404 protein-coding genes, 6 tRNA genes, 1 other RNA gene and 3 pseudogenes (2 of these 414 cut by a window edge) are annotated in these 461,373 nt (G+C 55.6%); 209 read left to right on the plus strand and 205 right to left on the minus strand.

The window, feature by feature from the left end:
* Positions 1-758: the 5' portion of a LysR family transcriptional regulator gene (locus R1T41_RS02035; protein ID WP_062958306.1), read on the minus strand. Its footprint begins 163 nt before the window's first position; only the first 758 of its 921 coding nucleotides appear in the window; it begins with the start codon at positions 756-758; its stop codon lies off the left edge, out of view.
* Between the two features lie 188 nt (positions 759-946).
* On the opposite strand from R1T41_RS02035, the gene R1T41_RS02040 reads away from it, so the two are divergent.
* From R1T41_RS02040 to R1T41_RS02060, 5 genes are all read left to right on the plus strand, one after another.
* A complete protein-coding gene (locus R1T41_RS02040; RefSeq protein WP_317339607.1) occupies positions 947-1,987 on the plus strand; it encodes an amino acid ABC transporter substrate-binding protein in 1,041 nt (346 codons plus the stop codon).
* A 68-nt stretch (positions 1,988-2,055) separates the two neighbouring features.
* The gene (locus R1T41_RS02045; protein WP_317339610.1) at positions 2,056-3,258 is read left to right on the plus strand and encodes an ABC transporter permease subunit; all 1,203 of its coding nucleotides are present in this window, start codon (positions 2,056-2,058) and stop codon (positions 3,256-3,258) included.
* Between the two features lie 3 nt (positions 3,259-3,261).
* Entirely contained in the window at positions 3,262-4,605 is a 1,344-nt protein-coding gene (locus R1T41_RS02050; protein WP_317339612.1) for an amino acid ABC transporter permease, read from the plus strand.
* Entirely contained in the window at positions 4,602-5,372 is a 771-nt protein-coding gene (locus R1T41_RS02055; protein ID WP_317339614.1) for an amino acid ABC transporter ATP-binding protein, read from the plus strand. Before R1T41_RS02050 ends, R1T41_RS02055 begins: the two co-directional genes overlap by 4 nt.
* A gap of 50 nt (positions 5,373-5,422) precedes the next feature.
* Positions 5,423-6,733 carry an FAD-binding oxidoreductase gene (locus tag R1T41_RS02060; RefSeq protein ID WP_317339616.1) on the plus strand — a complete coding sequence of 437 codons (1,311 nt, stop codon included), beginning with the start codon at positions 5,423-5,425 and terminating at the stop codon, positions 6,731-6,733.
* Positions 6,734-6,819: 86 nt separating this feature from the next.
* Here the strand turns inward: R1T41_RS02060 and R1T41_RS02065 are convergent, their stop codons facing one another.
* Both R1T41_RS02065 and cyaY read right to left on the minus strand, forming a co-directional pair.
* Positions 6,820-8,616 carry an ABC transporter transmembrane domain-containing protein gene (locus R1T41_RS02065; RefSeq protein WP_317339618.1) on the minus strand — a complete coding sequence of 599 codons (1,797 nt, stop codon included), beginning with the start codon at positions 8,614-8,616 and terminating at the stop codon, positions 6,820-6,822.
* A 45-nt stretch (positions 8,617-8,661) separates the two neighbouring features.
* Positions 8,662-8,994 (minus strand): iron donor protein CyaY, encoded by a 333-nt coding sequence (gene cyaY, locus R1T41_RS02070; protein ID WP_062953431.1) that lies wholly within the window; start codon positions 8,992-8,994, stop codon positions 8,662-8,664.
* 281 nt (positions 8,995-9,275) lie between these two features.
* Between cyaY and rpmE the strand changes: the two genes are divergently transcribed.
* Entirely contained in the window at positions 9,276-9,500 is a 225-nt protein-coding gene (gene rpmE / locus R1T41_RS02075) for a 50S ribosomal protein L31 (RefSeq protein WP_062953430.1), read from the plus strand.
* 239 nt (positions 9,501-9,739) lie between these two features.
* Positions 9,740-11,509, plus strand: coding sequence for an adenylate/guanylate cyclase domain-containing protein (locus tag R1T41_RS02080; RefSeq protein WP_317339621.1), 1,770 nt, complete (start codon positions 9,740-9,742; stop codon positions 11,507-11,509).
* A 65-nt stretch (positions 11,510-11,574) separates the two neighbouring features.
* Here R1T41_RS02080 and R1T41_RS02085 read toward each other — a convergent pair whose 3' ends face one another.
* Both R1T41_RS02085 and R1T41_RS02090 read right to left on the minus strand, forming a co-directional pair.
* Positions 11,575-12,024, minus strand: a complete 450-nt coding sequence (locus R1T41_RS02085; protein WP_062953428.1) for a DUF1465 family protein — start codon at positions 12,022-12,024, stop codon at positions 11,575-11,577.
* A 446-nt stretch (positions 12,025-12,470) separates the two neighbouring features.
* On the minus strand, positions 12,471-12,665 hold the full coding sequence (locus tag R1T41_RS02090; RefSeq protein ID WP_062953427.1) for a DUF1192 domain-containing protein: 195 nt from the start codon (positions 12,663-12,665) through the stop codon (positions 12,471-12,473).
* Positions 12,666-12,745: 80 nt separating this feature from the next.
* On the opposite strand from R1T41_RS02090, the gene R1T41_RS02095 reads away from it, so the two are divergent.
* From R1T41_RS02095 to R1T41_RS02110, 4 genes are all read left to right on the plus strand, one after another.
* A complete protein-coding gene (locus tag R1T41_RS02095) occupies positions 12,746-13,765 on the plus strand; it encodes an NAD(P)H-quinone oxidoreductase (RefSeq protein WP_317339625.1) in 1,020 nt (339 codons plus the stop codon).
* Positions 13,762-14,064 (plus strand): hypothetical protein, encoded by a 303-nt coding sequence (locus R1T41_RS02100; RefSeq protein ID WP_062953425.1) that lies wholly within the window; start codon positions 13,762-13,764, stop codon positions 14,062-14,064. The genes R1T41_RS02095 and R1T41_RS02100 overlap by 4 nt, the downstream gene beginning before the upstream one ends.
* 12 nt (positions 14,065-14,076) lie before the next feature.
* The gene (locus tag R1T41_RS02105) at positions 14,077-14,757 is read left to right on the plus strand and encodes a DUF1013 domain-containing protein (RefSeq protein WP_062953424.1); all 681 of its coding nucleotides are present in this window, start codon (positions 14,077-14,079) and stop codon (positions 14,755-14,757) included.
* A gap of 170 nt (positions 14,758-14,927) precedes the next feature.
* Positions 14,928-15,737, plus strand: coding sequence for a DeoR/GlpR family DNA-binding transcription regulator (locus R1T41_RS02110; protein WP_062953423.1), 810 nt, complete (start codon positions 14,928-14,930; stop codon positions 15,735-15,737).
* Here R1T41_RS02110 and R1T41_RS02115 read toward each other — a convergent pair.
* A complete protein-coding gene (locus R1T41_RS02115; protein ID WP_317339627.1) occupies positions 15,734-16,642 on the minus strand; it encodes a LysR family transcriptional regulator in 909 nt (302 codons plus the stop codon). The two genes, R1T41_RS02110 and R1T41_RS02115, sit on opposite strands and share 4 nt — an antisense overlap.
* Positions 16,643-16,749: 107 nt before the next feature.
* Here R1T41_RS02115 and R1T41_RS02120 point away from each other — a divergent pair, with 107 nt between their 5' ends.
* From R1T41_RS02120 to R1T41_RS02130, 3 genes are all read left to right on the plus strand, one after another.
* Entirely contained in the window at positions 16,750-17,322 is a 573-nt protein-coding gene (locus R1T41_RS02120; protein ID WP_317339628.1) for an N-acetyltransferase family protein, read from the plus strand.
* Entirely contained in the window at positions 17,319-18,548 is a 1,230-nt protein-coding gene (locus tag R1T41_RS02125; protein ID WP_317339629.1) for an MFS transporter, read from the plus strand. The genes R1T41_RS02120 and R1T41_RS02125 overlap by 4 nt, the downstream gene beginning before the upstream one ends.
* 485 nt (positions 18,549-19,033) lie before the next feature.
* Positions 19,034-19,519: a hypothetical protein gene (locus R1T41_RS02130; RefSeq protein ID WP_317339630.1), complete on the plus strand. Its 486-nt coding sequence runs from the start codon at positions 19,034-19,036 to the stop codon at positions 19,517-19,519.
* Positions 19,520-19,739: 220 nt separating this feature from the next.
* Here R1T41_RS02130 and R1T41_RS02135 read toward each other — a convergent pair whose 3' ends face one another.
* On the minus strand, positions 19,740-21,680 hold the full coding sequence (locus tag R1T41_RS02135) for a propionyl-CoA synthetase (RefSeq protein ID WP_258547378.1): 1,941 nt from the start codon (positions 21,678-21,680) through the stop codon (positions 19,740-19,742).
* Between the two features lie 407 nt (positions 21,681-22,087).
* On the minus strand, positions 22,088-22,252 hold the full coding sequence (locus R1T41_RS02140) for a YdcH family protein (protein WP_082824869.1): 165 nt from the start codon (positions 22,250-22,252) through the stop codon (positions 22,088-22,090).
* A 115-nt stretch (positions 22,253-22,367) separates the two neighbouring features.
* Between R1T41_RS02140 and R1T41_RS02145 the strand changes: the two genes are divergently transcribed.
* Positions 22,368-22,985 carry a UbiX family flavin prenyltransferase gene (locus R1T41_RS02145; RefSeq protein WP_062958320.1) on the plus strand — a complete coding sequence of 206 codons (618 nt, stop codon included), beginning with the start codon at positions 22,368-22,370 and terminating at the stop codon, positions 22,983-22,985.
* A 13-nt stretch (positions 22,986-22,998) separates the two neighbouring features.
* On the opposite strand, the gene R1T41_RS02150 is transcribed toward R1T41_RS02145, so the two are convergent.
* Together R1T41_RS02150 and R1T41_RS02155 are read right to left on the minus strand one after the other, a co-directional pair.
* Complete coding sequence (locus tag R1T41_RS02150) at positions 22,999-23,475, minus strand: TIGR02444 family protein (RefSeq protein WP_062953413.1); 477 nt, start codon at positions 23,473-23,475, stop codon at positions 22,999-23,001.
* 39 nt (positions 23,476-23,514) lie between these two features.
* Complete coding sequence (locus R1T41_RS02155) at positions 23,515-24,621, minus strand: ATP-dependent 6-phosphofructokinase (protein ID WP_297013187.1); 1,107 nt, start codon at positions 24,619-24,621, stop codon at positions 23,515-23,517.
* 119 nt (positions 24,622-24,740) lie between these two features.
* On the opposite strand from R1T41_RS02155, the gene R1T41_RS02160 reads away from it, so the two are divergent.
* Positions 24,741-24,947 (plus strand): YdcH family protein, encoded by a 207-nt coding sequence (locus R1T41_RS02160; protein ID WP_007091089.1) that lies wholly within the window; start codon positions 24,741-24,743, stop codon positions 24,945-24,947.
* Positions 24,948-25,023: 76 nt separating this feature from the next.
* Here the strand turns inward: R1T41_RS02160 and R1T41_RS02165 are convergent, their stop codons facing one another.
* Positions 25,024-25,866, minus strand: a complete 843-nt coding sequence (locus R1T41_RS02165) for a GGDEF domain-containing protein (RefSeq protein ID WP_317339644.1) — start codon at positions 25,864-25,866, stop codon at positions 25,024-25,026.
* Positions 25,867-26,130: 264 nt separating this feature from the next.
* On the opposite strand from R1T41_RS02165, the gene purE reads away from it, so the two are divergent.
* The 3 genes from purE (at position 26,131) to R1T41_RS02180 (ending at position 28,635) form a co-directional block, all read left to right on the plus strand.
* Positions 26,131-26,631: a 5-(carboxyamino)imidazole ribonucleotide mutase gene (gene purE, locus R1T41_RS02170; RefSeq protein WP_209220163.1), complete on the plus strand. Its 501-nt coding sequence runs from the start codon at positions 26,131-26,133 to the stop codon at positions 26,629-26,631.
* A gap of 98 nt (positions 26,632-26,729) precedes the next feature.
* A complete protein-coding gene (locus R1T41_RS02175; RefSeq protein ID WP_317339646.1) occupies positions 26,730-27,824 on the plus strand; it encodes a 5-(carboxyamino)imidazole ribonucleotide synthase in 1,095 nt (364 codons plus the stop codon).
* A gap of 163 nt (positions 27,825-27,987) precedes the next feature.
* Positions 27,988-28,635: a thermonuclease family protein gene (locus R1T41_RS02180; RefSeq protein WP_062953455.1), complete on the plus strand. Its 648-nt coding sequence runs from the start codon at positions 27,988-27,990 to the stop codon at positions 28,633-28,635.
* 86 nt (positions 28,636-28,721) lie between these two features.
* Here the strand turns inward: R1T41_RS02180 and R1T41_RS02185 are convergent, their stop codons facing one another.
* From R1T41_RS02185 to R1T41_RS02200, 4 genes are read right to left on the minus strand one after another with little or no spacing between them, the layout of a single operon-like run.
* Positions 28,722-29,417, minus strand: a complete 696-nt coding sequence (locus tag R1T41_RS02185) for a COQ9 family protein (protein ID WP_247794388.1) — start codon at positions 29,415-29,417, stop codon at positions 28,722-28,724.
* A complete protein-coding gene (def, locus tag R1T41_RS02190) occupies positions 29,418-30,020 on the minus strand; it encodes a peptide deformylase (RefSeq protein ID WP_317339649.1) in 603 nt (200 codons plus the stop codon).
* A 57-nt stretch (positions 30,021-30,077) separates the two neighbouring features.
* A complete protein-coding gene (locus tag R1T41_RS02195; protein WP_247794390.1) occupies positions 30,078-31,310 on the minus strand; it encodes an HlyD family secretion protein in 1,233 nt (410 codons plus the stop codon).
* Complete coding sequence (locus R1T41_RS02200; protein WP_317339651.1) at positions 31,303-31,749, minus strand: hypothetical protein; 447 nt, start codon at positions 31,747-31,749, stop codon at positions 31,303-31,305. The genes R1T41_RS02195 and R1T41_RS02200 overlap by 8 nt, the downstream gene beginning before the upstream one ends.
* A gap of 334 nt (positions 31,750-32,083) precedes the next feature.
* On the opposite strand from R1T41_RS02200, the gene rpsU reads away from it, so the two are divergent.
* Together rpsU and R1T41_RS02210 are read left to right on the plus strand one after the other, a co-directional pair.
* Entirely contained in the window at positions 32,084-32,287 is a 204-nt protein-coding gene (gene rpsU / locus R1T41_RS02205; RefSeq protein ID WP_062953404.1) for a 30S ribosomal protein S21, read from the plus strand.
* Between the two features lie 274 nt (positions 32,288-32,561).
* Entirely contained in the window at positions 32,562-34,043 is a 1,482-nt protein-coding gene (locus tag R1T41_RS02210) for a Na+/H+ antiporter family protein (RefSeq protein WP_317339653.1), read from the plus strand.
* A 63-nt stretch (positions 34,044-34,106) separates the two neighbouring features.
* Here the strand turns inward: R1T41_RS02210 and R1T41_RS02215 are convergent, their stop codons facing one another.
* From R1T41_RS02215 to R1T41_RS02230, 4 genes are all read right to left on the minus strand, one after another.
* Entirely contained in the window at positions 34,107-34,694 is a 588-nt protein-coding gene (locus tag R1T41_RS02215) for a hypothetical protein (RefSeq protein ID WP_297013154.1), read from the minus strand.
* A 115-nt stretch (positions 34,695-34,809) separates the two neighbouring features.
* Positions 34,810-36,207 carry an NAD(P)(+) transhydrogenase (Re/Si-specific) subunit beta gene (locus tag R1T41_RS02220; RefSeq protein ID WP_317339655.1) on the minus strand — a complete coding sequence of 466 codons (1,398 nt, stop codon included), beginning with the start codon at positions 36,205-36,207 and terminating at the stop codon, positions 34,810-34,812.
* A 12-nt stretch (positions 36,208-36,219) separates the two neighbouring features.
* The gene (locus R1T41_RS02225; RefSeq protein ID WP_114111827.1) at positions 36,220-36,663 is read right to left on the minus strand and encodes an NAD(P) transhydrogenase subunit alpha; all 444 of its coding nucleotides are present in this window, start codon (positions 36,661-36,663) and stop codon (positions 36,220-36,222) included.
* Positions 36,656-37,816 (minus strand): Re/Si-specific NAD(P)(+) transhydrogenase subunit alpha, encoded by a 1,161-nt coding sequence (locus R1T41_RS02230; RefSeq protein ID WP_317339657.1) that lies wholly within the window; start codon positions 37,814-37,816, stop codon positions 36,656-36,658. Before R1T41_RS02230 ends, R1T41_RS02225 begins: the two co-directional genes overlap by 8 nt.
* Positions 37,817-37,922: 106 nt before the next feature.
* Between R1T41_RS02230 and R1T41_RS02235 the strand changes: the two genes are divergently transcribed.
* A complete protein-coding gene (locus R1T41_RS02235; protein WP_317339658.1) occupies positions 37,923-38,255 on the plus strand; it encodes a hypothetical protein in 333 nt (110 codons plus the stop codon).
* Positions 38,256-38,532: 277 nt separating this feature from the next.
* On the opposite strand, the gene R1T41_RS02240 is transcribed toward R1T41_RS02235, so the two are convergent.
* Together R1T41_RS02240 and R1T41_RS02245 are read right to left on the minus strand one after the other, a co-directional pair.
* Positions 38,533-39,912, minus strand: coding sequence for an AarF/ABC1/UbiB kinase family protein (locus tag R1T41_RS02240; RefSeq protein WP_317339659.1), 1,380 nt, complete (start codon positions 39,910-39,912; stop codon positions 38,533-38,535).
* Position 39,913: 1 nt separating this feature from the next.
* Entirely contained in the window at positions 39,914-41,689 is a 1,776-nt protein-coding gene (locus tag R1T41_RS02245) for a M3 family oligoendopeptidase (protein ID WP_317339661.1), read from the minus strand.
* A 446-nt stretch (positions 41,690-42,135) separates the two neighbouring features.
* Between R1T41_RS02245 and R1T41_RS02250 the strand changes: the two genes are divergently transcribed.
* Positions 42,136-43,956, plus strand: a complete 1,821-nt coding sequence (locus R1T41_RS02250) for an AMP-dependent synthetase/ligase (RefSeq protein ID WP_062953397.1) — start codon at positions 42,136-42,138, stop codon at positions 43,954-43,956.
* 9 nt (positions 43,957-43,965) lie between these two features.
* The gene (locus R1T41_RS02255; RefSeq protein WP_317339662.1) at positions 43,966-44,388 is read left to right on the plus strand and encodes an ATP-binding protein; all 423 of its coding nucleotides are present in this window, start codon (positions 43,966-43,968) and stop codon (positions 44,386-44,388) included.
* 4 nt (positions 44,389-44,392) lie between these two features.
* Here the strand turns inward: R1T41_RS02255 and R1T41_RS02260 are convergent, their stop codons facing one another.
* Positions 44,393-45,199: a DUF4197 domain-containing protein gene (locus tag R1T41_RS02260; RefSeq protein ID WP_317339664.1), complete on the minus strand. Its 807-nt coding sequence runs from the start codon at positions 45,197-45,199 to the stop codon at positions 44,393-44,395.
* Positions 45,200-45,315: 116 nt separating this feature from the next.
* Positions 45,316-47,907, minus strand: coding sequence for an ATP-dependent chaperone ClpB (gene clpB / locus R1T41_RS02265; protein ID WP_317339665.1), 2,592 nt, complete (start codon positions 47,905-47,907; stop codon positions 45,316-45,318).
* A gap of 385 nt (positions 47,908-48,292) precedes the next feature.
* On the opposite strand from clpB, the gene R1T41_RS02270 reads away from it, so the two are divergent.
* Positions 48,293-48,943: an MOSC domain-containing protein gene (locus R1T41_RS02270; RefSeq protein ID WP_317339667.1), complete on the plus strand. Its 651-nt coding sequence runs from the start codon at positions 48,293-48,295 to the stop codon at positions 48,941-48,943.
* Positions 48,944-49,093: 150 nt separating this feature from the next.
* On the opposite strand, the gene R1T41_RS02275 is transcribed toward R1T41_RS02270, so the two are convergent.
* The 11 genes from R1T41_RS02275 to R1T41_RS02325 all read right to left on the minus strand — a co-directional run bounded on the left by R1T41_RS02275 (position 49,094) and on the right by R1T41_RS02325 (position 64,118).
* Entirely contained in the window at positions 49,094-50,677 is a 1,584-nt protein-coding gene (locus tag R1T41_RS02275; protein ID WP_317339669.1) for a type IV secretory system conjugative DNA transfer family protein, read from the minus strand.
* Between the two features lie 280 nt (positions 50,678-50,957).
* Positions 50,958-51,785, minus strand: coding sequence for a DUF4167 domain-containing protein (locus tag R1T41_RS02280; RefSeq protein ID WP_247741905.1), 828 nt, complete (start codon positions 51,783-51,785; stop codon positions 50,958-50,960).
* A 290-nt stretch (positions 51,786-52,075) separates the two neighbouring features.
* Positions 52,076-52,996 carry a peptide chain release factor N(5)-glutamine methyltransferase gene (gene prmC, locus R1T41_RS02285; protein ID WP_317339673.1) on the minus strand — a complete coding sequence of 307 codons (921 nt, stop codon included), beginning with the start codon at positions 52,994-52,996 and terminating at the stop codon, positions 52,076-52,078.
* Between the two features lie 4 nt (positions 52,997-53,000).
* Positions 53,001-54,083, minus strand: a complete 1,083-nt coding sequence (prfA, locus tag R1T41_RS02290; protein ID WP_062953390.1) for a peptide chain release factor 1 — start codon at positions 54,081-54,083, stop codon at positions 53,001-53,003.
* Positions 54,080-55,429 (minus strand): glutamyl-tRNA reductase, encoded by a 1,350-nt coding sequence (hemA, locus tag R1T41_RS02295; protein WP_317339676.1) that lies wholly within the window; start codon positions 55,427-55,429, stop codon positions 54,080-54,082. The genes prfA and hemA overlap by 4 nt, the downstream gene beginning before the upstream one ends.
* A gap of 7 nt (positions 55,430-55,436) precedes the next feature.
* A complete protein-coding gene (gene hisS / locus R1T41_RS02300; RefSeq protein ID WP_062953388.1) occupies positions 55,437-56,678 on the minus strand; it encodes a histidine--tRNA ligase in 1,242 nt (413 codons plus the stop codon).
* A 126-nt stretch (positions 56,679-56,804) separates the two neighbouring features.
* Positions 56,805-57,929 carry a flavodoxin-dependent (E)-4-hydroxy-3-methylbut-2-enyl-diphosphate synthase gene (gene ispG, locus R1T41_RS02305; protein ID WP_062953387.1) on the minus strand — a complete coding sequence of 375 codons (1,125 nt, stop codon included), beginning with the start codon at positions 57,927-57,929 and terminating at the stop codon, positions 56,805-56,807.
* A gap of 180 nt (positions 57,930-58,109) precedes the next feature.
* The gene (locus R1T41_RS02310; protein ID WP_317339680.1) at positions 58,110-59,264 is read right to left on the minus strand and encodes a helix-turn-helix domain-containing protein; all 1,155 of its coding nucleotides are present in this window, start codon (positions 59,262-59,264) and stop codon (positions 58,110-58,112) included.
* A gap of 167 nt (positions 59,265-59,431) precedes the next feature.
* Positions 59,432-61,714 (minus strand): phosphoenolpyruvate--protein phosphotransferase, encoded by a 2,283-nt coding sequence (gene ptsP / locus R1T41_RS02315; RefSeq protein WP_062953386.1) that lies wholly within the window; start codon positions 61,712-61,714, stop codon positions 59,432-59,434.
* A gap of 5 nt (positions 61,715-61,719) precedes the next feature.
* On the minus strand, positions 61,720-62,748 hold the full coding sequence (locus R1T41_RS02320) for an NAD(P)H-dependent flavin oxidoreductase (protein WP_062953385.1): 1,029 nt from the start codon (positions 62,746-62,748) through the stop codon (positions 61,720-61,722).
* A 149-nt stretch (positions 62,749-62,897) separates the two neighbouring features.
* The gene (locus R1T41_RS02325; protein ID WP_317339682.1) at positions 62,898-64,118 is read right to left on the minus strand and encodes an aspartate kinase; all 1,221 of its coding nucleotides are present in this window, start codon (positions 64,116-64,118) and stop codon (positions 62,898-62,900) included.
* Positions 64,119-64,536: 418 nt separating this feature from the next.
* On the opposite strand from R1T41_RS02325, the gene ubiG reads away from it, so the two are divergent.
* Positions 64,537-65,301: a bifunctional 2-polyprenyl-6-hydroxyphenol methylase/3-demethylubiquinol 3-O-methyltransferase UbiG gene (gene ubiG, locus R1T41_RS02330; protein ID WP_097053017.1), complete on the plus strand. Its 765-nt coding sequence runs from the start codon at positions 64,537-64,539 to the stop codon at positions 65,299-65,301.
* Positions 65,302-65,314: 13 nt separating this feature from the next.
* Here the strand turns inward: ubiG and R1T41_RS02335 are convergent, their stop codons facing one another.
* Positions 65,315-66,757 (minus strand): diguanylate cyclase, encoded by a 1,443-nt coding sequence (locus tag R1T41_RS02335; RefSeq protein ID WP_317339685.1) that lies wholly within the window; start codon positions 66,755-66,757, stop codon positions 65,315-65,317.
* A 309-nt stretch (positions 66,758-67,066) separates the two neighbouring features.
* Positions 67,067-67,501 carry a DUF1178 family protein gene (locus tag R1T41_RS02340; RefSeq protein WP_062953381.1) on the minus strand — a complete coding sequence of 145 codons (435 nt, stop codon included), beginning with the start codon at positions 67,499-67,501 and terminating at the stop codon, positions 67,067-67,069.
* A gap of 121 nt (positions 67,502-67,622) precedes the next feature.
* Between R1T41_RS02340 and R1T41_RS02345 the strand changes: the two genes are divergently transcribed.
* On the plus strand, positions 67,623-68,162 hold the full coding sequence (locus R1T41_RS02345; RefSeq protein WP_317339689.1) for a class I SAM-dependent methyltransferase: 540 nt from the start codon (positions 67,623-67,625) through the stop codon (positions 68,160-68,162).
* Between the two features lie 107 nt (positions 68,163-68,269).
* Positions 68,270-70,183 carry a PhoX family protein gene (locus R1T41_RS02350; protein ID WP_062953380.1) on the plus strand — a complete coding sequence of 638 codons (1,914 nt, stop codon included), beginning with the start codon at positions 68,270-68,272 and terminating at the stop codon, positions 70,181-70,183.
* An 84-nt stretch (positions 70,184-70,267) separates the two neighbouring features.
* Here the strand turns inward: R1T41_RS02350 and R1T41_RS02355 are convergent, their stop codons facing one another.
* Positions 70,268-70,807, minus strand: coding sequence for a YHS domain-containing (seleno)protein (locus R1T41_RS02355; protein WP_317339692.1), 540 nt, complete (start codon positions 70,805-70,807; stop codon positions 70,268-70,270).
* Positions 70,808-71,012: 205 nt separating this feature from the next.
* Between R1T41_RS02355 and R1T41_RS02360 the strand changes: the two genes are divergently transcribed.
* The gene (locus R1T41_RS02360; protein ID WP_085644197.1) at positions 71,013-71,396 is read left to right on the plus strand and encodes a VOC family protein; all 384 of its coding nucleotides are present in this window, start codon (positions 71,013-71,015) and stop codon (positions 71,394-71,396) included.
* Between the two features lie 23 nt (positions 71,397-71,419).
* Here R1T41_RS02360 and R1T41_RS02365 read toward each other — a convergent pair whose 3' ends face one another.
* Positions 71,420-72,244, minus strand: coding sequence for a carbon-nitrogen hydrolase family protein (locus R1T41_RS02365; protein WP_062953378.1), 825 nt, complete (start codon positions 72,242-72,244; stop codon positions 71,420-71,422).
* 198 nt (positions 72,245-72,442) lie between these two features.
* On the opposite strand from R1T41_RS02365, the gene R1T41_RS02370 reads away from it, so the two are divergent.
* The 3 genes from R1T41_RS02370 to R1T41_RS02380 all read left to right on the plus strand — a co-directional run bounded on the left by R1T41_RS02370 (position 72,443) and on the right by R1T41_RS02380 (position 75,363).
* Complete coding sequence (locus tag R1T41_RS02370) at positions 72,443-73,114, plus strand: GntR family transcriptional regulator (protein ID WP_062953377.1); 672 nt, start codon at positions 72,443-72,445, stop codon at positions 73,112-73,114.
* Positions 73,115-73,191: 77 nt separating this feature from the next.
* Entirely contained in the window at positions 73,192-74,001 is an 810-nt protein-coding gene (locus tag R1T41_RS02375) for a phytanoyl-CoA dioxygenase family protein (RefSeq protein ID WP_317339697.1), read from the plus strand.
* A 24-nt stretch (positions 74,002-74,025) separates the two neighbouring features.
* The gene (locus R1T41_RS02380) at positions 74,026-75,363 is read left to right on the plus strand and encodes an NAD(P)H-dependent oxidoreductase (protein WP_114111810.1); all 1,338 of its coding nucleotides are present in this window, start codon (positions 74,026-74,028) and stop codon (positions 75,361-75,363) included.
* 40 nt (positions 75,364-75,403) lie between these two features.
* On the opposite strand, the gene R1T41_RS02385 is transcribed toward R1T41_RS02380, so the two are convergent.
* Complete coding sequence (locus R1T41_RS02385) at positions 75,404-76,306, minus strand: LysR family transcriptional regulator (protein ID WP_317339701.1); 903 nt, start codon at positions 76,304-76,306, stop codon at positions 75,404-75,406.
* A 263-nt stretch (positions 76,307-76,569) separates the two neighbouring features.
* On the opposite strand from R1T41_RS02385, the gene R1T41_RS02390 reads away from it, so the two are divergent.
* Positions 76,570-77,277, plus strand: a complete 708-nt coding sequence (locus tag R1T41_RS02390; RefSeq protein WP_317339703.1) for an Atu4866 domain-containing protein — start codon at positions 76,570-76,572, stop codon at positions 77,275-77,277.
* Positions 77,274-77,828 (plus strand): nuclear transport factor 2 family protein, encoded by a 555-nt coding sequence (locus tag R1T41_RS02395; protein ID WP_317339705.1) that lies wholly within the window; start codon positions 77,274-77,276, stop codon positions 77,826-77,828. The genes R1T41_RS02390 and R1T41_RS02395 overlap by 4 nt, the downstream gene beginning before the upstream one ends.
* A gap of 100 nt (positions 77,829-77,928) precedes the next feature.
* Here the strand turns inward: R1T41_RS02395 and R1T41_RS02400 are convergent, their stop codons facing one another.
* Complete coding sequence (locus R1T41_RS02400; protein WP_317339707.1) at positions 77,929-78,981, minus strand: nitronate monooxygenase; 1,053 nt, start codon at positions 78,979-78,981, stop codon at positions 77,929-77,931.
* Positions 78,982-79,103: 122 nt separating this feature from the next.
* On the opposite strand from R1T41_RS02400, the gene R1T41_RS02405 reads away from it, so the two are divergent.
* On the plus strand, positions 79,104-79,988 hold the full coding sequence (locus R1T41_RS02405) for a LysR substrate-binding domain-containing protein (protein ID WP_317339709.1): 885 nt from the start codon (positions 79,104-79,106) through the stop codon (positions 79,986-79,988).
* A gap of 44 nt (positions 79,989-80,032) precedes the next feature.
* Here the strand turns inward: R1T41_RS02405 and grxC are convergent, their stop codons facing one another.
* The 3 genes from grxC to R1T41_RS02420 form a co-directional block, all read right to left on the minus strand.
* Positions 80,033-80,290, minus strand: a complete 258-nt coding sequence (gene grxC / locus R1T41_RS02410; protein WP_062958358.1) for a glutaredoxin 3 — start codon at positions 80,288-80,290, stop codon at positions 80,033-80,035.
* Between the two features lie 125 nt (positions 80,291-80,415).
* Entirely contained in the window at positions 80,416-81,198 is a 783-nt protein-coding gene (locus tag R1T41_RS02415; protein ID WP_317339711.1) for a ComF family protein, read from the minus strand.
* A 78-nt stretch (positions 81,199-81,276) separates the two neighbouring features.
* Positions 81,277-82,173, minus strand: a complete 897-nt coding sequence (locus R1T41_RS02420; RefSeq protein WP_317339712.1) for a LysR family transcriptional regulator — start codon at positions 82,171-82,173, stop codon at positions 81,277-81,279.
* A 141-nt stretch (positions 82,174-82,314) separates the two neighbouring features.
* Between R1T41_RS02420 and R1T41_RS02425 the strand changes: the two genes are divergently transcribed.
* From R1T41_RS02425 to R1T41_RS02455, 7 genes and pseudogenes are all read left to right on the plus strand, one after another.
* On the plus strand, positions 82,315-82,932 hold the full coding sequence (locus R1T41_RS02425; protein ID WP_247794427.1) for a glutathione S-transferase family protein: 618 nt from the start codon (positions 82,315-82,317) through the stop codon (positions 82,930-82,932).
* Positions 82,933-83,036: 104 nt separating this feature from the next.
* On the plus strand, positions 83,037-85,157 hold the full coding sequence (locus tag R1T41_RS02430) for a pyridoxamine 5'-phosphate oxidase family protein (RefSeq protein ID WP_317339714.1): 2,121 nt from the start codon (positions 83,037-83,039) through the stop codon (positions 85,155-85,157).
* 84 nt (positions 85,158-85,241) lie between these two features.
* Positions 85,242-86,159 carry a methyltransferase domain-containing protein gene (locus tag R1T41_RS02435; protein WP_317339716.1) on the plus strand — a complete coding sequence of 306 codons (918 nt, stop codon included), beginning with the start codon at positions 85,242-85,244 and terminating at the stop codon, positions 86,157-86,159.
* A 50-nt stretch (positions 86,160-86,209) separates the two neighbouring features.
* Positions 86,210-86,939: pseudogene (gene sfsA / locus R1T41_RS02440) on the plus strand (DNA/RNA nuclease SfsA).
* A 97-nt stretch (positions 86,940-87,036) separates the two neighbouring features.
* Positions 87,037-87,843, plus strand: coding sequence for a type I methionyl aminopeptidase (gene map / locus R1T41_RS02445; RefSeq protein ID WP_062953366.1), 807 nt, complete (start codon positions 87,037-87,039; stop codon positions 87,841-87,843).
* 25 nt (positions 87,844-87,868) lie between these two features.
* Entirely contained in the window at positions 87,869-88,702 is an 834-nt protein-coding gene (gene radC / locus R1T41_RS02450; protein ID WP_317339718.1) for a RadC family protein, read from the plus strand.
* Positions 88,703-88,712: 10 nt separating this feature from the next.
* Positions 88,713-89,117 carry a VOC family protein gene (locus R1T41_RS02455; protein ID WP_317339720.1) on the plus strand — a complete coding sequence of 135 codons (405 nt, stop codon included), beginning with the start codon at positions 88,713-88,715 and terminating at the stop codon, positions 89,115-89,117.
* A gap of 277 nt (positions 89,118-89,394) precedes the next feature.
* Here R1T41_RS02455 and R1T41_RS02460 read toward each other — a convergent pair whose 3' ends face one another.
* The 4 genes from R1T41_RS02460 to R1T41_RS02475 all read right to left on the minus strand — a co-directional run bounded on the left by R1T41_RS02460 (position 89,395) and on the right by R1T41_RS02475 (position 94,160).
* The gene (locus tag R1T41_RS02460) at positions 89,395-90,246 is read right to left on the minus strand and encodes a MipA/OmpV family protein (protein WP_317339722.1); all 852 of its coding nucleotides are present in this window, start codon (positions 90,244-90,246) and stop codon (positions 89,395-89,397) included.
* 129 nt (positions 90,247-90,375) lie between these two features.
* Complete coding sequence (locus R1T41_RS02465) at positions 90,376-91,566, minus strand: helix-turn-helix domain-containing protein (protein WP_317339724.1); 1,191 nt, start codon at positions 91,564-91,566, stop codon at positions 90,376-90,378.
* 72 nt (positions 91,567-91,638) lie between these two features.
* Positions 91,639-92,859: a helix-turn-helix domain-containing protein gene (locus tag R1T41_RS02470; protein ID WP_317339726.1), complete on the minus strand. Its 1,221-nt coding sequence runs from the start codon at positions 92,857-92,859 to the stop codon at positions 91,639-91,641.
* Positions 92,860-92,942: 83 nt separating this feature from the next.
* Complete coding sequence (locus R1T41_RS02475; protein ID WP_317339727.1) at positions 92,943-94,160, minus strand: helix-turn-helix domain-containing protein; 1,218 nt, start codon at positions 94,158-94,160, stop codon at positions 92,943-92,945.
* Positions 94,161-94,809: 649 nt separating this feature from the next.
* Here R1T41_RS02475 and R1T41_RS02480 point away from each other — a divergent pair.
* The 5 genes from R1T41_RS02480 to R1T41_RS02500 all read left to right on the plus strand — a co-directional run bounded on the left by R1T41_RS02480 (position 94,810) and on the right by R1T41_RS02500 (position 100,333).
* The gene (locus R1T41_RS02480) at positions 94,810-96,444 is read left to right on the plus strand and encodes a peptide ABC transporter substrate-binding protein (RefSeq protein ID WP_317339729.1); all 1,635 of its coding nucleotides are present in this window, start codon (positions 94,810-94,812) and stop codon (positions 96,442-96,444) included.
* 79 nt (positions 96,445-96,523) lie between these two features.
* The gene (gene oppB, locus R1T41_RS02485; protein ID WP_062953357.1) at positions 96,524-97,447 is read left to right on the plus strand and encodes an oligopeptide ABC transporter permease OppB; all 924 of its coding nucleotides are present in this window, start codon (positions 96,524-96,526) and stop codon (positions 97,445-97,447) included.
* 26 nt (positions 97,448-97,473) lie between these two features.
* The gene (locus R1T41_RS02490; RefSeq protein ID WP_062953445.1) at positions 97,474-98,355 is read left to right on the plus strand and encodes an ABC transporter permease subunit; all 882 of its coding nucleotides are present in this window, start codon (positions 97,474-97,476) and stop codon (positions 98,353-98,355) included.
* Between the two features lie 80 nt (positions 98,356-98,435).
* Positions 98,436-99,332, plus strand: a complete 897-nt coding sequence (locus tag R1T41_RS02495) for an oligopeptide/dipeptide ABC transporter ATP-binding protein (protein WP_317339731.1) — start codon at positions 98,436-98,438, stop codon at positions 99,330-99,332.
* Positions 99,329-100,333, plus strand: a complete 1,005-nt coding sequence (locus R1T41_RS02500) for an ABC transporter ATP-binding protein (protein WP_097053041.1) — start codon at positions 99,329-99,331, stop codon at positions 100,331-100,333. Before R1T41_RS02495 ends, R1T41_RS02500 begins: the two co-directional genes overlap by 4 nt.
* Positions 100,334-100,407: 74 nt before the next feature.
* Here the strand turns inward: R1T41_RS02500 and R1T41_RS02505 are convergent, their stop codons facing one another.
* The 5 genes from R1T41_RS02505 to ada form a co-directional block, all read right to left on the minus strand.
* Entirely contained in the window at positions 100,408-101,961 is a 1,554-nt protein-coding gene (locus R1T41_RS02505; protein ID WP_317339734.1) for a trypsin-like peptidase domain-containing protein, read from the minus strand.
* Positions 101,962-105,089: 3,128 nt separating this feature from the next.
* Positions 105,090-106,157, minus strand: coding sequence for a FecR family protein (locus R1T41_RS02515; RefSeq protein ID WP_317339738.1), 1,068 nt, complete (start codon positions 106,155-106,157; stop codon positions 105,090-105,092).
* Between the two features lie 9 nt (positions 106,158-106,166).
* A complete protein-coding gene (locus tag R1T41_RS02520) occupies positions 106,167-106,742 on the minus strand; it encodes an RNA polymerase sigma factor (protein WP_317339739.1) in 576 nt (191 codons plus the stop codon).
* A gap of 95 nt (positions 106,743-106,837) precedes the next feature.
* Entirely contained in the window at positions 106,838-107,551 is a 714-nt protein-coding gene (locus R1T41_RS02525) for a 2OG-Fe(II) oxygenase (RefSeq protein WP_317339740.1), read from the minus strand.
* A complete protein-coding gene (gene ada / locus R1T41_RS02530; protein ID WP_411045478.1) occupies positions 107,548-108,618 on the minus strand; it encodes a bifunctional DNA-binding transcriptional regulator/O6-methylguanine-DNA methyltransferase Ada in 1,071 nt (356 codons plus the stop codon). Before ada ends, R1T41_RS02525 begins: the two co-directional genes overlap by 4 nt.
* 262 nt (positions 108,619-108,880) lie before the next feature.
* On the opposite strand from ada, the gene R1T41_RS02535 reads away from it, so the two are divergent.
* Positions 108,881-109,651: an SDR family oxidoreductase gene (locus R1T41_RS02535; RefSeq protein WP_317339742.1), complete on the plus strand. Its 771-nt coding sequence runs from the start codon at positions 108,881-108,883 to the stop codon at positions 109,649-109,651.
* Positions 109,652-109,689: 38 nt separating this feature from the next.
* Here R1T41_RS02535 and R1T41_RS02540 read toward each other — a convergent pair whose 3' ends face one another.
* Both R1T41_RS02540 and R1T41_RS02545 read right to left on the minus strand, forming a co-directional pair.
* The gene (locus R1T41_RS02540) at positions 109,690-111,441 is read right to left on the minus strand and encodes an HD domain-containing phosphohydrolase (protein ID WP_317339743.1); all 1,752 of its coding nucleotides are present in this window, start codon (positions 111,439-111,441) and stop codon (positions 109,690-109,692) included.
* A gap of 218 nt (positions 111,442-111,659) precedes the next feature.
* Positions 111,660-112,799, minus strand: coding sequence for an MBL fold metallo-hydrolase (locus tag R1T41_RS02545; RefSeq protein WP_317339745.1), 1,140 nt, complete (start codon positions 112,797-112,799; stop codon positions 111,660-111,662).
* Between the two features lie 32 nt (positions 112,800-112,831).
* Here R1T41_RS02545 and R1T41_RS02550 point away from each other — a divergent pair, with 32 nt between their 5' ends.
* On the plus strand, positions 112,832-113,740 hold the full coding sequence (locus tag R1T41_RS02550) for a LysR family transcriptional regulator (protein ID WP_317339748.1): 909 nt from the start codon (positions 112,832-112,834) through the stop codon (positions 113,738-113,740).
* A gap of 215 nt (positions 113,741-113,955) precedes the next feature.
* On the plus strand, positions 113,956-115,266 hold the full coding sequence (purB, locus tag R1T41_RS02555; protein WP_317339750.1) for an adenylosuccinate lyase: 1,311 nt from the start codon (positions 113,956-113,958) through the stop codon (positions 115,264-115,266).
* Positions 115,267-115,322: 56 nt separating this feature from the next.
* On the opposite strand, the gene R1T41_RS02560 is transcribed toward purB, so the two are convergent.
* On the minus strand, positions 115,323-116,231 hold the full coding sequence (locus R1T41_RS02560; protein WP_317339752.1) for a LysR substrate-binding domain-containing protein: 909 nt from the start codon (positions 116,229-116,231) through the stop codon (positions 115,323-115,325).
* A gap of 97 nt (positions 116,232-116,328) precedes the next feature.
* On the opposite strand from R1T41_RS02560, the gene R1T41_RS02565 reads away from it, so the two are divergent.
* Positions 116,329-117,270 carry a DMT family transporter gene (locus R1T41_RS02565; protein WP_317339754.1) on the plus strand — a complete coding sequence of 314 codons (942 nt, stop codon included), beginning with the start codon at positions 116,329-116,331 and terminating at the stop codon, positions 117,268-117,270.
* 59 nt (positions 117,271-117,329) lie between these two features.
* Here R1T41_RS02565 and R1T41_RS02570 read toward each other — a convergent pair whose 3' ends face one another.
* The 3 genes from R1T41_RS02570 to R1T41_RS02580 form a co-directional block, all read right to left on the minus strand.
* Positions 117,330-118,028: a glutamine amidotransferase-related protein gene (locus R1T41_RS02570; protein WP_317339756.1), complete on the minus strand. Its 699-nt coding sequence runs from the start codon at positions 118,026-118,028 to the stop codon at positions 117,330-117,332.
* A 120-nt stretch (positions 118,029-118,148) separates the two neighbouring features.
* Entirely contained in the window at positions 118,149-118,826 is a 678-nt protein-coding gene (locus R1T41_RS02575; RefSeq protein ID WP_062953342.1) for a response regulator, read from the minus strand.
* A gap of 158 nt (positions 118,827-118,984) precedes the next feature.
* A complete protein-coding gene (locus R1T41_RS02580) occupies positions 118,985-119,305 on the minus strand; it encodes a DUF1476 domain-containing protein (RefSeq protein ID WP_062953341.1) in 321 nt (106 codons plus the stop codon).
* A gap of 144 nt (positions 119,306-119,449) precedes the next feature.
* Between R1T41_RS02580 and R1T41_RS02585 the strand changes: the two genes are divergently transcribed.
* The 5 genes from R1T41_RS02585 (at position 119,450) to purL (ending at position 124,542) form a co-directional block, all read left to right on the plus strand.
* A complete protein-coding gene (locus tag R1T41_RS02585) occupies positions 119,450-120,229 on the plus strand; it encodes an NRDE family protein (RefSeq protein WP_170954186.1) in 780 nt (259 codons plus the stop codon).
* Between the two features lie 218 nt (positions 120,230-120,447).
* Positions 120,448-121,206 (plus strand): phosphoribosylaminoimidazolesuccinocarboxamide synthase, encoded by a 759-nt coding sequence (purC, locus tag R1T41_RS02590; RefSeq protein WP_317339761.1) that lies wholly within the window; start codon positions 120,448-120,450, stop codon positions 121,204-121,206.
* 118 nt (positions 121,207-121,324) lie between these two features.
* Entirely contained in the window at positions 121,325-121,564 is a 240-nt protein-coding gene (gene purS / locus R1T41_RS02595) for a phosphoribosylformylglycinamidine synthase subunit PurS (RefSeq protein WP_007092030.1), read from the plus strand.
* A gap of 81 nt (positions 121,565-121,645) precedes the next feature.
* Positions 121,646-122,335 carry a phosphoribosylformylglycinamidine synthase subunit PurQ gene (purQ, locus tag R1T41_RS02600; RefSeq protein ID WP_317339764.1) on the plus strand — a complete coding sequence of 230 codons (690 nt, stop codon included), beginning with the start codon at positions 121,646-121,648 and terminating at the stop codon, positions 122,333-122,335.
* Entirely contained in the window at positions 122,329-124,542 is a 2,214-nt protein-coding gene (gene purL, locus R1T41_RS02605; protein ID WP_411045558.1) for a phosphoribosylformylglycinamidine synthase subunit PurL, read from the plus strand. Before purQ ends, purL begins: the two co-directional genes overlap by 7 nt.
* A gap of 77 nt (positions 124,543-124,619) precedes the next feature.
* Here the strand turns inward: purL and R1T41_RS02610 are convergent, their stop codons facing one another.
* The gene (locus R1T41_RS02610; RefSeq protein ID WP_317339768.1) at positions 124,620-125,435 is read right to left on the minus strand and encodes a helix-turn-helix transcriptional regulator; all 816 of its coding nucleotides are present in this window, start codon (positions 125,433-125,435) and stop codon (positions 124,620-124,622) included.
* A 137-nt stretch (positions 125,436-125,572) separates the two neighbouring features.
* Between R1T41_RS02610 and R1T41_RS02615 the strand changes: the two genes are divergently transcribed.
* A complete protein-coding gene (locus R1T41_RS02615; RefSeq protein WP_317339770.1) occupies positions 125,573-125,980 on the plus strand; it encodes a hypothetical protein in 408 nt (135 codons plus the stop codon).
* 46 nt (positions 125,981-126,026) lie between these two features.
* Positions 126,027-126,800 (plus strand): substrate-binding periplasmic protein, encoded by a 774-nt coding sequence (locus tag R1T41_RS02620; protein ID WP_062953336.1) that lies wholly within the window; start codon positions 126,027-126,029, stop codon positions 126,798-126,800.
* Between the two features lie 15 nt (positions 126,801-126,815).
* Here the strand turns inward: R1T41_RS02620 and R1T41_RS02625 are convergent, their stop codons facing one another.
* The gene (locus R1T41_RS02625) at positions 126,816-128,018 is read right to left on the minus strand and encodes an Mrp/NBP35 family ATP-binding protein (protein ID WP_317339772.1); all 1,203 of its coding nucleotides are present in this window, start codon (positions 128,016-128,018) and stop codon (positions 126,816-126,818) included.
* A gap of 276 nt (positions 128,019-128,294) precedes the next feature.
* Between R1T41_RS02625 and hflK the strand changes: the two genes are divergently transcribed.
* The 4 genes from hflK to R1T41_RS02645 all read left to right on the plus strand — a co-directional run bounded on the left by hflK (position 128,295) and on the right by R1T41_RS02645 (position 132,339).
* A complete protein-coding gene (gene hflK / locus R1T41_RS02630; protein ID WP_317339774.1) occupies positions 128,295-129,425 on the plus strand; it encodes an FtsH protease activity modulator HflK in 1,131 nt (376 codons plus the stop codon).
* The gene (hflC, locus tag R1T41_RS02635; protein WP_062953333.1) at positions 129,425-130,297 is read left to right on the plus strand and encodes a protease modulator HflC; all 873 of its coding nucleotides are present in this window, start codon (positions 129,425-129,427) and stop codon (positions 130,295-130,297) included. Before hflK ends, hflC begins: the two co-directional genes overlap by 1 nt.
* 132 nt (positions 130,298-130,429) lie before the next feature.
* Entirely contained in the window at positions 130,430-130,621 is a 192-nt protein-coding gene (locus R1T41_RS02640) for a DUF2065 domain-containing protein (RefSeq protein ID WP_114111086.1), read from the plus strand.
* Positions 130,622-130,839: 218 nt separating this feature from the next.
* Positions 130,840-132,339 carry a DegQ family serine endoprotease gene (locus R1T41_RS02645; RefSeq protein ID WP_062953331.1) on the plus strand — a complete coding sequence of 500 codons (1,500 nt, stop codon included), beginning with the start codon at positions 130,840-130,842 and terminating at the stop codon, positions 132,337-132,339.
* Positions 132,340-132,426: 87 nt separating this feature from the next.
* On the opposite strand, the gene serB is transcribed toward R1T41_RS02645, so the two are convergent.
* Positions 132,427-133,317, minus strand: a complete 891-nt coding sequence (serB, locus tag R1T41_RS02650) for a phosphoserine phosphatase SerB (RefSeq protein ID WP_317339777.1) — start codon at positions 133,315-133,317, stop codon at positions 132,427-132,429.
* A gap of 188 nt (positions 133,318-133,505) precedes the next feature.
* On the opposite strand from serB, the gene miaA reads away from it, so the two are divergent.
* From miaA to R1T41_RS02675, 5 genes are all read left to right on the plus strand, one after another.
* Positions 133,506-134,492: a tRNA (adenosine(37)-N6)-dimethylallyltransferase MiaA gene (gene miaA / locus R1T41_RS02655; protein ID WP_317339779.1), complete on the plus strand. Its 987-nt coding sequence runs from the start codon at positions 133,506-133,508 to the stop codon at positions 134,490-134,492.
* Between the two features lie 151 nt (positions 134,493-134,643).
* Positions 134,644-136,407 carry an acetolactate synthase 3 large subunit gene (locus R1T41_RS02660; RefSeq protein ID WP_317339781.1) on the plus strand — a complete coding sequence of 588 codons (1,764 nt, stop codon included), beginning with the start codon at positions 134,644-134,646 and terminating at the stop codon, positions 136,405-136,407.
* Between the two features lie 104 nt (positions 136,408-136,511).
* The gene (gene ilvN, locus R1T41_RS02665) at positions 136,512-137,021 is read left to right on the plus strand and encodes an acetolactate synthase small subunit (RefSeq protein WP_037989846.1); all 510 of its coding nucleotides are present in this window, start codon (positions 136,512-136,514) and stop codon (positions 137,019-137,021) included.
* A 98-nt stretch (positions 137,022-137,119) separates the two neighbouring features.
* On the plus strand, positions 137,120-138,139 hold the full coding sequence (gene ilvC / locus R1T41_RS02670) for a ketol-acid reductoisomerase (RefSeq protein ID WP_007092048.1): 1,020 nt from the start codon (positions 137,120-137,122) through the stop codon (positions 138,137-138,139).
* 154 nt (positions 138,140-138,293) lie between these two features.
* The gene (locus tag R1T41_RS02675) at positions 138,294-139,202 is read left to right on the plus strand and encodes a pseudouridine-5'-phosphate glycosidase (protein ID WP_317339785.1); all 909 of its coding nucleotides are present in this window, start codon (positions 138,294-138,296) and stop codon (positions 139,200-139,202) included.
* Positions 139,203-139,289: 87 nt separating this feature from the next.
* Here the strand turns inward: R1T41_RS02675 and R1T41_RS02680 are convergent, their stop codons facing one another.
* Positions 139,290-139,571: a hypothetical protein gene (locus tag R1T41_RS02680; protein WP_317339787.1), complete on the minus strand. Its 282-nt coding sequence runs from the start codon at positions 139,569-139,571 to the stop codon at positions 139,290-139,292.
* Positions 139,572-139,786: 215 nt separating this feature from the next.
* On the opposite strand from R1T41_RS02680, the pseudogene R1T41_RS21935 reads away from it, so the two are divergent.
* Positions 139,787-139,975, plus strand: a pseudogene (locus R1T41_RS21935) (helix-turn-helix domain-containing protein); the annotation flags it as partial.
* Between the two features lie 91 nt (positions 139,976-140,066).
* Here the strand turns inward: R1T41_RS21935 and R1T41_RS02685 are convergent.
* Entirely contained in the window at positions 140,067-140,753 is a 687-nt protein-coding gene (locus R1T41_RS02685; RefSeq protein ID WP_317339789.1) for a GNAT family N-acetyltransferase, read from the minus strand.
* Between the two features lie 134 nt (positions 140,754-140,887).
* Here R1T41_RS02685 and R1T41_RS02690 point away from each other — a divergent pair, with 134 nt between their 5' ends.
* Entirely contained in the window at positions 140,888-141,256 is a 369-nt protein-coding gene (locus R1T41_RS02690) for a hypothetical protein (protein ID WP_062958398.1), read from the plus strand.
* Here R1T41_RS02690 and R1T41_RS02695 read toward each other — a convergent pair.
* Both R1T41_RS02695 and R1T41_RS02700 read right to left on the minus strand, forming a co-directional pair.
* Positions 141,243-142,007 carry a hypothetical protein gene (locus R1T41_RS02695; protein WP_317339791.1) on the minus strand — a complete coding sequence of 255 codons (765 nt, stop codon included), beginning with the start codon at positions 142,005-142,007 and terminating at the stop codon, positions 141,243-141,245. The genes R1T41_RS02690 and R1T41_RS02695 overlap by 14 nt on opposite strands.
* Before the next feature lie 79 nt (positions 142,008-142,086).
* Complete coding sequence (locus R1T41_RS02700; protein WP_317339792.1) at positions 142,087-142,731, minus strand: pyridoxamine 5'-phosphate oxidase family protein; 645 nt, start codon at positions 142,729-142,731, stop codon at positions 142,087-142,089.
* Between the two features lie 134 nt (positions 142,732-142,865).
* On the opposite strand from R1T41_RS02700, the gene R1T41_RS02705 reads away from it, so the two are divergent.
* Both R1T41_RS02705 and R1T41_RS02710 read left to right on the plus strand, forming a co-directional pair.
* A complete protein-coding gene (locus R1T41_RS02705) occupies positions 142,866-144,380 on the plus strand; it encodes a PLP-dependent aminotransferase family protein (protein WP_317339794.1) in 1,515 nt (504 codons plus the stop codon).
* A 109-nt stretch (positions 144,381-144,489) separates the two neighbouring features.
* Positions 144,490-145,974 carry a deoxyribodipyrimidine photo-lyase gene (locus R1T41_RS02710; RefSeq protein WP_317339796.1) on the plus strand — a complete coding sequence of 495 codons (1,485 nt, stop codon included), beginning with the start codon at positions 144,490-144,492 and terminating at the stop codon, positions 145,972-145,974.
* Positions 145,975-145,981: 7 nt separating this feature from the next.
* Here R1T41_RS02710 and R1T41_RS02715 read toward each other — a convergent pair whose 3' ends face one another.
* From R1T41_RS02715 to infA, 8 genes are all read right to left on the minus strand, one after another.
* Positions 145,982-146,536, minus strand: coding sequence for a hypothetical protein (locus R1T41_RS02715; protein WP_297009419.1), 555 nt, complete (start codon positions 146,534-146,536; stop codon positions 145,982-145,984).
* 36 nt (positions 146,537-146,572) lie between these two features.
* The gene (locus tag R1T41_RS02720) at positions 146,573-148,120 is read right to left on the minus strand and encodes a CYTH and CHAD domain-containing protein (RefSeq protein ID WP_317339799.1); all 1,548 of its coding nucleotides are present in this window, start codon (positions 148,118-148,120) and stop codon (positions 146,573-146,575) included.
* A 1,037-nt stretch (positions 148,121-149,157) separates the two neighbouring features.
* Positions 149,158-150,228 (minus strand): linear amide C-N hydrolase, encoded by a 1,071-nt coding sequence (locus R1T41_RS02725; RefSeq protein ID WP_317339801.1) that lies wholly within the window; start codon positions 150,226-150,228, stop codon positions 149,158-149,160.
* A gap of 172 nt (positions 150,229-150,400) precedes the next feature.
* Positions 150,401-150,476, minus strand: a tRNA-Phe gene (locus tag R1T41_RS02730).
* A gap of 97 nt (positions 150,477-150,573) precedes the next feature.
* Entirely contained in the window at positions 150,574-150,780 is a 207-nt protein-coding gene (locus tag R1T41_RS02735) for a DNA gyrase inhibitor YacG (protein ID WP_062953319.1), read from the minus strand.
* Position 150,781: 1 nt separating this feature from the next.
* A complete protein-coding gene (locus R1T41_RS02740; protein WP_317339804.1) occupies positions 150,782-152,194 on the minus strand; it encodes a ribonuclease E/G in 1,413 nt (470 codons plus the stop codon).
* Positions 152,195-152,196: 2 nt separating this feature from the next.
* On the minus strand, positions 152,197-152,775 hold the full coding sequence (locus tag R1T41_RS02745; protein WP_317339807.1) for a nucleoside triphosphate pyrophosphatase: 579 nt from the start codon (positions 152,773-152,775) through the stop codon (positions 152,197-152,199).
* Between the two features lie 128 nt (positions 152,776-152,903).
* Positions 152,904-153,122: a translation initiation factor IF-1 gene (gene infA / locus R1T41_RS02750; RefSeq protein ID WP_007092059.1), complete on the minus strand. Its 219-nt coding sequence runs from the start codon at positions 153,120-153,122 to the stop codon at positions 152,904-152,906.
* Between the two features lie 229 nt (positions 153,123-153,351).
* On the opposite strand from infA, the gene R1T41_RS02755 reads away from it, so the two are divergent.
* Complete coding sequence (locus R1T41_RS02755; protein WP_247794468.1) at positions 153,352-153,876, plus strand: GNAT family N-acetyltransferase; 525 nt, start codon at positions 153,352-153,354, stop codon at positions 153,874-153,876.
* A 1-nt stretch (position 153,877) separates the two neighbouring features.
* Here the strand turns inward: R1T41_RS02755 and R1T41_RS02760 are convergent, their stop codons facing one another.
* The 7 genes from R1T41_RS02760 to R1T41_RS02790 all read right to left on the minus strand — a co-directional run bounded on the left by R1T41_RS02760 (position 153,878) and on the right by R1T41_RS02790 (position 159,109).
* Positions 153,878-154,324 (minus strand): arsenate reductase ArsC, encoded by a 447-nt coding sequence (locus R1T41_RS02760; RefSeq protein ID WP_062953316.1) that lies wholly within the window; start codon positions 154,322-154,324, stop codon positions 153,878-153,880.
* Positions 154,325-154,330: 6 nt separating this feature from the next.
* Positions 154,331-154,807 carry a UPF0262 family protein gene (locus R1T41_RS02765; protein WP_317341560.1) on the minus strand — a complete coding sequence of 159 codons (477 nt, stop codon included), beginning with the start codon at positions 154,805-154,807 and terminating at the stop codon, positions 154,331-154,333.
* Between the two features lie 50 nt (positions 154,808-154,857).
* Positions 154,858-156,153, minus strand: coding sequence for a histidinol dehydrogenase (gene hisD / locus R1T41_RS02770; protein ID WP_317339816.1), 1,296 nt, complete (start codon positions 156,151-156,153; stop codon positions 154,858-154,860).
* The gene (gene hisG, locus R1T41_RS02775) at positions 156,143-156,802 is read right to left on the minus strand and encodes an ATP phosphoribosyltransferase (protein WP_007092064.1); all 660 of its coding nucleotides are present in this window, start codon (positions 156,800-156,802) and stop codon (positions 156,143-156,145) included. Before hisG ends, hisD begins: the two co-directional genes overlap by 11 nt.
* 61 nt (positions 156,803-156,863) lie before the next feature.
* Entirely contained in the window at positions 156,864-158,156 is a 1,293-nt protein-coding gene (gene murA / locus R1T41_RS02780) for a UDP-N-acetylglucosamine 1-carboxyvinyltransferase (protein ID WP_062958408.1), read from the minus strand.
* An 82-nt stretch (positions 158,157-158,238) separates the two neighbouring features.
* A complete protein-coding gene (gene dcd / locus R1T41_RS02785; RefSeq protein ID WP_037989813.1) occupies positions 158,239-158,793 on the minus strand; it encodes a dCTP deaminase in 555 nt (184 codons plus the stop codon).
* A gap of 142 nt (positions 158,794-158,935) precedes the next feature.
* Positions 158,936-159,109: a hypothetical protein gene (locus R1T41_RS02790; protein ID WP_317339818.1), complete on the minus strand. Its 174-nt coding sequence runs from the start codon at positions 159,107-159,109 to the stop codon at positions 158,936-158,938.
* A 177-nt stretch (positions 159,110-159,286) separates the two neighbouring features.
* Here R1T41_RS02790 and R1T41_RS02795 point away from each other — a divergent pair.
* The 3 genes from R1T41_RS02795 to R1T41_RS02805 all read left to right on the plus strand — a co-directional run bounded on the left by R1T41_RS02795 (position 159,287) and on the right by R1T41_RS02805 (position 160,505).
* Positions 159,287-159,361, plus strand: a tRNA-Thr gene (locus R1T41_RS02795).
* Between the two features lie 26 nt (positions 159,362-159,387).
* Positions 159,388-159,462 (plus strand) — tRNA-Thr (locus tag R1T41_RS02800).
* A 224-nt stretch (positions 159,463-159,686) separates the two neighbouring features.
* Positions 159,687-160,505, plus strand: coding sequence for a hypothetical protein (locus R1T41_RS02805; RefSeq protein ID WP_317339820.1), 819 nt, complete (start codon positions 159,687-159,689; stop codon positions 160,503-160,505).
* Between the two features lie 14 nt (positions 160,506-160,519).
* Here R1T41_RS02805 and R1T41_RS02810 read toward each other — a convergent pair whose 3' ends face one another.
* Positions 160,520-161,551, minus strand: a complete 1,032-nt coding sequence (locus tag R1T41_RS02810; RefSeq protein ID WP_317339822.1) for an NAD-dependent epimerase — start codon at positions 161,549-161,551, stop codon at positions 160,520-160,522.
* Positions 161,552-161,749: 198 nt separating this feature from the next.
* On the opposite strand from R1T41_RS02810, the gene R1T41_RS02815 reads away from it, so the two are divergent.
* A complete protein-coding gene (locus tag R1T41_RS02815) occupies positions 161,750-162,505 on the plus strand; it encodes a putative metalloprotease CJM1_0395 family protein (protein ID WP_317339824.1) in 756 nt (251 codons plus the stop codon).
* Between the two features lie 286 nt (positions 162,506-162,791).
* Entirely contained in the window at positions 162,792-163,445 is a 654-nt protein-coding gene (locus R1T41_RS02820) for a response regulator (protein WP_062953309.1), read from the plus strand.
* Positions 163,446-163,498: 53 nt separating this feature from the next.
* Here R1T41_RS02820 and R1T41_RS02825 read toward each other — a convergent pair whose 3' ends face one another.
* The 7 genes from R1T41_RS02825 to R1T41_RS02855 form a co-directional block, all read right to left on the minus strand.
* Entirely contained in the window at positions 163,499-165,457 is a 1,959-nt protein-coding gene (locus R1T41_RS02825; RefSeq protein ID WP_317339825.1) for a response regulator, read from the minus strand.
* A gap of 97 nt (positions 165,458-165,554) precedes the next feature.
* Positions 165,555-166,553: an MDR family oxidoreductase gene (locus tag R1T41_RS02830; RefSeq protein WP_317339826.1), complete on the minus strand. Its 999-nt coding sequence runs from the start codon at positions 166,551-166,553 to the stop codon at positions 165,555-165,557.
* 92 nt (positions 166,554-166,645) lie between these two features.
* Positions 166,646-167,026, minus strand: coding sequence for a YkvA family protein (locus tag R1T41_RS02835; RefSeq protein ID WP_114111106.1), 381 nt, complete (start codon positions 167,024-167,026; stop codon positions 166,646-166,648).
* 58 nt (positions 167,027-167,084) lie between these two features.
* Complete coding sequence (locus R1T41_RS02840) at positions 167,085-167,360, minus strand: hypothetical protein (protein ID WP_317339828.1); 276 nt, start codon at positions 167,358-167,360, stop codon at positions 167,085-167,087.
* A gap of 153 nt (positions 167,361-167,513) precedes the next feature.
* Positions 167,514-168,278 (minus strand): glycosyltransferase family 2 protein, encoded by a 765-nt coding sequence (locus R1T41_RS02845; protein ID WP_297207581.1) that lies wholly within the window; start codon positions 168,276-168,278, stop codon positions 167,514-167,516.
* Complete coding sequence (locus tag R1T41_RS02850) at positions 168,271-169,242, minus strand: glycosyltransferase family 9 protein (protein WP_317339830.1); 972 nt, start codon at positions 169,240-169,242, stop codon at positions 168,271-168,273. Before R1T41_RS02850 ends, R1T41_RS02845 begins: the two co-directional genes overlap by 8 nt.
* A 3-nt stretch (positions 169,243-169,245) precedes the next feature.
* A complete protein-coding gene (locus tag R1T41_RS02855; protein ID WP_317339832.1) occupies positions 169,246-170,274 on the minus strand; it encodes a glycosyltransferase in 1,029 nt (342 codons plus the stop codon).
* A 160-nt stretch (positions 170,275-170,434) separates the two neighbouring features.
* Here R1T41_RS02855 and R1T41_RS02860 point away from each other — a divergent pair, with 160 nt between their 5' ends.
* Positions 170,435-171,349 carry a folate-binding protein gene (locus tag R1T41_RS02860; protein WP_317339833.1) on the plus strand — a complete coding sequence of 305 codons (915 nt, stop codon included), beginning with the start codon at positions 170,435-170,437 and terminating at the stop codon, positions 171,347-171,349.
* A gap of 85 nt (positions 171,350-171,434) precedes the next feature.
* Here the strand turns inward: R1T41_RS02860 and ppdK are convergent, their stop codons facing one another.
* The 6 genes from ppdK to R1T41_RS02890 form a co-directional block, all read right to left on the minus strand.
* Positions 171,435-174,098: a pyruvate, phosphate dikinase gene (gene ppdK / locus R1T41_RS02865; protein ID WP_317339834.1), complete on the minus strand. Its 2,664-nt coding sequence runs from the start codon at positions 174,096-174,098 to the stop codon at positions 171,435-171,437.
* A 58-nt stretch (positions 174,099-174,156) separates the two neighbouring features.
* Positions 174,157-176,220 (minus strand): glycine--tRNA ligase subunit beta, encoded by a 2,064-nt coding sequence (gene glyS / locus R1T41_RS02870; protein ID WP_317339836.1) that lies wholly within the window; start codon positions 176,218-176,220, stop codon positions 174,157-174,159.
* A gap of 3 nt (positions 176,221-176,223) precedes the next feature.
* On the minus strand, positions 176,224-177,114 hold the full coding sequence (locus R1T41_RS02875; protein WP_007092414.1) for a glycine--tRNA ligase subunit alpha: 891 nt from the start codon (positions 177,112-177,114) through the stop codon (positions 176,224-176,226).
* A gap of 247 nt (positions 177,115-177,361) precedes the next feature.
* On the minus strand, positions 177,362-177,595 hold the full coding sequence (locus R1T41_RS02880) for a hypothetical protein (protein ID WP_317339838.1): 234 nt from the start codon (positions 177,593-177,595) through the stop codon (positions 177,362-177,364).
* A gap of 85 nt (positions 177,596-177,680) precedes the next feature.
* Positions 177,681-178,466 carry a tRNA1(Val) (adenine(37)-N6)-methyltransferase gene (locus R1T41_RS02885; protein WP_317339840.1) on the minus strand — a complete coding sequence of 262 codons (786 nt, stop codon included), beginning with the start codon at positions 178,464-178,466 and terminating at the stop codon, positions 177,681-177,683.
* Positions 178,467-178,526: 60 nt separating this feature from the next.
* Complete coding sequence (locus R1T41_RS02890) at positions 178,527-178,784, minus strand: DUF2007 domain-containing protein (RefSeq protein ID WP_062953296.1); 258 nt, start codon at positions 178,782-178,784, stop codon at positions 178,527-178,529.
* A 236-nt stretch (positions 178,785-179,020) separates the two neighbouring features.
* Between R1T41_RS02890 and R1T41_RS02895 the strand changes: the two genes are divergently transcribed.
* The 6 genes from R1T41_RS02895 (at position 179,021) to R1T41_RS02920 (ending at position 184,260) form a co-directional block, all read left to right on the plus strand.
* A complete protein-coding gene (locus tag R1T41_RS02895; protein WP_062953295.1) occupies positions 179,021-180,031 on the plus strand; it encodes a polyprenyl synthetase family protein in 1,011 nt (336 codons plus the stop codon).
* Positions 180,032-180,118: 87 nt separating this feature from the next.
* Positions 180,119-180,195, plus strand: a tRNA-Pro gene (locus tag R1T41_RS02900).
* Positions 180,196-180,398: 203 nt separating this feature from the next.
* Positions 180,399-180,475, plus strand: a tRNA-Pro gene (locus tag R1T41_RS02905).
* A gap of 605 nt (positions 180,476-181,080) precedes the next feature.
* Entirely contained in the window at positions 181,081-182,142 is a 1,062-nt protein-coding gene (locus R1T41_RS02910; protein WP_097053104.1) for a TRAP transporter substrate-binding protein, read from the plus strand.
* Between the two features lie 115 nt (positions 182,143-182,257).
* Positions 182,258-182,845: a TRAP transporter small permease subunit gene (locus R1T41_RS02915; protein ID WP_062953293.1), complete on the plus strand. Its 588-nt coding sequence runs from the start codon at positions 182,258-182,260 to the stop codon at positions 182,843-182,845.
* A gap of 23 nt (positions 182,846-182,868) precedes the next feature.
* A complete protein-coding gene (locus R1T41_RS02920; RefSeq protein WP_062953292.1) occupies positions 182,869-184,260 on the plus strand; it encodes a TRAP transporter large permease subunit in 1,392 nt (463 codons plus the stop codon).
* A gap of 127 nt (positions 184,261-184,387) precedes the next feature.
* Here R1T41_RS02920 and R1T41_RS02925 read toward each other — a convergent pair whose 3' ends face one another.
* Complete coding sequence (locus tag R1T41_RS02925; RefSeq protein ID WP_062953291.1) at positions 184,388-185,527, minus strand: DUF2336 domain-containing protein; 1,140 nt, start codon at positions 185,525-185,527, stop codon at positions 184,388-184,390.
* A gap of 266 nt (positions 185,528-185,793) precedes the next feature.
* On the opposite strand from R1T41_RS02925, the gene R1T41_RS02930 reads away from it, so the two are divergent.
* On the plus strand, positions 185,794-186,189 hold the full coding sequence (locus R1T41_RS02930) for a c-type cytochrome (RefSeq protein ID WP_062953290.1): 396 nt from the start codon (positions 185,794-185,796) through the stop codon (positions 186,187-186,189).
* 77 nt (positions 186,190-186,266) lie between these two features.
* On the opposite strand, the gene R1T41_RS02935 is transcribed toward R1T41_RS02930, so the two are convergent.
* The 8 genes from R1T41_RS02935 to R1T41_RS02970 all read right to left on the minus strand — a co-directional run bounded on the left by R1T41_RS02935 (position 186,267) and on the right by R1T41_RS02970 (position 196,261).
* Positions 186,267-187,007, minus strand: coding sequence for a DUF6969 family protein (locus tag R1T41_RS02935; RefSeq protein ID WP_062958425.1), 741 nt, complete (start codon positions 187,005-187,007; stop codon positions 186,267-186,269).
* Positions 187,008-187,144: 137 nt separating this feature from the next.
* Positions 187,145-188,014 (minus strand): formylglycine-generating enzyme family protein, encoded by an 870-nt coding sequence (locus R1T41_RS02940; RefSeq protein WP_317339844.1) that lies wholly within the window; start codon positions 188,012-188,014, stop codon positions 187,145-187,147.
* 731 nt (positions 188,015-188,745) lie between these two features.
* The gene (locus R1T41_RS02945) at positions 188,746-189,174 is read right to left on the minus strand and encodes a universal stress protein (protein WP_062953286.1); all 429 of its coding nucleotides are present in this window, start codon (positions 189,172-189,174) and stop codon (positions 188,746-188,748) included.
* Between the two features lie 14 nt (positions 189,175-189,188).
* Complete coding sequence (locus R1T41_RS02950) at positions 189,189-191,780, minus strand: TRAP transporter permease (RefSeq protein ID WP_062953285.1); 2,592 nt, start codon at positions 191,778-191,780, stop codon at positions 189,189-189,191.
* A 207-nt stretch (positions 191,781-191,987) separates the two neighbouring features.
* Positions 191,988-192,965 (minus strand): TAXI family TRAP transporter solute-binding subunit, encoded by a 978-nt coding sequence (locus R1T41_RS02955; protein ID WP_317339847.1) that lies wholly within the window; start codon positions 192,963-192,965, stop codon positions 191,988-191,990.
* Positions 192,966-193,170: 205 nt separating this feature from the next.
* Positions 193,171-194,001, minus strand: coding sequence for a 3-keto-5-aminohexanoate cleavage protein (locus R1T41_RS02960; protein WP_317339849.1), 831 nt, complete (start codon positions 193,999-194,001; stop codon positions 193,171-193,173).
* Complete coding sequence (locus R1T41_RS02965; protein ID WP_209220240.1) at positions 194,001-195,362, minus strand: aspartate aminotransferase family protein; 1,362 nt, start codon at positions 195,360-195,362, stop codon at positions 194,001-194,003. Before R1T41_RS02965 ends, R1T41_RS02960 begins: the two co-directional genes overlap by 1 nt.
* A complete protein-coding gene (locus R1T41_RS02970; RefSeq protein ID WP_317339851.1) occupies positions 195,359-196,261 on the minus strand; it encodes a MurR/RpiR family transcriptional regulator in 903 nt (300 codons plus the stop codon). The genes R1T41_RS02965 and R1T41_RS02970 overlap by 4 nt, the downstream gene beginning before the upstream one ends.
* Positions 196,262-196,537: 276 nt before the next feature.
* Here R1T41_RS02970 and R1T41_RS02975 point away from each other — a divergent pair, with 276 nt between their 5' ends.
* Positions 196,538-197,632 carry a response regulator gene (locus R1T41_RS02975; protein ID WP_317339853.1) on the plus strand — a complete coding sequence of 365 codons (1,095 nt, stop codon included), beginning with the start codon at positions 196,538-196,540 and terminating at the stop codon, positions 197,630-197,632.
* A gap of 160 nt (positions 197,633-197,792) precedes the next feature.
* Here the strand turns inward: R1T41_RS02975 and asnB are convergent, their stop codons facing one another.
* Both asnB and R1T41_RS02985 read right to left on the minus strand, forming a co-directional pair.
* Positions 197,793-199,724 carry an asparagine synthase (glutamine-hydrolyzing) gene (asnB, locus tag R1T41_RS02980; RefSeq protein WP_317339855.1) on the minus strand — a complete coding sequence of 644 codons (1,932 nt, stop codon included), beginning with the start codon at positions 199,722-199,724 and terminating at the stop codon, positions 197,793-197,795.
* On the minus strand, positions 199,724-199,978 hold the full coding sequence (locus R1T41_RS02985) for a ribbon-helix-helix domain-containing protein (RefSeq protein WP_097053112.1): 255 nt from the start codon (positions 199,976-199,978) through the stop codon (positions 199,724-199,726). The genes asnB and R1T41_RS02985 overlap by 1 nt, the downstream gene beginning before the upstream one ends.
* Before the next feature lie 78 nt (positions 199,979-200,056).
* On the opposite strand from R1T41_RS02985, the gene R1T41_RS02990 reads away from it, so the two are divergent.
* The gene (locus tag R1T41_RS02990; protein WP_317339857.1) at positions 200,057-200,833 is read left to right on the plus strand and encodes a phosphodiesterase; all 777 of its coding nucleotides are present in this window, start codon (positions 200,057-200,059) and stop codon (positions 200,831-200,833) included.
* Positions 200,834-200,835: 2 nt separating this feature from the next.
* Here R1T41_RS02990 and queG read toward each other — a convergent pair whose 3' ends face one another.
* The 10 genes from queG to R1T41_RS03040 form a co-directional block, all read right to left on the minus strand.
* On the minus strand, positions 200,836-201,990 hold the full coding sequence (gene queG / locus R1T41_RS02995; RefSeq protein ID WP_317339859.1) for a tRNA epoxyqueuosine(34) reductase QueG: 1,155 nt from the start codon (positions 201,988-201,990) through the stop codon (positions 200,836-200,838).
* A gap of 112 nt (positions 201,991-202,102) precedes the next feature.
* Positions 202,103-204,580: a TonB-dependent siderophore receptor gene (locus R1T41_RS03000; protein ID WP_317339861.1), complete on the minus strand. Its 2,478-nt coding sequence runs from the start codon at positions 204,578-204,580 to the stop codon at positions 202,103-202,105.
* Positions 204,581-204,762: 182 nt separating this feature from the next.
* The gene (locus tag R1T41_RS03005; RefSeq protein ID WP_317339862.1) at positions 204,763-205,785 is read right to left on the minus strand and encodes a FecR family protein; all 1,023 of its coding nucleotides are present in this window, start codon (positions 205,783-205,785) and stop codon (positions 204,763-204,765) included.
* Between the two features lie 139 nt (positions 205,786-205,924).
* Complete coding sequence (locus R1T41_RS03010) at positions 205,925-206,449, minus strand: RNA polymerase sigma factor (protein WP_297009498.1); 525 nt, start codon at positions 206,447-206,449, stop codon at positions 205,925-205,927.
* Between the two features lie 201 nt (positions 206,450-206,650).
* Positions 206,651-207,118 carry a preQ(1) synthase gene (gene queF, locus R1T41_RS03015; RefSeq protein WP_062958438.1) on the minus strand — a complete coding sequence of 156 codons (468 nt, stop codon included), beginning with the start codon at positions 207,116-207,118 and terminating at the stop codon, positions 206,651-206,653.
* 4 nt (positions 207,119-207,122) lie between these two features.
* Entirely contained in the window at positions 207,123-208,265 is a 1,143-nt protein-coding gene (gene tgt, locus R1T41_RS03020; RefSeq protein WP_317339866.1) for a tRNA guanosine(34) transglycosylase Tgt, read from the minus strand.
* On the minus strand, positions 208,265-209,314 hold the full coding sequence (queA, locus tag R1T41_RS03025; protein ID WP_317339868.1) for a tRNA preQ1(34) S-adenosylmethionine ribosyltransferase-isomerase QueA: 1,050 nt from the start codon (positions 209,312-209,314) through the stop codon (positions 208,265-208,267). The genes tgt and queA overlap by 1 nt, the downstream gene beginning before the upstream one ends.
* A gap of 125 nt (positions 209,315-209,439) precedes the next feature.
* Positions 209,440-209,985, minus strand: coding sequence for a queuosine precursor transporter (locus tag R1T41_RS03030; RefSeq protein WP_097053119.1), 546 nt, complete (start codon positions 209,983-209,985; stop codon positions 209,440-209,442).
* Positions 209,986-210,247: 262 nt separating this feature from the next.
* Positions 210,248-211,777, minus strand: a complete 1,530-nt coding sequence (locus R1T41_RS03035; RefSeq protein ID WP_062958441.1) for an inorganic phosphate transporter — start codon at positions 211,775-211,777, stop codon at positions 210,248-210,250.
* 169 nt (positions 211,778-211,946) lie between these two features.
* Entirely contained in the window at positions 211,947-215,555 is a 3,609-nt protein-coding gene (locus R1T41_RS03040) for an AsmA family protein (RefSeq protein ID WP_317339870.1), read from the minus strand.
* A gap of 395 nt (positions 215,556-215,950) precedes the next feature.
* Here R1T41_RS03040 and R1T41_RS03045 point away from each other — a divergent pair, with 395 nt between their 5' ends.
* Positions 215,951-216,787, plus strand: coding sequence for a DUF2189 domain-containing protein (locus tag R1T41_RS03045; protein WP_062958443.1), 837 nt, complete (start codon positions 215,951-215,953; stop codon positions 216,785-216,787).
* A gap of 81 nt (positions 216,788-216,868) precedes the next feature.
* Here the strand turns inward: R1T41_RS03045 and R1T41_RS03050 are convergent, their stop codons facing one another.
* The gene (locus R1T41_RS03050; protein WP_062953268.1) at positions 216,869-217,780 is read right to left on the minus strand and encodes a DMT family transporter; all 912 of its coding nucleotides are present in this window, start codon (positions 217,778-217,780) and stop codon (positions 216,869-216,871) included.
* Positions 217,781-217,937: 157 nt separating this feature from the next.
* Between R1T41_RS03050 and R1T41_RS03055 the strand changes: the two genes are divergently transcribed.
* From R1T41_RS03055 to R1T41_RS03065, 3 genes are read left to right on the plus strand one after another with little or no spacing between them, the layout of a single operon-like run.
* On the plus strand, positions 217,938-218,525 hold the full coding sequence (locus R1T41_RS03055; protein ID WP_317339871.1) for a LysR family transcriptional regulator: 588 nt from the start codon (positions 217,938-217,940) through the stop codon (positions 218,523-218,525).
* Complete coding sequence (locus R1T41_RS03060; RefSeq protein ID WP_317339872.1) at positions 218,434-218,847, plus strand: substrate binding domain-containing protein; 414 nt, start codon at positions 218,434-218,436, stop codon at positions 218,845-218,847. The genes R1T41_RS03055 and R1T41_RS03060 overlap by 92 nt, the downstream gene beginning before the upstream one ends.
* Positions 218,844-219,929 (plus strand): lipid A deacylase LpxR family protein, encoded by a 1,086-nt coding sequence (locus tag R1T41_RS03065; protein WP_062958445.1) that lies wholly within the window; start codon positions 218,844-218,846, stop codon positions 219,927-219,929. The genes R1T41_RS03060 and R1T41_RS03065 overlap by 4 nt, the downstream gene beginning before the upstream one ends.
* Before the next feature lie 76 nt (positions 219,930-220,005).
* On the opposite strand, the gene R1T41_RS03070 is transcribed toward R1T41_RS03065, so the two are convergent.
* From R1T41_RS03070 to betC, 3 genes are all read right to left on the minus strand, one after another.
* Positions 220,006-221,409 (minus strand): FAD-binding oxidoreductase, encoded by a 1,404-nt coding sequence (locus tag R1T41_RS03070; RefSeq protein ID WP_062958446.1) that lies wholly within the window; start codon positions 221,407-221,409, stop codon positions 220,006-220,008.
* A 209-nt stretch (positions 221,410-221,618) separates the two neighbouring features.
* Entirely contained in the window at positions 221,619-222,572 is a 954-nt protein-coding gene (gene choX, locus R1T41_RS03075; protein ID WP_317339874.1) for a choline ABC transporter substrate-binding protein, read from the minus strand.
* A 41-nt stretch (positions 222,573-222,613) separates the two neighbouring features.
* Positions 222,614-224,155: a choline-sulfatase gene (betC, locus tag R1T41_RS03080; protein ID WP_317339876.1), complete on the minus strand. Its 1,542-nt coding sequence runs from the start codon at positions 224,153-224,155 to the stop codon at positions 222,614-222,616.
* A gap of 145 nt (positions 224,156-224,300) precedes the next feature.
* Here betC and R1T41_RS03085 point away from each other — a divergent pair, with 145 nt between their 5' ends.
* A complete protein-coding gene (locus tag R1T41_RS03085; protein ID WP_317339878.1) occupies positions 224,301-225,233 on the plus strand; it encodes a LysR substrate-binding domain-containing protein in 933 nt (310 codons plus the stop codon).
* Positions 225,234-225,270: 37 nt separating this feature from the next.
* On the opposite strand, the gene R1T41_RS03090 is transcribed toward R1T41_RS03085, so the two are convergent.
* The gene (locus R1T41_RS03090; protein WP_062953261.1) at positions 225,271-225,978 is read right to left on the minus strand and encodes a TIGR00266 family protein; all 708 of its coding nucleotides are present in this window, start codon (positions 225,976-225,978) and stop codon (positions 225,271-225,273) included.
* A 186-nt stretch (positions 225,979-226,164) separates the two neighbouring features.
* Between R1T41_RS03090 and R1T41_RS03095 the strand changes: the two genes are divergently transcribed.
* The 3 genes from R1T41_RS03095 (at position 226,165) to R1T41_RS03105 (ending at position 229,380) form a co-directional block, all read left to right on the plus strand.
* Positions 226,165-227,586, plus strand: a complete 1,422-nt coding sequence (locus R1T41_RS03095) for a branched-chain amino acid ABC transporter permease (RefSeq protein ID WP_317339880.1) — start codon at positions 226,165-226,167, stop codon at positions 227,584-227,586.
* On the plus strand, positions 227,549-228,676 hold the full coding sequence (locus tag R1T41_RS03100) for a sensor domain-containing diguanylate cyclase (protein ID WP_317339882.1): 1,128 nt from the start codon (positions 227,549-227,551) through the stop codon (positions 228,674-228,676). Before R1T41_RS03095 ends, R1T41_RS03100 begins: the two co-directional genes overlap by 38 nt.
* 227 nt (positions 228,677-228,903) lie before the next feature.
* Complete coding sequence (locus R1T41_RS03105) at positions 228,904-229,380, plus strand: GNAT family N-acetyltransferase (RefSeq protein WP_062958453.1); 477 nt, start codon at positions 228,904-228,906, stop codon at positions 229,378-229,380.
* A 6-nt stretch (positions 229,381-229,386) separates the two neighbouring features.
* Here the strand turns inward: R1T41_RS03105 and R1T41_RS03110 are convergent, their stop codons facing one another.
* The 8 genes from R1T41_RS03110 to R1T41_RS03145 all read right to left on the minus strand — a co-directional run bounded on the left by R1T41_RS03110 (position 229,387) and on the right by R1T41_RS03145 (position 241,971).
* On the minus strand, positions 229,387-231,639 hold the full coding sequence (locus R1T41_RS03110; RefSeq protein WP_317339884.1) for a hypothetical protein: 2,253 nt from the start codon (positions 231,637-231,639) through the stop codon (positions 229,387-229,389).
* Between the two features lie 4 nt (positions 231,640-231,643).
* Positions 231,644-232,831, minus strand: a complete 1,188-nt coding sequence (locus R1T41_RS03115) for a hypothetical protein (protein WP_317339886.1) — start codon at positions 232,829-232,831, stop codon at positions 231,644-231,646.
* Between the two features lie 185 nt (positions 232,832-233,016).
* Positions 233,017-233,370 carry a VOC family protein gene (locus tag R1T41_RS03120; RefSeq protein ID WP_317339888.1) on the minus strand — a complete coding sequence of 118 codons (354 nt, stop codon included), beginning with the start codon at positions 233,368-233,370 and terminating at the stop codon, positions 233,017-233,019.
* Positions 233,371-233,403: 33 nt separating this feature from the next.
* Entirely contained in the window at positions 233,404-235,083 is a 1,680-nt protein-coding gene (locus R1T41_RS03125; RefSeq protein WP_062953255.1) for an FMN-binding glutamate synthase family protein, read from the minus strand.
* A gap of 239 nt (positions 235,084-235,322) precedes the next feature.
* Positions 235,323-238,976, minus strand: a complete 3,654-nt coding sequence (locus tag R1T41_RS03130; RefSeq protein ID WP_317339891.1) for a hydantoinase B/oxoprolinase family protein — start codon at positions 238,974-238,976, stop codon at positions 235,323-235,325.
* Between the two features lie 68 nt (positions 238,977-239,044).
* Positions 239,045-240,346 (minus strand): TRAP transporter large permease, encoded by a 1,302-nt coding sequence (locus R1T41_RS03135; RefSeq protein ID WP_097053132.1) that lies wholly within the window; start codon positions 240,344-240,346, stop codon positions 239,045-239,047.
* Between the two features lie 10 nt (positions 240,347-240,356).
* Positions 240,357-240,869, minus strand: a complete 513-nt coding sequence (locus R1T41_RS03140; RefSeq protein WP_317339893.1) for a TRAP transporter small permease — start codon at positions 240,867-240,869, stop codon at positions 240,357-240,359.
* 127 nt (positions 240,870-240,996) lie between these two features.
* Positions 240,997-241,971, minus strand: coding sequence for a TRAP transporter substrate-binding protein (locus tag R1T41_RS03145; RefSeq protein WP_062953250.1), 975 nt, complete (start codon positions 241,969-241,971; stop codon positions 240,997-240,999).
* Positions 241,972-242,242: 271 nt separating this feature from the next.
* Between R1T41_RS03145 and R1T41_RS03150 the strand changes: the two genes are divergently transcribed.
* Positions 242,243-242,992 (plus strand): SDR family oxidoreductase, encoded by a 750-nt coding sequence (locus R1T41_RS03150; RefSeq protein ID WP_317339895.1) that lies wholly within the window; start codon positions 242,243-242,245, stop codon positions 242,990-242,992.
* 93 nt (positions 242,993-243,085) lie between these two features.
* Here R1T41_RS03150 and R1T41_RS03155 read toward each other — a convergent pair whose 3' ends face one another.
* The 3 genes from R1T41_RS03155 to R1T41_RS03165 all read right to left on the minus strand — a co-directional run bounded on the left by R1T41_RS03155 (position 243,086) and on the right by R1T41_RS03165 (position 247,952).
* Positions 243,086-243,595, minus strand: coding sequence for a winged helix DNA-binding protein (locus R1T41_RS03155; protein ID WP_062953248.1), 510 nt, complete (start codon positions 243,593-243,595; stop codon positions 243,086-243,088).
* A 136-nt stretch (positions 243,596-243,731) separates the two neighbouring features.
* Complete coding sequence (locus R1T41_RS03160) at positions 243,732-245,696, minus strand: methyl-accepting chemotaxis protein (RefSeq protein WP_317339898.1); 1,965 nt, start codon at positions 245,694-245,696, stop codon at positions 243,732-243,734.
* A gap of 261 nt (positions 245,697-245,957) precedes the next feature.
* Complete coding sequence (locus tag R1T41_RS03165) at positions 245,958-247,952, minus strand: methyl-accepting chemotaxis protein (RefSeq protein ID WP_097053134.1); 1,995 nt, start codon at positions 247,950-247,952, stop codon at positions 245,958-245,960.
* Positions 247,953-248,151: 199 nt separating this feature from the next.
* Here R1T41_RS03165 and R1T41_RS03170 point away from each other — a divergent pair, with 199 nt between their 5' ends.
* The 5 genes from R1T41_RS03170 to R1T41_RS03190 all read left to right on the plus strand — a co-directional run bounded on the left by R1T41_RS03170 (position 248,152) and on the right by R1T41_RS03190 (position 252,938).
* Positions 248,152-248,964, plus strand: a complete 813-nt coding sequence (locus R1T41_RS03170; RefSeq protein ID WP_317339901.1) for a TerB family tellurite resistance protein — start codon at positions 248,152-248,154, stop codon at positions 248,962-248,964.
* A gap of 107 nt (positions 248,965-249,071) precedes the next feature.
* Positions 249,072-250,904 (plus strand): ATP-binding cassette domain-containing protein, encoded by a 1,833-nt coding sequence (locus R1T41_RS03175; protein ID WP_062958485.1) that lies wholly within the window; start codon positions 249,072-249,074, stop codon positions 250,902-250,904.
* A 78-nt stretch (positions 250,905-250,982) separates the two neighbouring features.
* Positions 250,983-251,165: a hypothetical protein gene (locus R1T41_RS03180; RefSeq protein ID WP_114123976.1), complete on the plus strand. Its 183-nt coding sequence runs from the start codon at positions 250,983-250,985 to the stop codon at positions 251,163-251,165.
* A 156-nt stretch (positions 251,166-251,321) separates the two neighbouring features.
* A complete protein-coding gene (locus tag R1T41_RS03185) occupies positions 251,322-252,194 on the plus strand; it encodes a DMT family transporter (protein ID WP_062958465.1) in 873 nt (290 codons plus the stop codon).
* 15 nt (positions 252,195-252,209) lie between these two features.
* Complete coding sequence (locus R1T41_RS03190; protein ID WP_317339904.1) at positions 252,210-252,938, plus strand: N-acetylmuramoyl-L-alanine amidase; 729 nt, start codon at positions 252,210-252,212, stop codon at positions 252,936-252,938.
* Between the two features lie 9 nt (positions 252,939-252,947).
* Here R1T41_RS03190 and R1T41_RS03195 read toward each other — a convergent pair whose 3' ends face one another.
* On the minus strand, positions 252,948-253,760 hold the full coding sequence (locus tag R1T41_RS03195) for a transporter substrate-binding domain-containing protein (protein WP_317339907.1): 813 nt from the start codon (positions 253,758-253,760) through the stop codon (positions 252,948-252,950).
* Between the two features lie 199 nt (positions 253,761-253,959).
* Between R1T41_RS03195 and rnpB the strand changes: the two genes are divergently transcribed.
* Positions 253,960-254,355: RNase P RNA component class A (rnpB, locus tag R1T41_RS03200), an RNA gene on the plus strand.
* Between the two features lie 73 nt (positions 254,356-254,428).
* Here the strand turns inward: rnpB and R1T41_RS03205 are convergent.
* Both R1T41_RS03205 and R1T41_RS03210 read right to left on the minus strand, forming a co-directional pair.
* The gene (locus R1T41_RS03205) at positions 254,429-255,049 is read right to left on the minus strand and encodes a pyridoxamine 5'-phosphate oxidase family protein (RefSeq protein WP_062960697.1); all 621 of its coding nucleotides are present in this window, start codon (positions 255,047-255,049) and stop codon (positions 254,429-254,431) included.
* A gap of 56 nt (positions 255,050-255,105) precedes the next feature.
* Entirely contained in the window at positions 255,106-255,672 is a 567-nt protein-coding gene (locus tag R1T41_RS03210) for a cysteine hydrolase family protein (protein ID WP_317339909.1), read from the minus strand.
* Positions 255,673-255,772: 100 nt separating this feature from the next.
* Between R1T41_RS03210 and R1T41_RS03215 the strand changes: the two genes are divergently transcribed.
* Positions 255,773-256,759, plus strand: coding sequence for a GlxA family transcriptional regulator (locus R1T41_RS03215; protein WP_317339910.1), 987 nt, complete (start codon positions 255,773-255,775; stop codon positions 256,757-256,759).
* On the opposite strand, the gene corA is transcribed toward R1T41_RS03215, so the two are convergent.
* Together corA and R1T41_RS03225 are read right to left on the minus strand one after the other, a co-directional pair.
* Positions 256,756-257,796: a magnesium/cobalt transporter CorA gene (corA, locus tag R1T41_RS03220; protein WP_317339911.1), complete on the minus strand. Its 1,041-nt coding sequence runs from the start codon at positions 257,794-257,796 to the stop codon at positions 256,756-256,758. The two genes, R1T41_RS03215 and corA, sit on opposite strands and share 4 nt — an antisense overlap.
* A gap of 153 nt (positions 257,797-257,949) precedes the next feature.
* Complete coding sequence (locus R1T41_RS03225) at positions 257,950-258,615, minus strand: hypothetical protein (protein ID WP_317339912.1); 666 nt, start codon at positions 258,613-258,615, stop codon at positions 257,950-257,952.
* 615 nt (positions 258,616-259,230) lie between these two features.
* On the opposite strand from R1T41_RS03225, the gene R1T41_RS03230 reads away from it, so the two are divergent.
* From R1T41_RS03230 to ftsW, 9 genes are all read left to right on the plus strand, one after another.
* Positions 259,231-259,752, plus strand: a complete 522-nt coding sequence (locus tag R1T41_RS03230; RefSeq protein WP_062947702.1) for a division/cell wall cluster transcriptional repressor MraZ — start codon at positions 259,231-259,233, stop codon at positions 259,750-259,752.
* Positions 259,752-260,735 (plus strand): 16S rRNA (cytosine(1402)-N(4))-methyltransferase RsmH, encoded by a 984-nt coding sequence (rsmH, locus tag R1T41_RS03235; RefSeq protein ID WP_317339916.1) that lies wholly within the window; start codon positions 259,752-259,754, stop codon positions 260,733-260,735. Before R1T41_RS03230 ends, rsmH begins: the two co-directional genes overlap by 1 nt.
* Entirely contained in the window at positions 260,732-261,163 is a 432-nt protein-coding gene (locus R1T41_RS03240) for a hypothetical protein (protein ID WP_114111372.1), read from the plus strand. The genes rsmH and R1T41_RS03240 overlap by 4 nt, the downstream gene beginning before the upstream one ends.
* The gene (locus R1T41_RS03245; RefSeq protein WP_062947708.1) at positions 261,160-262,878 is read left to right on the plus strand and encodes a peptidoglycan D,D-transpeptidase FtsI family protein; all 1,719 of its coding nucleotides are present in this window, start codon (positions 261,160-261,162) and stop codon (positions 262,876-262,878) included. The genes R1T41_RS03240 and R1T41_RS03245 overlap by 4 nt, the downstream gene beginning before the upstream one ends.
* The gene (locus R1T41_RS03250; protein WP_317339919.1) at positions 262,865-264,325 is read left to right on the plus strand and encodes a UDP-N-acetylmuramoyl-L-alanyl-D-glutamate--2,6-diaminopimelate ligase; all 1,461 of its coding nucleotides are present in this window, start codon (positions 262,865-262,867) and stop codon (positions 264,323-264,325) included. Before R1T41_RS03245 ends, R1T41_RS03250 begins: the two co-directional genes overlap by 14 nt.
* A 65-nt stretch (positions 264,326-264,390) precedes the next feature.
* On the plus strand, positions 264,391-265,821 hold the full coding sequence (locus tag R1T41_RS03255) for a UDP-N-acetylmuramoyl-tripeptide--D-alanyl-D-alanine ligase (protein WP_317339921.1): 1,431 nt from the start codon (positions 264,391-264,393) through the stop codon (positions 265,819-265,821).
* A gap of 24 nt (positions 265,822-265,845) precedes the next feature.
* Entirely contained in the window at positions 265,846-266,934 is a 1,089-nt protein-coding gene (mraY, locus tag R1T41_RS03260; protein ID WP_062947714.1) for a phospho-N-acetylmuramoyl-pentapeptide-transferase, read from the plus strand.
* Between the two features lie 17 nt (positions 266,935-266,951).
* Positions 266,952-268,358: a UDP-N-acetylmuramoyl-L-alanine--D-glutamate ligase gene (gene murD / locus R1T41_RS03265; RefSeq protein ID WP_317339923.1), complete on the plus strand. Its 1,407-nt coding sequence runs from the start codon at positions 266,952-266,954 to the stop codon at positions 268,356-268,358.
* A complete protein-coding gene (gene ftsW / locus R1T41_RS03270; protein ID WP_209220277.1) occupies positions 268,355-269,500 on the plus strand; it encodes a putative lipid II flippase FtsW in 1,146 nt (381 codons plus the stop codon). The genes murD and ftsW overlap by 4 nt, the downstream gene beginning before the upstream one ends.
* Before the next feature lie 29 nt (positions 269,501-269,529).
* Here the strand turns inward: ftsW and R1T41_RS03275 are convergent, their stop codons facing one another.
* Entirely contained in the window at positions 269,530-269,880 is a 351-nt protein-coding gene (locus R1T41_RS03275) for a hypothetical protein (protein WP_317339926.1), read from the minus strand.
* A 240-nt stretch (positions 269,881-270,120) separates the two neighbouring features.
* Here R1T41_RS03275 and R1T41_RS03280 point away from each other — a divergent pair, with 240 nt between their 5' ends.
* From R1T41_RS03280 to R1T41_RS03330, 11 genes are all read left to right on the plus strand, one after another.
* Positions 270,121-270,459, plus strand: coding sequence for a type II toxin-antitoxin system RelE/ParE family toxin (locus R1T41_RS03280; protein ID WP_062960707.1), 339 nt, complete (start codon positions 270,121-270,123; stop codon positions 270,457-270,459).
* Positions 270,456-270,734, plus strand: coding sequence for a helix-turn-helix domain-containing protein (locus R1T41_RS03285; protein ID WP_037992159.1), 279 nt, complete (start codon positions 270,456-270,458; stop codon positions 270,732-270,734). The genes R1T41_RS03280 and R1T41_RS03285 overlap by 4 nt, the downstream gene beginning before the upstream one ends.
* Positions 270,735-270,870: 136 nt before the next feature.
* Positions 270,871-271,167 carry a metalloregulator ArsR/SmtB family transcription factor gene (locus R1T41_RS03290; protein WP_317339929.1) on the plus strand — a complete coding sequence of 99 codons (297 nt, stop codon included), beginning with the start codon at positions 270,871-270,873 and terminating at the stop codon, positions 271,165-271,167.
* Positions 271,168-271,229: 62 nt separating this feature from the next.
* Positions 271,230-272,207 (plus strand): zinc-dependent alcohol dehydrogenase family protein, encoded by a 978-nt coding sequence (locus R1T41_RS03295; protein WP_317339931.1) that lies wholly within the window; start codon positions 271,230-271,232, stop codon positions 272,205-272,207.
* 292 nt (positions 272,208-272,499) lie between these two features.
* A complete protein-coding gene (locus R1T41_RS03300; RefSeq protein ID WP_317339933.1) occupies positions 272,500-272,964 on the plus strand; it encodes a GNAT family N-acetyltransferase in 465 nt (154 codons plus the stop codon).
* A 150-nt stretch (positions 272,965-273,114) separates the two neighbouring features.
* Positions 273,115-273,648 carry a hypothetical protein gene (locus tag R1T41_RS03305; protein WP_317339935.1) on the plus strand — a complete coding sequence of 178 codons (534 nt, stop codon included), beginning with the start codon at positions 273,115-273,117 and terminating at the stop codon, positions 273,646-273,648.
* A gap of 310 nt (positions 273,649-273,958) precedes the next feature.
* Positions 273,959-275,158, plus strand: coding sequence for an undecaprenyldiphospho-muramoylpentapeptide beta-N-acetylglucosaminyltransferase (murG, locus tag R1T41_RS03310; RefSeq protein WP_317339937.1), 1,200 nt, complete (start codon positions 273,959-273,961; stop codon positions 275,156-275,158).
* Positions 275,159-275,169: 11 nt separating this feature from the next.
* Positions 275,170-276,579, plus strand: a complete 1,410-nt coding sequence (murC, locus tag R1T41_RS03315; protein WP_317339939.1) for a UDP-N-acetylmuramate--L-alanine ligase — start codon at positions 275,170-275,172, stop codon at positions 276,577-276,579.
* Between the two features lie 40 nt (positions 276,580-276,619).
* The gene (gene murB / locus R1T41_RS03320; protein ID WP_317339941.1) at positions 276,620-277,564 is read left to right on the plus strand and encodes a UDP-N-acetylmuramate dehydrogenase; all 945 of its coding nucleotides are present in this window, start codon (positions 276,620-276,622) and stop codon (positions 277,562-277,564) included.
* A complete protein-coding gene (locus tag R1T41_RS03325) occupies positions 277,561-278,475 on the plus strand; it encodes a D-alanine--D-alanine ligase (RefSeq protein WP_114111381.1) in 915 nt (304 codons plus the stop codon). The genes murB and R1T41_RS03325 overlap by 4 nt, the downstream gene beginning before the upstream one ends.
* A 39-nt stretch (positions 278,476-278,514) precedes the next feature.
* Positions 278,515-279,390, plus strand: a complete 876-nt coding sequence (locus R1T41_RS03330; protein WP_317339943.1) for a cell division protein FtsQ/DivIB — start codon at positions 278,515-278,517, stop codon at positions 279,388-279,390.
* A 119-nt stretch (positions 279,391-279,509) separates the two neighbouring features.
* Here R1T41_RS03330 and R1T41_RS03335 read toward each other — a convergent pair whose 3' ends face one another.
* Positions 279,510-280,481: a 2-hydroxyacid dehydrogenase gene (locus R1T41_RS03335; protein WP_317339945.1), complete on the minus strand. Its 972-nt coding sequence runs from the start codon at positions 280,479-280,481 to the stop codon at positions 279,510-279,512.
* 108 nt (positions 280,482-280,589) lie between these two features.
* Positions 280,590-281,351: a GntR family transcriptional regulator gene (locus R1T41_RS03340; RefSeq protein ID WP_062960715.1), complete on the minus strand. Its 762-nt coding sequence runs from the start codon at positions 281,349-281,351 to the stop codon at positions 280,590-280,592.
* A 172-nt stretch (positions 281,352-281,523) separates the two neighbouring features.
* On the opposite strand from R1T41_RS03340, the gene R1T41_RS03345 reads away from it, so the two are divergent.
* From R1T41_RS03345 to R1T41_RS03370, 6 genes are all read left to right on the plus strand, one after another.
* A complete protein-coding gene (locus R1T41_RS03345) occupies positions 281,524-282,549 on the plus strand; it encodes a TRAP transporter substrate-binding protein (protein WP_317339947.1) in 1,026 nt (341 codons plus the stop codon).
* Positions 282,550-282,611: 62 nt separating this feature from the next.
* A complete protein-coding gene (locus R1T41_RS03350) occupies positions 282,612-283,139 on the plus strand; it encodes a TRAP transporter small permease subunit (RefSeq protein ID WP_062960717.1) in 528 nt (175 codons plus the stop codon).
* The gene (locus tag R1T41_RS03355; protein WP_037992146.1) at positions 283,129-284,433 is read left to right on the plus strand and encodes a TRAP transporter large permease subunit; all 1,305 of its coding nucleotides are present in this window, start codon (positions 283,129-283,131) and stop codon (positions 284,431-284,433) included. Before R1T41_RS03350 ends, R1T41_RS03355 begins: the two co-directional genes overlap by 11 nt.
* 19 nt (positions 284,434-284,452) lie before the next feature.
* On the plus strand, positions 284,453-285,652 hold the full coding sequence (locus tag R1T41_RS03360) for a mandelate racemase/muconate lactonizing enzyme family protein (protein ID WP_062960718.1): 1,200 nt from the start codon (positions 284,453-284,455) through the stop codon (positions 285,650-285,652).
* Positions 285,653-285,676: 24 nt separating this feature from the next.
* Positions 285,677-286,444: an SDR family oxidoreductase gene (locus R1T41_RS03365; protein ID WP_317339951.1), complete on the plus strand. Its 768-nt coding sequence runs from the start codon at positions 285,677-285,679 to the stop codon at positions 286,442-286,444.
* Between the two features lie 11 nt (positions 286,445-286,455).
* Positions 286,456-287,493, plus strand: a complete 1,038-nt coding sequence (locus R1T41_RS03370; RefSeq protein WP_317339952.1) for an L-idonate 5-dehydrogenase — start codon at positions 286,456-286,458, stop codon at positions 287,491-287,493.
* Between the two features lie 527 nt (positions 287,494-288,020).
* Here R1T41_RS03370 and R1T41_RS03375 read toward each other — a convergent pair.
* The 5 genes from R1T41_RS03375 to R1T41_RS03395 all read right to left on the minus strand — a co-directional run bounded on the left by R1T41_RS03375 (position 288,021) and on the right by R1T41_RS03395 (position 293,327).
* Complete coding sequence (locus tag R1T41_RS03375) at positions 288,021-289,067, minus strand: LacI family transcriptional regulator (protein ID WP_317341561.1); 1,047 nt, start codon at positions 289,065-289,067, stop codon at positions 288,021-288,023.
* Positions 289,068-289,092: 25 nt separating this feature from the next.
* Complete coding sequence (locus R1T41_RS03380; RefSeq protein WP_317339954.1) at positions 289,093-290,202, minus strand: ABC transporter ATP-binding protein; 1,110 nt, start codon at positions 290,200-290,202, stop codon at positions 289,093-289,095.
* A 29-nt stretch (positions 290,203-290,231) separates the two neighbouring features.
* Positions 290,232-291,110, minus strand: a complete 879-nt coding sequence (locus R1T41_RS03385; RefSeq protein ID WP_114111398.1) for a carbohydrate ABC transporter permease — start codon at positions 291,108-291,110, stop codon at positions 290,232-290,234.
* Positions 291,110-292,003, minus strand: coding sequence for a carbohydrate ABC transporter permease (locus R1T41_RS03390; RefSeq protein WP_062947736.1), 894 nt, complete (start codon positions 292,001-292,003; stop codon positions 291,110-291,112). The genes R1T41_RS03385 and R1T41_RS03390 overlap by 1 nt, the downstream gene beginning before the upstream one ends.
* 64 nt (positions 292,004-292,067) lie before the next feature.
* Positions 292,068-293,327: an ABC transporter substrate-binding protein gene (locus tag R1T41_RS03395; protein WP_114111400.1), complete on the minus strand. Its 1,260-nt coding sequence runs from the start codon at positions 293,325-293,327 to the stop codon at positions 292,068-292,070.
* Between the two features lie 296 nt (positions 293,328-293,623).
* On the opposite strand from R1T41_RS03395, the gene ftsA reads away from it, so the two are divergent.
* From ftsA to R1T41_RS03435, 8 genes are all read left to right on the plus strand, one after another.
* Positions 293,624-294,874, plus strand: coding sequence for a cell division protein FtsA (gene ftsA, locus R1T41_RS03400; RefSeq protein WP_062947737.1), 1,251 nt, complete (start codon positions 293,624-293,626; stop codon positions 294,872-294,874).
* Positions 294,875-295,128: 254 nt separating this feature from the next.
* Positions 295,129-296,811, plus strand: a complete 1,683-nt coding sequence (gene ftsZ, locus R1T41_RS03405; RefSeq protein ID WP_317339960.1) for a cell division protein FtsZ — start codon at positions 295,129-295,131, stop codon at positions 296,809-296,811.
* Positions 296,812-297,108: 297 nt separating this feature from the next.
* Positions 297,109-298,077, plus strand: a complete 969-nt coding sequence (gene lpxC, locus R1T41_RS03410) for a UDP-3-O-acyl-N-acetylglucosamine deacetylase (RefSeq protein WP_082824613.1) — start codon at positions 297,109-297,111, stop codon at positions 298,075-298,077.
* A gap of 224 nt (positions 298,078-298,301) precedes the next feature.
* Positions 298,302-299,126, plus strand: coding sequence for an outer membrane protein assembly factor BamD (locus R1T41_RS03415; RefSeq protein ID WP_317339963.1), 825 nt, complete (start codon positions 298,302-298,304; stop codon positions 299,124-299,126).
* Between the two features lie 225 nt (positions 299,127-299,351).
* On the plus strand, positions 299,352-301,022 hold the full coding sequence (recN, locus tag R1T41_RS03420; RefSeq protein WP_317339965.1) for a DNA repair protein RecN: 1,671 nt from the start codon (positions 299,352-299,354) through the stop codon (positions 301,020-301,022).
* 92 nt (positions 301,023-301,114) lie between these two features.
* The gene (gene ligA / locus R1T41_RS03425; RefSeq protein ID WP_411045559.1) at positions 301,115-303,184 is read left to right on the plus strand and encodes an NAD-dependent DNA ligase LigA; all 2,070 of its coding nucleotides are present in this window, start codon (positions 301,115-301,117) and stop codon (positions 303,182-303,184) included.
* Between the two features lie 35 nt (positions 303,185-303,219).
* Complete coding sequence (locus tag R1T41_RS03430; RefSeq protein ID WP_297009565.1) at positions 303,220-303,612, plus strand: hypothetical protein; 393 nt, start codon at positions 303,220-303,222, stop codon at positions 303,610-303,612.
* 16 nt (positions 303,613-303,628) lie between these two features.
* The gene (locus R1T41_RS03435; protein WP_317339970.1) at positions 303,629-304,177 is read left to right on the plus strand and encodes a thermonuclease family protein; all 549 of its coding nucleotides are present in this window, start codon (positions 303,629-303,631) and stop codon (positions 304,175-304,177) included.
* 9 nt (positions 304,178-304,186) lie between these two features.
* Here R1T41_RS03435 and R1T41_RS03440 read toward each other — a convergent pair whose 3' ends face one another.
* On the minus strand, positions 304,187-305,233 hold the full coding sequence (locus R1T41_RS03440) for a DMT family transporter (RefSeq protein WP_247794546.1): 1,047 nt from the start codon (positions 305,231-305,233) through the stop codon (positions 304,187-304,189).
* A gap of 141 nt (positions 305,234-305,374) precedes the next feature.
* Between R1T41_RS03440 and R1T41_RS03445 the strand changes: the two genes are divergently transcribed.
* A complete protein-coding gene (locus R1T41_RS03445; RefSeq protein WP_037992114.1) occupies positions 305,375-306,280 on the plus strand; it encodes a LysR family transcriptional regulator in 906 nt (301 codons plus the stop codon).
* Between the two features lie 58 nt (positions 306,281-306,338).
* Here R1T41_RS03445 and mgrA read toward each other — a convergent pair whose 3' ends face one another.
* On the minus strand, positions 306,339-307,394 hold the full coding sequence (gene mgrA / locus R1T41_RS03450) for an L-glyceraldehyde 3-phosphate reductase (protein ID WP_317339973.1): 1,056 nt from the start codon (positions 307,392-307,394) through the stop codon (positions 306,339-306,341).
* A 163-nt stretch (positions 307,395-307,557) separates the two neighbouring features.
* Positions 307,558-309,582, minus strand: a complete 2,025-nt coding sequence (locus tag R1T41_RS03455) for an aminopeptidase P family protein (RefSeq protein ID WP_317339975.1) — start codon at positions 309,580-309,582, stop codon at positions 307,558-307,560.
* Positions 309,583-309,857: 275 nt separating this feature from the next.
* Here R1T41_RS03455 and R1T41_RS03460 point away from each other — a divergent pair, with 275 nt between their 5' ends.
* From R1T41_RS03460 to R1T41_RS03475, 4 genes are all read left to right on the plus strand, one after another.
* Entirely contained in the window at positions 309,858-310,055 is a 198-nt protein-coding gene (locus R1T41_RS03460) for a hypothetical protein (RefSeq protein ID WP_142994591.1), read from the plus strand.
* Positions 310,056-310,249: 194 nt separating this feature from the next.
* Positions 310,250-310,990 (plus strand): SDR family oxidoreductase, encoded by a 741-nt coding sequence (locus tag R1T41_RS03465; RefSeq protein WP_062960743.1) that lies wholly within the window; start codon positions 310,250-310,252, stop codon positions 310,988-310,990.
* Between the two features lie 78 nt (positions 310,991-311,068).
* On the plus strand, positions 311,069-312,424 hold the full coding sequence (locus tag R1T41_RS03470; protein WP_317339977.1) for a DUF2252 family protein: 1,356 nt from the start codon (positions 311,069-311,071) through the stop codon (positions 312,422-312,424).
* A 121-nt stretch (positions 312,425-312,545) separates the two neighbouring features.
* Entirely contained in the window at positions 312,546-313,307 is a 762-nt protein-coding gene (locus R1T41_RS03475) for a sulfite exporter TauE/SafE family protein (protein ID WP_317339979.1), read from the plus strand.
* On the opposite strand, the gene R1T41_RS03480 is transcribed toward R1T41_RS03475, so the two are convergent.
* Positions 313,304-314,185 carry a 50S ribosomal protein L11 methyltransferase gene (locus R1T41_RS03480; protein ID WP_062947777.1) on the minus strand — a complete coding sequence of 294 codons (882 nt, stop codon included), beginning with the start codon at positions 314,183-314,185 and terminating at the stop codon, positions 313,304-313,306. The two genes, R1T41_RS03475 and R1T41_RS03480, sit on opposite strands and share 4 nt — an antisense overlap.
* 60 nt (positions 314,186-314,245) lie before the next feature.
* Entirely contained in the window at positions 314,246-316,603 is a 2,358-nt protein-coding gene (locus R1T41_RS03485) for an ATP-dependent helicase (protein ID WP_062960859.1), read from the minus strand.
* 207 nt (positions 316,604-316,810) lie between these two features.
* On the opposite strand from R1T41_RS03485, the gene R1T41_RS03490 reads away from it, so the two are divergent.
* Positions 316,811-317,572: a hypothetical protein gene (locus R1T41_RS03490; RefSeq protein WP_317339982.1), complete on the plus strand. Its 762-nt coding sequence runs from the start codon at positions 316,811-316,813 to the stop codon at positions 317,570-317,572.
* Positions 317,573-317,680: 108 nt separating this feature from the next.
* On the opposite strand, the gene R1T41_RS03495 is transcribed toward R1T41_RS03490, so the two are convergent.
* Positions 317,681-319,474, minus strand: a complete 1,794-nt coding sequence (locus tag R1T41_RS03495; protein ID WP_317339984.1) for a chloride channel protein — start codon at positions 319,472-319,474, stop codon at positions 317,681-317,683.
* Positions 319,475-319,800: 326 nt separating this feature from the next.
* Here R1T41_RS03495 and R1T41_RS03500 point away from each other — a divergent pair, with 326 nt between their 5' ends.
* A complete protein-coding gene (locus R1T41_RS03500; protein ID WP_317339986.1) occupies positions 319,801-321,045 on the plus strand; it encodes a multidrug effflux MFS transporter in 1,245 nt (414 codons plus the stop codon).
* Positions 321,046-321,108: 63 nt separating this feature from the next.
* Here the strand turns inward: R1T41_RS03500 and metH are convergent, their stop codons facing one another.
* The 4 genes from metH to R1T41_RS03520 form a co-directional block, all read right to left on the minus strand.
* Positions 321,109-323,754 carry a methionine synthase gene (gene metH, locus R1T41_RS03505; RefSeq protein WP_317339988.1) on the minus strand — a complete coding sequence of 882 codons (2,646 nt, stop codon included), beginning with the start codon at positions 323,752-323,754 and terminating at the stop codon, positions 321,109-321,111.
* 35 nt (positions 323,755-323,789) lie between these two features.
* Positions 323,790-324,956 (minus strand): homocysteine S-methyltransferase family protein, encoded by a 1,167-nt coding sequence (locus tag R1T41_RS03510; protein WP_317339990.1) that lies wholly within the window; start codon positions 324,954-324,956, stop codon positions 323,790-323,792.
* A complete protein-coding gene (gene metF / locus R1T41_RS03515; RefSeq protein ID WP_097053181.1) occupies positions 324,904-325,806 on the minus strand; it encodes a methylenetetrahydrofolate reductase in 903 nt (300 codons plus the stop codon). The genes R1T41_RS03510 and metF overlap by 53 nt, the downstream gene beginning before the upstream one ends.
* Positions 325,807-325,884: 78 nt before the next feature.
* Positions 325,885-326,862, minus strand: a complete 978-nt coding sequence (locus R1T41_RS03520) for an ArsR/SmtB family transcription factor (RefSeq protein WP_062947792.1) — start codon at positions 326,860-326,862, stop codon at positions 325,885-325,887.
* A 304-nt stretch (positions 326,863-327,166) separates the two neighbouring features.
* Between R1T41_RS03520 and R1T41_RS03525 the strand changes: the two genes are divergently transcribed.
* Positions 327,167-327,952 (plus strand): VacJ family lipoprotein, encoded by a 786-nt coding sequence (locus R1T41_RS03525; protein ID WP_317339993.1) that lies wholly within the window; start codon positions 327,167-327,169, stop codon positions 327,950-327,952.
* A gap of 14 nt (positions 327,953-327,966) precedes the next feature.
* Positions 327,967-328,614, plus strand: coding sequence for a phospholipid-binding protein MlaC (locus R1T41_RS03530; RefSeq protein WP_249278154.1), 648 nt, complete (start codon positions 327,967-327,969; stop codon positions 328,612-328,614).
* A 132-nt stretch (positions 328,615-328,746) separates the two neighbouring features.
* On the opposite strand, the pseudogene ettA reads toward R1T41_RS03530, so the two are convergent.
* Positions 328,747-330,430: pseudogene (ettA, locus tag R1T41_RS03535) on the minus strand (energy-dependent translational throttle protein EttA).
* Positions 330,431-330,968: 538 nt separating this feature from the next.
* Between ettA and R1T41_RS03540 the strand changes: the two are divergent.
* The 8 genes from R1T41_RS03540 to modC all read left to right on the plus strand — a co-directional run bounded on the left by R1T41_RS03540 (position 330,969) and on the right by modC (position 339,063).
* The gene (locus R1T41_RS03540; protein WP_062947798.1) at positions 330,969-331,226 is read left to right on the plus strand and encodes a DUF4212 domain-containing protein; all 258 of its coding nucleotides are present in this window, start codon (positions 330,969-330,971) and stop codon (positions 331,224-331,226) included.
* A 35-nt stretch (positions 331,227-331,261) separates the two neighbouring features.
* Positions 331,262-333,028, plus strand: a complete 1,767-nt coding sequence (locus R1T41_RS03545) for a sodium:solute symporter family protein (RefSeq protein WP_062947800.1) — start codon at positions 331,262-331,264, stop codon at positions 333,026-333,028.
* Between the two features lie 114 nt (positions 333,029-333,142).
* Entirely contained in the window at positions 333,143-335,011 is a 1,869-nt protein-coding gene (locus R1T41_RS03550; protein ID WP_317339997.1) for a DUF294 nucleotidyltransferase-like domain-containing protein, read from the plus strand.
* A 2-nt stretch (positions 335,012-335,013) separates the two neighbouring features.
* On the plus strand, positions 335,014-335,703 hold the full coding sequence (locus R1T41_RS03555; protein ID WP_317339999.1) for an exonuclease domain-containing protein: 690 nt from the start codon (positions 335,014-335,016) through the stop codon (positions 335,701-335,703).
* Positions 335,704-335,778: 75 nt separating this feature from the next.
* Complete coding sequence (locus R1T41_RS03560; protein ID WP_062960752.1) at positions 335,779-336,294, plus strand: hypothetical protein; 516 nt, start codon at positions 335,779-335,781, stop codon at positions 336,292-336,294.
* A 169-nt stretch (positions 336,295-336,463) separates the two neighbouring features.
* On the plus strand, positions 336,464-337,252 hold the full coding sequence (gene modA, locus R1T41_RS03565; RefSeq protein WP_317340002.1) for a molybdate ABC transporter substrate-binding protein: 789 nt from the start codon (positions 336,464-336,466) through the stop codon (positions 337,250-337,252).
* 6 nt (positions 337,253-337,258) lie between these two features.
* Entirely contained in the window at positions 337,259-337,951 is a 693-nt protein-coding gene (gene modB / locus R1T41_RS03570) for a molybdate ABC transporter permease subunit (protein ID WP_317340004.1), read from the plus strand.
* Entirely contained in the window at positions 337,948-339,063 is a 1,116-nt protein-coding gene (modC, locus tag R1T41_RS03575) for a molybdenum ABC transporter ATP-binding protein (protein WP_317340006.1), read from the plus strand. Before modB ends, modC begins: the two co-directional genes overlap by 4 nt.
* Here modC and R1T41_RS03580 read toward each other — a convergent pair.
* Positions 339,060-339,440: a winged helix-turn-helix domain-containing protein gene (locus tag R1T41_RS03580; protein WP_317340007.1), complete on the minus strand. Its 381-nt coding sequence runs from the start codon at positions 339,438-339,440 to the stop codon at positions 339,060-339,062. The two genes, modC and R1T41_RS03580, sit on opposite strands and share 4 nt — an antisense overlap.
* Positions 339,441-339,506: 66 nt before the next feature.
* Positions 339,507-340,454, minus strand: coding sequence for a 2-hydroxyacid dehydrogenase (locus R1T41_RS03585; protein ID WP_317340009.1), 948 nt, complete (start codon positions 340,452-340,454; stop codon positions 339,507-339,509).
* A 245-nt stretch (positions 340,455-340,699) separates the two neighbouring features.
* Between R1T41_RS03585 and R1T41_RS03590 the strand changes: the two genes are divergently transcribed.
* From R1T41_RS03590 to R1T41_RS03605, 5 genes are all read left to right on the plus strand, one after another.
* Positions 340,700-341,953, plus strand: a complete 1,254-nt coding sequence (locus R1T41_RS03590; protein ID WP_062960757.1) for a sarcosine oxidase subunit beta family protein — start codon at positions 340,700-340,702, stop codon at positions 341,951-341,953.
* An 11-nt stretch (positions 341,954-341,964) separates the two neighbouring features.
* Positions 341,965-342,285 carry a sarcosine oxidase subunit delta gene (locus tag R1T41_RS03595; protein ID WP_062960758.1) on the plus strand — a complete coding sequence of 107 codons (321 nt, stop codon included), beginning with the start codon at positions 341,965-341,967 and terminating at the stop codon, positions 342,283-342,285.
* Complete coding sequence (locus R1T41_RS21940) at positions 342,282-343,538, plus strand: FAD-dependent oxidoreductase (protein ID WP_411045479.1); 1,257 nt, start codon at positions 342,282-342,284, stop codon at positions 343,536-343,538. Before R1T41_RS03595 ends, R1T41_RS21940 begins: the two co-directional genes overlap by 4 nt.
* A gap of 159 nt (positions 343,539-343,697) precedes the next feature.
* Complete coding sequence (locus R1T41_RS21945) at positions 343,698-345,275, plus strand: glycine cleavage T C-terminal barrel domain-containing protein (RefSeq protein WP_411045480.1); 1,578 nt, start codon at positions 343,698-343,700, stop codon at positions 345,273-345,275.
* Positions 345,276-345,307: 32 nt separating this feature from the next.
* The gene (locus tag R1T41_RS03605) at positions 345,308-345,859 is read left to right on the plus strand and encodes a sarcosine oxidase subunit gamma (protein WP_317340011.1); all 552 of its coding nucleotides are present in this window, start codon (positions 345,308-345,310) and stop codon (positions 345,857-345,859) included.
* 56 nt (positions 345,860-345,915) lie between these two features.
* Here R1T41_RS03605 and R1T41_RS03610 read toward each other — a convergent pair whose 3' ends face one another.
* The 5 genes from R1T41_RS03610 to R1T41_RS03630 all read right to left on the minus strand — a co-directional run bounded on the left by R1T41_RS03610 (position 345,916) and on the right by R1T41_RS03630 (position 358,967).
* Entirely contained in the window at positions 345,916-348,078 is a 2,163-nt protein-coding gene (locus tag R1T41_RS03610) for an HlyD family efflux transporter periplasmic adaptor subunit (protein ID WP_317340013.1), read from the minus strand.
* A 4-nt stretch (positions 348,079-348,082) separates the two neighbouring features.
* The gene (locus R1T41_RS03615) at positions 348,083-349,411 is read right to left on the minus strand and encodes an efflux RND transporter periplasmic adaptor subunit (RefSeq protein ID WP_317340015.1); all 1,329 of its coding nucleotides are present in this window, start codon (positions 349,409-349,411) and stop codon (positions 348,083-348,085) included.
* 50 nt (positions 349,412-349,461) lie between these two features.
* A complete protein-coding gene (locus R1T41_RS03620; protein ID WP_317340017.1) occupies positions 349,462-350,256 on the minus strand; it encodes an efflux RND transporter periplasmic adaptor subunit in 795 nt (264 codons plus the stop codon).
* 11 nt (positions 350,257-350,267) lie between these two features.
* The gene (locus R1T41_RS03625) at positions 350,268-351,734 is read right to left on the minus strand and encodes a TolC family protein (protein WP_317340019.1); all 1,467 of its coding nucleotides are present in this window, start codon (positions 351,732-351,734) and stop codon (positions 350,268-350,270) included.
* A 357-nt stretch (positions 351,735-352,091) separates the two neighbouring features.
* A complete protein-coding gene (locus R1T41_RS03630) occupies positions 352,092-358,967 on the minus strand; it encodes a DUF4347 domain-containing protein (RefSeq protein ID WP_317340021.1) in 6,876 nt (2,291 codons plus the stop codon).
* A gap of 472 nt (positions 358,968-359,439) precedes the next feature.
* Here R1T41_RS03630 and R1T41_RS03635 point away from each other — a divergent pair, with 472 nt between their 5' ends.
* Both R1T41_RS03635 and R1T41_RS03640 read left to right on the plus strand, forming a co-directional pair.
* Positions 359,440-360,159 carry a phage tail protein gene (locus R1T41_RS03635; RefSeq protein ID WP_317340023.1) on the plus strand — a complete coding sequence of 240 codons (720 nt, stop codon included), beginning with the start codon at positions 359,440-359,442 and terminating at the stop codon, positions 360,157-360,159.
* A 55-nt stretch (positions 360,160-360,214) separates the two neighbouring features.
* Entirely contained in the window at positions 360,215-360,937 is a 723-nt protein-coding gene (locus R1T41_RS03640; protein WP_317340025.1) for a phage tail protein, read from the plus strand.
* Positions 360,938-362,078: 1,141 nt separating this feature from the next.
* Here R1T41_RS03640 and R1T41_RS03645 read toward each other — a convergent pair.
* The 3 genes from R1T41_RS03645 to R1T41_RS03655 are packed head-to-tail and all read right to left on the minus strand — an operon-like array spanning position 362,079 to position 366,764.
* On the minus strand, positions 362,079-362,630 hold the full coding sequence (locus R1T41_RS03645; protein WP_317340027.1) for a MarR family winged helix-turn-helix transcriptional regulator: 552 nt from the start codon (positions 362,628-362,630) through the stop codon (positions 362,079-362,081).
* Positions 362,533-365,646 (minus strand): efflux RND transporter permease subunit, encoded by a 3,114-nt coding sequence (locus tag R1T41_RS03650; protein WP_317340029.1) that lies wholly within the window; start codon positions 365,644-365,646, stop codon positions 362,533-362,535. Before R1T41_RS03650 ends, R1T41_RS03645 begins: the two co-directional genes overlap by 98 nt.
* A complete protein-coding gene (locus R1T41_RS03655; protein ID WP_317340031.1) occupies positions 365,646-366,764 on the minus strand; it encodes an efflux RND transporter periplasmic adaptor subunit in 1,119 nt (372 codons plus the stop codon). Before R1T41_RS03655 ends, R1T41_RS03650 begins: the two co-directional genes overlap by 1 nt.
* A 192-nt stretch (positions 366,765-366,956) precedes the next feature.
* On the opposite strand from R1T41_RS03655, the gene R1T41_RS03660 reads away from it, so the two are divergent.
* The 3 genes from R1T41_RS03660 to R1T41_RS03670 all read left to right on the plus strand — a co-directional run bounded on the left by R1T41_RS03660 (position 366,957) and on the right by R1T41_RS03670 (position 368,863).
* Complete coding sequence (locus R1T41_RS03660; protein WP_317340033.1) at positions 366,957-367,529, plus strand: TetR/AcrR family transcriptional regulator; 573 nt, start codon at positions 366,957-366,959, stop codon at positions 367,527-367,529.
* 526 nt (positions 367,530-368,055) lie between these two features.
* Positions 368,056-368,541 carry an SDR family NAD(P)-dependent oxidoreductase gene (locus R1T41_RS03665; protein ID WP_317340035.1) on the plus strand — a complete coding sequence of 162 codons (486 nt, stop codon included), beginning with the start codon at positions 368,056-368,058 and terminating at the stop codon, positions 368,539-368,541.
* Positions 368,504-368,863, plus strand: a complete 360-nt coding sequence (locus tag R1T41_RS03670) for a hypothetical protein (RefSeq protein WP_317340037.1) — start codon at positions 368,504-368,506, stop codon at positions 368,861-368,863. The genes R1T41_RS03665 and R1T41_RS03670 overlap by 38 nt, the downstream gene beginning before the upstream one ends.
* 81 nt (positions 368,864-368,944) lie before the next feature.
* On the opposite strand, the gene R1T41_RS03675 is transcribed toward R1T41_RS03670, so the two are convergent.
* The 6 genes from R1T41_RS03675 to kdpF form a co-directional block, all read right to left on the minus strand.
* Positions 368,945-369,628 (minus strand): response regulator, encoded by a 684-nt coding sequence (locus R1T41_RS03675; protein WP_411045560.1) that lies wholly within the window; start codon positions 369,626-369,628, stop codon positions 368,945-368,947.
* 1 nt (position 369,629) lies between these two features.
* Complete coding sequence (locus R1T41_RS03680) at positions 369,630-372,359, minus strand: sensor histidine kinase KdpD (protein ID WP_317340041.1); 2,730 nt, start codon at positions 372,357-372,359, stop codon at positions 369,630-369,632.
* Positions 372,360-372,567: 208 nt separating this feature from the next.
* Entirely contained in the window at positions 372,568-373,134 is a 567-nt protein-coding gene (gene kdpC / locus R1T41_RS03685) for a potassium-transporting ATPase subunit KdpC (RefSeq protein WP_097053809.1), read from the minus strand.
* Positions 373,135-373,147: 13 nt separating this feature from the next.
* Positions 373,148-375,181: a potassium-transporting ATPase subunit KdpB gene (kdpB, locus tag R1T41_RS03690; protein WP_317340043.1), complete on the minus strand. Its 2,034-nt coding sequence runs from the start codon at positions 375,179-375,181 to the stop codon at positions 373,148-373,150.
* A gap of 17 nt (positions 375,182-375,198) precedes the next feature.
* Positions 375,199-376,908, minus strand: coding sequence for a potassium-transporting ATPase subunit KdpA (kdpA, locus tag R1T41_RS03695; protein WP_317340044.1), 1,710 nt, complete (start codon positions 376,906-376,908; stop codon positions 375,199-375,201).
* A 13-nt stretch (positions 376,909-376,921) separates the two neighbouring features.
* Positions 376,922-377,008 (minus strand): K(+)-transporting ATPase subunit F, encoded by an 87-nt coding sequence (gene kdpF / locus R1T41_RS21950; protein ID WP_084716446.1) that lies wholly within the window; start codon positions 377,006-377,008, stop codon positions 376,922-376,924.
* 815 nt (positions 377,009-377,823) lie between these two features.
* On the opposite strand from kdpF, the gene R1T41_RS03700 reads away from it, so the two are divergent.
* The 8 genes from R1T41_RS03700 to R1T41_RS03735 all read left to right on the plus strand — a co-directional run bounded on the left by R1T41_RS03700 (position 377,824) and on the right by R1T41_RS03735 (position 385,360).
* Complete coding sequence (locus R1T41_RS03700; RefSeq protein ID WP_317340046.1) at positions 377,824-378,432, plus strand: TetR/AcrR family transcriptional regulator; 609 nt, start codon at positions 377,824-377,826, stop codon at positions 378,430-378,432.
* A 155-nt stretch (positions 378,433-378,587) separates the two neighbouring features.
* Entirely contained in the window at positions 378,588-379,274 is a 687-nt protein-coding gene (locus tag R1T41_RS03705) for a type 1 glutamine amidotransferase domain-containing protein (RefSeq protein WP_317340048.1), read from the plus strand.
* A complete protein-coding gene (locus R1T41_RS03710) occupies positions 379,271-379,564 on the plus strand; it encodes a DUF1330 domain-containing protein (RefSeq protein WP_317340049.1) in 294 nt (97 codons plus the stop codon). The genes R1T41_RS03705 and R1T41_RS03710 overlap by 4 nt, the downstream gene beginning before the upstream one ends.
* A gap of 147 nt (positions 379,565-379,711) precedes the next feature.
* The gene (locus R1T41_RS03715; protein WP_317340052.1) at positions 379,712-381,175 is read left to right on the plus strand and encodes an aldehyde dehydrogenase family protein; all 1,464 of its coding nucleotides are present in this window, start codon (positions 379,712-379,714) and stop codon (positions 381,173-381,175) included.
* Between the two features lie 140 nt (positions 381,176-381,315).
* Positions 381,316-382,464 (plus strand): alkene reductase, encoded by a 1,149-nt coding sequence (locus R1T41_RS03720; RefSeq protein WP_317340054.1) that lies wholly within the window; start codon positions 381,316-381,318, stop codon positions 382,462-382,464.
* Positions 382,465-382,568: 104 nt separating this feature from the next.
* Complete coding sequence (locus R1T41_RS03725) at positions 382,569-383,309, plus strand: SDR family oxidoreductase (RefSeq protein ID WP_317340055.1); 741 nt, start codon at positions 382,569-382,571, stop codon at positions 383,307-383,309.
* Positions 383,310-383,372: 63 nt separating this feature from the next.
* The gene (locus tag R1T41_RS03730; protein WP_317340056.1) at positions 383,373-384,698 is read left to right on the plus strand and encodes a CynX/NimT family MFS transporter; all 1,326 of its coding nucleotides are present in this window, start codon (positions 383,373-383,375) and stop codon (positions 384,696-384,698) included.
* Positions 384,695-385,360: an SDR family oxidoreductase gene (locus R1T41_RS03735; RefSeq protein ID WP_317340058.1), complete on the plus strand. Its 666-nt coding sequence runs from the start codon at positions 384,695-384,697 to the stop codon at positions 385,358-385,360. The genes R1T41_RS03730 and R1T41_RS03735 overlap by 4 nt, the downstream gene beginning before the upstream one ends.
* Positions 385,361-385,833: 473 nt before the next feature.
* On the opposite strand, the gene R1T41_RS03740 is transcribed toward R1T41_RS03735, so the two are convergent.
* The 3 genes from R1T41_RS03740 to R1T41_RS03750 form a co-directional block, all read right to left on the minus strand.
* Complete coding sequence (locus tag R1T41_RS03740) at positions 385,834-386,748, minus strand: LysR family transcriptional regulator (protein WP_317340060.1); 915 nt, start codon at positions 386,746-386,748, stop codon at positions 385,834-385,836.
* Between the two features lie 192 nt (positions 386,749-386,940).
* Complete coding sequence (locus tag R1T41_RS03745; protein WP_317340062.1) at positions 386,941-387,876, minus strand: pirin family protein; 936 nt, start codon at positions 387,874-387,876, stop codon at positions 386,941-386,943.
* A 205-nt stretch (positions 387,877-388,081) separates the two neighbouring features.
* Positions 388,082-388,969 (minus strand): LysR family transcriptional regulator, encoded by an 888-nt coding sequence (locus R1T41_RS03750; RefSeq protein WP_317340063.1) that lies wholly within the window; start codon positions 388,967-388,969, stop codon positions 388,082-388,084.
* 144 nt (positions 388,970-389,113) lie between these two features.
* Here R1T41_RS03750 and R1T41_RS03755 point away from each other — a divergent pair, with 144 nt between their 5' ends.
* From R1T41_RS03755 to R1T41_RS03790, 8 genes are all read left to right on the plus strand, one after another.
* Positions 389,114-389,758, plus strand: coding sequence for a hydrolase (locus R1T41_RS03755; RefSeq protein WP_317340064.1), 645 nt, complete (start codon positions 389,114-389,116; stop codon positions 389,756-389,758).
* Between the two features lie 177 nt (positions 389,759-389,935).
* Complete coding sequence (locus tag R1T41_RS03760) at positions 389,936-390,571, plus strand: LysE family translocator (protein WP_317340066.1); 636 nt, start codon at positions 389,936-389,938, stop codon at positions 390,569-390,571.
* A gap of 67 nt (positions 390,572-390,638) precedes the next feature.
* Positions 390,639-391,316, plus strand: a complete 678-nt coding sequence (locus R1T41_RS03765; protein ID WP_317340067.1) for a hydrolase — start codon at positions 390,639-390,641, stop codon at positions 391,314-391,316.
* Between the two features lie 244 nt (positions 391,317-391,560).
* Positions 391,561-393,417 (plus strand): amidohydrolase, encoded by a 1,857-nt coding sequence (locus R1T41_RS03770; RefSeq protein ID WP_317340069.1) that lies wholly within the window; start codon positions 391,561-391,563, stop codon positions 393,415-393,417.
* Positions 393,418-393,431: 14 nt separating this feature from the next.
* Positions 393,432-393,710, plus strand: a complete 279-nt coding sequence (locus tag R1T41_RS03775; RefSeq protein WP_317340071.1) for a DUF1427 family protein — start codon at positions 393,432-393,434, stop codon at positions 393,708-393,710.
* A gap of 26 nt (positions 393,711-393,736) precedes the next feature.
* The gene (locus R1T41_RS03780; protein WP_317340072.1) at positions 393,737-394,228 is read left to right on the plus strand and encodes a DoxX family protein; all 492 of its coding nucleotides are present in this window, start codon (positions 393,737-393,739) and stop codon (positions 394,226-394,228) included.
* A gap of 61 nt (positions 394,229-394,289) precedes the next feature.
* Entirely contained in the window at positions 394,290-395,879 is a 1,590-nt protein-coding gene (locus R1T41_RS03785; RefSeq protein WP_317340074.1) for an MFS transporter, read from the plus strand.
* Position 395,880: 1 nt separating this feature from the next.
* Positions 395,881-396,747 carry a substrate-binding periplasmic protein gene (locus tag R1T41_RS03790; protein ID WP_317340076.1) on the plus strand — a complete coding sequence of 289 codons (867 nt, stop codon included), beginning with the start codon at positions 395,881-395,883 and terminating at the stop codon, positions 396,745-396,747.
* Between the two features lie 210 nt (positions 396,748-396,957).
* Here the strand turns inward: R1T41_RS03790 and R1T41_RS03795 are convergent, their stop codons facing one another.
* Together R1T41_RS03795 and R1T41_RS03800 are read right to left on the minus strand one after the other, a co-directional pair.
* The gene (locus tag R1T41_RS03795; RefSeq protein WP_317340078.1) at positions 396,958-398,475 is read right to left on the minus strand and encodes an aldehyde dehydrogenase family protein; all 1,518 of its coding nucleotides are present in this window, start codon (positions 398,473-398,475) and stop codon (positions 396,958-396,960) included.
* 14 nt (positions 398,476-398,489) lie between these two features.
* A complete protein-coding gene (locus R1T41_RS03800; RefSeq protein ID WP_317340080.1) occupies positions 398,490-398,804 on the minus strand; it encodes a hypothetical protein in 315 nt (104 codons plus the stop codon).
* Positions 398,805-398,980: 176 nt separating this feature from the next.
* Between R1T41_RS03800 and R1T41_RS03805 the strand changes: the two genes are divergently transcribed.
* Both R1T41_RS03805 and R1T41_RS03810 read left to right on the plus strand, forming a co-directional pair.
* Positions 398,981-399,889, plus strand: coding sequence for a LysR family transcriptional regulator (locus tag R1T41_RS03805; protein ID WP_317340082.1), 909 nt, complete (start codon positions 398,981-398,983; stop codon positions 399,887-399,889).
* A 314-nt stretch (positions 399,890-400,203) separates the two neighbouring features.
* Positions 400,204-401,826: a GMC family oxidoreductase gene (locus tag R1T41_RS03810; protein ID WP_317340084.1), complete on the plus strand. Its 1,623-nt coding sequence runs from the start codon at positions 400,204-400,206 to the stop codon at positions 401,824-401,826.
* A gap of 221 nt (positions 401,827-402,047) precedes the next feature.
* Here the strand turns inward: R1T41_RS03810 and R1T41_RS03815 are convergent, their stop codons facing one another.
* From R1T41_RS03815 to R1T41_RS03850, 8 genes are all read right to left on the minus strand, one after another.
* A complete protein-coding gene (locus R1T41_RS03815; RefSeq protein ID WP_317340086.1) occupies positions 402,048-402,395 on the minus strand; it encodes an antibiotic biosynthesis monooxygenase in 348 nt (115 codons plus the stop codon).
* Positions 402,396-402,423: 28 nt separating this feature from the next.
* On the minus strand, positions 402,424-403,428 hold the full coding sequence (locus R1T41_RS03820) for a zinc-dependent alcohol dehydrogenase family protein (protein WP_317340087.1): 1,005 nt from the start codon (positions 403,426-403,428) through the stop codon (positions 402,424-402,426).
* A 62-nt stretch (positions 403,429-403,490) separates the two neighbouring features.
* Complete coding sequence (locus R1T41_RS03825) at positions 403,491-403,787, minus strand: metalloregulator ArsR/SmtB family transcription factor (protein WP_317339929.1); 297 nt, start codon at positions 403,785-403,787, stop codon at positions 403,491-403,493.
* 305 nt (positions 403,788-404,092) lie between these two features.
* Positions 404,093-404,230: a hypothetical protein gene (locus tag R1T41_RS03830; RefSeq protein ID WP_317340089.1), complete on the minus strand. Its 138-nt coding sequence runs from the start codon at positions 404,228-404,230 to the stop codon at positions 404,093-404,095.
* 783 nt (positions 404,231-405,013) lie between these two features.
* Positions 405,014-405,090, minus strand: a tRNA-Ile gene (locus R1T41_RS03835).
* A gap of 96 nt (positions 405,091-405,186) precedes the next feature.
* Entirely contained in the window at positions 405,187-407,253 is a 2,067-nt protein-coding gene (gene rpoD, locus R1T41_RS03840; RefSeq protein WP_062947968.1) for an RNA polymerase sigma factor RpoD, read from the minus strand.
* Positions 407,254-407,371: 118 nt separating this feature from the next.
* The gene (gene dnaG / locus R1T41_RS03845; RefSeq protein WP_317340091.1) at positions 407,372-409,261 is read right to left on the minus strand and encodes a DNA primase; all 1,890 of its coding nucleotides are present in this window, start codon (positions 409,259-409,261) and stop codon (positions 407,372-407,374) included.
* 143 nt (positions 409,262-409,404) lie between these two features.
* The gene (locus R1T41_RS03850; RefSeq protein ID WP_317340093.1) at positions 409,405-409,860 is read right to left on the minus strand and encodes a GatB/YqeY domain-containing protein; all 456 of its coding nucleotides are present in this window, start codon (positions 409,858-409,860) and stop codon (positions 409,405-409,407) included.
* 365 nt (positions 409,861-410,225) lie between these two features.
* On the opposite strand from R1T41_RS03850, the gene carA reads away from it, so the two are divergent.
* The 4 genes from carA (at position 410,226) to R1T41_RS03870 (ending at position 415,866) form a co-directional block, all read left to right on the plus strand.
* The gene (gene carA / locus R1T41_RS03855) at positions 410,226-411,392 is read left to right on the plus strand and encodes a glutamine-hydrolyzing carbamoyl-phosphate synthase small subunit (protein WP_317340094.1); all 1,167 of its coding nucleotides are present in this window, start codon (positions 410,226-410,228) and stop codon (positions 411,390-411,392) included.
* 90 nt (positions 411,393-411,482) lie between these two features.
* A complete protein-coding gene (gene carB / locus R1T41_RS03860; RefSeq protein ID WP_317340095.1) occupies positions 411,483-414,725 on the plus strand; it encodes a carbamoyl-phosphate synthase large subunit in 3,243 nt (1,080 codons plus the stop codon).
* 104 nt (positions 414,726-414,829) lie between these two features.
* Positions 414,830-415,303 carry a transcription elongation factor GreA gene (greA, locus tag R1T41_RS03865; RefSeq protein WP_062947978.1) on the plus strand — a complete coding sequence of 158 codons (474 nt, stop codon included), beginning with the start codon at positions 414,830-414,832 and terminating at the stop codon, positions 415,301-415,303.
* An 86-nt stretch (positions 415,304-415,389) separates the two neighbouring features.
* Positions 415,390-415,866 carry a GNAT family N-acetyltransferase gene (locus R1T41_RS03870; protein ID WP_317340098.1) on the plus strand — a complete coding sequence of 159 codons (477 nt, stop codon included), beginning with the start codon at positions 415,390-415,392 and terminating at the stop codon, positions 415,864-415,866.
* Positions 415,867-416,127: 261 nt separating this feature from the next.
* On the opposite strand, the gene R1T41_RS03875 is transcribed toward R1T41_RS03870, so the two are convergent.
* Positions 416,128-416,613 carry an Lrp/AsnC family transcriptional regulator gene (locus R1T41_RS03875; RefSeq protein WP_007089852.1) on the minus strand — a complete coding sequence of 162 codons (486 nt, stop codon included), beginning with the start codon at positions 416,611-416,613 and terminating at the stop codon, positions 416,128-416,130.
* Between the two features lie 309 nt (positions 416,614-416,922).
* Here R1T41_RS03875 and trxB point away from each other — a divergent pair, with 309 nt between their 5' ends.
* From trxB to R1T41_RS03900, 5 genes are all read left to right on the plus strand, one after another.
* Positions 416,923-417,873 (plus strand): thioredoxin-disulfide reductase, encoded by a 951-nt coding sequence (gene trxB / locus R1T41_RS03880; protein ID WP_062947984.1) that lies wholly within the window; start codon positions 416,923-416,925, stop codon positions 417,871-417,873.
* A 340-nt stretch (positions 417,874-418,213) separates the two neighbouring features.
* Positions 418,214-419,131 (plus strand): LysR family transcriptional regulator, encoded by a 918-nt coding sequence (locus tag R1T41_RS03885; protein WP_062947986.1) that lies wholly within the window; start codon positions 418,214-418,216, stop codon positions 419,129-419,131.
* A 992-nt stretch (positions 419,132-420,123) separates the two neighbouring features.
* On the plus strand, positions 420,124-421,437 hold the full coding sequence (locus R1T41_RS03890; RefSeq protein WP_317340103.1) for an adenylate/guanylate cyclase domain-containing protein: 1,314 nt from the start codon (positions 420,124-420,126) through the stop codon (positions 421,435-421,437).
* A gap of 916 nt (positions 421,438-422,353) precedes the next feature.
* Positions 422,354-424,441 carry an elongation factor G gene (locus R1T41_RS03895; protein ID WP_317340105.1) on the plus strand — a complete coding sequence of 696 codons (2,088 nt, stop codon included), beginning with the start codon at positions 422,354-422,356 and terminating at the stop codon, positions 424,439-424,441.
* 121 nt (positions 424,442-424,562) lie between these two features.
* On the plus strand, positions 424,563-425,033 hold the full coding sequence (locus R1T41_RS03900) for a Dps family protein (protein ID WP_007089859.1): 471 nt from the start codon (positions 424,563-424,565) through the stop codon (positions 425,031-425,033).
* 78 nt (positions 425,034-425,111) lie between these two features.
* Here the strand turns inward: R1T41_RS03900 and R1T41_RS03905 are convergent, their stop codons facing one another.
* The 7 genes from R1T41_RS03905 to R1T41_RS03935 form a co-directional block, all read right to left on the minus strand.
* Complete coding sequence (locus R1T41_RS03905; RefSeq protein WP_097052001.1) at positions 425,112-426,392, minus strand: amidase; 1,281 nt, start codon at positions 426,390-426,392, stop codon at positions 425,112-425,114.
* 52 nt (positions 426,393-426,444) lie between these two features.
* The gene (locus R1T41_RS03910; protein WP_317340108.1) at positions 426,445-427,128 is read right to left on the minus strand and encodes a DUF2848 domain-containing protein; all 684 of its coding nucleotides are present in this window, start codon (positions 427,126-427,128) and stop codon (positions 426,445-426,447) included.
* A gap of 134 nt (positions 427,129-427,262) precedes the next feature.
* Complete coding sequence (locus tag R1T41_RS03915) at positions 427,263-428,543, minus strand: TRAP transporter large permease (protein ID WP_062947995.1); 1,281 nt, start codon at positions 428,541-428,543, stop codon at positions 427,263-427,265.
* A complete protein-coding gene (locus R1T41_RS03920; protein WP_317340110.1) occupies positions 428,540-429,088 on the minus strand; it encodes a TRAP transporter small permease in 549 nt (182 codons plus the stop codon). Before R1T41_RS03920 ends, R1T41_RS03915 begins: the two co-directional genes overlap by 4 nt.
* Before the next feature lie 30 nt (positions 429,089-429,118).
* The gene (locus R1T41_RS03925; RefSeq protein WP_317340111.1) at positions 429,119-430,171 is read right to left on the minus strand and encodes a TRAP transporter substrate-binding protein; all 1,053 of its coding nucleotides are present in this window, start codon (positions 430,169-430,171) and stop codon (positions 429,119-429,121) included.
* A 39-nt stretch (positions 430,172-430,210) separates the two neighbouring features.
* The gene (locus tag R1T41_RS03930; RefSeq protein WP_317340112.1) at positions 430,211-431,062 is read right to left on the minus strand and encodes a putative hydro-lyase; all 852 of its coding nucleotides are present in this window, start codon (positions 431,060-431,062) and stop codon (positions 430,211-430,213) included.
* An 89-nt stretch (positions 431,063-431,151) separates the two neighbouring features.
* Positions 431,152-432,045 (minus strand): LysR family transcriptional regulator, encoded by an 894-nt coding sequence (locus R1T41_RS03935; protein WP_097052006.1) that lies wholly within the window; start codon positions 432,043-432,045, stop codon positions 431,152-431,154.
* 250 nt (positions 432,046-432,295) lie between these two features.
* Between R1T41_RS03935 and msrP the strand changes: the two genes are divergently transcribed.
* A complete protein-coding gene (gene msrP, locus R1T41_RS03940; RefSeq protein ID WP_062948003.1) occupies positions 432,296-433,264 on the plus strand; it encodes a protein-methionine-sulfoxide reductase catalytic subunit MsrP in 969 nt (322 codons plus the stop codon).
* A 90-nt stretch (positions 433,265-433,354) separates the two neighbouring features.
* Here msrP and uvrB read toward each other — a convergent pair whose 3' ends face one another.
* Positions 433,355-435,490 carry an excinuclease ABC subunit UvrB gene (uvrB, locus tag R1T41_RS03945; RefSeq protein WP_317341562.1) on the minus strand — a complete coding sequence of 712 codons (2,136 nt, stop codon included), beginning with the start codon at positions 435,488-435,490 and terminating at the stop codon, positions 433,355-433,357.
* 318 nt (positions 435,491-435,808) lie between these two features.
* On the opposite strand from uvrB, the gene R1T41_RS03950 reads away from it, so the two are divergent.
* Both R1T41_RS03950 and R1T41_RS03955 read left to right on the plus strand, forming a co-directional pair.
* Positions 435,809-437,011: an aspartate transaminase gene (locus R1T41_RS03950; protein WP_062948005.1), complete on the plus strand. Its 1,203-nt coding sequence runs from the start codon at positions 435,809-435,811 to the stop codon at positions 437,009-437,011.
* Between the two features lie 116 nt (positions 437,012-437,127).
* Positions 437,128-437,934, plus strand: coding sequence for an alpha/beta hydrolase (locus R1T41_RS03955; RefSeq protein WP_317340114.1), 807 nt, complete (start codon positions 437,128-437,130; stop codon positions 437,932-437,934).
* A 73-nt stretch (positions 437,935-438,007) separates the two neighbouring features.
* Here R1T41_RS03955 and R1T41_RS03960 read toward each other — a convergent pair whose 3' ends face one another.
* A complete protein-coding gene (locus tag R1T41_RS03960) occupies positions 438,008-438,544 on the minus strand; it encodes a carboxymuconolactone decarboxylase family protein (RefSeq protein ID WP_317340116.1) in 537 nt (178 codons plus the stop codon).
* Positions 438,545-438,702: 158 nt separating this feature from the next.
* Positions 438,703-439,230, minus strand: a complete 528-nt coding sequence (locus tag R1T41_RS03965) for a peroxiredoxin (protein ID WP_007090070.1) — start codon at positions 439,228-439,230, stop codon at positions 438,703-438,705.
* Between the two features lie 166 nt (positions 439,231-439,396).
* Here R1T41_RS03965 and R1T41_RS03970 point away from each other — a divergent pair, with 166 nt between their 5' ends.
* The 10 genes from R1T41_RS03970 to R1T41_RS04015 all read left to right on the plus strand — a co-directional run bounded on the left by R1T41_RS03970 (position 439,397) and on the right by R1T41_RS04015 (position 447,864).
* Positions 439,397-440,320, plus strand: coding sequence for a LysR substrate-binding domain-containing protein (locus tag R1T41_RS03970; protein WP_097052012.1), 924 nt, complete (start codon positions 439,397-439,399; stop codon positions 440,318-440,320).
* Positions 440,321-440,375: 55 nt separating this feature from the next.
* The gene (locus tag R1T41_RS03975; RefSeq protein ID WP_062948013.1) at positions 440,376-441,338 is read left to right on the plus strand and encodes a rhomboid family intramembrane serine protease; all 963 of its coding nucleotides are present in this window, start codon (positions 440,376-440,378) and stop codon (positions 441,336-441,338) included.
* Between the two features lie 32 nt (positions 441,339-441,370).
* Entirely contained in the window at positions 441,371-442,411 is a 1,041-nt protein-coding gene (locus R1T41_RS03980) for a zinc-dependent alcohol dehydrogenase family protein (RefSeq protein ID WP_317340118.1), read from the plus strand.
* 221 nt (positions 442,412-442,632) lie between these two features.
* Positions 442,633-442,806 carry a periplasmic nitrate reductase, NapE protein gene (napE, locus tag R1T41_RS03985; protein ID WP_062948015.1) on the plus strand — a complete coding sequence of 58 codons (174 nt, stop codon included), beginning with the start codon at positions 442,633-442,635 and terminating at the stop codon, positions 442,804-442,806.
* Positions 442,807-442,823: 17 nt separating this feature from the next.
* Positions 442,824-443,351, plus strand: coding sequence for a ferredoxin-type protein NapF (napF, locus tag R1T41_RS03990; RefSeq protein ID WP_209220340.1), 528 nt, complete (start codon positions 442,824-442,826; stop codon positions 443,349-443,351).
* Positions 443,344-443,595: a chaperone NapD gene (locus R1T41_RS03995; protein ID WP_097052016.1), complete on the plus strand. Its 252-nt coding sequence runs from the start codon at positions 443,344-443,346 to the stop codon at positions 443,593-443,595. Before napF ends, R1T41_RS03995 begins: the two co-directional genes overlap by 8 nt.
* A gap of 42 nt (positions 443,596-443,637) precedes the next feature.
* Positions 443,638-446,142, plus strand: a complete 2,505-nt coding sequence (gene napA / locus R1T41_RS04000) for a periplasmic nitrate reductase subunit alpha (RefSeq protein WP_317340122.1) — start codon at positions 443,638-443,640, stop codon at positions 446,140-446,142.
* A gap of 11 nt (positions 446,143-446,153) precedes the next feature.
* Positions 446,154-446,618 (plus strand): nitrate reductase cytochrome c-type subunit, encoded by a 465-nt coding sequence (locus R1T41_RS04005; protein WP_317340124.1) that lies wholly within the window; start codon positions 446,154-446,156, stop codon positions 446,616-446,618.
* Positions 446,619-446,629: 11 nt separating this feature from the next.
* Positions 446,630-447,220, plus strand: a complete 591-nt coding sequence (locus R1T41_RS04010) for a cytochrome c3 family protein (RefSeq protein ID WP_317340125.1) — start codon at positions 446,630-446,632, stop codon at positions 447,218-447,220.
* 125 nt (positions 447,221-447,345) lie between these two features.
* Complete coding sequence (locus R1T41_RS04015) at positions 447,346-447,864, plus strand: DUF2478 domain-containing protein (RefSeq protein ID WP_317340127.1); 519 nt, start codon at positions 447,346-447,348, stop codon at positions 447,862-447,864.
* An 18-nt stretch (positions 447,865-447,882) separates the two neighbouring features.
* Here the strand turns inward: R1T41_RS04015 and R1T41_RS04020 are convergent, their stop codons facing one another.
* From R1T41_RS04020 to rfaD, 10 genes are all read right to left on the minus strand, one after another.
* Complete coding sequence (locus R1T41_RS04020; protein WP_317340128.1) at positions 447,883-448,629, minus strand: glutamine amidotransferase-related protein; 747 nt, start codon at positions 448,627-448,629, stop codon at positions 447,883-447,885.
* Positions 448,630-448,787: 158 nt separating this feature from the next.
* Positions 448,788-449,891, minus strand: a complete 1,104-nt coding sequence (gene ychF / locus R1T41_RS04025) for a redox-regulated ATPase YchF (RefSeq protein ID WP_085645850.1) — start codon at positions 449,889-449,891, stop codon at positions 448,788-448,790.
* 64 nt (positions 449,892-449,955) lie between these two features.
* Positions 449,956-450,729: an aminoacyl-tRNA hydrolase gene (pth, locus tag R1T41_RS04030; protein ID WP_317340129.1), complete on the minus strand. Its 774-nt coding sequence runs from the start codon at positions 450,727-450,729 to the stop codon at positions 449,956-449,958.
* A 14-nt stretch (positions 450,730-450,743) separates the two neighbouring features.
* Entirely contained in the window at positions 450,744-451,364 is a 621-nt protein-coding gene (locus R1T41_RS04035; protein WP_317340131.1) for a 50S ribosomal protein L25/general stress protein Ctc, read from the minus strand.
* Positions 451,365-451,486: 122 nt separating this feature from the next.
* Positions 451,487-452,419, minus strand: coding sequence for a ribose-phosphate pyrophosphokinase (locus tag R1T41_RS04040; protein ID WP_317340132.1), 933 nt, complete (start codon positions 452,417-452,419; stop codon positions 451,487-451,489).
* Between the two features lie 317 nt (positions 452,420-452,736).
* Positions 452,737-453,750, minus strand: coding sequence for a hypothetical protein (locus R1T41_RS04045; RefSeq protein WP_317340133.1), 1,014 nt, complete (start codon positions 453,748-453,750; stop codon positions 452,737-452,739).
* Positions 453,751-453,862: 112 nt separating this feature from the next.
* Entirely contained in the window at positions 453,863-454,684 is an 822-nt protein-coding gene (gene pgeF / locus R1T41_RS04050) for a peptidoglycan editing factor PgeF (RefSeq protein WP_317340135.1), read from the minus strand.
* Positions 454,685-454,695: 11 nt separating this feature from the next.
* Positions 454,696-455,823 carry a class I SAM-dependent methyltransferase gene (locus R1T41_RS04055; RefSeq protein ID WP_317340137.1) on the minus strand — a complete coding sequence of 376 codons (1,128 nt, stop codon included), beginning with the start codon at positions 455,821-455,823 and terminating at the stop codon, positions 454,696-454,698.
* Positions 455,820-456,671 (minus strand): prolipoprotein diacylglyceryl transferase, encoded by an 852-nt coding sequence (lgt, locus tag R1T41_RS04060; protein ID WP_197467415.1) that lies wholly within the window; start codon positions 456,669-456,671, stop codon positions 455,820-455,822. The genes R1T41_RS04055 and lgt overlap by 4 nt, the downstream gene beginning before the upstream one ends.
* 92 nt (positions 456,672-456,763) lie before the next feature.
* Positions 456,764-457,750 (minus strand): ADP-glyceromanno-heptose 6-epimerase, encoded by a 987-nt coding sequence (gene rfaD, locus R1T41_RS04065; protein WP_317340139.1) that lies wholly within the window; start codon positions 457,748-457,750, stop codon positions 456,764-456,766.
* A 230-nt stretch (positions 457,751-457,980) separates the two neighbouring features.
* Between rfaD and R1T41_RS04070 the strand changes: the two genes are divergently transcribed.
* The 5 genes from R1T41_RS04070 to R1T41_RS04090 all read left to right on the plus strand — a co-directional run.
* Complete coding sequence (locus tag R1T41_RS04070; RefSeq protein WP_317340140.1) at positions 457,981-458,298, plus strand: accessory factor UbiK family protein; 318 nt, start codon at positions 457,981-457,983, stop codon at positions 458,296-458,298.
* A 190-nt stretch (positions 458,299-458,488) separates the two neighbouring features.
* Positions 458,489-458,995 carry a YbjN domain-containing protein gene (locus tag R1T41_RS04075; RefSeq protein ID WP_062948045.1) on the plus strand — a complete coding sequence of 169 codons (507 nt, stop codon included), beginning with the start codon at positions 458,489-458,491 and terminating at the stop codon, positions 458,993-458,995.
* 349 nt (positions 458,996-459,344) lie between these two features.
* Positions 459,345-460,160, plus strand: a complete 816-nt coding sequence (proC, locus tag R1T41_RS04080; RefSeq protein ID WP_209220352.1) for a pyrroline-5-carboxylate reductase — start codon at positions 459,345-459,347, stop codon at positions 460,158-460,160.
* A 24-nt stretch (positions 460,161-460,184) separates the two neighbouring features.
* Positions 460,185-460,889 carry a TetR/AcrR family transcriptional regulator gene (locus R1T41_RS04085; RefSeq protein WP_317340142.1) on the plus strand — a complete coding sequence of 235 codons (705 nt, stop codon included), beginning with the start codon at positions 460,185-460,187 and terminating at the stop codon, positions 460,887-460,889.
* A 199-nt stretch (positions 460,890-461,088) separates the two neighbouring features.
* Positions 461,089-461,373: the 5' portion of a phasin family protein gene (locus tag R1T41_RS04090; RefSeq protein ID WP_062948051.1), read on the plus strand. Its footprint extends 168 nt past the window's final position; only the first 285 of its 453 coding nucleotides appear in the window; it begins with the start codon at positions 461,089-461,091; its stop codon lies off the right edge, out of view.

A 461,373-nucleotide genomic window follows, 5' to 3' on the forward strand; every position in this document is an offset into this window, starting at 1 on the left:
AAATTAAAGGCATCGCTGAAATAGCGGCAATTCAGGGCATCAACCAGTGTCAAACCCATGCCGAGATTTACAAACGACATGGCGTGAACCGTCGTATGCACCTCGATGATACGATTGAACGCGATCCCGGCATCGTCATAAGCCCTGCGCAATTCCCGCGTGGTCGCATTTTCTGAATCAAGCGTGATCCAGGGGGATGTTCCGGCATCTGCCAATGTCACTTCATCAAGCTGTGCCGCAGGGTGATCAAGTGGGACAGCACAGAAGCAGGGCAAATCCATCGAAACCGATTCATGGCTAAGCGAGCTTTCGGATTTATCCACCAGCCCGATCTGATATTGCCCGGATGCCACTCCCTGCCGGATTACCGAACAGCCGGCATGATGGAGGCTGACCTGAACACCGGGATTCTTTTTCATGTAATCGGCAATCAGTTCAGGCAGAAAGCGATAGGCAGGGCCAAAGATGGAACAGATCCGCAAACGCCCCCCCTTATTATTGCGCGCCGCTTTCAGACTGTCTTCAAGATGACTAAGCCCCTGCAGGATTGAATAAACTTCATCATGCAGAAAGTGCGCTTCATCGGTCGGCAGGAGTTTACCGTTATGCCGCACAAACAGCTTGTAGCCGATTTCCGCCTCGAAATTCGCCAGCATCTTGCTGGCGGCGGGCTGGCTGACGAAGCTTCGCTCGGCGGCGCGGGTGATGCTGCCGGTGACAAAAACCTCGTGAAATATCCGTAAGCGCTTGATATTCATCAATCATAACTCAAAGTTATCAAACCATCAGAAACATTCAATACCATTATTTCTGTTCTTATCCTAGGATCACGACGATTTTTGCGCGGGGCCGGAAATCGCGTCTGATGCAGCAGCATGAAAGACCACGATACGGAAAACCGATTTGCAGAGACGGCATCAACGAGAACCTTAATCAGGGAAGCATAATGAATAAATTTGCCTTGGCTCTGGCTGTGAGCGCAGCCATGATTTTCGTCCAGACGTCGGCCAGTCAGGCCGAAGAAGGCACATCGACACTTCAGACCGTCAAGGATCGCGGCAGTGTTAGCTGTGTGATCGGGAATTCCTTCCCGGGCTTTTACAGCCTGAACAAGGAAGGTGAATGGCAGGGCATGGACATCGATATGTGCCGTGGCGTTGCCGCAGCCGTTTTCGGAGATGCAGGCAAGGTCAACTTCCTGCCGGTTCAGTGGGCACAAAGCTTTACCACGATCAAAAGCGGCAAGGGCGACATCCTTTCCAAAGGCATGACCTGGACGCTGTCACGTGATGTGAGCCAGGGCCTCGACTTCCTTGATACCTATTTCTATGACGGTCAGGGTTTCATGGTCCGCAAGGACCTTGGTGTCACGTCCGTTAAAGAACTTCAAGGTGCGACGGTCTGCGTGCTGACCGGCACATCAAGCGAACTGAACCTTGCCGATTACAGCCGGACACATGCTCTGGACCTGAAAACGGTTGTTTTCGATGATTCCGCCGTGCGCAACACTGCGTTCTTTAACGATAACTGCGATGCGCTGACCAATGACAAGTCCGGCCTTGCAGCACAGCGTTCCGCCGCACCGAACCCGGCAGATTATGTTGTTCTGCCCGAAACCATTTCCAAGGAAGCCCTGTCATTTGCCGTCAAACAGAATGACAGCGAATGGGCCAATGTCGTGAAATGGACCTTCCAGGCGATGGTTGCCGCCGAGGAATACGGCATCACCTCGGAAAATGTTGATGACATGCGCGCCAATTCGGAAAGCCCGATCATCCGTCGTATTCTGGGGGTCGAAGGCGATCTGCATGTCGGCCTCGGATTGCCGCAGGACTGGGCCTATCAGGTCATCAAGAATGTCGGCAATTACGGCGAAATCTATGAACGCAATGTCGGCCCCGACAGCATTCTCGGTCTGGACCGCGAAGGTACGCTCAATGCCCTTTGGCAGGATGGCGGCCTGATGTATGCAAAGTCATTCCGTTAATTCCGTACGTTCAGGCAGGCTGGTGATCCAGCCTGCCTGAATGCCCCACATTCCAACGGTTATCCGGTATGAACTTTGTTTCGCCATCGCATCCAAAACCCGGCATTGCGCACAGTATTTTTTCCTGCCTGAACAAGGATTCAACACGTGGTGTGGTCATTCAGGCCGCAACGCTTGGCCTTGTGCTGGCAACTCTTTTGTATCTGTTTTCAAATTCTGCGCAGAACCTTGACAGGCTCGGTCTGAGTTTCGGGTTTGACTTTCTGCAAACGACCGCTGGCTTTGACATTAGCTGGAGCCTGATCGCCTATGACCCGAGCATGAGCTATTGGCGGGTCTTTCTGGTCGGGATCGTCAACACCCTGTTCCTGTCATTCTGTGTCATTGTCTTTGGCACCATTCTCGGCACCATTGTTGGCATTTTGCGTCTATCCCCTAACCCGCTGGTATCGCAACTGGCGCGCTGTTATGTCGAGGTGGTCCGCAATGTCCCGCTGCTGATCCAGATTATTTTCTGGTTCACCACCGTCTTTTCCGCCCTACCCCCACCGCGCAGCGGTTACGGATTTGCCGGACTGGTCTTTTTGAACAATCGCGGCTTTTACATGCCATCCGCCGTCACCGATATGTCCGGTTGGCTGATAGCAGCCGGAAGCCTGATATTGCTTGGCCCCCTCTGGTTCTTGTTGCGTGGCATACGTCGCCAGCAACGCCAGAACGGATCGGTCAGCCGTTCGTATCGGATTGCCTTTGCCCTCTGGGGACTTGTGTTATGTGGCATGGCCCTGATCGTTGGCAGTTCATTGCGCTGGTCTGTACCCGCGTTGCAGGGCTTCAATATCGAGGGTGGCATGTTTTTGCCCTCGGCATTTGGCGCGGCCTTTATCGCAATGACGGTTTACCGGTCCGCCGCCATTGCCGAGACCGTGCGTGCGGGCATGGAGTCCATCAGCAAAGGCCAACATGAAGCCGCCGCGACCATCGGCTTTTCACGGTTTCAGACGCTTCGCCTGATCCTGATTCCACAGGCCATTCGCGCCATTATTCCGCCTCTTGCCAATTCCTGGCTGGTCGCGACCAAGGATTCGTCGCTTGCCGTCGCCATCGGCTTTCCCGAATTGGTGTCGGTCTTTATGCAGACATCGGTCAACCAGACGGGGCGCGCGATTGAGATCATTGCAATGGTGATGGGCTTTTACATCGTGGTCAGTCTGATCATTTCGTATCTGCTCAACAAATATAACGCCCATATGCAGTTCAAGGCGAGGTAAGCAATGTCTGAACAGGATCTCAAACATTTCGTTCCCACCCCGCCCCGCCTTCCGGCCACGAACGAGCAAAACCTGCTGCGTCGCATTCAAAAGCAATGCTTTAACAGCATCGGCAACAGCCTGCTGACCATTTCGGTTCTCGTGCTGATCTATTATGTCGCGAAATCGTTTCTGGACTGGGCTGTCTTCAACGCGGTGTGGAATGCGGCCACCCGGCGCGAATGCATGGATATAAGCCCGGATGGCGCCTGCTGGGCCGGTGTGATCGACTGGTTTAACGGCCTGATTTACGGGCGTTATCCGGATGAAGAACAATGGCGCGTCAATGGCGGTGTCATCATGGGGCTTTTGTGGTTATTGCCCCTGATGACCCGGCGTATTGCCTATCGCAATTCCATCCTGATCAGCTGGATCACGCTGTATCCGTTTCTTGGGGCCTATATGTTCCTTGGCGGCACCTTCGGGCAAGATGTCGGGATCATTCATATGGTCTTTACGTCGCTGGCGGCGGGCTACTTCATCCTGCTTTATCTGAACTGGATGCTGTGTGCGGCCGGGCAATCTTCGCTGCCGGAAATGGTGACACCGCTGACGTCAAGGCTGATACGTCGCGGGCAATATATGAACGGCTTCCTGCTGGTCTGGGCCGTTCTGTCAATCCTTTGCGGCCTCGTACTGGCGCAGGTGCATCTGGAACCGGTTCCGGTGGATCATTGGGGCGGATTGTTCCTCACACTGATCATCGCGTCCTTTGCGATTACCATGTCCATTCCGGTTGGCATTCTGCTGGCACTCGGGCGACGCTCGAAACTACCGGTCATTCACTGGCTATCGATGATGCTGATCGAACTGGTACGAGCGGTGCCGCTGATTACCGTTCTGTTCATGGCTGTCACCCTTTTGCCGATCTTTTTGCCAAGTGGTGCCGAGCCCAACAAACTCTCGCAAGTCCTGTTTGCGGTTTGCCTGTTTGCCGGGGCCTATATGGCCGAAAACATCCGCGGCGGCCTGCAAGCCATTCCCGACGGCCAATATGAAGCCGCCCAGACACTGGGGCTTGGATATTGGCTGACCATGGGTCTGATCATTCTGCCACAGGCGATGCGGCTGATGATCCCGAACATCATGACATCCTTTATCAGCATGCTCAAAGACACGACCCTGGTGTCGATCATCGGCCTGTTCGACATCATGTTGATGGCGCGCAATATCTCCAACGACAAAAACTGGATCGGTCTTCATACAGAGCCGCTTGCCCTTATTTCGATCCTGTTCTTCGTGATGTGCTACGGCATGTCGCAATACAGCCTGAACCTTGAAAAACGACTGAAAGCGCATCGCTCATGACTCTGTCCGCCCCTCAGGCACCGGCAGGTAAACTGTCCCGTCCGGCCATTGAAATCGATAACCTGAACAAATGGTTTGGATCCTATCATGCATTGCGTGACGTCTCCCTGACCGTTGGCGAGCAGGAGATCATGGTTGTCTGCGGCCCCTCTGGCTCCGGCAAGTCCACTTTGATCCGCTGCCTCAATCATCTTGAGGAATATCAGGAGGGCCGGATCTGCGTCTTTGGGCAGGAACTTGCCCGCGATCAGAAAAGCGACCGTTTCATTCATCAAACCATGGGCATGGTATTTCAGAACTTTAATCTGTTTCCCCATCTCACGGTTCTACAGAATTGCACGCTTGGCCTGACATGGTTGCGCAAGAAAACCGAAAGCGAAGCCCGTGATATCGCCATGGGATTGCTTGAACGTGTTGGTATCGAGCATCTTGCGGATCGCTTCCCCGGGCAGCTTTCCGGCGGCCAGCAGCAGCGCGTTGCGATTTCGCGGTCACTTGCGATGGATCCGAAAATCATGCTGTTTGATGAACCGACATCTGCCCTGGACCCGGAAATGGTCAAGGAGGTGCTTGATGTGATGGTTAAACTGGCGGAAACCGGTATGACCATGGTGTGTGTCACCCACGAAATGCAGTTCGCCCGTCAGGTTGCGGACCGCGTGGTCTTCATGCAGGACGGCGAAATTGTTGAAGTCGGCCCACCTGAGCAGGTCCTCTTGCATCCGCAATGGGATCGCACGCGGGAGTTCCTTGATCACATTCTTTAGGTCCTAGTCTCCTAATCCCCGATACACGCCCTGAAACGGAACACATCGAGATGTTGGCAAAACATTCATCGAACTATATCCATGCGCCTTATTGGCAGGCGGCCATCGTGCCGGAAAAAACAGAAGCATTGATCAACCGTCGCGATCTTCCCGACCGTGCCGATACCGTAATTATCGGCGGGGGATATACCGGCATTTCCGCGGCCATCACCCTTGCCCGCGCAGGGCAGAAGGTCGTTGTTTTCGAAGCCGACGCGTTCGGCAACGGTGCCAGCAGCCGCAATGGCGGGATGCTTGGTCCGAGCTTTAGCAAACTCGGTGAAAATGGCCTTGAACGCCAATATGGCCGCGAACAGGTTCACGCCACGATCCGCGAAAGTCTGTCTGCCTTTAACTGGCTGGTGAATTTCATTCGCGACGAACAGATCGACTGCGACCTTCAGATATGCGGCCGTTTTCGCGGCGCCAGTCACCCCGCTCACTATGCCGGTCTGATCGAACAGGCCAGCGAAATCGCCAAGATCGTCGACTTCCCCGCAATTGAAATCAGCCGCGCCCAACAGGGTGAGGAAGTCGGGTCAGATGCCTATTATGGCGGCGTGGTTTATCCGACCGATGGTGCGGTTCATCCGGCCAAGCTTTTTCAGGGCCTGTGTGAAATTGCAAAGCGCGACGGGGCATTGCTGTTTGATCACAGTCCGGTACGTCAGGTGATCAAAAACAACAGCCAGTTCATCGTCAGCATCGATGACAAAAAGATCACCGCCGATCATGTCATCATCGCGACCAACGGCTATACGGGCGGGCCGTTTGGTAAATTCAAACGCCGCCTGATTCCGATCCGATCCGCGATGATCGCCACCGAAGAATTGCCGGAATCCGTCATCCGGTCGGTATCCCCCAAACTGCGCTGTCACGGCAGCACCGAACGTCTCTCGGTCTATTACCGCCCCTCCCCCGATGGCAAACGCATCCTGTTTGGCGGGCGGTCGCTTGGTTATGGTGATTGCCCGCAGATATATCATAAATACCTGCAAAACTTCATGACGCGCCTGTTCCCACAGCTCTCAAACGCAAAGCTTGATTACGTCTGGTCGGGCAAAATCGCCTACACGTTCGATCATGTCCCCCATATCGGGGTAATGGATGGCATGCATTATGCCATGGGCTATTGCGGATCGGGCGTGGGACGGGCGAATTACTTCGGACGCAAGATTGCGCAAAAGGTGCTTGATCAGGCCGAAGGCTACACAATCTTTGAAGAATTCCCCTTCAAGACCCGCCCGTTCTATACCGGTCATCCATGGTTCCTGCCCGCGATCATGAAATGGCACAGTCTGGCGGATCGACTTGGGTTTTAGGGGGCGGCTTTAATCCCCTTGGAAATGTGACAAGGGCGGCCTCATGGGACCGCCCTTTGTTTTTAATCCATACCCGGTTGTTCCGCCTAGGCCGCATCCCGTTCAAACTGCAATTTGGCAAGTCGGCTATATAGCGGGCTGGATTCCAGAAGCTCCTGATGGGTCCCCACCGCAATCAGCTTGCCATCATCAATCACCGCGATCCGGTCGGCATGCAGCACAGTCGCCAGGCGGTGCGCGATCACAAGCGTGGTACGGGTTTTCATGATGGTTTCAAGCGCCTTCTGAACCACCTGTTCGCTTTCGGCATCCAGCGCACTGGTGGCTTCATCCAGCAACAGGACCGACGGATTGCGCAGGATCGCACGTGCAATCGCGATGCGCTGCCGCTGCCCGCCCGAAAGACGCACACCCTTTTCACCAAGGAAGCTGTCAAAACCGTCCGGCAGGCGATCAAGGAATTCTGTCGCATGGGCGGCATCGGCGGCGGCCCGGACATCTTCATCGGACGCATCCGGGCGGCCATAGCGGATGTTTTCCCACGCATTGGCGGCAAAGATCACCGGGTCTTGCGCCACAAGACCGATCCGTTCGCGGACCGATACCGGATCGGCGGTGCGGATATCGACATCATCAACCTTGATAACCCCGCTTGCCGGATCATAGAATCGCAGCAAAAGCTGGAACACCGTCGTTTTACCGGCACCGGACGGGCCGACAAGCGCCACGGTTTCCCCCGGTTTGACCTGCAGCGAAAAACCGGTCAGAGCCGAACGATCCGGGCGCGCCGGGTAATGGAAAGTGACGTTTTCAAAACTGACATGGCCAAGATGCTTTTCGGGCATCTGCACCGGGTTTGCCGGTGCGGCAATGGCCGGTTTGGTTTCAAGCAGCCCCATCAGGCGTTCAGCCGCCCCTGCGGCACGCTGCAGATCACCGATCACTTCGCTGATCGCGCCGACCGAGCCCGCAACCACGATGGCATAAAACACAAAGGCGGAAAGATCGCCGGCCGAAATCGTGCCATCAAGCACATCATGCCCGCCGATCCACAGGATCGTGCCCACCGCGCCAAAGACCATGACAATGACAACCGCGGTCAGAAGCGCCCGCGCCGAAATACGCGAAATCGCGGTTTTGAACGCCCCTTCGACGAAGCCGTCAAACTTGTCGCTTTCGATCTTTTCGTGGGTATAGGCCTGCACGGTGCGCAGCGCATTGAGCGATTCTTCGGAAAAGGCACTGACATCGGCGATGCGGTCCTGTGCCTCGCGCGACAGGCGGCGCACCCGCCGCCCATAGCCAATGATCGGCACAACCACGAGCGGCACGACGAGCAGAACAAGTGCCGTCAGCTTGGGGCTGGTCACCGCCAGCATGGTCAGGCCACCAACAAACATCAGGATATTGCGAAGCGCGATCGACACACTTGATCCGATCACGACCTGCAAAAGGGTCGTATCCGTCGTCAGGCGCGAAAGAACTTCACCGGTACGGGTGACTTCAAAGAAACCCGGATCAAGCCGGATGATATGGGCATAAACCGCCGAACGGATATCGGCAACCACGCGCTCTCCGATCCACGACACCAGAAAGAATCGCGCATAGCTTGCCCCGGCCATCAGAAGGGTGACTGCAAACAGAACAAAAAGCGCCTGATCAAGAAGGTCGGCATTGCCATCGGCAAATCCCCGATCGACAAGCATGCGCAACCCGCTGCCAAGCGCCAGAACCGTGCCAGAGGCAATCACCAGTGCGACCATTGCACCGGCCACCTGCAAGCGATAGGGCAGGACAAAGGGGATAATGGCGCGAAGAGCGGAAAAATTACGACTGGAGTCCCTGTCTGCAAGACGGGGTGAAGTACGGGGATTCAATGCCACGGCAACCTTCCAGTTTACGCTTTTCCTGCCAATTCCGGGTCCCGATCAGTCGAGATCAAGACGCCGCCCCGTCTTGACCGCAAGATCAGCCGAAAGCTGATCGGTCAGCGTCGTCGAGCCACGGGTGGACGTCCAGCTTTCATTGTCTTCATCGAAATCATAATGGCTGGCACCACTGACCGGCGAGGACATCCAGATCTGGCGGTTCGGGCCGTGTTTATTGATGATGAACTGTTCACCCGAGTCGAGTTCGATCGTCAGGATTCCCGATTGCAGATCGACATCAATATCGTCCCCCATCTCGTCATCAATATGATCCGAAAGGGTTTCAATGGTGTCATCAGCAAGCTGATGGAAGCGGGTTTCATCAAGGGCCACGATCAACACTCCGTCTGTCAAAAGGGGCTAAACGCCCCCTGGCAAGGCGACAATTCTATATGCTGGCGCACCATACTATATAAAGAGTCTCGCGCAAGTCTGCATCATGCAGATGATGCGGATTAATGCCCCGAATAGTGTGCAATATCACCATAAACCGGGATCAAAAATGCCGGTCGCCCCCCTTAATCCCGGTTTATCCAAGAATTCCCGGAGACAGGGGTTGCATAGGTCGATTTTTTACCTTATACACCGCGCTTCAAATTCCGGAGTGATAGGCGATGAAAAAAGACATCCATCCCGATTACCATGAAATCACCGTTCAGATGACGGACGGCAGCAGCTTCACCACCAAATCGACCTGGGGCAATCCGGGCGACGTTCTGAAGCTTGACATCGATCCGAAAAGCCATCCGGCTTGGACTGGTGTTCATCGTCTGCTCGACAGCGGCGGTCAGCTCGCGAAGTTCAAAAAACGCTTCGCCGGTTTCAATATCGGTAACTAAGCAAAGTTCGCCTTTCTGGCGATCTATGGGATCAGCGCCCGCTAGCGTCTTTACGATGCTGCGGGCGTTTTTCTTTTCCGGATGCAAAATCAGGATGACGTGCAACCCAGCTATACGGGGGCATTAGGCATATTTAATGGTCATCCGGACATTTTCTTGCCATAATCTTCAACCGGCGCTATACCGCGCCGGTATCGGGGAAGGGGTCCCCCTAGTGTCAGGAAGACTGGGCTAATCGAATGAACCAGGTGATCGCGCGCACCCAGGTCAGCTATGAGGTCTATGTTAAAGACCGCTCAGGGCGTTGGCAGATTCACGCCCACTTTACCGGTGCGCAGAAAAAGCAGGCCGAGGAAGAAGCGCGCTCGCTTGAGAAGATGGCGCATGTCTCCGCCGTCAAGGTCATTCGTGAAGTCTATAACCACACCAATAATGCGGCTGACGAATACGTCATCTATGAAACGCGCCAAAGCGGTGCCCTGGAAAAGGCACAGGCAGCCCCGGCGCGCCCTGCCCCCGTGCGTGCCCCCGCCCCGGCCGCGGTCGAACCCGAACCGGTTTCAAGCCCGGGCCCGAAACCGATCCGCCCAAAGGCAAAGCCTGCGGCGCGGGATGAAAACCCCAGTCTGGTTGGCGTGGTTCTGAAACTGATGATGGCCTTTTGCATTGCGATTGCCATTGGTCTGGCCGCAATGCTTGGTGCCTCGCACGGGCTTGAATACCTGCCGCGTATGGGTGTTTCTATCAGTCAGGGCTTTTATGACAAAGCCAATTTCATATCCTTCATTGTCGGCTTCCTTGCCAGCGCGACACCGATGCTGATGAGCATCACGCGCAGGTTCAAGGGCAAGGCACGCACCGCACCGGTGCAGCAACCCGTCGCCCGGCAACCGGTCAAAGCCGTGCGCAAGACGGCATCACCGGGCCGACCATCCCTCTCAGGCGGTTTTGCCGAAATGGCGGCCGAGGCTGCGCGTTCTGAAAATGAAGCAACGCCTGATACGGGCGCGGATGACGCGGATGAAACCGACGATACCAAATCCGCATCCGAACAGCGCGATGACGGCATCCCCGATCAGCCAATGGCCGTGACGCCCGCACTTCAGGCCACGCGCGAGGTCATGAAATCCTTCATCGCCGGTTCGATCGAAGCCATCAAGCGCACGGTTCCGAACATGGACGCCTATCATAAATTCGGCGTCAATCTTTACGTTGCCGGTGCCTGCGATGCCTGTAGCGAAAAGAACGCCCTCGAGGGACGGCAGGGACGCAGCGTCCTGAAGGACTGCATTTCCGCCCTGGGTGCGACCGGCAGCATGGCCGACACGTTCTGCAAGAATGTCGATAGCTACATTCTGGAGCCAAAATACAAGGATATGTATGGCGCGGGCAGAAGCTCGATGGACGCCTATATGAAGGACGAGCGCAGCATCACCACATCGGTATCCCGCGCCATTGCGGCCTGGACCGAAAAGCCGACCGGCGCACCAACTGCTGCTGGCGGCAAGAAGCTGCATGCGCTGATGTTCACCGATATCGTCAATTCCACCCAGATGACGCAGCAACTGGGCGATGTCGGCGCACAGCAGATGGTGCATATCCACAACCAGATCGTACGCACCGCGCTGATCAACAATTACGGCAAGGAAGTGAAGCATATGGGGGACGGCATCATGGCCGTGTTCCCGTCATCTGCAAGCTCCGTCGAAGCCGCCATCGAGATCCAGCGCAACATGGCCCAGCATAACGGCCGTGATGAATTGAAATTCCAGATTCGCATCGGCATCAATGCCGGCGAAGCCATTACCGAAGAAAACGACCTGTTTGGCAGCGTGGTGCAGCTTGCGGCACGTGTCTGTGCACAGGCCGGTGGTGATGAAATTCTGGTATCACAGAACGTCAAGGATACCTACGCCGGCAGCCGGGCGGCCTTCACATCAAAAGGCACACGCCAGATGAAGGGCTTTGCCGAACCGATCGAAGTCTTTGCCGCCACCTCGCGCGCCTGACTGACATTATCACACGCACGCAGGCAAACATCCCCTACCTACCCTCGTAAAGCGGCCAAACGTGGTCAGGCTGAACAGCGTGCGGCGACCTGAAGTTCCATGCGGGCGGTACGCATGTAAAGTGAATGGGCACGTTCCATAAGATCAAGAAGGGCTGGCGGGAATCCCGTTGCTTCGTCGCAATCGCCACGAACACAGATTTGCAGATCAACCATCAGATCATCAAGATCAACGGCATCTTCCCAATCAATTTCGCCCTCTTCAACCGCACGCACTGCCAGCAGCCATGCCATCGCCCGGATCAGGCGGCTGGTCATGCGCATTTCCTCGATGAACTGGTTCATCTTGACGCTGTTGTGAAGACCACGACGCGATGCCGTGCGGTTTGCTGAAAGGTAATTACGCGCCTCCACCAGAAGGGTGAAAGCCTCGTCATAGGTTCGCGAAAAAGGAACGATCGCGAAGTTGCTTTGATAGGGGTGCCCGATCTCGGTCGGGTGATCCTTATTTGCCATACCGCTTATATGGGAAACGGAGACCGGGCTTCAAGCATCCGCCAGAATTTGCCCTGAATTTGCCCCGAAATAGAAAGACCGCCCCAAAGGGCGGCCTTGCCTCAACCTGCTAAACTTGCCGGACTTTTTTGTTATTCTTGATCTTGTTTGTGGCCGAACTCTAGCCAGCGGTTGGCAAGGGGTCAAGGTAATTAATGTCGGAAATATGACAGTACGTATTAATACGTACCGAAATACGTATAAACAGTACGTAGAAGGCGAAAACATAAAAAGAACCGCCCTGAATTTGGGCGGTTCAGTTTAACAGGGAGGCATCGAAACATCACGTTCGACAAGGGGCCAAGCTCTGGCCCACTACTCATATATAAGACGGGAAGTTTAACATTCAATTAACCGGAGGTTTAAAAATATATCCTCACGTTTAATGTTTTGGCGCACCCGTCCCGTCAGTTCTTGAAAAGTGCCTCGGCCCCGGCACGCACGCCATTGCGATGCTCCATTGCCGCGTCGACGCGCACCAGTTCCTGTTCAAGGGCGGATCGATAATCGACAAGGTTTTCAATCGACATTCCGTCAAGGTTCCGCGGCAGGCCGAACATCGCGGCCAAAGGTTTTTGCAGGTCGTCTTCTTCCACAGTCATCCTCCTTTGACATTTTGCCCTTGGCGTTTTTCCCGCTATTACATAGTGACCGAATTTATCATTCGCCATGGAGTTTTGTCATGACCTTGCCAGACCTTGCCCCGGACCTTGCCAAAGACATGCAGGCAATCGAAATCCGTATCGACGGCGAGAACCGGTATCTTGCCGCTGGCAAGGTCGCGATGCCGGAAATCGCAAAGGGCGAGGTTCTGGTCCGCATTCATGCCGCCGGCGTCAACCGGCCCGATCTGATGCAGGTGGCCGGGATGTATCCGCCGCCCCCCGGCGCGTCGGAAATCCCGGGGCTGGAGCTTTCGGGCGAAATTGTCGCCACCGCCCCCGATGTCACGCAATGGAAAATCGGTGATCGCGTCTGTGCCCTGGTCACCGGCGGCGGTTATGCCCAATATGCCGCCGTCCCCGCCGCGCAATGCCTGCCGATCCCGGCCGGTCTTTCCATGACAGAAGCAGCATCCCTTCCCGAAACCTTCTTTACCGTCTGGCATAATGTGTTCGACAAGGCCGGGCTGAAACAGGGCGAAACATTCCTTGTCCATGGCGGGACATCTGGGATCGGCACAACCGCGATCCAGCTTGCCAAGGCATTTGGCGCGCGCGTGATCACAACGGCGGGCACCGATGAAAAATGCCAGGCCTGTCTTGATCTTGGCGCGGACATCGCCATCAACTACAAAACACAGGATTTCGTCGAAGAGGTAAAAACCGCAACCAGCGGCAAGGGGGCGGATGTCATCCTTGATATGGTCGCAGGCGATTATGTCAGCCGCAATTTCAAGGCGGCTGCGATGGAAGGCAGGATTCTGATCATCGCCTTCCTGAACGGACCCAAGACCGAAACCAACTTTACCCCACTTCTGTTAAAACGCCTGACCCTGATGGGATCAACCCTGCGCGCCCAGCCGGTTGCCAACAAGGGCGCAATCGCAGGCAAACTTCGCCAGCAGGTCTGGCCGCTATTTGAAAACGGCACGATCAAACCGGTCATTTACCAAACCCTGCCAATGAATGAAGCCCAGGCCGCACACGACATTTTGCGGGGTGGCGCACATGTTGGAAAAGTGGTACTGGAAGTGCCTTGATCGTTTACGGATCGGGGTTGAAGGCATATTCGGTCAGTACCGGCTTCACCCTTTCCCGGCAACTGGCCTTTGATTGCGGGACGAAAAGAAATATTCTTTTCGATAACCTGCAACAGATTGTTGCTTTTAACCGCACATTGATCGAAAAGAGCGCTGTGGCGGTTCCAGCGACGCGCGGCACCCACTTTGGGTTGCCTTTGCAGCGTTGCCGGAACACCAAAACAGATTATATTCTGGGGCAAATATTCCCGCGTTTTTGGGGTTCATCCCATCGCCGGTCTCCAGATGAGAAAGAGTAAACAGGAGGAATTATGGCTCAGCCCCTCATGCCCAAAGCAACGGCCGTATGGCTTATCGACAATACCGGCTTGTCGTTCCGGCAGATTGCAGCCTTTACCGAGCTGCATGAACTGGAAATTCAGGCCATCGCCGATGGCGATGTCAATCAGGGGATTGTCGGCCTTGATCCGGTTGCCAATGGTCAGTTGACCAAAGACGAGATCGCCCGCTGCGAAGCCGATCCGCGTGCATTGCTGAAAATGGCAAAGTCCGATCTGCCGCGTCCGCGCGCACATGGCAAAGGGGCTCGTTACACCCCGGTTTCCAAACGTCAGGATCGCCCGAATGCAATCGCGTGGCTGCTCAAGCACCATCCGGAACTCTCGGATGCGCAGATTTGCAAACTGATCGGCACCACCAAGGATACGATTGGCAAAATCCGTGATCGTACGCACTGGAACTCGGCCAACCTGACGCCGCGCAACCCGGTGACCATGGGTCTTTGCATCGAACTTGATCTTGAAAAACAGGTCGTGATCGCGCGTAGCAAGAACCCGGAAAAGGTCGTCAAGAATGTCGAGCCTGATCCGCTGCCCGAAGAATTGCAGATCAACCCGGAACCGGATTATCCCGGCAAGAAGGACGATCGCAAGAAAGAAGAACCCAAAACATCCGATTACATGGAAGCAGCAGAAAACCTGTTCCGCTCCTGATCGATGCAAAGGCCGCCCCAACCGGGCGGCCTTTTCTCTTTGGTGACCAACCTAAAAGCGAATATGTTTTGTTTCATATGAATGCCGTGAAACGGTAATATTCCTGAAATGAACACGCCATAACATTCGCTTAAACAAAAACCGCAAAACAATCGCCAAAGAAGCATCTCATGCAAAAACGTCCGACTGAACGTCAGGCCAGTATCGTTGAACTTGTCCGCGCTGACGGTTTCAAGACCATTGAACAGCTTGCCGAACGTTTTCAGGTAACCCCGCAAACCATTCGACGCGATGTAAACGCCCTTTGCGACGAAGGATTGCTGCGCCGTCGCCATGGCGGGGTTGAACCGGCACTTGAACATGAAAACATCGCCTATCGGGCGCGCAAGGTTTTGCATGTGAATGAAAAGCGCAAGATCGCGGCACTGGTCGCGCGCGCCATTCCCGATGGCGCATCGCTGTTCTTTTCAATCGGCACCACACCGGAACTAGTCGCAAGTGCGCTTTTGCAGCATCGCGGTTTGCGGATTTTTACCAACAACCTCAATGTGGCCTATGTCGCCGCCACCAATGACAGCTTTGACGTCACCCTGATTGGCGGCCGGTTGCGCAATCGCGACCGCGATGTTCTGGGGCCAGAGGTCGAGGCATTCTTTAACAGCTACAAGGTCGATTACGGCATTTTCGGTGTTGGCGGCATTGATGCCGATGGCAGCCTGCTCGACTTTGACGAACAGGAAGTCCGTGCGCGTTCCGCCATTCTGACCAATTCGCGCCAGACCTATCTGGTCGCTGATCATACCAAATTCGGGCGGAATGCCGTGGTGCGTGGCGGCTCCGTCACACAGGTAACCGCCTTCTTTACCGATTGCCCACCGCCCGATGCCATCATTCAGATGATCGAAAAACACGGGGTTGCCCTGCATATCCCCGAACCGAATGCCGAATTCCCGACCTTCTTCGTCCCCGAAGAAGACTAGCTGACACTAGGCCCCGTCCAGTCCCGCGCGGCCGCAATCAATCCGTTGCGGACTTCGCGCAACCCGCTTCCCATCACCTTGTCGCGCCGGACCACAAGCGCCAGACGGCGCGCAAGGTCCGGGGCAAGCTTGCGGGTCTTGATCGGGAACTGTGTGCGGCCCAACCGTGCGCCCATCGCGGGCAAAATCGTTGCCCCCAACCCGGCCCCCACCAGTTCCTTGATCGCCTCGACACTGCCCAGTTCCATGATGGAATGCCCGGCAACACCTGCCGCACGCAGCCAGTCATCAACAATGGTGCGTGTCTGGCCACCGCGGTCATACAGAACCAATGGAATATCTGCCAGATCAGCCGGCCGGACCAGATCGGGCACATCCATCCCCTCGGGAAAGATCGCGACAAACGGATCAGTCAGAACCGGCACGATATCCAGACTGCGCCCGCTGGCGGGTAATGTCACCAGCCCGATATCAAGGCTGTTTTCCTCAATCGATTTCAGAACGTCACTGGTATTGCCGGTGCGAACAATGATTTCCAGCTTCGGGAAACGGCGCTGCAACTGTTCCAGAACCTTTGGCAGGAAATAGATACACGCCGTCGCCCCGGTCCCGATGCGCACCTGCCCGACCGTGCCGCTGGCAAATCCCGCCACCGCATCCAGGGCGTTCTGAACGGACGCATCAATCTCCCCCACCCGATCCAGCAAGGCCTGCCCGGCCGGTGTTGGCATCGCGCGTTTGCCGACGCGTTCAATCAACCGCACGCCAAGACGGTCTTCAAGCTGGCGGATCTGCTGGCTGATCGCAGGCTGGCTTAAATTCTGCCGTGCGGCGGCGGCTGAAAAACTGCCAAGCTCGATCACATCGGCAAAGGCATGCACCTGATCAAGGTTAAGGCCACGCATATAAAACTATTCCTTATGATTTGCATAAGAATACAAATCTTATCTTATTTCAGATGACCGGCTAATGTCACGCCATACAGTTAATCTCTGATATGGAATCCCGATCAATGTCGACCGATACGCTGCCCGCCGCCGCCAAAACGTCCGATCTCGCCATACGCGATGCCGACCCTTCCGACATTGCCGCCATCACCGCGATTTACCGCCACCATGTTCTGACCGGCACCGCCTCGTTCGAAGAAATCCCGCCGTCTGAGACCGAAATCACCAATCGCTTTGATGCCATTCGTGGCTATGGCCTGCCCTATCTGGTCGCCCTGCGGGATGATGTCGTCGTCGGCTATTGCTATGCCAGTCTCTATCGCCCGCGTTCGGCCTATCGCCACACGGTGGAAAATTCGATCTATGTCGCGCCCGATTGCATCGGTAACGGGATCGGGGCGGCCCTGATGGCGGCCCTTCTCGAACGCTGCGAGGCCGGTCCGTGGCGGCAGATGGTTGCCGCCATCGGTGATAGCAAAAACCACGCATCCATTGCCCTGCACCGGAAATTCGGCTTCGACATGACCGGCACCTTCCATAATGTCGGCTACAAGTTCGGCACGTGGCTGGACTCGGTTCTGATGCAACGCCCGCTTGGTTCCGATCAGCCGCTCATCCCCGGCCCGGCCGATAAATGATCACCCGCGCGCTTGTCATAAAGCTGGGACTGGGGCAGCTCATCAGTTGGGGCACGGCCTATTATCTGATTGGCAATTTTGGAACCATGATCGCCCAGCATCACGGCTGGTCCAGCAGCGTGGTTTATGCAGGCTTTTCGCTAAGCCTTCTGACCATGGCGGTCGTCTCGCCCTTTTGCGGCAGGATGATAGACCGTCACGGCGGGCGGATCATCATGACGATGGGGTCATGCCTCAATGCCCTTGGCTGTCTGATCCTTGCATTCGCCGATCAGCAGGTGCTGCATTTCATCGGCTGGATCATCCTTGGACTTGCCATGCGGGCCACGCTTTATGATGCGGCCTTTGCAACCCTCGCCCGGATTGGCGGGCGCGATGCCAGACGGGCGATGGGGCAGATCACGCTTTTTGGCGGCCTGGCCTCAACCGTTTTCTGGCCGCTCGGCCATTTGATCCAGTCGGAATTCGGCATCACAATCGCCCTTGTCGCCTATGCCGGTTTTGCCCTTCTGACCGTCCCGATGTATGCCGCCATCCCCGATGCCCGACATGGCGCACCTTCGGGAACGGGAACTGGAACCGGCACCAACCCGACCGATGACACCGATGATACCGATGACCACGGACTGGCAACCCATCAACGCCTGTGCGGCTTTCTGTACGCCGTGATCGTCACCCTGCTCAATGTCGTGAATGCCGCGATGTCGGCCCACATGATCGCCATCCTGATCGGACTTGGCTTAACCACCGCCGCCGCGATCAATGCCGCATCGCTGCGTGGCATCGGCCAATCCGCGGCGCGTGCCGCCGAAATCCTGTTTGGCAAACGCATCGCCCCGGCAAGTCTGACATTGTTTGCAACCGCCGTTTTGCCGCTGTGCTTTGTCCTTGCCTTCTGGGGGGATCAGTTTGCGCTTGCCGCCATGACCTTCACCCTGCTTTACGGGGCTGCAAACGGCGTCCTGACAATCACACGCGGAACCCTTCCCCTGATGATCTTCGGCAATGCCCGATACGGCCACCAGGTCGGACGATTGCTGGTACCGGGCTTCATCCTCTCGGCCCTCGCCCCCAGCCTTTACGAACGCGCCATCACACATTGGGGTCCCACCGGCGCGCTTTGGCTTTCCATCGCCCTGCTGGCCTGTGCCTGTGGGGCTGCCATGTGGCTTTACCTGCTCCTACGACCGCAAAGCTCCGAACCCCGCCCGGCCCCCATCGCCTGATAGGCATCCCTCGTAAAAGCCACCCGCAAATCAAATCCGCGGGCACTCAGATTGCCCCATGCCCCAGCCAACAAACCTGACCGGGGCAACGGAACAGCCAACGGACAACCTATCCTGATTGGCACTTTCGCCCCCTGATCGCCCCCCGATCGCCCAACGTCACGGCAGGTCCGACAGCGGGCTCCATGCCGGACTTCTCCGCAAAGCGTGCTGACCATGACCAAGTTATCGCTGCCTTGCGCAAAGATGATCGATCCGCCGGGCAGTCGAATGGTCTGACAATCCGATCTGGCCTGAATGCCCCGGCGGTCTGATCCGTACCTTCGTCAATCTGCCTGTCCCGCCTTTCGATGCTGCCCTTGCCAAACTTTTCGGAGGTATCGTCTCCGGTCCGGTCTGGCCTACTCGGCTCCCACGGTCTGCCCCCCACCATACCGCTCTTGCCAGACTGGTCGGGCTTGTCGAACGTGACGCAGGATGGGCAATTGGCAAATCCCCTGCCCGGTATTCGCATGGTCTGGCTGCCTGACGATTTCGCGGCTTGGCCATCTGGCACCGACGGATCTGTCGCCCCTGGCGATCTCATCCAGTCGCAATTCGGCCCTGCTGCAACCATCACCGTCACCATCGCCGCCGAGGCCGAACTTGCCTCACTCGCCCCGCCCACACTTCCGGCACGTCCCCATGCCCGAAGGACACATTTCTCCCGTCATGATTACCAACCGTTTTTCGCAAATACCCCCCGAAACTTATCGAGGCTATCGGACGTCACCGCCCGGACGCACGTCCCCCGTAATGATTTTTCCATCCGCCATCAATGCCCCTTTGGTGACGTCTCCGTCGCCCTCTCGGCCTCTCATATCGCTGAACAATCATCGTCACTTTCCTGTCTTCCCGGCCCGAAACGCAAAAACCCGCAAAAGCGCATGACGCTTTGCGGGTTTTTGATCCGGGTGCATTTGTCCCGTTGACTTTGTCTTTATGGCACAAATAAAAGAACAAATCAAGAACATTTTTCCGAAAACTCGAAAAAACTTCCGATAAAAACTCACTCCCCAGAAAATGATTTGTTTTTCAATATGTTATGAACTCCGTCCCCAGCCCAATAAAAGCCGCCCGCAGGATAAATCCGGCGGGCGGTCAAGTTGACCCGTACTTGTCCGGGCATTGGGAGTTTTCATCCCGTCAGGATCACGCTGATTTGGCGTAACCGATATCTTTCAGGGCCTCGGCAATTTCCGGCAGAATGCCCGGATCATCAATGGTTGCCGGGGTGTTGTAGGTCTCGCCATCGGCGATGGATCGCATGGTCTTGCGCAGGATCTTGCCCGACCGGGTTTTGGGCAGGCGATCCACGATGGTGGCCTGTTTAAACGCCGCAACCGGTCCGATCTGATCACGGACCATGGCAACCACTTCCTTGATGATCGCCTCATGCGGGCGGTCCACCCCGGATTTCAGAACCACGAAACCAAGGGGCAATTGCCCCTTAAGGTCATCATGCACGCCAATCACTGCACATTCGGCAACATCGGGATGCCCCGAAAGCACTTCTTCCATTGCCCCGGTCGACAGCCGATGCCCCGCGACATTGATGATGTCATCGGTTCGCGACATGACATAGACATAGCCGTCCTCATCGATGAAACCGGCATCCCCGGTGGCGTAATAGCCCGGAAATTCTTCAAGATAGGCCGCTTTGAACCGATCATCATTCTGCCAAAGGGTCGGCAATGTTCCCGGCGGCAGGGGCAGCTTGGCCACCAGTGCGCCGATCTTGCCGCGTTCAAGCGGCTTGCCGCCTTCATCCACCACCTGCACGTCCCAGCCACAGGCCGCAACCGTCGGCGATCCATATTTGATCGGCAGCATCTCAATGCCGCGCGGATTGGCACAGATCGACCAGCCGGTTTCGGTCTGCCACCAATGGTCGATCACCGGTACGCCAAGGCTGTCTTCGGCCCAGTGCAGCGTATCGGGGTCGGATCGTTCCCCGGCAAGATAAAGCGCCTTCAGGCACGAAAGATCATAATTGGCCATCAACGCGGCCTTGGGATCATCGCGCTTGATCGCCCGGAACGCGGTCGGTGCGGTAAACAGGACCTTGACCCGATGCTGCGATATCACCCGCCAGAACGCCCCGGCATCCGGCGTTCCAACCGGTTTGCCTTCATACATCACCGTCGTGCATCCGGCCAGAAGCGGCGCATAAACGATATAGGAATGCCCGACGACCCAGCCGACATCGGATGCCGCCCAATACACATCACCGGCCTCGACATCATAGATATTCTTCATCGACCAGTTAAGCGCCACCATATGCCCGCCATTGTCGCGCACAACCCCCTTGGGCTGGCCGGTGGTGCCGGATGTATAAAGCACATAAAGCGGGTCGGTCGCTGCCACCGGCACGCAATCGGCCGGGGCGGCCTTTGCGCATTCCGCCATCCAGTCAAAATCACGCCCGTCGATCAGCGGGGCCGAACATTGCGCGCGCTGGAACATCAGGACCGTTTCGACCTTGTGCTTCGCCTGATCAATCGCCCGGTCCAGAAGCGGCTTGTATTCGATCACGCGTGATCCCTCGATACCGCAACTGGCACTCAGGATCAGCTTGGGCTTCGCATCATTGATCCGGGTTGCAAGCTCGTTGGATGCAAATCCACCAAACACGACGGAATGGATCGCACCAATGCGCGCGCATGCCAGCATCGCCATCGCCGCCTGCGGGATCATCGGCATGTAAATGATCACCCGGTCGCCCTTGGTCACCCCCTTGGCATGCAGGGCCCCGGCAAGGCGGGCAACGTCATCGCGCAGCCGGTTATAGGTGAATGTTTCGATCGTATTGGTGACCGGGCTGTCATAGATCAGGGCTGCCTGTTCGCCGCGGCCATTTTCGATATGACGATCCAGCGCGTTAAAACAGGTATTGACCATCCCGCCTTCGAACCAGCGATAAAACGGCGCGTTGCTGTCATCAAGCACACGGTCCCATTTCCTGTACCAGACCAGATTTTCCGCAGCCTCGGCCCAGAAACCTTCCCTGTCCGTGATCGAACGATCATAGATTTCCTGATAGCGACCCGTCATTTGTGAAACTTCCTCCCGCGCGTCTGGATCTTTGCCCAAATATACGCGTCTGGCTTGTGTGCTGCGTTACCGCGACATCATCATCCGCAAATGTTGTGACATCGCCTGCCCGATCTGTATCAAGGGCCGGATCAGAGGCCGGACCCTTAATTCGGCATCATAATACCGATTTAAATTTCCAACGCCCCTTAGACATTGGTAGAGGGCGGAAAACCGGGATTTTTGCGGATTGAAATCAATCCAGAAAACATCTTTCCGCGTATGCTGTCCTATACAGATCGGGACGCCAAAAGGTGCTTACAAGAATGCCGCCTCTCGTTGTGGGCGACAATCGGAGGCGGCAAAAAATGAAGGGACTGATCCTGTCGTCAGGAGATGCATTTTTCAGGAAATCGGCACAGCCTTACCATCACGCTGTGCGGATTTTGCCAGCATCCTCTTGACGGCTAATGGGTTATTCGACTTATCTCGTCCTTGATTTCGAGCTTGCGGCGTTTAATGTCTGCGACACGGGAATTGTCTGGCGCCGGGCGGCGCTGCTCGAGGTGGAGTTCCTGCTCAAGTGCAGCATGTTTGGCAGTGAGAGCTTCGACATGGGATTGAACACTCATTCGCCTACTCCTCAGTTCTGACATTGCCCACGCTTTGATGGTAGTAATTCTGTAATATGATTTCCAGTCTTTCGACGACGCAATCGTTCAAATAGTGACCCGGATAACACATAAAATGTCTCAAAAGGATCGACTTATCATTGGCATAACCGGCGCGTCCGGAGTGATTTACGGCATCCGTTTTTTACAGTTGCTGAAAAATTCGCCAATCGAAACTCACCTGATCCTTTCGAAGGCGGCAGAGCGCACAATCGCCTATGAAACCGATTTTAAAATCCGCGATATCAAAGAGATGGCAGACGTCATCCATGACAATGCGGATATCGGGGCATCGATTGCATCGGGTTCGTTCCGCGCACGCGGCATGATCATCGCACCCTGCTCGATGAAGTCCCTGGCCGAGGTGGCAAGCGGAGTCGCAGACAATCTGATCGCCCGTGCGGCCGATGTGATGCTCAAGGAACGCCGCCGTCTGGTTCTGATGGCGCGTGAAACGCCCCTGCATGCCGGCCATATCCGCAATATGGCACTGGCCACCGAAAACGGGGCGATCATCGCCCCGCCAGTGCCCGCCTTTTATGCGCGCCCGCAATCGCTTGATGAAATGGTCACGCAAAGCTGCGGCCGTATTCTCGATCTGTTTGATATCGATCTTCCGGAAACGGCACGCTGGGGCGATACGGACGCCGAAAACCACATCCCGGTCACCGGCAAACCGCGCAAGACGGATTAAGCAATAGGGGCCCCTATTGCGCTTTCGGGCTTAACAGCATGCAGGCGCGAAGCTGTTCCAGCGCGGCATCGCATTCCGGCTGGCTCAGATCAAAACGGGTGGGTGATAAATAAGCCCGTGCCGGGGCCATCGGATCACCCGCCGGGATGGTTTCGACCGCATCACACAGCAATTCCTGCTCGATACGTTCAGCCGTCAGTTCGTCATTCTTGACCTTGGCGCGAAGTTTTTGCGCACTTTCCCAATCCGCATTGCGCAAAAAGCGGCGGGTATTGCGCAACGGCACAATCACCTGTTCACGCCAGTCGCGCACGGCATTTTCAAGGGCGGATATGCTATGCGGTGCCAGCCCCTTCTGGCCAAGATAGAACATGAACAAAAGCATGTTCACATCCAGATCACATCGTTCCTGCAATTCAAGACACAACGGTGCAACGCCGTCCCGTCCATACATCTCGACCGTAAAGGTCCAGACTTCCTCAGCGTTCATATCCAACCTGTCTGTTTTTATGTAAATGCGGCCTGTTGATCAGACCGTTTTTGCCGTGCGAACTGTTTCGGGCGGATGGCCGATATAGGCACCAAGACCCTTTGCGGTCGATACCATGGTTCCATTGGTATCGACAAGCCGCGGGCCGACAATCACATCGGCCATTGCGACATCGATCACCTTGCGTTTTGACCAGGCCACAACCCGATCAAAACTTTTCTGTGCAATCAGGTCCACCGCATGGACCCCGAAGGCCGATGCAATCACCCGGTCACGCGGTGACGGTGTCCCGCCGCGCTGGACATGGCCCAGTACCGTGACACGGGTTTCCCATCCGGTCCGGGCGCCCAATTCGTCAGCCAACCAGTGCCCAATCCCGCCATAGCGTGCTTTCTGGCCATCATCACCTTGCGTCACCGCGGCCCCGTCATCGCGCTTGACCGCCTCCGCAACGATCACCAGCGCATGATTGCGTCCGCGCTTGCGAATGTTCAGGCAATGCTCGGTCAGCGCATCAAGATCGTAATCCATTTCCGGGATCAGGATCGCATCCGCCCCACCGGCAACCCCGGCAAACAGCGCGATATGCCCGGCATCGCGCCCCATGACTTCAAGGATCATGATACGGTCATGCGACGCGGCTGTCGGCTGCAACCGGTCAAGTGCCTCGACCGCAACATTGACCGCCGTGGTAAAGCCCACCGAATATTCCGTCAGTGCCAGATCGTTATCGATGGTTTTGGGAATCCCCACCAGATTGATGCCACCCATTTCGGCCAACCGGTGCAGGATTGCCATGCTGCCGTCCCCACCAACCCCGATCAGGGCATCCAGGCCAAGCTTGTGATACCCGGCGATGACTTCGGCCGAACGGTCGGCAAAACTGCCATCAGGCATCGGATAATGGAACGGGTCGCCCTTGTTAACGGTGCCAAGAATCGTACCGCCAAGGCGCAGCATTCCATCATTATTGACGTAATCGTTCAGATCAATGGCCTGCGGCGGGTCCTGCATCAATCCGTGGGTTCCCTGCCGGATACCAACCACGTCCCAGCCATAACCAAGCACTGCGCGACGCACCACTGCCAGAATAACCGCATTCAGGCCCGCACAATCGCCACCGCTGGTCAGAATTCCGATCCGCATCCGTATCCTCCGTCCTGTCCGATCCAAATCATAAAGCCGATTACAAATCATATGGGTTGCCAACCCGAATTCTGATAGTATTACAGGCTCTTCGCGTCGCTAACCAAGCTGGATCAAAAATGGACGAAATCAATCAGATCGCGGTTGAAAAAAGACTGCTGTTTCTGCGCGAGGAACATCGTGATCTCGATATCGCAATCGAACAATTGGCCCACGGGGCCCATCACGATCAATTGCGTCTGGGCCGCATGAAAAAGCGCAAACTCGCACTCAAGGACGAGATTCTTTATCTCGAGTCGCAGTTGGTCCCGGATATTATTGCCTGAAAGGCAGCGCGCCCGTTGGTAACGGGCGCGGGTTACAGACCAAATCCTTTATCCGGATCGCGACATACGCGGCACATCAAAGCCCGCTTGGAATCCGCTGCAACTGAGCCGATTTCATTTCTTTTTCGGCACGCAGGGCATAATCCACAGATACCAGTGCCTCGTAGGCGGTGTCGCCCGCTTTGACATGATAAATGCCAAACACCGGAATAATGGTGATGTATTTGCCGTTCCAGAAAAACGGATGCTTTTTCAAACGCCGGCTGATGGCATCGCCACGCTGCCAGGCATCCTGTTCATCCATATTGTAAAGCAGCGCGATAAAATCGTTGCAGCCAAGATAACCGACCTGATGGGGTGGCATGATGAATTCGGTTATCGTCCGGTACAGGAAGGTAAACACCCCTTCCTTGCAGCCATGGCCATGACGCTGCAAAACATCATCAAGATTTGCAATCTCGCACAGCATAAGTGCCCGCGTCGTCCGGTCCGATCCGACCAGTGCCATTTCGTTTTCAACAATCTGCATGAAACTGTTGCGGCTTAACGCACTGGTGAACGGGTCACGACCCTCTGCCCGGGTCAGTTCAATCTGATGACGTTGCAGTTCCGCAAGATTATCGGTCAGCCCGTTAACACGCTGCATCAACCGCGCAATCGCCTTTTCAACGGCCGGAGTTACCTGCGCGTCGGGAATGCCAAGAACATCCGCAATGTCATGAATATTGGCCGGAACCGGGGGTTCCGCGCTCAGGATATCGCGATTGACGATATCAACCTGATGCTGATCGGGATCAGGCGCACCTTTTTTACGCACCGGCCTACCATAGGTGTACGCGGCATAGGGATTGGATGGATACCGTCCATCGCCCGCCGCCATCGATGATGGCGTGGCGGAACCGGGTCTCGTGACTTTCATGTCTGCCCTCTCTTGTGCTACCTGCACAGAGATAAAAATTGATATGAATAACTATAAACCCAAAATACTTATACTTCACTTAAATTATCAACTGTAGGCAAGGATAAGATACCTACCCTTATGGCTACCTGACGACGACAGGAAAAGCCCCGCAAAATTATCCCGAAAACAGTGCCATATCAGGCGACGGGCAGGCTTGCATGATCACCCTTCCTGCCTATAATGCGGGCCTTCTGATAACGCGCGACAAACGGAGCCGCCAGCATGAGCGATCAACGCCCGGTCATCGGCATTATCATGGGCAGCCAGTCTGACTGGGAAACCATGAAAAATGCAGCAGATGTCCTCGATGCGCTGCAAGTCCCCTACGAAACCAAAATCGTATCGGCCCATCGCACCCCGGATCGCCTGTATGACTATGCCAAAACCGCAAAGTCGCGTGGCCTCAAGGTGATTATCGCCGGTGCAGGCGGTGCCGCCCACCTGCCGGGTATGGCCGCGGCCATGACGCCGCTTCCGGTTCTGGGTGTTCCGGTGCAAAGCCGTACGCTTAAAGGCCTTGATAGCCTTCTGTCGATTGTCCAGATGCCGGGCGGCGTTCCGGTCGGAACACTGGCAATTGGCTCCGCAGGGGCGAAAAATGCCGGCCTGATGGCCGCCGGGATCATGGCGCTGATGGATGATGCACTGGCCGGGCGTCTTGATGACTGGCGCGCACAGCAGACTGACGCGGTCGCCGAAGAACCGGTTGACCCCGCACCGTAATGCATCAGGCGCGCCCGAATGGGCGCGTTTTTCTTTGGCATCGTCCAAATCAGCGATGCCCGTCCCTCTTGGGGAATGAAAAGGAATTCGAGGAATAAATGACGCAGGATTTCGCGACACGCATCATCGCACCGGGCAGCACGATTGGCATCATGGGTAATGGCCAGCTTGGCCGCATGGCTGCCCTTTGTGCCGCCGAACTCGGCTATAAGGTCCATGTTTTCGGCCCCGGAACCGACAGCCCGACCGAACAGGTCTGTGCCAAGGCAACGGTGGCTGATTACACCGATCTGGATGCGCTTCGTGCCTTTGCCGCCGATGTCGATGTCGTGACGTTTGAATTTGAAAACGTGCCCCATGACAGCGTGAAACTGCTATCCGAACTGGTGCCGGTCCGTCCGGGCTGGAAATGCCTGCATCTGTCGCAGAACCGCCTGCGTGAAAAGACCTTCTGCAACGAAAACGGTATCGGCACGGCACCTTTTGCCGCCGTCCGCTCACTTGCCGATCTTGAAGCCGCCGTTGCCAAACTTGGCCGTCCTGCCGTGCTTAAAACCACCGAAATGGGTTATGACGGCAAGGGTCAGGTCAAAATCACCAATGAAACCAGCCTTGCCGACGCATGGGCTGAAATGAACGGTGCCGAGGCCATCCTCGAAGGCTTCATCTCGTTCGAACGCGAAATCTCGGTGATCGTCGCGCGCGGGATCAAGGGGGACACCGCCTGCTTCTGCCCGGTTGAAAATGTGCATACCAATCACATTCTTGATGTCACGATTGCCCCGGCAAAGATTCCCGCCGATCTTGCCAAAAAGGCAGAAGACATCGCGACCCGTCTGGTCGAGGCAATGGAATTTGTCGGGTTGCTGGCGGTCGAGATGTTTGTCACCACCGATGGCGACGTTCTGGTAAACGAAGTCGCCCCGCGCCCGCACAATTCCGGTCACTGGACGATTGATGCCTGCATCACCAGCCAGTTTGAACAGTTCATCCGTGCCGTGTGCGGCCTGCCTTTGGGTAATCCGACCCATCACTCCAATGCGCGTATGAAAAACCTTTTGGGCCATGACATTGACGACTGGCAGGCAATTTTGGCCGAGCCCGATGCCAAGCTGCACCTTTACGGCAAGGCCGAGGCCAAAGCCGGACGCAAGATGGGCCATATCACCTGGGTCCTGCCCAAAGAAGCCTGATATCAGCCCTGAACCAAATTGAATGAATGCCCCGATCCATAACGGTTTCGGGGCATTTTTCGTTACATCACAGGCACATCGCCTGGCAGGCAGTTTCTTCCTGCCAAACTGGCATCGCGCTTGCTGTTATCCCGGCAGGAAATTCTTTTCGGGTAACAGTCTGATGAAAAAACTTCTTCTCATCCTTGCAATCATGACCGGCTTTGCATCAGCCCATGGCGCAAACAATGCCGCCCATGCCGCACCGGGGGCGGCCGGTTTCCCCGATGTGTTGCAGGGCGATCAGCTCCGGTTTGGCAATATGGTTGTTGAACTGTTTGGCATTCGCGCCCCACGACCGGGCATGATCTGCCGGGCGGGCAGTGTCGAGTTTCAATGTGGTGCGGCTGCCGCACAGGCGCTTGACCGCATCATCGAAAACTATGCGGTCGCCTGCCAGCAGGTCTCAGACTCCCAGCTGTTCCCGATGCTGACCGAATGTCGCATGGGGCAGACCGACATCAACCGTTTGCTGCTGCGTGCCGGCTGGGCAATTGTCGACATGAACAGTTGCGATGGCAATCCGAACTGCCTGACCTATTTGTCCGATCAGGCCCATGCCAAGGAGAACCGCAAAGGCATGTGGATGGGCGATCTGCCACATGAACTGGTTGCACTGGCCGCCAAACCAAAAGTGATTGAGGCCGACCTTCGCGACGACAAAGCGGCCCCGGCAAATAATACTGGCGCGCCGTTCAGCATCAATCTTGCCGCCGAAATGGAACAGGCAAACAAACCCGACACAACGCTTCTGAGTTTCCTGATGCGCTAGACGCAATCACGCTGTTATCCAACGCAAAACGCCGCCCTGCATGGGGCGGCGTTTTGTATGAACAATGGGCCGAAATCTGTCCTGTTCTATGCGCTGAACTGGCGGCGAACCCGACCGGGCGTCGGCATGCATTTCACCAGCTTCGCGCCAAGCTTGAATGGTGTCGCGGCAAATTTCCCGGCCTTTTTGACCGTTCCGGTGATTTTCGGGATTTGCATGACATTGCCGATCCGGCGATCCAGAAAAGCCCAGCTGTCTGCATGGCCTTCGGATTTGTCATCCAGCCAATACGCAAGGGTCGAACCATAAACCCCCGCCAGCAGCATCCGCTTGGTGTACCAGTTGTGATCGGTCGATGTGTCACCGGCGGCAATCCACATCTTGTCGACTGTACCATGCGTCAGCTTCAGGCTAAGCGGTACGTTTTGCGGCAGGGTTAGATAGGAAAGGGCGGCGCGCACCGTATCCTTTTCATGTTCCACCAGCGACAGACGGGTTTTGACCGCGGTCGCAATCCGTTCACGGATTTTCATCGATGGCAGATCAAGCTTGTCGAGTTCCTCGACCATCTTGCGATCCGTCATCTCGACATAGGTAATGATTGCCTGACGAATACCGCCGGGGAACAGACGGTCAACCTCGCCTGTGGCAAGATCAAGGTCTTCGGCGCCGCTACGAAGGGCGGCCATCGTCCAGCCGTCAAACGGCACGTGCTCAAGTGCTGCCGTGACCAGTGCCTCGCGCTGTGTACGCAGGCGGTTCATGCTTTCGGAAACGGTCATTCAGGCCTCCTTGCTGTCGTCATCGGCATTTTCATCCGAACCTTTGCCAGATGATGCTGCCTGTCTGAAGGTCGTTTCGGGCGGATTGTCACGCAATTCATCGGCAAAGCCCAGAAGCGTCATGTCTTCCATACGTTCGGGATACATCACCCCGATCAGATGATCATATTCGTGCTGAACGACGCGCGCATGAAACCCGCCGGCAATGCTTTCGACTTCGTCACCATACTCATTTAACCCGCGATACCGGATTTTGTTCCAGCGCGGCACAACGCCCTGCAGGCCCGGAATGGAAAGACATCCTTCCCAGCCATCAACGATTTCATCGCCAATCGCCTCGATTTCCGGATTGATCAGTACGCTTAACGGTATTTCCGCATCATCGGGATCATCGCTTTTGCGAAAGGCCGGGACATAAAAAACCATGATCGCCTTGGACTGAAACACCTGTGGTGCCGCAAGGCCAACGCCTCCGGCATCCTTCATGGTGTCCTTCATATCCGCGATCAGACGCTGGATTTCGGGATCAAGCGGGTTCTCGACCCGGTCTGCGACCCTGCGCAGAACCGGGTGGCCCATCCGGGCAATTTTAAGGATCGACATGGCCCTATATCCAACCAAAACGGCATGGCTGTAAAGCCCCTACACGTGATCTGTCGCCTAATGAGCCGACAAAACCAGCGTCTGTACCGGCCAGAGCAGCGCCTGAATACGCAGCAGCAAGGCATGCACGATCCCGACCGTCTGCACCATATGCAGGAACAACCATTCGCCCGTACCGATTTCCGGGTTTTCAAGCTGCGCATGGGTATTGGTATAGGCATTGGCAACGCACTGGCTGCCCCTTGGCACATCCTTGATCTGCTCAGGATAAAGCGGGATCATTTTGGCAAGGAATGTGCCCGGCACGGCCCGTTCCGAGATATCAAGCAATCTGTCGGTCGGGCGGAACTGACCGGCGGCGATCACCGGCTGCACGCTGGTTACCAACATCGGAATTACTTCAAACGGCAGCGACGCACACGACATTTCCGCAAGAATTCCGGCTTTGACAACCTGGGCGGAAACCTGCTGGAACCCGGCCTGGAATACGACCTCCTCGGGTTCGGCTGGTATAAGGATACCGGCTGGACGCAGTAACGGGTTAACCACATCACCAATCTGCAATGCAAACTGTTGTATCTCGCCATCGACACCAGCCCGGACAACGGTTTTGCCAAGGGCAACCTCGGCCGAACGAAGCGACGCTTCCGCACTGGCAAGCTGGGCTGGCAACAGCGTTTCCATTTTGGTTTCCACGGCATTGACGTTGGCCTTTGCCGCATTGACCGCCCCCTGACGGGTGGTTAAGGCCACTTCAAGCCGTTCGACCTCCCGCCGTGAAACCGCATTGGTACCACGTGACAGAAGATCGGCCTTGACCGCCAATTCCTCGCGTACCTGTTCATAGGCACCTTGTGCTTCTTCAAGGTTACCGTTCGCCACCGCAAGATCGGCCTGCGTTACCGCCATCTGCGCACGGATTTCCTGCACCTGCTGCCGGGCGATTTCGGCCGCTTCGGTTTCGGTACGGTCATCAAGGCGGAATAACGGATCACCCGATTTTACCTGATCATCGTTATCGACATAGATTTCCACGACCCGGCCGTTCTTTTCCGGCAAAATGGTCAGGGTCCGATAAAAGGACGCGACGTTGTGACTTGACGGGTGATAATAAAAAATCAGCGTGATCAACGAAATCGTCAGGATCGCACAGCCGACAATCCCGTATCGCAGCTCGTACCAGACCGAAAACAGGGTGATTTCCTTGCCGATACGTTTCCCCTGCGCATATCGCCGGATCAGGTAATCAGGCAGGACGGTAAAAATGGAACATAACATAAGTTCAAACATCTTTACGGTCCTCCTGCTCTTTTACGCTGGGGGTACCGGTCGAGATATCGCTATCAGCAGCCTGTTCTGACTTGCCCGAGTCGCTCATTGCCCCCTTCTGCCTTGCCATTGCCTTCACGGCATCGGCAATCGCATTGATCGGCGTATAAAAATCGGGAACCTGAACTACGGCAATCACCAGGGCCGCCAGCCAGAACAGGTTGTTATGGGTAAACAGCGCCAGAAGGGTCAGGATACTGATAAGCTGTATCTGGGTGTGATTGGCGTGATGGGCCAATCTTTCGGGCAGCGCGTGTAAACTCAGATAAAGCGCGCCAAGGCCAAACACCGCCAGAACGACAGACCAGATAACAATCGTGAACAGCACATCCGACTGCCCCGGTCCCGCAATAAAGAACGGCGCATGTGCAATTGCCGCCTCCCGCAAACTGCTTTCCATTGCTCTACCCCGCCCCTGCCCTAAGGTTTTGAACTGTTCGTGTCCGATCACTATACCCGCATCGCAACCACCAAGGGTATATTTTTCAACAGGATGCCGTTACTTTTGGTATAGAATAAAACCGGGAAGACAAAACCGATCTCGAGCTTCCGGGATCACATTGTGGGCACAACCCTATCGCCCAATGAACGCCATAGGCGAATTACCCCTTCCCTCTTTCCTTTTGCGCCGCTTTACACTATATAAAGCCCACGGCCATACAGGCCGTGCAACCAACCGGAGGGCATGATGCTCATCCGGGTGTTTTTGTTTTTTTGAAAGGAGCGTGGTTTCCGTGCAGGTAATCGTTCGCGACAACAATGTCGATCAGGCTCTGAAAGCGCTTAAGAAAAAGATGCAGCGCGAGGGCATTTTCCGTGAGATGAAACTCCGTCGCCACTTTGAAAAGCCGTCGGAGAAGAAAGCTCGCGAAGGGGCGGAAGCAATCCGTCGTGCCCGCAAGCTGGAGCGTAAGCGCGTCGAGCGCGAAGGCTTCTAGTCTTTTTCACTTTCGGGGTTCCTCGAACGTGACTGTACGATCGGTTTTGGCTTGCCAAAATCGGACCCGTGCGCCAAGCCCGCCTCGGAGCAATCCGGGCGGGTTTGGTTTTTTAGGCTCCCATTTGCAAATCCCACTCCCCGGATCGCATAGCTGTCATTCCCGCTAAGTTTTTTGTCTTGGCATCGGATTGTTTTAAACAATTCCCCGGCAGGTCTTCACTCGCCATGCGCAAACACCTTTGCGCCACCACCAACCAGTCAATCGGGGAGACATGACTGTGCACACACAAACCGATACCGGCAGCGCCCCCGCCGGATCTGATTTTAATGGATATTATCGACTGACCCGCGTCTTGCCCGCCATCACCGTGATGGCCGTGATCTATGGCATTGCCGCACTGGTCGATTACCACATCAATGCTGTCTTGCTGACCATCGTTGTCATGATTGCACTGTGTCTTTTGCGCGTGCCCGTACCTATCGCATTGATTTCCGCCGCCTTGCTTGGCGCATTGCACGCAGGGATGGACACAACCACCGCCATCGGTGCGCTTAATGACAACCTTCTGGTCGGCGCACAGGTCGGCATGACCTATGTTATGATCGGTGCCTTTGCGGTTGCGATTGCACGTTCGGGCATTCTTGATCTGTTTGCCCAAAAGATCGCTGCACGTGTCGGAAGCGATGCGCAAAGTGCCTCAAAGGGCCTTAAGTGGTTCCTGTTTGCGATCTTCATTTTCTGCTCGTTGATTTCGCAGAATCTGGTGCCGGTTCACATCGCCTTTATCCCGGTGATGATCCCGCCGCTTCTGGCAGTCTTCAACCGCCTGCGGATTGACCGCAGGGCCATTGCCTGTATCCTCGCCTGTTCGATCAGCTTTTCCTATCTGCTGCTGCCGACAGGCTTTGGGGCGATTTACCTCAATGAAATCCTGATGACCAATGTCAACGAAGTTGGCGCGGCCTACGATCTTTCCATGACGGCCGATATGGCGCCCAAGGCCATGTTCCTGCCGGTTATGGGGATTGTTGCTGGGATGCTGGTTGCGGTTTTCATCACCTATCGCAAACCGCGCGATTATGTGACTGATCCGTCTTCGGAAAGCCATATCAATCCAGCGAAGCCCGTGTCGATCAATCCGCTTCAACTGCTGGCAACCGTTGCGGCCCTTGCCGTTGCACTGATCTGCCAGTTGCAGTTTGACAGCCTTCTGGTCGGCGCGATGATCGGCTTTGTCATTCTGGCGGCGGCGGGCATTTTCCGCTGGCGGGCACAGGACGATGTCTTCACCGAAGGCATGCGGATGATGGCCCAGATTGCCGTGATCATCACCATCGCGTCGGGCTTTGCCGGGGTGCTTGATGCCAGCGGCGAAATCGCCCCGCTGGTGCAGGCAAGTGCCGAACTGATCGGCGATAACAAGGCACTTGGCGCGCTGATCATGCTTCTGGTCGGCCTGTTCATCACCATCGGCTTTGGCGACAGCTTCGCCAGCGTGCCAATCCTGGCTCCGATCTATATCCCACTCGCACTGGCCCTTGGCTTCTCGCCCATGGCGACCATCGCACTTCTGGGGGCGTCTGCTGCCCTTGGCGACGCTGGCTCGCCCGCATCAACCATCACATTGGGCGCGACATCGGGCCTTAATGCCGACGGCCAGCACGACCACGTGAAGGATTCCGTGATCCCGACCTTTATCCATGCCAATTTCGGCATGGTTCTGTTTGCGTGGGTGGCGGCGATGGTACTTTGATCAAATCGGCACAATAAAGCCGGGACCAAACAACAAACCCGTCCGATATTCGTCGGACGGGTTTTATTTCGACCCGAACAGCCAGTTAAACAGACCATCGACAGCGCCGTTGCTGGTCGCATCCGACTGTGCAGCGTCTTCGCGTACCAAAAGCCCGAACTGGCTTTTATAGACCGTATAGGTATTGGCTACCTCGATATCGGTGAAAGTCGAACTGCCATATTCGGCATCAATCAGGAAATTCCAATCCGCCACCAGCTTGCCAATATCAATCCCCTTGGTCGCCCCGAGATCATAGGCCATATGCGGACGGGTGTTCTGATCTTCGATGTCCTGATATCGACCTTCCAGCCGCACCAGCTTGTAACGGGAATCCACACCAAGAATATTGGCCCATGGCTTGATTTTCACAAATTCCGCATCAATCCGCCACTGGTCACCATAAATCACGTATTTGCCGGGAATGTCGTTGCCCGGCAATGTCAGATAAGCGTTGTATTCCTGATCCCCTACTTCCTCGAACGTAATCCGCGCCACCGGCTCCTCGGCTGTCAGCCGGAAATAGGTGATGAAAATCCCCGAAACCGATGCCACCACCGCCAGCGACAACAGCATAATCGTAAAAACGGATACTTTCAGAAGTCGGAACACTCAGCCCTCGAGATATGATTTCTGATTAAAAGATCACGAAAATTCGTATTTCGTTTCACATAGAAAAAGGGCGACCAAATGGCCGCCCTTCTCATATTCCAACATCAAAGCCAAATCAGCTATCCAGATGCATCACAATCTCTTCGCACATCTTTTTGGCATCACCGAACAGCATCATCGTATTGTCCTTGAAGAACAACTCGTTCTCGATACCGGCATAACCGGCCGACATCGAACGCTTGATGAACAGAACGGTCTTGGCTTTTTCGACCTCGAGGATCGGCATGCCGAAGATCGGCGATGACGGGTCGGTTTTGGCCGCCGGGTTGGTGATGTCGTTGGCACCAATCACAAAGGCCACATCCGCCGTGCCGAAATCACGGTTGATTTCTTCCATTTCAAGCACGTCGTCATAAGGCACACTTGCCTCTGCCAGAAGGACGTTCATGTGCCCCGGCATACGCCCTGCCACCGGATGGATGGCATAACGGACATTAACGCCTTCGGCTTTAAGGATATCAGCCATTTCGCGCAACGCATGCTGGGCCTGTGCGACCGCCATGCCGTAGCCCGGCACGATGATCACATTTGATGCGTTCTTCATGATAAAGGCCGCATCATCGCTGGAGCCTGATTTGACAGCCCGATCACCGGTGTCAACGCCGCCTGCTGCGGCACCGGTTTCCGCGCCAAAACCGCCAAAAATAACGTTGAAGATCGAGCGGTTCATGCCCTTGCACATGATGTAGGACAGGATCGCACCCGAAGCACCAACCAGTGCACCGGTAATGATCAGGGCATTGTTCTGAAGCGTAAAGCCGATGCCGCATGCCGCCCACCCCGAATAGGAGTTCAGCATCGAAACAACGACCGGCATATCCGCCCCGCCAATCGGAATGATCAGCGTCACGCCAAGAACCAGAGCAAGAATAACCAGAATCCAGAACGCGGTGTGGCTTTCAGTCGCAACAAGGATGACACCAAACACCACAATGCCAATTCCGATGGCAAGGTTAAGCATATGCTGCCCGGTAAAGCGTACCGGCGTACCCGATACAATCCCCTGCAACTTGCCAAAGGCAACAAGCGAGCCAGTGAAGGTAATGGCACCAATGGCAACGCCAAGGCCCATTTCAATCAGGCTGGCAGCACCGATATTGCCTGCAGTACCAAGACCATAGGCACCCGGCGAATAAAGCGCCGCACCCGCCACAAACACAGCCGCCAGACCGACCAGCGAATGGAAGGCAGCAACAAGTTGCGGCAGTGCCGTCATCTTGATCTTGAGCGCGATGACCGTACCGATGGCCCCGCCGACCAGAATGCCGACAATGATGGTGGTATAGGACACGACTTCGGGCGATGCCAGGGTGGTCAGAATGGCAATCGCCATCCCCACCATGCCAAGGATATTCCCGTTACGTGCCGTTTCCGGTGAAGACAGACCGCGCAGCGACAGAATGAAGCAGACGGACGCCACGAGATACAGGAAAGCCGACAGGTTTTCCGACATTGTGTGTTCCCCCTACTTCTTTTTCTTGAACATGTGCAGCATGCGCTGTGCCACGATGAAACCGCCAAAGATGTTGACCGACGCCAGCACCACGGCGAGGAAGCCCATCGCCTTGGACAGGTTCATTTCGATCGGGCCTGCCGCCAGAAGCGCGCCGACAATGATCACCGATGAAATGGCATTGGTCACCGCCATCAGCGGCGAATGAAGGGCCGGGGTCACTTTCCACACGACGTAATAGCCGACAAAGCAGGCCAGAACGAACACCGTCAGGCCAAGCACCGTCGGGCTGACACCGCCTGTATGGACAACTGTGGTCGCCGAACTCGCCATGTCGCCCGCCTGATTGGCAAGACTATCGGCAAGTTTTGCGGCCTTTTCGGCCAGACCAAGGGCTGCATCGCGCAGCTCATTGGCGTTCTGGGCGGCATTTTGGGTTACGGATTGATCAGCCATTTGCGACCTCCTCACCACCAAATTTCGGATGAACAACCTTGCCATCACGGGTCAGCATGGTTTCGGCAATAATCTGGTCTTCGGCATTGAAGGCCAGCGCGCCTTTTTCCTTGTCGACCGACAGCGTGATGAAATTCAGAAGGTTCTTGGCATACATCGCCGTTGCATCGGTTGCGACGGAACTGGTGATGTTTTCCGGACCGATGATTTTCACACCGTTGGCCGTGACAACCGTTTCACCAAGTTTCGCACCCGCGACGTTGCCACCGCGTTCGGCGGCAAGATCGATGATGACCGAACCGGGTTTCATGCCCGCGACCATATCGGCAGTAACGATTTCCGGTGCCGGACGGCCCGGGATCAATGCGGTCGTGATGACGATGTCGGTCTTTGCCAGAACTTCCTTAAGCTTGGCCGCCTGTTTGGCCTTGTACTCGTCCGACATTTCCTTGGCGTAGCCGCCTGCGGTTTCGCCGTCGGCTGCGTCGTCTTCAACTTCAATAAAGGTCCCGCCAAGCGACTGAACCTGTTCCTTCACCGCCGGACGCACGTCGAATGCGGAAACCACCGCGCCTAGGCGTTTGGCAGTCGCAATCGCCTGAAGACCGGCAACACCGGCCCCGACAACAACGATACGTGCGGGCGGCAATGTCCCGGCTGCCGTCATCATCATCGGATAAATCCGCCCGAATTCATGGGCGGCATCCAGAACGGCACGATACCCGGCCAGGTTGGATTGCGACGACAGAACGTCCATTGATTGCGCACGCGAAATACGCGGCATCAGTTCCATGGCAAAGGACGAAACCCCTGCCGCAGCCATTTTTTCAATCAGGTCCTTGCGATCATAGGGATCAAGCAAGGCGATGACGGCAGCCCCTTTTTTATAGGCGGCAAGCTCGTCGGTTTTTCCATCAACAACCGGTGGGCGCACCTTCAGGATGACATCGGCATCCTTGACGGTGGTTTTCATCGTTTTGGCAATGGTCGCACCGGCGTCGGCAAAGCGATCATCCGGTATGGCGGCGTCAGTTCCGGCACCAGCCTCGATTGCAACGTCAAACCCCAGACAGATCAGTTTCTTGACGGTATCTGGCGTAACGGCAACGCGCTTTTCCCCGGGCCATATTTCCTTTGGAACGGCCAGTTTCATCGCGTTCAACCTCCTTCCCTATCATTATGAATAAGCACGGCATTTTTGTTTTTATGTGACGCGATCCGCATCTGGTGCATCTGCATCAGACGGGCCACGATTACCCTTGCCCGGCAAGAAAAAAGGCGGTTCTTCCGCTTTAACAGAAGAAACCGCCCACTTTCCCACCACGCATTCCGAGGCAAAAAGCCTTGGCGACAAGTCAGGTCCCACCCGCCATTGGTGCTCAGGACAAACAATCAATGACGCCCTGCCTTGTCTGCGTTGGATGCAAGATGCGATTTCTTCCGGTTCGCGACAACATGAAAACCCTATAAAAAAACAGTTTAACTTGATTTTGGTTCACAACTTACCAAAACCATCATGTGCGGATTATCGCACATATTATTTCCATCCTGTAACAGGTCCTTATCCCGTACAGATAGAATTAATCCGTTGATTTACAGCAGTTTCCCCTATTTTCAGCCAACGTTGTAAGTGAATATTAATTGACAAACGCAGCCACAGGTTTCCACCAAACCCGCCCCAACGCAAGCAGAGAAAGGAAAAACTTTTCTGCGTGCCCAACGATTGAAACCGGAAAATTTTGGAAAAAGCCGACAAAAGCCCTCGAGGAAAACCATTTTGACTGGGTATTTCCAGCCAACGATGCACGCGATCACGCCGATTCTTTTGCCGTTACACGGAAAATTTAAATCGCAAAATGCGAAATCGGATCAGTTTTCGGGACGGTCGAGCCCGACAGCGCCAAGGGCGGCATCCTGATTGCGCGTCAAGACACCCGCATCAAAGTCCCCGACAAGATCATTGAATATCTGATACCAGTTAAGATGGGCATCAAGGCGCAGGAACACGGCACCAAGCCCGACAGCCGCCCGATCCACCAGAACGAATTCACGGGGCGGCTTGACCCCGCCGACGCGTCGCAATTCCCGATGGACCCTGCCTGCGACCTCGGCCCCGTATGCCACCGAATTGGTTTCATCCATCCGGCGTTCGCGATCATCAAGGATCGGGCCATATACAAACCCGGCCCAGATATTCAGAACATCGATCAATTCACGTGACGGATTTTCAAAGCCCCAGCTTTGATAGGCAGCAACCGCCTTTTCCTCGTCCTTGTCGCGTAATGCTTCGTAAAGCGTGATCACCGCATTGACGAATTCGGGCTGAAAGATACGGATACAACCGAAATCAAGCAGGTTGACCGAAAGATCATCGCGCAGAGTATAGTTGCCCAGATGCGGATCGCCATGGATCGCGCCATAACGATAAAACGGTACATACCAGGCCCTGAACATATTCAGCGCCACCTGATTGCGCGAATCCTGCGACGGATCGCTATCAAGAAATTTCTGGAATTTCTGCCCGGTCTGCCACGTCATGGTCAGAAGCCGCTTGGTCGTGAGGTCCAACACGGGTTCGGGCACATGCACGCAATCCTCATCGGCCAGCATATGGCGATACAGCAGCATGTTGCGGGCTTCGCGTTCGTAATCAAGTTCCTCTCGCAGGCGCGCGGTCAGTTCCAGCTGAATGTTTTCGGCATCAATTGCACTGTCATACCGGCGATAGATCGCAAAGGCGGCGCGAAGCTGTTTAAGGTCGGCCTCGACCGTTGCCGACATATCGGGATATTGCAGCTTGCAGGCGACTGTCCGGCCATCATCAAGCGTCGCACGATGAACCTGGCCGAGCGACGCCGCAGCAACCGCTTCATGGCTGAAATCGCCAAATCTTTCCTGCCATCCAGCACCGAGTTCGGTCCGCATCCGGCGTTTGACAAACAGCCACCCCATACTGGGCGCATCGGCCTGAAGCGTTGCCAGGGCCTGGGTATATTCCTTTGGCAAGGCATCGGGAATGGTCGACAGGATTTGTGCAACCTTCATCAATGGGCCTTTTAGGCCGCCCAAGGCCGAAGTCAGTTCGGCAGCATATTTCGCATGATCGATATCGCCGCCGAACATTTTCCCCGTGGCAAGGCGTGCAGCCAGCTTCCCGGCCGACGCCCCCACCTTTGCATAACGACGAACCCGCCCGCCAAATCGATTATCCTCGTTTGGGGCGGTATAATCATCGTCGTCATTGCTCATATCAGGAAAGTTCCTCCAACTCGTCGATCATGCGTTTGATCATGTTAAGGCCACGCTGCCAGAAAGCCGGGTCGGACGCATCAAGACCGAACGGTGCCAACAATTCCTGATGGCGCTTGGTGCCACCGGCTTTCAGCATGTCGAAATATTTCTGCTGGAATCCGTCTTCGGCATTTTCATAAACGTCATACAGCGAATTCACGAGGCAATCGCCAAACGCATAGGCGTAAACATAGAACGGCGAATGGATGAAGTGCGGGATATAGGACCAGTAATATTTGTATTCGTCCTCGTAGCGGATCGCATCACCCAGACTTTCATGTTGTACGGCAAGCCAGATCTCGCAGATCTCATCAACTGTCAACTCACCTTCGCGGCGCTTGGTATGGACGCGTTTTTCAAATTCGAAGAACGCGATCTGACGCACGACGGTGTTGAGCATATCCTCGACCTTGCCGGCCAGCATGATGCGCTTCATCTTCGGGTCGGTTTCCGCACGCAGCATCGACTGGAAGGTCAGCATTTCCCCGAAAACGGACGCGGTTTCCGCAAGTGTCAGCGGAGTATCAGACAGGAAATAACCCTGCTCGCCCGCAAGAACCTGATGCACACCATGGCCAAGCTCATGCGCCAGCGTCATCACATCACGTGTTTTGCCGTGATAGTTCAGCAGCAAGTACGGATGAGCCGACGGTACGGTCGGATGGGCAAAAGCGCCTGATGATTTACCCGCACGCGGCGGAACATCAATCCAAGGGTTATCAAAGAATTTCTGACCAACCTCGGCAAGCTCGGGTGAAAATTCACCATATGCCTTAAGCACGGTTTTGCGTGCGGTATCCCAATCGATATGGCGATCATCATCATCGGGAAGCGGCGCATTGCGGTCCCAGTAATCAAGCTGATCAACACCAAACCATTTGGCTTTGAGGCGGTAATAGCGATGCGACAGATCGGCGTGGCTGCTGGCGACTGCGGAATTAAGTGCTTCAACAACATCGTCCTCGACCTGGTTGGACAGGTTGCGCGCCGACACGGGGGTTGCGAATTTACGCAGCCGGTCGTCAATTTCCTTGTCCTTGGCCAGCGTATTGGTGATATGGGCCAAAAGCTTGATATTTTTGCCCAGCACATCGCCAATCGATTTTGCCGCTGCCTTGCGCTCCGCCACCTTGGTCGAAGACAGCATATTAGCAACATCCGACATGGTCAGTTCTTCGCCATTCATCGGGAAACGCAGATCGGCCATCGTCTGATCGAACAAACGCACCCATGCACTTGAACCGGCAACGCGGCGTTCATGCAGGACCTGTTCGACCTCGTCAGATAGCTGGTGCGGGCGGAAGGCACGGTTTTCATCAAGCCACGGGCGATAACGGCGAAGGGCGGCACTTTCGTCATATTTCGCCGAAAGCACATCTTCCTCGATCCGGTTGATTTCAAGCCCGAAGAATAGCGACAGGCTGGAAATGCCGGTCATTTCTTCCTGAACGGACTGATAGAACTGCCCGATGGCGGCGTCCGAGCTATCACCTGCATAAAGCAACTGCGCAAACGATCCGATCCGGCCACAGATTTCGCTAACGGCTTCGTATTCGGCAATCGCGGCGGCAAGTTCATCACCCGAAAGACCGGCAAGTTTGCCCTGATAGGTTTTCTGGAAGGCGTCTGAGCGGGATTTGGCATCATCAAGATCGCGCCGGATGGCCGGGTCTTTGGGATCGTTATAGAGATCAGTAAGATCCCAGGTCGGCAAATTCTTGTCGATCGCGTTCATTTGTCCTCCAGACAGTCGATTATGCAATCGGGCCTTTTGCATTCCAGCCCGAAACATCCATGCCCCGATATATGATGGCCGGGCGACCTGCGCCAGTGCCGATCACGGCTTTGCATTTACAGACACACCAAACAGGGCGAATTACAGATCAACAATAGCGTTTTGATCCCGCCTTGTGAAATCGCTAACATCGATGGATATCAATGAATTTTTCCGATGATGTGAAGTCGTACTCATTTGAACCGTTCAAACATCATTTTCCGGCTGCGTAACGAAGCAATCCCTGATAACTAAAACAATGGGGTCAGGTATATCCGTGATGGAAAGTCCGGACTTTTGAGATTCGTCGCCGACATTTGCGATCACTTTGCGGTGACAGACTTGAACAGTGACGCCAAGATCACTGTATGAAGGCAAGAGAAACGACAACAAGGCAAGGAAGCGTCATGACGAATTTGCAGGATTATGCCGATTGGCAGAACTTGCCGTCGATGTTTTTCAAACAGGCTGAAAAATACGGGGATGCACCATTCTTGTGGACCAAGGATGGTGAAGCGGGTGATTTTGTCCCGACAAGTTGGAATGACGCCGCCGATCAGGTGCGCGCGCTGGCACGGTCGCTATACAAAATTGGCGTCCGCCCCGGTGACCGGGTATTGCTGGTTTCGGAAAACCGCACCGAATGGGGCATTGCCGATCTGGCGATCATGTGTGTCGGCGCCCTGACCGTTCCGGCCTATACCACCAATACCGAGCGCGACCACCTGCACGCGATCGAAGACAGTGGTGCGGGCATTGCCATTATCTCGACCAAGAAACTCGCCCAGCCCTTCCTGCACGCAGCCCTTGATAGCGGGCGTTGCCGTCATGCCATCATGATGGAAGACTGGGGCCAAAGCTTTGTCGGCGATATCACCATAACCCGATGGGAAGATGTGATTTCGCAAGGTCGCGGACTGACAGACGACGTCGATGCATGGGTGTCGGAAATTGCGCGTGATCAACTGGCCTGCCTGATTTACACATCGGGTACGGGTGGGGCACCCAAGGGGGTGATGCTCAGCCACGGGGCGATCCTGTCAAACTGCATGGGTGCGTTTGACATCATCGAAACGCTCGGAATTGACGAAGAAGTCTTTTTGTCCTTCCTCCCGCTGTCGCATTCCTATGAACACACCGCAGGTCTTTATTTCCCGATGAGCATCGGCGCGCAGATTTACTACGCCGAAAGCCTTGATAAGCTTGCCGCAAATCTGGCCGAAGTGCGTCCGACAATCATGACGGCCGTTCCGCGTCTTTATGAAATGCTCTATCAGCGTATGAGCCGCATGGTCGAAAAGGAAGGCGGCTTTAAACAGAAGCTGTTTAACCTGACACTCAGGCTTGGTCGCAAAACCTATGAAAAAGAACCGCTTAACCTGATCGAGAAATTCCAGAATTTCATCTGCGAAATCCTGCTGCGCCGTAAATTGCGCCAGCGTTTCGGCGGCCGGATCAAGGCGATGGTATCGGGTGGTGGCCCGCTGAACTATGAACTCGGCGTCCTGTTTGTTTCATGCGGCATTCGCATTCTTCAGGGATACGGCCAAACCGAATTCGCCCCGGTTGTGTCGTGCAATCGTGCCGAAAACAATAAACTGCGTTCGGTTGGCCCGCCGATGGTCGGAGCCGAGGCAAAAATCGCAGATGACGGCGAAATCCTGCTACGCGGCGAAAGCATGATGAAGGGATACTGGAACCTGCCCGAAGTCACCGCCGCCGCCATCATTGATGGCTGGCTTCATACAGGTGATATCGGCAAGTTCGACGAAGAAGGCAGCCTTGTCATCACCGACCGCAAGAAGGACATCATCGTCAATTCCGGTGGCGATAATATCTCGCCGCAGCGGATAGAGGGCCTCCTGACCCTTGAAACCGAGATTTCACAAGCAATGGTTTACGGCGATGACAAGCCCTATCTGGTTGCTGTTCTCTGGCCCGATGACGATTTTATGCGTGAATTTGCCAAGGAAAACGGGATTGAAAACAATATCGATACCCTTGGCGAGAACGAGGAATTCCGCAAAAAAATCCGTGCTGCGGTCGATCATGTCAACGGACGCCTTTCGACCATAGAAAAGGTCCGAAGCTTTACCTTCGCCGAAAGTCCGTTCTCGATTGAAAACGAGATGCTGACACCATCCATGAAGATCCGTCGCCACAAGATCAAGGCGGCCTACGGTCAGGCGCTTGATACCCTGTATCAGCGCAAACGCGGCGGCCAATAAGCCAGGCCAATGGCAAACCATTCGCAGACAAAACCGACATTAACCCTGATCCGGGGCCTTCCCGGATCAGGGAAATCGACACTTGCCACAATGATTTGCGAAAAGACCGGCGCCATCCATCTCGAAGCCGATCAGTTCATGGTGGACCGCAACGGCGATTACCGGTTTGACGGTCGAAAACTGCGTGACGTCCATGCACGCTGCGAAACTGAATGCGATGCCTATCTATCCACCGGACAAGCCGTTGTTGTTTCCAACACATTTAGCGAAATCTGGGAGATGCAGGCTTATCTCGACATGGCAGAACGTCATGACGTGCCCCTACAGATCATCGAATGCCATGGACAGTTTCGCAATATCCACGGCGTCCCTGACGATAAAATCGATGCCATGCGCAAACGCTGGCAACAGCTTCCCGATCGTTATCGCTAGCCGCTCAATTCACGGTCGAGAAGACCTTTTTGAGAACATCCGTCGTCCAGCGCGCCGGGTCGTTACGGATATCGGCTTCCTGCTTTGCGATGTAATAAAACAGGCCATCCATCGCCTTGTTGGTCGCGTGATCGGAAAGTGATGCCTTGATGTCAGGCACCATCGGCAATGTGTCGTACTGTCCCATCATTTGATCGTAAAGCTGCAGCGCGCCGGTATCTGCCAATGCTTCGCCAATCACCGGTCTTAACCTGTTTTCGATATCGCCACCCGACACGCGGCGCAGATATTTTGTCGCCGCGTCTTCCGGCCCGTCGAGAATGCCCTTGGCATCTTCCAACGTCATTCTGCTGACGGCATCGGCCAAAATATCACCGGCATCCCGCATCGTCTGTTCGGCGGCGCGGTTCATTCGCAATTCAATTTCCTCGCCATAACTGCCAAGCCCGGCGGCACTTAGCAACGATTGCGCATGTTTGACACTATCAGGCAGCGGAATATGCGCCACCGGGTCAGCATTGAAGCCATCCGTCACGCCAAGATCGGTGGTGACAACCTCAACCCCCTTATCAAGCGCCTGACGCAGGGCATCGGAAACCGTTTCGTCCGAAAGCCCCGCCATTGATGCCGAACTGCCGCCCGAACCGCTGCTGGTCGTGTTGTTCCCCGTCACGCTACCTAGTGCTTCCTTGGCCTTGTCAAAAAAGGATTGCGCCGACGCATCGACCGATATTCCGGCGATCAGAGCCAAAAAAGAGGCTGATACAATCAGGCGGGTAAAGGTGGTGGATTTCGGTGGCTGTGCTCGCATGGATGTCCCCTTGGTTTTGATATTTTCACCATCCTGCAAGCAGATCATGGCCTTGAAAAGACAAAACCCCGATCAATGACCGGGGTTTTGCAACATTTCAAATTCAGGCTGTTAGATCAGTCGACCAGTTCGACTTTCTTGCCATTCAGCAGCAACTGACCGCCTTCGGCCGAAACCGGAATGGTATCGCCATCCTTGACCGTTCCTTCAAGGATCTGCATCGCCAGCGGGTTTTGCAGATAGCGTTGAACAACACGTTTAAGCGGGCGCGCACCATAGACCGGATCATATCCCTTGTCGGCCAGCCAGCTTTTGGCGAACTCGTCGAGTTGCAGGGTGATCTTGCGATCAAACAGCAGCTTTTCAAGGCGACCAAGCTGGATATCGACAATCGTGTCCATCTGGGCACGTTTCAAACGATGGAACAGAAGGACTTCATCCAGCCGATTCAGGAATTCCGGACGGAACGATGCCCGCACGACTTCCATGACCTGACTGCGCAATTCGCTGCTATCGTGACCTTCTTCCTGATTGGCCAGAATGTCGGCCCCCAGGTTCGAGGTCAGGATAATCAGCGTATTGCGGAAGTCGACCGTACGTCCCTGCCCGTCAGTCAAACGACCTTCGTCAAGGACCTGCAACAGAACGTTGAACACATCGGGGTGGGCTTTTTCGACCTCGTCAAACAGAACCACCTGATAGGGACGCCGCCGCACCGCCTCGGTCAGCGAACCGCCTTCCTCGTACCCGACATAGCCCGGAGGCGCACCGATCAGGCGTGCCACCGCATGCTTTTCCATGAATTCCGACATATCAATGCGGACCATGGCCTGTTCATCATCAAACAGGAACTGCGCAAGCGCCTTGGTCAATTCGGTTTTACCAACACCGGTCGGACCAAGGAACAGGAACGATCCCATCGGCCGGTTCGGATCCTGCAACCCGGCACGTGCACGCCGTACCGCATTCGAGATCGACCGAACGGCTTCATCCTGACCAACGACGCGTTTGCGCAGGATGTCTTCCATCCCCAGCAGCTTTTCACGTTCGCCTTCCAGCATCTTGTCGACCGGAATACCCGTCCAGCGCGACACGACCGAAGCAATGTGCTTTTCAGTCACCGCTTCTTCTTTCATGCCGTCGGCCTGATCGTCTTCGGCCTTTTCAAGCAACCGTTCCAGTGCAGGGATTTCTTCATATTGAAGCTGTCCCGCACGGTCGAGCCGCCCGTCACGCATCGCACGTTCAAGTTCGCCGCGTGCCTGATCAAGCTGTTCCTTGATATGGGTCGATGCCGCCAGTTCCTTTTTCTGGGCTTCCCATTTCGCGGTCAGTTCCGCTGATTTTCCTTCAAGCTCGGCCAGTTCCTTGTCAAGACGACCCAGACGATCTTTCGATGCCCGGTCTTCCTCTTTCTTAAGGGCTTCGCGTTCGATCTTGAGCTGAATGATGCGGCGATCAAGTTCGTCGATTTCTTCGGGCTTGGAATCAAGTTCCATCCGAAGACGCGACGCCGACTTATCCATAAGGTCAATCGCCTTGTCAGGCAGGAAGCGGTCCGTGATGTATCGGTTCGAAAGGGTTGCCGCCGCAACCAGCGCATTATCGGCAATACGCACACCGTGATGGAGTTCGTATTTTTCCTTGATGCCGCGCAGGATCGAAACCGTGTCGGAAACGCTTGGTTCGGAGACAAACACCGGTTGGAAACGACGGGCAAGTGCCGCGTCCTTTTCAATATGCTGGCGATATTCGTCCAGGGTTGTCGCCCCAACGCAGTGAAGTTCACCGCGCGCCAGTGCCGGTTTCAAAAGGTTGGAGGCATCCATCGATCCCTCGGCCTTTCCGGCCCCGACCAGCGTGTGCAATTCATCAATGAACAGAACGATCTGCCCTGCTTCGGCCTCGATCTCGGACATCACCGCTTTCAGACGTTCCTCGAACTCGCCACGGAACTTGGCACCGGCAATCAACGCACCAAGATCAAGCGACAGAAGTTTCTTGTCCTTGAGCGTTTCGGGCACGTCACCCTTGACAATGCGCAATGCCAGACCTTCGGCAATGGCGGTTTTACCCACGCCGGGCTCGCCGATCAGAACCGGGTTGTTTTTTGTCCGGCGCGACAGAACCTGAATCGCGCGCCGAATTTCTTCGTCACGGCCGATCACAGGGTCAAGCTTGCCCTCACGTGCCGCCGCCGTCAGATCACGCGCGTATTTCTTAAGCGCATCATACTGGCTTTCCGCACCGGCACTATCAGCCGTACGGCCCTTACGGATGTCATTGATTGCCCCGTTAAGGGCCTGTGCGGTAACACCGGCATCGGCCAGCACCTTGCCCGCCACCGATTTTGGATCAAGCGCAATAGTCAAAAGCAACCGTTCGGCTGTGACATAGCTGTCACCGGCTTTCTTGGCGACTTCCTGTGCCTGATCGATCAGGCGGGCAAACTCGGATGATAGATAAATCTGGCCATTGCCGCCCGAAACCTTGGGCAGTTTTGCCAGTTCCTGAGCACAACGATCCTGTGCAGTTTTGGGCTTTCCGCCCGCTGCCTTGATAAGATTTGCCGCCAGACCTTCTTCATCGTCAAGCAGCACTTTCAGAAGATGGATCGGTACAAATTGCTGATGGTTTTCACGTAGCGCCAGTGATTGCGCCGCCTGAAGGAACCCTTTGGACCGGTCCGTAAACTTTTCGAATTCCATGCCTGTCACTCCTTGAGCCAACAGTATCGTATCATGCGGACCTTCTTGGAAGCATCCGCGACCTTAAGTGGTTTTATCCACAATAGAAATTATCAATCATTCTATTGCCGACGTCTTTGATATGTCTCAGTTCCCTGTCTTTGCAAGACGATACCCCTACAAAAGTTGCAAGAATTATTTGTGCACCGCAGCACCATTTTCTGGCACCATTCAAGATTACGGCGAAAGGCGTTGTCATTCTGGCTAAATCTGTTGTCTGCCAACTGGCGGGAAGTCTTGCCCTCGGGATAACAACGCATTAACGTCGCCATTCATATTTTTCTGGCCTACCTGTCGGCCCGCCCCGTTTGCCGACAGATAACCGCGCCCCACAGGATCAAACGCCATGACTATCGAACTCAAAGCCATAAAAAGATACCCGGTCAAAGGGCTAAGCGGCATCGAAATGCCTGCTGCCGACATCACGGCTCATCAGATGCTGAAGGATGACCGTCGCTTTATCATCGCGACCCAGTCATCAGTCGGACAGGACGGCGTGCATGAATGGGCACGAAAAAGCAATTTCCTGCAATTGGTCAACACGCCGAAACTCGCTGAACTTGGCATCGAATATGACGACGCGACAACAACGTTGTCGATCCTGCGGAACGGTCGTGCAATCTGCAAAGGCAATCTTGAAGACAAAATGGGTCGCACCGTGGTCGAGGACTTCCTGAAGGCATTCCTGAAAAATGACGCCGCCGGAACACCTAAAATCTATTCGGTCCCCGATGTCAGCTTTGGCGACATGAAGGAACCCTATATATCGGTCATCAATCTGGCATCGGTACGCGATTTCGGCGACCGTATTGTTCAGAAAGAAATCGATCCGATGCGGTTTCGTGGCAATCTGCTGATTGACGGGCTTGAGCCGTGGGCCGAACTGAAATGGGAAGAGGGCCAGATCGTTCAGATCAACGGCGTTGATTTCCGAGTCATCCATCCGATCACGCGCTGCAAGGCAACCAGCGTCAATCCCGGCACAGCCGAGTTCTGATATCAACGTTCCGCTGATGCTGCGCAAGGGGCTGAACCACCTTTACATGGGTGTTTATGTCGAACCGGTCAATTCCGGCCAGATCCGGCCCGGCGACGAAATTGCCGTTATAAAAGACTGACACGCGAGATTGTCACGCTCCGACGTCAGCTAGCTGAAAGTCGGGGCGTGAACCGCCATTCCCTGAAACATCTCGTCATGATACCAGTCAATCCGGTATGCCCGGATCGGCGGGACACCTTTGCGAAACAGTATCTGTTCTTCGGCCGGAAACCGCGCGACTTCAGTTGATCGCAGGATAGGCTGATTGTCCTGTGGTCGCAAATGCACCGGCCGGTCACCACTTGCACCGCCACCGGTATCGTCAAACTTCGACATCGCCGTCAGTCCGGAAACCCAGTCGAGGTTGAAAGCCCCATCCTGGCTGAGCACCGAAATCGCATCCGCCCGCCCGACAACATTTTCCCAGTTCAGACAAACATCCATCAGGCCACTGACGCCGGAAAAACCGGGCCAGATGATCATGCCATCGCCAAGCCCGCCGCCCAAAAGACGTTCAAACAACGGCATGCGGCCAATCGCCTCAATCCCGTCAAACAGGACCAGAAACTCCGCATCCCCGCTTTTCCAGTCGCGGCGGGTAATAAGCTGCATCATGGCGCCAATCATCACCCGGCTGAATGCGGTCTGGGTGTCGGGTGTTTCCCCGCCCATCCGCCCGACAATGAAAATCGAGACGGGCCGACCGGTCAGATCATCAATACCAAACGTGCTGTTGCCCAGAACCCGTGCAATCGCGGGATTGTCGAAATCTGCTGTTGCCATGCGACATGCTTCGATAATCGACAGACGCTGGTCTTCGGTCATATCAAGAATGGTCAGGGCAATGTCGGAAATCCTGCCATCGGCGGACTCGATTCCCATCAGTTCCTCAAGGATTTTATAAAACCGATGAGACGGCATCACCAGATTGCGCCGGACCTCGGCAAGGCTTCTGTTTTCTTTCAGGCTCTTCTGCATGGTGTAAACGATGAATCCCTGCAAAAGAGTACGTGCCGCACGGGTTTCCTGTTCGTCAAGTTCCTGAACAAAGACTGGCGCCAGCAATGTATCGGCAATTAGCCCGGCATCCGCAATCAGCCCTTCGCCCTGCTGGCGCATGAAATCGCAAGGATTGAACTGATCGGTTTCCGCCCCAGCCTGACCATGCGGATCAATCAGAATAACCCGTTGCCCCAACTTTTTGCGGCGATCCTGCACGGCACGGTAAATGCTGCCATGACGTTCATAAACAAACAGCGCACCAGTATGCAGCAAAGCGTTCGGCTCTGCCGAGGCGCGGTAATATTCTTCGGGTTTGCTGGAAAATGTGATTACCCGACGCAGTCCCGATGAACCGATCAACCTTTTCTCCGTTCCCCAGCGTCCGAGAACGATTGACGGCTTGGGATCAAGAAGCTTGCGAGCGTCAAGGTCTTCTACCTTCGCCCACTGGCCTTCGACCTTCATTCGTGCGGCCTGCATTGGCGAAACGGATTGCTTTTTATTGGACGGCGACGATTGCAGACGATTAAGGACGATAACAATCAGCGGCAGGAACATTGGGATGATAAAACAGACAGCCCCCAGTAAAGCCAGTTCATAGTCACCGTTAAACACGCCAAGAGCGACAACCATCGCACCAAGCGCCCACAACAGCACCATGACGACCCGGAACAAACCTGTTCCCATCATTCAACCCCCAAGAATGTTTACCTGTCTTTTGGCGAAGTGACCCCGTTGCATTTTCATGCCTTCCGCCCCGCCAGCAGGCTCCGTTACTATCAAGTGATATCAGTTAAAATCGCAAGTTGCACCATATTACCTATTTATGGACGGGCAGTTTCACATCAAGAAGTCCAATTGACAGTCCGGCAAACAAACCAGTCGCAACGCTGTTTTTCAAAACCAGAAAACAACAAACCCCGCGGGATTTCTCCGGCGGGGTCTGTTGTAATCGTGGCAACGCAAAGGATCAGGCAGAAACAGTTTCCGCCGATTTATCTTCGCTTGAGCCTTCTTCGCCGTCCTCACGACCGGCAGCACGGCTGCGGCCACGACGGGCTGTCGGATGACGACCGCGTGTGCGGCTTGTTCCGGCAGCGGCTTTACGCGGTTTCTTTTCTTCACTGTCCGCCGAGGTGTCGGTATCGGCATTGTCAGCTGGCCCTATATCCAAAGACGGCTGGTCGCTGTCTTCGGACGCCGCCTTTGGTGGGCGACCACGCGGTGCGGCACGGCGCGCACGCGGTGCACGCTTTACCGGTGCTGCATCGCCATCGTTGCTGTCTGCGGAAGAAGCAGCGGCAGAAGCGGCAACGTCATTGCCATCTGACGAATTGTTGCCAGTATCATTCGACGTATTATCTGCCGATGCCGCAACGTCATCCTGGCTGACAGAGTTATCGTTGCTGTCGTCACCATTCTGGTTTTCGCTACGCTCGTCACGGTTCGGGCGATTGTTACCCCGATCATTCCGGTCGTTGCGATCATTACGCTGCGGGCGCGGGTTATTATTGTCGCCACGCTCTTCGCGACGCTGGTTTTCCCAGTCAATCGCAGCCTGCAAAATACGATGATAGTGTTCCGCATGCTGGTAATAGTTTTCAGCAAGAACCGGATCGTCAGTGCAATCCTTGGCCAGCGAAACATATTTTTCGTAAACCTGCTGGGCGTTTCCACGAACGCGCCCGTCCGGACCGTTACTGTCAAAAGTCTGAAATTTCGGATTTACAGGACGTTTATTCGGCTGCTGCCGTCCGCGCGGACGCTTATTATTGTTGTTGTTGTTGTTATTTCTCATATCAACATGTCTTTGGTGTTGAAGGACAAATCCGGATTCATCTAGGAATCCCGGAACCACTCCGTCTGAAAAACATATTTCCCGCTAAACAGTACCGGTCAAACGGCACTAGGACAAACCCACCGAAGACCTTGAAGGGAACGGAGATTTATTACTGTTTACAGGGGAACACGGCGCTTTCATAGCGCGTCGGGCACCCGGCCCGTAAAAACAACCTATATGGCTTGACGCCTTATTCCAACTGTTTTTTTCAATGCCCGTATTTTTTTTGCAATGACGTGGCAGATCGGTCAGATCACACAGCGCCCGACCGAGCAACGGGTCTTTTTGGCCGCAACACAGCGCACGATCCCGCCCAGGTCTTCGCGATATTCCACACCAACAAAACCGGCCTCGACCAAAAGGCGGGCAACGTCTTCTTCCTGTCCCTGTCCGATTTCAAAAATCACAAACCCGGCCGGTTTGACGAGGGAAAACGCAACCTGTGACAGAATACGATACGCACCAAGTCCGTCGCCTTCGTCCGTCAGTGCCAGACGCGGATCATATTCGCGTACTTCGGGCGACAGTGTTTCCATATCGGCCTGCGTGATATAGGGCGGATTGGACACCACCAGATCAAATCCGGTCTGGCGTTCCCCGTCCGTAATCGCACTGTCCCAGTCAGAAACACGGAACTCAACCTGATCGGCAAGATCAAGACGCTGGGCATTTTGGCGTGCGCAGGCAACCGCGCCCTCGCTGATATCAACGCCAAGTCCGCTTGCATTTTGCAAATCGCCAATGATCGACAGCAAAAGGCACCCGGTGCCTGTTCCGAAATCAAGAACCGTCGGCGCGTCCGCATCTTCGAGCCAGTCCAGCGCCAGTTCAACAATCGTCTCGCTGTCCGGTCGCGGGTCAAGCGTTTCGGGCGAAAGCCTGAAACTATGCCGCCAGAAATCCCGCTGCCCCAGAATACGCGATACCGGCTCATGCTTCAGACGACGCGCAACCATGTCGCGGAACTTTGCAACGGCATCTGCCCCCACCACGTCTTCCGGCCACGCAGCAATCCGACTGCCATCGACACCGGCGGCATCGGACAAAAGAATACGGGCGTCCATTCGGGCATTTTCAATACCGGCATCGCGCAGAGCGCCAGCCGCTTCGGCCATCAAGGCACAAAGGGTTAGCGCATTGTCTTTCGTGCTGGCATTGTCTGCCGTCATCGGATCAATTCTCGATCTCGGCCAGTTTCTGCGCCTGATCTTCGGCAATCAGGGCATCAATCATTTCATCGACCGACGGCCCGCCGGTGATGAAATCGTCCAAACGATAAAGGGTCAGGTTGATGCGATGATCCGATACACGTCCCTGCGGGAAGTTATAGGTCCGGATACGTTCCGAACGATCACCTGAACCGACCTGTGATTTGCGATCGGCCGCACGCGCACTGTCCTTGCTTTCGCGTTCCTGATCATACAGGCGCGAAAGCAGCATCTTCATCGCCTTTTCCTTGTTCTTGTGCTGCGATTTTGCTTCCTGGCTCGCAGCGACCACGCCGGTTGGAATGTGGGTAATACGCACCGCACTGTCCGTGGTGTTAACGTGCTGGCCACCGGCCCCTTGCGAACGATAGGTATCAATCCGCAAGTCTTTCGGGTCGATATGAATATCGACTTCTTCCGCCTCGGGCAGAACAGCGACCGTTGCCGCCGAGGTATGAATACGCCCGCCGCCCTCGGTCACCGGCACACGCTGAACCCGGTGCACGCCGCTTTCGAATTTCAGGCGCGCAAACACACCTGCACCCGATACGTTGACGATAACTTCCTTGTATCCGCCAAGGTCGTTTTCATTGGCGTCCATCTGCTCGAACTTCCAGCCGCGGTTTTCCGCATAACGCTGATACATGCGATACAGGTCGGCGGCAAAAAGTGCGGCTTCCTCGCCGCCGGTACCAGCGCGAATTTCAAGGATGGCGTTCTTTTCGTCCGCGTCATCCTTGGGCAGAAGCATCAGCTTCACTTCGTGCTCGGCCTTGGGCAATTCGTCGAGGATTTCATATTTCTCGGCTTCGGCCATTTCACGCATGTCGCGATCAGACCCGGCATCGTCAAGGATTTCCTGCGCGCCCTCCAGATCGGCACGAAGCTTTTTTACCTTCTCGACCGCATCAACAATCGGGGAAAGTTCGGCATATTCGCGCGACAGTTTGGCAAACGAGTCACCATCCGTCGCCCCGCCCGACAGCAGGGATTTGAGTTCGTCGAACCGGCGTACAACGCCATCAAGTTTACCGGGGTCCAGACTCACTCTTTGTCCTCCTTCGGGGTTTCATCATTATCTTCGGCTTTGCTGGCATTCGAACCGGACTGCAACGCGAACAGACGCGTCAAAAGCTTTTGGGCTTTCATCCATTCGACCGTTCCAGCACCATCCGTGGTTGCCGCAAGGTCTTTAAGCGCTTGGGTAGGCGTATGCAACAACCGATTGATCAGAAGCCGGGTCGCCTTTTCGGCATCACCATGACTTTCGCGCAAGGCATCGTTGCGAACGGTTTCGAAATGCGCCCTTAAATCCGCCATCGCCGGGATGGCGGCACGTTCGGCCCGCACGCGAACAAAATGCTCGACCTCTTCCTCGATCAGAGCCCAAGCCTCGTCGGCCTTTTCCTCGCGTCCGCCGCGCCCCTCGGCGGCAATCTTTTCAAGATCGCCCAGCCGATAGAAAAACACCTCGGCGATCTCGTCGACCTGCGGATCGATATCGCCGGGAACCGCCGTATCGATCATCAGGATCGGGCGATAACGTCGGCGCTTGATCGCATCCAGGGCGCGTGCCTTGTCAATGATATAGCGGCGCGATCCCCCAGCGGTCAGGACCATATCGGCCTCGGCCAGCAGACGATCAAGGTCTTCAAGTTCCGACCAATGGCAATCAAGCCTGCGCGCGACAAGACGTGCCCGGGCGGCCAACCGGTCGGTGACCAACACCCGTCCCATGCCGCGTTCGGCAAGGGATGCGGCAATCAGTTCACCCATATCCCCCGCACCGGCCAGAAGCAGCGTGCAATTGGCAATATCGCCATGCAGGTCGCGCGCAACAGATTGTGCCGCCGCCGCAATAGAAACCGCACCCTGCCCGATGCCAGTCTGGCTTCGGACCTTTTTGGAAATGGCATAGGCCGTCTGATACACCAGTTCCAGCTCGCGCCCGACAAGCTTGTGGTGCCGCGCGATCCGATGGGCATCCTTGACCTGTCCGAAGACTTCCGGTTCACCGATCACCAGGCTGTCAAGAGACGCCGCAACCGCAAAAACATGGCGCAACGCGTCGCGCCCGGACCGGATGTAAAGCTCGCTTGCCAGCTTGTCGCGATCGATATCCGCCCAAAGGGCAAGAAGATCAATCAGCCGTTCCCGGCCGCGTTCCGCATCCGACGCCAGCAAATGGATTTCGGTACGGTTACAGGTCGAAACCACAATCGCCTGCCCCAAGCGGGCCTGCAAAATCGCCGACAGGAACTGCGGCAGGCGGGCTTCATCGATGAACAGACGATCACGCGTATCCTCGCTAGAGCGCCGATGATTGGTCCCGATCACCATCAGGCGATCCAGCGGCCAGTCTCCGGCTTCTTCACGCGGGAATGCGTCTGTCACCCTGCACTTACCTTTTGCCGATTACGCCCGCAAGCTGATCAAGCGCAATTTCCTGCTGTTCACCACTGTCCAGGTCGCGAAGCTGGGCGACGCCCTTTGCCAGTTCGTCATCGCCAAGGATAACCGCGAGACGGGCATTTGCCTTGTCCGCGCGCTTCATGCGTTTTTTCATGTTCCCGGCATAGCCGAGCTCGACCGCAATACCGGTTTCGCGCAATGTCTGTGCGAGTGTGCGGCATCGTGCCTCGGCCGCATCCCCCATCGGGATCAATGCAATCGGACGCAGACCGGCCGGGGCTTCGCCGACCATCAGAGCCAGGCGTTCAACACCAGCCGCCCAGCCAACACCGGCCGTCTGCGGGCCACCCATGGTCGAAATCAGGCCATCATAACGGCCACCGGCCATCACGGTTCCCTGTGCGCCAAGGGTGTTGGTCGTGAACTCGAAACAGGTGTGACAATAATAATCCAGACCACGCACCAGACGCGGATTCAGCTCATATCCGATACCAATATCGCCAAGCCCGCCAGTCAGCGACTTGAAGAATTCCTGACTGTGTTCGTTCAGATATTCGGCAAATAACGGTGCATTGGCGACCAGTTCCCGGTCTCCTTCATCCTTGGAATCAAGGATACGCAGCGGGTTCTTTTCAAGGCGTGCCCGGCTGTCTTCCGACAGCTTGTCGAAATGTCCCTTGAAATAATCAACCAGAACGTCGCGATACGCTGCCCGGCTTTCCGGATCGCCAAGGGTGTTAAGCTCCAGCGTGATGCTGTCCCACAGGCCAAGAGACTTAAGGATATGCGCACCATAGGCGATCATTTCGATATCACCTGCGACCTGCTCGACCCCCAGAAGCTCTGCTCCGATCTGGTGGAACTGGCGCTGGCGGCCTTTCTGCGGTCGTTCATAACGGAACATCGGCCCGTAATAGGAAACCTTGACCGGGGACATCTGCTGCATGCCGTTCGAGATATAGGCACGCGCAATACCAGCCGTCCCTTCGGGGCGCAGCGTGATCTGTTCGCCACCGCGATCCTCGAAGGTATACATTTCCTTGGTCACGACATCGGACGTGTCGCCAAGGGTCCGGGCAAAGACCTCGGTAAATTCGAAGATCGGCGTGGACATGCGATGGTAACCATACAACTCGCCGATGTCGCGCGCGACCTGCGCGATATGATCCTGCAGACGGTTCTGTTCAGGCAGAAGGTCATGCGTGCCACGGACGGGTTGAAGCGATGCCACTTTGGGTCTCCGATCTAACTTGAATTCCAGATATTTGCGCCAAAACGGTCAACGCAAATTCATGTGAACATGAAAATAGCTTTCCGCCCGGACGGCGGAAAGCCAAAATTCGTCAATTCTGCTAAGCTATTCCGCCGCGGCCAGCTTTGCGGCTTCTTCGGCTTCGATCTTGGCCGCGCGTTCCTCGACCAGTTCGACGATATGGTCGACCATTTTTTCGGTGCTGATATTGTGATCGGGACGGCCGGAGATATACATTTTGTGGTTGCCACCACCACCACCGGTAAGCCCGATATCGGTTTCGCGGGCCTCGCCCGGGCCATTGACGATGCAGCCAATGATCGACAGCGAAATCGGGGTTGAAATGTGGGCCAACCGTTTTTCAAGCTCGGCCACCGTATCAACCACATTAAAGCCCTGACGCGCGCAGGACGGGCAGGAAATGATCTGCACACCGCGGGTCCGAAGGCCAAGCGATTTCAGAATATCATACCCGACATGGATTTCCTCAACCGGGTCGGCTGACAGCGACACGCGCAACGTATCGCCGATACCGGCCCACAGAAGATTGCCCATGCCAATCGCCGATTTCACCGTACCGCCGCGCAGGCCACCGGCCTCGGTAATGCCCAGATGCAGCGGATAGTCGCATGCTTCGGCCAGGCCGTAATAGGCGGCAACCGCAAGGAACACATCGGATGCTTTGACCGAAATCTTGAACTCGTAGAAATCCTGATCTTCAAGGATTTTGGCATGATTCAGCGCACTTTCGACCATCGCCTCCGGGCAGGGTTCGCCGTAGCGTTCCAGCAATTCCTTTTCGAGCGACCCGGCATTAACCCCGATACGCATCGAACAGCCGTGGTCCTTGGCCGCCTTGACGACCTCGCGCACGCGTTCTGTCGATCCGATATTACCCGGGTTGATCCGCAGGCACGCCGCACCAGCTTCGGCGGCTTCGATCGCACGTTTGTAATGGAAATGGATATCGGCAACGATCGGGACATGCACCTGCTTGATGATGTCTTTAAGCGCCGCAGTCGATTCCCGATCCGGGCAGGAAACACGAACAATATCGGCACCTGCTTCTTCAAGGCGCAAAATCTGATCCACGGTTGCCGCAACATCGGTGGTCAGGGTGTTGGTCATCGACTGCACCGAGATCGGCGCGTCTCCACCAACTTCCACATTACCGACGCGGATCTTGCGGCTTTTGCGGCGTTCAATATCTCGATAAGGGCGGACGCTCATTTCCGGTTCCAAGCAAATCTGTGTCTCTGGCCGACTATATAGCTTATCAGGGGCTAATTAGAAACCGTTGCCTTACGGTTTTTCCGTCAGATTTTGCAAAGCTGTCATAAAAAAAGCGGCCATATCAGGCCGCTTTTTCGAAAATCAGGGGTGACGCCATCACAAGGATGGCAGACATCCTTACTGTGCCGTCGCCGGTGCCGTTCCTTCAAGGGCTTCAACATCAAGCGAGAAATCCGAAATCACCGCACCGTAATCACCGACCGGCAGGGCTTCCTTGCCATCGACGCTATAGGTCAGTGCGCCTGCATTGCCAACTTCGAGCATCAGGCCGTCCTTGTTCGGAACACGATACGTGTCGCCTGCGCTCAGCATCCGGGTCAGCAGGATGTTGCCATCGCCTTCGCGAATACGCACCCAGCTGGTTTCAACCGCCTCAATGGTGACACGGCTGTCAACATTGACCGCCCCGAAAACACGTCCGCCGCCGACTTCGTCAACTTCGGGCGCTGCCGGAACAGCGGCAGTTTCTGCTGCCGGTGCTGCCGGTGTCTGTGCTGCCGTTTCGGACGCAGGTGCAGGCGCCTCCGCCGCAACCTCTGGCACGGCTGCCGGTGTTTCGACCGGTGCCGCGGCTTCTGCCGGTGCTTCGGCAACTTCGGCCGGCGGCGTCTCAGCCACTTGCGGGGCTGCTGCGGTTTCGGCTGTATCGGTTGCTGCTGCGGGTTCCTGCTGTGCAATCACAGGGGTATCGGCTGCCGGTGCTTCTGCCGTCTCGGCGGTTTCCCCGGTCGGAGCAGAGGCCGAAGGTCCAACTTCTGCCGCACGGGCATCGGCCGCATTTTCCAGATTGCGTTCCGGAACGGCCTGTTCGCCGCCTGACGTATAGCTTGCCAGTCGTTCGGGCAACGGATCGACCAGATCGGCGATGGTTTTGCCCTGGCTCGACAGATAGTACCAGCCACCATAGGCGCCGATACCAAGCAATGCCGCAATCAGAAGGACCGCCCCACCGGGGACGCGGCTTTCCTGAACAGGTTTCGGGAAACTAAGTTCGGTCCGGGCTGCGGGCGCGTTGCTCTCCGCACGGAAACGCCGCACGATTTCTGCCCCGTCCAGTCCGAGATGTTCGGCATAGGCTTTGATAAAGCCCAAACCATACGGGCCACCGGGTAACACCGAATAATCGCTGTTCTCGATCGCCTCGATATAAATCTTGCGGATACGCAGCAAACGGCAAACGTCTTCGACGCTCTGACCAAGATTATTCCTGGTGTGGCGCAAAAGACGCCCTACTTCGGCCTGATCAGATGAATAGCCGTTATCTGCTTCCATTTTGATGTCATTTGACGGCCCATTTCCAGGCAACGGCCTGAAACGCAAGCGCCCCCCGGATTGCTCGTCCAAATGATCTTCCTTTCGCTTTCCGATCGCCAACTCCGCACCCCCACGTTACGATCTAGCAATAAAAATAGCAGAATCCCCACCAAAAGCGATTGTTTTTAAAGTTTTACACCGTGATCTATTGCGAAAGCCTTAAGACGCGATCGCAACGATTTACTCGAACTTCCCATAATCGACAGGACATATCCCTCAACGCTTGCCGCATTCATGCTTCGGACCATCTCCTTTACAGGACCAACCGCAGCAGGTGCCATCGACAGGCGGCGAATACCCAATCCGATCAGGGCCATCGCTTCAAGTGGTCGTCCGGCCATCTCGCCACAGATGGTCAGACGGACATTCCGTTCGTCACACAATGTGACAAGTTGCCGCATAAATGCGAACACACTTGGCGAAAGTGTGTCATACCGCCCCTCCAACCGCGGGTTCCCGCGGTCGGCAGCGAACATAAATTGCAGCAGGTCGTTGGTTCCGACCGACAGAAAGTCGACGCGATCCAATAGTGCCGGTGCCTGCCATATCAGCGCCGGAACTTCCAACATCGCCCCAACCTCGACCCGGTTCGGTACATAGCCGCGTTCTGCTTCGCGCTTTAACTGCTGATCCAGAAGCTCTTTTGCCTGATCGAATTCTGCGACTTCGGCAATCATCGGGAACATCACATACAGGTCCCGCTCGTGAGCAGCCCGGATCAACGCGCGCAACTGATGAACAAGCACTGCAGGACGATCCAGAGTAATACGGATCGAGCGCCAGCCCATCGCCGGGTTCTCTTCTGTCATATCCTCCCAATAGGGCAACAATTTGTCACCCCCGACATCAAGAGTACGAAAGACAACCGGGCGCCCTTCGGCCTGTTCGAAAATACGGGTATATAAACGGGTCTGATCGCCAATATCTGGCATGGCCGATCTGACCATGAACGGAATTTCCGTCCGATAAAGGCCGATCCCGTCCGCACCGCTTTCGATCACATGGGGCACATCAATCAGAAGTCCCGCATTCACGTTCAGCGAAATATCGATCTCGTCGCATGTCCGGGCCGGCATATCGCGCATCTGCGCATACAGCGCCTTGCGTTCCGCCCGTGCTTTCAGCGCACCGTCGATAACCGAACGGACATCCTCGCTTGGCCGGACAAACAACTGCGCATTGTCTGCATCGACAATCAGCGGATCACCGGTTTCAACCTTGTCGAGAACGCCCTTGACCCCGCCCAGGACCGGAATATCAAGCGCACGAGCAACAATCGCCACGTGCGAGGTGTGCGATCCTTCTTCAAGGGCAAGGCCACGCAAGCGCGTGTGATCGTAATCCAGAAGTTCCGCCGGGCCAATATTGCGCGCCACCAGAATGATATCGTCGGGCAACTCGCCAAAGGCCGGGGACTGATACTGCCCCGAAAGATGCTGCAACAGCCGGTTTGCCAGATCTTCAAGATCATGCAGGCGTTCGCGCAAATACGGATCGCTGACCTGAGCCATGCGGGCACGGGTATCGTCATGCACCTTCTGAACCGCGGCTTCGGCTGTCAGGCCGGTATGGACCGCCTCGGTAATGCGGTTCAGCCAGCCGGTATCCTGCGCAATCATTTTATAGGCTTCGAGGATATCACCCGGATCATCATCGCCGCCATTGCTGTCCATTCCCGCAACGGCTTCAAGCATCTTGTCGAGGTGATCCTGAAGGCCGCGCATGGCATCGCGAAGCCGGGTCAGTTCTTCGTCCGGGTCGTCCGACACCATCCGGTCGATGACGATGCGCGGTTCATGCAGAACCGCAATCCCCTTGCCAATCCCCGGTGCCAGACGCGCCCCGCCCAGACGCAAGGGCAAAAGCGCAATCCCGTCAGTCGGGATCAGTTCTTCACGGCTGACCAGCTCGCCACCAGCGACCATTTCGGCCAGAACCATGGCAACGTTTTCAAGCGCTTCCTGCTCATCCTCTGAATAAAGGCGTTCGGTCCGGTTCTGCACGGCAAGCACACCGATGATACGGCCACCGCGCAGGATCGGCACACCGATCATGGAATGATAGATTTCCTCGCCGGTTTCCGGACGATAGGCAAAATTCGGATGGCTTTGCGCATCTTTAAGGTTAAGAGGCCGGGCATGTGCCGCCACATAACCCACAATCCCCTCGCCAACCCGAAGACGGGTCATGTGGACCGCCGCCGGGGCCAGACCGCAGGTCGCGAAAAGCTCCAGAACCTCGCCTGCCCGCATCACATAGACCGAACACACCTCTGCCACCATATCGGCGGCAATGATGGTCACGATCTGCCCAAGGCGTTCTTCTGCCGTCCCCGGACCAGCCATGACGTCGCGGACGCGCTTTAAAAGGCGTCGCGGACCAGTGACTGCGGCGGACGGCATGCTCATCGGGTTTAATTGTCTCTTCGTACGAGGGACTGAACGGCCTGTTCGACCAGTTCTTCAAGAATTTCGGCTACCGGTTGTTCTTTCTTTACCATACCAACCGACTGTCCTGCCATAACCGATCCGCTTTCGACATCACCATCAATAACGGCCCGGCGAAGCGCCCCAGCCCAGAAATGTTCGATCTCAAGCTGGGCTTCGCCCTGATCGACCTCACCGGCTCGGAATTTCGCAATCACCTTGCGCTGGGTATCAAGGAATTCGTCAGTTCCCTTGTTGGCGAGCGCACGCACCGGAATGACCGGGAAACGTTCGTCAAGCTGCACCGTGGTAACCGCGTCGCGTGCGCTGGCACGGATAAAGGCCTTTTTGAAATCCGGATGGGCAATGCATTCGGTCGCACAAACAAGACGCGTCCCGACCTGAACCCCGGCAGCTCCCTGTTCAAGCAATCCGGTCATGGCTTCGCCACGACCAATACCGCCGGCGCAGAAAATCGGCACATCCTTGATTTCCGGAAGGATCTCCTGTGCCAGAACGGTCAGTGAAACCGGGCCGACATGCCCACCGGCTTCGCTGCCTTCGATCACCAGCGCATCCGCACCTGATCGCACCAGTTTCTTAGCCAGTACCAGCGCCGGTGCAAAACAGACAACCTTGGCAAATTCCTTGGCTTTCTTGATCGAAGCCGATGACGGCAGACCACCGGCCAGAACCACGTGGCCAACCTCGTGCTCGCGGCAAACCTCGATCAGGTCGTCAAGCATCGGGTGCATGGTAATAAGGTTCACGCCGAACGGCTTTTTGGTCAGCGCCTTGGTTCCGGCAATTTCGGCTGACAGCAGATCCGGGGTCATCGACCCGCAGGCAATCACACCAAAGCCACCGGCATTTGAAACCGCCGCCACAAGGTGACGTTCGGAAACCCAGGACATTGCACCCGCCAGAATGGCGTAATCCGTTCCCAGAAATTCCTTGCCCGCCGCCCACAATTTTTCAAGACGGGCGCGTGCCGCATCGAATTTCGGATCGCTCATATCATCAGTACCCCAAAGCAGAAATGCAGGGAACCGGGGTTCCCTGCCATTTCATCATAAAGGCCGAAACCGATAGTTCCAGCTAGTATGTAATAATTGACGCAATTTAACAGTGACTTAATCGCACACAACGAAGTCACATTATCAAATTACTCGGCATCAAGACCATAAGCGGTATGAAGCGCACGAACTGCCAGTTCGGTATATTCTTCGGCAATCAGAACGCTAACCTTGATTTCCGAGGTCGAAATGACCTGGATGTTGATGCCTTTTTCCGCAAGCGTTTCAAACATCTTGCGTGCAACGCCAACGTGCGAACGCATGCCGACACCGATGATCGACACTTTGGTCACATCCGATGTGCTCAGCAATTCCTTGTAGCCGATCTTGGCCGAATTGCCTTCAATGACCGACAAAGCACGTTTGAATTCGCCGCGCGGCACGGTAAAGGTCATGTCGGTGCTTTTACCGTCTTCCGAGACGTTCTGCACGATCATGTCGACATTGATATTGGCCTCGGCCAGCGGGCCGAAGATAGAAGCAGCGATTCCCGGTTTGTCTGCGACTTTCACCAAGGTGATCTTGGCTTCATCACGGCTATAGGCAATCCCGCTGACGACTTCCTGTTCCACGATTTCGTCCTCGTCTACAACAAGTGTTCCTTCTGCATCGCTAAAGGTCGAACGGACCTGCACCCGGACGCGATGGTTCATCGCCATCTCGACTGAACGGGTCTGAAGGACCTTCGCACCAAGCGATGCCAGTTCAAGCATTTCTTCGTAGGTAATCTTTTCGATCTTGCGCGCCTTGGGCACGATACGCGGGTCGGTCGTATAGACACCGTCAACATCGGTATAGATATCGCAACGATCCGCCTTCAGGGCCGCGGCAAGAGCCACCGCCGAAGTGTCCGAACCGCCACGACCCAGCGTGGTAATGCGGTTGTCTGGTGCGATCCCCTGGAAGCCGGCAACACACACAACCTCGCCGCTATTCATGCGCTTGTCGAGTTCGGTGGTATCGATTTCCTTGATACGCGCCTTGGCATGTGCCCCGTCGGTCTTGATCGGAATCTGCCAGCCAAGCCATGAACGTGCCGGCACATCCATGCTTTGCAGTGCCATCGCGATCAGGCCAACTGTAACCTGTTCGCCCGACGATACGATCACGTCATATTCGCGCGCATCATACATTGGCGAAATTTCATCAGCCCAGCCTACCAGTTCGTTGGTCTTGCCCGACATGGCCGAAACAACAACCGCGACCTGATTTCCGGCATCGACCTCGGCTTTGACCCGACGGGCGACGTTCTTGATCTTTTCGACATCGGCGACCGATGTGCCGCCGAATTTCATGACAATACGGGCCATGAAGTATCCCCGCTAAGCTTGCCATCCATCGGCGTTCCGAAAAGATGGCATGTGATCCGGCCCTCGATCCATTGGCGCAGGCCTGCAACGCGGCGCGCCGCCTGATCCGGGCGGCGTTATCAATACTGCCTTACTCTTTCGGAAACAAGCATCAACGCAGGGGAAAATTGCATCGATTCATTTTTTATTCGGGTTTGATGCTCCTGACGCGTCTCAAAGGACGCAAATGGCTAAACATCCTGCGAATTCTTACCTGAAAACCCTGATAACACATGCGATTGGCGCAAGGCACATTCCGATTTCTCTCATGCCCGCAAAGCCGTCATCCACGCCAATGATCCGGCAAACTATTGCCTTGCCGGACGTGCCCGCGTAAACAAGGCAAAGCAAAATCAATGTCACGCCTTCGGAGCCGTCCATGTCGCACGCATCCGCCAATAACAGCCGCACCGCCAATGCCGAGGAAATTGCACGCTTTTCTGCAATGGCTGAGAAATGGTGGGATCCGAACGGTGCGATGAAGCCGTTGCACAAGTTCAATCCGATCCGCTTGCAGCTTCTGCGTGACAATATCGCCGCCCATCTCGGGCGGGACGCCAATCAGCTTGACGTTCTAAAAGATATCGAAATCATCGATATCGGTTGCGGTGCCGGTCTTCTGTCCGAACCGCTGGCGCGCATGGGTGCCAAGATGACGTCAATCGACGCGGCCGAAAACAATATCGAAGTCGCCAAAGTTCATGCCGCCCAATCGGGCCTTGCCATTGATTATCGCAACTGCACCCCGGAAATGCTGGTCGATGAAGGCAAGCAGTTCGATATCGTGCTGAATATGGAAGTCATTGAGCATGTCGATGATCCGCAATTCTTCATGCAGGCCTGTGCTGCGTTACTCAAACCCGGTGGATTGATGTTTGTCGCTACCCTGAACCGCACGATCAAATCGCTGGCACTGGCGAAATTCGGCGCTGAGTATGTCCTGCGCTGGTTGCCTGCTGGTACCCATGACTGGCGCAAATTTGTCAAACCGTCCGAAATGTCGGGCTTCCTGCGTGGCGCCGGTCTTGATCTCGTAGATATTACCGGTGTTGCCTACAACCCGATCAACGACAAATGGTCAGTTGCCCCACGCGACCTTGATATCAACTACATGGTGATCGCGCAAAAACCTTCTGGCGCGTAATTGTGTATTACCTTCAAGACGTTGGCTGATGCACCACAACGCGATTTCGCCCTGCGGCCTTTGCGGCATACATCGCCTTGTCGGCATCACGCAATAGCCGGTCGAGGCTAACCGGCTCCTCCAGAGTATGATTAACCACACCGATACTGATTGTGGTATGAATACTGCCGGTTTCGCTTTCACCAACGGCCGTTTGCTCGATTGCAACGCGAATGCGTTGCGCCAGCCCAAGCGCATCGGCCGGCGCAACGCCCGGCAGGATCAATCCGAACTCTTCACCGCCAAGACGTGCAATCAAATCATCACCGCGCAGATTGCCACGAATAATTTTCGCCACTTCCACCAGCACCCGGTCTCCTGCCGCATGACCATGGGTATCGTTGATTTGTTTGAAGTGATCGACATCAAGCCCCATGATGGTCAGGCGTCCCTTTTCCCCCGACAGACGCGATATCAATTCACTGCCACATTTCATGAAAGCCCCACGCGACAGTAACCCGGTCAGGAAATCATGGTTTGCGGCGTGATCCAGACGATCAACCAGCGCGCTGCGTGCGGTGTCAATACTGGCAACAGTCAGCGGGCCCAATGACAGCAATGCAATCCCCAGCCGGGTCGACATGATTGCATAATATGGATCGCTATCGACCGGCAAATTCGACAGAAAATCAAGCTCCAGAACCACCATCAACCAATGCGATACCAGCAATATGAAAAGTGTTGTGATCTGCAACCGATAAACCAGTGCACACCATAACAAAGCAGGCACCGGAAACACGATTGATCCCGGCCCGCCGATAACCTTTACCAGAACCAGACTGACCAGTACGGAAATGGCCGGTGCACAGCTTTTCAAGGTTTCGACATTCATGACAAAATGCCGAAAAAAGCCCGTGATCATCGCGGAAAAATCCGACCAGCGCGCCACCGTCAGGGCAAATGGCAGGATAACGACGTAATTCGCAAATTCGGTGCTGAACCAGAACAGGAACGCGGTTACCGGGTCCTGACTGAAAACCAGTATCGCGATAAGTATCCCGGCCATCGCCGCAGCCAATGCCGCCCCTGCCCCAGTCAGGCAAAGATACTGAACTGATTGCGGACGGCGAAGATTGCGATCCTCGACTGACAGCCTGCGCAACAGAAGAACCCCGACCGCAACACCGGCCAGATTGGCCCCGGTTAGCCAGATCGCGGTGTAAATATCATTTCCGGTCAGAAGGTCGGCGGCCATATAAGCGATGAACGCAGCGCACCAGCCCAAAGGCGTGTTCATCGCTCGCCCACGGACAAAGGCCGCGGTCAGAAGAGCATTGGCAGGCCACAAAACTGCAAGCATCCCGTCCGGGCGGGTCAGAATCCCGAATAACGAAGCGGCAAAAACAATCCCCGCCACGCAAACCGCGCCAACGCAACAGGGAATAAAATCCGTCGATACCCGAAAAACCGCTGCCATCCCCTAAACCCCAAGAAAGACCAAAAGCCACACCCGATACTTATCCAATGATATAACATCCGATATAGCCCTGATGTTCCATGTTTAGCTTCACTTTTCTGTCAAAATCATTTCATCGAACATTTTCGGATGCTCAAAACACCCACTTTTGAATAGGTTCTTGAGAGGTGGTAATATTGCCCCGCATTTCAACCAAGCCATGCATTAAATTTTGCATACGCACAAAAACTGTCTGCTGATGGTTCCAACGCATCTGCAGCGCACACAGCTTCGAAAAATCAGGTCGTCAGGGGAATTTGACCAGAACGGTCAGTTCTTCTTGCTCTCATCAAGCCATGGCAACGCGTGAACATCGATACCTTCATCAATCAGTTCAGCGGTTTCCTTTAACGACGCCTCGCCATAAATGCCGCGTTTTTCGGTTTCGCCATAATGGATCTTGCGAGCTTCCTCGGCAAACTTGGTGCCAACATGCTCGCAATTTGCCTCGACCTGCTTCCGGATTTCGGCCATTGCAACGCGGGTTGCTTCGGCCATGGCGACCTGGCGCGTCTTTTCAGCGGCTTCTTCTTTCTGGCGTGACGTCCGAAGACGGGGTGCCATCAATGCCTTGCCGACATTTCCGGTCCCGCAAACAGGGCATGACAATTCACCGCTGGCAGCCTGGGTGTCATATGTGGCACCGTCTTTGAACCAGCCTTCAAATTCGTGATCATGTTCGCATTTAAGCTGAAAGAGGATCATGGTGTTGTTTTGTTCAAGCCAACCGTAACAATTGCAAGGTGTTTTAATATCAAGGATATAGCGACACCTTGCCCGAAACGCCAGTTTCGGGCGGCTCTTTCAATAACCAAGATTTATGAAAATGTCATCATTAATGCCATCTGACTGGATTACCCGTTATTGCCCTCCGAGCGGCGGAACCGCACTTGATCTTGCTTGTGGCAAGGGTCGTCACAGTTTCTGGCTGGCCGATCACGGATGGCAGGTTACGGCCCTTGATAGTGACCTGTCGGATACGCAGACCGGTAACAATATCGGGATTGACTGGATCGAAGCCGATCTTGAATCCGGTCATTGGCCGCTTGGCGACCGGCAGTTTGATCTGGTGGTGGTTGTCAATTACCTTCATCGTCCGCTGTTTGAAGACCTTCGCAAGGCGATCACCCCCGGCGGCACCCTGCTTTATGAAACCTTCATGATCGGGAACGAAGCATTTGGCCGCCCACAATCGCCGGAATTCCTTCTGCGTCCAAATGAACTGCCAAACGCTTTTTTCGATTGGGAAATCAACGCATTCGAACAGGGGCCGCAATACAAATCCGGCGCAACGGTTCCCTTTGCGGTGAAGCAATTCCTGTCGGCCTGCAAACCATCGCCAAAACGGACCGAAACAATTCTGTAACACACTGGAATACCGATAAAAAATAAACACAAGTGTCACAATTCAAACGGTTTGTTTCTGGCATCTTCCTCGGCGCTAGTTTTAGCATTTGGCAGAGAGAGAAAACCATGAACGAACAATTTGAAATCGTCGAGGATCGCGATGACATTCCGTCGAACCCGACAAACAATCCGCGTGTCGCAGACCTGATCAATGCTCGCCTTTCCCGTCGCGGCTTTTTCAAGGGCCTGATGGCAACTTCGGCCGTCGCTGGCGCTGGTATCGCAACCTCGGGCATGGCCCGCGCGCAGGACGCCTCGACCCTGACCTTCAAATCGATCCCGCAGAAGATCGCAAAAACCCATGCCGTTGCCGAAGGATACGATGCCGACATCCTGATCCGTTACGGTGACAAGGTCGTCGCCGATGCCCCGGCATTCGTTCCGGGCGCCGTCGATGCCACCGCGCAGAACAAGCAGTTCGGCTATAACTGCGACTATATCGGCTATATGCCGCTTCCGGTCGGATCAGACAATTCCGAACACGGCCTTCTGTGTGTCAGCCATGAATACACCAATGCCGAACTGATGTGGCCGGGCCTCAAGGACGCCATGGGCGCATCGCAGGAACAGGCCCTGCATGAAATTGCCGCCCACGGCCATTCCATAGTCGAAGTCAAAAAGACAGACGGCAAATGGCAGGTCATTGACGGTTCAGATTATGCACGCCGTATTTCCGCCCTTGATACCGAAATGGTCATCACCGGCCCGGCAGCAGGCCATGACCGCCTGAAAACCAGCACAGACCAGACCGGCACACGCGTCATCGGCACGCTGAACAACTGTGCAGGTGGCAAAACCCCTTGGGGCACCATCCTGATCGCTGAAGAAAACTTCAACGGCTATTTCGGTGGTGACATCGCCAAAACCAGCGAAGAACGCAACTACAAGCGCCTAGGTATCGAGCCGGACAGCTGGTATTCCTGGGTCAAATATTTCGACCGCTTCAACGTTGAAAAAGAACCGAACGAGCCGAACAAATTTGGCTGGATGGTCGAAATTGATCCCTATGATCCGACCTCGACCCCGAAAAAGCGCACGGCCCTTGGCCGCTTCAAGCACGAAGGTGCCACCGTTTTCCTGAACAAGGATAACTCTGTGGTTGCCTATTCCGGCGACGATCAGCGCTTCGATTACCTTTATAAATTCGTCGCGTCGAAAAAATACAATCCGAACGACCGTGCGGCGAACATGGACATCCTTGAAGACGGCACGCTTTATGTCGCCAAATTCAACGAGGATGGCACGGTTAACTGGATGCCTCTGGTCCACGGTGATGGCCCGCTGACCGCCGAAAATGATTTCAACAGTCAGGCCGATATCCTGATTGAAACCCGTCGCGCAGCCGACCTTCTGGGTGCAACCCAGATGGACCGCCCCGAAGACGTCGAACCAAACCCGGTTAACGGCAAGGTTTACGTCATGCTGACCAACAACTCGAAGCGCAAAGAGCCGAACATCGTCAATCCGCGCGCCTCGAACATCCATGGTCATGTTCTTGAACTCACCCCTCCGGGCGGCATGGGCAAGGATGCGGACCACACCGCCGATACCTTCAAATGGGACATCTTCCTGCTTGGTGGTAACCCGGCGAATGCCGATGACCGTGCAGTTTACCATCCAGGGGCTGAAAGCTGGGTATCCTGCCCGGATAACCTTGCGATTGACCATAAAGGCCGCCTGTGGATTTCCACCGATGGTGCGCCAAGCTCGGATATTCCAGATGGCATGCATGCCGCAGATGTGGAAGGTGCCGGTCGCGCACTGACCAAATTCTTCTTCGCCTGCCCGGAAGGTGCCGAAATGTGCGGTCCGGAATTCACCCCGGATGGCACGACCCTGTTTGTCGCGGTTCAGCACCCTGCAGACGGTTCAACCTATGACGAACCAAGCACCCGCTGGCCGGACTTCCAGGACGGCGTTCCGCCGCGTCCGTCGGTGGTCGCCATCACCAAACAGGGTGGCGGCGAAATCGCAAGCTGATCCTGGTCATACCCGATCATCGTCAAACCGGCCCCGCTTGGGGCCGGTTTTCATTTTCCGGTCACGTTACCTTACCTGAACAGCTTATCTGATCGGTGCAGTGCCTGCGTACGTGCCGTTATTGTCCGCAATTGCCTTCCAGCTTTTGTCCGAAGCCCCCTTGGCCTCAAGCGAGGTCCAGTTGCCTTCGGACTTGTTGATATTGCCGCTGATATCGCTATTCCAGAAACCAACCACCGTCGGTGTGATATTCAGATAAAGCGCTCCGTCAACAATCCGCCACAGGTTCGGATTGGCCGGGACCTTGCCGCCCTGTGCGACGCCATAGGCACAATGCCCGTCATATTTCGGCGCGTATTTTTCCGGATTGGCGGTGAACATGTCACGATGCTCTTCGGATGCAAACGCCCATGTCGCCCCGTTATACTCGGCGGTGATATCAGATCGTCCCGGCACGGCCCGGGGCTGCGCGCCCCCCGGCTCCGCCTGCGTCAGATCGAAATAGGCCACCGGATCATACCCGCTGATCGCAAAGCCTGTTTCATCAACATATTGCTCCCCGGCGAAAGCCGCACCCGAAGCTGCCATGATCAGGGACGTCGCCATTAACAGACGCTTCAGCATTACCCAAATACTCCATTTGCTGTTTTGATAAGCCGATATTGAAAGAGCATGTGCGAAAGGCAAAATGACGTTGCGACACTGTTTCGTGAAACTGCGTGACCACGGGGCTCAGCATACCAATCGGTTGCGAATTTTCTTCTTGACCTGAACTTAAGTTAAGGAATTACACAGAAGATAGTTGAGGAAAAACAAAAAGGGAAATGCCATGAGCACCGCGTTTCTGGAACATGTGAATTTCACCGTCGCTGATCCGGCCAAAACGGCCACACAATTATGTGACTGGTTTGGCTGGCATGTGCGCTGGAACGGGCCGTCAAAGGATAACGGCATCACCTATCACGTCGGCAATGATACAAGCTATGTCGCCGTCTATTCCGGCGGAACGCCGATAAGTTCGGATGAAAATTCGTATCGCACTCTGGGCGGGATGAACCATGTCGCCATTGTGGTTGACGACCTTGACGCGACTGAAAAGAAAATCCTGGCCAGTGGTCTGAAAACCCACAGTCATGCCGATTATGAACCCGGCCGCCGGTTTTACTTCCATGACGAAAACGGTATCGAGTTCGAGGTGGTCAGCTATAGCTAACCACCTGCGAAATGCTGCTTAAATCAGCAAGGCTTGTATGCCCGGTCATTATGAAGCGATGGCACCATTCGCCGAATATCTTCCACCCGATCCAGATCGATCTCGGCGGTGATAAAGCCGGGATCGGTCCCTGCATCAGCAAGGATCTCTCCCCACGGATCGATAATCAGCGAATGGCCGAAGGTCTGCCGGTTGCCCGGATGATCGCCGCACTGTGCGGCCGCAATCACATAACAACCATTTTCAATCGCGCGTGACCGCAACAGATTATGCCAGTGCGCCTGCCCGGTCGTACGTGTAAACGCCGCCGGGATCGACAGGATTTTCGCCCCGGCCTTGGCATAATCACGGAAAAGCTGAGGGAACCGCACGTCATAGCAAATCGCGATGCCGATATCCCCGATATCTGTTTTGGCAAGCCGCGCCTGATCACCCGGGCGGAATGTTTTGCTTTCGCGGTAACTTTCCCCACCCGCCAGATCAACATCGAACATATGGATCTTGTCATAAGACGTGATCACCGCCCCGTCCGGGCCAATCACAAAACAACGATTGGCCACCCGGTCTTCGCCCGGTACCTTCACATGCAAAGATCCAACAATCAGGGTAGATTTCAATTCTTCCGCCAGATCACGGAAAAATGTCAGGGCTGGGTGATCCGCCTCGTCAAAGGCCGCCGTCCTGACCTTTTCCCCGCCAAACGACATCATCGAAACATTTTCCGGAAACGCAATCAGCGTCGCCCCCGCCGCATGGGCATCGCGTGCATAGGTCGCTGCCCGCGCAAGGTTGTCGCTCATATTGTCACGCGCATTTACCTGAACACAGGCAGTAACAAAACGGGCCATGACATCGTCTCCCTATCGTTGTTCTGCGATGATCATGGAACGCCATCACACCGCCGACAATACACAATTGGGCTACCGCCCGGCCAAAACAGTGTTTTAAGGCGCACGCACAACCACAGAGTCATTTTTTACCGATTTGATCTTCCAATGGTTAAAATTAGTGTATACAGTATTCCGCATGTAGAAGAAGGATCGAAGATGGAACCTCTTTCCGGTCGTAAAAGTCTGACTGACGAAGTGCATGATCGCTTGGTCGATGCCTTGTGTTCCGGTGCTCTCCCTCCCGGAATGCCTTTGCGTCAGGAAGCCTTGGCCGAGGAGCTCAATGTCTCGCGGCAACCAGTGTTGCAAGCTCTGGGGTTGCTGCGTCGTGACGGGCTGGTCGTACCGATGGGGCGGCGTGGATATCGCGTTGCCCCGGTCGATGCCAAACTGGTCGAGCACGTTTATGACTTGCGCGAAGCGTTTGACGGGCTTGCCGCCCGGCTGGCGTCAAAATCCCCGGAAGACGAACGGAAATCGGCACTGCGGGCTGCCATCAAACAGGGACACCACGCTCTGGGCAGCAATTCCACCGCAGACCTTGTTGCAGCCGACGTCGCGTTTCATCAAACGATCTATCGCCTGTCGGGCAACCCCCTGTTGCCCGAGGCATCAGCCGCAATCTGGTTGCAGGTCCGGCGTGTCATGCATGCCGATCTGCAAACCGGAACCGGTCCCGATCCCGTATGGACCGAACATCAAGCCATCGCCGACGCAATCTGCGTTGGCGATGGTGCGGCAGCCCAGCAGTTGGCAATCGCACATACGCGCAATGCCGCAAACCGCCTGATCACGCATATGAAGGATACCGCAAAGACCACATTATAAACCGCCCGGCATAAAGATCCGGCCGGGCACAGGTCGCATAACAAAAAACAAAAATATGCGACGCGGAGGTAAACGTCATGAAACTCAACGAAACGGCACTTGCCGAATTTCGCGAACAGGGCTTTGTCTTTCTGCCGGAACTTTTTTCACGTGAAGAAGCCGCCCTTCTTCTGTCCGAAGCCCGCCAGATTTATGTATCCGACCGTGAAGAAGTCTGGCGCGAAACATCCGGTGTTGCCCGGACTGCCTTTGCCGCACACACCTATAACGAAGCCCATCGCCGCCTTGGTGCCCATCCCCGCCTGATCGAACCTGTTGAACAGTTCCTAGAAGAACAGGTTTACATGCACCAGTACAAAATCAACGCCAAGGCCGCCTTTGATGGCGCCGTCTGGCAATGGCATCAGGATTACGGCACCTGGCAGCGCGACGATGAAATGCCCGAACCGCGCGCGTTCAACATCGCCCTGTTCCTTGAAGACGTCACTCCGGCCAACGGCCCACTCTTGTTCATCCCCAAAAGCCATAAGGCAGGTGTGCTCAAGGCCGGCCACGACCTTGAAACCACATCCTATCCGCTTTGGACACTTGATCGCGAAACGGTGACAAAGCTTGCCGCCGAGGGCGGCTGCGAGGCCCCGATTGGTCCCGCCGGATCGGTTGTGATGTTCCATGGCAATCTGGTTCATGCCAGCCCGCCCAATATCAGCCCGTTTGACCGCACCATTGTTTATCTTAGCCTGTGCGCGGTTTCGAACCATATCCGGGCGTTTAATCGCAAACCGTGGATCGCGCATCGCGACTTTACCCCGATCACGCCGCTTGCCGATGATTGCCTTGACGAACTGGTCGCCAAACAGCCTGCTGCCAAAAGTTCCGCGGCCTGATCGCCCGGCGACGGAGTATTTCAAATGAACCTTGATGCAAAACTGCGAAAACGTGCCGCGGACGGAAACCCCGTTCGCGTCGGTATTATCGGTGCCGGCAAGTTCGGCTCGATGTTTTTAAGCCAGGCCGGACACCATCCGGGCTATCACGTTCTGGGGGTGGCAGATCTTAGCACCACGCGCGCCAAAGAAGCCCTTGATCGTGTCGGCTGGCCGAAGGAGCGCTATCAGGCAACCGATCCGGACAATGCGCTTAAAAACGGTACGACCTGGATCACCGAGAATGCCGACGCCCTGATCGAAGCCAACGGCCTTGAAGTCATCATTGATGCCACCGGCAGCCCGTCGGCCGGTATCCGTTATGGCCTGAAGGCCATCGAACATGGCCGCCACCTTGTCATGGTCAATGTTGAGGCCGATGTTCTTGCAGGGCCCCTTCTGGCTCGCAAGGCCGAGCAGGCAGGCCTCGTCTATTCCATGGCCTATGGCGATCAGCCCGCCCTGATTTCGGAAATGGTCGATTGGGCACGTGCGGTCGGCCTTGATGTCATCTGCGCGGGCAAGGGCACCAAATATCTGCCCGCCTATCACCATGTCACGCCCGATGATGTCTGGACCCATTATGGCCTGACACCTGAACAAGCAAAGGCAGGCGGCATGAACCCCCAGATTTTCAACAGCTTCCTTGATGGCACCAAATCCGCCATCGAAATGGCCGCTGTTGCCAATGCCTGTGATCTGGTGCCACAGGATATCGGCCTTCGCTTCCCGGCCTGCGGTGTCGATGATCTGCCCCGCTTGCTCTCGCCACGGGAAACAGGTGGTTTGCTTGACCGCAAGGGTACGGTCGAAGTGGTTTCAAGCCTTGAACGCGATACACGCCCGGTCTTTCGTGATCTGCGCTGGGGTGTTTATGTCACGTTTGAAGCCCCCAGTGACTATGTCAAACGCTGCTTCTCGGAATATGGCCTTCTGACCGACCCTACCGGGCAATATTCCGCGATGTATAAACCCTATCACCTGATCGGTCTGGAACTGGGCATTTCGGTTGCGTCGGCCGCTTTACGGCACGAGGCAACCGGTTCGCCACGCGCATGGTCAGGCGACGCGGTTGCCTTTGCCAAACGCGACCTTCGCGTCGGTGAAAAGCTCGATGGGGAAGGCGGTTACACGGTCTATGGAAAACTGATGCCAGCCCGCATGTCAAAGGCCAACAATGCCCTTCCCATCGGCCTTGCCCACCACCTGACACTCAAACACAAAATTGCCACCGATCAGGTCGTTACATGGGACGACGTCGATTTCGACCTCACTGATCCCGCCATCCGCTTCCGCAAGGAAATGGAAGATACCTTTGGCTAATCTGCGATGCCTGTTTTCGGCAACGGGTGCACCATTATGTTTAAAGTGGCGGTACCCGCGTCCGGAACTTGCGAACATGCTCGATCAATGCGCGAAGCTTTGGCGTAACCGACCTGCGCCCGGGAAAGTAAAGATAAAACCCCGCAAAGGGCGCCAGCCAATCATCAAGAACAGTTACAAGCTCGCCACGCCGGATATAGGGCGCAAAAGTTTCCTCGATCCCGAATGTGATACCGCCATCCGCAAGGGCAGTGCGGATCATCAAGAGCATGTCGTTTGTCGTAACCTGCGGCTCGACCGCCACATCGAACTCCTGCCCGTCACGTTCGAATTCCCATCGATACGGGGCGGTTTCAGGTGAAGGGCGCCAACCGATACAGCGATGCCCTGCCAAGTCGCGCGGATGCTGCGGAATTCCGTGCCGCTCAAAATAGCGTGGCGTTGCCACTGCGACCTGTCGCTGCTCGCCCGTAAGCGGTACCGCGACCATATCCTGCTCAATCACCTCGCCAAGGCGCACGCCCGCATCGAACCCTGCGGCAACAATATCGAACTCCTCGTCGGTGACTGTCACATCAAGTGTAATTCCCGGATAAGCAATGGCAAATTCGGCAACAAGAGGCCCTGACAGAAACCGCTCGGCAATAGATGTGACCGCAACCCGCAAAAGCCCGTGCGGCATTCCCGATGCACTCCGTGCGGTTTCCAGCGCCGCTCCAATTTCCAGAAGCGGTGAATGGACCGTTTCCAGAAACCGTTCACCTTCTTCGGTAAGTCGCACGCTGCGCGTCGTTCGCTGAAACAGCGGTTGCCCGATGGTTTCTTCAAGCCGCCGGATCCCCTGACTGACAGCAGAACGTGTTACGCCCAGCCTGTCGGCTGCCGCACGAAAATTTCCGGTATCCGCAACCGCGGCAAACATCGTCAAAAGATTAAGGTCCATACTGATTGGTAAATCATACTAACCAGTATGTCGAGTCATTGGCGGGTTATTCTGAACAAATATAGTGAGTACCGTTAGCGAGCAAAGGACGTGGTGGCACTTGATCGCACACCACCCGCAGCACCAATCGAAAAAAGCAGGAGCTCACTATGAACCCCCGCATACTCGTTTTTTCGCTTTTATGTTCTGCCATCAGCACCACGGCCTTCGGTCAATCTGAAACGACACAATCCTGCCCGGCAGACGGGCAAAACGGCCCTGTAATGCTTCATGAAACGTGGATTTTGGATGGCTGGGAACGTGCCCCGGGTGATCCGGCTTTTGTCTTTGCCAAAAAACTCGCCCGCTATTACGACCTCGAAGGTCCCGGTGTTTTTTATGACGACCTTGCACCGGACGGCAAGACCGCCAGGCGTGCAATTGACTACGGCGCCATGTGGGAGGGGCCGTTTAACAATATGCGCTCCGCCCACCACGCAATATCGGATGGCCCGGACGCCATCATTGGCAATAGCGTTGCCTCAACGACACTTGAATTTGTTGCCCGGCTCGAAGCACAGGATGGCGCGGTTACCGCGATCCGGGATCGTTCCCAACTCGGTTGGCAATGCGATGGCAATCGCTGGGTCATTCGTCATGAGCACAACTCGGCCCGGATCGTCACCGAAGCTGAAATTGCCCCCTATTTCCAACAGACAGAGGAACAATCTGGCATGAGCGAAATACAACCTTCACCCTATATCGGCATGTGGGTTACCGCAGACAATCATGTCCGACAGGAACTCAGGCCCGACGGGCGGTACGCAGAAGCACGTGGCAATCGCGAAAACGCCTATACCGGCCGTTACGAGATCGAAGGCAACCGGATCGAATACTGGGATGATTCCGGCTTCACAGCCGACGGCGAATTTATCGATGGCATTCTACATCACGGCGGCATGATCATGCACCGACAGGAGAACAACCAATGAAACGTACATCCGTTTTGACCCGATACATACCGTCCCCGATCCGGTTTGGTACTAGCCTTTTCACTATCGTTTTACCGATACTTTTAACCAGTCCGGCATCGGCATCGCAAACCACAACACCAAACGCGGCCGCGCTTGAACAGCAGGAAAACAACCGGGATATCGTTCGCCGTGCCTTCGACGCATGGGGGGCAGGCGAAAGCGTGTTCGGGCAAATTCTTGCCGATGATGTTGTCTGGACGATCCATGGCTCTGACCCTGTTGCTGGCACTTACACCAATCGTCAGGATTTTGTGGAACAGGCTGCAACGCCACTTGTCAGTAGACTTGTAACACCGATCAAACCTGTTGTTCATGCGATCTGGGCCGACAACGATATGGTGATTATTCGCTTCGACGGTAGCGCCACCACCACCACCGGAACGTCTTATGAAAACCAGTTCGTCTGGATATTCAAAATGCAGGAAGGTCTGGTTATCGAAGCCGAAGCTTTTCTGGATCTCGCAGCCTATCGCGAGGTCGTCGACAACAATCCGGTGAAAACCGAATAAAGCCAGCCAAGTAGCCCAGGTTTCCAAATGTGAAAAGCATGCGTTGACCTGCATGCTTTTCACCATCACTCAGACACGGTTTAAGACAAAACGGCTCGTTTCAGCTCCGACGGGCCGCCTCAAATTCTCGCATTAGGGTCGTAACGAGCTCCGCTGCGGGCACTGCACGCGCCAGTGGCGCGCCTTGCCCGGCCCATTGCGCGCCAAAGCCGTCCTCATCTTTGGCTTTGGCAGCAGCGTTCAATGCTTTTCCCGCGTCATAGGCAATCGGATAGGATGGAACTGCCGCATCCAGCGTATCTTTCAGCGCCGTAAAGCGGTTTGCAATCGCGCGTGCCGGACGGCCGGAAATCAACGATGTCAGTTGCGTATGATATGCCCCCGCCCCCATCAGCGCACGGCGATATCCCTCATCGGCAGAGGACTCCGGACACGCGATAAAGGCCGTACCCAATTGGGCGCTCACAGCACCAAGATCAAGGGCGGCGGCAATTCCCGCCCCATCCATAATGCCGCCCGCGGCAATAACCGGCAGCTTGCATTCACGCACCAGCAAACGGGTCAGTGCGACAGTGCTCAAACAATCATCATGCGCATCCGGGTCAAAAATACCGCGATGACCACCGGCCTCTATGCCTTGGGCAACGATCACATCAATACCAGCAACCTCGATCTTACGGGCTTCGTCCAGACTGGTCGCAGTTGCAAACAGTATAATTCCGGCCTGCTTTAGCACCGCAATCACATCTGCCGACGGCAATCCGAAATGTAAACTGACCACAGCCGGTTTCATCTCGATCAAAAGCGCCAGCATATCCTGATCATCGATAAAACTTTTATAGATGGTGCGTAAACCTGACGGTGGCGTTGCACCGAATTCGGCAAAATGCGGCCTTAAGGCATGAAGCCATGCAGCCTCACAAACCGGGTCCGGCTTTGGTGTTTCATGGACAAAAACATTGACGTTAAAGGCGCGATCCGTCCGGGCGCGAAGTTCTTCGATCATCTTGCGCGCCGCCGTCGCGTCACTTGCGCCGACACCAATCGATCCCAGACCACCGGCATTCGAAACCGCCGCCGCAAGTGCCGGGGTGGAAACCCCGGCCATCGGGGCCTCCACAATCGGCAATGTCATACCAAGCTTGTCCAGCATTTCAGTCCTCCCGAATGCCCTGCCCGTGTAGAGGCAAACATTCTTCACAATTTCAGAATTAAGATTGACATATTTTCTTAAATAAAGAATATAAATTCAAGTAAATTCCGCATCGGAGAATTATGATGGATCTTGCGTCGCTGGCGGTTTTTCGTACCGTTGCCAAAGAACAGGGCATTACGCGCGCCGCCGAACTGCTTGGCCGGGTGCCATCCAATGTAACCACCCGCGTTCAGCAGCTTGAAACGGAAATCGGTGTCGCCCTGTTTCAACGCGATAAAAAACGCATGATCCTGACACAGGAAGGCGAAACCTTTCTGGAATATGCCGACCGCATCCTGAACCTTGCCGACGAAGCACGCCAGGTGGTCAATCCCTCGGCCCCAGCCGGAACCCTGCGTGTCGGTTCGATGGAAAGCACCGTCGCCAGCCGCCTTCCCGTTCCGCTCGCTGCCTATAACAAGGCATTCCCCGACGTCACGATTGAACTATCAACAGCCCCAACCCGACAGCTTGTCGATGGCCTTCTGGCCCGCCGCATTGATTGCGCACTGATTGCGATACCGTCGGGGGAATGGTGGCTGGAACCCGGAACACTTGATACCCGCGCCCTGTTTCGCGAAGAACTTGTATTGCTTCTCCCACCCGAACATCCCGATATTCTTAGCGCCAGCGACATCCAGCCAAAGTCACTGGCGGCCTTCGCACCGGGTTGTACCTATCGAGCGTTGGCCGAAGAATGGCTTACCGGGTTCGGATCCATCAGGGAACATTTCGCGGTTCAGGAAGTCGGATCTTATCACGCGATGTTTGCCTGCACCGCTGCCGGATCATGCATCAGCATCATGCCACGCAGTGTCGTTGATCTTATGCGTCATCTTGGCCCGGTCAGGGAACATCCCCTGATGAAGGTTGATACCGTTCTGGCCTGCCGTCCGGGTTTTGATACCCCGGCATTTTCGGAATTCCGCAAAACGCTTGAAACGGCATCCGATATCAAAAAATAAACGGGTGGCAACAATCGTTGCCACCCGTTTTGGAAATCCCGAACTTATGCCGACAGCTTGCTGTCCAGACCGCCCTTGGCGTTCAGCGCCATAAGTTCGTCGCAGCCGCCGATATGTTCGTCATTGATGAAAATCTGCGGCACGGTATGACGGCCACTCGCACGATCCATCATTTCCTTTTTGCGACGCGGTTCCATCATCACATCAATCAGTTCGTATTTGGCACCCTTTTCTTCCAGAAGCTTGCGGGCACGCTTGCAATAGGGGCACCATTCGGTGGCGTAAACTTCGACTTTTGCCATCTAATCATGTTCCTTTTCATCAGGACGCGACCCGTGCGACAGCGCATGTTTTTGCACCCCGGCACCGGGCTACGACCGGTAAATCTTGTTGGATGACCGTTCTATAGCAGATATTTCGCAGGGCGTCATCGCACCACCCGTGCAACCGTGATCAGGCGCACTTGCATGGCTCCGGCACGCTTTAGAATCCGCGCACAGGCATTGGCCGTCGCCCCGGTTGTCAGCACATCATCAATCAAAACCACACGCGCACCGGCCAGCCCGATCCGTGCAGCAATCCTGTCATCCACCCCAAAGGCACCGCCAACTTCACGCTTGCGCGACGATGCCCCCAAGCCGCCCAGACTACGTGTTTTTCTCAACCGCCGGAGTACCGTGCCATGCCACGCAATCCCTGTTTGCCGCGACAGGGATGCTGCCAGCAACCCGGACTGGTTATATCGACGCATCAAAAGCCGGGTCCGATGTAGTGGCACGGGAATTATCAGATCCGCATCACCCCAGAAATCCCGCCCCGCCAGCAACAGCCACCGACTTAAAAGCGGCGTCAGATCGGTGCGATCCCCATGCTTGAACCGCAGCAGGTAATCGCGGCTGCCACCATCGTAAACCAGTGCCGCCCGCGCAGCATCAAACGCCGGGCTTTTTCGTAAACATTCACCGCACAGGGTGCCATCACCCGCCTCGTCGTTGCCACCATCATCACCGGCAATTTCGAACGGATACCCGCAACACGCACAAAGCGGATCGGAAATAAACCGAAGCCCGGCCCAGCAATCGGCACAAACCGCATGCACCGTATCGGTAACCATACCGCATCCGCCACAACGCGGCGGCAAAACGGTACGCAAACCGATCTGCATCACATTGCCGACAATGCGACCAACCCGTGCTGGTAAAATCCCCAAACCCTGATCCCTGCCTTACATCACATCCCCGATAATACCGCGCCCGATCCTATCACGCGTGATGGTTGAAACGATGCGCTAATTGATCCGCTTATCCGAACGCAGGCGATCCACCGCTAGATCGATAAAGGCCCGGACCTTTGCCGGAGCATGACGGCCTTCGGGATGGACGATATGAATCGGCAGCGGTTCGGGTTCATAATCAGACAAAACCACCTCAAGCGAACCATTCTCGATAAAGGGTACCGCCTGATAGGACAGCATCCGAACCAATCCCCATCCGTCAATCGCCGCCTTGCGGGCCGCTTCAATCGAATTGGTTTGCAGTCTTGCATTGACCGAAAGACGGATGTTCTGATCGACACCAAACTGCCAATCCAGCGGCGCCGATGATCCAGTTGATGCAACAACCCTGTGTGTCCCGATATCCGCGGGTCCCTGCGGCCTGCCACGCCGTGCAAAATAATCGGGTGATCCGCAGACGATACGCCGTACCGTCCCGACCTTGATCGCACTCATTGATGTATCGGCCATATGCCCGATGCGAATGGCAAGATCGATGCCTTCCTCGACAATATTGACAATGCGGTCAAACAACAGCACCCGACCGCGTACTTCAGGATACAAATCGAGAAATTCGGTCATCACCGGAAATATATACATCTGCCCGAACAGAACCGGGGCCGTGATGGTCAATGTCCCGCTGGGCCGGGCATAGGCACCGCCTGCAGCAGCCTCCGCTTCTTCCAAATCAGCAAGCAATCGCTTGCAGTCATCATAATAATTTGCCCCCGGCTCGGTCAGGGTGACGGACCGTGTTGTCCGTGTCAAAAGCCGGGCACCGGTGATTTCCTCCAGGAACGCGACTGCACGTGTGACTGCGGGCGGGCTTGATCCCAACTCTCGCGCCGCCGCGGCAAAGCTTTGCGCCTCGACAACGCGCACAAAAATTCTCATCGCCTGAAATCGATCCATGGTGCTTTTCCTGCACTGTCAACACATCATTCCATTTTACGGAATAATGAATTCCCGGAAAACCATATTCTATAAATTTAAGGAAACAGTTATGGTCATTGGCATCGCATCAACCTTGTATTTGAAGAAGGACTTGGAACAATGAAGCTGCATTATTTCCCCCTCTCGGGCCATGCCCATCGTGCCCACCTGTTTCTAAGCCTTCTGGGCATTGACCACGACGTCGTGGTTGTCGATCTACCCAACCGCGCCCATAAATCTTCGGAATTCCTGAAACTGAACCCGCTGGGTCAGGTTCCCGTACTTGAAGACGGCGACGTGGTGATTGCCGACTCCATCGCCATCATGACCTATGTCGCCAAGAAATACGGTACGACCGACTGGTTGCCCGAAGATGCAGAAAGTGCCGCGAAGGTCCAGAAATGGCTTTCGATCGCGGCAGGCCAGATTGCCTATGGCGTCTGTGCTGCCCGTCTGGTCACGGTTTTTAATGCCCCGTTCAATGCAGACGAGGTCATTGCACGCGCGCATGCCATTCTATCCCATATTGAGGCCGCGCTTTCCGGCAAAGACTGGCTCGAACTGGACCGCCCGACCATCGCCGATGTCGCGCTTTACAGCTATATCGCCAATGCGCCTGAGGGCAATGTTGACCTTGCCCCCTATGGCAATGTGCGCGCCTGGCTCAAACGGGTCGAAGCCCTGCCCGGTTTCGTGCCGTTCGAACAGACTTCTGCCGGCCTGCGCAAGTCGGCCTGATGGTCCGGGCCGGTCTTTCACCCTACTTGCCCCCCTTTACCAAATCGGTGATCCCTCTCGCCGGGCCGGCCCGTCCCCTTCTTTGTGTCGTAAAGGAAACTGCCATGAGCACGCCCTTGATGTCGTCTGCCCCCCTGCAATTTACCCCTTCTGGCACGGACACCAACAGCCCGTGGCACGAAGGTGAAATTCACATGCAGAAGCTGGTCGGGGTCGATGCCCGCATGGCCGAGGTTGGCAAACGTGTTCTGCGCGACCACCTGATCGAACAGCATCGCCAGTTTTACCCGCAACTGCCCTTTGCCGTGTTTGGCGCGGTCGATGACAATGGCGACGTCTGGGCAACCCTTCGCGCCAACCATCCCGGTTTTCTGCATTCGCCCGATCCCTATCAGCTTGCGGTCAATATCCCGCGTGATCCGGCTGATCCGGCCGATGCCGGTATGGATGATGGCAAGGCAATTGGCATGATCGGGATTGAACTGCACACAAGACGCCGCAACCGTCTGAATGGCACGATCGCGCGTTCATCTGATAGCGGTTTCGCAATCCGGGTCGGGCACAGCTATGGCAACTGCCCGCAATATATTCAGTTGCGTGATTTCGAGTTCACCCGCGATCCACTTTCGCCTCAAACCGGTTCGCGGGCGGATTTGGAAAGCACGTTGAATGATAAGGCGCGCGCGATGATTGCCGCGGCCGACACCTTCTTTGTCGCAACCTATGTCGATCGTCCTGGTGAAAAGCGCGAAGTTGATGTTTCACATCGTGGTGGCAAACACGGATTTGTCCGCATCAGTGACGATGGCAGCCTGACCATTCCCGATTTTGCCGGAAACCTGTTCTTCAATACGCTGGGAAATATCCTCGCCAATCCCAAGGCAGGCCTTGTTTTTACCGATTTCGCCAATGGCGATGTCCTGCAAATCACGGGCGATGCCGACGTCATCGTTGACGGGCCGGAAATTGCTGCTTTTCAGGGTGCGGAACGTTTGTGGCGCGTTTTCCCGCGCAAGGTCGTGCTGCGTAAAGCCGCCCTTCCGATCCGCTGGCGCGATCAGACCGACGGTGCATCCCCCAACAGCCTTCTGACCGGCGACTGGGAAACGGCGGAGCGCAAGGTTGCAGCAATGCAGAACGCGATTATTTGGAAAAATTTAAAAATAACGCGGATTGTGAAGGAAAACAGAATAATCAAATCCTTCCATCTCGAACCGCTCGACGGGACTGGGACCCTGCCGCACAAAGCCGGACAGCACCTGCCGATCCGGGTCACGGTGCCCGGTCATGACAAACCGCTGATCCGCACCTATACGCTTTCAAGCGGCCCGCCCGACAATCGCTATCGCATCAGTGTGAAGCGCGAAGGCTTGGTTTCAAGCCATTTGCATGACCATCTCGCCGAGGGCGACGTGATCGAGGCCCGCGCGCCTGCAGGCGATTTTTCAATCGACGCCCATGTCAAACGCCCGGCAGTTCTGATTGCGGGCGGGATCGGTATTACGCCAATGATCTCGATGTTGCGCCATATCGTTTATGAGGGGCTCCGCACCCGCGGCTTCCGGCCGACATGGCTGTTTTACGCCGCGCGCACCCTTGAAGACCGGGCGTTTGATGACGAGCTGGTCGAACTGGTCAAAGCAGCCCAAGGCAGCATTCGCCTTGTCCGCGTCCTTGCCGATCCGACTGATGCCGAACCACGCAGGGATTACGAGGCATCCGGGCATATCGACGTGAATTTGCTGCGCTCCCTGCTGCCGTTTGACGATTTCGATTTCTATCTGTGCGGTCCGCCACCTTTCATGCAGGCGATATATGATGGTTTGCGCGGCCTTAACATTACCGATACCCGCATCCATGCCGAGGCATTTGGCCCCGCATCGCTGCAACGAAGCCACGACAGCCAACCCGATTTGCCGGAACTGGCACCGGCAAGCAGCACGGAAACTAAGGTCGATTTTTCAAGCTCGGGCCAAAGCACAATCTGGAAGCCGGGTGATGGCAAAACCCTGCTGGAACTGGCCGAAGATGCCGGATTGGCACCAGAGGCAAGCTGCCGGGGTGGGAATTGCGGCACCTGCCGGACCAAAATCCTGCAAGGAAACGTGACCTATAAAACCCGGCCATCGGCCAAGACCGCCCCGGACGAGGCTTTGATCTGCTGTGCCGTGCCTGCTGCAGCGGCGGAAGATGACAGCAATGAGCCACTTGTTCTGGCGCTTTGATCCGGTCTTGGATTGCAAGGGCGGGCGCGACGTTCTATCTAGGTCGTAACTTTTAAAACGACTTTTGACGGAGCTTCCCGCCCCATGGCCGATCCGATCACCGTTTTTGATCGCCACATCCTGAAACTGCGCCGCGACCGCGCGGCAAAACGTGCCAGCGAATTCAATTTCCTGTTTACCGAAACAGCCGAACGCCTTGCCGACCGGCTTGACGATACCACACGCAAATTCCCGCTGGCGGTTGATCTTGGTTGCCACAACGGCGAGCTCGGCCAGATTATCGGTGCGCGCGGCGGGATCGAAACCCTGCATCAATGCGACATTTCATATGGTTATGCGCAGTCAGCCAAAATGCGCAATGAGCGCACAACATTCGTTGCCGACGAAGAATTCCTGCCGTTTGGCGATGGATCGCTCGATCTGATCCTTTCGAACCTGTCGCTGCACTGGGTCAATGACCTGCCCGGTATGCTGCTTCAGGCACGGCGCGCACTTAAACCCGATGGCCTGTTTCTGGCATGCCTTCTGGGAGGCGATACGCTGCGCGACCTGCGCGAGGCACTGATGACTGCCGAAGCCGAAGAAGAAGGCGGTGTGTCGCCTCGCGTTTCACCCTTTGTCGATGTTCGCGATGCCGGGTCGCTGTTACAGCGCAGCGGCTTTGCCCTGCCGGTGGTTGATAGCGACGATATCACCATTGATTACCCTGATGCGCTGAAACTGATGCGCGATCTTTCGGGGATGGGCGAAAGCAACCTTGTCGCCATCCGGTCCAAGAAATTCACCAAACGCAGCACATTGGCCCGTGCCGCAGCAATCTATCACGAACGTCATGGTCGCCCGGATGGCCGCGTTCATGTCAAATTTCAGGTGATCTACCTTACCGCATGGGCCCCGGACGAAAGCCAGCCTAAACCGCTGCGTCGTGGTACCGGTCAGGTCAGCCTTGTCGATTTTCTGGGTGACGTGTCAGACAAGCCCGATCCAGCCAAAAGAAATTAGTCACAAATTTTGATTAACCTATCAAAAACAAACAGTTACCGGAATTTGACATGCTCCTTCCTTCTCCCCTGATTTCAGGGCAAGCTGATCAAACGTTACAAACGGTTTCTGGCCGATATCGAGCTTGAAAATGGCGACATGATCACCGCCCACTGCGCCAATCCGGGTGGGATGATCGGATTGAAGGAAGCAGGGATTGATGTCTGGCTATCGCAATCAGACAATCCGAAACGCAAACTGAAATACAGCTGGGAACTGTGCCGGGTTGGCGGTGCGATGGTTGGCATCAATACTGCCCATCCCAATACAATTGTCGAAGAAGCGATACTGGCGGGCAAGGTGCCCGAACTGGCCGGATATGAGACGCTGAAACGCGAAGTCAAATATGGCAAAAACTCCCGTATCGATATTCTGCTATCCGATCCGGTCAAAGGGCTTTGCTATGTCGAGGTCAAGAACGTCCACCTGAAACGCGATGATGCCGTGCCGGGGCTGGCCGAATTTCCCGATGCGGTGACTGCGCGTGGGGCAAAGCATCTGGACGAAATGGCGAACATGGTCGCAGACGGGCATCGTGCCGTGATGTTCTATCTGATCCAGCGTGATGATTGTAATCAGTTTGCCCTGGCATCGGATATCGATCCGCACTATGCCGCGCGCTTTGCGGCTGCCACCAGTGCTAAGGTCGAAGCGATTGCCTATGACTGCGTGATTGATGTCAAGACACCGTCGGTCACCGTAAACACCGCACTTCCAATCCGCGACATCAGCACAACGTGACGGCATCCTTGCCAATTTCGCCCTGTCCGATTATGTCATTGAACTATGTTGCGATACAGCGACCATTGAATTTACTGCCGAACCAAGGAGATTTCGGGTGGCGAACGGAAAAGTAAAACTGCACGGACCCGAAGCATTCGAGGGGATGCGCGCCGCCGGACGGCTGGCTGCGGAAGTGCTCGATTACATTACACCTTTCGTTGTCCCGGGCGAAACGACCGGCAGGCTTGACCAATTGTGCGATGAATATATTCGCGACCATAATGCGGTTTCGGCCTGCCTTGGATATCGCGGTTTTCCGAAATCGATTTGCACCTCAATCAATCATGTTGTCTGTCACGGGATCCCCGGCGACAAGAAACTGATGAATGGCGACATCATGAATATCGATGTCACCGTCATTCTTGATGGCTGGTATGGCGATACATCGCGCATGTATATCGCAGGCACGCCCAAGGTAATGGCGCAGCGCCTTGTCGATGTGACCTATGAAGCATTGTGGCGCGGCATCAATGCCGTCAAGCCGGGGGCGACCCTTGGCGATATCGGTTATGCGATCCAGAGCTATGCCGAAAGCGAACGTTTTTCGGTTGTGCGCGATTTCTGCGGTCACGGGCTGGGTCAGGTTTTCCACGATGCGCCAAATGTCCTGCATTATGGCCGCCCAGGCGAAGGACTGGTTCTGGAACCCGGCATGATTTTCACCATAGAGCCGATGATCAATCAGGGTACCTATACCTGCAAAATCCTGCCTGATGGCTGGACCGCTGTAACGCGGGACCGCAAACTGTCCGCACAGTTTGAACATTCGCTTGGCGTGACCGATGACGGGTTTGAAATCTTTACCCGTTCGCCCGCCGGGCTTGAAAAACCACCATACGATATCAGTGCAGCCGCCGAATAAGGCCGCGAACGAGGGGGAAGCGGATTTGAGCGAAACAGAAGATCGCAAAGCTGCTTCCCGTCCTGACGCGCCGATTGATGCTCAGATTGATGACGGCGCACAGGTCTTTTTCGATCAGACGCGCGATGCCGTCCCGGTCGGACAAAGCGGCCAGTTACCGGCATCCCCAACCGACGCAAAGCCCCCCAAACCTCACTATCACGGCCATCGCCAACGCCTGCGCGAACGGTTCCTTAAAGGTGGGGCAAATGCGCTTGCCGATTATGAATTGCTGGAACTTCTGCTATGCATGGCGATGCCGCGCGGTGATGTCAAACCACTGGCAAAATCGCTGATTACGCAGTTTGGCAGCTTTGCCAATGTTCTTGCCGCCCGGCCCGAGGATTTGCAAAAGGCCAAGGGGCTTGGTGATGCCGGAATTGCCGCGATCAAGGTCGCCGAAGCCAGCGCGCAGTATCTGGCACGCGAACGCGCCATGGAATTGCCGGTACTCGCCAGTTGGGAACAGCTGATTGATTATTGCCGGGTGCGGCTGGGCCACCGCAAGACCGAAGAACTGCACCTGCTGTTTCTGGATCGCAAGAACCGGTTGATTGCTGATGAATGTCATCAGACTGGCACGGTCGACCACACCCCGGTTTATCCACGCGAAGTGATCAAGCGCGCGCTGGAACTGCATGCCAGTGCGATCATTCTGGTCCATAACCATCCCAGCGGCGACGCCACGCCATCGCGCGGCGATATCGACATGACCCGCAAGATTGTCGAAGCTGCAAAGGCGATGGAAATCATCATCCACGATCACATCATCATCAGTCAGGCCGGGTATAATTCGTTTAAGACCCTTGGTCTGATCTAGGATCACAGCCATGCCCCATATCGGACTGGTCGCCCTTGTCGTGGCGGCTTACGACGACGCCATTGATTTCTATGTCAACAAGGTCGGTTTCGATCTGATCGAAGATACCGACATGGGCAACGGCAAACGCTGGGTCATTGTCAGCCCTAAGGGCGCTTGTGAAAGCCGCCTTTTACTCGCACAGGCATCGGGCGAAACACAAACCGCTGCCATCGGCAATCAGACCGGCGGGCGGGTTGGCTTTTTCCTGAATACAGATAACTTCGCCCGCGATCATGCCCGGATGAAAAAGGCCGGTGTCATGTTTCTTGAAGAACCACGATACGAGCCATATGGCACCGTTGCTGTCTTTGCCGACCTTTATGGCAACAAGTGGGATTTGCTGGAACTCAAAATCCAATCAGCAGAAAGCTAAGCAAGACAAGTCCCCCTGATGACCATAATCAAAGGGCAGCGTAGCGATAAAAACACCGTAGGCCGGCAGAAACCGCCAGAAATCCGCTACAAATGCCAATGATCAGCATGGCCACAAGCGTCATCCCCACACAGAAGCGGATAAACCACATCATGATCCTCCCGGGGTTCATTCTGGCAGATAACAAAGGGCGGGTCGGCCCACTGGACGTGACCGACCCGCCAGAAACCGGCCGCCTGAATTTGGGGGGCAGGAGACCGGTGCCTGAACCCAAAGGTCAGAAGTTGTAAACCAGGCCCAGACCGATGCTGTAAACATAGTCATCATCAATCAACGGACTGTCGGTATAGCTGTCAGGCAGCAATTCCACCCCACCGGTTCCAAGCAGAACGATACTTTCGGTAATCGGATAGGTCACAGAAACGTCAAGATGTGGGATGAAGGCAGCATCCGCATCATAGGCGGCCCGGTCACTTCTGACTTCGGAGCCGCTGACACCGACATGGTAGTTTGCCAGCTTATCGCTTTGCCAGCGTACCCCGCCACCCCAGTCGAATGTTACATTCTGCAAATCCATCGGGATGGTATAGGTGAGGTCCAGTTCATGACCGTCATGGGCGTCATTCAGATCGGTCAGGTAATAGGCTCCGACCTCCCCCCGCCACAGGCGGCTGGTGAAACCGATCCCGGCTTCATAGGCCATGTCGCGTTCATTCATACCGCGCAGATAGTCACTATCGCCACTTTCAAACGGCTCCATGCGAAGTGCGCCAAGCACGTCAAGACTGGCAAACTCGTTTTGCCATGCGGTGACAGATATCCCATCGGTCCCGATATGCAGCCGATCCGCATCATAGGCCAAAAGCGGCAAAGGATCTAAATCGACGCTGTCCGCACCGCGATAAGGATTGCTCTCAACCTGGCCATATGCCCCGAACTGCCAGACGCCGCCAAGCCACGGATCGGCTTCGTCCTGTTTGGGATTGACCTCTTCGCGCAGGATGTCCCTTGTACCTTGCTGCGCATTGGCCGAGGTGCTGATAAAAAGCAGAAGCGCGCTTGCGCATAATCCGGTCCCCAACAGGATCAAACCGTTCCCGACCAGATTCGAAACTCTATAAAAACTCATTTTGTCCGATCACCCTTGTATCAGTTTTGGTGATCCGACTATGCCGATCCGCCCTGTGCATGGCGTCCGGCTCTGTATCCTCGAACCTGATTTACACACCCCAAAGGTACGAATGCACATTCGTACGCGCTAAGTGTTTGTATTTAATATTTTGTCATCCCGGTACGCACTGGGCGTTTTGCCGGTGATTTTCTTGAAAGCCAGATTGAAAGTTGATTTCGAATTAAACCCGACACTGATTGCGATATCGAGGATCGTGCGGTCCGGCTCCTCGATCAGAAGGCGGGATGCCTCGTTTGTTCGGACTTCGTTGACGAAATCAAAGAAGCTTTTACCCAGATGCTGGTTCAGGACATAGGAAAGCTGGTTGGGTGTCACGCCAACCGCATTGGCAAGTTTCGGCATGGTCAGAAGCGGATCGAACATCAATTCACGTGCGGCGACGATACGATCCAATTTTGCCCGTATCCGGCTGACATCATTGGGATCGACCTTGCGCGCCAGAACGGATCTGCGCCTTTCTTCGTCACTTTCACGGGTGTTTTCAACCTCGTCACGTTCGGGCTGAACGAACAATGCCGGGTTCACTGCAATAACGTGACACATCCGGAAGAACACCAGAACGAAGGTCGCCTTCACGCCGAGCTGTAACCATTCACTGCGCGAAACGATGGTATCAAAAAGGTTGATCAGCGTGAAAAGGGTAAAAATCACACTTAACCCGACCAGCAGTTCCAGCACCCAACGCCGGAGTCCTTTCCGATCCACTTCAAGCTGCCGACTGGCATCCTGTAGATACCGAACCGCAACATGCCAAACCCGGAACATATAACTTGCAAACTGAAGACAGAATGTCGTTATCAGCAAAATCAGCAGCACATTAAAGATCTTACCCTGCCGAAAATCCAGATCGACATTGATTTCCTCGATGGTCACCCCAGACAAAGAAGTGTCAGGACCGAGCAAGTACACCACACCCATCATCACCACCGACACAGGAAGCATAACCGCAAAATGCCATGCGGGCCTGACAGAAGGTTTCCCCGATATTTCCAGAAAATACAGATAGATGGCCGGGATGAAGGCAAAATAGAAAGGGGTAAAGACGGGGGCCAGATACAGATTTACAAGCGGACTGACCATTGTATCGATAATGTCATCCGCAAAGCTCATTCCCACAGCCACCGCGAATATCATCAGCCAGCGATTGGCCCGAAATGCGCGCCTGCCCTCGCCCCGCAGAAGAATAACCAGGAAAATGGTCTGGGCCGCACCGAGTGCCGAAATCAGCAACAGCAACAAGTCAATCGGTTCCAACATTCATGCGTCCGTGATTTGCGGTGATACGGGAGGGATATCTGAATTCCGGCCAAGACTAGTCAGGATATCGGGCTACTGACCAGTGCTACACTGCGAAAGGGTCTCCGATCGATAAACACTTGGCGTTTTGCCGGTAGTTTTCTTGAAAGCCAGATTAAAGGTGGATTTGGAATTGAACCCGACACTGATTGCGATATCGAGGATCGTGCGATCCGGCTCCTCGATCAGAAGGCGGGATGCCTCATTTGTTCGAACCTCATTGACGAAATCAAAGAAGCTTTTACCCAGATGCTGGTTCAGGACATAGGAAAGCTGGTTGGGTGTCACGCCGACCGCATTGGCAAGTTTCGGCATGGTCAGAAGCGGATCAAGCATCATATTCCGATCTGTGACAATCCTTTCAAGCCGGGTGCGAATGCGTTCTATATTGGAAATGTCTACAATTGCACGCGACATTGGGGCGACTTGGTCATCAGGCTCTTGTGCGGGACCATGAGGCACAGATAGATCGTCAAAAACGCCGCGTTCGGTTTCCGGCTGCACAAAAAGCGCAGGGTTCTGCGCAATCACCTGGCACATCCGGAAAAAGACAAGCACAAACCCCACCTTGACACCAAGCGACAGCCACTCCGCCCGCGACACAAACAGATCGAACAGATTGGTCAGGGTAAAGACAGTAAACAACACGGTCATGCCGACAAGAAGTTCCGTCACCCACCGGCGCAGCCGTTCACTATCGGCCTGAAGCTGCCAGTCGGCCTGTTGCAGATAACGCCGCGCGCACCGCCAGATGCCCGTCATGTAAACGGCAAACAGGACACAAAACAGAATCACGATGGCCAGCAACACCATATCGGCAAGCCCCGTTGCCGAAAACTCGATCTGCAAACCGGCATCACGAATATGACCATTGTTGGCGATCATACGCGCACGTTTCAGGTAGACCATAAGCCCGATGGCCGCAGTAACCGGCAACAGCACCAGAAAATGCCGATATGGTCGTGGAGCCGGATCGCCGGAAATCTCCCGGAAATATAGATAGATCGACGGGATCAAGGCAAAAAAGAATGGCGCAAAAACCGGGACAAGATACAGGTTCGTCAGCGGGCTGATCATGGGATCGAACGTATCATCGATAAAACTCATGCCGACAGAAAATCCGAATACCATCAGCCATCGATTGGCCGTAAATGCCCGTTTCCCTTCATCCATCAGCAGGACAATCAGGAAAATCGCCTGTGCAGCTCCAAGAACCGAAACGATCAGAAAAAGAAGATCAAGTGTTTCAAACATTCATGTGTCCGTCGCTTGCGACGATAAAGGTTACAACAGCGATATCATACCCACGCTACCCCGTTGAAAGGCAGAAAGCAGCCCTATGGTGCCGTGTTACGCTGCGACGTGGTTTCTGATCGGTAAACACTGGGTGTTTTGCCGGTGATTTTCTTGAAGGCAAGATTGAAGGTCGATTTCGAATTGAAACCCACACTGGTCGCGATATCAAGGATCGTGCGATCCGGTTCATTGACCAGCAGGCGGGATGCCTCGTCAGTCCGGGCTTCGTTGATGAAGTCAAAGAAGCTTTTGCAAAGATGCTGGTTTAAGACAAATGAAAGCTGATTGGGTGTCGCCCCCACAGCGGTCGCAAGCTTTGGCAGGCTGACTAGCGGATCGAGAAGCAGATCGCTTTTAGTTTTTATATCGTCAAGTCGTTTACAAATTCTGCTGATTTCGTCGGCATCTACCAGGTTGCGAGGCGCAAACCGGGTTTGCTTCGTCCCGGTTGGAGAGAAGACACCAGTGCTGTTGTCCATTTCTATCTCTTGCGCCCCGTCCCATTCCGCTTGAACGAACAGAGCCGGGTTGGCCGCAATCAAGTGACATAGACGCAAAAACACCAGAACAAAACCAGCCTGGACGAACACAACCGACCAGTCACTTTCCGTTGTAAAGATTTCGAGTATGGTGGTCGCAGCAAAAATCACAAAGATGATGCTGATACCGATCAGAAGTTCGCGAACCCAGCGCCGCAGGGCTTTTTCATCTGCCCCCAACTGTTCCCCGGCCTGACGCAAATATCGATAGGTAACCCGCCACGTCCGCACCATGTAAATCACGACTTGCAGATACAGCGCGAAAATCACGGTTAAAAGGATCATCCCCAAGACAAAATGATCCTCAAGTTCCAGTTCGATCTCGCCCTCGCCAACAATCAAATCCTGAAAATTTTGCAAAATCAGAAAAACCGAAACAACCAACGACACGAATACCGGCAGGATGATCGCGAAATGCAACAAGGGCCGTCTTGCGGAATGCCCGGCGATTTCGCGGAAATACAAAAATATTGCGGGCATTAGGACAAAGGTCGCCGTCAGGAACACCGGGATCAGATACAGGGTTATCGACGGTTCCAGCAACACATCAGCCAGATCTTCAACGAAGCTGAGGCAGACCGCGATGATGAAAACAAATAACCAGCGATTGGCACAAAAGGCACGTTTCCCCTGTTGATACAGCAACAGCAGCAGGAACATCCCCTGTACCAAACCGACAACCGCAATCAGCAACAGACAAAGTCTGGGTGTTTCGAGCATGGTGGCATCACATCATCTGGCTTTAATGTTTCCCGCATCAGGAAAGACTGCCTGGCGGCACTACCTGATTTCGAGGCCCGAATAGAAGAAGGGCAAAGTTGCAAAATGCCTAGCCCGGCAATACCGATTTCACAACGGAAAATTGTATGGCACTGAAATGGCATATCGCCCGGAGGCGTCCGGGGCAAGATACCTGCCGGAAGCCCATGATTTCACCAAAACGGAAAACATCAACCACTCATTTTCGCGCCAAGATACTGATTCTCGTTAGTTTTGATGCAAAAATATGCAACCTTTCCCATCGCCCGATTCGTAACCAGTTGTTTTCACCGCCAACCCCTTGAATGTGAACTATTTCACATTTCACGCATGTAGCGTCCAGCCTGCGACACGAGGCATGACGTTACGCATGAAACGGTTTTGCAGGCTCTGGTTGAAGCCTTCTGCCACCGAACAATCATTGGCAATTCATCCAAACTTCGCAAAATTCCATCAATAAATCGCCTATATCACGCAAATAACCACCAATTGTTTCAGGTTTGTGGAATCGTGACTTGCAGATTACGCATGTCAGTCTCAGTATTTTTGCGTACGTACTTTCAGGGAGTACGTCGACAACAAAGCAAAATGGATGAGGGAGACATTACACATGTCAAAACACGCGAAGACCGCAAACGGTCTCGTGAAGGGATTGCTTAATTCCTCGCGGGCGTTTGTGCTGGGTACGGCATTGCTTGCCGGGTCCATGACCATGCTGTCGACCACACATGCGCAGGCGGAAAAAATCCTGCGTGTCGGCAATGACGGCGAACCGCAATCGATGGACCCGCATTATATCTCGACGGTTCAGACCAGCCGTATTTCGGACGATATGTTTCTTGGTCTTCTGACCTATGGCCCGAATGGCGAGCCGGTCCCGGGTGCAGCCGAAAGCTGGACCGTTTCCGACGATGGCATGACTTATACCTTTAAAATTCGCGACCATAACTGGTCGGACGGTGTTCCGGTCACGGCACAGGATTTCATCGCGGGCTGGAACCGCCTGCTTGATCCGTCGACCGGGGCGGAATATGCGTCGCTGCTTTATATCATCGAGGGTGCCGAGGCTGTTAACAGTGGCAAGGAAGGCGCGAAAATCGCCGCCACCGCACTGGATGACAAAACCCTGCAGGTTAAACTGACCGCGCCTGCCCCCTATTTCCTGGCCCAACTGACCCACCAGACCGCTTTCCCGATCCCGCAGCATGCGGTTGCCAAATTTGGCAAGGATTGGGTCAAGCCGGAAAACATTGTGGTCAACGGCCCGTACAAACTGACGGAATGGCTGCCGAACGTTCATACCAAGCTTGAAAAGAACCCGGAATTCTATGACGCGGCCAATGTGCCGATCGACGAGGTGATTTATTACACCCACGAAGATCGCACCGCGATGCAGAACCGTTTCCGTGCCGGTGAACTGGACGTTGCACGCGACATCGCATCCGAACAGATTTCCTGGCTGCGCGATAACCTTGCCGATAGCCTGCGCATCGTTCCTTATGCCGGTATCTATTATTATGCGATCCGCACCGACAAGGACATGTTCAAGGATGCGCGCGTGCGCAAGGCATTGTCGATGGCGATCAACCGCGAAGCCATCACTGATTCCGTCCTGAAGACCGGCGAACTTCCGGCTTATTCCTTTGTCCCGCCGGGAACCGGCAACTACGGCGAACCGGCCTATATTTCGTGGAAAGATCTGTCCTATAACGAAAAACTCGAAGAAGCCAAAAAGCTTCTGGCCGAAGCAGGTTACGGTCCGGATAATCCCCTTAAATTCACGCTTCGTTACAACACGTCGGAAAACCACAAACGTATCGCGATTGCGGTTCAGAACATGTGGAAGCAGATCGGTGTTCAGGCCGAACTGTTTAACACCGAAGGCAAAATCCACTATGCCGACCTGAAAGTCGGTAATTTTGAAGTGGCACGCGCCGGCTGGATTGCCGATTACAACGACGCACAGAACTTCCTGTTCCTGGGCGAAGAACGAACCGGCCCGCTGAACTATGCCGCATTCGACAATCCGCGTTTCAACGAACTGATGCTTGAAGCCGAAAAGGAAGGCGACCTTAAAAAGCGTGCCGAACTGATGAAGCAGGCCGAAGCCATCATGATGGAAGCGCAGCCCTACGTTCCCATTTACTATTATGTCTCGAAACAGCTCGTCTCGCCAAAGATCGAAGGCTGGATCGATAACGCCCCGGATCGCCACCTGACCCGCTGGCTCGACATCAAAGAGTAAACGCCGGAGACCTTTGCCGCAGGTCCGGTCAACGGGCCTGCGGCATTCCACCGGCCCCCAATGGGGATGAGAGAGAATTATGTTATCTTACGCCATCCGGCGCCTGATGATCGCGATCCCGACGCTGTTCATCGTGATCACGGTTGCCTTTTTCATGATGCGCATCGCACCGGGCGGACCGTTCGACCAGGAACGTGCACTACCGCCGGAAATCGAAAAAAACATCAAGGCCGCCTATGACCTTGATAAGCCGCTGATCGAACAATACACGATCTATATCGGTAAAATCCTGCGCGGCGATTTCGGCCCCTCAATCAAAATTCGCGATTTCTCGGTCGCCGAACTGATCATGGCCGGGGCGCCGGCTTCGATGCAGCTTGGCCTGTCGGCGATCTTCCTTGCCCTGATATTCGGGGTCGGGTTTGGCACCTATGCGGCACTCCGGCAAAACAGCGCGGTTGATTTTGTCGTGATGGGCGTTGCCATGGTTGGCATTGCCATTCCGAACTTCGTCATGGCACCGCTTCTATCGCTTGTGTTTGGTCTGTATCTGTCGATCCTGCCGACCGCGGGATGGGGCGATGGCGGCATTGAATACAAGATTTTACCGATCATTGCCCTTGCCCTGCCGCAGATTGCCTATATCGCACGTCTGACACGCGGCTCCATGGTCGAAGTCCTGCATTCCAATTACATCCGCACCGCACGGGCCAAAGGTTTGCGCGAAAAGCTTGTCGTGAACCGGCATGCGATCAAGGGCGCACTTCTGCCGGTTGTGTCCTATCTCGGCCCGGCAACCGCGGCGGTGATGACCGGCTCTGTGGTCATCGAAACCATCTTTGGCGTGCCCGGCATCGGGACCTATTTCGTCAAGGCAGCGCTTAACCGCGACTACCCGCTCGTGATGGGTGTGGTGATTGTCTATGCGGTGATGATCATCTTTCTGAATTTCCTGGTCGACACGGTTTATGGCCTGCTCGATCCCAAGCTGAAGTCACGCTAATGATGAACAAGGATCAAAAAACAGCGATGCTCCAGGCGGCAGGCGCCCCCGGAGAAATCGAGGGACGCAGCCTGTGGCGCGACGCCCGTATTCGACTGTTTCGCAACAAGGCCGCCGTCGGCTCGATGATCATTCTGGCGATCATTACCCTGATGGCGATTTTCGCCCCGCTGCTCAGCCCGTTTGCCTATGACCAGATCGACTGGGGCTATATTCAGGAAGGCCCGAACTGGGAAAACGGCCATATCCTTGGCACAGATGGTAATGGTCGCGATATTTTCATCCGCATCCTTTATGGCGCGCGCGTATCCCTTGCGGTTGGCTTGCTGGCAACGGCAGTCTCCCTTGTGATCGGGGTGACCTATGGCGCGGTTGCCGGTTATTTCGGTGGACGTATCGACAACATCATGATGCGGTTTGTCGACGTGCTTTACTCCCTGCCCTTCATGTTCTTTGTGATCATGCTGATGGTGGTGTTTGGCCGAAACATCTTCCTGATCTTTGTCGCTCTTGGTGCGGTTGAATGGCTGACCATGGCACGGATTGTGCGCGGGCAGACGCTGTCGCTTCGGCGGCGCGAATTTATCGAAGCTGCCCATGCCACGGGTGTTTCAAACTTCAAGATCATTTTCCGCCACATCATCCCCAACGTTCTGGGACCGGTCATTGTTTACATGACGCTGACCATTCCGCAGGTGATCCTAACCGAAAGCTTCCTGTCGTTCTTGGGCCTTGGTGTGCAGGAGCCACTGACAAGCTGGGGTGTACTGATTTCCGAAGGGGCGAAAGTGATCGAAGCCGCGACCTGGATGCTGATTTATCCGGCGATCTTCCTGGCACTGACGCTGTTCTGTTTCAACTTCATCGGCGACGGATTGCGCGACGCCCTTGACCCGAAGGACAGATAGGCAAATGACAAATCATATTCTGACTGTTGAAAACCTTCGCGCCCGCTTCCAGACCCCGGATGGCGAGGTCGAGGCCGTCAATGACATCAACTTCCACATCGATCCGGGCGAAACGCTTGGTGTTGTGGGCGAAGTCCGGATCGGGCAAAACCCAGATTTTCCTTGCCGTGATGGGACTTCTCGCCAAGAACGGCAAGGCCACGGGTACCGTGCGCTACAAGGATAAGGATATTCTCAATATCCCGTCGCGCCAGCTCAACAAAATCCGCGGTGTCACGATGTCGATGATCTTTCAGGATCCGATGACATCGCTTAACCCGTTCCTCAAAATCTCAAAACAAATGACCGAGGTGCTGGTGGAACATCGCGGCATGTCCGAGGTCGATGCCCTTAAACGTGCGATCAACATGCTTGATCGTGTCGGCATTCCTGGTGCAGCCCAGCGCGTTCACATGTATCCGCATGAATTTTCGGGCGGCATGCGCCAGCGCGTGATGATTGCCATGGCATTGCTGTGCGATCCCGAGGTCCTGATTGCCGATGAACCAACCACCGCCCTTGATGTGACGGTGCAGGCGCAGATCCTTGATCTGCTGCGCGACCTTAAAAAGGATTTCAATACGGCCATTGTCATGATCACCCATGATCTTGGCGTGGTCGCGGGCCTGTGTGACCGGGTGATGGTGATGTATGGCGGGCGGATTGTCGAAACAGGAACGGTGCGCGACATTTTCTATGACAGCCATCATCCCTATACCGAGGGACTTTTGAAATCGATGCCGCGCATCGACACCGCAAGCGAGGAAAACCTGTTTGCCATTCCCGGACAACCGCCCAACCTGCAAAACCTGCCACAGGGCTGCGCCTATCAGGAACGCTGCGCCTATGTGATGGACCGATGCTGTGTTTCCCGCCCCGGCCTGTTTGGCTTTGACGACGGTCGCGCCAGTGCCTGCTTCCGGGAGGACGGTCAATGAATGCGATCCGTAAAAAGAAAAACGTCCCGATCCTGTCCGTGCGTGACCTCAAGGTTCACTTTTCCCTGCCGGGCAAAGGGTTTTTCGGTCCCGAGCGTAAACTGAAAGCCGTCGACGGGATCAATTTCGACCTGTTTCCCGGCGAGACGCTTGGCATTGTTGGTGAGTCCGGTTGCGGCAAATCGACCCTTGGTCGCGCGATCCTGCAACTGATCCCGCCAACCGACGGGCAGGTCGTGTGGCTGGGCCGCGATATTGTCGGGGCACCACACCGCGAAATGCAGCCGCTTCGCCGTGACCTGCAGATCATTTTTCAGGATCCGCTGGCCAGCCTGAACCCGCGTATGACAATCGGCGAAATCATCGCCGAACCGCTGGTGACCCACAAGCCGGAACTGGGTAAGGACGAAATCAAGGCACGCGTCAAACGCATGATGGCGCGTGTCGGGCTTTTGCCGCAGATGATCAACCGCTATCCGCATGAATTTTCGGGCGGGCAGTGCCAGCGTATCGGCATTGCACGTGCGATGATCCTGGAACCGAAACTGATCATCTGCGACGAACCGGTTTCAGCCCTTGATGTCTCGATACAGGCGCAGATTGTCAATCTGTTGCAGGAATTGCAGCGCGAATTTGACCTGTCACTGATTTTCATCAGCCACGATCTTTCGATCGTACGTCATATCTGCCACCGCATATTGGTGCTGTATCTGGGCAATCTGATGGAGCTTGCCGACCGCGACAGCATCTATGCCGCCCCCAAACACCCCTATACCAAGGCACTGATTTCCGCCGTCCCTATCCCCGACCCGGAAATCGAACGCAACAAGGAACGCATCGTGCTGACCGGTGATTTGCCCAGCCCGATCAACCCGCCATCGGGTTGCGTGTTCCGTACCAGATGTCCGTTTGCCAAAGATGTCTGTGCAACCGATGTGCCGAGCGTTGACACGATCAACGATCAGCATCAGGTCGCCTGCCATTTCCACGAACGGATGTAGGAGGGCAACCTCCCTTTGCACCACCCAACTTGACCGGGCCGTCTCACGACGGCCCGATTTTTCATGTACTGCGGTCAGTAATCTTCAAGATCAACCATGCTCAGCGTATCAATGATCTTTGTACGGTCCTGACCATCACGTTTGAAATAGACAAGCGCATAGGGGGCGTTGCTTTCAAGCGCCTGCTGCATCACGGTTTCGAAATCCTCGGGCGTGACGATGTCGGTATCGTTGATCCGGGTAATGAAATCGCCCTTTGCAAACCCGGCCTGATCCCCTTGCCCCATCTTTTCCATACGATCAACGACAAGGCCCTTTGTCCCAGCGGGCAGATCCAGTTTTTCCCATGCCTTTTCATTGGCCGGAACCAGTTCGAGCCCCATGACTTTCTTACGACCGTCATCCTCGGGGGCTTTGCCAAGAATCTTGTCACGTTCAGCCTGACGGCGGCGGCTTTTGGCCTCGTCCATATCGCCTGGGATCATGGTAAAGCTTTTAAATCCGCCATCGCGCCAGACGGTAACGGTGGTTTCGCCATTTGCCTCCGCCGCCTGCATACGGAAATGCAGCCGCGATGTCACACTTTCACCGTTCACAGCAACTATCACATCCCCGGCCCGAATACCTGCCTGATAAGCCGGCTCATCATCTGGCGCACGATGGATCAGCATCCCTTCGTCACGCTCCATGCCCAAAAGCTTGCCGATACCCGGCTTGACTTCGGAATAGGCAATCCCGAACCAGCCACGTTTGATCTCACCATCTTTGACAAGCAGGTCAATGATACCCTGAGCATGTTCGGACGGAATGGAAAACGCCAATCCTTCGTTCCCGCCAGAACGGGTGTAAAGCGCCGAGTTCACCCCCACAACCTTGCCATCCATCGACAAAAGCGGACCGCCCGAATTACCCTTGTTCACCGCCGTATCGGTTTGCAGATAGGGGTTGTATTCGCCTTTGGACAACTGGCGCTGCTTGCCTGAAATCACCCCGGTCGTCAGGCTTTGATCAAAGCCATAGGGATATCCCAGCGCAAAGACCGGATCGCCAATGCGAATGGCATGTGAATTACCCCATGCTAGCGGTTTGACATCTTCAGGCATTTCAACGCGCAGAACCGCAAGATCAGTCAGAAAGTCCTTGCCGACAAGTTCGGCGCGGACACGGCGCCCGTCTTTCAGAACAACGACAAAACGCGCACCATCGCGGACTACATGTTCGTTGGTTACAATCAGGCCGTCATGATTGATGAGAAAACCGGTTCCGGTCGACGCATTGCGCCTCTTTTTCTGCCAGTCGTATTTCGGCTCTTCGCCTTTCTCGTTTTCCTTGTTCTTGTCATCGCGGTCTTCACGGTCGTTGTCTTCGTCCCGATCACCACGCTCGTTGGGTGGCAGATAGAAATCCTCTCCGTTTTCCTTTTTTTCGCGTTCCTCGGCGACGATCTCGGCATAACTCTTTTTGATGACATTGATCCGCACCACGCCGAGCGAAACAGCGTCATAAACTTCGGCCAGACTTCTATCCGACAGTTCAATGCCTGCCTGTTCCGCCATTGCATGAACAGGAACAAGGCTTGATGTGGCAAGCATCGCGGCAAACAGGGTCGCGGTCAGGGTTCTTTTCATATTATCGATCTCACAAGCAGGTTTGGCCGGGGCCAAAAGCCCCGGCAGGATTAACGCGGAATTTTCAGTAGGTGTAAGTCAGTCCGAGCCACACGGTCCGCCCCTTGCGGTACGGGGTCGATGACGACAGCGTATGGGCACCGCCACGGTTCAGAACATTTTCGATAGATGCATTCAGGGTCAGAACACCCTTCTCCCGCCGGATCACGTCGTAATCGAGCGTCATATCCAGATCGAAGCGCGCCTTTTCCTCACCATCCTCATAGACATCGTATGTCGTGCCATCGATAGTGGTGTTTGATCCGCTGTCGGTGATCGTCGTATAGTCCATCGTGTAGCGCCCGGTCAGGCCGGTTCGCAGGCGGTCATCATCGAAGCTTGAAAACAGACTGATGTTAAAGAAGATCGGTTCGTCCAGATTACCGGTCAGAACATCAAGGTCCATACTCGGAATGATCTGGCCGTTATAAACGACACTCTCGGTTTCATCGCTGGTGACGTAATAGCTGTTGTTTGATGTACGGCGTTCCGAATACTGACCATTGACGTTGAACACATGTCGACCGCCAAACGGACCTGAACCGATTTCGCGGCTCCATTCCGCGGAATAGGATGTGTAATGGCTCGAACCTTCATTCGACAGATTGTATTCGGTCGAACCGCTATCTGTACTTGACCGTGAAAACTGATCCCGCCCCTTTCGTTCCAGCCATTTCAATCGGGTCATCCCCCCCAGAAAAGGCAACGGGAATGAAATGGATGCAGTTTGTTCATCGGAAAACGGCGTACTCAGACCCGAACCGGCGAACGAACGCTCTATCCCGGATGACGAGGCTGCCCAGTCATCATAGAAAATAGATGAACCCGGAGTGGTGGTGGTATCAGCAGTCCGCGTTTCACTGATGGTCGCCGGGGTTGCATCCTGAAAGGCGTAACTCAGCATGTTTGCCGCATAGTAGCGGTTCCATCCTGCATTAAAGCTGATATCCCAGTCCGTGTAGTAGGTCGCGTTGAAGCGCGGAGCCAGATTGGTATTGCCAAGATATGTGTCGTGTTCAAGCCGTGCACCCGGCCTGAATTCCAGCTCGCCGAAAGGAACATGATCAAAAAGCAGCGTATATTCATTATAAAGGGCTGTACTTACGAAACTGACGCTTCCTTCGAACGCCTGATATTTTGTCCGACGCCGGTTCGCCTGATCACCATCATCACAGAATATGTCATCGGCACTCGCGCAAACCACGTTGGTGCCAGTAGTTCGGGTAGTTGCATAATACGCATCGGCAGAACGTTCTCGTGTTCCGCTCAGACGATGGATATCCGCACCGAGCAGAAAGTTCGTTCCAAAAATATCGCCGGTAAGGTCGGCGGTATAACCGACATCTTGCTGGGTCTGGGACAGGTCTCCGTACCAGCCGGTCACACATGTACTGGCATCACACAGATCGGCATATTGTGACCCGGCCACAGTCGTACTGATCTGTCGGCGTACATTGCTTTCGGAATCACGTGCATTTTCTGATGAATTGAAGGACAGCTTCGTATCGAGAAACAGATTGGAAACCCCGTAGCCATCATATTCAAACGGCTTTTCGAGCCCGACATAGGTGGTTAGGCCAGTGCCAATGATATCCATCCTGCTGTCATAGTTTTCCGATGCTTCCCATTCCTGGGCATAGGGCGCGTAAACGATCTGGGTCGTAATCGCGGCCCCCGTATCACTTTCGTAACGCAGTTTGCCAAGCACGTTGTCGGCTTCAGTGCTGGTCGTGACCTGTCGACCATAATAGTCATCGCCAGCAGTCTTGGTCGTCTCGGCGGTACGCCGACCGGCAGAAACCAGCATGCCCCAATTATCATTGATCGGTGTGCTGGCAGACGCTGAATAGAACCATTTTTCATAAATCGGCTCTTTGGCAGCAGCATCAGGAGTCTCTTCGGATTTCAGATGATAATCGTTCCAGTTCGAGCCGCCGCGTTTGATACTTGCCCCGAATGTCGGTTCATTTGACGGATTCTTGACCTTGTAATTGACGACCCCTCCCTGGAACCCACCGTATTTCGCTGACACATTACTGTCGATGATTTCGGCCTGCTCAAGAATATTTGAGTCCACATAGACAGTCTGTGGATGCAAGCCATGGAGGGTGTCTGCGTTGATCGTATTGTCATCATCTTCTGGCATGTTTGAGTCGTTGTAATTCGACTCAGTTCCGCCAAAGGAATTGATCCCGACCCCATCAAGCATGAAGTTGTTCTGATCGACCCCAGCCCCGGATATGCTGATATTTTGTGGACGCAAGTCCTGTTCGGCAGTTGCGGTTGCCCCTTCTTCACCGCGCTGCCCTGCGATCACATACTGGACATTCGGATTGGCGCGAAAAATCTTGTTCGGGTCACTGTCACCTTGGACCACGGCACCAATCATATCCTCGCTATAGACCGTTGATCCACTGGCGGCACCGGTTCCTAGCTGAAAGGTCGGTGTACGGTTGGCACTGACCGAAATCGGGGCCGTAACAATTTCTGCATCCAGCGACTGGTTGGACAATTTCGGGGAAATCACCAAAATCCCGTCGGCAACGGCAAAGGTAACGCCCGTACCTTCCAGCATCCGCAGCAAGGCATTTTCAATGCTGAAATCACCAATCACCGCCTGACCGTTCATCGCAAGGTTGGTACCATCCTGCACCGAGAACGGAATACCGGCCTGCTGTGATAGTTGCTCCAGCGCACGCATTAGCGGCAAGGACGGAATATCAAAACGGTATGAGGGAGAGGCTCGTAGTGGAACCGGTGTGTCATCGATAACCGGGTTCTCCTGCGCATGCAGCAAATTCGACGGCGTCACTGCCAGCAAGGCAGAAGACGCAACAGCACAGAACAACAAATCTTTCCATGCCCGGCAACGCCCGACTTCACTTGTACTGTGGGCGGTATTCTGTTGTCCGGTAGTCTTCATTCGGCACGACCTAATGCAAGTTATTGCGTATCACTCGCAGTTAAGGACGTGGCTATAAACAGAAACCGGACATTTTTTTAATGTTTTTATTCAAAGGGGATTTTAACGGGGAATTCGCCTGAAAATGTCGACCAATTGCTGTACGCGCCAGATGTGAAATGTGGCATCAGCGCGCCAGCAGATAATGATCAAACGGCAATTCAACAATTCTTGTGCCGGTGGTTCGGGAAATCAGGTCCAGCGATGCCTTGACATCGGCAACATTGAACCGACCGCGTATTTCCAGATCGGCAAGACCGGGATCAAGCCAGATTTCCGTTCCGCTCTGGCGGCTTATGGCATGGGCGACATCGGACAGTTTCGCCGATGAAAATACCCGCCATCCGTCCAGAATTTGCGTAATATTTTCACCGTCAAAGTCACGCCGTCTTACATCTCCATTCCCCGAAACGGTGACGCCATCACCCGCATGCAGGGTAACCTCGCGGGCTGGTGGGGATTGTTTTTGCACCACCCGGACCGTTCCTTCGGCAACACCAACCTCGCTGGTTTCAGCATCGCCAATCACAACAAAGCGGGTCCCGACAACCACCACACGGCTTTGGGGCGTTGTGACCACAAGCTCCCGGTCCTTGTTCGGTGCGGCAGAAATCACGACCGCCCCCTGATCAAGGACAATATGCCGTTCCTGTTTGGAAAACTCCCAGTATAGCCGGGTGCCACGCGCGAGCTGCAATTCGCTGCCATCGGGCAAAATCTGGCTGACGGGGGTGGTGTTTGCCGCGATATAACCGGGATGATCAGAATGGTCTGCCGGGCGCAGTGTCAGCACGGCAACAAGGATTGCAGCACATAGGGCAACCCCGCCCCAAAATGCCTTTCGAGCAAGTGGCATCCCCGCCGTCACTGGGCGCAGTGACCTGCGCGTGGGGGGGGATATTTTCAACACGCCTGATGCCGTATATGTCCGGGTAGTCGTTTCGGGACCAGCGTCAAATTTCCGCAAAATATCATCGAAATCACGGTCATCAAGAAAAGCCCGGACCGAGCGGGCCGCCTGCTCATGAGCCGTGCTTTGACCGCACCATTTCTGAAACGCTTCATGCGTTTCCGTCCCGGCGATGTCCACACCATCGCGGGCAAGCCACTCCATTGCCTGATCGACAAGACGATCCTGCAAATCGTCCTTTGCGGCTGTCTCCGGATTCTGGCCGGTATAATGGGTGCCGGTCATGGGCATGGCCTAGTCATAGTGTTTCATCAGATCACGACATGTCGTCATCGCACGATAAAGATGTTTCTCGATCGCGGCCTTCGATAATCCGGTTGCAGCAGAAATCTCGTCATGGGTCTTACCATGCAACTTACGCAAGATGAAGACTTCTCTGGATCGCGTTGGCAGGGATGCAATGGCCTGCTCAAACGCTTGCAGACGCTGCCGGTGATAAATCACACTGTCGGCGGGCGGGCGGTCTTCTGCCGCCCATTCCAGCGGATCATGACCTGATTTCAGCTCGACAATATGGCCGGCATTGCGCCGCCTCTGATGATCGCGGATCAAATTAAGAACCACAGTCCGAAGGAATGCCGGCGGATCGTTGATTGGTTCTTCCCGGTCCTTGATCCCGGCAATCCTTACGAAGGCATCCTGCACGATATCCTTTGCCTCGTCCGGATTTCCCAGCTTGCGAATGGCCAGGCGCAGTAAAGACGCGCGTTCCTTTTCAAAGGCGCGAACAAGATTTACCGATATCTGCCGGGACGCGAAAAAGGTCATGAAAACAAACAGGAAGGTGAATTCGTTCCCGCTGACATACACCAGTCACACACAATTGCAAATAGTTATTAATAACTTTTACTAAGCACCACACCAGCCAGAATGATACCAGCTCAAATCAGTCCGACCGGGATCAGCTATTTGGCATCATGAAAAATTATGCCAAGCGTATGCCGTGACCCGGCGCGCAGGCGGGAAACACCGTGTCGCATATTCACCCGGTACGTTCCGCGCGTGCCCGCCACAGGGCGATGGTGGACGGGGAAAATCACGGCATCGCCTTGCATCAGCGGCACGACCTCGGCGCGGGATTGCATACGCGGGCGCTGTTCGGTCAGAACAAATTCGCCGCCTTCAAAATCCGTTTCCGGGTCGCTTAGAAGGATCGCGACCTGCAAAGGAAACACGCAATCGCCGTAAACATCCTGATGCAGGCAATTATAATCCCCTGCTCCGTAACGCAGCAAAAGCGGTGTCGGGCGGGTCTGCCCCGCGTCATGGCATCGGGCAACAAACCGGGCGTGATCGCCGGGAAAGTGCCGATCCAGGCCCATCGCCCGGTTCCAGCGGTTGGCAATTTCGGCCAATGGCGGATAAAGCGATTGCCGCAAACCCGCGATCATATCGGGCAGGGGATAAGCGAAATATTTGTATTCGCCGCGCCCGAACCCGTGCCGGGCCATATGAATATGGCTGCGAAAAGTTTCCGGCTCGTCATAACGCGCGATCAATGCCCGGCATGTGTCCTGATCAATCAGGTGTTCAAGGATCGCACAGCCATGGGCATCAAGTTCGCGGGCATGCTTTTCCCAATCAAGCGATGCGATCCCGTCACGGGTCATCTTGTTCATTGCCCGGCCTCCCCGCTTTCAATATCCAGCAGGGTTTTCTTGCGCTCCACCCCCCAGCGATATCCCGAAAGATCGCCATCCTTGCGCACCACCCGGTGGCAGGGAATGGCAACCGCGATGCTGTTGGCACCACAGGCCTGCGCAACAGCACGGGTAGCACGCGGCGATCCGATCTTTTCGGCGATTTCGGCATAGCTTGCCTTTGTCCCGACCGGAATTTCCGAAAGTGCCTGCCAGACGCGTTGCTGAAAGGCCGTACCGCGAATATCTAGCGGCAGGTTATGACCAAGCTGCGGCGCTTCGACCAGCCCGACGATCTGGGCCATCCAGTCCTCGAATGCCGGGTCGCCGCCGATCAGCTCCGCCTTGGGGAAGGCATCCTGCAACTGGCGCACGAGCGCATCGGGGTCATCGCCCAGAAGGATCATGCAAATCCCCTTGAGACTTGCCGCGCCAAGGATTGCGCCAAGCGCACATTGCCCCACCGCAAACCGGATTTTCTCGCCCTTGCCCCCCGCGCGATAGCTGCTTGGCGTCATGCCCAGCATCTTGTGCGAGCGTTCATAAAACCGGCTGTTGGAATTATATCCCGCGTCATAGATCGCCTCGGTCACAGTATTGCTACTGCGCAATTCCTCGCGCACGCGTCCGGCCCGATAAGCACTGGCATAGGCCTTTGGCGTCACCCCGCTTACCGATTTAAACACCCGGTGAAAGTGAAACCGGCTCATCCCGGCTTGTGTGGCCAGATCATCAAGGCTTGGCATTTCTTCGGCATTACGGATGATTTCGCATGCCGTTTCCACGACATCCGCATTGCGTTCGCCAATCGATGCGGTGTTCGGACGGCACCGTTTGCACGGGCGGAAACCCGCCCGTTCGGCATCATCGCAACTGGCATGAAACGCGACATTTTCCCGGCGTGCCAGACGTGCACCACAGGATGGTCGGCAATAAACCCCGGTGGTTACGACCGAATAGTAAAACTGTCCGTCAGCTTTGCCATCGCGATTTGCCACGGCCTGCCACTTGTCCTCGTCACTGATCCAGAGGATCGCCTTGCTCAATTTCGTCTCCGTCAACATGGAATGGCTCCTTTATCAGAACACAAGGATGCCAGATGCATCCGTTTGACCAGCATTCTGATCGTCCATCCCGTGAGCTGCACTCCGTTCCTTGCTTTCAAATTCGCTACCTACGAAAAACCGTCAATTCCGCGAATTCAATGCCAATAACCGGAGTGCCCGTCCGCCTTGCCCGAACTAGCGTCTCCCCATCGGGCCATCATCACCACGATGGTCATCCTATCATGACACAGGAGATGGAAACATGTTCACACTGGACGGTAAAACCGCAATCATCACCGGGGCCAGTTCCGGCATCGGCCGCGCCATAGCCGAACTTTTTGCCCAGCAGGGTGCCAAGCTTGTGCTGAATGCCAGACGTACTGAATTGCTCGATGATATCATGGCCGATATCCGTGATGCCGGTGGTACGGCCATTTCAGTGCCGGGCTGTCTTACGGGCGAAGATGTATCAAGGCAACTGGTCGAGGCCACCCTTGATCATTTCGGAGAGCTTGATATCGCGGTCAATAATGCCGGGATGGTCGGGGAGTTTGTTTCGATCCCCGATATGGCAACCGACGACTGGCATGAAATGATCGAAACCAACCTGACATCGGCATTTTTCGGGGCGAAATATCAATTGCCTGCGATGCTTGCCAATGGTGCAGGTTCGCTGATCCTGACATCAAGCTTTGTCGGCTATTCGGTCGGTATGCCCGGGATGGGCGCCTATGCCGCCAGCAAGGCGGGCATGATCGGATTGATGAAATCGCTGGCAGCCGAATACGGACCACAGGGCATTCGGGTCAATGCACTGCTGCCCGGTGGGACCGATACCCCGGCCATCATCACCAACAAACCCGGCGCCGGGCCAGAGGTCGAGCAGTTCGTCAACAGTCTGCATGCATTGAAACGTATGGCAAAACCGTCCGAAATGGCGCAGGCCGCCCTGTTTCTGGCGTCCGATGCGGCAAGCTTTGTGACGGGTGTGCCGTTCCTTGCCGATGGCGGGGTTTCAATCAACCGGACCTGATGACGGGACGGGCCGGATGCATCGTGTCCGGTCCGCTTTCAGTTGCGCAAAAACTGCGTGATATCAACTTCGTCGCACTGTCCGGGTTGCAGGTATTTACGTCCGTATTCGATATAAACGCCCGACGACAGCAGCAATTCGAACAGATCATTGTCGATCTGCCCCTTGTCGCGAATGTCAGCCAGGATCGCGATGCATTCCGATAACATTTTGGGCCGTTTATAGGGACGGTCAACCGCGGTCAGAGCCTCGAATATATCGGCGATCACCATCACCTTTTCGAGGATGCCCATCTCTTCGCCCAGCATACCGTTAGGATAGCCCGAACCATCCATCTTTTCATGATGGTTGCCTGCAATTGCGGGAATACGCTGCAATTCCTTGGGATAAGGCAATTGCGCCAGCATTTCCTGCGTCACCACAACATGATCATTGATAACCTTTCGTTCCTCGGAGGTCAGGGTGCCGCGCGGAACCGAAAGGTTATAAAGCTCACCCCGGTTAAAGCCGAGATATGCGTGATCTGCACGATCATCAAGAAGCTTTTCAATACCGGGCAGGCTGAATTGCGCAAGATCGTCTTCGGTCAGGCGCTGATTTTCCGCCCATGAAAGCCCGATGGTGCGATCAAAATAGCGCACCCATTCCTGCCCACCGATGTCATGCAGGGCAAAGACCGCATCGCTATCAAGCTCGTCATCGCCAATGTTGCTGTGCGCAACCATCGAAAACTGGCTTTCAAGTTCGGCGATCCGGGCACTGAAATCATCATCGCAACGTTGGGCATCCTCGCCCGCGAGCTTGCGCTTGAGCATCTCGATTTCCGCGTCCCGCCTAAGGACTTCGAACCGGGTTCGGATTTCGTGAATGCGGTTATGGATGGTTTCAAGCTTGGTAGCCTTTTCGACCACATGATCGGGTGTTGTGATCTTGCCGCAGTCATGAAGCCACGCAGCAAGGTCAAGCTCGTACCATTCCATATCGGTCAGATAGAAATTGGAAAATGCCCCCTGCTTTTCATCGACGGCCGCCTTGGCCAACATGCGGGCAATGATTGGAACCTTTTCGCAATGATAGGCGGTATGGGGCGATTTGGCGTCAATCGCCTGCCCCAGCACGCGTACGAAACTTTCCATCAGATCGCGCTGCGCCATCAAAAGGCGGCTGTTTTCAAGTGCCACCGCCGCCTGGCTTGCCAGGGCATTGATGATTGGTTCGATCAACGGGTCAAAGGCAATTACATCGCCCGCATCGTCGCGCGCATTAATCAGCTGCAACACGCCGATCACAGTGCCGCGCGTATTTTTAAGCGGTACGGTCAGGAAGGATTTAGACCGATAACCGGTTTTGGCATCAAAGGCGCGCGTGCCGGAAAAATCGAACCCTTCGGCGAAATACGCATCCTCGATATTGATCGCTTCACCGCTTAGCGCGACATAGGTTGCAATGTTTTTGTGATTGGGATTGCCATCCGCATCATAAAGCGGCAGGGGTGGAAACGGCTTCTCGTGTTCGCGGCCCGATACGAAAAACGTATCAAGCGTATCGTTCATCAGAATGCGAAACTGAAGTTCCGTTTCATCCTTATTGACCAGATACAATGACCCGCCATCGGCATTGGTAAACTGCCGCGCTGCCATCAGGATTTTCTGATGAAGCTCCTCCCGACCCTGTTCTGCCGACAGGGCAATACCAAGATCCACCAGCTGCGCAAGATAACGCGCATCGGTGTCGACGCCTCGGGCTGTGCGGGTCGGAGGATTTTTCAAATCATCCCCGATACGGGTCATAAATACGTGCCATTATCTGTGTCCACTCGCGATCAGAACGGTTTGCCCGCGCTGGTTCTGGAATGTTCGTTTTACGAACTATATCCATCAGGAGATTGAGATAATCTTAGCAGATGGCAAGTTCCACACAGGTAAAAAGCGGTAATAAAGCTGTTATGCCCCCAAACAGGGTCTGCGATAGTAATGCGTTTGGCGCATGTTAAACCATTGATGAAAGATCAAAACTGCCAATAGGCCGGAACCCAGGCATAGCCGACATCCGTCTTGAGCATTCGGCCAAGGCCCGGGAACGGATAATGGAAGCCGAGAACAAGAAGCCGGTCAGTTGCCGCCATGTCAAAGATGCGCCGGCGAGAGACAAGAGCCGTTTCCTTGTCACGATCCGGCCCCGGCAGCCATGATCGGTCGACATTAACGATCGGATGATAAGCAAGGTCGGCTGTAAGCAGGAGCTGGTCGTTCCCTGATTGAACAAGGAAGTTCGCCATACCAGGAGTATGGCCCAATGCCGGAAGCGTGATCAGACCGGGTATAATCTCTTCTCCGGGTTCATACAATTCGATCCCGTTCGCAACCGGTTCGACGCTCCGCTTGATGGCCGCGGAGAAATTACGACGGAAATCCTCGGGCACTGGCATGTAGGAAAGATCCGGATCGTTGACGACAAAGAAATCCCAATCAGCACGAGGCGCAAAAACGGTCGCGCGTGGAAATGCCTTACGACCATCAGCTGTCCGAAGATTTCCGACATGATCCGGGTGCGTGTGGGAAACAACCACAATGTCGATATCCTCGGGCCTCAAACCGATTGCCGCCAAGTTATCAAACAGACGACCGCCCTGCGGTCCCATCGTCTGCCCGGCACCCACCTCAAGCAGTATCCGTCTGCCATTCGTTTCGATAAGAAGCGTATTGAGATTAAGTGTCAGACGATCAGTCGGTAAAAAGGCTTGCCTGAGAACTTCCTCCAATTCTGCCTCCGGCGCGTTACTGGCGTAAATCCGGGGCGGACCACCGATCAGCCCGTCGCTCAACACGGTTGCAGATATGTCATCTCCGACACGAAACCGGTAATGGCCAACATTTCCGCCCGCATTCCCGTTTTGGAGCGGGGACGACGCGCCGGAAGCAGCCTGGGCAAAGGCTATACCGCCGGTTGGCAAGATCAGTCCAGCTGCTGCCGATGCGGCTGTCAGCATGATCTTTCTGCGATTCAATGTAATTCCGCTCATACTCATCATCCTGTCCAAATTGTGATTGCAGGTGTCGTATTTGATTGCAGCGTCGTCCGGCACGGCGTCTGTAGGCGATGCCTTTTCTAGGGATGACACAGATCGAGCGCACAGATAAGCTAACAAAAATGGATCAGCTTATTAAGCAGAGCTTTGCAATGAAATCGCTACGCCTTGACAGTCTGGAGATATTTGAGGACGTCGTGCGATGTGGAGGCTTCAGAGCCGCCGCGCTTGGCAGGGGCGTATCATCCTCTGCCATCAGCCAATCAATCAGTGTGCTTGAAGAAGCGTTGGGTATCCGGTTGCTGAACCGGACGACACGCAGCGTCTCGCCAACCGAAGCAGGCGAACGACTTCTTGAGCGACTTGGACCTGCCCTTCACGACATCAGAACAGCGATCGACGATCTCAATCAGCTTCGGGAACACCCATCCGGTACTGTGCGGATCAATGCGCCGGGCCCGGCCGCCGACCATGTTCTGTGCCCTCTGGCCTTTGAATTCATGGAAATTTACCCCGACATCAATGTTGAAATCGTCAGCGAGGCAGCAATCATCGATATTGTCGAGCATGGTTTCGACGCCGGTGTGCGTTTCGGACATCAACTTGCCCAGGACATGATCGCGATGCCGCTGGGTCCCGCCTTAGAATATGCAATTGTGGCTTCCCCCGATTATCTGCGCAGGAGGGGGCGCCCCGGTTCACCGGACGATCTTCTGACGCATGACTGTATTCGCCGTCGTTTTCCCGGCGGAACCATGGTGACGTGGAAATTCGCGAACAACGGGAATGAGGTCGAAATCACGCCGAAAGGCCGGTTGACGCTGAGTTCGGCGCATCAGGAGCGTCAGGCAGCCCTTGCAGGATCGGGCATCGCGCATCTGTTTGACGATTACGTCCGCAAAGATGTCAAACAGGGCAGACTTGTCGAATTGCTTTTCGATTGGAAGAAAAAGCTGCCGAGTTGGTATCTGTATTATCCGAACCGGCGCCATACGAGTGCGGCCATGCGTGCCTTTCTTGAATACATTCGCAATCGGAAATGGCCTGCAATCGGCGAATAATGTCCGGCAGGAAAATCCGGAAACGCCGCGCAACGGCCCCAAAAACACCGGCAAAGATGCCTCTGAACGCAAACAGCCTACGATGCAGGGTTGCCAATCGCAGCGATATGGACTATCCGACGCGTTGAAAGCGTGCCGGAACCAGCATCGCACTTCGCTGATCACGCAATCTGGTCATGACCCGGCACCCAACCATCCTGCCCGGAGGCGACTGCATGATCCCCCGTTATTCCCGTCCGCAGATGACATCAATCTGGGAACCGGCGAACAAATTCCGTATCTGGTTTGAAATCGAGGCACACGCTGCCGACAAACTGGCCGAGCTGGGCGTCATTCCGGCTGCCTCTGCCAAACTGGTCTGGGAAAAAGGCAACAAGCCCTATACCCAGGATCGTATTGACCGCATCGATGCTGTCGAAGCCGAAGTCAAACACGACGTGATCGCCTTCCTGACGGAACTGGCAGAACAGGTCGGTGAAGAAGCCCGTTTCGTTCATCAGGGCATGACCAGCTCCGACGTTCTAGATACCTGCTTTAACGTTCAGCTTGTTCAGGCAACCGACATCCTGCTTGAAGACATGGACAAGCTTCTGGCCGCGCTGAAAAAACGCGCCTATGAAACCAAGGACATCGCCTGCATGGGGCGTTCGCACGGCATCCACGCAGAGCCGGTAACCTTTGGCCTGAAACTGGCAACCTTCTATGCCGAGTTTAAACGCAACCGCGACCGTCTGGTGGTCGCCCGCGAAGAGATCGCGACCTGTGCGATCTCCGGTGCAGTCGGCACATTCGCCAATATCGACCCGCACGTCGAAGAACATGTTGCCGCCAAGCTTGGCCTGAAACCCGAACCGGTTTCAACCCAGGTCATCCCGCGCGACCGTCATGCCGCCTATTTCGCAGCCCTTGGTGTTATCGCATCCTCCATCGAGCATCTGGCAACTGAAATTCGCCACCTGCAGCGCACTGAAGTCCGCGAAGTCGAGGAATTCTTCTCGAAGGGGCAGAAGGGTTCGTCGGCAATGCCGCACAAACGCAACCCGGTTCTGACCGAAAACCTGACCGGGCTTGCGCGTCTTGTCCGTTCGATGGCGATCCCGGCAATGGAAAACGTTGCCCTTTGGCATGAACGCGATATTTCGCATTCATCGGTCGAACGCAATATCGGCCCGGATGCGACCGTAACGCTCGACTTCGCCCTGATGCGTCTGACCAATGTGGTTGAAAACCTTGTCGTCTATCCGGAACGGATGGACGAAATCCTTAATCAGATGGGCGGCCTGGTCTTCTCGCAGCGCGTGCTGCTAACCCTGACGCAGCATGGCGTTTCGCGCGAAGATTCGTATCGCATCGTTCAGCGTAACGCGATGAAAGTCTGGAACCGCGAAGGCGATCTGCTGTCGCTTCTGAAAACCGACGCAGACGTTACCGCGAAGATCCCGATGGTAACGCTCGAAAGTCTGTTTGACCTTGGTTACCATACCAAGCATGTCGACACGATTTTCGCCCGTGTGTTTGCTGACTGACGGTAACACTGCACACTAAAATCAAAGCCCCGGACAATTGGCCGGGGCTTTTCTGTTTACGTATTTTGCAACAGGGAAAGTTCCTGCGCCTCGCCCAGCAGCCAGTCACGAAACAGCTTTACCTGACCGCGCAGTTCCCGGTTTTTCGGATGCACCAGATAATATCCCAATGGAACAACCTGAACCTGTTCGGGAAACAGATGGATCAGCTTGCCTTCCATCACGTCTTCCTCCGCCAGTAACGGGTTGGCCATCACAACCCCCTGCCCGTGGATCGCGGCCTCGATCGCCATAGATGTCTGATCGATTTCAATGCGCTTGATTGCGCCAATCTCGCCCGGGTTCATCCCTGCAAACTGGCCCAACCATTCTTCCCACCAGTCATGCAGAATGTCGTTTAACAAAGTCGCACGTACCAGATCGGCGGGGCGCTCAAACCCCATCCGATCGCGATAGGCGGGCGAGCAGAAGGCCGCCGCCTGCCCGCGATAGATCAGGACGGATTCAAGCTTTTCATCATTCCCGTCAAAATACCGCACGGCGATGTCGACCGGATCGCGATCAAAATCCGTGAATTGTACTGACGAACCCACGTGAAGTGACGTTGACGGATAATCGATCAAAAACCGCGCCATGCGTTTGGAAAACCATTTCGCGGCGAAGCTTGGCGGCATGACCACACGCACCATATGTTCGCGCTGCCCGCGCAAATGCTGGCTGGCATCGATAATCTGCTGCAGGGCGGGTGATATGCGCGCGGCATATTCAAGCCCGTCGGCGGTTGGTTTGACCTGCCGGACCGAACGGGCGAACAGTTCCACACCCAGCCAATCTTCAAGCTTTCTGATCTGCTGTCCGACGGCACCGGGTGTTACGTTCAGTTCTTCCGCTGCACGAGAAAAACTATTCAGTCGAATGGATGCCTCGAAAGCACGCAAGGAATTCAGGGGTGGATATGAACTCATAATACAGATTTTCTATTTCATGATCCAGATAACATGATTTGTACGCCATTCCGGCCAGACCTACAATCACGGCATTACCCCCACGAAAGTTCCGGCCATGAAGAACAACGCATACCTTGTTTTCGGCTTTCTTGCCCTGTGCTGGGGCATGACCTTTTTGTTCAACAAAACGGCAAGCAGCCTGATATCGCCGATGCAGGTGGTGACGGTACGTGTGATCATGGGCTTTCTGCCGGTTCTGGCATTTGCGATGGCGCGCAAGGTGCTGGATTGGCAGCATCTGCGTTATGTGCACCATTTCATTGTCATGTCGCTTCTCGCGGCCACCGTTTATTACCTCGCCTTTGCCAAGGGCATCGCCCTTCTGCCATCCAGCGTTGCCGGAATGCTAAGCGGTGTGATCCCGATGTTTTCCTTTATCGCCGCGGCCATTTTCCTGCGCAGCGAACCGGTCAATATCCGTTCAATCAGCGGATTGCTGTTTGGCTTTGCCGGTGTCCTGATTATCGCAAAGCCATGGGAAAGTGGCACGTCGGGCATCGATCTGATGGGTGTGGTTTACGTCGCCATTGGATCGGGCTGTGTCGGGCTTTCGTTCGTCTATGTCCGCAAATTCCTGAGCCCCCTTGGCATTTCACCAATTGCACTTTGCACCTATCAGCTTGGCCTTTCTGCTTTAACGCTTCTGCTGATTTGCGACTTTTCCGGCATGAATGGGATCTTCACCAACTGGAAAATTGCCACCGGGCTATTCATCGGCCTTGGCATGTTTGGCACCGGCATTGCCTATATGTGCTATTACTTTCTGATCGGGAAACTGGGCGCGGTCAAAACCGCCGGGGTCACCTATATCCCGCCGGTCATTGGCCTTCTGACCGGAAGCCTGATTTTGGGCGAACCGGTTTCCGCAACTGATATCGTTGCGACCGCCATGATCCTGTCGGGTGTTTTCATCATCCAGTCGGGCCGCACCCCGCCATCATCGACAAATACAACATCATCGAATGTCCGGGCACACAACCTGCCCGAACGTGCCTGAGACTCTCCGTCTCAAGGACTGCACCCCCGTGCTGATCGCGGGGGTGCTTTTTTATGGGATTATTTTGCCGATGCGGCTTTGATAAAGGCCGTGATCAGCGGATGATTTTCACCGCGCAGGGCGGACCGTTCCGGCTGAAAGGCTGTGCCGATAAAGAAACGATGATTGTGCAATTCCACAGAACGGGGATCGCCATCTGCATCCCATGCCCCAATCTGCAACGCCTGCCCTGCCAGCAGCCCCGCATAATCACGATTAAACCCATAACTGCACCGATAGGTTTCAATCAGATGATCCGATCCGCTATGAGCACGGATCAAACTTCCCGCAGCCAGCTCAATCTCGCCATCCTGATCAATCAGCGCACAGGCCAGCGGCGCAATCAGCGGCAATTCCGCATCCGGATCAATTTCGGCATTCGCAGCATTGGCAAGTCCCAGAACATTGCGTGCATATTCCAGAACCGCATGCTGATAACCGCCGCATGTGCCAAGAAACGCGATATCGTTCTCGCGCACAAACCGGATCGCGGCAAGCGCACCTTCAAGACTTTCATACGGACTTGCCGGAACACACCACATCCCGTCATAGCCAGACAGTATCGGTGCAGCCCCATCATCAAAACGCGGTGTTGCGATCCAGTCATATTCGACGGAAATGCCGATTTCGGCAGCCGCGATTTCAATGGCCTTGGGGATGGCCTGATGGGCGGTAACGGCGGGGTTGAAATCCCCGACAAGGGCGATACGGATGGTCATTTCAGTTCCTCGTTTCAGGTGACATTACGAGGGGAGCAACCCGAACCGCCAAAGAAAAACGGCCCGTGAAATCACGAGCCGGGTTTCGAGCGTCAAACAGCGCTGCCTTTGACAAGCATACTACAACGTTCCGGTACGCGCCATATCTTCCAGTGCGATTTTTACCGCCTGCGCCCGGTTGGACACATGCAGTTTGCGGTAAATGTTTTTCAGGTGATATTTCACCGTGATTTCGCGCAGATCAAGGTGACGCGCAATATCCTTGTTCGGACGCCCTTCGGCCAGAAGCGCCAGAACTTCGCGTTCGCGCGGGGTCAGGCGGCTGAAATCACCTTCATTGCCGAAACCGCCAGCCATGCGCGGTTCGCCGTCACTGCCTCCGCCAAAGCCATCACCCATATCGTTCAGGATTGAGGACGGCAGATATTTCTCGCCCGCCAGAACCAGTTGGATGGCATTGGCAAGTGCCTGCCCGCGCAATGTTTTGGGGATAAAGCCCTGTGCGCCATTTTCAATGGCATGGCGCACATCTTCGCTGCGATAGGCCCCCGAAAGCAAAACAACCGAAGTTGTTTTCGCTGCTTTTTCAAGAGTGCGTTTAAGCCCCTCAAGCCCGTTCATGCCGGGCATCCGCAAATCCAGAAGCACCAGATCGAAATCGTTCTGTGCCTCGATATGCTCCAGTGCCGGGTCAAGCGCGCCCGCCTCGACCACTTCACAACCTTCGAAATATTGCTGGAACAGCAGTGATAATGCTTCACGAACCAGATCGTGATCGTCTGCCAACAGGATACGCAAAGCCTTTGCCCTTCTCTACCTGACCCACAACCATGCCCGAACATTAACAAGCAAAACAACGCGTGGCTGCAACCAGAAATCTTTCTTGATCCGGGGACAGAATACGAAACCGGCTAATGGTTTGCAAATCCGAACTTTTTCTTATTTCTGCAAAGCAACTATTCCTCGAGCAGTTCGGCACGTGCAAGCGGGCGCAATTCTTCGAGTTTGCGGTTTACCTCGCTGACCGTCATATCGATATTATGCCGTCCGAAATCGGCCAGAAGCACGGATATGATACCGTTTTCCTGCGGATTGCTGACAACATCGCCGACGATTTTGGCCGCATAGGAACGACTTTCCGCCTCGCTCATTCCCATTTTATCGCCCGCCCAGGTCGCCAGCATTTTGTAAAGATGGGCTTCGATCCGGAAATTCTGTTCCAGATCAAAGCTGTATTTCGCCTCGAAACCGCGTTCACGATCCGTGAAATTGGACATGTTTTGGCTCCTCCATCCGGTTTGTTTTTGATCGGGACGTTTTCCCTCGTCCTTTATCTATGGACTCTATCACACCATGTCACCGGCCCGCCCCGATACTTTTGAATTTGACAAATGCCGATCCATGTCGCTTTGATCTGGGTCATGTGTACAGTTATCATTCTGCGCCGCCCCGACCATGAATGGCCGGTGATTATCGGCGCCAATCGCGACGAAATGAACAACCGCCCGTGGAAGGCCCCGGCCCGCCATTGGGAGGACCGCCCTGATGTTATCGCCGGAATGGATGAAACCGCCGGCGGCACGTGGCTTGGCATCAACGAGGATGGCGTGGTGGCCGCCGTGCTTAATCGCTATGGCACGCTGGGCCCGGCCGATGACAAACGATCGCGCGGTGAATTGCCGCTCGAGGCGCTTGATCATGCCGACGCCATTGACGCAGCCCAGGCACTGGCCGAGCTTGACGGCACGGCATATCGCCCGTTCAACATGGTGATTGCCGATAATCGGGATGCCTATTGGCTGGCCAATCGCGGCGAAGGCAAAATCGAAATCACCGACATCCCCGAGGGATTGTCGATGATCACCGCCCATGATCTGAATGACAAAGCCAACAGCGAACGCACCAAACGCAACCTTCCGCGTTTCATCAGCGCCCCGCCGCCCAACCCCGAAGCCGATGACTGGTTTGCATGGCAGGCCCTTCTGGCTGATACCGGCATGATGGAACCTGATCCGGCACATCATGACATTCGTGCCGATGCCATGCTGGTGCGCAGCAATATCGGGTTTGAGACGATCTGTTCGTCCCTGATCGGGCTTCCGGCCATTCCGACTCAGAAAAACGAACTGCCGCGCCGCCCTGTCTGGCTGTTTGCCAACGGCCAGCCCGACAGCGTCCCCTTCCTCCCGGTCGAGATTTAGGCAGTCCGCCCGTTTCACCCCCGTAACGCCCGGTTTTCAGGGGGCTTTTCCGTCGTAGCCTTCCGCAGGTTCGACGGTTGCAAAATCCTATTATCAAGTCTGCGTAAATAGACCTACACGGCAATTGAGTTTCTGCGCCAGCACTGCTATACGGGGGGCGCGTTTTTCAGGGTGCTCGGGGACACTCCCCGCAAGCAAAGATGTGAAAGATTCCGCCAATGTCCAGAAAGCAGCCCATCTACGAGGGTAAAGCCAAGGTTTTGTACGAAGGTACCGAACCCGGAACCATCATCCAGTATTTCAAGGACGATGCCACGGCGTTCAACGCACAGAAGCGCGGCACCATTGCCGGCAAGGGCGTCCTGAACAACATGATCACCGAATTCGTCATGACCCGTCTGGCGGAAATCGGCATCCCGACGCATTTCATTCGCCGCATCAATATGCGCGAACAGCTTTGCAAGAAATGCGAAATCGTTCCAATCGAGGTCGTGGTGCGCAATATCGTCGCCGGTTCGATGGCCAAACGTCTTGGCCTTGAAGAAGGCGAACGTCTGCCGCGCCCGATCGTCGAATTTTATTACAAAGACGACGCGCTTGGTGATCCGCTGGTTTCTGACGAGCATATCCTTGCCCTTGGCTGGGCAAGTGCCGAAGAGCTCGAGGAAATCGTCGGCATGACCCTTCGCGTCAACGATTACCTGTGCGGCCTGATGCGCGGCATCGGGATCAAGCTGGTCGATTTCAAACTTGAATTCGGACGCGTCTGGGAAAGCGATTTCATGCATCTGGTTCTGGCCGATGAATTCAGCCCGGACAACTGCCGCCTCTGGGATGCCGTGACCAACGAAAAGATGGACAAGGACCGTTTCCGCCGCGATCTTGGCGGGGTCGAGGAAGCCTATCAGGAAGTGGCGCGCCGTCTCGGTGTCCTGCCTGAGTCCGCGGACATAGAATCGCTGAACAAAGACAAATAATCCCAAGGCCGCGCTTGCGCGGCCTTTTCTTATCGACGCCGGAACCATCGGAACCGGTACATTATTGTTTGCAAACAAGTATCGCCGTATGGCGAGTGCGCACTCAAAGGAGCTTCTCGTGAAAGCACGTGTCCATGTCACCCTGAAGAACGGTGTTCTTGACCCGCAGGGTAAAGCCGTTCACCACGCCCTGCAGGGTCTTGGTTTTGCCGGTGTCAACGATGTCCGCCAGGGCAAGTTCATCGAACTCGAACTGGATGGCAGCGACGTCGAAAAGGCACGCGCCGAGGTCAAGGAAATGTGCGAGAAGCTTCTCGCCAATACCGTGATCGAAGATTACAGCATCGAGCTGGCCTAACTGCCCGGGCGGGGCTTTGCCGTTGCAGGGCCTTTGTCTGTCGCGATCAAGTAACGGATATTAATCGAGAGACGGTATTTCATGAAATCCGCTGTCATCCTCTTCCCCGGCATCAACCGGGAGAATGACGCCATTGCGGCCCTTGAACAGGCCACCGGCACCAAACCGACCGTGGTTTGGCATGGCGAAACCGAACTGCCAAAAACCGACATCATCATGGTTCCGGGTGGTTTTTCCTATGGCGACTATCTGCGTTGCGGCGCCATGGCTGCCAAATCCCCGATCATGCGTGCGGTTGCCGAACGCGCGAAGGCCGGCGTGACCATCCTTGGCGTCTGTAACGGTTTCCAGATTCTGACAGAAGCAGGCCTGCTGCCCGGTGCGCTGATGCGCAATGCCAGCCTGAAATTCATCTGCAAGAACACGCATCTGAAGATCGAAAACACCAATACACGCTTCACCAACCATTACAAAACCGGCGAGGTCGTCGATTATCCGGTTGCCCATCATGACGGCAACTTCTTTGCCGATAGCGAAACGCTTGACCGCCTCGAAGGCGAAGGTCGCGTTGTTCTGCGCTATTGCGATGCCAATGGTGTCGTTGATCCGGCAACCAACCTGAACGGGTCGCAGCGCAATATTGCAGGCATCATCAACGAGGCGGGCAACGTCCTTGGCATGATGCCCCACCCGGAAAATGCGATTGATCCGCTCCATGGTGGCACAGATGGCCGCAATCTGTTCAAAAGCTTGGTGGAGGCAGCATCGTGAGTGCTAACGATTTCAACACCCCGATCACGCCGGAACTGGTCAAGGAACACGGCCTGAACGAGGAAGAGTATAAACTCGTCCTCGAAATCATGGGCCGTGAACCCAACATCAACGAGCTTGGCATTTTCTCGGTCATGTGGTCGGAGCATTGCTCTTACAAATCATCGAAAAAATGGCTCAAAACCCTTCCGACCAAGGCTGACTGGGTCATTCAGGGACCGGGTGAAAACGCTGGTGTCATCGACATTGGCGATGGTCAGGCCGCCGTCTTCAAGATGGAAAGCCACAACCACCCCTCCTTTATCGAACCCTATCAGGGTGCGGCAACCGGTGTTGGCGGCATCATGCGCGATGTCTTCACCATGGGTGCCCGTCCGGTCGCAAACCTCAATGCGCTGCGCTTTGGCGAACCGGATCATCCGAAAACCCGCCACCTGCTTAGCGGTGTCGTCGAAGGCATCGGCGGTTACGGCAACTGCATGGGGGTCCCGACCATCGGTGGGGAAACCAACTTCCACGCATCCTATAACGGCAATATCCTGGTCAATGCGATGACCGTGGGTCTGGCCGACGCCGACAACATCTTCTATTCCGCAGCAGCCGGTATCGGAAACCCGGTTGTCTATGTCGGTTCGAAAACCGGCCGTGACGGTATCCATGGCGCAACCATGGCCTCGGCCGAGTTTGATGATGACAGCGATGAAAAACGTCCTACCGTTCAGGTCGGCGATCCGTTCACCGAAAAGCTTCTGCTCGAAGCCTGCCTTGAACTGATGGCAACCGACATGATCGTCGCCATTCAGGATATGGGTGCGGCCGGTCTGACCTCGTCCTCGTTCGAAATGGCGTCCAAGGGCGGCGTTGGTGTCGAACTGTGGCTTGATAAAGTCCCGATGCGCGAAGAAGGCATGACCCCCTACGAACTGATGCTTTCAGAATCGCAGGAACGCATGCTGATGGTCCTGAAACCCGGTTGCGAAGACGCCGCCAAGGCGATCTTTGACAAATGGGAACTCGACTTTGCCGTCATCGGTATCCTGACCGATACCAAACGCATGGTTCTTAAATGGCATGGCGAAGTTGCCGGTGATCTTCCGATCGATCCGCTGGCCGAAGCATCGCCGGAATACGACCGTCCGTGGGAACCGACCCCGAAGCAGGATCGTATCGATCCGGTAAGCATTTCGGGCAAGGTCAGCCATATCGATGCGCTGAAAACCCTGATTGCGTCCCCGGACCTCGCGTCGCGTCGCTGGATCTGGGAACAGTATGACCATCTGGTCATGGGCAACACGATTGTCCGTCCGGGGGGTGATGCCGGTGTCGTACGCGTTTCGGGCACGAACAAGGGCATTGCAGCCACCACCGATTGCACCCCGCGCTATGTCATGGCCGATCCGGTCGAAGGTGGCAAACAGGCCGTTGCCGAAGCATATCGCAACCTGGTTGCCACCGGTGCCAAGCCGCTTGCGATCACGGATAACATGAACTTCGGTAACCCGGAACGCCCGCGCATCATGGGTCAGTTCGTTGGTGCCTGCCAGGGCATTGCCGAGGCCTGCATTGCGCTCGACTTCCCGGTCGTTTCGGGCAACGTGTCACTTTACAACGAAACCAATGGCGTCGGCATCATGCCAACGCCCGCAATCGGTGGCGTTGGGGTGATTTCCGATCTGGGTCATCATGCCACTATCGGCATCAAACGCGATGACAGTGCGCTGATCATGATTGGTGCCGCGACCGGTGAACTTGGCCAGTCGCTGTATCTCAAAACCATCGAAGGCCGCGAAGAAGGCGCCCCGCCGCCGGTCGACCTGAATGCGGAAAAACGGGCTGGTATGCTGGTGCGTGAACTGATCGAGCTTGGTCTGGTCCGCACCTGCCACGATATCGCCGATGGCGGCCTTCTGGTCGCGGTTGCCGAGATGTGCCTTGCGGGCAATATCGGTGCCGACCTGCACCTGCCCGAATCCGGTAGCGAAGTCGCATGGCTGTTTGGCGAGGATCAGGGCCGCTACGTGATTGCCACCCGCGATCCGGACAAGGTCCTGAACGCGGCGGGCAGCGCGAATGTCGCCGCGGTCATCATCGGTCAGGCCGGGGGTGATGTGGTCACCATTGATGGTGGTGCCAAGGTATCCCTTGCCGAGCTGCGCGACCTGAACGAAGGCTGGATGCCGTCCTATATGGCAGAAGCCGTTCAGTAAGCCGTCCAAACCGCAAACCCGAAACCCCGTCAGAGAAATCTGGCGGGGTTTTGTGTTTTGACCCGGTTCAGTCCAATTTAAGGCAAGCCTGCCGCCAGTTCCCCCAAGATAGCCGCCGTTTGGGCGTCGGCTGGCAACAGAGTTTCAATGGCAAGTTCGGACAATGTGACTTCGACCGGGGTACCAAAGACCGTGGTTGTGCTGACAAAGCGGAATTCACCGGCATCACTTTGCAAAACCAGCGGCACGACAAGCCCGGTCAGTTCTCCTGCCCCGTCAGCCATATCAGTTTCCGTCACCTTCTCGGGGGCCCGGTAACGGCTGGCTTCGTCATAAAGGCCGCGGAGCTTCGCATCTGCTGTCACTGCAATCTGGCGACGCATCCGGTCCAGCAGATGATCGCGCCATTCTGTATAATTGACCACCCGGGGAGCCAACCCGTTCGGATGCAGACTAAGCCGCAAGATATTGACTGGCGGTTTGAGAAATTCCGGGCCAACCCCGCCAAGCAATAAGGGTACGATCCGGTTTGCGGCCACCATGTTCCAGTGCCGGTCCATCGCCAGCGCCGGATAAGGTTCGTGCGCGGTCAGTATTCTTTCCACCGCCATTCGGATGGCTGCCGATTGGTCCGTGCCAAAATCATGGTCGGCATAAATCGGCGCAAATCCTCCGGCAATCAGCATCGAATTGCGTTCACGCAGCGGTACATCAAGACATTCGGAAAGATGCAACACCATGTCGCGACTGGGTCTGGCACGTCCGGTTTCAAGGAAACTCAGATGCCGGGTCGATATCTCCGCCTCGCTTGCAAGGTCAAGCTGGCTCATCCGGCGCTGTTTGCGCCAGACCTTAAGCACAGTGCCAAACGGGTCGGGTTTCAGTTCGTTCATCGGATCACCGTCTTGTTGTTAACCCAATCCTAGCATCAAACGAAAACCGCAAACATTACCTGTCAGGTAATCGTATCCCTTCCCGATCTTGGGCATGGTTGGCAGACCAAAACAACCCAACCAATCGAAAGGTCGATATGATGATAGTCAAAGCGCCCCATAAAATGCTTAGAACGGTTTTGATGTTTGATGCGGCAACCTGTTTTGCTTTCGGCTTGCTACTGTGCCTTGGCGCAGGGCCCCTTACCAGCCTCTTTGGGCTGCCGACCGATCTGCTTCTGTTTGCCGGGCTTATCCTGTTTCCCTGTGCGGTTTTGATGTTTATCGTAGCAAAGCAGCCCAATCCCAGTCTGGCTCTTGTCTGGTTGATCATACTGGGCAATCTCGGCTGGGCTCTGGGCAGCATCGCGATACTGATCCTGCCGATTGGTGCCCCCACGGCCATTGGATATGGCTTTGTCATTATGCAGGCACTGGGCGTACTTGGCATCGCGGCCTTTGAATATCGCACAATCGCGCGGCATTCCTTGTCGCCTGCCGCCTGAACCCCCATGTCTTCTGGTGGGAGCGGAAGCATCATTAGGGGCCAGAATGACATTTTCGGCAAAGTTCTTCGTCACATCTCTTTTCGTCGTCGGCATGGCCGTTCTGGCCGTGATGCCCGCGACGAAAAGTCATGCCGAAACCATTTATGTCGACGAGGCAAACCCGCCCTTCATGTATCGTGCCGGGGATAAGGCAACAGGTATCTATCCTGCGATGATCCAGGCGATTTTTCTTCATGCCGGGATTGATGTCGATATTGTCGCGGTACCATGGAAACGTGCGATTGAAAATCTCGATGCCAACAAGGGCGGTGTTGCCGGAATATACAAGAATCTCGAACGCCAGAAAAAATATTACTTCTCCGACCCGATCCATGTTGAACGGCTGATGCTTTATCACCACCGCGATATTGCCCCCAAACCGGACGAAATTGAAGATCTGCGCGGCCAGACCGTTGGCGTCATTCGCGGATGGAGCTATGGGGATCAGATCGATGACGCACGCAAACGCGGCGTGTTTACCGCATCCGAAGCATCCGGAGATGAACAGAACTTTCAGATGCTGTCGCTAGGCCGGGTTGATAGCCTGATTGCCATTCAGGAGGCTGGCGATGTCTGGATCAAGCGGTTGAAGCTAGACGAAAAGATTACCCGCGGTGAGGAGCCCGTGCGTGAGAATACGACCTATATCGTATTCAACCGCGCCTCATCTGCGATTTCGATGATGACCGCAATCAATCGTTCGATCGAAGAGTTGCGCGAAAACGGCACCCTGCAACGCATCACCGAGGATGTGTTGCAGGGTGCAAGCAATTACTGATCGAAAGCGGGCGACCTAGCGGAAGCTGATTTTGGGGAACAGGCTTTTCTTCGGTGCGGTTTTCGGACCTACGCGTTCATCAATTGCCGCAGCAATCTTGTCGGCGATGGCAGCATAAGCCTTGGAATGTTCGCCGTCCGGATCGGTATGGATGATCGGTTTACCTTCGTCCGCGCCAAGGCGGATTTTAAGGTCGAGCGGAATTTCGCCAAGGAAGGGTACGCCAAGTTCGTCGGCGGCCTTGCGGGCACCACCGTGATCAAAGACATGATCGACATGGCCGCATTCCGGGCATTTATAATAGCTCATGTTCTCGATCAGGCCCATCACCGGGACATTGACCTTGCGGAACATGTTGAGCCCCTTGCGCGCGTCAAGCAGGGCAATGTCCTGCGGGGTGGAAACAATCACCGCCCCGGTGACCGGGACGCGTTGCGCCATCGAAAGCTGGATATCGCCTGTACCCGGCGGCATATCGACAACAAGAACGTCAAGCTCGCCCCAGTCGCTGTCGCGCAGCAGCTGTTCAAGTGCGCCCATCGCCATCGGTCCACGCCAGATCACCGGCTGTTCTTCATCGACAAGGAACCCGATCGACATAATGCGGATGCCAAATGCTGATGGCGGCACCATTTTGCCCTCCTTGTCGGAATGGGTTGGCTTGGCATCGCGAAGGCCCATCATGCGCGGCAGGCTCGGCCCATAAATATCGGCATCCAGCAGACCGACCTTCAGCCCCTTGGTCGCCAGCGACAGCGCCAGATTGACGGAGGTCGTCGATTTACCAACCCCACCCTTGCCCGATGCAACGGTGATGATCGACCGCACGGTTGGCAGTTCAAGCGGCTTTTGCGATGCCCCCTGCGGGCGTTGTCCGGCTTGCGGAGCGGGCCCTTGCGCCCCATGTGTATGGCCATGGGAATGGGGATGCGAATGACCACCTTGCGCCGGGGCAGAAGCCCCCTTCGGACGTTCTGCCGTAAGGGCCACACGGGCCGTTGTGACCCCGTTCACATCGGCAACGGCACGCTCGGCAGCAAGACGAAGGTCTTCAAGCGACGCCCCGCGCTGCGGGTCCACCGCAATCATGACATTGACAGTTTCGTCATGGATATCAATGCCTTGAACCATACCCTTTTCGACGATACTCTTGCCGTCAGCCGGATCGATAACCGTCGAAAGGGCTTCAGTAATGCGTTCCCGGTTGGGCGAGGTCATATTGCAGTCTCCGAAAATTGGCTTAAGTCCGTGATCGCACAGAACTTGCAGGCGCGTATCGTTGTTTTGCAGGGCAAGCTGTCATATAAGGCCTTAGGGCGTGGCCCCATTAATTACATGCAACGCCGTCCGGATAAAAGGATTCAGACGGAGCTTGGTGCGCAGATAGGTCAGATGACCACGATAAGCAAGCAATAGGCATGTCATTAATGGGCTCATGTCCCAAGATCGGTAAGCATAAATAAACACCGAACGGCAAGAAGAGGAAGACACTCGATGCCTTGGAATTCACAAGGGGGCGGCGGCCCCTGGGGTGGTGGCGGAAACAATGGCGGCGGCCGCAATCCGTGGGGACAGCGTCCCCAGGGTGGCGGTGGCGGCGGTGGTAACACGCCCCCCGATTTTGATGAAATAATTCGCAAAAGCCAGGAACGCCTCAAGCGGCTGTTCCCCGGTGGTGGCGGTTACAAAGGCTTTGTCCTGATTGGTATCGCCATAATCGGGTTGTGGCTTTTGACCGGTTTCTATCGCGTCCAGCCGGGCGAACAGGGTGTGACACTTCTGTTTGGCAAATGGGTTGGTACAACCGGTCCGGGTCTGAATTATTTCCTGCCCGCCCCGATTGGCGAAGTGATCAAGCCGAACGTCGAACGCACCAACCAGATCGAGATCGGTTATCGTGGTAACGGTACCGGCACTGGCGGCGCGCGCGATGTCCCGGAAGAAAGCCTGATGCTGACCGGCGATCAGAACATCATCGACATTGATTATGTCGTTCAGTGGCGCATCAGCGATGCCGGTGCCTATCTGTTTAATGTTCGCGACCCGGAAAACACCATCAAGCTTGCAGCCGAAAGTGCGATCCGCGAAGTCATCGGCAAAACCAATCTGGAAGAAGCCCTGACGGTCGGTCGTGTCCGTGTTGAAGAACAGACACGCACCCTGCTGCAATCGATCATGGACGGCTATGCTTCGGGTATTTTCATTGCAGAAGTGAAAATGCAGAAAGTTGACCCGCCGCGTGACGTTATCGATGCGTTCAACGATGTTCAGCGTGCCCGTCAGGACCGTGACCGTTCACAGAACGAAGCACTGGCCTATCGCAACGACATCATCCCGCGTGCAAAAGGTGAAGCAGAACGTCTGGTTCTCGAAGCTCGTGCATACAAGGATCAGGTTGTGAAGAATGCCCAGGGTGAAGCAGAACGCTTTATCTCGGTTTATAATTCCTATCTGACCGCGAAAGATGTCACCACACGTCGTCTGTATCTCGAAACCATGCAGGATGTTCTCAAGAACTCCAACAAGGTCATTCTTGATCAGAACGGTGAAGGTGCAAACGGCGTTGTTCCCTATCTGCCGTTGCCTGAAATCCAGAAACGCGCGAATGCAGGAGGCAATAACTAATGGCTAGTCCTAAACTTATTGCTGCCGGCGTCGTTGTCGTTATTGGTGCCGTCGTTGCATCCATGTGCATGTTTACCGTTCGTCAGGACCAGCAGGCGCTGGTGCTTCAGTTCGGTAATCCGGTCCATGCGGTTTCCGAACCGGGCCTGCATTTCAAGCTGCCGATTCAGAATGTGGAATATTACGAGCGCCGCATTCTTGAACTTGATCCGCCGGTTCAGCAGGTTCTTCTGTCGGACCAGAAGCGTGTCAATGTTGACAGCTTTGCCCGTTGGAGAATCGTTGATCCCCTGCAGTTCCGTCAGCGCGCAACCAACTCGGCGAACTTTGTTCAGCTTTTTGGGCAGCGTCTGAACTCGGTTATTCGTGGCGAACTTGCACAGGCTCCGCTTGTGTCGCTTCTGTCGGATAACCGGTCGCAGATCATGGAGAAAATCCAGGCAACCCTGATCGAGCCGGCAAAGGAATTCGGCGTCGAGCTGATCGATGTTCGTATCGGTCGTACAGATCTTCCGCAGGAAACGTCGCAGGCGGTGTATAACCGTATGCGTTCTTCGCGTATCGCCGAAGCCGCACAGCTTCGCGCCGAGGGTGAAGAGCTCAAGGCGAAAATTCAGGCAGAAGCGGATCGTGAACGCGTCGGCATTCTGGCCGAAGCCCGCCGTCAGGCAGAAGTTCTGCGCGGTGAAGGTGACGGTCAGCGGAACATCGTTCTTGGTGAAGCCTATGGCAAGGATGCCGGTTTCTTCGAGTTCTATCGTTCGCTGGAAGCCTATCGCGAGGCACTTTCGGATGGTTCGACGATGGTGATTTCACCGGATTCCGAATTCTTCCAGTACTTTAACAACTCGTCGCCTGGCGCAACGCGCTAGACAAACGGGTGCTGGACAAAGCACTAGGGCGACCGGCATAGTGTGCCGGTCGCCCTTTTTTGTTTGAAAATAATGTCCTGTTGATAGTTATATCGCACACAGGTTCATAGAAACGCCGGAACGTCCACGCCCATGAAGGAACTCGTTACAGCTGTTCTCCTGGCCATCGCGCTGGAGGGAATGTTTTATTCGCTGTTCCCGGGCGGCGCCAAACGTGTGATGGAACTGGTGCAGGAAATCCCCGAATCCCAATTACGGATCGGTGGCCTTGTTGCCGCGGTCGTCGCCATCGCCGCGATCTGGGCTGTGCGGGTCTGGCTTTGAAGATAAAGTTCGGGGCCATTTCGCGCATATTTGCGCCTTCTGGTGTGCAAACACAGAAAAACCCGGGCTCTTCCTTGATTTTTCTCAGGCTTGCCAAATTTCTGACAAACTCGGCGCTAACTTGGCTAGTTAAGCGGTGCATGAACTATCCAAAAGAACAGCATCGCGTGCTGCAAAAATTCAATACCGTGAACGCGGCAACGAACAGGATCAGACACATGCTAAAAGCATTATACAACCCGGCGCGAAGCAAATTTACGGCTGCGCTGGTGATTGTTCTTCTTGGCGTGACCAGCGTCTCGCAGATTGCGAACGCTCGCCCCGCTCCTGAAAGTTTCGCAGACCTGGCCGAAAAGCTTCTGCCCAGTGTGGTAAATATCTCGACCAGTCAGATGGTGGCCGAACGCCAGGGTCCGGACTTCCAGTTCCCTCCCGGCTCGCCGTTTGAAGATCTTTTCAAGGACTTCATGGATCGCAACGGACAAGGTGGTGGACAAGGCCAGGGCCAGACTCCCCAGCAGCGCCGTGCGACCGCACTGGGTTCGGGCTTTATCATCTCGGCTGACGGTTACATCGTGACCAACAACCATGTGATTGACGGTGCCGACGAAATCACGGTGCGCCTGCATGATGGCGATACGCTTCCGGCGAAACTGATCGGTCGCGACCCGAAAACGGATGTCGCACTTCTGAAAGTCGAACCGACAGAAGACCTGCCTTTCGTTAAATGGGGGGATTCAGACCATTCCCGCATTGGCGACTGGGCGATGGCGATCGGTAACCCGTTCGGCCTTGGTGGCACAGTGACCGCAGGGATCATTTCGGCACGTAACCGTGACATCAATCAGGGTCCGTATGACGATTTCATCCAGACCGATGCCTCGATCAACCGCGGGAACTCCGGCGGGCCGCTGTTCAACCTTGATGGCGACGTCATCGGGATCAACAGCGCGATCTATTCGCCGTCCGGTGGTTCGGTCGGGATCGGTTTTGCCATTCCCTCGGCAATTGCACAGTCGGTTGTCGAACAGCTCAAGGAATATGGCCGGACCCGCCGTGGCTGGCTTGGCGTTCACATCCAGACCGTGACCGACGATATCGCGGACTCGGTCGGCCTTGATGAATCAACCGGTGCAATGGTTGCCGGTGTATCCGAAGACGGCCCTGCAAAAGCCGCCGGCATCAAACAGGGTGACGTCATCCTGTCGTTCGATGGCAAGGAAGTCGAAAGCATGCGTCGCCTGCCGCGGATCGTTGCCGAAACCAAAATCGGCAAGGATGTCGATGTGGTGATCTGGCGTGACGGTGAAAAGAAAACCGTTCAGGTCGAACTCGGCGAACTTGAAGAAGAAACCGTCGCAACCGCGGCAGAACCGGGTGAAGAACAGGCACCTGCCGCCATTGCCGAAGCTGAAATCAAGGCACTTGGCCTCAAGGTCGCCAATGTCGATGATGAACTGCGTCGCCGCTATAACCTTGCCGAAGGCACCGAAGGTGTCATCGTGACCGATGTGAATGGTGACAGCTATGCTGCAGAAAAAGGTGTCCGCCCGGGCGACATCATTATCGAGGCATCGCACAGCTCGGTTTCGACCGTCGAAGAAGTAGCCGATGCGGTTAAAAAGGCACTTGATGATGATAAACGCACCATCCTGATGCTGATTGAAACCTCTGCAGGCCCGCGTTACTTCGGCCTGACCCTGAACAAGGAAGAATAAGGCCTTCGGGTTTTACTCTACGATGATCAAAAAAGGGCGGCCCTTGCGGGTCGCCCTTTTTGCTACGCGTTTTTCTGACTGCCTGGATCAGATCACAAAATCGGATTTGGCATAGCCCTGCAGATAAAGCAGTGCTGTCAGATCACTATGATTAATGCAGATGCGCGCCTGTTCCTGAACTGCGGGCTTGGCATGAAAAGCCACACCTGTCCCCGCCAGCGAGATCATCTGCAGATCATTGGCACCATCGCCAACCGCAATGGCATCCTCTACTCCAATCCCCTGCTCTGCCGTCAGTTTTTCAAGCGCATCGACCTTGGCCTGACGATCCAGAACCGGTTTTTGTACCTTGCCGGTCAGCTTACCGTCTTGGGTGATCAGAACATTGGCCTGGTCGAAATCAAAACCAAGTTCGCGGCGTACCGCGCCGGTAAAGTAATCAAAACCGCCCGATACAAGGGCGGCAAAGGCACCATTGGCCTTCATGGTCGCAACCAAGGTTTTCGCCCCGCCGGTATATTCAATTTCTTTCCAGGCTTCGGCCAGCATATCGGTCGACATGCCATCAAGCAGCCCGACGCGTTCATCAAGGGCCGCCTCGAAATCAAGTTCGCCATTCATCGCGCGTGCCGTAATCGCGGCGACATGGTCCTTGACCCCGGCAAAGGCAGCAAGTTCATCAAGGGTCTCTCCCGTCACCATGGTGCTATCCATATCGGCAATCAGCAATTTCTTGCGACGCGTTTTGGCGGTCTGGGTCACGGCATCGACACCAAGACCGGCATCACGTAACGCCGTATCGGCAATATCAAGGCTCAGCCCGGCAAAGCCGATATCGCACGCCTCGCGCGTCGCCAGCCACGAAACATCCCCGACACGCGCCCCGGCCGCGGCCAGAACGGTTTTGGCACGCGCGACAATATCGTCACCTAGCGCGTTCGAATTGGGGGCAGCGATCAGGGTCAGGACCAGATCCATGGATTGCAGGCTCCTTGGCATGGCGAAAGATTAATAATATTGCGCTCTTTATCCGTATTGCGACCGGCAAAGACAAGAGCCGTTTTATCAAAGCCGCCCCTCTACGCAGTTTTTGTCCCGCAATGATGACGCTAATATCTATGCGTTGCGGGTCGAAGCCCATAAACTGGCTGACCACGATAAATTGAATGATTGAAAGTGCCTTTCCGATGTCGGCCCAGACCACAGCCCCCTTCCAACCCGTCCTGATCGTTGCCGGGCCAACCGCCAGCGGTAAGTCCGCGTTGGCGCTTGATCTGGCGGAGGCGTTTGACGGCGTGGTGATCAATGCCGACAGCATGCAGGTCTATAGGGAACTGCGTGTGTTAAGTGCGCGCCCTGATGACAGCGAGATCGCACGCGCGCCGCATCGGCTTTATGGTGTATTGTCCGGGCGCGAGGCATGTTCGGCCGGGAAATGGCGCGACATGGCGATGGCGGAAATTGCCAAATGTCATGCAAATGGCAAGCTTCCGATCATTACCGGGGGGACGGGTATGTATCTGAATGCCCTGACCGAGGGGATCGCCCCGATTCCCGATATTCCCGCCGGGATTCGCCAACAAATCACCGCTGATCTGGAAAAAGCCGGGCATCAGGCGTTTTTCAATGATTTTGCCAAACGCGATCCCGACACAGCCGCCACCCTTGATCCGTCAAACACCCATCGCCTGATCCGTGCAGCCGAAGTTCTGGCCGGAACCGGCCGAGGTCTTGCAGCATGGCATCACGAGCCGATGGTAAAACCACCCGAAGGCATGGTTTTCAATAAGCTATGCTACATGCCGCCGCGCGACATCCTTTATGATCGCTGCAACCGGCGTTTCGATTTGATGATCGAACAGGGCGCAATCGAGGAAGTCCGCGGACTTCTGGCCGAAAATCTGCCGGAAACGGCCCCTGTGATGAAAGCCGTCGGGGTGCGCGAGATAGCAACCTACCTTGCCGGCCAGATTGATCTTGAGACAGCAAAAGAGAAATCACAGCGCGAAACCCGGCGTTATGCCAAGCGGCAGTTAACGTGGTTTCGACATCAGATGAGTGACAAGGAGATCATCGACGCGCAATATTCGGAAAGTTTGGCAGACAAATTGCGTAATGATGTTCACCAATTTCTGTTGACCACGCCAAAGTGAGGCGATAGGTTGGCCCTTCCGCCGTCGAAATGGCGGAAAACCGCCGTTTCGGCGGATTTTTCAACTCCAGTTCAAGGGTAATTGGATCATGTATCAACCACGCGGTTATCACGCGGCACGTTGTTGTCGCTAAGGAAGAGGCTCGAAAATCATGGCAGAACGTATTTTAAGCGGTTCGGAAGTAGTGTTGCAGGCTCTGGTCGATCAGGGTGTGGAAGTCGTGTTCGGCTATCCCGGCGGCGCCGTCCTACCGCTATATGACGAGATATTTAAACAAAACCGGATTCGTCATATCCTAGTACGCCATGAACAGGCTGCCGTGCATGCCGCCGAAGGTTACGCACGTTCGACCGGAAAGGTCGGCGTTGTTCTGGTAACCAGCGGTCCGGGTGCAACGAATGCTGTTACCGGCCTTACCGATGCGTTGATGGATTCGATTCCCGTCGTCTGCCTTACCGGGCAGGTTCCGACCCACCTAATTGGCAATGATGCGTTTCAGGAAGCCGACACCACCGGCATCACCCGCCCCTGCACCAAGCATAACTACCTGGTGAAGGACAGTGCGAAGCTTGCCCGAACGATGCATGAAGCATTCCACGTTGCGTCAAGCGGCCGCCCGGGTCCGGTCGTGATCGACCTGCCGAAAGATATTCTGGTCGCCAAGGCACCGTATCTTGAGCCTTCACAGGTTCAGCACCGCACTTATAACCCGGTTGTCAAAGGCGACCGCCGCCAGATCGAGGAAGCGCTCGAACTGCTGGCATCGGCGAAAAAGCCGATCCTGTATTGCGGTGGTGGCGTGATCAATTCCGGCAGTCAGGCCTGCAAGGTCCTGACGGAACTCACCCGCCTGACCGGTGTTCCGATTACGCTGACCCTGATGGGCCTTGGTGCCTATCCGGCATCAGACAAGCAGTATCTTGGCATGCTCGGCATGCACGGCACCTACGAAGCCAACATGGCGATGCATGATTGCGATGTCATGATTGCGGTTGGTGCACGTTTTGATGACCGCGTGACCGGCAACCTTGATTTCTTCTCGCCGGGCTCACAGAAAGTCCAGATCGATATTGATCAAAGCTCGATCAACAAGAACGTTCCGGTTGATATCGGGATTGTGGGCGATGTCGGTCATGTCCTTGAAGACATGATGAAAATCTGGAAAGCCAAACAGCACAAGATCGAAGCCAAGGCGCTTGATAGCTGGTGGGACGAGATTGAAGGCTGGCGTGGTAAACACTGCCTGTCCTACAAACAGCCCAAGGACATCATCAAGCCGCAGCACGTGATCCGTCGCCTGCATGCGCTGACCCGTGATCGCAAGACCTACATCACCACCGATGTCGGTCAGCACCAGATGTGGGCAGCCCAGCATTTCGGGTTTGAACATCCGCATGAATGGATGACGTCCGGTGGTCTTGGCACCATGGGGTATGGCATGCCCGCCGCCCTTGGGGTCCAGGTTGCCCATCCGGATGCAACCGTGATCTGCTTTACCGGTGATGCATCGATCATGATGAACATTCAGGAATGCGCGACGCTGACCCAGTATCGCCTGCCGGTGAAAACCGTCATCCTGAACAACCGTTACATGGGCATGGTCCGCCAGTGGCAGCAGCTTCTGCACGGGTCGCGCTATTCGGAAAGTTACAGCGAATCCCTTCCGGATTTCGTCAAACTGTCCGAGGCATTCGGCTTTACCGGTATGACCTGTAACAACGCGGCCGATCTTGATGACGCACTGACCAAGATGCTTGAAATCGATGGTCCGGTGATCCTCGACGTTGCCGTGGATGACAAGGAAAACTGCTATCCGATGATTCCGTCGGGCAAGCCGCATAATGAAATGCTGCTTGGGGCGGAAACCACCGGTGACGAAGCCATTGATTCCGACGAAGGGATGGTTCTGGTCTGATCCGCGAAACCCGTTCGCGACAAGACATCATCAAAACCAAAATCAAAGGCCGGGCCGGGCTGCACACTGAATGCGCCCGCCCGCGCCCTAGCGGAGCAAGACCCGTGAAAGAAACCGAAATTTCGAAACACACGATATCCGTTCTGGTGGATAACGAAGCAGGTGTTCTGGCCCGTGTCATCGGCCTGTTTTCTGGCCGTGGCTATAACATCGAAAGCCTGACCGTGGCCGAGGTTGACGCCAGTTCCCACCAGTCCCGCATCACCGTTGTCACCTCGGGTACACCCATGGTGATCGAACAGATCAAGGCACAGCTTTCACGTCTAGTGCCGGTTCACAAGGTCAGCGATCTGACCCTTGCCGGACCATGCGTTGAACGTGAACTTGCCTTGGTCAAGGTGATTGCATCGGGTGAAAAGCGCGTCGAGTCCCTGCGTATTGCCGATATCTTCAAGGCACGTGCAGTCGATGCGACCAACAGTTCCTTCGTCTTCGAAATCATCGGAAGCCCGGAAAAAATCGACGCCTTCATCAAATTGATGGAGCCGTTGGGGCTTTCGGAAACTTCGCGCACGGGTGTCGCAGCAATTTCGCGCGGCACGCTGACGATGTGAGTTCGCCGGGGATGCCTTGGCATTCCCGCTTTAACCAATTTGATCCATCCGCCACGCAAACAAAAATCGCGTGGTCCAACGTCCAGAGGTATCGAAAGATGCGTGTTTATTACGACCGCGATGCAGATGTTAATCTGATCAAGACCAAAAAAGTTGCCATCATCGGTTACGGTTCGCAGGGCCATGCCCATGCGCTGAACCTTCATGATTCCGGTGTTAAAGACGTTGTTGTCGGCCTTCGTGAAGGTTCTTCGTCGCGTAAAAAGGCTGAAAATGCCGGCCTGAAAACCATGACGCCGGCCGAAGCCGCGGCTTGGGCAGATGTTGTCATGATCCTGACCCCGGACGAACACCAGGCTGCGATCTATGCCAACGAACTGCGCGACAACCTGAAAGACGGTGCCGCCCTTCTGTTCGCACACGGTCTTAACGTTCATTTCGGCCTGATCGAGCCGCGCGCTGATCTTGACGTCATGATGATCGCACCGAAAGGCCCGGGCCACACGGTTCGCTCCGAATACAAACGTGGCGGCGGCGTACCCTGCCTTGTTGCCATCGAACAGAACGCGTCGGGCAATGCGCTTGAACTCGCACTTTCCTACGCATCGGCAATCGGTGGCGGACGTTCGGGCGTGATCGAAACCACCTTCCGCGAAGAATGCGAAACCGACCTGTTCGGTGAACAGGCTGTTCTTTGCGGCGGTCTGACCCAGTTGATCAAATACGGTTTTGAGACCCTGACCGAAGCTGGTTATGCTCCGGAAATGGCATATTTCGAATGCCTGCACGAAGTGAAACTGATCGTCGACCTGATGTATGAAGGCGGCATGGCCAACATGCGTTACTCGATCTCGAACACTGCGGAATACGGCGACTATGTCACCGGCCCGCGCGTGATCGACGCATCGGTCAAAGAACGCATGAAAGAAGTTCTTGCCGACATTCAGGAAGGCAAATTCGTTCGTGACTTCGTTCAGGAAATGCATTGCGGCCAGCCGATGTTCAAGGCAACCCGTCGCCTGAACGCCGAACACGAAATCGAAGAAGTCGGCACCAAACTGCGCGCAATGATGCCGTGGATTGCTGCCAACCAGCTCGTCGATAAAGAAAAGAACTAAGCTTTACGCTTTGTTTTGCAAAACGGCCGTCCCGATGGGGCGGCCGTTTTTGTTTGTCCGCACACAACAGCCATGATGTGTTTGGGGTGGATTTTACAGGCCGATCCGCGTAATCCTGACCTTTAAAACTTTAACTCAAACATGAGCATTTTGAATGTCGGACTTTATCGATATCGCCCCGGAAGTCGCCGAAGCCCTTGCTGCTGGCAAGCCGGTTGTCGCCCTTGAATCCACCATCATCTCGCACGGGATGCCCTATCCGCAGAACCTTGAAACCGCGCAGGCGGTTGAACAGGATGTGCGCGATAATGGCGCAATCCCGGCCACCATCGCGGTGATCGGCGGGCGTTGCAAAATCGGCCTGTCACCGTCGGAACTGGAATATTTCGCCAAGGGTACCGACATTCTGAAACTGTCGCGCCGCGACATCCCATACTGCATCGCCAAGAAACGCGATGGCGCCACCACCGTTTCGGCAACCATGATTCTGGCGGAAAAGGCGGGCATCAAGGTCTTTGCCACCGGCGGGATTGGCGGGGTTCACCGCGAACTGGCAGCAAGTTTCGATATCTCGGCCGATCTGACCGAACTTGGCAAGACCAGCGTTGCCGTCGTCTGCGCCGGTGCCAAGGCGATCCTTGATATTCCGATGACGCTTGAACATCTTGAAACGCTGGGTGTGCCGGTCATTTCATATGGCACGGATGAATTCCCGGCCTTCTATACCGTCAAAAGCGGCCAGAAAGCCCCGATCCGCCTTGATAGCCCGGTTGAAATTGCCGAATTCCTGAAATCGAAATGGGAATTTGGTCTTGAAGGCGGGGCTGTAATCGGCAACCCGCCGCCAGCTGATAAGGCATTGGAACTTGATGCCATCGAACATGCGATTGATAGCGCCCTGATCGAAGCCAAGGGCCTAAACATCCATGGTCGCGAAGTCACGCCCTTCCTTCTGGAACGCGTGACCCAGCATACCAAGGGCAAAAGCCTTGAAGCCAATATTGCACTGGTGCGCAACAATGCGGTCCTTGGCGCCAAAATCGCGGTTGCGCTGGCGGTCTAAGGCGCCTCGTTCCGGACACATTGCAAAAAGTGAAAAAGCCCTTGATCCTGTCAGGGGCTTTTTCCTTGGAATTTTCAAAAGCTGCGCTTAGTCGACCTTGTCGTTGCCTCTGACATCCCCGCATTCACCATTCTCTTTTTCACCCGTCGCATTTGCCGCCACAAGTGCGCGAATGATCGCCAGAACTGCAGGTGAATCCACATCCGACCCGCGGATGGACCGCTCGTAACGAGCGACATCGTTAGCAAGAAACTGCAAATTGGATAAAACAATATCGGTTGTCTGACGTGACAGATACAACCTGCCACCGTAATCGTTTGCCGCACGGCGCAATAAAGCCGTCATCGTCGAGAGCTGTTCACTCAACATCTATTCTCTACGCGATTTATGATTTTAATTATCGACCCACAACTTATTATCGCTATTTTTCGCGTATTAACAACATCAAAATACACCAAATACGCGATAAATACGCAAAATTCGCGTAGTTACAATGCAGAACACTTCACAAATTTGCCTATTCGGAGTAGCCTCCGCGGTATTCCAAACATAGCAAGCAGGGCCGAATTATGAACTCCGATGCAATGACCGGACTGGGCCAGCGGATCGGGATTTGCGAGAAGATCGCAGGATCACGCAGTGCCCTTGCTGCAAAAACAGGTATTGCCGCGCGCACGCTCGAAAACTATAGCCACGGACGCAATGACCCGAAGGCATCAGCATGTGTTGCCATCGCACAGGCCACTGGCGTGTCGATCGAATGGCTCATGACCGGTATTGGCTCCCCTGCCTTGGAGGCCCCCGAAAGCGAACGCAAAATCGTTTACAATATTGCCTATTTTCTTGCCCGCAAATCCAAGGCTGTCAAAGCGGACCCAGTGGAGTTTGCTGATTCATTTCTGTCACTTTACGATTATTGCCGGGAGAAACAGCAATCGGGATCGGAAACGTTTGATGCGCAGGCATTTGAGAATGTCGTGGAATTTGCATCGAAGCGTTTTCAGAACAATAGCGCCTGATCAATAGCTGCAACCGTTGCCGCAACCGGTTGCAATCATCACAGACATAGCCGACTTCCGGCAACCGCTGACCTTCAATTACGCGGTCGCGTTTGACCTGACTGCGCCATCCCATTTGCGCATACCAGAAGCGGATCGGATTATCACGGAAAGCCCAAAGCACCGGCGGGATCAGGCGACGTTCGGTCAAAAAATCAACCATGGTCAACATCATGATCGGCCCAGTTTCCCGGCCACGATAGTCCGGCAGAACATAAGCAGCGTGCATTTCGCCTTTTCCGTCGATGTCCGGATCCTTATTGCGACAACAGAAACAAAACCCAACGACCTTTTGACCGGCCTCGATCACGAATAATCCATCGCTATCTTCGTGGGAGTCGAACCAGTCCAGCCATTGCTGTTGACGATATTCTCGCGACCGACTGCGTAAAACGGCTTCGGGCATGAAGGCATATGTTTCACGCCAGCAGAAGGCGTGAATCTGCGAAATCATTGAAACATCGTCGATTTTTGCGGCCCTGATCGAAATCATTGATTTTCCTCCAATTGATTAATGGAGGAAAATCATTGCACATCTTTCGCGTGTTGCGTTTTCCGTATAAAACTATTTTAAAGAAACCAGTCAAAACCATTACCGTCTTAAACGATAGTGACCGGATTTAATGCATGCTTGATGTCGATCTTCAGAAACGTCTTGATCAGGCTGCTGCTGGTGTTCGTAAAGAGAAGCCAGTCTTATCAAGAACTCAGCATATCGCGATTACGATTGCGGTTTCGCTGTTCATGACCACGGTTGGCATTGCAACCTACGCACAGCTTAACAGCATCCCCTCCATGCCATCTGACGATCTGGGAAAACTTGCTGTCCTGGTCAGTGATGTGACGGAGTCGGTACCGGCTGATATCTGGGCGGCGATGGAAAACCATATCGGCAAGCCAGCCGAAAATTTCAGCGCTGATGATCAAGTTCGTGCAATTGCGTTCCTGCTTGAACTGATCGAAAAGCAGCCCAAGCCCACAATCAATATATGGTGACGACCGAACTGGTCACGACAACCGGATAATCGCGCAGTTTGCGCCACATGGTACGTGCCGGATAGGCATTGAGTCTGGTTTCCGTTATCCCCGAAAGACCATCAGCCACCATCAGACTGTCAAAGAAATCCGGGGCCAGTTCCATCTGCGCCGGGCTTGTCATGACGGTGACGCCATCGGTGGTGAAGGCGGAATAGAAACAAAGACGGCACGCGCGTTCGACCGGAAGCCAGGCATCGGGCGTCATGACCGCGACCAGAACCCCCATGACCGATCCCGAAACACCGTGCAAAAGGCGCGTCACCGGAATGAAAGGCACGCCCGATTGCTGTCCGGTTACCGGTGTGCCAATCCTGATATCGTCGCTGTCGGCGGCAATGGTCTGACTGAAATAGTCACGATCGGACAGGTCAAGATCGGCGGCGGGATGGCGGGTGGTATCGAAGCGCAAAATTCCCCTGGCATCGATGAATAACAAGGCGCGAACTGCGGAAACCTGTTCGGTAAAACGTTTCAGACTGCCTTGCAGCACGACTTCGTTCATGCTGCCGTCATTGCGCAGAAGATCGGCCGAACGACGCATCAAACCATCCGTCTGGTTCAGGATGTTTTCAACATGGGTCGCCATCAGAAGAACGTTTTCTTCGAGCGAGATGTTTGCCGTATCGGCAGCGGCCTGCCCCGGTGCCCAAAACAGGCAAAGCAGGATAACCAGCCATTTCTTCATCATGTCCCCCGCGCTGTGCGACATTACAGCTACCCAAATTCGGACATTCTGTAAATGAAACAACAGCGCGGCGGCTTCCGCAATATCTAATATTCGGCGGTTTTTAACGACGAAGGGCCGGGTCAAGGCGGCTGTCGTCAACCGGATCGCCCCAGACATTGGTGCAGGGCAAAACACCGGCCCAGACTGGCAGACCATAATCTTCCTCGTCATCGACCGGATCACCGGTGCGGACCTTGGCCGATACCTCGTTCAGATCAAAACCAAGGAACATGGTCGCCTTGAGCTCCTGCTCATTGGGATGACGGATCTGATCCCAGCGGCCTTTGGACAGCTTTTCGACAAACAGCCGGGAATGTTCCATTTTGCCTTCCGGGTCGGTTACGATTTCGCCCTTGCCGTAAATCACGACCGAACGGTAATTGGCCGAGTGATGAAAGGCCGAACGCGCCATCACCAGACCGTCCAGATGCGTAATGCACAGGCAGGCTTCCTCGCCATTGGCGATAGCGGCCAGAATGCGGTTCTTCGATGCACCATGGATATAAATCCGTTCCCCCACGCGCCAATGCGCCGTCGGGATCATTGAGGGACGGCCATTCACGATGGTGCCAACATGACAGATCAGGGCATCATCAATGATACCATGCACAAGTTTTCGGTCGTAACTGGCACGTTTGGGACCACGCACCACTTTGGTTGCGGGATGAACTTCGTATTGTGCCGGAAGTGCGGTGGTATCTGACATTTTCTTTGTTCTCTGTAGCTTCTGGTGACGCAAGGGGCTGACGTCATCATCGACAGAATTGGACTTTATCACAGGTCCGTTATAAGAATTTTGACAGAACCAATTTCAACATCATCCGTCACCGATTGGCCAAGATGCGCAGCGACTACACCTGGATTTATCCCAGCCATACCGCCAAAGCCGACAATGCGAAGGAAGACAGTGCCTATCGCCGTCTTTATCTTGGCATCCGCCAGGCCATTCTGGACGGGCGGTTACATCCGGGCGAGAAGCTGCCCGCCAGTCGTGACCTGGCCAAAAGCCTTGGCGTTTCACGCAATACGGTGGTGACCAGTTTCGATTTGCTGATATCCGAGGGCTATCTCGAAACCCGGATCGGTGCCGGAAGCTTCGTTGCCAGCAGCCTGCCCGACCGGGAAATGACGGCAACCATCCTGCCCGCATCAACAGATCAGGGCAGCAAAACAGCAAACCTTCCACGACTTAGCCAAAGTGCCACACGCATGCTGGCCTATGACCGACGGTTTCCACGGTTTCGCGTGGCGCGTCCGTTTAACCCGGCGACACCGGATCTTGATGCCTTTCCATTTGATATCTGGGCGCGGCTGTTGCGCCGAAGCTGGCGGGCACCGGCACTTGACCTGACCATTCCGGTTGATCCGCTTGGCATGCCTGCATTGCGGGACGAGGTTGCCAAATGGTTGCGCCAGTCCCGGGGGGTCAAATGCGACGCCGATCAGGTGATGATTGTTTCAGGCGCGCAGCAGGCGCTGGACCTGATTGCGCGTGCCCTTGTGGATCCGGGTGACGTGATCGCGACCGAGGACCCGGGTTACGAAGGCATTCGCGGCGTTCTGGCCGCCAGTGGTGCCACGTTGCTGCCGATCCCGGTGGACGGCGAAGGATTGCAGGTAGATCAGCTTGGCAAGGATGAACCGGCCCGGATCGTCGTCACGACACCCTCGCGCAATTATCCGCTGGGCACGACATTGTCGCTTGCCCGTCGCCTTGCCCTTTTGCAATGGGCAGACACCCATGATGCGTGGATTGTCGAAGACGATTATGACAGCGATTATCGCTATGACGGACCGCCGTTATCGTCCCTTCAGGGATTGGATCGGCAAAATCGCGTGCTTTATGTCGGCACGTTTTCGCGCGTCCTGTTTCCCGGTATCCGGCTTGGCTATCTGGTTCTGCCGCCTGCCCTGATCCCGGTATTTCGGGGTATGCGCGGCTTTGCCGACGGTGTGCCTGCCCCAACCGCACAGGCCGCATTGGCCGCCTTCTTCGCCGAAGGGCACTTTGGCGGTCATGTCCGCAAGATGCGGCTGAGTTATGGGGAACGAAGGGCACATCTGCGCGAACTGATCGAAACACGTGCCAGTGATATTTTGCAGGTCCTGCCGTCGGATGGCGGATTGCATCTTTGTACGCGCCTGACCGGTGGACAGGATGATGTTGAATTGCAGGAACGGATGGTCAAGGCGCAGCTCGATTGCCGCGCCCTTTCATCCTATTACCATGATAAATCAGAAGAAAATCGCGGCACCCTGCCGCAAGGGCTGGTGCTTGGCTTTGCCGGATGGAAAAAGAATGTCATTTCGCAAAGTTTCGATGAACTGATCGATCTCATCCGCCGTAGACCATAATGTACCCCGAGCCAGAGAGAGCGCATCGGCATCCCCTCTATGCTGTCACAGTCGATGTGCTCTCTCACCCTTTTGCCCCTCTCCCTCCCCCAAAGGTACGAGTTCCCGGATGCCCTCTGCTTCTGCCGCCCCGGTTGCCATCATGTGGTTTCGCAATGACCTGCGTCTTGCCGATAATCCGGCATTGAATGCCAGCATAAAATGGGCACAGCAAAATAACGGCATCGTACTTCCGGTCTTTATCCTTGACCCGGTGATTGATGCCCAACTGGGCGGGGCGACGCGCTGGTGGCTGGAAAAAAGTCTGGCACGACTTGATGAAAGCCTTGCCAAGGCAGCGGGGGGAAAATCCCCCTGTCTGAGGATTTTCAAATCGGACGCACGGGACGTTTTCAATCAGTTACAGTCTGATCACAAAATCGGCGCGCTTTTCTGGAACCGGCTTTATGACAAGGCATCCATCGCGCGCGATACCGATATCAAGTCAGCACTTCGCGACGACAATATCGACTGCGACAGCTTTAACGGCCAGTTGCTCTATGAGCCATGGGAAGTCAAAACCGGTGCCGGGACCGACTTCAAGGTTTTCAGCCCGTTCTGGCGGGCGTGCCTGAAACTGCCACCCCCGGCAGAACCGAAAAAAGCCCCGGAAAAGATCCCGCTTGGCAATCTGAAACTGGCCAATGAAACGGACATTGCCGGGCTTGATCTGTCGCCCAAGCCGTTTGACTGGGCCACGGGCTTTGCCGACCGATTCACGCCTGGCGAACAGGGTGCGATGGATCAGCTTTACGGTTTCATCGATGACCGGTTGATTGATTATGCGGACTTGCGCGACCGGCCCGATCATCGGGTGACATCGGAACTTTCCCCGCATCTGCGCTTTGGCGAGATCAGCCCGCGGCAGGTGTGGCACGCAGCAAACCATTATGCCGACGCCCATTCCGGCCAAGGCAAAACCGCATCAAAATTCATGGCCGAACTGGGCTGGCGGGAATTTGCCCATCATGTCCTGTTCCATGCCAAGGATCTGAAATCCGTGCCGCTTCAGGGCCAGTTCACAGAATTCCCATGGGTCGATGATCCAAAGGCGCTTGAACGCTGGCAACGCGGGCAGACCGGTTTTCCGATTGTCGATGCCGGGATGCGGGAACTTTGGCATACAGGCTATATGCATAACCGGGTGCGGATGATTGTCGGATCGGTACTGGTCAAACACCTTCTGATCCACTGGCACGAAGGACTGGCGTGGTTTGATGACACGCTTGTTGATGCCTGCCCGGCCAACAATCCGTTTTCATGGCAATGGATTGGGGGATGTGGTGCCGATGCCGCCCCCTATTTCCGGATTTTCAATCCGGTCCTGCAAGGCGAGAAATTCGATCCGGATGGAAGTTACGTCCGGCAATGGGTGCCGGAACTTGCCGACATGCCCGACCAGTATATCCACAAACCGTGGGACGCATCCCCCTTGATCCTGAAAGCCGCTGGGGTGGATTTGGGCGATACCTATCCCAAACCCCTGATCGGGATCAAGGAAGGCCGTGAACGCGCGCTGGCGGCCTATCAGGATATGAAACGCGCGGTAGCTTAGGCTGCACTTACCGCGCCTTGCGCAAATACCAGATCAGGTTATCCATCGTGTTTGGCAGCAGGGTGCCACTCGAACAGATTGCAGCTTCGACAAAACTGTCCCGATAACCTTTGCTTTTGGCATTATCAAGCTTGAGGATTGCGGTTCCGACCGCGCAACGGTTCTGCTCCTTGTCTTTGCCAAAGGCAACGAAGCCCTCTGCCCCGTTTGGATGGCCGGGTTTGCCGACGATGGTGTAATCGGAAACCAAAGGCCGCCATCGTTCTTCAAATGCGGGACGGGTATGGATGAATTTCTTCAGTCCGGATGGCATGTCGTCCGTCGCCCAATAGGCTATTCTTACCTGCCCCTTGCCGCCATCAAGTTCCCAATTGTAATGGGCGGCTGCCGTTTCGAAGAACCCGTCCCTTGGCAGATCCCGAACAGAGGTCACCGACATTCCCGACGCTTCGGCGATATTGAACTGTTCCTGATAGACAACGTCGCTTTCGGCCGGAAACTCGTTACTGGTCACGCATGTCGACAAAGCCAGGATCAGCGGCAAAAGGAGTAGATGATGCAAGACCAACATTAGTCCCAATGCAGATCCCCAATCTGTCTACTTCCAGAACAGCTTCTGCTTTTCGAATTTCTTCCATGCCTGATCAAGTCCCTGCAGGCGATGATCGGCGCGTGCGCCGAACCAGCCGGAAATCAGGCCAATGGCGACCATACCATCTTTGGAAAGTTGCGGTTTCAATGCCATTAGCCGCGCTTCGGCCACCGCAACGTCGTTCAGCCAGCCAAGGATTTCCTGAAGGGTTGCCAGTTCCTTGCGAAACTTCTTTGCCGGTTTCCCGTCATAAACCTCGCCAAAGAAATCACTGCCATATCGCATCTGTTTGACATCCAGACGCAGGGCATGGAGTTGCGGGACGGTCAGGCTGCCAACATCGCTGCCACGCTTGGTCAGGCGTTTATAGGCGCGGCTCAGCAAGGGTTCGGCAAGCTTGGTGACGGAGGCCGACATTGCCTTCATCTGGCTGGCATCCGCCCCCGATGCCCAGCGCGAATAGCTTGACCATGCGCCAAGCAGCAGCAGGAGTTGCTGATACTCGAAACTTTCAAGCATTTCGCGTGCGGTCACCAAGGCAGCCTCGCGCTGTTTGGCTGCCGCCTTGCGCAAATCGGTAATCCCCGGATGATCGGGAAAGCGTTCTTCGACCATTGGCAGGGTTTCATTGAGGAAAACATCCCAGTCGCGCAGGCCATCAAGCGCCTTGGTGCACTGTTTCAGCAGGCGCCGGATCAGAACGCCCTCTCCCTGCGGCAGGTTTTTCTTGAACAGGTTGAATGCCACGCGCAGGCGCCGCATGCCCACCCGCATCTGATGACAGCCTTCGATATGAAGGTCTTCACGCACGCAGACCTCGTTCCCAAGGATCATGCGAAGCCCCTGCGCCAAGACCGCCCGAAACGCGGTTTCGGCCGACATATCGGCAACAAGCCCGCCGGGGGCCGCCTTGTAAAAGCCTGGCACCTCGTTCAGATAAAGCGCCCGCCCGCGCGATGCCTTGGACCGCAGGCTCAGGAACAGGGGCACGGTGCGTTGCAGTTCAAGTGCCAGGTCAAACAGGGCGGCAGGATGGCCTTCCTTCAGCTCCAGCTCGACCTCGGACAGGGGGGATTCCTTTTCCGCGGTGCGCACCACGCCCTGATCGATTGCCAGTTCCATGATCGCGTCGCGATAGGTCAGATCAACTGCACTGCGTTTCAGGTCGGTTTCAAAAATCCGGTCGATCTTCTTCTTTTTGACATGCCTGTCGAGCAAGCCCACCACGTCTTCGTCGGTGAATTTATCCAGATCAAGAACACCGTCGGGCAGTTCGACATTCCATTCATGACGTTCGGGCAGTGCTTCGCGCATGCCGTTCGATGCCTTGACGGTCTGCTCCCACCCCTTGGTGCCCTTTTTGCGGACACGCAGCGCCAATCCCTTGCGGGCCAGCGAAAGTTTGGGCGTGTCATGATAGATGGACACAAGATGGGTGGTCAGAAGGCGACGGCCTTCCTTGACCTCGCGCAGGACGGGTGCCTGTTTCAAACGCGATACGTGCTTCGGATCGATGCGGAGTTTCAGTTCGATCTCGATCTGCTTTTCGGCCATCAGGGTCCCCCGGATGTTCTTGTTATTGCAGCGCAGAACACGCTGTCTGCCATAACGTCATAGCCCGAATTGTGTTTCAGCAGTTTGAAACCAGCCGCCGGACGTCATGGTAACGGGATGTAAAATTTCCGCAACATTCCTGACATAACCATATCTTTTCAAGCATTAAAGTTGCGGCTGATATCTTGCGCGCACGGTTGTTTTCATTTGAAACCTGAACCGCAGCGATACGTTCGTTTGATCATAAAAAGTATGAGGAATGGTCGAATCCCGTCGACGAATCGCAAATTTGTCGAGGGTGAAATGTTGCCGTTGCCTGCGATTCCCTCCCCTTTTCTGACGGCATATAAAGTTTTTCAAAAAGTTCTTGATTTGTTCTTTTGTTTGTGGCATAAAGATAAAATCAACGGGAGAAATGCACCCGGACAGAAACCCGCAAGGCCTTGTGCCTCGCGGGTTTTTGCGTTTGGGGACGGATCAAAGAGGGGGTCAGGATGCAGCAGCAAGGATTGAGGCGGGGCGGCGGGGTAGTTCGCAGGACATGGATCGGCGGATGGCGGAGCCATTACGGCGGCATTCCGCGTTAGTTCTAACACGCTTTTAATATGCTTGTTTGTCATGACGGGAGAGGTGCGTCTTGTCGGGGAAAGGACCCCGGATTTGCCGGAGAGTGGCAGCGATGGCCGCAGCGGCAGCAGTGGCAGCAACGGGTTGTGGCGCGTCGGCGGTGGACAGGTTGGGGGCAGTACGCCCGAAAACCGTCTGGTGGTGAAGATGGCAGATGCCCGAGGTGTGTCTGGACGTCGGAATGGCAAGTTGCCGCCGTGGCCGGAGCAGGCAACGAGCCGATGGGCCGCCTGCTGGCGAGGTAGGCTGAAGCTCGTGGTTTGTCTGGACGCCGGGGAGGCAGGTTTTCGCCGTGGCCAGAAGTGATCGGAGCGGGTCGGAAGCCCGAAGGCGGAACGGATGCGGTGCGATATCGGTGCGTCGTTCCTGTTACCCGTCAGCCAAACTTTCCGCCGTGATTGCAGGCGTCCTCAGTCGGCAAGTCCCTGAAACGTGAACGGTTTTTCTTCTTCGAAGGACGGGGCGGCATCCCCGGCATAGACATTGCGCTGATCCGGCCCGAGGTCGAGCTTTTTCACCGTGCCGGTTTCCGCACTGAAATCGATATTCTTGAGATCGACCCAGAAGGTGTTCGGGGTCAGGGCGGATTCAAAGAAATACAGCATTCGCTTGTGATCGGCGACCGTGCGCCAGCGGGTGGAGGAAATGTTGGGTTCGTTTGGCGTTGAAATGCCAAACGGGACCGAGACATTACGGATGACGCTGAACACGCTGGCAAGGGCAACGACCGGGTCCTCGTCCCTGGGGATTGCGTTGATATAGAACGCGGCACGGGCAAACCGGTCGGCGGAGCGGTTGGTGCCGGGCAGCATCACGGTTCCGCCGACCTGCTTCCAATAGGCATTCTGCGCAAGCTGATGTTCGAAAATCGGCGAGTTTGTCATGACCTGATAATCGCGGTCATGATGGATGACCTGTTTGCCGTCGATATATTCGATAATCGCGCTGTCGCCCGTGGCATCCGAGATCGAAAGATGCAGGGTCGCAAGCCGGTTTTCGCCCGGCATCTGGTCGGTGACGACCACAAAGGGTTCCCTGGAAAGTGCCGCAACCGCATCAGACACCGTCGCAAAATTATCGAGCACATATTGCGCCCAGGCCGCAATCGAAAGACCCGGCTTTGTCCCGTCATAGGGCGGATATTCGGACTCGACCAGCCAAAGCACATTGGCCGACAATCCGGCTTCGTTCAGACCATCGGTCGTTGCGATGTCGTAAGCGCTGGCGATGACGCTGCCATATCTGGAGACCCATTTGACGGAATTTGGCCCGACTTCCCCGCCCCGTTCCATACCCCGCGGGAAAATCCACAGATTGGTGGCAATATCGGATTTCCAGTCCATGGAGCGCGCGGTGATCACATCGTTATCCGCCCCGTGATAGACGGCCCGCGTGCAAGCCTCGGCAACGGGAAGAAGGACGGCTGTGGACATCAGTCCCGAGACAATCATCATCGTTGCAATGCGTGTCCGTCGGTCCATCGGGTTCTTCCTTTGCGCAATCCGATTTCATCCTGCCTGATCGCGATTATGTCGGGCATGGCAACCAACCGCAACCATTGCGAAAGTGTGGATGGATAAAATTCAATTTCACTGGAATTGCAGGCACAAAAAAACCCGGCCAATGGCCGGGTCATTTTGGGCTACCTAAAGATGGTGCCCGGGGGCGGATTCGAACCACCGACACGCGGATTTTCAGTCCACTGCTCTACCAACTGAGCTACCCGGGCATTCTGTAGGCGTCTCCGTTTCCGGAGCGTTCCCTGCGGAACGAGCGGGGTTATACAAACTCCTTTGGGGCTTGTCCAGCCTCAAATCGCATTTTTTTTATGCGTGAAAATCTTCTTCATCTTCAAGGTCTTCAAGATACTCCGGCGGCTCGGTCACCGGGACGGCATAGCTTTCGTTCAGCCATTTGCCAAGGTCGAGATCGGCACAGCGTTTCGAACAGAACGGCTTGTATTTTTCCACCACCGGCTTGCCGCACATGGCACAGCCCGAGCCTGCTGTTTTAACTGTGTTTTTTTCAACCATTTCAGAGTTTCTCCAGCCTGTAGTCTGCGCGCGACAGGGTTTCATCGGCGGCCAGTTCCGGCGCCATCCCCATCGCACGTTCAAGAATTTGTTGCCCAGTGCCCCCCGGCGCAAGGGTATCAATCATTTCCGGGGAGACATGAAGCCGATACCGCCCCGCCTGCCCGGCCCGCAAATCACGAGTCACGGAACGCAGAATGGCATTCAATGCCGCCGCCCGCGTTGGCACGGGATCGGGTCGCGATGCGTGCATCAGTTCGGCAAGGGCAATCCCGCCGCGCTGCCGGGTCAGTTCAAACAGGCCCAGCCGTGTGAAGCCGCCAAACTGGACGGCACCGCTCATTTCCGGGCCAAAGGCATCGCGAAGGGCGGTTTCGAACCGGTCGCGCGATGCCTTGCCCGCCATGCGAAGCGGATCAATCACCACCAGACCGCCGATATTGCGCAATTGCAATTGCCGGACGATTTCAGACGCCGCACGCAGATTGACCTGTTCGGCACGCCGTCCCTGATCATGATCGGCATCCGATCCGCCTGCATTGACATCAATCGCACAAAGTGCGGTCGTCTGTTCAACCGCGATCCAGCCACCGCCCGGAAGCGGCACACGCGGTTGCAGCGCGGCTGCGATGTCGTCTTCGATATCCTGATCATCAAACAGCAGGCGCGCACCGTCATGGCGCACCAGATGCGCATCATCGAAACCACGCGCCCGCAACAATCCGCGCAGACGGACAAATTCATCCGCCCCATCAACAATGCACTCGCCGCCCGCCATCACATGGCGTTCGATCAACTGATCGGCATCCGATAATGCCTTGAACACCAGAACCGGTTTTACCGCCGATGCCAGGGCGTTTCGGGCCTGTGTCCAGACGGCGCGAAGCTGCTTAAGCTCGCCCGTCAGGGCAGCGTCATCCCAGTCGATTGCCAGACTGCGCAGCGTGATGCTTTCCTCGCGCGCGACAAGTCCCTTGAACAGGGCCGACAATGATGCACGGCGGTCTTCGTCCTTGAGCCTGCGGGGGAGTTCTATTAATCCGCCGCCTTTTTGCTCGTTCGGACGCAGGATCATGCCGAGCCCCTCGATCGCGATGCGACCGGTCAGCTTCGGGCCCTTATCCTCGAACCCAAGGCGGGAAATCTGCACGATGACCCACTGGCCTTCGTGAAGCGGGCCATCCACACGATCAAACGGCAGCAAGCCATCGGCAACGCCGTCAAGGGCGACCATGGCAGCGGCCATTTCGGGAAGAATTTTGGAAACACGGCCCAGATGAATGTCAAAGCGCGCCGGGCCACCACGATCAATCCACAGACGCGACAGCCGATCATTGCCTATCAGGGCAATGCGCCGTTCACATGCGACGGCATCAATCAGCAGGCGGTCCGTTTCTGTTCCGCCAGCCACCATGATCACGCCCCCTGCCGGAAGCCAAGACCGCGCAGCATGCCATCAACCTCGCACAGCGAAAGGCCAACGACATTGGAATAAGACCCGGTGATGCTTTTAACGAAGGTTGCGGCATATCCCTGAATGGCATAGGCGCCGGCCTTTCCCTGCCATTCGTTATGGGACAGGTAGCGCGCAAGATCGTCTTCGCCAAGACGGCGGAAAATCACCTGTGTTTCGATCACGCGTGCGCGGGCAGTACCATCGGGCGCAATCACGCACAGACCACCATAAACACGATGACGACGGCCAGACAGCAGTGTCAGGAATTTACGCGCCTCTGCCGTATCGGATGCCTTGCCAAGTGCGCGACGGCCGCAGGCGACAACCGTATCGGCGGCAAGAACAAAGCCGCCCGCGTGGTCGGCGGCAACCGCACGCGCCTTTTCCTCGGCCAGGCGGAGTGCCAGCCGACGCGGACTTTCGTCGTCATGCGGGGTTTCGTCGATATCGGCAGGGACAACCTGATCCGGCACAATTCCGATCTGCGCCAGCAGCTCAAGACGCCGCGGCGATGCAGAGGCCAAAATCAGTTTCGACAAGTCGCGGCTCCCCACAGACATCCAAAGCCAAACCAGAAGGGTTGTAGACACAGCAAAACGCAACCATGCGCGCAAACCTAAACTGCGCGCCCGGCAACGTCAATTTTTGCGGTATTACAGGTTCCGGATTACTTGAAACGGAAGGTAATACGACCCTTGGTCAGGTCATAAGGCGTCATTTCGACGCTGACGCGGTCACCAGCAAGAACACGAATACGGTTCTTGCGCATCTTGCCCGAGGTATGAGCAAGAATTTCGTGATCATTGTCCAGCTTCACGCGAAACATCGCATTGGGCAGAAGTTCGACAACAGTGCCCTGAAACTCGATAACGTCTTCTTTAGCCATGAGAACTCCTAGCTTTCGTATTGCAATATCAATTACCGGTGGCCCGCAAACTGCTCCGAACGCGCCAAAAGGTCAAGCCCTTTCACACAAGGCACAAAGCGGCCCAGCACTGCATTTCGGGCATGCCGTGCGCATGACCACCGAACATCGCAAACCTTTGCCGGGAAATCATGTTGTTGCGCGTGGTCTATCGCCTTTATGGTTTAGGGTCAGGACCTGGAGCCGCCACATGAAGGACCGCATGACCATGACCGCCAAACACCCCTATCCCGTCGCCCCGCCCCATATCAGGATCGCCACCGCACAGGATGTTGACGATATCCATGCCATGCTGTTTGAAATTGCGCGTGCGACCGGGTGCGAGGACAAGTTCAAAAGCAAACCCGAAGACCTGGCGCGTGACGGGTTTGGCCACCGCCCCGCGTTCGAGGCGCTGATTGCACATGACGGTGACGTACCGGTTGGGCTGTGCCTTTATTTTCCGAGCTATTCGACATTTCGCGGCAAGGCCGGGATTTACATTCAGGACCTGTTTGTCGCCCCGGAATATCGTGGCGGCGGTTTTGCCCGGCACCTGATCGCAAAGGTTGCCGAACGGGCCCGTTCACAAGGCGGGCACTATATCCGCCTGTCGGTCGATGCCGGAAACATCATCGGGCAGCGTTTCTATGCCCGCATCGGGATGCGGCATGCCCATGATGAACGTATTCATGTGCTGGACGGGGATGCGTTTGACGCGCTGATCGACGGTTAGATTAGACCTTGGGTGCCGGGCCAACCGGGAACCGTTCAAGAATGCGTTTTTTGATCTGGTCGCGGACCTGACGGTAGGCTTCAAGGCGGACTTCGCGCGAACCTTCGACAATTGTGGCGTCGAAGGTGTTCCAGAATTCCACATCACAGGCCATGGTGCGGGTCATTTCGACCGCCCTGTGCTGGGCTTCGGGTGACAGGGTGATGATCAGATCGAAAAACCCGTCTTCCAGTTCGTCAAAGGTTTTGGATTTATAGGTCGAGATATCCAGCCCGATTTCTTCCATGACCGCGACGGCAAAGCCATCAAGATCACCGGCGCGCAAGCCGCAGCTTTCAACATAGACCTTTGTTCCGTGATAATGGCGCATGATTGCAGCCGCCATCACGGATCTTACAGCGTTGAAGCTACAGGCAAAAAGAACCGAACCGGGAAGTTCTTCTGCCACCGTGCCTTAACCCCGGATATGAAGGACGCAGATCAGGGTAAACAGGCGACGCGCGGTGTTTTCATCAATCGTCACCTTTTCGGACAGCAGTTCGCGAAGCTGTTCCGATCCTTCGTTATGCAGGCCGCGGCGCGCCATATCGATGGTTTCGATCTGGGACGCCGTCGCCTTTTTGATCGCGTCGTAATAGCTTTCGCAGATCATGAAGTAATCCTTCACGATCCGGCGGAACGGGGTTAACGGCACGACAATGGTGGTCAGGTTTTCGGTATCGTCATCGCCGCGCACATCCATATAGATGCGGTTGTCCTCGATGCGCATGTGAACCGAATATGGGCCTTCGAAGCCGCCTTTTGGCGCGAAATGGTTGTCTTCCAGAAGGTCATAGATGGCCACCGCCTGCTCATGCTCGACCTCGGGGCGGCGACGCACCTTGTATTTCTCGTCGAGATAGATACCGGCAATGCATTGGTTGTCTGCAATTTCTGCCATCTTAGTCTCCCTGCGATCCCTCGGCGCTGCACTGCAACAGCTTACATGCGGTTGGACCGGATCGCCACAGAAAGTCCGTGTGCCTGCAAACCTTCGCTTTCGGCCAGTGCAATCGCCGCCGGGCCGATTTTGGCCAGACTTTCAGGCGTGCATTTGATCAATGACGACCGCTTGATGAAATCAAGCACGCCCAGACCCGACGAGAAACGCGCCGAACGGGCGGTTGGCAGAACATGGTTTGGCCCGGCAACATAATCGCCAATCGCCTCGGGCGTGTAACGGCCCAGGAAAATGGCACCGGCATGATGAATGTCTTCGGCAAGTGCGTCCGGGTCATCAACAGCCAGTTCAAGATGTTCCGGTGCAATCCGGTCAACCAGGGCCGGAGCCTGCGTCAGATTTTCGACCAATACAATTGCACCAAAGTCGCGCCAGCTTGCCCCGGCGATTTCGGCACGCGGCAGTTTTTCAAGATGCGCATCAATGGCTTCCTGCACGCGATCGGCAAAATCCGCATCGTCGGTGATCAGGATCGACTGTGCGACCGGATCATGTTCGGCCTGCGACAGCAGATCAGCCGCGACCCAGCTTGGGTCATTGCTGCCATCGGCAACCACAAGGATTTCCGACGGGCCGGCAATCATGTCAATCCCGACCTGCCCGAAAACGCGGCGCTTTGCCGCGGCGACAAAGGCATTGCCCGGACCAACGATCTTGTCGACCGGCTTGATGGTTTCCGTGCCATAGGCAAGGGCGGCAATCGCCTGCGCCCCGCCGATACGGTAAATTTCATCAACACCGGCAATCCGTGCCGCGGCCAGAACCAGCGGGTTCATTTTATTGTCCGGGGTGGGTACGACCATCACCAGACGTTCGACACCGGCAACCTTGGCCGGAATGGCATTCATCAGGACGGATGACGGATAGGATGCCAGACCACCGGGCACATAAAGACCGGCCGCCGATACCGGACGCCAGCGCCAGCCGAGTTCGACCCCGGTTGCATCGGTATAACGTTCATCAGACGGCATTTGCCGATCGTGGTAGGAACGAATGCGTTCTGCGGCCAGTTCAAGCGACTTCAGGAGATCAGCATCGATTGCGGCAATCGCGGCATCGACTTCGCCCTTTGTCACAACCATGCCGGCGGCATCAATATTCAGGCGATCAAACTTGTTGGTGTAATCACATACCGCGATATCACCGCGTTTGCGGACATCGGCAATGATATTGGCAACCGCGGCATCCACATCGGCATCCGATTCCCGCTTCATGCCAAGCAGTTTGACAAAGCCGTCTTCGAAATCGGCATCGGTGATCGAAAGTTTAATCGGCATTGCGCACCTCGGAAAAACGGTCGATCCAGGGCTGAACATCGGTCGGGCGGGTTTTAAGTGCGGCCCGATTGACGATCAGACGCGAGGTGACATCGGCAATATGTTCGATTTCGCGAAGCCCGTTGGCCTTTAGCGTGTTGCCGGTCGACACAAGGTCAACGATACGACGGCACAGGCCAAGGGTTGGTGCCAGTTCCATCGCCCCGTTCAGCTTGATGCATTCGGCCTGCACACCGCGGGCGGCAAAATGATTGCGGGTGACATTCGGGTATTTGGTCGCGACACGGACATGCGACCAGCGCGACGGATCATCGCCATCGATCATTTCTTCGGGCTCGGCCACGGCAAGGCGGCAATGGCCGATATCGAGATCAAGCGGTGCATAAATCTCGGAATAATCGAATTCCATCAGGACATCATTGCCGCAGACCCCGATATGGGCCGCCCCAAAGGCAACGAAGGTGGCGACATCGAAGCTGCGCACACGGATGATATCGATATGCGGATGATTGGTGGCGAAACGCAGGGCCCGGGATTTCGGATCGTCAAATGCGGCTTCCGGTTCGATACCGGCCGCGCGCACCAGCGGCATTACCTCGTCTAGAATGCGCCCCTTTGGCAGGGCCAGCACCAGCTTTTCGTCACTCATCAATCAGTCGCCTTACGCGTTTGTCTGTCGTCCCGGCCCCAAGGCCAATGATCCCCGCAATTTAAGCAGGAACACGGACACGTTCGATCTGCGCCCCGCAGGCGCCAAGTTTTTCTTCCAGCCGTTCATAACCGCGGTCCAGATGATAGACACGGTTAATAATCGTCTCGCCCTCGGCTGCCAAGCCTGCAAGTACCATGGATACCGATGCACGCAGATCGGTCGCCATGACTTCGGCACCCGACAGTTTGGCACTGCCGCGCACAATCGCGGATCGGCCATGCACGTTGACATCAGCGCCCATGCGGCTCAGTTCCGGAACATGCATGAAACGGTTTTCAAAAATCGTTTCGGTGATCATGGATGCCCCATTGGCCACGGCCATCAGCGCCATGAATTGCGCCTGCATATCAGTCGGGAAGCCCGGATAGGGTTCGGTCATGACATCAACGCCCTTAAGGGCGGCGCGATTGCCGCGCACGATCATGCCATCCCCGGTTTCCTCGATCTCGACGCCGGCCTTGCGCATGGACACGATCAGGCTTTCGATCAGTTCGGCCCTGGTGCCGACCAGCTCGATCTCGCCACCCGTAATGGCGGCGGCAATCGCATAGGTCCCGGTTTCGATACGATCGGGCACCACGGAATATTCCGCCCCGTGCAGGCGCGGCTTGCCGGTGACTTTGAGCGTATCGGTGCCGATACCTTCAATTTCGGCCCCCATCGCGACAAGGCAATGGGCCAGATCGGTGACTTCGGGTTCGCGCGCGGCATTGGCGATTGTCACCACACCATCGGCAAGGGATGCCGCCATCAGGGCGTTTTCGGTCGCGCCAACCGATACCTGCGGGAACAGGACATGCCCGCCTTTAAGCCCTTCGGGGGCGCGGGCTTCGATATAGCCCTCGGTCAGGTGGATTTCGGCACCCATGGCTTCAAGCGCCTTCAGATGCAGGTCAACCGGACGGTTGCCAATCGCACAGCCACCAGGCAGCGACACACGCGCCACACCGCAACGTGCGACCAGCGGCCCCAGCACCAGAACCGATGCCCGCATTTTGCGGACCAGATCATAAGGTGCGGTTGTCGATGCGATTTCCTTGGCGGTCATTTCCAGAACCCGACCGGTATGGCCGCCATTGGGCGCATGGCCGTTCAGATGCAACGCGACACCATGCTGTGCCAGCAGATTGGCCATCGATGTGATATCGGCCAGATGCGGCAGGTTGGAAAGGGTCAGCGTTTCATCGGTCAGAAGGGCTGCTGCCATCAACGGAAGGGCCGCGTTCTTGGCACCGCCAATTGCAATTTTGCCCTGCAACCGGCGGCCGCCGGAAATCTTGATCTTGTCCATTCAATCCTCGTATGCCCATGCCGGTTGCGGCATGGCGGTTACTCGTGTCTTTGGCGATGCCACCTTTATGGCATTGCCTTTATCACAGGCGCGGCAGCGTGACACCTTTTTGGCCCATATATTTTCCTGCGCGATCCGCATAGGAGGTATCGCATTCGCTTTCGGCTTTCAGGAAAATGAACTGGCAGGCCCCTTCATTGGCGTAAATGCGCGCCGGAAGCGGCGTGGTATTGGAAAATTCAAGGGTCACGTGCCCTTCCCATTCCGGTTCCAGCGGCGTGACATTGACGATAATGCCGCACCGCGCATAGGTCGACTTGCCAAGGCAGATCACCAGCGTGTCGCGCGGAATGCGGAAATATTCGACCGTACGCGCCAGCGCGAAACTGTTGGGCGGGATCACGCAGACATCGGTCTGGCGATTGACGAACCCTGCATCGGAAAATTCCTTGGGATCGACAATGGCCGAGTCGACATTGGTGAAAATCTTGAATTCGTCGGCAACCCGGGCGTCATAGCCATAGGAACTGACCCCATAGGAAATGACACCATCACGTTTGAAACCGTCGACAAACGGTTCGATCATGCCTTTTTCCTGCGCCATCTGGCGTATCCAGTGATCCGGTCTTACCGACATATCGCCACCCCTGTTGTGCAAATTGGCATTCTGCCATTGGTTTTACCCGCGCGGGGCACACAAGATCAACCGGGCGATGCGGGCAACCGGGCCAAATTGGCATTTTTCTTGAAACGGGGCTGCGAAACCGGTGGGATGTGGACTAATCCTTGTTCGAACCGCTGCCCTGTTCGTCGGCATCGGTATTTTGATCAACCGTCTTGCGCGAACGCTGCTGCTGTTTTCGGCGCGCCAGATTGGCACGCAGGGCTTCGGCCTCGCGCTTTTTACGCTCTTCATTGGTCGCGGGATATTGCTTGCTTTGCTGTGCTGTCATCTTGCCAATACGTTTCTGGTTCCAAAGGTCCGGCTTTTATAGAATATTCCGAGGCAGAATGCAGCCTTGACCAACAAAATTGCACCATCCGCGCAAGATCAAAAATCTTCGCATAATTCGGGCTTGACCAATTGCCAGCCAGTGGCCTATAACCCGCCCGCACCGCAAGGGCTCGATGCTGCTGTAGCTCAGGGGTAGAGCACTCCCTTGGTAAGGGAGAGGCCGGGAGTTCAAATCTCCCCAGCAGCACCATTGCCCGACGATCAGCCTTTTCAAGGGCTGCTGTAGCTCAGGGGTAGAGCACTCCCTTGGTAAGGGAGAGGCCGGGAGTTCAAATCTCCCCAGCAGCACCATTCTCAGCCAAACATTCCTGCCGGGTTCGAGCGACGCGCACATTGACTGCGCGATGGCGCTTTTTGCCGTCCAAGATGCAATTTCTGCCTATTCCTTTGATGCGGAAGGCTATCTTTTGCATAGCAATTGATCCGATCCCCCTCTTCGAATGGCAACTTTTGCGTGTAAATCCCGGCATATTAATTGCTTGGATTGTTTCCTCAATTGCCATGGGGAATGCATCATGACCATCCTGACAAACACATATAACGCCAGCTCGGCAAACGCGGCCTATGCGTCTTCGACGCAATCTTCGAAGGGGTCACATCCGACCTTTAGCGAGGAAATGTATTCCGATCCGGAAATGCGCCCTTATCTCGAACAATATTACGAGAAAGCCTATGCCCCGATGCGCGAACGCATCGCCGCGATGCGCGAGGACGGATATACGCCCAGAACCATCCAGACCGAAGACGGTGGTGTCGCAAAGGAAATTTCGGCGGATCAATATGAAGCCATGATACCGGATTTCGACAAATGGCTTGAAGGTCAGAAAACCATCATTCCGGGGCTTCGTGACTCTGTCGACATCTTCCGCGAAAGTGCGCAAAAGCATGTTGATTATCTGGAAAAACATCATCCGGACAGTCAATCGGACGTCCGGGCCGTATTTTCCAACGGTGATCAGATTCTGGGATACCTGTATGAAAACGGGGGAATGGTAACGCACGATAGAGGCAGCCATCTGCGGACATATAGCGATCAGGCAGACAAGCTGGGTTTGAGAGGCCAGGCGCGTGTTGATTACATCGCCGATGCCGTATCGCGCGATTATTCCAGTATCGATGTTTCGCGCTATGACGACCAGAACGCACCGACACGGCGTGAATTTTCAGAACGCTGGTATCCTGATCACGATGTAGACCAGGGATACCAAGCCAACCTGCAAGAGGCACGATCACAGCTTGCGGCGGCGGAAGAACGCTATCGCCAGCAGCAAAGCAACATCACCGAGATGCATGGCTATCTTCTTGGCCTGATGGAAAAGGAACAGCAGGCCTGAGCGGACCGAGTGCGTTATCCGTAAAAGGACCTGTACCATTCGACGAAACGACCGATGCCGGTTTCAATCGAGGTTTCCGGCTTGAAGCCGACGGCATCGGTCAGAGCATCGACATCGGCATAAGTCGCCGGAACATCGCCCGCCTGCATCGGCAGCATGTTTTTCTCGGCGGTTTTGCCAAGTGCCTTTTCAAGGGTTCCGATCATATGCATCAGCTCGACCGGGCTGTTGTTGCCAATATTGAACACCCGATACGGGGCAGAACTGGTTGCCGGATCCGGCTTGGCCGGGTTCCAGTCGGGATTTGGTGCCGCGATGGTTGAAATGCAGCGATAAACACCTTCGACGATATCATCGATATAGGTAAAATCGCGGCGCATTTTACCTTCGTTGAAGACGTCAATCGGGCGGCCTTCCAGAATGGCTTTGGTAAACAGGAACAGCGCCATATCCGGACGCCCCCATGGGCCATACACGGTAAAGAAGCGAAGGCCCGTGGTAGGCAAGCGATACAGATGGCTATAGGTATGGGCCATCAGTTCATTGGCTTTTTTTGACGCCGCATACAGGCTGATCGGGTGATCGACATTGTGATGTACCGAAAACGGCATTTCGGTATTCATTCCGTAAACCGAACTGCTTGACGCATAGACAAGATGCTTCACGCCATTATGGCGGCAGCCTTCAAGGATATTGGTGAAGCCGACAAGGTTGGCATCAATATAGGCGTGCGGATTTTCAAGCGAGTAACGCACACCGGCCTGGGCCGCGAGGTTGACGACATAGGTTGGCTTCTCGGTCGCGAACAGATCTGCAATGCCGTCGCGATCTTCGAGGTTCATGCGGACAAACCTGAATCCGTTGCGCCCTTCAAGCCGTCCAAGGCGCGCTTCTTTAAGCGACACGTCATAGTAATCGTTGACGTTATCCAGACCGATCACCGTACTACCCTGATCCAGCAGTTTCTGGCAAAGATGCGATCCGATAAAACCGGCAGCCCCGGTTACCAGAACCTTTTCATTCGCGGGAATGACAAAGTCGGACATCACGATCAGTTTTCCTGTCTTGGAAGGTTGCTGCCATAGAATATCGGCGCACTAAAAGCACAGGCATTCCTGTAACAGGACAGGCTTTGCCGTGCAAGACAGCATGCTTCGGCTCAGACATCACAGGCGACCTCAGAGACACCAGACGAGACTCCCGGTAATTTTCCTGCTATCCTTAAGTATCGAGTTCGCATCACCATGGAAAACCGTTTCGATCCGATGATTACGACCGGTCAAGCCATAACCAACCCGGCCAGCGGCGGATTGGGCATCGTCCTGAATGTCAGGGAGATTGCACAAACCGCTGATGGCAGCGTTTTGGCCGAATATGACGCGATCGAAGTCAGACGGGGTCAGGAAGCCGGTCTGTCAAATGGACCTTATGGCATTGGTGGCGAAGCGGCGGGTAGCGGACTTCGCACACGCATCGTTGATCCCAGAACCCTGACCGAAGCGCAGGCCGTTGCCAATGGTGTGAGCCGAAGTGAATATCGCGAGGCCCTTGAAGCAAGTGATCAGCAGGCCGAAAGCAGCAATGCGGGATCAAAAAACCCTGCTGATCTGAATGCAGCCGAAAAAGCCGATATTGCACGATTGCAGGCACGTGATTCTGCCGTGAAGCAGGAAGAGAAAGCGCATGCCGCAGCGGCCGGGCAATATGGCTCTGCCCCGCAATATGAATATCAGATCGGGCCGGACGGAAAGGCATACGCCATTGGCGGGCACGTTGATGTCTCGGTAAATATTTCGGGTAGCGCAGAAGACAAGGAACGCGCCTTGGCAACGCTTCAGAATGCAGCCCTTGCCCCGAATGCTCCATCAGGGGCTGACATGGCCGCCTTCCGGCAGGCAAGCCTGCATCGTGCAACAACCAGTAGCGATGAACAAAATCCGATCCCCGGCTATGGACAACCAAAAAACGACGCGAACGACATTTTTTCGATTTATGCCTGATCTCTAAAGCAAGAGACTTCAAAATTCAGCCGGTTTCACTATGCAACACGCGATAAACATTTTATTATTTCCTGACAAATACTATCCTCACGGATAGCATCACCCCCTGAAATCCATCCTGCAGTTTGACAGGACATCAGAATTATTTAATGCTGCGCTCGCGTCCGGGGGGACGCGAAATTTGGAAGATGACAACTTTGCGCGATTCCGTATCACTTGGGTTCGGAGCGCGATACCGGTACCGCCTTTTGCGGGAGACGGCTAAAAACGGGTACGGCACAATAACATGAACATCCTGCTAGCGGACGACCACGACCTCGTCAGAGACGGGATCACATCCTTTCTGAAAACGGCAGCCCCGGAAGTCGAAATTGCACAGGCAAAGGATTTTGCCGAGGCACTTTCCATCGTTGATGGCGACACGCCGGTCGAACTGACGATCCTTGATCTCAACATGCCGGGCATGAACGGCCTTTCGGGGTTAACCGTGATGCGCCAGAAGCATCCGGAAATTCCGGTTGTCATCCTGTCGGGCTCGGTCAAACGCAGTGATGTGCTCAATGCACTTGAACATGGCGCGTCGGGTTATCTGCCCAAAACGCTGTCTGGCAAATCGCTGATCAATGCGCTTCGCCTGATCCTGTCGGGCGAGAAATACATTCCGTCAGCATTGCTCGAAGATGATGGCAGCAATAGCCGCCCGGGTGAGATTGATCTGGACGGTCTGGCACCGGACAACCCCCTGCGTCAGCTTACCAACCGTGAACGCGAAGTCCTGGCGCTGCTAACCAAGGGTCTGTCGAACAAGGAAATCGCCAAGCAGCTTACGGTGCGCGAAATCACGGTCAAGGTTCACCTGACCGGTATTTTCAAAAAGCTCGGTGCAGCCAACCGCACGCAGGCAGTGAAAATTGCCATGCAGCTTGGCTGGGAAGCTTGATCTTCCGACATATCCTGAAGCTTCCAGAACCCGGCCAGTGGCCGGGTTTTGTTTTAACCGGCCACGACTTCGGAAATTTCGTCAAGCGTGGCCAGAAGCTCTTTCAGATCAAGCGGCTTTGACATCACCATCACCGGCGCGTCGTCCCCGTCCTCGACCGGGCGATCGGCGTCTCCGGGATGGCCGGTCATAACGATGACCGGCAAGGCAGGATTGCGTTCCCGAAGGGCACGAACCAGACTGTTTCCATCCATCTGTGGCATCCGGATATCGGTAATGAGAATATCGGGCTGGACCACACCGGCCAGTGCCAGGGCATCCTCGCCATCACTTGCCGCGGAAACGGAAAAGCCCTGTGCTTCCAGATAGGCCGCGATAATTTCCATCGCGTCAATTTCGTCATCGACAACCATGATCCGCAGATTGCGGGATCGGGTTTCAGGAAGCCTTTCCTGCTGCGGCAGCAACGGCGCATCATCAGGATCGTCAACGTCGTTGCCGGCATTTTCACCGATATGAACTGCCGGCAATACGATTTCGAAACAGGCGCCATCACCTTCGTTGCGAACATCAATATGCCCGCCCATACCCTCGACAATGCCATAGCTGACCGAAAGCCCAAGCCCGGTTCCCTTGCCAACATCCTTGGTCGTGAAAAACGGGTGGAAAATAAGCCCGATGGCGTCTTCCGGGACCCCGCCGCCATTGTCATTTATTGCAATCCGCAGCACTTCCTGATCCGCATCCAGCATCGCGGTCAAACGAATCAACCCACCAATACCACCGGCATCATCGCCATTTTCCGTGATCGCATCGCGGGCATTGGTCAGCATATTGACCAGAACCTGTTCCAGTTGCACCTGACGACCAAGGACCTGACAGTTTTCCGCAGCAGGAACAACATCGACGACAATCCCCGCCAGTCGGCAATCATGTTCCACCATGTCAACAGCACGGGTTACCGCGCGCATGGGATCGAAAAGTTCGAAATCATCTTCGTCCGGTCGACTGTAAATCTGCAAATGTCGAATAATTTCGGCCATGCGCCGGGTCTGACCGCTGATCAGGGACAATCGCTCTCGCTGGAACGAGGGTTGAACCTTTTCAAGTTCATATTGTAGCGCGCAGGTATCGGCCGCCATCCGGATCACGTTAAGCGGCTGGTTCATTTCATGCGCCACGGATGCGGCCATCTCACCAAGCGTCGCAAGCTTCGATGTCTGAACCAGCTGCCTTTCGATCTTGCGCTTTTCCGTCACATCCTCGGCAAGCATCAGCATGGCTGGCGCGCCTTCGTGGGTGAAGGCGATGGCAGAAACCTCAAGCTCCACATTCTCCCCGTCGCCCCGACGGCACATGATAACAAAATCCGCCCGCCCGGTATAACCACCGGCATAGCGCGCAATATATTCCCCCATGATTTCGCGGCTATCGGGATGGACCATTTCCATAAAGCTGCGTCCAACCAGCTCCGAACTATCACTGCCGTGCAGAATGGAAACACCCTGCTGATTGATATAGGCGATTTCTTCTCCGCTCAGCACGGAAATCAGTTCGGGCGCAAGCTCCACCAGCTTGCGATACCGCTCTTCGCTTTCCTTTAGCGCCTGTTCGGCCCGCGAACGTTCAATCGCATAACGGATTGACCGCCGAATGGTTCGGCCGTCGGGGAACTCCTTGGTCAGATAATCTTCTGCGCCGTGCTGAAGGGCTTCAAACGCCAGTTCTTCATCCTTATGCCCGGTCAGAACAACGACCGGCGCACTGTTGGCACAACTTCGAATGCGGCGAATGGTTTCGACCCCCGATGAATCCGGCAGGGTCAGGTCAAGCAAAACAACATCAAACACCCCGTCCGGCGACACATCATTCAGCAACGCCATGGCCGAAGCGAGGTCGGATCGGTGTTCTATCACGAACCGTTCACCGGTTTCCTCCAGCAATGTCTTTACAAGAAAGGCATCGCCGGGATTATCTTCGACCAGAAGGATACGAAACCGGTTTTCGGTCATAAGGCGCGGCCCATTCATTTCAGTACTTTGGCAAGCACCGCCAACACATCATCGTCAACGGCCGGGTTCAGTCGGATTCTGCATTTATTTGCGCCGACTAGCAATCCTGCACATCAATCAGCAACCGCCCCCTGACCTGCCCTTTGAGGATTTTTTCACCCCATGGCAGGATATCGCGAAGCCCCACTTTTGTCGTCACGGCATCGAGTTGCGCCATCGGCAACTCCTGTGCCAGACGTTTCCAGGCTGTGACGCGCTTTTCATACGGGCACATCACGGAATCAATGCCGATCAACCGGACCCCGCGCAGCAGAAACGGAATAACCGTTGCAGGCAAATCCGGCCCGCCTGCCAGCCCGCAGGCGGCAACGACACCATGATATTTCATTTCAGATAAAACATGGGCCAGTGTCGTGCTTCCGACACTGTCAATCGCGCCAAACCAGCGTTCGCTCAGCAATGGTTTGCTGGCATCCGTTAACGCCTCGCGATCAATAATCGACGTTGCACCAAGTCCACGCAGATAATCATGTGTGTCAGCCCGGCCAGTCGACGCGGCAACGCGATAGCCAAGATTTGCCAGAATGCTGACTGCAACCGACCCGACCCCGCCTGCAGCCCCGGTAACAAGGACTTCACCATCCTGATCGGGGGACAGCCCCTGCTCTTCCAGTGCCATGACCGCCAGCATGGATGTAAAGCCTGCGGTACCGATGGCCATGGCGTGTGCGCCATCAAGTCCATCTGGCATTGGCACCAGCCAATCCGCGTTGACGCGGGCATATTGGGCATATCCGCCCCAATGTGCTTCGCCGACCCGCCATCCGGTCAGGATGACCTGATCGCCGGGTGCATAACGCGGATCATCCGATGAAATCACTTCGCCGGCAAAATCAACGCCAGGCACATGCGGATATTGCCGGACAAGACGGCCAAGCCCGTTCAGGATCATGCCGTCCTTGTAATTCAGGGTCGACCAGTCAACCCGGACAAGAACCTCGCCCTCGGGCAGGTCTTCAATCGCGATATCCTGAAAACCGGCCTGAACCGTTTTATCCTGCTGGGTTAAAACCAGCCCGCGGAACGCCTTTTTCATGGTTGCTTCCCCGTTTTTCGTTACGTGATCGGGAGAGAAGCTTAAGGCTCGATGGCAAAGGCTGTCAAAGACGCAAAGGTAGTGTCTTGCTCTTAACCGCCGGATGGATTTTTCAGGAAGGATTCATCGGGCCCTGTCAGAAGTCCGATACCGATCAGAACAACGATCAGAACCACCAGATAAAGCCATTTGCGCGAGGTTGCTGGATTATTGGCACTGTCGGGACTATCGGTTGCCATGCCTTCCTTTATGGATGGCGGCAGACTGCGATAGGAAAGCCAGCCAAGCAACGGCACAATAACCAGATCGTCAATCCATCCGATCCCGGCAATCACATCGGGCAAAAGATCAATCGGACTAACGAGATAGACAATCCCCATCACCAGCAAAATCTTGCTGCGTATCGGCACATCGGACCGAAACAGGCTGCGTAAAAGATTGGGAATGATCGCCCAGACGGATGCCTTGGCCATGGGATACTCCGGAAAATGACCCGTTACGCAACCATTCTGACAGCTTGCAGGGAAAATGTCAGCGACGCGCAGTGCTTTCCGGCAAGCTGGCCTGCATATAGCCACTTTCAAACCCGGCGGCCTTGGTCAGATCAAACGCGCCGCACATGCTGCCGCAAGAGGCGGACTGCGGCGGGTTATGCCGGATGGCATAGACTTCAAGACCGCTTCCATAGTCGGGAACCGGCACAAGCATGGCCCTGGCCCGCTGATCCTCTACCGACACCTGAAGCCATGCAATCGCGATGGCAAACAACAAAACAAACAACATTGTCATATTATCAGCACGGATCATTGGTCTGGTCCGGGTACAGTTGGAACAAAAGTCACATGCACAGCAAATGCGCCAGCGTGTGATTTGTTCCCACCCGAACAACGATAGCACCAATTTAAATATCAGTTACGTGCCAGTTTATGATCTCTGTGCCGCAAACGCCAGATTGACGACTTACTCGTCGTCATAGCGCGCTTTCAGGTAGGACAGCAGGGGAAACAACGCTGCAAGTAGCGCTATCAGAAATCCCATCCCCCCTTCCTTGTACCCCTTTCGAGACACATAGCAGCGGAAAAACCGGGAAAAGATGCGGCGAAAATTGTTTGCAAAACTTCCAATGTTTCCGCTTGCGCGCAAATCCGCAGCCCGGGCAGAACTATAGCTGTTCAGTCTTTTGATCATGTCCGAAATGTTTCTGTCGACATAATGTAAAAGAGCACCATCAAGCCTGGGGCCTGCCCGCCCCAACAACTCAATAGATGGATGGACCCGTTGGGGGCCCCATTGTTTACATCCTTTTCGGAACAGGCGCCAAACAGCAGACGTGCCGAATGACGCCCCCCAGCCATAACGAACCAGGCGGCGACCAATATAGTTATCAACCGGGATAACAAAGCGATCAAACTCATCTGTTTCCATCGCTTTACGAATAGATTTCGCGAGCTCTTCGTTTACATGTTCGTCGGCATCGACTTCGAAAATCCAGTCGCCGGTTGCCTCGGCAATCGCCCGATTGCGACGCTCGCCCTCGATATCCCAGCTGCCCACAATCGTTTTCGCGCCAAATTCGCGTGCGATTTCCTCGGTCCGGTCCGTACATTTATCGCACAGAACAATAATTTCGTCGGCAAAGGTCAGATGCGCCAAACAGGATGGCAGGCGTTCTTCCTCGTTATGCGCGCACATAACAACTGAAAGACGGGGCGCTTTATCAGCCATGATGTTTTTCCTCTATCCGGTAGTCTCTCAGAAGCGTTTCTGCCGCTGACACAACCTTGTCCACCGGCAACGTATCCATCAAGATCTCTTTGGATAACGGGCTGGAACGATTTTCGATAATTTTGTCATAGGACCAATCGGTACGAACCGCTCGTCCCCACTTCGCATAGGGACGGTAGTGTTCATCACGCGATGGACCAAACAACCCTATTGTCGGATTTCCCGACGCTGCCGCCATATGCATAAGGCCTGAGTCATTGCCAACATACAGGTCCGCGCGGCGCAGACAGGCCATGACCGTCAGAAGATGTTCGCTGCCAAAAATCTCGGTCCGTCTGTTTTCCGGGATGGATGCAATCACTGGTTCGGATGCCTCGCGTTCGTTTGGCGCGCCGACCAGCAGGACATGGGCATCTTCAAGCGCACCGCCAACCGCCCGCAGGCGCGCGATTGTTTCCGCAAAACGTTCCGGGCGCCAGGTTTTGCCGATCCAGTTGGCACTTGGTCCAACCACCAGAAGCGGACGTTCATCGGTGGGCAGTATCTTTGCCGCGCGTCGTTCATGTTCCGGGCCGATCCAGACAAACGGCTCAGGGGCCGGATCAACACCGATAAGACGCGCAAGCTGCTCCACCCGGTGGACGCTGTCATCATTGCCTTTGAGCACCACCCGTTTCCAGCCCGGAAGCACATAAGCCGTCGCACTGCCGCGCAGATCGACGATGATGTCCCACCACCGAAACGCGACCGATTTCCATAGTTTCCACCAATGGCCGCCGCGTTTCTGCTTTGGCATTTCGATGATGCGCTCAAGCCCCGGCACTGCTTCAAAAATCGGGGCAGCAACCGGACCACAGGCAACCGTCACCTTGATGCCGGGATAGGTTTCGACATAATGGCGCAGCACCGATGTCGAAAGAACGGCATCGCCCAGCCGGTTCGAGGTGATGAACAGTAACCGCACGGTTTAAAGTTTCTCCAGCTCGCCAGCCACGTTAAGCCATTCACGGCGGCTGTTGCGGGCCGCTTCGGACTGGCTCGCAAAAATCTGCCGGTCGGCCAGCAACTGCATCACCAGATTGCCATAGGCGGTTTCATCGGGAACGATATAGCCGGTCTTGCCATTTTCAACCCGCGCCTTGGCAATGCCGCCATAGGACACAACCGGTGTTGCCGCGGCCAGCGCATCGTAAATCCATTGCCCGACCTGATCATTGCCGTATTTGCCGTGATGCAGGAAGGCACGTGCGGTTGCGATACGTTCGGCCATGTCGGCCTCCGGCATCGGGTGGCAGACGCGGACACCCTTGTCGATGTTATCGCGCACCATATCGACGAGTTCTTCGGAAACATCGTCATTTTCACCCGCCATCGCAGAGAACAGGTCGGCAGCATAGATTTCCAGAATGGCACCGGGCACCTTGGGCGCGACATAAGCCGACCAGATGCGGATGATCTGGGCAATGCCGGTTTTGCTGTTGGCGACCGTCACGGCAAGGTCTTCGCGGCTTTCGAACGCCCAGTGCATGTTTGACGCCATGGCAAAGGCCGGGCAGGCGCCCGGTGCGATCACAATCGGGCGTTTGGCGGTATCGCCATCAAACGCCCTGCCCTGATCTTCATGGGTGAAAATCACCTGCGCGCCGGTTTCAAGCAACGCCAGACGCGCCTTATCCGCATTCAGATCGGATGCCATGCCATCAAACCAAAGCCAGCAGTCGCTACCTTCGGGGATTGAGGGATGACGCAACAATTCCGCATCGCGCCACACCAGAACCCGGTCCACCGGGTCGCCACCAAAGGGCGGCATGGCACTGTCAAGCTGTCGCCAGGCAACGCCATGATGATCAAGGTCGATGCCACCATTCCGGCGGGCTTCAACCTTGTGGCCACGGGCAACAAGGGCCTCGGCCAGCGCGATAAATCCGCGTTGGCGCGATCCCAGCGGGCGGGCTTCACGATCCTTGGGATCAAAGCCTATGGAACGATCAAGCATCAATATTTTCATACATTGCGTTCTATCGGTTCCCGCGCAATTTATGAAGGCTTTTCTTGTGGCGGGTTGCTTTTGCCTTTGCCAAACCACCCCTTGCCAAATCCCGGTCATTGCCCCACATTTCGGCCAACAATTCCGATAAACCGGAGCCATAAGAATTATGAGTGAGACTTTATACGCCCCCCTGCCTGACCGGGCCGTTATCCGGGTCAGCGGGCCTGATCGCGTCAGCTTCCTTCAGGGGCTGGTGTCGAACAATATCGAAAAAATCACGGCCGATCATTCCGGCTATGGCGCGCTTCTGACGCCGCAGGGCAAATTCCTGTTTGATTTTTTTGTCTATCAGCAGGACGAAGACAGCCTTCTGATTGAGTGCGAACGCGGCGAAGACGGTGCGCGTGCGGCCGAACTGTTCAAGAAACTGCGCATGTATAAATTGCGTGCCAAGGCAGAACTGACGGACGTCACCGAAAGCTATGACGTTGTCGCCGTTTTCGGCGATGGTGCCCTAGCTGCACTTGACCTGCCCGATACGCCCGGTGCCACCGCACCCTTTGCCGACGGGATCAAGGCCGTTGACCCGCGCCTGAGTGCGATGGGCGCGCGCGTGTTGCTGCCCAAAAACGAACTGGCACAGATGGCGGCCATCGGTGCGACCGAAAGCGATGAAAGCACCTATCATCAGCATCGCGTGCTGCTTGGCCTGCCCAATGGCAGCGAGGAAATGGAAATCGATCGCGCCATCCTGCTTGAAAACGGGTTCGAGGAGCTGGGCGGCGTTGATTTCAAAAAGGGCTGCTATATGGGGCAGGAACTGACCGCGCGCACCAAATATCGCGGGCTGGTTCGCAAACGCCTGCTTCCGATCACGATCACCGGCCCGGCCCCGGAAATCGGCACCCTGATCATGAATGGCGACAAGGAAGCCGGCACCATCCGCAGCATCCATGGCAATGCCGGCCTTGCCCTGATCCGGCTGGAACGGATTGGCGATAATGCCGAGCTGACGGCGGGCGATGCCAAAATTTCGGTCAAGATCCCCGACTGGGTCAAGTTGCCGGAAACGGCGGCCTGATCCGCCAACGGATAATTTCATCAAAGATAAACGGCGGCAGAAATTCTGCCGCCGTTTGCTTTATCAGTGCTACCAGATAGCAGCCTTATTTCTTAAGCGCGGCCTGTGCGGCGGCAAGACGGGCAATCGGCACGCGATAAGGCGAACACGAGACGTAATCCAGCCCCTGCGCCTCGCAGAACGCGATGGAAGATGGATCACCGCCATGTTCGCCGCAAATGCCAAGCTTGATGTCAGAACGCGTTTTACGGCCACGTTCCGCGGCGATGCTGACCAGTTCGCCCACCCCTTCCTGATCCAGCGATACGAACGGATCACCGGCAAAGATATCCTTGGAAATATAGGTATCCAGGAACCGGGACGCGTCATCACGTGACAGGCCAAAGGTCGTCTGGGTCAGATCGTTGGTCCCGAAGCTGAAGAACTCGGCTTCTTCGGCGATTTCACCAGCCTTGAGTGCGGCGCGCGGCAATTCGATCATCGTGCCGACAAGGAATTCGAGCTTGGCCGATTTTTCGGTTTCGACCTCGCCTGCAACCTTGATGATCGCGGCCTTGAGTATTTCGAGCTCTTTCTTGCCGACAATCAGCGGGATCATGATTTCCGGAATGACCGGATCGCCACCATCCTTTGAAACCTCGATCGCGGCTTCAAATATCGCACGCGCCTGCATTTCATAGATTTCCGGATAGCTGATGCCAAGACGGCACCCGCGATGCCCCAGCATCGGGTTGGCTTCGGAAAGTTCCAGCAACCGGCGACGCACGACGACCTCTGCCACACCTGCGGCATTGGCGACCTCGGCAATTTCGTTGTCGCCATGCGGCAGGAATTCATGCAATGGCGGATCCAGCAGACGGATCGTCACCGGCAATCCCTTCATGATCCGGAACAGGTCAATAAAGTCCTGACGCTGATAGGGCAGAAGTTTATCAAGTGCCGCGCGACGGCCCTTTTCCGTATCGGCCAGGATCATTTCGCGCATGGAAATGATGCGTGCCGGGTCAAAGAACATATGTTCGGTCCGGCAAAGCCCGATCCCCTCCGCCCCGAAACCGCGCGCGGTTGCCGCATCATCAGGCGTTTCCGCGTTGGTGCGAACCTTAAGGCGACGGACCCCATCCGCCCATTCCATCAACTGGGAAAAATCACCCGAAAGGTCGGGCTTAAGCGTTGCCACCTCGCCCAGCATGACCTCGCCGGTCGCCCCGTCAAGGGTGATGACATCCCCTTCTTTCAGGGTCACACCGCCCGACGTCATGGTCTTGCTGGCATAGTCAATCTTGACCTGACCGGCACCGCACACGCACGGCGTCCCCATGCCGCGCGCCACCACGGCCGCGTGGCTTGTCATGCCACCGCGCGATGTCAGAATGCCCTCGGCCGCGTGCATGCCGGCAATGTCTTCGGGGCTGGTTTCGATACGCACCAGAATGACCTTCTGACCGCGATTATGCACCCAGTCCTCGGCCACCTCGGCGGAGAAAACAATCTGGCCGGATGCCGCACCGGGCGATGCCGGAAGCCCCATGCCGATCACCTTGCGGTCCGCATCGGGATCAAGGGTTGGATGCAGCAACTGGTCAAGCTGTGCCGGATCAACACGGCGAAGGGCGTCTTCGCGCGAGATCACATTGGCCTGACACATTTCAACCGCGATGCGAAGGGCGGCCTTGGCAGTACGTTTGCCCGCACGGGTCTGGAGCATGTAAAGCTTACCGGACTCGACGGTGAATTCCATGTCCTGCATGTCGCGATAATGGGCTTCAAGCCTGTCGCGGATATCGCAAAGCTCGCCAAAGACGCCGGGCATGGCTTCTTCCATCGACAAAAGGTCGGAACCGGACTCTTCACGTTCGATTTTGGTCAGCGGTGCCGGGGTACGGATCCCCGCCACAACATCCTCGCCCTGCGCATTGATCAGATATTCGCCGTAGAAACGGTCTTCGCCGGTCGACGGATTGCGCGAGAAGCAGACACCGGTCGCACAATCATCGCCCATATTGCCAAAAACCATGGCCTGAACGTTGACCGCCGTGCCCCAACTTGCCGGGATGTTGTGCAGGCGACGGTATGTATTGGCACGCGCATTCATCCAGCTTCCGAAAACCGCGCCAATCGCGCCCCAAAGCTGTTCGCGCGGATCCTGCGGGAAGGGACGCCCAAGTTCGGCATCGACCTTTTTCTTGAAGCCCTGAACCACCGCCTGCCAGTCATCGGCACCCATTTCGGTATCAAGGACATAGCCCTTGTCTTCCTTGTGAATTTCAAGGATTTCCTCGAAATGGTAGTGATCGACGCCAAGAACGACATCGCCATACATCTGAATGAAACGGCGATAGCTGTCATACGCAAAACGGCGGTCACCAGAGACCGCCGCCAAACCTTCAACCGTCTCGTCATTCAGGCCCAGATTGAGAACCGTGTCCATCATGCCCGGCATCGAGGCACGTGCGCCGGAACGAACCGACACCAGCAACGGGTCCTTGGGGTTGCCAAATTTGCGACCGACCAGGGCTTCGACAGCAGCAAGCGACTTTTCGACTTCGGCTTCAAGACCGTCAGGATAGGCGCGGTCATTGTCATAAAACGCCGTGCAGACTTCGGTCGTGATGGTAAAGCCGGGCGGGACCGGAAGGCCGAGATTGCTCATCTCGGCAAGGTTGGCACCTTTACCGCCCAAAAGCTCGCGCATATCGGAACGTCCCTCGGCGCTACCGCCACCGAAGCCGTAAACCCATTTGGTCATCTTGCCTTTTCCTCATCTGGTCAAGGCGTTCCGGAATTCCGGGCGACCCCGACCCTATTTATGACTCGATCTTCGAGAAATCGGCAATGTCATGCAAGGCAGTCCGAATTTGCGCCAGCAGTTTAAGCCGGTTGGCACGTTCGTCTGCCTTGTCACTATTTACCGTGACCCCTTCGAAGAATGCATCGACCGGTCCGCGCAGGTGCGCAAACTCGGCCATAGCCTCGGCATAATTCTCGGCCCGCAGAAGCGGCAAAGCCTTATGCCGGACATTGATGAGCGCCTCATACAGCTTGCGTTCCTCGTCCTGCGTCAGAAGATCGGCGGACACATCCGCATCATAGGATTTTTCATCCTTCTTCTCTTCGATACGCAGGATATTGGACGCGCGCTTGTACCCGGCCATAAGGTTGACGCCGCTTTCACCCGACACAAAATCGGCAAGCGCATCAACACGGGCCAGAAGGCGGACAAGATCATCCTCGCCATCAAGGGCAAACACGGCAGACACCAGATCATGGCGCACGCCCTGTTCACGCAGATGGACTTTCAGGCGGTCGGCAAAGAATGCCAGAAGTTCGTCAACCGCCTCGTCACGACGAATGGAGGCCGGATATTGGGAAACGGCAAAGGCAAATGCGCGACGCAGCGGCACACGCAAACCGTTTTCCAGAACCAGCCGGATGACACCCAATGCCGCACGACGCAGCGCGAACGGGTCTTTTGAACCGGTCGGCTTTTCATCGATGGTAAAGAACCCGGCAAGGGTATCGAGCTTCTCGGCCAAGGCAACAGCCACCGAAACAGGTGCGGTCGGACACATATCCGACGGACCGGCAGGTGCGTAATGCTGCGCAATGGCGTTGGCGACTTCGGGGGCTTCGCCGTCATTCTCGGCGTAATATTTCCCCATCAGTCCCTGAAGTTCGGTAAATTCGAACACCATGTTCGACACCAGATCGGCCTTGGCGATTTCCGCCGCCCGATCGGCAAGTTTGACATCGCAGCCCGGAATGTCGGCTGAAAGTTCGCGTGCCAGTCCGCGCAGGCGCAGAACACGCTCGGCAAGCGAGCCAAGCTTGGCATGGAACACGATGTTATCAAGTTTCGGCAGACGCGCTTCGAGCGTCACTTTCCGATCCTGATCCCAGAAGAATTTCGCATCATGTAGGCGCGCACGCAAAACGCGTTCGTTCCCGGCAATGATCTGCGCGTTGGCATCCAGCGTCACCATGTTTGAAATGGTGATGAAACGTGCGGCCAGTTTGCCGTTGCTGTCTTCGACAACGAAATATTTCTGATGTTCACGCATCGAGGTTTCCAGAACCTCGCGCGGGATATCCATGAACTGGTCATCGACCTTGCCCATGACCGGTACTGGCCATTCAACCAGACCGCAGACTTCTTCAAGAAGCCCGTTATCTTCCAGAAGCGTGAAACCTTCTGATGCCGCAAGCTTGCGCGCACCGTCCAGAATGACTTTCTTGCGTTCTTCGCGGTCGAGCATGACCTTGGCAAAAGCAAGCTTCGCCTTGTATTCGGTGGCATTGGCAACGCTAAAGGTCGCGGGGGCAAGGAACCGGTGGCCGCTTGTGATATTGCCAGCCGTTACCGGGCCAAACGATGCCGGGATCACCTTGCCGTCAAACAGGCACAGAATCCGGTCAAGCTGACGGACCCAGCGGACCTTCTGATCGGCCCAGCGCATCGATTTCGGCCAGGGCAGTTTTGCCATGGCGTCTTCGATGATGTCCTTGATGACGTCCGCGCTATCGCGGCCTTTCTGTTCGACAATCGCAAACAGGAAAACACCCTTCGGCGTTTCGCGCTTTTCACATTGTTCCAGCGTCACGCCATTGCCCGCCAGGAAACCTGCAATCGCCTTTTCCGGGGCATCGGCACGCGGGCCACGGCGTTCTTCGCGAAGGTCCGGCTGTTTGTCCGGCAAACCATCAATGATCAGGGTCAGGCGGCGCGGTGTTACCAGTGCCTCGACTTTATTAAAACCAAGGTCGGCGGCCTTCAGGCCATCGGTGACCAGTTTGGTCAGATCCTCGGAAGCACGCGCCTGCATGCGGGCCGGAATTTCTTCCGAAAACAGTTCAAGCAGCAATTCGGCCATGACTTATGCCTCCTCTTTCAAATGCCCGCGCGAACGAAGCCACGCCTCGCAGCAGGATTTCGACATGTCGCGCACACGGCCGATATAGGCCGCACGTTCGGTGACCGAGATCACGCCGCGCGCATCGAGGAGGTTGAAGATATGGCTGGCTTTCATCGCCTGCTCATAAGCAGGCAGGGCAAGGCCGCGTTCGATATTGACCGCACATTCGGCCTGCGCGTCCTTGAAATGCTGGAACAGCATATCGGTATTGGCGACTTCGAAGTTATAGGTCGACTGTTCCTTTTCATTCTGAAGGAACACATCGCCATAGCTGACGCCATTGCCGTTATAATCAAGGTCATAGACGTTTTCGACGCCCTGGATATACATCGCAAGACGTTCCAGACCATAGGTCAGCTCGACCGGGACCGGGTCGCATTCAAAACCGCCGACCTGTTGGAAATAGGTGAACTGGGTGACTTCCATCCCGTCCAGCCACACTTCCCAGCCAAGGCCCCACGCGCCCAAAGTCGGGCTTTCCCAATCGTCTTCGACGAAACGGATGTCATGCGCCATCGGGTCAATGCCCAGATGCGCCAGTGAGCCAAGGTAAAGTTCCTGCGAATTGGCCGGTGACGGCTTCATCAGGACCTGGAACTGGTAATAGTGCTGCAAACGGTTCGGGTTTTCCCCGTAACGACCATCGGTCGGGCGACGGGACGGCTGCACATAGGCCGCATTCCAGCTTTCCGGGCCCAGCGCGCGCAACGTGGTTGCGGTGTGGAAGGTACCGGCACCGACTTCAAGGTCATAGGGCTGCAGGATGACACAACCCTGATCGGCCCAATAGCTTTGCAGTCGAAGAATGATTTCCTGGAATGAAGGGGGACGTTGCGACCCGTCGAGCGCCATTGCGCGAACTCACTATTAAGTTATCGGTAAATTTAGAGCGGCAAGCTACCGCCCCACCCCGTCGGGGTCAAGAACGCAAAAGCCCTGAGAGGGCCTGAATTTAGCGCTTTTTATGACGCCGTGGCGAATCTCATACCGCGTTGCAGCATACAACATCCGTGCAACAACCCGTTTTTCCAAGCGAAATCACGGCCTGTTGGGCGAAAGTCGAAGAAATCAGCAAATGAAAATATGCAGTGCGCGCAACTCAGACTTCGCAAACATGCGCGCTGCCTTCGGCGTGATAGACACCGCATTTCGGGCATTTTTCAAGATCATGCGCCACAGCTTCCTGTTTCTGCTGTTTGGCTTTCTTGTCATGCACCGTCTGTTTTGGCTGTTCCTGCCCGGAAACCTGATTCTTGCGGGTAAACAGTTTAAAGCCCTGCCATACCACCACAACGACCAGTGCGGTAAAAAGGATTTTCGATAAACTCAGCATGGCATTTCCCAAAGCATCAAGGTTTCTGCGCCGCAACGGACCGGCAACGCACTTTATAGTGCCCTTATATTAAACCAAGCCCGATTTAGAAACCGGGCAATGCAGATGGTGCGCGTAAAAGCGCATCACATTCCGGCAGATAAACCCCGGCCTCGTCATGCAGAACAATCCCGCGTCGCAGGGTAACCGGCGAGGAAACGCCCTTGCGCGCCGAAACAATCACACGTAACGGCGCATCGGCACTGGCCTTGCTCCAGATCGGGTAAATGGTCATGTCGCCCGCCCGGCCATGCAAAAGCCCGATGATCCGGTCCAGATGATCCGCCCGATGCACGATGGTGATCCGGCCCTTCTGGCGCACCATCCGAAGGCAGAAATTGATCCAGTCCTTCAGATCGGCGGTGCCTTCCTGATGCGCCCTCGCCCGGCTTTCATTGGCGGGGCGTGTGCCCCCGGCATAATAGGGCGGGTTTGAAATCACCTGATCAAAGCTTTCGGCCACCAGTGGCAGGGACCGATCATTGATATCGCCATGAACCGGCGTTACCCGGCCAACCAGATCATTTTCGACAATGTTGCGGCAAAACAGCGCATAGAGATCGCCCTGCAGCTCGATCCCGGTCACATCGGCATCCGGCAGGCGGCGTGCAACACACAACCCGGCCGATCCGACAGCCGCCCCGACATCAAGTATTTTCTGATCCCGTCTGGAACTGATCGACACGGACGCGGCCAGCAAAACAGCATCCATCGCCGCCCGATATCCATCCACCGGCTGCTTTAACGTCACCGAACCGCCCAGCAGAAAATCATGGCTGATGCGTTCTTCCGCAAAATCGGGAACATGAAATGCGCTATCGGGTCGGGTCATAAATCTCGTAATTCCTGCAACCTTGCCAATCCTGCAACCCTGCTGGTCCCGGACAGGTTTTCAGTCCTGGACTTCCTCGGCATCGGGATCATGTCGTGCGTTATGCGCATCAAGTTCACGTCTGGCAATATCAAGGATGTATTTGGCCCGGCTTTCTTCCTGGGGATCAACCATCAAACGCCTTGGAAGGGCGCCGATGGATCCTTCGAGAATGCTGGCATGGTAATCAAAAATATGGCTGGCGATGCCTTCGTCGGCGAGAACCGATTGCGCCCAGCTGAGCTCGATCGGGTCGTTGCTGCGAAATAGCTCGATCATGCGATTTATGCGCCCCGGTTGGTTATTGTGTGATTATGCTATCCATATATTATGTGTCCGACCGCACATATTCGGGTAAAACTGTCACCAAGGTGGCTATTGTTGCTTGGCTGGCAACCATTTGTCCACTTGACCGTCACCACCCGGCATCTCTATGTTGAGGCCGCCCACTGAAATCAGCGTTACCCGTCCCGGTGGGCGGGGTCAATACGCGAGAAATTGTTTCGGATTACAGCGTGACCAATATCGCAACGCAGCAGACGACCGAACCCAGCCTTGACTCCCTGATACGCCTTGTCGATGCAGACATGAAGCGCGTCAATCAGGTCATCATCGACAACATGCACAGCGAAGTTGCGCTGATCCCGCAATTGGCAAGCCATCTGGTTGCCGCAGGTGGCAAGCGCATGCGCCCGATGCTGACACTGGCATCTGCCCAGCTTTGCGGCTATCAGGGCGGGACATCGGCGGTTGATCTTGCGGCCTGTGTCGAGTTTATCCACACCGCAACGCTTCTGCATGATGATGTTGTTGATGAAAGCCTGCTGCGCCGGGGCCAGGCATCGGCCAATGCCCTGTTTGGCAACGAAGCAAGCGTTCTGGTCGGGGATTTCCTGTTTGCGCGCGCCTTTGTCGTGATGGTCAAAAACGGCTCGCTCAAGGTTCTTGATATCCTGGCGAAGGCGTCCGCCGTCATCGCCGAGGGCGAGGTTTTGCAGCTTTCGACCGCCAATGACATGGCAACCAGCGAAGAAGCCTATCTTGAAGTCATCACCGCCAAAACCGCCGCCCTGTTTGGTGCGGCGTCCCAGATCGGTGCAGTGATTGCCAATCGTTCGGCCGAGGATGAAGAAGCCCTTCGTCTTTATGGCATCTATCTTGGCACCGCCTTCCAGTTGATCGACGATGTTCTGGATTATTCCGCCCATCAGGCGACGCTTGGCAAAACCGTTGGCGATGATTTCCGTGACGGCAAGGTCACCCTGCCGGTCATCATTTCCTATGCCAAGGGCGATGACGAGGAAAAGGCCTTCTGGCGGCGTTGCATGGAAGATCAGGAATTCCAGGATGGCGATCTTGATCGCGCACAGGAACTGATCCGCAAATATGACGCGCTTAGCGCATCCATGGACCGTGCACGCGAATTTGGCCAGCTTGCCATCGACACACTGACGCGCTTTGAAGATGGCGCGATCAAGGATGCGATGATCGAGGCGGTCGAGTTCTGCATTTCACGCCCATACTGATATCGCATGCCGGGGTCCCGGCGGATTGGCGCAAAAAACCCTTGCGTCGGTCCGTATTTGGGATTATCACCCGGCTTCGCAGAATGACGGAGCGTAGCTCAGCCTGGTAGAGCACTGTCTTCGGGAGGCAGGGGTCGGAGGTTCGAATCCTCTCGCTCCGACCATCATTCAAAGGCCCTGAAACGGTTTCCGTTTCGGGGCCTTTTGCGTATTGGCACAAACCGCGCCAAATTCACCCGCAAAGCGATTGATCCCCATACCGCGCAACCGCGAAATCATCTGTCGCGAAACAGTAAAGTTTTTCGCACCTATCGACCGGTTTATGCTTGATCCAGCCCCGAAGACGGGCTAAACAACCGCCCACTGACGGAGCGTAGCTCAGCCTGGTAGAGCACTGTCTTCGGGAGGCAGGGGTCGGAGGTTCGAATCCTCTCGCTCCGACCATCAGTCGGGAAGTCTTTTTCAAAGGCTTCCCGTTTTCATTTCCGGTCGGTTTTCCGTCTTCAAATCTCCCTGCTGCATGACCTGATGAAAAGTTATCGGGCGATCTGACTCTGCCAACGGCTCAGTTATCGGCACTGCGCCGCAGCAGGGTCACATTACCGTTCGCGGGCGCAAACTTTCCGTCAGGCCTTCACGGTACTTTCTTTGCTGGCACCAGTGCCCGCTGCCCCCGGCATGACCATATGCAGGCAATCAGAAAACAGTCATTCGGCCAACCGATTCGCAACCATCGCGCGGGTTAGCCGGCCCTTTTGCTATAACAACTTTAAATGAGAGATATGCAACATACTGAACCCCGTATAAATACGCATTTCCATGCGGAAATTCCGGTTTTTTGAGCGAAATCAAGTCATTTTTGTGCGTTCGCGAAGATATTTTCTTGCGCGGCGGGCGAAACAAACTTGCTCATACTTGCCAAATACGCTTAAGCTTCGCCCTGCAACACAAGGAACGGGAAGATTCCGCCTGTAATAATAAAAGCAAAAGGCGGCACTCGACCCAACGTGGTAATACCAATTTCGGACTTCTTAGGGAGGAAGCTACGAATGAAATTTGCTAATATTTTGAAGTCTGCAACCTGTGTGGCCGTCCTTGCAGCGGCTGCCTTGACGACGGTTGCACCTGATGCGGATGCGGCTGATCGTGTTCGCTGGAAAATGGGTTCGACCTATCCGGGCAGCCTGACCCAGCTTGGCACGCTCGGCAAACGTGTTGATGAAAAAATCGACGAAGTTTCCGGCGGCAACATTCAGATTAAATTCTATGAGCCGGGCGCGCTTGTTCCGGCACTTGAAGTATTTGATGCGGTTTCAACCGGTTCCATCGATGCGGCCTTCTCCACACCGGGTTACTGGGCGGGCAAGGTTCCGGCATTGCAGCTTTTCGGTGCCGTTCCGTTCGGTCCGCAGGCTGGCGAATATCTGGCATGGGTCAAATTTGGCGGCGGTCAGGAAATCTTTGACAAGCTTTATGCCGAACATGGCATCAAGTCGCTGTTCTGCGGCCTGATCGCACCGGAAGCTTCGGGCTGGTTCTCCAAGGAAATCAACACGGTTGAAGACCTTAAAGGTCTGAAAATGCGCTTCTTTGGCCTTGGCGCGAAAGTCATGGAAAAGCTTGGTGTCTCGACCCAGCTTCTGGCAGGTGGCGATATCTATCCCGCCCTTGAACTCGGCACGATTGATGCGACCGAATTCTCGATGCCGGCCATCGACCTGAAACTCGGCTTCCATCAGGTTGCCAAATACTATTACTTCCCCGGCTGGCATCAGCAATCCACCCTGTTCGATCTGATGATGAACAAGGAAAAGTGGGATGGGCTCGACAAGACCCAGCAGGCCCAGATCGAAGCGGTTTGTAACGACAACCTGGCCTATGGTTTTGCCGAAGGTGAAGCCATCCAGTTCGCAGCCCTTAAGGAACTTAAGGAAAAAGGTGTGAACATCAAAACCTGGTCCCCGGAAATGCTCGATGCAATGCGTGGGGCATGGGAAGAGGTTGCCACTGAACTTTCCGCAGAAGATGCCGCCTTCAAGGAAGCTTACGATAGCCTCCAGTCTTTCCGCGAGAATTACAAAATCTGGAAAGATATCGGATATCTGAAGTGATTTTTCCGGTGTCTGGTACCCTGGGTACCAGATCATAAGAGAAGTCTCGGCAAGGCCGGGTGCCAGACGGCCCCGGCCTTGACCGCGATCAAGAAAAGACCCGGGAGGCTTTTTAATGGAAGCGCTACTAAAACTGAGTGACGGCATTGATGCCCTCGTCTCCCGTATCGGGAAATGGGCTGCCCTGCTCGCAGTTCCGCTGATGCTGACGATCATGTATGACGTGATCCAGCGCAAATTTGGCGGCCAGGGATCCATCAAATTGCAGGAACTGGAATGGCATCTCCATACCGGCCTGTTCATGCTGTGTTTCGGTTTTGCCTATATCCGCGATGCGCATGTCCGTATCGAACTCATCCGTGACAATCTGCGTCCGCGCACACGCGCCATCATCGAAATGATCGGGGCGATTATCTGCATTCTGCCGTTTTGCGCGCTGGTGCTTTATTTCGGTTTTGATTTTGTTCTTCGCTCTTACGAAACTCACGAAGTTTCGGCCGCGACGACTGGCCTTACGCATCGCTGGATCATCAAATCAACCATCCCCGTCGGCTTCGGCCTTCTCGCCATGGCCGGTCTTTCGGTCTTCCTGAAATGCTATGTCTTTGTGTTCGGACCAAGCAACCTGCGCAATCGCGCCGGTTATTACGTCGGCACACATCATGCTGATCTTGGCGACGCTGCCGCCAAGCTCGAAGACTGATTGCGGAACGGGGATAATTCCAAATGGAAAACTTCTATATCGAAGACTGGTTTCCGCTGATCATGTTTGCCTCGCTGGGCATTCTGGTCTTTTCGGGGCTACCGGTCGCATTTGTCATTTCGGGCATCGGGATCGCCTTTGGCTTCCTTGGCATGGCCTATGACGTCTTTTCATTCGTTGAATTCTTCAACATCGTATCGCGCATCTGGGGTGGCATCGCCGAAAACATGGTGATGGTTGCCGTGCCGATGTTCATCTATATGGGCACGATGCTGGAAAAAAGCGGTGTTGCCGAAGACCTGCTTGAATGTCTTAACGTGCTGATGCGCAAGGTTCCCGGCGGTCTGGCCCTGTCGGTTACCCTGATGGGCACGATCATGGCCGCCACCACCGGTATTATCGGTGCGTCGGTTGTGATGATGACCCTGCTGGCCCTGCCGGTCATGATGCGCCGCAATTATGATCCGTCGCTTGCGACCGGGACGATTGCGGCATCGGGTACGCTTGGCATTCTGATCCCGCCAAGCATCATGCTGGTTCTGATGTCTGACCTGATGTCGGTTTCTGTTGGCAACCTGTTTCTGGCGGCCATCATTCCGGGGCTTCTGCTGGCATCGCTCTATACCATCTACATCTTTGTCCGCTGCCAGCTCCAGCCCCATCTTGCCCCGCCGCTGCCCGACGCCGAAGCGGTGCATGGCACCGACATGGTGCGCATGATGCTGCGCAGTTTCATCCCGCCGGTTTTCCTGATTGTGCTGGTTCTGGGCTCGATCTTTGCCGGTTTTGCCACCCCGACCGAGGCCGCAGGTGTTGGCGCACTTGGTGCCACTTTCCTGGCACTGGTCAAGGGCCGTCTGAAATGGGATGTGCTTAAAGACGTCTGTGAACGGTCGGCCCTGACCGGGGCGATGCTGTTCTTCCTGTTTGCCGGTGCGACGGTCTTTTCCTATGTGTTCCGGTCACTGGGCGGGGATGATCTGGTCATTGATCTGGTTGACAGTGCGGGCCTTGGGGCGTGGGGCGTTCTGTTCCTGCTGATGCTGATTGTCTTTGTGCTTGGCTTCTTCTTCGACTGGGTGGAAATCACCCTGATCGTTTTGCCGATCTTCGCACCTGTCATTGCCCAGCTTGATTTCGGTGACCACCTTTCCGTTGCCGGGGTTGGCCCAACCGAAACACAGGTTCTGACCTGGTTTGCCGTCATGGTTGCGGTGAACCTGCAAACCAGTTTCCTGACACCGCCATTCGGGTTTGCCCTGTTCTATCTCAAGGGCGTTGCACCAAAATCAATCTCCATCCAGCAGATTTACAAGGGCATCATTCCCTTTGTGATCCTGCAGGTGATCGGGCTGTTGCTGGTGATGTATTTCCCGGAACTGGCTCTTTGGATGCCCAATACCCTGCTTGAATAGGGGCATGCCCCTGACACATCAAAGGCGCCGTACAAACGGCGCCTTTTTTGTTTCCGCCACCTGCGGCACAAAGAAAAACCGCCCCGAAAGGGCGGCTGTAATCTTTAATGTTCAAAGGGATGCCGGTCTATTGCTGCGGCAGGTTCCGCTCGCTTGGCAATTGCAGCATGCGGCCCATCAGATAATCGACATCGTCTGAATCGAATTCGACACCGAGATCACCATACTGGGTCAGAACCCGTTCAATCATCCGGCGTGAATACCGTTCCCGGTCGCGTTCCCCGCCATCCAGGTCGGTTTCACGTGCCACTTCCACCGCCGCCCGGACCCCCGGGAAGAAATGGGCAGGCATTTCGGCCTTGTTATAAATCGCTTCAAGCCCGAACGGGCCGCTGTCATGGATCAGAATGCGGGTATTGATCAGCGATACCCCGGCACGACGCGCAAGGGCGGCCTCGAAAAAGGCAACATCCCCCATGCAAAGCGCACGCAGGATCAATCCGCTGGTCAGACGATTGTTGGTATGAAGATGTTCGACCAGCAATTCGACATCGCGTTCTTCCGCGCCATCGCCCAGAAGCCCGATGGTGGCACTTTCCTGCGACTGGGTCATGACCGCGTTGACAATCCCCTCGGGGATATGGCCGCGCGCAATCAGTTCCGATCGCATCCGGTCCGATACCAGCGTCACCAGCCGTTCGGCAATCGTGATCGGCAGATGGTTGCGTTCGATCATCGGTTTCTGGATGCGTTCATTCTCGCCGAACTCGTCGACAACCTTTTGCAATGACCGTTCGCTGATCTGCGCACCGTCATTTGAAATCAGGTCGACCATGACGTCTTCGTGACCGATATCAACAAGAGTCGCGGAAACGATTTCCGACACATGCGGGCGCGATGCGATGGCACGCTGCTTTTCAACGCTGTCGGTATTGTCACCGATGATGTCGACCAGATCGTCATCATTCAGGACTTCGGAAAATTTCAGGATCGGCAGGGCCACGTCATCCACATCGCGCGCCAAAGTCGCAGCGACATCATGGGGCACCAGCGGGGTCTGTTTCAGGTTCTTGGCCAATGCCTTGCGCACGCGCACCTCGGCATCGCGCACCATCAGGCGAAAGATGTCTTCGGCAAGGACACGTTCGCTGTCGCTCAGGCTTTCGGCAGAAAATTCACGGCTGATCTTGTCGGCCGTTTCGGCACGATTCTTCCCGGAAGGGTCCTGGATCAGGTTGTTAAGATCTTCTTTGGTTATACGCGGCAATGGAGCTCTCCCGGCACGCTAAGCAATCGGCTGCCAACCATTCGTATATCTTTATACACCGTAGGGCCGATTGACTAAACGCAAATTATTCAGTTCCTGCATGTGGTAAATGTCGTGTCGAATTCGGGAAACTCAACAGTAAGCCCATCTTTTTTAACGAAAAGCGAATTTTTGCTCCTGTTTGTGTTTTTCGGTTCACTTGGGAACCAACCAACGACAGAATGCAGTGGGGACCCTATCACTGCAGACCAAGAGAGGCCCGCAATATGAAATTGACCAAAACACTTACCATTGCCGCCACAATGGCCGTGCTCGGCATGGCACCGGCAATGGCCGGTGATGCTGCAAACGGTGAAAAGGTATTCAAGAAATGCGCTGCCTGCCACAGCGTGGAACCCGGCCAGAACAAGGTCGGCCCGTCGCTGGCCGGTTCATTCGGCGCACAATGTGGCCATGTTGCCGATTACAAATACGGCAAGGGCTATCAGGCAGCTTGTGACAAAGGTTTCACCATCGATGAAGCCTTCCTCGTCGACTACCTTCAGGACCCGTCCGAAAAGCTCAGCGAAATCGCGGGCTCCAAGGAACGTTCGAAGATGACCTTCAAGCTGAAAAAAGAAGACGAAATTGCCGATGTCATCGAATATCTGAAAGCGCACTAAGCCCTTTCGATATCCGGTACCGGAATAAAAAACGGCCAGTGCATCCGCATTGGCCGTTTTCATTTATCAGAACGATATTACGCCGCGGCACGGCGCCGACCGAGTTCCTCGGTAATCGCGCGGATCTGTTCCTCGACCCGGATATCGATGGTCGATGTCACTTCCAGGTCGCGATCTTCGTAAACGTCGCGATCGGGATATTTTTCATGCCATTCACGGATCGCCACATCGCGCAGCCGGATCAGCTGTTCGATCTGCGGCCGGTACAAAAAGATCATCCCCGATATCCAGCGGTTGACCGGCCAGGAGGGCTGCGCATGATCAATGATGAAGTTTTCCAGCATATTGACCACGGTTTCACCATCATACCAGACCTCGCCGGTGACCCAGCGGTTGGTGGTAAACAGGCGTTGGGCAAAACCGTATTCATCCATCGATACCGCAACCAGATGCGAAAGCGCGTCATTCGGACCTTCGGGATAGTCAAACCCTTCGATCGGTAACGGTTTGGACCCGGCAGGCATGCCGCGCGGGCGCAGGAACGTATGGAAATGTCCATGCTCGTTCCAGTCTCGCTGCTCGTCCTTGGGGTGGGCATGATAATAGAACTGGGCGTGCGAATTGCGGTCATAGACATCCCCTTCGGGATAATGCGACCATTCGTAAAATGTGCCACCCGTCTTGATCAGTTCGCCGACAATATTATCGCCCGTCACCGTCAAAACCCGGTGGCATTCCATAACATCGCGCCCCGCGGCCAGCATCCGTTCAAGCCGCCCTGTCGGAAGCGATGTCCAGTCAATTGCAATCTCGGTCATTCCAACACCAGTAACCTTGCGATGAGAACCCTATCCGCAACGGCAGAAATAACCCGTCCCTGGCCATGACGGCCAATTAATCCCGTTCAAGAATTAGTGATTCTGTCGCAATGTGCAAGCATGCTTCACAGCAGGTGCTATTCGTACATCAACCGGAAACCGATCAGGATATGCTGCATATGTTCCGGTCTGCCATGGCGCGCAGCCGGGCGACAGACACCGCAGCCACGGTCATCCCAGGATCCGCCCTTAACAATGCGGTATCCGGCCTGCGAACTGGTTGCGGTCCATTCAAACACCTGCCCCGCCCCGTCATACAACCCATAGGGGCCCGCTTCAAACTGCCCGACCGGCACGGTATCGAACGGGCCGCGATCGGCACTGTTTAACTGCAACGGGTCATAGATATTGCCCCACGGATAAAAAATGCCATCCGGGCCGCGAACCGCCTTTTCCCAGTAAATCTCTTCGGGCAGCCGCCATTTCATGCCGGTCTTTTCGCTCAGCCATCTGGCATAATCCTGCGCATCGCGCCATGACACCAGAACAACCGGATGGTTTCCCTTGCCGCGTGGTGGTTCGCCGTTTTTCCATGCAAACGGGCGTGTCGCATCGTACCCGTAAATCAGCCCAAGACTTTCCCAATCCTCTTCGCTGATATCCGGCGCATCACGCCCCGTATCGCGGATAAAGGCGGCATACTGGTCATTGGTGACCGCTGTTTTCATGATGAAATAGTCGGGCAGATAGATACGCCATTTATCGACTTCCACATCGTACCAGCGATTGCGGCGGCTGACATCATGGCCATAGACCTGTTCGTCGATCTGATAGGCATATTGCCGCTCGACCCCGTCCGACCCCTGAAAGAACCAACCGGCCGGAATTTCCGCCACATCGGGCATGGGTACGTCCGCGGACTGCGCCAATCCCGAACCGGGCAACGATATTGCTGCCAGAACGGCTGCAAAAAGCCCCCCGAACATGTGACTGCATTGTTTTTTCATTGTCTGTTCCGGTCTCCGTGACGGCTGTTCTCACGGTTTATTCAACCGCGCGCCATGCTCCGCTACCTGCATCCCTGATTTCTTAAATGTGGAAAATCTATCGGTTTTTCAATCGTTTTGATACCAAAGCATAAAAAATGAAACATAAATTGCACGCAGCCCGTTCAACCCGAAGCATCTTTTGACCGCTTCTCTCACACGGTTCTCTCACACAACAGTGAAACCATGTGACGTTTCGGGCCAATCGATTTGGCGCATATTGGCCTCCGTCGGACGACAAACATTCAAGCGTCCGGGCAATCGTATCGAAATGAACGCTTAATCAGTGAGGCAATCCATGTCCAAAAAATCCAGCTTCTTCTCCCAGACGGCTCTGATCCCCGCGATTGCCGTTGGCGCCGGCCTTGCAATGGCAGCCCCGATGGCACAGGCAGCCCCCCTTCCGACCCCGACCGCAGAAGTCGCGACCTGTACTGCCAATCCATGTGCGGCAAATCCTTGCGCTGCCAACCCGTGTGCCGCAAATCCCTGTGCTGCGAAAAAGGTTGTCAATCCTTGCAGCCCGTGCGCTGCCAACCCGTGCGCAGCTTCCAATCCTTGTGCGGCAAATCCGTGTGCGGCAAATCCCTGCGCTGCCAAATAACCGATCCGGTATGTCGGCCTGACATGCAAAAGGGGCAGTGCGATCCGCACTGCCCCTTTTTTTATCTGTCTGACAGGTCTGATCGCAATCAGTCGCGAACAACCATCACCGAACAATCGGCATGGCGCACAACGCGCGCGGCGTTCGGTCCCAAAAGGTAATCCTTCAATTCCGGGCGATGCGCACCGATGACGATCAGATCGCAATTGGTCTTTTTCGCCATTTTCAGGATCACTTCATAAACCGTTCCCTGGCCCACGATATGCTGAACCTTGAGGTCGGACGGAATATGTTCGGACACGAACTGATGCAGCCTTTCGTTATAGGCATCGAGAACCTTTTTCTCGTACCCCTTAGGAAAGAACTGCCCGACCATCGACATCCCAACCGTGGGAACCACGGTCAGGACATGCAGGCGCGCGTTGAATGCCTGGGCTTGCTTGATGGCGACCGGAATGGCTTTTTTCCATGACGAGTCATGATCAAGATCCACTGTAACCAGAATATCCTTATACATGGACTTGGCCCTCCTTAGGCCGCTTCGGCACGACGGCGACGGCGTTGCAACACGATGATCCCGCCCAGCACGATGAATGCCGGGATAAAGAACACCTCTTTGGGCATGCGGTCGGCTTCGATCTTGATCGCGGTGATTTCAAAGTCGAAATCAAGTCCCGCTTTCTCGGCCGGGCCACCAAACACCAGATCATCGATAAAGACCTTGCCGTCTTCGGTGCGAACTGCAATGCCCGCATTGTAAAGACGATCTTCACCCGATGCTTCCGGCCCCAATGGCAACATCACCGATTTGGTGACTTCATCGCCTTCCAGGTTAATGCCCTCGACATCCAGAAGAATGCTGGTATTGGCGGGCATATCGGCCGCCTTTTCAACAATCTCGGTTGCGGGCAGGTTTTCATAGGGCGGCTCCAGCAGATCAAGCCAGAAACCCGGACGGAACAGGGTAAAGGCAATCAGCAGAAGTGCCGCACTTTCCCACAGTTTCGACCGGGTGAAGAAATACCCCATCGTCCCTGCGGCAAAGACCAGCATCGCAATGGTCGAAACGACAATCACCATCACCACATCAAGCGGATGATCAAGCCCGATCATCAGAAGCTGGGTGTTGAACAGGAACAGGAACGGCAGGGCCGCGGTCCGCATGCTGTAAAAGAATGCGACGAAGCCCGTCTTCATCGGATCGGCCCCTGAAACCGCAGCAGCGGCAAAGGATGCCAGACCGACCGGCGGCGTCACATCGGCCATGATGCCGAAATAGAACACGAACAGATGCACCGCAATCAGCGGCACGATCAGACCGTTCGCAGCCCCAAGTTCGACAATCACGGGCGCCATCAGGCTCGACACGACGATATAGTTCGCCGTCGTCGGCAGCCCCATGCCAAGGATCAGGCTGATGATCGCGGTAAAGATCAGGATCAGCATCAGATTGCCGCCCGAAATCAGTTCCACGAATTCAACCATCACCTGACCGATCCCGGTCAGCGACACCGTGCCCACGATGATACCGGCAGCCGCGGTCGCAACGCCGATCCCGATCATGTTACGTGCACCGGTGGCAAAACCGTCAATCACATCGGCAATGCCTTCCTTTACGCTTGCCATATAATCCGGCTGCTTGCGGAAGAACGCCTTGACCGGACGCTGGGTCAGCATGATGAACAGCATCAGAACAGTCGCCCAGAAGGCCGACAATCCGGGTGATTTCAGTTCAATCATCAGGAACCAGACCAGCACCACGACCGGCAGCAGATAATGCAGGCCGGACTTGGCGGTTTCGCCCAGCGCCGGAAGCTCCAGCACCGGTTTATTGGGGTCATCCAGTTCAAGATCGGGATATTTCGCCGCATAATAAAGACCGGCAAAATAGATCGCAGCACACTCGACCGCGACAACCCAGCCAACCGCGTTACCGAATATCTGTTTCTGGAAATTGATCGCGTAGTAAATCACACCCGCAAGAATAACCAGCGACAGCACGAACAGAAGCGAACGGATCAGCACTTGCTGCACGGTCGATGTCTGACGTTTCGGCAGGCCCTTCATATTGGCCTTAAGCGCCTCGAGATGGACGATATAGATCAGCGCGATATAGGAAATCGTCGCCGGCAGGAAGGCATGCTTGATGACTTCCGGATAGGGAATGCCGACATATTCCACCATCAAAAAGGCCGCAGCCCCCATGACCGGTGGCATGATCTGACCATTGACCGAAGATGCGACTTCGACCGCACCGGCCTTCTCGCCCGAGAAACCGACACGTTTCATAAGCGGAATGGTGAAGGTCCCGGTCGTCACCACGTTGGCAATCGATGAACCGGAAATAAGCCCGGTCATTGCCGATGCCAGAACGGCTGCCTTTGCCGGGCCGCCGCGCATGTGACCAAGGGCGGCAAACGCCACCTTGATGAAATAGTTGCCTGCCCCGGCTTTATCAAGCAACGAGCCAAACAGCACAAACAGGAACACGAAGCTGGTCGAAACGCCAAGCGCAATCCCGAACACGCCTTCGGTCGTGATCCACTGATGCGACATCGCCTTGGAGAAACTCGCCCCGGCCCACTGCAAAACATCGGGCACCCATGGCGCATTGCCAAAGAAAACATAGGCAAGGAACACCATCGCCACAATCATGAGGGGCGGGCCGAGCGCACGCCGCGTTGCTTCAAGCAACAGCACCAGACCGGCACCGGCCACCACAAGGTCCTGCGTAATCGGCAAGCCCGGACGCGACGACAGCTCGCGATAGAAAATATAGATATAAAGGGCACAGAACGCCCCGGCGGCTGCCAATACCCAGTCAAGAACCGGGATATAGCTTCGCGGCGAATTCTTGAAGGCCGGATAGGCCAGAAACGCCAGGAACACGGCGAATGCCAGATGGATCGACCGTGCTTCGGTCGAGTTGAAAACACCAAAACTGAAAATGTAGGGCAGTGGTGATGCCAGCCAAAGCTGGAACAGCGACCATGCCACGGCGACATACAGCAAAATGCGTGCTGTCATGCCGGTAGGCTGACGCGCGCCGGTATCATTTTCCGCGATAAGATCCTGAAGATCCTGGTCCGATGGACCCTGTGTCGCGCTTTTATCGTCGGTCATTGCAAACTCCCGGTCTGAACGCGGCTTCTGTTTCGGGCGGCCCAAACGATAGCCCAGAAACAAAAAACCTCCGTCGACACTTACCCGGTCGCCCACGGAGCATTTCGGCACATCATCGTGTGCCACTTTGACAGAATTTTATGATGCCCTCGGGGGCGCAAGAAAAATGAAACGGGAGGCACGCCGTGCCCCCCGTTTCAGCCCGTCTTACATCAGGCCAGCTTCTTTGTAGTATTTGACAGCGCCGTCATGCAGCGGTGCCGAAAGGCCGTCTTTGACCATTTCTTCTTTGACGAGGTTTTCAAATGCCGGGTGCAGCTTTTTGAAGTCGTCGAAGTTTTCAAAGACTGCTTTGACAACGTTGTAAACGATGTCTGCATCGGTTGCGGTCGAGGACACGAAGGTCGCGCCGACACCGAAGGTCTGAACGTCGTCCGGGTTACCGCGATACATGCCGCCCGGAATGGTGGCAACACGGTAATACGGGTTGTCGGCAACCAGTTTCTCGATTTCCGGACCTGCAACTTCAACCAGAACCGAATCACAGGCAGTGGTGGCTTCCTGGATCGAACCGGACGGGTGACCGACGGTATAGATCATCGCGTCGATCTTGTTATCGCAAAGTGCCTGGGACTGTTCGGCCGGCTTCAGTTCGGATGCCAGTGCGAAATCGTCAAGGGTCCAGCCCTTGGCATTCATCACGATGTCCATGGTGTCGCGCTGACCCGAACCCGGGTTACCGATATTGACACGTTTGCCTTTGAGGTCATCAAAGGTCTTGATGCCGGCATCTGCACGGGCAACAACGGTGAACGGCTCCGGATGGATCGAGAAGACGGCACGAAGGTCTTCGAACGGACCGACTTCCTTGAATGCTTTTTCACCATGCAGGGCATAGTACTGGATATCAGACTGGGCAACGCCCAGATCCAGTTCGCCCGAACGGATGGTGTTGATGTTGTAGGACGAACCACCGGTAAACTCGACCGAGCAGCGAATGCCGTGCTCTTTACGGTCTTTGTTGACCAGACGGCAGATCGCGCCACCGGTCGGATAGTAAACGCCCGTCACGCCACCGGTACCGATGGTGATAAAACGGTTTTCCTGTGCCGATGCCTGTCCGGCGAACAGCGACGCACCTGCCAAGGTGGCAATGGCACCCGCTACAGCGATAAGTTTCTTCATCAGGATTAGCTCCCTTTACACCCTGTTATAGAGTTTTCAACCGTACCGTTAAGATACAGCAGAAAAACATGGAAACATCAGATAAATCAGATGTTTCGGCGATGGGATTATAATGACGAGCCCCAAGAATTGAAACCCTATAACCCCGAAACCCCCTGATACTTTTACAAAAGTAACCAGTCTGTTTTCATTGGCGTGCCGCAGGTTACCACTGCGGTTGCATGATCTTTCGCGCCTGATCGCCGGTCGCAACACTACGACCCATGAGATGCGCACCTTCGCGCGCCTGAACGATCAAAGCAGCATTATCGACCGCACGGGAACGGTCAACCAAAAGATGATTATTTTCGAACCCAATACGCGCATGCCCACCCAATCCGGCAGCCGTCAGCGCACAGGCATTTTCATGCGCCCCGAACGCACACAACATCCATTCCGACACAAAGGGCGACACCCCAAGATACGGCAAAAGGTCCTTGGGATCGGACACCTGTCCGGTGGTGTAACGGCCCAGAACATAAAGCACCGGCAGCTTTTCACCGGGAATGACGCCATCATGGACAAGCTGGTTGAAGCGGATCACGTCTTCTGGTGCATACAGGATGAATTGCGGCAGGATATTTGCCTCGCGCATGAAGGCAAAGAAATCGCACAGTTCGTTCAGGTCGGCATTTTCCGGCGCAATTTCGCGAACCGCGATTGAAACGGCTTCGGGCACAAGCCCGCGAATCATCGCCATCTGGTCCTGCGCGCTATACATGCCGACCGCCTCGCTCGTGACCTGAAGCAGCATGTCATCCCCGACACTGGCCCTGACCTCGGTCAGCATTTCACGATAACGCCCCACATCAATGCTGTGCTTCTGATCGTCATCACGCACATGCAGATGCATCATTGCCGCCCCGGCGGCCTTGCAGTTGGCGGCTTCCTTGGCCAGTTCGGCCGGGGTTATCGGAATATTGGGCAGATCGGCCTTGGTCTTACGTGCGCCATTGGGGGCCGATGCGATCAGAAACGGGGTATCGCCATACGACATTACGAAAGTCCCTCGGCGGCAAAGACATCATTTATCGCCAATTCAAACAGATCGACAATCTTCGCAACATCATCCTCGGTCACGATAAAGGGTGGCGCAAACAGCACATGGTCACCGCGCACGCCATCAATCGTGCCGCCCATCGGATAGGCCATCAATCCGCGGGCAAAGGCCGCCTTCTTGATTTTGGCGTTGATCTTGCGCGACGGATCAAACGGGTCCTTGGTTTCGCGATCCGCGACCAGTTCGACACCGCGGAACAGTCCCCGGCCCCGAATGTCGCCGACAAACGGGTGCTGCCCGAACCGTTCGCGCAGCCCATCGGCCAGCAATTCGCCCTGCTTGACGACATTGGCCAGAAGGTCGCGTTCACGGATGGTCCGCTGGGTTGCAAGTGCCGCCGCACAGGCTGTTGCATGCCCCTGATAGGTATGGCCGTGCTGGAAGAAACCCGATCCATTGGCAATCGCATCATCGATTTTCTTCGACACCAGAATGGCACCAATCGGCTGATATCCGGCACCAAGTCCCTTGGCGATGGTTTGAAGATCGCCGGCAACACCTTCCTGTTCAATCGCATGCAGGGTGCCGGTTCGCCCCATGCCGCACATGACCTCGTCCAGGATCAGCAATACACCATACTGATCGCAAATCTCGCGGATGCGTTTGAAGTATCCCGGCACTGGTGCAACCGCACCCGATGTCGCGCCGACAACCGGTTCGGCGACAAAGGCGGCAACGCTATCTGCGCCCAGTTCAAGGATCGCGGTTTCAAGTTCGTTGGCAACCCGCAAACCATATGCCTCGTCACTTTCGCCCGGCAACTGGTCGCGATACTGATAACAGGGCGCGATATGGCTTGCGGTGATCAGCAGTGGCTCGAACTGTTTGCGGCGCCACATATTGCCGCCAACCGAGAGCGCGCCCAGCGTATTGCCGTGATAGGACTGGCGACGCGCAATCACGTATTTCCGGTCCGGCTGCCCGATTTCCAGAAAATACTGCCGCGCCATTTTAAGGGCGGCCTCGGTTGCCTCGGACCCGCCCGAAACGAAATATGCCTTGGCAATGCCTTCGGGGGCATGGGTGACAAGGTCTTCGGCCAGTTCTTCCATCGCATCGGACGAGAAAAAGCCCGAATGCGCATAGGCAATCTGATCAATCTGGGCATGCATGGCCGCACGCACCGCCGGATCGGAATGGCCAAGGCACGAAACCGCAGCACCCCCGCAGGCATCAAGATAACTTTTGCCGTTCTGATCAAAGATATAAATGCCTTCGCCCCGCACCGCGCGCGGCGGGGTCGCGACACTGCTGCGATGGAGGACATAGGTTTCGGGCTTGCTGTGGGGCTGTGTCATGATCTGGAATTCCGTGTGGGATCGGCTTCGTCATAATAGGTGTCAAAAGCCGCAAGTTGTTCTTCTGCCGCGGCAATCCGTTGCAGTGCCTTTTGCCCGCCGCGCGCGACCAGAAGCGCCACAAGCGCCTGCATGACCGAAACACTGGCGGTAAAACTTTGAAAGAAGGACGGCGATCTGTCGGACACGACCAGCTTGGTCACCGCATCCATTGCAATCGGCGCCACATCTGAATCGCTGACCGCAATCACCGGGCAATGCTGATTGCGCGCAAACTCGACCGCGCGCACCGTATCGCGGATATAGGGCCGTGCGCCCACCGCAATCAGGATGTCGCGCCGGCCAATGCCCCGCAACTGATCGCCAAATGCGCCCGAACGCCCATCCACCAGAACGACATTGTCGTTAAACAGCCGATAGGCATAGGCAAACTGATAGGCCGCCGGATAGGCCGCCCCGCGTCCGACAACAAAAACCTGACGGGCGCGCGCAATATGTTCGCAGGCATCCTTCATGCGTTCACACATTTCCGGGCCGAATGCCTGACCGATATTGGCAATTTCGGCCTGCGCGATATCTTCAAGCAGATGCGTATCACGATGGATATCGGCTTCGCTGTTTTGCAACGCGCGGGCGCGGTGCGCATAACTTGCCGGAAGGTCAAGCAACCGGTTCTGGTAACTGTCACGGAACTGCTGCCATGTATCGACCCCGATGGCCGCCATCAGGCGCGTGACCGTGCTGGGCGGGACATTCGCCGCCCGCGCAAGCGCGCGCATCGATCGCAGGGCAACATCATTGGGATGATCAAGGATATGGCGCGCCGCCTTCTGCATCTGCGGGCTCAACGTTGCATAGTCGGAAATCAGCTTTTCGCGCAAATCGGTGTAAACACCCATTTTCCTGCGTTCCTGTGGTCAATTGATCGAAAAACTACGCCACAGCAGCCCGGATTTTACAACAAATGTTTCATATTAATATTTTAGTGAAACATTTGTTTCGCGAACTGTTTCATCGATAAAACGGTATTGCGTGCCGGGAATGGTAAAAAACATGGACTTATAAGAAAAAAATGTAACAATACCGGCTTCGCGGATGAAACGTTCCCGTTTCATATAAGGATACAAAACTATACCCGCGATACGGGACTGGGCACCGAATCGATAAGGTGGCCAATGAATAATCAGCTGATCGATGCACTGGCGCAGACAACTGCGGGCATCGCCCTTTTTGACAGCAATGAACGAATTATCTATGCGAACCCCGCATGGGAACAGCTGATTACCGGCGTCGCCGAGGAAGACCTGCTGTTTTCCGAGACCGAGCTTGCCGATGGCGGAATGATTTCCGTCTGCTTTGTCAAACCGCAGGCAAAGCTCACCCACCCGATTGAGCTGCCAGCATCGGCCAATGATTCCAAAATCGGTACCGTCATCATCGCCGATGACAGCGAAAGCAACCGGATGGTCGCACGACGCATCCTGCAGGCCGAAGGATACGGCATTGTCGAGGCCACCAACGGCCAGACGGTTCTGAACATGCTGCGCCGCGGGGTTACCGCCGATCTGATCCTGATGGATGTCGAAATGCCCGACATGGATGGCCTGCATACAACGCGCCGCATCCGTCACATGCAGGGCCCGGTCGCCCAGACCCCGATCATCGCCCTTTCCGCCCACCAGTCGCGCGACTGGAACGTGATTGCGCGTCAGTCCGGCGTGGACGAATTCATCAACAAACCGATCCAGCGAACCAAACTTCTTGATACCATTCGCGACCTCATCAGCCGATCCCCGGACGGTGCGACGCCAACCGCGCGACTGTCACCGCCGCCCGTGCTGCGCTCCAAGGGCGCGCGCCTCAGCCGCCCGGAACGGCTTGACCCGCCTGCAAGCCCGGTTCTTGATATCCGCACGCTGGAACAGCTTTATGCCGATGCCGGGGACGAAGGGGCGTCTTGCGGCATTGACCTGTTCATCAATGAAACCCAGACCCGACTGGTCAAGATCGATAACGCCCTTTCAAGCGACGATCTCGCAACCGTGCGCGACGAGGTCCATGTGCTTAAAAGCACGTCGGGCACCTTTGGCCTGCGCCAGCTTTCCGACCTTTGCGAAACGACGCAGAATTTCTTTGAAGAAGACGATATCGACGAAGGCCGCATTCTCGCCCTGTCACGCCAGGTCGTGCAACTGGCGCCGACGGCCCTGACAGCACTTAACCTTTATCGCCGTTCACGCGGCTGGGGCAGTCCGCAAAGAACCCAATAACCTGCCTTCACGACAACACTCGCCACCCCGGCCACACCTATTGCCGAGGCCGAGGCCGGGACCAAGGTTAGGCTTGAGGCAGAGACAGAGGCAGAATTCAGGACTGAGCCCCAAACCTCGTCAAAAACCTCAGTCCAAGCCCCAGCCAAATGCGCGATGTTCATATCGCGGCCTCGGGCATCGTTTTTTCCTGAACCACTTCCTGACCCCCTGCCTTCATCGATCCATCTACGCTGCCTTTTGCACGCATGATCTCTGCCCGGCGATCCGTTGCAAGATGCGTCTGCCAAATCCGCCAGACGAGTAACGCCCAAAGGCCAAGCGCCATATCCTGCGCGCCATGCCGTGTTGCCCTGCGCCAGTAATCCTGCCGCGTGCGATCCATTATTGGCAGATCGGCAAACAGCATCTCGATAATCCGGGCCTCGCGCCCCCACAAAAGCCCACCAAGCTTTACCAGCCAGTCCGATACTGGCGGATTGAACCCGACTTTAGCTGCACTCAGGTAACCATCCGGCATCATTGGCACGATAGCCGCACGCAATAACGACTTCGCCCCGCCACGCAGATGCTCCCGTGGCGAAACACAGTCGGCAATTGCCATCACCTCATGACCAAGCAACGGCACCCGGTATTCCAGCCCATATGCCATGCCGCATCTATCCGACATGGCAAGTTGATTGCCCGGCAATGTCACCCGTCGGTCAAACGCCATCATCCGGTCGCACAAATCACCGTCCGGCAAATCCTCGGGCACCACTAACCGCGCGCCGAATTCCGCCAATCCGCAACGATCATTCCAGTATTGAAACGCCCTTTGTGCGTCCCCCTGCCCGCCCCGAACAAACCGCGCAACCCCGCGCGGCAGCAACCGGGCAATATTGCCTGCCATCTTGCGTCGGATAAAACCCGGAACAGACTGCCACGCGCCGAACATCGCAGCCGCCCGATAGCGCGGATAACCGCCAAACAGCTCATCCCCTCCATCCCCGGCCAGGCAGATCGGTACATGTTTTGACACCGCCGAACCAAGCGCCTGCATCAAAACAACCGATGGATTGCCAAAGGGCGACCCAAAAGCCCGCAGGCCATCATTCAGATGCGCCAGAATTTCTTCGGGCCCGTCAGGTGCCACAACGATGTGCAACTCCATGCCCAGGTGCTTTGCCAACTGCCGTGCCCGCGGCGTTTCATCCATCTCGGCACTGTCAAATTGCATGACAAATCCCGGCGGCGGCTTTTGCCCACGTTCGCGCGCGACATCACACGCCATGGCAGAAATGGCCCCGCTATCGACCCCGCCGGACAAAAGTATGCCAACATCCCGATCCGCATCCATCGCATCCGCCACCGACTGGCGAATGGCCCGGCGCAAGTCGGCAACTGTGTTGTCACCAGCAGCTCGGTGGCAAACGGCTGGCCGGATCATCCGGCTATCGATCTTGCCATCCTGCCAGCAGATCAGTTCCCCCGGCCTTAACTGCCGGATATCGGTAAAGCCGGTCGCCGGTGCAGGCACAAACAGATGGGCAAGATAATGCGGGAAAACATTCTGGTCCGGCATGGCCGGTACGATGCAACGAAGGGCTGCGACCTCGGACGCAAAAGCCACATTCCCGCTGCCATATTCGGAAAAATAAAGCGGCTTTATCCCGACCGGATCGCGCCCCAGCCAAAGCTGCCGCAATGCGCAATCCCAAAGCGCAAAGGCATACTGCCCGGAAAGATCGGCAAGTGCTTTGGCAGGATCAGCATCATCACGCAGGGCATTGCCAAGAACCGCCAGAACCAGCGCCGCATCACTGTCACATTCAACCTGCTGTCCTTGGTCACGCAGTCCAGAAATCAGCCGCCGATGCCCCGCGATATAACCATTAAACGCAAAGACAAACCGGCCATCGGGTGAAATCAGGGGCTGGTTTGCCGCCATCCCCGGATCGGTTGTGATCAGCCGACGCACGCCAAGCGTTACCGCACCAGCAGGGTCAAACCAGCACCCTTCATCATCAGGTCCCCGATGGGCAAGCGCACGAAGGGCAACAGACACACGATCCCGGTCCTCAACCGTCGTCGTCCCCGCCAATCCGCACATCAGATATCTTCCGGAATATTTTGGGTATCTGGACTTTCAGCCAGCCGCCCCTGCAAATCCGCCAGCACATATAACCGCAAGGCGCTTGAAAGGTTGCCGTCGCGGCCTTCGTCAACCTCGGCTACCAGTTCCGCAATGGCCATGTCGCGTCGTGTGGCGATGCCCTGAAGTTCGGACCAGAACGCATCTTCAAGCGAGAAGCTCGTCCGGTGTCCGGCAATTGTCACAGATCTTTTGCGAACGTCGCTACTCATCGGCCTGTATATCTTCCCAATCCTCGGCAACTCGATCATCATGCCGGTGGCGTCACCCGATCATGATAAGGCATCCCTATGAAATTCATACATCTTTCAGATACGCATCTGCTGGCCCATGATGATCTTTCGCGTCCGCCGCATTCTGGTGAAACGCTGCGTGCCGTCATTGCCGAAATCAACGAATATCATGCCGATGCCGCGATCTGCGTGATTACCGGCGACATCACCCATCATGGCCGCCCCGAACAATATGACCATGCGGTCGAACTGTTCGCGACCCTTGCCATGCCGTTTATCATGATCCCGGGCAACCACGATATCCGCGAACCGATGCTGGCGGCCTTTCCCGATACGCCGCGCGATGAAAACGGCTTTATCAATCATGGCCAGACAATCGGCGGTATCCGGTTTGTGATGCTTGATACCATCGTGCCCGATGCCCATCACGGTACATTGTGCGACGCCCGGCTTGACTGGCTGAAACGCGAACTTGCCAGCCATCGCGATCTGCCGACCTTCCTGTTCATGCATCACCCGCCGCTTGATATGGGCCTGCCGTTCCTTGATTCGATCCGGATGGATGCGGATGCCGAACTGGCCGCCATCCTCAAGGACAATCCGCAGATTCGGCACATCTTCCTTGGCCACCTCCACCGTCCCGGCAACGGCATCTGGCAGGGTATTCCGTTCAATGTCGGTGGCAGCAGCCAGAAGGGCGAACCTCTCGACATGCGTCATGAAAAGGAAGAAGAACTGGTTGAACGCGCCCCGTTAAAGCCGATGTTCGGTATCGTGCTGACCGATCCGTCGGGCAATGTGCGTTATCATTATGAAACGGTACCGTTTGAGTAGGATCAGGAAGCCTCACGCGCCCATTCCGCCAGCACCGCCGGATCGCTTTCCATGCGTTCATGACGGGATCGCAGAGCGTCAAACCCGCTGTCATCCATCAATTGCGACAGCGCCCAGACGGCAGACCCGCGCACAAGCGGACTTTCGTCTGTCAAAAGGCCCTCGACACGCGGAACAAGATACGCCGCCCCGCTATTGCCCACCGCCGTCAGGACATTGCGCAAAAACTTCGCCCGCCCTATCCGCTTGATCGGCGATCCGGTAAAGAAACTGCGAAATGTCTCGTCATCAAGATCAAGGAAATCGGCAAGCCTGGGCGCGGTCAGTTCGGCCCGCGGGATAAAGGCCATTTCCTGTGTCCGGCTGGCAAACTTGTTCCACGGGCACACTGCCAGACAATCGTCACAGCCATAAATCCGATTGCCCATTGCGCGTCGAAACTGGGGCGGGATCAATCCGTCATGCTCGATCGTCAGATACGAAATGCATTTGCGCGCATCAAGTTTGTAGGGGCCGGGAAACGCATCGGTCGGACAGGCCGAAAGACATTTTGAACAGGACCCGCAATGATCGATTTCCGGCGCTGCCAGATCAAATTCAAGGGTCGTGAAAACCTCGCCCAGAAACAGCCAGCTGCCATAGTCGCGCGACACAAGATTGGTATGTTTCCCCTGCCAGCCGATCCCGGCTGCCTGCCCCAGCGGTTTTTCCAGCACCGGTGCGGTATCGACAAATACCTTGACCTGTTCGCCACCTGCCCCGGACTTCTGCGCCTGTTCCATCATCCAGCGCGCAAGCTGTTTCAGGCGTTTCTTGATCAGATCGTGATAATCGCGATTTCTGGCATAGACCGAAATCATCGCCCGGTCGGGATGATCCAGAAGCGTCAGCGGATTTTCCGCAGGCCCATAGTTGGAACCCAGAACAATGACGGATTTGACGTCCGGCCAAAGCATTTTCGGATCGCGACGGCGCGGCAACCGTTCCGGATCGTTCATCCAGTCCATGGTGCCATATTCGGCGGCGGCGACAAATTCATCGAGCCGCGCCTGATTGCGTTCGTCAATCTGCGGGCGCGCGACGCCACAGACATCAAAGCCGATTTCACGGGCTTTGGCCTGAAGGCTTTCAAGGGTTATCGCAGCACCAACCGTCATGGCAAAACATCTGGGTCGTTTTCTCTCTCTGTGCTGCCTTATATAGGTTTGTCACCGAAACGCAAAAGGCCGCAGCACATGGCTGCGGCCTTTAAATCGAAATCAGACTCAATCAAAAGCGATAACGTAGCGTCGCCAGAATTGTGCGTTCCTCGCCATAATAGCAGTTATCCGACCACTGCGTGATCAGGCAGGATGCGACATATTCCTCGTCCATCAGGTTATTCACGTTCAGCCGGAAATCGGCATTGTTCATACCAACCTGTGCCAGATCATAGTTCAGCACGACATCAACCAGCGTGTAGTCCGGAACCATAAGGGTGTTCGCCTCGTTGGCGGCAGTTTCACCGACATAGCGGATCCCCGCCCCGATACCGAGCCCGTCAAGCGCCCCCTGATCAAAGCGGTAATGCCCCCAAAGCGACACCATATGTTCCGGCACCTGCTGCGGACGATTGCCATCCTTGACCGACCCCGGCGCATCAAAGGACGCATCGGTATAAGTGTAACCGGCCAGCACGCTAAGATTGTCGGTCAGTTCGGTCCGCGCCTCAAGCTCAATGCCTTGGGATTCAATCGTTCCAACCGGCTCCCATGCCGTCGTCAGATTGTTATAAACCGCAACGTTCTCCTGTTCGATATGGAATGCCGCCGCACTCAGCATCGTTCTGCTGCCTTCAGGCTGGAATTTTACACCGACTTCATATTGCGTGCCCTCGGTCGGTTCCAGCGGTTTGCCGGATGCATCACTCGACAGACTGGGATTGAAGGATTCCGAATAATTGAAATAGGGCGCGATGCCGTTATCAAACAGATAAAGCACACCACCGCGTTTGGTAAGCTTGCTGCGATCTTCACCCTGTTCAACATTGGTCAAACGGTTCAGGTTGCTGGTTTCCAGCCAATCCTGCCGAAGGCCCAGCGAGAAACGCCAGTTTTCATAGGCCAGCTGATCCTCGGCATAAAGCCCTGCCTGTTCAAGGGATCGGCTGTTGCTGTTGGTGATTGTTCCCAAAGCAACCCCGGGGCTACCATAGACCGGATTGAATGCATCGATGTTCGATGCCCCGGTAAACAGCCATTCATTTTCACTTTTACGATCCTGATAGTCAAAGCCCATCAGAACCGTGTGATCGATATCGCCAGTGGCAAAATTGGCTTCGGCCTGGTTATCCACCGTAAAGGCCCGAAGGCTTTCATCACCACCGCCATAGGTACGGGTCAATTCGTTCGAGGTGCCGCTCCAGCCCGTCTGATAGATCTGGTCAAGATGCACATCGGCGTCAAGGAAGCGAAAGTTCTGGCGCACCGTCCATGTATCGTCGAAATCATGTTCGAACTCGTAACCAACCATATTCTGGGTGCGCTCGAAACTTTCCAATGCCGGATCACCGTCAAAGAAAGTGTTTGAGATATACTGGCCGTTACGCGGGAAAAGCGTGCCTTCGGACGGAAGGCCATTATGGGTGCCGCCTTCCGGGTCTTTCTGGAAATAACCCGACAGTGTCAGGCGCGTATCATCGCTGATATTGGCTGTCAGTGACGGGGCAATGGCATAACGTTCTTCTTCGGTGCCTTCGAACTGGGTGTCGGACGCATCTGCTTTGCCGACAACGCGATAGGCAAGCTTGCCTGCCTCGTCCAGCGGACCGGTGAAATCAAAACCGACCCCGCGCTGATTGCGGTTGCCATAGGAAAGTTCGACTTCGCCCTGCTGTTCGAATTGCGGTTTCTTGCTTGATAATGCCACAAGACCACCGGGCGAACTGCGGCCATAAAGAACCGATGCCGGACCTTTGACCACGTCGGCACGTTCGACGAAATAGGGATCGATCTGCATCGAGCTATAGGTCGAATCATCGCTCATGGTTTTCAGACCATCGAGATAGATATTATCGATGCTGCGATCCACCAGACCGCGCAAAATGATGTAATCGTACCGGTTTGATGCACCGACCTGTCCGGTAAAGGCACCGGGGGTATAGCGCATCGCCTGCATCACCGTCTGCGATCCCTGATCTTCCATCTGCTCCTTGGTCACCACCGTAATGCTTTGCGGTGTTTCAAGGATCGGCGTTCCGGTTTTGGTTGCCGCACGCGACCGGGTCGCGACATAGCCGTCCACCGGCCCATCGGCGGTTTCGGTGACCGCATTGGCTTCGACCCGGACAGGATCAAGAACCGTTTCACCACTGGCGGCAATCTGTTCAATCGTGACGGTATTATCCTCGGTAAAGCGCCAGGTGTAACCCGTCCCGCTCAGAAGCTGCCCCAATGCCTGATCAACCGTCATTTCCCCCTGAACGGCGGATGCCTGAACCCCGGAAATCCCGCCGGACGGGAAGAACAGACGCACACCTGCCTGATCGGCAAGGCTGGTCAGGGCTCGGTCAAGGTCCTGTGCCGGGATGTTGAAATCAATCACGCTCGCCTGTGCGATTTCGGCATTGTCCCGCGATGGCGCAATATCGGCGGCCATCGCATAAAACGGTGCGATGGCCGTGATGCCGGAAATCACCGTGGTTACCGCAAGACGGCGTTTCCAGCCCATCAGCATCATCCGCCGGACCACACAAACGTTTGTATTCATTCCATAAGCCTTTTCGTCAGAAACCCCAATGCGAATGAAATTAAGAACCGAAATCATTCGCTGTTATTTCTGAGACGAAACCGCCTAACGTGATTTGCAGTAAAAAATTCAAAAAATTTTCCGAAGCCGGATAGAGACAGGAAAAAGGCCAAAAAACCGGGGATTTGGCCGCCCGCAGAAGATCAATAGATGACGGTCAGGAGCGGCAACCGGGTGACACGCGCCGACGTCGTCTGTTCGATGGAGGCGAAAATCGCATCGAGGTCGGCGGTTTCAAACACCCCCGTAACCTTAAGCCCGCGCAACGCATCCCGCGCCACAACGATTTTCCCCGGCTGATAGCGTTGCAGTTCTTCCATCACATCCGCAAGGGTCCGCTGATTGAAAATCAGCTTGCCGCGCTGCCAACTGCCATAGGCGGCAAGATCGGCATCCGTGATCTTTTTCAGCCCGCCATTGCCATCATAACGCACTTGCTGCCCGACGGTGATCCGCACCGGCTCACTATCGCCACTGGTGACTTCGACAATGCCTTCGCGCACGGTGACATTCGCCGCGTTACCGTCAAGCCGAACCCCGTAAACCGTGCCAACCGCGCGTGCCGCCCCACCATTGGCGGAAACGACAAACGGATGATCGGCATCCTTTGCCACGTCAAAAATCACTTCGCCCGCTTCAAGGCGGATTTCGCGGCGCGGGCCGGAAAAATTAACCGAAAAGGCCGATGCGGTATTCATATGCGCAACCGACCCATCGGCAAGCGTCACCACGCGCTGCTGCCCGATGGCGGTGCTATAATCCGATGTCCAGCGCGCGATGGGCCCGGTTGCTTCCACCCCACCAAACACCGCCAGCATCAAGGCACAAACCATTGCCCCGGCAATGACAAGGCGTCCGGGCCGGGGGCCGGATACCCTGCGTTGTGCCAGTTGTAGCGTAAGTTGCCTGCGGGGTGTTGCGGTCCCCGGCGCGGGTGACTGGAAACTGCCGATCTCGTGCCGGATATCGGGATTTTCCTGCCATTGCTGCGCGGCTTCGGTTTGACCGACGGCGGCAAAAAGGCTTCGGGCCTCGGCCGCGGCACGGGCATGATCCGGGCTTTGCGCGCACCAGTCGGCAAAGGCTGCACGATCCCGCGCACCGGCATCGCCCGATTGCAACATCACGAGCCACTCGATCGCCTGATCGCCAAGATCAGTCGCCACTGGCCTGTCTGTTGACTGCGGATCCGAATGCCCGGTTTTCAAAACCCGATACCCCGAAAATGGTTCTGTCCGGCCCCGGCTATGAGGCCCTTACTGTTAAGACGTTTGGGCAGGGGCAAATCCACAATGATTTCCGTCATTATTTTTTGCCCTCGCGCAGAAGCTCGTCGCGGCAATGTTGCAGGGCGCGCACGATATATTTCGCCACCATGCTGTTCGATACGCCAAGGCGCCTGGCAATTTCACTGTGCGACAAACCATCGACCCGAAACATCAGCAACGCCATGCGTGGCTTTTCTGGCAGTTTTTCCAATGCTTTATCAAGCAGTAATATCTGTTCGCGATCCAGGATAATGTTTTCTGGGCCGGGTTTGGGATCGTGGATCGCGTCGGTATCCTCGTCCATGTCGTGATGGGCGGTGATGCGTTTTTCCCGCCTGATCCCGTCAATCGCAAGGTTCCCGGCAACCCGATAGACATAGGCACGCGGATTTTCGATCACGTCCCCCTGATCGGGTGTATCGGCAAGCCGCACATAGGTATCCTGCACGACATCGGCTGCGCGTTCATGGTCCCCGCCCAGCTTTCGGGTCAGAAACCGGAAAAGCTGTTCGTAATTTTCCTGAAAGCTTGCGATCAGAACCGATGCGCTGTTGCGCGCCATGGTCTTGCCCAAACATGCCGTTGCCAAATGATACAGGTTCCCCTGTTCCGCCCGTGTATTAGCAAGAACCATAACACAAAACAATGAGAATAATTCGCATTGTTAATAACTATACATACCGGTACCCCCCAAAACAAAAGGCTGCCACCGGTTTCCCGATAGCAGCCTTTGATTTCGCTGCAATTCCGGCAGACCTCGCTACTAGCCACGCCCGCGATAGGGCGCCACACCCTGATCGGGGATCCACACCCCTTCGGGGGCCGGGCCGGTCTGGTAAAACACGTCAATCGGAATGCCGCCGCGCGGATACCAGTAGCCACCAATGCGCAGCCATTTCGGATCAATCATATCGGCAATCCGTTTGCCGACCTTGACCGTGCAATCCTCGTGGAACGAGCCATGATTGCGAAACGACGTCAGAAACAGCTTCAGCGACTTGCTTTCGACAAGCCAGTCACCCGGCACATAATCAATCACCAGATGGGCGAAATCCGGCTGACCGGTGATCGGGCAAAGCGATGTGAATTCCGGTGCGACAAACCGCACGCAGTAATCGGTTCCCGCCTGCGGGTTCTGCACCCGTTCAAGGACTGCCTCATCCGGGCTTGCGGGCTGTTCGGTGGTCCCGCCCAGCATAGTCAGGTTGTCGTAAATGGTTTGATCGGCCATGTGATTAATCCTCGATGATCGGCACGGGATCAATGTCCCCGCCTTCCTGCCCGGCGTAAAAATCACGGGCGAACTGTTCCATACGGCCCTCGGAAATGGCGTCCCGCATGCCGCGCATCAGATCCTGATAATAGGCAAGGTTATGCCACGTCAGCAGAACCGCCCCCAAAATCTCGCCCGCCTTGATCAGGTGATGCAGATAGGCCCGCGAATATTTCGTGCAGGCCGGGCAATTGCATTGATCGTCAAGCGGACGGTCATCATCGCGATGACGGCCGTTTTTAAGGTTCAGCGTCCCGCGATGGGTAAAGGCCTGCGCATTGCGGCCCGAACGGGTCGGCAAAACGCAATCAAACTGGTCAATCCCGCGCATCACCGCACCGACAAGGTCCGATGGCTTGCCAACCCCCATCAGGTAACGGGGCTTGTTGGCCGGCAGCATATCGACACAGAAATCAAGTGTATCGAACATGATCTGCTGGCCCTCGCCAACCGCAAGCCCGCCGACCGAATGGCCCGGAAGGTCAAGTTCGGCCAGTTTTTCGGAACTTTCGCGCCGCAGGTTTTCAAAAACACTGCCCTGCTGAATGCCATAAAGCGCATAGCCGTCACGTTCGACAAACGCATCCTTGGACCGCTTGGCCCAGCGCATCGACATGCGCATGGAATCCGCGGCCTGCTGCTCGGTCGCCGGGAACGGGGTGCATTCGTCAAACGCCATGGTGATGGTCGACCCCAGCAGATGCTGGATTTCCATCGACCGTTCCGGCGACAGCGCAAATTTGCGCCCGTCGATATGGCTTTTGAACGTAACACCATCTTCGGTGATCTTGCGCAGTTTGGACAGTGACATCACCTGATACCCGCCGCTATCAGTCAGGATCGGCTTGTCCCAATTCATGAATTTGTGCAAACCGCCAAGGCGTGCAATGCGCTCCGCACCGGGGCGCAGCATCAGGTGATAGGTGTTGCCAAGCAGGATTTGCGCACCGGTATCGGCAACGTTTTCCGGCAGCATGCCCTTGACCGTGGCAGCCGTTCCGACCGGCATGAAGGCCGGGGTATCGATCACGCCGTGGGCGGTATGAATGCGGCCGAGACGGGCCTTGCCGTCGGTCGCCAGAAGTTCATAACGGAATTCAGTCATCAGCTTTTTTCAATCTTGCTGGCGCATTCAAGCAGGCTGCAATCGCCATAGGAATAGAAACGGTATCTGTTTTCAATCGCGTGGCCATAGGCCGCTTGCATGCGATCAAACCCGGCAAAGGCCGATACCAGCATAAACAGCGTCGACCGCGGCAGATGGAAATTGGTCAGCAGCATATCAACCGCCCGGAATTTATAGCCCGGCGTAATAAAGATGTCGGTTTCGTTCTCGAACGGTTCAACCACCCCGTCTTCGCGCGCCGCACTTTCAAGCAACCGAAGCGACGTCGTCCCCACCGCAATCACCCGCCCGCCCTTGGCGCGCGTTTCGTTGATCAGGTTCGCGATCTCGGGCGATATGCTGCCCCATTCGGCATGCATCTTATGATCGTCGGTATCATCGACCTTGACCGGCAAAAACGTGCCCGCCCCGACATGAAGCGTGATCGTGCGGCGCTCAATACCGCGCGCATCAATTGCTGCCAGCAATTCCGGGGTGAAATGCAAACCCGCAGTCGGGGCTGCCACCGCACCATCATGCTGGGCGAAAATCGTCTGATAATCCGATCTGTCCTGATCATCCCCGCCCTTGTCGCGCCGGATATAGGGCGGCAACGGCATCACGCCATATTTTTCAAGCGCTGCAATCAGATCGGCACCGGCAACGTTAAACCGCAGCAACACCTCGCCGCCGTCTTTCTTTTCCATGACTTCGGCTTCGAAATCATCGGCAACCCTGAAGGTTTCGCCAACGCGCAGCTTCTTGGCCGGTTTGGCAAAGGCGCGCCATTGTGCAAGACCTTCCTGCTTGTGCAGGGTCACTTCAATGCCTGCATCGCCGCGCTTGCCAAACAGGCGGGCCGGGATCACGCGGGTATCATTGGAAATCAGAAGGTCGCCGGGCTGCAGGATATCGGGCAGTTCGCGAACGATGCGGTCATGCGTTTCCCCGCCCGTCAGGTCAAGCATACGGGCACTGTCACGCGGATTGGCCGGATGTTCGGCAATGCACTCACGCGGCAGATCGAAATCGAACAGATCGACTTTCATCGGAAAAACAAAACCTGCAATTATCAGAAAAAATCAGAGGGGCGTTTTATACCGCCCCTCTTTGCAAAACCTCAAGGCATCGCGTCGGAATATCAGCCCTGCATCCACCTGGCATCAACCCGCCATCAGCTTTGGGCGGGGGCTGCTTTCATGCGCGGGGTCACCACCGTCATCAGCAAACGGAACGGTGCCAGACAGGTCAGCGCCATGATCACCTTGGCCGCGAAATCGCCCATCGCCCATGTGTGCCAAGGAAGCCCGGTACCGACGAACGCGATGGAAAAGAACAAAGCCGTATCGACGGCCGATCCGATCCCCGATGATATCAGCGGTGCTTTCCACCAGGTCGCCCGGCGCAGCTTGTCAAACACCGTAATGTCGAGCATCTGCGCAATCAGAAACGCCGTGCCCGATGCAATTGCAATGCGCGTGTCCGCCACGATCAAAGACAACACAACCGCAATCGCAAAGCCTGCCAGAACGACTACGCGTGCGGCCTTCGCCCCGCGCGCCCGGTTGGTCAGATCGGTAACCAGAAACGCCACCGGATATGTAAACGCGCCATAAGTCAGCCAGTCGGCCAGAACGCCCGGCAGCGGATATTCAACCAGAATGTTCGATGCAACAACCGTCACGGCCATTGCCAGAACGCCAATAATGATGGCTTTCATCGTTTTTCCTTAACCAAAATCCTGACCAGAAGCAGAACGCACGCATAAGAAATCTCGCGGCCCACTTTGATTGGGCGACGATTCGGCACGGGTTTGATTCAAATTATGTTTTCGGTAATTACGCTTGCCACCGCACAGGGTCAAGGAAAAACGGCGGCCAGACCAAAGCCTGACCGCCGCTGCAGATCGCTGCAAGCTGCCCCGGGGAAAAGGAGGAGCACCGTGCCGCGAAACTTCAATTCTGCGCTTAATTCCGTCGGAATTAAAGCATGATCCCGCGAATGGTGAAAAACAGCAACGCGCCAAGGAACGCCCCGGCCGGAACCGTGATCACCCAGGCGGTCGCAATCGTCACCGCATAACGACGCCGCACCAGCAACCGCTTGCGCAGTTTCTTCTCGGCCTTTTCGGCCTGTGCCGGGTCAAGCTGGCGCAGGGCTTCGATATGCTGTTTCTGTTCGTCGGTTTCGGTATCTTCGCCAACCAGCATCGGCGCATTGTCGACCCGGCGACGATGGCTCAGCGTTTCACGCAGGAACCCGACGCCAAAAACCGCACCAACCGCGATATGCGTCGAACTGACCGGAAGGCCAAGGGCGGATGCCACAATCACCGTCAATGCCGCCGACAGCGCCACGGTATAAGCCCGGATCGGATCAAGCTTGGTGATTTTCGATCCGACCGTCTTGATCAGTTTCGGCCCGAAAAGGATCAGACCGGCCGAAATGCCAATCGCACCAATCACCATCACCCAGATCGGGATCGGGGCCGATGTCACGATCTGACCGCTATCAACACCCGAAACGATGGCGGCCAACGGACCGATGGCATTCGCCACATCGTTTGACCCATGCGCGAATGACAGAAGGGCGGCGGACACAATCAGCGGAATACGAAACAGCGATGCGATTTCCTTGCGCCGCCCGGTCATGCTGCGCGATGCCCGCAGGACCGCCTTGCGCACGGGGAAAAGGGTCACGAAAAACGCACCTATGCCGATCAGAACAACCTGCCAGGTCTCGGTTTTCCAGACCTTCGATATCCCCTTCATCATCAGATACATGGTAAAGGCCGATACCATCACACCGACCAGGATCGGCACCCATTTGCGGGCCGCCTCGACACGGTTGTCGGTATAAAGAATTCTGAACTTGATAAAGGCAAGGAACCCGGCGGCAATCACCCCGCCCAAAACCGGCGAAATCACCCAGCTTGCCGCAATCGTCCCCATGGTCGGCCAGTTTACCGCATCAATCCCGACCGCTGCCATACCGGCCCCCATCACCCCACCGACGATGGAATGGGTGGTCGAAACCGGCGCACCAAGCCACGTGGCAAGGTTAAGCCAAAGGGCGGCTGCCAGAAGGGCCGCCATCATCGCCCAGACAAAGGTCTGCGCATCAGGCATCTGCGTCGGGTCGATGATGCCGTTCTTGATCGTGCCGACAACATCGCCACCGGCGATAATCGCACCGGCGGCTTCAAACACGGCTGCAATCAAAAGGGCGCCAACCATGGTCAGCGCCTTTGAACCAACAGCGGGACCAACATTGTTGGCCACGTCGTTGGCGCCGATATTCAGCGCCATGTAACCGCCAATCACCGCGGCGGCGATCAGGAACCCACTTTGCGGCAAGCCACCCATATGAAAGGCAACAAAGGCGCTGCACGCCAAAAGAAAGACAAGCGCAAGTCCGAGCTTCGCACTCAGGGAAGCAGTCTCACCGACACCCGCATCCATGCGGCGCTGCCATTTGAGATCCTTATCCAGAGCGGTTTTCTTTGCGACCATGATCAACCGTTACTAAAAAGGGAATCGACGCGCGGATCATGTCGAAGCAAACCCGGTTTGTTAAGGTTTTTTTGCCTTTTTATGACAGCCATGTCCCAAAGCCCCCCGCCAAAAGCAAAACGGCCCCGCATTGCAGGGCCGTTTCGTCATTTAGGGCCGTGTCAGAAAATCACCGACCGAACTGGTTCAAAAGCCCTTTCAGGACATCCTTTGCCGCGTCCTTGCCCGAACTTCCCGAACCTGACGACCCGCTGCCGGATGAACCACTCCCGCCCAGTGCCTTATCAAGGATATTATCCAGAACCTTGATCGCAACCTTGTCCATGCGCCCGGTAATTGCCGGGTTGCTGATATTGCCTTTGGCGTAAACGCTGAATGGCGGCAGTTCTTCGATTTTCTTGGAAAAATCGAAATCGGCCTGGGTGTCCATCTGCCATTTCGGCAGATCAAGGGTCGCATCGGCATCCGCCGTGCCCACGCGCGATACCGCTTCGACACGGGTGGTTTTGGCGATCCCGTTGGTGATGGCGATATCGGCTTCAAGGCTCTGAACCAGATCGTTGTTACCGACCCCTTCAACCACCATCGCCTGCGGCCCCTGCTGCAACAATGCCTGAATGTTCAGCTTCGGATCTTCCGACCGCTTGTCGGCATTGCTGAACCGGACATTATTGAGAACAAGGTTCGCCGTCCCGTTCAACGCACTGACCAGCTTGCGCGACGTATTGCCCGATGCGGTCACATCAAACTTGGTCGCCGCCCCGCCAATCACCGTGTCATTGGCAACCCGGATCGGGGCCAGTTTTTCGATATCCGCGCCGTCAAGGCTGCCTTTAAGCGCCAGTTTCGGCGTATCGGAATTACGCGCATCAAACGTGCCATCAATCGAAAGATCCCCGTCACCCAGAAGGCCGGTGAATTTCTCGATAGTCAGAAGCCCGGTCACAAGCGTCGCCTCAAGGTCCGGCTTCACAAGGCTGTAGGTATCGAAATCAAGCTGATCAAGTGCCAGCGAAATATCGGCATCAATCGAACGCAGGGCCGAAACATCAATCACCGTGTCATCCCACGGCGTGCCATCGCGGGCATCAACCGTCGTGACTTTCATGCCTGTTGGCATATTGAATGCCGCACGGCGCGGACCACTGCCGCCTTCCGGCATCAGACCGGCGCGTTTGGCGGCTGGCACGAACGGATCGACATTCAGCGTCCCGCCCGAAAGGGCAACAGAAAGTTTCGGCTGTTCGCCGCTGGCATCAAAATCGACATCACCCTTGGTTTCAAACGGACCGATGCCGAACTTCGCGATATCAAGCGCAACATTCTTGGCATTGCCCTTGACCGTACTATCCAGGACCAGACGCCCCAGATTGCCCGACGGTTCATAAGTCGGTGCCACCAACGGCAATACACGGTTCAGGCTTGATGCCTGCATCGCAAGTTTGCCGTCAATGCCCGGTGTCGCGCCAAACAGGTCCTGCAAAACCCCATTCAATGCCACCTGCATCAACGGATTGGACACATCAAGATCAAGGTTCGGGCCGGTCACCGGACCATTCAGCCCGACATTGGCCTGAATGCTTTTATATTCGCTTGCCGGTGCCGGAAGCGTAATACCTGTCAGCTTCGCCACCGGCTCCAGCGTTTTGGCCGTGACCTTAAGCTTAAGCCCCTCGAATGCCGGAACGGCAATATCGCCACGGAAAACCCCGCTGGCACTTGCCGACAGACCGACCGCATCCGCCACCGCAAAATTATTCAGCTTGATCTGCGAACCGGTCAGGCTGCCATCAATGGAAATCCCCTTGATCGACACGCCCGATGAAATGATTTCATCCGCCGCCAGCCGATAATTGGCCGCAATCCCGTCAAGTGGTGCCAACGCATCCTTGATGGTTTTGACCATGGCATCGCCGCCCGCCGCAGGCCCCGAAGACGGGGCCGCACTGTCCGAACCACCCGACGCCGTGCCGGAACCGGACGCAGCCGGATCACTTGCCGTCGCACCTGGCGCCGTATCACCATTGGCGCCCGCCGGGGCCGCGCTGATATACTGATCCAGATTGATCCGGTCCAGTTTCAGACCGATGCCAAGGGCAGGCAATCCCTCGCCGCTCAGATTGGCGACGATGGCACCGCGAATGGCCGTATCGTCGATCCGCATATCCAGATCGGAAATATCAAGCTTGTCGGGTGTTCCCTTGATCCCGCCGGTCAACGAGAAACGGCGCAGACGGTCCGCACGGATGCCATCTACATCCGCCCCAAGCCAGCGCGCCACCGCCCGAATATTTTCCGATGCCACCTCATAGGACAGGGCCGCACTCGGTTTCGGACCCTCACCCGAAATACTGCCAAAGACCGAGAAATCGGTTCCGCCCGGAAGCCCCGCCGAAACTTCGTTCAGCGTCACCTTGCTATTGGCAATCGCGGCATTGATCCGCGCATTATGCACCGGTGTCTGATTGTAAATCAGGGTTTCAACCTCAAAATCAATCGACGCGGTCAGATCGGCCGGGATCATCGGCCCATTGGCCGCACCCGATTTCTTGCCACCCTGCGACGGGATCGACTGGCCACCTGTTGCATTCCCGCCATTCGCCGGGGCGGCATCGCCATTGCCATCGGTGCCCGTACCGCCTGCCGGGGCGGCACCATCGCCCATATGGGTCAGAACAAGGATTGAATCGAGATCAAGCTGATTGAAACGAAGCGCCACATCGGCCTTCATTTTCGGGTCCTGATCAATCGCGATCGCGCCCGATCCACGGGTTTCGCCAAACCGGATCGACAGGTCATTGACCGTGACCGATTTGGCATTGGCGGCAACCTGCCCGCCCAGATTGAACGGCTTGGCCGCGATATCGGGGATATCGGCCCCCTCACCGGCAATGCGAAGGGCGGCTTCACGCAGATCATCGAACTTGCCGTCAATCTGGCCGTTAAAGCCCGGATATTCCGCCGAAAGATCAACCTGACCGCTGACATTGATGCCACCATCAACCTTGTCGATGCCGATCTGCATGCCAACCGGGAACGGGCCGGTCTGGCTGACCTGACCGACATTGAAATTAAATGTCAACGGAATCCCGCGATAGAAAACATAACCCTCGCCCTCGGCCGGACCATTCAGGCTATCGGCCGACACGCCAAGGGTCAGCCCCTCGATCCGCTCCGTGCTGCCCGGCGTGTGATACAGGATCGTGGCATTTTCGATTTCCAGACGATCAATCTGGATCGTGCTGGCAAAATCGGATGAACCGGCATCACTGCCACCCGGCTGCGCTTCGGGTGTTGCCGCATCGCCTTCGGGTGCCGGTGATGGTGACGGGGTTGCGGATGGCGGTGTCGTGATCGTGCCGGCATCCGGGCCGCTTGGGGTGGCCTGTGCCGGATCAAATACCAGATTGTTGCTGCCATCTTCGAACGTCTCGATGGAAATCACCGGATCGATCAGGCTGATTTCGGTGACCTGCACATTGCCGGTCAGAAGCGGCATCAGGGCCACCGAAACGCGGACTTCCTCGACCGATACCATGTCGGGGTCCTGCGCGCCGGGCAGGTTGCTGAGTGTCACCTGCTCGACCGAAAGAGCCGGGAACGGCAGGACAGACATTGAAAGATCACCGCGAATATCAAGATTGCGGCCGGTTGCTTCACGCACTGCCTGGGTGATTTGTGGCTTGTAACCGTTCCAGTCGATCAGGGATGGAATGATCAACAGGGCGGCGATGATCACGACCAGAACGGCACCAATCACGGCAAGGATCTTTTTCAACAGTCCGGCTCCGCTTTTTGCTCGGCACTCTGGAAACCGACGGCTCGGCAGAGTGCAATGTTATGATTTGATTCCAGCAGCATATGGCTCATACCGCTCGTCGCAACAGAAAATGGCAACAAGTTGGTTGATGATGCTGTTTACGTGCTTATCCGGTACGGATTTTTCCCTTTTGCCGGTTCACATATGTATTTGTGACCAAAACCGCCTGCTATCAAGCCGTGGCCTATGGAAAACCATCGGTAAATACTCATATGAAAATCTAATGACATTCAACACAGCCAACACTGGCAATTGTTTTTCGAAGTGATATCATCAACAAAAAAGAACAAGCTTTCAGGATTTTGAGTTTGTGTATCGGCCACCTTTGTCAATAAGGTGCAGGGAGGATGCAGATGTCCGAAACGACAATTGAACAATCAACGGGTCCCGTCAGCGGACTTCCGCAAGGCATAGCGATCCGCGAAGTCACCAGTGACCAGTCGGGCAAATGGCTTGAAGCAGGCTGGCGCGATTTCAAACGCACCCCGGCCATCGGCCTTGCCTATGGCGGGCTTTGCGTTATTGCCGGTTACCTTATTCTGCTTAGTCTCTTTCAATCGGGTCAGCCCTATCTGACCCTGCCGCTGGGTGCTGGCTTCATGCTTCTGGCCCCGGTCATCGCGGTCGGCCTTTATGAAACCAGCCGCCGCCTTGAAATGGGCGAAAATGTCACCCTGTGGCACAGCCTGAATGGCTTCCGGCGCAATCCCGGGCAGCTTGGCGCGATTGGCGTCATTCTGATGCTGTTCTTCCTGGCATGGACGCGCATCGCGATGCTGTTATTCGCGCTGTTTTACAACGGATCGGTGCCGTCCCTTGATGTGTTGATCTGGGAAACCTTTTTCTCGCGCGATGCCATCACGTTTCTGATTACCGGCACCATCCTTGGCGGGGTGCTGGCGATGATGGTGTTTGCCATCACGGTGGTATCAATCCCGCTTCTGGTGGATCGCGATGTTGATGTGATTACCGCTTTGATCACAAGCGTTGCGGCATTCCGCAAAAACTGGCGGGTCCTGACCGGCTGGGCCGCGATGATTGCCGTCATGGCGGCGTGTGGCATGGTGGTTTTCCTGCTGGGTCTTGCGATCATGATGCCGCTTCTGGGTTATTCAAGCTGGCATGCCTATCGCGGTCTGATCGATACCGAAAAGGCCGAAGCCCGCCGCCTGCGGCGCGTGGTGCCGTAACCGGCACACAACGCCTGACCTTCACCATCAAAAAAACGCCGCCCTTGATCAATGGGCGGCGTTTTCTGTTGTCGGGTCGGATTAACTGGTGGCCGATGCCCGCCGATCCGCTGGCCGTGCCGGGCGCACAAGGAACGTACCCGCCACCACACAGCCCAGTGTTACGATCAGTTCCGGGCGTAATGTTTCCCCCAGAAGCAACGTCCCACCGGCAAGGCTGGTCAGGGCCATGACATAGCCGATCTGGCTCAGGAATACGGGGCCTGCCACGCGCTGCAATTCGAAATGGCAGATATACATCATGCTGGCGACCGCCATCTGAACCCCGATGATCAGCCACGCCATGCCATTGCCGAAATCGGGGACATGCAACTGATCACGACCGGTTTCAAACACAAGACACAGGATCGCACTGGCCAGCATCATCCCCGATGCCAGTGTCAAGGGCGATGCCCCCTTGGGCCATGCCACCGTCCGGTACACATTGCCAATCGCCAGACTGACCGGGATCAGGGCCGCCACCAGCAGATAAACCAGAATGGTGCTATCGGGCGCACTGATCTGCGGCACATACAAAAACAGCACACCACAGAAGCCGACCATCAACCCCATCAGGCGTTTGAATTGCGCGGTTTCAATCCCGATGCCCATCGAAATCAGATAGGTCATCAATGGCGGCAATGCGGTAAAGACCCCGGCCATCGATGCCCCGATATAGGGCACCATGAAATAGCCAAGCCCCATCGGCAAAGCCAGGCTGACCAGACCGGCCAGAAAATAATAACGGATATAGGTCGCACGCAATGGCGGCAAACCGCCCCGGCCAATCGACAATATGCCCAGAACCACTCCGGCCCCAAGGCATTGCCAGAACAGATAGGACAGTGCCGGAATACCCTCCTGCACACCAACTTTGGCAAGCAGGATGGAACTGCCGCCCATCGTTCCGGAACCAATCAGCAATAAAACAGGTTTGAGCCAGGTGGCGCTCATGATCTTGATCCTTCCTCCGGCCGGCGCAGATATGTGGGGCGCGCGGGCAATTTCAATTTTGTTCAAACTAGCACAACATTATCAGTCGATCTTGCCGGTATTTGATCGTAGTTTATTTCCAATATGGAAATTATTGGATCAATTCACGGGGTTATGAATGGACCGTCTGCGCGCACTGGAATGTTTTCGCAAAATCGCCGAACGCGGCACATTTGCCGCCGCGGCCCGGGAACTCAACATGACGCCGGGTTCGATGACCAAGCATATCAACGCGCTTGAAGATCAGCTTGGCGTGCAGCTGATCGCCCGCACGACGCGCCGCATGAGCCTGACCGAGGCAGGTGAAACCTATCTTGGCCGGATTACCGGCATCCTTGATGAAATGGCCGATGCCGATGAAACCGTGCGTGACCTGAATGAAGGTCCGCGTGGCCGGGTGCGTATTGCCGCTCCCATGTCGTTTGGCATCCGGCAACTGTCCCCGATGATTGCCGAAATGATCGATGCCTATCCCGAACTGACCATCGAACTTGAACTGAATGACAAGGTCGTCGATCTGGTAGACGCAGGCTTTGATATCGCCCTTCGGGTCAGTGAATTGCTGCCCAATTCAAGCCTTATTGCCCGGCGATTATGCGGCTATTCTAGAGTTCTTGTGCGCAAGCCCCGCCTATATTGCCAAATCCCCGCCACTGACCAGACCCGAGGATCTGTTGAACCACAACTGCTTTGTTTACACCAATGACAGTCGTCCGGGTTTCTGGACCTTCTCCGATGGTGAACATGAACGCAGCATTCAGGTCAAAGGCCGCTTTTATGTCAATAGCAGCCTTGCGAAGCGTGACGCCCTGCTGCAAGGTTGCGGGATCACGCTGACACCCCGTCTGGTTGTCGAGGATTTGCTAAAGGATGGCAGCCTGATAAGCCTGCTCGATGATTTCGCCCCGCGCGAACTGGGACTTTTCGCTTTATGTGCACCGCAACGTCATAAACTGCGTAAGATCAGAACCGTGATTGATTTCATGGTCCGGAAGTTACGCGCAAATAATGATCAGAGCATTCGATGACATCGTCCACAACCGCTTCGACACGCCTTCTGGCATCACTGCCCGTCCTTGGTGCCCTGACCATTGCCAATATCGCACACGCCCAGCAGGATACCGCCAAGGGCCCGCAATCCATGCGTACCCCCGATGATAAATGGGGGGTGTCGCTGTCGATTGAAAATGATCTGTTCACCAAGAACAATCAGGATCAGCATTACACCAATGGTGTCCGGCTGGCCTTCGTTTCCCCCGAAGACAACGCCCCCGAGCCGGTGCTGAGTGCAGCCAAGGCCGTGCCGTTTTTCGCATCGAACGGCCGCATCCGCACAAGCTACGCCGTCGGGCAAAGCATGTTCACACCAAACGACATCACCATTGCCGAAAACCAGCCCGATGACCGCCCGTGGGCTGGTTTGCTGTATGGCAGTGTCGGGCTTCTGTCCGATACCGGCCTGCAGCGCGAAGGCGACAGCGACTATTCGCGAATTGATACGCTTGAACTGACGCTTGGCGTTGTCGGCCCGGCATCCTTCGCCGACAACACCCAGAAAGTCGTCCATAAAATGATCGACAGCCCGGAACCCCGGGGCTGGGACAACCAGATCCGCAACGAACCGATTGTAAACCTGGCCTATGAACGCAAATACCGAAGCTGGTTCGAGGGTGATGTTCTTGGCCTTGAATATGACGCCACCCCGCATGCCGGTTTCATGCTGGGTAACGCCTACACCAATGCCGAACTTGGGACCATGTTCCGGCTGGGCTTTGACCTGCCGGCGGATTACGGCCCGCCGCGCATCCGCCCAAGCCTTCCGGGATCGGATTTCTTCGCTCCCGACACCGAAGGCGTCCCCATTAGCGGCTATCTGTTCGCCGGGGCTGCGGGCCGCTGGGTGCTGCGCGACATCACCCTTGATGGCAACACCTTCAAGGACAGCAATTCCATCGACAAGGAACCACTGGTCGGCGATCTGCAAATCGGTTTCGCCATCATCGTCGGACAGGCGCGCTTCACCTACACCCACGTCTATCGCACCGCCGAATTTGAAGGTCAGGACAAGGGTGATCAATTCGGCTCCCTGTCCGTCTCCTTCCGGTTCTGATCCGATACGATCAAACAAAAAAACGGGGCCACTTGGGCCCCGTTTTGCATGTATCTGACAGATTGACCCGATGACCTCAAAGCCCCGGAATAAGCTTGCCCGGGTTCATCAATCCCTTGGGATCAATCGCCGATTTGATGGCGCGCATCAGGGCAATCGTATCGGGGCCATGTTCGGCTTCCATGAAATCAAGCTTACCGTAACCGATGCCATGTTCGCCTGTGCAGGTCCCGCCAAGTTTCAACGCACGTTCGACCATGCGGTCATGCAGGCGTTTGGCTTCGGCCATCTGCGCCGGATCTTCGGGGTCCAGCAGGATCAGGGTATGGAAATTGCCATCCCCCACATGGCCGACAATCGTGCAGGTCAGCGGGCTGGCATCGCAATCGGCCCGCGTTTCGCGGATCGCCTCGGCCAGTTTCGAAATCGGCACGCAAACGTCCGTCGGCATGCCCGCCTTGCCCGGTTCAAGCTGCAGCGACGCGTAATACGCCTTGTGGCGTGCCGCCCACAATTTGTTGCGGTCTTCCTGACGGGTCGCCCACTGGAATTCCTCGGCACCAAATTCTTCGGCCACCGACTGAACAAATTCCGCCTGTTCCTTCACACCGGCTTCGGTGCCGTGGAATTCGAAGAACAGGGTCGGGGCTTCCTTGTGATCGGTCTTGGAATAATTGTTGATCGCCCGGATTTGCATTTCATCAAGGAACTCGATGCGCGCCACCGGAATACCGGCCTGAATGGTCAGGATCACGGTATCGACCGCCGCATCAACGCTCGGAAACGCACAGACCGCTGCCGACATCGCTTCGGGGATGCCATACAGCTTCAATGCGATTTCGGTAATCACGCCAAGCGTACCTTCGGATCCGACAAACAGGCGCGTCAGGTCATAACCCGCCGATGATTTGCGTGCCCGGTTGGCGGTCTTGATGATCTTGCCATCCGGTGTAACCACGGTAAGGTTCAAAACATTGTCGCGCATGGTGCCATAACGCACCGCATTGGTGCCCGATGCACGCGTGGCCGTCATCCCGCCGATGGAGGCATTCGCCCCCGGATCAATCGGGAAAAACAGACCGGTATCGCGCAGATGATCATTAAGCTGTTCGCGCGTCACCCCGGCCTGAACCCGGCAATCAAGGTCCTCGTTATTGACCTCAAGGATCGCATCCATCCGCGAAAGATCAATACAGATCCCGCCTCGAAGGGCCGCCACATGCCCCTCAAGCGACGATCCGGTGCCAAACGGCACGATCGGCACATTATGTTCGGCGCAAAGTGTCACGACCTTCGCGACTTCCTCGGTCGAGGTGGCAAACACCACCGCATCAGGCGGGGATGCCGCGTGCCAGCTTTCATCCTTGCCATGCTGTTCAAGAACGGCGGCGGCGGTCGACAGGCGATCCCCCAGCATATCGCGCAGTGACGCGATCAGGCTTTCGGGGGTTTCAATGCGGTCATATTGGCGATGGGACATGACGTTCCTCTTAGTCTTTGGTGGCTGCCTGCCGGGATCACACAGTATCAGGCGGTATCAAACGGGGCGCAGGGCCAGCAGGTCAAAAATTTGGCCCCCAGCCTAATCCGATACGTCCCAAATTGGTATTACCTTTTGCCACGAAATGCAAAAAACCGCCCGTGAGGTGACGGGCGGTTTTGCAAATCCGGTTACGATGTCCGCCTGTCTCAGACGCCAAGTGCATCCTTGACCGCGGCCAGCCCGTCGCCGCCATCCTTGGTCGTAACGCCTTCAAGCCACGCATCAAGAACCGACGGGTCTTCTTTCAGAAGCTTGGTCGCGGCATCATTGGGCGCCATGCCATCATTGATGATCATCCCCATCATGGTGTTTTCCATATCAAGGGTGAAGCTGACATTATCAAGCAGCTTGCCGACATTCGGGCAGGCCTTGGCAAAGTCACCGCGCACCAGCGTATAGACATCCGCCCCGCCGTAATTCGGGCCGAAATATTCATCCCCGCCTTCAAGATAGGTCAGGTCGAACTGGTTGTTCATCGGGTGCGGTGCCCATGCCAGGAACACGATCCAGTCTTCGCCGCGTTCAAGGCGCTTGGCCTGTGCCAGCATCGCCTGTTCGCTGCTTTCGACAAGTTCCCAGCCCTCAAGACCGAAATCACCGGAATCGATCATTTTCTGGATCAGCTGGTTGGCCGGTGCGCCCGGCTCGATGCCGTAAATCTTGTGATCGAACTCTTCACCATGCGCGCCCAGATCGGCAAAGCTTTTGATCCCCGCCGCCGCAACATATTCCGGCACCGCAAGCGTGAATTTCGCCCCCTTCAGGTTCACGCCAAGATTTTCAATGCCGCCCTTTTCATTGGCCGCATCAACAAATTTCTGCTGGGCCGGCATCCAGTTGCCCTGAAACACGTCGACTTCCCCGGCACCCAGCATTTCAAAGGTCACCGGCACGGAAATGGTTTCGACTTTCTGCTGATAGCCCAAGGCTTCAAGCACCACACCGGTCAGCGCATTGGTCGATGTGATGTCGGTCCATTGCGGGTCGGAAAACACCACGGTATCGCAGGCGGCATCTGCAGCCCTTGCCGGCGTCGTCTGGCCAAACCCGGCCAGTGCAACACCGATTGCCATCATCCCCAAAAGTCCTGTTTTTTTCATTTTTTGCCTCCTTCTGATTGGTTAATTGCTGTTCCGGCCGTTCATTCCCCTGCCGCCGGAACCGTCAGACGCGCGTCAAGTTCAACGTCATCAAGATCAAGATGATTGCGCATATACATGGTCGAACTATCGCGTTTTGGCTGATGATCCCACGGTGTAACCCGCCCTTGTGTCAGGGCTTCATAAACCAGCTTGCGGCGTTTCTGGCTGTGGATGACGCGTTCGCGGAACGCATCCAGATCCCAGTTTTCCGCAAGTTCGGCACGAAACGCATCGCGGATTTCGCCATGTGCCGGATCATTGATCAGGTCGTGCACTTCATCGGGATCGCTTTCAAGGTCATAAAGCATATCGGGATCAATCCCCGATGCGATGTATTTATAGGCCCCGCGCCGGATCATGATGATCGGGGACAACGCCCCCTCGCCGCAATATTCGCCGATCACCTCGTCATGGCCGCCGGTGCCCTGCATGTGCGGCACAAGGCTTCTGCCATCAATCGGCCCGGCCAGCGCCCCCGCCGCATCATCCCCGGCAAGCTCGCGCAATGTCGGCAGGATATCGATCAGAGATACCGATTGCGAAACGCGTTTCTGCCCCTTTGCCCCCGGAAAGGCAAAGAACATCGGCACCCGGGCGCTCGGTTCAAACCACGACATTTTGTACCACATGCCGCGTTCGCCCAGCATGTCGCCATGATCACCGCTAAACACGATCAGGGTATTGTTGTCCATGCCGGTTTCGCGCAGGGTCTGCATCAGCGACCCGACCAGACTGTCGACATAACTGATCGACGCATAATAGGCACGGCGCGCCTGAAGGATTTCGTCATCGGTAACCGGCTGTTCATCAAGATTATAGACATGACGCAAACGCCGTGAATGCGGATCAAGTTCCGCATCGTCGATCTTGACCCGCACCGGATCGATTTCCACCCCGTCATAAAGGTCCCAGAATTCCGGACGCGCATTATAGGGATCATGCGGATGGGTAAAGGATACCGTCAGGAAAAACGGACGGTCATCGTGTTTCTTCTGGCGCGCGACATCATAAAGGTAACGCTTCGCCTCGAACGCGGTTTCGTCATCGAAATCAAGCTGGTTGGAACGGTAAACCGGCCCTGCCTGCGTGACCGACCCCATATTGTGATACCAGCTTGGCCGGTCTTCGAAATTGTCCCAGTCGCAATACCAGCCGTAATCCGCCGGATAGATATCCGATGTCAGGCGATCCTCGTAACCGTGAAGCTGATCGGCACCGCAAAAATGCATCTTGCCCGAAAGGGCGGTGCGATATCCGGCGCGGCGCAGGTAATGCGCCACCGTCGGAATATCGGACGGCAGGTCGGATGCGTTGTCATAAGCCTCGATCCGGCCGGGCAATTGCCCGGTCATCAGGCAAAAGCGCGACGGCGCGCAAAGCGGGCTGTTGGTATAGGCGGAATCAAAGACCACCGCATTTTCACACAGCGCATCGATGTTGGGCGTTTTGACCACCTCATGACCATAAACCGGCAGACACCGCGCGGCCAACTGGTCGGCCATGACAAACAGAATATTCATCGGTTTTGAGGCCTTCGGCACCGCTAACCCCCTTTGCTATTCACCTACATGATGTCTTTCGCAAACCGGCCGGATGCGAAAATAACTGGAAACCATATGTTTCATGTTTATCCGGGGGTTGTGAAGGCCGCTTGCATCGATCATTGGTATCAATATAATTCATGTCATGAAATTTCATCACATCCCGTCGCCGCATGCCCTGATCGCATTCGAAGCCGCCGCCCGCCGCGCCAGCTTCACCGCCGCCGCGCGTGAACTCGGTGTGGGCCAGCCCGCCGTCAGCCACCAGATCACCGCCCTTGAGGAACAGCTTGGCCAACCGCTGTTTCGCCGCAAGCATCGCGGTGTGTCACTGACGCGCGCCGGGCAGGAATTGTTTGATTGCATTTCGGTGGCATTCGGTCAGATCGACCGCACGGTGGAACGGATCAAAACCAGGCGGTCCGCCCGGCTCAGTGTCGGCACCGATTTCGCCTTTGCGTCCTTCATCCTGATGCCGCATCTTCCGGAATTCATTGCCCGCCATCCCGATATCGAGGTCAATGTCGTCACCAACCAGACCGGGCATTTCGCCGCCGATCAGAATATCGATATCGAAATCTCGTTCGGGAACTGCCACCCCGAAGACGTGATGCTGATCCCCGAACAGGTCACCCCGGTTTGCAGCCCGGCGTTCCTTGAGGCCCGCGGTCATCCGAAAAACATCGCCGACCTGCGGCATTATCCGCTGATCCATCTGGATGATGAAATCGATCATCGCTGGTTTAACTGGGAAAGCTGGCTGCGCACCGCCGGGGTTCGGGAAACCGGGCGGCTTTACGGCCACCGGTTCAACACCTATCTGCTCGTCCTTTCGGCCACCCTGTCCGGACAGGGGGTGGCCCTTGGCTGGACCGCCCTTTTGCAGCAGCACCTGAAAACCGGGCAGCTCGTCACCCTTGGCGATGTGACACTGGGATCGGACCGCGGATATGTCCTGTCCTGCCGGTCAAACACCCACCGGCAGGAACAGATCAACGCGTTTCTCGGCTGGGCCCGCGATCTGGTCGCGCAAAACCCCAAACCCGGAACAGACAAAACCCCGGCCATCGCGTCCTGAGGGCCGCGATCCTCAAGCCGGGCTTCCGCCCCGGTCCCTAACCCTTGTTGCGATCCTGCGGCAGGGCCGCGGCAATCCGGTCCGCCAGCCGCGCAAATGGCAATGTCTGCAACCAGACCGTCCCCGGCCCTTCAAGGGTCGTGACAAAAAGCCCCTCGCCGCCAAACAGCGCATTGGTAAAGCCGCCAATGAATTTGATCGAATAATCGACCGATGGCGTCATCGCGACAAGTGTCCCGGTATCCACACGCAATGTCTGGCCCGCCTGCAAATCCTTGCGGATGATCGTGCCACCCGCATGCACAAACGCCAGCCCGTCGCCGCGCAACCGCTGCAGGATAAAGCCCTCGCCGCCAAACAAACCGGCACCGAGTTTCTTGGAGAATGCGATATCGATATCAATGCCCGATGCCGCGCACAAAAACGCATCCTTCTGGCAAATGATCTCGCCCCCCAGTTCCGGCAAATTCATCGGCACCACCTTGCCCGGATAGGGCGCGGCAAAGGCGACATGCCCCTTGCCCGATCCTTCATGGACGAAACTGGTGATAAAGAACCCCTCGCCGGTCAGCATCCGTTTGAAGCCTGAAAAAATCCCGCCGCCCGTGCCGGTCTGCATGGCAATGCCGTCCGACATATACATCATCGCCCCGGCTTCGGCCCGCACGCCCTCGCCCGGATCAAGTTCGATCTCGACAAGCTGCATTTCCTCGCCATGGATTTTGTAGTCGATCACGTCTGCCATTTGGGCGTCTCCATCTTCGGGCTTTGGTTAAATCCATCGTCATTGATCAAGTTCAGCACGACCACCCCCTGATCGCAACCAAAAGGGGCGAAATTTCGTCTCCTGTCATCGCAACAACACCAAGCACTTGTAAAAACACCCAAATCGCACGAGGATGAGGTGATCAAGGGCAAGCCGGAGCACCCGGTGAATACCAGATCAGGGTCAAGGCATTTTCATCGCGTTTTCTGGCTGCTGCCACTTCTGGCCGCAATCCTGTCTTCCTGCGCGCCGCGCGATCCCTATCAGTTCAATATCTGCCGCCTGGCCCTGCCGGGGATCGAGGATGAAGACAAACAGATCCGCCTTGTCACCCGGTTTGACGAAACCTCTGACGGCAATCAGATCACCCTGCGTTACCAGTTGCTTGAACCGGGCGAAATCCCCCTGCCCTCGACCGAAACCCACGCCATTACGTGTCATTTCGAAGCAGCGACCAAGCCCAACACGCCAACCAACCTTTATGCGATTGAAACAACCCGCCTTGGCCCGGTGTCGGACGCGCATATGGCCCTGCTGAAACGGTTCTGGATTGACCGGGTCGGGCGCACCGCACTCGAAAGCTATATCGATCCCGAAAGCCACGGCCTGCGCGCCGATGTGCCCGATATCGGGTTGCCTGCGGCCTATGCCACCCAACTGGTGCTAAGCGGCCTTGCGCGCGGTGCGATCTATGGCCTGCTCGCACTTTCGTTTACCCTGATCTATGGCCTGATCGGGCGTATCAATCTTGCCTTTGGCGAGGTGGTGATGACGGCCGCCCTTGGCACCATCATCACAAGCCTGTGGATATCAGGTATGGTCGGCTGGCTGATCCCGGTGATGGTGGTCGGATCGGTCGCGATGGCATCCTTTGTCGGATCGGGGTTAAGCCACCTGACATGGCGCAATGTCTTTGGCCCGCTGGGCCGCCGTGCTGCTGGCGGGCGGGCGATGATTGTCGCGTCCCTTGGTTGCGTTCTGGTCATTCAGGAATTTATCCGGATTGTCATATCGGCACGCAATTTCAACCTGCCGCCGATCTGGCAGTTTTCCGTACCGCTTTTGCGCGGCGATCATTTCGTCGTGCGCCTGCACGGGTTCGATATGCTGGCCATTGGCGGGGCGGTTATGGTTGCGGGCATTCTGGTCTGGATCATGGGCAAAACCGCCTTTGGCCGGAACTGGCGCGCGATCAGCCAGGATCGTCTGGGGGCGGCCCTTTGCGGGGTGTCTCTTTCGCGCACTGAATCCCAATCCTTTGTTCTGGCAGGATTTTTATGCGGATTAACCGGCGCAATGTTGGCCCTTCGTTATGGTGTCATTAATTTTCACAGTGGTACGCTTTTCGGGTTCAAGGCACTGACTGCCGCCATCCTTGGGGGAATAGGACGGATGCGCGGTGCGTGGCTGGGCGGGTTAATGATCGGTTTGACCGAAACGTTATGGTCGGGATATTTCGGCGGGGCCTATCGCGATGTGGCGGTTTTCGGGCTTCTGGCGGCGATCCTCGTCCTGCGCCCTCAGGGGCTTTTGGGGATAAATGACAGTCATGACAGCTTGTTCTCCGCACGGAACGGACAAATATGAAAAGAACGGACCCCTGAAACGTCTGGTCACGTCACTTGGCGCACAAAGACCGGCACCATCAGGGAAATGGAGGGACCGGGAACGTCAGGATATGGTGCAGTTCAAGACCCGCGACTGGCTTGTCGATGACGAGGCCATCGCGCCGTCACTCGACAAGTGGCAGCGTGCGGTCGATCTGATGACCGAACTTCTGGGTGCTACCGCCGGTTTCGTGGTCGAATATAATGACCGGATCGGTTACCGGTCCGTCGTCACCAGTCAGAACAACACCAATCCCTATGCCGGGTGCAAAACCTCGATCACCGGGCTTGATACCAATATTTTCTGCCGGCAGGTCATCGCACAAAGCGACACCTTCTATGAACCGGACGCGCGCGGCAAACCCGAATGGGCCGACAACCCCGAACTGACCGAAGACGGTTTCTGTTCCTATTTCGGGGTGCCGGTGACCTGGTCGAACGGCACGATATTTGGCACGATCTGCGTGTTTGACCGTGAACCGACGCGATATTCCGACACGCTGCAAAAACTGATCGAAACCATCCGAGATCTGATCGAAGCCGACCTTCGGCTCTATGAACAGTTCCAGATCATGCGCAGCATCTCGCTGTCCGATCAGTTGACCGGGCTTAACAACCGCGCCGGGTTTGAAATGCTGGCCCAGCAGAAAATCCGCATCGCCAAACGCTATCACCACCATATCGGCCTGATCTTCATTGATCTTGATGACATGAAACACTGGAATGATGATTACGGCCATGCGGCGGGGGACGCGGCACTCAAGGCCGTCGGGGCCGCCATCACCGCCAGCATTCGCGAGGTTGATATTTGCGGGCGGATCGGCGGCGATGAATTTGCCATTCTGGGCTATGTGCGCAATCGCGGCGATCTGACCACCATCATCACCCGTATCCGCAATGCGCTTCTGGCGGTCAAACTGACCGTGGCCGCCTCGAAAAAGCCGATCCACGAAACCCCGAAAATAAGTGCCGGGGCGGCTGTGTTTTTCGAACCGGTCAAGGAAAACCTCGAAACCATGATGGATATGGCCGATCAGGAAATGTATCGCGACAAAAACCGCAAACGATAGCACGGCGGCCCGCCTGTCTCCCCCCGGACTGTCTGGCTGCCTGCCCCTGCTTTTACGCGGTGATATACGGCAATCCACCATTAAAACGTGTGCTTTATTCTCAAAACACACCAAAGCAGGAAGTGACATCCGGTCAGGTCGATGCTATGACGCCCCCGAAAAACATATGACGCCCTGATCGCCTCGGCGATCCGATACCCAACAAGAAAAAGACAACGAGCGCCAGAATGCAGATCCGCAAAGGCACTGCCAACGACCTTCCCTTCATCCGCGACCTGACCAAGCGCGCAACGGATTCAACCTATTTCATCGAAGGCATGGGCGATGCGGCCACCGCGACCGTTGCCCGCTATGTCGATATGTCGACCGGCGTGTTTGAAAACGCGCTTGCAAGCGACAATCACAGCGTCATCGTCACGACCCAGGGCGATGACCTGCTGGGCTATGTCATCGTCATTCATGACAATCCCGAAATCGACTGGATCATGGTCGACCCGGCCGCCCACGGACTGGGTGCGGGCAAGGCATTGATGATCGCCGCCCTCGATGCACTGGCCGAACGCAAACCGCATGCAACCGTCAGGCTTTCGGTCGTCGCGCACAACGAACGCGCCAAGGCGTTCTACCGCAAATTCGGCTTCCTCGTCACCGGCCCGATCCCGGGCCGCGACATCCCGACCGTGGAGATGCAGCGGGCGGCTTGATTCTAGCTACTCCCCATATAACGAAGAGTTCACACGCGTGGCGACCTCCGTTCGCCGAAACAATACGTCCAGCATGAAATCAGCTATGTCAAAGCTTTCTAAAGAAGCGCATTTGTTTCTGATGCGCTCCATATCCTCTGTTTGCAACTTTAAGCGGCCTAGTATTAACGCAAGCAGAAACTCTAGAACAGCCTCTCCTTGTGGTTTATTTCGATCATTCAAACAATCAATGATCAAATCACCCATCTGCTTGCTAAAGTTATCATTTTCAAGAAAATTCAGCTCAACGGGCAGAGCTGCCCTTAAAAAGGCGGCCTGTATTACACCATCATTGTAACGCGCGAAAGTTGTAGGAGAGAGAACGGAATGCTCGAACTCATTGTTTACAAGCTGGCTAGCCCTATCAACTGTATCGTCCAACCTTAATCGATGCAGCAACGTTGATGCAACGGCATAAACATCAGCTTGAGAAATACTCTCACAAGAGAAACCTTCCTCAACAAAAGCAAAATTATCCCGAAGATGATAAGCCACATCATCGACTGAGTTTAAGAATACATTATCAATTAAACCATCATCTTGCAGCTGGTTACGGCGATTAATAAAAAATTTTCTAACTAATTCTCCGCGAGAATCTTCCCAATCTTCGACTTCGTCAATAATGATACTGACAAGTTGATTTTCTTCTTTCCAAGAACAAAAATTCTCTCGTCTTGGTATGTGTAAATCCAGAAGCCTCAGGAAAGAATGTCGCTTATATTCCAAATTTGATTCTAGAAATTTTGTATCTTTAACGGACTCAGTCATACATATACCACTAAGATATATTCTATGAGACTTCGGGGCTACATCTCTTAAAGATTGACTTATCTGGAGAAATTTACGCCCACGTCCAATTGCTCCACCGACGACAATAATAGCGCCGTTAGATTCTTTTAATTCCTGCACGCTATCCAGTTGGGAGCTGGATATGATTTTTATACTTTTTCCAAGTTCCTCTTCTATCGCATCATTAATTATTTGAGCAGCTGACTTGGAACCTTCATCTCCATCTAACTCTATAATTGCCGAGACAGAAACGGGAATATTCCGCCTGACAATATCCTCAATCCAATCCTTGAACGCTTTGCAGGCAACTATATTCTTAGGCCTGACCCATAAAGGATAAACTGAATCTTCATAGCCAACACAAAAGCATGAGAATATTGATTGCCCTAACATACTTTGCAGAATATCTCTCGTTGCTTTAGGTAAATCAACCTTAGATGGAGTAACACCTTTTGCTTGGGAAAGCCCGACCACAAACTGTTCTCCGAGCATTCTCAATGGTCGCGCTCCCTTTACACGATCACTATCAAGCACAGGCTGAACTTTGTACCCATTAGGGTTCGTCTCTTTATCTTTCCGCAAATCACAAATAACGTTTTCTTCGGGGGAAACTTCGTCAGAAAGCTTAAACAAGGTGAGAATCTTAGTTTTTTCATCAAACTTGTTTTTAATTTTTTCAAACAGCTTCCCAGATTGAGATGCAGAAATTATAACTAAGTTCTTCTCCCCAAGATTAAAAACATGCTCTTCAATACCTTGATAAGATTTGAAGTTATGCACCTGAGGGAAAGAACCTCCTTTTCTCAATAAAAAGGAAGCATAAATCACACTAGTTATGGTCGATGTATCAACGTGGACCCTAGTTAACCCGTTGCCCATGTAAGGCAAGAGGCTAAATGCGATGAATAGCACCTCACTTCCTTCTGATAGAGCGTTAGAGGCCCTAAGAAAACAGCGCCGCCGATCTTTTTCATTTTGTCCAATTTTCTGAGAATTAGTGAAATAAGCCGTATGACCAGCATCCAACATCGCTGATCTTTTTCTAAATATCTGAGTCATTCCTTGCCTAATTAGGCTGGAACGAAACCCACAGCTCACAACCAGATCACTAGAACATCGCTCCCATGAGCTAATTCTTTTCAGACCTAGCAATTCCCCTTTTGAGTCAAACTTTAAAAGGTAGATGTCCGATTTATTATTTACCGGCAAGGACTTTTTCTCGATTTCCTTAGGTCGCCGAAGAACAGAGGCGTAATCTGTTTCATTCAAGATTAAAACTATTTTATGCGGACACAAGCCTCGATCCGTGACAAACTTGACCGTATCCTCATATTCGTCAGAATCAAAGCCCTCCCCGCAGAACATAATAACAATACGGTCAGATACACTGCCCCCCGACATAGAATAATGAAAACTAAAAATTGCTCCCATTACTTTAAACCTTATTTAGCGGGATTAAAGCTGAGATCACTGTACCACAGGCAGATGGCACCCTTGAAAGAGAACCCTTTTCCTTGTAATCCTCAAGTCTTATATCATCTTTTGTTATTTCAGAATCATCTGCTATTCTAAAACAATTAACTAAATTAAACACCCCAGTCCTAAGCATAAATGCCCCCCCAAAGCTTTTTATTGCGCCAATTATCAAAGGAAGCCCATTCCCTCTAGCCGGGTTCACTTTTGACGTTTGACCAACCTGAAATGACTGCTTTATAATTGGATATTGCTCACTGAGACTTTTTTCTTCTACTTCCTGCTTTGTGATATTTTTATTTTTTGCAAGTAGCGTCTGCACTATCCCTGGACCGGAGTCAAAAACACTAATCTCGAGGAACTTCAAATTTTTCTCCCCCGACCTCAATTGCCACCCTGAAAAATATTCTTTTAAGCTTGGGTACTTATTACTTTCTGAAACAATATTTTCTTTAAGGATATCATGATATTTAAAAATTATCCCTCTCATTGATCGCTGTAACTCATGACCAGTTACATCACACCTCGCGTGATCGTGTGTGTTGAGAAAGGCCTCATACACAAAAGTAGAAATATCACCTATTTTTTCTCGCACCCTACGATCTTCTATATCCGGACATAAGCGCTCCAATATTGACTTAACGACATAAGAAAACTCTTTCTTTTCTCTAACCTTCCCCAACTCATTATATATTATTGGATTATTTTTCAGCTTCTTAGCATTATCTATATTAAATATATAAGCAACATCACCATAGACAATATCGGAAATATTTTTTGTATAAAACTTACGAACGAAATCCTCTGATTTTTCCATCGCCACCCGACGACTTACTTTCTTTCCATTCTTAAAAACGACATAAGAACAAAAATTTAGCGCCGACAATCCATACAAACTAGAAGCAAAATCTAGGAACACATGTCCGCCTTCATCTTCATCTGGCAAAACCAAAAAATTATTTGTTTTATAACCAGACCAAGAGAATATTATTTGTAAAAAACGAGAATACTCACAATATCCATTCAAATTAATTCGATCAGAAATATTGATATCTTCTTTTTTTGAAGAAATTTCTTTTATTACCTCATCGAATTTTTCCAAAGAAAAATGGTTAGGCATACTCAACATTGGTTCACCAACTACTTTCAAATTTCACACACCGAAATGCGGACAACACATGATCTTAAAGCAACCAAAGATGTTTATTCAAGGCGTTAAGTAGTTCACGGTAGATTGATAACAAAAGAAAAACGCTTTCCCTACTGCATCACTTTCTCGACCACGACACTCTAGTACCGTTTGAACGATCCCAACGGGCTTCCCCTACTTGCCCCTCACATGTGAGACAGAATATTCAAAAGCCTGCCCGCCGGGTCGCGGACATAGAACCGTTTCACACCCCACGGCTCAAGCGCCGGGCCGTATTCGATATCGATCCCGGCTTCCTTGACGCGCGCCAGAACCTCCTCAAGATCATCGACCTCGATCGAAAGATCGGGCACCGGAGTACCGGAACCGCCTTCGGTCGCGAAGCTGACCTGCGGCATGACATTCTGCCTTTCGGCAGCAAAGGTCACGATCCAGCCGTGATCCATCACGCAGTCAAGGCCAAGGATATCCTCGTAAAACGCCCTGATCTTCGCGACATCATCAATGGCAAAGTTCGAAACGATGCGTTTGACCGCCATGGGGTGCCTCCTGCTTTTCGGCCCGCTACGCCGCTACTGTGCCGCCTTCTCGGTCACGACATTCTTGTGCCGCTTGAACGGGCCAAACGGGATTTCGGACGGGGCAAAGGTTTCCGCCGATGCCCGGTCCCAGCGCGAATACCAGTCATGAAGCCCCTCGATCTCCGGCCCGCCGGACACAAGGAACCCTTCGGGCAGGTAGGGATAGGCTTCGTTGCCATCCAGAAACTCGTTGTCCTTCTGGCGCACCATGAAGTGATAGGGCATGAAATTGCGCGGATCGGTCAGACCCGCCGCCCCGGTGATCTCGGCCAGCGCATGCATGGTATTATGGTGGAACCGCGCCACCCGGTCGCTTTTGTCACCCACATTAAGGGCCCGCTGGCGCAGCGGGTCCTGTGTTGCAATGCCGACCGGGCAATGGTTGGTGTGGCATGACTGCGCCTGAATACAGCCCAACGCAAACATGAAACCACGCGCCGCATTGCACCAGTCCGCACCGAGCGCCAATGTCTGCGCGATATCAAACGCCGTAACGATCTTGCCCGCCGCCCCGATCTTGATCTGATCACGCACACCAGCCCCCCGAAGGGCATTATGAACAAATGTCAAACCTTCGCGCATCGGCATGCCGACCCGGTTGGCGAACTCGACCGGGGCGGCACCCGTACCGCCTTCCTTGCCATCGACCACGATGAAATCGGGCAGAATGCCGGTTTTCAGCATCGCCTTGACGATGCACATGAATTCCCGCCGATGCCCGATGCACAGCTTGAACCCGACCGGCTTGCCGCCCGAAAGGTCACGCAGTCTGGCAATGAATTCCATCAGGCCAACGGGGGTAGAAAACGTGCTGTGCGCGGCAGGCGAAATGCAATCAATCCCCATCGGGATGCCACGTGCCTCGGATATTTCCGGGGTGATCTTGGCTGCGGGCAACATGCCGCCATGGCCGGGCTTCGCCCCCTGGCTCAGCTTCACCTCGATCATTTTGACCTGCGGGTTGGATGCGGTTTCGGCAAATCGTTCCTCGGAAAAAGTGCCATCATCATTGCGGCATCCGAAATAACCCGACGCCACCTGATAAATCAGATCCCCGCCACCTTCACGGTGATACCGGCTGATGCTGCCTTCGCCCGTGTCATGGGCAAAACCACCCTTTTTCGCCCCCTTGTTCAGCGCCAGAATCGCATTGCCCGATAACGAGCCAAAGCTCATCGCCGAAATATTATAAAGGCTGGCGTCATAGGGCTGCTTGCAGGCCGCCCCGCCGACCCGAACCCGAAAATCAATATCGGTGATGCTGGTCGGCGCGACCGAATGGGTCAGCCACGCATAGCCGGAACTATACACTTCCTCGATGGTGCCAAACGGGCGCTTGTCCTCGACCCCCTTGGCGCGCTGATAGACAAGCCCGCGCGACTGGCGGCTGAACGGCACCTCGTCCTGATCGCTTTCGATCATATATTGCCGGATTTCCGGGCGAAAACTTTCAAGGATAAACCGGATATGACCACTGACAGGATAGTTGCGCAGGATCGAATGCCGGGTCTGGCGCAGATCAAACCAGCCAACAACCATCAACCCGCCAAAGATCACCACCGGCAGCCAGAACCAGACATCGACCAAGGCCGCACAGATCAACGAGGCAACCGTCAAAAGCGTCACACCGGCCAGAACCGCATAACGCTGATTCAAAATCAGAAATTTCACAGTGATCTATCCCATCCAATATTGCGGGGGCTATTTGATGGTCCGGCACCCGATTGCGGGTCATCCGGATTTCCAATCATTGTTCATTTAATCCGACACCTCAATGCCAATGTCTGGAATTCATAAAAAAGCCGCCGGTTTCCCGGCGGCTGTAAGTCTGACAGGTAACACCCTGTCGGGAACACCCCGTGATGAGGGGCGGGTGTTCCCGGATGTCCTGTCGGCTCTGAGTATTGTGATCAGGCTTTGCCGTAACCGCCGCCACCCGGCGTCTCGATGATGAAGACATCACCGGGATACATGGTGGCGCCATCGGTGCCTTTAAGCTCCTCGACCGTGCCGTTGGTGCGCTCAATCGCGTTACGGCCAAGCTGGCCCGGCTCCCCGCCGCCAACGGCCTGAACCGGCACGCGACGGTGGTTGGACAGGATCGATGCGGTCATTTCCTCAAGGAACCGAACCCGGCGCACCGTGCCGTCCCCGCCCTTGTGCTTGCCTGCCCCACCGGACCCTTTGCGGATGCCAAAGCTTTCCAGCAGAACCGGGAAGCGCCATTCAAGGACTTCCGGGTCGGTCAGGCGCGAATTCGTCATGTGCGAATGCACCCCCGATGTCCCGTCATAATCCGGGCCCGCACCGGTACCGCCACAGATGGTTTCGTAATACTGGTGCGTATCATTGCCCCAGGTGAAGTTGTTCATCGTGCCCTGCGCACCCGACATCACGCCAAGGGCGGCATAGAGCGTATCGGTGACATGCTGCGATGTTTCAACGTTCCCGGCAACAACGGCGGCCGGATAACGCGGGTTGAGCATCGATCCTTCCGGCACGATCAGATTGACCGGCTTCAGGCACCCGGCATTCAGCGGAATGTCATCATCAACAAGGGTTCTGAAGACATAAAGAACTGCCGCCCTTGTTACCGCCGATGGGGCGTTGAAGTTGTTATCAAGCTGATCGGACGTACCGGTGAAATCAACCGTGGCCGAACGGGTTTCCTTATGGATCGTGACCTTGGCTTTCACTACCGCGCCATTATCCATTTCATAGGAAAACTCGCCGTCTTTCAGAACGTCAATCACGCGGCGCACACTTTCCTCGGCATTGTCCTGCACATGGCCCATATAGGCATGCACAACATCAAGCCCGAAGTGATCGACCATCTTGCGCAATTCCTGCACGCCCTTTTCATTGGCGGCAATCTGGGCGCGCAGATCGGCGATGTTCTGATACGGATTGCGTGCCGGATATTTCGCCCCTTCCAGAAGGGCGGTCAGGCCGGCTTCATCAAACCTGCCCTGATCAACCAGTTTGAAATTGTCGATCAGAACGCCTTCTTCCTCAAGAATACGGGAATTTGGCGCCATCGAGCCCGGGGTGATCCCGCCAACATCGGCATGGTGGCCACGCGATGCGACATAGAACAGGATTTCCTTGCCGTCATCACCAAACACCGGCGTGATCAGCGTGATATCGGGCAGGTGCGTCCCGCCGTTATAAGGATCGTTCAGCATGTAAACATCGCCGGATTTCATTTTCCCGGCATTGTTTTCCATAACGGCCCGAACAGACTCACCCATCGATCCAAGATGGACCGGCATATGCGGGGCGTTGGCAATCAGAAGACCTTCCTGATCAAACAGCGCGCACGAGAAATCAAGCCGTTCCTTGATGTTGACCGAGTATGACGTGTTGGCAAGTGTGACCCCCATCTGTTCGGCAATATTCATGAACAGGTTGTTGAACACTTCCAGCATCACCGGATCGGCCTGCGTGCCAATCGCTTCCGACCGTTTCAACGGCACAACGCGGGTCAGCACAAGATGATCCCGGCCATTGACCTTGGCTTCCCAGCCCGGATCAAGCACCGTGGTCCCAACCGGCTCGACAATCACCGCCGGGCCGCGCACGGTGGCACCCGGTTTCAGATCTTCACGTTTATAGAATGGCGTTTCCTGTGATTTGCCATCAAACACCACCTTGCGGGTGGCAAGCGGATCGGGTTTGACGCCATCCTTGGAAACCTCGGCTTCGGCATCGGGCAGGCCTTGCGTTTCACCAATCGCCTCGACCGCGACGGCTTCCACCACCAGCGGCTTTTCATCCATGACAAAGCCGTAACGCTGCTTGTGCTGTTCTTCGAACTGCGCCTTGATCGATGCAACATCACCGAAATCAACAATCAACGGGTTATCCGTGCCGTCATAACGCAGATGCAGCTTTTTAAGCATGCTGATCTTGGCATCGGTAATGCCCTGCTCATGCAGCTCGCCGCGTGCTTCGGCGGCCAGTGCCTCAAGGCTTTCATCCAGTCCCGCAAGGGCAGCTGTTTCAAGCTTCGCCTCGACCGCCTGTTCGCGCATCGCGCGGATATCGGCAAGACCCATGCCATAGGCCGACAGAACCCCGGCAAACGGATGGACAAAAACGCGTGTCATGCCCAGCGTATCGGCCACCTGGCAGGCATGCTGCCCCCCGGCCCCGCCAAAGCATTGCAGGATGTAATCCGTCACGTCATAGCCGCGCTGCACCGAAATCTGCTTGATCGCGTTCGCCATATTTTCAACCGCGATCCGAAGGAACCCTTCGGCGACTTCTTCGGGGGTTCGGACCTGTCCGGTGGCGTCCTTGATCTTGAGCGCCATGTCGGCAAAGCCCGCCTTGACCGCATCGGCGTCAAGCGGCTCGTTGCCTTCGGGGCCAAACACATTCGGGAAGAAGTCCGGCTGAACCTTGCCCAGCATGACATTGATATCGGTCACCGCAAGCGGCCCGCCACGGCGATATGCCGCCGGTCCCGGATTGGCACCGGCACTGTCCGGACCAACACGGAAACGCGCGCCATCGAAATGCAGGATCGACCCGCCACCGGCCGCAACCGTATGGATTTTCATCATCGGGGCGCGCATGCGCACACCGGCAACCTGGGTTTCGAAATCGCGTTCATATTCGCCGTCATAATGCGAAACGTCGGTCGATGTGCCGCCCATATCAAAACCGATGACCTGGCTAAAGCCATCCATTTCCGCAGTCCGCACCATGCCGACAACACCGCCCGCCGGGCCCGACAGGATCGCATCCTTGCCCTGGAACTTCGCGGCATCGGTAAGACCGCCATTGGACTGCATGAACATCAGCTTCACACCGCCCAGTTCACCGGCAACCTGATCAACATAACGGCGCAGGATCGGCGACAGATAGGCATCAACAACCGTGGTATCGCCGCGCGACACCAGTTTCATCAACGGGCTGACCTGATTGCTGACCGATACCTGGGTAAAGCCGATCTCGCGTGCGATTTCGGCGGCCGCATTTTCATGGGCGGTATAACGATAACCATGCATGAACACGATGGCACATGCCCGGATGCCATCATCAAACGCTGCCTGCAAATCCTTCCGCAGGTTCTCGCGATCAAGCGCGGTCAGTTCCTCGCCCTGCGCGTCAAAGCGGCCATCGGCCTCGATCACGCGCTCATACAGCATTTCCGGCAGCCTGATATTGCGATCAAACAGCTTCGGGCGGTTCTGATAGGCAATGCGCAACGCATCACGGAAACCGGTCGTGGTCACCAGAACCGTGCGATCCCCTTTACGCTCAAGCAGGGCATTGGTCGCAACCGTGGTGCCCATCTTGACGGCTTCGATTTTCTCAGCCGGGATTTTTTCGCCCGCCGGAACGTCAAGCAATTCGCGAATGCCCTGAATGGCGGCATCGGCATAACGTTCCGGGTTTTCCGACAGCAGCTTGTGCGTCAGAAGGCTGCCATCGGGCTTGCGCGCGACGATATCGGTAAAGGTACCGCCACGGTCGATCCAGAACTGCCATTTTGGCTGTCCCGTCGTCTGATCTGTGGTTTGCGAAGTGGGCGAATTTTGGGTGTGCGAAGCCATGATGCTTACTCCTTCAGCATCGTATTCAAACAAATCTTGCGAATGCGCCGACCGTTAAACGGCGCGGGTCAGCCGTTCATTTTCTGCGGAAGCCAGGTGGCGATTTCGGGGAAGACCGTAATCAGCAAAACCGCCAGCAACAGCAGGAAGAAGAACGGCAGGGAAGCCAGCGCAATGGAAAACAGGTTTTTGCCTGTCAGCCCTTGCAGAACGAAAAGGTTGAAACCGACCGGTGGGGTGATCTGCGACATTTCGACCACCAGCACCACATAGATGCCAAACCACAAAAGATCGATCCCGGCGGCCTGCACCATCGGCAGGATCACCGACGTGGTCAGAACCACCACCGAAATCCCGTCAAGGAAGCAGCCCAGCACGATAAAGAACACCGTCAGTGCCGCGAGAAGCGCATAGGGCGAAAGGTTCATTTCCGCGATCCATGCCGCAAGCTCGCGCGGAATGCCGGTAAAGCCCATGGTGACGGTCAACACCGCCGCCCCGGCAAGGATGAAACCGATCATGCACGATGTGCGCGTCGCCCCCATCAGGCCGTCGATAAAGCTTGCCCAATTCAGCGACCCGCTGATCGCAGAGAGGATCAGCGCACCAACCACGCCAAAGGCCGCGGCCTCCGTCGGGGTGGCAATCCCGCCATAGATCGACCCGATCACCGCAGCAATCAGCGCGATCACCGGGATCAGGCGACCGGACGCCCGGACTTTCTCGACAAAGCTGTATACCGGCCCGGCAGGCGGCATCTTGTCCTTGTTGATCGTCGCCCAGATCATGACAAAGCCCATGAACAGGATGATCAGCATCGCACCAGGCAGGATGCCGGCAATAAACAGGCGTGCAATCGAAAGCTCGGCCGAAACCCCGTAAACAATCAGAATGATCGACGGCGGGATCAGAAGGCCAAGCGTACCGGAACCCGCAAGCGTGCCAAGGATCAGCTTGTCGGCATAGCCCTGCTTGCGCAGTTCCGGGATCGACATCCGGCCAATCGTGGCCGCCGTTGCCGCCGACGAACCTGATACAGCGGCAAAAATCCCGCAGCCCAGAATATTGACATGCAGCAACCGCCCCGGAAGCTTGTTCAGCCACGGCGCAAGACCGGTGAACATGTCCTCGGACAGCCGCGACCGGAACAGGATTTCACCCATCCAGATAAACAGCGGCAGCGGTGCCAGCGACCAGCTTGCAAGCCCCGACCACGCGGTCGTCGCGATGATCGGTCCGGTCTGCGCGCTGGTAAAAAACTCAAGTCCGATGACACCAACCGCAAACAGCGACAATGCCACCCAAAGCCCCGCCCCAAGGAACAGGAACATGATCCCCATAAGGATCAGGCCGATTTCAAGTACACCCATGACCGTCCCCCTATTCCGTCAGTTCGCTGGTTTCGCGCGTGGCAAAGCCGGGCTGCTGACCGCGTGCCACGTCGAACAATGCCTCAAGCATGGCGATGGTAAAAACAGCCAGTCCAAGCGCCATGGCGGCCTGCGGAATCCAAAGCGGAAATGCCAGAACACCGGGCGACGTATCGCCATACGAAAAACTTTCCTCTGCCAGAACCGCCATCCAGTAGGCGAAATACCCGCCAAGGAAACTTGCCAGCGCCAGCGTAATGGTCTCAACCACCCGGCGGACACCGCCCTTAAGATGGGATAACACGATCAGAACCCGGATGTGGGTGCCCGCCCGAAGTGCCGGACCAAGCGCCAGGAACGTCCCCGCCGCAAGCGAGAAACCGGCAAGTTCATTGGCATCATGCACGGCAATTCCAAAGAACCGGCCCAGCGACGACGCCAGGATCAGCAATGCGATGGCAACCAGAAAAATGGCTGCTAGCCCCGCACTGAATTTGAACAAATAATCTAATGATCTGCGCACAGCAGTCCCCTTTCCGCCCGCGGGATTTCCCAGTGGTGGCTGACAATACGGACAGTCATATCATGAATTTCGGCGGGGCGTCCCGATCCGGGCATTTTCACCCGGATCGGGAAACGTGGTTTCGCGCTTACTTCTTGAAGGCGTCGATGATGGCAGCCCCGGTATCACCGGCTTCGGCCTGCCAATCGGCAACCATCTGTTCGCCAACCTTGGCAAGACCGGCTTTCAGCTCGGCACTCGGTGCGGCAACATTCATGCCGTTATCGGCAAGAACCTTTTTCTGCGCGTCGGTTTCGGCCATGCTCATTTCCCAGCCACGGGTTTCGGCTTTGGCGGCTGCGTCCATGACGGCTTTCTGAACTTCCGGCGACAGACCGTCGAACGACTTGGCATTGACGATCACCATGTTTTTCGGAAGCCATGCCTGAACGTCATAGAAGTTTTCGACAAAGTCCCATGCCTTGGAATTCGCACCGGTCGAGGGCGAGGTCATCATCGCTTCGACAATGCCGGTCGCAAAGGCGGTCGGGATTTCCGGAACTTCAACCTGGGTGCCGACCATGCCGGTCAGATCAGCCAGTTTCGAGGTCGCGGCATTATAGGCGCGGAATTTAAGACCTTTGAGGTCTTCAACCGTGTTGACCGGCTTCGCGGTATAAAGACCCTGTGCCGGCCATGCGACGGCATAAAGAACCTTCAGGCCATCCGCCGCCAGCTTTTCCTCAACCGCCGGGCGCGAAGCTTCCCAAAGCTTTTTGGCTTCGTCATAGCTGGTCGCAAGGAACGGGATCGCGTCAACGCCGTAAACCGGGTCTTCGTTCGCCAGAAGCGAAATCAGGGTTTCACCGGCCGGAACCAGACCGCGCTGCACCGAACGTTTGATGTCCGGGTGTTTGAACAGCGAACCACCGGAATGAACCGTGATTTCAAGTTCACCGCCGGTCGCTTCTTTCACGTCCTTGGCAAATTCGATGATGTTCTGGGTGTGGAATGTCGCATCCGGATACGGGGTCGCCATATCCCATTTTTCGGCTGCCATGGCAAAACCGGCCGACATGGTCATCGCGGCAACTGCAACGGTGGAAAGTGCCTTTTTAAGCATCAGTCAAGTCTCCCTGTGTGTGATGAGGCCGACATGCATTTTCGCGCGCATCTCGTGACTCCGAAGTAGCCTCCCAACAGAACGGTCACATTTTACTGATAAATTGTCAATGTTGTTTCATGGCTGATATGCATAATGCGGGAAACTACGCAGGATATTTTATCGGCATTGCCCCACCCGAACGCCGATCAGAACGCCCCACCAATATGATATTCCTCGATTTATGGCCGTGTGCTAGTGTCCCGGCAAATAACAAACAGGGAGAAAGCCCGTGCAGGATCTTTCGGGGAAATCGGTCTGGATCACCGGTGCCGGTAGCGGCATTGGCGAGGCCATTGCAAAATCGCTTGCCGCGGCGGGCGCACAGGTCGCCCTGTCTGCACGGCGCGAAGAAGCCCTTCAGAAGGTCGCAAACGAAATCACCTCAGATGGCGGAAAGGTCGAAATCCACCCGCTTGATATCAGCAACAGCGATCAGGTCGCGGACGCCGCGCGCAACATTCAGGCGTCCATGGGCAAAATCAATGTCCTGATCAATTGTGCTGGCATGAACAGCCCCAAACGGCACTGGCGCGACCTTGATATCGCCGACTGGCACCGCATCGTCGCGGTCAATCTCAATGGTGTCGCCAACACGGTTTGCGCGACCCTGCCCCTTATGCGCGCGCAAAAGGACGGGCTGATCATCAATATTGCATCCTGGGCGGCAAAGCATGAATTCCCTGTCGCCGGACCGGCCTATGTCGCCTCCAAACGCGGCGTTGTCGACCTGTCGCACAGCATCAATCAGGAAGAAATGCACAACAATATCCGGTGCTGCTGCATAAGCCCCGGCGAAGTCGCCACCCCGATCCTTGATCAGCGCCCCGTCCCGATCAAAGAAGACGAACGCGCCCTGATGCTAAAGCCCGACGATCTGGCCGACATGGTCACCTATGTCGTCGCCGCCCCGGCACGGATCTGCTTCAACGAAATCATCATGTCTCCGACCCATAACCGGACCCTTCTGCCGCAGCCCTAAGGTCGGGACGCCCGAACACGCAGACAAGAAAAAGGCAGCCCCGATAACCATCGCGCTGCCTTTTGTCTGCTCTTCAGAAACTCTGGAAGTTAATCACATCGCACTCGCCGCACGCGATGCCTGATCATAAACGCCCGAAATCGCGCGCAGCGTCTTGGCCACATCGCCGACTTCCTCATGATTGACGCCCAGCCGCTGGAACGTCTCGATCAGGCAGGCCTCGCGGACGTCACGGTATTTCTGGCACATTTCGCGGCCTTCCTTGGTCGTCGAATAATGCACTTCCTTGCCGCGCTTGATCCCGTCAACCAGACCCAGCTTGCGCAGTTTCTTAAGCGAGTAATTCACCAGATGGCTGTCTTCGACATTCAGAACGAAACAAACCTCCGACAGGCTCTTTTCCCGTTCGCGTGAATTGACGTTATGCAGAACAAGGATATCAAGCACCGAAACATCGGGCATGCCTGCGGCCCGCATGCACCGCACCATCCAGCGGTTAAACGCATTACCCGACAGGATCAGGGCAAATTCAAGCTCGGAAAGCTCGGCGGCACGTTCCGATACAAGATGCGATGATGATACAATACGTGGTTTGTCGGTCATGCGGCGTTCCTGAAATCCCGTTGTTAACTTTCGCGATGCGCTTTGTGGCATTCACTTATACGCTTTGTCGGGATTTTATCGCAAAAAAAGCAGCCTGGACAAGCCCAGGCTGCATATCATTGCCGACATTTCGTTATCAAAGTGATCGCATCCGTTCCAGGAACCCGTCAATCTGACCGCGCAAATTGCCGCTTTGGGTGCCAAGATTATCGGCCGAACCATGCACGTCATTGGCGGCAACGTTGGTTTCCGCCACCGCTGCCGACACGCCCTGCATGGCCGCTGATATTTCCTCGGTCCCGGCGGCGGCCTGTTCGACATTCTGCGAAATCTCGCTGGTCGCAACCGTCTGCTGTTCGACCGCGGCGGCAACCGCAGCCGCCCGTTCGCTGATATCGGAAATCATCCGGACGATCTCGTCAATCGCTTCGACGGCCAATCCCGTCGCCTGCTGGATACCATTAATCTGGCTGGTGATTTCATCGGTGGCCTTCGCGGTCTGATTGGCAAGGTTCTTGACCTCGCTTGCCACAACCGCAAATCCCTTGCCGGCATCGCCTGCACGGGCGGCCTCGATGGTGGCATTAAGCGCCAGAAGGTTTGTCTGCCCGGCGATATCGCTGATCAGGCCGATCACTTCCCCGATCTTGAGCGCCGCATCATTAAGCCCCTGAATGTTTTCATTGGTATGGCGCGCGCGTTCGGTTGCCGATTGCGCCATGTTCGATGTTTCGCTGACCTGCCCGGAAATCTCGTTGATGGATGCCGCAAGCTCGGTCGCGGCCGTCGCGACAAGCTGCACGTTTGAGGATGCTTCCTCGGTCCCCGATGACACCGCCATCGACTGGCTTGCCGCCGTATCGGCACTGCGCCGAAGCACGTTTGACACCTGATGAAGCTGTTCGACCGCAACACCGACCTCGGCCATGACGGAAACCACCGCCTGATCAAATTCGCGGATATACTGTTCCTGCGTTTCCATGCGTTTGCGCCGACGCTCGTCCGCCTCGCGCTGGGCCGCTTCAAGCTTGACCCGCTCGATCCCGTTTTCCCGAAACACCAGAACCGCCCGCCCCATCGTGCCGATTTCATCCGCCCGATTGACTTCATTGATCTCGACATCAAAATCGTTATCGGCAAGCCGCGTCATTTTGCCGGTCAGCCCGGTAATCGCCCGCACAATCGCCTTCGACAGCAAGATCGACAGCACCAGCAACGCCAGTGCGCCAACCACAAACATCACCACCGTCGTGATCAGGCTGCGGCGCGAAATCGCCTCAGCCTCGGCCTTCATTGCGGTTGCGATGGCCGAAATATCGGCACTGAGCTGTTCCAGAACCGGCTCGGCTTCGGCGTAATAGTCACTCAGCTTGCCCAGTTCTTCCTCGCGCTGAAGGATCCCCGCCGCCAGCGCCTTGAAATCCGCGACATAGGATTTCATCAGATCGGTGATCTTCTGCTTTTCATCTGCCGGGATACTGTCCGCCGCTGCCAGTGCCGGGCCAAATTCCGCCAGACGGGCATCAATACGTTCGACATATCTCGGATCGATCCGCGCCAGGAAATCCTTCTCGTGACGGCGCATCATCAACATGATGATCGTCAGCTTGTCGGCCTCGTATTTCGCAAGCGCTTCTTCAACATTATGAACCGATCCGCGCAGGCTGCCCAAAAGACCGCTTTCCTCGTTCAGCCCGATTTCGCGTTGCAGATTGGCAATGGTGCGAAATTCGGCGGCATAATTGTCAAACGACGTTTCGATCATCGCAATTTCGCTGTCAAACCGGTCAAGCGCCGGGTCTGCGGCCAGTGCTTTCAGGCCGCTTTGAACGGTTGCAACGGTTTCGGCATGGGCGGCGACGTATTTTTCATCCAGCCGCAACAGGAAATCCTTCTCGCGTCGCCGCGCATTCAGAAATTCGCGCGCGATCCCGTCAACAACCAACCGGTCCTCAAGCGCCTGTTCTGCCTGCACTTCGGCGGTCTGCCGCTGATTGTCCGCCACAAACAGGACCACGGCAACGATGGCAAAAATCGATAATGCCGCCACCCCGATCAACGAGATTTGATAAATCAGCTTCATACGCGATAGAAAATTCATGTCACTTTCCCCGACAGGAACAGTCAAAAGGCACAATCCACCCTTAAAAAGGTATGGAACTTGTTTGAATGGTGGGGCTTGCGGGCGAAACCGGCATCTTGTGCGCTTCTGGTCTGGCCCAATTCTGTTAATTGGGTGTCCGCCCCCCGGTTTACAGGGGGCATACACCAACCTTTTTTGTTTTCAAACATCTGCCGGAAACAGACAAAAAAGGCAGTCCGGTTTCCCGAACTGCCTTTTGACGCGACATATGGCTTCTGGTTAAAGCGACCGCATCCTTTGCAGGAAGGTATCGATCTGGCGGCGCAATCCGCCGCTTTGATCGCCCAGATTTTCAGCCGATCCTCGCACATCGCCTGCCGCCGCATTGGTATCGGATACCGCACCCGATACGCCCTGCATGGCGGCCGAAATCTCGCTGGTGGCCGCGGCGGCCTGTTCGACATTCTGCGATATTTCACTGGTCGCAACCGTCTGCTGCTCGACCGCGGCGGCCACCGCCGATGCCCGTTCGCTGATATCGGTGATCATGCGAACGATTTCATCAATCGCATCCACCGCCGAACGCGTTGCCTGCTGAATGCCGTTGATCTGGGCCGAAATATCCTCGGTCGCACGCGCGGTCTGATTGGCAAGGTTCTTGACCTCGCTTGCAACCACCGCAAACCCCTTGCCCGCATCGCCTGCGCGCGCCGCCTCGATGGTCGCGTTCAACGCCAGAAGGTTGGTCTGCCCGGCAATATCGTTGATCAGCCCGATCACCTCACCAATCCGCAGGGCCGCGTCATTCAGGCCCTGGATTTCCTCATTCGTGCTTTGCGCCCGTTCGCTGGCCGATTGGGCCATGCTTGATGTTTCGGTTACCTGACCGGCGATTTCATGTATCGATGCCGAAAGCTCGGTCGCCGCCGTCGCGACAAGCTGCACGTTTGACGATGCTTCCTCGGTCCCGGCGGAAACCGCGCTGGATTGTTCGGTTGCGGTATTGGCGCTGTTGCGAAGGACCTCGGACACCGCATGCAATTGCTCGACCGCGCTGCCAACCGCCGTCATCATCGTGACGACCTCGGTATCAAATTCGCGGATATAGCTTTCCTGCGTTTCAAACCGCTTGCGCTGGGCTTCTTCGGCGGCGCGCTGATCGGCTTCCAGTTTCTGGCGTTCCACCCCGTTTTCACGAAACACCAGAACCGCACGTGCCATTTCGCCGATTTCATCCTTGCGGTCGACCTCGCCCAGATCGACGTCAAAATCGTTCCCGGCAAGCCGTGTCATTTTGCCGGTCAGACCGCCAATCGCATGCACAATGGCGCGCGACAGAATGATCGAAAACACCACCAGCAACACCGCACCAACCACAAAAATCCCGATGGTCATCATCAGGGCGGATTGCGCGATCTGTTCGGCTTCTTTCTGGATACGTACCACATTGGCCCCGATATCGGCACCAAGCTGTTCAAGAACCGGTTCGGCACTGCTGTAATGCGTGCTGAGTTCCGCAAGCGCCTCTTCACGCAGCAGCATCGTCGCCGACAGGGTTTTGAAATCATCGACATAGGATTTCATCAAATCCGACATCGATGCCTTCTTGTCGTCCTTGATGCTGGTTGCGGCATTTAATGCCTTCAAAAAGTCGGCCAGCCGGTTATCCATCTGTGTGATGATTTCGGGGTCGGGATGTGTAAGGAAATCCTTCTCAAGGCTGCGCATCATCAACATGATCATCGACATGTCCTTGGTCTGGCTCAGCCCCAGCATCGCCTCGAATTTGGCAACTTCGGCCAACGCATTTTCGATGTTCCGTGCGGCCGTATGCAGGCTGCCCAAAAGCCCGCTTTCACCATCCAGCCCGATATCACGTTGCAGGGCGACGGCTTTTTCAAATGCCGCCGCATAATTGTTGAATGCTGTGGTGATCAGATTGACATTGTCGCGGAATTCCACCAGTTGCGGGTCATTGGCAAGGGTTTCCAGACCGCTGCGAACTGCCGCAACCGTTGTCGCATGATCGGTCACAAACTGTTCATCCAGACGCAAAAGGAAATCCTTCTCGCGTCGCCTTGCATTCAGGAATTCGCGAAATACCCGATCCACCAGAAGCTGATCGGAAATTGCGTTGGCGGCTTCGTGCTCGGCCGATTTTCTTTGCTGGTCGCTGACAAACAAAACACCCGCGACAAAAACAAAAAGAACAAGCGCCACCAGCCCGACCAGTGAAATCTGGTAGACCAGCTTCATTCGTGACAGAAATTTCATCGTTTCCCCCGATGCAGTCTTTATCTTTGTTCATTCAACTTTGTTAATTCAACCTTGAGCTAAAGATTGTTACGAAAAACGTAATATTCCAGATAAATATCCGAAAAAGCCTGTTTCATAGACTTAAGGACTAGTATCGTCGGCCACCCGTACTATCTAATGCGCTTTGTCTGTCGGCATCTGGCCGATACGGCGATAAATGAATGTCCTTTTCGCAACCAAGAGCCTGATCAAAAGCATGAGCATCTGGGGTAAAATCATTGGCGGCACTGCGGGCTTTGCCCTTGGCGGGCCGCTTGGCGCCATTCTGGGTGCCGCGGCCGGTCATGTCGTCGACAGGATCAAGCACAATATCCGCACCGCCCGCATCGGCGGCTATACCGGCAGTACACAGGGCAGCTTCCCCGGTGGGCAGGATGCGCGCCAGGTCGCCTTTGCCACCGCCGTGGTCGTGCTGTCGGCCAAGATGGCCAAGGTCGATGGTGTGGTATCGCGTGATGAAATCAACGCCTTCAAGCGCGTGTTTCATATCCCGCCCGGCGAGGAAAAGAATGTCGGCCGCCTGTTTGACATGGCGCGCAAGTCATCGGATGGTTTTGAACCCTACGCCCAGCAGATCGCCCTTCTGTTCCGCGGCGAACGCGCCCTTCTCGAAGGCATCCTCGAAGCGCTTTATCAGATCGCGATGGCCGATGGTGCCCTGCATCCTGCCGAAAAGGATTACCTGCACAAGGTCGCAACCATATTCGGCTTTGCCGATGTTGATTTTGATCGCGTGCATCACGCCTATACCAGCCCCGGCGGCCCCGATCCCTATGAACAGCTTGGCCTTGGCCGCGATGCCAGTGACGATGACCTCAAGGCCGCCCATCGCAAACTGTCACGCGAAAACCATCCCGACACCCTGATCGCCAAGGGCATGCCGCCCGAATTCATCGAACAGGCAAACGACAAGATGGCCCGTATCAATGCCGCATGGGATCAGATCCGCAAGGAACGTGGCATTCGCTAGTTTGCCACGCACATCTGCCCTGCATGCAATGATTTCCCTTGCAAGATGCCGCGATTTGCGGTTTGCAGGGGGCCAGTTTTCATGACCTCAAGCTTATCGGTTTTTCCATGGCGCCACCGCTGATCAATATTAACGATATCCGTCTGACCTTTGGCGGCAACGATCTGTTTTCCGATGTCTCCTTTGCCATCGGCGAACGGGATCGCCTGTGCCTGGTCGGGCGCAATGGCGGCGGGAAATCGACCCTGCTTAAAATCATCGCCGGTGAAATCGAGGCCGATGGCGGCGAACGTTTCGTTCAGCCGGGCTGCAAGGTCGCCTATCTCAATCAGGAACCGAAATTCGATGGTTTCGCCACGGTCGAGGATTATGTCCTCTCGGCTCTGGACGAACACGAAATCGATTATGCCTATCGCGTTTACATGCTGCTGGACTCGGTCAATATCGATCCGCAGGCCGACCCGACCAAACTGTCGGGTGGTGAAGGCCGCCGCGCCGCAATTGCGCGCGCCCTGATCGCCGATCCGCAGGTCCTTCTGCTCGACGAGCCGACCAACCATCTTGACCTGCCAACCATCGAATGGCTTGAGGGCGAGATCAAAAACTTCCGCGGGGCGGTTGTCGCCATCTCACACGACCGCGCCTTCCTGAACGCGATTTCGACCGGCATTCTTTGGCTTGATCGCGGTGTCATGCACCGCACCGATCAGAACTTCGCGAAATTCGAAGAATGGTCCGAGGAAATCTTCCGCAAGGAAGCCGAGGAACGCGCCAAGCTTGATAAACTGATCGCCCAGGAAACCGTCTGGTCCGTGCAGGGCATCTCGGCACGGCGCAAACGCAACCAGGGCCGTCTGCGCCGTCTGTGGGACATGCGCGAAACCAGATCGCAGCAGATCGAACGCATCGGCAATGTGTCATTGGCCGCTGACGCCGGAAGCACCTCGGGCAAGGTCGTGATCGAGGCGACCGACATAACCAAATCATTTGGTGATCGCACGATCATCTCGGGTTTCTCGACCCGTATCCTGCGCGGCGACAAGGTCGGCATTATCGGCCCGAACGGGGCTGGCAAAACCACCCTGCTTAAAATGCTGACCGGGCAGCTTGAACCCGATAGCGGCACGATCAAGATCGGCACCAACCTGAATGCCAGCTATTTCGATCAGAAACGTGCCGCCCTTGATGACACCATGACCCTGTGGGATACGCTGTGCGATATCGGCGGTGATCAGGTCATGGTGCGCGGCAATCCCCGCCATGTCGTAAGCTATCTGCGCGATTTCCTGTTTGACGAAAAACAGGCCAGAAGCCCCGTTGGCGCGCTGTCGGGTGGGGAGCGCAACCGTTTGCTTCTCGCCAAACAGCTTGCCAAGCCGACCAACCTTCTGATCATGGACGAACCGACCAACGATCTTGATATGGATACGCTGGATCTGTTGCAGGAAATGCTCGCCGATTACGAAGGCACGCTTTTGCTCGTCAGCCACGACCGTGACTTCCTCGATCGCGTAGTGACGTCATCTATCGTGATGGAAGGCAACGGCATCGCCACCGAATATCCCGGCGGCTATTCCGATTATGTCGCGCAACGCAAACTGTCCGCCGCCCCCGCCGTCGCCGAGGAAAAGCTTGGCAGCACATCGGGCAAAGGCGGCAAAAAATCCGCCCCCGCCCCGGCGGCAAAGCCCAAGCCGACCGGCAAGATGAGCTATAAGGACCAGCGCGAATACGACAATCTGCCCGGCCAGATCGCCAAGCTCGAGGCCGAGATTGCCGAAATCGAAGCCGCCCTGTCCGATGGCAGCCTGTTCACCAAAGACCCGGATGCCTTCCAGAAAAAGGTCGACCGCATGGCCGCTGCGCGGGCCGAACTCGAAGCCGGCGAAGAACGCTGGCTCGAACTCGAAATGCTCCGCGAGGAACTCGGGCTTTCATAAGCCCGGGACCGCCGCCAACCGCTTGCAACTTTCCGGTTCAAACCGTAATCTTCTGATCGAACATTGCGGGGAATAGCCATGCGCGGCACGGTAAAACAGGATGCAATCGACGCGATTTCCAGACTACCCGATGATGCCAGTATGAATGACATCATGTACCGGCTTTACGTGCTGGAAAATATCCGCCGCGGGCAGGATGACATCACATCGGGCAAATACCATGACATGGACACGGTAAGGGCCAAGCTTAACTCTTGGTAACCAATGCTTTACGGCACTATTCGGATCAGTCACAATTTACCCGACAACTGAAAACAATTCACTTGTCGGGTTTCCCTTTCCATCCGATGAAGGGGCATACCGATAAACCCGCAAACGCGCCACCAGCGCCGATGCGCTTTGCCGAAAGCCCGTGCCATGCCCCTCAAAGCCGTTCTGATGGCCCTGTCCGTTGCCGTGATCTGGGGCGTCAATATGCTGACCGTCAAAGGCGCGGTCGGCGAAATCCCGCCCCTGATGCTGACCGCGATCCGCTTTGGTGCGGTTGCTGTCCTGCTGCTGCCCTTCACCAAAATGCCGTCGGGCCGCTTTGGCCGTCTCGCCATTCTGTCGGTCGTCTTTGGCACCGGTCATTTCGGGGTGCTGTTCTTTGCACTGTCGATGCTTGATGCCGGGCCGGTCGCGATCATCATTCTGCTTGGCGTACCGTTTTCCTCGATGCTGGCGACCTATTTCTTCAATGACCGGCTGGGCTGGAAACGGCTTTCGGGCATGACGCTGGCCTTTGCCGGGGTGATGATCATGTTCTGGGATCCGACCATGACCGACCTGCAATTGCCCCTGTTGCTGGTGGTGTTTGCCGCCTTCATGTGGGCGGTTGCCAATGTCATGATCAAGAAACTCGGCAATATCGATACCTTCCAGCTCAATGGCTGGATGGCGCTGATGGCCGCCCCGCAATTGCTGATCCTCTCGCTTGTGCTGGAACCCACGGCTGTCGATGCGATCTTTGATGCAAGCTGGGTCGCATGGGCCAACACGACGTTCACCGTCGTGATGTCGTCCATCGTGGCCTATGGCTTCTGGTATCATCTTCTGAAAACGCAGGATGTGAATGTGGTGGTGCCGTGGTCATTGCTGGCCCCGGTGATCAGTGTTGCCGGATCGTTCATTGTCTTTAACGAACCGATCAGCACCCTTAAAATTATCGGCGGCCTGACGGTTCTGGCCGGGGTTGGCGTGATCATGCTGCGCAAACCGCCGCAGCAACAGGAACAGGGAATGGACTGACCCGCAATGCCCACAATGTCTGCCGGAAACGACAACCTCAAGAACCGCATCATCGCCCGCCCCTCGCCCAATTGCGGCGACCGACCCGGTGATGCCAGGGGCGACCGCAAGGTCGATATCCTCGTCTTGCATTATACCGGCATGCAAAGCGGTAAGGCCGCGCTGGATCGTCTGTGCGATCCCGCCGCCTCCGTCTCAAGCCATTATCTGGTCGAGGAAGACGGCACCATTTTCCAATTGGTCGACGAGGATAAACGCGCCTGGCATGCCGGGCGCGGCCAGTGGCAGGAATGCGAAGATGTGAATTCCAGTTCCATCGGCATTGAAATCGTCAATCCCGGCCATGAATTCGGTTATCGCGCCTTTCCCGATATCCAGATCGATGCGGTCATCGCGCTGTGCCGCGATATCCTGACCCGTCATGATATCAGGCCGGATCGCATCATCGCCCATTCCGACATGGCCCCGGACCGCAAGGAAGACCCGGGCGAGCTTTTCCCGTGGGATCGGCTTGCCGCCAACGACATCGGATTATGGGCGAGCGCGGAACCAACGAAGGACGATGACGCCTGCACCGAAACCGAATTTGACGCAATGCTGGATCGTCTGGGATACGGGCCAAACGATACGCCTAAACGCCGCATCGCCTTTCAGCGCCACTGGCGGCCGTCCGATATTTCGGGAAAGCTCGATGGTGAATGTGCCGCGATCTTGCGCGCCCTGCTGGCGAAAGCCGGGCGATAGGTCGTCCGTCTACTGTGCGATCAGCCCGCCCGGATTGGCAATTGGCACGTCCGACAATCCGACATAGCGCGCAAAGCCGACCCGGCTGAAACCAAGATGCCGGCGATAGATATCATCCACCACCCCGTTCACCAGTCCGTGCGCCATTTCCCGGTCAAAATCATTGATGACCGATGCCAGTTCGGGCCGCAGGCTCATATACCGCTTGGCCGTCTCGACCGCCGGACGCAATACCTTGAACTCCATCAGGCTTTTCTGATCCCCGCCACTGAACCGCAGGCAAGCCAGATCGGTAAACAGCACATCGACATAATGCCGTTTCAGCATCTCGTAACCCTTGGCATATTCGGCGACTTCCACCGGATGCATGGTGTCATTGGCAAGGATTTCCTCGGGATAAGGCTGCCCGATGACTTTAAGCCAGTTGGTGTTATCAAGGCTTTCCGGCCCGTCATAGGTCGTAACCGTAAAGCTTGACCGCACAATCGCCACCGTCACCCGGCTGACAAGGGACTCGGCCGATGTCACAAGCCCGGTTTGATCCGCCATCGACAGATCATCCAGCAGCAAACCATCCACCGCCCCATAGCGGATTGAAAAATGGCAGCGCGCAAGCGGCATCTGCACGAACGTCACCGAATGTCCGGCATCTTCCAGAAAACGGGTCGCCATATCCACCGCAAGCCCGCGGGCAACGCCCTGATCGTCATAGGCATAGGGCGTCCATTCGTCATAGCACAGGCGCACGTCTTTTGCCTGTGCGACCAACGGCACAGAACAAAAGAATAATATCGCGCTCAAAACCCGAAGCGCCGCACCCATGGCCAATCCTTCAAATGAAAATCCGGCATCATCCATATGAAACCGGAAACAGGACATACCCCCTTACGAGGGATATGGCAAACCCGCAGTTTTCCCGGCTTCCATGCATTTTTCACATAGTTAAAATAACGATCGTATAAGCCCCTGTAGGCACTGCTTTTTCTTGACGACGGGGTCAATGTCACCTACATCACGCCCACCAGATGGCCGGATGGCCGCCCCTGTTCTTCGGAACGGGGGAGGAAAGTCCGGGCTCCATGGAAATACGGTGCCAGTTAACGGCTGGCGGGGGCGACCCTAGGGAAAGTGCCACAGAAAGCAAACCACCTGATCGCGCAAGCCATCAGGAAAGGGTGAAAGGGTGCGGTAAGAGCGCACCGGTCCTTCAGCAATGCGGGACGCATGGTAAACCCCACCGGGAGCAAAACCTAATAGGAATGGTCGGCCGGATGCTTCGGCATTGTCGGCAGGCGGGTTTCCGCGCCACCATTCGGGTTGGTTGCAGGAGGCGTCCGGCGACGGGCGTCCCAGATGAATGGCCATCCAGTGCGGTTCGCCGCATGGACAGAACCCGGCTTACAGGCCATCTGGTTATTTCTTTTTCTGATGCCGATAACAGATCGGCGGGGACCTGCCCCGCCGTCAAATGCGTAATCGCGCGATCCGCCTTATCCGCGTTCCGCGATGGATTGCGCAAAATACTTATCGGCATCTTCCTGCGTGCCGACGTCGAAACTCCCCGCCGTCTGATCCTTGATGATCTTGCCAAGGGTCGGCATCACCTTGCGGTCCACCTGGCTCTCGATGCTCCAAAGCTTGGATCGCATCAGCGATTTCGCACAATGCAGGAACGCTTCCTCGACCCGGATTCTGATCACCGTGATCGGCGGTTTTGGCGTATCGGCAAAATGCGCCAGCAATTCCGGATCATTATGGATTTCCGCCGTGCCATTTACGCGCAGCGTATCGTTGAAACCGGGCACGAAAAACAGCATCCCGACTTTCGGGTTTTCCACAATGTTCGATAACGTATCAACACGATTGTTACCCGGACGATCCGGCATCAGAAGCGTGTTGTCATCAAGCACCTTGATAAAGCCCGGCCCGTCGCCACGCGGGCTGACATCGCCATTGCCCTTGGCATCGGCTGATGAAATCACCGCAAATGGTGCCAGTTCGATGAAATGCCGGCAATGCGGATCAAGCTTCGGCAGCGCCTTTGAAACCGCCAATTCCATTGGCATTCCATAAATCTCGCGCAGCTTTTCATGGGTGTCGATTTTTGTCATGGGGCGCACCTTTTGCGGGAATCAGATGGGGAAACTGCGTCACCGTGAAACGCAAGTCAATCGCATTTCCCCCCGATCATCTGATCTGTCGTGCAAACCTTGGCAAACTCGCCATTCAGACTTGCCAGCGCCACATCATGCACAAGATCGGCATCAAAAACCCGCCCATCAGGCAGCCTGCGCTCAAACGCAAAACACGCATCGCTGACAATCGTGACCTCAAAGCCAAGGTTCGCCGCCATCCGCGTTGTCGTATTCACGCAATGATCGGTCGATATCCCGCAACAAACGATCCTTGAAATCCCGCGTGCGCGCAAATCGTCCTCAAGCGCCGTCCCGATAAAGGCTGAATTGACCTGCTTGCCATAAACCGCCTCGTCATCGGCCGGTGTCGCAAAATCGATGAATGCATGGCCCGGATGATCGGGATAAAGCCGCGATGTCGGCGTGGTTGAGTCGTGATGCACGTGAATGACCGGTGCGCCCTTTGCCCGCCAATGCGCCAGAAGCCTCGCGCCATTGGCCTCCGCATCCGGGTTGTTGCGCTGCCCCCAATAATCAAGGTCGGCAAAGCCCTGCTGCCAGTCGATCATGATCAGGGCTGTATTTTCGATTTCGGTCATTATCCATCTCTCCGGCTTATGTGTCTGTTGGCCCTAGATTATCCGATCGCCAAATGGCATAAATGACAACAATCCCTCATTTCAGGACAAAGCCCCTTTGATGCCCCCGCTACCCAATCCGCCCCGCCTCATTGTTTTCATCCTCACCCCGCAAACCGTGATGCTCGATGTCACAGGCCCGCTTCAGGCCTTTCACGAGGCCCGCGATCCGGCAACCGGCACCCCGCTTTATCGCACCATATTGGCCTCAAGCCTCGGCGGCCCGATCATGACCGATACCGGCATCGCGCTTGATACCGTCGCCCTTGCCGATCTTGATCCGGGCGAAATCCACACCCTGATCGCCGCCGGGTCCGATGAAATGCTTGATGCCCTTGGCGATGCCAATCTGATCGGCTGGCTTGAAAAATACCGGGGTAAAATTTCCCGCATCGGGTCGGTCTGTATCGGGGCGTTTATTCTCGGTGCCGCCGGAATGCTCAATGATCGCGCCTGTGTCACGCACTGGCGCTGGTGCGACCGCCTGCAAGCCATGTTCCCGCAAAGCCGTGTCGCCCCCGATCCGATCTTTGTCCGCGATGGCCCGGTCTGGACATCGGCCGGGGTGACAACCGGGATTGATATGGCGGTCGCGATGATCGAACAGGATCTTGGCCGTGACGCCGCCCTTGCCGTTGCACGCAGCCTGATCGTGTTTATCCGCCGCCCCGGCGGCCAGTCACAATTCAGTCTGCCGCTCGAACATCAGGCCAATGACAGCACCGGACGCTTTGATGATCTGCATGGCTGGATCGCGCAAAACCTTCAAACCCGGCTTTCGGTCGAAGACCTCGCCGAACAGACGGGCATGAGCCCGCGCAACTTTTCGCGCACCTACAAATCCGCCACCGGCCTGAGCCCGGCGCGCGCGGTCGAACTGATGCGCCTCGAAGCCGCCAGAACCGCACTTGAACAAACCGACAAACGCATCAGCCAGATCGCAATCACCTGTGGCTTTGGCGATGACGAACGCATGCGCCGCTGCTTCGTCAAACATCTGGGTGTGGCACCCAGCGACTACCGCGAACGGTTTAAAGCCACCACCTAAAGCCACCCCTTCCGCTTGAAATACCAAAGCGGAAGAACAGCCGACAGCACCATCAAACCAATCGCCAGCGGATAGCCAAACTGCCAGTCGAGTTCCGGCATAACCTCAAAGTTCATGCCATAAATGCTGGCGATCAGGGTCGGCGGCAGGAAGGCGGCGGCGGCGACCGAGAAAATCTTGATGATGTTGTTCTGTTCAAGATTGATCATGCCCAGCGTCGCATCAAGCAGGAACGTCACCTTGTTGGCGATGAAATTGGCATGTTCGGTGATCGACACGATATCGCGGGAAATGGTTTTAAGCCGCGTCTTGGCATCCTTTTTAAGCCGCGTCTGCGTCGACAGAAACAGCCCCAGCCGATGCAGGTTCAGCAAGCTGTCCTTGGCCTTGCCCGAAAGGTTCCCGGCCCGCCCGATGCGGCGCAGAACCGCCCGGTGATCCTGATCATGGGCCGGGTCATCGGGATTGGCAAAAACGATGTTTGATAACCCTTCAAGGTCGGCTGCCGCCTGCTCCATGATATCGGCCAGCCGGTCAACAATCTGTTCCAGCAACCCGAACAGAACCGCCTCGGCACTCGATGCCAGCGACGGGCTGCGATTGACCCGCCGGATAAAGGTCTTGAACGGCACCGGATCGGCATAGCGCAGCGTGATCAGGGTCTTTTTGACCAGGATAAAGGTGATCGCGGTCGTTTCCGGCTCGTCACTATTGGCCTTGTTTAACACCGATACCGTCATGAAAAGCGCGCCGTCTTCGTCATACAACCGCGATGAAAGCTCGATCTCCTGCATTTCCTCGCGCGTCGGGACTTCGATATCGAACCGCTTTTCGATCTCGTGGATTTCATCATCGGACGGGTTCAAAAGGTCAATCCAGACCGGCGTGCGTTCCGCCTTTGGCGACTTTGCGACACTTTCCGCAGCACTGATTTCGCCCTCAACGGCATCGCCGCCGACCGGTGCAGCATCGTCCGCCGGTGCCGCCGTATCGTCCGACGGGGTCCGGGCCGGGGCAAAAAACTCGTTGCTGTCCATGGTCACTCTCCATCCGCGCCAGATTACCGGACAGTACCGGGTACCGGTCTATTTGGGGCTTGTGCGTTTCATGTCATAGGCCCGAAGTACCCGTTCTGTCACGCGCCAAGCCATGACAAATCGGTTAAACGCCACCGGGGCGCGCCATCCCCGCTATTGAAACGGTAAAACCGTCTGAAACTCAAACGGATCAATGTCCGCATCGTTCCCGCGCTTTTCATCAAACTGCGTCTTGGCATAGGTAAGGAACTCATCCTTGCTGATCATTTTGTCAGAATTGGCATCAACCCCGCCAAACAGCAATTCCAGCCGGCGGCTTTCGGTCCGCAGCCGCTGCCGGTTGGCCTCCGGCGATCCCGGCAATGCCTCAACCGCGGCAAATTCACGCCCCACCAGAACACTGTCGCCATTGATATCACGCCGCCGAAACATCCAGCTCGCATAGGCCGCCGCCTCGTCCGCACTGATCCGCCCGTCATTATCCATGTCGATCGGATGATATTGCTGCCGATACATTGTCACCTGTTCGGGAATGCCGGTTGCAGCAGCGCTCGCCGCATTCTGCTTTGCCAGCGCCTTGGCAATCGCATCCTCAAGCCCCGGAATGGCCGCCGCACCCGTGCCGTTGGTGCCAGGGCCCGTCGGCACGCCCTCGCCATCCTCAAGCCCGCCCAGCCCGTTAAGCGCACCAAGCCCGCCAAGCCCGAACTGCCCCATCAATTGCGGATTGTTCTGCAATTGCTGCATGATCAGGGGCAATAACTGGCGCATTTCCGGCGACGTGACCTCGGGCGTGATTGTCGCACTGCCCTTATCCATCTGAAGGCTCTGGGCATGCACCGGCGCCCGAATGCCAAAAACTGCCACCAGGGCACAAGTCATTAACAATATGGCAGCTTTTTTCCGCAACACTCGTTCCCTTCGCCTGTCCTGACGCCGCCCCGCATCAGGATCACCATCATAGCATATCAGCACGGACCGGATCGCGGGCAACATTGCCCCATCAAAACCGATTAACGATCAAATGCCAATCCCCGAAGCCGGGATCGGTCCCCAAACCGGATCATCGCCATGTTGCGTGAAATGCCTCTACGTCATCCCGTGATATCCCATGCAGGACAAAAATGGTCTGCGAATGGATTTGCATGGGCGGGCATGGGGACGCGTGTGGGTTTTGATGGGCGAGAGCCGAAAATCACCCGGAAAACGGTTACTTTTGGCCCATTCGCACCCAATTCCGATATGCCCCAAAGCCGCAGGAAACCACATTATTACCCTATTTGATCCCATCAATTCCCATTGACCCCCATCAAAACCCATGGTACCCCATAACTAGGCACATTTACGGTGTCATGCGGGGCATATCCATTTCGACGCGGAAACTGATCATTCTCTGGCGGTTCGAAATGGGTTTTTGATCAGGGGAATGGCGAAGTGCTGTTCACAGGAACGCACATTCACAAGCTGGACCGAAAAGGGCGCGTCTCCGTGCCCAAGCGGTTCCGTGCGACCCTGGAACGCGAAACCTTCGCTGGCATCTATCTGTATCAATCCCACAAGGAAGCCGCTCTTGAAGGCTGTGGCGAAAGCCACATGGACCGCATTGCCGCGTCGATTGACGAACTGGCCATGTTCTCGGACGAGGCAGATGACCTTGCCGATACCATTCTTGGCGCATCGCACATGCTGCCGTTTGACGGCGAAGGCCGCATCATCCTGCCCCCGGAACTGATCGAATTCGCCCGCATCGAAGATCAGGTCGCCTTTGTCGGCCGTGGCCGCACCTTCCGCATCTGGAACCCGGAAATCTTCAAACCGCTACAGGACGCAAGCCGCACCCGCACCTTCAATCGCGGATCGACCCTCAAACTGAAACCGGCATCCGATTTCGCGCCGGGCAGCCGCCCCGCTGCCCCGACCGGCGAAATCGCCCCGGATGAAGAGGGAGACGCGTAATGAGCATCCATGACCTAAGCTTCGCCACAGGCGATGGCCCGCACAAACCGGTGCTGTTGCGCGAAGTTCTCGATGCCCTGTCCCCCGGGGCGGGCGAGATCATGGTGGACGGAACTTTTGGCGCGGGTGGATATTCCCGCGCCATTCTCGATCATGCGGACTGCGAACTTTACGCGATTGACCGCGACCCGACCGCCGTTGCCACCGGTAAGGCGATGGAAGCCGATTACGCCAACCGCTTCCACATGGTCGAAGGCTGCTTTGGCGATATGGGCACCCTTTTGCCCGCCGCTGGCGTGGATCAGGTGGACGGCATCGTCCTTGATATCGGCGTATCTTCCATGCAGCTTGATCAGGCCGACCGCGGATTTTCCTTCCGCGAAGACGGGCCGCTGGATATGCGCATGTCGATGTCCGGCCCGACCGCGGCCGATTTCGTCAATACCGCCGACGAGGAAGACATCGCCAATGTCATCTATCGCTATGGCGAGGAACGCGCATCGCGCAAGGTCGCGCACAAGATCGTTGAAATGCGCGCCGAGGCGCCCTTTGAAACCACCCTGCAACTGGCCCGCGCGGTCCGCTCTGTCGTGCGCAAATCCAAGGACGGCATTGATCCGGCAACCCGCACCTTCCAGGGGCTTCGCATTTATGTCAATGACGAGCTCGGCGAACTTGAACGCGCCATGCAGGCGGCTGAAAACCTTTTGAAACCGGGTGGCCGTCTGGTCATCGTGACCTTCCATTCGCTCGAAGATCGCAGTGTCAAAACCTTCATGAAGGAACGCTCGGGCGATCCGTCGAAAATGTCGCGCCGCCTTCCGGGCGAGCCAGAGGTCGCAACCCCGACCTTCACCACCATCACGCGCAAGGCCGTGACCGCGCAAAAGGACGAACTGCGCGCCAATCCGCGTGCGCGGTCAGCCAAACTGCGTGCGGTTGCCCGTAACGAACAGCCCCCAATGACAGGAGGTCGCAAATGACACGTGCCATGACCTTTATCGGGCTGTTTCTGACCATCGTTATCGGGGCGGGCACCTATTGGGTGTCGCACGAAGTCGAACGCCTTGAAAAACAGTATGCCGTCATTCAGTCGGACATCCTCAACGAACAGGAAAGCATCCACGTCCTCGACGCGGAATGGAGCTACCTGAACAGTCCGCAGCGCGTTGAAACGCTCGCCAATACCTATCTCAAGCTTGATCAGATCACCCCGCTTCAGATGGCAAGCATCAATGACCTGCCTGAAAATGCCGATCTGCATCAATACCGTCTTGATAAATTCGGCGAGGCCGTGGCCTTCCTGCCGGTACCGCGTGCGCGCCCCGATGAACTGGCCCCGGACGAAGCCGCCGAAGCCATGATCATCAATTCCCCGTCGCTTGCCAGCGTTCAGGAGGGCGGAGAATGAGCTTCTATCGTTTCTCATACTGGCTGCGCGGCGACCGCCCGGAACTGGGCCCTGATCAACGCGAACGTCACGCGATTGAAACCGCGCGCAACCGCATCTTCATTACCGGTGCGATGTTTGCCGTCGGCTTTGTCTGGATTACCGCCGGTCTGGTCGATGCCACCGTTCTGCGTCAGGGCAACGAACCCGAAATGGCATCGGGATCGGACACCCGCGAACTCAAAACCGAACGTGCCGATATCGTTGATCGCAACGGCATGCTGCTTGCGACGGACCTTCCGACCAATTCGCTTTATGCCGATGCCCGCGTGATCAAGGACCCGGTTGGCTCGGCCGATCAATTGCTGACCGTCCTGCCCGATCTGGATCGCGACACCCTGATCCGTCATCTAAGCTCGCAAAAGGCTTTCGTCTGGATCCGCCGCAACCTGACACCCGAACAGCAATATGCGGTTAACTCGCTTGGCGTGCCGGGGCTTAATTTCCAGCGCGAAGAACGCCGCGTCTATCCGCATGGCCGTCTGTTTGCCCATGTGCTGGGCTTCACCGATATCGACAATAACGGCATCGCCGGTGCCGAACGCAAATTTGATAACGAACTGCGCATCAATAACGGCCCGCTGCAACTCTCCCTTGATACCCGCATTCAATACGCGCTCGAGGAAGAAGTCGAAAACGCGATGAAGACCTATGACGCGGTCGGTGCGACCGGCATGGTCATGGATATCTATACCGGCGAAGTGCTCGGCATGATGTCGCTGCCCGATTTTGATCCGCACCGCCCCGGTCAGGCCCCGGCGGATGCGCGCTTTAACCGCGCGACGCTGGGCGTTTATGAAATGGGCTCGGTGTTCAAGCTGTTTAACACCGCGATTGCGCTTGAAACCGGCACCGTCAATCTCGACAGCATGTATGACGCCTCCCAGCCGATCCGCGTCGGGCGCTTCGCGATTAGCGACTATCGCGGCGAAAACCGCTGGCTGTCGGTGTCCGAGATCATCAAATATTCGTCAAACATTGGTTCCGCCCGCATCGCCCTTGATTTCGGGACCGAGACCCAGCGCAAATATCTCAAGAAATTCGGCATCCTCGACACACCACAGATCGAGCTGCCCGAAGTCGGCTCTCCGCTTGTGCCCAATCCGTGGCGCGAAGTGAACACCATGACCATTTCCTTTGGCCATGGTCTTGCCGTGACACCGCTTCAGGTCGTCAGCGGCATCTCCGCCCTTGCAAATGGCGGCATTTTGCGCCCGGCAACGATCCTCAAACAGGACGGCGCACCGGCGGGTGAACGCGTTATTTCCCGGCAAACCTCGGACAAGATGCGGCGTCTGATGCGCCTCGTCGTGACCGATGGATCGGGCAAAAAGGCTGAAGTTCCGGGTTACTTCCTTGGGGGTAAAACCGGGACGTCGGAAAAACTCGTGAACGGGCGCTATGTCAAGAACGCCCGCATGTCGACCTTTGTCGCCGCCTTCCCGATGCAGGACCCGAAATATGTGGTCCTGGTGACGCTGGACGAGCCCAAAGGCACCAAAGAAACGTATGGATTTGCCACAGCCGGTTGGGTGTCCGCCCCGGCAGTCGGCAAGGTTGTGACACGTATTGCTCCCCTTCTGGGCATTGAACCGGCGAATGCGAAGGCGCCGGAGATTGAGCAAGCGCTGCATATCGACCTTCGCAAGGGGGAGCGCAAACTTGCGTCTTTCTGAACTCATGGCAGGTGATCAAGCGGCACTTAAACATGCCGACGGACGGGACCCGAACATTACGGGCCTGACAGCAAACTCACGCACCGTGAAGGATGGCTATCTGTTTGCCGCCCTGTCTGGTGCCAAAACCGACGGATCGAAATACATCAATGATGCGATCCGGCTGGGTGCAGCCGCCATCCTTGCAAAGGAAGGCACCCCCAAACCCGCCGCCGCAACGGTTCCGCTGATCCCGGTGGAAAACCCGCGCCAGCGTTACGCGCAACTCGCTGCCCGCTTCTATGGCAAACAGCCGGCCAATATCGCGGCCATCACGGGTACGAACGGCAAAACCTCCACCGCTGTTTTCACCGAACAGCTCTGGACGATCCTTGGCAATATGTCGGGCTCGATCGGAACCCTTGGCATTCGTGCCGCCGGTGCGAAAATCCCCGGCTCGCTGACCACCCCCGATCCGGTGGCCCTTCATCAAAGTCTTAATGAAATGTCTGAAATCGGTGTCACCCACGTCGCGATGGAAGCCTCCTCGCACGGGCTCGATCAGCATCGCCTTGACGGGGTGAAAGTCACGGTTGCCGCCTTTACCAACCTGACCCGTGATCACCTTGATTATCATGGCAATTTCGAAAAATACTTCGCTGCCAAGGCCCGCCTGTTTGCCGATCTTCTGGCCGAAAACGGCACCGCGGTTCTCAATGCCGATGTCCCGCAATTCAAAATCCTGCGCTCCATGTGCGAGGGACGCGGCATTTCGGTGATGTCCTATGGCCTTGCCGCCGATGATATCAAACTGCTCGAAGCCAAGCCCGATGCCACCGGCACCAAACTTAAACTCGCCATCGACAAGGGCGAATATGGCGTGCATCTGCCGCTTATGGGTTCGTTCCAGGTGATGAATGCCCTTGCCGCCCTTGGCATCGTCATTGCGTCGGGTGCCGATGTCGATGATGCGGTTGCCGCCCTTGAAAAGCTTGAAGGTGTACGGGGCCGCATGGAACTGGTTGGCAAAACCAGCTTCGGCGCGCCGGTCTTTGTTGATTACGCCCACACGCCCGATGCGCTTGAAACCGTGATCAAGGCCGTCCGCCCGCACGCCAAGGGCCGCATCATCTGCGTCTTTGGCGCAGGTGGTGATCGTGACACCGGCAAACGCCCGGAAATGGGCCGCGTGGTCAAGGAAAACGCCGATATCGCCATCATCACCGATGACAATCCGCGCAGCGAAGACCCCGCCAAAATCCGTGCTGCGATCAAGGCTGCCTGCGAAGGTGCGGTTGAAATCGGCGACCGGGCCGAGGCGATCAAACGCGGCATTGGTATCTTGCAACGTAACGATATTCTTATTATTGCCGGAAAAGGCCATGAAAGAGGCCAAATTGTCGGCGATACGGTTCTGCCTTTCGATGATGCCGCGGTCGCGCGCAACATCCTTCTGGGCGGTAACTGATTGATTTTAAAACCAGCCACGACGCCAAAGATCGTGCTGGATGCGGATACGAAAGAAACCCAAAAATGACCAAGGCTGTTTTATGGACGGCAAAAGACGCCGAAAAAGCCACCGGGGGCAAGGCAACCGGCAACTGGCAGGCGTCCGGCGTATCGATTGACAGCCGCAAGGCCGCCAAGGGCGATCTGTTCATCGCGCTCAAAGGCCCCAATTTCGACGGTCACAAATTCGCCCAGACCGCCCTTGATAACGGCTGTGCGGCCGCCATGGTGTCGGACACCAAAACCCTTGGCAATGGCGCACCAGCCCTTGTGGTCGATGATACGCTTGATGCGATGGTCCGCCTTGGCCTTGCCGGGCGCGAACGATCAAACGCCAAAATCATCGCGATCACCGGCTCCGTCGGCAAGACCGGCACCAAAGAGGCGCTCAAATACGTTCTGAACGAACAGGCCCTGACCCACGCCAGCCCCGCCAGCTTCAATAACCATTGGGGTGTCCCCATGAGCCTCGCCACCCTGCCGGTGGCGGCCGAATATGGCGTATTTGAAATCGGCATGAACCATCCCGGCGAAATCAGCCCGCTGGTCAAGATGGTCCGCCCCAAGGTCGCCCTGATCACAACGGTCGTCGGCGCACATACCGAATATTTCAGGGACGAGGCCGAAATCGCACAGGCCAAGGCTGAAATCTTCGATGGCCTTGATGCCGATGGCACCGTGATCCTCAACCGCGACAACCTGCATTATTTTGCATTGGCCAGGCGCGCGAAGGAACTCGGCATCAAGAATATCAAATGCTTTGGCACCGATGCCATGGCCGATTACCGCCTGTTCGAAGCCAACATTGTCACCAATGGTTCTGCCGTGCGTGCGCGCATCGGCGGCCGTGACATCGAATATTTCATCGGCTGCCCCGGCGAACACTGGGTTCTGAACTCGCTTGCGGTTCTGGCCTGTGTTGATGCGATTGGCGGCGATGTGCTGCGCGCCGCACAGGATCTGGCCGATTTCACTCCGCCTGCCGGTCGCGGTGAAACCCATATTCTGCCGCTGCCCAATGGGGCAGACGGCACCTATACCCTGATTGACGATGCCTATAACGCCAACCCGACCTCGATGATGGCAGGTCTAAGCGTGCTGGCCCAAAGCAAACCCGAAGGATCGGGGCGCAGGATCGCGGTTCTGGGCGATATGCGCGAACTGGGCGATGCTGCGCAAAAACTGCATGCAGACCTGCATCAGCCGCTGGTTGCCCTTGGCATCGAACGTGTTTATACGGTCGGCCCGCTGATGGCCAACCTTGCGGAAACCCTGCCGGGCGAACTCCATGCCGGCCATTTTGACGCCGCCGAAGACGCAATTGACCCGATAAAGGCCGATTTGCAGGCGGATGACGTGGTTTTGGTCAAAGGATCGCTTGGCATTTACGTTTCGAAAATTGTCTCGGCCTTAAAATCACCGGATGGCGCATCTGGCGCTGCATCCAAAAGTTAAGACGCAGAAGGAACCCCCGGGGCGATGCTCTATAATCTGCTTTATCCGCTGGCCGACCAGTTTCCGATCTTCAACCTGTTCCGTTACATCACGTTTCGGACCGGCGGCGCGATTATCACATCGCTTATTCTGGCCTTTGTGCTGGGCCCGTCCCTGATCAACTGGCTGCGCTCCAAACAAAGCGAAGGCCAGCCGATCCGCGATGACGGCCCCGAAAGCCACCTTCTGACCAAAAAGGGCACGCCGACGATGGGCGGCCTTTTGCTGTTGCTGTGCACCTCCATCGGCACCCTTTTGTGGGCGGATCTGTCCAATGCCTATGTCTGGGCGGTGCTGCTGGTGACCATCGGTTACGGGTTCCTCGGCTTCCTTGATGATTTCCTGAAAGTTTCCAAACGCAATACCAAGGGCCTGCCGGGCAAACTGAAGCTGCTCGGCCAGTTTTCGATTGCCGCGGCTGCCGCATGGTGGATTTCCACCAACACCGCCGATCCGCTATCGACCGCCCTTGCCTTCCCGTTTTTCAAGAACTTCCTGCTTGATCTCGGCTGGTTCTTTGTGCCCTTCGCCATGTTTGTCATGGTCGGCGCGTCCAACGCGGTCAACCTGACCGACGGTCTTGATGGCCTTGCCATCGTGCCGGTGATGATTGCCGCGGCCAGCTTCGCGCTCATCACCTATCTGATCGGCAACATCCAGTTCGCCGAATATCTGCAGGTCCATTATGTCGCCGGATCGGGCGAACTGACCATCTTCCTTGGTGCCCTTGTCGGGGCTGGTCTTGGCTTCCTTTGGTACAACGCCCCGCCTGCCATGGTGTTCATGGGCGATACCGGGTCGCTGGCCTTGGGCGGTGCGCTGGGTGCGGTTTCGGTTGTCACCAAACACGAACTGGTCCTTGCCATCATCGGTGGTCTGTTTGTCCTTGAAACGCTGTCGGTGATCATTCAGGTCGGCTCGTTCAAAATGACCGGCAAGCGCGTGTTTCGCATGGCGCCGCTGCATCACCATTTCGAAAAAAAGGGCTGGCAGGAACCGACCATCGTTATCCGGTTCTGGATCATTGCCGTCATTCTGGCCCTTGTCGGGCTGGCAACGCTTAAACTCCGTTAAATTAAGGACATCCCGCCTTGATCGACCTGTCACATCTGCGCGGCAAAACCATCGCGGTTCTGGGTCTGGGCAAATCCGGACTGGCCAGTGTCAAGGCACTGGTCAATGGCGGTGCCATCGTCTGGGCATGGGATGACAACGCGGAAAGCCGTGGCCAGCTAGAGGCCTTCGGCCTCGCCCCGATCAATCTCGCGGAATGTGACTGGACCGAACCCGATATGCTGGTCATCAGCCCCGGCATTCCGTCCACCTTCCCGACCCCGCATCCTGCGGCCGAAAAGGCGCGCCGTGCGGGCAAGCCGATCATCTGCGATGTCGAACTGCTGTGCACCGCCCTTCCCGATGTACCCAGCATCGCGATCACCGGCACCAACGGCAAATCAACCACGACCGCCCTGACCGCCCATATCCTGTCAAACGCCGGGATCAAGACTCAGGCGGGCGGCAATCTTGGCAATCCGGCCCTGGGATTTGATCCCGCCGGTCCCGATGACTGCTTTGTGCTGGAACTCTCATCCTATCAACTCGAACTGCTCCATGACGCCAGTTTCGATGCCTGCGGCCTGCTCAACATCACGCCCGATCATCTGGATCGTCACGGCGGCATGGATGGCTATATCGGTGCCAAACGCCGCGTCTTTGCGCGCAACAAGGGCCCGAAATGGGCAGTGATTTCGGTCGATGACGATCCCTGCGCGCGCATGGCGGTTGAACTCGCCCGCGAAGGCGGTCGCCGCGTGATCGAGGTATCGGTCCATAAACCGGCCCCGCATGGCATTTACGTTGAAAATGGCTGGCTGATCGATGATCTGTCGGGCGCACAGGCCCGGATCATGGATCTGGTCACGGTCGCCCATATGCCCGGCGTCCATAACTGGCAAAACATCGCATTCGCCTATGCCCTTTGCCGGGCACGCGGGGTTGTGGCATCGAAAATCATCGAAGGCATCATGACCTTCCCCGGCCTCGCCCACCGGCAGGAACGGCTGGGCATGGCCGATGGCGTCACCTTTGTGAATGACAGCAAGGCGACCAACGCCGAAGCCACCGCCAAGGCCCTTTCGGCCTATCGTGATATCTACTGGATTTTGGGTGGCAAACCCAAGGAAGGCGGCATTGACGGCCTGCAGGCATTTTATCCGCAAATCAAAAAGGCCTATCTGATCGGCGCTGCCGCCGATGCCTTTGCCGAAACGCTGGGCGATGACCTGCCATGGCAGAAATGCGAAACGCTGGATCGCGCCACCGCGGCAGCCTTCCTTGACGCCAGGGAAGGCATCGCATCACGCGCAGTCGATATGCCGGTCGTGCTGCTCTCGCCGGCCTGCGCATCGTTCGATCAGTTCAAAAGTTTCGAAGCCCGCGGCGATGCCTTCCGCGACCTGTTTAACGCGCTGGCACATGCCGGGCAGGAGAAACCATGAAAACCCTGTTTGGCAACAGCACCAACAACAACATCGCCTTTTCGCGCGCCGATACCTCGGTGCTCGGCATCTGGTGGTGGACGGTGGATCGCTGGATGCTGGCCGCGGTCATCCTGCTGATGGGGATTGGCGCGCTGCTGGTCATGTCGGCAAGCCCGCCGGTGGCGGACCGCATTAATGTCGACAGCTTCCATTTCGTCCGCCGGCAGTTCGTCTTCCTCGGCCTTGCCGCCATCTGCGCCTTTGGCATTTCGCTGCTTTCGATCAAATGGGTGCGGCGCCTGGCCTCGATCATGTTTCTGGGCGTGATCTGCCTTCTGATCATTACCCCCTTTGTCGGCTCGGAAATCAAGGGTGCTGTGCGCTGGATTCATCTGGCCGGGATCACCCTGCAACCGTCCGAATTCCTCAAGCCCTGCTTTGCGGTTGTGGTGGCCTGGATGTTTTCCGAAGGCCGGCTTAACCCGAACTTCCCGGGCTATATCGTCTCCTGCATGCTGCTTGCGACCTGCATCATCCTTCTGATGATCCAGCCCGACTTTGGCCAGACCGTGGTGGTCACCGCCATCTGGTCGACCCAGATTTTCCTCGCAGGCCTGCCGATGGTGCTGGTCTTTGGCCTTGGCCTTGGCGTGGTCGGCCTGGCGGTTGGCGCCTATCTGGTGCTGCCGCACGTGCAGTCGCGTGTGGACCGCTTCCTGGATCCGGCATCGGGCGACAACTATCAGATCGACCGCTCGATGGAGGCCTTCATGAATGGCGGCCTGATGGGTCAGGGCCCCGGCGAGGGTTCGGTGAAAAACTACCTGCCCGACGCCCATTCCGACTTCATCTTTGCCGTCGCGGGCGAAGAATTCGGCCTTCTGTTCTGCGTTCTCGTGGTTGGTGTGTTCAGCTTCGTCATCATGCGCGGCCTCTCGCGCCTGATGGGCGAACGCAACCTGTTTGTCGTGCTGGCCGTCACCGGCATTCTGGTCCAGTTCGGTTTGCAGGCCGTGATCAACATGGCCTCCACCCTGCAACTGGTCCCGCCAAAAGGCATGACCCTGCCCTTCATCTCCTATGGCGGCTCCGCCACGATTGGCATCGCGATCGGCATGGGCTTCGTTCTGGCCTTAACCCGCAAACGCCCGGGCGAATAAGCCAACCGCCACAGAACATCGTTTTGATTTTACAATGCCAATTGGTCTTTAAACTCTTTGGATAGCAAATCTCGGATCACAGACGCCTGTAATCGAATTTGAATCCATTCGACGGAAAAGTACGCGGCCCAAGGGTCTGATACTTCAGGAAGCTTATCAATAGCCGCAATAAATTCCGAAATGCACCGGCGCAGAAATGGGCTCATTTTTTCGGCATTCTCGTCTACCCATTCGGTCAGCAACATATCGTCGATTGCATTGCACATTTCATCGGGGGAACTGACCCATTTCCCAATGCCAAACCAACTTTCCCTTTGATATTCAACATCAGAGAAATCAGTAAATAGTGATAAGATCCTGACAACCGTTAGATCATTCATCGACTGAACCTAAAATCAAAAACAGCACGAAAATCACCCAAGACACTATCACTTTCGTCGAATCATCCAAACCACCGTCACTCCCGCGAAAGCGGGAGTCCATCTCGCCAAACGCTCTGCGCGCAATGCCTGCGCACCTTCCCGATCACCACAGCGATCGTTGTCCATGACAACTTTTGTTGTTGACGCCACCGTCAATAAAGTGGATCATGCACCGTACACGGTACAGATCGGGATCAGATGAAGAAACTTGAAGCACGTTTCTTCCGAACCCTTGGCGGGATTGAACCTGTCCGGGAATTTCTCAAGGAACTTGCGCCGCAAGACCGCAAAACACTCGGCATGGACATCGCCACCGTGGAATATGGCTGGCCTGTCGGCATGCCAGCCTGCCGGTCATTAGGCAAAGGTCTTTGGGAAGTCCGCAGCAACATTTCCGACAAAAGGATTGTCAGGGTTGTTTTCTGCATCGCCGACGGTGAAATGCTTTTGCTTCATGCCTTCATCAAGAAAACGCAAAAAACGCCCCAAACCGACTTTGACCTTGCTCTGACGCGCAAGAAGGAACTGGAACAATGACCAACCATACTGGCTCTTCTTTTGACGACTTTCTCGAAGAAGAAGGCATTCGCGAAGAAGTCGAAACCGTGGCCATCAAGCGAGTCCTCGCGTGGCAACTGCGTCAGGAAATGGAAAAGCAAAATCTGAGCAAGGCCGAAATGGCCCGCCTGATGAAAACAAGCCGCACCCAGCTTGAACGCCTGCTTGATGACACCAACGACAAGGTGCAGCTCGACACGATCCAGCGCGGCGCCAAGGCCGTCGGCCGCACGCTCAAGCTCGAACTGGTCTAAGCCCCCACATCTCCACTCTCTCGTCACTTCCGCGAAAGCAGGAGCCCCAACACAGCCAGCCCGACAGCGCATAGCTGCCCGGTTGATTCCGCATATTGACATATCGGAAAATCCCGATATATTTCACGTCATGGAAATGCTCGAAATATTCAAAGCCCTCTCGAACCGGACCCGCCTTGAAATCCTCAAAGGCTTGAAAGAGCCTGCGAAGAACTTTCCTCCGCAGGATGAAGGCGACGTCGATACGGTTGGAGTTTGCGTCAGCAGTATTCAGGAAGGTGTCGGACTGTCGCAATCGACGGTGTCCGATTACCTTGCGACGCTGCAACGGGTGGGTCTGGTGGAAGTCAGACGCATCGGTCAGTGGACCTACTACAAGCGGAACGAAGCAACCATCCGCGCTCTTGCCGAGGCTATCGGAAAAGAACTGTAGTTTTTTTGCCCGAATATATCGAGAAATTGCGATATCCCTTTTTGCCGAAATAAGGCAGTAAAATGAAAGTCCAGACAATGAAAGCTCAGATACTCAAATCCTTTGGCGGCCCGGAAGCCTTTGAACTTCAGGACGTCGCCAAGCCCGTCCCGCAGGCCGGACAGGTCCTTGTCCGTGTCCACGCCACCTCCATCAATCCGCTGGATTATCAGGTCCGGCGCGGTGATTATCCCGATTATGTACCCCTGCCCGCCATTACCGGGCATGACGTTTCGGGCGTCGTCGAAAGCGTCGGCCCCGGCGTGACCAGCTTCGTCCCCGGTGATGAAGTCTGGTACACCCCGCAGATTTTTGACGGGGACGGAAGCTACGCCGAATACCATGTCGCTTCGGAAAAAATTATTGGCAAAAAACCGGCCTCGCTCAGCCACCTCGAAGCCGCCAGTCTGACGCTGGTCGGCGGCACGGCGTGGGAGGCACTGGTGGTGCGTGCGGGCCTTCGTGTCGGTGAAAGCATCCTGATCCACGGCGGTGCCGGCGGTGTCGGCCATGTGGCAATCCAGGTCGCGAAAGCCATAGGTGCCAAGGTCTTCACCACCGTACGCGAAGATAACTTCGAATTCGCCCAAAGCCTCGGCGCGGACGTCCTCATCGACTACACCAAGGAGGATTATGTCGATGCCATCCTGCGCGAAACCGATGGCAAAGGGGTGGATGTCATCTTTGACACCATCGGCGGCAATACACTCGCCAAAAGTGCCGATGCACTGGCCCAGCTTGGCCGTGTCGTCTCGATTGTCGATATCGCACAGCCGCAGAACCTGATCGAAGCCTGGGGCAAAAACGCCAGCTACCACTTCGTGTTCACCCGCCAGAACCGGGGCAAGCTTGACGAGCTAAGCACCCTGATCGAACGCGGCCAGCTCCGCCCCCATGTCGGTGCCGTCTATTCACTGGCCGACATCCCGCTTGCCCACGCCCGGCTGGAAAACCCCGATAACGGCCTCCGGGGGAAAATCGCGATCAAGGTCGCTCCATAACCCGGCAACCACCCGACCACAACCTAACAACACCTCGACAACGCCGCACCTTCTGGTGCGGCGTTTCCTTTCCGGACAGGCCCCTTATCCTGCTTCCGCCAAAACTGGATTCCCGCCTTCGCGGGAATGACGACAAAGGGGCAGCGACCGCTCCCCACCCCCAAAACCCACCGTCACTCCCGCGAACGCGGGAGTCCAGCCTGCCCCTTCCTCAAAAACACCAGCCTTGATTGACTTTTAGCGATACAGTACCCGCACCTGTTCGCCCCAAACACGACACCAAGGCCCCACCATGATCAAAATCCAGCACGCCGAACCCCGCCACCGCACCGGATGGGAACGCCTCTGGCGGCAAAACATCATCCAGTTCGGCGCACCCGACATGCCAAACGACGTGATTGATGGCCTGTGGCAGCGCATCCTTGATCCCGGCCACCCGATGCAGGCATGGCTGGCCTTGGATCATGACCAAGATGATGATGACCAATCCGTCATCGGACTGGCCCACCTGATTATCCACCCGCACACCTTCACGCTGCGCGATGTCGCCTATCTCGAAGATTTCTGGGTATCACCCGATCACCGAAGCCGCGGCATCGGCGGCCTGATGATGGATGCCCTGCAGGAACAGGCCAGACAAAACAACTGGCTCCGCCTCTACTGGCTCACCGCCAGCGACAACCACGGCGCCCAACGCCTCTATGACCGGCTGGCAAAACGGGTTGATTCGGTGCTGTATAAGATTGATACAATTTAAAAGTTACACCATTAAAAATTCATACAACCAACGAGATATTATCCTATCTTTACTTCCCAGTAAGTCCGCAACCATATGCCAAATATAGTGACATTGGACGCCAATTAAATACACTTAAAGTTGAATTTCAATATATCGGGAAACATTTCAATGATCGACGAGAAAGAAAAATTAACAGACTACGATCACTACGCAATATCTCGCGTAGATACTGTTCAAAACTGGCGAATGGATGTGTTGAGCCACACTCACACTATCGCCAATGACAGCATCAAAAGCCTGATACTACTGAATGGGGGAACTATTCCTGCTTTAGCCACATTGAAAAGCTTATCACCAGCACCTGAAATTCAGGGATTATTTGCAGCTGTTGCACTTTTCATGCTTGGCCTGTTATTCGCCCTTTTCGCACAGCTCTCAATGCACATATCTCTCAGAATGATGGGACGACATTTTGATGCTGTCACCAGCGATTTCATCGACGCCTACAGAGCGTACCGAAAAGGTGGTGACAAATCCTCAAACGCGAAGGTTTTTGAAGAAAGGACAGACCAATCGTTGCTCAACGAAGCCAAAGAAAAGAAATGGAATCAAAGAGCTAGAATTTCTACGTTTCTCTCTTTACTATCATTTATCATCGGTGCGTTTGTCGCAATGTACGCATTCTACCCGGCAGCATCGTAGTCCGATGACTAAACTTTAAGCCTAATAACCTGCAGCGAATTACATTCCCGCCTGCGCGGGAATGACGAACCGGGGGTTCACTCTCCAACCACAAGAACCACCGTCACTCCCGCGAACGCGGGAGTCCATCGCGCCATAGGCTCGGTCTTGCCTAAGACGTCAAAGCCGCCCGTCCTCTCAAAACTTCAAAACGCACCAATCCACCCCAAAAAAACGACAAAATCCTCGCCTACAAACACCCGCGCTTGAAGGGATGTTAACCTTTCTCGGGTTCTGATAGGGGCAAACCGTCGTTGCATATGTGGATCTGATGACCGACATCCAGAATATTGAAGTTTCCCCGATGGAACACCCGTTGGCAGGACAGGTGATCGCCCTGACATCGGGCGGCACCGGCGGCCATATGTTTCCGGCGGTTGCACTGGCGCGCGCCCTTGTCAGGCGCGGAGCCCACGTGCTGTTTTTCACTGATGCCCGCGCCTCGCGCTATACCGAAGGGGTCGAGGGGGTTGAAACCATCATCCTGCCGGCCGGCGGCATTGCCGGAAAGGGCCTTAAGGGCCGTCTGACTGGCGCACTTCGCCTTGGCCTTGGCACGATGAAGGCGCGCGCGCTTCTGAAAAAATCCCGTCCCGCCGCGGTCATCGGCTTTGGCGGTTATGCCTCGATCCCGGCAACGCTTTCGGCCAAATGGCTTGGCATCCCGTTTGCCATTCATGAACAGAACGCGGTTCTGGGCCGGGCCAACCGGATGGTTGCGGGTGCCGCCCACCGCATCGCGACATCCTTCCCGACGGTCAAACTGATCGCGCCCAATGACGCGGCCAAGGTCATCTGGACCGGCAACCCGATCCGCCACGAAGTCGCCGCCCTCGCCAGCACCGAATATGACGCCCCAACATCCGAGGGCCCGGTGCGCCTGCTGATTACCGGCGGGTCGCAGGGGGCACGCGTTCTATCCGAAATTCTGCCCGCCGCACTGGTCGCCCTGCCGCGTGATTTGCGCAACCGCCTGATCGTGACCCAGCAGGCCCGCGAAGAAGACCTAGACGCGGTGCGCAAAACCTATGAAGGATCGGGCATTGATGTGACCCTGGCATCCTTTATCGATGACATCCCCGAACGTCTGCGCGATTGCCATCTGGTGATTGCGCGGTCCGGTGCCTCCACCGTGGCCGAACTGACCGCAGCCGGTCGTCCGGCCCTTCTGGTGCCGCTGCCCAGTGCGATTGACGATCACCAGCGTTTCAACGCCCAGCAGGTCGAAGAAGCCGGTGGCGCGTGGCTATTGCCACAAGACCGTTTCACGATCGAGATTTTAAGCGAACGTTTGACCAAACTTCTGCAAAACCCGGCGGCACTCACCCGTGCGGCCAAGGCTGCCAAGGCCACCGGTCGCCCCAATGCCGCCGAACGGCTGGCCGACATGGTGCTGGATCTGCTGGGGCTGAACCCGGCCGGCAGCCCCGATAATGATAACATGACAAAGAAAGACCCCCAGAAGGTATGAGGAGACACTCCATGAACACCCTGCCGCTCAACATCGGCACCATCCATTTTGTCGGTATTGGTGGCATCGGCATGTCCGGCATTGCCGAAATCCTGCACAACCTTGGTTACACGGTGCAGGGGTCCGATATTTCCGACAATGCCAATGTGCAGCGCCTGCGCGATCTGGGGATCAGGGTTTTCGTCGGTCATCAGGCCGCCAATGTCGAAGACGCCAAGGTGGTGGTGATCTCCACCGCCGTCAAACCCGACAACCCCGAAGTCGTCGCCGCGCGTGCTGATATGATCCCGGTTGTCCGCCGCTCCGAAATGCTGGCCGAACTGATGCGGCTCAAGGCCGCGATTGCGGTGGGTGGCACGCATGGCAAAACCACCACCACCTCGCTGGTGGCCACCATGCTCGATGCCGCAGGGCTTGATCCGACCGTGATCAATGGCGGCATCATCAATTCCTATGGCACCAATGCGCGCCTTGGCGATGGTGACTGGATGGTGGTCGAGGCCGATGAGTCTGATGGCACGTTCGTTAAGGTCCCCTCGACCATTTCGGTCGTGACCAATATCGACCCGGAACATCTTGATCACTGGAAAAACTTTGATCAGCTGCGCGATGCCTTCAAGAACTTCGTTCAGAACATCCCGTTCTATGGCTTTGCGGTTCTGTGCATCGACCACCCCGAAGTCCAGGCCCTGATCGGCAAGGTCACGGACCGCCGCATCTTTACCTTTGGCTTCTCCCCACAGGCCGATGTGCGTGCGGTCAATGTCCGTACCGAAATCGGCCAAAGCACCTTTGACGTGGTTATTCGCGAACGGGTCGATAGCGAGGAACGCGTGATCAGGGATGTCCGCCTGCCGATGGTTGGCGATCATAACGTGTCAAACTCGCTGGCCGCGATCACGGTCGCGCTCGAACTTGGCATTCCTGACGATAAAATCGTCTCTGCCTTTGACGGTTTCACCGGCGTCAAACGCCGCTTTACCAAAACCGGCGAGGTCGATGGTGTCACCATCATCGATGATTACGGCCACCACCCGGTCGAAATCAAGGCGGTGCTGAAAGCCGCCCGCAAGGCAACCGAAAACAACGTCATCGCCGTGGTTCAGCCGCACCGCTATTCGCGCCTGCATGACCTGTTCGAGGAATTCTGCACCTGCTTTAACGATGCCGACAGCGTGATCGTCGCCGACGTTTACGAAGCCGGCGAAAGCCCGATTGAAGGTGCCAATCGCGACGCACTGGTCGAAGGGCTGCGCAATCGCGGCCACCGCCATGTCGCCGCCCTTGAAGGCCCGGAATCACTGGCAAGCATGATCGCCAAGGAGGCCAAACCGGGCGATCTGGTCGTCTGCCTGGGTGCCGGATCGATCAGCGCATGGGCCAACGCCCTGCCCGCACAGCTTGAAGCGCTTAAGAACTGAAACTGAAACCGAAACCTGAAACGGATTTGACGAGTTTGTCATGAGTACGCCGGGACATCACACACCGCTTATTGATCGCCTGCCAAAGGTGCGCGGCAAGCTGCGCGAAGGCGCACAATTGTCCAAGGTCACCTGGTTTCAGGTCGGCGGCCCGGCCGATGTGATGTTCCGCCCGGCTGATGAAATGGATCTGGCCGATTTCATCAAAAGCCGTCCGGCCGAAATTCCGATCACCGTCATCGGGGTTGGCTCGAACCTTCTGGTCCGTGATGGCGGCATTCGTGGCGTGGTCGTCCGTCTGGGTCGGCCCTTTACCGATGCCATCATCAAGGATGGCGAAATTCATGCCGGGGCCGGTGCGCTTGACCTGAACGTTGCGCAAATGGCGCGCGACGCCGGGATTGCCGGGCTTGAGTTTCTGTCCGGCATTCCGGGCACGATTGGCGGCGCGCTTCGCATGAATGCCGGGGCCTATGGCACGGAAATCAAGGATGTTCTGGTCAGCGCCAATGCGATTGACGGCAATGGCGACCTTCATACCGTCACCGCCAAGGCGATGGATATGACGTACCGGCATTGTGGCCTGCCCGAAGACTGGATTTTCACATCCGCCATCCTGCGTGGCAAGCCGGGCGACCCGGCCGAGATCACCAAGCGCATGGATGAAATCCACGAAGCCCGCGCCGGATCACAGCCGATCAAATCGCGTACCGGCGGATCGACCTTCGCCAATCCCCTGCCCGATAGTGCATGGGAAGTCATTGATGCCGCCGGGTGCCGGGGGCTGACGATTGGCGGGGCGCAGATGTCGCCGCAACATTGCAATTTCATGATCAATCTGGGCAATGCCACCGCCTTTGATCTCGAAGAACTCGGCGAAACCGTGCGCGAGCGCGTGAAAAAACATAGTGGCGTCGATCTGCGCTGGGAAATCCGGCGCATCGGCGACCGACTGGGACACTCGATCATAGGAAAAGACGCATGAGCAAGCATGTCGCCGTCATTTATGGCGGCTGGTCCGCAGAACGCCCCGTTTCCCTGTCCTCGGGCACGGAATGCATCAAGGCGCTGCGTGAAAAGGGCTATCGCGTCACCGAAATTGATGCCGGTCGCGATCTGGCCGCCCAGCTTGCCGCGATTGACCCCAAACCCGATGTCGTATTCAACGCTCTGCATGGCCGCTGGGGCGAGGATGGCTGCGTGCAAGGGTTGCTTGAAATCATGGGCATTCCCTATACCCATTCGGGTGTGCGCGCATCCTCCATCGCCATGGATAAAATGTCGGCCAAGGCGATGTTCATGGAATATGACATTCCCTGTGCCCGCCATGTCTGGGTCTCGCGCGATGAAATCGCATCGGGCAATGCCCTGCCACCGCCCTATGTCCTGAAACCCAATAACGAGGGGTCCTCCGTCGGGGTGGAAATCATCCTGACGGCCGAGGAAGAACAGAACATGCTGGCCCGCGAATGGACGCATGGCGACGGCGTGATGCAGGAAGAATTCATTCCCGGCCGCGAAATGACCGTGGCGGTCAAGGATGGCAAGGCGATGGAAATCATCGAAATCATGACCGGCAATCATGCCTTTTATGATTTTGAATCAAAATATGTCGCCGGCGGCTCCGAACATATCATCCCCGCCGATATCCCCGGCGACCTTCGCGCCAAAATTCAGGATTGCGCCGAAAAGGCCTATCGCGCGCTTGGCTGCCGCGGGATTGCGCGCGCCGATTTCCGCTATGACCCGACTGAAGACCGCGTCGCGATCCTTGAAATCAACACCCAGCCCGGCATGACCCCGACATCGCTGGTCCCCGATGCCGCCCGTCATGACGGGCTAAGCTTCGCCGACATTGTCGCCTGGATGGTCGAGGACGCCTCATGCGAACGCTGATGCTCACACTTGTGCATAAAGTCTCTGGAAATGGCTGCCATGTATAGCACCCCGCCCAGCACCCTCGAAGAACAGGCCCGCGAACGCCGCGAGAAGCTTGAACAGCAGCACAGTGTTGGCGCCAACCTGAAAAAACTGGTGCGTGTTTTCTGGTGGTCGAGCCTCACGGCCCTGCTGATCGCCGGGCCCTTTGCGCTGTGGTATACCGGCAAGGCCGAAAAATGGTATGCGGTCGCCGAGGTCGAGGCGATCCGCCTTTCCGCCGAATTTGGCATGACGGTGAAAAATATCGAAGTCCGCGGTCGCGAAAAAACCGACCCCGAAGCCCTTCTTGCCGCCATCGGCCAGAAGCCCGGCACCCCGATTGTCACCTTTGATGTCGATGCCGCGCGCGAACGCATCGAACAGCTTTCCTGGGTGCGCGATGCAATTGTCGAACGCCGCCTGCCCAACACCCTGATCGTCTCGATCTCCGAACGCCAGCCGGTCGCCCTGTGGCAGACCGATCATGGCCATACCGTGATCGATGCCGATGGCGCGCAGCTTCAGGATTACGAACTGGGTGATTATCTTGACCTGCCGGTCGTGGTCGGCGCCGACGCCCCCGAACATGCCAGCGAAATGCTGACCACGCTTAAATCCATCCCGCGCCTGTTTGACATGGTCAGCGGCGCACAGCGCATCGGCAACCGCCGCTGGAACATCCAGCTTGCCAACGGCATGTTCATCCGCCTGCCCGAGGAAAACATGGACAAGGCCTGGGCACGCCTCGATCAGCTTGATCAAGAACACCACATCCTGTCACGCGACGTCCTGATCGTCGATCTCCGCCTGCCCGACCGCACCTTTGTCCGCCTGACACCGGGGGCGGCTGAGCAACGCCGCAACCCGCCAAAGAAGGGTAATGCGGCCTAGTGCCGCGTACCGTTTTCTCTAAAAAAAAGACCCGGAGCAAAAGGGCGGCTTCTGCTCCGGGGATAGCCGGTCGGTCGAAAATCAACCGTCCGGCCGGTGGGGGGTAAGGTCAAATTGCGTTATTTTGCAATCCGATTGACCGGCGCCAATCCCTGACGGATACGGTTGACGTTATCTGCCATGACATTTCTGCGCCGTTCAATCGTGCCATGCGTCCAGCCCGACATATGGGGCGTCATTGTAACGTTACCGAGCTCATGAAACGGCAGGCGCGAGGGATAGGTCACCGCGTCCGGTCCGCTCGGATACTGGTACCATGTATCAATAAAGGCATGTGCGATCAGGCCGTCTTTTAACGCCCCAAACAGCGCCTCTTCATCAACCACGCCACCGCGGCCGACATTCATGAAAACCGCAGTCGGCTTCATGCTGGCAAACGCCTTGCCATCAACAAGGCCGGTCGTGTTGGCCGCCAGCGGCAGCGTATTTACGACAACATCCACATGCGCCAGCATTTCCCTGAAATCATCAATGGCATGAAACGCATCGATCTGGCTCTGGTCCTCGGGGCGGGAACGGTTGGCAACATGCACATTCATGCCAAACGCCTTGGCGCGTTGGGCAATCGCCTTGCCGATATGCCCGTAACCCAGAATACCGATTGTGGTACTGCCAAGCTCCGTTCTCATGCCAGACGGACCACCCGCCCAATATTTCCAGTCCCCTTTGCGCAAACGCGCGTCGGCATCCGCAAGCGGAACATGACGTGACAGCAACGCACACATCGCATATTCCGCAATCGCAATCTCGTGCCCGAAACAATTGCAAAGATCGGCATCCACCGGCAGATCCGGAACACGGATGCCGTCATAGCCCGCACCTGGCACCTGATAAAGCTTCAGGTTACGCGGCGATGGAAAACTGTCATCAAACCTGATGCCGATAATGACATCTGCCGTGGCATAGGCTTCGCGATCCGCCTCACGGCCAAGATGATCGGGCAACAGAACAAGCTCATGCGCCGCATCAAGCAATTCGGCAAAACCGGGATGAAAAGTCGAGGCATTCGCCCCATGGAACACGACCTTCACGAAATCCTCCCAAATATGGTTATTATTTTTCGCTTTGATATTTTCTGATATTTCACAAAATTTCAATAGGAAAATCGCAAAATCCTATTGGCCCTCCGGCCCCTTATCTCAAAATGGATCAAAGTCCTGCGTCACGTCAAAAATGCTCGGTGCGATACTGTTTTCAAGAACCGGGAACATCGCATCCACAAACTCGATCAGCTTGTCCGACGCAATCAGTGCCGCATCCTTTTCCCCCTCGACAACCGCATTCAGCACATCGAGATGGCTGTCGATGGTCACGTCAAGCGACACCCCATCAACCGTCTGCGTATGATAAATCCATCCCAGACGGCGGAAAATCGTGTGCAGGGGACGCAACGTATATTCAAGAAACGGCTCGCCGCAGGCTGCCAGCATCATCTGATCAATCCGGCGATCGAATTCGTTGAACTCGACAATCGTCATCTTGTCGCGATGCGTTGTCAAAAGCCCGATCAGATGGCGCATCTGACTTCTGTGTGACGTACTCGCCCGCGCACTCGCCAAAGAAACAACAAACCTTTCCATATCGCGCCGCAGCCGCAACAGCAAATGGGTGCGTGTCAGGTCAATCGGCGCAATCTGGATGCCCTGGCGGGGCTGAATGATCATAAGGGTATCGGCTGACAGGCGCGTGACCGCCTGATGAACCGGCGTGCGGCTGATACCGGTTGCGGTTTGCAAATCCTGTATGCGCAGATAACTGCCCGGCTTCAATTCACAGGTCACGATAAGTTCTTCAAGCTTGTTATAGGCAAGCTCGTTCAGGTTTTTGCCCCCGCCCGATCCCGTTTTTCCCGGCTCGGAAGAATCGCCCGAAATGACCTTATCTTTCTGTTTCGACGCCATTATTTCTCTCTGTAATTTCATAAAAAGTCACAATATATTTGTTTTTATTCAATACCATATATACACATTCCCATGGATGGAAAAGTAAAACCTGTTGAAGTTCCCGCTTGATACATGCTACTGATGTTTCGTGAAATATCACAACATGTCACATAAGGGAGGAACCAACGACATGAAAAAACTAACAAAAACATTAACCGCTCTGGCCGCCACCGGCTTTCTGACTTTCACCACCTCACAGGCCTTCGCAGCCGACCCGACCCCGCTGCAATTCCAGACACATCACAACGCCTCCTCATTGCAGGGCAAGGCACTGTTGCGGTTTGCCGACCTTGTCAAAGAATATTCCGACGGCACCGTGCAGGTCGAAATGCACACCAGTTCATCGGTCGTGAACTCGAACGAAGCCTTCGAAGCATCCAGCATGGGCATCATTGACGGTGACGCAACCGGTGCGGGCTATATCACCGGCAAAAACCCTGCCTTCCAGTTCTATGGCGACATCATGGGCGGCTACAGCACCCCGGAACAGCTCCTTGGCTGGTACAGGGATGGCGGTCTCGACCTCGCAAACGAGCTGTATCACAAATTCAACATGCATCTTGTCGGTGTCTTCATCGCAACCCCCAAATCATTAAGCTCAACCACCCCGCTTGCCGGGATCAATGATCTTAAGGGCTGGAAATTCCGCTCGCCTCCGGGCATGGAATCCGAAATTTTCCAGAAACTTGGCGCTGGCCCGGTTGTGATGCCGTTTGGCGAGGTGTTCACCGCCATGTCCACCGGCACGGTTTCGGGGGCGGATGCCTCCACACTCGCCGTGAACAAGAAACTCGGCCTCTATGACATCGCCAAATACGCGACCTATCCCGGCTTCCATTCCATGCCGATCGAACATATCGCCATTAATCTCGAAAAATGGAATGCGCTGGACGAGGCCCAGCAAAAGGCCATGCAGGACGCCATTGCAACGATTGCCCCGGAAGTCATCGCAGAATCAAACAAGCTTGATCAGGAAGCCGCCAAGGAACTGACCGAGGCCGGCGTCACCCTCGAAGACTGGAGCAACGAAGACCGTCTGGCATTCCGCAAGGCGGCACAGGAAGTATGGGCCGACTGGGCAACGCGGAGCCCCGAAGCCAAAGCAGCCTATGACGCACATATCGCCTACATGAAGAAAAACGGCATCCTCGACTAACCAGCAAGTCCGTCATTTTGATCCTCGGGGGTTTCCCCCGGGGGCTTTTCTGGAGGTCCGCGATGCAGGCAACCCCGAAACGCGTGCGCAGCTTTCAATTCGTCGTCGCACTATTTTCCCTTCTTCTTTTGATCATTGTCGGGGTGACTTTTTACGAAGTCATCGCACGCTACATATTCAAAACCCCGACAATCTGGGCCAATGAACTGGCCCTGTGGCTCTCGGCAATCCTGTTTCTGGCCGCGGGCCTCTATGCCATGCAAAGAGACCAGCATCTCAGAATTACCGTCCTCTATGACGCAAGCCCCGCATGGCTTCAGCGCATATTCGATCTCATCACGCTGGCCTGCTGCCTGACATTCTGTCTGGGCATTGCATGGTTCGGCGCGCCCAGCTCGTGGCAATCCCTGATGAATTGGGAACCGTTTGGCACGGCATGGAACCCGCCGATCCCGGCAACGGTCAAGCCGCTCATTGTTCTGACAACCGGTTTGATGGCGCTTTACGCAATCATCAACTGCGTCAAAAGGTTCCGTGGCATCCCCGCCGACACAGCAGAATCAGTCACGGAGGACAACCGTGTCGATTGAACTCATTTCCATTATCCTCGTCGGTGGCGTCTTTGCCCTGATGGCGCTGGGTGTTCCGCTGGCTTTCGCCGCCGGGTCGCTTGCCGTCCTCGTCAGCTATCTTAAATTCGGTCCGGCGGTCATCGCACTTGCCCATAAAACGGTTTACGGGCTTGCGACCGAATATTCGCTGCTGTCCGTACCGCTTTTCATTCTGATGGCAACCCTGCTGGAACGCTCCCGACTGGCTCAGGATCTATACGATGCCCTGTTCAAGGTTTTCGGGAATCTGAAGGGCGGCGTTGCGACCGTAACCCTGATCATTTCCGTTTTCATGGCCGCCATCAGCGGCATCATCGGCGGCGAAATCGTTCTGCTTGGTCTGATTGCCCTGCCACAGATGATGCGCCTGCAATATGACCGGAAACTCTCCATCGGGATCATCTGCGCGGGCGGGTCACTCGGCACAATGGTGCCGCCCTCGATTGTCCTGATCATTTACGGCCTGACCGCCGATGTCTCGGTGCAAAAGCTCTTTCTGGCGTCGTTCGTACCGGGCTTCGCGCTCGCCTTTGCCTACTTCGCCTATATCTACATTCGCTGCACGCTTAATCCGGCCCTGACCCCAAAGGCACCGGAAAAGACCGAGCCCTTCACAAAACAGGATTTCTTACGCGGCGTTCTGCCACTGCTTGTTCTGATCGGCATCGTTTTTGGCTGCATCTATGGTGGGGTGACCTCCATTACCGAGGCCGCGGGCATCGCGGTTGGCGTATCCATCCTCATCATCGCCCTGCGATCCGAACTGAACATAACCATGCTGTGGCAGGCCCTGACACGCACCCTGCAATCCTGCGGGATTATCCTGTGGGTGACGTTTGGCGCGGCATCGCTGATTGCGATTTACAATCTTTCGGGCGGCCAGCGTTTTGTCACCGGCATGATCACCGGTCTGGATATCGCGCCAGTTGTCACGATCATGCTGATGATGGCGATCTTCATCGTCCTTGGGCTGTTCATGGACTGGATCGGCATCCTGCTTCTGACCATTCCGATCTTTGTGCCGATCGTCACCCAGCTTGGCTATGACCCGGTATGGTTCGGGGTGCTTTTCTCGCTGACCATGCAGGTGGCATTCCTCTCACCACCTTTTGGCCCGGCCGCTTTCTATCTCAAAAGCGTCGCCCCGCCGGAAATCACCCTTCAGACGATTTTCGCGTCTCTCTGGCCTTTCATGCTCATTCAGATCGCCTTCCTGGCGCTGATGCTCACCTTCCCGTCCATCGCGCTATGGCTGCCGGAAATACTCAATTAATCTGAATTCGGATAAGAAAATGAAGATCACAGCAATCAAAACCTACCGCGTAGACGAATTTGCCAATGTCCTGTGGGTCCATGTCGAAACGGATGCGGGCATTACCGGCCTTGGCGAAACCTTCTATGGTGCCGGTGCGGTCGAAGCACACATTCACGATACACTGGCCGGGCGCCTGATCGGGCAGAACCCCCTTCACATCGAAGCCCTGCACAAGGAAATGGTCAACCTGCCGATGGCACAGTCATCGACGGGCGCGGAATATCGTGCGGCATCCGCCATCGACATTGCCCTTTGGGACATCTTTGGCAAGGTCTGCGACCAGCCCGTCCATCAGATGCTGGGCGGTTTGTGCTGGGATAAAATCCGGATTTACAACACCTGTGCCGGATATCGTTATGTCCGCACCAACAATATCAAACCCGTATCGAACTGGAACCTTGGCGAACCGGAAGGCCCCTATGAGGATCTGGACGGTTTCATGAACCGCCCGGCCCAACTGGCCGAAAACCTTCTGGAATCCGGCATCACGGCCATGAAAATCTGGCCATTTGATCCGATGGCGGCCGAAACACGCGGTCAGTACATCACCGCCGAACAGATGAAAAAGGCGATCCGTCCCTTCGAAGAAATCCGCAAGGCCGTGGGCGACAGAATGGAAATCATGGTGGAATTCCATTCCCAATGGAACCTGCCGACCGCCAAGAAGATCGCCCGCGAACTCGAACAGTTCAGCCCGACCTGGTACGAAGACCCGATCCGCATGAACTCGCCACAGGCTCTGGCAGAATTTGCCGCATCCACCGATGTCTGGACCTGCGCCAGTGAAACACTGGGATCACGCTGGCCCTACAAGGATATGCTCGACCGCGATGCAACCCATGTGGTCATGGTGGACCTGTGCTGGACCGGCGGCCTTACCGAAGGCAAGAAAATCGCCGCCCTGGCCGAAACATGGCATCGCCCGTTTGCCCCGCATGACTGCATCGGGCCGGTTGGTTTTGCCGCCGCCATTCACATGTCGTTCAGCCAGCCAAACACCCTCATCCAGGAAAGTGTCCGCGCCTTCTACAAGGGTTGGTACAATGAACTGGTGACCGCTGTTCCGAAAATCGAAAACGGTTATGTCTATCCGATGGAAGGCCCCGGCCTTGGCGTCGAATTGCAGAAAACCTTCTTTGATCGCAGCGACCTGACCGTCCGCGAAAGCAAAGCCTGAAAATAAAAGCCCGTTGGAGGAAACATGTCTCTCGAACTTTTCTCGCTCGCCGGTAAAACAGCCCTCATAACCGGCTCTTCCCGCGGTCTTGGTCGCGCCTTTGCCGAAGGTCTGGCTGCGGCCGGGGCTACCGTCATCCTGAACGGCACCAATTCCGAACGGCTTTCGCAGGCCTGCAAGGAAATGTCTGATGCCGGCATGAAAGTCGATATGTCCCTATTTGACGTCACCGACGAAGCCGCAATCAGAGCCGCCTTTGACCGCTTTGATGCGGCCGGTATGCAAATCGACATCTTGATCAATAACGCCGGTATCCAGTTCCGCAAACCCATGCTGGAACTCGACACCGCCGACTGGCAGCGCGTGATTGATACCAATCTGACATCCGCCTTCATGATTGGCCGCGAAGCCGCCAAACGCATGGTCAAACGCGGGCATGGCAAAATCGTCAATATCGGATCGCTGACAAGCGAACTGGCGCGTGCCACCGTCGCCCCCTACACCGTCGCCAAGGGCGGCATCAAAATGCTGACCAAGGCCATGGCAGCCGAATGGGGCGAACACGGCCTTCAGGCCAACGCGATTGGTCCGGGCTACATGCTCACCGACATGAACGCGGCCCTGACATCCAACCCGGAATTTGACGTCTGGGTCAAGGCACGCACCCCCGCCCGGCGCTGGGGCCGGCCTGACGAACTGATCGGCACGGCGATTTATCTCTGCTCGGATGCGTCCAACTATGTGAACGGTCAGATCATCTATGCCGATGGCGGCATGATTTCCGTTCTTTAAGGTGATCTTACATGTACTCTGTTGTCATACATTCACCCCACGACCTGCGTGTCGATCAGATCGACCAGCCCGGCGCACCGGAACCGGGCACGATAACCGTTCAGATCGACAAGGGCGGCATTTGCGGCTCGGACCTGCACTACTATCATAACGGCGGTTTTGGCACGGTTAAAATCCGCGAACCGATGATTTTGGGGCATGAAGTCGCCGGTACGATCATTGCCGTTGGCCAAAACGTGACCGGCCTTGCCGTTAATGACAAGGTCGCGGTCAATCCTTCCATGCCATGCAACCAATGCCAGTATTGCCGCGCGAACATGCGCAACCAATGCACCGACATGCGCTTCTTTGGCAGCGCAATGCGCTTTCCCCATCAACAGGGCCTGTTCCGCCAACAGATCAACCTGCCCGCCGAACAACTGGTCAAGCTGTCCCCGGACATCAATATGGAACACGCCGCCTGCAGCGAACCCTTGGCCGTCTGCCTGCATGCCGTGCGTCAGGCCGGGGCGCTGTCGGGGAAAAAAGTCCTCGTTTCCGGTTGCGGTCCCATCGGCTGCCTGACCATTCTGGCCGCCGCCCATTCCGGGGCGCACTGGATTACCGCGACCGATCTGTCAAAGGCCGCCCTGGATGTTGCGGCAAAGGCAGGTGCCAATAGCTGTATCGATGTCGCCCGCAATGCCGATGCCTTCAAAACGCTCGGCATGAACAAGGGCACGCAGGATGTGGTCTTTGAATGCTCCGGCAGTCCGCAGGCGCTTGCCAATGCATTCGATGCGGTCAAACCGGGTGGCACCATCATCACGGTCGGCCTTGGCGGCAATGGCGAACTCCCGCTCAGTCTCGCCGTCACCAAAGAAGTCAGAATGATCGGAAGCTTCCGCTTTGATGCGGAATTTGCCCAGGCCGCAGAACTGATTGACCGCAAGGTCATTGACGTTTCACCGATCATCAGCTCGGTCCTGTCCTTCCGGGACGCCAAAACCGCCTTCGACCTTGCCTCGGATCGCAGCCAATCCATGAAAGTACAACTGGATTTCGGCTGACGGCTGACCTATTCGTCCGCGCGCCCCTATCGCCGCGCGGATCACCGGGGCGGGCAAGACATCTCGATAACCTTGCCCGCACTCGCTGCCGCCATCTATCTCGGGTAAAGATGCAGACCATACGCACGCGACCGCGTTAAACAGCTTTCATGGGTGCAAAACGCACTTCTCCCCCTTGCCCGCTCGCCCCCATCTTTGTCCGCCTGACCTCGGGCCACCAACAACACCTCAACCCACCAAAAAAGGTAACGCTGCCCGACGCCACATGCCCTGCCCGCAAAGTACCCCGAAACAATCCTCATACAAATACAATTAATGGCGGATTTTCGGGATTTATCTGGCAGACCGAGGCTCAAAAACTGCCTGAAATGCCGGTTTTGAAAATCAATTCCTCATACAAATAAAAACGCTATTTTCACGCTTCGCCGGGCCGATGATTCACGCCCGAAAAGCGATCAACAACCAAAAATCAATAATCGACTGTATTTTTCATTTTAAGTGAATAATAAATCCCGGAAATCTGGCGTTCAGATATCGTTGCGCCACACCGGGATTGGCGCGCTCAGCGATTGCAGATTTGCCCCTTCCCGTCCCTCGATCACGTCGAGCAGATGGGTCGCCAATTGCTGCCCGGCAACGATCAGATCCTCGCGCAGGCTGTCGATCCGGGGCCGGGTAAAGTTCAGCAAATCCGACGTTTCCTTGGCGATCACATCGATGTCCCGCCCGACATCCATCCCCGACTGGATCATCCCGTCAATCAGCGCCATCGCGCACAGCTCGCTTCCGCAAATCACCCCGTCGGGCACATAATCCTGATGGCGCAATGCCATGCCGGCCTGACGCAAAACCTCGCTGCTGCTATCAAGGTCGATCCCGCCAAGCACCTGAAAAGGAACACTTTCTGCCTCCGCCACCGCCGCCAGCCCCGCCAGCGTTTCCTGATAATAGGAAAACTCCGACGGCGGCGACAGCAGTGCCAGCCGCCTGCGCCCCCGCGCAATCAGGCGCCGTGCCGCCATCTCGCAAAACGCCCGGTTATCAAAATCATGGTAGGCATGATCGGGTGCCGAAAGGCACCGCCCATGCGCCACGAACGGCAGCCCGCTTTGGGATAGCGCCTGCACCCTCTCGTCATCGGGCCTGATATGGGTGATGATCACCCCGTCGGCAGCACGGGTATTAAGCACATAGCGCACCGGGTCCATCGGGTCATCGGTACGTGATTGTGGTGTTACAACAAGGTGATAGGGCGTGCCACGGATGACATCGGAAATGCCGACGATCAGCCGTCTGGCAAATTCCGGCACCTTGTCGGTCTGATCAAGGATCAGGCTGATAACATTGGTTTTTCCCGTCCGCAAACGCACCCCGGCCCGGTCCGGATGATAGCCGATGGCGTCCGCCACCTTGCGCACGCGCAGCTTGGTTTTGGCACTAATATCATGCGCATCCTTAAGCGCGCGCGACACCGTCGTCACACCAAGACCGGTCATTTCCGCAATGGTTTTAAGGGTCGGCCGGGATGGGGCGGCGGGGCGCCCGGCCTTCCCGGCAAGATCGTGATCGGACAGTTGTCAAAGCCTCCGTCGGGTATTTCTAGCGCAGTCTTACGCCGCTTTCAGGGTCAAAAAACACAACTTTTTCAAGGTTGAACACCAGTTCGGCATGGCTGTTGGCCTGCCCGTTCCAGTCCTGATGCAGGCGGGTCACCACCTCCTTGCCGCCCAGCGACGTGATGGCAAAAATATCCGCCCCGGCCGGTTCAACCACATCGATCCGGCACGATGCACTGACCGCCTGCTGCCCGTCACGCACCAGTGCCCGGTTATCGGCATCGGTAATCGCCTCGGGCCGGATGCCGATAATGACCTCCTGCCCGTCACGCGCCCGGACATCCGCAGGCAGTTGTTGAAATTCAAGCACCAGCGGCTCTTCGCCCGCCCGCGCCATTTCAACCGCATTGCCCCGCACCGTCGCCGGGATCAGGTTCATCGCGGGCGACCCCATGAAATCGGCAACAAACAGGTTGGCCGGATCGTTATAAATCTCCGCCGGGGTGCCGTATTGCTGGACAATGCCGTCCTTCAGAACCGCGATCCGCGTGCCCAGCGTCATGGCTTCGATCTGGTCATGGGTGACATAGACAATCGTGGTGCCGAATGTCTGATGCATGCGTTTGATTTCGGTGCGCATATCCACGCGCAGCTTGGCATCAAGGTTTGATAGCGGTTCATCAAACAGGAAAAGCTGCGGATTTCGCACAAGTGCGCGACCCATCGCAACGCGCTGGCGCTGCCCGCCCGAAAGCTGGCCGGGTTTGCGATCCAGAAGATGTTCGATCTGAAGCGTCTTGGCGACCTCGGCGACCTTGGCGTCGCGTTCATCCTTTGGCATGCCGCGCATTTCAAGGCCAAACGCGATGTTCTGCCCGACATTCATGTTGGGATAAAGCGCATAGCTTTGAAACACCATCGCGATATTGCGTTCAGACGGCGGCAGGTCATCAATGACATTCCCCGCAATACGGATTTCCCCGGTTGTCAGCTTTTCCAGCCCCGCAATGGTATTGAGCAAGGTCGATTTGCCACAGCCCGACGGCCCGACAAGTACCAGAAAACCACCTTCTTCAACATCCAGCGTAATGTCACGCAGCACATTGATCGGGCCAAAACTTTTGCACACCTTGTCGATTTGCAGAAAGGACATGATAACTTCCCTGTAAGTCTTTTTATGAGCTAACCCTTGACCGCACCGGCCATCAATCCGCGCACGAAATAGCGCCCGGAAACGATGTAAACGATCAGTGTCGGAAGGGCGGCAAGGACCGCACCGGCAAAGTGCACATTGTATTCCTTGACCCCGGTCGAGGACGAAACGAGGTTGTTGAGCGCAACCGTCATCGGCATTGAATCAAAATCGGCAAATGACGCCCCGAACAGGAAATCATTCCAGATATTGGTAAATTGCCAGATCACGGTCACCACAATGATCGGCCCCGAACTGGGCAGAAGAATGCGGGTGAAGGTCCGCCAGAACCCGGCCCCGTCCATCTTGGCCGCCTTGATCAGCTCGTCCGGGAATGCCGCGTAATAATTGCGGAAAAACAGCGTGGTAAAGCCAAGCCCGTAAACCACATGCACCAGAACCAGCCCGCCGGTCGTACCTGCCAGACCAATCATGCCCAGCACGCGTGCCATCGGGATCAGGACGATCTGGAACGGGATAAAACAGGCAAACAGCATCAGACCAAAAATGATCTTGTCGCCCGGAAACCGCCATTTGGTCAGGACATACCCATTCAGCGCCCCAAGGGCTGTCGAAATCGCCACGGCAGGCACCACCATCATGATGCTGTTGATGAAATACGGGCTTAATCCGGTCGGCTCGACCCCGATCTGGGCTTTGGACCACGCGGTCAGCCACGGCTCGAAGGTGAACATCTCGGGAAACGACATCATGTTGCCGCCCCGGATTTCATCAAGCGTCTTGACCGAATTGACCAGCATGACAAACAGCGGCAGCAGGTAATAAACCGCAAACAGGATTAGAACCGCATAAAGGGCTGCCCGCAAAAGCTTTCCGGTGCCAAAGGAGGGTTGCGTTGAACGGGACATTAGCGGCGCTCCCGAAGTTCGGAATAAAGATAGGGCACAATGATCGAGGCAATCATCGCCAGCATAATCACCGCCGACGATGCACCGACCCCCATCTGGTTTCGCGTGAAGGTATAGGAATACATAAACGTCGCGGGCAGTTCGGTCGCCCGCCCCGGCCCGCCATTGGTCAGCGCAATGACAAGGTCATAGGCCTTGATCGCCAGATGGGCCAGAACCACAAAGGCCGATAGGAACACCGGGCGCAATTGCGGAATGACGATACGGGTATAAAGGCTCCAGCGGCTCGCACCATCCATCTGGGCGGCTTTGAGGATTTCACTGTCGATCCCGCGCAAACCTGCCAGAAACATCGCCATGACAAAGCCCGACGATTGCCAGACTGCGGCAATCACCACGGTATAGATCGCCATGTCGCGATCCTTGATCCAGTTGAAGGTAAAGCTTTCCCATCCCCAGAGATGCATGGTGTTTTCAAGACCAAGCCCCGGATCAAGAAACCATTTCCATGCCGTGCCGGTGACGATGAAGGACAGTGCCATCGGATACAGATATATCGGACGCAAAATGCCTTCGCCGCGAATTTTCTGATCCAGCAGGATCGCCAGAAGCAATCCCAAAACCGTACAGATCGCGATATAAAGAATGCCGAAAATCGCAAGGTTTTGCAGGGCAATCAGCCAGTTCCGCTGCCCCCACAGATTGGCATAATTGCCAAGCCCTTCCAGTTCATAGGACGGCAGCATCCGGCTGTCGGTCAGCGACAGATAACCGGTGTAAGCAATAAATCCGTAAACGAATAAAAGGATCAGAAACAGGCTGGGGCTCAGCACCAGACGGGGCAGAACCTCCCGCAGGGTTGCCTGTGCCTTGCCGGGCAAGGATGGTTGCATGGGTGATTCTCCGCACTTTATCCGGCGGCCGGAATGTTATCCGGCCGCCGGTTTCATTTCGGTCTTATTGGGCGGACTCAACCGCGTTAACCAGCTCCTCGACAGCGGTTGCGCTGTCATATTCGCCGTTAAAATGCGCGGTAATCACGTCATACATTGCGTTTTTGACCCCGGCCGGAACCGAATGGCCATGCGCCATCGACCCGAACAGCGTGCCTTTTTCATTGGCAGCAGCCAGTTCGGCCATGCCTTTTTTGCCACACGCATCAAAATCATCATTCGGAACATCGGTGCGCGCCGGGACGGAACCCTTAACCACGTTAAATGCCGACTGGAAGCTTGGCGACATCACGGCAGAAGCCAGTTTCAACTGTGCATCCCGGCGATCCTCGCCAACCTGGAACATGACGAACTGGTCGGAGTTGAACGTCACCGCATCCTGGGTCCCGGGGAAACGGAAGCACAGGAAATCGGTATCAGGAACTTTGCCGGCATTAAGAAACTCGCCCTTGGCCCAGTCACCCATGAACTGCACACCGGCTTCCTTGTTGATCACCATCGCGGTCGCAAGGTTCCAGTCGCGGCCCGAGAAATTGTCATCAACATAGGTCCGCAGTTTCGCCATCCGGTCAAACACGGTTTTCATCGTATCCGAACCCAGTGCATCCGGATCGGTATCGATCATCGATGCCTGATAGAAATCCGGTCCCCCGGTTGCCATGACAACCGCGTCAAAGATGGTGGCATCCTGCCATGCCTGCCCGCCATGCGCGACCGCGGTGTAACCGGCCTCCTTGATTTTATCGAGTGCTGCGATCAGCTCGTCCCAGTTGGTCGGCTGTTTCAGGCCCAGTTCATCAAAAATCGCCTTGTTGGCCCAGACCCAGTTGGTTGAATGGACGTTGACCGGGGCAGCAATCCAGTGACCGTCATATTTCGAAAACCCTTTAAGGGCCTCGGGAACAACATCTTCCCAGCCTTCCTCGGCGGCCAGTTCATCAAGATTGGCCAGAACACCTTCGCCCGCCCAGTCCTTGATATCAAAACCCAGCATCTGCACGGCGGTCGGGGCGTTGCCCGATGTGACACGGGCGCGAAGCACGGTCATTGCCTGCTCGCCACCGCCACCAGCAACGGGCATGTCATTCCATGAAACACCCTGATCTTCGAGGTCCTTTTTAAGAACCTGAAGCGCCTTTGCCTCGCCGCCCGACGTCCACCAATGCAGGACTTCCACACTTTCCTGCGCCGATGCGATGCTGGTCGAAAGCCCGAGTGCCGCGATCATACCGATCCCGGCACGTGTCATTTTGCCAAGAAACATGCTGTTTCCTCCCTGTTGGTTTTTTAATTCGGCAGTTGATTACTGCAACGTTACAGTTGGGAGTCAAGCGGCTCCTGTAACGTTGCAGTACAGCAAAGCCGTCAGCAGGCAGAAAACCTGTGGTTGATCGGCGCATGTTTTTGCATCGCAAAACAGCCCCCGATATGCTGCCAAAAACAAGAATGCAGAAGACTCCACCCTGCCTTAACCAATTTGCAACAGCTTATGGGCGAAAACCGGCGTAAGGTCCGTCAGGAAAAGACAGATCAATTTATTAAAAAGTTCAGAGCATTCAATTGGCACGCAGCAAAACCAGATCAGGCTTGATCGCGGCCTTGGACATCGGCACGTCCAAGGTCTGTTGCTTTATTGCCCGTCGTGAAAAGGGCGAAGCCCCGAAAGTCATCGGTATCGGGCATAACATGTCCAAGGGGCTGCAAAGCGGATCAATTGCCAATCTTGACGCTGCGCAGGAAGTCGTCCTTGCGGCGGTGAATGCGGCCGAGAAAATGGCGGGCCACACAATTGATTCCGTCATCGTCAATCTGTCGGGCGGCAGCCCTGAATCCGAAACCCACACGGTTGAATTGCCGCTGGGCTCACGTCCGATCGGCAATCTTGAAATCCGCAAACTGAACGATCAGAAGGAAGCCGTCCTGCGTCAGGCAGGCGACGAGCTGATCCATACCGTGCCGCTGGGCTTCCGGGTGGATGCCGCGACGGGGCTTCGCGATCCGCGTGGCATGTACGGGTCCGTGGTCGGGCTTGATCTGCATTTTGTCCGCACCCAGACCGCCCCGCTTCGCAATCTGGAAACCCTTCTGGGCCGTTGCCATCTGGGGATCGAGGAAACGGTGGTCACACCGCTGGCATCCGGCCTGTCGGCTTTGACGGCTGATCAGCGCGACCTTGGCGCGACTGTCATTGATATGGGGGCCGGAACCACAAGCGTTGCCGTCTTCCACGGTGGTCAGGTGATCTATACCGCGACGGTGCCGGTTGGCGGGGCGCATGTGACACGTGATATCGCCTATGGGCTGAACACGTCGCTTAATCATGCCGAACGCATGAAAACATTGCATGGCAGTGCGCTGACATCGCCATCTGATGATCAGGAAATCCTTGCTGTTCCGGTGATCGGCGATGAAGACGAAAACAACGTCAATCATGTACCGCGTTCGATGCTGATCAACATCATCAAGCCTAGGCTCGAAGAAACGTTTGAGTTGATCCGTGATCAGCTTGACGAACATGGCCTGTCGCAGATCGGCGGCCGTTCCATCGTTCTGACGGGCGGCGCCAGCCAGCTTAACGCGATTGCCGATCTGGCAAGCCAGATGTTTGAACGTCCCGCAACCATTGCCACCCCACACGGTGTATCGGGCCTTGCCGAAGCAACCGCGGGACCGGCATTTTCGGCCTGTGCGGGTTTGTTGTTGCGCGCCCTGCAGCAGCAGAACGACCCGCTTAGCGAAGCCATGAACCAGATCCGCCAGTCGGGCGGGCGCTGGGGCCGGCTTGGCGCGTGGTTCAAGGAAAACTTCTGAAACCGAGTTATTTTCGGGGCCGATATCCGAAACCGGACGGTTCGCGATGCGCCTTTTGCGCGACACGAAAATTATTTAACGCAAAAAACGCGATAATTTTTCGAAATCTTCCATTGTTATTAACACGGCAATAACTCTTTGCCCGCTAAAACGAATGCCAAGGTCTAATGTCCGGGGGACACCTGAGACGTAGCGTGGCAAAGGGAAGGCTGCGCCGATCTTGAGCTCTAAAGCGCGGAGAGGAAGAGCAAACAATGAGCACGATCAATTTTTCCGTTCCTGAAACGGAAGAAAACCTGAAACCGAAGATTACGGTTATTGGCGTCGGTGGCGCCGGTGGCAATGCTGTTAACAACATGATCGCATCCGAACTTGAAGGTTGTGATTTTGTTGTTGCCAACACGGACTCACAGGCCCTGAGCCAGAGCAAAGCCGCACGCAAAATGCAGCTTGGCCGTAAAATCACGCAAGGCCTGGGTGCCGGTGCACGTCCCGATGCGGGCAGTGCAGCCGCAGAAGAATCCATTGAAGACATTCAGGCCCAGCTTGAAGGCAGCCACATGGTGTTCATCACCGCGGGCATGGGCGGCGGTACCGGTACTGGTGCGGCCCCGGTCATTGCACGTGCTGCCAAGGAAGCAGGCATTCTGACGGTTGGTGTCGTTACCAAACCGTTCCATTTCGAAGGCACGCGCCGCATGCGCACCGCCGAACAGGGGATCGAGCAGCTTCAGCAATATGTTGATACGCTGATCATTATTCCGAACCAGAATCTGTTCCGGGTCGCGAATGAAAAAACCACATTCGCAGATGCCTTCCAGATGGCGGATGACGTTCTGCGCAATGGCGTGCGTTCGATTACCGACCTTATGATGGTTCCGGGCCTTGTGAACCTTGACTTTGCCGACATTCGCACCGTCATGAGCGAAATGGGCAAAGCCATGATGGGCACCGGCGAAGCCACCGGCGAGAAACGTGCCCTCGAGGCCGCCGAGGCCGCCATTGCAAATCCGCTTCTGGAAGATGCTTCGATGAAGGGCGCACGTGCGGTCCTCATCAACATCACCGGCGGTATGGATATGGCCCTTTACGAAGTCGACGAAGCCGCGAACCGTATTCGCGAGGAAGTTGCTTCGGAAGCCAACATCATCTTTGGTTCGACGTTCGATCCGACCATCGAAGGCGCGCTTCGCGTTTCCGTGGTTGCCACGGGCATTGATGCCGAGGAAGTCCGTCGCCCGCAGCCGACCACCGTTTCGGTCGCCCCGGTCAAACCGGTCGAGCAGGCAGCAAAAGCGGCAACCCCGTCCTTTGGCCAGCACGGTGCGGCCGCAGCCGTCGCCAGCGCCCCGGAAACCGCCGTTGCCAGCGCACATGACGGTTATCAGGGCGGTGCATCGATTGACGAAATTCCGGCCGAACGTTTTGCCGCAACCGGCAGCGCACAGCAGCCGGAACTGAGCAATCAGCCGGCGTCCGATACCGGTTCAATCGAACTGGGCCAGACCGTTCTGAAGCCGAAGCCGGTTTCGCGTCCGGCACAGCATTTCACCCCGGCCGAAAAGCCGAAAGAAAACGGTGACATGGCCTTTATTCCGCCGCGTCCGGCCCGCCCGAGCGATGCAGAACAAAACCACAGCCCGGATGTGTTCGAAGCAGCAGATGCCCAGAACGCAACCCCGCCGCGCTTTGGCCTGCGGACCCTGTTTGGCAAGAACAAGGGTGGACACGACGATCATGGGGAACAGTCTCACCACGCAGCACCGCGTCAGGCACATCCGCAGCCGCAGGCTCCGGCACCACGTCAGACCGAAATGTCGCTTGGCGAGACCGCAAACCACTCCTTGAAGGCGGATCCAGCTTCCCGCGTCAAGACGTCGAATGCGTCTGACGACCTTCTGGAAATCCCTGCCTTCCTGCGTCGTCAGGCCAACTGACGACATTCTCCGCGCGAAAAAGGGGAAGGCTTTGGCCTTCCCCTTTTTTTAAATGCGGAACCTGCAAGTGAAACCCTCGGAACATTGTAATCCGAAATTGTATTTTTCCGGTTTTTCGAAATTAATTATATATTTTTCAATACGTTAAGTCGCTTACAAAGCGTAACAAAGAGTGATTTGTCCTCTTGTCACAGTATCTGTAGGGTCTGACACTAAGAAATGGGGTTAACACCCCGATGCGCCAGACATAGCGCATTTGATGAATAACTTACTGACCTGACTCTTCTGGGGGTTCCCGTGAATAAGATTACAGACCTCAGCGCGGCCTTTACGTCTTCGGACATATCCGATCAGGATATCGTACGCCAGCGCACCCTTAAAGCATCGATCGGCTGTGCCGGTGTCGGGCTGCATTCAGGTCATAAAATCCGCATTACCCTGCACCCTGCACCTGAAAATCACGGTATCGTATTTCGCCGCGTGGATCTGGATGGCCAGCCACTGTTTCCGGCACGTTACGATGGCGTGATCGACACGCAGCTTTGCACCTGCCTTGGCGACCGCGATGCCGGGATCAAGATCGGCACGATCGAACATCTGATGGCGGCCCTTGCCGGTAGCCGCATAGACAACGTTCTGATCGATATCGATGCCGACGAAGTGCCGGTCATGGATGGCAGTTCCGCACCGTTCAACTTCCTGATCGATTGCGTCGGGATCGAGGAACAGGACGCACCGCGTCAGGTGATCGAGGTCCTGAAACCGGTGGAAGTCGAATATAAGGGCTGCACCGCACGGATCGAACCGGGTCATGGCTTTGAAGTCGATTTCGAAATCGACTTCGCCAGCAAAGCAATCAACAACCAGCGCATGTCGGTGAAATTCGATGATGGCGTGTTTGTTGCCAATATTGCGCGCGCCCGTACTTTTGGCTTCCTTCACGAAGTCGAAGCCATGCGGTCGATGGGCCTGGCACGCGGCGGTTCGCTTGACAATGCGGTCGTGCTTTCGGGTGACGAAGTCATGAACGAGGAAGGCCTTCGTTATGATGACGAGTTCGTCCGCCACAAGATTCTTGATGCCCTTGGCGATCTTTACACCGCCGGCAAGCAATTGCAGGGCAAGGTCACGGCGTACAAGTCCGGCCACCATGTCAACAACCTGCTTTTGAAGGCGCTGTTTGCCGATGCAAGCGCATGGCGTGTTGCACCGATGCGCAAATCTGCCCTTCATGCGGTTGAAACGCCCGTTCTTGCAACGGCTTGAGCCGATCCTGTGAACAGGTCTTATCTATAAAGGCGGTCCTTCGGGGCCGCTTTTTTTATTGTGTTTCACAACCACAGTTTGCACGGTGCTAATTGCAATTTCGTCAGGGCACCAGAAAAGTACCGGCAAAGGGCACACAACTACTTGCCCTATGCCCATACCGGCATGATATAGTCCGGCAAATTTCCACCTGAATGCGTCACAAAGCTTAAGGAAACGTCACAGTGCTTCGTAAGGCTTCCGCCAAGAATGTTATTGCTGCTTGTGGTCTGGCCCTGCTTCTTGCGGCCTGCTCCAGCGACGACAAACCGGAATATGTCGAACGCCCGGTTTCCGAGCTTTACAACGGCGCACAGGACCTTCTGGATGCCAAGGAATACCAGAAAGCCGCCGAGGCATTTGACGAAGTCGAACGTCAGCACCCCTATTCGGTCTGGGCAACCAAGGCGACCCTGATGTCGGCCTATGCCTATTATCAGGACAACAAATATGACGATGCGATCACCGCAATCGATCGCTTCATATCGCTGCACCCGGCCAACCCGGATGTGCCATACGCCTACTACCTCAAGGCACTGTCCTATTACGAACAGATTTCCGACGTTGGCCGCGATCAGCAGATGACCCAGCATGCGATGGATTCGCTTGATGACGTGATCCGCCGTTTCCCCGACAGCCAGTATGCACGCGATGCAAAACTGAAAAAGGACCTGACGGTTGACCACCTTGCCGGCAAGGAAATGAGTGTTGGCCGCTATTATCAGGATCGCGGCGAATATCTGGCGGCAATCAACCGATTCAAATCGGTTCTCGATAAATACCAGACCACCACCCACGTGCCCGAGGCACTGGCCCGCCTGACCGAAAGCTATCTGGCACTTGGTCTTGATGGCGAAGCCAAACGTACCGCATCGGTACTGGGCCATAACTTCCCTGGCAGCCCGTGGTATGAGGATTTTTACGATCTTCTGGTGGGTGATGGTCTGAACACGCGCGAAAGCGAAAGCTGGTGGCATTCGACCACCACCGCACTTGGTGACTGGTTCTGATTCTCGTCGCGTCGAACTATTATTCGAACGAGAACACACCAAGAACACCGATTTCTTGTCAGTTGTTTTTCAACATTTTTCGCTCTTTCCTGCGGAACACAGGGATGTGGTGAATTTTGCGCTCTGCCAAAGCTTGCAAGGCGCGCTGCGATTGGGCACTCTGCTTGTCGCGACGTCGCCTGACCGGCACAATCGCACCTGTTTTAACAATGTCAGTATCCCGCAATGCTTCGACGGCTTAGCATCCGAAATGTTGTTCTGATCGACAAGCTGGACCTTGATTTCCGCGATGGGCTTAGTGTGCTTACCGGGGAAACCGGTGCGGGAAAATCGATCCTTCTTGATTCATTGGGTCTGGCATTGGGCGCGCGCGCCGATAGCGGCCTTGTCCGCCATGGCACGAATAAATGCAGCGTCACCGCAACCTTCACCCTGCCCGCCGGTCATCCGGTTTACGGGCTTCTGGCCGAACAGGATATCGAGGTTGAAGACGACGAACTCGTGGTGCGTCGTGTTGTCACCTCGGACGGGCGGTCACGCGCCTATGTCAATGATCAGTCGGTTTCGGTCGGGCTTTTGCGCGATGTCGGCAATTACTGCGTCGAAATTCAGGGCCAGTTTGATCAGCACGGTTTGCTGGACCCGACCACCCATCGTGCGACCCTTGATGCCCATGGCAATCTTGGCAGTCTTGCCCTTGCGGTACGGGATCAATGGCGTGCATGGCGGGATACACAAAAGGAACTGACTGCGGCCACCAACCGGATCAACAAGGCGCGCGAAGAGGAAGAATGGCTGCGCCATGCGGTTGACGAGCTTGAAAAGCTTGGCCCCGAGGAAGGCGAGGAGGAACGCCTTGCCGAGGAACGCCAGTTCCTGATGCATGGGGAAAAGCTTGTCGCGGCCCTTAACGATGCCGAGAGCGAACTTTCGCGGGGCAAAGGTGCCGAAAGTGCACTTCGCAGTGCGCAGCGCCATCTTGAACGCGAATTGCAAAAGGCCGAAGGCCGGTTCGAACCGATTATCGAGGCACTGGACCGGGCCGCGATCGAGCTTGAAGAAGCATCGCGTGCGATATCGGTTACCCTTGCCGATCTGAATGTCGATACCGGACAGCAGGAAAATGTCGAGGAACGGCTTTTTGCGCTGCGCGCGGCGGCCCGCAAATACAATGTGCCGGTCGATGGGCTGAATGGCCTGATGAAGGAATACCGCAGCCAGATCGATCAGCTTGAATTCGGTGAAAAGGAACTGTCGCGCCTGACGGCTGCGGTTGCCGAACACCGCGCGGCCTTTATCGATGCCGCGCAAAAGCTTCATGGTGCACGCAAAGCCGCCGCCGAAACGCTTGATACCGCGATCAATGCCGAACTGCCGCCGCTTCGTATGGAAAAGGCGCGCTTTGTCACCGACATTGCCGAGCTGGAAGAAAACGAATGGGGCATCGACGGGATCGACCGCATTCAGTTCATGGTCGCCACCAACCCCGGCAGTCCGGCCGGACCACTGAACAAAATCGCATCCGGGGGCGAGCTTTCCCGCTTCCTGCTGGCACTCAAGGTGGTTCTGGCACGCGTTTCCGCCGTGCCTAGCCTTGTGTTTGACGAAGTCGACAGCGGTGTTGGCGGGGCGACGGCGGCCGCCATTGGCGAACGCCTGCATTTGCTGGCCGAGGAACGCCAGATCCTTGTCATCACGCACAGCCCGCAGGTCGCCGCGCGTGGACGCACCCATTTCAATATTGCCAAAAGCGAAAATGACGGCAGCATGGTGACCCGTGTGAACGAGCTGGTCGATGGTGCCCGGCGCGAGGAAATCGCGCGGATGCTGGCCGGTCATTCGATCACCGCCGAAGCCCGTGCTGCGGCCGACAGCCTGTTAGACCAACCCCGCTAGAACGTTTGCACGGGTTCATCCCCCTGCCCGTTCCAGCCCCTTAAATACGGATAAAAAGAAATATGAGCGCCGAACAAGGGTCAACCTCGTCCATTGTCCCCGATATGCCCGAAACCCGGACCGAGGCAGGCCTGCAGCATGCCGAAATTTCCGACCGTATTCGCGGCTTTAACGAGGCGTATTATATCAATGACGAACCACTGGTTCCCGATGCGGAATACGATGCGCTGTTCAATCGCCTGATCGAACTTGAAGCACGCTATCCGACGCTCAAGAAAAACAGCCCGACACAGGAAGTTGGTGCCGCACCGGCCGATGGTTTTGCCAAAATCAAGCATGCGCGTCCGATGCTGTCGCTTGCCAACGCATTCTCGCGCGAGGACATTGTTGATTTCCTGGCCCGTATTCGCCGGTTCCTGAACCTGACAGCACATAGTCCGGTCGAAATCGTTGGTGAACCCAAGATCGATGGCCTGTCGCTGTCGCTGCGTTATGAAAACCGCGAACTGGTCAGTGCGGCAACGCGTGGCGACGGGACAGAGGGCGAGGACGTGACCGCCAATGTCGCCCATATTACCGATATCCCAAAAACCCTGCCCGAAGATGCGCCGGTCGATATCGTTGAAATCCGTGGCGAGGTTTACATGGCGCGTTCGGCCTTCCAGAAGCTGAATGAAACGCAGGCCGAAACCGGTGGCAAAACATTTGCCAATCCGCGCAATGCCGCCGCCGGGTCACTTCGCCAGCTTGACCCGACCATCAGCGCCAAACGTCCGCTTCGTTTCTTTGCCTATAGTTTTGGGGAACTTTCTGAAAGCCTTGCCCAGACGCATTGGGATTTCATCAGCAAGATCAAAGGCTGGGGCTTTGTGACCAATCCCCACACGACGCTTTTGCACAATACCGACGAGATCATGGCCTTCTACGAGGAACTCGGCAATCAGCGCGCCGAACTTGATTACGATATTGACGGCATTGTCTATAAGGTCAACGACTTCGAATTGCAGTTGCGGCTTGGCTTTGTCAGCCGGTCACCACGCTGGGCGATTGCCCATAAATTCCCGGCGGAACAGGCCCGCACCCGTGTCAAGGCGATTGATATCCAGGTTGGCCGTACCGGCGCACTGACCCCGGTTGCGCGGCTTGAACCCGTCACTGTGGGCGGTGTTGTGGTGTCCAACGCAACCCTCCATAACCGCGATGAAATCGAACGGCTGGGCGTGCAGGTCAATGACCTTGTTGTTATCCAGCGGGCTGGCGATGTCATCCCGCAGGTGGTCGAGGTTATTGTCGATGAACGTCCCGATGATGCCGTGCCCTATCACTTCCCGGAAACCTGCCCGAAATGCGGCAGCCATGCCATACGCGAAGAAGGCGAAGCCGTCACACGGTGCAGCGGCGGGTTGATCTGCCCTGCGCAGGCGGTCGAACGTCTTAAGCATTTTGTATCGCGTAATGCGTTCGACATCGAAGGCATGGGTGGCAAACATATCGAGGCGTTCTTTGACCTTGGCTGGGTCAAATCACCGGCCGATATTTTCCGGATCGAGGAAAAGCACGGTGATGCCCTTCGCAAGCTTGAAGGCTGGGGCGATAAATCGGCTGAAAAACTGTTTGCCAGCATCAATGAACGGCGCACTGTGCCACTGGACCGTTTTATCTACGCACTTGGCATCCGCCAGATAGGACAGGCTACCGCAAAGCTTCTGGCCCGGCATTACGGATCGATCGCGGAATGGCGCACGGCCATGAATGATGCCGGAACGCCCGATAGTGATGCGTTGCGCGACCTGATCAATATCGACCAGATCGGCCCCAGTGTGGCCCATGACCTGATTGAATTCATGGCCGAAGAACATAACCGAGATGTTCTTGATGACCTTCAGGCCGTTCTGACCATCGAAAATGTCGAAGCCCCGCAGGTTACAGACAGCCCCGTTAGCGGCAAAACGGTTGTCTTTACCGGCAAGCTGGAACTGTTTTCGCGCAACGAGGCCAAGGTCAAGGCCGAAAGCCTTGGCGCCAAAGTTGCCGGTTCCGTTTCGGCGAAAACAGATTTTCTGGTTGCAGGACCGGGCGCGGGATCCAAATTAAAGAAAGCAGAAGAATTAGGTGTTACTGTTTTGGATGAACAAGGATGGCTTGATCTGATCGCAGAATGATCAGCACGGGCAAAAGCGGAAGGAAAACGTATCCGATGGAAGACCTGGGCAGCTTTTTTCGCCGCTATGCCGATGCACATCTTAAATTCGAAGCAGACGCCCTCGACGCGTTCTATAATTTCCCCTGCCTGATCAATGATCTGATGGGGGTGCATGCCATCGGCTCGGTCGAGGATCTGCATAAATACAATCAGTCATTTTTTGACGAATTGAAAAATGCCGATCTGGCGATGGCCAAATCGATGCTGATAGAACAGCATTCCGCCCTGCCCGGCGGATCGCGCGCCATTGTGTCCTTCCGGTTCGGCAATTCGGAAAACAACCTGATCTTTGATTGCGATTATGCCTTTGCCCTGCTCAAACAGGACGAGACATGGAAGATCGTTTTCGCCCAGCTTGACGAAATCCGATATAGCGACCTTTACTGACACATCAGGGGCCCATATGCCTGCCGCACCTTTCGTCCGTGCAGCCTGTCTGAGCGTTGCGATCTGCGCAACGTTACATGCCCCTGTCCATGCTGATCCCGATTTTGACGAACTGGTCGGCAAGGCGCGCGCCGTTGATGGCGACACGCTGGAGTTTGGTTTCAAACGCATTGATCTTTGGGGGGCGGACGCGCTTGAGCGGTTTCAGCGATGCATCGTGAATGATCAAACCACGGCATGCGGTGCGGATGCATGGCAGGTCATCACCAATCTGATCGCCGCCGGGCCGATCACGTGCAAGGTGCAGGGCAAGAACCGCTATCACCGCAATATGGCGATCTGTCGCAATGCCAATGGTCAGGATATCGGTCAGGGCCTGATTGCGCGCGGCATGGCCGTGGCACGGACCGATGAAATGCCGTCTTATGGTTCGGTTGAAAACAGTGCACGGCAAAGCCGTGCCGGGGCATGGGGCGGGCAGTTTATCGACCCGTTGCTGTGGCGGCGCGGGGAACGGTTACCGGAACATCAAACCGAAGTCCGCCGCTGGCAACGCGACGAATAAGGGCCGAGATCAGGCACCTTTGCCCGGTGCATCCGCTGCCGGGCCGCGCTCGGTATCTGCCGCGTTGACGTCATCCGAACCACGACCGGTTGCCGAAAAGAACGGCCGGGCCAGCAACCGGCCAAGACCAGCCAGTGTGACGCCATTCTTGATCGACGCAACGCCGACAATAACCACAGCAAAGCCAAGCGCCTGCGGTGCCGTCAGCACCTCGCCCAGCAACAGCCAAGCGGCAAAGAATGTCATGGCAGGCCCCGAAAGCGAAATCAGTGCGGCCTGCGTCGCCCCGATCCGCCGGATGCCTTCATAAAGCAGGAAGAACGGGATCACGGTGCAAAAGATCGAAATGCCCGCCGTCCACAAAACCCCGTCAACATTCAGGTTTAGCGGCTTGGTCACAACCAGCTCATAAAGGATCATCGATATACCGGCCATGGTATTGACCAGGGCGGCAAAATGCATCGACCCAATGACCGAAATCATCCGTTGCCCGAAATAAAGGTAACAGGCGTAAGTCAGGGCGGATGCAAACGCCAGCGACGCTCCCAGCCAAAGCTGATCTGAAACGGCACCGATCCCGTTGGGGGCGAGAACAAGTACCAACCCGACATAAGTAACCGCAAAGCAGACAAACTGGCGCAAGGGAGGAAGCCGCCACTTATGCAGGCATTCAAGGATCAGGACGATGGCCGGGAATGTGAAAAGCACGATCCGCGAGACGGTGACATCAATCACCGACACGGCGGTAAAATCAAACAGGGCAGCGGCAAAGAACAGCCCGCCATAAAGCGCGCCCCAGAGAATATCGACCGGCTTCATCGTACGTTCGCCCGGCCGGTGTTTGCCAAACAGATAAACACCGATCCAGAAAAACGGCATCGCGATCAGAAAACGCAGCAGCAGCAAACCATCCACCGTCATGCCGGTGGCATAAACGTATTTCGCCAACAGCCCCTTCATTGCGAATGCCACAGTCGACAGCAATACAAGGGTCAGGGCCGAACCCGATGGCTTTGCCACGGATTTGGCATCTGCTGGCGCAGATGGTTTTGTCATTATTGTCTCCGGTCTCTCTCGACCTTAACTATCTGCCGCGCATAGCCATTATTCAATTCGAATTAAATGTTATCAGATATCAGGATTTGCTATATCTAACAAAACATCCGCCGGTTCATATTCCTTTTGGATTGCAGATAAATGGACATCAAACAGCTTCGAAGCTTTGTTCACATTGCCGAACTTGGCAGCCTGTCGCGCGCGGCCGACCGGCTTAACCTGTCGCAACCAGCCCTTAGCCGGCAGCTTAACCTTCTGGAAGAAGCACTTGATACCCGCCTGCTGGAACGGACCGGGCGCGGGGTCAAACTGACCGAAGCCGGTCAGATGCTGGCGGAACGGGCACGGGTTATTCTGGGTGATCTGGCGCGCCTTGAAGCTGACCTGTCAGCCCGACGCAGCAAGGTAACCGGCCATGTCCATGTCGGGGTGCCGCCCAGTGCCGGGATCGTCATTACCGGTGCGCTGGTCGAAGCATTGCGCGAACGCTATCCCGATCTGAACATCTCGATTGCCGAGGATCTGACAGGCGACGTGCAGGAAGGATTGCTATCAGGGCGTCTTGATATCGGCATCCTGCATGATGGCATGATATCGCGCAGCCTGCATGCCGAACCATTATGGCGCGAAGACCTGTTTCTGATTTCCCATCCGTCGCGCGTTGGCGAAGGCGAAACCGAAATTGCCTATGAAGATGTTTTGGCGCTGCCATTGATCATGCCAACCCCGAAACACGGTCTGCGCGCCAAGATGCAGGAAGCCGCATTTCGTGCCGGTCGCCCCCTGACCCCGGTGGTCGAAGCCGACGCATTGCGGGTTCTGGTGGATCTGGTGCATCGTGATCTCGGCCATACGGTTTTGCCGCGAAGCTCATTGGTGATGGAACTATCGACCGGGCGGCTCAAGGCACGGCGGATCGTCAATCCGCAATTGTCGCGCAAGGTGATGCTGTCCTGGCTTCAGGACCGCCCGCTCAGTACCGGGGCCAAGGCCGTGCTTGATACATTGCGCGATCTGGCGGGCACCATGCCGATGGCTGATAACTGAAAAACAAAACCCCGGCACGACGACCGTACCGGGGTTTGCTGGAAGGGCTTTGAGGCGATCAGACCGGGGCTTCGGAATCAGATGATTTCTGCCACAGGTTCAGGCCACCATCCGTCGCGTATTTGTCGATCTCAGCCAGTTCCTCGGCACTGAATTCAAGATTTTTCAGGGCATCAAGGCTGTTATCAAGCTGTTCGACATGACGCGCCCCAATCAGGGCCGATGTGATTTCCGGGCGACGCAGCACCCATGCAATCGCCATCTGTGCCAGTGTCTGACCACGGCGTTTGGCGATTTCGTTCAGGGCGCGCACACGGTTCAGGTTGTCTTCGGACAGCATGCCGGACTGGAACGACCCTTCAAGGGCGGCACGGGAATTTTCCGGCACACCGTTGAGGTATTTGTTGGTCAGAAGCCCCTGCGCAAGCGGCGAGAAAGCAATGCAGCCAATGCCAAGCTCGGACAGGGTATCAAGCAGCCCTTCGGTTTCGACCCAGCGGTTCAGCATCGAATAGGATGGCTGATGAATGACGCAGGGCGTGCCCAGATCGGACAGGATCGCCTGCGCCTTGCGCGTCATTTCGGCGGAATAGGACGAAATGCCGACATAAAGCGCCTTGCCCGAACGCACGATCTGATCGAGTGCGCCCATGGTTTCGGCAAGCGGCGTGTTCGGATCAACACGGTGCGAATAAAAGATATCAACATAATCAAGCCCCATCCGCGACAGGCTTTGATCCAGACTTGAAATCAGATATTTGCGCGAACCCCATTCGCCATACGGCCCCGGCCACATGCGGTACCCCGCCTTGGTCGAAATTACCAGTTCGTCGCGATGGGATTTCAGATCCTTTGCCAGCACCTTGCCAAAGTTTTCCTCGGCCGATCCGGGGGGCGGGCCATAGTTGTTGGCAAGATCGAAATGGATGACACCGCGATCAAAGGCACGCCGAATCATCGCGCGCTGCGTTTCAAAAACGTCAACACCGCCGAAATTCTGCCAAAGGCCCAGCGTGATCTGCGGCAGCATCAGGCCGCTTTTGCCCGACCGGTTATAGGTTGCATTGTCGTAACGTGCGGGATTGGCATTCCAGCCTTCTTCCACTGACGCCATTTATTCCTCCTGCCTATTTTCTTTTGGGGTCATGCCCGCAATTGAATCGATCCAATGTTTTATTCATAAGGCAAAAAGTCCGCGCTGTCAGGCGTGTTAACAAGAAAAAACCGCCCCAATATGTCGGGACGGTTTTGCATTGTGCCTTGCCTGAAGGCCGAACTTACGCCACGCGTTTCTTGATCGGTGCCGTTGCCTTTTGCAGCCATTCAAGAAGATCTTCGTCAAGATCGTCGGCATACATGGCATAGACCTGTGCATGGTAATCGTTCAGCCACTGCAATTCATCCTTGGTCATCAGTTCCGGATCAATCAGTTTGCGTTCAATCGGCGAGAAGGTCAGCGTTTCAAAGCCCAGCATCGGGCGATCCGCCCCGACCGGACCATCGACTTCGACAACCGCAATCAGGTTTTCAATCCGGATGCCATATTCGCCTTCCTTATAGAAACCCGGCTCGTTCGACAGGATCATGCCGGGTTTAAGCGCGATCTTGTTCGGTGCCTTGGAAATCCGCTGCGGACCTTCGTGAACGCCAAGGTAACTGCCTACGCCATGACCGGTGCCATGGTCGAAATCAAGCCCGGCTTCCCAAAGCGGCGCACGGGCAAGGGTATCAAGCTGCTGCCCGGTGGTGCCAACCGGGAAAATCGCGCGCGCAAGTGCGATATGCCCCTTCAGCACACGGGTGAACCGATCCCGATGTTCCTGGGTCGGTTGCCCGATCACGGTTGTACGGGTGATATCGGTGGTACCATCCAGATACTGCCCGCCACTATCGATCAGGAAAATTTCGCCCGGTGACAATTTCCGATTGGTTTCGGGGGTATTGCGATAATGGCAAAGCGCGCCATTCGGGCCGCTGCCCGGGATGGTTTCAAAACTGGTATCGCGGAATAACGGATCTTCAGCACGAAGTGCGAGAAGTTTGTCTGCCGCCATGCGTTCGTCAATGCTGCCATCGGCTGCGGCTTCTTCGAGCCATGCAAAATAACGAATGATCTTTTCGCCGTCGCGCTTATGTGCCTTGCGCGATCCTTCAAGTTCGACCTCGTTCTTGCAGGCTTTGGGCAACGCCACCGGATCACGGCCGATCCGCATCGTCGCACCGGCATCGGAAAGCTTCATGCGCAACCAGTCGGATGCGGTTGCCTCGTCCAGGCGGACCGACTGATTGCCCAACGCGCCAAGGGCTTCTTCGAGTTCGCCGGGTTGGCGGATGGTCGCATCATTTTCAAGCCATTTGACGGTTTCAGCCGGAAATTTGCGTTCATCCATAAACAGATCAACCGATGCATCGCCATGAATGATGGCATATCCCAACGGCAGCGGAATATGGGGCACATCGCCCCCCCGGATATTCAGAAGCCATGCGATGCTGTCAGGCGCTGAAATCACGGCACTGTCGCATTCCAGTTTTTCGAGCATTTCGGCAATCTGTTTGCGTTTTTCCGCATTTGTTTTACCGGCATGTTCCAGAAGATGCGGGCGCACGGGCGCAACCGGCATGGCGGGCTGTTTACGCCACAGAACATCAATCGGATTGGGCTCGATTGCGACCAGTTCGGCACCAACACCCTCGCACGCACCACGCAGATGTTCGGCCTGCTGGACAGTATGCAGATGCGGGTCATAGGCCAGCTTCTGTCCGGATTTAAGATTGTCATGAATCCAGCCGACAACCGGTTCATCGACCAGATGTCGATATTCGTAAATGTCGCGGTCGACCTGCTGACGGACCTGAATGGTGTAACGGCCATCGACAAACACGGCGGCCTTGTCGGCAAGCACCACCGCCGCCCCGGCCGACCCGGTAAAACCGGTCAGCCATGCCAGACGTTCGGCACAGGCCGGAACATATTCGCCCTGATGTTCATCTGATCGCGGCACGACGAAACCATCGACACCCTTGGCGGCAAGATATTTGCGAAGCGCTTCGATCCGGGCCGCGGCATCATAGCCGTCCTTGGCATACAGAAATTCCGATTTGCGTTCATCGCGCAATGCCAGCAGGGCCGATTTCAGATCATCGCCAAGCTTGCCACCGACCAGATCAAGCCAGTCGGTTCGCGTATCGCCATTGGCACTGGCAAGAACACCGTCAATCAGATCGACAATGGCAGTGACGTCCTTGTTAACGCCGTCACGTTCAAGCATGGCAGCAAGTTGGGTATCGCCGGGAAGGGTCATCAAAATCCTCGTTTCTGTGCGTGGGGCAGCATCCGACCAAAGCTATCTAAGGGTTTTCGCCGATCACTTGCAAGATGGAATACCAGAAAACGTGGCAGGACACGCCAATCGGACGACCGGTAAACTACACCGGCGTCACGCCTATACCACCACATGCATGATGGGTATGAAAGCCCTGCAAGCTTCGCAATACAAATTAAGAGATGTTTAATCTATTACAGGCGCGTGACAAAAAGATGGCCCGTCGGGACGTCAATTTGCAGGAGACCAAAACGGTGATCCGTTTTCCAATTACTGTCCAGAACGTTGTTCAATCGCGTCGTCGTCAGACGGCCTATGACGGTCTAGAGCGCCTCACCCTTACGGAACGAGCCGCGCTCGGCCTTGATACAGGCCCTGCCCTTCTGGCAGACGATGCTGAAAGCCATCATCGGGGTCAGACCCTTTCGATGGAAGCAACGGACAGGGAATAGGGATCAATCCCGCCCGCGAAGGTCTTTGATGCCATTGGACGAAGCGCAGGATCGAAGGTTCACGATCCTTGCGGTCTTTTTTGTCTTTCCCTCTGAGACGGCCCTGCTACTCCACGGCAGGGCCGTTTCTTTTTGACCAGAGCGTAAAAGCCGCGCCATAGTATCGCCCGACGTTGATTTTCGGGGAAACATCCATGACAAAAACCGTTCTGATCACCGGTGGATCACGCGGCATTGGCCGTGCCACCGCCATTCTGTGTGCGCAAAACGACTGGAACGTCGCCATCAGCTATGTCGGCAACAAGGAAAGTGCCGATGAAACCTGTGCGCTGTGCGAACGGGCCGGACGAACCGGCAATGTCTTCGCCCAGAAATGCGACGTGAAATACGAACAGGACGTCCTGGACCTGTTTCAGGCAACGCTTGACCGGTTCGGCACAATCGATGCGGTTGTCAATAATGCCGGGATCGTCGCCCCCAAAAGCGATCTGGCGGATATGAGCATCGAACGGATGAAATCGGTGTTTGATACCAATGTGCTGGGGGCTTACATCGTGGCCCGCGAAGCTGCACGCGCCCTGTCACATGCGGGCGGTTCAATCGTCAATGTATCCTCGATGGCCTCCAAACTGGGATCACCGGGCGAATATGTTGATTATGCCGGATCCAAGGGCGCGATTGATACCCTGACGATCGGGCTTTCCAAGGAACTTGGCCCCAGGGGCATTCGCGTCAATGCCGTGCGGCCGGGCATTATTGATACCGATATCCACGGCAGTGCCGGCCGACCGGAACGGGTTGCCGAACTTGGCCCGTTCTGCCCGCTGGGACGGGCGGGCAAGGCAAACGAGGTCGCCAATCTGATCTACTGGCTGCTCTCAGATGATGCGTCCTATGTCACCGGGGCACTGATTGACGTGGCTGGCGGGCGATAACATGATCCGCGGCAGGATTTGACTGCGATGATCCTGTCCGGCACTCTGCACCCTGCATTGAGCGGAAAGGAAGCCGAGATGAGCATCGTCAGCGCCAGCCGAAACAATCTGATTGCGCGTGAACTCAAACGTGTCGATGGCCGCACCCCGCGTGCAAGGACCAAGCTTGCCAAACATCAGAAAATGGCTGCCAATCCATTCCGGTTCCTGCGGGGTGCCGCCCAGATGTTTTATGGCGACCTGAAATCCGGTCGTATCGTCCTGCCCGAAAGTCTGACGGACAAACGGCTGATTACCGCCATCATGGGCGATTGCCATCTGGTGAATTTCGGGCTTCTGACCGAAGACGGGTCACATGGCGACGATGTGATTTTCTGTCCTAATGATTTCGACGATGCCTGTTTCGGGCTGGCAAGCTGGGATCTGGCGCGGTTCTGTACCAGCCTGTTTCTGGCCTGCGACTATGCCGACGGACTAACGAATGACGATTACGACAGTGACGAAATGAATGATCTGTCTGGTCTTGAAGCGGCCAGCCAGAAGGATGCGAAAAAGGCCGCGGACGCATTCCTGAAAAGCTACCGGAAGACCCTGGAAAAGATCGTTTCCGACCCGGATCACCGCCGCAGTGCTGTTTTGAAATTCTCCAAGGGCCATATCCTTGAAGCTGCGCGCGAAAAGGCTTTGAAACGGGCCGCAGGGGGCAAGAAGTTTGAAACCAAAAGCGCACTTGGCAAGGCGGTCGAACTGACCGATGGCACATTGCGGTTCCGCGACCTTCCGGAACGTTACAAGCGTCTGGATGCGGCCACCATGTCAGAAATCAGACGCGTTTTCCGCCCCTATGTCGATGACAGCATCCTTGATATCGTTCTTCGCGTCGGGGCGGGCACCGGATCGGTCAATATGGACCGGTTTTATCTTCTGGTCGGGCCCGATGAGGTCGACGGGCCGGAAGATTTGCCGCTATGTCATATCGTCGAAATCAAGCAACAGCGCGAAGCCGCCCCTATCCACCATTTCCCCGATATCAGCCCGAATAACCGCCTGAACCCGGCGCATCTTTCGGTCGACTGCCAGCGGGTGATGCAGCGCCGCCCCGACCTTGTGCTTGATGAAGTCGTCTGGCGCGACGACCACTGGCTGGTGCGATCCCGCCACCATGCACGGGTCGGTCTTGATCCCGAGGATATCTGCCTTGCCACAAAGAACCCGGGCAAGGCGCTTAAGCAATATGCCAGATCATGCGGCTCCGCGCTGGCACTGGCGCATGCGCGCGGCGACATCCGGTCCACCCGGTTCGAGGAAACCATGATCAGGGCGCTTGATCGCGATGCGGAAGGACTTGTTGCCGCAGCAGAAGGCTATGCCGATCAAACCATGTGCGATTGCCTTGCCCTGCAAAAAATGGTGATGCCGCCCCTTCTGAGTTAGCAAATGTCTTGCGGCATTTATGCATGGCGGACATTCTGCCAGCCGCGCATTTGCCGATATCAAAAACGCGGCCTGTCGATACAATTCCGGCGTTGTGTTCTTGTTGGAGCAACGCACATAAATGGACGACTTTTTCTGGTGGATCGTTCTGATCGGCTTTGCCGCACAGCTTGTTGATGGTGCGCTTGGCATGGCCTATGGCCTGACATCGACATCGCTCCTGATCAGCATCGGCCTGCCCCCGACGCAAGCCAGTGCCACAGTGCACGCCGCCGAGGTTTTCACCACCGCCGTTTCCGGCACATCACATCATTTCGCGCGCAATGTTGACTGGAAAATGGTCAGGACACTGGCGATTGCCGGTTCCATCGGCGGGGCTGCCGGGGCGGCGTTGCTGTCATCGGGGATCGGCGAATATCTTGCGCCGTTTGTCGCCCTTTACCTAAGCGCACTGGGCGTTCTGGTCATTGCCAAGGCGGTGCGCAAGGTACAACCGCCTGCGGCGATGCGCGGGCTTGCCCCGCTTGGTCTGGTTGGCGGGTTCCTTGATGCGGTTGGTGGCGGCGGATGGGGACCGATCGTATCAAGCACGCTGGTCTATCGCGGCCATGCCGAACCGCACCGGATGCTGGGCACCTCGGCGGCATCGGAATTTTTCGTGACAGTGATGATCACCGTGACCTTTGCCGGGCATTTCGGACTGGAAAGTTTCGGGATGGCGGCACTGGCACTGGTGATCGGCGGCGTGCCCGCCGCACCGCTTGCCGCCGTGCTTGTCCGCATCATCCCGCGCAAACCCCTGATGATCGCGGTCGGATTGCTGATCGTGATCCTTGGCGGGTTCGGGATTTACCGGTTTGTCAGTGCGTTGCTGGTGGCTTAACCAACCACCAGCGTCGTCCATTCCTCGACCGGGAAACGCTTGACCAGTGACAGGCCAACATCGCGGTAGGCCGACAGGACAAACTGTTCCTGATGGGACAGAAGCCCCGACAGAACCACATAACCCCCTTCGGCCAGCGTACCGCGCAGGTCGCGTGCCATATGGCGCAACGGACGGGCAAGGATATTGGCACACACAATGTCGTAATAACCGGCATTGCGGATGCGCACGTCGCTAAAGCCGTTGGAATGGATCGCGGTGACCAGATCGGTGATCTTGTTGATCCGGGCATTTTCACGGGCAACGCGCACCGATGCGGCATCGATATCAGCCATCATCACCGGGCAGCGCCACGTTTTGGCACATGCCATGCCCAGAATGCCGGACCCGCAGCCCATATCAAGCGCGTTGTAACGGTACGAATGTTTGGCGATCCAGTCGATTGCCGCAAGGCACCCCTTGGTCGTCTGATGTTCGCCAGATCCGAATGCCAGACCGGCATCGACCTGCAAACCGGTTTTGGCAACCGGAATACCGTCTTCCCAGTGCGAGCCATGAACATAGAACCGGCCAACCGAAATCGGCTTGAAGCTGCGCAGATTGTCGCTGACCCAGTCTTTGGGCTCGTAGGTGCCAAATTCGACCACCGGCACATCAACACCGACCGCAGACGCCATCAATGATACGGCGGTTTCAACCGCAGTCTTGTCAAGATGATCACCCGAAAAGCCTTCGACCTTCCAGGGCGCAGTCGGATCGCCCGGCCGTTCGAAATGCGACAGGGCATCGCAATGCTCATACAACGCCTCGGCAAAGGCCGGGGCATATTTGCCATCAACCTCGAAGGTGAAATTATAGCAACGAACGGTTTCGGTCATATCGCTTCTCGCAAGATTGCGGCGGCCGTTTGACCGCACCAGAAATAATGTCCGGGCGGCTTAACCCGGCAGGATGAAACTGTCGACCACTTTCTTTGTGCCGACACCTTCGAAATGGATTTCAAGCTTGTTGCCATCGACCGCCTTGACGGTACCGGGGCCGAATTTGCGATGACGTACCGCATCGCCGACCTTGTATTTCGATGATTTCGAACTGGTGGTGTAGCTGGTTTCACCATCCGGCTTTACATCAATCACATTTTTGCGCACCCGGTCCTGCCATCCCGCGCTGGCAAACCGGCGTTCACCCGTCCCGCCATAGGGGTTATAGCTTTCCGCCGGTTTGTTATCCGCCCAGCTTGGCATTTTCATCCAGTCGTCGGCCCCCCATGCACCGGGCGATACATTGCCGCGATGATTGCCAAGGCCGGTGTCGCTGATGCGTTCGACATGCTCGTCCGGCAATTCATCGACAAAGCGCGACGGCAGGGCCGATTGCCACTGGTTATAAATCCGCCGGTTGGCCGCATAGGAAACAGTGGCACGTTTGCGTGCGCGCGTGATGCCGACATAAGCCAGACGGCGTTCTTCCTCCAGGCCCTTCACCCCGCTTTCATCCATGGCGCGCTGATGGGGGAAAACGCCTTCTTCCCAGCCGGGCAGAAAGACATAGTCAAATTCCAGCCCCTTGGCCGCATGCAGGGTCATGATGGTGACTTTTTCCTGATCGGCGTTCTGTTCGTTTTCCATCACCAGCGACACATGCTCAAGGAAGCTGGTCAGGTTTTCAAACTCCCCAATCGCAGATACCAGTTCTTTGAGGTTCTCCAGACGGCCGGGCGCATCGATTTCCTTCGATGTCCGCCACATATCGGTATAGCCGCTTTCGTCCAGAACCGTTTCAAGCACCGCCACATGCGATGTGGTTTCAAGCATCTCTCGCCAGCGTTTGAAATCGCCCAGCAACCCGCCAATCGCCTGACGCATTTTGGGTTTGAGTTCCTCGGTCCCGATCAGATCAAGCGCCGCCGCCGGAAGCGAAACCGCCTGATCACGCGAATATTGATGCAGGGTTTGCAAGGTCGCCTTCCCCACCCCGCGCTTGGGCACATTGACGATGCGTTCAAACGCAAGGCTGTCATCAGGTTGGGCGACCATGCGGATATAAGCCAGCGCATCGCGGATTTCCTGACGTTCATAGAAGCGCGGTCCGCCAACAACCCGGTAAGGGATACCCAGCGTGATCAGCCGTTCCTCAAACTCGCGGGTCTGGAACCCGGCACGAACAAGGATCGCCATATGGGATGCGCCAACACCCTTGCTTTGCAGGGCTTCGATATCCTCGCCAACCAGCCGCGCCTCGGCCTCACCATCCCAGACACCTTTGACAAAGACCTTTTCGCCGGTATCAAGTTCAGTCCAAAGCTCCTTGCCCAGACGACCATCGTTAAAGGTGATCAGCTTGGACGCAGCCGCCAGAATATGCGGGGTGGAACGATAATTCTGTTCCAGCCGGACGACCTTGGCACCGGGGAAATCGGACTCGAAACGCAGGATGTTGCCGACCTCGGCCCCGCGCCAGCTATAGATCGCCTGATCATCATCACCGACACAGCAGATATTGCGATGAACCATCGCCAGCGCGCGCAGCCAAAGATATTGGGCCACGTTGGTATCCTGATATTCATCGACCAGAACATAGCGGAAGGTTTCCTGATAACGGCGCAGGATTTCCGGATGTTTCTGAAACAGGGTCAGGCAATGCAGCAAAAGATCGCCAAAGTCGGCCGCATTCAGAACCGCCAGACGTTCCTGATAGATTTTATACAGGTACTTGGCCCCACCATTGGCGAACTCGACACTTTCATTGACCCGTTCGGGTGAAAGCCCCTTGTCCTTCCAGCGCTGGATGATCCCCATCAGTTGCTTGGCAGGCCATTTTTTCTGATCAATCTGTTCGGCATCCATGATCTGCTTAAGCAGGCGGACCTGATCATCGCTATCAAGGATCGTGAAGTTTGATTGCAACCCGACCAGTTCGGCATGGCGGCGCAATAGGCGGGCCGCCAGCGAGTGGAAAGTCCCCAGCCACCATCCTTCAACCGGACGGCCCAGAGCATGGGCGACACGTTCCTGCATTTCCTTGGCCGCGCGGTTGGTAAAGGTCACGGCAAGAATTTGCTGCGGATGCAGGCGCTCCGTCTGTCCCTTGGTTTCCAGCAGATGGGCAAGACGGGTCGTCAGAACGCGCGTTTTCCCCGTCCCGGCACCTGCCAGCACCAGCAACGGACCATCAAGCGTTTCGACCGCTTCGCGTTGCTCGGCATTCAGATTGGCAAGGTAATCGGGTGCGGGTGCGTCCTGAAGGCGCATTTCCGGGCTTGCGGCGAATTCATCGATTTCAAAGGGATCATCCATCATGTCGGGATATATAACATGCTCTGCAAACGGGGCCAGTATTGGCATTCAATCAAGTGGCGATATCGGGTTGCTTATTGTGCAACAAATCGGGAACGTCGACCAATTTTTTCCCTGAAAATATTTTTCCGCCTGCTTTTCTGCGCCAGTTTTTCCGCTGCCTTGCGTGAACAGTCATAACGACAATCACCACGCAAGGAGCCCCCGATGAGCGGCATCGACAGTCTGAGTGCCAGTCTTGCGCAAATATTTGGCCCGTCACAATCATCGGCCAGCAGCCAGTCTACCGAAAGCAGTAGCGGCGTAGAAGGCATTGGCGGATTTGCGCTCGCCAGTGCGCAAAGCACGGCCTCGACACAGGCGGTCGACGCGGTTTCGGAAATTGCTGCCAACGGACAGGGCAGCGTTGATCAGCTTTCTGATCAGATCAAAGCCATGCTGCTCGAAATGCAGGAAAGCACGGATACATCGGCCACCGATGGCGATTTTGACGCGCAGCAACTGTTTGATGACCTTGATACCGATGATGACAGCACCCTGACCAAGGATGAATTCCTGGCAGGCAAACCCGACGATGTCAGCGATGAAATGGCTGAAAACCTGTGGTCGATGATGGCAGGTAGCGAAGCCGAAAGCATTTCCCAAGACGATTACCTGACAGGCATGGCTCCCCCACCCGGTGCCACAACGACTACGGCAGCAGCGGATGAAAGCACGGACAGTTCATCTGGTGGTGACAGTGCCGCAACAGCCGATACCGAAAGTTACGACCCGCTTGATACCAACGAAGACGGCATTGTCAGCCTTGCCGAACTGATGGCTGCCGCCCCGGCGGACGAAACTCCATCCGCCAGCAGCCTGCCCGACACCAGCAGCCAGACCAGCAGCACAGGCGATGACGCCGCCGCCACCATCGGCAATGGCGCAACACCGTTCGATAACCGCCTGATGGCACAGTTGATGTCATAACTGATCGCGTAATACCGGGTCTCTTCGACGAAGCGAGAACCCCAACCTGCCGTCGGCCACGATATCAAACCGGCGGCATTTTTTTGCCTGCCACGTTCGGGAAAGCCCCTAGAACAGCTTGGGCGGCGCATCGCCGCGTTCTTCGCTTTGCAGTTCCAGAAGCGCGTTGTTATAGGCCATCATCGCGTCCTTTTCGTGGACGAAACCGACCATAAGACGTTCTTCCTCGTTATTGATCACCGGCAGGTGTTCCTCGCCGGTCTGTTCCATCAGACGCACGGCCTTTTCGATGCTGTCAGTACGCAGCAGAACCGGCGGCTTGGATCGGGCGACCTGCCCTGCGGTGACTTCTTCGCCCATTTCCGGATCAAACGCCGCATGGCGCAAATCGGCCAGTGTGATCGTACCGTGCAACCGGCCGTCATCATCAATCACGAACAGTTCGGAATAAGGTGCATTGATCAGCTTTTCGCGAATGGACGGCATCCCGTCGCCAAGCGGCACGGTCTGATATTCCGCCTTCATGATGTCGGCGACCTTCATCATGCGCAGCAAATTCATTTCCCGGCCCCAGCGGGTCGAAAGCCCCCGGCATTTAAGCTGCCAGGCAAAAAACGATCCGCCTTGGAACTGGTCCATCACAATTGATGCAATCACCGATGCCACCATCACCGCAATCGTCAGGGCATAGTCGCCGGTCAGTTCAAAGATGATCAGGGTCGTTGAAATCGGCGCGCCAAGCATGGCCGCCGCCACCGCCCCCATGCCGACCAGTGTATAGGCCCCGTACCCCGATGACAGATCGGGGAAAATCGCCGTTGCCGTCACCCCGAATGCCCCGCCCAGCATCGCACCAAGGAAAAGGGCCGGACTGAAAATCCCGCCCGCAAAGCCCATGCCGATGCAGATCGCGACCATTGCGGCCTTCACGATCAGAAGCTGTACGAGAAATGACCAGCCATACGCCCCGTAAAGCGCATCATTCATCGCACCATAACCAACGCCGACAATCTGCGGGAACTTGATCGCAACAATACCGATCACAAGCCCCGCCACTGCGGGCCGCAACCAGCCCGGAATTTTCGATGCCTTGGCCGCCATTTGCACCACCGGGATGGCACGCGTTACGCAAATCGCGGTGATCCCCGCCGCAACTCCCAAAAGCGCAAAGGCCGGAAATTCCAGAAACGACTGGATTTCATTGGCCGGCAACAGAAAGGCGATGTCGCTGCCGAAATAAAGCCGGGTGATGATCGTACCGGTCACCGATGCCAGAACAATCGGTGCAAATGCGGTCAGGGCATAATGGCCAAGGGCAACCTCGTGGGCAAACAGCGCGCCCGCCAGCGGCGCATTGAAAGACGCCGCAACCGCGGATGCCACCCCGCATCCAAGCAGGGTGCGCGCCGTGCTGCGCCGCAGATGAAGAATACGCGCCAGCCACGCCCCGAACGACGCCCCCATATGGACAACCGGCCCCTCGCGGCCAAGCGACGCACCGGTTCCCAGCGACACCGCGCTGATGAACACCGATTTGATCCCACAGCGTGACGACATGCGTGCATCGTGAAACAGGGCGGCATCAACCACGTCGGCCACCCCGTGGGTACGCCGTTCGGGCAAAAACCGGTAAATGAAAACCCCGACAAACAACCCGCCCAGTGTCGGCACCATGATCAAATGCCACGCCGGAAGATGCGCAAGATATTCATGGACCGCTTCCTCGCCCGAACCAAAGGTCAGCAACTGCACAAACAGGATGCCTTCGCGAAACAGGATGGTCCCGCCCCCGGCCATCGCGCCGACCACAAGTGCCAGGATCGACAGCACAAGCTGCTCGCTTTTGACGATACGTCGCAATTGCCCAAGCAACTGGTTGGATTTGAAAAGCTTTTCGGCCATATCGGGTTACCGGCGGGAACGGGTGAAACAGGAAGCTGTCATATGATCACAAGGTGTTGCGAATAAAAGGTAAAGGTCGGCAAATCCAGTGATATTTGCCAATAGCTGCCCCTTGCCTGATGCAGATGATGACCGCGGGTTACCTCAAATGCGTTGCCAAGGCCGGTCAGGTTCGGGCCAAGTCGATGACGCGACAGTGCTTTTTTCAGAAAACCATCATTGATCTTCGAACGGGAAATAACGCATGCTTGACGTCATACAGGTTTCCGAAGCCTGCGGGACTTTCCCCGAATAACAATAAATTCCTTTTTCAGGACTTCCGATAAATGACTGAAAGTCAAAAATCGGGCGCCACCATCGCCCGTCCGCTTCCGGGTTTTGTCGAATTCGTTGTGTTAATGGCAATCACGATTGGTCTGGTTGCGCTTTCGATCGACAATCTTTTACCCGCATTTGGTCCGATCGCCCTGGATTACGGCATCGAGGACGGCAACCGCATGCAGTTGCTGATCTATGTTTTCATGATTGCCTTTGGCCTGATGCAGATTGTCTATGGGCCGCTGGCTGACAGTTTCGGCCGCAAACGCGTTTTGATGCTGGGTCTTTTCATTTATGCCATCGGGACCGTCATGGCGATTTTTGCCGACAGTTACGATCACCTTCTGGTCGCGCGTTTCGTTCAGGGGCTTGGCGCGGCGGCCCCGCGCGTCCTGACGATTGCGATCACGCGTGACTGTTTCGAAGGCCGCGAAATGGCCCGCGTCATGTCGTTCGTGATGATGATCTTTATCATCGTGCCGGTCTTTGCCCCGGCATCGGGCAGCCTGATCCTGGCGCTTGCCAACTGGCACATGATTTTCGTCAGCACCCTTGTGCTGGCGATCATTATTGCCGTCTGGTACAGCCTGCGAATGCCCGAAACGCTTAATCCCGAATACCGGCATAAACTGTCACTCAACCGGATTGCGCGCGATATCAAAACCACCATCACCACTCGCCAGACGCTGGGTTATGCAACGGCGATGGGGCTGATGTTTGCCTGCCTGATGGCCTATATCGGATCGGCACAGCAGATTTTCGAAACCGAGGTTTACGGACTTGGCGTCTGGTTCCCGCTGGTGTTCGGGATGATCGCCGCCTGCATGAGCGTTTCATCCTTCGTCAATGCCCGCCTTGTCCGCAAGATCGGCATGCACAAGCTGTCGCAGGGGGGGCTTCTTGTGATGGCAATCAGCAGCCTGATCAATCTGGGCATCGCCTTTGCCTTTGACGGTGCCCCGCCGCTTCCGGTGTTTGGTGTCGGTCTTACGGTCACACTGTTCTGTTTTTCCATGACCATGCCAAACTTCAATTCGCTGGCGATGGAACCGGTTGGCAGGATTGCCGGCACCGCATCCTCGATGATCGGGGTTTACAGCACCCTGATCGGTGTTGTCGCGGGCGGGATCATCGGCCAGTTGTTCAATGGCACGGTCATTCCGCTGATTGGCGGTTATCTGGTGCTGGCGGTGCTGGCCATCGTGATTGTCGGCATCACCGAACGCGGGAAGTTTTTCCACGCGACGCACTGATGTCCGATCAAATGTAAAAAAGCCCCGCAGCCGGAAAGCTGCGGGGCTTTTTGTTTGATACGATCACGCCTGACGGGGATCGTAATTCAGGTTCGGCGCCAGCCAGCGTTCTGCCTCGGCCAAAGTCATGCCCTTGCGTTCGGCATAGCTTTCGACCTGATCGCGTTCGATCTTGCCAAGGCCGAAATATTTGGCTTCGGGATGGGCGAAATAGAACCCGCTGACCGAGGATGCCGGGGTCATGGCACAGCTTTCGGTCAGTCTGACACCGACATTCTTTTCCGCATCGAGCAACTGCCACAGCGTGCGTTTTTCCGTATGTTCCGGGCAGGCCGGATATCCCGGTGCCGGACGGATACCGCGATAGTTTTCGGCAATCAGTTCCGCATTCGGAAGGTTCTCATCCGCCGCATAACCCCAAAGCTCCTTACGCACCTTTTCATGCATGCGTTCGGCAAAGGCCTCGGCAAATCGGTCGCCAAGGGCCTTGACCAGAATGGCGTTGTAATCGTCATGCTCGGCTTCAAGCTTTTTGGCGATTTCTTCGACCTGCGGCCCGGCGGTGACGACGAAGCCACCGATATAATCGGTCTTACCGGATTCCTTGGGCGCGATGTAATCGGCAAGGGCGCGGTTCGGGCGTGAATTGTTTTCACGGAACATCTGCTGGCGAAGCGTGCGCAGCATTACCGGTTCATTCTGATCGGGTGCCGGGGTGACTTCGATATCGTCACCCACCGAATTGGCCGGCCAGATACCGACAACCGCACAGGGCTTGAACCATTTTTCATCGACAATGCGTTTGAGCATCGCCTTGGCGTCTTCGTAAAGGCCACGTGCGGTTTCACCGACCTTCTCGTCCTGCAGAATATCCGGGAAACGGCCATGCAGTTCCCAGGTTTCAAAGAACGGCTTCCAGTCGAACCGTTCAACCAGTTCGGCCAGATCAAAGGTTTCAAACCGGGTAATGCCCGGTTTGGCCGGTGCGGGAACATCATAGGCATCCCAGTCAAGCTGCACCTTGTTGGCGCGCGCGTCCGCAATGGCAAAACGTTTTTTCTGCAATTGCTGGGCGGCGTGTTTTTCCGCCATCGCGATATATTCCGCCCGGATTTCCGCAGCAAACCGTTCCCGGTGGGTCTCAGACACAAGCTGGCTTGCGACACCCACCGCACGCGATGCGTCAATCACGTAAACCACCGACTTGTTATAGTTCGGGGCAATCTTGACTGCGGTATGGACCTTGGACGTGGTTGCGCCACCGATCAGAAGCGGGATGTTGAGCCCCTCTCGTTCCATTTCGGCCGCCACATAGGTCATTTCCTCAAGCGACGGCGTGATCAGGCCCGAAAGACCGATCATGTCGACCTTTTCGGCCTTGGCGGTTTCGATGATTTTCTGGGTCGGCACCATCACGCCAAGATCAAGGACCTCGAAATTATTACATTGCAGGACCACGCCCACGATGTTCTTGCCGATGTCGTGCACATCACCCTTGACCGTCGCCAGCAGGATTTTGCCGTTGGTTTCGCGCACCCCATCCTTTTCCGCCTCGATGAACGGAATCAGGTAAGCCACGGCCTTTTTCATCACGCGCGCGGATTTGACCACCTGGGGCAGGAACATCTTGCCCGCACCAAACAGGTCACCGACCACATTCATGCCATCCATCAACGGCCCTTCGATAACGTGAAGGGGTTTGTCGGCCTGCTGGCGGGCTTCTTCGGTGTCTTCTTCGACGAACTCGGCAATGCCATTGACCAGCGCATGGGCCAGTCGTTCATTGACCGGCTTTTTGCGCCATTCCAGATCGACTTTCTTCTCAGGCCCGCCGGTGCCCTTGTATTTTTCGGCAATTTCCAGCAAACGGTCGGTCGCATCCGGGCGACGGTTCAGGATCACGTCCTCGACCCGTTCACGCAGTTCAAGCGGGATTTCCTCATACACCACAAGCTGACCGGCATTGACGATGCCCATATCCATGCCGGCCTGCGTTGCATAATACAGGAACACGGAATGCATCGCTTCGCGGACCGGATTGTTCCCCCTAAACGAGAAGGAAACGTTGGAAACACCGCCGGAAATCTTGGCGTATGGCAGGCGTTCCTTGATCAGCTTGCAGGCCTCGATGAAATCGACGGCATAATTGTCGTGTTCCTCGATCCCGGTCGCCACCGCAAAAATGTTCGGATCGAAAATGATGTCTTCGGGCGGGAAGCCGACCTTGTCGACCAGCACGCGATAGCTGCGTTCGCAAATCTCGATCTTGCGGGTAACCGTATCGGCCTGCCCTTTTTCATCAAAGGCCATCACGACGACAGCGGCACCATAACGGCGCAGAAGACGTGCCTGCTTGATAAAGGGTTCCTCGCCTTCTTTCAGGCTGATGGAGTTGACGATCCCCTTGCCCTGAAGACATTTCAGACCGGCTTCGATCACGTTCCATTTGGAACTGTCGATCATGATCGGCACGCGGGCAATATCGGGTTCGGCCGCCAGAAGATTGACGAATTTGACCATCGCCGTTTCGGCATCCAGCATCGCATCGTCCATATTGATGTCGATGATCTGCGCGCCGTTTTCGACCTGCTGACGGGCAACCTCAAGGGCCGCGTCGTAATTTTCCTCGACGATCAGGTTTTTGAACTTGATCGATCCTGCGACGTTCGTGCGCTCGCCGATATTGATGAATCTTGAAATGTCACTCATGGGTCTGTTCGATCTCTTTTTTCAGCTTCCCGGCATCAGGCGGCGTTGAACGGCTCAAGGCCCGAAAGGCGCATTTTCGGCTCGATCACGGGCAGTTTGCGCGGATTGGCATTTGCCACCGCATCGGCAATCGCCTTGATATGGGGCGGCGTCGTGCCACAGCAGCCGCCCAGCAGATTGACCATGCCGGTATCGGCCCATTCCTTGACCAAAGCCGCCATTTCGGCATCCGACTGGTCATATTCGCCAAATTCGTTGGGCAGGCCCGCATTGGGATAAACCGAAACCCGGCATTCGGCAATGCGTGACAGTTCCTGAACATAGGGGCGCAACTGTGCCGCCCCCAATGCGCAGTTAAGCCCGATCGAGAACGGCTTGGCATGACGGACCGAATTGTAAAACGCCTCGGTGGTCTGTCCCGAAAGGGTCCGGCCCGACGCATCGGTGATCGTGCCCGAAATCAGAACCGGCACATCTTCACCGCGTTCTTCAAGCACTTCGTCGATGGCAAACAGGGCCGCCTTGGCATTGAGCGTATCGAAAATGGTTTCCACCAGAAGCGCATCCGCCCCGCCATCCAGAAGACCATTGACGGCTTCCTTATAAGCTTCGCGTAGCTGATCGAAGTTAACACCGCGGAAACCCGGATTGTTCACATCGGGCGAAATCGATGCGGTGCGGTTGGTCGGGCCGATGGCACCATTGACAAAGCGCACATCGCCGGGATGGGCGGCTTCCCATTCATCACAGGCCGCACGCGCGATTTTCGCACTTTCGTAATTGATCTCGTAGGCAAGGCTTTCCATACCGTAATCGGCCTGCGCAATTGTCGTCGCACTAAAGGTATTGGTCCCCTGAAGGTCCGCACCCGCGGCAATATATTGCAGATGGATATCCTTGATGATGTCAGGCCGGGTCAGGGACAGCAGATCGTTATTGCCCTTCAGATCCTGTTTCCAATCGGCAAAGCGTTCGCCGCGATAATCTTCCTCGCTCAGCTTGTGCTTCTGGATCATGGTGCCCATCGCACCATCAAGGATCAGGATTTTGTTCTCGGCCCGTTTACGCAGCAGGGCAATGCGTTCCTTGCGGTCATTCATCATCGTCATCCAGTCGTTTTGATCATGCAGGCTGTTTGGGCGGGCCGGTTCAGGCAGCAGCCTGTGCAACACCGCGAATACCCAGCGCATGACAGATGGCATATGTCAGTTCGGCACGGTTTAGCGTGTAGAAGTGGAAATCGGTAACACCCTCGGCCATCAGGCCCTCGACCTGTGAAATGGCTTCGTGGAAGGCAACCATGCGGCGCGTGTCGGGATCTTCGTCAAGGTCTTCAAACCGCCAATGCAGGCGCTTGGGCACCGATGCCCCGCACATATCGGCAAATTTCAAAAGCGATCCGAAATTGGTCACCGGCAGGATGCCCGGCACAATCGGTGCGGTGATCCCGGCAGCAGCACATTTGTCGCGGAACCGAAGGAAAACCTCGTTATCAAAGAAGAACTGCGTGATCGCGCGGTTCGCCCCGGCGTCGATCTTGTGCTTCAGATATTCGATTTCGAAATCGGCATTGGGGGCATCCGGGTGGGTTTCCGGATAGGCCGAAACCGAAATATCGAAATCCGCAATCCGTTTAAGCCCCTCGACCAGATCAACCGCATAAGGATATCCCCCCGGCGTCGGGACATATTTATCGCCCGCATCGGGCAGATCCCCGCGCAGGGCAACAATCGACCGAATACCTTCATCCCAGTAATTGCGCGCAATACCTTCGATTTCTTCCTTGGTATGGCCAACACAGGTCAGGTGAGCCGCCGCCGGAATGCCGGTTTCGCCCTGAATGCGGGTGACACTGCTATGCGTGCGGTCGCGGGTTGATCCGCCTGCCCCGTAGGTTACCGAAACAAAAGACGGGTTCAGCGGCGCCAGACGGTGGATCGAACGCCACATGGTTTCTTCCATCTTTTCCGTTTTCGGCGGAAAGAATTCGAATGAAACCCGCAAATCGCCATGCGAAGTGCCCTGTGGTGCGATGTCGTTTTTAACCGTCATTCTTTTAATCCTGTCTTGTCGTTCCGGTGGAACGGGTCGTTATGCGTTATTATTGTTGGCGATAAGCCTGCCCGACTATTACTCGGCGGCCTCGTTATTGTTATTTGCCTGCAATGCCTTCTGCCCCTGCTCCGATGCATGTGCGGACCAGATCCGCACCGTCAAGGGTTTGCCGGGCAGGCTTATGACATCACCGGGCGAAAGTTCACATGCGCGAAACCACGTATTGATCGCCCCGTCTTCAAAACCAAGCCGACGGTGCGCGTGCTCCTCGCGCAGTTCCTCACGGTCATGGGTGGCGAAATCAACCACCACCAGCCTGCCATTCGGGGCCAGCACACGGGCGGCTTCGGCAATGGCGGCTTCGGGGCGTTCGGCGTAATGCAGCACCTGATGCAGGGTCACAACGTCAAACATCCCGGCGGGATAGGGCAGTTGATACATATCGGCCTGCCGTACCAGACAGTTTGACAGATCGGCACGCTGCAAGCGCGCCCGGGCAACCGCCAGCATCTCGCGCGACATATCAACGCCGACACCCTCTTCGGCCGTTTTGCCCAGAAGTTCCAGAATCCGGCCCGTGCCGGTACCGATATCAAGAATCCGGCCGCCGGAAAGATCGCCGATGGCATCAATCAGGGCCTGCTCGACGACCGTTTCATCAATATGAAGCGACCGGATGCGATCCCAGTCATCGGCATTGGCCCGGAAATATTCGCGGGCAATCTGTTCGCGCTGCGCCTTGACCTGCTCCAGCCGGGCACGATCCAGGGCCAGTATCTCGTCACTTTCAGGCAGAAGGGCAAGAACCGGCTGAACCAGTTCCGCACCGGGGCCGCTATTGGGGGTGCGATAAAATACCCAGGTGCCTTCACGGAATCGGACAAGCAACCCGGCTTCGCACAGCAGTTTAAGATGGCGCGACACACGCGGCTGGCTCTGCCCGATGATCTGGGTGATCTCGCTGACGGTCAGTTCGCATTCGGCACAGATCGCCAACAGGCGAAGCCGTGTCGCTTCTGCCGCCGCGCGCAATCTCGCAAGAACCTGTTCCATTTCAGCGCCTCCATTGATCTGACCAAAGATATAAAGATATGTTTATATTTAATCAAGACCTATTTACCCACTCAAAAGGAGTATGGCAAAAAGGCAACATGCCAAATCCCATTGATCAGGCTCATAATTTTGTGTGCTGGCGTTTAAAACTTCCCTATGCTAACCACATGAATATCTGAGACGTGTGCATCGCACATTCCTGTTTTCTTCGCGGGCAGCAGGTTGGGTAATGTTCTTGAAGTCCCGATTTCAAGGGCGTCTCGGGGTCGGGGAAAGTTTGTATCGAAATCGTTTGGCAAAAATAATGAAACTTCGAACTTTGCTTTCGCTGTGCGCTGGTGCATCTCTGTCCATGCTGACAGCATGCGCGTCCACCCAGCCGGCACAGGACACAAGTGACTATGACCCCCTCGAACCGGTAAACCGGGTCGTTCACGGGGTGAATGGTGCCGTTGATTTTATGGTCCTTTACCCCGCCGCCATGTGGTATCGCGACATCGCGCCCCAACCGGTCAAAACCGCCGTCCGCAGCTTTGTGCGCAATATCGGTGAACCGGTCAATGCGCTGAACTCGCTGCTTCAGGGTGACCCTGATCAGGCCGCTAACTCGGTGCAGCGCTTCATCATGAACACCACGATCGGCTTCCTTGGTTTCAATGATGTGGCTGCCGATTTCGGCATCGCCTATCATTCCGAAGATTTCGGCCAAACTCTTGGCCATTACGGCATCGGTGGCGGTCCTTACATCGTCCTGCCGCTGCTTGGTCCGTCGAACCTGCGTGATACCGCCGGTATTGCGGTCGATTATGTAAGCAATCCGCTGACCTGGGGCAGCCGGAACAGCGAAACCCTTGATACGCTCTATCTCGGTTCGCTGGCTCTGACCGCACTCAATGCGCGCTACAGCACGCTCAACCAGCTTAACGAATTGCAACAAACCTCGATTGACTATTATGCTGCTTTGCGTAGCCTCTATCGTCAGCAACGTAACGCCGCCATTCGCAACGGCGCAGAACCTTCTGCACCGGAATTCGAAGACGAAAGCGCTTCTGCCGACTTTGATGACGCGTTTGAAGCAGCAGCAAATTAATGGTTCGATCGAACATGAAAAGCAGAATTGCGATTCCCGCTTTGGCGGCAGCAATCGTCAGCGTGACCGGCCTTATGGCCGGTCCTGCATTTGCAGGTAACGCGACTTCCGCATCGTCCCATACGGTCGAAGTCGCAGCCAGCCGCAGTGCAACCGACGTCATCAAAACCCTTGCGAGCGAGGCAATTGTCGGCCTGACCGATCAATCGCTTAGCAACGACACCCGCCGACAGAACTTTGTCGCGCTGATGGATCGTTACTTCGCAATGGATGTGATTTCCCGGTTTGTCCTCGGGCGCTATTGGCGCTCCATCTCCGAGGAAGAACTCAACGAGTTCGCCGACCTCCTGCAGGACTATCTGGCCCTTAACTATGCCAGCCAGTTCAAGGATTTCAATGGCGAGCAGTTCGTTGTCGGCGACGAGAAACAGCAGAACAAGGATACGTTCGTCAACTCGCAGTTCGTCCGCCCGGACGGCCCGCCGGTGTCGATCGTCTGGCGTCTGCGCGAATTCGGTGATGAATATAAAATCATTGATGTGACCGTCGAAGGCCTCAGCATGGGCATCACCCAGCGCGACGAATTTACCGCTGTCATCCAGAAAAATGGTGGCGAGGTTTCCGCCCTGACAGAAAACCTGCGGGCGAAAGTCGGAAAATAATTCCGTCGCAACCGGAACAGAAATCAAAAGCCACCGGCGATGATTTGCCGGTGGCTTTTTTCATGCTTGCGGCCCGAATGCCAACCCAAGATGCCCGCAAAGAAAAGGCCGCCCGATGGGCGGCCTTTGTCATTAACCGCGGGTCAGCGGCTTGTATTTGATGCGATGCGGACGATCCGCCGCGTCGCCATAGCGGCGTTTGTAATCCGCTTCATATTCCTGATAGTTGCCTTCGAACCATTCGACATGCGAATTGCCCTCATAGGCTAGGATGTGGGTCGCGATACGGTCAAGGAAGAAACGATCGTGCGAGATAACCACGGCACAACCGGCAAATTCCAGCAGACCTTCTTCAAGCGCACGCAGCGTATCGACATCAAGATCGTTGGTCGGTTCGTCAAGCAGCAGAACGTTCGCGCCCGATTTCAGCATCTTGGCAAGGTGAACGCGGTTACGTTCACCACCTGAAAGCTGCCCGACTTTCTTCTGCTGATCGGCCCCTTTGAACGCGAACTGCGATACATAGGCACGCGAGCTCATCGGACGTTTGCCCAGAAGGATTTCGTCCAGCCCGTCAGAAACTTCCTGCCAGACGGTTTTGTTCGGATCAAGCGAGTTCACGCGACTGATCGACATAGCCCATCTTGACGGTTTCACCGATCTTGAGCGTACCGGCATCCGGTTTATCACTGCCAGTCAGCATCTTGAACAAAGTGGTTTTACCCGCACCGTTCGGACCGATCACACCAACGATGCCCCCCGGCGGCAGACGGAAATGCAGATCATCAAACAGAAGCTTGTCACCAAATGCCTTGGTCAGACCTTCGGCCGTGATCACCTCGTTACCAAGGCGTTCGGCAATCGGAATAACAATCTTGGTTGAATCCGGAACCGCCTTGGCGGCTTCCGCAACGAGATCGTCATAGGCACGGACACGGGCCTTGGATTTCGCCTGACGGCCTTTCGGGTTCTGACGGATCCAGTCCAGTTCGGATGCAAGCTGTTTCTGACGGCTGCCTTCCTGACGGGCTTCCTGATCCAGACGCTTCTGCTTCTGTTCGAGCCAGGATGAATAGTTGCCTTCGTACGGGATGCCCTGACCACGGTCGAGTTCAAGGATCCAGCCGGTAACGTTATCAAGGAAGTAACGATCGTGGGTGACCAGAATGACAGTGCCCTGATAATCTTCAAGGTGACGTTCCAGCCACGCAACCAATTCCGCATCCAGATGGTTGGTCGGTTCGTCAAGCAGCAGGATATCAGGCTTTGCCAGCAACAGACGGCAAAGCGCAACGCGGCGGCGCTCACCACCCGAAAGCTTGCTTACGTCGGAATCCTTGGGCGGGCAGCGCAGCGCGTCCATGGCGATATCAAGCGTCCGCTCAAGATCCCAGCCATTGGCCGCATCAATGCGTTCCTGCAATTCGCCCTGCTCGGCGAGGAGATTGTTCATCTCGTCGTCGGTCATCGGCTCGCCAAACGCCATGCTGATTTCGTTAAAGCGCGCCAGATCGTCAACAATCTGACCACAGCCTTCCATAACGTTACCCAGAACGTCCTTTGCCGGGTTCAGCTGCGGTTCCTGTTCAAGGTAACCAACACGGACACCCTCGGCAGGCCAGGCTTCACCCGAAAAATCCTTTTCGATACCCGCCATGATTTTAAGCAGGGTCGATTTACCGGCACCGTTGTTCCCGAGAACACCGATCTTCACACCCGGCAGGAAGGACAGCGTGATGCCTTTGAAAAGTTCACGACCACCCGGAAGGATCTTGGTCAGGTCCTTCATGACGTAAATATACTGGTAGGATGCCATTAAATTCCCCATCCAAAATGTGAGAAATCCCGGACCATGCCGGGACATGCGGATCATCGCATTGCGACCATCCAGAAAGCTTTGCCCGTTTGTAACCGACCGGCCCCTTACAAACAATGACAAACAACGGCAATCACTGTGATGCGCTTTGAATGTGTGCGGGTGGAAACGACGCGGGCCAAAACGCGTCGCAAAACACCCCGTTCGGGGCAAAATCAACCGTTAATAATGCAGAATCAAACAAATATGCGCGTATTTCGATTAAAAACAGCATGTCATTGTGCAGCGCCGAACAATGTCGAAAAAATGGCGGATTTTGTGGGTTTTTTCAGTGTTTCCAGCAGGTTGGGGAACGCAGGAGCACTAATATATACGACTAATGATTAGCTTCTGGCGCATTCTGAAAACTGTTATCGAATTTGTTGGCAATGGTGTGTGCAGACGCCACCACTGCATCAAAAGCAGGCGGACCGGGACAAAAAAGAACTCAATAACCGGTCGGCAGGGAAGTTTTCATTTTCTAGGAAGGAGACGCGCTATGGATGAGCAAAGCGCAGCCTACTGGAAGCGAAACGTAAAACTGGTGACCACTTTGCTGATCATCTGGTTTGTCGTTTCCTACGGTTTCGGCATCTTGTTTGTCGATGCGATGAACAGCATCAAGATTGCGGGCTTTGAGCTCGGATTCTGGTTTGCCCAGCAAGGGTCCATTTACGTCTTTGTCGCGTTGATTTTCGTCTACGTGAGCAAGATGAACAAACTGGACCGTGAATTCGACGTTCACGAAGACGACTGACGTCAACAAAGTTCCGGATCCGGGGAGACAGACAAATGGATCTTACTACCCTTACCTATATTGTCGTCGGTCTGAGTTTCGCGCTGTATATCGGCATCGCGATCTGGGCCAAGGCAAGCACCACCGGCGAGTTTTATGTCGCTGGCAAGGGCGTTAACCCGGTCGTCAACGGTATGGCGACCGCCGCAGACTGGATGTCTGCTGCATCCTTCATTTCAATGGCCGGCCTGATTGCCTTCCTTGGCTATGGCGGCTCGGTTTACCTGATGGGCTGGACCGGCGGCTACTGCCTGCTGGCAATGCTTCTGGCACCTTACCTGCGTAAGTACGGCAAATTCACCGTGCCGGAATTCATCGGCGACCGTTACTATTCCAAAGCAGCGCGTATCGTTGCCGTTATCTGCCTGATCTTCATCTCGTTCACCTATGTTGCAGGCCAGATGCGCGGCGTTGGTATCGTGTTCTCGCGCTTCCTCGAAGTCGAAATCCTGACCGGCCTGATCGTCGGCATGGGCATCGTCTTCATCTATGCCGTTCTTGGCGGCATGAAGGGCATCACCTACACCCAGGTGGCACAGTATTGCGTGCTGATCATTGCCTATACCATTCCGGCAATCTTCATCGCCTTCCAGCTTACCGGCAATCCGCTGCCGCAGCTGGCATTCGGTTCCACGGTTAACGGCACGGGCGATTACATGCTCGACCGTCTGAACCAGATCGTGACCGAACTGGGCTTCCTTGAATATACCACCACCAGCAAATCGACGATCGACATCTTCTGCATCACGCTTGCGCTGATGGTCGGTACGGCAGGTCTGCCGCACGTTATCGTCCGCTTCTTCACGGTTCCGAAGGTCCGCGATGCGCGTTCTTCGGCCGGTTGGGCACTGGTCTTCATCGCGATCCTTTACACCACTGCCCCGGCAGTTGGCGCAATGGCTCGCCTGAACCTGACCGAAACCGTCCAGATCGGCGCCGTTGGCGATCCGGAAGGCAACCTTAAAGTCGAAGATCGTCCGGACTGGATGAGCCGTTGGGAAGCCACCGGCCTCCTGAAATTCGAAGACAAAAACGGCGATGGCCGTATCCAGTACTATAACGATGCCAACAAGGACTTTGCCGCCAAAGCCGCCGAATATGGCTGGGCCGGTAACGAACTTAAAGTTGACAACGACATCATGGTTCTGGCCAACCCTGAAATCGCACAGCTTCCGAACTGGGTGATTGCCCTTGTCGCTGCCGGTGGTATTGCCGCCGCACTGTCAACGGCAGCCGGTCTGTTGCTTGTGATTTCGTCGGGTATCTCGCATGACCTTCTGAAAGGCACATTGACGCCGGATATGACAGAAGGACAGGAACTGATGGCCGGTCGTATCGCAGCAGCCGTTGCGATCCTGATTGCCGGTTATCTGGGATACAATCCGCCCGGCTTCGTGGCGCAGGTGGTGGCCTTTGCCTTCGGTCTGGCTGCCGCATCGCTGTTCCCGGTTATCATCATGGGGATCTTCTCCAAGAAGGTTAACCGTGAAGGCGCGATTGCCGGGATGCTTGTCGGCCTGGTCTTCACCATGGGTTATATCATGTCCTACAAGGGCATCTTTATCCCGGTGCTGATCGAAAACGTTCCGGCAAACTGGCTGTTCGGCATTTCGCCGGAAGGCATCGGTGTTGTTGGTATGATCCTGAACTTCCTCGTTGCTTTCGGCGTGTCGAAAGTTACGGCGGAACCGCCGGCACATATCCAGCACATGATTGAAGACATCCGCGTTCCGAAAGGAGCCGGTGGCGCCGTTGACCACTAATCGGTCGACTGGTTTGCAAGAAACCTGTTGCTGGCCCCCGGAAGTTATTCCGGGGGCCTTTTCTTTTGCCTCGAAGTCGGGCAACAATGCACCACGACAGGGAGGAATGGTCATATGAGTCTGGAACTAAAAGAAATCAGCGATTTCCTCAAACAGCATCACCCCTTCGATCTGTTGCCAGACGACGTGATCGAGGCGTTGCCAAAGCGCCTTACCGCGCGCTATTTCCGCAAAGGCACCAAAGTCCTCTCACCTGAACAGCAATGCCTGCATCTGCATATTATCCGGACGGGCGGAACCGAAACACGCGATCCCGATGGCCAGCTTCTGGCCCGCCTTGGTGAAGGTGAATGTTTCGGCGTACGCGCGATGTTCCGCAATGGCAAGGCCGCCAACAACATCACCATGCTCGAGGACAGCCTTGTCTATCTGCTGCCCGAAAAGGATTTCCACGATCTGGCGGGGAAATACCCGCAGTTCAATTACTTCTTTGAACAGATGGGCGGTGCCCGCCTTCGCAGCGGCATGCAGTTGCTTGAAAAACGTGATGATGATCAGCTTAAACTGATGTCCATCCGGGTTTCCGATCTGATCGCGCGTGATCTGGTCAGTATCGATATCGGTGCATCTATTCTCGAAGCAGGCAAGCTGATGAGTGCCGAACGGGTTTCCTGCCTGCTGATCACGCAAAACGGGGACGAGGTTGCCGGTATCATGACCGACCGTGACCTGCGCAACCGCGTTGTTGCCGAAGCCCGATCCTTTGACGAACCGGTGACAAATATCATGACCCCGAACCCGATCAGCATCGGGCCGGACGATTATGCCTTTGACGCGCTTCTGACCATGACGCGCAACAATGTCCGTCACCTTCCGGTGATGAAGGATGGCAAGGCAATCGGCGTGATTACCACCAACAACCTGCTGGCGCGCCAATCGCTTTCCGCCGTCCACATGGTGGGCCGCATCCGCAAGATGACCAGACCGGCAGACATGGCAAAGGTCATTGCGCAAATCCCCGAATTGCTCAGCAACCTGATCGAAGCCGGGGCGACATCGCGCAATGCGGGGCATATCGTCACCACCCTTTCGGATGCGGCAACATCGCGCCTGCTGCAACTGGCCGAGGAAAAATTTGGCCCGCCGCCTGTCCCTTATGTCTGGATGGCGGGTGGATCACAGGGGCGGCAGGAACAGACCGCCCTTTCGGATCAGGATAACTGCCTGATCCTTGATGACGCCTATGATCCCGAACAGCACGGGGATTATTTCAAATCACTGGCCGATTTTGTCTGTGATGGCCTTGATACCGTCGGCTACATCTATTGCCCCGGCGAGATGATGGCGAAAACCGACGAATGGCGTCAGCCTGTCCGTGTCTGGCAGCAATATTTCAACAAATGGATCGAACAGCCCGAGCCAAAGGCCCTGATGCTGTGTTCCGTCTGGTTCGACCTGCGGGTGATCCATGGGACACGTGCGATCTTTGAAGACCTGCATCGGATGATTGTCACCAAGGCAAAGGGCAACCGCATTTTCCTGGCCTATATGGTTGGCAACGCCCTCACCCATCATGTGCCGCTTGGCTTCTTTAAAAACTTTGTCATGATCCGTGGCGGCGAACATGATCGCACGCTGGATATGAAACATAACGGCGTGGTGCCGATTGTCGATATCGCGCGCATCCATGCGCTTGCGAACGGCATTGACGTGGTCAATACCTATGAACGGCTCGAGGCCGCGATGGCCTTCCCCTCGATCAGCAAACAGGGGGCATCCGACCTTCTGGATGCGTTTGAATTCATCAGCATAACGCGCCTGAAACATCAGGTCCGGCAAATTCGTGACGGGGATCGCCCCGATAACTTCCTGCATCCCGAAAGCCTGTCGGCATTTGAACGCACCCATCTGAAAGATGCGTTTTCGGTGATCAAGAATCTCCAGGCCGCCCTTGAAAGCGCCTTTGGCAAAAGCGGGACATAACAATGGGCCTGCGTCAGAAAATCATCGATAGCGACTTTTACCGCCAGATTGTCCAGCGTCGGGCAACCGGGCCGCTTCGCGCCTATTACGATATCCCTGCCGCCGATCCCGATACGCCGGTCCGCGATGTCGAATTTGTCGCCCTTGATCTGGAAACCACCGGCCTTGATCCGAAACAGGATGAAATCGTTTCGATTGGCCTTGTGATCATTCGCCGCCTTGAAGTCGATTTTTCAAGCTGCCAGCATCTTCTGGTACGCCCCAAAAAGGAACTCAGCGAAAGCTCGGTGATCGTGCATCGCATTTTCGATACCGATGTCGAACAGGCACCCGATATCGAAATCGCGCTGGCCCATATCCTGCCGATTCTGGCCGGGCGGGTTCTGGTGGCCCATCACGCACCGATTGAACTGGGCTTTCTTGGTCATGCCTGCAAACGTTACTTTGGCGCATCCCTGCAAATGCCGACCGTCGATACGCTGGTACTGGCCCTTCGCGATCTGCACCGGCAGGGGCAACCGATGAAGGCCGGGGCGCTGAAACTGGAATCACTGCGCCATACCCACAACCTGCCGCCGTATCGCGTTCACAATGCCCTTTCCGATGCGATTGCCGCATCGGGCCTGTTTCTGGCACAGATTGCCAAGCGTGATCCGAAAGGTGAACTTGAGCTTCGCCGCGTGCTGCGCTAATCCGTTATCAGGGGAAACGGGAACACCCGCCAGACTGATCAAGTCATAACAATAAATCAGGGGACTTCGCGCCGGATGTATGTGTTTATTCTGACGACCGTTGTGGTCGGTTTTGCCTGTGCCGGTGTCGTCATGCTGCTGTTTCGCCTGTGGGGGCGAAAGGCACCGAAATATGTCATTCCATTTGTCGCGGCAATCGGCATGTTTGCCTACATGATCTGGGACGAATATAGCTGGTTTGATCGCTATTCGTCACGCCTGCCGGGACAGATCAGCATCGTGCAGACTTTTGCCGACGAAAATCCGTTTGCACCCTGGACGCTGATTTCAGCCCCAGTTAACCGCTTCACCGCCATCGACAGCGAAAAGATTGTCGTTAATCCGGATAACCCCGATCAGAAGCGGGTCACCACCCTGCTGCTTAAAAAGGGTGCCGAAACGCTCGCCCTTACCCATCTGGTGGAATGCGGTGCGAACAGGCGCGGATATATCACCGCCCAAACCGAACTGGATGCCAACGGTTTCCCGACCGGAATTGATGAATGGTTCGCCATGAATGACGACGATCCGCTGCGATCGGTCTGCAACTGAACCGGATATTCCAACCATTCAAGACAGGGATCGGCATTGCCGGTCCTTTCTTTTTGGCGATCCCGACCGGTTTCGTCCTGACGGTGCAGGTGGTTGACGCCCCGCTATATTTCATGAAATATAGCGGGGATTGTTACCCCTTCCCAACCCCATCAGCACGGTTTTTCTCATGCGCCATCTGATCCAAACCGGTCTTGCTTCCCTGCTGCTTCTGGCTGCCGCAACCACCGCCCGCGCCGAGGAAATCACGGTCTTTGCCGCCGCCAGCCTCACCGATGCCATGACACAGGTAGCCCAAAGCTATGCCACGGCAACCGGGGACACATTGCAACTATCCTTTGCCAGTTCATCGACACTGGCCCGTCAGATCGCCGCAGGCGCCCCGGCTGATCTCTATATTTCAGCCAATCAGAAATGGATGACCTGGCTTGCCGATCAGAACCTGATTGCCGCCAACAGCCGCCATGACCTTCTGGCCAATGCGCTTGTCCTGATTGCACCCGCCGACAGCGACCTTGCCCCGATCACGATCAATTCCCAAACCGATCTGACCAGACTGATCGGTGACGAGGACCGCATTGCCGTTGGCGACCCGGACCATGTCCCGGCGGGGATTTACGCCAGACAGGCACTTGAAAACCTTGGTCAGTGGGATGCCATCGAACCAAGGCTGGCACGCGCCGATAATGTGCGAGCCGCCCTGGCACTGGTAGAACGGGGCGAGGCACCGCTCGGCATTGTCTATGCCACCGATGCCGCCATCGCGACCGATGTTAAAATCATCGCCACCTTCCCCGAAAACAGTCATCCGGCCATTACCTATCCGGTTGCCATCACCACCGGGCAAACAAACCCCGCCGCGGTAAAATTGCTGGCGTGGCTTTTGGGGGATGACGCGGGCATCATTTTTGCGGAATATGGTTTCAACCGCCCGGCAACCAGCCCGAAGACACAATAACAAACCATGATCACACTCACCGAAGCCGAGATCGAAGCCCTGCTGCTTAGCCTGCGCATTTCCGGCGTGGCGGTGATATGTGCCCTGCCCTTTGCCATTCTGGCCGCATCCCTTCTGGCGCAGGCCCGCTTTCCCGGCAGGATTTTGGTCGATGCCCTGGTGCATCTGCCCCTCATCCTGCCACCGGTTGTGATGGGCTATCTGCTGCTGATCAGTTTTGGCACCCGCGCGCCGCTTGGCGCGTGGTTGCTGGAAACGTTTGATATCCGTCTGATTTTCAGTTGGACCGGGGCGGCACTGGCCGCGGGGATCGTCAGCTTCCCGTTTCAGGTGCGCGCCATCAGGCTGGCACTGGAAAACATCGACCCCGGCCTTTATCACGCCGCCGAAACGCTGGGGGCCGGGCCGGTCGACCGGTTCTTCAGCCTGACATTGCCGCTGGCCCTGCCCGGTATCATTGCCGGGGCGATTACCGCCTTTGCCGCAAGCCTTGGCGAATTTGGGGCCATCATCACATTTGTGTCCAACGTTCCGGGTGAAACACGCACCCTGCCGCTTGCGATCTATACCGCGATCCAGACACCGGGCGGCGAACTGGCCGCCGCACGCCTTGCAGCCATTTCCATCGGACTTGCCCTGATCGGGCTCGTACTTTCGGAATTTGCCATGCGCCATATTCGCAAAAGGGCCCGCGCATGAGCATTTCCGTCGATATCCGCCACAAGATCGGCAAGCTGGACCTGCATGCGCAGTTCGATATTGCCGAGCCCGGCATTACCGCCCTTTTTGGCCCGTCGGGCAGCGGCAAAACCACCATCATCAATGCGATTGCCGGGTTGCTGCGCCCGGATCGGGGGCGGATCACCATCCATGACCGCCCTGTCTATGACAGCATGAAGCGGATCAATCTGGCACCGCGCAAACGCCGGGTTGGCTATGTGTTTCAGGATGCCAGACTGTTCCCGCATCTGAGTGTCGCGGCCAACTTGTTTTACGGCCATAAACGTTGCGACCGGCCCATGAACAAAGCCGCCTACGATGATGTCATCACGATGCTCGGTATCGGCAATCTGCTATCGCGCCGCCCCAACCTTCTTTCCGGCGGCGAGAAACAGCGCGTCTCACTCGGCCGGGCATTGCTCGGCAATCCGGAAATCCTGCTGCTGGACGAACCGCTCTCGGCCCTTGATCAGGGCCGCAAGAACGAGATCATCCCCTATCTGGAAAATCTGCGTGACGCACGGCAATTGCCGATCCTTTATGTCAGCCACGCGATTGATGAAGTCGCCCGTCTGGCCGATCATATGGTGGTGATGGAAGGTGGCAAAACGCTTGCCAGCGGATCGGTGTTTGACATGCTGGGCCGAACCGACCTTGCCCCGCTTGCCGGGCAGTTCGATACGGGAACCGTGCTGCCCGCCACGGTCAAAAGCCGCGACCCGCAGGGTGTCATAAGCTTCCTTGACTGTGCCGGGCAACGATTTGTCGTACCCTTCCTTGGCAAGAAATCCGGAAGCCCGGTGCGCCTGCATATCCGGGCACGTGATGTGATGATCGCCCGGACAGCCCCGACCGGGATAAGCGCCAACAACGTCCTGCCGGTAACGATCCGCGATATCGCCGATAATGGCGGCGATACGCTGGATGTCACACTGGGGCTGGGTCATGACGATACCGGTGAAAACCGCACAATCCATGCCCGCATCACCCAATGGTCGGCAACACGCCTGAAACTTGCCATCGGACAAAGGGTCTTTGCGGTGATCAAATCGGTCACGGTCGACGGGCATTTGCGCGCCGACGATCTTTAAGACCCGTCTTCGGTCGGCGGGGACGGATCATCTGCCAGTTCATCGGCAAGCCTGCGCAACTGATCCGCCAACGCTTCATCCGCACGGGTTTGCGCATCGTCGTAAATCGCAATGATCCGCATCCCCGTCCCGGTCAGGCTGGCCCCGCCACGGCCTGCACCCCCCATCCGGGTTTCAACAACCGGGGCGGCAAAGCTTCTGTTCAATTCTTCAAGCAGCATCCATGCCCGGCGATAGGACATGCCCATCGACCGCGCCGCCGCCGAAATTGACTGTTCACGATCAATCGCGCGCAGCAGATCGATCTTGCCATAACCAAGGCGAACCCCATCGGGCAATTCGATTTTAAGCCGGATTTTAAGGTCGGTTTTTCTCATGACGGACAATCTAGCGCCTTGGTCACATGCGCGCTACTGCCAACCGTAAACCGGGTGCAGATACAATCAGTTAACCGGGCTCACCAGCGTCCCATCGGCAAACCACTGTGCCAGATTATCGACCACCATCTGCGCCATCGCGTCGCGGGTTTCAACCGTGCCACTGGCGTTGTGGGGATACAGCACGACATTGTCAAACTCGGCAAAGGCACGGTCCATATGCGGTTCATTATGGAACACATCAAGCCCCGCCCCGGCAATCACGCCATCCCGAAGTGCCGCAATCAGGGCCGGTTCATCAATCACCGAACCACGGGCGATATTGATGACAAAACCACGCGGGCCAAGTGCCTTCAGGACGTCGGCATTGATGATCCCCTGTGTCGCCGCCCCGCCGGGGCAGGAAACCATCAAAACATCCGCCCAGTTCGCGAGCCCGATCAGATCGGCCTCATAATGATAATCGACCGGTTTTTTGGACCGTCCGAAATAACCGATTTCCATGCCAATCGGCTCCGCCCGCGACGCAATCGCCTGCCCGATCCGGCCAAGCCCGACAATGCCAAGTTTCTTGCCGCGTGCCGTTGTGGTTAACGGCATCGCCCCCTTTTCCGACCATTGTCCGCTGCGCGCCCAATGATCACCAACAACCAGCCGCCGAAGCGTCGCCAGCAGCAGCATGATCGCGGTATCGGCAACATCGTCATTCAAAACATCGGGCGTATTGGAAACGCGAATACCGCGCGCCGTACAGGCCGCGATATCAATCGCATCATAACCGACCCCGAAACTTGTAATGACCCTAAGGTTCGGAAGCTTCCCGATCAGCTCCGTCGGCACCCCGACCCCGGCGGTCGAAACAAGGGCTGTAATCCTGTCCGCCACATTGGCCAGAAACGCATCCTTGTCCGTCGCCTGATCCCAGCGATGCAGTTCATATTTCGCAGCAAGTTCTTCCATATGACGCGGCCGGATGGCCGAAACGACGAGGATATGTTTGTCAGAACGCGACATCGGGGCTTCTCCGTTGGTGGCGGGAGGTCACAGACTAGCGGCATGCAACTTGTAAAACAAGAGAACAGGGCAATTAACAGGCCCGCGCACATGCCCCCTGAACTTGCCACCTGTCGCTGCGCCATTGCACACTACCTGCCCGGATGGCGAATATGTACAACAGATATGACGCAAATATCCAATCGCGACGTCGCAAATTCACATCTAATCGTGCAAAATCATGACACTTGGTGGAGCCGCTTCTCATGACGCATTTTTCTGCTTTGTCGCTGTTAAAGAATGCTCTTACAGGACAAAAGAACTGGCAGGAGCAATGGCCCGACAGCCAACCGAAGGCAGAATATGATGTCGTCATTGTCGGTGCTGGCGGTCACGGGCTTGGCGCGGCCTACTATCTGGCCAAGGAACATGGCATCACCAATGTCGCCGTGATCGACAAGGGTTGGCTGGGTGGCGGCAATACCGGGCGCAACACCACGATCATCCGGTCAAACTATCTTTATGATGAAAGTGCGCGGCTTTATGACCATGCCGTTGATCTCTGGGAAGGTCTTAGCCAGGATCTGAATTACAACGTCATGTTTTCGCGCCGCGGCGTTCTGATGCTCGCACACAATGTTCACGACGTTCAGTCTTTCCAGCGCCACATCCATTCCAACCGCCTGAACGGTGTCGATAACCGCTGGCTCACGGCCGAGGAAGCCAAGGAATTCTGTCCGCCGCTTAATATTTCGCCCAATGCACGCTATCCGGTCGTCGGTGCCGCGCTTCAGATGCGTGCCGGAACCGCCCGCCATGATGCGGTTGCGTGGGGCTATGCGCGCGGGGCATCGCAACGCGGTGTCGACATCATCCAGAACTGCCCGGTCACCGCGATCCGCCGCGGGCCGGATGGCGCGGTCGAAGGTGTTGAAACCGCCAAGGGCTTTATCCGTGCGAAAAAGGTCGCGGTTTCTGCCGCCGGTCACACCAGTGTCGTTATGGAAACCGCCGGTGTGCGCATGCCGCTTGAAAGCTATCCGTTGCAGGCACTGGTATCCGAACCGGTCAAGCCGATCTTCCCCTGTGTCGTCATGTCCAACACCGTGCATGCCTATATCAGCCAGTCGGACAAGGGCGAACTCGTGATCGGGTCGGGCACCGATCAATATACCAGTTATTCGCAACGTGGCGGCCTGCCGCTGATCGAACATACGGTTGCCGCGATCTGCGAGATTTTCCCGATCTTCAACCGCATGCGGATGCTGCGCAAATGGGGCGGCATTGTTGACGTGACCCCGGATCGCTCCCCGATCCTTGGCATGACCCCCGTCCCCGGCCTTTACGTCAATTGCGGCTGGGGCACGGGCGGGTTCAAGGCCACACCGGGGGCTGCCCATACGCTTGCATGGACGGTTGCCAAAGGCACCCCGCATGACATCAACGCCCCCTTCACGCTGGACCGTTTCCGGACCGGCCGTCTGATTGACGAAGCGGCCGCAGCCGCCGTCGCACACTGAGGAGAACGAACATGCTTCTCATCCATTGCCCCTATTGCGATGAAACGCTGCCGGAACTGGAATTCACCTATGGCGGCGAAGCCCATATCGCGCGTCCGGAAAATCCGGCGGACAAAACCGATGATGAATGGCGCGATTTCCTGTTTATCCGCACCAATGTCAAGGGACCGCATTTTGAACGCTGGCGTCATGCCCATGGCTGCGGCCGGTTCTTTAACGCCGTGCGCGACACCGTCTCGGACCGGTTCCTGACGACATACAAGGCAGGCGAACCGCGCCCTGACCTTGCCGTTTTGCTTGAAGATGCCGCAAAGAAGGAGCCTTCGAAATGACCGCTTTCCGTGTTCCGGGGCGTGGCCGGGTCCTTCACAATCGGCCGGTTTCCTTCACCTTTGATGGCGATACCTATCAGGGCCTTGAAGGCGACACTGTCGCATCTGCCCTGATCGCCAATGGTGTTCACCTGATGGGGCGTTCGTTCAAATATCATCGTCCGCGTGGCCCGATTGCGGCGGGATCAGAAGAACCCAATGCCCTGATCGGAACGCGCCGCGGCAAGGGGCAGTTTGAACCCAACACGCGCGCAACCGTGCAGGAAATCTGGAACGGGCTTGAAACCAGCAGCCAGAACAAATATCCCAGCCTGAAATTTGATATCGGCGCGATCAATGACCGCCTTTACATGCTGTTTTCCGCCGGGTTCTATTACAAGACCTTCATGTGGCCACGCTCCTTCTGGGACAAGGTTTACGAGCCCTTCATCCGGGCGGCTGCCGGTCTTGGCGTGTCACCGACCGAACCCGATCCGGACAATTATGCATCCCGTTATCTGCATACCGATATTCTGGTTGTCGGTGCCGGTCCTGCCGGTCTTGCCGCCGCACGTGCCGCGGCGGAATCCGGGCTTCGCGTGACACTGGTCGATGAAAACGCCGAACCGGGCGGAACGATATTAAGCGAACCACAGGCAAAAATTGACGGCAAACCGGCATGGGACTGGCTGGAGACCGAGCTTGATACCCTGACCGACCTTGGTGTCCGGATCATGACCCGCACCACAGCGATTGGCTATTACCATCAGAACATGATCGGCCTGTGTCAGAAACTGACCGATCATCTCGAAAAACCGGCCGCCAGCACCCCGCGGGAACGGATGTGGCGGGTCCGCGCCAAACAGGTCATTCTGGCGCAGGGTGCACTTGAAAAGCCGCTGGTATTTGATGGCAATGATCGTCCGGGCGTGATGCTGGCCGGGTCGGCGCAAACATATCTGAACCGCTATGGCGTGCGTGTCGGAAACAATGTCGTTGTGGTTACCAGCCATGACAGCGCATGGTATGCGGCCTTTGATCTGGCATCGGCCGGAACGAAGATCGAAGCCATTGTCGACACCCGCCCGACCCCGAATGCCGACCTTGTCAAAGAAGCCGCCGCACGCGGGATCACGGTCTTTGCCGGTTATACCGCAACCGGCACCTCGGGCCGCCTGCGCATCAAATCGGTGCGGATCAACAAGGTTGAAAATGGCACCGTTATGGCCGCCCAGACATTGGCTTGCGACAGCCTTCTGGTCTGCGGGGGCTGAACTCCGTCGCTCCATCTGTTTTCCCACACCAAGGGGACGCTTAAATGGGATGACCAAAGCCAGACCTTCCTGCCCGACCGCATTACCGAGGATTGCCAGATCGCCGGTGCCGGGCGTGGCCTTTGGGGGATCGAAGCCGCCCTTAATGACGGGGCCGCGATGGGCGCTACGGCGGCCAGGGCGCTTGGCAAAACCGCCACGGTCAAAACGCTTTCGGTTGCCGATGATCGCCCCGGTTCGGGTGCCAGCCACACCGAACTTCCGACCGACCTTGATGCTGGCAAGGCCCGCGCCTTTGTCGATTATCAGAACGATGTGACGGCCAAGGATCTGCGCCTTGCCGTGCGCGAAGGCATGCGCTCGATCGAGCATGTCAAACGCTACACCACCAATGGCATGGCAACCGATCAGGGCAAGATGTCAAACATCAACGGCCTGAACATTGCCGCCGATGCGCTTGGCAAGAAACAGCCCGAAGTCGGCCTGACCACCTTCCGCCCGCCCTATACCCCGACGACCTTCGGGGCGTTTGTCGGCTATCACAAGGGTGATCATTTCGAGGTCACCCGCAAAACCCCCATCGATAGCTGGGCCGAGGAAAACGGCGCCGTGTTCGAACCGGTCAGCCTGTGGCGTCGTGCATGGTATTTTCCCAAGGACGGCGAGGATATGGACGCCGCCGTGCGTCGCGAATGCCGCGAAACGCGCAAATCGCTTGGCATGTTTGACGCATCAACCCTTGGCAAGATCGAGGTGGTCGGCCCCGATGCGGTTGAATTCATGAACCGCATGTATACCAACCCCTGGACCAAACTTGCCCCCGGTCGCACCCGTTATGGCCTTTTGCTTGGCGATGATGGTTATATCCGCGATGACGGCGTGATTGGCCGTCTGACCGATGACCGTTTCCACATCACCACCACCACCGGTGGGGCGGCGCGCGTCCTGAACATGATGGAAGATTACCTTCAGACGGAATGGCCGGATCTGAAAGTCTGGCTGACCTCGACCACCGAACAATGGGCGACAATTGCGCTGAACGGTCCGAATGCGCGCAATCTTCTGGCCCCGTTTGTCGAGGGGCTCGATATTTCCGACGAAGCCTTCCCGCATATGTCGATTGCCGAATGCTCGGTTGCCGGTTTCCCGGCCCGCCTGTTCCGGGTCAGCTTCACGGGCGAACTTGGCTTTGAGGTCAATGTCCCTGCCCGCCATGGCCGGGCCCTTTGGGAAACGCTGTTCGCGGCGGGTCAGAAATACGATATCTGCCCCTATGGCACCGAAACCATGCATGTCCTGCGTGCCGAAAAGGGCTTCATCATTGTCGGTCAGGATACCGACGGGACGGTGACGCCTTATGACGCGGGTGCCGGATGGGCCGTTGGCAAAAACAAGCCCGACTTTGTCGGGATGCGGGCCCTTAACCGCCCGGACCTGACGGCAGAAGGCCGCAAGCAACTGGTCGGGCTTCTGACCGATGATGGCACGTCCAAACTTGAAGAAGGCGCGCAGATTGTCCTTGATCCGAACCAGCCGATCCCGATGAAGATGGTCGGCCACGTGACATCGTCCTATCACAGCGACGCGGCAGGTCGCCCGATTGCCCTTGCCCTGATCGAAGGCGGCCACGGCAAGACCGGCGAAACGGTTTATATCCCGATGCCGGACCGGACGATCAGGGCCACCATCACCGGCACGGTCTTTTACGACCCCGAAAATGCGCGTCTCAAACTTTAAATTCCAAGGTCATACAAGCGGAGATGACTGCAATGACTGCACATATCGACCTGTCCAAAGCCGGGATACTGGCCGAAAGCTCCGCCGTGCGTGTAGCACTTCTGCCCCCTGTCGCCCGCTTTTCCCTTCGGGCCGCAACGCCGGAACAAAAAGCCCTGTCAAAGGCGCTTGGCATAACCCTCCCGGCCAAAATCGGTCAGTGCGGGCGCAAAGGGGATATTGAAATCATATGCCTTGGCCCGGACGAATGGACGATCATCGCCCCCGAAGATCAGGCAGGAATGATCACCGATGCCTGTGCGGCGATCTATGCCAAAACCCCGCACAGCCTGACGGAAATTTCCGACCGCGAAGTCACCCTGCAAATCACCGGCCCAAAGGCCAGCGACCTTATCACCATCGGATGCCCGCGCGACCTTGATCAGCTACCAACCGGCGAAGCACGCCGCACGGTTTTTGATGGTGTGTCGGCGGTGCTTTGGCGGGATGGCGATCAGGATTACCGCCTCGATCTGTGGCGCTCCTTCGCCCCGCACGTCATCGCCCTTCTGGAAACGGGTTGCGCTGAACTGGCGGGCGAATAGCGCGATGCCCTTATATGAGAAAAGGACTTTCTGGCTGATCTCGCGTCAGCCATCCCTCAGAAACTCGCCTCTCTAATAAGGCCTGCAACGACCGCCTCGTAAAGGCGGCGTGCCCAGCTCATGGGTTCTGCGTCAATCTGTAACGTACCGCGCTGCATCATGGAAAAGCCCGCCTCAACCGGGGTGTTTTCCTTGCCCGTTGCAACGACCCCCTCCACCTTGAAGACCGGGTCATGCGGTGTATAGCGGCCCTCCCTGTCAACCGTCGCGGCGATTGTTCCGCCATGGACCGCGGCAAGTGCAGGTGCCTCGATATAAGTGCTGTTAAACCGCTCGACCGTTCCGATCCCGATTTCCAGAACGGGTTGCGTAACCTGTTCGGGATAGAACTTTGCCGAAGGCCCGTTTCCAATCCGGGCGATATCGCGCTGGGATACATAGGCGACGACTTCCCATGCCGAACGTTCGCTGGCACCGACAATCCGCGCAATCGGGGTGCGCGGTGCGATCCAGTCGCCAACCCGGAGATCCTCGGTCAATTCACGAACAAAGCCGTCAATCGGTGCCCGCAGGGTCAAAAGATCCTGGCGGGCTTCCAGTGCAACGATCCGGGCGGCCAGACGGCGCATTTCCTGAAGACGGGTGGCATAGTCGCCAAGATCATCCCGGCTGGCCTCGGTTTGCGCCAGCAATATCCGCGCCTCGGCAAGTTCCAGTTCCCGGATACGGTGTTCGGCATCAAGTTCCGGCGCGCTCAGGATGGCAATCGTATCCCCGGCACGGACCCGGTCCCCTTTTTTGACCGTGATTTCGGCAATCTGGCCTGCAACCGTGCTGATGATTTCCGCATCATTGCCGGCCTGAAGCACCGCATCTGCGGAAACACGTGATTGCCAGGGCACGAATGTCAGAACCGCCAGCACCAATAATAGCAATCCGGTCACGATCAGAGACGGTGTTGCTTTTGCCAAATGGCGATCTTTCCACCAGTGTTTCATTTCGCTGAAAACCGGAATGACGATGAACCACGCGATTTCGACGACAAAAAGGATAATGCCGAGAACCTTGAAAAACAGGTGGTAAACGACAAGCGCGATGCCAAGAAACAGAAAGAAGCGATAAATCCACACCGAAATCGCAAAAACCGTCAGCATCCGCCGCTTTTTTCGCGGCATCGGTTCCGGGGCCGGATGCCCGAACCGGAAAAGCATTTCGCGGATCGTCCATTTGGCCATCGCAAAGGACCGGTTTTGCAGATTGGCAATACCCAGAAAATCCGACAGCAGATAATAACCGTCAAACCGCATGAAAGGGCTGAGATTGATCAGAAGCGTTGTGATCCAGGTCGTCGTCGCCAGCAGGAACACCGCACTTTGCAAGGGTCCCGGCGGCACAATATGCCAGAAAAAAGTCGCCAGCAGCGCCAGCGCCAGCTCGACCCGGATACCCGCCGCCGCAATGCGCAGCCTTTTTTCCTTGCTGATAATCCGCCACGCATCGGATGTATCGGTATAAAGCACCGGATACATCACCAGAAACGCAACCCCCATCGACGGAACCCGGCAGCCATAGCGCGCCGCACTATAGGCATGCCCGAATTCATGAAGGATTTTGGCCAGGGTCAGGGTGATGGCCATCCACACCACACCCTGCCAGTTGGCAAAGCCCATGAATGTCGACACAAACAGGTCCCATTGGCGCAATGTCAGGAAAATGCCGATGATGCCCAGAAACAGCCCCCCCAACTGAACAGGTCGCGATGCAATCACATCGGCAATGGCCTGGGTTCTGCGCAGGAAACTGTCCGGATGAACCAGCGGGACACGAACAAAAAGGTAATTGTGGATCGCCCATTTCCAGAAGGGCGGCTTGCCGGCATTGGCAATGCGCGAAAACTCGGCCACGGTCTCGCTGCTGTCACGCTGCAACAGGCCATTGCCATGCAGGAACTTTATCAGTCCGCTCAGCGATGCTTCGTCAATTGTCAGAACCGTATCGCGGCAGATCCGGTCAATGATCGCCTGCCCCTGCCGCAACGGCCACCGGCGCAGCATTTCAAACGCGGCATAGCCGATCCTGAAATAGCGGTTGCGTACCGGGTCATGGATCGTCCAGCACGGCGCGCCATATTCATCGGTTCCGGCAGGCAGAAGTCGCAGGTCTTCGCGAAGCGGCGGTACGACCATATCCTTTGCCTGATCCTGCGATGCGATTGCCATCCGCTCAGAACCCGATCATCTGGCGCAGGGCCGAAAGCGGCCGACGGAAAAGGAACAGCGCCAGGGGAACATGGTCCCCCATGATCTTGGCCGATCCCTTCAACCCGATACGGGGAATGTCATCCGGACTGTCAAAGCGCGCCACCGCCTGATAGGCCAATATGCCTTCGGGCGTTTCCTTTGGCTGATAGGCGGCATATTCAAGCGTTGCATCAACCGAACCAAGCGGATCAGCATCCAGAAACAGTCGAACTTCCGCCCCCGATTGCAGGGCGATGGCATCGGAAACCGGAATGGAAATGCCAAGTTCGGCGGCATCGGGTGCGGCAATGGCCATGACCTGTTCACCGGTTGAAACAGGTCGCCCCCGCCAGTCATTGGAATCACTGAAAATGGCGATGCCCGATTGCGGTGCCCTGACCTCAACCTGCGAAAGCTGATATCGGCTGAATTCCGCCTGTTCCTGACGCAGGGCCAGACGGGTCTGCGACAGGGCAACTTCGGCACGGCCTTTGGCGTCACCAAATGCCTGCTGCGATGCACGGCGCAGTTCAGCCTCGGCGGTATCGACCGCGCGCAGGGCGATTTCATAATTGGCCCGGAATTCCGCATCCTCGAAGGAAAACAGAAGATCGTCCTTTGCCACCGGTGCGTTCGGGCGGACGTGGATTTCGCGAATAACGCCGGTGATCGGGGCCGCAATCATGACCGGATCACGTGGCATGACTGTCGCAGGCGCGATAATGCTTTGCCGAACCGGGATCGACAGCACAATGACAAGACCGATCAAAACCCCGGCCACAACGGCGCGGCGTTTTTTCCCGGCCTCAAACATCCCGCCCCGCCTTTTGCGCGGACGAAGCGCATTCCACGCATGGCCAAGCGCATCGGTCAGTTGTTCAACAAGAAGAAGCTCCCCGTCCTGCCATTCCGGGGCCCGGATCAGCAACAGAAGGCCAAGCGATGTACCATCCGGGGCAAGAACCGGCTGGGACATGATATTGTCCTGAAGAAACTCCCGCCAGTCCGCCTCCAACTCCCCGCCATCCGCGCTACGCGATAATGTCCGTTTCTGATCGGACCGGATGTTGCGATTGGCAAGCTTTTCGACAAACCGGATATAGGGGGCATTACGGTCCACCGTCGGCACGTTCGAAACAGCCACCACCCGCAATTTCCCGTCCAGCCCGTGCGCGAGCAATACCGCCTGCTGATAGGAAATCAGACGGCGCGTTTCGGTGACCGCGACGAACTGAAGTGCGGTCATATCCCGGGCCTGACGGATGGATTTTTCAATGCCCAGCAAAATTGCGGATGCTGTGATGGTACTCATTTTACCCGTCGGTTCTGGTCGCGCGCGGCTTGATCCTGTGCCGGAAGCCGTCAGGATTCCGGTTCAAAAACAGCGACACCGCTCATTCCCGGCAACAGCGTCCCGGCATCGCCATTTATGGCTGCAAAGACTTTAACCGTCTGGCTGACCGGGTCAATATCGGCACCGATCCGTTCGGTGGTTGCCGCAATGACCGATCCCGTTTCCTCGATCCGTGCCTTGAAGCTCTGCCCGGTCGAAAGCCACGACAGCCAGCTTGACGGCACGATCAGTTCAAGTTCGAGATTGCCCGAACCAATGATTTCCATCAGTTCATCACCGGGATTGGCAATCTGATAGGGCTGGCTCAGCCATTGAACCACTGCCCCGTCGTAGGGTGCCGTAATCTTGCAGCGGTCAAGATACACATCCTGAAGCTGCAACTGCGCAAGTGTCCGGTCCCTTGCGGCTTCGGCCATCACGACATCAAGCTCGCCGACACTGCGCAATTCAAACAGGCGTTTTTGCGATTTCAGCTGGGCATCGGCCTGGCGATAATCGGCTGCCGCGGTTGCGCGCTGTGCCTTGTAAGCCGCACAGTCGAACGAAATCAGCAGATCGCCCTTGCGAAATGCCTGCCCCGGACGCACCGCGATCCTGTCAATTCTGGCGGCAAGTTCGCCGGCAAGAACGGCGCGATCCTGTGTGGTCACCAGAACCCGTGTTTCGAGGGGGTCCGTTCTTTCCTGCGCATCTGCCGAAACCGGCAACAAAAAAGCCGAAACCGCAAGCGTGCAGAACATGCTTGCGGCGGCGGTAAATCTGCGGCCCGGATCGTCAATCCGATATCCGCGCAACGACGTCATGGCAAAAAGCATCACTGAACAGCGGCCTGCTTCATTTCATTTTCTGCCACCGGGCCTTTGTCCCCTTCGGCCACGGTAACCGGTGCATCATAATCCCCCTGGTTCCAGCGCGTCAAAACCTCGCCGACGCTCCGGGCAAGGGTATCGACCGAATCATCGGGAATATCGTTCGGGAACGGATCCGCCCCGATCGAGGCAAACAGACGGCCATAGGATGCCTGCATGTCGGCATAGGCCATGTCGCGTTGCAGATTGCTGAGCAACGCCCGGACATCGGCCCGGATCGCCTGCCCCTCGCCGACCGCATTGGCCGACTGGCTGGCATTGACGGTTTCCGATATCTGGTCCTGCACCGATGCGATCCGGTCGGTCAGTTCAAAATCGCGCTTGGCATAGGCAAAACGCAGTTGGGCGATATTGACCTGACTGATGACCGCCATGCTCAGTGCAAGGCGGCGCACTTCCGAAAGTTCGATCTGGCTGTCGGCAAGGCGCATGTTTGCCGGTGCCTTGAACAGCTGCATCAGGTTCCACGAAAGATCAAGCGACCCCTCGTACCAGTCGGAATTGACCTTGTAGCTGTCGGTCGTGTGATTGATACCCGCACTGAAATTAAGGCCCGGCACCATCTGCACGATGGCGATCTTTGCTTCCTGCTGGTTGATCCGCAACTGATAGGCTTCCGAACGCAGTTCCGAACGGTTTTTCAGGGCTTCGAGTTCAAGTTCCTCGGCACTCATCGTCAGAACCGGCATCGGGCCACTGTCGGGCTCAACCGCCGCCTCGACCGTAAAGTCGCTATCGGGATGAATATTCATCAGAACCGCAAGCTCGGTGCGGGCTTCGACCAGCTGACGCTGGCGGGTTTCAAGCTCGCGCAGGGTCAGAAGAAGGTCTTCCTGATAGGTCAGCGCATCAAGCGGCGCACCAACCCGTTCGCGCACCTGCGTTTCCGACCGCGAAAGTGCCGTGCGAACCTTTTCCAGGACCGGCTTGAACTGCACCAGCGCCCGTTCGGCTGCGGCTGCGCGCCAATAGGCACTGCGCGTATCATTGATAACGTTATGGATCACCTGGCGGCGGCGTTCCTTGACGATAAGCGCCATGTCCGCCTGCTGATGGGCGCGCATATAGCCAATGGCAAAATCCAGCACATTCCAGCTTACCGTCAGGTCGCTATCGCGGATTTTCTTGTCCGAACTGATCGAGGTAGAGGTCTTGTCCTCGTTGAACGTGAAATCCGGACGGCTGCGCTGTGTCCAGCCCGAACTGGCCACAACATCGGGCAGAAGATTGACATTGGCAACGTCAAGCTGCCCCATCGCCACCGCTTCTTCCATCAGTTTCAGCCGGTGATCAAGGTTGTATTTAAGCGCACGTGCAATCGCTTCTTCAAGCGTCAGCGGACCGGTGATCTTTTCCTGTTTTTCAAACAGACGCGCCAGATCCTTCTCAACGCGCGCATTGTTTTCTGTCACCGTCAACGGCTCCGGCGCAACGGCACAGGCCGATAACAATGCCGCCGTTGTCAGTGCGACGGCCACATTCCGCCATTTTCGGAAAGTCCCGGGAAACTTTAAAGCACGATAAACCAAGACGGTATTCCCCCAAGTAAATTCAAATTCCCGAATATCTGCCCGATACATATCCGGTGATCCGTTGCATCATCCGGGCCTGTTCCGGTTCTGTCCAGAAACCGGAACATCCCTTTTCCCATATTGCCCCGCGCCTGATCTTTCACAACCGGTCGGGGCATTTTTCAATCCGGCGGTCAGACAGGTGCGACCGCCGGAAAAACATCAAGAAAATCATCGATCAAATCATCAAGCAATTCATCACGCCGGAATACGATAGGTGCCCAGAACCTGATCAAGCAGCATCGTTTCCATTTCGGCGGCATCGCCAAACGCCGCCAGTTGCGCGGTGAAATCGTCAAGCGCTTTGGCCAGTTCGGCCTCGCCCTTGCCATCGCTCATGGCCTGATCACCGTTGCCATCGCCCGTGGATGTCTCACCACCTGTGCCACCTTCGGTGCCCGGGCCCTCGCCCCCGGGTGAAGGCGCTCCCAGAATACCGTCATTGCCAACAGGTGTTCCGGTTCCCGCTTCGCCACCGACACCGCCGCCAAATCCGCCGCCGAAGCCGCCGCTGCCCAAACCACCACCAAGGCCACCGCCCAGACCACCACCCAAGCCGCCACCGCTCAGGCCACCACCACCAAGGCCGCCACCGATACCACCGCCCAAGCCACCACCAAGACCACTGCCCCCGAAGCCACCGCTCGTCAGAACAGCACCGCCGCCACCGCCCAGTCCGGTGGTAACACCCAGCCCGCTACCGGCCTGGTTGATGCTAAGCCCTGCCGAAACCGGCGTGCCGGAATTGCCAATCGGGCTGGTATTGCCCAACTGGCCCGTCACGGTTGTCTGGATCGGGCCACCGGAAATGAACTGTCCGCCCGAACCACTGCCATTCGATCCCGCACTAAGCGCATTGCTGACCGGCGTCCCCGCATCCCCGCCCGATCCCGGCGTTTGCAGGATCGGCGGTATCGTTACGACCGGTGCAGGTGGCGGTGCGGGCGGCGGCGGTGGTGGCGTTACCACCGGCGCGGTCACCCTTACCGTGACCGTGCTTACCGTACTGCTGTTGCCGTCGATATCAGAAAGCGTCACGCTGATCGTACGGTTCCCCGCCGTCGGCGTGCCCGAACTGTTTTCATAGGCAACAGCACGCACCAGCTCCTGGATATTTGTCAGATTGGCCGCGGTATTAAAGTTGATCCGAAGGGTATTGCCCGCGGCAATATTGTTTGCCAGCGTGCCGATAATCGTCCCGTTGACACGCACATTCGATCCGGTTGTCGTACCGTCAAGCGTAACAGTACCGGCTGTATCGATCTTGAGAATATCCTGTGACGCAGAACCACCACCGGTGATGCTGACCGTAAGGTTGCCGCCATTGCTAAAAGCACCCGCCTGGAAATCAGCATCCGATACGGTCGCATTCTGCCCGGCATCAAGCTTGACCGTCTGCCCGGTTGTATAGGCAATGCTGTCGCCTGAAAGGCCGCCGATGGCCGGGCGGGCGGTAACATTGACCGTAACCGTATCGGTGTCGGTATCCGTGCCGTCCGATGTTAAGACGGTAATCGTTTGCGAACCGGTCGTGGTTGCTGTGTATCGCAGATTGGCCAGTGTCGCATTGACATCGGCGACACTGCCCGAAATCTGGATGGAATTGGTGCCGCCACCCGTGATGGTCGCATTGCCCGTCGTGGTAAAGGTCCCCGCACCATTCGGCACCGAGACTGTGGTGGTGACGGTCGCGCTATCGTCATCACCAACCGAGATACCGGTAATTGCCTTCGCCTCGCCAGCAACAGCGGACTGGGAGCCCGGCAGGGTATTGACCGGCGCATCATTGACGGCACTGACCGCAACCGTCGCCGCGATGGACACACTTGCGGCATCCGCACCACCATTGGCCGTGCCACCACTATCGGTAATGCCGGTAAGCGTCACGACGCGGCTCGATGTACCGGGATTGTCACTGGTTGAGGAATAGGTCATGCCATCGACCACGGTTTGTGCTTGCGCCGTCGTCATGGTACCGCCGGTAATCGTGATCGTTGCCACGCCCCCGGTGACCGAAATGTTATAGCTCAGTCCGTTGCCACCGGTGGTCGTCCCCGATGTGCCATCGGTCAGGGCAATGGCCGTACCGTCAAGCGTGATACGGTCGCTCGCTTCGGCATTGGTAACCGTAAAAGTCATGCCCGAAATCGTCTGGCCGGTTTCAGCCGTTCCGATGGTCACGCCAGAAAACAGATCAACCGCCGTGCCATTTTCGGTAAAGGTCGGGGTGCCGCCGGTGGCCGAAACCGTCGGCGCATCGTTGATACCCACCACATTGACCGTGATCTCGGCGGGGCTGGAGGTAAAACCACCCGAGTCATCGGTTAATGTCACCTGAACCGTACGCGCCCCCGTGGTCGGATCATCAGTACTGTTGTTGCTGTACTGAATGGCCGCCAGAAGGCTCGCGACCCGTGCAGGTGTCGCATCTTCATTGAAGTTGATAACCAGATCGTTGCCTGCTGCAATATTGTTGGCCAGCGTACCGATCACCACGCCCCCGATGGTGACATCCGAACCGGCCGTGCCTCCAGACAGAATACTCCCACCAATTGTCAGGATATCCTGCGCCGCGTCGCCGCCTGCGGTAATACTGACGGTCAGATTACCACCGTTGAAATTGGCATTGTCACTGTCGGCAACAGTCGCCGCCGTTCCGGTATCAACGGCAACCGCGCCGCCGCCTTCGGTATAGGTGACACTATCACCATCCAGATTGCCGATAACCGGGGCGAAAACGATATTCACGCTACTGTTGGCAGCCGTGCTGTTGGCTTCGCTATCATTGACAACAAAACTGATCGTGCGCGTCCCGGTCGCTGGCGAAGCGTCCGCGTTGCTGAAGGTCACGGAACGCAGGGCGGCCTGCCATTGCGCCAGTGTCGCCGTCCCCCCCTCCGATTCCAGGCTCAGAACGCCGGTTCCGGCATCATAAGTCCCGGTAATATTCCCAAACGCCCCGCCGGGGGTAAAGCCAAGTGTATCACCGGCGGCCTGACCTCCCGTGATCGAAACGGTTGCCGAGGCCAGTGTGGTATCATCCACATCCAGGACCGTCAGGCTGTTACTGATAACGATCTCCGTACCACTTCCAGCCGAGAAATTGACACTGTTGCCGCCATTGGCCAATGCGGGCGCATCATTAACAGCATTCACCGTGACAGTCGAAGCGATAGTAACAGAAGCACTGTCGACACCCCCGTTTGCTGTCCCGCCACTGTCGGTAACGCCGGTCAAGGTCACAACACGGTTGGCTGTACCGGGATTTTCACTGGTTGAGGAATAGGTCATGCCGTCAATGACGGTTTGTGCCGACGCCGTCGTCATGGTGCCACCCGAAATCGTGACCGTCGCGATGCCGTCTGCAATCGACACATTATAATTCAGGCTATTGCCGCCGGTGGTGCCTGAAGCCCCGTCCGAGAGAGTAATGGCCGTACCGTCAAACGTGATGCGGTCGCTGGCTTCGGCATTGGTAACCGTAAAGGTCATGCCCGAAATCGTCTGGCCGCTTTCGACCGTGCTGATTTCCACATCGGAAAACAGATCAACCGCCGAACCGTTTTCGGTAAAGCTCGGCGTGCCACCGGTCGCACTCAGGGTTGGTGCGTCATTCACACCGGTAATCGAGACCGTAACCTGATTTGTTCCGACGGAATTCAATGAACCATCATTGAATGTGTAGTCAAGTGCGACGGAACTCGCCGGTGCCTCGGAGCTATTGCTATATGCAATATTCTGCATCGCAGAATTCACCAGAGCAGTTGTCGCATTGGAGTTGAACGTCAGTTCAAGCGTTCCGGCACTGTTCGTCGTGACCGTACCAATCGTTGTTCCGTTATAGGTAAGGTCGCCACTCTCCGTCAGACTTCCGAGCAAGCCGCTATTGCTAAAGACATCGTTGCTGTTTGCACCGCCATTACGAACAATGGTCAATGTCGCACCAGCATAGCTACCAGCCGCATCAAGCTCTGCGTCAAGCACCGTGACATTGCTGTCTAGCACAACAACACTGCCATTTTCTGTAAAGGACGGCGTACCATCAAGGTTGGAGAATGTTGGCGCATCATTAACAGCATTCACCGTGACAGTCGAAGCGATAGTAACAGAAGCACTGTCGACACCACCATTTGCTATCCCGCCACTGTCGGTAATACCGGTCAAGGTCACAACACGGTTGGCGGTACCGGGATTTTCACTGGTTGAGGAATAGGTCATGCCATCAATGACGGTTTGTGCCGTCGCTGTCGTCATACTGCCACCCGAAATCGTGACCGTCGCGATGCCGCCTGCAATCGACACATTGTAAGTCAGGCTGTTGCCGCCGGTGGTGCCTGAAGCCCCGTCCGAGAGAGTAATGGCCGTACCGTCAAGCGTGATACGGTCGCTGGCTTCGGCATTGGTAACCGTGAAGGTCATGCCCGAAATCGTCTGGCCGCTTTCGACCGTGCTGATTTCCACATCGGAAAACAGATCAACCACCGAACCGTTTTCGGTAAAGCTCGGCGTGCCGCCCGTCGCACTCAGGGTCGGCGCATTATTCACCCCCGTGATGGATACAGTCACAGATCCGGTCGCCGTCCCCGGATTGTCGCCCGTACCCTGCGCATTGCCGGAGTTGCCATCACTGAATGTCCAGTCAATCTGCACGCTTGACGCCGGGTCATCCGACGAGTTGCTGTAACGGACCGCCTGCATCACTTGATTGACAAGTGCGGTTGTCGGGATCGTTCCATTGTTCTGGAACGTAATCGTCAACTGACCATCAATTGATGTGTCAAAACTCGCAATAACATTGCCACCGCTTTCGATATTCGATCCGTTTACCGTCAGGCCGCCGCCAGAAATCATCGAAAACACGTCAGAGGCATTCGCACCGCCACTGCGCACCAGCACGAATGACGCCCCGGCAAAATTGCCATTTCCGCCATTGAGCGATCCAAGCTCATCATCCGAAACCGTTACATCACCATCAAGGACAACAGCACTGCCATCCTCGGTAAAGGACGGGGTACCATCCAGATTTGACAATTCAGGGGCATCGTTGACTGCGGTTACGTTGATCTGGGTCGTACCGGCCGCGATAGCACCGCCACCTTTCCCGTCATTCACTGTCGCGGTAATCTGGGCAACATTGCTACCGGTCACATTTGACTCTGCCGTATAACGAATACGACTGGAGGCATCGAGATACGTATTGATGTCCGCCGCACTACCCACAAGGGTAATTGTTCGCGCGTCCACAAGCGTTCCGACCACCCCGTTGCCAACAGATGCGCCATCCGCCGGGGTTGCAAAGGTTCCCGCAGTCGCAACAAGCGTCAGTGTGATGGTATCACCGTCAACATCGGCAAAGCTCGATGACGAAAGATTGACGTTTGACAACGTGTCTTCCGCAACCGAAATACTGGCGGGCATTGACCCGCTCGGGTTGTCGTTTACAGCCGTCGCATTAAGCGTAATGGTGCCCTCATCGGGGCCGGTATCCGCCGCATCACGAATACGGGTTGTGATCGAAACGTCCTGATCCCAGTGTTCCGACGGCGTGAAAGCAACCGCCGCAAGTGCCGCATTCACATCCGAAACCGATCCGGTAACTGTCCACACACCTGAGACCGAATTATAGTTCGATGTTGCAGACCCGAAAGTGCCGGTGCTCAGACTGCCCGCCGCACTGTCGCCAAGTGTCAGGGTCGCGGTAACTGTGTCACCGTCAACATCGGCAACAACGATATCGCCAAGCGCAACACTACCCCCATCTTCGGTGAATGGCACCGTTTGCGTCAGATTGGTCGCCGTCGGCGCGGTGTTACTGACAGCAGGACTGAGATTCAGATTGTCAATCGCCAAGGCGCCATTTCCTGTAAAGGTGAAACGCACCTCGTCAACCGCGTCATAGGCACTGCCAAAAGTCAGGGTACCAAAATAACCGTTGGTATCCCCGTTCTGATCAAGGTTGTTGTAAGTAATGGCACCCGTACTATCATCGACCGTAAGATCGACTGTATCTGAAGTCCCGGAAACTAAAACCCCATCTTTATATCCTGCGATGGTTACACTCGTTCCAAAGTTATTAAAGTGGTTGCCAATGTCAAAGGAGTTGAGATCAAAGTCCGTACCGTCGGTGGATTTAAAGTAGAAAGAGGAAACACCTGCTATACCGACATGATTGAGTATGATGGCTCTATCCCCTGCTTCGCCATCAAGGTTGAGATCCGTTTGCAACTCATCACTGCTCGGGGTGGCTATACCTACTGCAGAACCCGCCCCGAAGGTCCAGTCCCCCACCACAACCGACGTTACATCGTTCTGATTGATCAAGCCTTCATCGTCAAAGTTCTCATTGGTCGCTGCCAGAACATCGGCAAAGGATTGCATGGCATTGTCGGCAAAGATAACCGGCGTTTCGATATCACCGCTGGCGGCTTCCATATCCCAGTCACCGCCAAGCGCATCGGCCCCTGTCATATCGTCGGACGCGGAAATATCCGCACCGGTCAGTGCGGCAAGCTGGTTGATGAAATCCTGCCCGCTGCCATCCGCCCCAATATTACAGCCATAAAGAACAATATCGCCGGTTTCGGAAAGCGCATTGCCAATCAGTTGCAGCGCATCCGCATTGGCCGCAAGCGTATCAAGTGTCAGCGCCCCGCCACCAAGGTTAAGTGCGCCGGTACCCCCGTGGCTTAGGATATGCAGCCCGTCGATCCCCGACATGCCATCAAGTACCGATGCAATATCGCTAACCGTCGCATTCTGCTGTAAAATAATGACTTCGACATTCGCGCCAAGTCCGTCAATCAGGGTCTGATAATCCTGAACCGACGGATCAACAATCACCACATCCTTGCGATCATCATTGGCAATACCGCCAACCGCAGCAGGTACGTGATCCGCATTATCGCCCGCGTCATTCGATGACTGGCTGTCACTATCCGCATGGGCATTTTCGGCCTCTGCCTCGGCGGCGGCATCCTGGGCGGCTTCGGCTCCTGTGGCGGCACCGGCAGCGTCGAACATGAAGCGCTGCTCAAGGGCGATAGGTGCAATATCGGACCAGGTATTCTGTACCATTGTATGGTTGCGGTCCCGTGCTGTCATGTTTGCAGCCATAATTATCACACCCCGTCTTGCGTTTCGGGCAACCCGCGTCACCCGAAAACCCCGTACTGCCTTGCAATAATTGCAATAAAACTTCCGCCATACATCAGGCCGACACATCTCGCCAACTCTTGGATCAAAAGCCCGGATGTGCCGACTGCCGCATGAACTGCTACCAAAAGTAGCCGATCAAAAGACAAAAATCGAATGAACATATACCATTGACAGAATATGTCAGTTTTCTACGCCTCGGTATGCATTACCATCCTGAGGCAACCTTTTCGGGCAAATGGCATTTGAAATGTTCGCCATCGTACATGTTAAGAAAAGATAATCTATCAGTGATTGGTCTCCGGTCTATATCTTTGTATAATACCTGTGACCGGTCAGAATCAAGACCTGTCAGCATGAAATCTCGATTTTCAGTGTTTTTGGGGAGATGATCGTGAAGAAAACAACCATATTCTGCTTCTTGCCGACCCTGGCCTTTGCCGGGATGCTTGGCACATCGCAACCGGCCAGCGCCTGCGGGGAAGAGGCCTATACTGGCGAGACCTGTATTACAGCCGCCAGCTATTGCCCGCGCAATACCGTCGAGGCATCCGGCCAGATCCTTGCTATTAACGATAATCAGGCCCTGTACTCCCTTATCGGATGCACGTTTGGCGGTGATTGCAAGACGAGTTTCGGGATTCCTGACCTGCGCGGTCGCGCCCCGGTTTCTTATGGGCAAGGTCCGGGACTGTACCCCCGTCAATTCGGACAATATTACGGGACCGAAGCAATCACCCAGACAATCGACCAGATGCCAGCCCATAACCACGACGCAACCTTCACCCCGAACGGTGGCGGCGGTGGTGGAACAGATGCCTCGGTGATGGTCTCCCAGGATCCGGCAACAACCGATTCCCCTGCCGGCGGCAAGTATCTGGCAAAGGCCACCACAGGCTTGGCACCAATCAAAATCTATAATAACGGCACCAACCTGACCGAACTTGAAGGTGTTTCGGGCGGCGGCGGTGGCGGCTCGACCGGGGGTACCGTTACGGTTGGTGTTACCGGCGGCACCGAGACCGGCGGCACCCAGCCGATGGAAGTTGCCGGGCCGCGTCTTGCGATGCGCTATTGCATTGTAACCAATGGCCTCTATCCGCCACGCCCCTGATACCGGTCAGGAAATGAAAATCACCTGTCACTACGTTTGATGACATGAGGTTCAAATGTCTGCAAAAATTTCACGAAAATCACTGACCGGGATTGCCGGGATTGCCATGGCCACATCGCTCCTTGCCTTTTCCGGTCCGGCGCGTGCCTGCGGCGCGGATGCCTATCTCGGCCAGGTCTGTTCGATGGCGATCATGAACTACTGCCCGGCAGGCACCGAGTTAGCTGCGGGACAGCTCCTCGACATATCGGATAATCAGGCCTTGTTCGCGCTGCTTGGCTGCGAATTTGGCGGGGATTGCCGTTCGACATTCCGGCTTCCTGATTTACGCGGGCGGGCTGCCGTGGGATATGGCTCCGGTCCCGGACTTGATCCCCATCCTTTTGCACAGCCTTACGGGAGAGAATACACCTATCAGTCGGTTGATCAGATGCCGCCCCATTCCCATACGGCAACCTTTACCCCGTCGGGTAGTGGGGGCGGTGGTGGCGGAACCGATGTCTCGGTCGCGGTTTCCCAAGATGCGGCAACAACCAATTCCCCCGCCGGGGGCAAGTATCTGGCCAAGGCGACCACAGGTTTGGCACCAATCAAAATTTACAATGACGGCACCAACCTGACCGAACTTGAAGGCGTTTCGGGCGGTGGCGGAACATCCGGTGGCGGTACTGTCGAAATCGGGGAAACCGGTGGCGGAGAATCCATGCCGATTGCCGGACCGCGGTTGGCGATGCGCTATTGCATCGTGACCGAAGGCATTTGGCCGCCAAGATCCTGACCACGAAATCCTGATAACTTCCAGGCAGCAAGCAGCCTGGCGATGATGGATGCAACGGCAGAACAGCTCAGCCAAAACCGGACTTCCCGCACTCAGGGAAGTCCGGACGAACCTCGGGCTTTCGTATCCTCACCTGCGGAACGCAGACAGGCCTCCCCGGCCACGACCCACTCTGGTACCTTCCGGCCATGAAGACATTTCCGGCAACAAGCGAACCCCGGACAAATCTCGTGCCTCCACCAATCTCGCCAAACAGGCCATCTCGGGCCCGCCCCCCCGTTTCGGTCACCTCCGGCCATGGCAACACTTCCCGACCGAGGCATAGACAAACTTCGGGCGCACGGGCCCCACCTGTCCACCATCGTCGGGCCACAACTCACTGCTGCCCCCTGCTGCCATTCCTGCCGCTCCCGGCAAATTTAACGCTCCTTTCCCCAAAAGACGCACCTCTCCCATCATGACAAATGACCGGGTTGGTTCTCTTAGTCCCTTTACAGAATACCGCCATAATGGCTCCGCCAGCCGCCGCCCCACATCCTGCGGAATGCCCCGCCGCCCTGCCCGTGTCGATGTCCGTATCTTTGCCGCTGCATCCTGATCACCTCTTTCATCCGGCCCCAAACGCAAAAACCCGCAAGGCACAAGGCCTTGCGGGTTTCGGTCCGGGTGCATTTCTCCCGTTGACTTTTCTCTTATGCCACAAATAAAAGAACAAATCAAGAACTTTTTTCAGAAAATTACATGATAAGCAAGATGTGGCACATGCCCATTGGATGGTGTCACGTGCCAGAAAAGCTGACATTTCACCCGCGGTCACTTTTATGGGCTCAAAAACATGAACGTCGGCACACTCGGCCAGCCTGTCAGATCCGGTTGATTGTTTTCCGGTCTCTACTTCCCGGACTGAAGTTTTGAATCCGAATATGCTTGTCTCAGATGGGTGACATCCCTCTCAAGACGATGAATTCTTTGCTCGAGATCAAGCAGATAATCCCCCTCTGGATCATCAACCCATTCAAACTTTCCGACGCAACCCTGACACTTTTTCCATAACCGCTGAAACATTTCAGTTTCTCCCTTTTCGTCCGACCAAAGCCAAATTCCTGCAAAATTGGCTCTCCTCTGCATTGCGACATAACCGCTACGATAATCTGTTCAAGACGCTACAAAGTTCGCCCAATGCATGTTCACCGGAAATACGGCACCCTAGGTCCGCCTCAAATCCTTCCACAAGCTCACGTGCCTGCCTCAGAAGACTCGCCCCATCCGGGGTAAGTGCAATCCTATGGGCACGACGGTCCTTCCGATCTTCATCCCGAACAACCAATCCACGTCGCACCAACGGCGCAAGATTGGCCGTAATCGTGGCGTGATCCTTTCCAAGCAGCTCTGCCAGATCTTTCTGACGAAGGTCGCCATCCAAGCCGATGGCATCCAAAATCATCAACTGTGAACCGGTTATTCCGATCGACTGCAAGACGCTGTTAAGACGCCTTGAAATCACACGGTTGACCCGCTGCAAAACAAAGCAGAAACGTCCGGATAACGGTATGTCGCCGTTTGCCTGTATCGGTTTTGTCCCCGACGGGTTTCTCTTATTCTGCTGCATTATTCGGGCGTTTTTCATGGAGGCCAATGTTTGCAGGAGCCCGTTCCATGTCAGACGCCGGTTTGATCCGGAACCAAACGGCATAAAGCGCAGGCAGGAAGAGCAGGATCAGAACTGTCCCGGCAGCAGTCCCCCCAATCAGCGTGTAAGCCATTGAGCCCCAGAACACCGAATGCGTCAGAGGAACAAAGGCCAGTACAGCCGCAAGAGCCGTCAGGATGACCGGTCGCGCACGCTGGACCGTTGCCTCGACAACAGCATGATAGTCATCAAGCCCCGCGGCGCGGTTATCCTTGATCTGCTCTGTCAGGATCAGGGTGTTGCGCATCAAAATCCCGGCCAACCCGATCAATCCCAAAATGGCGTTGAAACCAAAGGGTTGATTGAAGGCGATCAGTGTCGGAACAACCCCGACAAGCCCCAATGGCGCGGTCAGCATGACCATGGTCATGGTCGACAGGCTCCGGACCTGCAGGATGATAACGATCAGGGTGGCAGCAATCATTGCCGGGAAGATTTTTGCAAGGGCCGTATTTGCCTTGACCGATTCCTCGATGCTTCCGCCCATTTCAATGCGATATCCGACCGGAAGCGACGCAATCAGCGGCTGAAATGCCTCCATAATCTGCTTTGAAACCTCTGGCGGCTGCGTTGCCTCGTTGATGTCCGAGCGGACCGTGATCACCGGTGTGCGATCACGCCGTTTCAGGACCGGTTCTTCGAGCTGTATTTCGGTTCTTCCGATCTGATCGAGCGGAATTTGCTGTCCGTCCCGGCTCATCAACGAGAAATCTGCAAGCCGGGCAGGATCAAGACGCGTTTCCCCGGCACTGCGTGCCACGACAGGTACATTGCGAATGTTTTCGCGAACCTGCGTCACCGGAATCCCCGTCAGCAGGAACTGCATCTGCTGTGCCGCCTCGGCCGGTGACAGGCCAATAAGATTGAGACGGTCCTGATCCGGCGTGAAGCGCAGGACCGGCGCACGGTTGCCCCAGTCGCGATTTGCCTGCCGGACATCGGGAACCTTGCGCATGATCTCCAGCGCCTTTTCGGAAATCTCGTAAAGCTTTTCCGGGTCAGGCCCGGTAATACGAAACTCGACGGGGAACGGGGTATAGGGACCGAACACCAATTGCGTAACACGAACATAGGCTTCCTGTGCAAGTCCGTCGGATACGGCCTTCCGAAGGCGATGTTTCAGTGCCTCCCGCCCTTCTGCGTCCGGTGTCAGAACCACGATCTTGGCAAAGGATGGATCAGGAAGTTCGGGCGCCATTGCAAAAAAGAAGCGCGGCGCGCCCTGCCCGATATAACTGGTAACGATCTTTGCCTCGGGCTGTTGTTGCAGCCAGTTTTCAATCTTCTCGACCGCTGCCGTTGTGGTTTCGATGCTCGTCCCTTCGGGCAGGCGCACCTCAACCAGCACTTCGGGGCGATCCGACGTCGGGAAGAATTGCTGCTTGATAAGCCCCATTCCGGCCCCGGAGAGAAGGAAGGCAAAGACAACAAGGCCACATGTCAGGAATTTGTGACGCACGGCATAACGGATCAGCCCGCGAAGACGCCGATAATTCGGTGTGTCATAGATCGCGTGATGGCCACCTTCGACCGGCTTGATCGCCGGCAGCATCTTGACGCCAAGATAGGGCGTGAAAATCACCGCCACAAGCCAGGAGACAATAAGCGCGAAACCGACAATCCAGAAGATATTGCCAGCATATTCACCCGCACTGGAACTGGCAAAACCAACCGGCATCAAACCAATGATCGTGACCAGTGTACCGGAAAGCATCGGGGCTGCGGTGTGGCTCCAGGCATAGGCCGCGGCCTTGATGCGATCCATGCCCTCTTCCATTTTGACCACCATGACCTCGATGGCGATGATGGCATCATCGACAAGCAGGCCAAGCGCCAGAATAAGCGCGCCAAGTGTAATACGATCAAAAAACCTGCCGGTTTCCAGCATAATCAGAAAGACAACGGCAAGAGTCAGCGGAACAGCAGCCGCAACAACGATCCCGACCCGCCAGCCAAGACTGATCAGGCTCACCAGCAGAACAACCCCAAGCGCCATGGCGAATTTCATCATGAACTCGCCCACGGCCGCGTTGATATTCACGGCTTGGTCACTGACCTTCTCGAAGCTGATGCCAAGCGGCAATGTCTTTGCGATGGCAGCAGACCGGTCTTCCAGTGCTTCGCCGAGGTCCAGTCCGTTCCAACCCTGTTGCATCACGACTGACAACAGGAGTGCCGGTTCACCGTCATGACGGATAATGTAGGTCGGCGGATCTTCATATCCACGACGAACCTCGGCAACATCCGAAAGCTTCAGCGTACGGCCACCCGCAACAATCGGCGTATCCGCGATGGTCTGGATGCTGTTATAGGCGCCATCAAACCGAAGGAAGACCTGCGGACCGCGTGTGTCGATTGAACCGGCTGGCGTAACGGTGTTCTGGCGTTGCAAAGCACCCGCAATCTCTTGCATCGATATGCCGAGTGTCGCGAGCTTCGCATAGGAGAATTCAACAAAAATCTGTTCGGCCCGCTCGCCAAGAATATTGATCTTCTTGACGCCGGGAACATGCAAAAGGTCCTGACGGATCGTTTCGGCCTGCCGGACCAGATCGCGCATCGGCATGCCCCGGGCCTGCAGGGCATACAGAGCAAAACTTACATCCGAATATTCATCATTAACGAAGGGACCCACGACGCCGGACGGCAGATTGCGGGCTTCATCCCCCAGTTTCTTGCGTGCCTGATAGAACTCTTCGTCAACTTCTGACGGCGGCGTACTGTCTTTCAATGTGACAGTCAGAAAGGCATATCCGGGGCGCGTTATCGTCTCTACACGATCATACCATGCCAGTTCCTGAACCCGCTTTTCCAACGGTTCAGCGACAAGGTCCTGCATCTCGCGCGCGGTTGCTCCGGGCCATGCGGCTGTCACGGTCAGCGTCTTGATGGTAAAGGAGGGATCTTCCGCCCGGCCCAAATTTACAAAGGCGTAAATCCCGGCGGCGGCCAGCAGAATGATAAAGAATAATGTGACAGCTCTCTCGCGAACGGCGAGCGCGGAAAGATTGAAACGCATCAGTTCGCCGCCTCTGCCTGAAGGGTCGTTCGGATTGCAGTACCGTCCGCAAGCAGATGCGCACCAAGGGCAACAATCTCCTGTCCTTCATTGATCCCGGTCACAATTGCGGTTTCTTCCCCAAGCTTCCTGATCTGTACCGGTACAAACTGCACAGACGCGGAATCCTGCGTGATCGTCCAGACACCCGTTCGACGGCCATCATCAAGAACCGCGCCAATCGGCACCACGACGCCTGATTGCTGGTCCTGGCTGGCAATCGAAACCGTCACTGTTGCGCCAAGTGGCGCTGAGGCGGCTTTACCTTCAAGCACATAGCGGGATTCATAGGTACGCGTCAGCGGATCGGCAGCATCAGATATCTGCCGCAAACGCGCGTTCCCGTGCGCTTCATTCTGTCCATAAACACTGGCGATAGCCACGGATCCGATTTCAGGACGGATCGTTTCAGGAAGGGCAATAACCGCCTCCCGCGGCCCGGCATGGGCAAGCTGAATGACGGTTTGCCCCGCAGCGATGACCTGCCCCGGTTCGCCAAGTGTCGCAACCACTGTTCCATCGGCATCGGCTAACAATGTGGAATAGGTTGCTTCATTTTCGGCCACTTTCGCATCCGCTTGTGCAGCGGCCAATTGAGCTTGTGCCGTATCGCGGATCGCCTTGACCTGTTCATAACGTTGCCGACTGGCCGCCAGCCCGTCCTTGACCAGTGCTGCGTATCTTTTCTCGTCTGCCTGCGCCTGCACAAAGGATGCACGCGCCGCCGCAACCGCATTGCGTTTTGCCGTCAGGGCAAGCTGCAAATCCGTCTCGTCAAGTCTCATCAAAGGCTGCCCTGCTTCGACCTGCTGTCCGACATCGACAAAACGTTCGACAATTTTGCCCGGCACGCGAAATCCCAGATTGCTTTGAACCCGCGCGGCAACGGTGCCCGTGAAAGAACGCTCAGCCCCATGAACACCCGCCGCCCTTGCAACTTTCACCAAAACCGGTGCTTCACGCGGATCTGTCGCCGCCGACGCTTCGCCGGGTGCGGATTGCGAGAGAACAGCAAACCCGATCGCCCCGACAGTTGCCAATGCGACCGCACCAAAAAGAAATAGCCGTTTGCGCCTCATAGCGGAGCCTTTCACTGGAAAACTTAACCGACAAATTAGATTACATACGACATCATTAATTCATTTAGATTTCGATCGCAATCTATTTTATGCACAAGGCACGGCTGAAACCAGGGGACTCTCCGATCACTTGCACCGGGACGGAAAACCGGATATAGATGTTAGTTGAAATCTAACTACGGATATCAAGCAATGCGTGTCAGCCGTGAACAAGCCACCCGAAACCGTCAGAATGTGATCGACGTCGCCAGCCGTCTGTTCCGGGAACACGGATTTGACGGGATTGGCCTCAAGGATCTGATGAAAAGTGCCGGATTAACTCAGGGCGCTTTTTACAAACAGTTCGCCTCAAAAGAGGACCTTATCGCACAGGCATCGCAACGCGCGCTCGGGGGATCGACGGAACAATGGATCGAAGCCACCGAGAAAAATCCGGACAATCCGCTTGAGGCCGCGGTCGCATTCTATCTCAGCAAGGACCATCAGGAAGCCAGAATGGATGGCTGCCCGATCGTCGCACTTGGTGCCGATGCCGCCCGGCAAAGCCCTGACGTCAAAGCTTCATTTGAAGCTGGCGTGAAGGCTCATCTTGACGTGCTTGGCCAAATGATTTCGACAGCCAGCGAGGCAGAGCGGGAAGAAAAATCAATCGCCATCCTGTCGCTGATGGTTGGTGCCCTGACATTGGCCCGAGTTGTCAACGACCCGGAGATGGCAAAATCATTTCTGGATGCTGCGGCCAAAAAAGTCCGGGAAATCGCCTGAGATCGCGACCACCAAGCATTTTGCGAAGAACAGAATGTCGGGACGAACATGTCCCGTCAGGAATCTGGCAATTTCGAAAATCGCTGCCCAGCATAAAGCTCCTGTTCACGGGGCTTCGTGCGCCAATGCGACGCCCTCCTTCAATACAAAGCCTGACAGCCTTCTTCTCACTGTCATGCATCATGAAGTGCGGTAGCACGCGTGATCAGGACCGCACCCGCCGCTTCTATCGCATGACCAGGCACGATGCCACCTACCTCCACACTCACACAATATATCGGGTCGCCCCTGCAGCCTGCAGGACAGACGACCTCACGACCGCCAAAGCCTCCGCCTCAAGGAACAGGCCATTTGACGGGAAAAATCCCCCAGCAGTCAGATGCTCTGCCTGATCACATATTATTTCCTGCGACAGCTAGTTAGATTTCGATTGAAATCTAACTTATTTATAGAGTATGAACGAAATCTATTCACTCAGTCGGACAATGCTGGGGATTCCATCATCCCAAAACAGGAAAGAACAACCATGCCGAATTCTAAAGTTGTGGTCGTAACCGGCGTATCGTCTGGCATTGGCCGCGCTACTGCCATCAAGTTTGCCCAAATGGGCTGCCGGGTCTTTGGGACCGTGCGAAATATTGAAAAAGCACAGTCCATAGAAGGCGTTGAACTGATCGAGATGGATGTCCGCGACGAAACGGCTGTTCAAAATGGTGTTCAAGCCATCATTGCGCAGGCCAATCGCATTGATGTCGTGATCAACAGTGCGGGCGTGACCCTGCTCGGCGCGACAGAAGAGACCTCTATTGCCGAAGCACAGTCGCTATTTGATACCAACGTTTTTGGCATCCTGCGCGTCGTAAAAGCTGTCCTGCCCTACATGCGCGAACAAGGTTCGGGGCGCATTGTTAATATCAGCTCGGTACTGGGTTTTCTTCCTGCGCCGTATATGGGCCTCTATTCAGCATCGAAGCATGCTGTTGAAGGCCTCTCGGAGACTTCTGGATCATGAAGTCCGCAAGTTTGGAATCCGGGTATCGCTTGTCGAACCGTCCTTCACCAAGACCAATATGGACATCAATGCGCCGCAGACAACGTCCACAATCTCCGCCTATGACAAGAACCGCAGCACTGTATTCGAAGCCATTCAAAAGAATGTCCACAAAGCCCCCGAGCCCGATGAAGTCGCCACCACGATTGTCAATGCAGCCTTGGGTACATGGAAGATGCGACGGACACCAAAAGGCGAGGCCTCGCTTCTCAGAAAACTGCGACGGTTCATGCCTTTCGGCCCGGTGGATTCCGGCCTCAGGAAAACCTTTGGGCTTTCCTGAACGGATTAGCACCATAACCCCGAATTACGAGAACCGACGGAAGGAAACTCTCGCACACTTTCACCTCTGGAAGGCTCAGCATCAACAAAACCGGTATCCAACTCCCGGCTCGTTTTCGATATAGGTCGGGTTCAGCGGATCATCGCCAAGTTTCTGGCGCAGATGACCAATATAGATACGCAGATAATGCGTTTCACTTTCCTGCGCAGGTCCCCAGATTTCGCGCAAAATCTGTTGATGGGTCACAATCCGGCCTGCGTTACGCGCCAGCAGGGTCAGGAGTGCGAACTCCTTTTTGGTGAGTTTCAATTCGTTCTCACCCTTAAAAACCCTGTGCGCGGCCAGGTCGATCTTCAGCTCGCCCGAAACAATCTCGCTACTGGTCAGGTCTTCGGATTTGCGGCTGCGTAAGATAACCCGCACCCGTGCGATCAATTCGGCAATTCCGAACGGCTTGGTCACGTAATCGTTTGCGCCACGGTCCAATGCAGTCACTTTTTCTTCCTCATTGGCACGCACGGACAGTACGATAATCGGGACCTCACTCCATTCCCGGATTTTCGCCAAAACCTCCTGCCCATCCAGATCGGGCAGTCCAAGATCAAGAATGACAAGATGCGGGGTTTCAAGGGCACATTTCTCGATGCCGGATTTGCCGTTTTCGGCCTCGATCACCTCATACCCTTGCGCGCCAAGGCTGATCCGCAGGAATTTGCGAATTTGCGGTTCGTCATCAATGATCAGCACTTTGGCCTGATCGCGCATGTCAGTTTCCTTCCGCACTGCCATCCTGCAAATCCTCGTCATCTTCTGCAACCGTCGGCATCGCGGTCATCGGCAGCGTTATGGCAATGGTTGTGCCCACACCCTGCGGCCCGTCGAGTGCAACGATACGTCCGCCGTGCGCCTCGATAAAACCGCGGCAGATCGATAATCCAAGCCCCGTACCCGCCACCTGGCTATCGCCTGCGCGAACACGATAGAAAACATCAAAAACAGCCTGCCGGGCTTCGGCCGGAATACCGCGCCCGTTATCCGATATCTCGACCACCATCCGTGTTTTATCTGCCTTGGCACTTACTGTAATCCGACCATCATCAGCGGTATGCTTTACAGCATTATCAAGAACATTGAACAGAACCTGTTCGATCAGAACCGGATCAAGCTGGATCGGTGACAGATCGGGCGACACTTGCACATCAAAGGATCGCAAACCGGCATATTTGCGGACATGCTTGACCGCACGACCGATGATCTCGGCCAGATCGGACCATTCCTTTTTCGGCTGCAAGGCACCATAGCCAAGCCGCGTCATATCCAGAAGGTTCTGGACGAACCGGTTCAGACGTTCGCTTTCCTCCAGGATGGTCTGGGTAAGCTGCCCGCGATCCTCTTCTCCCATGCTGTCGCCATAGCTTGATAATGTCGTCGCCGACCCGATGATCGATACCAGTGGGGTGCGCAAATCATGCGATACCGAAGACAAAAGTGCCGCGCGGAGCTGCTCGGTCTCGCTCAGCAATCGTGCTTCTTCGATATCGGTCGCAAGACGGGTACGCTCAACAGCAACCGCAACCTGATCGACAAGCGCCTCAAGCAGGCGACGCTGGGAAGGCCCCAATGTGCGCGCATCTTCCCTGAAGCGGACACCAAGAACACCAAGCGGTCCCTGCGGGGTATTCACCGGCATGAATAGCCATTCTGCTGTAGGCAGGGTTTCCGATCGCCATCCGGCCGGTTTGGAATGCTCCCACGCCCATTCGGCGGCCCCCCAATCCTTAAGCCCCAACTGGTCTTCTGGCGGGTAGGCTGCGGTAATTTCCAACGATCCGTCCGCACCCGGCTGCAGGACCATCGACTGACAATCAAGCGTCGCGGCCACATGATGCACCGCCGCCCACAACACATCGTCAAGCGACGCCGCCGCTGCAATCTTGCGACTGAAATCATAAAGATTGGCGGTGCGCTTGCCGCTGGTTTTCATGGCATCGACCTGAAGGCGCAGACGTCCTGCCAGATTGCCAACAATGACCGAAACAATCAGGAAAAATACGATGGTAATCAGCTGTTCATGATGGAACACCGACAGGGTGTAATAGGGAACAGTGAAGAAGAAATTGTAGGAAATGAAAGACAGCAGACTGACGGCAATCGACGGCCACATGCCGCAACGGATTGCAGTTAACAGTACCGCCAGAAGATAAATCAGCGACAGATTGCCAAGCGGCACATAGCGGTCGGCAAAAAGTGCGGCAACGGTTGCCACAGTAACGCTGCCAAAGACCCATGAAAGGCTGCGTGACCGCCAGCTTCCGGGCTCGAACGGATTGTCCGAGATCAGCGAACGTTTTTTCTCATCCGCGTCCGCGGCAATGACCGTAACATCAAAACCCTCGGCATTCTCAAGCAGCTTGCGCGCCACATTTTCACGCAACAATCCGGTCCAGCGTCTTCGCCTTGGCCGTCCGATCAGAAGACGCGTGACATTGCGTTTGGACGCCAATGCGGAAATCTCGCGTGCCAAATGGGATTCCGCCTGGAGCGTGACAATTTCCGCCCCCAACTGTTCCGCCAGACGCAGTGCTTCGGCAATGTCATCTTTTTCGGCATTCGCCATCCGGTCGTCGCGTGGTGTTTCGACATGCAAGGCGATCCACGGAACACGCTGGCGTTCTGCCATCCGCTTGGCCGTGCGCACCAGCTTTTTGGCCACCGGACTTTCATTCAGGCACACCATCAGGCGGTCCTGCGTCGGCCATGGGCCGCTGACCGCATGGGTACGCATATATTCCAGCATCTGTGCATCAATGCGTTCGGCGGCAATACGCATCGCCAGTTCGCGAAGTGCGGTCAGATTTCCCTTGCTGAAGAAATGCCGGAGCGCGCGCCCCACCTGATCGATGACATAAACCTTGCCATCGCGCAGTCTTTGCAAAAGATCATCAGGCGGCAGATCGATCAGTTCAATTTCATTGGCTTTTTCAAGGAAACTGTCTGGCAGGGTTTCGCGTACGCGAACACGTGAAATCCGGGCGACAATATCGTTCAGGCTTTCAAGATGCTGGATGTTCAGCGTCGTATAGACATCAATCCCGGCATCAAGCAGTTCATCAATATCCTGATAGCGTTTTTCGTGACGACTGCCCGGCACATTGGTGTGTGCCAGTTCATCAACAAGGGCGATTTCCGGCTTGCGCCAGATGATCGCGTCAATGTCCATTTCCCCAAAAACACGGCCCCGATGCAAAAGCCTCTTGCGCGGCAATGCTTCAAGACCGCGCAAGAGGTTTTCGGTTTCCACGCGCCCGTGGGTTTCGACAATGCCGACAATAACGTCCCGCCCCTCCTTCCGCCGTTCCTGCGCGGCCTGAAGCATGGCATAGGTCTTTCCGACGCCGGGATAGGCGCCCAGAAAGATCTTGAGCTTGCCCCTTTCATCCTTGCGGGTCTGTTCCAGCAGGGCTTCGGGGGATGGACGGTCCTCTTCGTCGGTCATCTTGCGTCGATCAAAGCCTTTCGTATTTATCCTGTCATATCAGAACCATCGGCGGATCACCCGGATAAATCGCCGATAGACTGACAGCACCTTGCTCCGGAGCCAGACAGCGCGCATTTCCTCTGCCTCGCGCTGAACCTGTCTTTGCCGGGCACCGGACTGCCGAAAGACAGCCCGATACCCTGTATTTTTGGAATAATCCATCGGATCAGGACGACATTTCGTCCAAAGCCAGATTCAGCATCAGAACATTGACCCGCGGCTCTCCGATCAACCCAAAGGTTCTATCTTCAATATGGGCTGCAACCAGTTCCTCCAGATCATTGAGCGGGATGTTTCTGGCTTTAGCCACCCTTTCCATCTGGAAGCGGGCACTTTCGGGCGAGATATCGGGGTCAAGTCCGCTGCCCGATGCCGTCAACAAATCCATTGGCACCGGGCGATTGCCGTTTTCCGCCGAAAGATCAAGGGCACGGGCCTTGATCCCGTTGACCAGTTCCCGGTTCGTCGCCCCAAGATTGGAACCACCGGAATTATCGCCCTCATAGCCATCGCCGGCATAGGAAGGGCGCGGATGGAAATAGCGATCACCTTCAAACTTCTGGCCGATCAGGCGCGAACCGACGACAACGCCATCCTTTTCAATCAGGCTGCCATTAACTTCCTCCGTAAACAGCCCCTGACCGATCCCGGTCATTGCCAGCGGATAGGCAACACCGGTTATCACCGTCATCACAGCAGCCATGCCAATGGCCGGACGTAACAAGTTCAACATGACAAATTCTCCGTTAAACCAGACCGACGGCATTGATCAGAAGGTCAATGACCTTGATGCCGACAAAGGGAACGATCAGGCCACCAAGGCCATAGATCAGAAGATTTCGACGCAGCAGAGCCGCCGCACTGCCCGGCGTAAACCGTACCCCGCGCAGAGCCAGCGGGATCAGGGCGATAATGATCAGGGCATTAAAGATCACCGCCGAAAGGATCGCACTTTGCGGGCTGGCAAGCCCCATGATGTTCAGCGCACCAAGCTGCGGATAGGCCGCAATGAAAAGCGCGGGCAGGATCGCGAAATACTTGGCAACATCGTTGGCAATCGAAAATGTTGTCAACGCGCCCCTGCTGATCAGCAACTGTTTGCCGACCTGGACGATCTCGATCAGCTTGGTCGGATCGCTATCAAGGTCGACAAGGTTGCCCGCCTCGCGTGCGGCCTGGGTGCCATCATTCATCGCAACCCCGACATCTGCCTGTGCCAAGGCCGGCGCATCGTTCGATCCGTCACCGCACATCGCCACCAGACGCCCGCCTTCCTGTTCCTGACGGATCAGTTCCAGTTTCTTCTCCGGCGTTGCCTCGGCCAGAAAATCATCCACCCCGGCCTCGGCAGCGATTGCCGCAGCCGTTAACGGGTTGTCACCCGTAATCATGACGGTCCGGATGCCCATGGCACGCAGTTCGGCAAACCGTTCACGAATGCCCGGCTTGATGATGTCTTTCAGATGAATGACACCCATGATCTTGTGGTTTTTCGCGACCACAAGCGGCGTACCACCTGATTTGGCGATGCCATCAACGATCCGGCCAAGTTCGGCAACCTGCGGACCCGCTTCGGCATATGCCCGCATCGCATCCCCGGCACCTTTACGATATTCATCCTCACCGATATCCGCACCGGACATACGGGTTTCGGCACTAAAGGCAATTGCCTTGGACAGTTTCGATTTATCACCCCGGAAATCAAACAGCTTGCCAGCCAGCTCGACAATCGATTTGCCCTCTGGTGTGTCGTCGGCAAGCGATGCGATTGCCGCAGCTTCGGCCACTTCCCGGTCTGTGACACCTTTGAGTGGCACAAATTCGTCTGCCATGCGGTTGCCAAAGGTAATGGTTCCGGTTTTATCAAGCAGCAGCGTATCGACATCCCCCGATGCCTCAACCGCACGCCCGGACTTGGCGATGACATTGGCCTTGACCAGACGGTCCATACCGGCAATCCCGATGGCAGACAGCAAACCGCCAATTGTCGTCGGGATCAGGGTCACCAGCAACGCAATCAGAAACGCCATCGGGATCGACGTCCCCGAGAACAGCGCGAACGGTTCAAGCGTGACGACGACGATCAGGAAGATGATCGACATGCCGACCAGCAGGATATTAAGCGCGATCTCGTTTGGTGTTTTCTGACGCTGCGCGCCCTCAACCATCGCAATCATGCGATCAAGGAAGCTTTCGCCCGGTTTGGCGGTGACACGGACTTTAAGCCAGTCCGACACAATCCGCGTCCCGCCGGTTACCGCCGACCGGTCCCCGCCACTTTCGCGGATTACCGGGGCCAATTCACCGGTAATGGCAGATTCATCGACCGAAGCAATCCCTTCGACGATCTCGCCATCGACCGGGATGACATCGCCCGCCTCGACCAGCACAAAGTCACCGGGCGAAAGACGGCTGCTTGCGACCATTTCGACGGCGGTTTTTTCCGCGTTGCGGAGCTTTTTTGCCTGGGTTTCCTTATTGGTTGACCGCAGGCTATCGGCACGTGCCTTGCCACGCCCTTCGGCGACCGCCTCGGCAAAATTGGCAAACAGGACGGTAAACCAAAGCCAGACGGTAATCTGGATCAGGGCCGACAGGTCCGGACCGCCCGTCATGCCTGTATGAATGCTGATGACAGTTGCCATCAGTGCACCGGCCTCAACCATGAACATCACCGGATTGCGGATCATGATCCGCGGATCAAGCTTGCGAAACGCCTCAATACTGGCAGTCCGGACAAGCGCCCCGTCCATCAGACGGGAATTTTCTGTTTTCTTCATTTTCTGTACTCCTCCGGTCAGTAGGCAATTCCGGCCAGCATTGCGAAATGCTCCGCAATCGGGCCGAGTGCCAGTGCCGGGAAGAAAGTGAGGCCGCCGACAATCAGAATGACGGCAATCAGAAGGGTAACGAAAAGCGGACCGTGGGTCGGGAATGTGCCGCCCGAAACCGGAACGACATTCTTCGTCCCGAGCGAACCGGCAATCGCCAGGATCGGAATGATGAAGCCATAACGCCCCAGCAGCATCGCAATGCCCTGCAAGGTGGTATGGAACGGCATTCCAGCCCCGAACCCGGCAAAGGCCGAGCCGTTATTGCCCGTCGCCGAGCTATAGGCATAAAGGATTTCCGAAAGCCCGTGCGGTCCGGCATCCTGTACTGCCGTCATAGCGACCGGAACGGTCGCCGACAGGGCCCCGAATACCAGAATGCCGATCGGCATGGTCAGGATGGCCAGAACAGCCAGCTTGATCTCGCGGGCTTCGATCTTCTTGCCCAGATATTCCGGCGTCCGCCCGACCATAAGTCCGGCAATGAAAACCGTCAGAACAACAAACAGCAGCATGCCGTAGAAACCGGCACCAACACCGCCATAGACGATTTCGCCAAGCTGCATGTTCAGCATCGTTACCATGCCGCCAAGCGGTGTCAGACTGTCATGCATGGCATTGACCGATCCGTTCGACGCAGCAGTTGTCGCTGTCGCCCACAGGGTGGAATTCAGGATACCGAAACGGGTTTCCTTGCCTTCCATATTGCCCGGATCGGCAATAATCGTGCTGGAATTTGTCAGCAACGCATTGCCTGCCTTTTCCGCACTATAGGTCGCGGCAAATCCACCGACAAACAGCACGGCCATCACCGCGAAAATCGCAATGCCCTGGCGCTTGTCATTAACCATCTTGCCAAACAGGAAGCAGAATGCCGCCGGGATCAGCAGGATATAAACCATCTGAAGCAGATTGCTGAGCGGTGTCGGGTTTTCGTAAGGATGCGACGAATTGACGTTAAAGAAGCCGCCGCCATTGGTGCCAAGCTGCTTGATCGCGATCTGCGATGCCGCCGGTCCCTGTGCCAGAACCTGTTTTGTTCCCTCAAGTGTCGTTGCATCTACATAGGAATTCAGGTTCTGCGGAACGCCCTGCGACATCAGGAAAATTGCTGCGATAATCGAAAGCGGCAGTAGAATGTAAAGAACCCCGCGCGTCATATCGACATGGAAGTTGCCAAGATCACGGATTTTGCGACCAGCAAACCCGCGGATCACGGCAACGGCAACCGCCATGCCCGTTGATGCACTGACAAAGTTCTGCATGGTCAATCCGACCATCTGACTGAAATAGGACAGTGAGGTTTCACCGCCATAGGCCTGCCAGTTGGTATTGGTGACAAAACTGACCGCTGTATTAAACGCCAGATCGGACGACATCGGCGCTAGATCGGCCGAATTCCACGGCAAAAGATGCTGCAAACGCAGAATGGCAAACAGCAAAACCCATCCGGCCGCGTTAAAGGCCAGAAGGGTCACGGCATATCGCGACCAATGTTGCGATGCCTGCGCATCGATACCGCAAATGCGATAAATGACTTTCTCAACCGGCTTGAAAACGGGGGACAGCAAAACCGCCTGTCCGCTGTAAACCCGGTACATATACCCGCCCAGCAACGGGGCGCACGCCAGCAGGATCGCGCAATAAAGCGCGAACTGGCCGAGATCGGTTGTCATCGGGAACTCCGTCCTAGAATTTTTCGGCCCGGATCAGGGCGTAAAACAGATAGACAATCAGCGCGGCCGATACCGCACCGCCAAGGATGTAACTGATCATGGAACCTCCTAGATCCTTGCGCAGCCGCGTACCGCAAGCCCGCACATGGCAAAGGCACCCAATGCCAGAACGGCATAGATCAGATCGAACATGGGATACTCCTGTAGTGTTCGGATCAACCGCTACAGGCTAGGAGGGAGAGCCGTAAAAATACGATGGCAGAAATCTATGCTGTCCGATGATAGGCATAAAAAATGCGTAAAAATCCCGCTGACAGCACGCAGCAGTGCCTTCTAAACGGCTGTAATTAGCATACACGCCAGAGGCCATAACCCCGAATGATGACAAGCGGGGCATTCGGGTATTTCACCTGAAAATCTGGGAGCTTTGAGACAAAGAGACAATACCCATATAATATGAGTATTGTCTCTTTGTCATGTGCCACAAAAGGTGACATCCGACTTGCTTTTAAACCAACTACTTAGCGTTCCCGCTTGCCAGATAAGTTGACACGGATTGACACATAAGCTGACAAAAAGCTGCAGAATTGACAGAAAAGATGACATTCCCCTGCATTGGCAACAGCGCTAGCAGGTTCGATGTCACCGATGCGCAACAACCCGCTTCTAAACTATTTCAATTATCCGTTCTTAACTCAATCCCACCAGAAACTTGATAGCAGGAACACCAGCAAGATCTGGAATTCCAAACGTCCAAGGATCATTGCAACATCAAGCAACCATTTTGCCGCATCCGGCAAAGTCTGGTAGTTAGACTAAACTAGGATCGCACGATATCACCTTGGTCATATTCACCCTTGACCGATACAGTCCAACACCATATAAAATAGACCAGTCGTATACTAATTGGAAAAAATGATGTCTACCGCAGCCAAATCCGACAAAGCCACCGATGTAAAGTCTCACATCCTGGATACCGCTCAACGGCTGATCGCCGCGCGCGGGTTTTCTGGCGTGGGCTTGAACGAGATTCTGGCCGGTGCGAGCGTCCCGAAAGGTTCGTTCTATTATTATTTTTCTTCGAAAGAGGCTTTCGGCCGCGACTTGCTAGAGCACTATTTTAGCAAGTATTTGAACGAGCTCGACGCGTTGCTCGCCGACGAAGATGTGCCCGCCCGCTCCCGACTGGCGGCCTATTGGCGCTTCTGGAAGGACAATCAGGAAAGCGAAGACCCTTGCGGAAAATGCCTTGCGGTCAAGCTTGGCGCAGAGGTATCAGACATTTCCGAGGACATGCGAATCGCGTTGAAAAATGGCACATCAGCGATCATCGGCCGACTATCCAAGGTCATCAAACAAGGGTTGGTGGATGGCTCGATCAAGAGCACACGCAACCCCTACGATCTGGCCGAAACGTTATATCAGCTCTGGCTTGGCGCGAGTATCATGACCAAAATCGCCCGTAATCCAAGCCCTTTCGACGCGGCGATGGCCGCAACCGACCAGATGCTATCGGGAAATTAAAGAAAATCAGGAGCGATAATTTTTCATTTGACTCCTTATAGACGACCGGTCTAATTTAAAAATCACAAACAACAGACAGCACGTCTGCACCGCCCAACTTTATCGCAACACGCGGCCATTACACCGCAGTAGACTGTCACTAAAGGAGAATACACATGAAAGTCCTTATGGTTCTGACATCCCACGATCAGCTCGGCAACACCGGCCGCAAGACCGGCTTCTGGCTTGAAGAACTTGCCGCTCCCTATTACGTATTCAAGGAAGCTGGCTACGAGATCACGCTTGCCTCGCCGAACGGTGGCCAACCGCCGCTTGACCCCAAGAGTAACGAGCCAGACTTCCAGACCGCCGCAACCCGCCGTTTCGAGGCAGATGCCGAAGCGAACAAAGCGCTCGCCAACACCGCGAAGCTGGCAGAGGTTTCTGCCGAGGACTTTGATACGGTCTTCTATCCGGGCGGGCATGGCCCGCTCTGGGATTTGGCCGAAAGCAAAGACTCGTCCGGTCTGATCGAAAGCTTCATCTCTGCAAACAAACACGTCGCACTTGTCTGCCATGCACCAGGCGTACTGCGTCACGTAAAAGCCTCTGACGGCCGTGCACTGGTCGATGGCAAGAAGGTCACAGGCTTCACCAACACCGAAGAAGCTGCCGTTGGACTTACCGATGTCGTCCCGTTCCTCGTCGAGGACGAGCTCAAAGCCAAGGGCGGCATCTATTCCAGCGGAGCAGACTGGGCATCCTATGTTGTACAGGATGGGTTGCTCATTACCGGTCAGAACCCGGCGTCATCCACCGACGCAGCCGAGCGCCTAATTGAAGCGCTGAAGGCATCGTCATGAGCGCCTATGTCATCTTCGTTCGGGAAACAGTAACCGATGAACACGCTCTTGAGCGTTACCGGGAACGTACACCCGCCGCGAGGGAAGCTCATCCGCTCGAACCGCTGGCATTCTATGGCGCCCATGAGGTGCTTGAGGGCGAACCGGTCGACGGGGTCGCAATTCTGAAGTTTTCCTCAATGGCCGATGCACGCGCCTGGTATGAGAGCCCCGAATATCAAGCAGCACGACCTCATCGTCTGCAGGGTAGCACGGGCAAGATGTATCTCGTCGAGGGAACAGACGCTTAGGAACAATAACGTCATTAAATTTGCAGGCAGTCACCGCGCCAACAGTGACTGCCCGCCAAGCAGGGGCGCATGTCGCGTCCTCTAACTCCGGACTGGCAAAACCATTTTCAACTAGCGCCAGCCCGAGACACCGCAAGGAGCAGTACCATGAATTCTATTACCACAGTCGGCAAGCCGACCTCCAGCAACAATTTCTTCACTGGCACCTTCTATCTCACTATCGCAGGTAAACTGGTCGAAGCAAAGAACACCTTTGACGTCATCAACCCGTCAACAGGCAAAGTTTTCGCCAAGGCACCTGCCGCCAGTGCCGAGCAGCTTGACGATGCAATCGCAGCGGCCAAAGCCGCCTTCAAGGACTGGTCCGCGCTCAGCTATGACGCACGTCAGGTCTATTTGAATTCCTATGCTGATGCACTTCAGGAAAATCGTGACGATCTGGTCCGCCTCTTGACTCTGGAGCAGGGTAAGCCGCTCGAAACGATGGCTGCACCCGAGGTTGATCAGGCGATTTCGTATATCCGCCAGATTGCCAACCGTCGCGTTCCCGTCGAAATCGTCGAGGAAAACGACTCTCACATCGTCGAACTCCACCACGTTCCTCTTGGCGTTGTCGGCGGTATTACACCTTGGAACTTCCCGGTATTGCTCGCCTTGTGGAAGATTGCACCAGCACTGATCACCGGTAATACATTCGTGCTCAAGCCGACACCTTTCACGCCACTGACTGCGCTGCGTTTCGGTGAAATCGCCCAAAGCGTCCTTCCGGCAGGCGTGCTGTCTGTCGTAACGGGTCTTGATGAACTTGGTCCGCAACTGACCAATCACCCGGATATCGCGAAGATCAGCTTTACGGGGTCAACCGAAACCGGCAAGCACGTCCTTCGTGCAGCAGCGGGAACGGTCAAACGCGTAACCCTGGAATTGGGTGGCAACGATGCAGCCATTGTTCTGCCCGACGCCGATTACAAAACGATCATTCCCCAACTCTTCTGGGGAGCACTAGGCCATCAGGGACAGTGGTGCGTAGGCATTAAACGTCTTTACGTGCACCGCTCGTTCCATGCCGACTTCGTGAAAGCATTTGTCGACTATGCCAAAACGGTAAAAGTTGGCGATGGTCTCGATCCGGAAGTTGGTGTCGGTCCGGTCCAGAACAAGATGCAGTTCGACAAACTGAAAACCTTCCTCGACGACATCAAGGCCAATGGCCAGAAGATCGTCCTCGGCGGCGAAATCGACGAAAACCAGTCAGGGTATTTCTTCCCGATCACTGTCGTTGATAATCCGCCTGAAGACAGCAAAATCGTTCAGGAAGAACAGTTTGGCCCGATCGTTCCGATCATCGCATATGACGATGTGGACGACGCAGTGAACCGCGCAAACGACTCAATCTGGGGTCTTGGCGGTTCGGTCTGGGGTCGCGACACCAAGGCTGCGGTCGAAGTCGCCAACCGGATTGAAGCCGGCATGGTCTGGGTCAACGAGATCCACACCCAGGGCGTTGATATCCCGTTTGGCGGCGTCAAACAGTCGGGCATTGGCACCGAGCAGGGCCATGAAGGCCGCCTGCTCTTTACGAACCCGAAGACTGTATTGATCCACAAATAAGTGGTTTCTCCCCAGGACGGCTCCAGCAGGAGCCGTCCTGTACGGGACCCCCATCATCTTTCCGAAAACAACGGCTCCCGAACCCTTTCGTTCAGAGCGAGGGCGGTACTACGCCCGCACAGATGAGATGGAGCTATAAAATGACTTCCAATCAAGTTTACTTCAAACAGGTAAAGTTAGGCCGTCATAAACTTACCAACCGTATCGTGCTTCCACCCCTAACCCGCCAACGTGCGGCCCAGCCGGGTGACACAGCAACCGATCTCATGGCCGAATATTACCGTCAGCGCGCAAGTGCCGGCTTCATGGTAACCGAAGGCACCCAGATTGAGCCGCGTGGGCAGGGCTATTCCTGGACACCTGGCATTTACACCAAAGAACAGATCAACGGATGGCGCAAGGTCACGAATGCTGTGCATGAAGAAGGTGGCGTCATCTTCGCACAGCTCTGGCATGTCGGACGTGTCTCGCACAATGCGCTTCAGCCCAATGGCGAAGCGCCGGTAGCGCCATCGGCGATCACACCGCAAAAGGTGAAAGCATTTATCGAAACAGCACCCGGTGAAGGTAAGCTCGTCTTGCCACCACAGCCTCGCGAACTGAGCGTAGCAGAGATCAAGGAGCTGGTGGGTTTATACGCCCAAGCTGCGCGCAATGCGATTGAGGCCGGCTTTGACGGTGTAGAACTGCACTGTGCAAATGGCTATCTGATCAATCAGTTCATCTCCGAGCATGCCAATACCCGTACCGACGAATATGGCGGTTCGCTGGAGAACCGGCTTCGTTTCCTGCGCGAGATTGTCGATGCAGTTGTCGATGTGGTTGGTGCGGATCGAATGGGTGTGCGTTTCACACCACTGTTTGAGACCACCGATCAGGACCGCGTCTATATCGGTCTCGTCGAGACAGATCCGCACAACACCTATATCGAGGCAATCAAAATACTCGAAAATGCTGGTGTCGCCTATCTGTCCATTGCCGAAGCTGACTGGGAAAATGCGCCCGATCTGCCGGTAACCTTCCGTCAGGCAGTGCGTGACACTTATTCCGGCCGTGTCATCTATGCCGGAAAGTATACGGTCGAACGCGGCGCACGCCTGTTGGAGACCGGCCTGGCAGATATGATCGCATTTGGCCGCACTTTCATTGCCAATCCAGATCTGCCTGCACGTATCGCCAACAACTGGCCACTGAACCAGCTTGACCCCGCCACACTTTATGGTGGTGCCGAAAAAGGGTTCACCGACTACCCGACTTACAAGGCCCCGGCACTCAAAACCGCCATTTGACATATCCCTGTCAATGAGCCGCACCCCAGAGATTCTGGCGACAGCTCATTGACGGGCTATTCCCCAAACAAGCCCCCCACGCACACATGAAGACGGAAATCAAAATGAACGAAGGAATCAAAGGAAAAGTCGTCCTGATAACCGGTGGCAGCACCGGTCTGGGCGCTGTAACCGCACAATTGCTTGCTGAACGCGGCGCCAAGGTTGCTGTCGCAGCCCGCCGGAAGGACAAGCTTGATAATGTCGTAGCCGAGATTGAGGCAGCCGGCGGCATTGCCAAAGCCTATACACTGGACGTGACCGACAAGCACCAGGTCGAGGCTGTGGTTGCGAATGTGGTCACCGACTTTGGAAAACTCGACGTATTGATCAACAATGCCGGGCTCATGCCGATCCGCCCCATGTCGGAAGCAAACACCGATGAATGGGATCAGATGATCGATGTGAACCTCAAAGGCGTTCTTTACGGTATTGCGGCCGCACTGCCACGTTTTCTTGCACAGGAAAGCGGCCATATCATCAATTTGAGTTCTGTCGCAGGCGTTAAGGTATTTGCACCGGGCGGGACTGTTTATTCAGGCACCAAGTTCGCGGTCAGCGCGATCTCCGAAGGCCTGCGCCAGGAAGTCGGCGAAAAAGTACGCGTGACCTCAATTGAGCCGGGTGCAGTTGAGAGCGATCTCAAACTTGGCACGTCGGGGACCGCCAAAGACACCGTACTTGATTTTTACAAGAACGCCATTCCTGCGTCGTCGGTCGCGCGTGCGATTGCATTTGCTATCGAACAACCCGCAGACGTCGACATCAATGCAATCGAGCTGCGGCCAACCAGCCAGCAGTTCTAAAACGGTAACCGGCGTGTCGGTGTCATCACGCCGCCTTTCAGTATTGAGTGATTGGAACGCAAGATGTCAGTGACCCCGAACGTCGTCAGGAGCACAGAGTTAGGTGCTCCTGCGTCTCCCCCCCTTCCTCCGTTCACCGTTACCGAAGAGGCACCCGGCATTGTGCCGGCTGCACGAATCCCGCTTGGTATCGGCATTGTCTGCCTGGTCCTTATCGCGCTGGGACTGCGGCCCGCGATCGTGTCAATCGGCCCCATCCTCCCAGATATGATCAATGACTTTGCACTTTCACATACCCAGGCATCGTTGCTGACCGCCATTCCCACGTTATTAATGGGGCTGCTCGCACTGCCGACACCTTGGCTTTCCCGTCGCTTCGGCCGGGATCGTGCAATCATTGCTGCCCTTTTCTTGCTTGCAGTAGCAACCGCCGGCCGGGCTGTTTCGGAATCGACAACCGTCCTGTTTATTGCAACCGCGGCTGTCGGCGTGGGCATTGCGATCGCCGGCGCGCTCGCACCCGGTTTTGTCAAGGAAAGCTTTCCCAGCCGGGTTGCCATGCTGATGGGAATCTATGCCATGGCCTTGTCGCTGGGCAGTACGTTTGCAGCCAGTGCGACCGGTATTCTGACCGATCTTTTCGGATCCTGGCGTGTACCTGCCGGGGCTTGGGCCATACCGGCAATCCTTGGTGTCATTGCCTGGCTCCATGTTGAAAGGCGCGGCACAAAGTCTCTCCGACTGAAGACAAAAATATCCAGTGCAAAGTTGCCGGTGCGCAACCGTACGGCTTGGTTTGTTGCCACGTTCTTTGCCCTCAATAATGTGATGTTCTACAGCTATATATCCTGGATCGCGCCAGTCTATGTCGACCTTGGACATTCCGCGTCATCAGCCGGCGTGATACTGGCCTGCTTTACCTTGGCATTTATGTCTGCAAACCCGTTATTCGGCGCAATTAGCCGTAACGAAGACAGGCGCGTATACCTTGGACTGGGAGCCGCTATCAGCCTGACAGGTGCCATCTGGATCGCCGTTGCACCCGATGGTTTCCCACTGGTTGCCATTTCACTCGCCGCATTCGGCACTGGCGGTGCTTTCACGCTCTCAATGACCTTGCCGCTCGACAATGCCCAGACAGACGGCGAGGCAACGTCCTGGAACGCTTTTGTCATGACGGTAAGCTATCTTGTCGGCGCGACCGGACCGGTGCTTGTTGGTTTTCTGCGCGACCTGACCGGTAGTTTCGATATGCCTATGTGGGTTCTTGTCGCTGTGAGTGCGGCGATGCTCGCGACGACACCACTTCTTCGGCCATATCACCATCGCCAGACTGCCAAGGACAGCCTGATTCAAATTAATTTCGAACAACATGGAGAGCCAAAATGAAGATATTTATCATCGGTGTTGCTGGTGGTGTTGGTCTTCGGATAGCAGAACAGCTTGTCAAATCGGGTGATGCCCCCTTGGGTCTCGTTAGGAAACCTGAGCAGGCGGAGGCCCTGGCCGCTAACGACATTCAGACGACAATGGGCGACTTGGTCGCGATGTCCGTCAACGAACTGGCCGAAAAAATGCTTGGATTTGATGCTGTTATCTTCAGCGCAGGTGCAGGCGGCAAAGGAGGCCCCGAGGCAAGAACACAAGTTGATGGCAGCGGACCAGGCAAGGTGGCTACCGCAGCAAAACAGGCAGGTATACGCCGCTTCATACTGGTTTCGGTCTTTCCTGAAGCTTGGCGTGAACGCCACATGAATGAGTCGTTCGAACATTACATGGTCGAGAAAAAACGAGCAGAGACCGAATTGGTGCTCACTGATCTTGATTGGTTAATCGTGCGTCCCTCTGCACTGACGAACGAGCCTGGCACAGGACGCGTCGATCTTGGCTTGGCCAAAATCCACACCCAGATCGCCCGAGACGACCTTGCGACAACGATTACCGCGCTACTACGAACCCCTGACCTTAATCGGGAGATCATCGAAGTAACCGGTGGAAATGTTGCAATCGAAGCTGCAATTGACACGTTCAAGAATACCAGACGCCGGTAGGAGACAGAAACCTTCGGATGGTCAAAGCGTTTGCTTCAGGTTTCCAATGGCCCTTTCATACTCAACAGGCAAGGCCAATTGCGCGAGATGATGACAGTCAACGTTTGGTATCGTGCGAGAATGGCTTTGTGAAAAATCCGCGCCTGTCCGGGACAAAAATTGTTGTTTGACGGTTTTTGTCCCGGCAGGGAACGGTTTCGATGAGCCCTGGCGTTAACCGACTTTCGCAGTCAATTTTCCGCTATTACCCCACCCCAAAATAGCTTCCGGAAGTTTTCCGGAATTTCTTCAAAACCTTCGACGAATTGCTCGCTATATTTAAGGGGCTGAGCTGCCAGCTGCATGGAGAGTTCGAGGCTCAGTAAAGGCAAGCGCGGGCAGGGCGCATGGTATTTAGAATGAGCTACTCGTTTTCCCAAATAGGCTCAATCCTGCATTGATACATTATTATTTCTGAGATTTACCTCTACGACTTAGTCAGAGATTTGCGGTAAACCTCGATTTCTTCCCTCAAGACATGGGTTTTGTTCGAGATGCTCAATCAGCATTTCGGTAAGGACTTGAACTTTTCGGACAGGATGCTGGCCAGGTGGCCGGACAACATATGCCGCCGCCGGTGGCGGGGGATAGCTTGTCATGACCGGAATCAGGGTACCGGATCTTAAATATTCACAGATCAAGCTGTCAGGAAGGTACGCAAGGCCCAGCCCGGCGGTTGCCGCAGCGGTAAGAGCGATGCCGTTGTCAGATTTGAAGCGTCCCTGAGGTTGCACCGAGATGATCCTGTCGCAATCCATAAATTTCCAGGACTCTGTTCCCTGCATAAGGGCCTGATGCCCTATGAGTTCTTTGGGTGTTTCCGGCGCTCCATGTGTCTCGATGTAAGACGGGCTTGCGACAAGTTTTAAATGGATAGGGCCAATACGCTTAGCGAGCAAGTTGGAATTTTCAAGGTGGCCCACCCGGATCGCGCAATCAAAACCTTCGGCGATAAGGTCAGCAAAACGGTCGCTGTAGGAAGCATGAAGCTGAAGCTGGGGATAGCGTTGCGCCATCTTCGCAAGAACGGGTGCAAAATGTGTTGGTCCCAATGAGAGCGGCATGGCAATTCTTAGGCGCCCCCGAATATCCCCCGTGGGCATGATCGTATCCCTCGCAATTTCGATTTCGGCACTCACCTTTGCGGCGTGTTCGCGAAATGCAACCCCGGGCTCGGTGAGGGCAGCCCCTCTTGTTGTTCGGGCAAGAAGCTGCACACCAAGCGCTGCTTCAAGCCGAAAGAGCCTGCGACTGACAATTGATTTGGATATGCCGAGCCGCCGTGCAGCGGGCGAAACGCCTCCCGCATCGGCAACTACGACGAATGTTTCTATGTCTTCTATATTCAACTTGGCGTTCTCTATTTCACGACACAGCAGCACGTCACAGTATGTTGATTTACTCCGCGCGAAACTGAGCGTATCAATCTCATAGATGTACAGCGGTTACTGGTTGTGATCTCAGAAAAAGACATTTCGAAATGAGTGTTAAAGAAACCTCGGACCGACTTGGCTGTCTTTGAGGTATTTCTTCAATGATGCTCAAGCCGGCATGGGGATGTACTCATCACGATCATTGAGAGGGAGATCGAAACGTCCTTTGCCCCAGTTTGCTGCGCGCCATTCGGCTTTGGCTTCTTCGATACGCTCTTTTGACGAGGCAACGAAGTTCCACCAGATGTAACGTGGCCCCTCAAGGGTGGAGCCGCCGAGGATCATGATCCGAGCACCTTTCTCACCGGCCGAGACGGTGATTTTGTCTCCTGGACGGAAGACCATCATTTGAGATGATTGATACTCCTGTCCAGCTATCAATATTGAGCCTTCGACGATGTAGATCCCTCTGTCCTCGTGATTATCGGGCAAAGGCAATCGACCTCCTGCTTCGAGCATCACATCGGCGTAAAAGGTCTCGGAGAGCATTGTCGCAGGCGCAACCTTGCCATAGGCGTTGCCGAGAATTAGTCGAAGCTTGACGCCCGAATCCTCGATTATTGGCAGCGTCTCTTTATTATGGTGTTCGAATGTCGGGGCTATATCCTCGTACTGATCTGGTAGTGCGAGCCAAGTCTGTATCCCGAACAAACTGTTGGGCCCAGACCGGGCTTGCGCTGAAGTCCGCTCTGAGTGGGATACACCGCGCCCGGCAACCATCCAGTTCAACTCACCGGGACGGATGATCTGGTCTGCCCCTGTACTATCCCGATGATGGAAATCACCGCGGAAAAGATACGTTACTGTGCCAAGACCGATATGCGGGTGTGGTCTTACATCAACACCTAGGCCGGTCAGAAATTCTGCCGGTCCCGCCTGATCAAAGAAGATGAAGGGTCCCACCATCTGCCGCTTTGGTGCAGGCAAGGCGCGACGAACCTCAAAACCGCCAAGATCTCTTGCGCGCGGGACAATAAGTGTCTCAATCGCCCCAGTATCTACATCATCGGGGCAGCCCGGTTGCAATGCGGGGTTCCAACTCATACGCGCACTCCTTAGTCTGTACTTAGTGCCCTTACAGACCCAGCAGGCAAAATGCACTACCGATCAGAGGGATACCCCAGACTGGCGTATGTTTTTTCGCTCCGCTAGTCACGTTATGTGCTTAACTGTGTCGCACGAAGTGGAATGTCTGCTCGGAATAAGACTGACCGAGATGACTGGGTTGGCGCTTGCTGGCTTGTCAGGGCTATTCTTCCCAGAGATGGGGATTGGACTGGACATGCTCAATCAGCATTTCGGTCAGTATGCGCACCTTGCGGTCCAGGTAACTTCCCGGTGGTCGCACCACAAAGCCCGCTCCCGATTTTGGGGGATATTGCGGCATCACCGGAACGAGGGCTCCGGAGACCAAGTATTCGTGGGTAAGGCAATTGGGAAGACATCCAATCCCAAGACCTTCTGCGGCAGCAGCGGTCAGTGCTATGCCATTGTCCGACTTGAAACGCCCTTGCGGCTGCACCGTGACGATTTTGTCACCGTCCATCAAATGCCACGCCTCGGTACCCTGTAAAACGGCTTGGTGAAGTACAATATCTTCGGGCGTTTCAGGTGCACCATACATCTCTATGTACGAGGGGCTTGCAACGAGCTTGCCATGAATGGGCGCAAACCGCTTTGCAATCAGGTTGGAGTCAGGAAGGTGGCCCAGCCGGATCGCGCAATCGAACCCCTCGGCGATAATATCTACGAAACGATCACTATAGCAGGCATTGATTTGAAGCTGGGGATGGCGTTGCGCCATTTTTGCAAGAACAGGGGCAAAGTGGGTCGGACCAAATGAAAGCGGCATGGCGATACGAAGCCGTCCGCAAAGCTCACCCGTTGGCAGCAGTGTGTCTTTCGCCAACTCTAATTCATCACAAATCCTCGCAGCATGTTCGCGAAATGTCGCTCCGGCCTCAGTAAGTGCCGCACCTCGGGTCGTACGTGCCAGAAGCTGGACACCAAGCGCCAATTCCAGACGTGAAAGTCGCCGACTGACGATTGATTTGGAGAGACCCAATCGACGCGCGGCAGGAGAAATTCCCCCAGAGTCAGCAACTTCCACAAATGTTTCTAATTCTTCTATGTCCAATTTCGCGTTCCCTGTGCTGCGACACAGCATATCATATACGGGCACTAGTGTCTTATCCAGAGACCTGCGACTGTCGTTTCATAGGGCACCTAAAAATCCAGTTGAGCAAACCTGCCCTAATTACAAAAACAGAAGGGACAGCCTATGAATATTCGCAATGGCCTTGCTTCACTCCTTCGCCCCGAAGACTCAGTACTTGTGTTGATCGACCATCAACCCTACCAACTTGCAAATCTCAACAGCCACGATCCTCACATGGTGGTGAACAACACGGTGGGGCTGGCAAAAGCTGCCAAGGCGTTTGGCGTGCCGACCATCTTAACTTCCGTGATCGCACGTCAGGGCGGGAACATTTTCCCCCAGATTACCGATGTTTTCCCCGGACAGGAAATCATTGACCGGACTTTGATCAACACCTGGCAAGACCCAAAAGTGGTAGATGTCGTCAAGGAAACAGGACGCAAGCAACTTGTCATTGCGGGCCTGTGGACCGAAGTCTGTGTCGCCATGCCAACGATTCAGGCCCTCGGCGAAGGGTGGGATGTCACGGTCGTAACAGATGCATGCGGCGGTGTTTCAGTCGAGGCACATGAAGTCGCTATCCAAAGGATGATCTCAGCCGGCGCGAACATGATGACATGGCTGGCCCTGGCCTCCGAATGGCAACGCGACTGGGCGCGCGAAGAACATATTCCCGAACTTGCCGAGATACTTAAGCAACATGCCGGGGCGAGTGGTGTCGCATTCCAATGGGAACAGCAACTGCTTAACACACCTGTCCCCGGCTAGGGATAAATAATGGACTGATCAGATTCCAGATGAACGCCCGAGGATTTGTCACGGCTCTTCATCACTTCTTGAATAGCAGAATAGAAATGGCACTCTGCTTTGTAAAAAGGCAGAAAAACCATTGGGTTACTTTAACCATTTCTTTTTCTTTGAACAAATTATTGTCTTGGGTGCGCAATGGAATTATCATCATATATTGCCTTTATCTTGATCAGCGCAGCTCAAAGCGCGACGCCCGGTCCGTCGACATTGTTTCTCGTTAACAATGCTCTTGCCTTTGGGTGGCGTCGCGCATTGGGCGCACTAAGTGGCGATCTTGTCGCAATTGCACTGCTAGCCACACTTTCGGTGGTCGGCTTGGGTGCTTTGCTAGAAGCGTATCCGCTGATTTTTCTTAGTCTGCGCCTGCTTGGTGCGTTCTATGTTTTGTGGCTGGGATGGACTTATCTCAGACCCGTCAATCAACCGAAAGAGGTCGACGGAACTGCAGAGATAGTACGTGGACGCAACGGATTGGCTCTCTGGTTTCACTCATTCGGCGTCGGGATCAGCAACCCAAAGGCGGTTTTGTTTTTTGCGGCCCTGTTCCCGCAGTTTATTCCCGCTGAGAGCGGCCCAGCTGTTCTGGCACTTCTGGTTTTGACGTTTGTCGTTGCAAAGCTTGTTGTTCTTGGTGGTTACGCCATCGGGGCGCGGCACGTCGTAAAGCTGTTTCAAAAGCCGCAACATGCAAGGCGTGGGCGTGCGTTGACTGGCGTAATCTTTATTGTTTTTGGCGTGCTTATGATCGTGTCTGCGATCCCGAATTCCTAGTCCCCGACCCTTTCCACAGCCCTTATTGCACTCAGGCAATGGCGTTCTATTAAACAGGAGACCTAAATTGGAAAAGCTCGAACTTCTTACTCCGAAAAATTCGCAGATCATCTTCATCGATCACCAGCCGCAAATGGCATTCGGCGTTCAGTCGATTGATCGTCAGGTTCTGAAAAACAACACCGTTGGCCTTGCGAAGGCTGCCAAGATTTTCAACATCCCGACCACGATCACGACCGTCGAAACCGAGAGCTTTTCGGGGCATACCTATCCGGAACTTCTGGCAGTATTTCCTGAAAATCCGCTTCTTGAACGGACCTCGATGAATTCCTGGGACGATCAGAAAGTACGCGATGCACTGGCGGCAAACGGCCGCAAAAAAGTAATCGTTTCCGGCCTGTGGACCGAAGTCTGTAACAACTCCTTCGCGTTCTGTGCGATGCTTGAAGGCGGTTATGAAATCTATATGGTCGCCGATGCATCCGGCGGTACGTCGGTCGATGCGCATAATTATGCGATGGATCGTATGGTGCAGGCCGGTGTCGTACCGGTCACCTGGCAGCAGGTTCTGCTGGAATGGCAGCGCGACTGGGCACACCGTGAAACCTACAACGATGTCATGGCACTCGTGAAAGAACATTCCGGCGCATATGGCATGGGCGTCGATTATGCCTACACCATGGTTCACAAGGCACCGGAACGTGTTGAACATGGTCCCCGGATTGCGCCAAAAGCAGCTTCCTGATCGATAGAGGAAACGCGGCAGATACAAAATATCTGCCGCGTTTTTTCGTTCGAAGCCCTCTGTGATGCCAAATTCTAAATGCCGGTTCCAAATCGCGTGACTCACTGAACGGGCGCGTATGAGCGGCAGCTGCGGGGCTTGGTGTTGAAAGGTCACACACATGAAACGCCGGACATTTCTTCAGGGTGCCGCTGCAAGCACAGCACTCAGTGCGTTGCCAATCAGATCAACTGGAAGTACCGAGATGAGCAAGACAGCCGAAACAATCATCCACAATGCCCGCATTACGACGCTTGATCCAAAAAATCCGGAAGTCGACGCAATTGCGATTGTCGATGGCAAAGTATTGGCCATCGGCGCCGAAGCCGATATGCGCAAGTTTGCCGATGGCAAAACCAAAATGATCAATGGCGGCGGCCGTCGCATCATTCCGGGACTTAATGACAGCCATACCCACCTTATTCGCGGCGGGTTGAACTACAATATGGAATTGCGCTGGGAAAATGTTCCATCAGTCGCAGATGCCCTGCGCATGCTCAAAGCACAGGCCGCTGTCACGCCTGCACCGCAATGGGTGCGTGTCGTTGGCGGCTGGTCGGAATTCCAGTTTGCCGAACGCCGGATGCCAACCCTTGATGAAATCAATGCTGCCGCACCAGATACGCCGGTTTTCATCCTGCACCTTTATGGGCGTGCTTTATTGAACCAGGCCGCAATCAAGGTTCTTGGTTTTGATAAAAACACACCAAACCCGCCCGGTGGTGTCATTGAAAAGGATGCCAAGGGTAATCCGACCGGTTTGCTGCTGGCGAAACCATCTGCCTTGATTCTGTATTCTACGCTGGCCAAGGGTCCCAAGCTTCCGATTGAGGATCAGATCAATTCCACCCGTCACTATATGCGTGAAATGAACCGGCTTGGCATCACCAGCGTCATTGATGCGGGCGGCGGCGGACAGAATTCTCCCGAAGATTACGATGTCATTCGCCGTCTGCATGATGACGGGCAGATGACCGTCCGCATCGCCTATAACCTGTTTGCGCAAAACGCCGGGAACGAGCTTAGCGATTATGAACGCTGGGTCGGAATGACCGAACCGGGTGCTGGCGATGATATGTTGCGGATGAACGGCGCCGGTGAAAACCTTGCCTGGTCCGCAGCAGATTTTGAAAACTTCCTTGAACCGCGCCCCGATCTGGCGCCGGTCATGGAAAGCGAACTCGAACCCATCGTCGAATTGCTGGCTGAACGCGAATGGCCGTTCCGCATTCATGCGACCTATGACGAAACCATCGACCGTTTCCTCGGTGTTTTCGAACGGGTGAATGGCAAACAGCCGTTCAAGACGCGGTTTATCATTGATCATGCTGAGACCGTTTCCGAACGCAATATCGAACGGATCAAGGCACTGGGCGGCGGGATCGCGATCCAGCATCGCATGGCCTTCCAAGGCGAATATTTTGTCGACCGTTACGGCAAGGATGCTGCCATGGCGACCCCGCCTGTTTCCAAAATGCTGGAATATGGTCTTCCGGTCGGGGCGGGAACGGATGCGACCCGCGTTGCATCCTATGACCCGTGGGTCGGTCTTTACTGGCTTACTACCGGCAAGACGGTTGGCGGTATGTCGCTTTACGACAATGACAACGTTCTTGATCGTGAAACTGCGCTCATGCTGTGGACGAAAGGGTCGGCATGGTTCTCGGGCGAGGCGGATGTCAAAGGGTCGCTTGCGCCGGGGCAATATGCTGATCTGGCAGTTCTGTCGGCGGATTATATGGCCGTCCCGCCCGAAGAAATCCGTCGGATCAACTCGGTCATGACCATGGTTGGCGGCAAAGTGGTTTACGGCGAAGGAGGGTATCAGTCCCTGTCGCCGGAAATCCCACCAGCATCGCCATCCTGGAGTCCGGTTTTACATCAACAAAGCCCGGCCCAACGTCCTGAAGCCTCAACACATGAACGTGCCTGCCACGATGGTTGTTCGCATGGTTGCGGCGTTCACGGCCACGACCATGGCATTGCATGGAACAATCCAATCCCGGTTGCAGACAGCAAATCTTTCTGGGGCGCGCTGGGTTGTTCCTGCTTCGCGGTATAGCAAAGGAGAAGAGAATGACTGTTTCCCCTTATGTCGTTTCACTTGGAATCGGGCTTGGTGTTGGTGTGATTTATGCGCTGCTGGGAACCCGATCCCCAGCCCCACCCGTCATCGCACTCCTTGGACTGCTTGGTATGCTCGCCGGTGAAACTGCGGTGAACTGGGCCAAAGACAGGATGTCTGCCCAAGAAGCCGCTGCACACTGCCTACATGGCAAATCATTTGGTGTAGCAAGTGACGCCAAAGGTGCTCAAACCAAGTGTGGCCCAGCATCGCCTGAAACAAAATCATAACCCCCTGGTGCGCCGGTCAATTCCATTTGGAAACCGGCGCACCGAACCAGGTTTGTTTCAGCGTAACTGACAATTTCCGTTTCCTTTACCATGAGAACAATGTCATGACACCAGCCCCCATCTCGAAATTGTTAAACAGCGTTATATTTGAACTGGGTATCCGGGTTGCTCTGACCTGTCCGTTTTGGCTGTCTGGTTTGACAAAACTGTTCAACTGGTCGGCAGCGATAGGTGAGATGAACCATTTCGGACTTTCGCCCGCGGCACCACTGGCAGCAGGCATTATTCTTCTCCAGCTGGGTGGCTCTATTGCCATCATCCTGGGGCGCCAAGTGTGGCTGGCCGCTGGCGCATTGGGAATATTTACCGCTGTGGCGACACTCACTGCACATGCGTACTGGACTTTTCCAGAGGCAGAGCGCGCCGGACAAAGCAACATATTTTTTGAGCATGTTGCGATCATTGCAGGGCTCGCACTTGTAGCAATTCTGTCCGAAAAAACATCCCGACGCATTTAGTGCGCTTTGCGCGCATTAGATGATTAAATGCGCATTACCATCTTCATCTGGAAGAGGAAAAATGAACGAGACCAAACCAGTTGACACAGGTCCATGGGCACCGTTTCGGCATCGGGCGTTCGCCTTTTTGTGGGTGGCAACCGTCATATCGAATATCGGCACCTGGATGCACGATGTCGGCGCAGGTTGGCTCATGACAGAGCTGTCACCCTCGCCGCTCGTTGTCTCGCTGGTGCAGGCGGCGACCACATTGCCCGTATTCCTGTTTGCAATCTTTGCCGGAGCGCTTGCGGACTTAATGGATCGCAGAAAATTACTGATTTCCATCAATCTGGTAATGGCGGGCTTGGCTGCAGCGCTCTCTGCCATGGTTTATCTGCAATTGGTTACGCCTTTGATCCTGATCCTGTTTACATTTTTGATGGGAACCTGTGCAGCATTGATGGCACCGGCATGGCAGGCGATCGTTCCAGGGCTGGTTGACAAGCCCCGACTGGGGGCTGCAATTGCGCTGAATTCCATGGGCATTAACGTCAGCCGCGCAATCGGTCCGGCACTTGCAGGATTTCTGATTGTCAGTGTCGGGCTGGTATCTCCGTTTGCGCTTAATGCGCTTAGTTTTATTGGCATTCTTGTCGTTCTGTTCTTCTGGCGGCCCCAACAAAATGTGGAAACCATGCCGCGGGAACGCATGTTAAGCGCGATAGGTACGGGTCTTCGCTATGTGTTTAATAGCCCGCCGGTGATCGCCACCTTGATCCGGGCTGTTGCATTCTTTCTGTTTGCCAGCGCCTACTGGGCCATGTTGCCACTGATTGCGCGCAACATGCTGGACGGCGGGGCTCAGCTTTATGGAATTCTGCTGGCCAGTGTTGGCACAGGCGCCGTAGCCGGCGCCATTGTTCTACCGAAAATCAAGGCACGACTTGGTCCAGACAAAACCATTATGGCCGGTACTATCGGAACAGCTCTTGTGATGTTGAGCTTCGCTTTGGTTCAGCATCCAATCGTGGCAGTTATGGCCTCCTTCATTGCCGGGGCATCATGGATAGCGGTTTTATCTTCGTTGAATGTGTCCACGCAGACAGCTTTGCCTGACTGGGTACGAGCACGGGGATTGTCGGTATTTCTGACGCTGTTTTTCGGCTCGATGTCAGTTGGCAGCGTGGCATGGGGCTGGCTTGCTGAACGATTTTCGATTGAAACGGCGTTGCTGGCTGCCGGGATTGGGGCAATCATTTTGATGATCGCAACAATGCGAATTCGGCTCAATCAGGGGGCCAAACTTGACCTGACCCCGTCAATGCACTGGCCCGAACCAATCCTGTCTGAAAGTGTCGAACAGGATCGCGGTCCTGTCATGATAAGGATTTCCTATCGGATCGCCCCGAAAGATCACGAGACGTTCCAGCAGCTCATGACTGAAATGCGCAAAGCCCGTCAGCGCCATGGCGCCTACCATTGGGGGCTTCATCAGGACAGTGCTGATCACGACCTGTTTGTCGAAACATGGTCGGAAGGTTCTTGGATAGAACATTTACGTCATCACAAACGGGTATCTGGCGCGGATCGCGATATACAGGAAAAGGTTAACCGCATGCATCTGGGCGACACAAAACCAAAAGTTGATCATTTAATTGCAGTTAAGTGAGATGCCCTCTTTCCTTCAGAAGGCCAAAGATCATTTAACTTCCAAACGGATTGGAAAAAGTGCAGCAAGCTTTGCCGCATTAACGATTACGTCGCTGAGCACATTGATCGGCGCGGCAATGGCAGATAATTCATTGGGCTCATCGGCCAGTGAACGCAAGACCGTGACACTTGCCTGCAATCCGTTCCCGGCAGCGATGATCGCCGACAACGACGTTATGCCGGGATTTGACGTTGAAATCTTGCGTGCCGCATTCGCCACACGCGACATCAAACTTTTAACGCCCTTCTATCCTTGGAAGCGGGCCTACTTTCTTGCCAGTGCAGGTCATGTTGACGGGCTTTGTTCTTGTAGCTACCTGCCAGAAAGAGACGCAGAATTCCTATATTCTGATCCACTTGGCGACGGAGAGATCGCCATGTATAGCACCAATGAACAGGTTTTTGACATGATCGACACCGAAGACGCATCCAAACTGACCGTTGGTGTTGTGAATGGATACAGTCTGGAGGTGTACGCGCGCAAAGCAAAGTTTGATGTCATGATTGCCAATAGCGAGAAAGCGCTGGTCAATCTTTTGAACTCAAATCGAATTGACGCGGCCTTAACGTTTCGCCCCCCTATGGACTATTACCTGCTCAATGGAGATGAGGACGGGCTCCCTGATGCAGAAAGAATAAGGACCAAGGTAATATCGACCAGTTCCCATTACTCCTGCATTTCCCGCAAGACCGAGACCCCGGAAATTATTCTGGATCATTTGAATGCTGGTCTGAAGACAATCCGCCAGAGTGGTCTTTTTGACAGCATTTTGGCAAAGTATCGAACTGGCCCAAATACTTCTGATGCGGCGCCAGAGCAAAACTAACAGCTTTGTCGTTCACCGGACTGGTATGGGGACATGCCCCATACCATAAGTTGCGATTTTCTTACTGTATCCTCGCGATACGCCAAGCACTGTTCTTGGTTTACCCAAAGGATCGTGATGCTTGGCAAGGGCTGCCCCCGCAGATGGCAACCAAGATTCTCGCAATTGAAAGCAACGACCTTGGCCCCTTCCGCCATCAATCATGTGACGTCATCTGCCCCTATAAAGACCGGGCTTCAGGGCAATATGCTTGTACTCGATAAAGTCGTCGAGTGCAGCGAGGCCGTTAAGCCGTCCAAGACCAGACTGTTTGAAGCCGCCTTCCTCAGTATTGTCATAGACCTTGGCCCAGTCATTGATCCATATGGTGCCAGCTTCAAGCGCCTGCGCCACCTTCAACGGACGGTCGACGTCACGCGTCCAGACGCTGGCGGCAAGACCAAACTCACTGTCATTTGCAAGCTGAATGGCCTCTGCCTCGTCATGAAAACGCTGAATAGTCAGAACAGGACCAAATGTCTCTTCCTGAAGAATCGACAGGCCATTGTCGTTAACTTCCAACAGTGCAGGCCTGAAAAAAGCACCTTTTGCAAGCGGTCCGGCGCAAACAGGCCCCCCACGTACAATAACGTTTGCTCCCTCAGAAATGGCGTTCTTGACCACCTCGTCTACCCGCAAGACATTCTCTCGATCAATCAGTGGCCCCATATCGCTTGAGGGGTCACTTGCCGGACCAACTTTCACGTCGGTTAGTTGCTGGGCAAGCGCATCGCGCACATGTTCAAAAATGCCGTCTTGAACAAGCAGACGTGAACCGGTCATACAAAATTGACCGGAAAATACTGTCAGCGCCTTCTCAATCACGGGCAGGGCCGCATCAATATCGGCATCATCGAACAGAATGACCGGCGTCTTGCCGCCAAGCTCCATACCGAACCGTTTCATCCGTTTGGCGCCGACAGCGCCAATCGCACGGCCTGTACCGGTACTGCCTGTGAAGCTGATTGCGGGAACATCCGGGCTTTCGACCAAATAGGCAGACCCTTCCGGACCGCTTTCGAAAAAGAGGTTGATGACACCGTTGGGTAGGCCTTCGGCCTCGGCCATGATTTCTGCCATCACACTAGCCGTTTGTGCGACTTGCGACGGAAGCTTGATCACAGCAGTACATCCCGCAGCAAGTGCCGGGGCCAATGAGCGAACCGTCAGAACCGCAGGAGAATTCCAAGGTGCGATAATCCCGGCAACACCCATTGGCTGCTTTAGAATGACAGACAGGCTTCCGGGTTTCGGCGTGACCGCACGGCCACTCTCCAGCAGTGCTGTTGCCGCCGAATAACGCAATTTGCTCGGAATCATATCGACTTCGAAGGCAGCTTCACTTTTCACCTTGCCGTTCTCAAGCGACAGAATCTTTACAAGGCGATCGCGGTTGCGCTCGAAGGCATCAGCCAGCTGATTTATGACATGAGCTCGCAATTCATGATCATGCGCCCAAGGCGTCTCTTTGAAGGCCTTGGCGGCAGCTGCAACTGCAGCTTCAGCAGCTGGCTGACCATTTTCAGGATAATAGCCGATAATGTCGTAAGTAGCAGGGTCGATCGAGGGCTTTAGTTCTCCGTCAGTGGTCTGAACACCGTTGATCCAGTTGAATGCCGTTGCCTGAACTTTCATGCCAGACGTGCCTGGGGCATTGATAGCGGTCTTGTGGTGATCTTTGTTCGTCATTGCATTGATCCCTTTTAATTTTCTGATTGAGCAGATAGTTCAGCTGGCGTGGCATTGTTTTTCGAGCGCGTTGTTGCGCAGTTATGATCAGCTTTGAGGAAAGTGCGCCCCAAATGGGAAAAGGCCATCCCGACAAGGGGCTCAATGATATTTGAGACGAGGATGACGACGATCACTGTCGAGACGAGAATGCCCAGAGGAAGCGGAAGCTCCCTGATCGCATCACCAAATATCGTCAGAAAGACAAGCACGGTTGGATAGACTGCAATCCAGATACGCGTGGTTTTTTTCAGCCGCGCCAAAAGTGAGTGGTTACGCTGTGTATTCATCAAAAAAGCTCTCCAATACGGTCGGCTGTAGTAGCGCAAATCTGTTGACAATAGAGATGCCCCCTGAAGACATCCTCATCCACTTTCTCCTTGGCGCCATTAAGCGCGAGCCCTAAACTATCGAAGAAGCACGACCTTGACGGAAGATGTCTCGGCGTCCTATTATTCCGGACATTATGTCGGCAATTACTTCCTTGGAATCCTTGAGCGGCCTTGTGGCCTTTTCCGTCACGCTGGAGCATGGGAGCTTTGCCGCGGCAGGGCGGAAGCTTGGTCTCTCAGCATCCGCAGTAGGAAAAGCAGTCGACCGGCTCGAACAGCGGCTCGGTGTCAAATTGCTGACACGCACGACACGCTCACTCACCCTGACGGACGAAGGTGAGATTCTTTACCGATATGCTTCGCGGATCCTTAGCGATCTGCAAGAAGCAGAACTGGAACTACTGAGCGCACAAAACACGCCTCAGGGTCGACTTAAAATCAGTGTGCCTACGGTCATGGGAAGATGCATTATCTTGCAAGCCGTGAATGCATTTTCGGCCGAATTTCCGGATGTGACGCTTGACATTTCTCTTGATGATTTGAAGGTCGACCTGATTGAAGGCGGATACGATCTGGTCGTTCGCCTTGGAGAACTGGAGGATTCCAATCTACATGCCCGCAAGATCGGGCCTCATGCTTTCACGACCTGCGCATCACCAAGCTATGTCAAGGAATATGGCACGCCACAAACGCCCGCAGACCTCGCTGATCATCGCTGTGTCCTATACCGGTTTCCGACCACAGGCCTTACCGAGAAATGGGCATTCAAAGGCGAGTATCGCGGGACAAGAGTCAAACCATGGCTTGTTATTAATGATGGAGGCGCCCTCGGCTCTGCCGCGCTGGCCGGACTTGGCATAGTGCAGGCACCGCGCTACCTCGTTGCCGAGGATATCAAAGCGGGGCGTTTGATATCCTTACTCGATGAATTCACTGATGACCGTGGGACTGTTTCAGTCGTTTGGCCGTCATCGCGAACGAGAGTGGCCCGTGTACGCGCTTTCGTCAATTTCATCTCACAATGTCTGGCAGAGAAGATTTAGCGCAGACGCCCTGCCTTGGATCTTTCGCACTCCATCATCTTGCATAAACTTGTTCGGAATTTGGACCATCTAAAGCTGCTGGCTCTCATCACAGTATTCCGCCCATCTTCAACTTGACGAAGCGTCATTCTTTTACTTGGGCACCCATTCAAGACATATCGTCTTGAATAAAGCGACAAACACCCTTCTACAGCACCAAGGTGACTTACAATACTTCTAGGATGTCGGAGATTTATCAAAACCGTCATTCGAAGGGGTATGCTTTTAGCGATGTTCCGCGAATGGCATATCGATGCATACGCGAGGACGAAATCATGAGCGACACGCAGAAGAAAGAAGGCATTAATAGACGGGATTTCATCATTGGGGCATCCGGCGCTGGTATCGCCGCAGCCACTCTTGGAAGTGCTTTTGCACAAACGAATGACAGTTCATCTCATTTTGATGTCATCATCGTCGGAGGAGGATCGGCCGGGGCTGTACTCGCCAGCCGCCTGAGCGAAGATTCCTCAAGACGCGTGCTCCTTCTCGAAGCTGGCAAATCATATGCGCCTGACAGTTATCCCGATGTTGTTCGCCTCCAAAGTATCATTGGCGGTGATCCCGAACATGATTGGGGCTATACCTCTGAACCGGGATGGGCTGGTGCATCTTTCCCGGTGCCCCGTGGAAAGGTTCTTGGCGGATCATCCGCAGTAAACGCAGGTGTCGCGATGCGAGCGACCGCGTCTGACTTTAACCGTTGGACGAAGGCCGGACTTCCCAACTGGTCGCCCACCGATGTCCTGCCATTCTATAAAAAAAGTGAGCGCACGGTACATGGTTCAGATGAATTTCGCGGCCGCTCTGGTCCGTGGCCAATCCATCAGCTGCAGAATGATGAAGTTTCAGACATGCAGCGTGCTTTTATAACATCGGCCCAGATGGCAGGTTTCCCCAAAGTCGATGACTTTAACGGGGACAGGCCCTTGGGTGTCGGTCCATATCCAATGAACAATCGTATGGGACAGCGACTTAATACCGGCATGACATATTTGTCGAAAGCGGTTCGGGCACGCACCAACTTGACCATTAGAAGCGAAGTGCTTGTGGATCAGGTAGACATCCAGAAAGGACGTGCAGAGGCTGTTATTCTCGAAAATGGCGAGCGTATCACCGGTGACGAAATTGTGCTTTCGGCAGGTGCCTATGGCACACCGGCCATTTTGCTACGATCAGGTGTTGGTCCCGCCGAAAGTCTGCGTGCAATGGATATTCCTGTGATGGCGGATTTGCCAGTTGGGCAACGGTTGCAGGAGCATCCGTTTTTCTTCACAACATGGGCTGCAGTACCTGAGCGCCTTGGACTTCCAGTCCCCCCTGTTGGAGCTATTCTTTGGGCACAATCGTCCACTGCAGCCCCGGGAGAAGGCGATTTCCACGTAAGCGCGGTACATTATGGTGATCCGGCCTCGTCACCGACCGGCGCCATTTTCATGCTTGCACTGGCACTGACTCGTCCGAAATCTACCGGCACGGTGACATTACGAGATCGCAAGGCACGCACATCACCTCGTATCGCACTTAACATTCTTGGTGAAGCCGAAGATCGGCAAAAAATGGTCGAAGGTGTCGAGATGATCCGCCGGATCACCAGCCAAGGGCCCCTCTCTGACATTATTGTTCGGGAGCTCGCTCCAGGGGCATCGCTCACCAGCTCCGAAGATATCATCGCCGCGTTGCCAAAGGCACTTGATATCTATCATCACCCGACATCAACCGCCCCGATGGGGGGAGACAACTCTCCGCACGGGGTAACTGACTATCAGGGACGTGTAAAAGGTGTCAGAAACCTGCGGGTTGCCGATGCCTCGAGTTTCCCGGATGTCCCATCGGTTGCGACCAATCCAACCGTTATCATGCTGGCGGAACGCATCAGCACTTGGATGCGCTCGTAAAACGATACAGCCACTCCTGCGCTCCGCCAATAGGCCATCTTAATGAACTAAAGTCGCCCGCGCGCACCGCTCATGCGGAGCCCGAGCAACCGGCTCGGGCTCCGGTAGATGAAAAAACTTAACCGGCACGAAAATCATCATCATTGCAAATTGATCTGGCAACGCAATTTGCGTTCAGGGATTGGGTGGCTGTTAGAAACTCCAACAGCCACCCAATTGTTTTATGCCCACAACTCACCGGAGCTACTATCCCTCAAGTCATCACCTTTGCTTGAGATAAAAGCTTCGCCTTCGATATGATAGACTTGCGGTTCTTCCGAGAAATACTGTTCCAGGCCTGTCATAAAGGTCTGATGATCTTCACTCTCCTCAAAGCCCGGCGTGTGGTCTTCGAGCGAGCCCCATCGAACAATCAGATGAAACATTTCAGGTTTCTCGATCCCTTGCGCCAGAAGGTGACCTTGGTAACCTCGCGCGCGTACAAGCAACGGGACGACTTCGTAAAATGCTTTCCGGAACGCTTGCGCATGTTCCTTGTAAACCGGCAGCTGGGCGATCTCATAAATCATGGTTGCACCTTTAAAGTACGTTTAACAGTTAAGCGCCCAGATTCTCGGGATTGGCTGACGGGTCAACTGCGATCGCGATTTTGCCCCGGAGGCCGTTATCGGGATTTTCCAGCCGGGCATGGGCAAGCGGGATGTCGGCCAGTGAATAGACGGCACCGACATGGGGGCGGAGCTGGCCGCGTTCGATCAGGGTGCTTAGCTCGTCAAGTTTGCCACGGTTCTGGCGGGTGAACACGAAGTGGTAGCTGGCGTTTTTGCCCCAGGCTTCGATCAGGTTCTGCGGCTGTGCGATATCGACAATCGAGACGACACGGCCAAGCTGGGCCAGTGCATCGGCACTTTTGGCGAGTGTATTGCCGCCGATGGTGTCAAAGATGACATCCACCCCTTTGCCATCGGTTTCGCGCAGGATGGCATCGACATAATCCTCCTTGGTGTAGTCGATGAGGACGTCCGCGCCGAGGCTTTGGGCGAATTCGAAGTTATCTTCGCGTACGGTGGTGAAGACCTTGGCACCTATGGCTTTCGCGACCTGGATTGCCACATGGCCGACACCGCCGGCACCGCCGTGGATCAGGATGCTTTCACCGACACGAAGGCCCGCACGCACCACCAGTGCCTCCCACGCCGTGCCGCCGACCAGCGTCAGACTGGCGGCTTCGAGGTGGCTGAGCGAGGCCGGTTTTTTGCCAATAATTTTTTCCGAAGCGACATGGTATTCGGCGTAGCTTCCGTCCCCGTCAAAAATCTGCGGGGTGTACCAGACTTCATCACCGGGGACGAAGCTGGTCACGCCGGGGCCGACGCTTTCGACGACGCCCGAAACGTCATGCCCGGTAATGGCGGGCAGGGGTACATAATCGGGATAATCACCGCGCCGGACCTGATAATCCAGCGGATTGATGGAGGTGGCGTGGACACGGACAAGGACCTGTCCGGCCTGCGGGACGGGCTTGGCGACGTCCTGAAGTTCAAAGGCTTCCGGGCCGCCAAAGGATTTGAGTATCTGAGCTTTCATTGTCTGGACTTTCATTTTACTGCCTTATTTCGGCAAAAAGGGATATCGCAATTTCTCGATATATTCGGGCAAAAAAACTACAGTTCTTTTCCGATAGCCTCGGCAAGAGCGCGGATGGTTGCTTCGTTCCGCTTGTAGTAGGTCCACTGACCGATGCGTCTGACTTCCACCAGACCCACCCGTTGCAGCGTCGCAAGGTAATCGGACACCGTCGATTGCGACAGTCCGACACCTTCCTGAATACTGCTGACGCAAACTCCAACCGTATCGACGTCGCCTTCATCCTGCGGAGGAAAGTTCTTCGCAGGCTCTTTCAAGCCTTTGAGGATTTCAAGGCGGGTCCGGTTCGAGAGGGCTTTGAATATTTCGAGCATTTCCATGACGTGAAATATATCGGGATTTTCCGATATGTCAATATGCGGAATCAACCGGGCAGCTATGCGTGGCTGCGAAGCGCTGATAGGGCATCGGCTGGAATGGTCTCATAACCCCGAATTATGATAACTCTGCAATCGATGCGTTGAGCTCATTGTGCGCAGAGAGAAGAGGAGCGATCGAGCGTTTTGTATCTGCGACTTACCCGGATCGATGAACAGTGTTTCAATTCAGCCTGCAACTACCCTTCAAAGAAAGAGGTGGACGATGTCCGGGAAAGCTGAAGCGCGCATCAGCGGTGCGCTCAAATCAGAACCAGCAGACCGCGCTCGTCTGAGTACATCAGCCAAAACCGGATTTCCCGCAATCCGCGAAGTCCCGACGAACCCGGGGCTTCGGCATCCTCGCCAACGGAGCGCAGATCAACTGCCTTCCGTCTCATGACCTGCTCCGGTCACTTCCGTCCATGGCGGCATTTCCTGCAACCAACGAAGCCCGGATAAACCTCGGGCATTAGCCATCCTCGCAACAAACAGCTTTCGGCCCCATTCCGGTCACGTTTGGCAATGGCGGCCTTGCCGCAACCAGCGGAATCCCAGACAAACCCCGGGCCTTCGCCAACCTTCCCAGCAGACGGCCTTCGGCCTCACGTCGTGCTCCGGTCACTTTCGGCAATGGCAACACTTTCCCGCAACCACTGAGGTCCAGACAAACTCCGGGCGTACGGGCTCCCACCTTTCGACCGTTGACGGGCCATAGATCAATGCTGCCCCCTCCTGCCATTCCTGCCGCTCCCGGCAAATTTAATACTCCCTCTCCAACAAGACGCACCTCTCCCGTCATGACAAATGACCGGGTTAGTTCCCCAGCCCTAGTCCTCGGGCAGAATGCCGCCATAATGGCTCCGCCATCCACCGGTCAATATCCTGCGGGGCACCCCGCCGCCCTGCCCGTGTCTGTGTCCGTATCTTTGCCGCTGCATCCCGATCACCTCCTTGATCCGGTCCCAAACGCAAAAACCCGCAGAGCCTATAAGGCTTTGCGGGTTTCGGTCCGGGTGCATTTCTCCCGTTGACTTTTCTCTTATGTAACAAACAAAAGAACAAATCAAGAACTTTTACGAAAAATATGGTAGGCATTCTAGGGGAAATGTGTCCCACGACGTTAAAATCGTGGGACACAATCACCAATTAACCGTTTAATAACAACAAGTTAATCATATGGATGGTAGGCCCGGAGGGACTTGAACCCCCAACCAGACCGTTATGAGCGGTCGGCTCTAACCAATTGAGCTACGGGCCCCAAAGGGGAATAGAAAAGACCGCGCCAATTGTCTGGCGCGGTCCCGAAAACTAGCGATTTTCGGGCCAAGGTCAAGCCCGAACGTCGCAAGATTTTTTAATAATCGAGGAACGAACGCAATTTGCGCGAGCGCGACGGATGCTTGAGCTTGCGCAGCGCCTTTGCCTCGATCTGGCGGATACGTTCGCGGGTCACGGAGAACTGCTGACCAACCTCTTCGAGGGTATGGTCGGTGTTCATCCCGATCCCGAAACGCATACGCAGAACACGTTCTTCACGCGGGGTGAGCGATGCCAGAACCCGTGTCGTGGTTTCACGCAGGTTGGCCTGGATCGCAGCATCAAGCGGCTGAACGGCGTTCTTGTCTTCGATGAAATCGCCAAGATGGCTGTCTTCCTCGTCCCCGATCGGGGTTTCGAGCGAGATCGGTTCCTTGGCGATTTTCAGAACCTTACGAACCTTTTCAAGCGGCATCTGCAGCTTTTCTGCCAGCTCTTCCGGGGTCGGCTCGCGACCGATTTCATGCAACATCTGGCGCGAGGTACGGACCAGCTTGTTGATGGTTTCGATCATGTGAACCGGAATACGGATCGTACGGGCCTGATCGGCGATGGAACGCGTGATCGCCTGACGGATCCACCAGGTCGCATAGGTCGAGAATTTGTAACCACGGCGGTATTCAAACTTGTCCACCGCCTTCATCAGGCCAATATTGCCTTCCTGAATAAGATCAAGGAACTGAAGACCACGGTTGGTATATTTTTTGGCGATCGAAATCACGAGACGCAGGTTGGCCTCGATCATTTCCTTTTTTGCACGTGCCGCTTCGCGCTCGCCTTTGTTAACGACGCCGTAAACACGACGGAATTCACCGATCGGCAAGCCGACTTCGGCGGAAACACCGCCAACCTGTTCACGCAGCTGGGCGATTTCATCTGGGTAGCGTTCAATGAAAGCTTTCCAGCCCTTGCCCGGCAGTTCGCCAACGCGCTCCATCCAGTTCGGGTCGAGTTCATGGCCCTGATACTGTTTGACGAAATCGGGGCGTTTAATCTTGCAACGGTCGGCAAAACGCAGAAGCTTGCCCTCAAGGCCGAGCAAACGGTTATTCAGACCGGTCAGGTGATCAAGCAGTTCCTCGATCCGGAAGTTGTTCAGGTGAACATCTTCCATCAGGTCAACCATCTCACCTTTCAGCTTGGCATACCGCTTTTCGGTCGCAGCCGGAACGGTTTCGCCCTTGTTCATTGCAACAAGGCGCTGTTCCTGTGCCTTGTGCAGTTTTTCGTAGGTTTTCGCGATCAGCTCGAACTTCTCGAGAACCTGCTCGGTCAGTTCCTCTTCCATTTTGGAAAGTGAAACGTTGACCTGCTCGTTCTCGTCATCGTCCTCGTCGTCGCCATCACCCTCGCCTTCTTCGCCTTCGGAATCATCGTCCGACTCTTCGTCGTCCTCTTCTTCCTCGTCGCTGGCAGGCGCACCGGTCGGCTCTGGCGTTTCGGTTTCGGCTTCTTCATCTTCGTCGGCATCGGTTTCGACGGCGGCTGCCTCGAAATCATCGCCTTCGGCGTCGGCTTCTTCACCTTCTTCGGCTGCGATTTCCGCATCCGGGCCACCGCCATAGGTGGTTTCCAGATCGATCACATCGCGAAGCAGAAGGTTGCCAGCCTGAAGCTGATCATGCCAGTTGACGATCGCGCGAATGGTCAGCGGGGATTCGCAAATCCCGCCAATCATCATGTCACGGCCAGCCTCGATACGCTTGGCAATGGCGATTTCGCCCTCGCGCGACAGTAGCTCGACGCTGCCCATCTCACGCAGATACATCCGGACCGGGTCATCGGTACGGCCAACATCATCTTCGGAAATATTGCCGCTCGGATCCGAGTCTTTCTCGTCATCGTCGTCCGAGTCGTCACCATCCTCGCCATCGATAACATTGATGCCCATCTCGTTGAGATTGCTCATCACGTCTTCGATCTGCTCGGAGGAAAAATGCTCCGACGGCAAGGCAGCATTCAGTTCATCGACCGAGATGTGGCCCTTCTCCTTGCCCTTGGCAATGAGCTTCTTGATGGCCGCTTTATATGTATCGAGAAGAGGTCCGTCTGCGGTTTCAGAAGAGTTCTTTTTCTCTTCAGCGTTCGAAGTCTTAGACGACATCTATTCCCCGTTTCCCGCTGGGTACAGTTCGTACCGTTGTTGTCCCACGCACTGTTTTCATCAGCGCAAATCACAAATAGCCCGAACGCCGATCCCGCATACAAACCGCATGCATCGATCAGTCGTCGAGCTTAAACACTTTTTCCCGGCGCCGGGCCAGATCGTCGCGTCTATGCGAAAATCTTTCCCATTCTTCCTCGCTGATATCTGCTGCCAACTGTCGGACGGCGTATTTTGCCTCTTCGTCCTCCAGGGAGCTTACAGCCATGGAAAAAACCTGTTCCCAACCCGCACGAGCCCGTTCGAGCGGCGTTTCGGGCCTGGCGAAAGCGGCGTGCGCCAAAATGTCCGCACCAACCACCCGCAATACTGTCTCTGACAGCCCGTCGCGCTCCAAATGGGCCTTGATTGTTTCGGAATCAAGTCCGGGATCACCGTCAAGCAGCTTTAAGACGGCACGACGAAGATTGTCAAGGTCGGAGTCTGCACAAGTGTAGATTCCAAGCCGCTCGCCAACATCCTCATGCAGGTGGGGATGGTTTATCAACGTTACCAGCAAAATACAGTCCTGTACGACACGACGTTTTTGCATGGGTGGACGCGACATCCCCGGAACGGCTTTACCTGCCGGTTCCCAGAAATAGTCTTTTTTTCCGCCTTTGCCACCCCGGCTGAATTTTTTGTTCTGGTATCCGCCGCCTGGCGCAGGCCGTGATCCCCCGCCTTTTGCGCGATCACCCTTGAATAATTGCCAGATGCGATCGCGGAACATCGACTGATATTGCGATCTGACCGCGTCATCACCGATTGCCGAAATGCGTTTCTGAATGTCGGCCTCAAGGGCGGCACGGCGTTCGGGTGTATCGGTTGCCCGCCCGGCGACATCCATGCGCCATACCAGTTCTGCCAGCGGCACGGCGCTATCGAGTATCTTGCGGAAACTGGCAAATCCGTTTGTTCCCGCCATCAGGCTGTCGGGGTCCTCGCCCTCTGGCAGGATCGAAAACAGTAATGATTTGCCCGGACGCAGGATGGGAAGGGCACGCTCGGCGGCACGCACCGCCGCGCGCTTGCCCGCCGCATCACCGTCAAGACACAGGATCGGCTCGTTGGTCATTTTCCAAAGCTCGCCGATCTGTTCTTCGGTTACCGCTGTCCCCAACGGGGCCACTGCCCCGCGAAAACCGGCCCGATGCAGGGCGATCACATCCATGTAACCCTCGGTCACGATGATCGGTGCATCCTGCTGGCTGGCTTCACGGGCCTGCGGCAAGCCATAAAGAAGCTGGCCCTTGTGGAACAAAGGTGTATCAGGGCTATTCAGATACTTTGGCTTGGTATCGCCCATGACACGCCCGCCAAAGGCAACAACCCTGCCCCTTCGATCAAGGATCGGAAACATCACGCGACCCCGGAACCGGTCATAGGTCTGACGGCCCTGATCTTCGGGCTCGATCAGAAGCCCGGCTTCAATCATCAGCGGCTCGTCAAATTCCTCGCGCTTTAACGCTGCCTTCAGCGCACCACGATTATCGGGTGCAAAGCCCAGTCGGAATTCGGCAATCGTTTTATCGTCAAGACCGCGACGACGAAAATATTCAAGCCCTTCGCGACCTTCGGGCATATGAAGCACGCGTTCATAAAATACGCAGGCCGCTTCCATCACTTCGTAAAGTGTTTTGGCCTTTTTTTCGCGCTCCTGGGCTTCACGGGATGGTTTGGGCACATCCATGCCGACCTGATTGGCCAGTACCTCGACCGCCTCGACAAAGGTCAGGCCGCGGGTATTCATCACAAAACTGATCACGTCGCCATGCGCGCCACAGCCAAAGCAGTGATAGAAGCCCTTCTGCTCGTTGACCGTGAAAGAAGGGGATTTTTCGGAATGGAATGGACACAGGCCAGAATATTCCCGGCCGCGTTTAATCAGCTTCACCGACGTACCGACAATATCTGCCAGTCCGACGCGCGCCCGCAGATCGTCAAGAAACGACTGGGGAAAGCTCATGATTGTCCCGATCCCGTGATCATGTTGATACCAAATCCCATCCTACCCTTTTATTGATTCCATTCTGGAATCCGGGCTTAGGGACGACGAAAGCCGGACGATTTTACACGCCCGGCTTCCATAAAAAATAGCTATTCTCGAAATCAGCCGAGAAGTTTTTTCGCAACACTGCCGGCTTTGCCGAAATCCATGCAGCTGGCATATTTTTCGCGAAGCGCCGCCATCGTCCGGCCCATATCCTTAAGGCATGTCGCGCCAAGGTCGGTAACCACGCCTTTGACAGCCGCCTCGATTTCTTCATCGGACATCTGTTTGGGCAGGAACCGTTCAATCACGCCGATCTCGGCGGCTTCCTGCGCTGCAAGTTCGGGGCGATTGCCCTTGGTGTACATTTCGATGCTTTCGCGACGCTGTTTAACCATCGCCTGCAGCAGGGTCAGGATTTCCTCATCGGAAATACCATCCGTATTCCCCTCGCCGCGTGCCGCAATATCGCGTTCCTTGAGCGCTGCCAGAATGAGGCGCACGGTGGTCACGGATACGGCATCCTTTTCGAGGACGGCCTTTTTCAAAGCGTCTGTAAGCTGCGATCGCAGCATGGCTTATCTCTGATTCTGTGGAAGAAAGGAGCGAACATACCCCAAAAGCGCCATCTAGGCAAAGAAAACCTTTCCACTCAACTTATTGATTTTAAAAGAAAAATAAAAGTTTGGATGCATCCTTGACAGGGCGACACGACTCCCGTAGACATCCGCCAATTTGCCTGCCGGGATGAGGTTTTAACCCGCTTTCAGCATATTGCACCAACGTCTTTTGACGTTATGGTCGTTCATGCTGGGGATACCTTGTCATGTCCGCATGCCCGATATGCAGGGGAATTTGGCCGTTTTTCTCGGCCTGCTCGTAATTATTATATATAAAGACTCCGTGTCTCACCGTGGAAAGATCGAAAGGACATTCGCCAATGTCAGCGCCCACGCACACCCCGCCTCCTGGAGCTTCTGCCGTTCTGGTACTTGCTGATGGTTCTGTTTACTGGGGACGAGGCGTCGGCGCCCGAGGAGAGGTGGTTGGTGAAGTCTGCTTCAACACCTCGATCACGGGCTACCAGGAAATCATGACCGACCCGTCCTATGCCGGGCAGATGATCACCTTTACTTTCCCCCATATCGGCAATGTCGGCACCAATGACGAGGATATCGAAAACGAAATCCCCGTCGCCCTTGGCTGCATCCTGCGCCAGGACATTACCGAGCCGTCAAACTATCGTGCACAGGGTCATTTCAATGACTGGCTGGGAAAGCATGGCCGGATCGGCATTGCCGGTATTGATACCCGCCGCCTGACCAAACGCATTCGTAGCGAAGGCGCTCCAAACGGCGTGATCTGCCACAACCCGGATGGCAAGTTCGATATCGATGCCCTGATCGCCAAGGCCAATGAATGGCCGGGCCTGGAGGGCATGGACCTTGCCAAGGACAATAGCTGCACCGAGGGTTATGACTGGGATCAGACCCTTTGGACCCGCGAAGGCGGTTATGGCGAACTTGGCAATGCCAAACACCATGTTGTTGCCATCGATTACGGTGTGAAACGCAACATTCTGCGTAATCTTGCCGCGCTTGAATGCAAGGTATCGGTTGTTCCGGCAACGACGTCCGCCGAAGAAATCCTTGCGATGAACCCGGATGGGGTCTTCCTTTCGAACGGCCCTGGCGATCCGGCGGCGACCGGCGAATATGCGGTTCCGACCATCAAAAAACTGATCGCCAGCGGCAAACCGGTTTTCGGTATCTGCCTTGGTCATCAGATGATGGCGCTCGCCCTTGGTGCAAAAACCAAAAAGATGGATGTCGGTCATCGCGGTGCGAACCACCCGGTAAAGGACACCACAACCGGTGTCGTGGAAATCACCAGCCAGAACCACGGCTTTGTCGTCGACAAGGACAGCCTGCCCGACAATGTCGAAGCAACGCACTTCTCGCTGTTTGACGGATCCCTTGCCGGGCTTCGCCTGAAAGACAAACCGGTCTTTGCGGTTCAGTACCATCCCGAAGCATCCCCGGGGCCGCACGATAGCCATTACCTGTTCAAACGTTTCGTTGGCCTGATCGAAGACGCGAAAGCCTGATAGCGCGACGACATCAGCGACAAGCGATTAACGGACTTAATTTCGGGCGGTGCAGCAATCGCGCCCGCCACGCCAAAAGCGGAAAAAGACATGCCGAAACGTACAGATATCAAATCCATCCTTATCATCGGTGCCGGCCCGATTGTCATTGGTCAGGCCTGCGAGTTCGATTATTCCGGTGCACAGGCCTGCAAGGCCCTGAAGGAAGAAGGCTATCGCGTCATTCTGGTCAACTCGAACCCGGCGACGATCATGACCGATCCGAACCTGGCCGATGCAACCTATATCGAGCCGATCACGCCTGAAATGGTCGCCAAGATCATCGAAAAGGAACGCCCGGATGCCCTGCTGCCGACCATGGGTGGTCAGACAGCACTGAACACCGCACTGGCACTTTATGACGATGGCACGCTGGATAAATATGGCGTTGAAATGATCGGTGCGAAAAAGCACGTGATCGAAAAAGCCGAAGACCGTCAGCTTTTCCGCGAAGCGATGGACAAGATTGGTCTTGAAAGCGCGCGTTCCGCGATGGTCCGCACCTTTGAAGAAGCCGTTGTAGCCCTTGAAACAACCGGCCTTCCGGCCATCATCCGGCCAAGCTTCACCCTTGGCGGTGAAGGCGGTGGTATTGCCTATAACCGCGAAGAATTCGAACAGATCGTTCGTAATGGTCTTGCGATTTCGCCGACCCACACGGTTCTGGTCGAAGAATCCATTCTCGGCTGGAAAGAATACGAGATGGAAGTCGTCCGCGATAACGCGGATAACTGCATCATCATCTGTTCGATCGAAAACGTCGACCCGATGGGCATTCATACCGGGGATTCGATCACCGTCGCTCCGGCCCTGACCCTGACGGACAAGGAATACCAGATCATGCGCGACGCCTCCCTGGCGGTCCTGCGCGAGATCGGTGTGGATACAGGTGGCTCGAACGTGCAGTTCGCGGTTAACCCGGATGATGGCCGTCTGATCGTCATTGAAATGAACCCGCGCGTGTCGCGTTCGTCTGCGCTGGCATCCAAGGCGACCGGATTCCCGATTGCCAAAATCGCGGCCAAGCTGGCGGTTGGTTACACACTTGACGAACTTGATAACGACATTACCGGCGTCACCCCGGCTTCGTTCGAGCCGACCATCGATTATGTCGTCACCAAAATTCCGCGCTTCACCTTTGAAAAATTCCCGGGTGCGCAGGCGCTTCTGGGGACTGCGATGAAATCGGTTGGCGAAGCCATGTCGATTGGCGGTTCATTTGCCGAAAGCCTTCAGAAAGGCCTGCGGTCGATGGAAACCGGCCTGACTGGTCTGAACGAAGTCAAAATCGAAGGTGCACCGGACAAGGCCGCGATCCGTGCGAAACTGACACAGCCGATGCCGTTCCGCATTCTTTACGCGGCACAGGCATTCCGTCACGGCCTGACCCTGTCGGAAATCCAGCAAGCCACCAAGTTTGATCCGTGGTATCTGCGCCAGATCGAAATGCTGGTCGCCGAAGAAGAGCAGGTCCGCGCAAACGGTATCCCGAAAGACAAGCAGGAATTGCTGCGCCTCAAGAAACTCGGTTTCTCGGATGCGCGTCTGGCGGAACTGGCCGGTATCGAAGAAGACGCCGTGCGCGAAACCCGCCAGGCTATGAACCTTCGCCCGGTTTACAAACGTATTGATACCTGTGCGGCCGAATTCCCGTCGCGCACGTCCTACATGTATTCGCTTTACGAAGGCGACGGGTTCTTTGAACCGGAAAACGAAGCCGAAGTAACCGATCGCAGGAAAGTCATCATTCTTGGCGGTGGTCCGAACCGTATCGGTCAGGGCATCGAGTTCGACTATTGCTGTGTGCATGCGGCCTATGCGCTTCGTGAAGTCGGTATCGAGGCCATCATGGTCAACTGCAACCCGGAAACGGTTTCCACCGACTATGACACTTCGGACCGCCTTTATTTCGAACCGCTGACCGCCGAAGACGTGATCGAACTTTGCCAGCTTGAACAAAGCAAGGGCGAACTTCTTGGCGTGATCGTTCAGTATGGCGGCCAGACCCCGCTTAAACTGTCAGCCGCCCTTGAAAAAGCAGGCATTCCGATCCTCGGCACCAGCCCCGACAGCATCGACCTTGCCGAAGACCGCGACCGTTTCCAGGAACTGATCCACAAGCTGGGCCTGAAACAGCCCGCCAACGGCATTGCGCGTTCGGTTGACGAAGCTGTTAAAATCGCCGAAAGCATCGGTTATCCGATCGTAATCCGCCCAAGCTACGTGCTTGGCGGCCGTGCGATGGAAATCGTTCACACTACCGAAGACCTGCTGCGCTACATGACCGAAGCCGTTCAGGTTTCGGGCAAAAGCCCGGTTCTGATCGACAGCTTCCTTCAGGATGCAATCGAAATTGATGCCGATGCGGTTTCGGACGGCGAAAATGTCTTTGTGGCCGGCATCATGCAGCATATCGAGGAAGCCGGGATCCATTCCGGGGATAGTGCATGCTCACTGCCGCCCTATTCGCTCGGTCAGGACATGATTGATCGCCTGAAAGCACAGACCGTGCAACTGGCCAAGGCACTTGATGTTGTTGGCCTGATGAACGTGCAGTTCGCGATCAAGGGGGATGTGATCTATCTGATCGAAGTCAACCCGCGTGCCTCGCGTACTGTCCCGTTTGTTGCCAAAGCCACCGGCAACCCGATTGCAAAAATCGGCGCGCGCATCATGGCAGGCGAAAAGCTTTCGGACTTCAGGATCAACGAAGGTCCGTTCAAGCATATTGCGGTCAAGGAAGCGGTGCTTCCGTTCAACCGCTTCCCGGGTGTCGACACCCTGCTTGGCCCGGAAATGCGCTCAACCGGCGAAGTTATGGGCCTTGATACCGATTTCGGTCGCGCCTTTGCCAAAGCGCAGATGGCGGCGGGTCACGATCTGCCGCAATCTGGCAAGATCTTCATGTCAGTCAAAAACTATGACAAACCGGCTGCTGTTCAACTCGCACGCGAGGCGATCGAGCTTGGCTTTGTGATTGTTGCGACGCATGGCACTGCCGAAGCTCTTGAAAAAGAAGGGCTGGACGTTACCCCGGTCAATAAGGTACAGGAAGGACGTCCCCATATCGTGGACATGATGAAGAACGGCGATATCAACCTGGTATTCAATACCACCGAGAGCAAACAGGCCGTGGTCGACAGTTTCTCGATCCGGCGGACTGCGCTCAGCAACGATATTCCGTACTACACCACGATTGCCGGTGCCCGCGCCACCCTGCGTGCCATCGACAACCTGAAACGCGGAGCACTTGCAGTGCGGCCCGTTCAGGAATATCTTGGGGATGAATACTGAGGTTCCTTTTCGAACCCGTTCAACGAGTTTAGACCGCCCGGCGGTATCTGCCGGGCGGTCGATTTTGTAGTATCGATCGCTAATAAGAATAGGCTGTGAGCGCGATGGAAAAAGTACCTATGACCCCGCAAGGGCATCAGCGCCTCGAAGAAGAGCTGAAGCACCGCAAATCCGTCGAACGCCTTGAAATCATCAAGGCGATCTCGGAAGCGCGCGAGCATGGCGATCTCTCGGAAAACGCCGAATACCATGCTGCGCGTGAACGACAGAGCTTCTGCGAAGGTCGAATTGCCGAACTGGAAGATGTTCTTAGCCGCTCCGAAGTCATCGATGTCAAATCGCTGGCCGGATCGGTCGTCAAATTCGGTGCGACCGTGCATCTTGTTGACGAAGACACCGACGAGGAAACCACCTATCAGGTTGTCGGTCCGATCGAGGCTGATATCAATTCCGGTCGTATTTCGACCACATCTCCGATTGGTCGGGCGCTGATCGGCAAGGCTGTTGGTGAATCCGTAGAAGTCACCGTTCCCGGTGGTACAAAGAGCTACGAGATCCTTACGGTCAAGTTCGCCTGATACTCGATACACTATCTTGCGAAAGTACGGCCCGATAAATATCGGGCCGTTTTTTTTGATCCAAATACTCTGCACAAGTATCTGCCATGACATCTGATATCATCATTTCAAAGGCCCGTCCGGAAGACAGCATCCATGTAGCCGACATGTCAAATGCCCTGCATGTCGAACTTGATTACGACAATCCGCCCCACACGACCGAAAGCATCCATGAAATGATGTTCGGGCCCAAGGCACTGATCAAAAGTCTGATCGCATGGAACGGAGATCGCGCTGTCGGACAGACGATCTTTCAACCGTTCTATAACCCGGATTACTCGAAGATCGGGTTGTGGATGACCGAGCTTTACGTTGCACCCGATATGCGTTCGGAAAAGGTCGGAAACAAACTGATGAAGGCACTTGGCAAATACGCCTTGGATCACGGCTATGTTTCGATGTGGTGGTCCGTCCTGCATCGCAACGAGGCCGCCTGCCGGTTTTACGAACGGCTAGGCGCACGTAACTCCGGGGCCCTGCAGTATGAAATTGATGGGGATGAGTTAGAGAACCTTGGCCAATAAAACCACTGATCATCAAGCACGTGACAAAGAATTGAATTCATAATATTTTTTCGGCATCATTCTGAAATGATCGTTCTGGAAAGATCGAGAACATCAACAGGGTGCGACGCCCGGCCGGGGGGATAACGGGCGTCTCGAAGCGGGACCGGTTGAATTAACCGGTCCCGCTTCGATTATCGGATCAGCAATTGGTACATTCAAAAAACAAAAAACCGGCGACCAAAGGGTGCCGGTTTTCAAAGCTTGGCGTGGCAACGCACGTCAGTCTTCAGCTTCAATATCGATGGGAACGCCAGGCTGATTTTTAGCGGTACGAATCGAAAGTGCCGATTTCACATGATTGACGTTTTCCGCAACCGTCAGTTCAGTTGTCAGAAACTTCTGATATTCGTCCCAGCTGTGCGAAACGATTTTCAAAAGGAAATCCATTTCACCGGCAACCATATGACATTCGCGAACTTCCGGCCATGCCGCAGCACGACCTTCGAAGGCGCGCAGATCATGTTCTGCCTGACTTGCAAGACCGACCAGCGCAAACACGGTTACATTGTAACCCAGCGCCTGGGCATCAACGTCGGCATGATAGCCCTGAATGAAACCGGCTTCTTCAAGCGCACGGACACGACGCAGACAGGGTGGCGCAGAAATACCTGCACGGCGTGCAAGTTCCACATTGGTCATGCGGCCATCTTCCTGGAGATCGCGCAGAATTCTGCGGTCGATCTTGTCGAGTTTGACCCGTTGCATTTATCCCTCGATTCTGTGCGCTGAACTTACCCCGGACGAAACAATATTACAGGGGGCCAGTACGCTGGCAATAATATATTCGGCGGCAGAATGCAATCTGCCCTTTTGTAATGCGCACAAATGCATTGCACAATTTTGTATCAAAACGTTGCAAACCGCCATTTTCCGCCAGTCGCGATGGCGGAGTAAAATACCCGATCAGGAACTGTTCCGAAAACCTTGCAAAACATCGTGCGAGGCGGTTGCGCAATGCCATATCACCCCATATGTTCGGAACCTGTTTTTCACTGACCACAATATGCAAAGCACATGGCCCAGGAACATAACACCAAAGTCCTCATCATCGGATCCGGCCCGGCCGGTTACACAGCGGCGATTTATGCTGCACGCGCCAATCTGGAACCCATGATGGTTATGGGCCTGCAGCCGGGTGGGCAGTTGACGATCACGACAGATGTCGAAAACTATCCCGGCTTTGCCAACGTCATCCAGGGCCCGTGGCTGATGGATCAGATGAAGGCACAGGCCGAGCATGTCGGAACCAGAATGGTTCATGACCTGATCACCGAAGTCGACTTTTCCAAACGCCCCTTTGTCTGCAAAGGCGATTCGGGTGATATCTATGTCGCAGAAAGCGTGATCATTTCAACCGGTGCACAGGCCCGGTGGCTTGGCCTTCCGGGCGAAGAAAAATTCAACGGTCGTGGTGTCTCTGCATGCGCCACCTGCGACGGTTTCTTCTATCGCAACAAACCGGTCGTGGTTGTTGGTGGTGGCAATACCGCTGTTGAAGAAGCCCTTTATCTTGCCGGGATCTGCTCGAAGGTGACACTCGTGCATCGTCGCGACGAACTGCGCGCGGAAAAAATGCTGCAGGATCGCCTGCTGAAGCATGAAAAGATCGACGTCGTCTGGGACAGCGTCATTGACGATATCCTGGGTGGCGACGGCCCGATGGACGGCGTTGAAGCCGTTCGCGTGCGCAATGTCAAAACCGGCGATCTTTCCGACATCACCGCCGATGGCTTCTTTGTCGCGATCGGTCATGATCCGGCAACCGCCGTGTTCAAGGGGCAAATCGACATGGATGATGAAAATTACATCCTCGTAAAACCGGGTAGCACCACAACCAACGTTCACGGTGTCTTTGCCGCTGGTGATGTGACCGACAAGATTTACCGTCAGGCAGTTACTGCGGCGGGCATGGGCTGCATGGCGGCACTCGAAGCTGAAAAGTTCATTGCCGAGCACAACGAATAAGCACAGTCATCCTTACCGGATATGACAAAGGGGCGCCAATGGTGCCCCTTTTTTGTACCTACGGCCCGGAAATATGACTGCATTCAGAAACGGCGAACGTGCCAATTTTCGGCAATCCCCTGAGTTCATTTATGAATCCGGCGTGAACGAAATCACCACTTTCGTAATTGGTTGCTTGCAGATCGCGCCAAAGGCCTCATATTGATTTAATGATATCAGTTTGGAAGCAATTTCACATGCGGCTTAATAGTGTGGAAACCAAATGCTTCTAAGAAGAAGATAAAGAAGTATCAGGGGACTGGCGCGGCAATGGCGCGACAGTGACATTAGGAGCAGGTCTATGGACTGGGACAAGCTGCGTGTTTTTCACGCTGTTGCGGAAGCTGGAAGCTTCACACACGCGGGGGAAAATCTCAATCTGAGCCAGTCGGCGGTGAGCCGACAGATCAGCGCACTTGAAGAAAGCGTCAAGGTGCCGCTATTCCACCGCCATGCACGCGGCCTGATCCTGACCGAGCAAGGCGAACTTCTGTATCGCACGGCCCATGATGTGTTTGCCAAACTTTCCATGGCCGAAGCCCGCATTCGCGAATCCAAGGAACGCCCCAGCGGTCCGTTAAAAGTAACCACCACGGTTGCCTTCGGATCAACCTGGCTGACCCCGCGTATCAACGAATTCCTTGAACGCTATCCGGAAATTGAACTGTCGCTGGTGCTCAATGACGAGGAACTCGATCTTGCCATGCGCGAGGCCGATGTTGCTATCCGCATGCAGCCACCGCGTCAGGCTGATCTCGTTCAGCGCCAATTGATGACATTGCGCTATCATGTCTTTGCGTCGCCTGAGTATATCAAGCAGTTCGGCATTCCGAAAAAGCCCGAAGACCTCAAAGATCATCGTCTGATCATTTACGGTGCGGATGCGCGCCCACCGGTCTCGAACGTCAACTGGATGATGGCCGTCGCCCAACAGTTCAAACCGGATATGCGGCCGATCCTGAAACTGAACAATATCTATGGCATCTTCCGTGCGACCGAGTCCGGGCTTGGTATTTCGGCCCTGCCCGATTATCTGCTGCCGACTGACAGCAATCTGGTCCGCATTCTGCCGGAACTCGAAGGGCCAAGTTTCGACGCCTATTTCGTTTATCCTGAAGAACTGCGTCATTCCAAACGCATTGCCGTCTTCCGCGATTTCCTGATCGAGGAAATCAGTAAGGTCAAAGCCAAAATGAATGCCGCCGCCGCGACCGATTAACGCAAACGACAAGCGATAGAATCCGAAAGCCCCGCACCGAAATCGGCTGCGGGGCTTTTTTTGGTGTACCAGCACGCAAAAAGACAACCCCTAGTTCATACGAGAAACTGTAATAGCGGGTCTTCAACACAAAACCCTGACGCGAACTGTCACCGATAATGACCTTTTGAACCAGTTCATCAGCACGCAAAATCAGCTTCTCCAGGAAAACGCAGTCATAATAGCTTCAAATTACTGACATTTTTTCGCCATGCACTCAGCGCATGGTTGGATTGTTGTTATTCTATTTTTAAGCGTAAGATCATATGCGTATATTCACATCAGAAGTTGTTAGCGACCGCGAAAGCGAAGAGCGCTTTCATCTTTCCCTGATCTCCGCATGATCCGTCTGCCGAAACGTTATTCGGCATGGAATCTTCCCTGGATTCCACGTCTCCCAGACGTTAAAGCCTCCCTGTTGATCTTGCCGGTAGCTCCCCCTAGCTACCGGCATTTTTTTCGCATTCGCACAATTAAGTGGCAGCGAATTGATCAAAAGATTGGGAATAAGCGCATTAGAACCCATAAATATTGTAGTTATTTCAGATGTTTAATGTCTGAATCTTCGTAGCCCAAGATTTATGCAATTTACGCATGGCTGAATGAGCAATTTGACAGTGGTGTTTCCCGTCAAAAACGCTATCTTCCTCTTCGAACCGCAGCGGTGAATAACTGCATCGCGGTACAGAGTTTTCTCCCTGACCGAATTTTCGGTCTTTGTCGGGCGCCCTGCCCGGCATACCCAGGGCCCTGAGAAGGGTCCTACGTCTCCCAGACGTGAAGCCTCCCTGATAAACTTGCCGGGCACATTTGTTGCCCGGCTTTTTTTTTGCCTTGATGAAACCCCTTCCTCTAGCAGGCACAACTGTGATCGGTCCCGGCTTGGCACTCACAGATAAACCGCGCAGTATGGCATCTGCGTGCAATGACGTCTGACGATCAGGGTTGAAATCATGAAAAGCAATATTGGCCAATTCCTGTTTGGCAAACCGGCACAGGATCGTCTGCCGGACCGTGTGCGCGATGCGATTGCCCGTCAGCAGCAGGACAGCGAAAAACTGATTGGCTGGGTGCAGCTGCTGCTGGTGACGATCTTTGCGACCCTTTACACCGTGTCGCCCAAAACATTCATGAATACCGGAATTCATCCGGTGCCATGGGCTTTGGGGCTGTATTTCCTGTTTACCTTTATCCGGCTGGCGCTGTCCTATCGCGGCAGCCTGTCGAATTGGTTCCTGACGCTGTCAGTCATTGCCGATATTGGTTTGCTGATGGTCCTGATCTGGAGCTTCCATATCCAGTATATGCAACCGGCAAGCTTCTATCTCAAAGCGCCGACCATGATCTATGTGTTCATCTTCATCTCGTTGCGCACCCTGCGGTTTGATCCGCGTTATATTTTGCTGGCCGGGGCAACGGCGGCGATTGGCTGGCTGATACTGGTCTTTTATGTAATCTGGAGCGAACGGGGCGAGAGCATGGTCACACGGGATTATGTGACCTATCTGACATCCAATTCGATCCTGATCGGGGCCGAGATCGACAAGATCATTGCCATTGTTCTGGTATCAGCCGTGCTGGCGATTGCGGTTTCACGCGCACAACGATCCTTTACCCGCGCCGTCACCGATGAAATCGCGGCAAGCGAGCTGTCGCGCTTTATCTCGCCCGAGGTCGCGGCCCGCATTACCCACGCAAACCAGCAAATCAAACCCGGCGACGGCGAAGCCGCCAAAGCCACCATCATGTTCACCGATATCGAAGGGTTTTCCGGCATTTCCGAAAAGCTGAGCCCGCAGGAACTTGCCGCAATGCTCAATGAATATTTCGCAGCAACCAGCAACGTGATCAACAAACACGGCGGCGTCATCACCCAGTTTCAGGGGGATGCCATGCTGATTACCTTCAACGCCGTCAAACCTGATCCCGATCACGCGCTGAACGCCGTCCGCACTGCAATTGATATCACACGGCTCTGTGCCGACACCACGTTCTGTCATGGTGGAAAGCTTAGAACCCGATGCGGCATCAATACCGGGGATATCGTGATTGGTGCGATTGGCTCGGAAAGCCAGCTGACCTTCACCGTCCATGGCGACAACGTCAATATCGCCGCCCGACTTGAACAGCTTAACAAACAATATGGAAGCTACATCCTTGCAACCGAGGATACGGTGAAGTCCTGCCAGGAAGAGTTCGCATGGCAGGCACGCGGCGAGGTCACCGTGCGCGGGCGTGAAACGCCAACGCCGATCTTCAGCCTCTAGGCAGATGAGCTTATCGCCTTTGCCATCCCCACAAAGAAAAAGCGCGCGGCGGGCGATTTGCCCGCCCCACGCTTTTTGGGGACAGATGGTCTTGGGGAGACCGGTCAGATACGGTGCCTTGACCTTGGGGTGCAGATCACTGCGGGGGACAGTGATTTTAAAGGTCCCGGTGAGTAGCGAGGGAGGGGCGCTTCACCGGCGTTTCCGCATCTGACAATTGTGAATATGCCCTTGAATTGGGGCGTAAAAACCGGCCGGTAATGACCATTCAGGGGCAAATTGGGGCGAAATAAAGTTTGGAACTGTAACCGCGAAAAGCCGTTCCCGATTGGGGAAAAAAGAAGGGGCGGGATTTACCCGCCCCATTTTCGGGGTCTTCATGGTCTTGGGGAGACCGATCAGCCGGGGCCTGGGATTGTTCTCTCTTCGGGGGAAGATGAAAGAACGGGCCAGAAGACGTTTGAGGGGGGACAGAAGGTTCTGGCCGTTGCCTCGACTGACAATGCCTAATCTGCCTTGTGAATAGGGCAGGAAAACAGGCCGCATAGGGCCATTTGAGGGCGAATTATGGTCAAAAAGGGGCATATGAACCCACAAACCCTTGATAGCGATATTGCCAATAATGATCTATCCTGAAGATTGTCCGGCTCCGCATTGGCAGAAACACGCCAATCCGGAATGACGCATGCAATTGCATTCCCTTCCGGCACCCGTACCCTGTTGCCTTCTGTGCCAACGCAGACCGGACACCCGCACCACACAGACCCGGAAAAACCGGGCGCGCGCAACGTCCTGACCGGCTGCATCATTTGCAGAAAGCACATGGAATTGGCAAACCGCTTATTTAGGCGGGATAATACAGATCTCCATGCGCGGGCCGGCCCCATGCGTCCCATGATGCATCAAGGAGATGTCCATGCCCCCGTCCAAAGACCCAAAAGACAAAGCAGACACCACAAATCCCCTCGCTAGCCCCCGTCACGTTCCGCGATGTGCCGCGTTAATCGGCCCCTATTCCAGTGGCAAGACCAGCCTGTTTGAAAGCCTTCTTACCGCGACAGGTCGAGTACATCGCAAGGGGTCCGTTCGTGATGGCACGACAATCGGCGATGCAACAGCCGAGGCACGCGAACGGCAAATGAGCACCGAAATGACGGTTGCCCAAACCCGGTATCTTGACGAGGAATGGCATTTTATCGATTGCCCCGGCTCGGTTGATTTTGCACAGGATTCCCGTGAAGCCGCGATGATATGCGATGTTGCCATCGTGGTTGTCGAACCCGACCCGACACGCGCCATGATCGCCGCACCGATCCTGAAATTTCTGGATCGCAATCGTATTCCGCATCTGATTTTCATCAATAAAACCGATCATAGCGGCATTCGCCTGCGCGATAGCCTTGATGCGCTGCAATCAATTTCGGAGCGTCCGCTTGTGCTCCGTGAAATTCCGATCCGCGACGGCAAGGGGCCGGACGATACGATAACCGGTTTCGTCGATGTCGTTTCCGAACGGGCCTATCAATATCTGGAAGGACAACCTTCAAAACTGATCACTCTGCCCGCCAACGCCAAAGAACGCGAAGCCGAGGTCCGGGATGAATTGCTCGAGGCACTTGCCGATTTTGACGACAATCTGCTTGAACAAATCCTTGAAGATCAGACACCGGCAAGAGAAACAATCTATGACAATCTTGAACGTGATCTGGCCAAGGATTTGATCGTTCCGGTGTTCTTCGGGTCAGCTGAACATGACCACGGCATCATTCGATTGTTAAAGGCATTGCGTCACGAAGCGCCGAATGCCGATGTGTGCGCTCATCGTCTGGGCGTTGAACCGCAAGGCGAGGTTACTGCTGTCCAGATTTTCAAAACCGTTCATCTGCCCCATGCGGGGCGGTTTTGTTATGGGCGGGTCCTTTCGGGGCAGGTAAAGAACGGCGACACACTTGGTCGCGACAAGATCGCAGGCATGTGTCAGGTATTTGGCGACAAGCACGAAAAGCTCGATATCGGTACATTTGGCAGCATCGTCGGCCTGCCGCGAATTGATCATCTGCGCACCGGTTCGCTGTGCACAGCCGATGGCGAGATGGATAGTCTTTGGCCAGATCCCCTGCCCCCGCTTTATGAAACCGGACTGGAAGTTACCAAGCCCGGTGATGACGTCAAACTGACCGAAGCATTGCGCCATCTGTGCGAACAGGACAGATCTCTGTCGTTCGTTCATAGCGACGATACCGGGCAACTTGTATTGCGGGGCCATGGCGATATTCACCTTCAGGTCGCACTGGCCCAGCTTCGCACCCGCTATCACCTTGAAATCGAAACCAGACCGGTTGAAACCGCCTATCAGGAAACCGTGCGCAAGCCGGCACAGGCGCGGGGTCGCTATAAAAAGCAGACTGGCGGACATGGGCAATTTGGCGATGCCCAGATCGAACTGAAACCCCTTGGACGCGGCGAAGGTTTTTCATTCAATGAACGGATCGTCGGCGGTGCCATTCCGCGGCAATATATCCCCGCTGTCGAAAAGGGGGTGCGCGATGCCATGCGTTCCGGACCGCTTGGTTTTCCGGTGGTTGATATCGCGGTCGAACTGGTTGACGGGTCCTATCACGCGGTTGACAGTTCCGATCAGGCATTTCAGATGGCCGGTCGCATTGCCATCGCCGATGCGCTTAAGGAAGGGCAGTCGGTTCTGCTTGAACCCATCGAAAGATACGCGATTTCGATCCCGTCGGAATTCACATCCAAGGCCCAGCGGCTGGTCAGCACCCGGCGCGGCCAGATCCTTGGTTTCAGTGCCAAGGATGGCTGGCAGGGATGGGACGAAATTGATGTCCAAATGCCCGCATCCGAAACCGGCGATATGGTGATGGAGCTACGATCACTGACACAGGGAACGGGCTTTTTCACGCGGAGTTTCTCGCACATGCAGGAACTTACAGGCAAGCAGGCCGACATGGTCGTAAATGCGCGACAAAAACCACATAGAAAGTAATAGAATTGATCTATCGCTAATCATTAAACTATTGATTGGCGTAAAGTTTTCCAATCGTTGATACTCTTTGCAGACAAAGAGCTAACCTTCGGGCATGTGCCCCTTTTACCGGAGTGAAAACATGCAGATTGATATCGGAATCAATGAAACCAACCGCACTGCAATCGCCGACGGCCTTGGCCGCGTTCTGGCAGATTCTTATGCGCTGTATCTCAAAACCCATAACTTCCATTGGAACGTGACCGGGCCGATGTTCCAGACGCTGCACACCATGTTCGAAGAACAATATACCGAACTGGCCATGGCGATTGACGAAGTTGCCGAACGTATTCGTTCGCTGGGCGCGTTTGCCCCGGGCAGTTTTTCGGCTTATGCCAAACTCTCCTCGATCCCGGAAGAAACCGGTGTGCCTGCCGCCAAGGACATGATCACACAACTGGTCGAAGGCCATGAAACCGTGATCAAGACCGCGCGTTCGCTTTATCCGATCTGTGACTCGTCAGACGATGATGCCACTGCCGACCTTCTGACCGCACGCATTCAGGTCCACGAAAAAACCGCATGGATGTTGCGCTCCCTGCTGGAAAGCTAAAACGAGAACGTCGTGTTCAAAACAAAGGCCCGGAAATCCATCCGAGCCTTTTTCATATCCGGTGAAGCCAACCGAACACTATCCACGCAGCAAAGGATCAATCCGGCGCGCCGCATGCAGGACGGCAAAGTCGTGCCCGTGCGGTGCCGCAATCATCAATGCCCCCGGCGCAACGCCGTCACCAGCCGGAACCGGGATTGAAATGGCGCAGGCATCCGAAAGGTTCAGATAGGAAGTATTGCGCAACATCATCGCATTCAAACGGTCAAAGTCGGCTTCGACTTCGGCAATCTTGGGTGCCATCATTGGTAATGTCGGTGAAATCATCACATCGACATCCGCCATGGCCGAACTGAACATCGCAATCACGTCGGTTCGCTTGGCATAGGCATCAATCAGGTCTGCCGCACTTAGCGTATCGGCAAAACGCATCCGGTTCAAAACACGCGGATCGCCACAAGTTTCAAGCGCCTTGAAATCCCGCGAATAGATTTTGTGCGCCTCGGCCGCGACAAGAATTTTGTTGATCACCGCATTCTCGGCCAAAAAGCCCAGATCAATCTCGGTCAACTGATGGCCAGCGTCATTCAGCTTTTTGCAAACCGCATCAAAATCCGCCCGCACCCGGTCATCAAGGTCATTCACAAAGGCATGGGCCGGAACACCGATTTTGATCGGGGCGGGTTTGCCATCCTGTGCGGGCAAGGTTTTGCCCGCCATGACTTCAAACGCGGTAATCGCGGTTTGCAGATCACCGGCAAGCGGCCCCGCCGTGTCAAAACTTTTGGCCAACGGATGAATGCCTTCACCCGACATCCACAGACGGCTGGGCTTATAGCCATAAAGCCCGTTGATCGCCGACGGAATGCGAACCGATCCGCCGGTATCGGTGCCAAGTGCGATATCGGCCAGACCAAGTGCAACCGTCAATGCACCGCCCGATGTCGAGCCGCCCGGAATGCCTTCGGGGTCAAACACATTGCCCGGCGTACCGTAATGCGGGTTAAGCCCGACACCGGAATAGGCAAATTCGCTAAGTGCTGTACGACCAAACGGCACCGCACCGGCGGCCTTGATGCGCGCGATGACTTCGCAATCCCGCGTTGCTGCCGGACGCCCCTGCAACAATTTTGATGCGGCCGTGGTGGTAACACCGGCCTCGTCATAAAGGTCCTTTACCGAAACCAGCATACCGGCCAACGGCAGGGCCGTTGCCGATTGCGCCACGCGTTCCTCGGCCGCGTCGGCATCACGCAAAATGCGGTCGCGGTCAAACTCGGTGAAAATCCTGGCTGCCAAATCACCCAGTTGATCTACCTTATCAATCGCTGCCTTAGCCTTGTCGATGATCGCGCCCATCGGGCTGCCTCCGTCACGTTCTGATTTTTATGGAAATTTTCTGAAACCGAGCCTAGGCGATTTCAGGCAGTTCAACAATGTCATAGCTGTGTGTAATGCTCAGCCCCCGCACCGGATCATGCATTGTCATTTTAAACGAACGTGCCGGGCGCACCCCGCCCTTCGCACCAAAAGTTCCGCACAGCATCGCAGCCGCCTTACCATTGGCACCTGCCGCCTTAAGCCCCGCCCCTTCGATCAGATCGGAAAGCGGACGGATTGATGCAATCGTGCCTTCCTGATAGGGAACCCATTCATCACTGTCGCCTTCACGGATCCAGGATTTCAGTTCGATCTGTTCCAGATGATCCGCAACATCGTCAAACTTCCAGATCGCATCAGCAACCGGCTTGGCACAAATCTGCTTTGACAGTGCAACCGAATGGGCTTCAAGTTCCCGGTCGGTATGATCCGATGCCAGTCCAAGATACAAAACACCGTCCTTTGAAATCACCAGCGGCTCGACCTCGCCCGACGTGCCTTTGCCCACCACCTCGATCAGCGGTGCCTGGGTCAGCATGCCAAACGATGTGCGGTAATAAAGCGGCACGGTCGATGGTGGCTTGACCCCGATAGCGGCCAGTTCGTCAATGTGATGCTGGATCGCCTTGGCATCGCGGCCGGTCCATCCGGCAACCGTGCAATGACCGATTTCAAAGCTGACTTCATTGCCATCAAGGGTAAAATTCATCTGCATTTGCTCTATCCCAATTCTGATTTTTACGAATTTTGCGCGCATTGGGCGGTTGCGGACCGGCTTCCCGGTCCGCCCCGAAGGCACAAAAGATCAAGACATGATGCGTGTTGTCGCGCGTGTTTATCCCGACCGGATCAAAGGATGTCGGGCAGGAACAGGGCGACGGACGGCATCGCGACAAGCAGGGCGATCATGGCCAGCATCACCAGAACAAACGGGATGGTGCCCAGCATCACTTCGGACAATCGGCCCGATTTGCGTGCCCCCTGCACGACGTAAAGGTTAAGTCCGACAGGCGGTGTGATCAAAGCCATCTCGATCAGAACAATCAGAAGAATGCCAAACCATACCTTGTCAAACCCCATGCCGGTCATGATCGGCACAATGATCGGAATGGTTGCCACCATCAGCGACAGGGTTTCAATGAAGAAACCAAGCACGATGTAAAGCAGGATCACGACCATCAATGTGCCCATCGGTGACAGGTTCAAACCGGTCAAAAGGTCTTTAAGTTCCCGTCCCATGCCTGCGGCGGTCAGGGTAAAGTTCAGGAAATAGGCACCGATAATCACCAGCATGATCATCGCGGTGATCCGAACCGTGCCATACAGGCATCTTTCCATCATTTCGCGCGAAACACCGCGATTGAATGCCGCAATCAGCATCGCAATTGCCACACCGACAGCAGCCGATTCTGTCGGGGTTGCCCAACCGGCATAGATCGACCCAATCACTACAAGGAACAGAACTAAAATCGGCAAAAGATGCTTCAGGCTGCCGATGCGTTCCGACCAGGTGAATGAACGGCTTGTCCCGCCAAGGGTTGGTTTGATCTTGCACAGGATCGCCGTGACCATCATAAAGGCCACCGCCATCAGAAGCCCCGGGATCAATCCGGCAAGGAAAAGACGCGGGATCGATGTTTCGGTCAGGAAGCCATAGACGATCAGGTTGATCGATGGCGGGATCATGATGCCAAGCGTCCCGCCCGCGGCAATCGCGCCGGAAAACAGTTTGGGATCATAGCCAAGCTTTTCGGCCTGCGGCATGGCAACGGTTGCCACCGTCGCCGCCGTCGCAACAGACGACCCCGACGTTGCCGAAAACATCGTTGCGGTGCCGATATTGGCGTGGATCAACCCGCCCGGAAGCCACGAAAACCATTTATCAAGGGCTTCATAGGTGCGTTCGGCAATACCACCACGCACCAAAATTTCCCCTAGCAGCACAAAGAACGGAATGGCGATCAGGGTCGATGAATTCGACGATGACCAGACCACCTGCCCCAGTCCGCGCAAAAGCGGGAACGGCGAAAACAGCTGATCAACCCCGAACCCCAGCAGGAACAGAACAATCCCGACCGGAATGGACAGGGCCAAAAGCCCCAGAAGCGATGCGGTAACGGTAAAGATCATGCTTCCAACTCCAGTTCGGAGCGGGCACCCACCAGCGCATCGGCCTGCTCAAGGTTACGCTTGGCCAGAAGCGACAGTGTCAGGATGACCAGAACACTTGAACACACGGCAAACCATATCCAGCCGGAAAGCCAGATCGATTGCGGTATCCATAATGGTGTTTCAAGTGGAGTATTGGCGCGTGATCCGCGTTCAATCGTCTTTTGCAGAACCGGCCAGCTTTGCACGGCAATAACAATCGACGTTGCGGCAAGGGCGATGATCGCAAGAAGATCAAGCATTGCCTTGCCACGCTGGCGTAGACGCAAACGGATAAGGTCAATACGGACATGCGCCAGTTCCGTCAGGGCATAAGACATTCCCCAACTGGCGACGCCGGCCATCACATATCCCGATATTTCATCAGCACCACCAAAGGAAATACCGACTTCACGCAAAAGAATATCTGCGATGATCAGGATCACGCAGCCTGTCAGAACAAGTCCGACAAGCAGCGCGATCATGCGGTTAATGCGGCGGATGGCCGCAATCAATGAGGTAGTCACGGTTGCGGCCTCCTCCGGCTGGTTTTCTGCTTAGCTCAGAGGTACGGCAACACCGACGGTTTTGCCAACTGTATCGTTCCAGCGCGTAACCCACTCCGCACCTGCACGTTCAGCCCATTCCGGCAAGACAACGGTCGTCAGAATTTCCTTGGCCTTGGCAAGATCGGCATCAGATGCCTCAACCAACGTCATGCTCGCCGGATCACCCGCGGGGCAGGTTCCATTACCGGTAAGGCACGCAATATCGGCTTCAAGCGCACCGGCGGCTGCGGCCCAGGCCGGGGCTTCGAACTTGGAATTGACTTCGTCGGTAATCAGTTTCTGCATTTCCGGCGACAGGCTGTTCCACTTGTCAAAATTCATCGCCGTTACAACCGGATCCCAGCCGCCAAGCGGAATGGTCATCAGGTGGTCGGAAACTTCCCACCAACCCGCACTGTATCCCGAACCAGCACCGGTAACGGCACAATCAATCACACCACGTTCAAGCGCGCCCGGTACTTCGGAAAACGCAACATTGACGCCGTTGGCACCTAGTGCCTCAAGGAACTTGGTGGTCATACGCCCCGAACCACGAACCTTTTTACCTTTAAGGTCTTCAAGCGAGGTCACATCACCTTTGCAGAAAACGACCTGCGGCGGGTATGGCGCAATTGCAAGAACCTTGGAATTGAAGCGTTCCTTGAAGATATCTTCGACCATCGGGCGGGCGGCTTCAACCATCGCCTTTGCTTCTTCGGCTGTGTTGGCAACCAGCGGCACATCAAGGCCTTCAAGTTCCGGGGCATCGCCAACCGCATAATCGGCAACCGTCATGCCAACATCGAAAACGCCATCATTCAGAATACGAAAAACGTCACCTCCGCCGATACCCATCTGATCATGGGTGGTCATCTGGACATTAATGTCGCCGTTTGATGCGGCGGGCAGTTCTTCGGTCCAGAACGGTGTTTCAAACTGCTTGTTCAGCGGCAGGCTGCTCCAGCTGCCAACAACCGAAAGGTCTTCGGCAAAGGCAGGGGTTGCCATCATGCCCGCACCAAGGGCAGAAACGGCAAGTAACGATGATACTGTCTTTTTCATGAGATGGTCCTCTCTGATAGCTAGGTTTTATTTGTGATTTCAGGCGGTCTTTGTCTGCAGTGAAAATTCCGCGGCTTCTGCCAGGACATCCGTCACCAGCATCAGACCGGGTTCATGCGTGATGGCAAGGTCCGGCAAAACATTGCGGATCGCCATTTGCGGCGTAACGCCACAGGCCCAGAAAACCGGGATATCCCCTTCGTCGACGACAGGTTCGTCGCCGAAGTCCGGCTTCATGAGATCGGAAATGCCAATGCTGGCCGGATCGCCAATATGAACCGGCGCACCATGTGCCAGGCGATAACGATCGGAATAAAGGATGGCACGGATGGCATCGGATGGTTTGAAGGACCGCATCGAAACCACCAGCGGGCCATGGAAACGCCCAGCCGGGGTGGTCGCAATATTGGTCACATACATCGGAACGTTCCGGTTGGCGTCCATATGCCGCAGCGGCACACCACTGCGGGTAATCGCCGCCTCGAACGAAAATGAACAACCGAGAACAAAGGTCACCAGATCATCGCGCCAGATGGCGTTCAGATCGGAAACACTGTCAAAATCAGTCGTGCCACGAAACACACGATAGCCCGGCAGATCGGTGCGGATGTCAAGATCGGCACCAAGTTCCGGAATATACGGCGAACCCGGTTCGGACATGCCGATCAAAGGGCATGATTTCGGATTTTTGGCACAAAATTTAAGGAACTCGTCGGCATGGCTTGCCGGCAGGATCGCAAGATTGCCCTGCAGATACCCGGATGCATAGCCGGTGGTGGTGCCCCGATGTTTTCCGGAACGGATTGCGCGGCGCAAAGCCAGCGGCGATATCGTCGATGCAGATTCCGAAACGGTCGTCGGGGAACAAGATGCGCTTTTTGTCGCGTTCATTTATTCGGTCCTGTTCTCAGCCTCGCAACAAGCTTGAGAAACTCGACCGATCTTGTCAAGAAATCATTTTAGTCAATTTATGATCTAATTTAACGATCAGTTTGATCGAACAATCTGGCCGCCTCGATCACGGCCTCGCCAATTTCACGATTGCGTTCCGGGTAATAACTGATCACAAAATGAAGGTCGGTCAGCCGGGCTTCTTCCTGCACCGGGATTGCCTTAATATGTTCATCCCAAACGGAATTTGTAACCATCAAGGACGGCAGAACACCGATCCCGAAACCTCCGCCGACAAGGTGTTTTACGGTCGAAAGTGATGCCGATCCATGTAATGCCGGCGGCGAAATATCGGGCGCAGAAAAGATGCTTTCGACCTCGCGAAATGGGGGTGTTCCCTTCGGGAAGGTGACAATAGCATGCTCGGCAAGCTCCGCCAGCGACATCGGATGATCGGGCAACTCCATCGATCCGGTGCAATACCAGCCCAGTTGAACTGGCTTCAGGGCCGCGGCAACCGCCCCCTGTGGCACAGATTCCCGCAACATGATCGCAACGTCAAGCGCATCATCGGCCATGGTCATCGCCAATTGGCCGGATGTATCAACCGAAAGCTCGAATCGCACCTTGGGGTAATCGTCTTTCAGCTTGTTCAACATATCGGTCAGGATCGTATGAACGATGGTTTCGGCAACACCGATACGAACCGTGCCGCTCAATTCCCCCGGATGGGTCAATTCCTGCCAAATACGATCGCGTGCACGCGATAAACGCTGCGCTTCTTCAAGAAACCGAAGACCTGCCGCCGTCAAACGCACCTGCCGGTTGGACCGGTCAAACAACATGATGCCCAGCTTTTTCTCAAGGGCGGAAACCCGCGACGAAATCGCCGACTGGGACAGATCGTATTTCTGGGCTGCGGCCCGAAAGCCGCCTGCCTTCACGATGTCCTGTAAAATCTCGATATCCTTGAATTCAAACACGTTTTCGTTCCCCAAATAGCAACTGCATCGTCGATCCTGTCAGCCGGATCGTTTGATTTATGATCACAATACCCTGCAACCGATCATCTGGCACGATCAATCCGTTGCGATTTTTCTATCGTATGCAGAACAAATCGCACCAATGGGCGTTTCGGACACATTTCCGGCTTCACCGCCCCCTCACCGAGGCGTTACTTGCCCGAAGCACCTTTTCCTTAGACATTGGGAATACGCCAGATTGGAGGGTTAGATGCTGATACGCCGCAAGAAGGGTTGGGAAATCGCCGAACGCGATGCAACCCCGCAATCCATTTACAAGAACCGTCGCCAGTTCCTGAAAGGCATTGCCGCAGGATCCATCGGCGCGGCGGCAACCAGCCTGCCGATCGGTCGCGCCCTTGCACAAGGATCCGATCCAACCGCCGATCTTTATCCGGCGATGCGCAATCCGGCCTATGTCGTTGATCGCGCCATTACGGATAAATCCAAGGCGCTGACCTATAACAACTTCTATGAATTCGGATCGCACAAATTCATTTCCGACGCGGCCCAGGCGATGAAAATCCGCCCATGGACAGTCAAGATCGACGGCATGGTCGAAAAACCGATTGAAATCGATTTTGACGATCTGGTCCGCAAAATGCCTTTGGAAGAACGCGTCTATCGGTTCCGCTGCGTCGAAGCCTGGGCGATGACCGTGCCCTGGACCGGTTTCCCGATGAAGGCACTGGTTGATTATGCCAAACCGCTTTCAGGCGCAAAATACATCGAAATGCAAACTGCGGAACAAAAGGACACCATGCCGGGCCTGCGGCAGTTCTGGTATCCGTGGCCCTATATCGAAGGCCTGACAATTGAAGAAGCCACCAATGAACTTGCGATGATCGCAACCGGCATATACGGCGAACCGCTTCCAAAACAGAACGGCGCACCGCTGCGTCTGGTTACCCCGTGGAAATACGGCTTCAAGAACGTTAAATCGATTGTCCGCTTCACCTTCACCGACAAACGCCCGGTCAGTTTCTGGGAACAGCTTAACGACGGAGAATACGGCTTTTGGGCCAATGTGAACCCCAAAGTCCCACATCCCCGTTGGAGCCAGGCACAGGAACGCCTGCTGACCACGGGTGATGAAGTCCCGACACAGATTTACAATGGCTATGGCCAGTATGTTGCCGATCTTTACAAGGGCATGGAAGACGAAAAGCTGTTCATGTAATTGTCCTTCCCACCCACTCGGAAAAACCAACAAGGCCCGAAACCTGCGAGTGTTCCGGGCCTTGTTTTCGTTAATCAATATTACATCAAATCAGGGGCCGCTGCGCCGACGGCCTTTGTATTTCGGCTTGTTGGCCGATTTCGATCCCGGCCCGATGGTTCCAATGCTGCGCGCCATCGGCCCGGCATCGGCAAGGCCAAGTTCCTGATCTTCAAGGCGCTTGATCTCGTCACGCAGGCGGGCTGCTTCCTCGAATTCAAGGTTTCCAGCGGCTTCACGCATGCGTTTTTCAAGGTCTTCGATATGCGCACGCAGATTGTGCCCGATCAGAATATCGCCAGAAACACCGGTATCGACCGTGACGTAATCATGCTCGGCAACGCTTTCCAGAACATCGCGGATTTTGCTGCGCACCGATTCTGGCGTGATGCCATTGGCTTCGTTATAGGCAATCTGTTTTTCGCGGCGGCGGTTGGTTTCGCCAATCGCATATTCCAGACTGTCGGTCATCTTGTCGGCATAAAGCAAGACCCGGCCATCAATGTTACGCGCCGCGCGCCCTATGGTCTGCACCAGTGATGTTTTCGACCGAAGGAAACCTTCCTTGTCCGCATCCAGAATCGCAACAAGCGCACATTCCGGGATGTCCAAGCCTTCACGCAGAAGGTTGATGCCAACCAGAACATCAAACACGCCAAGTCGAAGATCGCGAATGATCTCGATGCGTTCAAGCGTATCGATATCCGAATGCAGATACCGGACCCGCACACCATGTTCATGCAGATATTCGGTCAAATCCTCGGCCATGCGCTTGGTCAGCGTCGTAACCAGAACACGCTGCCCCTTCGCCGCACATTCCTTTGCCTCGGCCAACAGGTCATCGACCTGCGTTTCAACCGGGCGAATGATGCAAACCGGGTCAATCAGGCCGGTCGGGCGGATGACCTGTTCGGCAAACACACCGCCGGTGCGTTCCATTTCCCAGTTGCCCGGCGTTGCCGAGACAAACACGCTTTGCGGGCGCATGGCTTCCCATTCCTCGAATTTCAGCGGACGGTTATCCACGCAACTCGGCAAGCGGAAGCCATGTTCGGCCAGGGTGAATTTGCGATTATAGTCGCCTCTGAACATGCCACCGATCTGCGGCACGGCAACGTGACTTTCATCAACAAACAGCAACGCATTTTCCGGCAGATATTCAAACAATGTCGGCGGCGGTTCGCCCGGATTGCGGCCCGAAAGCCAGCGGGAATAGTTTTCAATCCCCTTGCAGTGGCCCACGGTTTCCATCATTTCCAGATCGAACATCGTGCGCTGTTCGATCCGCTCGGCCGCCAGAAGCTTGCCTTCCTGCTGGAACTGCGCAAGCCGGTCTTTCAGTTCCTGTTTGATGCCGGCCATCGCCTGTACCAGTGTCGGACGTGGCGTGACATGGTGCGAATTGGCATAGACGGTGACCGCGTCCATGGTGGCAAACTTATGCCCGGTCAGCGGATCAAATTCCGCCAGTTCCTCGACCTCGTCACCAAACATTGAAACACGCCATGCGCGATCCTCGGCGTGGGCCGGAAAGATTTCCAGAACATCCCCGCGCACCCTGAATGTCCCGCGCGAGAATGCGGCGTCGTTGCGGGTATATTGCAACTCGACCAGCCGCTTCATGATCAGGTTTCGATCAACCTCATCGCCAACTGCAATCCGCTGCGTCATTTCAAGGTAAGTTTCAACCGCACCGATACCGTAGATGCAGGAGACCGAGGCCACAATGATACAGTCATTGCGTTCAAGGATCGCACGCGTCGCCGCATGGCGCATCCGGTCGATCTGCTCATTGATTGAACTGTCTTTTTCGATATAGGTGTCTGATCGTGGGATATAGGCTTCAGGCTGGTAATAGTCGTAATAGGATACGAAATACTCTACCGCGTTTTCCGGGAAGAACGCCTTCATCTCTGAATAAAGCTGTGCCGCCAGCGTCTTGTTCGGCGCAAGAACAAGGGCGGGGCGCTGCGTTTTGGCAATAATGTTGGCCATGGTAAAGGTCTTGCCCGACCCGGTCACGCCCAGCAGAACCTGATCGCGTTCTTCGCTATTGATCCCGTCCATCAGCTCGGCAATCGCCTTTGGCTGATCACCTGCGGGCTCATAATCGGTCACCAGTTTGAATTCGTGCGATCCCGCAACCGGCGGACGACGTTTCAGCAAGAATTCAGGTAAGCCATACATCGGCGCATTCATCGGACTGATCCCTTTTTGGACATGACCATAGTTATAGGCCACCGCGACAACATCGCAACCCCTGGCCCTGACAACTACTGTCAGTAGCTGTCAGGAGACGTCAGGACAAAAAACGCCGGAACAGGCATCGAACCATCGCGTTAAGACGTCATGACTTTCGGATCGGATGCCATGATGGGCCGTTTTCATCCCAAAGAACCCGCAAAAGGCGCGAAACTGCCTTGAATTGCTTTAAACACGGGCGTAGGGTCCGAACCGAAAGAAAGCGATTCTTTCTATTTCATTTCATTCCAGGGAAACAGACCAATGGCGTTTATTGCCGACCGTTTGAGCCGTATCAAACCCTCTCCTACCATTGCTGTCACCACCAAGGCTGCCGAACTCAAGGCTGCCGGCGTTGATGTGATCGGCCTTGGCGCAGGCGAGCCGGATTTCGATACCCCCGACAACATCAAAGACGCCGCCAAAGCAGCCCTTGATGCTGGCAAGACCAAATATACTCCGGTCGCTGGTACTCCGGAACTGCGCAAGGCGATTGTCGCGAAGTTCAAACGTGAAAATGACCTGGAATACACTATCGACGAAATCACCGTCGGTTGCGGTGGCAAACAGACGCTTTTCAACGCGCTGTTCGCAACGCTGAACCCGGGTGACGAAGTCATCATTCCGGCACCGTACTGGGTGTCCTATCCGGATATGACCCTGATGGCCGAAGGCGTTCCGGTTGTTGTTGAATGCCAGGAAGAAAACGACTTCAAAATCACCGCCGCCGAACTCGAAGCAGCGATCACGCCGAAAACCAAATGGGTTGTTCTGAACTCGCCGTCAAACCCGACCGGTGCGGCCTATTCACGTGCCGAACTGCGCGCGATTGCCGATGTTCTGCTAAAACATGAAAACGTCTGGGTCATGTCGGACGACATGTACGAACATCTCGTCTATGACGGTTTCGAATTCACCACCATCGCGCAGATCGAACCGAAACTGAAATCGCGTACCCTGACCTGTAACGGTGTGTCGAAATCCTATGCCATGACCGGCTGGCGTCTTGGTTATGCTGCGGGCCCGGTTGAACTGATCAAGGCGATCAACAAGGTTCAGTCGCAGTCCAGCACGCATACCTCTTCGATCAGCCAGGCCGCATCGGTCGAAGCCCTTAACGGCCCGCAGGACTTCCTGAAAGAACGCGCCGAAGTGTTCAAGGAACGTCGCGATCTGGTCGTTAAGGCCATGAATGAATGCGAGGGTCTCTCCTGCAAAAAGCCGGAAGGCGCGTTTTACGTCTATCCGTCCTGCGCAGGCACGATTGGCAAGAAAACTCCGGACGGCAAAGTGATTGAAACCGATACCGATTTCGTGACCTACCTTCTCGAAGCCGAGGGTGTTGCCGCGGTTCAGGGTTCGGCATTCGGTCTTGCACCGTATTTCCGCATTTCCTATGCCACCTCGACCGAAGCACTGACCGAAGCATGCGCACGTATCAAACGTGCCTGTGCTGCACTGAAATAAGCCGGTTTTTCGATCACGGAAAATTCGTTGGGGCCCGGCACTTGCCGGGCCCTGTTTTTTTGTCCATTATCTAATTCAACATTTACGCACTGAATTACCGATAAATCGGACATATCATGCAAAACGAGAATTTCTACGTTACCGTGGACGGCATCAGTCTGTCCTGTCAGCGGATCATCCCAACCAATGTCAGGCCCGATGCGCCAACGATCCTGTTCCTGCACGAGGCACTCGGCACCATCCGCATGTGGCGCGATTTCCCGGCCAGACTAGCCACCGCAACCGGCCATCCCGTGATTGTCTATGAACGGCGAGGGCACGGCAAATCCGACCCGCACGGCCCGGACGACATCCCCCGCCCTGTCGATTTCCATAACACGGAAACCGATATCTATCTGCACGGACTGATCAGTGGACTTGGCCTAGATCGCCCGATCCTGTTTGGACACAGCGACGGAGCGACCATCGCGCTTAAATATGCCGCCCGCTTCCCGGATAATGTCCGCGCCGTCATCAGCGAAGCCGCACATGTTTTTGTCGAGGACGTCACGATTGCCGGGATCAACGAAGCGGCATCGATCTATGCCAAGACTGACTGGAAATCAAAACTCGAACGCCATCATTTCTTCCAGACCGATGCGGTATTCCGTGCTTGGGTCGATACATGGCGCCAACCGACCTTCCGCGACTGGCAGATGATTGACGAACTGCCCAACATCACCTGCCCGCTTCTGGTCATTCAGGGGAATGACGACCAGTTCGGTAGCGACGAGCAGGTCCATATCATCTGCGACAAAGTCAGCGGCACTGCAACCAAGATGATCCTTGCCGATTGCGGCCATATCCCGCATTTCGATCAGCCCGATCAGATCATTGATGCCAGCCAAAAGCTGCTTCGCCAGATCGAACCGGTTACGGCCTGATCAAACAAAAAAGCCCCGCCTGCATGATGCAGCGGGGCTTTTCGAATGATAGACTGAGTTTGGTGCAGCCGGCTTATTCAGCCAACGCATCCTCGGCATCCAGCACAACCGCGACCGCATGAATCACCGATGCAATGCGCACCGCATTCTGAACGGTTTCTTTTTTGATCCCGGCGGTTTTCAACACTTTCTCGTGGCTGTCGATGCACATGCCGCAGCCGTTGATCGCGGAAACCGCAAGCGAGAACAGCTCGAAATCGGCTTTATCAATGCCCGGCTTGCCGATGATGTTCATGCGCAGGCGTGCGGGCATGGTGGCATATTCGGGTTCGGACACAAGGTGCGTAAAACGATAATAGATATTGTTCATACCCATGATCGCAGCCGCACCCTTGGCTGCCTGAAACGCTTCGTCGCTCAGCTTGTTTTTGGCTTCGGCGGCAACGGCTTTCAAAAGCTTCGCGTTCCGCGATGCATAGGCGCACGCAAGCGCGGTGCCGTAAACCTGCTGATCGGTCATGCCAGGGTTGTTGGCAAGACTGCTAAGGTTCAGCTTCAGATCCTTGGCATAGTCCGGCATAACATCTTTGATTTCGGAAATGGAAGACATTGAAGCATCCCCTTTTGACTGAAGAATGAAATTCAAAACTGAAAAATGCCCGCAGCCATCGTGCACACCGCAAGTCTTGCGGGTACGTGGATTAATTTCACCGATGGACTGAAAGCGGATCCGGGCCAAAACCCGGATCCAAATCGATCTGGAAAACCTTAAAGGGTTGCTTCACCCTGGTTCCAGTTGCACGGGCAGAGCTCGTCAGTCTGCAGCGCATCAAGAATACGCAGGGCTTCCTGCGGGTTACGACCAACCGAAAGGTCGTTGACCTGAACGTGACGGATGATGTTGTCCGGATCGATGATGAAGGTCGCACGCAATGCAACGCCTTCGCCTTTCGCCAGAACACCAAGCGCGTTCGAAAGTTCTTTTTTCTCGTCAGCCAGCCAGACGAACGGGCTGTCGCCCAGGTCTTCGTGGTGGGTACGCCATGCAGCATGGACAAAATCGGTATCGGTCGAGCAACCAAGCAGAACCGCATCACGGTCTTCGAAGTCACCGTTCAGTTCGCCGTAACCAACGATTTCGGTCGGGCAAACAAAGGTGAAGTCTTTCGGCCAGAAGAACAGAATCTTCCATTTGCCTTCATAGGACTTGTCGGTAACCGGTGCGAAGCTGTCCGGACCTTTGCCCGAAACGCCGGTAAGATTGAATTCTGGAAGCGTATCGCCAACTGTAAGCATTTTGGTTACTCCTAACCTTGGTTCAAATTTATCCCAGAGACGGTCCCCGACAGACCGTACAAATTTTGTTCGCAAGTGCAATAATGCACTCCTTGCTGGCGATTTGTAGTTAAATGAACTAACTAAGACCAATAGAATTAATTTCGATGTTCGATAGGAAAAATTTATGGCTGCCCAACCCAGCATCAAGCAGCTCAAATATCTGGTCGCATTGTCGGAAACCGGCCATTTTGGCCGTGCTGCCGAGGCATGCTTTATCACGCAACCCAGCCTGTCGGCTGCCATCAGCGAGCTTGAAAACCTGCTTGGCGCCCAGTTGGTGGAACGCAACAAGCGCCAGGTCCTGATCACCCCGCTTGGCCGCGAGGTTGTTTCGCGGGCGCGAAATATCCTGCAAGAAGTTGACGAACTGACCATGATGGCGCAGTCGGCAACCGAACCGCTTTCAGGCCCGATCAATTTTGGCGTGATCCCGACAATCGGCCCCTATCTTCTGCCCGATGTCATGAACCGCCTTAAATCCGGCTTCCCGAAATTGCAGCCCTTCCTGCGCGAAGACCAGACAGCCAAGCTTGTCGAACTTCTTGCAGCCGGGAAACTCGACATTGCTCTGATCGCCCTGCCGATCGAGGAAAACTGGCTCGAAGAAATGGACCTGTTCGAAGACAGGTTCGTTTTTGCCTGCAGCCCCGACAATCCGCTGACACGCAAAAAGAAAATTGATATCGCTGATATCAAGGATGAAAAGCTTCTGCTTCTTGAAGACGGTCATTGTCTGCGTGATCAAGCACTGGAAGTCTGCCAGAAAGCCGGCTGGAGCAAATCCGCCGATTTCCAGGCGAACAGCCTGTCGACACTGGTTCAGATGGTCGTTGCCGGTATCGGTGCTACCCTCCTTCCGGAAATGTCGCTGGAGGTCGAGGCGCGCCGACCCGACTCGCTTGCCATTCTTCCGTTCCAGAACCCGGTCCCCGTTCGTCGTATCGGACTGGTCTGGCGGCGCAGTTCCGCACGTAAAAAAGAATTCCGCCAGTTGGGAACATATTTGCGCAACACGCTTGAAACCTGCGAACGATCGCATGTCGCCTGATTGCACAGTGACTCCCTGCCTTTTACGGGAAAGCCACGGGACCGGACGATAACCTATGCTGCCAATCAAGGATAACAACCCGACAACCATCACCCCATGGGTGACATATGGCCTGATTGCCGTAAATGTCGTCGTGTTCCTGTTAACCGTATCCCTTGCGCCGCAAAGCCAGTTTCAGGTCAATCTGCAATATGGTGCCATCCCGGCTATCCTGTTCGGGCATGCCCAGTTGCCCCCGCAGCTGGCGGTTTTTCCACCGGGCTTTGAGTTCCTGTCGATATTTAGCGCCATGTTCATGCATGGCGGCTGGATGCATATTGGCGGCAACATGTTGTATCTTTGGGTGTTCGGCAATAATGTCGAAGACGCCATGGGGCATTTCCGGTTTTTGGTGTTTTACCTTGTCTGCGGTATTGCTGCCGCACTTGGTCATGGCCTGCTGGATACAACATCACAAATCCCGATGATTGGCGCATCCGGCGCACTGGCTGGGGTACTCGGTGCATATTTCCTGCTGTTTCCCAAGGCGCGGGTTCTGGTCTGGTTTTTCTGGGTGTTTATCTTTTACGTCCCGGCGGTCGCCGTCCTTGGCCTCTGGATCGGGATGCAGTTTGTCAATCTGTCGAGCGGCGCCGAACAGGGCGTTGCCATTCTGGCTCATATTGCCGGTTTCTTTGCAGGTTTGGTACTGATCCCGTTTTTCAAATATCGCCATATCCCCCTTTGGCAGGGTGGCCCGAAACAGGTTCCGGTTTTTGGTGTTTACCGTCCGGGGCGCAAGGGCAATGCAACCAATACCGCCCCTCCACCCTGGGCTGCTGCCTACGAGGCTGAACGTGCGGCACGCCGCGAACGGATGAAACGCGCCGGGCGCGGGCCATGGGGTCGTGCAGGCGAAACCAATACCGACAAATCCCCATGGGGCCGGTATCAGCCGCCGAAGCCACAATCCAAACCCGGTGTTGGCGTACCGAAAGTTACGCGCTTGCATCGCGGGGATGAACCCGACAATACTTAACCAAAATCTATCATTCGAACCGGGGAACGATCATGCGCGCCGCTTTTTTTACCGAATATCAGGGTCCTGTCGAAGTTCAGAAACTTGACGACCCGACACCGGAAAATGGTGGCGTTGTGATCAAAGTTGGCGCGACGGGGTTATGCCGAAGTGACTGGCACGGCTGGATGGGACATGATTCCGATGTCAAACTTCCCCACGTTCCCGGCCATGAATTTGCAGGCACCATCGAAGCGGTTGGCAAGGATATCAAACGCTGGAAAGTTGGTGACCGGGTCACAGTCCCCTTCGTTTCGGGTTGCGGTCATTGCCCGGAATGTCACAGCGGCAATCATCAGGTCTGCGATCATCAGTTCCAGCCGGGCTTTACCCATTGGGGAAGCTTTGCCGAATATGTCGCGATTGATTATGCCCATACCAATCTGGTGCGCTTGCCCGAAGAAATGGATTTCGCCACCGCCGCCAGCCTTGGTTGTCGTTTCGCAACCAGCTTCCGCGGCGTGATCGATCAGGGCAAAGTCAGTGCCGGTCAAATTGTTGCCGTGCATGGCTGCGGCGGCGTCGGACTTTCGGCGATCATGATTGCCGCGGCGGCCGGTGCGCGTGTCATCGCGGTTGATATCGACGATACCAAGCTTGACCTTGCCCGCGAACTTGGCGCGATAGATATCCTGAACGCCAAAAACTGTGATGACATTCCGTCAGCGATCAGGGATTTGTCCGACGGCGGGGCGCACGTCTCCGTTGATGCCCTTGGCAGTGCGATCACCAGCTTCAATTCGGTGTCATCTTTACGCAAACGCGGCAAGCATATCCAGATCGGACTTATGACCGGCGATCATGCCCATGCCCGCGTTCCGATGGATCGCATTGTCGCCCACGAACTTGAAATCCTTGGTAGTCACGGCATGCAGGCATTCCGCTATGACGCAATGATCGACATGATCATGACCGGCAAACTCGCACCGCAAAAACTGATCAGGGATCGAGTCACCCTGGCCGAGGGCGCAACGGCCTTGATGAATATGGATAATTTTGTCAGCACCGGCGTGACCGTGATCGACCGCTTCTAACACCAATATTGAATATGACAGGCGCCCCGCAGTATAGCCGCACACTTTAGAATACTTACAATTTAAGACTGATCTCTTTTATTATATTATTGGTTGAATGCATTCCGGTTCGTCCTTACGCTCCTTGTGGGTATTTAAATAACTCACAAGAGAACACCGGCTTTCGCAGGGGATACAAAGTGCGAAAGAAACGGTTTCCAGCCTGCAAAGAGAGGGAACCGATGACAGATATTCAAACAATGGATTCCGGCACGCGGCGCAAAACCGAATTGCGCTGTTTTATTCTGCTGGCCGTTGTCCTGGCCCCGGTGCTGGCGGTTGCGCTGGTCGGTGGGCTTGGATTTTCAATCTGGATTTATCAGATGTTTGCCGGACCTCCTGGACCACCGATGTAACATCGGGGAACGTCGCCATGTCATCCGCACCGAAAGTTGCCAGTCGGCGTGCTTTCTTTTCCGGTCTGCGCGGCTTGAATGCAGACACGGGCGGAACGCAAACGCCAATGGTTATCCGACCTCCCTGGGCCTGGCAGTTTGATGAAAGCTGCACTGCCTGCGGGGACTGTATTCCTGCATGCCCGGAAAACATCATCGCCATCGGCAAGGGTGGCCTGCCGGAAATTGATTTTGGAAAGGGCGAATGCACTTTTTGTGATGCCTGTGCCGATGCCTGTTCCGAACCGGTCTTTGATCGTTCGGTTACTGCCCCTTGGCATCTTGACGTTTCCGTAAGCAGCAAATGCTTTGCCGAAAATGGTGTCTATTGCCGTTCTTGCGGTGATGTCTGCCCCGAAAGTGCCATCCACATCATTCCGCAATTGGGCGGTCGCGCCCGCGTATTGATCGACGACGATCTTTGTACCGGCTGTGGTGCCTGTTTTAGCGCCTGTCCGGTTGATGCCATTTCAATCAAACCCGCAACGGAGATAGCCCATGGATGACAAAGTCGGCGTGATCTCCAGCATGATCATTCAGTCTCGCCCTGAAAATATGACAGCAATCAAGGCAGCACTTTTGAAAATGTCCGACACTGAAATCAGTGCCGATGATCCGTCCGGAAAAATCGTTGTCGTGATGGAAGCCGAAAGCGACCGACAGCTCGCCGACGGCATGAAAGAGATCGGCAACATCCCCGGTGTTCTGGGGGTTAACCTGGTCTTCCATCACAATGAAAACACCCAATAACAACCAATAATCCGTCTGACCTTTGGCTCGAGGAAATTAACAATGTTCAAGGCAAAGATATCCCGTCGCGATGCCCTGAAAGCAAAAGCCGCCGCCGTTGCCGCCGCGGCTGCTGGCATCAGTTTGCCTGCTGCGGCACAAAATCTGGTGACTGATTCGGAACACACCCAACTCAAATGGTCAAAGGCCCCCTGCCGGTTCTGCGGCACGGGCTGTTCGGTCATGGTCGCGACCAAGGACAACCATGTGGTTGCCACCCATGGCGATGTCCTGTCCCCGGTTAACCGTGGTCTTAACTGCGTCAAAGGTTACTTCCTGTCAAAGATCATGTATGGCGAAGACCGCCTGACACAGCCGTTGCTACGTAAAAAGAACGGCGTCTATGACAAGAACGGCGACTTTACCCCCGTCTCATGGGACGAGGCTTTTGACGTTATGGCCGAAAAATGGAAAGCCGCACTCAAGGCAAAGGGGCCGACTTCTGTTGGCATGTTCGGGTCTGGCCAATGGACGGTCTGGGAAGGTTATGCCGCCTCCAAACTGATGAAGGCCGGTTTCCGGTCCAACAACCTTGATCCCAACGCACGTCATTGCATGGCGTCCGCCGTTGTCGGTTTCATGCGCACATTTGGCATGGACGAACCGATGGGGTGCTATGACGACATGGAAGCCGCCGATGCCTTTGTGCTTTGGGGATCAAACATGGCGGAAATGCACCCGATCCTCTGGACGCGTGTTACCGATCGCCGCCTGTCAGCCCCTCATGTCAAAGTCGCGGTCCTGTCGACCTATGAGCATCGCTGCTTTGATCTTGCCGACATCCCGATGGTATTCAAACCGCAGACCGATCTGGCGATCCTGAACTATATCGCCAATCACATTATCCAGACTGACCGGGTCAATACCAACTTTGTCAACAAACACACGGTCTTCCGCCGCGGCAACACCGATATCGGTTATGGCCTGCGCCCCGAAGATCCGCGCGAACAGTCGGCCCAAAATGCGTCGGATGCCGGTGGCTCGACCGACATGAGTTTTGACGAGTTCGCCGAGTTTGTTTCGGAATATACCCTTGATAAGGTCCATGAAATGACCGGCGTTCCCAAGGAGCGCCTCGAAGCACTGGCCGAACTTTATGCCGATCCGAAAATCAAGGTCACGTCTTTCTGGACCATGGGCTTTAACCAGCATACCCGCGGGGTTTGGGCCAACAACCTTTGCTACAACATCCATCTTCTGACCGGCAAAATCGCCGAACCGGGCAATTCACCCTTCTCGCTGACCGGGCAACCGTCTGCCTGTGGTACCGCACGCGAAGTCGGCACGTTTTCCCATCGCCTGCCTGCCGATCTGGTGGTGACCAATCCTGAACACCGCAAGCACGCCGAGGAAATCTGGAAACTGCCCGAAGGCACAATTCCCGAAAAGGTCGGCTACCATGCAGTGCTTCAGAACCGGATGCTCAAGGACGGCAAGCTCAACGCGTACTGGGTCCAGTGCAATAACAACATGCAGGCTGGCGCCAACATGAACGAGGAAGGCTGGCCCGGTTACCGCAACCCGGAAAACTTCATTGCCGTTTCCGACGTCTATCCGACCGTCACCTGCGAGGCCGCCGACCTGATCTTGCCGACTGCGATGTGGGTCGAAAAAGAAGGCTGTTATGGCAATGCCGAACGCCGCACGCATATGTGGCATCAGCTTGTCGATGCCCCGGGCGAAGCCAAATCCGATCTGTGGCAATTGATGGAATTTTCCAAACGTTTCGCCATCGAGGAAGTCTGGCCCGAGGAACTTCTGGCCAAGGCACCGGAACTGCGTGGTAAAACCATGTTTGACGTGCTGTTCCAGAACGGACAGGTCAACAAATTCCCGCTTGAGGATACCACACCGGACTATAACAACGCCGAAGCCAAGCATTTCGGTTTCTACGTTCAAAAAGGCCTATTCGAGGAATACGCGACCTTTGGCCGCGGCCATGGTCACGACCTTGCCCCGTTTGATCGATATCACGAGGTTCGAGGTCTGCGCTGGCCGGTAGTCGACGGCAAGGAAACCCTGTGGCGGTATCGTGAAGGCTACGATCCCTATGTCACACCGGGGGCCGGTGTCGAATTTTATGGCCACAAGGATGGCAAGGCACGCATCTTCGCCCTGCCTTATGAACCCGCGGCCGAGAGCCCGGATGAAGAATACCCCTATTGGCTATGTACAGGGCGTGTTCTGGAACACTGGCATTCCGGTTCCATGACTGAACGCGTGCCGGAACTGTATCGGGCCTTCCCCGATGCTCTTTGCTTCCTCCATCCCGACGACGCCGCCGAAATGGGCATGCGCCGCGGTGACGAGGTCCGGGTGATTTCAAGACGGGGTGAAATGCGTACCCGCGTTGAAACACGCGGCCGTAACAAACCGCCGCGTGGCCTGATCTTTGTGCCGTGGTTCGATGCAAGCCAGCTGATCAACAAGGTCACGCTGGATGCAACCGACCCGATGTCCAAACAGACGGATTTCAAGAAATGCGCCGTCCGTCTGGAAAAGGTGTGAGGGAGGAAACCATGAAAATAACCCCGAAATGGCTCATGGCGCTGGCGATTATTGCAATTGCTGGCGCGGCATATGCCGCCGAACCGATCACCACCCTGCGCAATACCGCCCCCGATCAGGAAAGCGCGGCCCCACGGATCAGCAACTTCGAGGATACGGACCAGAAACGTCCGCGCAATTATCCCGAACAGCCGCCAACCATCCCGCACGATATCGAAGGATATCAGATCGATAAAAACGCCAATAAATGCCTGTCATGCCATGCGCGGTCGCGCACCGGCGAAAGTGGTGCACCGATGGTTTCGATCACCCATTTCATGGATCGGGACGGTCAGTTTTTGGCCGCGGTCAGCCCGCGGCGCTATTTCTGCACGCAGTGCCATGTGTCCCAACGTCAGGTCGAGCCGCTGGTCGGCAACAGCTTTGTCGATATTGATGCATTGCTGCCCAACAACAGCACGCGGATCGCGGAATAGGGAGATTGCCAATGTTCGATCTTCTGAAACGCTACTGGAAGGTCCTGAATTCACCAAGTGTGCATTTCAGCCTCGCCTTTTTGACGCTGGGCGGCTTCGTTGCCGGTGTTATCTTCTGGGGTGGGTTCAACACCGCACTTGAAGCAACAAATACCGAAAAGTTCTGCATTTCATGTCATGAAATGCGGGACAACGTTTTTGCCGAACTTAAATCAACCATCCACTATTCCAACCGGTCCGGTGTGCGCGCCACCTGTCCGGATTGTCATGTTCCGCATGAATGGACTGACAAGATTGCCCGTAAAATGCAGGCATCCAAGGAAGTCTGGGGCAAGATTTTCGGCACCATCAGCACACGCGACAAGTTTGTTGAAAAGCGTCTTGAACTGGCCCAGCACGAATGGGCCCGGCTGAAAGCCAACAATTCGCTGGAATGCCGTAACTGCCATTCTGCTGAATCGATGGACATAACCCGCCAAAGCCCCCGTGCCGTCGAAGCGCACGAGAAATTTTTGTTCCCCGGACAAAAGACATGTATCGACTGTCACAAAGGGATCGCGCATCATCTGCCTGACATGTCGGGTGTTCCCGAGTGGCAGTAACCGATTTTACGGCGTGATCGTATCTGTGTGGCGATCACGCCGAAATCCGCGCGAAGGACGAACGATGACGTTGACGATACTTGGTGGTACCGAAATTTTGCCAAATGGCGACCGGGGATAAATCCATGCTGGCTGGTATCCCCTTTCTTCCCAAAGACGGTATCGACGATCTGCTGGACGGTGTTGCAAACCATGTCATTGCCAAGGGGCAACGCGTGGCGGGTTATGTGCAGAAACGCCGTGCTGACCGTGATTGCGGGACGCTGGTATATGTCCGCAATCTTGGCACCGGTCATGAAATGCCGATTACCAAAAACCGCGGTTCAATGGCGCGCGGCTGCAAGCTTGATGGCGATGCACTGGCAACCCTGTCAGAACAGCTTGAAGGCGATCTGGATCATGCCCCCGATATCCTGATCATCGGGCGGTTTGGACGCAGCGAAGCCGACGGGCGCGGATTGCGCGACGTGATATCAAAGGCAATGGATTTGGGAATTCCGGTACTGGTCGGTGTTCGCGATGAATATGACGCCGCCTGGCAGGACTTCCACGGTGGCTATGCCCAAACCCTGCCCTTTGACGAGGCCTCAATCATCACCTGGTGGCAGGAACAGGCACAGGAACGCGAAACCCAGAACGCCTGACGACCATAAGGTCGCATCCTAAACGCTGCATGCACCAAGGCTTGAATCGACAATAACCCGCTCGTCGATCAGCACACGCGTCGCAAAACCTTCAAACCACGCGCCAAATGCCGCGTCATATTTCGCGCGCCCGGCACGTTGCTGATCAGGGTTCTGACCATTCGGTCGTTCCGTCTTCTCCGCCGATTTCGCAAGCCAGCGTTCATGCGTTTCGTCATCGACTTCAGGATGGAACTGAATGCCCCAGATGCGGTTATCTATATGATAGGCTTGATTGGGGAAAACCGAACCGCGGGCCATTAGTTCAGCCCCGTTAGGAAGCTCGAACCCTTCACTATGCCAGTGATAAACCATCATTTCATTTGGGAAGAGGTCACGCCCGGCTTCGGTTGCCTCAACCGGGTAATAACCGATTTCGGTCATTCCGTCGGAACGGGGTGAAACTGAAGCCCCCAGATGGCGCGCCATCAATTGCGCACCAAGGCAAATGCCCAGATACATCGCATTGCTGTTCACGACATGGGGCAGCCATTCCATGATTCTGGCAACATTGGCTTCATGATCATCATTGGCACTCATCGGGCCACCAAAGACAATCGCCAGATGGTAGCCCGCCATATCGGTTGGTAATGCGTCGCCTTCACCCGGACGGCGAATATCAAACTCATACCCGTACCGCCGCAAAACGGCCCCCACCCGACCGGGCTGACCCGTGGCAGAGTTGAAAACCATCAAAACGCGCCTGACAGGACTTAATTCGTTCATACCGACCTCGTTGCTGCGACAGCGAAATGTTGGCGGTTTAGAACCGTTTTGACAAGCCCCGAGACCCTAAAAGGCAAAACAACATGACAAAAGGCCACCGCATTTCCGCGATGGCCTTCGTGGTATTTCCCAATCGTCATATAATGCCGAAAAACGGCTTAGACGTTGAATTTAAAGTGGAAGATGTCACCGTCCTTGACGATGTAGGTCTTGCCTTCCTGACGCAGCTTACCGTTATCACGCGCACCGGCTTCACCGTTAAATGCGATGAAATCGTCATAGGCGATGGTTTCGGCCTTGATGAAACCGCGTTCAAAATCCGTATGGATCACGCCAGCCGCGTTCGGGGCGGTTGCGCCAGAATGAACCGTCCATGCGCGTGCCTCTTTCGGGCCAACGGTGAAGAAGGTCAAAAGGTTCAGCAGCTTGTAGCCTTCGCGAATAACACGCGCCAGACCGGTTTCTTCAAGACCAAGGCCTTCGAGGAATTCTTTCTTGTCTTCGGCACTATCGAGAAGGGCAACTTCGGACTCAATCGCGGCTGAAATCACGACCGAACGCGCACCCTGAGAAGCGGCCATTTCGGCAACCTTGGCCGAAAGCGCATTGCCATCGGCCGCACTGTCTTCGTCGACGTTGCAGGCATAAAGGACCGGCTTGCTGGTCAGAAGCTGCAACATGCGAAACGCCTTGGCTTCGTCTTCGTTGTTGATTTCAACAACACGGGCCGGCTTGCCTTCGCGCAGAGCTTCAAGCGTACGTTCGATCAGTTCCAGCGACAGCTTGGCGTCTTTATCGCCACCCTTGGCACGTTTCTGAAGGCCGGTAACGCGCTTTTCAAGGCTGTCCATATCGGCCAGCATCAATTCGGTTTCGATGGTTTCCGCATCGCGTACGGGATCGACCGAACCTTCGACATGGGTGATGTCGCCGTCTTCGAAGCACCGCAGAACATGCACGATCGCATCGGTTTCGCGGATATTGGCCAGGAACTGGTTGCCAAGCCCCTCGCCCTTCGAAGCACCGCGCACCAGACCCGCGATATCAACGAATTCAAGCTGGGTCGGGATGATGGTCGCCGACTTGCCGATGGCTGCAATCTTGTCAAGGCGTTCATCAGGGACGCTGACCCGACCGGTGTTCGGTTCGATGGTACAGAACGGGAAGTTCGCTGCCTCGGCAGCAGCCGTCTGTGTCAGGGCGTTAAACAGGGTCGATTTACCAACGTTGGGCAGACCGACAATACCGCATTTGAATCCCATCTTTTCTGGGCTCCGTCACTTCTAATGTGTCTGAAACAGGATGGGGAAGGCCCCGATCCCGATGCTATTTTTTTTTGTTAAAGGCGCGTGCCAGTGCCTGCGCCATGGCGGTTGCGGCGTTGCTGACCGGGGTGTCGGGCTTGCCTTCGACCTCCGGCGCGTCAGACGCACCTTTATCTTCGATCTTGCCGTCGCCTTCTTTTACAGCGTCGGCCAATTGTTCACCCGCCGCAGCCGGTTTCCGCTTTTTCTCGGCCTTGGGTTTTGGCGGCGAGACAATGTGCGAAACCTTGCTCATAAAGCCGCCGTCGTCCCCCTTGACGAGACGCGGGAATTCAAGCGCGACACCATCCAGCAGCGCCATAAGCCAGCCGTTCTGTTCGGCCTTGGAAAAATCGCCCAGAACATGCCCGTGAACACGTTCCTTTTCTCCGGGATGGCCAATGCCAAGCCGCACGCGGCGATATTCCTTGCCACAATGGGCGTCGATGGATCGCAATCCGTTATGCCCGCCATGGCCGCCGCCGCGTTTGACGCGCAGCTTGCCCGGTGGAAGATCCAGCTCGTCATGCAGGACAATAACGTCTTCGATCGGAATTTTGTAAAAACGCAGGACTTCACCAACACTTTGCCCTGAAAGGTTCATGAAAGTTTCAGGCTTTAACACCAGAACTTTTTGACCGTTCACTTCACCTTCGGACAATTGCCCCTGAAATTTCTTGCGCCAGGGGCCAAAAGAATGACGGCGGACGAGTTCGTCCGCCGCCATAAAGCCGATATTGTGGCGATTGGCGGCATATCCCGAACCCGGGTTCCCCAATCCAATCACCAGTAACATCGTAGACCTCGATCTTATTCTTCGGTCGCTTCTTCGTCGTCGTCGCTTTCGGCATTTTCTTCCGATTTCAGCGCAGACGGAGCAGCAACAGTCGCAACCGTGAAGTCACGGTCGGTAATGGTGAGTTCGACACCTTTCGGCAGTTTGATCGCCGAAATGTGAATCGAGTCGCCAACTTCGACACCAGTCAGATCGAAGACGAGTTCTTCCGGAATGGCACTCGGTGCGCATTCGACTTCGACATCGTGACGAACGATGTTCAGAACGCCGCCTTTTTTCAGACCCGGGGATTTCTCTTCGTTAACGAAGCGAACCGGGACTTCAACGGTCATGGTCTGACCTTTTGCGAAACGCAGGAAGTCGACATGGATCGGCGCATCCGTCACTTTGTCGAACTGTACGTCGCGTGGCAGGACTTCGTAGGTTTCTTTGCCAATCTTGACATCAAGAATGTGCGAGAAGAAACCCTGCTTGTGCAGAAGTTTGTTGAGCGGACGCGGGTCAATCTGGAACAGAACAGGTTCCTGTTTTGCTCCGTAAATGACACCAGGGACCATACCGGCACGACGCACGGCACGGGCGGCCCCCTTTCCGGCCCGTTCACGGATTTCCGCAGTGATAACAGTGTTTGCCATCGGAAAATCTCCTTGAACTAAAAACATATTGCGACCGTGGGCTGGTGCAAATCACCGGTGAAAACCCACGAAAGCAAACGCGCTGGCCTCCAGGGGTGCCAGCGCAGCAGCGCCTTATACCCTCAATCGAAAAGAACGGAAACAGATTTTTCTTCCGAAATTCGACGAATGGCTTCGGCCATCAAAGGCGCAATCGGAAGCTGACGAATTTTCGAGCAGCCACGTACCGCTTCAGACGCCTTGATCGAGTTCGTCGTCACAACCTCGGTCATTGGCGAATTGGCGATACGTTCAACAGCCGGGCCCGACAGAACGCCATGCGAAACATAGGCCGCAACCGATGCCGCACCGCGCTCTTTAAGGGCGGTCGCCGCATTGCAAAGGGTCCCTGCCGAATCAACGATGTCGTCAACCAGAATGCAGGCAGCATCCTTGACGTCACCGATAACATGCATGACTTCCGACACACCGGCCTGCGGGCGACGTTTGTCGATGATCGCCAGTTCCGCATCCAGACGTTTTGCAACGGAACGCGCACGTGCCACACCACCGACGTCAGGGCTGACGATCACCAGTTTCTGGCCTTCGAACTTGTTGCGGATGTCGCTGGTCAGTACCGGGGACGCAAACAGGTTATCGAGCGGAATATCGAAGAAGCCCTGAATCTGACCGGCATGAAGGTCCATGGTCAGAACGCGGTCTGCACCGGCAACCGTGATCAGGTTGGCAACCAGTTTGGCCGAAATCGGGGTACGGGGACCCGATTTACGATCTTGGCGCGCATAACCGAAATACGGAAGAACGGCAGTGATACGACGGGCCGAACCACGGCGCAGTGCATCAAGAACCACCAGAAGTTCCATCAGATGGTCGTTTGCAGGGAAAGAGGTGCTCTGAATGACAAAAACGTCCTCACCGCGGACGTTTTCCTGTATTTCACACCAGATTTCCTGATCGGAGAATCGCTTGAGATCTGCACGGGTCAGCGGCAGGTTCAAGTGATCAGCAATAGCCTCAGACAGCGGGCGGTTGCTGTTACAAGCGAGGATCTTCATGGCGGGGCCTCGGTTAATGGGTGCCGGGAAAGTGAATAAATCTAATGTCCTGTACGGTACAGGCCGGATGCAAACTTGCCGGTAACAGATCCCGTCACGTCTTTCCTGTCGTCCACCTGACCGTAAAATTCGGCGCTTTCGCCTTCCGGTCCAACGACATATCCACGACACTCAAAGACCAATAATTAGCAAGTCCACATATCAGTGAACCGCGGCGGTGTTATAACCAGCCGTTAACAGTCTGTAAATGGTCGCGGTACCGAATATCGACAAGGCAGTCATGCAGATTGACGCAATTCAGAACGATAAACCCGCCATCAGCGCGACGATACCGTCTTTTTATCGGATTTCAGGATCATGCCCTTTTTTCGGGCCACCTGATTAAGCGCACCTTCAAGCGCATCGACGGCCGCCTGTGCCGCAATCGATGCCACCGATCCCCAGCGTTCATCAAGCCGGCCACGCGGCACGACATTGTTTTGCGCCATCTGGCCCAATTCGGTGCCATCCGGGTCCATGATCACCCAGTCGATCTGAACCTGATCAAGCGGTGTGGTGGTTTTGCGTTCCACCGGTTTAACCGAAATGGTCGCCGACAATATGATTGATCTGTCGTCAATCGCATCGTCAACCTCGATCCCCTTGGCCCGCAACAGAGCCCCTGCCGACCTTGCCAGTGCCTCGTTACCGTCGCCCGGTGCTCCGGCAAAATCAACAAGCGCGATCTTGACCACGGGCGCCCCGGCAAGCTGGGAACGATCGCCTGAAATCAGAAACGCGATCCGCTCGGCCGGTTTGGCCACCAGTTCATCATAGGCCTTTTCTGCCGGATCAACCTTTTCCCCTTTTAGGTCACGAACCTTGTCGACAAGCTCCTTGGGCACGGCAAGGTTGGTTTCTTCGGGTCCGCTCGGAACTTGTGCAAACCAGTAGTCGGACTGCAATTCACCGGCACCGCGCGCGGTATCAATCGCCAATCCTTCCGGATTCATCAAAACCCACGTGACATCGATATAGGCAGCATCCCCTTCGGCAAGGCGGGATTCGACATTGGGCCGCAGAATGAAATCGCCGCCGATCTGGCTGTCGCTATAGGCCGGGATATCAAGATTGCGAAGCGCGCGCGCCATGGCACGCGTCAAATGAACAGATGCCCCTTCCGGCAGGTCGTCGCCAATCTCGACCCGGACCGTATTGGTATCGCGCAGCTCAAGCAGGGCCGGATCGCCCTCCCGCCCGGCCCCCTCGAACGGGCGCGGCAAATCACCGCAAGCCGCAAGCGGCACAACAAGCATCATGACAAGGGGCAAAATCCGGATTGCAGAAATCATCTATTCAAATTCACCGCGTCACATCAAAACGCAGCCAACCATGGCTGCAATGATCATAAAGAAGAACAGCATGATCAAATGGGGCATAGCATGTTTCCTCGCAATCCCGGGATCAGGAACCGGTCAGCATGATCGCTGATAACTGCCGTCCGTAATCGGGTTCGCCGCGAAGCGTCGTCCGGCGATAGCTGTAAAACAATTCTTCTTCGGCAAGGGTATCGCGTGCCACCAGTTCGACGGCTTTAATACCGGTCACCATGGTCCGGCGACGCACATATTCCGGCAGATCGAACATGAAATGACCATCGCGTACTGATGGATCAAAAAGATCCTCGTCCCCGGCTGGTCCCGACAATATCGTATCGCGGAACTTGGCATCGACTTCGTATGACGGGCGCGCAATGCACGGCCCAACCACAGCCGATATACTATCACGCGACGCGCCTAGTTTTTCCATGGCAGTGACGGTTGCCTCGGATATCCCGGCAAACGATCCGCGCCATCCCGAATGGCACGCCCCGATCACACCGGCCTTTGCATCATGAAACAAAACAGGTGTGCAGTCGGCAGTCAGGATACCCAACATCACATCAGGCCGGTCGGTTACCATCGCGTCGGCCTTGGGCGCTTCTTCGCGATCAAGCGGGCGTTTTAGCACCGCGACATCAATCCCGTGCACCTGATAAACTGTGGTTAGACGGTCGGCCTTCGTACCGAATGCCTTTGCTGCACGTGCGCGATTTTCCGCAACCCGTTCACGGCTGTCATCGGATCCGAAACCGACATTTAGTCCGCTATGGATGCCGTCACTCACCCCGCCCTTGCGAGTCAGGAAACCATGACGCAGGCCATCTTTATTCTGCAGGCTTTCGGCCTCAATCCACATCAGGCCATCAGAATTGCGTTCAATTCCACGGGTCGTCTGGCTGGACATCGAAAACTCCGTTATCCCTCGGCGCCGCTAACACAGGGCGGCGGTGCAGTTTCGCGACCATATCCGATCAGCACTTTAAAAAGTGTTCCCATCTGATCGGCATCAATCAGGCGCGCAAGGGCCGCGTCAATCGACCTCGCCTGCGCGTCATCGGCATTCTCTTTCAAAAGTTCGGCACGCTGTTCTATCCCCAGCATCCTAAGGAACGTACCCTGGGTCAGAACCGCCCCGATCCGCGCATCTGCCTCAAGCATCGCCCGTCCGATAGCAGCAAAATCGACATGCGCGGTCAGATCCGCATCACCGGGCTGTTCGAGAACCGGATGATATTTATGGTCCTTAAGCGCCTGCAAAGTGTCGCCAAACGCGCTATGCGGATGGCCGTAATCGATAAACAATGCCGCCCCGCCAGCCTCGTTCAGACGGCGCGCGACCTGATCGGCAATCGCAATCGCCGCCGGGCAGCTTTCGAAAATATCGCCGGGCTTTGCGGTTCCGCGCAGGGTCGCCGGAACCAGCGCATCGGTCACCGGCGTTGCCGCTCCGCGCACGAACCCAAGTTCGCCTGTATTTGCATCCACACCGACCAGCCGTTCGGACCAGCCATGAGATGCGCGTTCAAACTGACGAATTGGCAGGGCATCGAAAAACTCGTTGCCGATCACAATCATCGGCGCATTGCCGCCCGACGGAATATCGTCAAATGCCTCGTGCCAGGTTGCCGGAATGCCATAGGGCATGATCGCGGTTTGCTGATGGGTTCTAAGGACCGGACTAGTTTCAACAAACCGCACGGTTAACGCATCGGAAAGCCCCGGTACATTACGCACCGCGCGCAGGGCATCGGCCATCAATGTGCCACGCCCCGGTCCCAGTTCCACAAGGTTGACCTTGCGCGGGCTTCCCATCTGCTGCCACGTTACCGCCGCCCACAGCCCTATAAGTTCGCCAAACATCTGGCTGATTTCGGGTGCGGTAATGAAATCGCCCTTGCGTCCGAACGGGTCCTGTTTGCGGTAATAGCCGTGCTCGGGATGGGCCAACGCCTCGTTCATGAAATCGGCAATCGTGATCGGCCCGTCAAGCGCGATCCGCCGTTTCAAATGGTCGAGCAATGGTTTGTCGGAAGTCCCGGTCACGCCTTCTGTCCGTCTTTTGCCTGATCGTCTTTCGGAAGTTTCCGTGTTTCAATCGGTGCGGCTTTCATCGCATAGATAATGCCACCCACCCCGACAAGAACCATCGGGATCGACAACAACTGCCCCATGGTTGCCCCGAATGTCAGGAAACCAAGCTGTGCATCTGGTTGACGGAAAAACTCGACGATGATGCGCGAAATGCCATAACCGGCGACGAACGTTCCGCCAAGTATCCCCGGACGATGGCGGACATAGGCGCTACGCGACAGGGCGAACAGGACGATAAACAGGATCAGACCTTCAAGCGCTGCCTCGTAAAGCTGGCTGGGGTGGCGTGGTTCCGGCCCGCCATGCGGGAACACCATGCCAAGCGGGGAATCAGTTACACGGCCAAACAGCTCGCCATTGATGAAATTGGCGATCCGCCCGAAAAACAGCCCGATCGGGGTTGCCACCGCCGCCGCATCCAGCACCGCCAGAATGGAAATACCGCGTTTACGCGCAAACAGGATGATCGCAACGATCACGCCCATGAACCCGCCATGGAACGCCATGCCACCCTGCCACACCTTCAGGATATTGGCCGGGTTTTCAATGTAATATTCCAGATTGTAAAACAGGATATATCCCAGCCGTCCGCCAAGAATGACGCCAAGCGTCGCCCAGAAAAGCAAATCATCGATGTCGCGTTTGCTCATGATATTGGGCGTCTTGGTGCAGTAATAGACGACATAACGCCAGCCAAGCAGCAACCCGGCAATATAGGCAAGGGCATACCAGCGGATTGCAATCGGACCGATAGAGATCGCGATCGGATCAATCGCCGGAAAGGCTAGGCTTAGCATCAGGGGAAACTCCGTGACGTATGTGTGTTGATTTACCGACTGGTCGCAAACGATCAGGGCAGGAACATGGCAAGCCGTCCCCGCCCTGCATCGGCTTAACGGAACGGGTCCTCGGTCACGAGGTAATCCTGAATATATTGACGCACCCCTTCTTCAAGCGGGGTCATGTTCGCTCCGTATCCGCGCGCACGCAGCTTGGCCATATTGGCCTCGGTGAAATACTGGTATTTGTCGCGGATGCTTTCGGGGGTTGGCACGTACTGGATATCGGGTTCCTTGCCGATCGCGCTAAACACCGAAAGTGCCAGATCCTTGAAGCTACGCGCCTTGCCAGTCCCAACATTAAACAGGTCACTGACCTGCGGATTGTCGTAAAGCCACATGATGATGTCGACAACATCCCCGACCCAGACAAAATCGCGAAGCTGCCCGCCATCCTCGTAATCGGGATGGTGCGATTTGAAAAGGGTTGCGGTTTCACCCGCCGAAAGCTTGTCAAACATCTGTGACACTACCGACCGCATGCCGCCCTTGTGATATTCGTTCGGGCCATAGACGTTAAAGAATTTAAGTCCGGCCCACTGTTTCGGTCGGAAACCGTTCTGATCAAGGATGGTCCGGAACCGGCGATCGGTTGCATGTTTCGACCAGCCATAGGCATTAAGCGGTGCCAGTTTTGCCAGATCGGCCTGATCGAAACTGTCGTCAAAGCCCTGCTTGCCATCGCCATAGGTCGCCGCCGACGACGCATAGATCAAACGTGACGAATGCCGTGCGCACCATTCCCAAAGCCATGTCGTCAGCTTGTAATTGTTCTGTACGATCTTGTCCGCGTCGCGTTCGGTCGTGGCCGAAATCGCGCCCATGTGGAAAATCGCGTCAACGTCGTTATTATGCGCTTCAAGGAACGCCGGAAGATCATCCGGATGCACGATATCGCGCAGATTACGCTTGGCGATGTTTTTCCATTTGATCCCGTCGCGCAGGCGATCAACAACCACAATGTCGGTTTCGCCGCGTTCTTCAAGGGCCACCACGATATTGGACCCGATAAATCCGGCTCCTCCGGTTACGATCAGCATTGCATTCTCCTCGCGGCGCCTTGTCTTATGCAGCCTTTTGGGCAGTAGATTGTAAAAACTGACAACTTTATAGGCCCCGCCCTGATCTGGAGCAAGAAAAGCTGTTTGTTTTTCCTCTATATCCGGCGGATCGACGATCAACTTGCCTTGATAACCCTAACACCCATATTATGCGCATGTTTTGCGGATATGCCGTAACAGCTGATATTGCCCGAAAGACGGAGACAAAGATGCAGATCAATAACCGTATTCTTGACGACCTGACCCGTGTCACCAATTCCGCACTGGGCACCATGACCGGCATGAAGGGCGAGATCGATGCACTTGTCCGTCAGCAGTTTGAAAAGATTCTGGCCGGTATGGATATGGTTACACGCGAAGAATTTGACGTCGTGCACGATGTCGCGATCCGTGCTGCCGAACGTATTGACGGCCTCGAAGCCAGAATTGCCGAACTTGAACAACGTCTGGCAAAGGCCGAGAAACCGGTGGCAAAAACGGCTCCCAAACGCGCCAGCAGCAAACCGGCTGCAAAAAAAGACGCATAACCGGGAAATCATCCCCACATACAGGCAAGGAAAGCCGTTCATAACAGGGTCGCGGAAAGGTCGGCCGGGAACCGCGGATTGCCGATCACATGAAATTCATTTCTGTCCTGCGTCGCGGGGCGGTTGAAACGCGGCGGGCACCGGCATATAGTGCGCGCCCTTTCGCATATGCAGAGACTGGCAAATTTATATGAACGACCATCTGGAAGATATCGGCGACCTTGGCGACGAAAACCCGTTGCTGCTTGTCGAAGATATCGCCCGCACTAATGACTGGCACGTGGAACGTCGCAGCGACGATGAAGTCGTTGTCGAAATCCCGGCGCATTGGTGCACGTATCTGGTCTACTTCACCTGGCGCGAAGATGCCGAAGCGCTTCACATTGCCTGCTGCTATGATCTGTTCGTGCCCGAACCTCTCCGTCCGCGCATCTATGAATTGCTGGCAAAGTGCAATGAACAGCTTTGGCTCGGCCATTTCGGATTGTGGCTGGATGAAAACATGCCACTGTTCCGCCATACGCTTTTGTTCGGCGGCGATGTACCACCGATGGTCGAACAGTTCGAAGAACTGATTGATATCGCCGTTTCCGAATGCGAACGCTTTTTCCCGGCCTTCAACTTCGTTCTGGGTCAGGGTAAAACCCCGGACGAGGCATTGACCCATTCGATGCTGGAACCTGTTGGACAGGCATAGACTTGTTTATCCGCCACGAATTTCTAAAAGGGTCGGCATCGCGTCGGCCCTTTTTTTTGCTGCTGGCGTTAATTTTTTTTGCGCATCCCACCCAATGTCTGATTCGATATAAATCCCGGCAGGTGTGACGGAATAATCCCCTGAACAACACAAAATCCCGTGTCGGTTACTTCTCTTGGAAAAACACCCCGCGTCGCGATATTTGACGGCCAGATTCTGTGAATTTTGTCACTCCCCTTGCCCCTGTGACCGACTTGACCCACCTTGAGAACATCGCTACGGCATTGCATTGCGATTGCTGATCCACACATGTTCGGCAGTCAGGGATGGAAAAATCGGAGCAGATTTGATGAATACGCGTCTATTGCTGGTCGGCTGTGGCAAAATGGGCAGTGCCATGCTGGAAGGCTGGCTGGCCAAAGGGCTTAAATCGGACAATGTCTATATTGTAGAACAGGCCGAAGCCGCCGAAAAACTGTCAACCCGCTATGGCGTTCATGGCATTACCGATGTCACCGAAGTCCCTCAGGATTTCATCCCGCAGGTGATCCTGTTTGCGGTCAAGCCGCAGGTCCTGCCCGATGTGATCGACGGTTACAAACCGCTGGTTCGTGCCGAAACGGTCTTCCTGTCGGTTGCCGCTGGCAAAACCATCGACTTCTTTGCCGGTCACCTGGGCGAGACTGCGCGCATCGTTCGTGCCATGCCCAATACCCCGGCTGCCGTATCGCGTGGCATGACCGTAATGTGCCCGACCGACAATGTCAGCCAGGCACAACGCGACATGTGCGAAACGCTTCTGGCCACCGTCGGCATGGTTTCGTGGGTAAGTGATGAAAGCCTGATGGATGCGGTCACAGCCCTTTCGGGTAGTGGGCCTGCCTATATCTTCCATCTGGTCGAAGCCATGGCCCAGGCTGGTGAGGCTGCCGGTCTTCCTGCCGATCAGGCAATGATGCTGGCGCGCCAGACGGTTGTCGGTGCAGGCTTCCTTCTGGATGCCAGCGAGGAAACCGCATCCACCCTGCGCGAAAATGTCACAAGCCCTGGCGGCACCACGGCCGCCGCTCTTTCGGTACTGATGGATGCGCAGAACGGCCTGCCCGACCTGATGACCCGTGCGGTAGAAGCCGCCCGGAAACGTTCCGTCGAACTGGCGGGATAAGCATAAACAATCAAGGAGACGATCATGCCGGCAAAGAAAGACCCGCAAACCAGACTGATTGATGCAGCCATGGATTTGGCCGCAGCCGGACGCTGGCATGACGTCACCATGATCGACATCGCGCAATCGGCAGGTGTCGATATCGGGGTTGCGTTTGATCATTTCAAAAGCAAGGCCGATATCCTGCGCCAGTTCGTGCGCAGGATCGACCGGATCGTTCTTGCCGATCTTGATCCCGCCGATTTCAACGAGCCCGGTCATGATCGCCTGATCGCGGTGATGATGGCGCGGTTTGATGCGCTGGCACCCTATCGCCCGGCACTTCGCTCCATCGTCGCCAGCGGCGGTGACCTCGGCCCGACTGACACACTGCGTGCGATCAAGACCCATTTCGGCTCGATGCGCTGGATGCTTGATGCCAGCGGCTTCACCACTGGTGGTCTGCGTGGCAGCCTGCGTGTAGCCGGGATGGGAACGATTTATGCCCGGTGCTTCAAACAATGGCTCGTTGATGAAACCGCCGATTTCGGACCAACCATGGCCGCCCTTGATCGAGCATTGGCACGCGGCAGTGAATGGGACAAACGCATTGGCACCGGCATTTCCCGACTAAGCCGGGCTTGCGGAAAAATTCAGAAAAAATGTGACCGGTTTGCACAAAAATGTCGCCGTGCCGATCACGCCGAACAGACATCCCCGTCGGCTGAAAATAACAGTACAGCACCCTAACTATCTGATCTGAAACAGAGACAGCACGCCGTAACCTAAGGTTACATCATCAGATAAAACCAAAACCATGAAGTTTTTGTGCACTGCAAAATAAACCTTGACGAAACCGGTTCGATCCTTCATATTGCAGTTGAATTTGTGCGGCGCACAATAGCGCCTCATTCCACACCTGTTGCAAATTGTTGATGGAGTGCAAACCATGACCGCCGCAAAAAAGGCAACCAACCCGTTCTTCGATCTCGACTTCACCAAATACACCGCGGATTTCAAGATTCCGGGTGTCGACGTGAACGAGATGATGGCGTTTCAGCGCAAAAACGTTGAAGCCCTGACCAAAGCCAACAAGGTAGCCTTCGACGGTTTCCAGGCTGTTGCTCAGCGTCAGAGCGAAATTTTCAAAACGCTGCTGGATAAAGTTCAGACCCAGGGCAAGGATTTCGCTGCTACTCCTGCTGACAACCCGATGGCTGCTGCTGCAAAGCAG

The organism is Thalassospira lucentensis (assembly GCF_032921865.1).
In the GTDB taxonomy this organism is placed as follows: domain Bacteria; phylum Pseudomonadota; class Alphaproteobacteria; order Rhodospirillales; family Thalassospiraceae; genus Thalassospira; species Thalassospira lucentensis_A.

Excerpts from the sequence above, each read along its gene's own strand:
- R1T41_RS02040 (WP_317339607.1), top strand. The coding sequence starts at position 947 with ATGAATAAATTTGCCTTGGCTCTGGCTGTGAGCGCAGCCATGATTTTC.
- R1T41_RS02045 (WP_317339610.1), top strand. The coding sequence starts at position 2,056 with ATGAACTTTGTTTCGCCATCGCATCCAAAACCCGGCATTGCGCACAGT.
- R1T41_RS02050 (WP_317339612.1), top strand. The coding sequence starts at position 3,262 with ATGTCTGAACAGGATCTCAAACATTTCGTTCCCACCCCGCCCCGCCTT.
- R1T41_RS02055 (WP_317339614.1), top strand. The coding sequence starts at position 4,602 with ATGACTCTGTCCGCCCCTCAGGCACCGGCAGGTAAACTGTCCCGTCCG.
- R1T41_RS02060 (WP_317339616.1), top strand. The coding sequence starts at position 5,423 with ATGTTGGCAAAACATTCATCGAACTATATCCATGCGCCTTATTGGCAG.
- rpmE (WP_062953430.1), top strand. The coding sequence starts at position 9,276 with ATGAAAAAAGACATCCATCCCGATTACCATGAAATCACCGTTCAGATG.
- R1T41_RS02080 (WP_317339621.1), top strand. The coding sequence starts at position 9,740 with ATGAACCAGGTGATCGCGCGCACCCAGGTCAGCTATGAGGTCTATGTT.
- R1T41_RS02085 (WP_062953428.1), bottom strand. The coding sequence starts at position 12,024 with ATGGCAAATAAGGATCACCCGACCGAGATCGGGCACCCCTATCAAAGC.
- R1T41_RS02090 (WP_062953427.1), bottom strand. The coding sequence starts at position 12,665 with ATGACTGTGGAAGAAGACGACCTGCAAAAACCTTTGGCCGCGATGTTC.
- R1T41_RS02095 (WP_317339625.1), top strand. The coding sequence starts at position 12,746 with ATGACCTTGCCAGACCTTGCCCCGGACCTTGCCAAAGACATGCAGGCA.
- R1T41_RS02105 (WP_062953424.1), top strand. The coding sequence starts at position 14,077 with ATGGCTCAGCCCCTCATGCCCAAAGCAACGGCCGTATGGCTTATCGAC.
- R1T41_RS02110 (WP_062953423.1), top strand. The coding sequence starts at position 14,928 with ATGCAAAAACGTCCGACTGAACGTCAGGCCAGTATCGTTGAACTTGTC.
- R1T41_RS02115 (WP_317339627.1), bottom strand. The coding sequence starts at position 16,642 with ATGCGTGGCCTTAACCTTGATCAGGTGCATGCCTTTGCCGATGTGATC.
- R1T41_RS02120 (WP_317339628.1), top strand. The coding sequence starts at position 16,750 with ATGTCGACCGATACGCTGCCCGCCGCCGCCAAAACGTCCGATCTCGCC.
- R1T41_RS02125 (WP_317339629.1), top strand. The coding sequence starts at position 17,319 with ATGATCACCCGCGCGCTTGTCATAAAGCTGGGACTGGGGCAGCTCATC.
- R1T41_RS02140 (WP_082824869.1), bottom strand. The coding sequence starts at position 22,252 with ATGAGTGTTCAATCCCATGTCGAAGCTCTCACTGCCAAACATGCTGCA.
- R1T41_RS02145 (WP_062958320.1), top strand. The coding sequence starts at position 22,368 with ATGTCTCAAAAGGATCGACTTATCATTGGCATAACCGGCGCGTCCGGA.
- R1T41_RS02150 (WP_062953413.1), bottom strand. The coding sequence starts at position 23,475 with ATGAACGCTGAGGAAGTCTGGACCTTTACGGTCGAGATGTATGGACGG.
- R1T41_RS02155 (WP_297013187.1), bottom strand. The coding sequence starts at position 24,621 with ATGCGGATCGGAATTCTGACCAGCGGTGGCGATTGTGCGGGCCTGAAT.
- R1T41_RS02160 (WP_007091089.1), top strand. The coding sequence starts at position 24,741 with ATGGACGAAATCAATCAGATCGCGGTTGAAAAAAGACTGCTGTTTCTG.
- R1T41_RS02165 (WP_317339644.1), bottom strand. The coding sequence starts at position 25,866 with ATGAAAGTCACGAGACCCGGTTCCGCCACGCCATCATCGATGGCGGCG.
- purE (WP_209220163.1), top strand. The coding sequence starts at position 26,131 with ATGAGCGATCAACGCCCGGTCATCGGCATTATCATGGGCAGCCAGTCT.
- R1T41_RS02175 (WP_317339646.1), top strand. The coding sequence starts at position 26,730 with ATGACGCAGGATTTCGCGACACGCATCATCGCACCGGGCAGCACGATT.
- R1T41_RS02180 (WP_062953455.1), top strand. The coding sequence starts at position 27,988 with ATGAAAAAACTTCTTCTCATCCTTGCAATCATGACCGGCTTTGCATCA.
- R1T41_RS02185 (WP_247794388.1), bottom strand. The coding sequence starts at position 29,417 with ATGACCGTTTCCGAAAGCATGAACCGCCTGCGTACACAGCGCGAGGCA.
- def (WP_317339649.1), bottom strand. The coding sequence starts at position 30,020 with ATGTCGATCCTTAAAATTGCCCGGATGGGCCACCCGGTTCTGCGCAGG.
- R1T41_RS02195 (WP_247794390.1), bottom strand. The coding sequence starts at position 31,310 with ATGTTTGAACTTATGTTATGTTCCATTTTTACCGTCCTGCCTGATTAC.
- R1T41_RS02200 (WP_317339651.1), bottom strand. The coding sequence starts at position 31,749 with ATGGAAAGCAGTTTGCGGGAGGCGGCAATTGCACATGCGCCGTTCTTT.
- R1T41_RS02210 (WP_317339653.1), top strand. The coding sequence starts at position 32,562 with ATGACTGTGCACACACAAACCGATACCGGCAGCGCCCCCGCCGGATCT.
- R1T41_RS02220 (WP_317339655.1), bottom strand. The coding sequence starts at position 36,207 with ATGTCGGAAAACCTGTCGGCTTTCCTGTATCTCGTGGCGTCCGTCTGC.
- R1T41_RS02225 (WP_114111827.1), bottom strand. The coding sequence starts at position 36,663 with ATGGCTGATCAATCCGTAACCCAAAATGCCGCCCAGAACGCCAATGAG.
- R1T41_RS02230 (WP_317339657.1), bottom strand. The coding sequence starts at position 37,816 with ATGAAACTGGCCGTTCCAAAGGAAATATGGCCCGGGGAAAAGCGCGTT.
- R1T41_RS02240 (WP_317339659.1), bottom strand. The coding sequence starts at position 39,912 with ATGAGCAATGACGACGATGATTATACCGCCCCAAACGAGGATAATCGA.
- R1T41_RS02245 (WP_317339661.1), bottom strand. The coding sequence starts at position 41,689 with ATGAACGCGATCGACAAGAATTTGCCGACCTGGGATCTTACTGATCTC.
- R1T41_RS02250 (WP_062953397.1), top strand. The coding sequence starts at position 42,136 with ATGACGAATTTGCAGGATTATGCCGATTGGCAGAACTTGCCGTCGATG.
- R1T41_RS02255 (WP_317339662.1), top strand. The coding sequence starts at position 43,966 with ATGGCAAACCATTCGCAGACAAAACCGACATTAACCCTGATCCGGGGC.
- R1T41_RS02260 (WP_317339664.1), bottom strand. The coding sequence starts at position 45,199 with ATGCGAGCACAGCCACCGAAATCCACCACCTTTACCCGCCTGATTGTA.
- clpB (WP_317339665.1), bottom strand. The coding sequence starts at position 47,907 with ATGGAATTCGAAAAGTTTACGGACCGGTCCAAAGGGTTCCTTCAGGCG.
- R1T41_RS02270 (WP_317339667.1), top strand. The coding sequence starts at position 48,293 with ATGACTATCGAACTCAAAGCCATAAAAAGATACCCGGTCAAAGGGCTA.
- R1T41_RS02275 (WP_317339669.1), bottom strand. The coding sequence starts at position 50,677 with ATGATGGGAACAGGTTTGTTCCGGGTCGTCATGGTGCTGTTGTGGGCG.
- R1T41_RS02280 (WP_247741905.1), bottom strand. The coding sequence starts at position 51,785 with ATGAGAAATAACAACAACAACAACAATAATAAGCGTCCGCGCGGACGG.
- prmC (WP_317339673.1), bottom strand. The coding sequence starts at position 52,996 with ATGACGGCAGACAATGCCAGCACGAAAGACAATGCGCTAACCCTTTGT.
- ispG (WP_062953387.1), bottom strand. The coding sequence starts at position 57,929 with ATGAGCGTCCGCCCTTATCGAGATATTGAACGCCGCAAAAGCCGCAAG.
- R1T41_RS02310 (WP_317339680.1), bottom strand. The coding sequence starts at position 59,264 with ATGGAAGCAGATAACGGCTATTCATCTGATCAGGCCGAAGTAGGGCGT.
- ptsP (WP_062953386.1), bottom strand. The coding sequence starts at position 61,714 with ATGAGCATGCCGTCCGCCGCAGTCACTGGTCCGCGACGCCTTTTAAAG.
- R1T41_RS02320 (WP_062953385.1), bottom strand. The coding sequence starts at position 62,748 with ATGAGCGATCCGAAATTCGATGCGGCACGCGCCCGTCTTGAAAAATTG.
- R1T41_RS02325 (WP_317339682.1), bottom strand. The coding sequence starts at position 64,118 with ATGGCCCGTATTGTCATGAAATTCGGCGGCACATCGGTCGCCGATGTC.
- ubiG (WP_097053017.1), top strand. The coding sequence starts at position 64,537 with ATGTCGCACGCATCCGCCAATAACAGCCGCACCGCCAATGCCGAGGAA.
- R1T41_RS02335 (WP_317339685.1), bottom strand. The coding sequence starts at position 66,757 with ATGGCAGCGGTTTTTCGGGTATCGACGGATTTTATTCCCTGTTGCGTT.
- R1T41_RS02340 (WP_062953381.1), bottom strand. The coding sequence starts at position 67,501 with ATGATCCTCTTTCAGCTTAAATGCGAACATGATCACGAATTTGAAGGC.
- R1T41_RS02345 (WP_317339689.1), top strand. The coding sequence starts at position 67,623 with ATGTCATCATTAATGCCATCTGACTGGATTACCCGTTATTGCCCTCCG.
- R1T41_RS02350 (WP_062953380.1), top strand. The coding sequence starts at position 68,270 with ATGAACGAACAATTTGAAATCGTCGAGGATCGCGATGACATTCCGTCG.
- R1T41_RS02355 (WP_317339692.1), bottom strand. The coding sequence starts at position 70,807 with ATGCTGAAGCGTCTGTTAATGGCGACGTCCCTGATCATGGCAGCTTCG.
- R1T41_RS02360 (WP_085644197.1), top strand. The coding sequence starts at position 71,013 with ATGAGCACCGCGTTTCTGGAACATGTGAATTTCACCGTCGCTGATCCG.
- R1T41_RS02365 (WP_062953378.1), bottom strand. The coding sequence starts at position 72,244 with ATGGCCCGTTTTGTTACTGCCTGTGTTCAGGTAAATGCGCGTGACAAT.
- R1T41_RS02370 (WP_062953377.1), top strand. The coding sequence starts at position 72,443 with ATGGAACCTCTTTCCGGTCGTAAAAGTCTGACTGACGAAGTGCATGAT.
- R1T41_RS02375 (WP_317339697.1), top strand. The coding sequence starts at position 73,192 with ATGAAACTCAACGAAACGGCACTTGCCGAATTTCGCGAACAGGGCTTT.
- R1T41_RS02380 (WP_114111810.1), top strand. The coding sequence starts at position 74,026 with ATGAACCTTGATGCAAAACTGCGAAAACGTGCCGCGGACGGAAACCCC.
- R1T41_RS02385 (WP_317339701.1), bottom strand. The coding sequence starts at position 76,306 with ATGGACCTTAATCTTTTGACGATGTTTGCCGCGGTTGCGGATACCGGA.
- R1T41_RS02390 (WP_317339703.1), top strand. The coding sequence starts at position 76,570 with ATGCTTCATGAAACGTGGATTTTGGATGGCTGGGAACGTGCCCCGGGT.
- R1T41_RS02395 (WP_317339705.1), top strand. The coding sequence starts at position 77,274 with ATGAAACGTACATCCGTTTTGACCCGATACATACCGTCCCCGATCCGG.
- R1T41_RS02400 (WP_317339707.1), bottom strand. The coding sequence starts at position 78,981 with ATGCTGGACAAGCTTGGTATGACATTGCCGATTGTGGAGGCCCCGATG.
- R1T41_RS02405 (WP_317339709.1), top strand. The coding sequence starts at position 79,104 with ATGATGGATCTTGCGTCGCTGGCGGTTTTTCGTACCGTTGCCAAAGAA.
- grxC (WP_062958358.1), bottom strand. The coding sequence starts at position 80,290 with ATGGCAAAAGTCGAAGTTTACGCCACCGAATGGTGCCCCTATTGCAAG.
- R1T41_RS02420 (WP_317339712.1), bottom strand. The coding sequence starts at position 82,173 with ATGGATCGATTTCAGGCGATGAGAATTTTTGTGCGCGTTGTCGAGGCG.
- R1T41_RS02425 (WP_247794427.1), top strand. The coding sequence starts at position 82,315 with ATGAAGCTGCATTATTTCCCCCTCTCGGGCCATGCCCATCGTGCCCAC.
- R1T41_RS02430 (WP_317339714.1), top strand. The coding sequence starts at position 83,037 with ATGAGCACGCCCTTGATGTCGTCTGCCCCCCTGCAATTTACCCCTTCT.
- R1T41_RS02435 (WP_317339716.1), top strand. The coding sequence starts at position 85,242 with ATGGCCGATCCGATCACCGTTTTTGATCGCCACATCCTGAAACTGCGC.
- R1T41_RS02455 (WP_317339720.1), top strand. The coding sequence starts at position 88,713 with ATGCCCCATATCGGACTGGTCGCCCTTGTCGTGGCGGCTTACGACGAC.
- R1T41_RS02460 (WP_317339722.1), bottom strand. The coding sequence starts at position 90,246 with ATGAGTTTTTATAGAGTTTCGAATCTGGTCGGGAACGGTTTGATCCTG.
- R1T41_RS02465 (WP_317339724.1), bottom strand. The coding sequence starts at position 91,566 with ATGTTGGAACCGATTGACTTGTTGCTGTTGCTGATTTCGGCACTCGGT.
- R1T41_RS02470 (WP_317339726.1), bottom strand. The coding sequence starts at position 92,859 with ATGTTTGAAACACTTGATCTTCTTTTTCTGATCGTTTCGGTTCTTGGA.
- R1T41_RS02475 (WP_317339727.1), bottom strand. The coding sequence starts at position 94,160 with ATGCTCGAAACACCCAGACTTTGTCTGTTGCTGATTGCGGTTGTCGGT.
- R1T41_RS02480 (WP_317339729.1), top strand. The coding sequence starts at position 94,810 with ATGTCAAAACACGCGAAGACCGCAAACGGTCTCGTGAAGGGATTGCTT.
- oppB (WP_062953357.1), top strand. The coding sequence starts at position 96,524 with ATGTTATCTTACGCCATCCGGCGCCTGATGATCGCGATCCCGACGCTG.
- R1T41_RS02490 (WP_062953445.1), top strand. The coding sequence starts at position 97,474 with ATGCTCCAGGCGGCAGGCGCCCCCGGAGAAATCGAGGGACGCAGCCTG.
- R1T41_RS02495 (WP_317339731.1), top strand. The coding sequence starts at position 98,436 with ATGACATCAACTTCCACATCGATCCGGGCGAAACGCTTGGTGTTGTGG.
- R1T41_RS02500 (WP_097053041.1), top strand. The coding sequence starts at position 99,329 with ATGAATGCGATCCGTAAAAAGAAAAACGTCCCGATCCTGTCCGTGCGT.
- R1T41_RS02505 (WP_317339734.1), bottom strand. The coding sequence starts at position 101,961 with ATGAAAAGAACCCTGACCGCGACCCTGTTTGCCGCGATGCTTGCCACA.
- R1T41_RS02515 (WP_317339738.1), bottom strand. The coding sequence starts at position 106,157 with ATGACCGGCACCCATTATACCGGCCAGAATCCGGAGACAGCCGCAAAG.
- R1T41_RS02525 (WP_317339740.1), bottom strand. The coding sequence starts at position 107,551 with ATGAACAAGATGACCCGTGACGGGATCGCATCGCTTGATTGGGAAAAG.
- R1T41_RS02535 (WP_317339742.1), top strand. The coding sequence starts at position 108,881 with ATGTTCACACTGGACGGTAAAACCGCAATCATCACCGGGGCCAGTTCC.
- R1T41_RS02540 (WP_317339743.1), bottom strand. The coding sequence starts at position 111,441 with ATGACCCGTATCGGGGATGATTTGAAAAATCCTCCGACCCGCACAGCC.
- R1T41_RS02550 (WP_317339748.1), top strand. The coding sequence starts at position 112,832 with ATGAAATCGCTACGCCTTGACAGTCTGGAGATATTTGAGGACGTCGTG.
- purB (WP_317339750.1), top strand. The coding sequence starts at position 113,956 with ATGATCCCCCGTTATTCCCGTCCGCAGATGACATCAATCTGGGAACCG.
- R1T41_RS02560 (WP_317339752.1), bottom strand. The coding sequence starts at position 116,231 with ATGAGTTCATATCCACCCCTGAATTCCTTGCGTGCTTTCGAGGCATCC.
- R1T41_RS02565 (WP_317339754.1), top strand. The coding sequence starts at position 116,329 with ATGAAGAACAACGCATACCTTGTTTTCGGCTTTCTTGCCCTGTGCTGG.
- R1T41_RS02570 (WP_317339756.1), bottom strand. The coding sequence starts at position 118,028 with ATGACCATCCGTATCGCCCTTGTCGGGGATTTCAACCCCGCCGTTACC.
- R1T41_RS02580 (WP_062953341.1), bottom strand. The coding sequence starts at position 119,305 with ATGTCCAATTTCACGGATCGTGAACGCGGTTTCGAGGCGAAATACAGC.
- R1T41_RS02585 (WP_170954186.1), top strand. The coding sequence starts at position 119,450 with ATGTGTACAGTTATCATTCTGCGCCGCCCCGACCATGAATGGCCGGTG.
- purC (WP_317339761.1), top strand. The coding sequence starts at position 120,448 with ATGTCCAGAAAGCAGCCCATCTACGAGGGTAAAGCCAAGGTTTTGTAC.
- purQ (WP_317339764.1), top strand. The coding sequence starts at position 121,646 with ATGAAATCCGCTGTCATCCTCTTCCCCGGCATCAACCGGGAGAATGAC.
- R1T41_RS02610 (WP_317339768.1), bottom strand. The coding sequence starts at position 125,435 with ATGAACGAACTGAAACCCGACCCGTTTGGCACTGTGCTTAAGGTCTGG.
- R1T41_RS02615 (WP_317339770.1), top strand. The coding sequence starts at position 125,573 with ATGATGATAGTCAAAGCGCCCCATAAAATGCTTAGAACGGTTTTGATG.
- R1T41_RS02620 (WP_062953336.1), top strand. The coding sequence starts at position 126,027 with ATGACATTTTCGGCAAAGTTCTTCGTCACATCTCTTTTCGTCGTCGGC.
- R1T41_RS02625 (WP_317339772.1), bottom strand. The coding sequence starts at position 128,018 with ATGACCTCGCCCAACCGGGAACGCATTACTGAAGCCCTTTCGACGGTT.
- hflK (WP_317339774.1), top strand. The coding sequence starts at position 128,295 with ATGCCTTGGAATTCACAAGGGGGCGGCGGCCCCTGGGGTGGTGGCGGA.
- hflC (WP_062953333.1), top strand. The coding sequence starts at position 129,425 with ATGGCTAGTCCTAAACTTATTGCTGCCGGCGTCGTTGTCGTTATTGGT.
- R1T41_RS02640 (WP_114111086.1), top strand. The coding sequence starts at position 130,430 with ATGAAGGAACTCGTTACAGCTGTTCTCCTGGCCATCGCGCTGGAGGGA.
- R1T41_RS02645 (WP_062953331.1), top strand. The coding sequence starts at position 130,840 with ATGCTAAAAGCATTATACAACCCGGCGCGAAGCAAATTTACGGCTGCG.
- serB (WP_317339777.1), bottom strand. The coding sequence starts at position 133,317 with ATGGATCTGGTCCTGACCCTGATCGCTGCCCCCAATTCGAACGCGCTA.
- miaA (WP_317339779.1), top strand. The coding sequence starts at position 133,506 with ATGATTGAAAGTGCCTTTCCGATGTCGGCCCAGACCACAGCCCCCTTC.
- R1T41_RS02660 (WP_317339781.1), top strand. The coding sequence starts at position 134,644 with ATGGCAGAACGTATTTTAAGCGGTTCGGAAGTAGTGTTGCAGGCTCTG.
- ilvC (WP_007092048.1), top strand. The coding sequence starts at position 137,120 with ATGCGTGTTTATTACGACCGCGATGCAGATGTTAATCTGATCAAGACC.
- R1T41_RS02675 (WP_317339785.1), top strand. The coding sequence starts at position 138,294 with ATGTCGGACTTTATCGATATCGCCCCGGAAGTCGCCGAAGCCCTTGCT.
- R1T41_RS02680 (WP_317339787.1), bottom strand. The coding sequence starts at position 139,571 with ATGTTGAGTGAACAGCTCTCGACGATGACGGCTTTATTGCGCCGTGCG.
- R1T41_RS02685 (WP_317339789.1), bottom strand. The coding sequence starts at position 140,753 with ATGATTTCGATCAGGGCCGCAAAAATCGACGATGTTTCAATGATTTCG.
- R1T41_RS02690 (WP_062958398.1), top strand. The coding sequence starts at position 140,888 with ATGCTTGATGTCGATCTTCAGAAACGTCTTGATCAGGCTGCTGCTGGT.
- R1T41_RS02695 (WP_317339791.1), bottom strand. The coding sequence starts at position 142,007 with ATGTCGCACAGCGCGGGGGACATGATGAAGAAATGGCTGGTTATCCTG.
- R1T41_RS02700 (WP_317339792.1), bottom strand. The coding sequence starts at position 142,731 with ATGTCAGATACCACCGCACTTCCGGCACAATACGAAGTTCATCCCGCA.
- R1T41_RS02705 (WP_317339794.1), top strand. The coding sequence starts at position 142,866 with ATGCGCAGCGACTACACCTGGATTTATCCCAGCCATACCGCCAAAGCC.
- R1T41_RS02710 (WP_317339796.1), top strand. The coding sequence starts at position 144,490 with ATGCCCTCTGCTTCTGCCGCCCCGGTTGCCATCATGTGGTTTCGCAAT.
- R1T41_RS02720 (WP_317339799.1), bottom strand. The coding sequence starts at position 148,120 with ATGGCCGAAAAGCAGATCGAGATCGAACTGAAACTCCGCATCGATCCG.
- R1T41_RS02725 (WP_317339801.1), bottom strand. The coding sequence starts at position 150,228 with ATGGACCGACGGACACGCATTGCAACGATGATGATTGTCTCGGGACTG.
- R1T41_RS02735 (WP_062953319.1), bottom strand. The coding sequence starts at position 150,780 with ATGGTTGAAAAAAACACAGTTAAAACAGCAGGCTCGGGCTGTGCCATG.
- R1T41_RS02740 (WP_317339804.1), bottom strand. The coding sequence starts at position 152,194 with ATGGTGGCTGGCGGAACAGAAACGGACCGCCTGCTGATTGATGCCGTC.
- infA (WP_007092059.1), bottom strand. The coding sequence starts at position 153,122 with ATGGCTAAAGAAGACGTTATCGAGTTTCAGGGCACTGTTGTCGAACTT.
- R1T41_RS02755 (WP_247794468.1), top strand. The coding sequence starts at position 153,352 with ATGAAGGACCGCATGACCATGACCGCCAAACACCCCTATCCCGTCGCC.
- hisD (WP_317339816.1), bottom strand. The coding sequence starts at position 156,153 with ATGCCGATTAAACTTTCGATCACCGATGCCGATTTCGAAGACGGCTTT.
- hisG (WP_007092064.1), bottom strand. The coding sequence starts at position 156,802 with ATGAGTGACGAAAAGCTGGTGCTGGCCCTGCCAAAGGGGCGCATTCTA.
- murA (WP_062958408.1), bottom strand. The coding sequence starts at position 158,156 with ATGGACAAGATCAAGATTTCCGGCGGCCGCCGGTTGCAGGGCAAAATT.
- dcd (WP_037989813.1), bottom strand. The coding sequence starts at position 158,793 with ATGTCGGTAAGACCGGATCACTGGATACGCCAGATGGCGCAGGAAAAA.
- R1T41_RS02790 (WP_317339818.1), bottom strand. The coding sequence starts at position 159,109 with ATGACAGCACAGCAAAGCAAGCAATATCCCGCGACCAATGAAGAGCGT.
- R1T41_RS02805 (WP_317339820.1), top strand. The coding sequence starts at position 159,687 with ATGACCATCCTGACAAACACATATAACGCCAGCTCGGCAAACGCGGCC.
- R1T41_RS02810 (WP_317339822.1), bottom strand. The coding sequence starts at position 161,551 with ATGTCCGACTTTGTCATTCCCGCGAATGAAAAGGTTCTGGTAACCGGG.
- R1T41_RS02815 (WP_317339824.1), top strand. The coding sequence starts at position 161,750 with ATGGAAAACCGTTTCGATCCGATGATTACGACCGGTCAAGCCATAACC.
- R1T41_RS02820 (WP_062953309.1), top strand. The coding sequence starts at position 162,792 with ATGAACATCCTGCTAGCGGACGACCACGACCTCGTCAGAGACGGGATC.
- R1T41_RS02825 (WP_317339825.1), bottom strand. The coding sequence starts at position 165,457 with ATGACCGAAAACCGGTTTCGTATCCTTCTGGTCGAAGATAATCCCGGC.
- R1T41_RS02830 (WP_317339826.1), bottom strand. The coding sequence starts at position 166,553 with ATGAAAAAGGCGTTCCGCGGGCTGGTTTTAACCCAGCAGGATAAAACG.
- R1T41_RS02835 (WP_114111106.1), bottom strand. The coding sequence starts at position 167,026 with ATGGCCAAGGCATCCGTCTGGGCGATCATTCCCAATCTTTTACGCAGC.
- R1T41_RS02840 (WP_317339828.1), bottom strand. The coding sequence starts at position 167,360 with ATGATCCGTGCTGATAATATGACAATGTTGTTTGTTTTGTTGTTTGCC.
- R1T41_RS02845 (WP_297207581.1), bottom strand. The coding sequence starts at position 168,278 with ATGGCTGATAAAGCGCCCCGTCTTTCAGTTGTTATGTGCGCGCATAAC.
- R1T41_RS02855 (WP_317339832.1), bottom strand. The coding sequence starts at position 170,274 with ATGCTTGATCGTTCCATAGGCTTTGATCCCAAGGATCGTGAAGCCCGC.
- R1T41_RS02860 (WP_317339833.1), top strand. The coding sequence starts at position 170,435 with ATGAGTGAGACTTTATACGCCCCCCTGCCTGACCGGGCCGTTATCCGG.
- ppdK (WP_317339834.1), bottom strand. The coding sequence starts at position 174,098 with ATGACCAAATGGGTTTACGGCTTCGGTGGCGGTAGCGCCGAGGGACGT.
- glyS (WP_317339836.1), bottom strand. The coding sequence starts at position 176,220 with ATGGCCGAATTGCTGCTTGAACTGTTTTCGGAAGAAATTCCGGCCCGC.
- R1T41_RS02875 (WP_007092414.1), bottom strand. The coding sequence starts at position 177,114 with ATGGCGCTCGACGGGTCGCAACGTCCCCCTTCATTCCAGGAAATCATT.
- R1T41_RS02880 (WP_317339838.1), bottom strand. The coding sequence starts at position 177,595 with ATGCTGAGTTTATCGAAAATCCTTTTTACCGCACTGGTCGTTGTGGTG.
- R1T41_RS02885 (WP_317339840.1), bottom strand. The coding sequence starts at position 178,466 with ATGACCCGACCCGATAGCGCATTTCATGTTCCCGATTTTGCGGAAGAA.
- R1T41_RS02890 (WP_062953296.1), bottom strand. The coding sequence starts at position 178,784 with ATGATCGAGCTATTTCGCAGCAACGACCCGATCGAGCTCAGCTGGGCG.
- R1T41_RS02910 (WP_097053104.1), top strand. The coding sequence starts at position 181,081 with ATGAAATTTGCTAATATTTTGAAGTCTGCAACCTGTGTGGCCGTCCTT.
- R1T41_RS02915 (WP_062953293.1), top strand. The coding sequence starts at position 182,258 with ATGGAAGCGCTACTAAAACTGAGTGACGGCATTGATGCCCTCGTCTCC.
- R1T41_RS02920 (WP_062953292.1), top strand. The coding sequence starts at position 182,869 with ATGGAAAACTTCTATATCGAAGACTGGTTTCCGCTGATCATGTTTGCC.
- R1T41_RS02930 (WP_062953290.1), top strand. The coding sequence starts at position 185,794 with ATGAAATTGACCAAAACACTTACCATTGCCGCCACAATGGCCGTGCTC.
- R1T41_RS02935 (WP_062958425.1), bottom strand. The coding sequence starts at position 187,007 with ATGACCGAGATTGCAATTGACTGGACATCGCTTCCGACAGGGCGGCTT.
- R1T41_RS02940 (WP_317339844.1), bottom strand. The coding sequence starts at position 188,014 with ATGAAAAAACAATGCAGTCACATGTTCGGGGGGCTTTTTGCAGCCGTT.
- R1T41_RS02945 (WP_062953286.1), bottom strand. The coding sequence starts at position 189,174 with ATGTATAAGGATATTCTGGTTACAGTGGATCTTGATCATGACTCGTCA.
- R1T41_RS02950 (WP_062953285.1), bottom strand. The coding sequence starts at position 191,780 with ATGACCGACGATAAAAGCGCGACACAGGGTCCATCGGACCAGGATCTT.
- R1T41_RS02955 (WP_317339847.1), bottom strand. The coding sequence starts at position 192,965 with ATGAAGAAACTTATCGCTGTAGCGGGTGCCATTGCCACCTTGGCAGGT.
- R1T41_RS02960 (WP_317339849.1), bottom strand. The coding sequence starts at position 194,001 with ATGTCGTATGGCGATACCCCGTTTCTGATCGCATCGGCCCCCAATGGC.
- R1T41_RS02965 (WP_209220240.1), bottom strand. The coding sequence starts at position 195,362 with ATGACACAGCCCCACAGCAAGCCCGAAACCTATGTCCTCCATCGCAGC.
- R1T41_RS02970 (WP_317339851.1), bottom strand. The coding sequence starts at position 196,261 with ATGGGTGTTTACACCGATTTGCGCGAAAAGCTGATTTCCGACTATGCA.
- R1T41_RS02975 (WP_317339853.1), top strand. The coding sequence starts at position 196,538 with ATGAATAATCAGCTGATCGATGCACTGGCGCAGACAACTGCGGGCATC.
- asnB (WP_317339855.1), bottom strand. The coding sequence starts at position 199,724 with ATGTGCGGATTGGCGGGGACGACGACGGTTGAGGACCGGGATCGTGTG.
- R1T41_RS02985 (WP_097053112.1), bottom strand. The coding sequence starts at position 199,978 with ATGAGTAGCGACGTTCGCAAAAGATCTGTGACAATTGCCGGACACCGG.
- R1T41_RS02990 (WP_317339857.1), top strand. The coding sequence starts at position 200,057 with ATGAAATTCATACATCTTTCAGATACGCATCTGCTGGCCCATGATGAT.
- queG (WP_317339859.1), bottom strand. The coding sequence starts at position 201,990 with ATGACGGTTGGTGCTGCGATAACCCTTGAAAGCCTTCAGGCCAAAGCC.
- R1T41_RS03000 (WP_317339861.1), bottom strand. The coding sequence starts at position 204,580 with ATGAATACAAACGTTTGTGTGGTCCGGCGGATGATGCTGATGGGCTGG.
- R1T41_RS03010 (WP_297009498.1), bottom strand. The coding sequence starts at position 206,449 with ATGGCGCGCAACAGCGCATCGGTTCTGATCGCAAGCTTTCAGGAAAAT.
- queF (WP_062958438.1), bottom strand. The coding sequence starts at position 207,118 with ATGGCCGATCAAACCATTTACGACAACCTGACTATGCTGGGCGGGACC.
- tgt (WP_317339866.1), bottom strand. The coding sequence starts at position 208,265 with ATGACTGAATTCCGTTATGAACTTCTGGCGACCGACGGCAAGGCCCGT.
- queA (WP_317339868.1), bottom strand. The coding sequence starts at position 209,314 with ATGAAAGTCGATCTGTTCGATTTCGATCTGCCGCGTGAGTGCATTGCC.
- R1T41_RS03030 (WP_097053119.1), bottom strand. The coding sequence starts at position 209,985 with ATGAAAGCCATCATTATTGGCGTTCTGGCAATGGCCGTGACGGTTGTT.
- R1T41_RS03035 (WP_062958441.1), bottom strand. The coding sequence starts at position 211,777 with ATGGTCGCAAAGAAAACCGCTCTGGATAAGGATCTCAAATGGCAGCGC.
- R1T41_RS03045 (WP_062958443.1), top strand. The coding sequence starts at position 215,951 with ATGTCCGAAACGACAATTGAACAATCAACGGGTCCCGTCAGCGGACTT.
- R1T41_RS03050 (WP_062953268.1), bottom strand. The coding sequence starts at position 217,780 with ATGAGCGCCACCTGGCTCAAACCTGTTTTATTGCTGATTGGTTCCGGA.
- R1T41_RS03055 (WP_317339871.1), top strand. The coding sequence starts at position 217,938 with ATGGACCGTCTGCGCGCACTGGAATGTTTTCGCAAAATCGCCGAACGC.
- R1T41_RS03065 (WP_062958445.1), top strand. The coding sequence starts at position 218,844 with ATGACATCGTCCACAACCGCTTCGACACGCCTTCTGGCATCACTGCCC.
- R1T41_RS03070 (WP_062958446.1), bottom strand. The coding sequence starts at position 221,409 with ATGTCCCATCGCCAATATGACCGCATTGAAACCCCCGAAAGCCTGATC.
- choX (WP_317339874.1), bottom strand. The coding sequence starts at position 222,572 with ATGAAAAAAACAGGACTTTTGGGGATGATGGCAATCGGTGTTGCACTG.
- R1T41_RS03085 (WP_317339878.1), top strand. The coding sequence starts at position 224,301 with ATGAAATTTCATCACATCCCGTCGCCGCATGCCCTGATCGCATTCGAA.
- R1T41_RS03090 (WP_062953261.1), bottom strand. The coding sequence starts at position 225,978 with ATGGCAGACGTGATCGACTACAAAATCCATGGCGAGGAAATGCAGCTT.
- R1T41_RS03100 (WP_317339882.1), top strand. The coding sequence starts at position 227,549 with ATGACAGCTTGTTCTCCGCACGGAACGGACAAATATGAAAAGAACGGA.
- R1T41_RS03105 (WP_062958453.1), top strand. The coding sequence starts at position 228,904 with ATGCAGATCCGCAAAGGCACTGCCAACGACCTTCCCTTCATCCGCGAC.
- R1T41_RS03110 (WP_317339884.1), bottom strand. The coding sequence starts at position 231,639 with ATGGGAGCAATTTTTAGTTTTCATTATTCTATGTCGGGGGGCAGTGTA.
- R1T41_RS03120 (WP_317339888.1), bottom strand. The coding sequence starts at position 233,370 with ATGGCGGTCAAACGCATCGTTTCGAACTTTGCCATTGATGATGTCGCG.
- R1T41_RS03130 (WP_317339891.1), bottom strand. The coding sequence starts at position 238,976 with ATGGCTTCGCACACCCAAAATTCGCCCACTTCGCAAACCACAGATCAG.
- R1T41_RS03135 (WP_097053132.1), bottom strand. The coding sequence starts at position 240,346 with ATGGGTGTACTTGAAATCGGCCTGATCCTTATGGGGATCATGTTCCTG.
- R1T41_RS03145 (WP_062953250.1), bottom strand. The coding sequence starts at position 241,971 with ATGCTTAAAAAGGCACTTTCCACCGTTGCAGTTGCCGCGATGACCATG.
- R1T41_RS03155 (WP_062953248.1), bottom strand. The coding sequence starts at position 243,595 with ATGACCGACAAACCACGTATTGTATCATCATCGCATCTTGTATCGGAA.
- R1T41_RS03160 (WP_317339898.1), bottom strand. The coding sequence starts at position 245,696 with ATGAATTTTCTATCGCGTATGAAGCTGATTTATCAAATCTCGTTGATC.
- R1T41_RS03165 (WP_097053134.1), bottom strand. The coding sequence starts at position 247,952 with ATGAAATTTCTGTCACGAATGAAGCTGGTCTACCAGATTTCACTGGTC.
- R1T41_RS03170 (WP_317339901.1), top strand. The coding sequence starts at position 248,152 with ATGAATGTCCTTTTCGCAACCAAGAGCCTGATCAAAAGCATGAGCATC.
- R1T41_RS03175 (WP_062958485.1), top strand. The coding sequence starts at position 249,072 with ATGGCGCCACCGCTGATCAATATTAACGATATCCGTCTGACCTTTGGC.
- R1T41_RS03180 (WP_114123976.1), top strand. The coding sequence starts at position 250,983 with ATGCGCGGCACGGTAAAACAGGATGCAATCGACGCGATTTCCAGACTA.
- R1T41_RS03185 (WP_062958465.1), top strand. The coding sequence starts at position 251,322 with ATGCCCCTCAAAGCCGTTCTGATGGCCCTGTCCGTTGCCGTGATCTGG.
- R1T41_RS03190 (WP_317339904.1), top strand. The coding sequence starts at position 252,210 with ATGTCTGCCGGAAACGACAACCTCAAGAACCGCATCATCGCCCGCCCC.
- R1T41_RS03195 (WP_317339907.1), bottom strand. The coding sequence starts at position 253,760 with ATGGGTGCGGCGCTTCGGGTTTTGAGCGCGATATTATTCTTTTGTTCT.
- R1T41_RS03205 (WP_062960697.1), bottom strand. The coding sequence starts at position 255,049 with ATGACAAAAATCGACACCCATGAAAAGCTGCGCGAGATTTATGGAATG.
- R1T41_RS03210 (WP_317339909.1), bottom strand. The coding sequence starts at position 255,672 with ATGACCGAAATCGAAAATACAGCCCTGATCATGATCGACTGGCAGCAG.
- R1T41_RS03215 (WP_317339910.1), top strand. The coding sequence starts at position 255,773 with ATGCCCCCGCTACCCAATCCGCCCCGCCTCATTGTTTTCATCCTCACC.
- corA (WP_317339911.1), bottom strand. The coding sequence starts at position 257,796 with ATGGACAGCAACGAGTTTTTTGCCCCGGCCCGGACCCCGTCGGACGAT.
- R1T41_RS03225 (WP_317339912.1), bottom strand. The coding sequence starts at position 258,615 with ATGGATAAGGGCAGTGCGACAATCACGCCCGAGGTCACGTCGCCGGAA.
- rsmH (WP_317339916.1), top strand. The coding sequence starts at position 259,752 with ATGAGCATCCATGACCTAAGCTTCGCCACAGGCGATGGCCCGCACAAA.
- R1T41_RS03240 (WP_114111372.1), top strand. The coding sequence starts at position 260,732 with ATGACACGTGCCATGACCTTTATCGGGCTGTTTCTGACCATCGTTATC.
- R1T41_RS03245 (WP_062947708.1), top strand. The coding sequence starts at position 261,160 with ATGAGCTTCTATCGTTTCTCATACTGGCTGCGCGGCGACCGCCCGGAA.
- R1T41_RS03255 (WP_317339921.1), top strand. The coding sequence starts at position 264,391 with ATGACCAAGGCTGTTTTATGGACGGCAAAAGACGCCGAAAAAGCCACC.
- mraY (WP_062947714.1), top strand. The coding sequence starts at position 265,846 with ATGCTCTATAATCTGCTTTATCCGCTGGCCGACCAGTTTCCGATCTTC.
- ftsW (WP_209220277.1), top strand. The coding sequence starts at position 268,355 with ATGAAAACCCTGTTTGGCAACAGCACCAACAACAACATCGCCTTTTCG.
- R1T41_RS03275 (WP_317339926.1), bottom strand. The coding sequence starts at position 269,880 with ATGAATGATCTAACGGTTGTCAGGATCTTATCACTATTTACTGATTTC.
- R1T41_RS03280 (WP_062960707.1), top strand. The coding sequence starts at position 270,121 with ATGAAGAAACTTGAAGCACGTTTCTTCCGAACCCTTGGCGGGATTGAA.
- R1T41_RS03285 (WP_037992159.1), top strand. The coding sequence starts at position 270,456 with ATGACCAACCATACTGGCTCTTCTTTTGACGACTTTCTCGAAGAAGAA.
- R1T41_RS03290 (WP_317339929.1), top strand. The coding sequence starts at position 270,871 with ATGCTCGAAATATTCAAAGCCCTCTCGAACCGGACCCGCCTTGAAATC.
- R1T41_RS03295 (WP_317339931.1), top strand. The coding sequence starts at position 271,230 with ATGAAAGTCCAGACAATGAAAGCTCAGATACTCAAATCCTTTGGCGGC.
- R1T41_RS03300 (WP_317339933.1), top strand. The coding sequence starts at position 272,500 with ATGATCAAAATCCAGCACGCCGAACCCCGCCACCGCACCGGATGGGAA.
- R1T41_RS03305 (WP_317339935.1), top strand. The coding sequence starts at position 273,115 with ATGATCGACGAGAAAGAAAAATTAACAGACTACGATCACTACGCAATA.
- murG (WP_317339937.1), top strand. The coding sequence starts at position 273,959 with ATGACCGACATCCAGAATATTGAAGTTTCCCCGATGGAACACCCGTTG.
- murC (WP_317339939.1), top strand. The coding sequence starts at position 275,170 with ATGAACACCCTGCCGCTCAACATCGGCACCATCCATTTTGTCGGTATT.
- murB (WP_317339941.1), top strand. The coding sequence starts at position 276,620 with ATGAGTACGCCGGGACATCACACACCGCTTATTGATCGCCTGCCAAAG.
- R1T41_RS03325 (WP_114111381.1), top strand. The coding sequence starts at position 277,561 with ATGAGCAAGCATGTCGCCGTCATTTATGGCGGCTGGTCCGCAGAACGC.
- R1T41_RS03330 (WP_317339943.1), top strand. The coding sequence starts at position 278,515 with ATGTATAGCACCCCGCCCAGCACCCTCGAAGAACAGGCCCGCGAACGC.
- R1T41_RS03340 (WP_062960715.1), bottom strand. The coding sequence starts at position 281,351 with ATGGCGTCGAAACAGAAAGATAAGGTCATTTCGGGCGATTCTTCCGAG.
- R1T41_RS03345 (WP_317339947.1), top strand. The coding sequence starts at position 281,524 with ATGAAAAAACTAACAAAAACATTAACCGCTCTGGCCGCCACCGGCTTT.
- R1T41_RS03350 (WP_062960717.1), top strand. The coding sequence starts at position 282,612 with ATGCAGGCAACCCCGAAACGCGTGCGCAGCTTTCAATTCGTCGTCGCA.
- R1T41_RS03360 (WP_062960718.1), top strand. The coding sequence starts at position 284,453 with ATGAAGATCACAGCAATCAAAACCTACCGCGTAGACGAATTTGCCAAT.
- R1T41_RS03365 (WP_317339951.1), top strand. The coding sequence starts at position 285,677 with ATGTCTCTCGAACTTTTCTCGCTCGCCGGTAAAACAGCCCTCATAACC.
- R1T41_RS03370 (WP_317339952.1), top strand. The coding sequence starts at position 286,456 with ATGTACTCTGTTGTCATACATTCACCCCACGACCTGCGTGTCGATCAG.
- R1T41_RS03380 (WP_317339954.1), bottom strand. The coding sequence starts at position 290,202 with ATGTCCTTTCTGCAAATCGACAAGGTGTGCAAAAGTTTTGGCCCGATC.
- R1T41_RS03385 (WP_114111398.1), bottom strand. The coding sequence starts at position 291,110 with ATGTCCCGTTCAACGCAACCCTCCTTTGGCACCGGAAAGCTTTTGCGG.
- R1T41_RS03390 (WP_062947736.1), bottom strand. The coding sequence starts at position 292,003 with ATGCAACCATCCTTGCCCGGCAAGGCACAGGCAACCCTGCGGGAGGTT.
- R1T41_RS03395 (WP_114111400.1), bottom strand. The coding sequence starts at position 293,327 with ATGTTTCTTGGCAAAATGACACGTGCCGGGATCGGTATGATCGCGGCA.
- ftsZ (WP_317339960.1), top strand. The coding sequence starts at position 295,129 with ATGAGCACGATCAATTTTTCCGTTCCTGAAACGGAAGAAAACCTGAAA.
- recN (WP_317339965.1), top strand. The coding sequence starts at position 299,352 with ATGCTTCGACGGCTTAGCATCCGAAATGTTGTTCTGATCGACAAGCTG.
- R1T41_RS03430 (WP_297009565.1), top strand. The coding sequence starts at position 303,220 with ATGGAAGACCTGGGCAGCTTTTTTCGCCGCTATGCCGATGCACATCTT.
- R1T41_RS03435 (WP_317339970.1), top strand. The coding sequence starts at position 303,629 with ATGCCTGCCGCACCTTTCGTCCGTGCAGCCTGTCTGAGCGTTGCGATC.
- R1T41_RS03440 (WP_247794546.1), bottom strand. The coding sequence starts at position 305,233 with ATGACAAAACCATCTGCGCCAGCAGATGCCAAATCCGTGGCAAAGCCA.
- R1T41_RS03445 (WP_037992114.1), top strand. The coding sequence starts at position 305,375 with ATGGACATCAAACAGCTTCGAAGCTTTGTTCACATTGCCGAACTTGGC.
- mgrA (WP_317339973.1), bottom strand. The coding sequence starts at position 307,394 with ATGGCGTCAGTGGAAGAAGGCTGGAATGCCAATCCCGCACGTTACGAC.
- R1T41_RS03455 (WP_317339975.1), bottom strand. The coding sequence starts at position 309,582 with ATGACCCTTCCCGGCGATACCCAACTTGCTGCCATGCTTGAACGTGAC.
- R1T41_RS03465 (WP_062960743.1), top strand. The coding sequence starts at position 310,250 with ATGACAAAAACCGTTCTGATCACCGGTGGATCACGCGGCATTGGCCGT.
- R1T41_RS03470 (WP_317339977.1), top strand. The coding sequence starts at position 311,069 with ATGAGCATCGTCAGCGCCAGCCGAAACAATCTGATTGCGCGTGAACTC.
- R1T41_RS03475 (WP_317339979.1), top strand. The coding sequence starts at position 312,546 with ATGGACGACTTTTTCTGGTGGATCGTTCTGATCGGCTTTGCCGCACAG.
- R1T41_RS03480 (WP_062947777.1), bottom strand. The coding sequence starts at position 314,185 with ATGACCGAAACCGTTCGTTGCTATAATTTCACCTTCGAGGTTGATGGC.
- R1T41_RS03485 (WP_062960859.1), bottom strand. The coding sequence starts at position 316,603 with ATGGATGATCCCTTTGAAATCGATGAATTCGCCGCAAGCCCGGAAATG.
- R1T41_RS03490 (WP_317339982.1), top strand. The coding sequence starts at position 316,811 with ATGAGCGGCATCGACAGTCTGAGTGCCAGTCTTGCGCAAATATTTGGC.
- R1T41_RS03495 (WP_317339984.1), bottom strand. The coding sequence starts at position 319,474 with ATGGCCGAAAAGCTTTTCAAATCCAACCAGTTGCTTGGGCAATTGCGA.
- R1T41_RS03500 (WP_317339986.1), top strand. The coding sequence starts at position 319,801 with ATGACTGAAAGTCAAAAATCGGGCGCCACCATCGCCCGTCCGCTTCCG.
- metH (WP_317339988.1), bottom strand. The coding sequence starts at position 323,754 with ATGAGTGACATTTCAAGATTCATCAATATCGGCGAGCGCACGAACGTC.
- R1T41_RS03510 (WP_317339990.1), bottom strand. The coding sequence starts at position 324,956 with ATGCCATCTGTCATGCGCTGGGTATTCGCGGTGTTGCACAGGCTGCTG.
- metF (WP_097053181.1), bottom strand. The coding sequence starts at position 325,806 with ATGACGGTTAAAAACGACATCGCACCACAGGGCACTTCGCATGGCGAT.
- R1T41_RS03520 (WP_062947792.1), bottom strand. The coding sequence starts at position 326,862 with ATGGAACAGGTTCTTGCGAGATTGCGCGCGGCGGCAGAAGCGACACGG.
- R1T41_RS03525 (WP_317339993.1), top strand. The coding sequence starts at position 327,167 with ATGAAACTTCGAACTTTGCTTTCGCTGTGCGCTGGTGCATCTCTGTCC.
- R1T41_RS03530 (WP_249278154.1), top strand. The coding sequence starts at position 327,967 with ATGAAAAGCAGAATTGCGATTCCCGCTTTGGCGGCAGCAATCGTCAGC.
- R1T41_RS03540 (WP_062947798.1), top strand. The coding sequence starts at position 330,969 with ATGGATGAGCAAAGCGCAGCCTACTGGAAGCGAAACGTAAAACTGGTG.
- R1T41_RS03545 (WP_062947800.1), top strand. The coding sequence starts at position 331,262 with ATGGATCTTACTACCCTTACCTATATTGTCGTCGGTCTGAGTTTCGCG.
- R1T41_RS03550 (WP_317339997.1), top strand. The coding sequence starts at position 333,143 with ATGAGTCTGGAACTAAAAGAAATCAGCGATTTCCTCAAACAGCATCAC.
- R1T41_RS03555 (WP_317339999.1), top strand. The coding sequence starts at position 335,014 with ATGGGCCTGCGTCAGAAAATCATCGATAGCGACTTTTACCGCCAGATT.
- R1T41_RS03560 (WP_062960752.1), top strand. The coding sequence starts at position 335,779 with ATGTATGTGTTTATTCTGACGACCGTTGTGGTCGGTTTTGCCTGTGCC.
- modA (WP_317340002.1), top strand. The coding sequence starts at position 336,464 with ATGCGCCATCTGATCCAAACCGGTCTTGCTTCCCTGCTGCTTCTGGCT.
- modB (WP_317340004.1), top strand. The coding sequence starts at position 337,259 with ATGATCACACTCACCGAAGCCGAGATCGAAGCCCTGCTGCTTAGCCTG.
- modC (WP_317340006.1), top strand. The coding sequence starts at position 337,948 with ATGAGCATTTCCGTCGATATCCGCCACAAGATCGGCAAGCTGGACCTG.
- R1T41_RS03580 (WP_317340007.1), bottom strand. The coding sequence starts at position 339,440 with ATGAGAAAAACCGACCTTAAAATCCGGCTTAAAATCGAATTGCCCGAT.
- R1T41_RS03585 (WP_317340009.1), bottom strand. The coding sequence starts at position 340,454 with ATGTCGCGTTCTGACAAACATATCCTCGTCGTTTCGGCCATCCGGCCG.
- R1T41_RS03590 (WP_062960757.1), top strand. The coding sequence starts at position 340,700 with ATGACGCATTTTTCTGCTTTGTCGCTGTTAAAGAATGCTCTTACAGGA.
- R1T41_RS03595 (WP_062960758.1), top strand. The coding sequence starts at position 341,965 with ATGCTTCTCATCCATTGCCCCTATTGCGATGAAACGCTGCCGGAACTG.
- R1T41_RS21940 (WP_411045479.1), top strand. The coding sequence starts at position 342,282 with ATGACCGCTTTCCGTGTTCCGGGGCGTGGCCGGGTCCTTCACAATCGG.
- R1T41_RS21945 (WP_411045480.1), top strand. The coding sequence starts at position 343,698 with ATGGGCGCTACGGCGGCCAGGGCGCTTGGCAAAACCGCCACGGTCAAA.
- R1T41_RS03605 (WP_317340011.1), top strand. The coding sequence starts at position 345,308 with ATGACTGCACATATCGACCTGTCCAAAGCCGGGATACTGGCCGAAAGC.
- R1T41_RS03610 (WP_317340013.1), bottom strand. The coding sequence starts at position 348,078 with ATGGCAATCGCATCGCAGGATCAGGCAAAGGATATGGTCGTACCGCCG.
- R1T41_RS03615 (WP_317340015.1), bottom strand. The coding sequence starts at position 349,411 with ATGAGTACCATCACAGCATCCGCAATTTTGCTGGGCATTGAAAAATCC.
- R1T41_RS03620 (WP_317340017.1), bottom strand. The coding sequence starts at position 350,256 with ATGACGTCGTTGCGCGGATATCGGATTGACGATCCGGGCCGCAGATTT.
- R1T41_RS03630 (WP_317340021.1), bottom strand. The coding sequence starts at position 358,967 with ATGGTACAGAATACCTGGTCCGATATTGCACCTATCGCCCTTGAGCAG.
- R1T41_RS03640 (WP_317340025.1), top strand. The coding sequence starts at position 360,215 with ATGTCTGCAAAAATTTCACGAAAATCACTGACCGGGATTGCCGGGATT.
- R1T41_RS03645 (WP_317340027.1), bottom strand. The coding sequence starts at position 362,630 with ATGCCGTTTGGTTCCGGATCAAACCGGCGTCTGACATGGAACGGGCTC.
- R1T41_RS03650 (WP_317340029.1), bottom strand. The coding sequence starts at position 365,646 with ATGCGTTTCAATCTTTCCGCGCTCGCCGTTCGCGAGAGAGCTGTCACA.
- R1T41_RS03655 (WP_317340031.1), bottom strand. The coding sequence starts at position 366,764 with ATGAGGCGCAAACGGCTATTTCTTTTTGGTGCGGTCGCATTGGCAACT.
- R1T41_RS03660 (WP_317340033.1), top strand. The coding sequence starts at position 366,957 with ATGCGTGTCAGCCGTGAACAAGCCACCCGAAACCGTCAGAATGTGATC.
- R1T41_RS03665 (WP_317340035.1), top strand. The coding sequence starts at position 368,056 with ATGCCGAATTCTAAAGTTGTGGTCGTAACCGGCGTATCGTCTGGCATT.
- R1T41_RS03670 (WP_317340037.1), top strand. The coding sequence starts at position 368,504 with ATGCTGTTGAAGGCCTCTCGGAGACTTCTGGATCATGAAGTCCGCAAG.
- R1T41_RS03675 (WP_411045560.1), bottom strand. The coding sequence starts at position 369,628 with ATGCGCGATCAGGCCAAAGTGCTGATCATTGATGACGAACCGCAAATT.
- R1T41_RS03680 (WP_317340041.1), bottom strand. The coding sequence starts at position 372,359 with ATGACCGACGAAGAGGACCGTCCATCCCCCGAAGCCCTGCTGGAACAG.
- kdpC (WP_097053809.1), bottom strand. The coding sequence starts at position 373,134 with ATGTTGAACTTGTTACGTCCGGCCATTGGCATGGCTGCTGTGATGACG.
- kdpB (WP_317340043.1), bottom strand. The coding sequence starts at position 375,181 with ATGAAGAAAACAGAAAATTCCCGTCTGATGGACGGGGCGCTTGTCCGG.
- kdpA (WP_317340044.1), bottom strand. The coding sequence starts at position 376,908 with ATGACAACCGATCTCGGCCAGTTCGCGCTTTATTGCGCGATCCTGCTG.
- kdpF (WP_084716446.1), bottom strand. The coding sequence starts at position 377,008 with ATGATCAGTTACATCCTTGGCGGTGCGGTATCGGCCGCGCTGATTGTC.
- R1T41_RS03700 (WP_317340046.1), top strand. The coding sequence starts at position 377,824 with ATGATGTCTACCGCAGCCAAATCCGACAAAGCCACCGATGTAAAGTCT.
- R1T41_RS03705 (WP_317340048.1), top strand. The coding sequence starts at position 378,588 with ATGAAAGTCCTTATGGTTCTGACATCCCACGATCAGCTCGGCAACACC.
- R1T41_RS03710 (WP_317340049.1), top strand. The coding sequence starts at position 379,271 with ATGAGCGCCTATGTCATCTTCGTTCGGGAAACAGTAACCGATGAACAC.
- R1T41_RS03715 (WP_317340052.1), top strand. The coding sequence starts at position 379,712 with ATGAATTCTATTACCACAGTCGGCAAGCCGACCTCCAGCAACAATTTC.
- R1T41_RS03720 (WP_317340054.1), top strand. The coding sequence starts at position 381,316 with ATGACTTCCAATCAAGTTTACTTCAAACAGGTAAAGTTAGGCCGTCAT.
- R1T41_RS03725 (WP_317340055.1), top strand. The coding sequence starts at position 382,569 with ATGAACGAAGGAATCAAAGGAAAAGTCGTCCTGATAACCGGTGGCAGC.
- R1T41_RS03730 (WP_317340056.1), top strand. The coding sequence starts at position 383,373 with ATGTCAGTGACCCCGAACGTCGTCAGGAGCACAGAGTTAGGTGCTCCT.
- R1T41_RS03735 (WP_317340058.1), top strand. The coding sequence starts at position 384,695 with ATGAAGATATTTATCATCGGTGTTGCTGGTGGTGTTGGTCTTCGGATA.
- R1T41_RS03745 (WP_317340062.1), bottom strand. The coding sequence starts at position 387,876 with ATGAGTTGGAACCCCGCATTGCAACCGGGCTGCCCCGATGATGTAGAT.
- R1T41_RS03755 (WP_317340064.1), top strand. The coding sequence starts at position 389,114 with ATGAATATTCGCAATGGCCTTGCTTCACTCCTTCGCCCCGAAGACTCA.
- R1T41_RS03760 (WP_317340066.1), top strand. The coding sequence starts at position 389,936 with ATGGAATTATCATCATATATTGCCTTTATCTTGATCAGCGCAGCTCAA.
- R1T41_RS03770 (WP_317340069.1), top strand. The coding sequence starts at position 391,561 with ATGAGCAAGACAGCCGAAACAATCATCCACAATGCCCGCATTACGACG.
- R1T41_RS03775 (WP_317340071.1), top strand. The coding sequence starts at position 393,432 with ATGACTGTTTCCCCTTATGTCGTTTCACTTGGAATCGGGCTTGGTGTT.
- R1T41_RS03785 (WP_317340074.1), top strand. The coding sequence starts at position 394,290 with ATGAACGAGACCAAACCAGTTGACACAGGTCCATGGGCACCGTTTCGG.
- R1T41_RS03790 (WP_317340076.1), top strand. The coding sequence starts at position 395,881 with ATGCCCTCTTTCCTTCAGAAGGCCAAAGATCATTTAACTTCCAAACGG.
- R1T41_RS03795 (WP_317340078.1), bottom strand. The coding sequence starts at position 398,475 with ATGACGAACAAAGATCACCACAAGACCGCTATCAATGCCCCAGGCACG.
- R1T41_RS03800 (WP_317340080.1), bottom strand. The coding sequence starts at position 398,804 with ATGAATACACAGCGTAACCACTCACTTTTGGCGCGGCTGAAAAAAACC.
- R1T41_RS03805 (WP_317340082.1), top strand. The coding sequence starts at position 398,981 with ATGTCGGCAATTACTTCCTTGGAATCCTTGAGCGGCCTTGTGGCCTTT.
- R1T41_RS03810 (WP_317340084.1), top strand. The coding sequence starts at position 400,204 with ATGAGCGACACGCAGAAGAAAGAAGGCATTAATAGACGGGATTTCATC.
- R1T41_RS03815 (WP_317340086.1), bottom strand. The coding sequence starts at position 402,395 with ATGATTTATGAGATCGCCCAGCTGCCGGTTTACAAGGAACATGCGCAA.
- R1T41_RS03820 (WP_317340087.1), bottom strand. The coding sequence starts at position 403,428 with ATGAAAGTCCAGACAATGAAAGCTCAGATACTCAAATCCTTTGGCGGC.
- R1T41_RS03825 (WP_317339929.1), bottom strand. The coding sequence starts at position 403,787 with ATGCTCGAAATATTCAAAGCCCTCTCGAACCGGACCCGCCTTGAAATC.
- R1T41_RS03830 (WP_317340089.1), bottom strand. The coding sequence starts at position 404,230 with ATGAGACGGAAGGCAGTTGATCTGCGCTCCGTTGGCGAGGATGCCGAA.
- rpoD (WP_062947968.1), bottom strand. The coding sequence starts at position 407,253 with ATGTCGTCTAAGACTTCGAACGCTGAAGAGAAAAAGAACTCTTCTGAA.
- dnaG (WP_317340091.1), bottom strand. The coding sequence starts at position 409,261 with ATGAGCTTTCCCCAGTCGTTTCTTGACGATCTGCGGGCGCGCGTCGGA.
- R1T41_RS03850 (WP_317340093.1), bottom strand. The coding sequence starts at position 409,860 with ATGCTGCGATCGCAGCTTACAGACGCTTTGAAAAAGGCCGTCCTCGAA.
- carA (WP_317340094.1), top strand. The coding sequence starts at position 410,226 with ATGTCAGCGCCCACGCACACCCCGCCTCCTGGAGCTTCTGCCGTTCTG.
- carB (WP_317340095.1), top strand. The coding sequence starts at position 411,483 with ATGCCGAAACGTACAGATATCAAATCCATCCTTATCATCGGTGCCGGC.
- greA (WP_062947978.1), top strand. The coding sequence starts at position 414,830 with ATGGAAAAAGTACCTATGACCCCGCAAGGGCATCAGCGCCTCGAAGAA.
- R1T41_RS03870 (WP_317340098.1), top strand. The coding sequence starts at position 415,390 with ATGACATCTGATATCATCATTTCAAAGGCCCGTCCGGAAGACAGCATC.
- R1T41_RS03875 (WP_007089852.1), bottom strand. The coding sequence starts at position 416,613 with ATGCAACGGGTCAAACTCGACAAGATCGACCGCAGAATTCTGCGCGAT.
- trxB (WP_062947984.1), top strand. The coding sequence starts at position 416,923 with ATGGCCCAGGAACATAACACCAAAGTCCTCATCATCGGATCCGGCCCG.
- R1T41_RS03885 (WP_062947986.1), top strand. The coding sequence starts at position 418,214 with ATGGACTGGGACAAGCTGCGTGTTTTTCACGCTGTTGCGGAAGCTGGA.
- R1T41_RS03890 (WP_317340103.1), top strand. The coding sequence starts at position 420,124 with ATGAAAAGCAATATTGGCCAATTCCTGTTTGGCAAACCGGCACAGGAT.
- R1T41_RS03895 (WP_317340105.1), top strand. The coding sequence starts at position 422,354 with ATGCCCCCGTCCAAAGACCCAAAAGACAAAGCAGACACCACAAATCCC.
- R1T41_RS03900 (WP_007089859.1), top strand. The coding sequence starts at position 424,563 with ATGCAGATTGATATCGGAATCAATGAAACCAACCGCACTGCAATCGCC.
- R1T41_RS03905 (WP_097052001.1), bottom strand. The coding sequence starts at position 426,392 with ATGGGCGCGATCATCGACAAGGCTAAGGCAGCGATTGATAAGGTAGAT.
- R1T41_RS03910 (WP_317340108.1), bottom strand. The coding sequence starts at position 427,128 with ATGCAGATGAATTTTACCCTTGATGGCAATGAAGTCAGCTTTGAAATC.
- R1T41_RS03915 (WP_062947995.1), bottom strand. The coding sequence starts at position 428,543 with ATGATCTTTACCGTTACCGCATCGCTTCTGGGGCTTTTGGCCCTGTCC.
- R1T41_RS03925 (WP_317340111.1), bottom strand. The coding sequence starts at position 430,171 with ATGAAAAAGACAGTATCATCGTTACTTGCCGTTTCTGCCCTTGGTGCG.
- R1T41_RS03930 (WP_317340112.1), bottom strand. The coding sequence starts at position 431,062 with ATGAACGCGACAAAAAGCGCATCTTGTTCCCCGACGACCGTTTCGGAA.
- msrP (WP_062948003.1), top strand. The coding sequence starts at position 432,296 with ATGCTGATACGCCGCAAGAAGGGTTGGGAAATCGCCGAACGCGATGCA.
- uvrB (WP_317341562.1), bottom strand. The coding sequence starts at position 435,490 with ATGTATGGCTTACCTGAATTCTTGCTGAAACGTCGTCCGCCGGTTGCG.
- R1T41_RS03950 (WP_062948005.1), top strand. The coding sequence starts at position 435,809 with ATGGCGTTTATTGCCGACCGTTTGAGCCGTATCAAACCCTCTCCTACC.
- R1T41_RS03955 (WP_317340114.1), top strand. The coding sequence starts at position 437,128 with ATGCAAAACGAGAATTTCTACGTTACCGTGGACGGCATCAGTCTGTCC.
- R1T41_RS03960 (WP_317340116.1), bottom strand. The coding sequence starts at position 438,544 with ATGTCTTCCATTTCCGAAATCAAAGATGTTATGCCGGACTATGCCAAG.
- R1T41_RS03965 (WP_007090070.1), bottom strand. The coding sequence starts at position 439,230 with ATGCTTACAGTTGGCGATACGCTTCCAGAATTCAATCTTACCGGCGTT.
- R1T41_RS03970 (WP_097052012.1), top strand. The coding sequence starts at position 439,397 with ATGGCTGCCCAACCCAGCATCAAGCAGCTCAAATATCTGGTCGCATTG.
- R1T41_RS03975 (WP_062948013.1), top strand. The coding sequence starts at position 440,376 with ATGCTGCCAATCAAGGATAACAACCCGACAACCATCACCCCATGGGTG.
- R1T41_RS03980 (WP_317340118.1), top strand. The coding sequence starts at position 441,371 with ATGCGCGCCGCTTTTTTTACCGAATATCAGGGTCCTGTCGAAGTTCAG.
- napE (WP_062948015.1), top strand. The coding sequence starts at position 442,633 with ATGACAGATATTCAAACAATGGATTCCGGCACGCGGCGCAAAACCGAA.
- napF (WP_209220340.1), top strand. The coding sequence starts at position 442,824 with ATGTCATCCGCACCGAAAGTTGCCAGTCGGCGTGCTTTCTTTTCCGGT.
- R1T41_RS03995 (WP_097052016.1), top strand. The coding sequence starts at position 443,344 with ATGGATGACAAAGTCGGCGTGATCTCCAGCATGATCATTCAGTCTCGC.
- napA (WP_317340122.1), top strand. The coding sequence starts at position 443,638 with ATGTTCAAGGCAAAGATATCCCGTCGCGATGCCCTGAAAGCAAAAGCC.
- R1T41_RS04005 (WP_317340124.1), top strand. The coding sequence starts at position 446,154 with ATGAAAATAACCCCGAAATGGCTCATGGCGCTGGCGATTATTGCAATT.
- R1T41_RS04010 (WP_317340125.1), top strand. The coding sequence starts at position 446,630 with ATGTTCGATCTTCTGAAACGCTACTGGAAGGTCCTGAATTCACCAAGT.
- R1T41_RS04015 (WP_317340127.1), top strand. The coding sequence starts at position 447,346 with ATGCTGGCTGGTATCCCCTTTCTTCCCAAAGACGGTATCGACGATCTG.
- R1T41_RS04020 (WP_317340128.1), bottom strand. The coding sequence starts at position 448,629 with ATGAACGAATTAAGTCCTGTCAGGCGCGTTTTGATGGTTTTCAACTCT.
- ychF (WP_085645850.1), bottom strand. The coding sequence starts at position 449,891 with ATGGGATTCAAATGCGGTATTGTCGGTCTGCCCAACGTTGGTAAATCG.
- pth (WP_317340129.1), bottom strand. The coding sequence starts at position 450,729 with ATGTTACTGGTGATTGGATTGGGGAACCCGGGTTCGGGATATGCCGCC.
- R1T41_RS04035 (WP_317340131.1), bottom strand. The coding sequence starts at position 451,364 with ATGGCAAACACTGTTATCACTGCGGAAATCCGTGAACGGGCCGGAAAG.
- R1T41_RS04040 (WP_317340132.1), bottom strand. The coding sequence starts at position 452,419 with ATGAAGATCCTCGCTTGTAACAGCAACCGCCCGCTGTCTGAGGCTATT.
- R1T41_RS04045 (WP_317340133.1), bottom strand. The coding sequence starts at position 453,750 with ATGATTTCTGCAATCCGGATTTTGCCCCTTGTCATGATGCTTGTTGTG.
- pgeF (WP_317340135.1), bottom strand. The coding sequence starts at position 454,684 with ATGTCCAGCCAGACGACCCGTGGAATTGAACGCAATTCTGATGGCCTG.
- rfaD (WP_317340139.1), bottom strand. The coding sequence starts at position 457,750 with ATGCTGATCGTAACCGGAGGAGCCGGATTTATCGGGTCCAATATCGTG.
- R1T41_RS04070 (WP_317340140.1), top strand. The coding sequence starts at position 457,981 with ATGCAGATCAATAACCGTATTCTTGACGACCTGACCCGTGTCACCAAT.
- R1T41_RS04075 (WP_062948045.1), top strand. The coding sequence starts at position 458,489 with ATGAACGACCATCTGGAAGATATCGGCGACCTTGGCGACGAAAACCCG.
- proC (WP_209220352.1), top strand. The coding sequence starts at position 459,345 with ATGAATACGCGTCTATTGCTGGTCGGCTGTGGCAAAATGGGCAGTGCC.
- R1T41_RS04085 (WP_317340142.1), top strand. The coding sequence starts at position 460,185 with ATGCCGGCAAAGAAAGACCCGCAAACCAGACTGATTGATGCAGCCATG.